The sequence below is a fragment of the Pseudomonas lini genome (assembly GCF_964063345.1).
Taxonomy (GTDB): Bacteria; Pseudomonadota; Gammaproteobacteria; order Pseudomonadales; family Pseudomonadaceae; genus Aquipseudomonas; species Aquipseudomonas lini_B.
Genome location: NZ_OZ061318.1, coordinates 1,945,856 through 2,404,783, shown reverse-complemented (window position 1 = coordinate 2,404,783; position 458,928 = coordinate 1,945,856). Strand labels below are relative to the sequence as shown.

Genomic DNA, 458,928 nt, shown 5'->3' with positions numbered 1-458,928 from the left:
TCACGCCTCCGGGAATGTGTTTCTGGGCATTGGCAAACAGGGTTTCGGAACGAGACATGATCGGGCTCTCAGAAAATCAGGATTTGAATAATTCGTTAAAGGCGCGGGCACGGCGCGTTACTTCAGCCGTGCTCTCGGCGCCAAACAGGCCATGCACCACCGCCAGCAGATCGACCCCGTGGGCCACCAGTGGCGCAGCGTTGTCCAGAGTGATGCCGCCGATCGCGCAGATCGGTAGATGCAGTTTGCCGCGGGCCTGATCGAGCAGATCGAGGCTGCAGGCCGGTGCGCCGGGCTTGGTGTTGGAGTTGAAGAAGCGGCCGAAGGCGACGTAGCTGGCGCCTTCTTTGGCGGCTTGTTCGGCGAGTTCGAGTTGCGCGTGGCAGGTCGAACCGATAATTGCCTGGCGACCGAGCAGTGCGCGAACCGGCATCAGCGGGCCATCGGTCTGGCCAAGGTGCAAACCGACACCAAGGCGTGCAGCCAGTTCGTAGTCATCGTTGATGATCAGCTGGGTCTTGTAGAGTTCGCACAAGCTGCGCAGGGATTCGGCCTCGCGCAGACGCCGGGCCTCATCACTACTTTTGTCGCGGTATTGCAGCAGAGTAACGCCGCCGTCCAGCGCCGCTTTTACATACGAAAGAAATTTACCGGCCAGTAACTGGCTGTCGGTAATGGCGTACAGGCCACGTAGTTTCATCGGACAAGCCTCTGCGCTTCACGCATAGAAAATTACGAACAGAAGTCCAGTGGCAAGCGGCGCGGCACGAACTGGCCTTTGCCCAGCTGCTCCGCATCACGCAAGGTGCGCCAAGTGTAGTCAAGCGCGCTCTGTACGGCACTGACGAGGTGCTCACCCTGGGCCAGGCGACCGGCGAGGGCGCTGGCCAGCGTGCAACCGGAACCGTGATAGCTGCCGGGCAGGCGCTGGCAGGTAAAGGTTTCGCGGCGACCGTCGCGGCTGTACAGGCGATTGTGTATTTCGTGTTCGTCGCCATGACCGCCGGTGATCAGCACGTGTTTGACGAACGGCAGGAGTTTTTCAGCGCACTCGTCCGCAGTGCCTTCGGGCAGTTCGGCGAGAATCCGGGCTTCGGGAAGGTTGGGGGTGGCAATGATCGACAGTGGCAACAGGCGTTCGCGCATGGCGTAGCCGACTTCGTCCTTGCCCAGTCGTCCACCGCCGCCGGCGCGCAGCACCGGGTCGCAGACCACCGGCAAATGCGGGTGCGCTGAAAGCAGTTCGACCACGGTGTCGACCATTTCCAGGGAACCGAGCATGCCCAGTTTGACGGCGGCGACTTCGCAGTCGTTGAGCACGGCGTTGGCCTGGGCCAGCACCCACTCGCGATCGAGAACGCGGAAGTCAGTGACGTTGACGGTGTCTTGCACAGTCAGGGCGGTGACGGCCGGAGCCGCATGACAACCCTGAGCGAGCAGGGCTTCGATATCTGCCTGCAAGCCGGCGCCACCACTTGGGTCGTGGCCGGAGAGACAGAGGACAACGGGGCGAGAGCTGTAGATATTCATGGTGCGCGAGCTTACCACCAAACATATTTTTTCGGGTGTTGTGGCGGCCATCGCGGCCGATACATTGTGGCGAGGGGGCTTGCTCCCGTTCGGCTGCGAAGCAGTCGTCAGTCAGGCGATGCTATATGTAGCCGACTGCCTGTTTTGGGGCCGCTACGCAGCCCAGCGGGAGCAAGCTCCCTCGCCACAGGAATCTCTATGCACTGGGGCATTGTCACAACCTGACCAAGCCAACAGCTCTAACTCAATATATAGAGCTGGAACGCTTGTTCTAGAGCCTTTGTAGGAAAAATTTCTATGGTGCTCAATGGCCATCAACGGCTATGCTAGAGTGGATCCAAACCAATAACAGGTAATACCGGTTTACGTCTACTCAAAAGGAATGGGGGGCTTCCTGACAGAACCGGACAGGCCACGCTGGGGCTTAAATGCGCTATTTGCTGATGTTGCTGTTGTGCTTGCCCCTCCTGGCGAGCGCCGTCGAATTCGACGAGTTCACCCAGAGCCTTCCCCTGGGCCGAACGATGCAGGTTTATGAAGACGCGGGCGGTCAGGCGACTATCGCCGATGTCCGTGCGCAAGCGGCGGCCGGGCAGTTCAAGCCCCACGATAAAGCCACCCTCAACGCCGGTTATTCGCGGTCAGCGTTCTGGCTGAAAATCGATCTGCAGTACCATCCGACCAACCCGGCGGCACAACGGTCCTGGTTGCTGGAGCTGGCCTATCCGCCCCTCGATCATCTTGATCTGTACTTGGCCGATGCTGGCGGTGACTATCAATTGGTCCGACAGACTGGCGATGCGTTGCCGTTCGCCACTCGCCAGATCCGCCAGAACAACTATCTGTTCGATCTGAACTTTGCGCCTGGGCAGGCGCAAACCGTGTACCTGCGCCTGCAAAGCGAAGGGTCGGTTCAGGCGCCCGTCACCTTGTGGTCAAGCACCGCTTACCTTGAAGAGCAGCCGGTGCGGCTCTATGTGCTGGGGCTGATTTACGGGGTGTTGCTGGGGATGCTGGTCTACAACCTGTTCATCTTCCTCAGCGTGCGCGACACCAGCTATCTCTATTACATCGTTTATATCGCCTCGTTTGGCTTGTACCAGCTGTCGGTGAATGGCGCGGCCGTGGAGTATTTCTGGCCGAACAATCCGTGGTGGGCCAACGCCGCGACGCCGTTCTTCATCGGTTGTTCAGGGTTGTTCGGCAGCCAGTTCGCCCGAAGCTTTTTGCGGACGGCGACCCTCAGTCGCTGGCTCGACCGTTTGCTGCTGGTGTTGATTGCATTCAGTGCGGTGGTGGTCGGGTTGTCATTGATGACCAGTTACGCCCTGGCCCTGCGTCTGGCGACGCTGCTGGCGCTGGTCTTTACCGTGGTGATATTCGCCGCCGGGATTTTCGCCTGGTGGCGCGGCCTGCGGGTCGCGCGGTATTTCATCATTGCCTGGTCGGCGTTCCTGCTCGGTGGCATCGTCAACACCCTGATGGTGTTGGGTTACTTGCCCAACGTATTCCTCACCATGTACGCCAGCCAGATCGGTTCGGCGATCGAAGTGGCACTGCTGTCCCTGGCCCTGGCCGACCGCATCAATGCCATGCGCGAGCAACAGGCTCAGACGCTGTTCGATGCCGGCCAGAAGCTCGAAGTGCTGAACCAGCAATTGGCTCACAGTAACAAGCTCAAGGATGAATTCCTCGCCACCCTGACCCACGAACTGCGCACGCCCATGAACGGTGTAATCGGTTCGCTGGAGTTGATGCAGACCGTCGAGATGAACCCGGAACTGGAGCAATATCAACAAACGGCCGCCGGTTCGGCGCGGGACATGATGCGCATGGTCAACGGCATCCTCACCCTGACCGAATTGCAGGCCGGCAAGCTCAAGGTTTATCGGGACACGTTCAGTTTGCGCAGTGTGGTCGAGGCCTTGCGCATGCAGTTCGATGGCAATGCGTCGGGCAAGTCGCTGGACTTCAAGGTCGAGGTTGCACCGGGGTTGCCGGATCGCTTGCATGGCGACAGTGACAAGCTGACGCAATGCCTGGAATGCCTGCTGGATAACGCAATCAAATTCACCCGTGTCGGCGGGTTGGCGCTGCGGGTAACGGGCAGGCCGGTAGCGTCCGATCGACTGGCACTGTCCTTTGCGGTGATCGATACCGGCATCGGCTTTACCGATTTGGACGAGGCAACGCTGTATCAACGCTTCTTCCAGCTCGACGGCTCGATGACCCGTGAATACGGTGGTTTGGGCGTTGGCCTGGCCATTTGTCGGCAACTGGTCGAATTGCTCGGCGGGCGCCTGAGCCACCGCTCGGAACCGGGGCGCGGCAGTCGCTTTCAACTGGACGTCGAATTCGTGCTGCCGATGGTGGAGTCTGCGCCTTCGATTATCCGGCAAACCTCCCACCTGCGTTTGCCTCAGGACTGCACGGTGTTGCTGGTCGACGACAACAGCATCAATCAATTGGTGATGCGTGGCATGTTGCTCAAGCTTGGGTTCCGCGTGCGCACCGCCGACAGCGGCCTCGCTGCGCTCGATTACTTGCAGCGTGAAACCGTTGACGCGGTGCTGCTCGACAGTCAGCTGCCGCCACTGGACGGTGTCTCGATCTGCTGCCGAATCCGCGCCTTGCCGGGTTGCGCCGAATTACCCGTGTTCATGATTGCCTTGAGCGCGGACCGGGCCTATTGCCCGAGCGACACCTTGGTCGACTACTTGAGCAAGCCGGTGAAATTCGAAGACTTGCAGGCGGCGCTCTATCGGCGGGTGCTCTGTCCAGGGCAAAGCGAAAGCGCCGACAGTTAGGCAGATATGCCACTTTGTTCAACTTCGGGGCGGTGCTTAACTGAAAGTCCCTTGGCTGACCAAAGGAGCCCCGTCATGAACCTGCATCAGTTCGCCGAAACCCACGAAGTCACCAACCAGCCACCGTCGCTGGACGGCACCAACCTCTATCGCATCGACCTGCCTTTGCAGGAGTGGTCGCGGCGTTTCGATGCCGGTTGGGCCGAGTCGCGGATCGACGCTTACGGCGCATTGGCCGGCGGGCCGCTGATGGAGGCGGGGTTTGCGGCCAATCAGAACAAACCGGTGTTCGTCAGCCATGACCGCTATGGTCATCGCATCGATCTGGTGGAATTTCACCCGGCCTACCACGAGTTGATGCGCACGGCGGTGGAGCATGGCCTGACAGGCTTGCCTTGGACCGACCCGCAACCGGGCGCCCACGTTGCCCGCGCGTCCATGACCTATTTGCACAGTCAGGCTGAAGCCGGCAGCGGTTGCCCGCTGACCATGACCTTCGCCAGCGTCCCGGCGATGCGCCTGCAACCGGATCTGGCCGAACAATGGTTGCCGAAAATCCTCGCCACCGAATACGACCCGCGCAACGTCGGTATGGCCCACAAGTCCGGGGTCACCATCGGCATGGCCATGACCGAGAAACAGGGCGGCACCGACGTGCGGGCCAACACCACCAAGGCGTATCCGGTCGGCGCCAGTGGGCCCGGTCAGGCGTATGAACTGGTGGGCCACAAGTGGTTCTGCTCGGCGCCGATGTGCGACGCCTTCCTGACCCTGGCCCAGACCGACAAAGGCTTGACCTGTTTCCTGCTGCCGCGTCATCGCCCGGACGACACGCGCAATCAGTTCTATATACAGCGGCTGAAGAACAAACTCGGCAACTGGTCCAATGCCTCCAGTGAGGTGGAGTTCCGTGGTGCCCTGGCCTGGATGGTCGGAGAAGAGGGCCGGGGCGTTCCGACCATCATCGAAATGGTCGCCGTGACCCGTTTCGATTGCATGGTCGGCTCCAGCGCGCTGATGCGCCAGGCGCTGACCCAGGCCAGTCATCACTGCGCCCACCGCAAGGTCGGTGGCAAGTTGCTCAGCGAACAACCCTTGATGCAAAACGTACTGGCCGATCTGGCCCTGGAAAGCGAAGCGGCGTTGGCCTTGAGTTTGCGCATGGGCCGGGCGCTGGATCATCTGGATGACGACCACGAAGCGAAATTCGCCCGACTGGTGACGGCGGTGGGCAAGTACTGGATCTGCAAACGCGCGCCCGCGATGATCAACGAGGCTGCCGAATGCATGGGCGGCGCCGGTTATGTCGAAGAAAGCATCTTGCCGCGGCTGTACCGTGAGGCACCGGTCAACTCGACCTGGGAAGGTTCCGGCAACGTGCAATGCCTCGACGTATTGCGCGCATTGTCGAAAGAGCCGGGCGTACTTGATGTGCTGTTCAGCGAGTTGGGCGACGGTCATGGCGACAAACGTCTGGCGGCGCACATCAGCCAATTGCAGACCGCGTTCAAGGACACCGGCGACATTCAATACCGCGCCCGCCAACTCACCGAAGACATTGCCTTGGGGCTTCAGGCCAAGTTGTTGCTGGAGGCGGGAAATGCGTCGGTCAGTGATGCTTTCATCGTCAGTCGCCTCGGTTCGGCCGGTCGGGTGTATGGAACATTGCCGCGCGGGCTGGATGTGGAAGCGATTGTGGCTCGGTCGACCCCGCAAGGATTCTGACCACAGTTTGATCAACAGCACTGAAACCTGTGGGAGCGGGCTTGCCCGCGATAGCGGTTTAACATTCAACATTGATGCTGTCTGACACACCGCTATCGCGGGCAAGCCCGCTCCCACAGGGTTTATCTGTGTCTCAGAATTGATGTGAGCCAACACGCCACTGTTCCCGTGAAGCGACGATGCAGGCAAGATGAAGGTCTGCAAGTCAGAACACAGGAAGCTGATCGTGACCGAAGCGTTTATTGTCGTTCAAACCGCCGAGCAAGCCGTGGATCGGCTTGCTGCCTTGCACGAGCGTGCAACCACAGCGCTGAATCAGGCGCTCAAGCGTTATCTCAAGGATCGTGTCGAGCCGGACGCTGAGCAGCGTGCTCTGTTTCGTTATCCCGAGTTGCGTCTGACCTACCTTTGTCAGGGCGAAGTCCCACAGACCACTCGCGCCTATGCCAAGGTTCAACTGCCGGGAACCTACAGCGTCACCGTCACTCATCCGGCAGCTTTCCGCAAATACCTGCTGGAACAACTTGTCCCGTTGATGCATGACTTCACCGTGACCGTGGAAGTCGGCGTCAGTCAGCAGAACATTCCTTATCCGTACGTGGTCGAGCAAGGCGATGAACTGGCCGGCTCCGGCGTGACGGCGGCGGTGCTGGCGCGAGTGTTCCCGAGTACGGATTTGTCGGCCGCCACCGATGGCATTGCCGATGGCTTGTACGATTGGGAAAACACCGACCCGCTGCCGCTGGCCCTATTCGACGCCGCGCGGGTGGACTTCTCCCTGCGCCGACTGGTGCATTACACCGGCAGCGACTGGCGCCATGTGCAGCCGTGGATTCTGCTCACCAACTACCACCGCTACGTCGACCAGTTCATCGTTCATGGCCTGGAGCAACTGCGCAACGATCCGCGTTTTGTACGCATGGTGTTGCCGGGCAACGTGATCATCGAAAAGAGCATGGACCATGGCGAAGCGTCGGCGATTGCCGCGGGCGTGGTCTGGCATCGTTACCAGATGCCGGCCTATCACCTGATCGCCAGCGACGGTCATGGCGTGACCCTGGTGAACATCGGCGTCGGCCCGTCCAACGCCAAGAACATCACCGACCACCTGGCGGTATTGCGTCCGCATTGCTGGCTGATGATCGGCCACTGTGGCGGCTTGCGTCAGTCACAGACCATTGGCGATTACGTGCTGGCCCACGCCTACATGCGCCGCGACGGGATTCTCGATCGCGTCGTGCCGCCGAACATTCCGATTCCGGCTCTGGCCGAAGTGCAGATGGCGTTGCAGCAAGCGGCCGCCAACATCACCGGTGAGAAGGGCGACGAGCTGAAGAAGCGCCTGCGTACCGGCACCGTGTTGACCTACGACGACCGTAACTGGGAACTGCGCTGGGCGCAGGAACGTCCGCTGATCAACCTGTCCCGCGCCGTGGCGGTGGACATGGAAAGCGGCACCATCGCCGCGCAAGGTTACCGCTTGCGGGTACCGTACGGCACGTTGCTTTGCGTATCGGACAAACCGTTGCACAGCGAAATCAAACTGCCGGGTTCGGCCAACGCCTTCTATGAACGCGCGGTCAGCCAGCACTTGAAGATCGGTATCGAGGCGGTGGATCTGTTGCGCACCGAACTCAACTCGCTGCACTCGCGCAAACTGCGCAGCTTCGACGAGCCGCCGTTCCGCTAACGGTTTGTCATGGTCATTTGGCGGTTGGGGCACTAGCATTAGCAGCCCTGACCGTTAGATGTTCCTTTTCCCATGTCTCGTCCTCCACGTCCCGTTTCCCGCCGCCCTGGCGTGAAGCCTGCGCCATCCTCTTCAGCCCCGCGCCGTGTCGCCAAAGCGCCGCCGGCCGAGCCGAAGCTGATTCTGTTCAACAAACCGTTCGATGTGCTGACGCAATTCAGCGACGGCGAAGGGCGGGCGACGCTCAAGGACTTCATCGAGATTCCGGGGATTTACCCGGCAGGGCGGCTGGACCGCGACAGTGAAGGCCTGCTGCTGCTGACCAACGACGGCCAGCTTCAGGCGCGAATTGCCGACCCGAAACACAAACTGGCCAAGACTTACTGGGTACAAGTGGAAGGCGAACCAAGCGCCGAGCAGTTGCAGCGCTTGCGCGATGGCGTCGAGCTGAACGACGGCATGACGCTGCCGGCCGAAGCGCGACAACTGGACGAGCCTGAGCTGTGGCCGCGCAACCCGCCCGTGCGCTTTCGTAAAAGCGTGCCGACCAGTTGGCTGGAACTGGTGATTCGCGAAGGCCGCAACCGTCAGGTACGACGCATGACCGCGGCGGTCGGCTTGCCGACGTTGCGTCTGGTGCGGGTCAGGATCGGAGACTGGTCGATCGAAGGGCTCGATCAGGGCCAGTGGAAGGAAGTGCCGGCGCGCTTATAGAGTGCCGGATTCGATCAGGCCGATGACCACACTTTTGATCACGAATGCGGCCACACCCAGCCCCAGTACGAAGAACAGAATGAACGAGCCGAAGCGCCCGGCCTTGGATTTTTTCGCCAGATCCCAGACGATGAAACCCATGAAAATGATCAGGATGCTGACCAGTCCAGTCATCATCCACTCTTCGAGTACTGCAGGATCCATTGAACATCTCCAGCGTGGGTGGGGCTAAAAGGCGCTGGAGTATACGCCATGGTGGATTGGCGGGGCATTGACCTGCGGCAGTGTGTCGCGGCTATTCGTCGCCTGTGGTGGCCCCTTCGCGGGCAAGCCCGCTCCCACAGGTTTTGTGTCGGTCACAATATTGCGGTCAATACAAAACCTTGTGGGAGCGGGCTTGCCCGCGATGGCGTCATCAGCTACGAAGATGAGTCAACGGCAGTTCAGTGCTGTTGAGCACCTGATTCAACACAAAACTCGACCGCACACTCGTCACCCCTTCAATCCGGGTCAGATGCCCCAGCAGCAGTTTCTGATAGTGGTCCATGTCCGGCACTACCACTTTGAGCTGATAGTCCGCATCCATCCCCGTCACCAGGCTGCATTCCAGCACTTGCGGCAAGGTGCGAATGGCGGCTTCGAAGTTCTCGAAACGCTCGGGGGTATGACGGTCCATGCCGATCAGCACGTAGGCGGTCAGGCTCAGGCCGAGCATCTTGCGGTCCAGCAGGGCGACCTGACGGGTGATGTAACCGTCGTCTTCCAGTTGCTTGACCCGCCGCGAGCAAGGCGAAGGCGACAGGCCGATGCGTTCGGCCAACTCCTGATTGGAGATGCGCGCGTCGCGCTGTAATTCCGCCAAAATGCTCAAGTCGTATCGGTCGAGTTTGCTCATCAATCAGGCCTTTGTCATAACTATTGCGGAGGATTATCTATCCTGAGTTAAAAATTGCGCAAGTGATGTTTGTTTGAGCAATCTTCGCAATCCTCTGTCGTCGCTCCGGGCCTATTCTTATCACCAGAATCACTGCTCGGACAAACAGTCCAATGCGGCTCGCCCAATCAGGCCAGCTGCGGCCGCCACCCCCACCGGGGATGTGTCGGCCCCCGAGCTACACACTGTCCAGAAGACGGCGTGAGGTGAGCCGACGTCATAAGCGTCGAGCACGGACGAAGTTCTCAAAGGGAGGCCGACGGGTCTCCCTTTTTTCTTGCCCGCAATTTCTCCCCAGCCCTCAATAAATAAGTTGCGCGACTGATAACCTGTCACAGAACCCGGCCTGCACTTTCCCAGTCTTACGTACAGGCCCTAACCCGCAGTGAGGAAAAGCATGAAGTCGCGCATCTGGCGTTTGACCGGTGTTGGTTTGCTGTGTGTGAGTGTCACTGCGCAATCGCTGGCCGATGAGCCGCAATATCGTGGTCCCGATAGCGGGGAGCGTGGGGCGGATCATCAGGGCAAAGGTCAGGGTCATGACGGTAACAATCAGCCTCGCCAGCAGAGCAACGAAATCATTCGTGGCGACAACAGCCGCAAGTTCGAGCTCCACGACCAGAATCAGGGCGGCCAGCGTCAGAACCGTGTACAGCACGACTCCAATGTTCAGGAGCGAGCGCCGCAACAACCCAGTAACAATCTGCCGATTCAGGGCCGGCCCGACACCGTGCGCCAGACCCAGGAACCCCGGCGTGGCTACTATCAGGACGAACCGCGGCGCAACAATGACAACCGGAATTGGCAGACTGGCGGTAAGGGCTCACGTCATGATGACCGTAGTTGGCCCGGTCGCCCGGATGGGCACGGCAATGGCTGGGGTTCGGGCCCGCAATATCGCCCAGGGCATGTGATCGATCGCTTCCCGGACCGCAACTTCCGCGTGCCGTATCGTGGGCAGGATTATTTTTATTCCGGCGGTTACTGGTATCGCCCGCAAGGCCCGCGTTACGTGGTGGTTCAGCCGCCTCGCGGGATTCGGGTCAGCTACTTGCCCGATTACGCGCGTGAAGTGTGGATCGGCGGCGCGCTGTTGTTCCTGGCGGCCGGCGCGTATTACGTCTATCAGGAGAGCACTCGGGATTACGTCGTGGTCGAACCACCGGTGCAGCCGCAACCGGTGGGCAGTGGTTATGACGTGGTGGCGTATCCAGCCAACGGCCAGTCGCCAGAGGAGGTCAGTCGGGACGGTTACGAGTGTTATCGCTGGGCCGTGGAGCAGAGCGGTTTCGATCCGCGCGCCGTCACCTATCAACCGGATCCGTCGGTGGTGCAAGTCTACCGACAGGCCCAAGGCAACTGCCTGAGCAGTCGCGGTTATCAGGTGAGTTACTGAGCCCTGGCGGCGTTCACCACTTCCTGCGGGTCGGCGTGCACCAGCACTTCGGCTCGCGGATAGGCGGTGTGAATCGCATCGGCGGCTTGATCGCTGATGCCGTGGGCGACTGACAGCGTCAGCTCCCCCGGCAATTCCAGATGCAACTGCACGAACCACTGGTTACCGGAAATCCGCGTGCGCAAGTCGTGAGCGCCCAAAACCCCCGGTACGCTGCAAGCCAGTTCAAGCATGTGCTGGCTGACATCCGGCGGCAGCTCTTCATCCATCAGCACCGCAAAACTTTCCCGGGCGATATGAATGGCGCTCCAGAGGATGTAGGCGGCGATCCCCAATCCGAACCAAGGGTCGACTTGATACCAGCCAAACCCGGCCAGCACCAGCGCCACCAAAATGCTGCCGTTGAGCAGCAGGTCCGAGCGGTAATGCAAGGAGTCGGCACTCACGGCGTTGGAACCGGTTGCCTTGATCACCCGATGCTGCAACATCAGCAGGGCCACGGTCAGGGCGAGGGAAAACACAATCACCCCGATACTGAGCCACGCTGCGCCTATCGGCTCCGGATGTTTCAACCGTTCGATCGCCTGCAAGGCAATCAGCACCGCACTGCCGCCAATGAACAGAGCCTGAGCCATGCCCGCCAATGATTCGGCCTTGCCATGCCCGTAACGATGATCGTCGTCGGCCGGGCGCAAGGCGTAATGCACGGCCAGCAGATTGAGCAGCGAGCTGACGCCGTCGAGTGCCGAGTCGGTCAGCCCGGCGAGCATGCTCACCGAACCGCTCAGCCACCAGGCGATGGCTTTGGCGACCATCAACGTGCACGCCACCGCCACCGAGGCGCGCGTAGCCAACCGCAGCAGGCGGGCGTGTTCGGTACTGGTGGTCATAGGTACGGCGTTTCCTTTAAGTGTCCCTTCGAACGCATGAATTATGCGGCCGGTTGCAGGCCGAACATGGCCAATTGCTGGGCACTGCCCTTGTGCTGGATCAGGCGTGGATCGTCCAGTGGGAAGCTGCGGCCCAGTTCACTTTCCAGAATAGTCTGCAACTTGTGGTTATCGACTTTGCCGTCGGCACCGATGGCTTCCTTGAGTTTTTCCGGAGCCACCTGAGCAGTCCGGCCGGGTTCGAAGTAAATGGCACCTGTGGCGAAGTCCACCGCAAAGGCGATCAGCCCGGGGATGATGTAGAACAGCAGACCCACGGCATCCAGCGCGGCGATGGCCGGGTCGATCTTGCCATCGATCTGACCGCGACGATCCGGGTAGAAAATCGAGCCGCAGGCCGTTACCTGGGTCAGCAAGGTCGCGACCAATACACCGCCGATCAAGCGAAAGGGAGCACGCATGTGAAATCTCCTGGGTTATCTGGAAACGAAGCATCGTCGATATGAATTAGGACCGCGCTGAACGCCGTTATACTCGCCGCTCTGTTTGGGAGCCAGCATGATTTCTTTGCCGATTGATGAAGTTTTACCTGCCCTGCGTGAAGCCCTCGCTACACGCCACGAAGCCGTGCTCGAAGCACCGCCCGGCGCCGGTAAAACTACCCGAGTGCCCTTGGCCTTGCTCGATGAGCCGTGGCTGGCCGGGCAGACCATTCTGATGCTCGAACCACGCCGCTTGGCCGCGCGGGCGGCGGCGGAGCGGTTGGCCAGTGAACTGGGTGAGAAGGTCGGCGAAACTGTTGGCTACCGGATTCGTCTCGACAGCAAAGTCGGCCCCAATACCCGTATCGAAGTGGTTACCGAAGGCATCCTCACCCGGCGCTTGCAGGATGACCCTGCGCTGGAAGGCGTGGGCTTGCTGATTTTCGATGAGTTCCACGAACGCAGCCTCGACGCCGACCTGGCGTTGGCCCTGAGTCTCAATGGCCGGGAGCTGTTTCGTGACGATCAGCCACTGAAAATTCTGTTGATGTCGGCAACCCTGGAAGGTGAACGCCTGGCCGGGTTGCTCGATGATGCGCCGATCCTGCGCAGCGAAGGTCGCATGTACCCGGTGGCGATGCGTTGGGGCCGACCGTTTCAGTCCGGTGAATTTATCGAGCCAAGGGTGGTGCAGACCATCCTCGACGCGCTGAACGATGAGGCCGGTAGCTTGCTGGTGTTCCTGCCGGGGCAGGCCGAGATTCGTCGGGTGCATCAGCAATTGGTCGATGCGCTGGGCGAGGGCACGTCTGTGTTGCTTTGCCCATTGCACGGCGAACTGGATCTGGCGGCGCAACGCGCGGCGATTGATCCGGCGCCCGCCGGAAAACGCAAAGTGGTGTTGGCCACCAACATCGCCGAGACCAGCCTGACCATCAACGGTGTGCGCGTGGTGATCGATGCCGGGCTGGCGCGTGTGCCGCGTTTCGATCCCGGCAGTGGCATGACCCGCCTCGACACCCAACGCATTTCCAAAGCGAGTGCCACGCAGCGCGCGGGTCGGGCCGGGCGCCTGGAGCCCGGCGTGTGTTATCGCCTGTGGTCGCAGGATCAGCACGAGCAACTGGCGGCCTACGCCAGTGCGGAAATTCTCTCGGCGGATCTTGCCGGGCTGGCCTTGCAACTGGGGCGTTGGGGCGTGACGCCGAGTCAATTGGTTTGGCTGGACATCCCGCCCGCCGCAGCTTATGCGCAGGCTCAGGATTTGCTTGAACGTTTGGGCGCGCTGGAAGGCGAAGCGCTGACCCGTCATGGTCAGGCGATGGCTGAACTGCCGGCTCACCCTCGCATCGCGCATCTGCTGTTACGCGGTCAGGCGCTCGGCTTGGCGGACATGGCCTGTGATGTCGCGGCCTTGCTCGGCGAGCGAGATATTTTGCGTGGTGCCGGGGCCGATCTGCATAGCCGATTGGTGCTGTTGTCCGGCGAAGAGCGGGCTGCACGCGGTGCGCAGGGCGGTGTTCAGCGTGCCCGGCAGCTGGCGCGGCAGTATCGCGGCTACCTGCGAGGAAAAGCGTCGGAGCCGGTCAGCGATCCGGATCATCCGCGCTGGCTTGGCGCGTTGCTGGCGTTGGCTTATCCCGATCGAGTCGCCCAACAGCGGCGGGCCGGTGGCGCTGAATATCGATTGGCGAATGGTCGAGCGGCGCTGTTCGCAGAAGCCGACAGTTTGATGAAACAACCTTGGCTGGTGATTGCCGATCTTGGTAGTCGCCAAGGCCAGCGTGAAGAACGGATTTATCTGGCGACGGATTTCGATCCAGCGTTGTTCGATTCAGTGCTGGCCGAGCAGGTGCGTTGCGTCGATCAACTGGATTGGGATGAGCGCGAAGGCGTGCTGCGGGCCGAGCGTCAGCGCAAGGTCGGCGAATTGATTCTTAGCCGTGAGCCGCTGACCGGGCTCGATGAAAACGCTCGCAGTCAGGCGCTGGTGAACTTGGCGCGGCGCAAAGGTCTGGAGCTGTTGCCCTGGACGCCAGAGCTGCGTCAGTGGCAGGCGCGGGTTGCGTTGTTGCGCCAGTTGGATCTCGCTGGTAAAGGCGTGAGCGAATGGCCGGATGTCAGCGACGCTGCATTGCTCAAAAGCCTCGAACACTGGCTGATGCCGTATCTGGGCAAAGTCTCGCGACTCAGTCACTTCGCCAATCTGGACTTGTCGAGCATCGTCCATAACTTGTTGCCGTGGCCCCTGCCGCAACGGCTGGATGAGCTGGCGCCGCATCATTTGAGCGTGCCATCGGGTTCATCGATTCGTCTGGATTACAGCGAGCAGCCGCCGATTCTGGCGGTGCGTTTGCAGGAGCTGTTCGGCCTGGCCGAGACGCCGCGCATTGCTGGGGGCCGGCAAGTGGTGAAACTGCATCTGCTGTCCCCGGCGCGGCGACCGGTGCAGGTGACTCAGGATCTTGCGAACTTCTGGCGCAGTACGTATGCCGAGGTGAAAAAGGATTTGAAGGGTAGATACCCGAAGCACTACTGGCCAGACGATCCGCTGGTGGCCGAGGCGACGGCGCGGATCAAACCTCGTAAATAGTACAAATGTGGTGAGTTCACTTTCTGTGGCGAGGGAGCTTGCTCCCGTTGGGCTGCGAAGCGGCCCAAAATCCTGTCACCTCTTTTCTTCAGATGTACCTGGTCAGCTGGTTTACGACTGCTGCGCAGCCGAGCGGGAGCAAGCTCCCTCGCCACAGTTGACCTATAGCGCGGCCGGCAACAGAAACCGTGCAATCACCGGCAAATGATCGGAAATCCGCAACGTATCGTCCTGCCTCACCCTCGCCTCAACTCGTTTGATGTGCGGGCTATAAAACAGGTAATCGACGGTCCGGTCCGGGCCGTTCAAGCCCGGGTCATTCGGGTAATGGGTCAGCCATTGCGCCCGGTCGATCCCGCTGGCTTCGTTGTTGGTGGGGATCAACGGGTACTTGTCCCACAGCACATGCAGCGCGCTGTCGGCGGAGTAGGGCGTGCGTTGCTCGGCGGGCAGGCGTCGATACTGGCCCAGCGGCAACAGGTTGAAGTCACCACCGATCAACCACGGCGTGCCGCGGCTTTCATACTTGTCGAGGACCTTGGCCACGGCAGTCACCTGGCTTTGCAAGGTTTCGTCGAACGGGCTGGCGGCACGGTCCAGATGGGTGTTGAACACGGCCATTTGGCTGCCGTTATTCAATGGCAGGTGAGTGACCAGCAAGGCGTTTTTCGGCTTGAACTGACGGCTGATGAAATTGGTCGGTGCGACGGGTAATTGCAGGCGTTCGGCGTGTTCGATCTGATAGCGGCTCAGGGTTGCCAATTGCCGGCCAACGCTGCCGTAGATGTGCGGTTCAGGCACGAAGTCGGCTTTCCAGTCGAAGGCCTGCGCGCTGCACGGATACAGGTCGGTGACTCGATCCTGAAGCAGTTTGAACTGGTTCTGGTAGTCACTGGCTTTGGCGCCGTCATCAAGTTCCTGCAACAGCACGATGTCTGGTTGCTCGTCGCGAATCACTCGCGCCACTTCGTCGAGGCTGAAGGCCATGTCTTCAGGTGTAGGGCTCTCGTCATTCCCTGCGGCCAGATCGTTCCAGAACACGTAGCGCTTGCCTGCCAGGTACTGGACGTTCCAGGTCATCACCTTCAGCGCCTGGCCGGGCACCAGCGTCGGCGCCTGGGCGTTGCAACTGACTGGCAGCACTTCCTTGGCCTGGGGGCGCCAGGTCAGGCTGTAGATCAGCAATGCAATCAGGCCAATGGCAATCAGCACGCACAGCAGGGTGTAGCGCAGTAGTCGGGTCATGGCTCGGCTTATAGCGTTACAAAATTGACCCCGAGCATAACCGAGAGCAGCGCCCAAGCCCAAGGGTAGAGCGCTCAGAGCGCTCAGAGCGCTCCGTCAGCTTTCTCGGGCGCATCGGCGATCAGCATGAACAAGCGGAACACCACCACGCTGGTGAACAGTTGCAGAAAGCTGTGAGCGCTGTCGATCAGCAGAGATATCACCGGGTTCTGCGGTTCGGGGTAAACCGCCAGTGTCGCCCCCTTGAGCACCCACAGCGGGCCCATCACGCACAGAATGCACACCAGAATGCGCAGGAAATTCCCACGGGTCAGGCGCAGGCTTTCCTTCATCGCCGCCAGCGGTGCCAGGCCGCGCAGCACCAGCAGGTACTCGCCGAACGCCAGTGTCACCATCAGCCAGATGCCCGGCAGAAAATACAGTGACAGGCCGATCAGAATCAGCAGTGTATTGAGGGCGGTCAGCAGGGCGAAGCGCGGCCACAGGGTCGCGGAGGTCGCCAGCAAGTCGCGGGTGCGCGGCGATTCGCCACGGCTGCGGGCATCGAGAAACAGGATCAGTGCGGCGGTGTACAGCGGATACACCAGCAGGCCGACCAATACACTGATGCCGGGGAAACTGTCCGGCTCGGTGGAATGGTCGACTACTTGTTGCAGCAGCGCCTCGAAAATCACCAGCGGCAGGCATAGCTGCACGATCTGGCGCAGGTTGCGCTTGAAGAAATACAGAGAGTCACGCAGTACATCGAACGGATTCATCAGTCGGTATCGCAGGTTGAAAGCAGTGCCTCACTTTAACCGATGAAACCCTTTGGGGCGCAAACGTAAACGTTCGGTAAAGGTTATTGAAACATCCTGTATCAGCCCCATTACTGGTGAGCACCTTATCCACCGTGGATGAGGGCAACGATATTCCCGGCAATCTACGAGGTCGCCATGAACAGCGAAGAACAAACCCTGATCGATGGACTGTATTCCCGGCTGCAACAGGCCGAAACGGATTCAGCCCCGCGCGACGCCCAGGCCGAAGCGCGGATCAAGGAACACCTGACTCGCCAGCCAGCGGCGGGCTATTTCATGACCCAGGCGATTCTGGTGCAAGAGGCAGCCATCAAGAGCCTCGACGAACAGAACAAGCAACTCACCCAACAAGTCCAGCAATTGCAGGCTGAACTGCAATCGGCCAAGGCTCAGACGGCGGCTCCGGCGCCGAGCGGCGGTGGCTTTTTGTCGAGCATCTTCGGTGGTAGCTCCCGTGATCCGCAGCCTGCGCCGACTCAAAGCGCAGCTCCGTCGAATGGCGGCTGGCGTGAACCGGGGCGGCCGTCGTTCAACTCGCAGCCGCCACAGCAAAATTTCGGTGCGCCGGCTGCTCAGCAGAACTTCGGAGCGCCGCCTCAGCAGAACTACACCCCGCAACAACCGGTCGGCAGTGGTTTCCTCGGCGGTGCGTTGAAAACTGCAGCGGGTGTGGCCGGTGGCGTGATGCTGGCGCAAGGCATCAGCAGCCTGTTCCAGCACAATCAGCAGCCGGAAGTGGTTGAAGTCATCAAGGAAGAACCGGCTCAGGTCAACGATCAGAGCGACAGCGGCAATGGCTGGGGCGGCGATCAGCGTGTGGCTGACAATTCCAGCGATCAAGGCGGATTCGCCGACGCCGACTATAGCGATGACAGCTCATCGTTCTTCGGTGGCGACGACGATTCCTTCGTCTGATACATCTGTGGCGAGGGAGCTTGCTCCCGCTGGACTGCATAGCGGGCCCCTTGGGTTTTAAAGCAAGCGGGCCGCTGCGCACCCCAGCGGGAGCAAGCTCCCTCACCATATGGCCGATTATTCGCGGAACAATCCATCGGGCTGGCATACTGGGCAACTTTTCGGGCCTGGTGCCTGATCCTGCCCGCGCTTCGGCACGTTAATGAGGATGTACGGTGAAAAAAATCGCAGTGTTCGCCGATGTCCAGAACCTCTATTACACCGTGCGTCAGGCTTATGGTTGCCACTTCAACTACGCCGCGCTGTGGGCTGACATCAGTAAAGAAGGGCAGATCGTCGAGGCCTATGCCTATGCGATCGATCGTGGCGACAGCAAGCAACAGCAGTTTCAGCAGATCCTGCGCAATCTCGGTTTCATCGTGAAGCTCAAGCCCTACATCCAGCGCAGCGACGGTTCGGCCAAAGGCGACTGGGACGTGGGCATCACCCTCGACATCATGGACGCCGCCGACCATGTCGACGAAGTGGTGCTGGCCTCCGGCGATGGTGATTTCGACATGCTGCTGGAACGCATCATCAGCAAGCACGGCGTGCAAGCGGTGGCCTATGGTGTGCCCGGTCTCACCGCCAATTCGCTGATCCGCGCCGCCAGCCGTTATGTGCCGATCGAAGGCGCGTTGCTGCTCAAGAATTGATTTTTACGGAGTTGAAACAGGTTTGGAACGCATAGCAGTCATCGACTTTGAAACCACCGGGCTCTCCCCGAGCAGCAGCTGCCGGGCCACGGAAATTGCCGTGGTGATTCTTGAACAGGGGCGCATCGTCGAGCGTTATCAAAGCCTGATGAACGCTGGCGTGCGGGTGCCGGCCTTTATCGAACAACTCACCGGCATCAGCAACGCCATGCTGCGCACCGCGCCCTCGGCCGAGCAGGTGATGAACGAGGTCAACGAGTTCGTCGGCATCACACCGCTGCTGGCGCACAACGCTGCGTTCGACCAGAAGTTCTGGGACTACGAGCTCGGACGAATCAAACGCACACGCTTGCAGAACTTTGCCTGCTCACTGTTACTCGCCCGCCGCCTGATGCCCGCCGCGCCGGACCACAAACTCGGCACCCTCACCACGTTCGCCAGCCTGCCCAATACCGGCAAGGCTCACCGGGCCATGGCCGATGCCGAAATGGCCGCCAACCTGACGGCGCACTTGGCTGAAGAATTGCGGCGCAAGCATGGGCTGCGGGAGTTGTCCCATGATCTGCTCGTCAGTTTGCAGAAAGTGCCGGCGGCGAAGATCAATGAGCATTTGAAGCGGCATCGTGGGTTCTGACTGAAACACCGGTGAACCCCTGTGGAAGTGAGCCTGCTCGCGAAGGCGGAGTGTCAGTCGACATCAATGTTGAATGGTAAATAGCTTCGCGAGCAGGCTCGCTCCCACAGGGTCGGTGTCTGACGTTGTTCTTGTGTTTAACCACGCCTCAAATTCGATGATTACTCCTACCAAATATTAGGAATTTGTCCGTCTTGCCCCGTACCTGCAGCATCGATAACCTCTGGGACGTCGCTGCCAATTCAGCGACCGGGCCTGCAAGCTCGTCGAGGTTTGGTAGATAACTACAGTCGCACCTATAATCGCGTCGCTTTACTTGGCGACCATCGATTTATGGTGGCTGTGTACGGGGTGACCTTCGGGTCTGCCGGGGTTATCTATCGACTCGGTCTTGCAGACTCGTACACAGCTGCCACCCATCACCTGCAAGTGATGCTGGTATCTCCAACTTTTCGATGGATTATTCGCCATGATCAAAGTTACCCCCAATCCCTCTGAAGACCCCGCGCAATCAGTTGCGAGCGCAGCTCACTTCATCCCCAGAACATTCATCCGTCATCACATCCAGCTACGAGCACTTTTGCTGCATGCAGAGCCATGGTTCTGTGCCCGCGATATCGGCCGGTTGATGGGAGTAGATATAAACGGCAGACAAGCGCTCAAGCTTGATGCGGATCAGCGGCGGGTGATGAGTTTGTCCGGAAGCGATGACGCGCAAGAGACCTTGATGCTCAGCGAGTCAGGCGTGTACGCGATGCTGGTCTACCACTACTGCCCGGAAAACCGCCATTTGCGACGTTGGTTGACCCACCATGTGGTGCCGATGTTGCGCGAGGAGGCGGGAGCCGTTTCGACTCAAGCACCGCATATGCGGGCGATGGAGTGGGCCGGTGGAACGCTGCGGCTGCTGCATTGGCGCAAAGAACCTTGGGTGCGCCTGCGGGATATGCCGGGTTTGTTGTCTGCAAGTTACAGCGGCGTCTGACAATTCGCTTCGCGGGCAAGCCCGCTCCCACAGGGATGGTGTAATTTCTGTGGGGCGGGTTATCGGCAAGGCTCACCGGGCCATGGCCGATGCCGAAATGGCCGCCAACCTGACGGCGCACTTGGCTGAAGAATTGCGGCGCAAGCATGGGCTGCGGGAGTTGTCCCATGATCTGCTCGTCAGTTTGCAGAAAGTGCCGGCGGCGAAGATCAATGAGCATTTGAAGCGGCATCGTGGGTTTTAAGACCCACTACAAATCCTGTGGGAGCGGGCTTGCCCGCGATGAGGCCATCAACATTCAACATCTTTGTTGACTGACAGTCCGCTATCGCGGGCAAGCCCGCTCCCACAGGAGCCGTACAACATCACGATTTGCCATTCCCTTCCAACTGCCCCAACGGCACGCGCTTCTCGATGGCGCTGGATAGCACGATCGAGGTCTTGCTGAACCCGAAGGTGGCAATCCGGTTGATCAACTCCTCCAGCTCCGGCATCGAGCCCACCGCCGCTTGCATGATCACGCACGGGTCGCCGGTGACGCGATGGCATTCGGTGAGCTGTGGGATTTTGATCAGTTCGTCGTAAGCTTTCTGGTTGCCGTGCTGGTTCAAGCGCAGTTCGATGACGCACTGTATCGGCAGGCCAAGTTTCGCCATGTCGACTTTCGCCTGGTAGCCGGTGATCACCCCGCAGGCCTCAAGTTTGGCCACGCGCTCGGCCACCGCTGGAGCGGACAGGTTTACCTTGCGCGCCAGCTCGGCGTAGGACGCACGACCGTTTTCCAACAGGGCGCTGAGGAGCATGCGGTCGTATTTGTCCATCATGGCATTCCTGGAAAAAGACTGACTTTCGAAAGCACGGTTTATAGCGCTGAACTCCGTGTTTTGAAAAGTGTACCGGTGCGATAAACAGGTTTTGTAACTTATTTTCTGCCGTTGGCCTTTCTAGAATAGCTGCTCTCCTTGTCTTGTTCTCGAGCTGCCCATGCCTGGCATACGCCGTTTTTCCTTACCGCTGATCGCTGCTTTTTTCGCGCTGTACGTGATTTGGGGATCGACCTACCTGGTGATTCGAATTGGCGTGCAGTACTGGCCGCCGTTGTTGCTCGCCGGTATTCGCTTCGTGATCGCCGGGACGTTGATGTACGCGTTCCTGCGCTGGCGCGGGGCACCGGCACCGACGTGGGCGCAATGGAAAGCTGCGGGGATCATCGGGATTTTGCTGCTGACGTGCGGTAACGGTGCAGTGAGCGTGGCTGAACACACCGGTGTCGCCTCCGGCGTTGCCGCGTTGGCGGTGGCGACGGTGCCACTGTTTACCTTGCTCTGCGGATATTTCTGGGGCGCGCGTAATACCCGTCTCGAATGGGCCGGGATTGTGCTCGGGCTGATCGGTATCGCCATGCTCAACCTCGGTTTCAATCTGCAATCGAGCCCGTTGGGTGCGGCATTGCTGATATTCGCGGCAGCATCCTGGGCTTTCGGTTCGGTGTGGAGCAAACACTTGCCGTTGCCTCAGGGCGCGATGGCCAGTGCGGTGGAAATGCTGGTGGGCGGCGTGGTGTTGTTGATCGGCAGCGCGGTGAGCGGTGAGCAACTTGAGGCCATGCCACCGATCGAAGGCTGGGCGGCGCTGGCGTACCTGACCGTCTTCGGCTCGATCATCGCCTTCAACGCCTACATGTACCTGTTGAAACACGTGCGTCCGGCGGCGGCCACCAGTTATGCCTACGTCAACCCGGCGGTGGCGGTGTTGCTGGGCATCGTATTTGTTGGCGAGACCATTGGTATTGAAGAAGCACTGGCCATGACAGTGATCATCAGTGCGGTGGTGTTGATCGGGTTGCCGCAGTGGCGCCGAGGTGCCGATCGGCCTGCGGTAGTTGTGCCGACAGAATCCCGAGCGAATTAGGGTAAACTGCGCGCCATTGCACACTCGTTTTGCACAACCGCGCTGAATTTTCCTACGGTACTCCCATGACTTTCGCCACCCTTGGCCTGATCGAACCCTTGCTGCGCGCTCTCGAGACGCTCGGCTACCAGACCCCTACGCCGGTGCAGACACAAGCGATTCCGGCGGTGCTGGCTGGTCGTGACCTGATGGCCGCAGCCCAGACCGGCACCGGCAAGACCGCCGGTTTCGCCTTGCCGCTGCTGCAGTTGCTGGCCATGGAAGGGCCGAAAGTCAGCGCCAACTCCGTGCGCGCACTGATCCTGGTGCCGACCCGCGAACTGGCTGAACAGGTTCACGAAAGTGTGCGTCAGTACGCCGAGAACCTGCCGTTGAGCACGTACGCGGTGTACGGCGGCGTCAGCATCAACCCGCAAATGATGAAGCTGCGCAAAGGCGTCGACCTGTTGGTGGCGACTCCGGGCCGCTTGCTCGACCTGTTCCGTCAGAACGCGCTCAAGTTCAACCAGTTGCAAACGCTGGTGCTGGACGAAGCCGATCGCATGCTCGATCTGGGTTTTTCCGAAGAGCTGGGGAATATCTATAAAGCGCTGCCGAAGAAACGTCAGACGCTGTTGTTCTCCGCGACCTTCTCCGACGCCATCCGCACCCTGGCCGGGCAAATGCTCAACGACCCGCTGAGCATTGAGGTCAGCCCGCGCAACGTCGCTGCCAACACCGTCAAGCAATGGGTGGTGACGGTGGACAAGAAGCGCAAGTCGGAGCTGTTCGTTCACTTGATGCGCAAAGGCAAGTGGAAGCAGGTGCTGGTGTTTGCCAAGACCCGTAACGGCGTAGACGCGCTGGTGGAAAAACTCCAAGGCCTGGGCATCAATGCCGACGGCATCCACGGCGACAAACCTCAGGCGACCCGTCAGCGGGCACTGGATCGTTTCAAGGCCAGTGAAGTGCAGATCCTTGTAGCCACCGACGTGGCAGCGCGTGGTCTGGATATCGAAGATTTGCCATTGGTGGTCAACTTCGACCTGCCGATCGTGGCGGAGGACTACATCCACCGTATCGGTCGTACTGGTCGTGCGGGCGCAACCGGGCAGGCTATTTCGCTGGTGTGCGCCGATGAGGTGAATCAGCTGTCAGCCATTGAGATGTTGACCCGTCAGACGTTGACTCGCCAGATGGAGCAGGATTTCGAGCCTGAACACCGCGTGCCGGATACTGATGCCAGCGGTCAGGTTGTCAAGAAGCCGAAAAAACCGAAGAAGCCCAAGACCTCCAGTGGCGGCAAGCGCAACCTGGGTAAATGGGTCGAGAGCGGTGATGCGTCGGCGCCGGAGCCTTCGATCAAGCCTGTGCGTAAAGTGCCGGTGTTTAATACCGGGCCGCGTAAGCGTAAGCCTTGATCTGCTGCGGCGCCTGTTAGGCCGCCATCGCGGGCAAGCCCGCTCCCACAGTGATGTGTATCGTTCACAATTCCCCTGTGGGAGCGAGCCTGCTCGCGATGGACGCGCCTCGGTCTTCAATCCTTGCGCTGCAACCACTCCACCATCCCCAACCCAGCCGCTCGCCCACTGGCGAAACACGCGGTCAGCAGATAGCCGCCGGTCGGCGCTTCCCAATCGAGCATTTCACCCGCGCAGAACACGCCGGGCAGTTGCTTGAGCATCAAACGTTCATCCATCGACTCGAACATCACGCCCCCCGCGCTGCTGATGGCCTCGTCCAATGGCCGGGTTTTCACCAGCGTCAGCGGCAATGCCTTGATCGCCTTGGCCAGCAATGCCGGATCGGTAAAACATTCGGACGGTGTCAGTTCCCGCAGCAACGCCGCCTTCACGCCATCAAGCCCAAGCTGACTGTGCAGGTGCTTGGCCATGGAGCGAGAGCCGCGCGGTTTACTCAGCGCAGACTGGATTTTATCCACAGGCTTGCCCGGCAACAGGTCGAGGTGAAGGGTTGCCGAGCCGTGTTGATTGATCGCTTCGCGGATCGGTGCCGACAGGGCGTAGATCAAACTGCCTTCAATTCCCGTGGCAGTGATCACACATTCTCCGAGTCGCGGCACATCGTCATTGAGGCCAATGGCGATGTTTTTCAGCGGGGCGCCTGCGAATTTGCTGACCATCAGTTCGCTCCAGGCCTTCACCTCGAAGCCACAATTGCTCGGTTGCAGCGGCGCCAGTCCTACACCGCGTTGTTCCAGCGGCAGCATCCAGGCACCGTCCGAACCGAGGCGCGACCAACTGCCGCCGCCGAGGGCCAACAGGGTGGCGTCGGGTTGAATGGTCTTTTCACCTTCGGGACTGTCGATGCGCAAGTCACCGTTGCCATCCCAACCGAGCCAGCGATGGCGGGTGTGGATAACTACGCCGGCATCGCGCAGGCGTTTGAGCCAGGCGCGCAACAGGGGCGCGGCTTTCATGTCGGTAGGAAACACCCGGCCGGAGCTGCCGACAAAGGTTTCGATACCGAGGTCATGAATCCATTGGCATAAGGCGTCGGCACCGAAGGACCGTAACAGCGGTGCAATCTGTGGTGCTCGTTCGGCATAGCGTGAGAGAAACGCCGGGTAGGCCTCGGAATGGGTGATGTTCATGCCGCCGACCCCGGCGAGGAGGAATTTTCGCCCCACTGAAGGCATGCCGTCGTACAGGTCGACTTTGATCCCGGCCTGGCTCAGCACTTCAGCCGCCATCAAACCGGCAGGGCCGCCGCCGATGATGGCGACGTGAGGGGGGAGGGAAGTGGAGGGCTGGGTCATGGCGAGAGCTGCGGTATGGCGGAGTAGCCGCGCATTCTAGCAGTACACAATAACTGTGGGAGCGGCGGTGCGGCGATCCGACTTGCCCGCGATAGCGGACTGTCAGGCAACAATGATGTTGAATGTACCGGCCTCATCGCGGGCAAGCCGTCTCCCACAGGGATCATTGGTGTGTTCAAGAACTGGTTAAAAAACAACCACCGCTCTGTAGCCTATACCCCGCATGGCCTGTAGGCCCTTTCACTCAGGTTATCCACAGGCGGTTCCACAGGCATTGTGGGTAAAGACCCATAGATCAATGACAACCTGATGACTGCCAGACCCGTTGGGCGCTGTGATGGAGGATGCCATGACGGCGCGCCAAAGCCTTGCGGTCCTTGCTGTAGCCGCCGCCGATCACGCCGACCACTGGAATATCCCGGCCCAGGCAATGGCGCATCACGCTTTCATCGCGAGCGGCGACGCCTTCGTCTGTCAGCTTCAGATAACCCAGGGCGTCATCCTTATGCACATCGACACCGGCGTCGTACAGCACCAGATCCGGTTGGTAGAGCGGCAGCAAATAGTTGAGCGCATCGTCCACTACCTTCAGGTAATCGGCATCGCCCATGCCCATCGGCAACGGAATATCCCAATCACTTTCGGCTTTGCGTGCAGGAAAATTCTTTTCGCAGTGCAGGGAAACGGTCACTGCCTCCGGGGTGTTGTGCAGAATCCGTGCAGTCCCGTCACCCTGATGCACATCGCAGTCGAAGATCAGCACCCGATTCACTCGGCCACTTTCCAGCAGGTAATGGCTGATCACCGCCAGGTCATTGAAGATGCAGAATCCGGCGGGATGATCGTAATGCGCGTGATGAGTGCCACCGGCCAAGTGACAGGCCAAACCATGCTCCAGTGCCTGTTCGGCCGCCAGCAGCGAACCGCCGACCGCTCGCACCGTGCGCCGGGCCAGCGCTTCGCTCCAGGGTAGGCCAAGGCGTCGCTGATCTTCGCGGGACAACTCGCCGCCCATGTAGCGTTCGATATACGCAGGGTCATGGGCGAGGGCGAGAATCTCTGGCGGGCAGAGGTCCGGGCGTAGCAAGTCGGTGTCGCGGGCAAGGCCACTGTCCACCAGGTGATCGCGCAGCAGGCGAAACTTGTCCATGGGGAAGCGGTGATCCGCCGGGAACTCGGGACTGTAGTCTTCGTGGTAGATCAATGGCAGGGGCATGGCTGATTTATACAGAAAGGCCTGTAGGAATGAGTGAAGGATCCTACCAGCGATGTAGACTTGGCGGCATGAAAACGGAGGGGCGGGGCACAATGGAGCCAATACTGGAACTCGAAAGCGCACGGCTGTTGTTACGGCAGTGGCGTGATGAGGATTTGCCGGCGTTTGCGGCGATGTGCGCCGATCCACAAGTAATGCGTTATTTTCCGGCACCCTTGAGTCGACTGGAAAGTGCCGCGTTGATCGGGCGGATTCGCGGGCATTTTGCCGAACATGGTTTCGGCCTCTGGGCACTGGAGCGCAAGGACACCGGGGCGTTCATCGGGTTTACCGGGCTCGGCGTGGTCGGCTTTGATGCGCCATTCACGCCGGCCATCGAAATCGGCTGGCGCCTGGCGCGCGAGCACTGGGGGTTGGGTTATGCCGGTGAAGCAGCGTGGACCGCTCTGCGCTGCGGGTTTGATCGGTTGGCGCTGCAAGAGGTCGTCGCATTCACCACCAAGACCAATCTACCATCCGAGAAAGTCATGCAGGCCATTGGCATGCACCATGCCCCCACCGATGACTTCGACCACCCACGACTCGACGCCGACCACCCGTTGCGTCGGCACGTGTTGTACCGCATCACCCGTGAGCAATGGCTGCAAACCTTGCATGGATAAGCAGGCGCGGACGTTTACAATGGCCCTCATGTTGAACCGGGCCATAAACTGAATCGACCGCCGCAGCCAAGACTGCGCGGCATTGCGTTGTGTGAGGAGAGTCTGAATGAGCCAAGTGTTGGAAGATCTGGTAGACCTGCTGACCCTGGAACCGATTGAAGAAAACCTGTTCCGTGGCCGCAGCCAGGACCTGGGTTTTCGTCAGCTGTTCGGCGGCCAGGTACTCGGCCAGTCCCTGTCGGCGGCCAGTCAGACCGTCGAGCCGGCGCGCCATGTGCATTCGATGCACGGTTATTTCCTGCGCCCGGGCGATGCCAAATTGCCGGTGGTGTATCAGGTCGATCGGGTGCGCGATGGCGGCAGCTTCAGCACGCGCCGGGTGACGGCGATCCAGAAGGGCAATCCGATTTTCACTTGCAGTGCCTCGTTCCAGTACGACGAAGAAGGCTTCCAGCACCAGAGCGAAATGCCCCAAGTGGTCGGCCCGGAAAACCTGCCGTCTGAGCTGGAACTCACCCAGCAGCGCGCGCATCTGATCCCTGAGCACATGCGCGAAAAACTGCTGTGCCCGAAACCGATCGAATTCCGGCCGGTGACTGAAAAAGATCCCTACAACCCGCAGCCTGCCGACCCAGTCAAATATGTCTGGTTCCGTGCCGATGGTGCCTTGGCCGATACCCCGGCGCTGCACAAATACCTGCTGGCCTACGCGTCGGACTTCGGTCTGCTGACCACCTCGATGCTGCCCCACGGCAAATCGGTCTGGCAGAAAGACATGCAGGTCGCCAGCCTTGATCACGCGTTGTGGTTCCACGCCGACCTGCGCGCCGATGACTGGTTGCTGTATGCGATGGACAGCCCATGGGCTGGCAATTCGCGCGGATTCTCCCGTGGCAGCGTGTTCAACCGTGCTGGGCAACTGGTGGCCTCGGTCACTCAGGAAGGCCTGATTCGCCATCGCAAGGATTGGGCATGAGCCTGGCCGAGGTACGGCACTGGGTGTTCGACATGGACGGCACCCTGACGGTGGCCGTGCATGACTTCGCGGCGATTCGCGTGGCTTTGGCGATTCCCGCCGAAGACGACATCCTCACCCACCTCGCTGCGCTGCCGGCCGATGAAGCCGCGGCCAAACACGCGTGGCTGCTGGAGCACGAGCGGGATCTGGCGTTGGGTTCGAAGCCGGCGCCGGGCGCGGTGGAACTGGTGCGTGAGTTGGCCGGGCGCGGTTATCGTCTGGGCATTCTCACGCGCAATGCTCGCGAGCTGGCGCATGTCACGCTGGAGGCCATCGGCCTGGCCGACTGCTTTGCGGTAGAGGATGTGCTGGGCCGCGATGAAGCACCGCCCAAGCCGCATCCTGGAGGGTTGCTGAAACTGGCCGAAGCCTGGAAAGTGCCGGCGAGCGAAATGGTGATGGTCGGTGATTACCGCTTCGATCTGGATTGCGGTCGGGCGGCGGGGACGCGGACGGTATTGGTGAATTTGCCGGATAATCCGTGGCCGGAATTGACTGATTGGCATGCAGCCGACTGCGTGGCGTTGCGGCAAATGCTTTTAGCTTGAGGGATTGGTCGTCTGATTAACTGCTATCGCGGGCAAGCCCGCTCCCACAAGGATGGTGCATAACCCTGTGGGAGCGGGCTTGCCCGCGATAGCGTCAGATCAGGCACCACAAAACTCACTGACCAAACAACACCTTCTGTCCCTCAGGCGACGTAAACATCCCATCACCATCATGCCCGACCCCGGGTACTTCGATCAGCTGCTGACTCAACCCTTGAGAATGGCGTCGCTTCAGATAATTGAAATAGTTGCGCCCACGAATCAATCGAGAAGCACCCTGGGCTTTGGCTTCACAACCTTTATCCAGCGCCGGATGATTCGGGTCGGTGTCCTGCTGCCCGAGCAAATAAACGACATCACGGTTGACGTAGTTTTCTTCAAGTTGCGCAGGTGTTTGCCCATTGGCATAAGCGGGCAGATCCGCCAGTCCGTACTTCCAGCGATTGAAATTCGGACACTTCGCGTGACTGAACGCCACCGGCCGTTGCTCATTGAAGTAGGCGTACGACGAAGGGTTGGCGATCACATAGCGCACTTTCACGCCCTCCGTGTCGAGGGCTGGCTGAGGGTGACCCAGCAAGGCATAACGCTGAACCACTTGAGCGCCGCCGGAGTGACCGGCGATGATGATTTGCTTCACGTCCGGAAACTGTCGCCGATCGCCCAGTCGCGCGATGATTTCGTCGAGCGCCGCATAGGAACTCAGCGTAAACGGCGCGGTGGATAAGCCGCCGGCCATCCAGTCATTGCCTTGCCAGCGTAAAACGCTGTCAGACACCGGTTGGCTCGCAATGTCGGTTTCGTTGAGAAACTGCGGGGCGAGTACCAACGTGTTCGCGCTTTGCCCGGCCTGCTCGGCTGCGTGTTCGGCGCTTTGGCGGTAGGTTTCCGCATTGCGTAATCGACCATGGACGATGATCAGTACGCGTTCGATTTTCGCTGGCGTTGGGCCAATGCTCACCGCGATTTCCCCGGCGCTCAGCAGCAAGCGTCCGGAACTGATCGCCTTGACGCCCTGCTCGGCAGCCTGGGTGCTTGCGCAGGTGATTAACAGAGTCAGCAGCCACTTACGCATCACAGATTCTTCGCGGCAAAGGTGTCGCACTGGCCAACCTGGCCTTGTGCGAACCCGGCCTTGAACCAGCGTACTCGCTGGGCCGAAGTGCCGTGGGTAAAGGAATCCGGTACCACGCGGCCCTGACCTTGCTGTTGCAAGCGGTCATCGCCAATGGCGTTGGCGGCGTTCAAGGCTTCTTCGATGTCACCGGGTTCCAGCCAGTTCAGACGTTTTTGCGCATTGTTGGCCCAGACACCGGCCAGGCAATCGGCCTGTAGTTCCTGGCGCACCAGCAAACCATTGTCGCCTTCCATCTGCCGGCCCTGTTGGCGAGCGGTCTGAATCTTCGCTGAAACACCGAGCAAGGTCTGCACGTGGTGCCCGATTTCGTGAGCGATGACGTAGGCCTGGGCGAAGTCGCCCGCGGCGGAAAAACGTTGGGACATCTCTTGGAAAAAACTCATGTCGAGGTAGACCTTCTGGTCAGCGGGGCAATAGAAGGGACCGGTTGCCGAAGTCGCCAGGCCGCAGGCCGAGTTGACGCGGTTGCTGAACAGCACCAGGGTCGGGTCTTTATATTGCCGATCGGCCTGCTGGAAAATCTGGCGCCAAGTGTCTTCGGTATCGCCAAGGATCGAGCGCACGAATTCGGCCCCTTCATCATTGGCCGGTGGCGCCTTGCGGGTTTGGGTGGGGGCCGGAGCTGACTGTTCGCTCATCTGCCCGGTCAGTTGGCCGAGGATCTGCATTGGGTCCTGGCCGGTGATCCAGCCGATTCCGACGATCAACAGGATCGCCGTCAGGCTCAGGCCCTTGCCTCCACCGAAGCGCATCCCACCGCCGCCCCCACCGACATCATCGCCACGAGCATCAACCACGTTGTCGCTGCGTCGGCCTTTTTTCCAAAGCATGGGGGAATCCTCGTTGAACATGGTGATGAGTGTTGCTGGTGAGTGAGCGCGGCGCCAGTCCGGTCGTCAGACAGCCCTGAGCGACGAGGGTTCGGTCACCTTGGCTGTTTCGTCGGCGCGAGGCAATTACAGGTCCACTGCAGCAAAGGTATCGCAGGCGTCGATGCGACCGGCGACGAAACCGGATTTGAACCAGTTCGCACGCTGCATGGAAGTGCCGTGGCTGAATGTTTCTGGCTGTATCGCAGCGTTACGGGATCGTTGCAGGTAATCGTCACCGAACACGGCTGCGGCATGCAGGGCCGTGTCGACATCGCCCGGTTCCAGCCAGTCATGGCGTTTCTGTGCATGGTGTGCCCAGACTCCGGCCAGACAGTCGGCTTGCAGCTCGACTCTAACCTCCAGGCCTCCATCTCCAATGACGGGCTGATTGTCGGTCAAGGCTTTCTCGAAAGGATCGGAGAGTCCCATTTCCAGTTGCACGTGATGTCCGATTTCGTGAGCGATGATGTAGGACTGTGCGAAATCGCCGATCAACGAAAACTGCTGGGCCATGACGCGAAAGAATTCCAGGTCCAGATACACCTGGCGATTGGCCGGGCAATAGAACGGGCCGCTGGCTGAGTTTGCGAAGCCACACGCCGAGGTCACTCGGTCACTGAACAGGGTCAGTGTGGGTTCCGGGTAATGGCGGCCGGTTTGTGCAAAAAGTTGTTTCCAGGTGTCTTCGGTATCGCCCAGTACGGACTGAATGAACATCAGCTGAGGGTCTTCAGCAACCCTGGCAGCGGATTGATGAGGCGGTGTATCTGACAGGGTGGGAACGTCATCCGGCGTCGTACTCTCCGTTGAATAAAGTCCTGCGCCTGTCAGGAGGGTAGCGACGGCCACCGTGGCGCCAATTCTTTTCGCTGTGGTTTTGCGGGCATCCTTGCCCTCCCGAGTGTCATTTACGTTGTCGCTGCGTCTTGCTCTGTTCCATAACATGTTTGCGGTCTCTCATAGATTGATTGGGCGTGTATCGCCGCGTCTATGAATAACCGCGCAGGCAAAGAGGCGTGGATGAAATGTGTAAGGGGTCGTGAAACCGCATGCTTTTGGCGTGTAAAGGGGGCGGTTATCGGACATGGGTTCCAGATTTCGCATTCAGCGAGTTGTCTTCTAGAATCGGGCAAATTTCATGTGGAACTTCCCATGGCCGGCAGTCAGATCGAACGTGTTTTCAGCGTATTGGAAAGCCTCACCAGTGACCCTCGTGGCTTGCCGATGCAGACGCTGGCAGAGCAACTGGATATTCCCAAAAGCGCGACCCATCGCTTGCTCGCCGAGCTGATTCGGCTGGGCTACGTGCGGCAGAATCCAGAGAACCTGCGCTACCACTTGTCGACCAAGTTGGTGGCCCTGGGTTTCCGCTACCTGTCGAGTAGCGGCGCGGATATCGTTCAACCGGTGCTTGATCGCCTGGCCCAGGAAACCGGCGAGCTGGTGCGCCTTGGAGTGATCGAAGGAGAGCGGCAGATCTGGATCGCCAAGTCCCAGGGCGCCCGATCCGGCTTGCGTTACGACCCGGACATGGGCCGCGATGCACCGTTGTTTTACACAGCGTCGGGGCATGCGTGGCTGGCGTGCATGAGCGATGCCGAGGCGTTGTCGCTGGTGGAACGCCAGGGCATTGACCGGCCCAAGGACCTCGGGCCGAATGCACCGCGCTCCAACATCGAATTGCTCGAACGCCTGCGTCTGGCCAGGGAGCAGGGCTATGCCTGGGTCGAGGAAAGTTCGGCGGTAGGCACGTCGGCAATTGCAGCGGTGGTGCGGCATCCGGGTGATGGCCGGGTGATCGGCGTACTCAGCATTGCCGGGCCGAGTGCGCGGATGCCGGGTGCGCGGTTGCATGAACTGGCGCCGCTGTTGCTGAAGTTTGCAGAGGAGTTGTCGGCGGCGAGTCTGGCGTCGGAGTTGTTCGTTTAATTCACCGGCACAGAAAAATAGCGTGGGAACCAAGCGAATCTGTGCGCTGATCGAACACTATTTACCGTAACTCCTGTGAGAATCTGGAACCAGGTTCTAAATTGTTGGAGTTAAGCCCCAACAATAATCCTGTAGGGGCGAGGCTTGCCCTAATGCAAGTCAGTTAAGACGCAGAACCTGTGGGCGCGTGGCTTGCCCGCGAAGAACGATGACGCGTAGTACCTGAAAAACCGCGGTGCATTTTTCGCGGGCAAGCCACGCTCCCACAGGATTTTCATCGCTCAAATTTCTTAACTTACCGGCGGCATTAAGGCTTGCCCGCGAAGCTTTTGATCTCAAGAACCCAAGGGATACCCCATGACCCTCAGCACTCCGCTTTCCGGTGTCAATCAGCCCTTCAAGGGGATTTTGCTGATCGTCGTTGCCACCTTCCTGTTTTCCAGTCACGACGCTTTGTCGAAATACCTCTCGGGGTTCTATCCGGTGATCATGGTGGTTTGGGCCCGCTATGTGGTTCACACGTTACTGATGGCGGGGATTTTTCTGCCGCAGTCCGGGTTGCGTGTCCTACGGACCAAACGGCCATTGCTGCAACTGTTGCGGGCATTGTGCCTGTTGGGGACCAGTTTGCTGTTCACCACGGGGTTGCTGTTTATCCCGTTGGCCGAAGCCACGGCGGTCAACTTTCTCGCACCGGTATTGGTGACGGCGCTGTCGGTGCCACTGCTCGGTGAACAGGTGACGCGCGGCCAATGGCTGGCGGTGATGTGTGGATTTATCGGGGTGTTGATCATCGTCCATCCCGGCGGTGAACTGTTCACGCCTGCGGTGTTGCTGCCATTCTGCTCGGCGCTGTTTTTCTGTTTCTATCAATTGCTCACCCGCAAACTCAGCGAAATCGACAGCCCGACCACCAGTAATTTTTTCGCCGGGCTCTGCAATACGTTGGTGATGAGCGCGCTGGTTCCGTTCTTCTGGCAAGTTCCAAGCCTCGGTCATGGGGTTTTGATGGTGGCGCTGGGGGCGTGCGGGATGACGGCGCATCTGTTTCTGACCCAGGCCTTCCGTCACGCCGCGCCCGCGTTGTTGGCGCCGTTCGGCTATTGCCAGATTGTCTTTGCCGGTTTGCTGGGCTGGTTGCTGTTTTCACACACACCGACCCTGACCACGGTGCTCGGGATCGCGGTGATTTGTTGCAGCGGGTTGGCAGCGGCGTGGCAACAACGGCGTCGACAAGAGGAGGGAGGCAGGCCTGGAATCAGGCCTGCCTGAGGAAGGGATTTTACTCGGTGACGGTAGGAATCTTGCGCGGCGCCATGAAGTACATCCAGATCAGCGCGATGAAGTACATCGCGGGGATCATGGTGAACAGCACGGTGTAGTTGTTGTTGGTGACCGTCAGAATGTGGCCGACCAACTGGGTCATGAACATCCCGCCGATTGCCGCGCACATCCCGCCGAAACCGAACACCGTACTCATCATGTGCTTGGGCGTGTAGTCCATCACCAGGCTCCAGATGTTCGCGGTCCAGGCTTGGTGAGCACCGATGGCCAAGGAGATGGCAAACACTGCGAGCCACAGGCTGCTCGAGCCGGCGGCCATGACCACGCCGATGATGCAGCAGGCGAACAGGAACATGGACATCAGTCGTGCCTTGATCGGATTGACTCCGCGGCCGATCAGGAACGAGGACAGGATCCCGCCACCGACACTGCCGAAGTCAGCCGTGAGGTAGATGATGATCAGCGGGATACCCATCTGGGTCACGTTGATCCCCAGGTTGTATTGCTGATTGAGGAACGGCGGCAGCCAGTACAGGTAAAACCAGAACACCGGCGCGGTGATCGAGTAGGCGAGGGCGAAGGCCCAGGTGCCACGCATGCGCAGGATTCGTGAGAACGGTACGCGGGACTGTTCCGGCTCGACTTCCTTCTGGATGTAGTCCAGTTCCGATTGTTTAACGCTTGGGTGATCTTCCGGGTTGAAGTACTTCAGACCCCAGAACAACAACCAGATGCCGCCCAGTGCCGCCATGCACAGGAACGCGGCTTGCCAGCCCCAGGCGTGGAGGATCAGCGGCAACAGCATCGGCGTGAACATCGCGCCGACGTTGGTCCCTGCGTTGAAGATGCCGGTGGCCACGGCGCGCTCGCCAGCGGGGAACCACAACCGGGTGGTTTTCACACAGGCTGGGTAATTCGCCGCTTCGGTCAAACCGAGAATGAACCGGCAGACCATGAAGCCCACTGCCGAAGTGGCCAGGCCATGAGCGCCGGTGGCCAGGCTCCAGAGCAGCACCGCGCAGAAGAACACGCGTTTAACGCCGACCCGGTCGATCAACCGGCCCTGCAGCACAAAGCCGATGGCGTAGCCGACCTGAAACCAGAAGTTGATGTTGGCGTAGTCCATCGCCGTCCAGCTCATTTCCTTGGCCAGGATCGGCTGCATGACGCCCAGGGCGGCGCGGTCGATGTAGTTCAGGGTGGTAGCGAAAAACACCAGCGCCAGCATCCCCCAACGGGTTTTGCCGACCGCCATGGCGCCGCGGATTTTGTCGCCGATACCACCGGTGGCGACGCCCATGGCCGGAGCCACGCGAGAGCTTTGAGAAGGAAACATGTAGGTGCCATCCGTTCAATGACTGACAAGCGAGGCTTGTCGGGACTTCAAGGGCGCGTGATCAATCGCCGGCGCCAGGCGCGGGTGTGATTGATCGGCTGAGGTGTTTTCGCCGGACTGACGACAACGCGTTATTCAGCGAGCGGCACGGTTCGGCCGAGAGGGCACAAGGTTCGGATGGACGCCAGGCACGGCGGGAGGGCGGTGGAGCAAGCAAACAAGGCGTTGAATGAGTGCATGAGCGTGTACCCGTTTTTTGAAATTTTTATGTGGTGTTCAGGGTCTTTGGTAACCGAGTCCATGGGGTCGTGACCAGACTCAATGTGGTGTCGATGTTGCGCAGTGGACGAAAAATCGTCAATTCGCCAACCGCCATTGTGTTCGATAATCGCCCGCAAAACTAACCGGGTAGTACACTTTGAATTGCTGTGTGGATTCGTCAAGCCAATAATTTGCCCAACAAGAATGTCCCCACCACCGGGAGTCGACACATGCAGCGTTCCATTGCCACCGTTTCCTTGAGCGGCACCCTGCCGGAAAAACTCGAAGCCATCGCCGCCGCCGGTTTTGACGGGGTGGAGATTTTCGAAAACGATCTTCTCTACTACGACGGCAGCCCGCGGGAAATCAGACAGATGTGCGCCGATCTCGGGATCGCGATTACGCTGTTTCAACCCTTTCGGGATTTCGAAGGTTGCCGCCGCGATCGTCTGCCACGCAATCTGGAGCGGGCCGAGCGCAAGTTCGATTTGATGCAGGAACTGGGCACCGACCTGGTGCTGGTGTGCAGTAACGCCTCGGCCGACTCGATCGGTGATGAGCAGATTCTGATTGATGATTTGCACCAGCTCGCAGAGCGGGCCAGCATTCGTGGCCTGCGGATCGGCTATGAAGCGCTGGCCTGGGGCCGGCATGTGAACACGTATCAACAGGTGTGGAACATCGTTCGCCAGGCCGATCATCCAAGCCTCGGCGTATTGCTGGACAGTTTTCATACGCTGTCGCTCAAGGGCGACCCGAGCGCCATCGCCGATATTCCCGGCGACAAGATTTTCTTCGTGCAAATGGCCGATGCGCCGATCCTGGCCATGGATGTGCTGGAGTGGAGTCGACACTTCCGCTGCTTCCCGGGCCAGGGCGAATTCGATCTGCCGGGATTCCTCGCGCCGATCATCAAGAGTGGCTACACCGGGCCGTTGTCGCTGGAGATCTTCAATGACGGCTTTCGCGCCGCACCGCCACGGGCCAACGCCGCCGACGGCTTGCGTTCGTTGCTGTATCTGGAAGAGAAAACCCGCCAACGTCTGGAACAGGAAGCTACGCCCGCAGCCAATCGCGACATTCTGTTCGACACCCCCAGCGCCAGCGAATACAACGGCATCGAGTTTCTCGAATTCGCGGTGGACGAAAGTCTCGGTGCCAAGCTGTCCCATTGGCTGGAGCGGCTGGGTTTCGTCAAGGCCGGACAACACCGTTCCAAGAGTGTCAGCCTGTTGCGTCAGGGCGATATCAACCTGATCCTCAACTCTGAGCCTTATTCCTTCGCCCACAGTTTTTTCGAGGCCCACGGCCCATCGCTGTGCGCGACCGCCGTGAGGGTCAAGGACAGCGCCAGTGCGCTGGCCCGTGCCGTGGCTTATAAAGGCCAGCCGTATCGAGGACTCGTAGGCCCCAATGAGCTTGAACTGGCAGCAGTGCGTGCGCCGGACGGCAGCCTGATTTACCTGGTGGACAAGGACGCCGACGTCTACGGCACCGACTTCAATCTGCAACCGACGGCCGTGGCCAGCGGTGGTCTCAAGCGCATCGACCACATGGCGATGGCACTTCCGGCCGACAGCCTCGACAGTTGGGTGCTGTTCTATAAAAGCCTGCTGGATTTCGAAGCCGACGATGAAGTGGTTCTGCCCGACCCGTATGGTTTGGTGAAGAGCCGCGCATTGCGCAGCCGATGCAGTTCGATTCGCCTGCCGCTGAACATTTCCGAGAACCGCAACACCGCCATCTCACACGCACTGTCGAGCTATCGCGGTTCCGGCGTGCATCACATCGCTTTCGATTGCGACGACATCTTTGCCGAAGTCAGCCGCGCCAAGGAAGCGGGCGTACCGCTGCTGGATATCCCGCTCAACTACTACGATGACCTCGCCGCGCGGTTCGATTTCGACGATGAGTTCCTCAGCGAACTGGCCTATTTCAACGTGCTCTACGACCGCGATGCTCAGGGCGGCGAGCTGTTTCATGTGTACACCGAGCCGTTTGAAGGACGGTTCTTCTTTGAAATCATCCAGCGCAAAAATGGCTACGCGGGTTATGGCGCGGCCAACGTGGCAGTGCGACTGGCCGCCATGGCTAAATCGCGAACTGGTGGCGTACGTCAGGCAAAGTTGTAGGAAAATCGTAAACACGGGTACAAAACCGCTGCCTCGCGACTTCCTTCACTGTGCGCGGCAGCCCATAATCACCAGCGTGTGCAGTGATGGCCGTGAGCCCGCAATGACAATAATTTCAGAACTCTCCGTAGCGCCCGAAAAGCCAATTGCCGAGCCTCGCAAGAGTCGCAAGAACAACCCGGAAAAGACCCGCGAGAACATCCTTCAAGAGGCCATTGTCGAGTTCGTCCAGCAGGGGCTTTCCGGTGCGCGTGTCGATGCGATCGCCGAGCGCATTCACACCTCAAAACGCATGATCTATTACTACTTCGGCAGTAAGGAACAGCTCTACGTCGAGGTGCTGGAGAAACTCTACGGAGATATCCGCAGCACCGAAAACCGTTTGCACCTGGCCGAACTGGCGCCGGTGGAAGCGATTCGGCGGTTGGTGGAATTCACCTTCGATCACCATGATCGCAATGTCGATTTTGTGCGTATCGTCAGCATCGAGAACATTCACAACGCCGAGTATGTGAAGCGCTCCGATGCGATCAAGGCGATGAACAACACCATCCTCGATTCACTGGGCGAGATCTTGCGGCGCGGGGCGGCAGAGGGTGTATTCCGCAGCGACCTCGATCCATTGGATGTGCATCTGTTGATCAGCTCGTTTTGCTTTTATCGCGTGTCGAACCGTCATACCTTCGGCGAGATCTTTCAGATCGACTTGCCGGACGAAAGCATCAAGCAGCGTCATCGGGAGATGATTTGCGAGTCGGTGTTGCGGTATTTGCAGGCCTGACGTCTTCGCGGGCAAGTCGGATCGCGAAGGTTTTTCAACCATTCATGCTCTGAAAATGCGCCAGCATCCGCTGGGCATCCGGCACCACGCCGCTGAACAGTTCAAACGCCTTCACCGCCTGAAACACCGCCATGTTGCCGCCATCCAGGGTTCGGCAACCCAACGCACGAGCGTTGCGCAGCAGTTCGGTTTCCAGCGGGAAGTAAACGATCTCCGCGACCCACAACTGCGCGCGAAGCAACTCCACCGGCACTGGCATGCCCGGCAGCTTTTTCATGCCCATTGGCGTGGTATTTACCAGCCCGTCAGCCTGGCCCAACGTGCCTGGCAAATCATCCCCGGCCACGGCGCGACCGAAACCAAAATGCTGATTGAGATTGTTCGCCAGCGACTGAGCGCGACGTTGATCCAGATCGAAAATGCTCAGCAGCTGTACGCATTCGCTCAATAGCGCGTGGGCCACTGCCGCGCCTGCGCCACCGGCACCCATTTGTACGACGCGTTCAAGGGCAACGCCCTGCAAGCCACGGCGAAACCCTTGGGCAAAACCCAGGCAATCGGTATTGTGGCCGATGCGTTTACCGTCCTTCAGCACCACCGTATTCACTGCGCCAATACCGCGTGCCTCCGGCGACAATTCGTCAAGCAACGGGATGATCGTCTGCTTGCACGGGAAGGTGATGTTCAGCCCGGTGAAATTCATCCGCTCGGCGGCCATCAGCAGGTCGGGCAGGGCGCTGCTGTCGAGTTTCAATTGATCCAGATCGATCAACCGATACAGGTAACGCAAACCCTGCGCATCGCCTTCATGCTCGTGCAGCGCGGGGGTGCGGGAAGCCTGGATGCCGGCACCGATCAGCCCGGCCAATACCACGGTGTTTTGTGTCATGACGCTAAACCTTCCAAACGTTGGCTGAAATGCTCCAGCGCCAAACGATAGCCGTGGCTGCCGAAACCGCACATGACCGCGATGGCGATGGACGAAACAAAGGAGTGATGCCGGAAGGGTTCGCGGGCATGGACGTTGGACAGGTGTACTTCGATCACCGGCAGTTCGCTGGCGACCAAGGCATCGCGAATGGCGACCGAGGTGTGAGTCCACGCGGCCGGGTTGATGACGATCCCGGCGCAACGGCCACGGGCGGCGTGAATCCAGTCGAGCAGTTCGCCTTCATGGTTGGTCTGGCGAAATTCTACTGTCAGGTCGAATTCTTCGGCAGCGCGACCGCACAGCGCTGAAATGTCCGCCAGGGTTTCATGGCCGTAAGTCGCCGGTTCACGGGTGCCCAGCAGGTTCAGGTTCGGGCCGTTGAGCACCAGAACGATAGGGGACATCGAGGACTCTCCACATATTATTTTTGGCATTGGCCGAGGGTTTCAGCCTGTGGAGAGAAATTGTACTAACTGGTTAATAAGGTCAATTGAAGAGGGTGCCAGGCGTGGATTATTTGTGCGGTGATCGGACAGATACAAAAAGATTGCAGCCTTCGGCAGCGCCTACAGGTGCGATATTTTCAGCGCGGCAGATGCTCAACCAGAAAATCGATAAACGCTCTTAACCGCAACGGCACATGGCGGCTTTGCGGGTACAGCAGAGTGAAAGGGCGGGAGCGTCCGCCATAAGGCTTGAGCACCTCCACCAGCGAACCGTCCGCCAGTTCGTTTTCGACGATGAAGCGATAGGTTTGAAAGATTCCCGCGCCGCTTTTCGCCAGCGTCACGCCACCCAATACGTCATCGGAACAGCAGTAATTGCCCTCTGCGAGAATTTCCAGCGGCACACCGTTGTCGTTGAACAGCCAGGCAATCCGCCGGCCGCTGCTGGGCAGTTCGTACTGAATGCATTCGTGCTGCGCCAAGTCATCCAGGGTCTGCGGGGTGCCGGCGCGCTTCAGGTAATCAGGGCTGGCAATCATCACCAGCGCGGCATCCTCCAACGGCCGGGCAATCAGCCCGGAGTCGGGAATGGCCCGCACGCGGATTGCCATGTCATAGCCTTCGCCGACGAAATCGATGTTGCGATTGCTGATATGTGCCTCGACCTTCACGGCGGGAAAGCGCGCCCGAAACGCCGGTAGCAAAGGCAGGATTCGATGATGGGCATAGGTCGTGGGAATGCTGATACGCAAAGTGCCGGAAGGTTCTTGCTGCTGCCCCATCACCTCGCGCTGGGCCTCGACCAGTTGTGCGAGAGCCTCGCGACATTCTTCGAAATAACGCCGGCCACTGTCAGTCAGCTTGACGCTGCGGGTGGTACGCGCAAATAGCCGCACACCCAAACGTTCTTCCATGCGCGACACCGAGCGGCTGACGGCGGCAGGGGTTACGCCCGCTACAAGTGCTGCTGCGGTAAAGCTGCCGGCCTCTGCGGCCAGGCAAAACAGTTCGATGCTGCCCAATTGAAGATCGTCGAAATGTCGCTGCATGATTGATTACACCGGGAATCAAATGAAGTGTCTGAGTCTATATTTATCAAACAAGAGCGCATAAATACAGTGCCGGGTTCAGCACCGCCAGGTTGGCAATGAAAGGATTGCTTACTCTTTTTTGTCTGGATTGGCGGAGCCCGATCGACCTGGAACGCTAGGCTCAAACGTGGACAGTTCCAAGCGATCAGTGCCAGTTATCGGATTCTTCAAGGAATGGCGAATCTTTGAACTCTATAACCTAACGGATGGGTTAGCATGGATGTATGCCGCTACAAAGGGTTTTCACTGGTGGTCATGTTGCGTAATGAGCATTGCCCGCCACACGGTCACGTCGACGCAGGCACATGGAGCGCGCGCTTCAGGTTCAGCTTCTGGCACAACGGGGTCGAGCTCTGGGATGTCCTCCCTCATTCACATCGACCTCCTTTGGCTGTGCTGGAGGGACTGCGTCAGGCGCTCAGGCAACCTGCCCATTTACGGCGAGCTCGTGGCATCTGGTGGAACAAATTGCAGACGGCCTGCCTCGACAATCAGTTATGGGATTGGCAGGGCAATGAAGTGGTCGTGATGAAGAGGATTGCCAGCACGACTTACATGATTGGTTCGGCTCGCTATGAGCCTGAGAGCAACAAGACCCTGCTGAGCCTGATGGGAGCACCAGAAGGCGTGGAGATCGAATTATGAAAACGATAAGCGCAAAAATGCAGGTCGATCACCCCGTGACCGAGGGCGCTCTGGACGAAGCGATCGAGAGTGGTGAAGCGCGTCGTCGTGCCGGATTGAATGCAACGACGGTGATCTTTCTTGACCCATGTCTCGCCGTCGGCTTCGAGGATGGCAGCGGTGTGTTGTTGCCAGTAAAAAACTATCCAGAGTTCGATGGTTTTGAGACCGAGGATTTCGCCGGGCTGAAAGTCGGTTTCGCCGGAGCCGCACTTTGTCATGAAGACAAGGAATTGCAGGTGTCCATCGCCGGTTTGATTTCGGCGAGTAAACCTCTTATGAATATGGCAGCCTCGGTGATCGCCTCGCGCAATGGTCGTCAGAGCAGCGCCGCCAAGGCCGAGGCTGCGCGGGCCAACGGCAAGAAGGGCGGTCGCCCGCGCAAGGTCGATGTGGCGCTTTGATCGCCCACAAAAAAGCCGTCCAGTGGACGGCCGATTTGTAGGTGAAGCCTGCAATCAACGACGGGTCAACAACACCCCGGATTCCATGTGATGGGTCCACGGAAACTGGTCGAACATCGCGCATTGAGTAATGCGGTGGGTGTCGTGCAGTTGGGCGATGTTGGCCGCGAGGGTTTCCGGGTTGCAGGAAATATAGAGGATGTTGTCGAAGCGCCGGGTCAGTTCGCAAGTGTCCGGGTCCATGCCGGCGCGGGGCGGGTCGACGAACACGCTACCAAACTCGTAGCTCTTGAGGTCGATGCCGTGCAGGCGGCGGAACGGGCGAACTTCGTTCAGGGCTTCGGTCAGTTCTTCGGCAGACAAACGCACCAGCGTGACGTTATCCACCGCGTTTTCACTCAGGTTGCTGAGCGCTGCGTTGACCGAGGTCTTGCTGATTTCGGTGGCCAACACTTTGCGCACACGGGTCGCGAGCGGCAGGGTGAAATTGCCATTGCCGCAATACAACTCCAGCAAATCGTCGGAACGATCGCCGAGGGCGTCGTACGCCCAGTTGAGCATCTTCTGGTTCACCGTACCGTTGGGTTGGGTGAACGCGCCTTCCGGCTGACGATAGCTGAAGGTGCGGCCGCCAACTTCGAGCCTCTCGACCACATAATCGTGACCGATCACTTCGCGTTTGCCCTTGGAGCGACCGATGATGCTGACGTTCAGGTCGGCTGCCAGTTTCGACGCCGCCGCGTGCCAGTGTTCGTCCAGTGGGCGGTGATAGCACAGGGTGATCATCGCATCGCCGGCCAGGGTGGTGAGAAACTCCACCTGAAACAGCTTGTGGCTCAGGGCCGCACTCGCTTGCCACGCCGCCTTGAGCTGCGGCATCAACTGGTTGATGCGCAGGCTTGCGATCGGGAACTCTTCGATCAGGATCGGCGTGCGTTTGTCTTCCAGGGAAAACATCGCGTAGTGGCGCTCACCGGCTTCGCGCCACAGGCGGAATTCGGCACGCAGGCGGAAGTTTTTCAGCGGCGAATCGAACACTGCAGGTTCGGGCGCACCGAACGGGGTCAGCAGGTCACGCAGGCGCGTGACCTTTTCTTCGAGCTGAACGGCGTAGGCCTGGGAGTCAAAAGTCATGCGTTGAACCAACCCAATTTGATCACGAACAGAATCGACAGAATCACCAGCGCCGAATTCAGTTCACGGCCGCGACCGGACAACAACTTGATGGCAGTCCAGGAGATGAAACCGAAGGCGATGCCGTTGGCGATGGAATAAGTGAATGGCATGGCCAGGGCGGTGACCACGACCGGTGCGGCGACGGTGATGTCATCCCAGTCTATTTCGGCCAGGCCGGATGTCATCAGTACGGCGACGAACAGCAGTGCAGGCGCGGTGGCAAAGGCTGGAACGCTGGCCGCCAATGGCGAGAAGAACAACGCCAGCAGGAACAGGATCGCGACCACGATGGCGGTCAGGCCGGTGCGGCCACCGGCACTCACGCCGGCTGCGGATTCGATGTAGCTGGTGGTGGTCGAGGTGCCCAGCAAGGAGCCGGCCATGGCCGCGGTGCTGTCGGCGATCAGGGCGCGGCCCATTTTCGGCATGTGGCCGTCCTTGCCCATCAGGCCGGCGCGCTTGGCGACGCCGATGAGGGTGCCGGAGTTATCGAACAGGTCGACGAACAGGAAGGCGAAGATCACGCTGACCAGACCGATGTCCAGTGCGCCTTTGATGTCCAGTTGCAGGAAGGTCGGTGCCAGCGACGGCGGCATCGACATCACACCACCGAACGGGGTGAAGCCCAACAGGATGGAGACGATGGTCACCGATAGAATGCCGATCAGGACTGCACCGCGTACTTTCAGGGCTTCGAGAGCAACGATCAGGGCAAAGCCGAGCGTCGCGAGAATCGGCGCCGGTTGCTTCAAGTCGCCGAGGCCGACCATGGTCGCCGGGTTGCTGACCACGATGCCGGCGTTGTGCAGGGCGATCAGCGCCAGGAACAGGCCGATACCGGCGGCAATCGCCGAGCGCAGCGCCAGCGGGATGCTGTTGATGATCCATTCACGGATGCGGAAGATCGACAGCAGGAAAAACATCACCGCCGAGATGAACACCGCGCCCAGCGCCACTTGCCAGGTATGGCCCATGTGCAGGACCACGGTGTAAGTGAAGAAGGCGTTCAGGCCCATACCCGGCGCGAGGGCAATCGGGTAGTTGGCGATCAGGCCCATGGTCGCCGAGCCGATGGCGGCTGCCAGGCAGGTCGCGACGAACACCGCGCCCTTGTCCATGCCGGTCTCGCCGAGGATGCTCGGGTTGACGAACAGAATGTAGGCCATGGCCAAAAAGGTCGTGACGCCCGCCAGAATCTCGGTCCGCACGTTGGTGTTGTGTGCCTTGAGTTGAAACAGCCTTTCCAGCATGTCTGCTCCCCGTGGCGCGCCCGGCGCCGTGAATGTATCGACCTCAACAGCAAAGCACAGACCGCTGCAGGCGCCTGGGTATTTTCTGTGGGTCGGAAAAAGCCGCGCATCATACCAGCCGCGTGGGGCTATGGCTGCTTATGGCTGCGATCGTCGTCGATGTTTTGCACAAAACGGAACTGCGCCATACTGCGCGCTGTTTTTTTGGGGGAGGGAGGGGGTAGCTATGTATTGCATTAATAAGCGTGTGATTGCGGTATTGGGATTGCTGCTCACCTGTTTCATGGGAGCGCAAACAGCCGGTGCAGCCTCGGCGCCACCGTTGAGCCAGGTGAAGGTGCTCAAGGTCGAATCGCCAGGCTGTGGCTTTGAAAATATCGCGGATGGCCAAGCGCAAACCCGTTGCGACCACAAAGGGCCAAACATCAAGGTCTACGTGCTGGAGGTCGGCTACGGTCGCGAGCCTCATGTTGCGCTGGACGGATTCAAAGTGGACGGCACCCGAACCCCTGTCTGTGCTTTTGATACCGGCAACCTGACCGAGTGCTCCGCCGGGAAAAAAACCGTCGGCTATCTGTACATCTTCAACCTGGCAGGCAAGCAGGACGGCACCTTCACGTTCAGCGACACCTCGATCAACGCACCCGGCAATACGCTGTCGACGCAGCTTTACATCAAGTAACGGCTAGGCTCGAACAAGGGTCAGGAAAGCTGACTACGCTTTAAAGATTATCCTGTGGACCGCGCCCATGACCTTTAGAGCCCTGATTACCCTCGCCGAGGGCATCGATGATCTGCAAACCGTGACCCTGATCGATGTGCTGCGCCGCGCCAAGGTTGAAGTGGTGGTGGCCAGCATCGAGGCACGGCGCATGCTCACCTGCGCTCGCGGCTCCCGCTTGACCGCCGATGCGATGTTGGTGGATTTGCTCGCCCAACCCTTCGACCTGATCGTGCTGCCTGGCGGTGCCGTGGGGGCGCAGCATTTGGCGGCCCACCAACCCTTGCAACAATTGATCAAGGACCAGTCCGCCGCCGGGCGTCTGTTCGCCGGTATTGCCGAATCTCCGGCGCTGGCGCTGCAAACCTTCGGCGTTTTGCGTCAGCGACGCATGACTTGCCTGCCCACGGTCAGCAATCAACTGTCGGGATGTAACTTCATCGATCAACCGGTGGTGGTCGATGGCAACTGCATCACTGCCCAGGGTTCAGGCGCCGCGTTGGAGTTTGCGCTGACACTGGTGGAGCAACTCTGCGGGAAAGCCACGCGGTCGACGGTGGCGGGGGAGTTGGTGGTCTAGTGAATATCAGGCGTGGATAGCAATCGGTTCGATGAAGGGTTGCTCACGCTGCTCCGCTTGCCAGAGATCGTAATCAGTCTGAACCCCTAACCACATCCGGGCCTTACCGATTCCAGCCCGCTCCAGACGTACCGCAAGGTCCGGACTGATGGGCGCATGGCCGTGCAGCACTCGCGAAAGATGCGGGCGGGCGAATCCAAGGTGCCTGGCCAGTTCGGTGACGCTGATACCAAGCTCGGGCAATACATCCATCAAGAGTGTTTCACCAGGGTGTGGCGGGTTGTGCATGGGCATTGTCCTGCCTCCTGTCAGTGGTAATCCAGATAGTCGACCAGTTCGATATCCGAACCAATAAAACGAAAAATAACCCGCCAGTTCCCCGAAACGCTGAGTGACCAATATTCAATCAGATCACCCTTGAGCGGGTGTAATCGCCATCCCGGAAGGTCGAGGTCGTCGGGGGCCACTGCGCGATCCATGAACTGCAGCATGCGAGCCAGACGTTTCGCATGATCTGCTCGAATCCCACGAGTCGAACCTGTTTCGTAGAAGCCACGAAGGCCTTTGTGCTGAAAGGATTTGATCATGCTCGAAGTGTAAGGCGATACATTACACTTGATGCACTATCTATGTATTGCACTTGGTCGGAGAATTTATGCTTTGTGCTGATTTCCAGTCTTTTGGAAGCAGGTACGGGACCTCCGTATCCTGAGCTACGTCAGACCCTGACCTCCTCCACCGGCACATGCATACGATCGCGGTTGGCCAGGGTCGGGAACAGTTTGATCCAGGCCCCGGTCACCATTAGCGTGCCAATGCCGCCCATCACCACTGCCGGCACGGTGCCGAACCAGTGGGCCGTCAGGCCGGACTCGAACTCGCCGAGCTGATTCGAAGCGCCGATGAACAAGCCATTCACAGCGCTGACCCGGCCGCGCATTTCGTCGGGGGTTTCCAGTTGCACGAATGAGGCGCGGATCACCATGCTGATCATGTCCGCCGCGCCCAATACCACCAGCACGGCAAGAGAGAACCAGAACGAAGTCGACAGGCCGAAAGCAATGGTCGCCACGCCGAATACACCCACGGCCGTGAACATGACCCGCCCGACGTTTCGCTCCACGGCAAATCGCGCCAGAAAGAGCGACATCAGCAACGCACCGACTGCGGGGGCGGAACGTAGCAGGCCCAGACCCCACGGGCCGGTCAACAGAATATCTTTGGCGAACACCGGCAGCAGCGCGGTCGCGCCACCCAGCAGGACAGCAAACAGATCCAGCGAAATCGCCCCGAGAATGTCCGGGCGACTGCGAATGAAGCGGATACCCGCCAGCAACGAATCGAGGGTGGCCTTGCCCTTGTTCAGCGGTGTCTGCCGGGCCGGGAGGTTGAGCATCAGCGCACAAGCGATGAGGTAAAGGATCACCGTCGGGCCATACACCCAGACGCTGCCGAAGGCGTAGAGCAAACCGCCCAGTGCCGGAGCGATGATGGTCGCCGATTGTTGTGCAGATTGCGCGGCGGCAACGGCACGGGGAAATAACGCGCTGGGCACGATGCTCGGCAGCAGTGCCTGAGTCGTCGGCATTTCGAAGGAGCGGGCGGCGCCGAGGAGGAACGCGAGGATGAAAATCATCTCTCGGGTGACATGATCGGTCGCGCTACCGATGGCCAGCGACAGGGCGATCAGCGCTTGCAGGAACTGACAGATCGCCACGACCTTGCGCCGGTCATAGCGGTCCGCGACATGCCCGGTGTGCAGCATGAACAACACACGGGGAACAAATTCCACCAAACCTACCAAGCCCAGATCGAGCACATTGCCGGTCAGTTGATACAGATTCCAGCCGATGGCCACCGTGAGCATCTGAAAACCGCTGGCGGTAAATACCCGAGCCAGCCAGAACGCAATAAACGGGCGGTGATGACGTAACAGCAAGGGCGCTTGGCTGGGCATCTGAAGGCCGGTGTGGGGAGAGGGAAGGGCGAGATTATCACCGACCTGTAACCAGAAGTTGCGAGCGCGATAAATTTAGTTAGCTAAACACCGATCCCACAGAACATACAAATCCCCCTGTGGCGAGGGGGGTTACCCCCGTTCGGCTGCGAAGCAGTCGTAAATCCGGTTATTGCGGTGTGCCTGGTAGAAATCAGTTGCCAAGGTCAGGGGCCGCTTCGCTGCCCAACGGGGGCAAGCCCCCTCGCCACAGTTAGTCCACCCATCCAAAAATGTATTTCAGCTCAAGACAAAACCCATGAGGCAACCTGTCACGCGGCAAAAGACCACACCGTCCATCGGCAAAAATGCGACTACTCTTTCAACGTTGCTTGATCCAGATCAAGACCCTTCGTGGAATTGATCCGGCGGCCAGATGGCCAGACTCCCTACGTTTGTGATGATGGTACAAAAAGAACGAATTCGAATTCGCCACACTCCATATCCGTGGGGGCAGTGGGTGTAGGCCACAAGCCTTCAGCCGGTATTACCTGACAGAGGAAGACTTATGTTCGGTTTGGAGGCACTTGATCTCGCCCGGATTCAGTTCGCATTCACCATTTCGTTCCACATCCTGTTCCCGGCCATCACCATTGGCCTGGCGAGTTACCTGGCGGTGCTCGAAGGCCTGTGGCTGAAGACGCACAACGACACTTACCGCGATCTGTACCATTTCTGGTCGAAGATCTTTGCCGTCAACTTCGGCATGGGTGTGGTTTCCGGTTTGGTCATGGCCTATCAGTTCGGCACCAACTGGAGCCGTTTCTCGGACTTCGCCGGTTCGGTGACCGGGCCATTGCTGACCTATGAAGTGCTCACTGCCTTCTTCCTCGAGGCCGGTTTCCTTGGCGTCATGCTGTTCGGCTGGAACAAGGTCGGGCGCAAGCTGCACTTTTTCTCCACTGTCATGGTGGCCATCGGCACCCTTATTTCGACCTTCTGGATTCTGGCCTCCAACAGCTGGATGCAGACCCCGCAAGGTTACGAAATCGTCAACGGCCAGGTCATTCCGGTGGACTGGCTGGCGATTATTTTCAACCCGTCGTTCCCCTACCGGCTGTTGCACATGTCCACGGCGGCGTTCGTGGCGACCGCCTTCTTCGTCGGTTCATCGGCAGCCTGGCACTTGCTGCGCGGCAAGGACAACCCGGCAATCCGCACCATGCTCTCGATGGCGATGTGGATGGCGCTGATCGTTGCTCCGATTCAGGCGGTTATCGGCGACTTCCACGGCGTTAATACGCTCAAGCATCAACCGGCGAAAATCGCCGCGATCGAAGGCCACTGGGAAAACGTCGGCGATGAGCCGACCCCGCTGATCCTGTTCGGCTGGCCGGACATGAAAGCCGAGAAAACCAGATTTGCCGTCGAGATTCCGTACCTGGGCAGCCTGATCCTGACCCACACACTGGACAAGCAAGTGCCGGCGCTCAAGGAATTCGCGCCTGAAGACCGGCCGAATTCGACCATCGTCTTCTGGTCGTTCCGGGTCATGGTCGGCCTGGGCGTGCTGATGATCTTCACTGGTTTGTGGAGTCTGTGGCTGCGCAAACGCGACAGGCTTTATACCTCACGTCCATTCCTGTATCTGGCGTTGTGGATGGGGCCGTCCGGCCTGGTCGCGATTCTCGCCGGCTGGTTCACCACTGAAATCGGCCGTCAGCCATGGGTGGTCTACGGCTTGATGCGCACGGCAGACGCGTCCTCCGGGCACAGCTTCGTGCAGATGAGCATCACCTTGATCATGTTCGTTGTGGTGTATTTCGCCCTGTTCGGTGCCGGTCTTGGCTACATGATGCGTCTGGTGCGCAAAGGGCCGAAGATCGACGAAGGCAAGGAAACCAACGAAGGCGGTCCTGGCCAGAAACGCACACCGGCCCGTCCGCTGTCTGCAGCCGATGACGATGGCACCGAAGCTGATAACAGCCTGACCAAGGAGATTTGAATCATGGGTATTGATCTTCCGCTGATCTGGGCCGTGATCATCATCTTCGGCATCATGATGTATGTGGTCATGGACGGCTTCGATCTGGGAATCGGGATTCTCTTCCCGTTCATCAAGGGCAAGACCGACCGTGACGTCATGATGAACACCGTCGCCCCGGTCTGGGACGGCAACGAAACCTGGTTGGTATTGGGCGGCGCAGCCTTGTTCGGCGCCTTCCCGCTGGCCTATTCGGTGGTGCTCTCGGCGCTGTACCTGCCGCTGATTTTTATGCTGATCGGGCTGATTTTCCGCGGTGTGGCCTTCGAGTTCCGCTTCAAGGCCAAGGACGACAAGCGTCACCTCTGGGACAAGGCATTTATCGGTGGCTCGATCGCCGCTACCTTCTTCCAGGGCGTGGCATTGGGTGCCTTCATCGATGGGCTACCGGTAGTCAATCGTCAGTTCGCCGGTGGTTCACTCGACTGGCTGACGCCGTTCACGATGTTCTGTGGTGCGGCGCTGGTGGTGGCTTACGCGCTGCTCGGTTGCACCTGGCTGATCATGAAAACTGAAGGCAAGTTGCAGGAGCAGATGCATGACCTGGCGCGGCCATTGGCCTTCGTGTTGCTGGCAGTGATTGGCATCGTCAGCATCTGGACGCCCTTGGCCCACGCTGAAATCGCTGCACGCTGGTTCACCCTGCCGAACCTGTTCTGGTTCTTGCCGGTGCCGATTCTGGTGCTGGTGACCCTGTACGGTCTGATTCGCGCGGTGGCCCGCAATGCGCATTACACGCCATTCCTGCTGACCCTGGTGCTGATCTTCCTCGGCTACAGCGGTCTGGGTATCAGCCTGTGGCCGAACATCGTGCCGCCGTCGATCTCGATCTGGGACGCCGCCGCACCGCCGCAAAGCCAGGGCTTCATGCTGGTGGGCACGCTCTTCATCATCCCGTTCATCCTGGGTTACACCTTCTGGAGCTACTACGTGTTCCGCGGCAAGGTTACCCACGAAGATGGTTACCACTAGCCAATACGACTACGGCGCAGGATTGATACCTGCGCCATTCCAGAGGAGAAAGCGATGATGGCTGGCAAACCTACGTTGCAGGAAATCGAAGCGGCCGAGAAAAAGCCGCTCTGGCAGCGACTCGGCTGGCTGGCGATGATCTGGACCGGCAGCGTCGTGGCACTGTTCATTGTGGCCTCGCTGATGCGCATGTTCATGAATGCCGCCGGTTTGAGCACCCACTGAAATTCCCATCCCGTTGCCTTGCGGCACGGATTTATAACCCTCCCGATGGAGGGTTTTTTTTCGCTTTTATTTACGTGCTTTGAGAATGACGAACTTGGGGGTGGCCGCGACTTGCTCGACGCCGCGGAACAACCGCGCCAGTTTGCTGTGATAACCCAAATGACGATTGCCGACGATGTACAATGCGCCGCCCACCACCAACGATTCACGCGCCTGCTGGAACATCCGCCAAGCCAGGAAATCGCCGACCACTTGCTGTTGGTGAAATGGCGGATTGCACAGCACCACGTCCAGGGATTGAGGTTCCTGCTCTGCCAAGCCATCGCCGGCTCGCACGATCACATCACGATCGCCCAGCGCCGCGCGCCAGTTTTCAGTGGCCGATTGCACCGCCATGAACGACTCATCAACCAACGTGTAGTGAGCCTCAGGGTTTTGCAGGGCACTGGCAATCGCCAACACGCCGTTGCCACATCCGAGGTCGGCAACTCGCGCTGTGCCGAGGTTCTTCGGCAAGTGCGGCAGAAAGGCCCGCGTGCCGATATCCAGCCCTTCGCGGCAGAACACATTGGCGTGATTGAGCAGTTCGATAGCAGGGGCGTCGAGTCGATAGCGGGTCGGGTAGGGGGAGACCGCAGGGGCTTTGGCTTCGGCTGTGGCGATCAGCAGCCGAGCCTTCTTCACGGCCAGCGAGGCTTGCACCGGGCCGATGTAACGATCCAGCAGATCGCCCGCAGCGCGAGGCAAATGCTTCACCATTGCGGCCGCAATCACTTGAGCGCCGGGAGCCAGTTGGCCCTGTAGCCGGATCAGTTGCTCTTCCAGCAAGGCCAGGGTTTTCGGTACCCGGATCAATACCCGGTCAAACGGCCCGATGAACGCTTTGCTGGCAGGCACCTTCGGCACTTCATCAAACGCCTGGCCGTTGCGTATCAGGTTTTTTTCCAGCCCCTGAAAAGCCAGAAACGAATCGCCGCTGCTGGTCACCCGAACCTTGCCCACCAGGCTGGCGGCCAAAGCACCGAAGCTGTCGTTGAGCACCAGCACTCGGGTATCGGCTGCAGGTTGTTGCTCGGCCAGATGAGTGAGCAGGTATTCGTCTGCGGCATCAAATGCTTGCAACGGTTCATTCTGCTGTTCTGGCTGGCGGATCAGATCGAGTTGAGCGAAGGGGGTTTCGAGCAGAGGCATGAGGCGGGGGCTCTGGGTAGTCAACGGAGGATAATCAGCGAGTGGCCCGCCACTCAGGGGCTTGTAGCGGGCGAACCATCCGAATGGACTGCGTCGTGGGATTTCACACGGCATCACTCAGGATGGATCGCAAATGGTACGTTTTTTTCGCTTGGATTACTCGCGGGGATTACCGGATTCGAACAGCTTCAGAAAACGCCCGCTTTCGCGGCTCTCATCACCGCCGCAATCTTGTTGTTTACGCCGAATTTTCGTATGGCGCCGCGGATATGGAACTGTACCGTGCTTTCACTCAGGCAGAGGATGATCGCGATCTCGCCTGCCGTCTTGCCGTCGGCTGAATATTTCAATACCTCGATTTCCCTGCATGATAAATGCACTGTGCCTGGTTTTGAGAGTGCAGGCAGTTCTTTCGCGACAAGCCCGTGCAGGTGACGGCTAATGAACAACGCGTAGCCCAGATTTTTATACAGATCATCCGTAGTAATCGGGCAGTGGCTTCTGGCCAGGCTCAGCATGCTGCAAAGCCCGTTCTGATCATGAACGGATTGGGACCAGCCATAGTGCAAACCTTGCTTTTTTTGTGCTTGCCACAGCGTCGGTGTCTTGGAGAAGACCTCTTCCTGCCAAAGAATCGGTAATTCAGAGTGATTGCAATGGGCTAGTATCGGATCGACTTCACTGAAATGCTCTTGTTCATATTTCGTGTTCCATTCGGTGGGGTAATTATTCAGATTGATCGTATGGCGGTGTATCCCCCGTGTTTGTGATGTTATTGAAAATGCACAAAAATTAAAGCCAAGATTTTTAACGAGATTAAGAGAAATCTCGTATGCAGTCTCTATTTTCTGAGCGTAAGAAAGCTGTGTTAATTGTGATTCCTTCCACACTTTCATCGGGTAACTCCATGCGGACTTACTTCAATTGGCGCTTATTGGATCCAGGATCCGGCACGCCCCGGAGTGTAGGAGAATTCTTACACGCATGTTGGTTTTTTTTGCTCTTGAAAAAGCGTGCAACCGCATAAATCAGTTCTTAGGTCACTTACTAAGGAGAAATAAATCCAACTGCATATCAATTTTGTATTTTAGTGAATGGGGTGAAAGCCATTACAAATCACCGGTGTTTACGCCGCCTGCTTTGCGGGACACTGGCGTCATCTGTTGAATGGAGCGCCCCATGACCGCCAGTGCAGAAAAATTCACGCGCCAGACGCTACTGGACGTCCATCCGTTGACGCCAAACTTGTTTACTCTGAGGACCACCCGGGATCCGGGCTTTCGTTTTCGCGCGGGGCAATTCGCCCGGCTGGGCGTTACCAAAGCGGACGGCAGTACGGTGTGGAGGGCTTATTCCATGGTCTCCTCACCCTATGACGAGTTCCTGGAGTTCTTCTCTATTGTCGTGCCGGGAGGGGAGTTCACCAGTGAATTGAGTCGGCTGGAAGTCGGCGACACGCTGCTGATCGACCGGCAGGCCTTTGGTTATCTGACGCTGGATCGCTTTGTCGATGGCCGTGACCTCTGGTTGTTGTCCACAGGCACGGGGCTGGCGCCGTTTCTGTCGATCCTGCAGGACTTCGAGGTTTGGGAGAAATTCGAACGAATCATTCTGGTCTACAGCGTGCGCGAAGCGCGGGAATTGGCCTATCAGGAGCTGATTGCAGGGCTGGCACAGCGCGATTATCTGGCCGAGTACGCGCACAAGCTGCAGTTCATCGCCACCGTCACGCGAGAGCAGCATCCAGGTGCCTTGAATGGGCGGATCACAACGCTCATGGAAAGTGGCGAGCTGGAGCAGACGGCTGGTGTAGCGCTGACAGCCGAGCATTCACGGGTAATGCTCTGCGGTAATCCACAGATGATCGATGACACACGCAAGTTGCTCAAACAACGGGACATGCACTTGAGCCTCAGTCGACGACCCGGCCAGGTGGCAGTGGAAAACTACTGGTAAACAAACGGCGCCCCGAAGGCGCCGTTTCTTGGGGCAATCAGTTATCAGGGCCGATTGTTCTGAGCCTTGAGCAGATCGCGAATCTCTTCCAGCAGCTCTTCTTCCTTGGTCGGAACCGGCGGCAGGGTTGGCGCCACGGCCTCTTCGCGTTTCAGACGGTTGATGGCCTTGACGCCCATGAAGATCGCGAAGGCGACGATGATGAAATCGATCAAGCTCTGGATGAACTTACCGTAGGCCAGCATCACCGCCGGGACTTCACCATTGCCAGCCTTGAGCGTAACGGCCAGGTCACTGAAGTCCACCCCACCGATCAGCAAGCCGATTGGCGGCATCACCACGTCGCCGACAAACGACGAAACGATTTTGCCGAAGGCGGCGCCAATGATGATACCCACGGCCATGTCGACCACATTACCTTTGACCGCGAAGGCCTTGAACTCACTTATCACGCCCATAGGTTATTTCCTTGTTACAGATGAGGTTGGTGAATGCAGTGTAAATCAGCAAAACGGCTCCTGCTCGAAACACCGTCTTACAATGCTCGCTCTTATCGACACATCTTCCGCCAATTAGTTTACAAAGTGCCACCAGTCGCGCGCGTTTACCCGCTCTAGACCGGGCTTTACAGAACCTTTTCTCTATCGGCTCGGTACGGGATTTCTATTTATGTTTTGGCCTTTGGGTCACTAGCCTCTGTGGGGCGCACCTGGATGCGCCTTATAAAATCAGAGGAAACTTCCATGACAACTCCCCTCGGCCTCGGGGCTTTGCCCCTCCGTCGTACGTTTGGCGTTCTGACCGCCAGCTTGCTGTCCTTCTCCGTCAGCGCGGCGACGTTGACCCGGGATAACGGCGCCGCCGTCGGCGACAACCAGAACTCGCAAACCGCTGGCGCGACCGGGCCGGTGCTGTTGCAAGACATACAACTGATCCAGAAACTCCAGCGTTTTGACCGTGAACGCATTCCCGAACGCGTGGTGCATGCCCGTGGCACTGGCGCTCATGGCACGTTCACCGTGACCGACGACCTCAGCGACCTGACCAAGGCCAAGGTATTTGCCAGTGGTCAAAGCACGCCGGTCTTTGTGCGTTTTTCCGCCGTGGTCCATGGCAACCATTCGCCGGAAACCTTGCGTGATCCGCGGGGGTTCGCCACCAAGTTCTACACCGCAGACGGCAACTGGGACCTGGTCGGCAACAATTTTCCGACCTTCTTCATCCGTGACGCGATCAAGTTTCCGGACATGGTCCACGCCTTCAAGCCGGATCCGCGCACCAACCTTGACGACGATTCCCGTCGTTTCGACTTTTTCTCCCATGTTCCGGAAGCCACTCGTACCTTGACCGAGTTGTATTCAAACTCCGGCACGCCGGCCAGCTATCGGGAAATGGACGGTAACGGTGTACATGCCTACAAGTTAATTAACGCCAAAGGCGATGTGCACTATGTAAAATTTCACTGGAAAAGTTTGCAGGGGATAAAAAATCTTGACCCTAAAGAAGTGACGGGTGTTCAAGGTCAAGACTACAGTCATATGACTAACGACTTGGTTTCACATATTAACAAGGGTGACTTTCCGAAATGGGACTTGTACGTCCAGGTTGTAAATCCACAAGACTTGTCCAAGTTTGATTTCGATCCATTGGACGCGACCAAAATCTGGCCAGGTGTTCCAGAGCGAAAAGTTGGACAAATGGTGTTGAACCGTAATCCAGCGAATGTTTTCCAGGAAACCGAACAAGTGGCCATGGCTCCGGCCAATTTAGTTCCGGGTATCGAACCTTCGGAAGATCGCTTATTGCAAGGGCGAGTGTTCTCGTATGCCGATACCCAACTGTATCGTCTGGGGGCCAACGCTCTGCAGCTGCCGATCAACGCACCCAAAGTCGCCGTGAATAACGGTAATCAGGATGGCGCAATGAACATCGGCGCCAGCAGCACAGGCGTGAATTACCAGCCAAGTCGCCTGCTGGCCCGTGAAGAGCCGCAAACCGCGCGTTACAGCCAGTCGGCCCTGTCGGGCAGCACGCAGCAGGTGAAGATTGCGCGTGAGCAGAACTTCAAGCAGGCCGGCGATCTGTATCGCTCGTTCAACCCGAAGGAACGTCAGGACCTGATCGACAGCTTTGGTGGCTCGCTGGCCACCACCGATGATGAGAGCAAGCACATCATCCTGTCCTTCCTATACAAGGCCGATCCGGAATACGGGACCGGGGTGGCCAAAGTAGCCAAGGGTGATCTGGCTCGGGTCAAGGCGCTGGCGGCCAAACTGGTCGACTGATCCATCTGCCTGTAGCGGGGCCTCATGTGAGGTCCCGTCTGATCAAGGAGACTCGCCATGCGTTTTTATCTGTCTGTGTTTCTGGCGTGCTGGTCGCTCAGTGTGTTCGCCGGATCCGACGCGCAAGCCTCGAAAGACCCTGCGGCGTTGAAAGCCCAATTAGAGGATTACTATTTCGATGCCGCTCGACGCGGTGATGTGCCGATGCTCGATACCTTCATCGAGGCTGGCTATTCCCTCGATACCCGTGACAGCAAGGGGTACACCGCACTGATTCTGGCCGCCTATCACGGCCAGGGTGCCGCAGTGGAGCGTTTGCTCGCTGCCGGGGCGGACGCCTGTGCCCAGGATCAACGCGGCAACACGGCGTTGATGGGTGCGATTTTCAAAGGCGAAATGCAGATCGCTCAAACCCTGCTGGCGGCCAATTGCAGCCCCGACCAACGCAATGGCGCGGGGCAGACTGCCGCGATGTATGCCGGCTTGTTCAAGCGCGTTGAGTTGCTGGACGCACTCAAAGCAAAAGGGGCGGACATGAACGCCGAAGATCCGCTGGGCAATAGTGCCGCGCGTCTGGCCAGCGGTGAAATCCACACGGCGGCGCCGCGCTGATCCGCGCCAGCTGAGCTATCATCGCGGTTTTTGCCGGGAGTTCAGATGGCCAAGGCCAAGCGCATGTACGGCTGCACCGAGTGTGGCTCAACCTTCCCCAAGTGGGCCGGCCAGTGCGGCGAATGCGGGGCCTGGAACACGCTGACCGAAACCATGGTGGAGAGCGGCGGCGCCGCAGCCCCCAGCGGTCGCACCGGATGGACCGGCCAGCAGGCGCAGATCAAGACCCTAGCCGAAGTCAGCGTTGAAGAGATTCCGCGTTTCTCCACGGCGTCCAGTGAGCTGGATCGCGTTCTGGGCGGCGGCCTGGTGGATGGCTCGGTGGTGTTGATCGGTGGTGATCCCGGCATCGGCAAGTCGACCATTTTGTTGCAAACCTTGTGCAACCTCGCCAAGAGCATGCCGGCGCTTTATGTCACCGGCGAAGAATCCCAGCAACAAGTGGCCATGCGCGCCCGGCGCCTGGGCTTGCCTCAGGATCAGTTGCGGGTGATGACCGAAACCTGCATCGAAACCATCATCGCCACGGCCCGGCAGGAAAAGCCCAAGGTGATGGTGATCGACTCGATCCAGACGATTTTCACCGAGCAACTGCAATCGGCACCGGGGGGCGTTTCCCAGGTTCGCGAAAGTGCGGCATTGCTGGTGCGTTACGCCAAACAAAGCGGCACAGCAATCTTCCTCGTGGGGCATGTCACCAAAGAAGGCGCGCTGGCTGGCCCTCGAGTACTGGAACATATGGTCGACACCGTTCTGTATTTTGAAGGCGAATCCGATGGGCGCCTGCGTCTGCTGAGGGCGGTGAAAAACCGTTTCGGCGCGGTGAATGAATTGGGCGTGTTCGGCATGACCGACAAGGGCCTGAAAGAAGTCTCCAACCCTTCGGCGATTTTTCTGACCCGTGCTCAGGAAGAAGTCCCGGGCAGCGTGGTCATGGCCACGTGGGAAGGCACCCGGCCGATGCTGGTGGAAGTCCAGGCATTGGTGGACGACAGTCATCTGGCCAACCCACGCCGGGTAACGCTCGGTCTGGATCAGAATCGCTTGGCCATGTTGTTGGCGGTTTTACATCGCCACGGCGGCATACCGACTCACGATCAGGACGTGTTCCTCAACGTGGTCGGCGGAGTGAAGGTGCTGGAAACAGCGTCCGACCTGGCCTTGATGGCGGCGGTCATGTCCAGTTTGCGCAACCGGCCGCTGCCCCATGATCTGCTGGTGTTCGGCGAAGTGGGGTTGTCGGGTGAAGTGCGTCCGGTGCCGAGTGGCCAGGAACGCTTGAAAGAGGCGGCCAAGCACGGCTTCAAACGCGCCATCGTGCCCAAGGGCAACGCGCCGAAAGAAGCGCCGCCGGGGTTGCAGATTATTGCGGTGACGCGTCTGGAACAGGCGCTCGACGCGTTGTTTGAATAACTGCAAGCAACACACAATCCTGTGGGAGCCGGGCTTGCCCGCGATAGCGGTTAGTCAGTCGACATTTGTTGTGGGATTAAAATCGCCATCGCGGGCAAGCCCGGCTCCCACAGGTATTGCGTCGAGTCTTCAGATTTCGATCAGTGCACCCAGTTCACGTTCCAGCTCTTGCGGATCGCCCAGGTTGAACTCGATCAATCGCCGCAGCCGTTCAATCGATTCCAGGCTGATGTGTTTGCAGACAAATCCGAGTTGACCATGGTCATCGTGGGTCAACATCACATCCATCTTGATCTCGACGTCTTCGTTAAGATGAATATCAACCAGGAAATGCCAGTCTGGATTACCCAGCCACGGCTCGGGCTTCTCGATAAGCAGCCCCTTGAGCGACAGGTCGATCAATTTCACCGGCCAGATGAATTCCCCCTGGCTCAGCTCGGTTCGGGCATCGAACGCAATACGTTTGAAGTGGCGGCGATCAGCAGGGTGGTCACTCATGGCGCAATCCTCTGAATGTCCGCTGACTATAGACCCGCATTGTTAAAGCCTGCCAGCAAGACAGGTTCTAGACCAATGTTGGGGGTGGCCTTTGAGGCCAGTAGCGCTAAACTCGGGGTGGCTGTCTTTCTTGTCCACTCTGGCTGGAATCATAAAATGAAAAATAATAATAGCCTGCTACGCCACCTACCCTGGCTGCTGCTGGCAATCCTGGGAGCGTGCGCCCTGGGTGTAGTGGCATTGCGCCGAGGCGAGGCGATCAACGCCTTGTGGATTGTGGTCGCCGCCGTGGCCATTTATCTGGTCGCTTACCGCTACTACAGCCTGTTCATCGCCAACAATGTGATGCAACTCGATCCGCGTCGGGCTACACCTGCCGTGCTAAATAATGACGGTCTGGACTATGTGCCGACCAACAAACACATCCTCTTCGGTCACCACTTTGCAGCCATCGCTGGCGCGGGGCCGCTGGTAGGCCCGGTCTTGGCGGCGCAGATGGGCTACCTGCCCGGTACGCTGTGGCTGATTGCCGGCGTCGTGCTGGCGGGTGCGGTTCAGGACTTCATGGTCCTGTTCATGTCCACCCGCCGCAACGGTCGTTCTTTGGGCGATATGGTCCGTGAAGAAATGGGCCGCATCCCCGGGACCATCGCGCTGTTTGGCTGTTTCCTGATCATGATCATCATCCTCGCGGTGCTGGCGCTGATCGTGGTCAAGGCCCTGGCCGAAAGCCCATGGGGTATTTTCACGGTGATGGCGACCATCCCGATCGCGATGTTCATGGGCATCTATATGCGCTACATCCGCCCGGGTCGCATCGGTGAAATCTCGGTAATCGGCGTGGCGTTGCTGCTGGGTTCGATCTGGCTGGGCGGGCAGATTGCCGCTGACCCGGTGTGGGCCAAGGCGTTCAGCTTTACCGGGATCCAGATCACCTGGATGCTGATTGGCTACGGTTTTGTGGCGGCAGTGTTGCCGGTGTGGCTGATTCTCGCCCCTCGCGATTACCTGTCGACCTTCCTCAAAATCGGCACCATTGTTGCGCTGGCGATCGGCATTCTGATCACCATGCCTGAGCTGAAAATGCCGGCATTGACCCAGTTCATCGACGGCACCGGGCCGGTGTGGAAGGGCGGTCTGTTTCCGTTCCTGTTCATCACCATTGCCTGTGGCGCAGTGTCGGGTTTCCACGCACTAATCTCCTCCGGCACCACGCCGAAGTTGCTGGATAACGAGGTCAACGCCCGTTACATCGGTTACGGCGGCATGCTGATGGAATCCTTCGTGGCGATCATGGCAATGGTTGCCGCTTCGGTGATCGAGCCAGGCGTGTACTTCGCCATGAACAGCCCGGCGGCAGTCGTCGGCGGTGACGTGGTGGCTGTGGCACAAGCTGTCAGCGGCTGGGGTTTCGCGATTACCCCGGAAGCGCTGCAAGCGGTGGCCAAGGACATCGGTGAAACCACCATCCTGGCCCGTGCCGGCGGTGCGCCGACCCTGGCGGTCGGTATCGCGCAGATCCTGCACAGCGTGCTGCCGGGTGAAAACACCATGGCGTTCTGGTACCACTTCGCAATCCTGTTCGAAGCGCTGTTCATCCTGACGGCCGTCGACGCCGGTACCCGTGCCGGACGTTTCATGCTGCAGGATTTGCTCGGCTCGTTCGTGCCGGCGCTCAAACGCACCGAATCCTGGACCGCCAACCTGATCGCCACCGCCGGTTGCGTGGCGATGTGGGGTTACCTGCTGTACCAAGGTGTGATCGACCCGCTGGGTGGCATCAACACCTTGTGGCCGCTGTTCGGTATCTCCAACCAGATGCTCGCCGGTATCGCGCTGATGCTGGCAACCGTTGTGCTGATCAAAATGAAACGCCAACGCTACGTCTGGGTGACCATGTTGCCAGCCGTTTGGTTGCTGATCTGCACCACCACCGCAGGCTTCATCAAGCTGTTCGACGCCAACCCGGCAATCGGCTTCCTGTCGCTGGCGAAGAAATACAGCGATGCGTTGGCCAACGGGCAAATCCTGGCCCCGGCCAAGAGCATCGAGCAGATGCAGCATGTAATCTATAACGCCTACACCAACGCAACGCTGACCGCGCTGTTCCTGTTCGTGGTGTTCAGCATCCTGTTCTATGCGCTCAAGGTCGGCATTGCCGCCTGGGGTACCAAAGAACGTACGGATAAAGAATCGCCGTTCCAGGCTCAGCCGGATGCGTAACCTGAGGATTGCACCATGTTCAATGACCTGAGTCGCCTCGGTAAATACCTCGGTCAGGCCGCGCGGCTGATGGTCGGCATGCCCGACTACGACAACTACGTCGAGCACATGCAAACCAAACACCCGGACAAACCGGTGATGAGCTACGAGATGTTCTTTCGCGAACGTCAGGAAGCCCGTTACGGTGGCAAGGGTGGGCCGAAGTGCTGTTGACCCGATAGCCAGGTTGATGCAATCCCTGTGGGAGCGGGCTTGCCCGCGATGGCGGACTATCAGTCAACATTGATGTTGAATGGTAAATCGCTATCGCGGGCAAGCCCGCTCCCACATTTGTTTCGTGTTCCTTTAATTTTTTTGAAAACAGGAGACTTGTCTTTGTCCTCTCCCATCCCTGTCACGATCCTCAGCGGCTTTCTAGGCGCCGGCAAGACCACATTGTTGCGCCATCTGCTCAAAGCCGAGCACGGCCTGAAAATCGCCGTGATCGAAAACGAATTCAGTGACGCCGGTATCGACACCCAACTGTTGGGTGACGAGCCAGTGCAAGTGATGACGCTGTCCAACGGCTGCGTCTGCTGCACCATCCACACCGATTTGACCAAGGCGCTGTACCTGCTGCTCGAACGCCTGGACAGTGGCGAAATCGCCTTCGATCGTCTGGTCATCGAATGCACCGGTCTGGCCGATCCGGCCCCAGTAGCGCAAACCTTCTTCATCGACGAAGAGCTGCGCGAGCGCTACATCCTCGACGGCATCATCACCCTGGTCGACGCCAAACATGCTGAACATCACCTGACCCAGACCATCGCCCAGGCGCAGATCGGTTTTGCTGACCGCTTGCTGGTGAGCAAACGCGATCTGGTGGACGAGCCGACCTTCATCGCCCTTAGCGAGCGTCTGACCCGCATCAACCGTCGCGCGCCGATTCGCTTGGTCGAGCACGGCAAGATTGATCTGGCAGAACTGCTCGACGTGCGCGGCTTCAACCTCAATGCCGATCTCGGCGGTGGGGTGAGCCTGCGTCCAGTGAGCAAGGCACCGTCCATCGACCGTATTTCCAGCCTGGTGCTGCGCACCGACAAGCCGCTGGATATCGACAAACTCAGTGAGTTCATGAACGAACTGCTGGAAGAACATGGCAAGCAACTGCTGCGCTACAAAGGTGTTTTGAACATTCTTGGCGAACCGCGGCGGATGGTGTTTCAGGGGGTATTGAAGTTGTACGGCTTCGACTGGGATACGGAATGGGCCGATGATGAAACACGCGAAAGCGTGATCGTGTTTATTGCCGATGATCTGCCGGAAGAGAAAATTCGTGCGGGGTTTGCCTTGCTCTCGCTCTGATCCCAGGAGTGGGTTGATCCGGTGAGTGCGAGCAGCATGCGGTGTACGGCGTTTGATTAGCCCGTTTAGCTGGGGGAAAAACCGGCCTGAGTGATGGCCGGTTTCTTTTGTCTGTCTTTATCCGGTGGACCTACGCCGGCACGCCGAAATCGAGTGACAGTATATTGGGGATAGTCGGATCAATCCCGTACAGCAAGGCATAACCTACGCCAGATATTCCCGTCAGTAGACTGATGTCGGGAACCTGATTGCCACCGAGAAAGTTCCCTTCGAAAAAATTATGTGCGACCTCATCGAAGGCCTGTTCAACTCTGCTGACGCCTTGGTGATTGCGTGATTCTCGATACAAATTGTATAGGCAGATCAGATTGCCAAAGTCGCCATGACACAGGCTATAACCACTACCAAGCCCATGACGCCAGAGATTGCTCTCACATCTCGAAATATCGTCATTCACTTTCTGCCTGGTTGATTCGTCCATGGCATCTCCCATCGACTTCAAGAGTTGCCGCCTGGCGATCAGGATTCCTCCGTCCCCGTGGCACCACTTGGCCAAATGCCCCGGATTCTCCATGTCCCGCAAGTCAAGCCAGAAGCCGTCCCGGATCCACCGGTTTTCACCCTCGAGAAGCTGGATGGCCAACGGCACCAGAGACTCATCGTGAGTCACGTCATAGGCTTTGCACACCGCATGGATTACACCCGAAAGACCGTGGGATAAGCCTGTCAAAATGACAGAGCGATCATTGCGTCGAAAAAATCGGTTATCTTCAATCGTGACTTCACCTTTTATGTATTCGACCATGCGTCGGATGGCTGGCAGCACATCTTCTCGTGGATACAATTCATAGATATTCGCCAGTAGAGTCACCGCACCACAACAGCCCCCCAGGAAGTCGAAGTCATAGTCTTCGAGTGGTGCGTTGATCAGCTTGATCAGCAGTTCTTCAAGCTTGTCGTTGTTTCTTTGATCGCCAGTTATCTGCTGACGACTCACAAGGAGATAAATATAAGATCCCAGTCCGTGATAAGCGCTGACACTCAAGTCGCTTTTGAAATAGCCAAAGGATTGAGCCAGTGAGTGCAACACTTGATCGGCACAAGACAAGTAATGAGGCTTGTCGCTCACTTTGAACAGGCTCAGATAAAACAGCCCAAGCCCAGCAATGCCGGAATACAGGCCATTGCCCATTGGGGAGAGGTATTTTTTATGAGTCGTGGGGTGTGTATGAAAGGATAGCCATCTTATGCCCGACCCTGCATCCGTCACCGCGAGTTCTTCAATGCAGGCGGCGATTCTCATAACGCTCTCAAGTCGCTCCGTCTGGAGGGGGCTTTCAACTTTCGTATGAACATGTTTGAGATTGAGAGGTTGATGTTCATTTGGCTTTGGAAACAAGCACGTTTCGAGTATCGTGCGTTGCAATACCCTGTCTGCTCGAGACATATTTTCTATTTTCTGTCGGCAGCTTTTGATGGGCGGCTCTACCTGTGCCATCTCAATTGTTTCACCTTGCGCACTCACCAGATAATTGGAGTTGAGTGGCATGGTAAAACACGGAATGCTCAATCTTTGCAGGTCCGTTATTTCGTAACGGGGAATGCCCTTTGCCAGGTAGGCGTCCTTCAAGTCATTCCACAAGGTGGCGAGCAGAAGTTCTCTATCCAGCATGTTTTGCATAAAGCGTGGATGACGGCTCAGTCCGATAAACTCTGCATAGCGCTGGGTGTTTTTGATCAATACACGGGTTGAGAGTTCGTCTGCGGATTGTTCAAGCATTTGAACAACTATCTGCTGATGGGTCATCAACGCATCATAAGCATATTCAAAGCCATGAAAGAACGCTTCTTTGTAAGCCTCAAGCCCCTTGCGCTCCCCGGCCAGAAGAGGCAAGTGTTTATGCAGTGGGCGATGTTCGATACTGATTTTTCGCAAATGATAAAATCCGCTTTCGTAGACTAGCGATTTGCCAGTGGAGTCGAATCGCTCTTGTCGTGTCAGCCCGCTCAAGTCGTTACCAGACCCTTGCGCGAAGGGAACAAAGCCGCTGGAAAACACCGATTGACGGGTTAATTTAAATGCTTTGAATAGTGCGGAGTCCGCAGGCAAGTCAAATAACAGGTCACTGGTAGAAGCCGTAAACAAGCACTCGAGGTCAATCATTACGGGATTGCTTCCACACGCAATAATATTTTCGTGATGAAAGTCGATACCGTTCAATGCATAGATGACGGCGATTTGTGTCCCCATTTTTCTGTAGAACAGTTCAACGTCTGCCTCGCTCTTGCAAGGCGTATTCTCGATTTTTTCTATCCAGCTATGCCGCTCGCGGCTGACAATCCTTGGCGCATAGATAGAAAAACACTCTGCTCCTGTCTGTTCATAGAGTTGCCTGAGTAACCGATTAAAAAAAAGCGCCTCCCGGCTCGCCCTTGGCTTGTAAACCAGGGACATTGCGCAGACCTCAACACGACAAACCGTTTCGCCACGGCCATGAGGATCGCCCAGGCCAAATTCGATAGCGTCTATTTTTCGGGATGGGATTGAAAAAATGTTCTGCAGGTATTCAATATCGGCAGCGAAGTCGAGAATGACAGCAAACAAATAATCGACTGTATCCTCCAACAGACCAAACAATAGACTGGCCAGCACCGGATATGATTCAAAAAACGATGTGAGTGAAAGCGTTCTGAGTTGCTGGCTGAGTTCAGCCAACTCAACGTTGTAGCCTTTTGAAATCTGCGTATTCAAATAGTGAACCAGGCTCTGTTCGGATGTGCGTCCAATTCTATCCAATACATAGCCTTCAAGGCTCGAAAGTAACGCTTGTTCATCAATATGCGTCGAAGCGTTCAAGTAGCGCTTGTCGGATTTGAACTCATCTATAAAGTAAAGAAAGAAACGGTAGCCGAACCAATAGAAATCTTCGTTGCTTCTCGGGGGCGTTTCTGCCTCGGTATTAATCGCGTCAAGCCTGGCGATCTTTTTCTGTAAAGTCACTAGCGCAGTTTCGCCATCGGGGGGCAACGGCTGTGCATTGATGGGGCCTTTCACATGCGAAGCCAACTGCCCCCTGTCCAGACCAAAGTAATGCAACACAGCCTGATCATCAGCATGCAGGCGGATCATGTTATTTTCAAAATTGACAATGTCCCTGTCAGAAGAAAACCTGCGCTCACCTCGCTGATGAAACTTTAAGAAATTAGCCAACATACTGAAACTCCTGACATGAATAGAACAGGCGTTGCCTGCTCTATTTTTTTATTTATCGCCCCCTTTCAACGATTTGACTTGAGTTCGACGCAAACCTGGTCAGGGCAAGGGATAATTGACTATTTTCAAATCGTCGAGCAACCAATGACAGTGCATCCCAGAGTGCCGCAGTCAATAATGGTCGTTCCCATCGCCTCAATATTATCTTTGTCGGAGGCTTGGTAGGCTTCAAAGTCACGATCAAAATCGCCAGACATGTTTAGAATTTGTTCGCTCATAGTGTTGTCCTCATCGTTTATCAGTTGTTGAGCCGCGGTCAATCGGCTGCCATTAGTCGCCGTTGGCTGTATTGTATTCAGGGAATTATATTGGTTGACGGAACCGGTCTTGTCTCAAGAGTCCTGTTGCGCAGATGCGCGTTTTATGCTCTGAAGCAGCGCTCGATCCAGGATTTAGCACAAGATAACGGTGCAGTTTTCGGTGCCGCACTCGACAATCGTCAGTGCTGCCGATTCGATACTGCTGTTGCTCACCTGTTGATAGGACTCGAATTCACCATCGAAGTCACCAGACATTGCAAATATTTTTTCGCTCATTATGAACTTCCTTTGTTTTATCAACACCTGAGTTGGTGTGGAAAAACAGTAACATGCTCCTGGTTTGCCACCAATGTGTAGCTTATAACTTCATGTTGCCGTTACAGATTGTCGCTTTATTGTAAGCTTCGAAGTTGTAGAAAACGTACAGCGTGGAATCGCGTCGAGAATACTGGTAGGGGTTTGGCTCAAGTGGATACAGCAACTGAAGTGTGTGCCTGGTAGTTAAGCGAGGTTTGTTTTGGTGAACTCGCAGAAAATACAGGGAAGAGTGTTTCCGTGTCACGGCAGGCGGGGGGGGGATCTTTGTGAAGCGGATGATGGCACAGTCGGAGGTTAAGCTTTTCTTGCAGGCGCTATCGTGGGTCAATTTTGCTTTCTGCTGAAGCGTGGGAGGAGCGAGATGTTGTCCAACAAGTACGCGTCGCCCCCAATCTTCATCGTGCCTGAAGCAGCCGTTGCTCCAGATGATCCAAGTGCTCGCTCATCAGCCTGACTGCGGCCTTCACGTCAGCGCTCTCCACTGCATCGACAATCGTCTTGTGTTCCCGCCAGGTGCAGTGGCTGTTTGGCTGATGTTCAAACTGCGCAATCGCCAGCGACGTCAGGGGTACCAGGCTGCCGAGGAAGTGCGCCAATGGGGCGTTATCGGCCATGTTGGCAAGTTGCAGATGGAATTCGCCGGACAGACGGATAGCCGTACCGGGCAGGCCTCGCTCCATGCACTGACGTTGCTCTTCGGCCAATTCGCGTAACTTGACCAGCATGCCGGAATGGCGCCGTTGACAGGCGAGTTGAACCAGCGTGCTTTCAGACAGGCGACGAGCATGGAGTACCTGGCGGGTTTGTTCGGGGGTTGGCGCTGCGACTCGCGGGCGCTGATTAGGTCTCAAGATGATGACCTGCTGATGGGACAGGCGCGATAGAACCCGGCGCACGGTGCTGCGGCTGACCCCGAACATATGCCCCAGGCTTTCTTCGGTGAAACGGCTGGAAGGGCTGATGCGCTGTTCGAGAATGGCGTCGAAGATCCGAGAATAGAGATCATCCGCTGGCGGTTTCCCGGTGTCCGTTCGGGAGAAGGGCAGTGCAGTGAAAATCTGTGGTGAGGCGAAGCTGTTCATGGCCTGTCTCCAGTTCGAAGAGGGGGTTCAACTGCCGAGGTGGTCGTCCGGGATGTTCAATTCGATGCCCATCCGCTGGCCTTCCCGAAGGATGTGCCGACGCATCTCGGCGCTGGCCTGGGCGCTGTTCTTGCTGCGGATGGCACGCACCACGGCTTCGTTTTCTTCAAGTCGTTCAGCCAGATGCTCCGGCGAATTGCGCAGCACGTCGGCGCTTTGCTTGAGGGCATTGCTGGTTTGCTGCACCACACTCTGGAAAATCGGGTTCGAGGTCAGGGCGAACAGCTCCTCGTGGAACGCGATGTAGGCATTCGCGCCAGCCTCGCTGTCGTTGGCCTCAAGGGCTTCGCGCATGTCCATCAGGGTCAGACGCAGTTGCCCGACTTCCTTGCTGCTGATCGACTGCGCCACCAGGCCGACAATGAACGGCTCGAGGGTGTAGCGCAGTTGCAGCACGTCTTCCAGGCTGGCCCCGGCAACCGCGCTGTCGTGGCTTTGGCTGTCGCTGAGATTGGCCTCCAGCACCACCACGCCTTTGCCCGGCATGGAGCGCACCAGCCCCAGGGTTTCCAGCACGATGACCGCTTCGCGCAGGCTTGGACGGCTGATGCCCAGTTGTTCGGCCAGTTCACGTTGGCCCGGTAACATCTCGCCGGAACGCCACTGACCACGGGCCAGAGCGGCCCGAAGTTTTTCTACGACTGAATTTACGACGGTTGAAGAGGTAATCACTTGTTCGCTCCATGAGCCTCGAAAGTTGTTGAGGAGCACCGAGAAGCAGGATCAAAAGATCGCAGCCTTCGGCAGCTCCTATAGGTCTGTAGTCAAAATTCCTGTTGATGCGCCGGGGCAACCGATTTTCTCGTCTGGAAGGTATAACCCTGCTGGCCAGACAGCACCTTGTTTGCCCGCTGGATATCGATGTCTTTTTCCCAGCGGGCGATGGCCACGGTGGCGACGCAGTTGCCGATCAGGTTGGTCAACGCCCGGCCAATGCCCATGAACCAGTCCACCGCCAGCACCAATACCAGGCCAACGACCGGAATCGCCGGGATCGCCGTCAGTGTTGCCGCGAGAATCACCAGCGCCGAACCGGGAATCCCGTGGGCACCTTTGGAGGTGATCAGCGACACCAGCAGAATCGTCAGCAGGTCTGTCATGGCCAGTGGCGTACCGGTGGCATTGGCGATGAACACGATGGCCAGGGTCAGGTAGATCGAAAAACCATCAAGGTTGAACGAGTACCCGGTCGGAATCACCAGCCCGACCGTGGAGCTGCCGATGCCCAGGTGCTCAAGCTTGCGCATGATTTGTGGCAGCACGGCGTCGGAAGACGCGGTGCCCATGACGATCAGCAGTTCTTCGCGCAGGTATTTGAGCAACGGCCACATCTTCAGGCCCGAAAGGCGCATCACCAAGCCGAGAATCAATGTCACGAAGGCCACACAGGTCAGATAAAACAGGCCAACCAGGCTGCCTAGGTGCTGCAGAGAATCCAGGCCATATTTACTGGTGGTGAAAGCGATGGCGCCGAACACGCCGATCGGCGCCAGGCGCACGATCATGCCCATGATGCGGAAGATCACGTGGCTCAGCTCATTGATCAATCGGGAAATACCCGACGCCGCTTCGCCCACCAGGTTCAACGCGCTGCCGAACAGTACCGAAAACAGCAGGACCTGCAGGATGTTGTTTTCCGCGAAGGCGCCGATCACCGAAGTCGGGATCAGGTTCATCAGGAACTGCGTGGTGGTAGCCATGTGCTGACCGCGTTGGGCGATGTCGCCCATGTCTGCGGCGGAGAGCTGGTCCAGGTGAATGTTCGCGCCGCTGCCGATGCCGGTCGTGAAGGCGAATACCAGGCCGATCACCAAGGCGATGGTGGTCAGTATTTCGAAGTAGATCACCGATTTCAGGCCGATGCGTCCGACCTTCTTCAAGTCGCCGGCACCGCTGATGCCGCTGACCACTACGCAGAACACAATCAAGCCAATGAGCATCTTGATCAGTTTGATGAAACCGTCGCCGAGAGGTTTGAGCCGGGCGGAGTATTCGGGAAGGGTCAGCCCGCAGACGATGCCGAGCACCAGTCCGAGAACCACTTGGAGGAAGATTGAGCGCGAGCACCATCTGAGCATGGGAGGAATCCTGGTCGGTGTCCTGGCTGCCGTGCGCGATGCGCATCAGATTCAGGACTTAATTATTGTGGTCTTACCGGTATGTCCAGTGCAGGCGCAGTCTAGGCGCTGTTTTTGGGGGATCGCAAGCAAATTTTGAGTAATTGGAATGACCGGTCTTACCAGTTGGGCGCAATGGCCCGACCTTGAGCCTTTTCGCGTTTTGAAAAAAATTGCGGACGAAAAAAAACCGGCCATCACTGGCCGGTTTTTCATTGCTGCGGTTTAGCGGGCTGATTAAGCGCCGTATACCGGCAGTTTCTTGCAGATGGCTTTGACCTTCTCACGAACGGCGTCGATCACCGCTTCGTTGGAGAGATCCGCCAGGATGTCGCAGATCCAGCCGGCCAGTTCTTTGCACTCTGCTTCCTTGAAGCCGCGAGTGGTCACAGCCGGAGTACCGAAACGCAGACCGGAGGTGACGAACGGGGAGCGTGGATCGTTCGGTACCGAGTTCTTGTTCACGGTGATGAACGCTTTGCCCAGTGCGGCGTCGGCGTCTTTACCGGAGATTTCCTGCTTGATCAGCGACAGCAGGAACAGGTGGTTCTGAGTACCGCCCGACACCACGTCGAAACCGCGCTCGATGAATACGCCGGCCATGGCCTGGGCGTTTTTCACCACTTGTTGCTGGTAGGTCTTGAACTCAGGCTGCAGCGCTTCCTTGAAGCAGATCGCCTTGGCAGCGATCACGTGCTCCAGTGGGCCGCCTTGGGCGCCCGGGAATACCGCGGAGTTCAGCTTCTTCTCGATGTCGGCATTGGCGCGAGCCAGGATCAGGCCGCCACGTGGACCGCGCAGGGTCTTGTGCGTGGTGGTGGTCACGACGTCAGCGAATGGAACCGGGTTCGGGTAGACGCCAGCGGCGACCAGACCGGCCACGTGAGCCATGTCGACGAACAGGTAGGCGCCAACTTTGTCAGCGATAGCGCGAAAGCGCGGGAAGTCGAGGATCTGCGAGTAAGCAGAGAAACCGGCCACGATCATTTTTGGCTTGTGCTCAACCGCCAGACGCTCGACTTCGTCGTAGTCGATCAGGCCGTTGGCGTCGATGCCGTACTGAACAGCGTTGTACAACTTGCCGGAGGACGAAACGCTGGCACCGTGGGTCAGGTGACCGCCGTGCGCCAGGCTCATGCCCAGGATGGTGTCGCCCGCTTGCAGCAGGGCCAGGTAAACGGCGCTGTTGGCTTGCGAACCGGCGTGTGGCTGAACGTTGGCATAATCGGCGCCGAACAGTTCTTTGGCGCGGTCGATGGCCAGTTGCTCAACCACGTCGACGAACTCGCAACCACCGTAGTAGCGCTTGCCCGGGTAGCCTTCGGCGTACTTGTTGGTCAGTACCGAGCCTTGAGCTTCCATCACCGCAGGGCTGGTGTAGTTTTCCGAAGCGATCAGCTCGATGTGTTCTTCCTGGCGCTGAGCTTCTTGCTCCATGGCGGCAAAAAGGTCGGCGTCGTACTTGGCAATAGTCAAATCACGGCTGAACATGGCGGTCCTCAAGGATCGGGGCAGAAAAGGGGGGCATTCTAACCCAATGGGTTTTAGATGGCATATGAAAGGACATCATGTCGCAGACAAGTGGGCTTCATGACCAGATATGCGGTGCCTGTACGGGCCTCATCGCAGGCAAGCCAGCTCCCACAAGAGTCGGTGTCAGCCAAAAATATCTGATTATTCGCAAATCCCTGTGGGAGCGGGCTTGCCCGCGATGAGGCCAGCAGCCTCACCACATAGCTTCAGTCGAACATGAACAACGCATCATTGCTGAACTGCGCCTCAAACCGACTCGCCGGCATCGGACGACCGAACAGATACCCCTGAACCTCATCGCAACCATGCTCACGCAGGAAGTCGAGCTGCTCGTGGGTTTCCACGCCTTCGGCGATCACCGCCAGATTGAGGCTGTGGGCCATGGCGATGATCGCCCGGGCAATTTGCGCATCCTGTTCACCCGAGGGCAAGCCATCGACGAAGGTGCGGTCGATTTTCAGCACGTCGATCGGGAATTGCTTGAGGTAATTGAGCGATGAATAACCGGTGCCGAAGTCATCCACAGCAATGCTCAGGCCCAGATTCTTCAACCCGGCGAGGATCTGCATCGCCTCGCTGACTTCGCGCATCAGGATACTTTCGGTCAATTCCAGCTCCAGGCACGCTGGCGGCAGGCCGGTTTCCTTGAGAATGTTGGCGATCCGCGTGCCCAGTTGCCCGTCGGAGAACTGCCGGGCCGAAATGTTCACCGAAACCTTCGGCACTCGCACCTTGGCCTGGTGCCAGGTCTTGAGCTGACGGCAGGCTTCGCTGATGACCCAGTCGCCGACATCCACCACCAACCCGAGCTCCTCGAGCACCGGAATGAAATCCCCCGGCGGCACCAGGCCGCGTCGTGGGTGGCGCCAGCGCAGCAGGGCTTCGGCGCCGGTCAGGCGTTTGCCGTCGCCGCTGAATTGCGGCTGGTAGTACAGCACGAATTCGTTTTGCTCCAGGGCATGACGCAAGTCGCTTTCCAGTTCCAGACGCTCCAGGGCACTGGCGTTCATGTCGGCCTGATAGAACTGGAAGTTGTTCTTGCCGCGTTCCTTGGCGTGGTACATCGCGGTGTCGGCGTTCTTCATCAGCTGACTGAGTTCACTGCCGTCCTGAGGGCTCAGGGCGATGCCGATACTGGCGGTGACAAAGAACTCGCGACCTTCCAGCACGAACGGTTTCACCAGGCTGGCGAGGATCTGTTCGGCCACATGAATCGCCCGGTTCAGCGCGATCTCCCGGCTGGCCCGCGGTTGCAGCAGCAAAGTGAACTCATCACCGCCCATGCGCGCCACGGTGTCGTCATCGTCGACGCAACCGAGCAGGCGCGTGGCCATTTCCTTGAGCATGCGGTCGCCGGCGGCATGGCCCAGAGAGTCGTTGATCGGCTTGAAACGGTCCAGGTCGAGGAACATCAGCACCACCCAGGACTTCTGTCGCTCAGCCGATTGCAGCGCGGTGTGCAGGCGATCCTGGAACAGCGTGCGGTTCGGCAGGTGGGTCAGGGCGTCGTAATAGGCGAGACGGTGAATCCGTTGCTCACTGGCCTTGCGTTCGCTGATATCGCTGAAGAAACACACGTAGCTGGCCAGATCGCCTTCGTCGTCGAGCACCGCGGTAATCCCGACCCAGGCCGGGTAATGCTCGCCACTGCGTCGTTTGAGCCAGACTTCGCCTTCCCAGGTGCTGTGCTGATGCAATTGCTTGAGCACATAGCGCAGGTGGGCTTCCTGCTGCTCATCGACAGTGAGCATGTTCGGTAACTGGTCGAGGACCTGGGCCACCGCATAGCCGCTGACGCGACTGAAAGCCTCGTTGGCCTGGACGATGTAGCCGGCCGGGTCAGTGATCAGAATCGCCGAGGTCGAGTGCTCGAATACCGTGGCCGCCATGCGCAAGTCTTTCTCGGCCCGGCGTTGCTGACTGATGTCGCGACCGACCCCGAGCACGCCTTCGAAGGCACCGTGTTCGTCCCAGACCAGCACCAGACGCAACTCGATGGGAATCTTGCGCCCGTCGGCCCGCAGGCAGTCGAACAGAAACAGCTGGGTTTGCACCTGACTGCGCAGCAGCGCCAGTTGTTCGGGTTTATCCAGCGCTTTGCTGACCCGGTCCATCAGGCTGTAGATGCCGGTCAGTTGTTGCGGATTGGCGATGGTCGATTGCCAGCCGTTCTGGAATATCCAGTCGGCGTCGAAGCCCAGCACGGCCTGCACCGAGGGGCTGACGTAATTGAGCGACATCTTGCTGTCGGTGGAGAAAATCACGTCGCTGATGCTTTCGGCGAGCATCCGGTAGCGCTGCTCGCTGTCGCGCAGGGACTCGCTGGCTTCGATCTGGTCGGTGATGTCCTTGGCCACGCCGATGATGCGGGTGACTTGATCGTGCTTGTCCCGCGCCAGAGCCTGTTCGCGAATATCGAAACGCCGCCATTTGCCATCGCGATGGCGAAAACGCAGCTGGCATTGCAGCAATTGGGTGTAACCCGCGTGACGCTGGGACTGGCGCGAGCGGTGGTAGTAATCGGCGTCTTCGGGATGCAGCAGGATTTCCCAGAAATACTCGCCCATCTGGTGCAGTTCGGTGCGGTTGTAACCCAGTGTTTGCCCCAGGTGATGGTTGCTGAAGATCATCCGCTGGCTGACCACATCCTGCACATACAGATGATCCGGCACGGTGCGCACCACGTCGGACCAGAACCCTTCACGCTCCAGCAGCGACAGCTCGACAAGCTTGCGGCTGGTGATGTCACTGATGCTCAAAATCACCGCTTTATAGTCGGTCTGATCTTCCGGCAGGCGCAGCACCAGCCAAAAATGCTGGTCGCGGCCATTGGCGTCCTGAAGCTTGATTTCCAGCTCAAGCTGTTTCTGCTGGTGGAGCACCGCATCGAGCACTTGATTGCCGATGGCCGTGCAGTCCAGTGGGCTGCCGTCGATCAGCAGTTTCCAGGCTTGATCGCAGGAATTGACGTTGAGCAGTTGCAGGGCGACTTGGTTGACCTCGGTAATGCGCAGTTCCTGCAGCAGTTGCTGGCGTTGCTCCGGTGTCTCGAGCCAGGCTTTCAACTGCTCGCTACTGTTGAGTTGAGCCCTGTCGAAGACACTTTTGAGCCCGGACAGATCGAGCACGCACAGTGCAACGCCAGTGCCTTCGAAAATGTCCTGATAGCGTCGACGGCCCTCGTGCAATTGACGTTGACGGCGACGAATGTTCAGCAGCGCGATGAATGGCAACAAGGAGAGGGCCAGGCCCAGCAGGCATTTGCCAATGAACGTCGGCAGCAGTTGTTCGATCACCCGTTGCCGGTCGAACACCCCGCGCAGTTGCCAATCGCTGCTGCTCAAAGGGATTGTCAGGACGCTGTTGGCCAGCTCATCAGATGTCAGCACGGCCGGTTTGGCTGAAGGCTGCGCGTCATCTCGGCTGATGATCTGATGATTAATGCGGTTTTCCACCAGCCATTGGGGGCGAATGCCGACGTCGCCTTGTTTGGTCAGTGAGGAGAAAAACGTTGGTGTCAGGCGCAGGACCCAATAGCCGCGGGTACTGCCACTGGCCTGATGCAGGAGCAGGTACACCGCCGAACCGTCGTCGGCATTGCTGAAATAGTGGGCCTGAGCGTGGCTGCGCTGAACCAGTTCGCTCAGGTAATTGGCGTCTGGTCTGTCGGTGGCACTGTCGCTGAGGATTTTTCCGGTGGGACTGAGCAGCGCCAGACTTCGCAGGTCGGGCAGCGATTGTTGCAGCTTGTGCAGCAATGCCTGCTGTTCGTCGGGGCTTTGCGGTTGTTCGATGATCGGTAGCAGATTAAGGGCAATCTGGGCATTGAGTGCCATGTTGAGGCTGACTTGCGCAGCCAGATCGGCGGAATAGTCGATGGTGTATTGGCGCTGGTTTTTCTGGGTTTCGCCAAGCTGATCCAGCAGCTGCCAGAACAGCAGTGCGAGCAGCAACAGCACGAGGGTCGCCAGCGCGCCCTTCAAGGTTCCGCGCAGGGGCGAGCCGGTCGCAGGATTGAGTGCGCTCATGGACGATGGCGGAGAGACATTAGACAAACTGTAATCCTGCGGTTTGGCTGGACTGGCGCGACGTGCACTATAAGCCGGACGCCCGAAGGGCGGCTAGCATGCCTTGAGTTCTGGCGAAGTGCCAGCCCCACTCGGCTGGACTGCCTTCTATCAATAAGGTAGCTTTGCCGGTTACGCGGGAGCGTTCCAGCTCCTAGAAAGGTTTTTTCAGCGCGCACGCTTTGATACCCATCAAACGAACGACGCGCATGGCCTGGCCGGGCATCGCCTGCGCTCCAATCATTCATCAGTCACTGACCCAAGGTTCTCCATGGCTCAATACGTCTTCACCATGCATCGGCTGGGCAAAGTTGTTCCGCCGAAGCGGGAAATCCTGAAAAACATTTCGCTGTCGTTCTTCCCTGGCGCCAAAATCGGCGTACTCGGTCTCAACGGTTCGGGTAAGTCCACGCTGCTGAAAATCATGGCTGGCGTCGATACCGAGTTCGACGGTGAAGCCCGTCCGATGCCGGACCTGAACATTGGCTACCTGCCGCAAGAACCGATCCTGGACCCGACCAAAACCGTTCGTGAAGTGGTCGAGGAAGCGGTCAGCGTGATCAAGGACGCTCAGGCGCGCCTGGACGAGGTTTACGCGGCCTACGCTGAACCGGATGCAGACTTTGACAAACTGGCCGCTGAACAGGCCAAGCTTGAATCCATCCTGCAAGCCAGCGACGGTCACAACCTGGATCGCCAACTGGAAGTCGCCGCCGATGCGCTGCGTCTGCCAGCGTGGGATGCCAAGGTCGAATTCCTGTCCGGTGGTGAAAAGCGTCGTGTGGCCCTGTGCCGCCTGCTGCTGTCAGCACCAGACATGCTGCTGCTCGACGAACCAACCAACCACCTGGACGCCGATTCCGTCGCCTGGCTGGAGCACTTCCTGCACGATTTCCCGGGCACCGTGGTTGCGATCACGCACGACCGTTACTTCCTGGACAACGTCGCTGGCTGGATCCTCGAGCTCGACCGCGGCGCCGGTATCCCGTACGAGGGCAACTATTCGGGTTGGCTTGAAGCCAAGTCCGATCGTCTGGCGGCCGAATCCAAGCAGCAATCGGCTCACGAAAAGGCCATGAAGGAAGAGCTGGAGTGGGTGCGCAAAGGCGCCAAGGCCCGCCAGTCCAAATCCAAGGCTCGTCTGCAACGCTTCGAAGAAATGCAATCGCAGGAATTCCAGAAGCGCAGCGAAACCAACGAGATCTACATCCCGGCCGGTCCGCGCCTGGGCGACAAGGTCATCGAGTTCAAGAACGTCAGCAAGGGCTACGGCGATCGCGTGCTGATCGACAACCTGTCGTTCTCCATGCCTAAAGGCGCCATCGTCGGCGTGATCGGCGGTAACGGTGCTGGTAAATCGACCCTGTTCCGCATGCTGATGGGCAAGGAAACACCGGATTCGGGCTCCATCGAAGTCGGCGAAACCGTGCAACTGGCGTGCGTCGATCAGAGCCGTGAAGACCTGGACGGCAGCAAGACTGTGTTCCAGCAGATCTCCGAGGGTTCCGATCAGATTCGCATCGGCAACTACGAGATCCCGTCGCGCACCTACGTGGGTCGCTTCAACTTCAAGGGCGGCGATCAGCAGAAGTTCGTCAAGGACCTGTCCGGTGGTGAGCGCGGTCGCTTGCACCTGGCCCTGACCCTGAAAGAGGGCGGCAACGTCCTGCTGCTCGACGAACCGTCCAACGACCTCGACGTTGAAACCCTGCGTTCCCTGGAAGAAGCCTTGCTGGACTTCCCGGGCGCCGCCATTGTGATCTCTCACGATCGGTGGTTCCTTGACCGCGTCGCGACTCACATCCTGGCGTACGAAGACGACTCGCAAGCGGTGTTCTTCGAAGGCAACTACACCGAGTACGAAGCCGATCGCAAGAAACGCCTCGGCGAAGCGGCTTCCCAGCCGCACCGCGTACGGCACAAGAAACTGGCCTGATTTCGGGTTGGCTGGATAAAAAACGGAGCCTTCGGGGCTCCGTTTTTTATGGGTTTCAGGAAGACCGAGTCGTGGCTATCGCGGGCAAGCCCGCTCCCACAGGGATCTGTTTCAGGCTCGGATTTTGAGAGCGTTCGAGAGCCCTTGTGGGAGCGGGCTTGCCCGCGAAGGCGTCATCGAATTCACCCGATCTCTATGGTCAAAACCTCAATCACCAAATCCCCCGCCGGTCGCTTCCAGAGTACTTCATCACCCATCTGCGCTCCGAGCAACGCCCGCCCCAGCGGCGAGCTCCAATTGATCAAGCCATGGGCGGCATCCGCCTGGTCTTCTCCGACCAATTGCACACGCTGCTGATGATCGTCTTCATCGGCAAAGGTCACCCAGTTGCCGATCTGCACTTTATCGGCCGAGGAGGCCTGCGCAACGACCTGGGCACTTTGCAGGCGCTGCTTGAAGTAGCGCCAGTCGCGATCGAGGTCGGCCTGGCGCTGCTTGTCGGCCAGTTCGCCTTTGGCGCTTTCCTCATCAAGCAGTTTTTGCAGTTCGGCGACTTTCGCCTGAAGCTGCGCCAGGCCCACTGGCGTGACGTAATTGGGCTGCGCGCTGACCTGCCGTTCGACTGGCTGATCGGCTTGCGCGGCGGCGTTATCTTCATTGACGAAGGCGCGACTCATGCTGTTCTCCCGTTATAGGGTTTGGGCCATGGTCGCAGGCTTTAAGTTTCGACGAATGTCTGTAAACGACTTATTGCGAGCGATAGGCTCGCGCGGCGTCCCTGTCTTTCTCTTGTTGCCAGGCCCGTTCGCGCTCGTCCCAATGGCGGTCCTTGTACTCGTTACGATCCTCGTTTTCACGCATGGCCTGGCACTGACGGAAGCCATCGATCCAGCCTTCGGCGTATTGCTTGTCCTTGAGGTAACGCGGGACATTCTTGCGAAACTCGCCGGTGATCGCCCCGGCTGCTTGCCGGCCACTGCTGCAACCGTCATCGAAGCCATCAGCGAACGCCGGCGGATAGCCCTTGGCGATCAGATCCTCGTGGGTCGACTGGCACCCCGTGATCACTACCAAAAAACCCAACACACCCACGCAACGCCACATCTCGGACTCCAGGGCCATTGACGGCCTGTAAGGGAAGTCTAGAAGCGGATTTGTCGGGTGTATGTGAAAGGCTTGTGATTAATCTGTCGGGTTGCGCAGATCCCTTGTGGGAGCGAGCCTGCTCGCGATGGCGGTGGAACAGGCAGTATGGATGTTGAATGTGATGGCCTCATCGCGAGCAGGCTCGCTCCCACAGGGGGCAGATCAATAGTGATACCACTTCACCTCAAGCATCACTTCGTTTTCGGGTGACGCCAGGTGGCTGAATTCACGCTGGGCACTCAGGCGCACACCCAGATTGCGCGACAATTCCCATTGCTGATTCAGGCTCACACTTCGGCGCACTTCGCCATTGGTGAAGTAATCACCCTTGGCTTCCAGGCTGAAGTTGCCCAGCGGGTTTTTCCACAGCAGGCCGCTGTTGAAGCCTGCCGCCGGAGCGATGAAGCCCGCGAAGTCGTTGTTATGCTCCACACGCACGGTGCCCAAGGCGAAACCGAGCATGTCGTCGCCCAGTTGCCAGGTCCCGCCGCCACCGCCGTTGACATGGCTGACCAGGGTTTCATCATCATGCTTGCCCGGTACGCGCTCCAGGCCGCCGGTGACTTGCCACGACAGCGGCTGCAACAATTCATTGCGAGGCGTCAGCGAGCGGATGGTCGCCAGGTCCAGTTGCTGCAACTGCCAGTCATTGCCTTCGTATTGACGCAGCTTCATCTGCAGAATTTCGATTTGCGCGCCGAGGGGGAAGCTTTCCATGTTGTCATTGAGGTCGTGATAGGCCATCCGCAGGCCATATTCGCCGAAGGCTTTATCGCCCCGGGTGCCGATGCCGGCCTGCCAGGTGCGGGACTCGTGACCGTCCTCGGGCAAGCCAGGTTGCGGAATTTTCAGCTCCGGGGGCGGGTTTTGATTGATTGCGCGTAGCAATTCGAAACTGCGTTGGGCCCGTTGCGGGTCACGCTCCTGACCATTGGCGCGATAACGCTCCAGGCGATAAGCCGCATCGATGATCAACGCCTGACGGTCGCGAGGCTGAGCCTTGAACGCCGGGTCCTGCAATTGCTTCTGATCGGCGCTGACTTTCAGCACCCACTCCTGCTCTTCGGAGGTTAATGGCTCGGCACGGCTTAGCAGTTCGCGCTCACGGGACGGGCGATACTCGATCGATTCCACCAGCCCGGCTTCTTTCACCGCTTTGACCGTGTCGGTGGGGATGGCCGTCAACGGGAATTGCTCGGTCAAATGCAGGCTCGGCCGCGCCACTTGAAGCAGTTCAAGCAGGCGGTAGGAGCAGTTTTCGTCGAAGAAGAAGTAGTCGAACTGGATCTGCTTGAGTTCCCAGACGTGCTCGACCATGCGCTCGGTTTCCTGTTGGGTCAGGTTCAGGCGGTATTCCCACAGGTCGCGGTTCTCGAGGCTGCGGTATTCCGAGAGTTTTTCCTGATACGGCACCAGCGCAAACAGCCCGGGATAACCGCCCATCAAGCCTTTCCAGGCGTACAGAATGCTGTTGTCCGAACCTTCGATGTAGGCGCCGAAGTTGATCGCGTAGCTGAGCAGCGACGTCTTGTCGCTCTGCACATTGGCCTGATCGATGCGCAGCAAGGTGTGGCCAAACATCGACGATGGGCTGTTCAGGTAGGCCGCCGGGAAAATCATCACCGCGCTGTGGGGCGAAACATCCTTGAACCATTGCTTGAACTCAGCACAGTCCGGCGTCGGCAGATCGCTCAGCTCAAGTTGCGCCTTGAGCCAGCGGGTGCGGGCCGGATAGACGCATTGGGCATGCTGCTCGCCGGCACTGGTCGGGGCATACAGTGCCTGCACGGTCGCCGCCAGTTCGCGGTCGGGATGTTCGTTGCCATCGGGGGCGAGAAAGAATTTCTTGTCGCTGACATAGCTGCGCCAGCCACCGAGCTTGGCGGTTTCGTAATGCCCCAGGGAAATCCAGAAGGGGTCGTTGGCCAGTTGCTGCAAACGTTGATTGTCGATGTGTGGCGCGGCGGACAGCGGGGCGCAGACACAGAGCGCCAGCCAGGCAAGGCGTTTGAGCATAGTGAGCAACTTAAGCCGAAAGAAACAAAGACCCAAAGGGGCAGGCCAAAAGGGCCAGGTTCAAAAAATAAAACCCGCTCCCCAACGAGAGCGGGTCGGTCGAGCTTAAGCTTGAGTGGCGTACTTGGCCAGACGAGGGTCGCTTTTCAGCACGGCCAGGGTGTTGGTATGCACGTCATCAGCGGTCACGTCAGCTTTGCTGAAGATCTGCTGGAAGTGCTGATGAGTCACAGCGGCGAAGTGTGCACGGTCTTCCGGCGCCACGCCCAGTACCACGGCGTAAGTGGTCAGCGCTTCGCCCTGACCTTTAGCCATGTCTTCGGACAGCTCGTTCATCATGCCATTCATGGCGATCCAGGATTTGCCGCCATAGGTCAGCGACGCATTGGTCGAGCAGCCGTTGGTGCCGGAGGTCATACCGAACGTTGCGTTACCGGAAGTGCCGTTGGTGGTGGATGCCAGGAAGTGTGCCGGGGTGCCACGCTGACCTTCGAACAGCATGTTGCCCCAACCGCAGTCCGGACCGCCTGGCGCCTGTGCCATGGCGTTGATGGATACAGCGGTGAAGAGAGTACCGAGAAGAATCCGTTTCATAGCTATGTTCTCTTTGTGTGCATTCCAATGGACAAGGGTGCTGGCCCCAGGCTCTGTACGTAAACTGCCTGCGCGAGTTTTCGTCCAAACCCTGATCGTGCCAGTGGGCCGGTTATTCGTTCCAGCCGCGCAGTTTGGAGTTTAGGCACGTTCCGGGGGTTCCGTTACTTTTTGCGAAACATTCGTTGAAAAGCCTGATTTTGAGCCGCTCGGCCCGAGGCTGAGGGTTTGTCTGAGCTTTGGCTATCGGCGCGCCTTGCCAGTGAGGTACGGGCAGCGCCAGAATGCCGCTATCTGCCCCGCCTGATGTAAGGAAGCCCGATGCCTGATCCTGTTGCTGCCAGCTTGCGTCTAGCGCCTGAAGCGCTGACCCGTCCGTTTTCCGCTGAACAGTTCAGCTTCTCTACCACCAATGATCTGGAGCCCTTCCGCGGTGTGCTTGGCCAGGAACGCGCGGTCGAAGCCTTGCAGTTCGGTGTGGCCATGCCACGCCCCGGTTACAACGTATTCGTCATGGGCGAACCCGGCACCGGCCGGTTTTCGTTCGTCAAACGCTACCTCAAGGCCGAAGGCAAACGCCTGCAGACCCCGGCGGACTGGGTCTATGTCAATAATTTCGATGAGCCGCGCGAGCCTCGTGCGTTGGAGTTGCCGTCGGGCACCGCCGGTGCCTTCATCGGTGATATCAACGGTTTGATCGACAACCTGCTGGCGACCTTTCCGGCCGTGTTCGAGCACCCGTCCTATCAGCAGAAGAAAAGCGCCATCGACCGCGCTTTCAACCAGCGTTATGACCGTGCACTGGATGTGATCGAGCGTCTGGCGCTGGAGAAAGAGGTCGCGCTCTACCGCGACAGCAGCAACATCGCTTTCACGCCGATGAGCGAAGGCAAGGCACTGGATGAGGCGGAATTCGCCCAGTTGCCGGAAGCCGAGCGCGAACGCTTTCATGACGATATTTCCGGGCTGGAAGAGCGCTTGAACGAAGAGCTCGCCAGCCTGCCGCAATGGAAGCGCGAGTCGAGCAATCAACTGCGTCAGCTCAACGAAGAAACCATTACCCTGGCCTTGCAGCCATTGCTCGCGCCGCTGTCGGAAAAGTACGCGGAAAACGCAGGCGTTTGCGGCTACCTGCAAGCGATGCAGGTTTACCTGCTCAAGACGGTGGTCGAGCAACTGGTGGACGACAGCAAGACCGACGCCATCGCCCGCAAATTGCTCGAAGAGCAATACGCCCCGAGCCTGGTGGTCGGTCATCCGTTCAGCGGCGGCGCGCCAGTGGTCTTTGAGCCGCACCCGACTTACGAAAACTTGTTTGGCCGCATCGAGTACACCACCGATCAGGGCGCGCTCTACACCACCTATCGGCAGCTGCGACCGGGTGCGCTGCACCGGGCCAACGGCGGCTTCTTGATTCTTGAAGCGGAAAAAATGCTCAGCGAGCCTTTCGTGTGGGATGCGCTCAAACGCGCGCTGCAATCGCGCAAACTGAAAATGGAATCGCCGCTGGGCGAGATGGGCCGTTTCGCCACTGTGACCCTTACTCCGCAACACATTCCGTTGCAGGTCAAAGTCGTTATCATCGGCGCCCGGCAGCTCTACTACACGTTGCAAGACCTCGATCCGGACTTCCAGGAGATGTTCCGTGTCCTGGTGGATTTCGACGAAGACATCCCGATGGTCGACGAGAGCCTGGAGCAGTTCGCCCAGTTGCTCAAAACCCGTACGTCCGAGGAAGGCATGGCGCCGCTGACCGCCGATGCGGTGGCGCGTCTGGCGACTTACAGCGCGCGTCTGGCAGAACACCAGGGGCGATTGTCGGCGCGGATCGGCGATTTGTTCCAACTGGTCAGCGAGGCGGATTTCATTCGTGACCTGGCGGGCGACGACATGACCGACGCCGGGCACATCGAGCGTGCGCTCAAGGCCAAGGCCACCCGTACCGGGCGCGTTTCGGCGCGGATTCTCGATGACATGCTGGCCGGGATCATTCTGATCGACACCGATGGTGCGGCTGTCGGCAAGTGCAACGGACTGACGGTACTGGAAGTCGGCGATTCGGCTTTCGGCGTTCCGGCGCGAATTTCCGCCACGGTTTATCCGGGCGGCAGTGGCATCGTCGACATCGAGCGTGAGGTCAACCTCGGCCAGCCGATCCACTCCAAAGGCGTGATGATCCTCACCGGGTATCTGGGCAGCCGTTATGCCCAGGAATTCCCGTTGGCGATTTCCGCGAGCATCGCCCTGGAGCAGTCCTACGGTTATGTCGACGGTGACAGCGCGTCTCTTGGCGAAGCGTGCACGCTGATCTCGGCCTTGTCGAAAACCCCTCTCAAGCAGTGCTTTGCGATTACCGGTTCGATCAACCAGTTCGGTGAAGTGCAGGCGGTGGGTGGGGTCAACGAGAAGATCGAAGGTTTCTTCCGACTCTGCGAAGCGCGTGGTCTGACGGGGGAGCAAGGGGCGATCATTCCTCAGGCCAACGTCGCCACGCTAATGCTCGACGAGAAGGTACTGGCGGCGGTGCGGGCGGGGCAGTTCCATGTCTACGCAGTGCGCCAGGCCGACGAGGCTCTGAGCCTGTTGGTAGGCGAGCCGGCCGGTGCGCCGGATGAGAATGGCGAATTCCCTGAAGGCAGCATCAATGCGCGGGTAGTGGAACGCTTACGGGTGATCGCGGAAATGATCAGTGAGGAAGACCTCAAGGAAGCCGAAAAAGAGTTGGCGCAGGAAGCCATGCTGGAAATCAAACCGGCCTGATAGTCGGCTAAAAGAAGCAAGCTCCCTGTGGCGAGGGGGCTTGTCGGAACGCCGCACCGCCCCGTTCGGCTGCGAAGCAGTCGTAAAATCGATTGATACGGTCTTTCTGAAAAACCGCTTCAGCCGTTTTAAGGGCCGCTTCGCGGCCCAACGGGGGCAAGCCCCCTCGCCACAATTATGGCGTCAATATTCACGCAGTGACCACTCGGCACCTTCTGGTCTTGGTTCGCGTGCGAACCAGACTTTTCTTCTATTATCTGCTCAAGGATATCGACAGTAATCACTGGATCGAGACAGCCTTCCCGTGGAGGTTGAATACCGGATCTACCGAGGGTCGCCGCCATGTCGCGCAACCTCTGCCTCACCCGTCAATGCCTGGGTCTTGTGACCCGTATCGAATGCGCCATCCGCCCGCTGGCGGGAGATACGGGCATGTGGACCTTGCTCTTCGCCGCCGGAATGGCTGGCGAGCAGCCTTCTGCCATCAAGGCCCAAGGCCCGTTCCGTGGGCCTGTCGTGGCTGAATCGATCCTCGACACGATTGTTGAAAGTCTGACCTTGCATGGTTACGAGCTGGCCGACGACCCGCAAATCTGGTGTCTGCATCTGCAAGCCCAGTTGCGAGAGATCAATGGCGGTCGTTACCGCAACCTTAGTGGTCCGGAGTTTCGGCCCGAGCACTGAACAGACTATTGATCAAGGTTGCCTGGCTCAGCCTTGTCGAGTTTGACCTCGAACCCATACTGCACAGTGGTGAGGTTGGTTCGCTGATAAGTTTCCAGACGTGTGGGCTGGCCATAGAAGTAATGCACTGCAAATAACGCCGGGCCTTGCGCGCTCGCGTCATGAGTGACCGAAAGAATTTCTTTCAGATAATTGCCGCTGTCGTCCTTGGCGAAAAAACGCCAGTCCTGGGCTGGAAACAGCTTCAAATCCACCACCAACGCATTCCCTTTGAGCTCAAGGCCTTTGGGCAATTGGCGGGCGTCGTACGTTTGCTGGTCGACAGTCGCCAGGAACTGCGGCATGGAGCCCACGGCGTAGGCCGGGGTTTCCGGAAACAGGTTCAGATCATAGGTGATGGCGCCGCGTATCGGATCGACCTGATACGCCTCCGGCGGCAGCTCGATCGGCCCATCACGCTGGCCATTGCGGTCTTGGGTAAAGAACGTCACCGGGCTTTCACCGGGATTGAAAGAGGTGCCGAGCAGTTCGTCATTGAAGCTTCTGGGGTGGTCGAATTCGATGCGCGCGGCACTCGGGTCATCCACCGACTGACTGATGCTGATGCTTTTTTTCAGTTGTTCCTCGCCCAGCGTTGCGCCTTTGAGCCAGGTCGCGGCCTGGTCGTCGTACACCACCATCGGCAAGGTCAGTGGCTGGATGGTTTTTTCCGTGGTGTGCGGGTCGAAGCGGCGAATCGGCAGGTTCAGGTCCTTGTGGGTCACCGTCACCGCCGAGAAGTCCAGCAAGCTGACTTCGAGGGTATCGATGGGCCCGTTGAAGTAGACCTTGGAGTAATGCCGGGTTTGTTGCTTTTCAAACGCACGTTGCTCGTCCTCGAGCTGCTTTTCGAGCGCTTCGCTCCAGGTCTTCTGCTGTTGCATTTGCGCCAGTTGTTTTTGATAAAACGCAATTTGCGCGGCGGTTTCGTTGATCGCCCCTGAGCGAGAGATGAATTGCCCGGTGACGTCCCTGGCCTGAACGACCAGTGGGTTGAGAGATATGTCACGTATCTCGGGGGCCCACGGCGCGCTGTTACTGAATTCGATCTCGGCGTAGTTATTGCCCAGTTTCAATAAGGTGACACTGAGATTGTCGTTAGTGCGAGTCTGGCCGACGTCCTTTTTTGTCAGATCGAAGCTGTAGAGCCGGTGCGGGGCGATGACTTCCACCTTGCCTTGCAGGCTCACCGGTTGTGGCTGGCTCTTCTTATCCACATCCAGGCCTTCGATGAAGGGGTAGGTCACCGTCAAATCATCGGGGTTGGTCAGGTTGGAGCTCGACGGGCTCAACTGAATGCCGGGATCGGTTTCCGACCATTCCGGCTGGAACGCGATGATGCGCTTGTTGCTCAGGGTCACCGATTGCCATTCCAGTCCATGAGGAAAAAGGAATGCGCCCGGAATGTTGAAGTTGAAGGGGAATACCGGCTGCAGATCGGTCAGGTAATCCGAGCTGGACTCCTTGTGCAGCACGAACAGACCGTTGATGTAGGTGTCGACCAGCGCCTGGGGCGTGGGGTAGTGCTTGAGCACGGCGAGGGCGTCTTCGCCGTATTCGGTGACCGCTGGTTTGGTGTCGAGCTTGAGTTGCGCGCGCTCGAGTAATAACAGCGAACCGCCTAGCTCGGCCACGGCATCCTTGAGTTTTGGATCCTTGATCGTCTCCAGGGATTGTTCGAACTGTGCGATTTTTTCTTCGAGGCTGACCTGACGTTTCTCATCGCTGGGTGAACAACCACCGAGCAACAACGCGAGGCAAAGTCCGGCACTCGTTACACGTGATCGCACATCCATTTCAAGTCTTCCTGTCCAACGTCGCTGACCTGTCAGTGATCTGGACACTAGCAGAAAAACTTTGTCACACACACGCAGGTTGCGGATTTTCCGACGGTTTCTGGGTGTAACAGGTGGCTGTTATACTCGCCGCCATTTCCAGCCCCTTGTGTGAGATTCAATGGAACGCTTTATCGAAAATGCAATGTACGCCTCCCGCTGGTTACTGGCGCCGATCTATTTCGGTTTGTCCCTGGGCTTGCTGGCGTTGGCACTGAAATTCTTCCAGGAAGTCTTCCACGTCATCCCTAACGTGTTCTCGATGGCCGAGTCGGATCTGATTCTGGTACTGCTGTCGCTGATCGACATGGCGCTGGTGGGCGGCCTGCTGGTGATGGTGATGATCTCCGGCTACGAGAACTTCGTTTCCCAGCTGGATATCGACGACAGCAAGGAAAAGCTCAACTGGCTGGGCACCATGGATTCGTCTTCGTTGAAGATGAAGGTCGCGGCGTCCATCGTGGCGATTTCGTCCATCCACCTGCTACGGATCTTCATGGACGCCAAGAACGTCGACCCCGAGCATTTGAAGTGGTACGTGGTCATTCACATGACCTTCGTGGTGTCGGCGTTTGCCATGGGTTATCTGGACAAGCTGACCAAGCATTGATTGACTGATCCTTGTGGGAGCGTGGCTTGCCCGCGATGGCATCACTGCGGTTTATCGTCAGGCCGACGTGATGCCATCGCGGGCAAGCCACGCTCCCACAGAGTTGCCAAAACAGACGGGCGGTGTTGTTTGTAGCTTGTACTTTGGCCCGTCGAGGCATATCCATGTAGAGATCCTGGCTCGCCACAGCGTGAGGTGCGCTCATGACTTTGCAAGAATTGAATGCGTATGCCGTCGCCGGAAAGATCGATGAGCTGAACCTGATCTCGATGGAAGGCGTGTTCTACGTGCTTGAAGCTCGGATGCATGGCGCGGCGTATCCGCTGCTCGATGCCCATGGCGAGATATTGCAGCTGCGCTCGGTCGAGCATGCGCGTGAAGTGCTTCACGCCTGTCCCAAGTCATTCAACGTTGTACATACCCCGGCTCATGACGAAATGTGCGGCGCCAGCGCCGAGGAAAGCCCGAAAGTGCCGAGCACCTTCCGTTCTGTGTGACAGCGCTGACGCAGCTCAAACGTGACGGCATCTGTGCTAGTCTGCTCGCCCTTTTGATTCCGGGCGCGTTCCGGGACGCGCTGTGCACGCACGGCAAGTTCCAGGGCCGTCCGCACAGCGGAGCAGTGTCATGTCCGAAGTAAATCTGTCCACCGACGAAACCCGCGTCAGCTACGGCATTGGCCGTCAGTTGGGTGACCAGCTGCGTGACAACCCGCCACCGGGCGTTAGCCTGGACGCAATCCTGGCTGGCCTGACCGACGCGTTCGCCGGCAAGCCAAGCCGTGTGGGCCAGGAAGAAATGTCCGCCAGCTTCAAGGTGATCCGCGAAATCATGCAAGCCGAAGCAGCAGCCAAGGCTGAAGCCGCAGCTGGTGAAGGCCTGGCTTTCCTGGCTGAAAACGCCAAGCGCGAAGGCATCACCACTCTGGCTTCCGGCCTGCAATTCGAAGTGCTGACTCAAGGTGAAGGCGCCAAGCCAACCCGTGAAGATCAAGTGCGCACTCACTACCACGGCACCCTGATCGACGGCACTGTGTTCGACAGCTCCTACGATCGCGGTCAGCCTGCAGAATTCCCGGTTGGCGGCGTTATCGCTGGCTGGACCGAAGCCCTGCAACTGATGAACGCCGGCAGCAAATGGCGTCTGTACGTGCCGAGCGAACTGGCTTACGGCGCTCAAGGCGTTGGCAGCATTCCGCCGCACAGCGTACTGGTATTCGACGTCGAACTGCTCGACGTTCTGTAATCCGGTAAGCCTTTGATCCTGTAGGAGCGAGGCTTGCCCGCGAAAGCATCAACTCGGTTTCAAGTTCAAACTGAGTCGCCTGCTTCGCGAGCAAGCTTCGCTCCTACAGAGGCTTTCAGTGCTACTCATATTTCGATCTTGTGGTGCAGCTCATTTGTCGGGCGCAATGCCCGGGCATAGCAGAACAGAAACAGATTGCGCACCAGTTCCTTGAGTACCACCGGCTCGCTGGAACTCAGGCCGTTGACGTCCAGATCACCCTGATCCTGTAGCTCGTTCAAGGCTTCTTCTTCAAGCACTGCACAGACTTCCCCCGTTTCCCGATGCAGGATTCTGAGGTAAGGGTGTGGGCGGTCCAGCCAGGCATCGATCAAATAAGTCATGAGTCTCATCTCCATTGATGGGTTTCAATGAGAATAATTCTTATTCATCAAATAGCAAGGACCTATTGGCGGTTTGTGTTTTTTTCTGCAGGGAAATTGCTGAGCACCAAAACGACTGGCGTTTGGCTACTGCGCGGGAATGCTGGGTGATGCGGGAAGGGCGAAGCACCATCCCACGCCAGGCGCGGGATGGAATACAGCAGATTCAGACTTTTCTGACGAACTCGGATTTGAGTTTCATCGGGCCGATGCCATCGATCTTGCAGTCGATGTCGTGGTCGCCATCGCACAGGCGGATGTTCTTGACCTTGGTGCCGACCTTGACCACCAGCGACGTGCCTTTGACCTTGAGGTCCTTGATCACGGTGATGGTATCGCCGTCCTGCAGGACATTGCCGACCGAATCCTTTTTCACGGTGTCATCGGAGGCCGCTTCGGCTTCGCCACTGGCGGACCACTCGTGGGCGCACTCCGGGCAGATCAGCTGTGCGCCGTCTTCATAGGTGTATTCGGAATTGCATTTCGGGCAGGGTGGCAACGTGCTCACTAAAGCTCCTTGGATTCAGGATGGCTAAAAAGCGCACATTATATAGGGTTTTATGCGGGGAGGGGGACAACACTACCCTGTGGGAGCCGGGCTTGCCCGCGATGCAGGCGCTCCGGTGTTTCAGATGCACCGCAGTGATGCCATCGCAGGCAAGCCAGCTCCCACAGGAGCCGGTCCTTGCAAGAGGGTGTCAGTGCGTACGGGCTACCGCAAACTCGCTTAATTCCACCAATGCATCGCGGTATTCGCTGGCGGGCAGGGCGTCGAGGCACTTGATCGCACGGGCCACGTAGTCGCGGGCCAGTTGCGCGGTGTAGTCCAGCGAGCCGGAGGCTTCAACGGCTTCGCGAATACTTTCCAGGTCTTCGATGCCACCTTTCTGGATCGCCCTGCGCACCAGTGCGGCCTGCTCCGGAGTGCCTTCGCGCATGGTGTAGATCAACGGCAGCGTCGGTTTACCTTCGGCCAGATCGTCGCCGACGTTCTTGCCCAGGGTTTCGGCGTCGCCACGGTAATCCAGCAGGTCGTCGACCAATTGGAACGCCACCCCCAGGTGATCGCCGAAGGTGCGCAGTGCTTCGCTCTGTTCCGGCGAGGCGCCGGCCAGGGCGGCGGCACTGTGGGTCGAGGCTTCGAAGAGCATCGCGGTTTTGCCGCGGATGACTTCCATGTAGGTTTCTTCGGTGGTGCTGGCGTCGCGGACCTTCGACAGCTGCAACACTTCGCCTTCAGCGATGATGCGCGTGGCTTGCGAAAGGATCTTCATCACCGGCATGGAGCCCAGTTCGACCATCATTTCGAAAGAACGCGAATACAGGAAGTCGCCCACCAGCACGCTCGGCGCGTTGCCCCACATGGCGTTGGCGGTCGAGCGGCCACGGCGCATGCCGGACATGTCGACGACGTCGTCGTGCAGCAGGGTGGCGGTGTGCAGGAACTCGATGGTCGCGGCCAACAGGCGCAGGTCATCGCCTTCGCGGCCGAGTGCCTTGCCGCACAGCAGCACGAGCAATGGGCGCAGGCGTTTACCGCCAGCCGAGGTAATGTAGTCGCCGATTTTCGATACCAGCGGCACTCGGGAAGTCAGCTGTTTCTTGATGATGCCGTCGACGGCGCTAAAATCGTCCGCCACCGCGCGGTAGAAAGCTTGGGGTTGCATCAGCGACAGTTGCTCCAGAAGGGTTGCGCGGCATGCTAGGACCCACGTCCGGGCCTGTCAAGGCACGATGGACGGCCTCTTGCATCGGCCCGGTAGCTTGCGTACAATCGCGCACCCTGAACTTCCTGGGCAGCACCTGCCTTACGCAATTGCAAACAGGCCTTCCAGCCTTATGCAGCCATGCCAGCCAATACCTCTTCTTATAAAGAGCTGGGTGAGCAGGATTATCGGAGAAATACCATGTCTTATGCAGTAATCGTTACTGGTGGCAAGCAGTACAAAGTTGCTCCAGGTGAATACCTGAAGATCGAAAAACTGGAAATCGCTACCGGCGAATCCGTTACTTTTGATCGCGTTCTGTTGGTTGCCAATGGCGACGACGTGAATATCGGCGCTCCAGTTGTTCCTGGCGCTACCGTTGTGGCTGAAGTGATCTCCCAAGGTCGTCACGATAAAGTCCGCATCATCAAGTTCCGTCGTCGTAAGCACCACATGAAGCGTATGGGCCACCGCCAGTGGTACACCGAGATCAAAATCACCGGTATTCAGGCTTAATTTCAGCCTAATTCCTCACTAGGAGAATTGACTCATGGCACACAAAAAAGCTGGTGGTAGTACCCGTAACGGTCGCGACTCAGAAGCCAAACGCCTTGGCGTGAAGATGTATGGCGGCCAGGTTATCATTCCGGGCAACATCATCGTGCGTCAGCGCGGCACCCAATTCCACGCTGGCTACGGCGTTGGCATGGGCAAAGATCACACTCTGTTTGCTAAAATCGACGGCGTGATCAAGTTTGAAGTAAAAGGCGCTTTCAATCGCCGTTACGTAAGCATTGTCCCGAAGACTGACGTCGTCGCGGCATAATTACGTGGTTGCTGGAAAAGCCCTGTCTTGCGACGGGGCTTTTTCGTTTGTGGGGTGAGTCTCTTGCAAAGCTGTTTGTGATGGGCTCCGGCGCAGGTTTTGCGGTCGTTGATTGAGGTCGCTGCGCTCATTTTTGCAAGAGTCTTATGTCTAGATTTTTTCGGCTCGTCCGTATGGCGAGAGGCGTTCTGTTATGAAGTTTGTTGATGAAGTATCGATTCGAGTAAAGGCCGGTGACGGCGGCAACGGTTGCATGAGCTTCCGTCGCGAAAAATTCATTGAAAACGGCGGCCCGAACGGCGGTGACGGTGGTGATGGCGGCTCGGTCTACATGATCGCCGACGAAAACCTCAATACCCTGGTGGACTACCGTTACACCCGGCACTTCGATGCCGAGCGTGGCTCCAACGGCGGCAGCACTGACTGCACCGGCAAGAAAGGTGAGGAGTTGGTCTTGCGCGTGCCGGTCGGCACCACTGTGATCGACTCTGCTACCCAGGAAGTGATCGGCGACCTGACCAAGGCTGGTCAGAAATTGCTGGTTGCTCATGGCGGCTGGCACGGTCTGGGCAACACCCGTTTCAAATCCAGTACCAACCGTGCGCCGCGCCAGACCACGCCGGGCAAGCCGGGCGAACAGCGTGACCTGAAGCTGGAGATGAAAGTACTGGCGGACGTGGGTCTGCTGGGTTTGCCGAACGCGGGCAAAAGTACCTTTATCCGTTCGGTGTCGGCCGCCAAGCCGAAAGTCGCTGATTACCCGTTCACCACTCTGGTGCCGAACCTGGGTGTGGTCAGTGTCGATCGCTGGAAGAGCTTCGTGGTGGCGGACATTCCGGGTCTGATCGAAGGTGCTTCCGACGGCGCGGGCCTGGGGATTCGTTTCCTCAAGCACTTGTCGCGTACCCGTCTGCTGCTGCACCTCGTCGACATGGCGCCGCTGGATGACACCAGTGCTCCGGATGCCGCTGAAGTAATCGTCAGCGAGCTGACCAAGTTCAGCCCGTCCCTGGCTGAGCGTGATCGCTGGCTGGTGCTGAACAAATGCGACCAGATCCTTGAAGAAGAGCACGACGCTCGCGTCAAGGAAATCGTTGATCGTCTGGAGTGGACCGGTCCGGTCTACGTGATCTCCGCTATCGCCAAGCAAGGCACTGAGCGTCTTTGCCATGACATCATGCGTTACCTGGAAGATCGTGCCGATCGTCTGGCTAACGACCCGGCCTACAAGGAAGAGCTGGCCGAGCTCGATCAGCGCATCGAAGATGAGGCGCGCGCCCAGTTGCAGGCGCTGGACGATCAGCGTGCCCTGCGCCGTAGCGGCGTGAAGTCGGTCCATGACATCGGTGACGACGATTGGGACGAAGAAGATGTGGATGACGAAGACGGTCCGGAAATCATTTACGTGCGTGACTGATTCGTTGCGATAAACTTAAGCGCCGCTCACTGGAGCGGCGTTTTAGTATCTGGAAATCGGTAGTCACGAATAACGTTACGGGCAGCGCTGGGTCGTGCTGTCCTCAAGCTAAGGTTGAAGATGATGCGGAGCAAGGTGACAGGTGCGCAGCGTTGGGTCGTGAAGATCGGCAGCGCTTTGCTGACGGCGGACGGCAAAGGCCTGGATCGCGCGGCAATGGGTGTCTGGGTCGAGCAGATGGTTGCCCTGCACGAGGCGGGTGTTGAGCTGGTGCTGGTGTCCTCCGGGGCAGTGGCGGCGGGCATGAGCCGTCTGGGCTGGACTGTACGACCCAGTGCAATGCACGAGTTGCAGGCCGCTGCCGCCATCGGTCAGATGGGGTTGGTGCAAGCCTGGGAGTCGAGCTTTGCCGAGCATGGCCGGCATACCGCGCAGATTCTCCTGACTCATGACGATTTGTCCGATCGCAAGCGTTACCTGAACGCTCGCAGTACGCTGCGCGCGCTGGTCGAGCTCAAGGTGATCCCGGTGATCAACGAGAACGACACCGTGGTCACTGACGAAATTCGTTTCGGCGACAACGACACGTTGGCGGCGCTGGTGGCGAACCTGGTCGAAGCCGATTTGCTGGTGATCCTCACCGATCGCGACGGCATGTTCGATGCCGATCCGCGCAACAACCCTGACGCGAATCTGATTTACGAGGCGCGTGCCGATGATCCGGCGCTGGATGCGGTGGCTGGCAGCACAGGCGGTGCGCTGGGTCGTGGCGGTATGCAGACCAAGTTGCGCGCTGCGCGTCTGGCGGCGCGTTCCGGTGCGCACACCATCATTGTCGGTGGGCGCATTGAGCGAGTGCTGGATCGTCTCAAGGCAGGCGAGCGCATCGGCACCTTATTGTCGCCAGAGCGCGGCATGCTGGCGGCGCGCAAGCAATGGCTAGCCGGGCATCTGCAAACCCGCGGCACACTGGTGCTGGATGCGGGAGCGGTGACGGCGTTGTCCCAGGGCAACAAAAGTTTGCTGCCAGTGGGTGTCAAACTGGTCCAAGGCAGTTTCCGTCGTGGCGAAATGGTGGTCTGCGTGGCGCCGGACGGTCGTGAAATCGCCCGTGGCCTGGCCAACTACAGTGCTCTGGAAGCGCAAAAAATTATCGGTCAGTCGTCTGAGGCGATTGTCGGTCTGCTGGGTTACATGGCGGAGCCGGAACTGGTTCACCGCGATAACCTGATTCTGGTCTGAAGGAATACCTGAATGCGTGTGGCAAAAGGATTGTTGGGCTTGTTGTTGGTGATGCCGCTACTGGCCTCGGCCGATGAAATTGGCCAGGTGTCGACGGTGTTCAAATTTGTTGGTCCGAACGACCGTATCGTCGTCGAGGCGTTTGATGATCCAAAAGTGGATGGCGTGACCTGCTACCTGTCGCGCGCCAAGACCGGCGGCGTAAAGGGTGGGTTGGGTCTGGCCGAGGATCGCGCTGAAGCGTCTATAGCGTGTCGTCAGGTCGGTCCGATCAACTTCAAGGGTGAGCTCAAGGATGGCGAGGAGGTGTTCAAGGAGCGCACGTCCTTGGTGTTTAAGACCATGCAGGTGGTGCGATTCCTCGACAAGAAGCGCAATACGCTGGTGTACCTGGTTTATAGCGATCGTTTGATCGAGGGCAGTCCGCAGAGTGCGGTGACGGCGATTCCGATCCTGCCGTGGACGCACGCTCAATAATCTGATGCAAGTCGAAGTGTGGGAGCGAGCCTGCTCGCGATAGCGGACTGACATTCAGCATCTATGCTGGCTGGGCGTCCGCAATCGCGAGCAGGCTCGCTCCCACATTTTTTTGCAGTGTGTTTGCCAAATCGCAGGCAATAAAAAACCGACCCTGAGGTCGGTTTTTTAATGAGCGTGTCGCTTAGGCAGCAGCGGCAACGTTCAGGGCCTTTACGTGGCCATTCAGGCGGCTCTTATGACGAGCAGCTTTGTTCTTGTGGATGATGCCTTTATCGGCCATACGGTCGATAACTGGCACGGCCAGAACGTAAGCAGCTTGAGCTTTAGCAGCGTCTTTTGCGTCGATGGCTTTAACTACATTCTTGATGTAGGTACGAACCATGGAACGCAGGCTGGCGTTGTGGCTGCGACGCTTCTCAGCCTGTTTTGCACGTTTTTTGGCGGAAGGTGTGTTGGCCACCGTCGAGCTCCTCGAAAGACTTTTTAGGAAATAGCAAACAAAATAGGCCGCGAATCATGCCGATGAGTTGATGTCTTGTCAAGGGCGGGAGAAACGTTCCGCTAAGTGGCCGGTTCCGGCCCCCATGAAAACTACTGCGCTCGGCAATACAGCGTTGAAAACAGACTCGAAATGCTCATTGACTAACGTCAACTGCGCTTTCTCGCTTGCTTTCGCCTTGTCTTGCCTTCGCTCGCTACGTTTTCAAGGGGGCGGTGAGCTGGATATTTCTTTCCGGCGTGCGACCTGTAAACTCGCGAGCTTTGGCTCTGTGCTGTTGCGGCGCGGAGTATCGCATAAGTGGGCGCGTTGTTCGCCTGCTGTTTATCGACAGGCAAAAACTCTTTCAATGAATCTGCTCAAATCGTTGGCCGCTGTCAGCTCTATCACGATGCTTTCCCGGGTGTTGGGGTTTGTTCGTGACACCCTTGTCGCGCGTGCATTTGGCGCCGGAATGGCGACCGACGCCTTCTTTATCGCCTTCAAACTGCCCAATCTGCTGCGGCGGATCTTCGCGGAAGGGGCTTTTTCCCAGGCTTTCGTGCCAATTCTCGCCGAATATAAAAGCCAGAAGGGCGAGGAGGCGACGCGAACGTTCATTGCCTATGTCTCGGGCCTGCTGACACTGGTGCTGGCGCTGGTCACCGCGCTGGGCATGCTCGCCGCGCCTTGGGTCATCTGGGCCACGGCGCCGGGTTTCGCCACTACCCCGGAAAAATTCGAGCTGACCTCCGATCTGCTACGGGTCACTTTTCCTTATATATTACTGATCTCCCTGTCTTCATTGGCCGGAGCGATCCTCAACACCTGGAACCGCTTCTCGGTGCCGGCCTTCGTGCCGACCCTGCTCAATGTCAGCATGATTATTTTTGCGGTGTTCCTGACACCGTATTTCGATCCACCGGTGATGGCGCTGGGTTGGGCTGTTCTAGTGGGCGGTCTGGCGCAATTGCTGTTTCAGCTGCCGCACCTGAAAAAGATCGGCATGCTAGTGCTGCCGCGCCTGAATCTGCGCGATAGCGGTGTGTGGCGAGTCATGAAACAGATGTTGCCGGCGATTATCGGCGTTTCGGTCAGCCAGATTTCGCTGATCATCAACACAATATTTGCCTCGTTTCTAGTGGCCGGGTCCGTGTCCTGGATGTATTACGCCGACCGCCTGATGGAGTTGCCGTCCGGCGTGCTGGGGGTGGCGCTGGGCACGATACTGCTGCCAACCCTGGCCAAGACTTATGCCAGCCAGGATCGCCACGAATACTCGCGGATCCTCGATTGGGGACTGCGCCTGTGCTTCATGCTGGTGTTGCCGTGCGCCCTGGCGCTGGGGATTCTGGCTGAGCCACTGACCGTTTCGCTGTTCCAGTACGGCCAGTTCAGCGCTTTCGATGCGGCCATGACGCAGCGCGCGCTGATTGCTTATTCAGTCGGCCTGCTGGGAATTATCGTGATCAAGGTGCTGGCGCCGGGCTTTTATGCGCAACAAAACATCCGGACCCCGGTAAAAATCGCGATTTTCACCTTGATCGTTACCCAGTTGTTCAACCTGGTATTGATCGGTCCGCTGGCGCACGCCGGTCTGGCCTTGGCCATTAGCGCTGGCGCCTGCATCAATGCCGGGCTGTTGTTCTATCAACTGCGCAAGCAGCAGATGTATCAGCCGCAGCCGGGCTGGGCGAAATTTGGTCTCAAATTGTTGGTGGCGGTCGCGGTGATGTCCGCGGTATTGCTGGGCGCCATGCATTTTATGCCGGCCTGGGGGGAGGGGCATATGCTTGAGCGATTGCTGCGTCTGGGCGCGTTGGTGATCGCCGGCGTGGTGGTCTATTTCGGCATGTTGCTGTTGATGGGCTTCCGTTTGCGCGACTTCAATCGCAAAGCGCTGAGCTGAGGCTTTTGTCTCGATAAACACGGGCGGGCCGGCGGTTTTGTCGGCTCGATCACTTTGGGTTACGGTGTTGCCTGTCGTCGGCCGCCGGGTGTGGTTATAATCGACCACTTTATGAGCAAGAAGCGCGTTATGCAGCTGGTTCGAGGCCTCCACAACCTGCGCCCCCAGCATCGGGGCTGTGTCGCCACTATTGGCAACTTTGACGGTGTTCACCGTGGTCACCAGGCTATCCTGGCCCGGCTGCGTGAGCGTGCGCTCGAGTTGGGCGTGCCCAGCTGCGTGGTGATTTTTGAGCCGCAGCCGCGAGAGTTCTTCGCTCCGGATACCGCCCCGGCCCGTCTGGCCCGCCTGCGGGACAAACTGCAGCTGCTGGCCGTAGAGGGTGTCGACCGGGTGCTGTGCCTGGCGTTCAATCAGCGCCTGAGCAAACTCAGCGCCAGCGAATTCGTCGATACTATTCTGGTGGACGGCCTCGGCGTACAGCATCTGGAAGTCGGCGACGATTTCCGTTTCGGCTGTGACCGGCTAGGGGATTTCGATTTCCTGCAACAGGCAGGCGTCCTTCAGGGGTTTACCGTCGAAGCGGCGCAGACTGTCGAACTGGACGGCATTCGTGTCAGCAGCACTCAGGTGCGTAACGCCCTGGCCGCTGCAGATTTTGCCTTGGCCGAGCGGCTGCTCGGGCGTCCGTACCGGATTGCCGGGCGGGTCCTGCACGGCCAGAAGCTGGCGCGTCAACTGGGTACGCCGACCGCCAACATACAACTCAAGCGTCGTCGTGTGCCGCTGTCCGGGGTTTATCTGGTCAACGTCGACATCGACGGTAAAACCTGGCCAGGCGTCGCCAATATCGGCGTTCGGCCAACGGTCCAAGGTGATGGCAAAGCCCACCTCGAAGTACACCTTTTAGATTTTGCCGGCGATCTGTATGACCGGCGTTTGACGGTGGTTTTCCACCACAAGCTGCGTGAAGAGCAGCGTTTCGCCTCTCTGGAGGCGCTTAAGACGGCGATCAATGCGGATGTCGCCGCCGCCCGTGCCCTGTCGCACCTAGCGCCAATCGCTAATGAAGAGCCTTAAATGACCGACTATAAAGCCACGCTAAACCTTCCGGACACCGCCTTCCCAATGAAGGCCGGCCTGCCTCAGCGCGAACCGCAGATTCTGCAGCGCTGGGACAGCATTGGCCTGTACGGTAAGTTGCGCGAGATTGGCAAGGATCGTCCGAAGTTCGTACTTCACGACGGTCCTCCGTACGCCAACGGCACGATTCACATCGGTCATGCGCTGAACAAGATTCTCAAGGACATGATCATCCGCTCGAAAACCCTGTCGGGTTTCGACGCGCCTTATGTTCCGGGCTGGGACTGCCACGGTCTGCCGATCGAGCACAAAGTCGAAGTGACCCACGGCAAGAACCTGGGCGCGGACAAGACGCGCGAACTGTGCCGTGCCTACGCCACCGAGCAAATCGAAGGCCAGAAGTCCGAATTCATCCGTCTGGGCGTGTTGGGCGACTTCGCCAACCCGTACAAGACCATGGACTTCAAAAACGAGGCCGGCGAAATCCGCGCCCTGGCGGAAATCGTCAAGGGTGGCTTCGTGTTCAAGGGTCTGAAGCCTGTGAACTGGTGCTTTGACTGCGGCTCGGCCCTGGCTGAAGCGGAAGTCGAGTACGAGAACAAAAAATCCGCGACCATCGACGTGGCGTTCCCGATCGCAGATGAAGCCAAGCTGGCTGCCGCGTTCGGTCTGTCGTCGCTGGGCAAACCCGCCTCGATCGTGATCTGGACCACCACCCCGTGGACCATCCCGGCCAACCAGGCGCTGAACGTTCACCCGGAATTCAACTACGCCCTGGTCGACGTCGGCGACAAACTGCTGGTGCTGGCTGAAGAGCTGGTCGAGTCGTGCCTGGCCCGCTACAGCGTGGAAGGTTCGGTCGTTGCGACCACCACCGGTAAAGAACTGGAACTGATCAACTTCCGTCACCCGTTCTACGATCGCCTGTCGCCGGTTTACCTGGCCGAATATGTCGAACTGGGCGCGGGCACCGGCGTGGTTCACTCCGCGCCAGCCTACGGCGTAGACGACTTCGTGACCTGCAAAGCCTATGGCATGGTCAACGACGATATTCTCAATCCGGTGCAAAGCAACGGCGTATACGCGACATCGCTGGAGTTCTTCGGCGGCCAGTTCATCTGGAAGGCCAACCCGGCCATCGTCGACAAACTGTCGGAAGTCGGCGCGCTGCTGCACACCACCACCATCGAACACAGCTACATGCACTGCTGGCGTCACAAGACCCCGCTGATCTACCGTGCGACCGCACAGTGGTTCATCGGCATGGACAAAGAGCCTGCGACCGGCGAAACCCTGCGCAAACGGGCGATCAAAGCCATCGAAGAGACCAAGTTCGTTCCGGCCTGGGGCCAGGCGCGTCTGCACTCGATGATCGCCAACCGTCCGGACTGGTGCATTTCCCGTCAGCGCAACTGGGGCGTGCCGATCCCGTTCTTCCTGAACAAGGAAAGCGGCGAGCTGCACCCACGCACCGTCGAGCTGATGGAAATCGTCGCCCAGCGCGTCGAAGTCGAAGGCATTGAAGCCTGGTTCAAGATGGACGCCGCCGAGTTGCTCGGTGAAGAAGCGCCGCTGTACGACAAAATCAGCGACACCCTGGACGTCTGGTTCGACTCGGGCACTACGCACTGGCACGTCCTGCGCGGTTCGCACTCGATGGGCCACGAGACCGGTCCACGCGCCGACCTGTACCTGGAAGGTTCGGACCAGCACCGCGGCTGGTTCCACTCGTCGTTGCTGACCGGTTGCGCCATCGACGACCACGCGCCGTACCGCGAGCTGCTGACCCACGGCTTCACCGTTGACGAGTCCGGCCGCAAAATGTCGAAGTCCTTGGGCAACGTCATCGCGCCGCAGAAGGTCAACGACACCCTGGGCGCCGATATCATGCGTCTGTGGGTCGCTTCTACCGATTACTCGGGTGAAATGGCGGTTTCCGAGCAGATCCTGCAACGCAGTGCGGACGCCTACCGGCGCATCCGTAACACCGCGCGCTTCCTGCTTTCCAACCTGACCGGTTTCAACCCGACCACCGACATCCTGCCGGCCGAAGAAATGCTGGCGCTGGACCGTTGGGCCGTGGATCGCACCCTGCTGCTGCAACGCGAGTTGCAAGAGCACTATGGCGAATACCGCTTCTGGAACGTCTACTCCAAGATCCACAACTTCTGCGTGCAGGAGCTGGGCGGTTTCTACCTCGACATCATCAAGGACCGTCAGTACACCACTGGCGCCAACAGCAAGGCCCGTCGTTCGGCGCAAACCGCGCTTTACCACATCAGCGAAGCGCTGGTGCGCTGGATCGCGCCGATCCTGGCGTTCACCGCCGACGAGCTGTGGCAGTACCTGCCGGGCGAGCGTAATGAGTCTGTGATGCTCAACACCTGGTACGAAGGCCTGACCGAATTGCCGGAAGGCTTCGAACTGGACCGCGCCTACTGGGAGCGGATCATGGCGGTGAAGGTGGCGGTCAACAAGGAAATGGAGATCCAGCGCGCGGCGAAGGCCGTCGGTGGCAACCTGCAAGCCGAAGTGACGCTGTTCGCCGAAGACGCACTGAGCGCCGATCTGGCCAAGCTGAGCAACGAACTGCGCTTCGTGTTGATTACCTCGACTGCCACCGTTGCACCGTTCGTTCAGGCGCCGGGCGATGCCGTGGTCACCGAAGTCGGCGGTTTGAAACTGCAAGTGGTCAAGTCGAGCCATGCCAAGTGCGCCCGTTGCTGGCACTGCCGTGAAGACGTTGGCGTGAACCCGGAGCATCCGGAAATCTGCGGTCGTTGCGTCGACAACATCAGCGGCGCTGGCGAGGTTCGTCACTATGCCTAATGCCGTTGGCCGTTTCGGACGGCTGAGCTGGCTCTGGTTGAGTTTGCTGGTTTTGGTCATCGACCAGGCCAGCAAGTTCTACTTCGAAGGCTCGCTGAGCATGTACCAGCAAATCGTGGTGATCCCCGATTACTTCAGCTGGACCCTGGCCTACAACACCGGCGCGGCGTTCAGTTTCCTGGCTGACAGCTCGGGCTGGCAGCGCTGGCTGTTCGCCCTGATCGCGGTGGTGGTCAGTGCGGTGCTGGTGATCTGGCTCAAGCGCCTGGGGCGCAACGAAACCTGGCTGGCAGTCGCCTTGGCGCTGGTGCTGGGTGGCGCGCTGGGTAACCTGTACGACCGCATTGCGTTGGGCCATGTGATCGATTTCATTCTGGTGCATTGGCAGAACCGCTGGTATTTCCCGGCGTTCAACTTTGCCGACAGCGCAATTTCTGTCGGTGCCGTGATGCTTGCACTGGATATGTTCAAAAGTAAAAAGACCGGAGAAACCGTTCATGACTGAACAGGTATTGGCTGAACAACGCATCGGCCAGAATACGGAAGTCACTTTGCACTTTGCATTGCGCCTGGAGAACGGTGACACCGTCGACAGCACCTTCGACAAAGCCCCGGCGACCTTCAAGGTTGGCGACGGCAATCTGTTGCCAGGTTTCGAAGCAGCGCTGTTCGGCTTCAAGGCCGGCGACAAACGCACCCTGACCATCGAGCCGGAAAACGCCTTTGGTCAGCCCAACCCGCAAAACGTACAGATCATCCCGCGCTCGCAGTTCAAGGATATGGAACTGTCGCCTGGCTTGCTGGTGATCTTCAACGATGCGGCCAATACTGAGCTGCCCGGTGTGGTGAAAGAATTCGATGACGCCCAGGTGACCATCGACTTCAACCACCCGCTGGCCGGTAAAACCTTGACCTTTGACGTCGAGATCTTCAACGTCAAAGCGCTGTAACTGACCTAACTCGGTCCAATGTGGGAGCGGGTTTGTGTGGCGAGGGGGCTTGCCCCCGTTCGATTGCGAAGCAATCGTAAACCGATCACCGCTTTCTCACTCAAGATCGCGCTGGCTGGTTTCAGGGGCGCTTCGCACCCCAACGGGGGCAAGCCCCCTCGCCACAAAAGGCTCGCTCCCACAATAAGTTTTCTACCGTTTTCGCTATTTCTTGCGCGCAAGACACGAGGCACAGCATGCAAATCAAACTCGCCAACCCCCGTGGCTTCTGCGCCGGTGTGGACCGGGCGATCGAAATCGTCAACCGCGCCCTGGAAGTCTTCGGGCCGCCGATCTACGTGCGCCACGAAGTGGTCCACAACAAATTCGTCGTCGAAGACCTGCGCGCCCGTGGGGCGATCTTCGTCGAAGAGCTGGATCAGGTGCCGGACGACGTGATCGTGATCTTCAGTGCCCATGGCGTTTCCCAAGCCGTGCGTACCGAAGCTGCAGGCCGAGGCCTGAAGGTGTTCGACGCGACCTGCCCGCTGGTGACCAAGGTGCACATCGAAGTTGCGCGTTACAGCCGCGACGGCCGTGAATGCATCCTCATCGGCCACGCCGGTCACCCGGAAGTCGAGGGCACCATGGGCCAATACGATGGCAGCAATGGTGGCGCGATCTATCTGGTCGAGGACGAGAAAGACGTCGCCGCGTTGCAGGTGAACAACCCTGAAAAACTGGCCTTCGTCACCCAGACCACCCTGTCCATGGACGATACCAGTCGCGTGATCGACGCCCTGCGTACTCGGTTCCCGGCGATCGGCGGTCCGCGCAAGGACGATATCTGCTACGCCACGCAAAACCGTCAGGACGCTGTTAAACAACTGGCCGACGAATGCGACGTGGTGCTGGTGGTTGGCAGCCCGAACAGCTCCAACTCCAATCGCCTGCGTGAACTGGCCGAGCGCATGGCCACCCCGGCTTACCTGATCGACGGCGCCGAAGACCTGCAAAAGAGCTGGTTCGACGGTGTCGAGCGTATTGGTATCACTGCCGGTGCCTCCGCCCCGGAAGTACTGGTGCGTGGCGTCATCCAGCAATTGCAGGCCTGGGGCGCCACCGGGGCCGATGAACTGGCCGGCCGCGAGGAGAACATTACGTTCTCCATGCCTAAAGAGCTGCGCGTGCGTTCGTTGCTGTAACACCTTTCGCCTTTCGACACAGCGCCTGCTCAGCCTTATCCTTGGCCAGGCGCACTCGACCGCTCGCCGCCAGCACTACCTGGAGCAGGCTGACCGGCTCGCGAGTCGCGCAAATGTGCAGTCTCCCTGCCTGAAATGCCCCGTCGGGCATCTGCGGTTCCCCCAGACTGCTGAACCGTACAAAACGTCTTACCCACCAATTACCGACAATCGGCGTCCGAGTATCACTCGCACGCTCCACCAGCAGCGGGTTGCTGCTGTCCTCCGGCCCTTTGCCACTGATGTCCAGAATGATTCGCCAGCCTTGGCTCCAATCACCATTGATGCCATGAATGACTACGCTCTGGTTGCGGGTGATGGCCAGGGTTCTGGCGTGCCGGATCCCGCCCATCAGCGACTCGGCTGCCTGCTCCCGATGGTTCGATTCTGTGAATGCAGCGAACGCCGGGCTGACCAGTTGCAGAACAATCCCGACAATTGTCAGTCCCATGAGCAGTTCGATCAGGCTGAAACCTTGCTGATGCATGTCATTTCCTTTCCTGGAGTGCTGCGGCCCGCACGATCCCTGCGCGAGTAATGGCAAAACAACCGTACATCCGCCGGTCGAATGTTCTAGCGTGTAGAAGCAGGTATAGCCGACGGCAACGGAGGGCACCGATGGATCATCGTACAAAAGGTTTCACGCTCATCGAGCTGCTGATCACGCTCGCCGTGTTTCTGATCCTGATCACCTTGGCCGTTCCGGCGTTTACCCGCTCGGTGCAAAGTACCAAGGCCGACACCGAGATCGGCGACCTGCAACGCGCGCTCAATTACGCCCGGCTTGAGGCGATCGACCGGGGCATTACCACCCGGGTTCGCCCGACAGCAGGCGGAAGTGTCTGGACCGGCGATCTGACCGTTTATGACGGTACCGGCAACCCGGCCAATGTATTGCGGGTTGTTCCAGCGATGAGCAGTGGCGCCACTCTGACGCTAACCTCAGGAGTAACCGCAATTGATTTCAACAATCTGGGCGGTTTGTCGGCGCCGTCCACGGCCGTCGTGATCAGTTATGTACTGGGGGCACAGAGCAGGACGCTGAATGTGTGTTTGAACGGACGAATTCTATTGGGTGGAAGTTGCGGATGAGGGGTTGGAGCAAGCGTGCACAGGAGGGCATGACGCTGATCGAGGTACTGGTCGCGTTGTTGGTTCTGGCCGTGGGGTTGTTGGGCGCGGCGGCGATTCAGCTCAATGCGCTGAAATACACCGATAGCTCGCGGATGACCAGCCAGGCGAGTTTTATCGCCTACGATATGATGGACCGCATTCGCGCCAACTCCGGCGCCGATTACACCGTTACGCCACCGACCTCGGGCAATTTGAGCGTGGCTCGGGATCAGGACCTTTTTGACTTCACCCGCAACATCGCCAGTTTCGGCGGCGCCACGGCGACCGGCAGCATCACCCGCAACCAGCGGGTATACACCATCACCATTACCTGGGACGACTCAAGGGCCGCCAATACCGCCGACTCGCGCCGCAGTTTCGTCGTTGTCAGCCGCGCTACCGTTGATCCGGCGACGACACCATGATCAGAGCCAATCGAGGTTTCGGCCTGATCGAGTTACTGATCGCCCTGGCGTTGAGTCTGGTCGTGGTGCTTGGCGTGGCGCAGATCTTCATCGCAGCTAAAAATACCTACGTCAGTCAGAACACCGCCGCCGGCATGCAGGAAGATGCACGGTTTGTCCTGAGCAAGATGATTCAGGAAATCCGCATGGTCGGCATGTTCGGTTGCCTGGGCACGATTGTCGACGCCAGCTCGGCAGGGAATTTCAATGCCAGTCAGATCACGCCGATCAGTTGGGACAATGCCAACCTCAAATTGACTTTGGTCACCGCCGATGTCGGCGGCAGTGGCGGGGTGCCAACCTGGACAGTGATTTCCGACTGCCGCAACACCGCGACGGCCTACACCGGCCTACGAACGCCGACGTCTGGGCAGTTGGCATTTCCGATCCGGCGGCTGATCTACAGCTTCAGCAACAACCAGCTGCTGATGGGCTCCGGTGCCGGCACGCCGACGCAGCAGGTGCTGGTGAACAATGTCAGTGCCTTCAATGTGAGCTTCGGCCTCGCCAGTTCGGCCACGGATACGGCCGCCTCCAGCTACAGCAGCAACCCGTCCGACCCGGCGCGAATCCGCAGTGTGCGACTGACGCTGACGCTGATCGACCCGAACAGCCGGGTACACGAACAAACCTTCAACGTGGTTGCCGCCTTGCGCAACCGGTTGCCATGAGGGGAAGGCCGATGAGTAATTTCCCCATGACCTCTCACGCCCAGCGCGGCATGGCGCTGTTGGTCAGCCTGGTATTTCTCCTGGTATTGACGTTGATCGGTCTTTCGTCGATGCAGAGCGCTACGTTGCAGGAAAAAATGGCCGGCAGCGTGATTCTGCGCAACCAGTCGTTTCAGGGGGCGGAAGCGGTGTTGCGCGTCGGCGAAAGCGCGGTGCAACTGAATACCTATTCATTGCCGGTTTGCAGCGGTACCAGCCAATGCGCACCGCCAGCCGAGGCGTCAGTCATCATTGCCTCCGGGTTCAATTCCACCTCGGGGGTGACCTGGATTGCCTCCGGCAGTGGTTTTTACGGGGTGCAGAACATCGGCACCACCCTGACGGCCGTGAACGTGCCGAGCAACACCTCGGCAACGCTGTACCGGGTGACCGCCGTGGGCATCGCGGGCAACTCACGCAGTGTGGTGGAGAGTATCTATGCGAAGTACTGAGACCCGCACAGGCTGGCACCGTTGGTTGTTGCAGGTGTTCTGCGGCGCGGCGTTGAGTCTTTATCTGACTGCGCCGGCTTATGCCTTCACGCCCTCGGATTCGCCGCTGTTGAACGCCGCTGCCGTGGCGCCCAATGTGATGTTGTTACTCGATGACTCGAAGGGTATGAACAGCATTATCTGGGCGGCAGGCTTCGACCCGACGGTCGTACGTGCCCCGGTGACTATTTGCCTCTCCAATGGTTCGTGCAACAAAGGCCGTGAGCTTAATGTGGCTGACGGCAATATTCCCCTGTCGAGTTTGAATCATGGGACGTGTTCGAAGGCCGGATGGTACGGTTTTTATATGAACAGCGTTTCCGGTCTGGCTTCGCTTTGCCTGAAGCTTCCTGATCCGGTGGGGAGCGAGGACACCCTATATACGGCGAATTACCTGTCCTATCTAATAAGCTTGGCGAACAATGCTGACCGGGATTTCACTGATGGTTCTATCCCCAATGATTACCGGATGAATGTGGCGCGCAACGTCTTCAAGACGTTAGTGACCAGCAACCGTTCGCTGCGCATCGGCTTGGCAACGTTCAACCTGGCTGTTGGCAACCGTAAGGATGACGGCGGTTACATAGTCCGTTCGATCAGTGATTTGTCGGCAGTCAGCGGCAGCGTGACCCAGGCTCAGGCCGATACCAACTACAACGCATTGATCGCCGGAATCGACGAGCTGAGCGCACAGGCCAATGTGCCGCTGGCTGAAGCCTATTACGAGATCACCCGTTATTTTCGTGGCATGACGCCCTACAACAACTCGATAGTCAACACCTACACCAGTCCGATTCAGTATCGCTGCCAGAGAAATTACGGGGTGGTGATCACCGGTGGTCTGCCGACCTTCGATCATACCTTTCCCACCGACGATCCGCTGGGCCTCAGCCGATTACCAAACTGGGACGGTATCAGTAACGATGGCGCCAACCCCGTCGGCGACAAAGAGGGCGACACCTTTTATCTGGATGACATCGCCAAGTTCGCCTTCGACATTGACATGCGCTCCACGGGTACCGACACGACAGGAAAAAGCTGGAACGCCCTGGATTTTCCCAGGCAGAACCTCAACACCTATACCGTGGGTTTCACCGTGGCAAACCAGATGTTGTCGGATGCCGCCAGCTATGGGCAGGGTAAGTACTATCAGGCGATCGATAGCGTGGGGCTCAACAGCGCATTGTCTTCGGCCTTGAGCGATATCACTTCCAAGGCAGGCTCCGGTGGCAGCGGCGTGACCAGTGGCACGACCCTGACCAGCAACTCGAGCTACTTCCAGACCAGCTATGACCCCACGGACTGGCGGGGCACCGTAAAGTCCTTTGGTTTCACGTCGGCGGGAATAGTCAATACGGCCACAGTGCTGTGGACCACCGATACCACCATCGTGCCCGGTGCCACCGCGCCGACCTTCCAGTCCTGGAACACGCAGACCAACGCGGCTGTCACCTTGGCCTACAGCAATTTCTCGTCGGCCCAGCAGACATCCCTAAACCAGGGGCTGGATACCGGCATTACCGGCAGCGATCTGGTGGAGTGGAGCAAGGGCACCAACAAAACCGGGTTGAAAGCGCGCAGCGTATTGCTCGGCGACATCATCAATTCGCCACTTGTGCTGGCCGCGCCCACGGACCAAACCGCGTCCGATCTGGTGGGCGACACCAGTTACAGCACCTATCTCACCACCAAAGCCGCCAATATGAACTCCAGCCTGGTGGTGAATGCAAACGACGGTTTTGTAAACATCATCAATTCCACCAACGGGGCCAGACGCTACGGCTATATGCCCTCCAGCGTGCTGCCATCATTGCGCTACATCGCTGACCCCACTTACATCAATGGTGTGAGCCACAAATATCTGGTCGACGGGCAAGTCGGTGTATTCGATGCCCAACTCAACGGCGCCTGGAAAACCCTGGCGATTGGCGGAACAGGGGCGGGCGGCAAAACCTTCTATGCGCTGCAATTGTTCGACGCCTCGGCCGGTAACGTGACTAAAGCACTGTGGGAAATCAGTGCGCCGGCCACGGCCAGTACTGCGAACGATTTCAATGATCTGGGTTATGCCTATGCGCGCCCGGAAGTGGCACGCTTGGCCGATGGTCGCTGGGCCGCCTTCATCTCCAACGGCTATGGCAGCAACTCCGGGGTGGCAGCGCTGTATGTGGTGGATATTAGCGACGGCACGTTGATCAAGAAAATCGTGGTCGACAGCACCGAAACCACCAACGGCCTGTCGTCGGTGAAGCTCAGGGTCAACTCGCAGAATGTAGTGCAGGCTGCTTATGGAGGCGACTTGAAAGGGCGGTTGTGGAAGTTTGATTTGAGCGGTGCCACCGCCGACACCTGGGGTGTGGCGTTTTCCGGCAAACCGTTGTTTACCACGGCCGGCGGCGCGACCCAGCCAATCACCGTTCAACCATTGCTCGCCGATCATGCATTGGGCGGCAAGGAAGTGTTTTTCGGTACCGGCAAACTCAATGAGGCCGCCGACAAGACCAACAAGGATCTGCAGGCGTTCTACGCGGTATGGGATGCGGAGGGGGGAGCGGGGCAAATCACCACTTCCAGCTTGCAGGCGCAGGCGGTGACCGGCGTGTTTTCCGGCAGCACCGGACAATTCATCACCACCAGCCAGAATGAAGTGACCTACCCGGCAAAGAAAGGCTGGTACTTGCCCTTGGTGTACAACAACGTGCTGACGGGGGAGCGGGTGATCAATCAGGCCAGTCTGGTGTCGGGGCGAATCGTCTTTACTACGGCCAGTATGGATACCGTAGACCCCTGTACCAGCTTCGGCACTGGCAAACTGGTCGAGCTCGATGCGTTCAGCGGTAAGATGCTCAATTACGCGGTGCTCGATACCAATGGCGACGGGACGGTCGACAGCACTGACACGATTTCCAGCGGGGTGATCTTCACGGGCGGTATTCCGACCTTGAACGCGGTCGTCAATGACGCAACCCGCAAAGTGGTGAACGATTCCGGTGGTGGCGTGACCACTCTGGTAGAAAAGTCCGGTGGCGGCAGCGGCCGTCGCATCATGTGGCGACAAATACAGTAAGTGAGAGTTGAGGCATGCGCAGATCCAACCGAGGTTTTACCCTGATCGAAATCATGATCGTGATTGCGATCATCGGGATCGTCATCACCATTGGCTATCCGAGCCTCACTGAGTATGTAAAAAAGGGCCGCCGCACTGAAGTGGCAGGGCTGCTTTCCGAGCAGGCGCAGATTCTTGAGCGCTTCTATTCGAAGAATAATGTCTACACCAATGCCACCGGTCTGAGCGCCGGCAATGATTTCTATACCATCACCCCGACCCTGACCGATCAGACCTTTCTGCTGACGGCAACACGCAAGGCCGGATCGAGTATGGCGAGCGATAAGTGCGGGGACTTCACCCTTACCAACACCGGCGTCAGAAGCATGGTCAATGCCACATCTGGCCTGACCACCAGGGATTGCTGGGGTCGCTGAGTTTCTTTATTCGGGCGCCCTTTGCGCCTTCTGCCTATTGAACGGTTGGATCAGAACATGAGCAAGCAACAGCAAGTGGTGATTGTCGGCGGCGGGGTGATTGGCCTGTTGACGGCGTTCAATCTCGCGTCCGAGGTACAAAGCGTCGTGCTGCTGGACCGCGCGAATGTCGGTCAGGAGTCGTCCTGGGCCGGTGGCGGGATCGTCTCGCCCCTCTACCCGTGGCGCTACAGCCCGGCGGTCACTGCGCTGGCTCATTGGTCCCAGGATTTCTATCCACAACTGGCGGAGCGCCTGTTCGCAGCCACCGGTGTCGATCCTGAAGTGCATACCACCGGGTTGTACTGGCTGGATCTGGATGACGAGGCCGAAGCGCTCGCCTGGGCCAAACGGGAAAACCGTCCGCTGCGGGCTGTGGATATCTCTGCGGCACATGATGCGGTGCCGGTGTTGGGCGGCGGTTTTTCACGGGCAATCTACATGGCCGATGTGGCCAATGTGCGTAATCCACGACTGGTGAAGTCCCTCAAGGCAGCGTTACTGGCGCTGCCAAACGTGACGATTCACGAGCAATGCGAGGTCAGCGGGTTTATCCGTGAAGGCGCTGCGGTGGTCGGGGTACAGACCTCGATGGGGGCCATTGCGGGTGATCAGGTGGTTTTGACGGCCGGGGCCTGGAGCGGTGACTTGCTGAAAAGTCTGGGCCTGGTACTGCCGGTCGAACCGGTCAAAGGCCAGATGATTCTCTACAAGTGCGCGGCGGACTTCCTTCCAAGCATGGTTCTGGCCAAGGGGCGTTATGCTATTCCTCGGCGTGACGGGCACATTCTGATCGGCAGTACATTGGAGCATGAAGGCTTCGACAAGACGCCGACCGACACTGCGCTGGAAAGTCTGAAGACCTCGGCGGTGGAGTTGATTCCGGCGCTGGCGGATGCCGAGGTAGTAGGGCATTGGGCCGGGTTGCGGCCGGGGTCGCCGGAAGGGATTCCCTATATCGGTCGGGTGCCGGGTTTTGACGGGCTCTGGCTCAACTGCGGGCACTACCGCAACGGGTTGGTGTTGGCGCCTGCGTCGTGTCAGTTGTTTGCGGATGTGATGCTGGGTAGGGCGCCGATTATCGATCCTGCGCCGTATGCGCCGGCCGGGCGGATCTGACCGAACGATCTTTGTTGTCGGTCAGATCGCCTTCGCGGGCAAGCCTCGCTCCTACAGAGTGATGTCGTTCACAAGATTATTGATCGACTCAAACTTGTAGGAGCGAGCGGTGCGGCGATCCGACTTGCCCGCGAAGGGGCCCTCAATCCAACCCCAATTTCTTGAGCCTGTAACGCATCGACCGAAACGACAGATTCAACCGCTGAGCCGCCGCCGTGCGATTCCAGCGGGTTTCTTCCAGAGCCTGGAGGATGAGTTTGCGTTCGACGTTTTCCAGATAGGCTTCCAGATTGTCGATTTGCGTCAGGTCCGGCACACCGCCTTCCGGGTTGCAGTTGCCTTCGGCCAGCCGCAGATCGCTGGTTTCGATTTGTTTGTTCTCGCACAAGGTGTGCGCCCGTTCGAGCATGTTCTCCAATTCTCGCACGTTCCCTGGAAAACGATAGCTTTTCAGTGCGTCGAGGGCTTGTGGGTGGAGTTTTGCGGCGGGTTGGCCAGTGCCGGTCGCCAGTCGCTTGAGCATATTGTTGGCCAGAAGCTCAATGTCGTCGCGGCGTTCGCGCAAGGGCGGCACCCGCAACTCGATCACATTGAGGCGGTAGTACAAATCCTGGCGAAAGCGTTCGGCGGCGACTTCGGCATTGAGGTCCTTGTGCGTGGCGCAGAGGATGCGCACGTCAACCACGGTTTCCTGCTGCCCACCAATGCTGCGAACAGCTTTCTCCTGAATCGCCCGTAGCAGTTTGACCTGCATCGCCAGCGGCAGGTCTGCGACTTCATCAAGGAACAAAGTGCCACCCTGAGCGGCCTGGAACAGCCCGGGTTTGTCTTCTATCGCGCCGCTGAAACTGCCTTTGCGATGGCCGAAGAATTCGCTTTCCATCAATTCCGACGGAATAGCCCCACAGTTCACCGGCACGAACGGTCGGCTGGCGCGTGGACCTTGATCGTGGATCAGCCGGGCGACCAACTCCTTGCCGCTGCCGGACTCGCCGCTGATGTACACCGGGGCCTGGCTGCGGGCCAGTTTGTCGATTTGTTTTCGTAGACTGCGCATCGGCAGTGAGTCGCCCAGTAGCCGACGGTCGATGGCGCTGCTGGCGCCGCCTGGCGCAGGCAAACTCAGCGCGCTGACCACCAGTTCGCGCAGGCGGCTGAGGTCGACCGGTTTGGTCAGAAAGTCGAAGGCGCCAGCCTTGAGGGCGTTGATTGCCGTCTCCAGGCTGCCATAGGCGGTAATCATCGCTACCGGCACTTGCGCATAGCACTGCTGGATGTGCTGAACCAGGGCAAGACCGGTGCCGTCGGGCAGGCGCATGTCAGTCAGGCACAGGTCGAACGTCTCCCGTGCCAGCAGTGCTTGCGCTTCTGCGAGGTTGCGGGCGCTGAAGGTGTCGAGTTTCATCCGTCCCAGGGTAATTTCCAGGAGTTCGCGGATATCCGGTTCGTCGTCGACAATCAGGATTTTTTGCCGTGGGCTCATGTTCAACTTTGTTTCCGTCCGTGAGCAAAAGTGATGCGAAAGCAGCCGCCGCCTTGGCGTGGTTTGAAGTCTAGGCGGGCCTGATTGCTTTCGCACAGCTCACGGGACAGATAAAGCCCCAGGCCAGTACCCTGGCTGCTGGTGGTAAAGAACGGTTCGAACAAGTGCGAGCGCTGGTCCGGCGCTACGCCGGGGCCATCGTCCAGGACTTCAAGGGTCGGCAACTGGCTGTCCGGGTCAATAAACAACTTGAGCCAGGCCTGCGCCCGATCATGGTTCAGGGCGCTATGGCGCCAGGCATTGCGTAACAGATTGTCGAGAATCTGGGTCAGTTGATTCGGATCCATCAGGGTTTTGAAGTCTCCGGAACTGATGTGCAGGTGAATTTGCTGACGTTCGGTTGCCCCTTCGCGGGTTTCAGCGACGAAGTGCTCCAGCCACGGCCGCAGATCCAGCCGTTGCGGCACGGTTTGCTGGCGACGGGACAGTTGCAGGACGTTCTCGATTACCCGATTCATTCGCTGAGAGTGATCTTGAATAATCTGCGTCAGACGCCGATCCGCGCCGTTCAGTTCCTCGGATTCCTGCAGTAACTGCGCGGCATGACTAATGGCGCCCAGTGGATTGCGGATTTCATGGGCAATACCGGCAGTCAGGCGGCCCAAGGCTGCGAGTTTAAGTTGCTGCGCCTGTTGGGCGATTTGGGCGAGGTCTTCGAGAAAAACCAGCGTCTGGTGGTGCGGGCTTTGGTCCAGGGCAATGAAACTCGGTTGCAGCTCCAGGCCATTGCTGGCGATTTTCAGGCTTTGCGGGCGCAAAGTCGGATTGTTGAACCATAGTTGGAGCCGCTCGACCAACGGCATCGAATGATCGTCGATCAATTGGCCGTCCAGATTTTCCTGCCCCAGCAAGGTCAAGGCACTGTGATTGGCCAGTTGCACGCGCCGTTGGTCGTCGAGCACCAGAATGCCCGTGCGCATGCGTTGCAGGATCAGTGCGTTGAGGGCTTCGAGGCCGAGCACTTCGCTGGCCCGCTGCTCGGCCAGGGTTTCGCTGACTTCCAGTCTTCGGATCAAGCCTTGCACCAGCAATGCAGCGGCAAAGCACAGGGCGCCGAGAGTGCCGATTTGCAGGTAATCGTTGGGACTGGTGGGATGGCTGAAGCTCAGAAGGAAGCTCAGACCCACGATGCCGAGGGCGCCAACTGCCGCAATAAGCAGGCCGATACGCCCGCGCAGCAGGGTGTTGCTGATGACCACCGACACGATCAACAGGTTGCCGATGGCGCTGGGCATGCCGCCAGCGGCATAGAACAGGCCGCATAGCAGCAGGACATCGACCAGCGCCAGGCTGAACAACTGCGCCGGGTGTCGGGTGTTCTCCAGAAAGACCACCAGCAGGATATTCAGCACCAGGTACAACCAGCTGCCATTGCGCAGCAAATCGTCATTGGCGAATTTCAGCAACTGGTTGTCCATGTTGCTGGAGATCAACAGCACCAAGGTGACGCCGATGCTTAAACGGTAGAGGTGATAGAGGCGCAGCAATCGCTGGGCCTGTTTGTGGCCGGGACTGGGCGTCTCAGCGATCACTGGAGCCCGGGCCTTGCTCAAGGTGAGCCTGGCTGCAATACCACTGTTGTTCGAGTTTCAGCGCGCGGTCGCGGGGCAGGTGTACGCCGCAATGAGCGCAGCGAACCATGGGCGGAGCATCTTGCTCTCGTGGCGTGTTGGCACCCGCAGTCGGGCCCTTGAACTTGCGCCAGAACCATACGGCAGCGGCAATCAGGGCGATCCAGAACAATAGACGAAGCATGGTGAACTGCTTTTTGACGAGTGAATTGGCAGTTTAGCCAAGGACAGGTCAGGCGCACAGCGCAATACGCTCACCCCTGAAATCCGGCAATAAAAAAGGCGCCTCGAAAGGCGCCTTTTCAGCACAATCCCCAGCGTCAGTCGAACACGCCAAAGGTCATGTGGCTGAACCACGAGCGGTCAGCGTTGTTGGCTTCGGAATCGTGTTCCTCTTCTTCGATCACATCGCCATTTTCATCTTTAGGCTTGAGTTCGTTCGGAATCGCGTCCTTGGCATCCTGGAACTGCTTTTGCACGTCCTGGTTGGCGCGGGTTTCACCCGGCGGCAGCGGCGGACGGGATTCGATCAGACCCAGGGTGGCCTTGCTCAGCCACGAACGGTTGTCGGCTTCGGCCACCGATGGCACGAACTGACCGTCCACCAGGCTTGGGTGGTTCGGGTAGTTGAGCTTCAGGGTTTCGAGACTGGTTGCGGCCAGTTCGTCCAGGTGCAGACGCTGGTAGGCTTCAGTCATCACCGCCAGGCCATCACCGACCGACGGGGTTTCCTGGAAGTTTTCCACCACGTAGCGACCACGGTTCGCGGCGGCGACATAGGCCTGACGGGTCAGGTAATAATCGGCAACGTGAATCTCGTAGGAAGCCAGCAGGTTGCGCAGGTAGATCATGCGCTGCTTGGCGTCCGGCGAGTAGCGGCTGTTCGGAAAGCGGCTGGTCAGCTGGGCGAACTCGTTGTAGGAGTCGCGAGCGGCGCCCGGGTCACGCTTGGTCATGTCCAGCGGCAGGAAGCGCGCCAGCAGGCCGACGTCCTGGTCGAAAGAGGTCAGACCCTTGAGGTAGTAGGCGTAATCGACGTTAGGGTGCTGCGGGTGCAGACGAATGAAACGCTCGGCGGCGGACTTGGCAGCCTCAGGCTCGGTGTTCTTGTAGTTGGCGTAGATGAGCTCGAGTTGAGCCTGATCGGCGTAGCGACCGAACGGATAACGCGACTCCAGGGCCTTCAGCTTGGCTGTGGCACTGGTGTAGCTATTATTGTCCAAGTCGGCCTGCGCCTGCTGGTACAGCTCGACTTCGCTCAGGTTTTCGTCTACGACTTCCTTCGATGAGCAAGCAGCGGTCAATGCGAGGATGGCGATCAGCAGCAGGTGTTTCACTTGCATGGCGGCTTGCGTCCCTATGACGGCCGCTGTCTTGGGCGGGGCCGTCCTGTTATGATGAGCGCCCCGATGAAAAGCCTCGGGGCAAAAGACGCCGTATTTAACCACAAGCGCGCAGCCGAAACCAAAGGCTGTGCCGACGCCTAGTCTGAGCATGTCCGATAAAATTGAACTTCGCGCAGAGGTGCCGTCCGAATTGGGCGGCCAACGCCTCGATCAAGTCGCCGCACAATTATTCGCTGAGCACTCGCGCTCGCGCCTTTCCGCCTGGATCAAAGACGGCCGCCTGACTGTGGATGGGGCGGTTATCCGCCCGCGAGACATCGTTCACGGTGGCGCCATTCTTGAGCTGACTGCCGAGCAGGAAGCTCAGGGCGAATGGATCGCTCAAGACATCGAGCTGGACATCGTCTATGAAGACGACGACATCCTGGTGATCAACAAGCCTGCGGGCCTGGTGGTGCATCCTGCCGCCGGTCACGCTGATGGCACCTTGCTCAACGCCTTGCTGCACCACGTGCCGGACATCATTAATGTACCCCGCGCCGGTATCGTGCATCGCCTGGACAAGGACACCACCGGTCTGATGGTGGTGGCCAAGACCATTCAGGCGCAGACACAGCTTGTCACGCAATTGCAGAGCCGCAGCGTAAGCCGGATCTACGAGTGCATCGTGATCGGTGTGGTGACGGCTGGGGGCAAGATCAATGCGCCCATCGGTCGCCACGGCCAGCAACGCCAGCGCATGGCTGTGATGGAAGGTGGCAAGCAAGCCGTCAGCCATTACCGCGTGCTCGAGCGTTTCCGCTCCCACACTCACGTGCGGGTGAAGCTGGAAACCGGTCGTACGCACCAGATTCGCGTGCACATGGCGCACATCAACTACCCGTTGGTCGGAGACCCTGCCTATGGCGGTCGCTTCCGTATTCCGCCGGCCGCCAGTGTGACCATGGTCGAATCCTTGAAGAATTTCCCGCGTCAGGCGCTGCATGCGCGTTTCCTGGAGCTGGATCATCCGACCACTGGTAAACGCATGAGCTGGGAATCGCCACTGCCGGACGACTTCGTCTGGTTGCTGTCGCTGCTCAAGCAAGACCGTGAGGCGTTCATCGGATGAGTGACTGGCTGATTCCCGACTGGCCTGCGCCTGCCGGGGTGAAAGCCTGCGTTACCACCCGTGCGGGCGGCGTCAGTCTGGCGCCGTTCGACAGCCTCAATCTGGGCGATCATGTCGACGACAGCCCCGAAGCTGTCGCCGAAAACCGCCGTCGCCTCACCGATCATTTCTCTATTCAACCGGCCTGGTTAAAGCAGGTTCACGGCATTGTCGTGGCCCAAGCGGATCCAAGCCTGGTAGCCACTGCCGACGCCAGCTGGACGGCAACACCCGGTATCGCCTGCACGGCAATGACCGCTGATTGCCTGCCAGTGCTATTTTGCGACCGCGCCGGCACCCGCGTCGCTGCCGCCCATGCCGGTTGGCGCGGATTGGCGGCGGGTGTGCTGGAAGCGACCCTCGACAGTCTGGCTGTACCGCCCGAAGACGTGCTGGTCTGGCTCGGCCCGGCCATTGGCCCTCAAGCCTTTGAAGTCGGCCCGGAAGTGCGCGAAACCTTCGTCGAGCAATTGCCTGAAGCCGCCAAAGCCTTCGTGCCGAGCCAGAATGCCGGCAAGTTCATGGCCGACATCTATGAGCTGGCGCGTTTGCGTTTGGCTGCTCGCGGTGTCACGGCCGTCTATGGCGGTGGTTTCTGCACCGTGACCGACCCTCGCTTCTTTTCTTACCGCCGCAGTCCACGTACCGGCCGGTTTGCCTCCTTAGTCTGGATCGAACACTAGACTTCTCTGATCTACATCAACTGTACGACGCTTGAATCTCCCAGAATCGACCGCATCTATAGCGGTATCTGGCAGGTTTCTTCATTCAGGATGTTTATAGGTCCGGCCTGCTCAAAAGGAAGGTGACCCATGCGTATAGACCGTTTAACCAGCAAGTTGCAGTTAGCCTTGTCCGACGCCCAATCCCTGGCCGTCGGCCTCGATCATCCGGCCATTGAGCCGGCGCATTTGATGCAGGCCATGCTTGAACAGCAGGGTGGTTCGATCAAGCCCCTGCTGATGCAGGTGGGTTTCGATGTCAACAGCTTGCGTAAAGAGCTGACCAAAGCCCTCGATCAGCTACCGAAAATCCAGAATCCGACCGGTGATGTGAACATGTCGCAGGATCTGGCGCGCCTGCTCAACCAGGCTGACCGCCTGGCCCAGCAGAAGGGCGACCAGTTCATCTCCAGCGAACTGGTGCTGCTCGCCGCCATGGACGAGAACAGCAAGCTCGGCAAATTGTTGCTGGGCCAGGGCGTGAGCAAGAAAGCGCTGGAAAACGCGATCAACAACCTGCGCGGCGGTGAGGCAGTCAATGATGCCAACCACGAAGAATCACGTCAGGCGCTCGACAAGTACACCATCGACCTGACCAAGCGCGCCGAAGAGGGCAAGCTCGATCCGGTGATCGGCCGTGACGATGAAATTCGTCGCACCATTCAGGTCCTGCAACGCCGCACCAAGAACAACCCGGTGCTGATCGGTGAGCCTGGCGTGGGTAAAACCGCCATCGCCGAAGGCCTGGCCCAGCGCATCATCAACGGCGAAGTGCCGGATGGCCTGAGAGGCAAGCGTCTGTTGTCCCTGGACATGGGGGCTTTGATTGCCGGTGCCAAATACCGAGGCGAGTTCGAAGAACGCCTCAAATCCCTGCTCAACGAACTGTCGAAGCAGGAAGGGCAGATCATTCTGTTCATCGACGAACTGCACACCATGGTCGGCGCCGGCAAGGGCGAAGGCTCGATGGATGCGGGCAACATGCTCAAGCCGGCATTGGCTCGCGGTGAACTGCATTGTGTGGGCGCGACCACACTCAACGAGTACCGCCAATATATAGAGAAGGACGCGGCCCTCGAGCGGCGCTTCCAGAAAGTCCTGGTGGATGAGCCGAGCGAAGAAGACACCATCGCCATCCTGCGTGGCCTGAAAGAGCGTTACGAGGTTCACCACAAGGTGGCGATCACCGACGGCGCGATCATCGCCGCGGCCAAGCTCAGTCATCGCTACATCACCGACCGTCAGTTGCCGGACAAAGCCATCGACCTGATCGACGAAGCCGCCAGCCGCATCCGCATGGAGATCGACTCCAAGCCGGAAGTGCTGGACCGTCTGGAACGTCGTTTGATTCAGCTGAAGGTGGAATCCCAGGCACTGAAGAAAGAAAGCGACGACGCGGCGAAGAAACGTCTGGAAAAACTGCAGGAAGAAATCGTTCGTCACGAGCGTGAGTACTCGGACCTCGAAGAAATCTGGAACTCGGAAAAAGCCGAAGTCCAGGGTTCGGCACAGATCCAGCAGAAGATCGAACAGTCCCGTCAGGAACTGGAAGCCGCACGCCGTAAAGGCGACTTGAACCGCATGGCCGAGTTGCAATACGGGGTGATCCCGGACCTGGAGCGCAGCCTGCAAATGGTCGACCAGCACGGCAAAAGCGAAAACCAGTTGCTGCGCAGCAAGGTGACTGAAGAAGAGATCGCCGAAGTCGTGTCGAAGTGGACCGGCATTCCTGTGTCGAAAATGCTCGAGGGCGAGCGCGAAAAACTGATGAAGATGGAAAGCCTGTTGCACCAGCGTGTGATCGGTCAGGACGAAGCGGTGATCGCTGTCTCCAACGCGGTGCGGCGTTCCCGCGCCGGGTTGTCCGACCCGAATCGCCCGAGCGGCTCGTTCATGTTCCTCGGCCCGACCGGTGTCGGCAAAACCGAGCTGTGCAAGGCGCTGGCCGAGTTCCTGTTCGATACCGAAGAGGCGATGGTGCGGATCGACATGTCCGAGTTCATGGAGAAACATTCCGTGGCTCGACTGATCGGTGCGCCACCGGGCTACGTGGGCTATGAAGAGGGCGGTTACCTGACCGAGGCGGTGCGTCGCAAGCCTTATTCGGTGATTCTCCTGGACGAGGTCGAGAAGGCCCACCCGGACGTGTTCAACATTTTGCTGCAAGTGCTCGAAGATGGCCGTTTGACCGACAGCCATGGCCGCACGGTGGATTTCAAAAATACCGTGATCGTCATGACCTCCAACCTCGGCTCGGTGCAGATTCAGGAACTGGTAGGGGATCGCGAGGCGCAGCGCGCGGCGGTGATGGATGCGATTTCCACGCACTTCCGGCCGGAGTTCATCAACCGGGTCGACGAAGTGGTGATTTTCGAGCCGCTGGCTCGGGATCAGATCGCCGGCATTACCGAGATCCAGTTGGGTCGCCTGCGTAGTCGCCTGACCGAGCGCGAGCTGAAGCTTGAGCTGAGTCCGGAAGCGATGGATAAGCTGATCGCTGTGGGTTACGACCCGGTGTACGGCGCACGACCGCTCAAACGGGCGATCCAGCGCTGGATCGAGAACCCGTTGGCACAGCTGATTCTGTCGGGCCGATTCATGCCCGGCGATACCGCCAAGGGTGTCGTGGAAAACGACGAAATCGTTTTCGTCTGACGCTCGACGGCAGTGCAATAAAAGAAGGCCTCGCATTGCGAGGCCTTTTTTTCGCCAGGCTGTTGAACTCAAAGGAAAAGGCTTGTAAAGTGCGCCCCGCAGTAAGTCGCCCTGAAGGGTTTCTGCTCCCCAAGCAGGAATCTAAAATAAGTTGCAAATCATTAACTTGAAAGCAATTTAGGGGGTTGACAGAGCTGCTTAAGATTGTAGAATAGCGCGCCTCAGACACACGAACGCAGCGATGCGAACGGGTCGAAGAGGTGAAGCAAGCTTCACAGTTGTAAATTGAAATACCAGTTGTAATTGAAATATGTAGTTCCGTGATAGCTCAGTCGGTAGAGCAAATGACTGTTAATCATTGGGTCCCAGGTTCGAGTCCTGGTCACGGAGCCAATTTCAAACCGGGGTATAGCGCAGTCCGGTAGCGCGCCTGCTTTGGGAGCAGGATGTCAGGAGTTCGAATCCCCTTACCCCGACCATTTTTGGGTCGTTAGCTCAGTTGGTAGAGCAGTTGGCTTTTAACCAATTGGTCGTAGGTTCGAATCCCACACGACCCACCATTTTTGAAACCAGTTAGCGCTGGAATCGAATCTTAAGATCAGAGGCCAAAAGCGCTGATCGAAGAAGGCGCCTTTCAAAGGTGCCTTTTTTTTACCGGGGTATAGCGCAGTCCGGTAGCGCGCCTGCTTTGGGAGCAGGATGTCAGGAGTTCGAATCCCCTTACCCCGACCATATTAAAAATCCTCGTATCGAAAGATACGGGGATTTTTTTTGCCTGCTGCAAATGCAAAAAAAGCCCCGCGTCTCGATGGAGAGGCAGGGCTTGGGCCTTCAGAGGCTTAACTATTGTCTTTCAGGTGCTCGAACAAGCCCTTCGGCATTTTTTTTCCATTGGCTTCGTAGTTGGCTTTCACGTTATCGAAAGCCTCTTGTTCGTCGATCTGGCCGTCATGGTTGGTGTCGATCTTGTCGAAGTCAGCCTTGGGTGCCACTTTCAGGAATTCCGCGCGGGATACCTTGCCATCGTCGTCGGTGTCGGTCTTGGCCATCGAGGCATCGCCGCACTTGCCTTCGCCACATTTACCTTCAGGCGTCTTCACGACCTGTTCCGCCGAGGCCAACAGGTAGCCTTGAGTCAGCGGTTGCGAAGCGAATACAGAACCGGACAACATCATGCCTCCGGCCAGGACAGCGCCGAGCAGGCCAACGGTGTTTTTGCTGAGAGTACGGGACATTACAAATCTCCTGGGTTGCACGACACAACCGCTCGATAAAGGACGCCACGTGAGTGCGGCGATGACCGAAGCAGGCTGTGCCTTGCTCGGGTGTGACCATTTAGCGGGCGTGGTGTATCGCTACTGTGTCGCGCAAGGGGGAGTTTGTAAGCGAAGGGATGGAATCGGAGGGGGAGATACAGTGAGACACACAAGTGTCCGCAGGTTGGACCGAGGCGCCTGCATCGCGGGCAAGCCACGCTCCCACAGGTTATGTGCCGGCCCCAGATCCATGACCGACACATAATCTGTGGGAGCGTGGCTTGCCCGCGATGAGGCCCTGACAGACGCCGAGTATTTAGTGCAGCTTCAGACGCGGCTCAGTCCCACGCCCAATCTTGCTGCCAAGCATCAGCATCGCCGTGCGGAACGCGCCATACAACGCCATCTGGTGCATGCGATACAGCGACACGTAAAACATCCGCGCCAGCCAGCCCTCAAGCATTACGCTGCCGGTGAGGTTGCCCATCAAGTTACCCACAGCCGAAAAACGCGACAGCGAAATCAGCGAACCATAGTCGGTGTACTTGTACTCCGGCAGGGATTTGCCTTCGATCCGCAGTTTCAGCGATTTGGCCAGCAACGAAGCTTGCTGGTGCGCAGCCTGGGCGCGCGGCGGTACATTGCGGTCGGTGCCAGGTTGTGGGCAAGCCGCGCAGTCACCGAAGGCGAAGATGTTCTCGTCGCGGGTGGTTTGCAGGGTCGGCAGCACTTGCAGCTGATGGATGCGGTTGGTTTCCAGGCCATCGATGTCCTTGAGGAAGGCCGGAGCACGAATCCCGGCGGCCCAGACTTTGAGGCTGGCGTTGATCACTTTGCCATCGGCGGTAATCAGGCTGTCTGCCGTCACTTCGCTGACTGCAGCGTTGGTCATCACGTTGACCCCGAGTTTCTCCAGGGTTTTATGCACAGGCCCGCCGATTCGTTCCGGCAGAGCAGGGAGCACCCGTGGACCGGCCTCGATCAGGGTGATGTGCATGTTTTCCGGTTTGATCCGGTCCAGGCCGTAGGCTGCGAGTTCATGGGCGGCGTTGTGCAGTTCCGCTGCCAGTTCGACCCCGGTGGCACCGGCGCCGACGATGGCCACACTGATCTGCTGCACCGCGTCAGTTTGCCCGGCGTGGGCGCGCAGATAGTGATTGAGCAGTTGCTGATGGAAGCGCTCGGCCTGTTTGCGGGTGTCGAGGAACAGGCAATGCTGCGCCGCGCCCTGCGTGCCGAAATCGTTGGTGGTACTGCCGACGGCAATCACCAATGAGTCGTAAGGCACTTCACGCGCCGGCACCAGTTCCAGGCCCGCCTCGTCGTAGGTGGCGGCCAGCTGGATTTTCTTCTGTGCGCGATCGAGCCCGCTCATGCGCCCCAGCTGGAACTCGAAGTGGTTCCATTTTGCCTGGGCAACATAGTTGAGTTCGTCTTCGGAAGAGTTCAGGGAACCTGCCGCCACTTCGTGCAACAACGGTTTCCAGATGTGGGTCAGATTCGCGTCGACCAGCATCACACTGGCCGTGCCGCGTTTGCCCAGAGTCTTACCCAGACGGGTAGCCAACTCCAGACCGCCGGCGCCGCCGCCAACGATGACAATACGATGAGTCATGGGGATATCTCGCAAGGCTAAAAGAAATCGGTGCAATTACCCGAGCGAGCGCGATGCAGCTCATAGCGTCAGGTAACTGATAAGTCGGCTCAACAGGCCTAAACCAATGGTCACTGCCAACACCACTACCAGGAGCATCCACGGCCGGAAAGGCCGGCGCTCGACTTGGTGTTGGGACAGGCGCAGGTACTCTTCGACATGCTTTTGGTCGTCCGGGTTCAGGCGGCTGGTCATATTGGGCCTCGTCAGGTAGACGTTGCTGAAGGTTTAGAAGCTACAGCGGGGGATTCTGCGTTGAACGGAGCATAGCCGCTGGCTGGAATGGCTCGACGTTCACCGTATCGTCCAGGCGAATGGTTCCACTTTGTAACACTCGGCGACTAACACCTGCAACGGACTCACAGGCTGATCCCGACGTCGAAGACGATGCTGCGACCCAGGTTGCTGCGCAGAAAATCCGGGGCCTCCGGGTGGGCGAATAGCACTCGGGCGAAGGTCGGACCAACCAGTGACAACGAGCGCCAGCCCTGACGCAAGTATTCGGTGGGCGGTGGAAAGTGGCTGTTGAGGTCCAGCACTTCGCGCTTGAGGCTGGCGAAAGCAATGATGTCCAGCTCCCCCAGGTCCATGCCGCGCTCTTTGTAGTTGTGGGCTTTTTTGCGCAAAGTCGGCGCCAGCCTGAGCAGAAATTCATTGGCCGGGATGCGCCGGGGCTTGGCCTCGCGTCGCACCAGTTGGCTCAGGGAAAACGCGTTGCGCCGACGTTGCAGCTCGTCGCGCCATTCGTCATTGAGGCGCCGGCCCTCGTCGAGTACGAAGAACACCTCGAAATTCGCGTCGCGAAACAGCACGTCCGGCGGCTCACCGGCGGGGGCAAATTCGTCGGCGCGATAGGGAATGTTCAGGCCTTGCAGCAGGCGCTGGCAAACCCAACGCTCACGCTCCCATTTGCGGGCATTGGACAAGAACGTGTTGGCTTGCTCGGCCGCAATGGTCAGCAGGCGTAAATAATCTGAGTCATCCATAGGCCCAAGCTTAGCGTTCATTTGCGACAAGCAGAAAGCGTGAAACGGTAAACAAGGGCACTGGGCACTCGGAACGGACGGTGTAGACTGACGGCCATTACGCATATGCGCTCAAACAAGGAGTAGAACGTGAAATATTGGCCGGTGTTATTGCTCAGTCTTCTGCCTTTTTGGGCCCAGGCACTGGAGGTTGGCGAGCGCCTGGCGCCGTGGACCTTACTTGATCAGTTCGATCAGGCCTTCACGCTCGATAACCAGACTCAGACGCTGCTGGTGGCGCGCAGCATGGGCGCCGCCAAACTAATCGGCGCCGCTCTGCAGGATCAGCCCAAGGGCTACCTGGAGGCTCGGCACACGGTATTTGTCGCGGACATCCAGCGCATGCCTCGACTGATCGCGAAGATGTTCGCAGTACCGGCTATGCGCGATTATTCCTATCGAGTGATGCTTGACCGTGATAGTCGCGTGGCGCCGCGCTACCCTGGGTCCGTGGATAAAGTGCTGTGGCTGCAGCTCAAGGACGGTCAATTGGTGGGGCAGCGCGAATACGCCTCGGCGGCACAATTGCATGAGGCACTGGAGAAGGCTCTGCCATGATCGGTGCATGCCTACGGGCCTTCACGCTGCTGTAGCCTTTCCATGTTGTGTTTTATGACATCCATCACCGCAGCGGTCATCACTGAGGTGGAGACACCAAACATCAGGATTCCGTTGGCGGCCTCCAATGGGCCAAGCAGACGCCAGCGAGAGGACATGACGATGTCGCCGTAGCCTAGCGTGGCGAAGTTGACCGCCGAGTGATACAGCGCGATGGCGAATTCGTCGAACTCATCAAGCAGCATGAATAGCGTGGCCCAGATGGCGATCTGCACGAAATTACCGAGCATCATCAGCAGCATCACCATCGACAACAACAGGATATTCAGCCATTGCGATTCATAAGCTGGTTGGGAATGTTTGAAATGCACGTAATGACGCAGGCATATGGTCACGAAAACGGCTTGCATCAGCAGGCAGAAAAACATCACGGGGAGGCCGGCCAGCAGGTTTAACAGCATGGGGATATCCTCGGCCGCCGTGTCAGGTCCGTCCCTGGTTGTCTGGCCCGGGTTCTTGCACTTGATCCACCCATTCCCAGAACAGCTGATAGCCGACCGCGAGTATCACCGGGCCGATAAACAGGCCGAGGATACCGCCCGTGACCATGCCGCCCAAGGCTCCGATCAGCACCACCGGCATCGGTACATCGACGCCACGACCCAGCAGCAGCGGTTTGAGGACGTTATCGACCAATCCCGCGATGAAGACATAGACGGCAAACACAATAGTCGCCGTACTGGCACCTTCGCTCATGAAAACAAAGACGATGACCGGAAGGGTAATCAGGGACGCCGGTAATTGCATGATGCCAAGAAGCAGCACCGCCAAGGCGAGAAGGCCGGCGCCGGGGACGCCCATGAACACAAAGCCGATGCCCACCAACAGCATCTGGATGAAGGCGATGCCGACCACCCCCAACGCCACTGCCCGAATGGTGGCGGTGCACAGATCGGCGATTTTCGGCCCGTTGATCGGACCGCTGAAGCGCGAAACGATTCGCACCGCGCTACGGTGGCCGCTTTCGCCATACGCTAAGAAAATACCGGCAATAATCAGGGCGACGATGAATAAAAGGAGCCCCATGCTGACACCCGCAAGCTTGCTCAGCAGGGAGAGGCTGACACCTTTGATCTGCGGTATGAACTTCTGGGCCAGATCGGGCAGGTCAGTGGTGGCTTGCGCCCACAAGTTATAAAGGGGTTCGCCCACGAGTGGCCAGCTGGTTACCGCATCGGACGGTGGCGGAATATGGAAACTGTCGGTTTTGACCATGGTCATGACCCTCTCCACGGAATCCGCAAGCGAGGCTCCCAACAAATAAACAGGCACCATAAGAATACTGATGACGATCAATACGATCAGCGTCGCGGTGAGCCCGTCTTTGTTTCCCAGCTTGCCTTTGAACCTGACTTGCAAGGGGTAGAGGGTGATTGCCAGGATCACCGACCACAGCATCAGGTCGAGGAACGGGCTGAATATCTGAAAGCAGAACATCACCAGAACGGCAATCACTCCGGCACGAATCAGTACATCGAGAAGATCTCGGGAAAAAATCTTTTCGAGCATGGGCGTGGGAACCATTGATTACCTCCAGTAGAGAGTGGCAAAGGCTGCGTTCGGTAAGTCCAGCATAGACGGGCTGGCAATCTGCGTGCAGGCCGCGGGTGTTTCCGCTGCCACTCAGCGATCCTGGTCCTCCCAATCCACCGGATGAATCATCAGATAGCTGTCGACTGCAGTGCCTATTGTCGGAAAGAACGCCGTTTCGCCAAGCCGCGCGAAAAGCCCGAATCGCTTCAGCTTGTCCTTGACCGGGTCCTTCATCTCGGCCACGCACAACTTGATGCCCGCCGCGTGCAAGGTTTCGTCCAGTTCCACCAGCATGTCGGCAGAGGTCACGTCCACGCTGGTGACGGGTTCCGCCGCAACGACCAACCAGCGCACTGGCGTGGGCGACGCAGCCACGGCGTCGAGCACTCGGTCATGAAACAACTCGGCGTTGGCGAAAAACAACGGCGCATCCCAGCGAAACAGCACCAGGCCGGGTACCAGACGCGCGTCGGGATAGCGCTTGATGTCGTGATAACCCTTGACGCCTTCCGCGCGTCCCAGAACGGCGGAGTAAGGGCGCCAGCCATCCCACAGAAATTCGATGACGGCGATCACGATGGCCAGGCCGATGCCTTCAATCGCCCCCAGCACGGCCACGCCGACGGTACAGACGATTGACAGCCAGAACTCCCAACGCTGGATTCGATAAATTCGTCGCAGGTCGGTGACCTCGATCAGGCCAATGGCGGAGGCGATCACCACCGCGGCCAGTGCGCTGGTAGGTAAATCCTTCAACAGGTTCGGTGCCACCACCAGCAGTAAGGCAACAGCAAGCGCGCCGATGACTCCGGTTAACTGGGTTTTGGCGCCTGCAGCCTCGGCCACGGGCGTACGTGACGAACTGCTGCTGATCGCAAAACCCTGAAAAAATCCGGCGGCGAGGTTGGCGACACCGAGGCCCACCATTTCCTGGTTCGGGTCCACATAGGTGCGGGTCCGCGCCGCATAGACACGTGAGAGCACGCTGGTATCGGCGAACGAAACCAGGGCAACGGCGCAACCGCCGATCAGGACGGGGACAATATCGGCGCGAGTGATCCAGGGAATGGCGAACGCCGGCAAGCCTTGTGGAAGAGAGCCGAGAACCGATATTCCGGACCGCGCTGCAAGGTCCAGCCCACCCACGGCGACGGTCGCCCCTGCCACGGCGATCAGAATGCCCGGCACGCGCTTGTTGCCCTTGAGCAGCATAATCACCGCCAGAGTAGCTGCGCCGACCATGAAGGCGGTCCAGTTGGTTTTTCCCTCCATTATCGCTGTAGCGATCGCCCACAGGTTTCTCAGCGGGCCGTCGGATTCAATCGAAAAACCGAAAAATTTGGGCAGTTGGCTGATCAAAACCGTCAGCGCGATCCCGTTCATGTACCCGTAGCGGATCGGTTTGGAAAGAAGCTCCGTGACAAAGCCCAGGCGAGCTATGCCGGCCAGGATGCACACCACTCCCGATACGATCGCCATCATGCTCGCAAGGGCGATGGCACGATGCGGATCACCGCCGGACAGTGGCAGCACGACGGCGAGAATGACGGCAGCCAGCGAGGAATCCGGCCCCAGCACCAGAATCCGGCTGGGTCCGAACAGCGCATAAGCGAGCAGCGGAACGATGGTCGCGTAAAGGCCATAGATGCCGGGTACGCCCGATGCCACTGCGTAGGCGATGCCGACAGGCACCAGCATCGTGGTCAGTACCAAACCGGCCACAAGGTCGTGCCTCAACCAGGCTATTTTGTATCCGCGTAGCGTGCGCAGTCCCGGCAGCCAGCGATCCCAACCGGCCTTGTCGTCGGTATCCCGATGGGCAATCCGGCCCGGTTCCGGGACGGGAGGCGAAGCATCCGAATGGCTCATAGGACTGTGGCCCTTTGGTGTACAGCGCAGATCCGCTTGAACGTGCCGGTCAGAATTTTTCTGGAATTCGCCTTAGCGGATAATTCGGTTCACGATAGCCGCCTGATTTCTGCCGTTTGGGCAAAATCACCTTCTCGCGCGGTACATTTTTGTACGGAATGCGGCTGAGCAAATCAGAGATGATGTTGAGACGGGCCCGCTTTTTGTCGTTCGAGTTGGCCACAAGCCACGGAGCATGATCGGTGTCGGTCGCCTTGAACATGTCGTCGCGTGCGCGCGAGTAGTCATACCAGCGGCTGTATGACTTGAGATCCATTGGCGTCAGTTTCCAGATTTTACGGCCATCCTTGATCCGTGCCTCGAGCCGACGGGTCTGCTCCTCTTCGCTGACTTCCAGCCAATACTTGAACAGCATTACGCCCGAGTCGACCATCATGCGTTCCATGAGGGGGGCCAGGCTCAGGAAACGAGTCACCTGCTCATCGGTACAAAATCCCATCACCCGCTCGACCCCGGCGCGGTTGTACCAACTGCGATCGAAGATCACCACTTCGCCAGCCGCTGGCATGTGCGCCAGGTAGCGCTGTATATACATCTGGCTCTTCTCGCGATCGGTCGGTGCAGGTAGCGCCACCACCCGAAAGACACGCGGGCTCACCCTTTCAGTGAGCGCCTTGATCGTGCCGCCCTTGCCGGCACCGTCGCGCCCCTCGAAGACGATACAAATCTTGATGCCTTTTTGTTTCACCCATTCCTGCAACTTGACCATTTCGACATGCAGCCGGCGTAACTGCTCAAGATAGTCCTTGTTCGTCAGTTTCAAGGGTTCAGCGGCGTTACTTTTAACAGGGGTTTTCTTCTTGTCCTTTGCCATGACCCAAGCCTCACATATGCCAGTCGTATTGCTTCGAGCAAAACTGGCGTCAGTCGTGGACGGCCCTCTGCTCTTGACGTTCAACTCCATACCAACCGCGTGAGTCTAGTTCATGGTTTAACCTCCATTTCCTTGCCGTCACCGAACAGCGAAGAATTCGGATAAACCCCTACCTTGACCTAGGATTCTCTACTCGCCGGGGTAAACGCGCGACACGGCCAGTCAGAAACGCCGGTATAGACTGAGAGCTATCACGATGGGAGAGACGCGTGAAATATAGAACAGTGTTGCTGCTCAGTCCTGCGCTTATATGGGCCCAGGTGCCGAAGAAGGCACGGCCATGATTGGCGCCGAACTGCTGTCACCGCAAAGCCTCACAGTCGGCTGGCTGATTTACGTGCCGGCGGTGATCTGGGCTGTCTGTCGAGCGCCCTGGGTTGAATTGTTCAGCGATAGCCGCCGTCAGCATCTGTTGTTCGGCACGGTGTTCGCGCTGTTCATGCTCTGGCTGGTGCGACGGGACTTCGACACTGGCGTGTCCTATCACTTCATCGGCATGACGGCAGTGACGTTACTGCTGGATTGGCCGTTGGCGATTGTCGGCGGGTTGGTCGCGCAAACGGGATTGGTGCTGCTCGGGCGGCAGGACATGGCGGCCATGGGGGTCAACGGGGCGCTGCTGATTCTGCTGCCGGTGTTGATTACCGAGTGCTGCGCCATCCTGGTCGAGCGCGCGCAACCGCGTAATCCCTTTGTGTACATCTTCTGTTCCGGCTTTTTTGCCGCTGCGTTGTCGGCCCTGTTGTGTTTGATTCTGGCGCTCACGCTGCTGTGGTATGACGAACGTTTCGCCATGCCGTATTGGCTGGAAGATTTTGTCGGCTATCTGTGGCTGCTGATTTTTCCGGAAGCGTTTATCAACGGCATGGTGGTCAGCGCATTGGTGGTGTTCTGCCCCGAATGGCTGGAGACATTCAATCGCACGCGCTACCTTTCGGCGCCCTGGAAAGGCGACGATCCCAAATCTTGATCCACATCAAATCCAAAAAACGTTGCCGAATCCATGCTCTGGAAAACCTTCAGGAGCAATGGCATGAGTGTGTATGAGTGGGCCCGGCAGGAGTTGCGTCAGAGTCTGGATGTGGCGCAAGAGGTGGGCTTCGATCCGGGATTGAGCCTGCGCGCCTTGCTCAGTGCGGTGGTGCAGCAGAGCAAGGCGGTACGCAATATAGAAGACCTGGCCGATGAGTTGCGGTTTCTCGCCGAGAATCTCGACGAAGGCCAGGATTATGGCTTTATGCGGCCCTGAGGGTCGGGATCAGTGACGCGGGTCGAAGTCTTCGCTGAACATTTCGTCTTCGGCATCCGGGCTCACCGGGATCTTGTGTTCTTCCGACGCCCAGGCACCCAGGTCGATCAGTTTGCAACGGTCCGAACAGAACGGCCGGAACTTGTTTTCCGGGCTCCATTCGACAGGGGCGCCACAGGTTGGGCAATCGACGGTTGGGGTTTGGCTCATGACTGGCCTCCACGCAAAGTAAGGTAAAAGTGATGCAGTCGTTCGACCTCGCTGTGCAGCCAGGCGAGGTCGCGGTCGTTGACCACCACATCGTCGGCGTGGCTCACGCGGTCCTGTCGGCTGGACTGGGCCTTGAGGATCGCCTGGACCTGTTGTTCGCTGGTCTGGTCACGCTGCAGGGTGCGTTCGATCTGTAACTGTTCCGGAGCATCGATCACCAGGACCCGTTGGGTCATGGCGTACTGCCCGGACTCGATCAGCAGCGGCGAAACCAGAATCGCGTAAGGCGATTGTGCCTTGGCCAGATGGTGGGCGATCTCTTCGGCGATCAGCGGATGCAATAACGCTTCGAGCCAGCGGCGCTCATCCGCCACCTCGAAGATCAGCTTGCGCAGGGCCGCGCGATCCAGTTGGCCGTCGGCTTGCAGCACGCCGGGGCCAAAGTGCTCGGCAATCTTCGCCAGCGCCGGGCGACCGGGTTCGACCACCCAGCGAGCCGCATGATCGGCGTCCACCACATGCACGCCCAGATCGATGAAGTGCTTGGCGGCCGCGCTTTTGCCGCTGCCGATGCCGCCGGTCAGGCCGAGAATCCAGGGTTTTTCCACAGGGGTATTCATTTCAAACCGACAAACTGCCAATAGAAGCCGGTTATTTGACCACCCCAGAGCAAGGCAATCCAGCCGGCAATGGCCAGATAGGGGCCAAAGGGCAGTGGAGTCGAGGTTTTTGCGTCCCGCAGGCGCAACAAAATCACTCCGATGATGGCGCCCAGCAGCGATGACAGCAGGATGGTCAGCGGCAGGATCTGCCAGCCGCCCCAGGCGCCGAGCATCGCCAATAGCTTGAAGTCACCGTAGCCGATGCCGTCCTTGCCGGTGATCAGCTTGAACAGCCAGAACACCGTCCATAGCGCCATGTAGCCGGCTACCGCGCCCCAGAGCGCGTCATGCAGTGGCACGAAGAGCCCGAAACTGTTGACGATCAACCCCAGCCATATCAACGGCAGCACCAGCACGTCCGGCAACAGCTGGTGTTCGGCGTCGATCAGGCTCATCGCCAAAAGGCCCCAGCTCAGGACCAGCACCATGCAGGCCTGCCAACCGAAACCGAAATGCCAGGCGACGAACGCCGACAGCACGCCGCAGGCCAGTTCGGTCAGCGGGTAACGTTTGCTGATGGGCGTCGCGCAGTTCGAGCATCGCCCACGTAAAAACAGGTAACTGAGCACGGGAATATTTTCCCACGCTCGAATCCGATGGCCACAGTCTGGGCACTCGGAGTGAGGCAGTATCAGGTTGTAAGCCGGGCCGGGGGCTTCGGGTGGCAAGTCCAGTACGTCATGGGCCTGCAGGCGCCATTCACGCTCAAGCATTTTCGGCAGGCGCCAGACCACCACATTGAGGAAACTGCCGATCAGCAAACCGATCACCAATGCGGTGATCGTGAAGGCCAGTGGGTTGAAATTCAGAAATTCGTTCAAGGACATATCAGATCGCTGAGCCAAGTTGGAAGATGGGCAGGTACATCGCAACGACCAGGCCGCCGACGACAACCCCCAGCACCACCATGATGAACGGCTCCATCAGACTGGTCAGGTTATCGACCATGTTGTCCACCTCCGCCTCGTAGAAACTCGCGACCTTGTCGAGCATATCGTCCAGTGCGCCGGACTCTTCGCCGATGGCCGTCATCTGGATCGCCATGTTCGGAAAGATCCCGGAGGTGCGCATGGCAAAATTCAGCTGCATGCCGGTGGATACGTCCTGCTTGATACGTAACACCGCTCGCTTGAACACGATATTGCCCGTCGCGCCCGCCACTGAATCCAGAGCTTCGACCAATGGCACCCCGGCGGCAAATGTGGTCGACAAGGTGCGGGCGTAACGGGCCACGGCGGACTTGTACATGAGCGCGCCAACCAACGGCAGTTTCAGCAGCCAGGTGTCCATTCGGTCCCGCAGACCCTGGGACTTTTTCAAGGCGTGACGTACGCCGAAGAATGCTCCAACCAGCACGCCGAGCACCATCCACCACCAGGCCTGCAGGAACTCCGACAAGCCGATGACCATCACGGTGAACGCCGGTAGTTCGGCGCCAAACCCCGAGAACACCGACTCGAACTGCGGCACCACCTTGACCAGCAGAATCCCGGTCACGATGATCGCGACGAACACCACGGCCAGCGGATACGTCATGGCTTTCTTGATCTTGGCCTTGAGGCTTTCGCTCTTTTCCTTGTAGGTCGCCACCCGTTCCAGCAGCGTATCCAGAGCGCCGGCCTGTTCGCCGGCATCAACAAGGTTGCAGTACAGCTCATCGAAATACTGGGGTTTTTTGCGCAGGGCCGCGGCGAAGCTGTTACCGGCCGCGACTTCCTGTTTAACCTCGTCCACCAGCTTGCGCATGTTCGGGTTATCGAAGCCCTCGCCGATAATGTCGAACGATTGCAGCAACGGTACGCCGGCTTTCATCATGGTCGCCATCTGCCGGGTAAACAGGGCAATATCCAGGGCCTTGATGCGTTTGCCGGCACTGAAAATGGATGCGGTTTTTTTCCGCACCTTGCCCGGGCTGATGCCTTGCTTGCGTAACTGCGCCTTGATCAGCGCGGGATTCTGGCCGGTCAACTCGCCGGTCATTTTTGTGCCTTTTTTGTCTGTGCCTTCCCAGGCATATACGCTGATTTTCGCTGCTTTGACCGCCATGTTCAGTCCTTGGTGACCCGGTTGATTTCTTCAAGGCTGGTGATGCCTTGCATGGCCTTGAGCAGGCCCGAAGTACGCAGGTCGTTGAAGCCGTCCTTACGCATCTGGATGTCGATTTCCAGTGAATTGCCTTCGGCCATGATCAGCCGTTGCAGGTCCGGGGTGTTCTTTACCACTTCATAAATCCCTACTCGCCCTTTGTAACCGTTGTTGCATTGATCGCAACCGACCGGTTCATAGATCGTGAACGAGCCGATGCGTTCCTCGGGAAAGCCTTCTTTGAGTAACGCCTCGCGGGGAATGTCGATGGGCTTTTTGCAATGACTGCACAGTTTGCGCGCCAGGCGCTGGGCGATGATCAGGCTGACCGAGGTCGCGATGTTGAATCCCTGAATCCCCATGTTGCGCAAGCGGGTCAGGGTTTGCGCGGCGCTGTTGGTGTGCAGGGTGGAAAGCACCATGTGCCCGGTCTGGGCAGCCTTGATGGCGATTTCGGCGGTTTCGAGATCGCGGATTTCACCGACCATGATCACGTCCGGGTCCTGGCGCAGAAACGAGCGCAGCGCCTGGGCGAAATCCAGTCCTTGCCTCGGATTGACGTTGACCTGGTTGATGCCTTCCATGTTGATTTCTACCGGGTCTTCGGCAGTGGAGATGTTGATGTCGACGGTGTTGAGGATATTCAACCCGGTATAGAGCGACACGGTCTTGCCCGAGCCGGTGGGGCCGGTTACCAGGATCATTCCCTGTGGCTGCTTGAGGGCGGCCATGTACAGGTCTTTTTGCTCGGGTTCGTAGCCGAGGGCGTCGATGCCCATTTGTGCACTGGAAGGGTCGAGGATCCGGATTACCACCTTCTCGCCCCACAGGGTCGGCAGGGTATTGACCCGGAAGTCGATGGATTTGCTTTTGGACAGATGCATCTTGATTCGCCCGTCCTGGGGTTTGCGCCGCTCGGAGATGTCGAGACTGGCCATGACCTTCAGTCGGGAAGCAATGCGGTTGGCCAGTTGCGTCGGCGGCCTGGCGACCTCCCGCAGCATGCCGTCGGTGCGCATCCGCACGCGGTAGATTTTTTCATAGGGCTCGAAATGCAGGTCGGAAGAGCCGCTCTTGATCGCATCGAGTAGCATCTTGTGGACGAAGCGAACCACGGGCGCGTCATCGGTATCTTGCCCTGCAATGGGGTCCTGTTTCTGCTCATCGACCGACTCGATGTCCAGCCCGTCGAGGTCGACATCGGCCATGTCCTCCAGGCCGGTGGAGTGGTTGTCAAAGAATTTTTCGATGGCGTCGCTGAGTTTGTCTTCCTCCACCAGGATGGCTTCGGTGCTCAGCCCGGTGCTGAACTGGATGTCGTTGATGGCTTGATGATTGGTCGGGTCTGAAATCCCCACGAACAGCTTGTTACCACGTCGCCAGAGGGGCAGGGCGTGGTGCTGACGGATCAGCTTCTCACTGACCAGCCCTCGGGGTTGGGTGTCCTTGTCCAGGCAATTGAGGTCCAGCAGGGCCATGCCGAAATGCTCCGAGGCCACCTCGGCGACCTGCCAGCTTTTCAGCAGTTTGTTTTGCACCAGATAACTGACCAGCGAAATTCGATTGCGTTGGGCTTGCTGATACGCCTGTTGCGCACTTTGGTCAGTGATCAGCTCGGCCAGTACCAATTGCTTGGCCAGACCGCTAAGGGCAATGTCATTCATTGGAATACCGGACGCAGACAGTTAATGACTTATAGCCTAGTCAAGCAGTGGAACCAAACCAGCCGGGATGAGGTGACAAAAAGTGTCAGATAGTGCGGATCCTTGGAGCAGGAAAGGTCTTTACCGTGATCTCGCGCCCAGCAGGTAGGGCGCGCGCGGTTTGGCATGACCTGTGCTGTGCCTTATTCAGATCATGAGATTTCGACTCATGCATGGAGCCTGTCTATGAAAAATCAAAAAGGTTTTACTCTGATCGAGCTGCTGATCGTGGTAGCGATCATCGGGATTCTGGCGACGTTTGCGTTGCCGCAATATTCGAAGTACCAGGCGCGGGCGAAGGTCACTGCTGCGGTTGCAGAAATCTCTGCACTGAAGGTGCCTTTCGAAGACGTTATCAATCAAGGCACCGATATTGCCGCCCCCGCCGGGATCGGCGCGGCGAGCGCCACCACGGGTAATTGCACGATTACGGCAACGGGTACCGCCTCTTCCGGTGTGGGCAGTATTGGTTGCACGATTCTCAACGCACCGGGGCCGGTGCTCGGCAAAACCGTCACGCTTTCGCGCACACTTGCCGGTGGCTGGACTTGCGCCACTACGGTTGACGCGGAATACGCGCCTAAAGGTTGCCCTCCCACTCCCGCTAGCTGATTCATTCATCCTGCCAATGCCCCGCGTTTCACGACGCGGGGCATTTTTTTGTTCGCTATTTTTAGGGCCATTCAGGTAATCGAGAAACCCCCGAAAATTCATGGCCTTAGGCCTGCGTTAAAACCCGCATGTTGCATGTAGATAATTTCGCAGTCATGCAATTTGCATGATTTCGAAAATTGCCGCTGTTATTAAATGATTGATTTATAAGCATTTAATTTTTATCGGACAGTTGGCACAGCGTTCGCACTCTCTCCAGTAACCCTGCTGACAAGACACGCAGCAGACTTTCCAGAAATACAGGAGTTACTCGTATGAAGAAGTTCGCTATCGCTGCCGCTACTGCTACCGCGTTGACTCTGACCATGGCCAACGCTGCATTTGCACAGACCACCCAAGCGACTCAGGCACCCATGATGCTGGCCGCCGGTGAAGTCACTGAAGCGAAAGAGGATGTTTCCGATACCTGGATCACAACCAAAGTCAAAGCAGACCTGGTAACTGAAAAAGGCATCCCGGGCACCGACATTAAAGTCGAAACCAACAAAGGCGTTGTTTCCCTGTCTTCCATGACCGTTCTGACAGACGCTCAGAAAACCACCGCCGTGGCAATTGCCAAGAAAATCAAAGGCGTCAAAGCGGTGTCCGCTGACGGCCTGAAATCCGAGTAAGGCAAGGCTTCTCGCCTGGACCGGGAGAAGGTGCGGTAGATGGGCCGAGTCATACGTCTGCCGCGACTTGAGAGTTCATGCGAAAGGCCACAGGGACGTGGCCGTTACAGGCCCCGGCATTCGTGTCGGGGCCTGTTCTATTACGGGCTACGCAAAACAACTGAGGGAGCGAGCCTTTGTGGCGAGGGGGCTTGCCCCCGTTGGGGGTGCGGAGCGCCCCTGAAACCAGGCACCGCGATCTTGAATGGGAATGCGATGACCGGTTTACGATTGCTTCGCAATCGAACGGGGCGATGCGGCGTTCCGACAAGCCCCCTCGCCACAAAGGCTCGCTCCCACATTGGTTTGCAGGGGGCTCAATTCCCACGCTTGCTGGTGATTCGAACCAACCGGTTGCCTTCAAAGCGCAGGTACTGGTACATCCCGCTGTTGGGGCCGTAGGTCCATTCCTCGACCTGAAACTCTTCCCGCCGATTGGCGCTGCGCTTGTAGCCCAACACGTCACGGGCAACAGGCTCTCCGCATTTGTGCAGCACTTCGCCGGACCTGTCCCCGACGCTGATCAATTGACTGCCGCAGCGCAAGGTATCGGCCGCCGCTGCCTGGCCGGCAGCTAGCGCCAGGGTCAGGCTCAGAAGCCAGCGTGCGCCCATCACTCGGCATCCAGGTGCAAAGACGTGATAACCCGGCCATCGCTTTCTGCCTCACCGAGGCTGGCGTCGATGAAGTACACGCGGTCATCGGCCAACTGACCCTTGTCCACCAGATAATCCTTGATGCTGCTGGCCCGTTCTTGCCCCAGTTGACGCAACAACACCTCGCTGGAACTCCAGAACGCGATCACACCTTCACGCATTTTTTTACTGCGTTCTTCTTTGCCCAAGTCCTTCCATTCGGCGGGCGGCTGGGTCTTGAGGCGTGTGCGGTAGATCCCTTCAAGCAGCGGGCCTTTCTCGTTGTCCGGTACGTCCAGCAACGAGGCCTGGGCCGGTACTTTGTCACCGCGACGCTGGAGCATTTTGTAGTAGTTGTACTGGTATTCCCTCTCCAGGCGCTGCTCGGCAATCAGCGGGCCATCGCTGCTCTTGGCGGCGGTGCCTTCGATTTCCAGGCGCAGGGCTGGACGCTCCTTGAGCGCTTGGGACAGTTTGACCAGCGCCGTTTCGGCGTCTTTGCTCAGGTCGCTGGAACCCGGTGCGAACGCCACCGTGCCCAAATCTTCCGAACCGCCGCCGCTGACCAGGCCGCCAATCATTTTGAATGGCGCTGCGGCCGCTTTCACAATCAGATTGCGCAGGGTCTGCCAGACAATAGGCATGATGCTGAATTGCGGGTTGTTCAGGTCGCCGCTCACCGGCAGCTCGATGGAAATCTTGCCGTCGACATCCTTGAGCAACGCAATCGCCAGTTTCAGCGGCAGGCTCACGGCGTCTGGGCTGTCGACCTTTTCACCCAGTTGCAACTGCTCGACCACCACTTTGTTTTCGGCCAGGAGCTGGCCGTTAGTGATCTTGTAATGCAGATCGAGATTGAGCCGGCCCTTGCGGATACGGTAACCGGCGAACTTGCCGGAGTAGGGCGTCAACGTGGTCAGTTCCACCCGTTTAAAACTGGTGGCGATGTCCAGGCTGGCCATCGGATCGAACGGGTTGACCGAGCCCTTGATGGTCACCGGCGCATAGCGGTCAACTTTGCCTTTGACATCGACACTGGCCGGTTTTGCCTGGCGGCTGTCGATGGTGCCAATCTTCCCGTTGAGCTGTTGAACGGCCGTGGCGAAGTTCGGGGTCAGGCTGAAGTCGGCGAAGTTCGCCGAACCGTCATTAATGGCGATGCCACCAATGTGGATGCCCAGCGGCTTTTCCTTTGCGGTTGCCGGTTTGGCCGCGGCGGTCTTGGCGCCGGAATCGGCCGGTTGCGGGATCAACAGGTCATCGACGTTGGTAGTGCGATCATCGTTGATCATGAAGCGTGCATAAGGCTGGAACAAGTTGACCTTGTCGATCGACAGGCTGTCGCCATGTTGATAATTCAGGCCTTCGAGCACCAACTGTTGCCACTTGAGGAAGTCGCGGGTTTTCAGGGTGTCGAGGGTATGCAGTTGATCGACCTGAGCGCGACCTGTGACGTTGAACGCCAGCGGTTCGGTGCTTTTCAGGTCGACCGCCAGATCACTGCCCAGCATGCCGCTGCGCAGTTCGAGACGAATGAACGGGTTGATGTAGGACTGGGCGACGCGCAGGTCGATGTCCCTGGTCTGTACGTTCAGTTTGGCGCTGATCGGAGCCAGATTGACCACGCCATCCGCTGTGATCTTGCCTTGCTTGCCCACGCCGGTGTCGAGCTTGAGGTTGAAAGGTGAGCCATTGAGGCTGTCGAAATTTTGCAGGTCCAGGTTCAGCGGCCCCAACTCAAGCGCCACGGCGGGTTGCGCCTTGCGGTCGGCCAGGTGCACTTGATAATCGCGCAGTTGCACGTCTTTGAGCAGTACCTGCCAAGGCTTGCTCGGCGTGGTCGGTTCAGGCTTCGGCGAATCGGCAGCCGCCGGTGTGCTGGTCGGCTCGGCATTGGCCTTGGTGGCCGCTTTGGACGGCTGACTGGCGAACAGTTTTTGCCAATCGAGTTGCCCGTCGGCTTCGAGGGCGGCCCAGGTTTCCAGTTTCTGGCTGCGAATCTTGCCGACCACCACTTGCTGTTTGGCCAGGTCTACGGTGGTTTCGCTGATGTCCAGCCGCTCGAGCTTCGCCAGCGGTCGACCGTCCGCAGTCTTGATGGCGAAAGGCGCGACGCTGACGGCAACGTTGCTCAGCAGCAGTTCGGTTTCCTTGGCCAGGTTGAGTTTGTAATCGGTGCTGAGGCTGACCACGCCATCTTCGAGTGCGAGTGGCACAGCATCGCGCACATAGGGCCAAAAGGATTTCATCTTGCCATCGGTGATTTTCAGCTTACCTTCGGAGGCGATCGGGATCAGGCTGAAGTTGCCGGTCCAGTCGATCTGTCCACCTGCCGGGCCGACGGCCACCAGCGTCATGTCGGCGCTGTCTTCGGGCAGGGTGCTGAGGTTATTCAGTTCGAAGTCGAGTTTGTCGTAGAGGAATTCGATGGGTTCGCTGGGCCGTGCATCCTCGAAGTGTACGGAGCCGCCGGCCAGTTTGATCCGCTCCACGCGCAGCGGGAATGGTTTGGCGTCCGGGTCGACCGGGGTCGGTTCGCTGGCGGGGATTTTGAACAGGCCGAGCAGGTTGAGTTTGCCGTCCTTGCCGAAGAGGATTTCGGTCTTGGGCTTGTCCAGTTCGATATCGGACAGGTGCAGGGCCTTGGTCCAGAGGCTGTCGATCTGCAGGTTGGCGTACAGACGTTCGAAGCCCACTTGCTCCTTGCCCGGCTCGCCGATGACCAGGCCCCAAAGGGTGACTTCAAGGCTGAACGGGTTGAGTTCGATCCGCGAAATCGTCGCGGGCGTCGTGGCGTAGTTGGCCAATTGTTGGTTGGCGATTCGCAACGCGATGCCCGGCAAAATCAGAAACCCCAACAGGCTATAAAGAGCCAGGGCAGTCAACAAGGCGCCGATAGCGCGAATCAATCCTTTGGGCATGTGCGGCTTCATCTGTCGGAATCGGAGTGCCTTGGAGTATGGCATGCGTTTGCGGTTCCGAAGCAACCAGGCTTTATAGGATTTATCTGATTATCGGTGCGGATTTTCAGAGCTGCAGGATCAGGGTCTTCAGCGGCGGCTGCTGATCCATCGACGGGAAATCGCTGCCCGGCGTCAGCACGCTCCACTCACGCACCGGGCGCCCGGCCTTCTCTGCGCAGCGCAGAACCTGTTCACGCCAATCGTCCATGCTGACCTTCGCCAGGTTGTTGCAGCAGATCAGCACGCCGTCGTCGGCGGTGGTCAGCAACGCCGGTTTGAGCAGGCTCTGGTAGTCACGCAACAGGTCGACCGTGCCGAAAGCACTCTTGGCCCAGGCCGGAGGATCAAGCAGCACCAAATCGTACTGACGCGGGTCCAGGCGTTGATAGCTCGGCAGTTTCTGGCCGCGACGCTGGCTGATCGGCAGACCAGCCAATTGACGAATCGCCGGGAAATAATCGGACTGGATGAATTCCATCGTCGGCAATTGCGGGTTGAGCAGACCGTTCTCGCGGCCGACCGCCAGATTGCCTTCGGCAAAGTCCAGGTTACACACTTCGCTCGCCCCACCAGCCGCGGCACTGAGGCCGACACCGCAGGTGTAGGCAAACAGATTCAGCACACTTTTGTTTTTGCTGTGCGCCTTGACCCAGCCGCGAGCGTTGCGCAGGTCGAGAAACAGCAACGGGTCCTGGCCAGCGTGACGTCCGCGAACCCGGTAGTTCAGTCCCCATTCGTGGCCGATCAAATCTTGCAGGGCGGCTTCGTCGGCGCGGTAGACGGTGTCTTCGCGGTCGATGCGCGAGTTGCCACGGGAACGGTCGTTGTAGACCAGCAGGGTGTCGAGGCCCAGCTGCTGATTGACGATCTCGTGCAGTTGCAGCAGGGCGTCACGCTCCAGTGCCTGGTGAAAGCTCTGCACCAACAGTTGCGGGCCGTAGCGGTCGATGGTCAGGCCGCCGGCACCTTCCTGGCTGCCGTGGAACAGGCGATAGCAATCGGTGCCTTGCTGATGCAGCTCGGCAAGCAGGTCCTGACGATGATCGAGGGCGGCGCGCAGCGCCTGATTCAAGGAAGACATGCTGAGCGCCTTGCAGGAGGGAATTGGGGGCGCGGGAGTTTAACAGCTATGGGCTGATCGTTCCCACGCTCCGCGTGGGAATGCCTCACCGGACGCTCTGCGTCTGCTTCTTGGGACGCGGAGCGTCCCTGGCTGCATTCCCACGCAGAGCGTGGGAACGATCAAACGATCAATAATGCGGTTGCTCGATGGCCAATGCCACGCCCTGATCTCCACCCCGCGCGGCCGATGTTGGTCGCGTGGGGGATTTGGAGCACGGGCTCATTGGTTCAAGCGTTGATCGATCAACCCTTGGACCACGCTCGGGTCGGCGAGGGTCGAGGTGTCGCCCAGGCTGTCCAGTTCGTTGCAGGCGATCTTGCGCAGGATTCTTCGCATGATCTTGCCCGAACGGGTTTTCGGCAGGGCCGGGGCCCATTGGATCAAGTCCGGTTTGGCGAAGCTACCGATTTCCTTGCTGACATGCGCCAGCAATTGTTTCTTCAGTTCGTCGTTGGGTTCGGTGCCATTCATGGGCGTGACGAAGGCATAGATGCCCTGGCCTTTGACGTCATGGGGGTAACCGACCACGGCGGCCTCGGCGATGCTGTCGTGCAGCACCAGCGCGCTTTCGACTTCGGCCGTGCCGATGCGGTGCCCGGAGACGTTGATCACGTCGTCGATGCGCCCGGTGATCCAGTAGTCGCCGTCCTCATCGCGACGTGCGCCGTCGCCGGTGAAGTAATAGCCGGGGTAGGGCTTGAAGTAGGTTTCAATCATCCGTTTCGGGTCGCCGTAGACGCTGCGGATTTGCGCCGGCCAGCTGGACTTGATGGCCAGTATGCCGCTGCCGGCGCCTTTGATTTCCTTGCCGTGTTCGTCGAGCAATACCGGTTGCACGCCGAACATCGGTTGGGTGGCGCAGCCGGGTTTGATCCGTTGGGTGCTGACCAGCGGGCTGAGCATGATGCCGCCGGTTTCGGTCTGCCACCAGGTATCGACAATCGGGCAGCGCTGCTCGCCGACCGTATTGAAATACCACTCCCAGGCTTCCGGGTTGATCGGCTCACCGACGGTGCCGAGTAACCGCAGGCTTTCGCGGGACGTTTCCTTCAACGGCTCGGGGCCTTCACGCATCAGCGCACGCAGCGCGGTCGGAGCGGTATAGAAGATGTTCACATGGTGCTTGTCTATCACCTGCCAGAAGCGCGAGGTGCTGGGGTAGCTCGGCACGCCTTCGAAGATCAGCGTGGTCGCCCCGTTGGCCAGCGGCCCATAGACAATGTAGCTGTGGCCGGTGACCCAGCCGACATCGGCGGTGCACCAGAAGACTTCACCGTCGCGATAGTCGAGCACGTACTTGAAGGTCATGGCCGCTTGCAACAGATAGCCGCCGGTGGTGTGCAGCACGCCTTTGGGTTTACCGGTGCTACCGGAGGTGTAGAGGATGAACAGCGGGTCTTCGGCGTCCATCGGCTCTGGCGGGCAGTCGTCGCTGACGTCGCGCAAAGCCTGGTGGTACCTGATGTCCCGATCGTCGACCCAGTTAACCTGGCCTTGGGTGCGTTCGACCACGATCACGGTGTTCACATCGGGGCAGCTTTGCAGCGCCGTGTCGACGTTCTGTTTGAGCGGCACGAATTTACCGCCGCGCACGCCTTCGTCGGCAGTGATCACGGTGCGGCAATCGGCGTCGAGGATCCGGTCACGCAGCGAGTCCGGGGAGAAGCCGCCGAACACCACTGAATGAATCGCGCCGATCCGCGCGCAGGCGAGCATGGCGTAAGCGGCTTCGGGGATCATCGGCATGTAGATGCACACGCGGTCGCCTTTCTTTACGCCACGGCTTTTGAGCACGTTGGCCAGTCGACAGACGTTGTGATGAAGTTTTTTGTAGGTGATCTGTGCAGATTCGGCGGGGTCATCGCCTTCCCAGATGATCGCGATTTGATCGCCGCGTTTTTCCAGGTGACGGTCGATGCAGTTGTAACTGACGTTTAACTTCCCGCCAGCGAACCAGCTCGCCTCACCGGTTTTCAGGTCGTAACGCTGGACGGTTTGCCACGGCGCGCTCCAGTCGAGAAAGCGTGTGGCCTGTTCGGCCCAGAAGGTGCTGGGGTGCTCGATGGATTGGCGGTACAGGCGTTGGTAGTCGTCTTGACTTAACTGTGCAGCCCGGCGGACGGCATCGGCTTTAGGGAACGTGCTGATATCGAACATGACGGTTCCTTATTCTTGTTGCGACAAGTAATAAAGATGCGCCCTGTGGGGGAAGGGTTCAAGTCAGCTGCCGATCGGTGTGGAAGGGGCCGGCAGCAAAATTTGTGACCGCCATAAACCAATGTGGGAGCGAGCCTGCTCGCGATGGCGGCAAAACATTCAACATCAATTTGAATGTCAGACCGCTATCGCGAGTAGGCTCGCTCCCACAAGGGCAGCTGCGTGGCGTCAAATCACCCGCGGTGACGACCGCGGAAGTAGTTGATCAAGCCTTGGGTGGAGGCATCGTCAGCCGGGGTTTCTTCGCTGCCGACCAAGCGGTTGTAGACGCCTTTGCCCAGCTCCTTGCCCAGCTCCACGCCCCACTGATCGAAGGCATTGATGCCCCAGACCACGCTTTGTACGAAGACTTTGTGTTCATACAGCGCCACCAGTGCGCCAAGACGACGCGGGCTGATGCGTTCGACCACCAAGGTGTTGCTCGGACGGTTGCCCGGGATCACCTTGTGTGCCGCCAGCTTCTGCACTTCGTCCTCGCTCATGCCTTTGTCACGCAGCTCGGCTTCGGCCTCGGCGCGGGTCTTGCCCAGCATCAGCGCCTGGCTTTGCGACAGGCAGTTGGCGTACAGCCACTGGTGGTGGTCGGACACCGGGTTGAAGCTGACGATCGGCACGATAAAGTCGGCCGGAATCAGCTGGGTGCCTTGGTGCAGCAACTGGTGATAAGCGTGCTGACCGTTGCAGCCGACGCCGCCCCAGATCACCGGGCCGGTATCGGTGGACACTGGCGTGCCGTCCTGACGCACGCTCTTGCCGTTGGATTCCATGTCCAGCTGTTGCAAGTGTTTGGTGATGTTGCGCAGGTAGTGGTCGTACGGCAGGATCGCGTGGCTTTGCGCGCCCCAGAAGTTGCCGTACCAGACACCGAGCAACGCCAGCAGCACTGGCATGTTCTGTTCGAATGGCGCGCTCTGGAAGTGCTGGTCCATGGTGTAGGCACCGGACAGCAGTTCCTTGAAGTTCGACATGCCGATGGCCAGTGCAATCGGCAAACCGATAGCCGACCACAGCGAGTAACGCCCGCCGACCCAGTCCCACATCGGGAAGATGTTTTCTTCGCGAATACCGAATGCCACCGCCGCAGCATTGTTGCTGGAAACGGCGATGAAGTGACGGTACAGCTCGGCTTCCGAACCGCCCTGAGCCAGGTACCACGCGCGGGCGGCCTGGGCGTTTTTCAGGGTTTCGAGGGTGTTGAAGGATTTCGACGAGACGATGAACAGCGTGGTCTCGGCGCGCAGCTTCATGGTCAGTTCGTGGAATTCACTGCCGTCGATGTTCGCCAGGTAATGGCAGCGCACGCCTTTGTGGGCGTAGGACAGCAGCGCTTCGGATACCAACTCAGGGCCGAGGAACGAGCCACCGATGCCGATGTTCACCACGTCAGTGATCGGCTTCTCGGTGTAACCGCGCCACAAACCGTCGTGGATGCGACCCACGAGGTCGGTAATCTGGTTCAACACCTTGTGCACATCGGGCATCACGTTGACGCCGTTGACCGACAACTTGTCGCCCACCGGGCGGCGCAGTGCGGTGTGCAGGGCCGGACGGCCTTCGGAAGAGTTGACGATTTCGCCATCGAACAGCGCTTTGATCGCGCCCTTGAGGTCGACTTCGTTGGCCAGGCCCACCAGCAGGTTGCGGGTCTCGGCGTTGATCAGGTTTTTCGAGTAGTCGAGAAACAGGCCGCAGCTGCTAAGGGTGAATTGGGTAAAGCGCTGCGGATCGGCATTAAAGGCTTCGCGCATGCTGAAATCCTGCATGGCTTGGCGGTGGTCATTCAACGCTTGCCAGGCGGGCAGAGCGGTAACGTCGTGAGGAGTGCGGTAGTACGCCATCGCTGCGGTTTTCCTTTTTACTTGAACAGCCTTTTGAACACTAAAAATCCCGGAGAGCCGCGAGTGGGCTTCCGGTCAACTGCGTCGACACGATTTCTGGCGCAGGGCGAATACAGTAAACCTCGCGCTGCAATCTGTCTTGACTTTGTCTGACCTGCTCCCGGTACTTTTTTAACATTTAAACCGGGAGCGGTCCGACAAACGGAAGGCTGACAGGGGGAGCGGTTCGATCAGGCGACCTGAACCGGAATGGCATTGCTGGTGTGGCTCAGTTCGTTACTTGGCGCCATGTAGAGCATGCGTGGCTTGAAGTTGAGCAATTCGGCTTCGCTGTAGTGAGCGTAAGCGCAGATGATCACGCGATCGCCGACCTTGGCCTTGTGCGCTGCGGCACCGTTGACCGAAATCATGCGCGAACCTTCTTCACCACGAATCGCGTAGGTGGTGAAGCGTTCGCCGTTGTCGACGTTGTAGATCTGGATCTGTTCGTACTCACGAATGCCGGACAGGTCCAGCCATTCGCCGTCGATGGCGCAAGAGCCTTCGTAATCGAGTACAGCGTGGGTGACTTCGGCGCGATGCAGCTTGGCCTTGAGCATGATGGCGTGCATGAGTGTTTCCCCAGGTCGGAATCGAACGGCGGGCAGTTTGCCCGAAGGCTTGAAGGGCGGCAATACGATGTGGGATTTGATGCAGGACCAATGTGGGAGCGGGCTTGCCCGCGATGGCGTACTAACAGTCAACATCTATGTCGACTGCTAAATCGCTATCGCGGGCAAGCCCGCTCCCACAGGGTTTGGTGGTGTTTATACGGGTGCGTCGAGGTTCAGATGCAGGTTGTCGATCAACCGCGTCGTGCCCAGGAACGCCGCCACCAGTATCACCAGATCCCGATCTTCCGCCGTCGCTGGACGCAAGGTCAGCGCATGGCGAATTTCCAGATAGTCCGCACGCAGGCCAGCGGCTTCAAGCTGTTTGATCTGCTCGTTGATCAACGTCGGATAATCGCGCTCGCCCTGTTTGATGGCGTCGCTGATCCGGGTCAGGGTCCGATAGACCTCTGGCGCGATGGCCCGCTGCTCTTCGCTGAGGAAGCCATTGCGCGACGACAGGGCCAAGCCGTCGGCGGCGCGTACGGTAGGCTCACCGATGATCTGGATCGGCATGTTCAGGTCATGCACCAGGGCACGAATCACTGCCAGTTGCTGGAAGTCTTTCTGGCCGAAGATCGCCAAGTCCGGCTGGACCATGTTGAACAGCTTGCTGACTACGGTCGCCACCCCTTCGAAATGCCCCGGACGGCTGGCGCCGCACAGGCCTTCGGACAGTTGCGGAGCGCTGACGCGGGTCTGGCCGGCCATGCCGTCGGGGTACATTTCTTCGACGGTGGGTGCGAACAGCAGATGGCAACCGGCCTGGAGCAGTTTTTCCTGATCGGCGGCCAGGGTCCGTGGGTACTTGTCGAGGTCTTCGCCGGCGCCAAACTGCAGCGGGTTGACGAAAATGCTCGCGACCACGAAATCCACCCGTTGCGTGGCTTTGGTAATCAGCGCGATATGCCCGCTGTGCAGGTTGCCCATGGTCGGCACGAAGCCGATGCGCTTGCCTTCGCTGCGGGCACGGGCCACGGCGGCCCGCAGTTCGCGTACGGTTTTTACGGTGTTCATGCAGAGAATCCGTGTTCGATGCCAGGGAAAGTCGCCGCTTTGACTTCAGTGACGTAAGCGCTCAAGGCAGCTTGAATGCTGGTTTGGCCGGTCATGAAGTTCTTCACGAATTTTGGCACGCGGCCGGTAATGGACAAGCCAAGCATGTCGTGCAGGACCAGTACCTGGCCGTCGGTGCCGCTACCAGCGCCGATGCCGATCACCGGGATCTTCACCGCCTGGGTGATTTCCTCGGCCAGTTCGCTGGGTACGCATTCGAGCAGCAGCATGGCCGCGCCGGCCTGTTCCAGGGAGATGGCGTCGGCGCGCATTTGCCGCGCCTGATTCTCGTTGCGGCCCTGGACTTTATAGCCGCCAAGGATGTTGACCGATTGCGGCGTCAGCCCCATGTGCGCGCAGACCGGGATACCCCGTTCGGCCAGCAGACGGATCGAGTCCGCGAGCCACAATGCACCTTCCACCTTCACCATGTGGGCACCGGACTGCATCAACAGCGCGCTGTTGGTCATGGTTTGTTCAATGGTGGCGTAGGCCATGAAGGGCAGATCGGCGAGGATCAGGGCATCGGCGTTGCCGCGTTTGACGGCCGCCACGTGGTAGGCCATTTCAGCGGTGGTCACCGGCAGGGTGCTGTCGTGACCTTGCAAGACCATGCCGAGGGAGTCGCCCACCAGCAGCACTTCAACCCCGGCCTCATTGCAGGCATGGGCGAAGGTCGCGTCATAGCAGGTCAGCATGGTGATCTTTTCACCTTTCTGCTTGAGGCTCTGGAGCGTGGTCAGGGTGATGGCTGGCATGAAAAAAATCCTCATTACAGGCGCTATGGAAACTACTGCGAGTAACGCGCGTGATTCGTCATTTATACAGGCGCACCTTCTTTCGTGGTGCTTGTAAGGCCTGGATTGCGCCCTTTGGCGCCGCGTTGGCGGCAGCGGGACGCCTATAGTCGTGAGGAGAACCCGGGAAGTCAATTGTGTGTGTTACCGCATTGTTACGTGTGGGGTGTTACCGGCGTTACTGATGCGATTCAGCAGATTTTAGCTGCTGCAAATCTTTGATACGACAGAAACCATTGTGGGAGCGGGCTTGCCCGCGATAGCGACTTTACATTCAACATCAATGTTGACTGATAGTCCGCCATCGCGGGCAAGCCCGCTCTCACAGGGTTTTTTATCAATTCGGGGAGAGGCGTTCCAACCCGACGAACGGGCAGGCAGCGAGCAATGCTGTGAGGGTGCGGCCATCGGCCAGGCGCAGATCAGCCGGTGCCAGCTCGGCCAGCGGATAGAGCACAAAGGCCCGTTCCTGCAGGTGATAGTGGGGGACTTTGAGGCGAGGTTCGTCGATCAGTCGATCGCCAAACAGCACGATGTCCAGATCCAGCGTGCGCGGGCCCCAGCGTTCAAGGCGCTCGCGGCCTTGGCCATTCTCGATGGCTTGCAGCGCATCCAGCAGCTCCAGCGGCGCGAGTTCGCTATCGAGCGCGGCGACCGCGTTGGTGTAACGCGGTTGGCCGGGCAGCAGCGAATCACTTTGATAGAACCCGGAAACCCCGGCCAGTTCGGTCTGAGGCAATTGCGCCAGCGCCAAGGCAGCGCTGCGCAACTGTTCCGCAGGGTCAGCCAGATTGCTGCCCATGCCGATGTAAATGCGTTCCATGCTTACTCGCCTGTAGCGCTCGGTGCGCCGGCCGCGCGCTTGCGCTTGGCACCGCCGCTGCGGCGACGTTTGCGTGGAGCGCCAGTACCGTCGTCCTTGCCGCTGAGGTCGCGGATCATGTCCCGGCGTTCGCTGTCGTTGGCGTCCTGATAGTCGGTCCACCATTCGCCCAGGCCATCGGTCTGCTCACCGGCGCTTTCACGCAGCAGCAGGAAGTCGTAACCGGCGCGGAACCGCGGGTTGTCCAGCAACAGGTCGGCGCGTTTGCCGCTGCGCCGTGGCAGACGCTCCTGCATGTCCCAGATCTCGCGGATCGGCATGGTGAAGCGTTTCGGAATGGCGATGCGCTGGCACTGTTCGGCGATCAACTCGTGAGCGGCTTCCTGCATCGCCGGAATCGGCGGCATGCCGCGTTCTTGCAGGCGCAACACACGGGCCGGCAGGGCAGGCCAGAGCAGGGCGGCAAACAGGAACGCCGGGGTGACCGGTTTGTTCTGCTTGATCCGCAGGTCCGTGTTGATCAGCGCTTCACTGATCAGCGTGTGCGTGTAGGTCGGGTTGTGCTCCAACGCTGCCGCACTGGCCGGGAACAGCGGATCGAACAACTGCAGGTCGACCAGCATTTCGAAGGTGTCCGCGGCATAGCCGGAGAGGAACAACTTGAGCACTTCTTCGAACAGACGAGCCGACGGGATCTCGCGTAGCAACGGCGCCAGTTCGCGGATCGGCGTGGCGCTGTGTTTTTCGATGCCGAAATTCAACTTGGCGGCGAAACGCACGGCCCGCAGCATCCGCACCGGGTCTTCCTGGTAGCGTTGCTTCGGATCGCCAATCAGGCGGATCAGATGATTGCGGATATCGTGTACGCCGTTGGCGTAGTCGAGAATGCGTTCGCTGACCGGATCGTAATACAAGGCGTTGATGGTGAAGTCGCGACGTTGCGCGTCTTCTTCCAGAGTGCCGTAGACGTTGTCACGCAGAATGCGCCCGCTTTCATTACGAGACGATTGGTTGCTGTCTTCGTCCTCGTCGTTTTGCGGGTGATTGGCGCGGAAGGTCGCGACTTCAATGATTTCGCGGCCAAAGTGGATATGTACCAGTTTGAAACGCCGACCGATAATCCGCGCGTTGCGGAATTCGGCGCGTATCTGTTCAGGCGTGGCGCTGGTGGCGACGTCGAAATCTTTCGGCGTGATGCCGAGCAGCATGTCTCGCACACAGCCGCCGACCAGGTAAGCCTGGTAACCGGCGTTCTGCAGGCGTTCGACGATATTCACCGCGTAACGGCTGAACTTGGCCTTTTGCAGCGAATGTTGGCCGCTGTTGAGCACTTCAGGCGTACTGCGAATGTGTTGCGTATGACGCTTGGGAGAACGGAATGACTGGAACAACTTCTTCAGCATGGGATGCACTGTTTGAAGGAATGTTCGGCCATAACGAAGAATGACCGCATGATGGGCGGGGATTCTAGCATTTAGTCGGGGGATGGTGTAGGAAGCTGCGCAAGCGTGTGAAGGGGATGTCGCGTGGCGTGCCCAAACGGCAGAAACCACAAGGGGAGCCGAAGCTCCCCAAGAAGTAGTTGCATGCTCTATTTTTATTATTGGTTTCGGGCTTCTTGTTTTTGTTGAGCGCCCTCGCCATGAAGTTTTCCTTCATGACCCTCCCAATCGGGAGCCAAGAGCAAACGGATTGCTTTGGTCGCTGTGTTGCTGTGATCGTTCGATCCAACCAGTTCAGGCACTGTCTTGAGACAGTTTTTATTATTCTCGGCCTGGTCGTGGGGCAAGCCCCAAATGCAACGCCTCTCCAAAAGAATCAGTTAGCTACGCCTCTCGCCGTCTTGTTTTTATTGTGCGTGAGTCGATTCGTCTTATTTTTATTGTCTTGTACATTGCTTGTTATTGTTCTTGTACCAAACATATAGCAGGGTGCGTGCCAACTTTTGTGAAGGCCAGTAAAACAAGGGGTTAGGCAGGCTAATGGTGTTTTTCGAGGCCCAAAAAAACCGGGGCTTCGTTACCGTAAGCCCCGGTTTCTGTTACGCGAAAAAGCTGAGGTAACAGTTTTTTTCACAATGTCATGTGTTACCCGCACATCCGACAGGTGCGGTTCAGCTCTCGCTGGCTACCCCGGTCTTGCGCCGCGGAATGCCCAGGCGCTGACGGCGTTCCCACAGGCATTTGCGACTGACCCCGAGTTTGCGGGCCAGTTCGGTTTCGGTCATGTGGTCCTGATGCTCGAGAACGAAATGCTGGAAGTAGTCTTCCAGGGACAAATCTTCGGTCGGTTCGTGGCTGGTGTTACCGGCGCCATTGCCCTGCTGGGGCGCCAGGCCGATGAAGTCGTCGTCATCCAGATCGCTCAGTTCGATGTCGATGCCCAGCAGCTCTGCGGAAATCTCCGGGCTTTCGCACAGGATCACCGCGCGCTCGACTGCGTTTTCCAGTTCGCGAACGTTACCCGGCCAGGAGTAATGCCGAATCGCCTGTTCGGCATCCAGGGCGAATTTCAGATCGGTACGGTTGACCCGTGCGCTCTGCCGCGCGAGGAATGCAGTGGCAATTTCATTGACGTCCGCCCCGCGCTCGCGAAGGGCCGGCAGCTTCAAGGCGATCACGTGAAGACGGTAATACAAGTCTTCACGGAACTGGCCAATCTTCGCCAGACTCTTGAGGTCCCGGTGGGTCGCGGCAATCAGGCGTACATCAACCTTCTGCGACTGCACCGAACCGACCCGGCGGATTTCGCCTTCCTGCAACACACGCAGCAGGCGGGCCTGGGCTTCCAGAGGCAGTTCGCCGATTTCATCGAGGAACAAGGTGCCGCCATCCGCCGCTTCCACCAACCCGGCACGCCCGGCACTGGCGCCGGTAAACGCGCCTTTTTCGTGGCCGAACAGTTCGGACTCGATCAGGCTTTCTGGAATGGCCGCGCAGTTCACCGAGATCATCGGCGCCTTGGCGCGTTTGGACAGGTTATGCAGGGCGCGTGCTACCAGTTCTTTACCGGTACCGGATTCACCCTGGATCAGGACGTTGGAATCGGTCGGCGCGACTTTACGGATCTTGCTGTACAGGTCCTGCATCGGTGGGCAGGAGCCAATAATGCCGATTTCGCCGTTGCTGTTGTCGACACCGTTTTTCGCGGCGCCATTGCTCGTTTTGCCGACGACCGGTTCACCGCTGGCTTGCGCCGATTGCCGGTCACGCAGGATTCGCGCGACGGCCTGGAGCATTTCGTCGTGATCGAAAGGCTTGGCGATGTAATCCACCGCGCCCATCTTCATTGAGTCGACGGCCGAACGCAGGCTGGCGTAACTGGTCATGATCAGCACCGGAGTGCCCTGGCCAAGTTTGATCAACTCGGTACCGGGTGCGCCCGGCAAACGCAGGTCGCTGACGATCAAGTCAAATGTGGGGATGCTGAAACGCTCTTGTGCTTCCTGCACGGATCCGGCTTCGCTGACCTGGTACTGGTTACGTTCCAGCAGACGGCGCAAGGCGGAGCGGATAATTGTTTCGTCTTCGACGATCAAAATGTGCGGCATTGATTCGATACTCTCGACGGTCTCAGTTCACAGCGGACGTCGCTTCGACATGACGCGGCAAAGTTACCCGGATACGGGTGCCGCGTTGGCTTTGAACATCAGCCGGGCTGTCGATGGTGATTTGTCCATAATGCTCTTCAACGATGGAATAGACCAGTGCAAGGCCCAGACCGGTGCCTTCGCCAGGGTCTTTGGTGGTGAAGAAAGGTTCGAACAATCGGTCCATGATGCTCGAGGGAATACCACTGCCTTCGTCTTCGACGATCAGATCGACCGTGTGTTCGCCGGCTTCGCTCTTGACTCGCACCGCACTGCCTGGAGGCGAGGCATCGCGTGCGTTTGAGAGCAGATTGATCAATACCTGGGCCAGACGCTGCGGGTCGCCTTCGACCCAGTGATCGGGGTCGCACAGGTTGTAGAACTGTACTTCGAAATTGCGCCGGTTCAGGGCCAGCAGGCCGATGGCATCCTGGGCCACTTCCGCCAGACAGACGGGCTCGTCGCTGTGCTGATGACTGCCGGCGTGGGCGAAGCTCATCAGCGACTGAACAATGCGTGATACGCGTTTGGTCTGCTCGAGAATCTGCCCACTGATCTCCGTGAGTTCGGCATCTTCCTCACGCTCCTCGCGCAAGTTTTGCGCGAGACAGGCAATGCCGGTGATCGGGTTGCCGATTTCATGAGCCACGCCGGCTGCCAGTCGACCGATGCTGGCCAGGCGCTCGGAGTGCACCAGTTTGTCTTCGAGCATCTGGGTTTCGGTCAAATCTTCCACCAGCAGCACCAAACCGCTGTTACCTGGCGCCAACGGTTCATCGATCGCCGCTTTGTGCAGGTTCAGCCAGCGCGTCTGACCGTCGAGGGCCAGATGCTGTTTGTGCAAATGCTCGTCCGGCAGATTGATGAAGCCTTGCAGCAGTTCTTTCCACGGATCGCCAATGGTGCTCAGGCGCGAACCAACCACACGCTGCGCGGCGATTCCGGTCAGTTCCTCCATGGCTTTGTTCCACATGAGGATTTCCTGATCCTTGGCCAGCGAGCACACGCCCATCGGCAATTCCTGCAGGGTCTGGCGGTGGTAGCGGCGCAGGGCATCGAGTTCGGCAGCAAGACCGGTGAGGCGCGAGTGGTAATCCTCAAGACGGCTTTCGATGAAGTGGATGTCTTCGGTGACGTAGTTTTCGCCGCCAGCCTTGTAGGGCAGAAAGGTTTCGACCATGTCCTGCGCCACGCTCGGCCCCATCAGGCCGGAGAGGTTGGCTTCGATACGGTCACGCAAACGACGCAAGGCATATGGACGGCGTTCATCGAACGGCAGATAAAGATCGCGCAGCGCCTGTTCGACTTCTTTCTGCGCAGCCTTGGCGCCCAATGGTTTGGCCAGTTGCGTGGCGAATTCCTGAGGCGAGGCGGCATGCAGTTCGCGGCGTTGCGGGCGGCGAACGTTGTCCACCGCGCAGGCTTCGGCGGCGCTGGCCTCTTCGGGGCTGGCGTTGGTGAACAACGAGATCAGGGTGAACATCAGCACGTTGGCGGCCAGCGAGGCGATTGCTGCCATGTGCCAACTGGTGTCGTCCAGCACGTAAATCATGTTCAGCAGTGGAATGTAGAAGCCTTGCAGATTGCCGACCAGCGGCAGCAGCATGGTCACCAGCCATACCAGAATCCCTGCCAGTAGGCCTGCAATGAAGCCGCGGCGGTTGGCGGTCGGCCAGTACAGCACCGACAACACCCCCGGCAGGAACTGCAACGTGGCGACGAAGGCGACGATGCCGAGGTTGGCCAGATCCTGCTCGGCACCCAACATCAGGTAGAAACCGTAACCGGCCATGATGATCGCGACGATCAGCGCCCGGCGGGTCCATTTCAGCCAACGGTAGATATTACCTTCGGCCGGCGGCTGATAGAGCGGCAACACCAGATGATTCAGCGCCATCCCGGACAGCGCCAGTGTGGTGACAATGATCAGGCCACTGGCCGCCGACAATCCGCCGACATACGCCAGTAGCGTCAGGGCTTTGTTGTTGGCGGCGATGCCGATGCCGAGGGTGAAGTATTCCGGATTGGTCGTGGCGCCGAGTTTCAGCCCGGCCCAGAGAATCAGCGGCACCGCGAGGCTCATCAACAGCAGAAACAGCGGTAAACCCCAGCTAGCACTGACCAGCGAACGCGGGTTGAGGTTTTCGGTAAAGGTCATGTGGTACATGTGCGGCATCACAATCGCCGAGGCGAAGAACACCAGCAGCAGCGTGCGCCACGGGCCTTCCTGCAATGGCGTGTGCAGGGCGGCGAGGGCGGTCTGGTTTTGCAGCAGCCACAGCTCCAGCTGCTGCGGGCCGTCGAACACGCCATACAGCGCATACAGACCGACGCCGCCAATCGCGATCAGTTTGATCACCGACTCGAAGGCAATCGCGAACACCAGGCCTTCATGTTTCTCGCGGGTAGCGATGTGGCGTGAGCCGAAGAAAATCGTGAACAGCGTAATCAGTGCGCAGAAGCTCAGGGCCACGCGATGCTGCACCGGCTCGCGGGTGAGGATGCTGATGGAGTCGGCCACTGCCTGAATCTGCAATGCCAGCAACGGCAACACGCCGATCAGCATGAAAATTGTCGTCAGTGCACCGGCCCAGGTGCTGCGAAAACGAAACGCGAACAAGTCGGCCAGGGACGAGAGCTGATAAGTGCGGGTGATTTTCAGGATCGGGTACAACAGCACCGGCGCCAGCAGAAAGGCCCCGGAAACCCCGAGGTAGCTGGACAGAAAACCATAGCCGTACTGATAGGCCAGGCCCACCGTGCCATAAAACGCCCAGGCACTGGCGTAAACACCCAGCGACAGGGTGTACGTCAGCGGGTGGCGAATAATCGCCCGGGGGATCATGCCCCGTTCGCTGATCCAGGCCACGCCGAACAGCACCGCCAGGTACGCGGCGCTGATCAGGATCATCTGGGTCAGGCTAAAGCTCATCGGCATCTTTTTGGCTCTGCAGAATGAAGGTCACGACAATCAGAATCAGCCAGAGCAAATAAGGGCGATACCAGGCGCCCGTGGCGTCGATCCACCAATCCATGATGGCCGGGGAGAACAGATAAATCCCCACTACCAGGAGCAGGACCAAGCGATAGATGTACATCCCGGCCTCTCTTTTTTATGCGCGTGCCCGAAAACGTGCGGCGATGGTAACGGATGGGCGCGCCACTGCAAGTGGCATCACTGCAGTTGCGCTTCAGGCAGCGTCAGTGTGCGCGGGATCAGCGATGCGTCCCAGTGGGCAATTCCCCAGTTCAGCACTTCTCGTGGCGTGGCGTCATTCAGTTCGGTCACAGGTGTGTGCCCCAGCGCGCGCAATGCGCGCAGCAACAGCGGCGTGGCCTGATCTTCGGTCAGCGGCGGCGAGCGGTAGGATTTGCCGAGTTTGTGGCCGTCCGGCTGGGTAATCAGCGGGATGTGCAGGTAGCGCGGTTGTGGCAGGCCGAGCAGTTCTTGCAGATAGAGCTGGCGTGGCGTGGAATCCAGCAAATCGGCACCGCGCACGATATCGGTGATGCCTTGCCAGGCATCGTCCAGCACTACCGCCAATTGATAGGCGTAGAGCCCGTCGCGGCGGCGGATCACGAAATCGCCGACTTCCCGGCCAAGATGTTGACGGAACTCGCCTTGCACCCGGTCGATGAAGTGGTATTCCAGCTCCGGTACACGCAGGCGGATCGCTGCGTTCTCGGTGCCGTGCCCTGCGTTGCGGCAGAATCCGGGATAGATGCCGTGATACGGCTCCAATTGCTTGCGCGAACAGGTGCAAGCGTAGGCCAGGCCCTGATTGAACAGGCGATTGATGACTTCGTCATAGGCCGCGTGCCGCTCGCTCTGTCGGACCATGTCGCCATCCCACTCGAACCCGTAGCTTTCCAGTGCCTTGAGAATCGCCGCTTGAGCGCCGGGCTCTTCGCGCGGCGGATCGAGATCCTCCATGCGCACCAGCCAGCGGCCACCGACCGAACGGGCGTCGAGATAGGAGGCCAGTGCTGCGACCAGCGAACCGAAGTGCAAGTGGCCACTGGGCGTAGGGGCGAAGCGTCCGATGTAGGCGGGGGAGGCGATGGTGGTCATAAGGGTGATGTCAGGGTGTTCAATCGTTTTGAGCATGGCTTGAAGCCGCCTTCGCGAGCAAGCTCAGCTCCTACAGGAAATTGCACCAGCCTTTGTAGGAGCGAAGCTTGCTTGCGAAGGGGATCTTAAATACGCAACAAATCAGCAAATGTCAGAAACAAAAAAACGGAGCGTTCGCACGCTCCGTTCTTCGTTCAAGTCGCAAAGATTACTTGCCGACTTGCTTTTCCTTGATTTCCGCCAGGGTCTTGCAGTCAACGCACATGTCGGCGGTAGGGCGGGCTTCCAGTCGCTTGACGCCGATTTCGACGCCACAGGACTCGCACCAGCCGTATTCTTCGTCTTCGATCAATTGCAGGGTTTTGTCGATTTTCTTGATCAGCTTGCGCTCGCGGTCGCGGGCGCGCAATTCGAGGCTGAATTCTTCTTCCTGGCTGGCACGATCTGCCGGGTCCGGGAAGTTGGCCGCTTCGTCTTTCATGTGATCAACAGTACGGTCGACTTCCTGCATCAAGTCCTGTTTCCACTTGTTCAGGATCTTGGTGAAGTGAGCGCGCATGGGCTTGCCCATGTACTCTTCGCCCTTCACTTCTTTGTAGGGTTCGAAGCCGCTGATCGACTGGTTCTGTTGTTGCTTTGCTTGGGTGGGCATGAAATGGACCGCCTCTACTCTTGTAATCCATTGCGCAGGATTGCTCCATCACCGACACCTGCCGGCCCTGCGGCTGCAAGCGGGCGAACTTACCAGATCAAATCGGACCGCGCTACTCCCGGATGTCGAGCCCGCGGCCCGTGGACCTTGCAAAAGATTGCAAAGCCTTGCCTGGCGGCTCTGGAGACCTGATCAATTATTGATTTTAGTCAAACCTGGAGCATACGCTTGAACCGTTTGAGAACAGCGTTATATGGGCTCTGACCGCTTTAGGTTCTCGCTCGTTCCTGCGCTTGGGTAGAATCGATTCTTTTCCCGTGTAAGGAAGGCTAATGGCTCTGTCCTACAGTGCGCGCAGTCGCGCTATCGAACCGTTTCACGTCATGGCCCTGCTGGCGCGGGCCAACGAGCTGCAAGCGGCCGGCCACGACGTGATTCACCTGGAAATCGGCGAGCCGGACTTCACCACCGCCGAGCCGATCATCCAGGCCGGCCAGGCCGCGCTGACTGCGGGGAAGACTCGTTATACCGCCGCCCGCGGCATTCCCGAGCTGCGTGAAGCCATTTCGGGCTTTTATCAGCAGCGTTACGGGCTGAACATCGATCCGCAACGAATTCTCATCACGCCCGGCGGTTCAGGCGCATTGCTGTTGGCCAGTGCATTGCTGGTGGACCCAGGCAAGCATTGGCTTCTGGCAGACCCGGGTTACCCGTGCAACCGGCACTTCCTGCGGTTGGTAGAAGGCGCGGCGCAGCTTGTTCCTGTAGGTCCGGACGTGCGTTATCAACTGACCCCGGACCTGATCGCGCGTCACTGGGATCACGACAGCGTCGGTGCCCTGGTGGCCTCGCCGGCCAACCCGACCGGGACCATCCTGACCCGCGACGAGTTGGCCGGGCTCTCCGCCGCGATCAAGGCCCGTCACGGCCATTTGGTGGTCGACGAGATCTATCATGGCCTGACTTACGGCACGGATGCGGCCAGCGTGCTGGAAGTCGATGACAGCGCTTTCGTCCTCAATAGTTTTTCCAAGTATTTCGGCATGACCGGTTGGCGCCTCGGTTGGCTGGTAGCGCCTGAAGCGGCGGTCGGTGAGCTGGAGAAACTTGCCCAGAACCTTTACATCAGCGCGCCGAGCATGGCCCAGCACGCCGCATTGGCTTGCTTCGAACCCGCCACCATCCAAATTTTCGAGGAGCGCCGCGTCGAGTTCGGTCGACGTCGTGATTTCCTGTTGCCCGCCCTGCGGGAATTGGGCTTCGGTATCGCCGTGGAGCCGGAAGGCGCCTTCTACTTGTACGCCGATATCAGCAAGTTCGGCGGCGATGCCTTTGCGTTCTGCCGGCATTTCCTCGAAACCGAGCACGTTGCGATCACCCCGGGTCTGGACTTCGGGCGTTATCAGGCCGGGCATCACGTGCGGTTTGCCTACACCCAAAGCCTTCCACGCTTGCAGGAAGCGGTTGAACGGATCGCTCGTGGCTTGAAGAGCTGGCAAGGCTGATGCGTTTTCATCCTCCCCTCGAAGAAGGTCGCTTGATTCGTCGCTACAAACGTTTTCTCGCTGATATCGAAACCGTTAGCGGCGAGTTGCTGACCATTCACTGCCCGAACACCGGTTCGATGCTTAATTGCCAAGTCGTAGGCGGGCAGGTCTGGTTCAGCCGTTCCAACGACCCCAAGCGCAAGTTGCCCGGCACTTGGGAAGTCGGCGAAACCCCACAGGGGCGACTGTTCTGCGTAAACACTGGGCGCGCCAACGGTTTGATCGAAGAGGCGTTGCGGGCAAATGTCATCACCGAGCTGAACGGCTTTACCGAACTGAAGCGCGAAGTGGCCTACGGTCAGGAAAGCAGCCGCATCGATTTCCGTCTCGACTACCCGAGCGGGCCTGCGTATGTGGAAGTCAAAAGCGTCACCCTGGGCTTCGATGGCTCGTTGGTGGCGGCATTTCCCGACACGGTGACCCAGCGCGGGGCCAAGCATTTGCGGGAGTTGGCGCATTTGGCCCGGGACGGAATTCGTGCCGTGCAGCTGTATTGCGTGAACCTGACCGGCATCGACTCCGTGCGTCCTGCGGAAGAAATCGATTCGGCCTACGCGGCGGCGTTACGCGAAGCGGTGGCGTGCGGGGTCGAAGTGCTGGCGTATGGTGTGCACTTGACCCACGAAGAGATGGTGGTCGATCGGCGTTTGGAAGTGTTGTTAAACGGTTAGGGCGTGACCCAGATCCCTTGCTTGTCTTCGTGGCAGGGGATGGTGGTCAGGGATTGCCCGGCGCATGGGCCGGCGACGCATTCGCCGTCTTCGATCAGAAACAGCGCGCCATGGGTGGCGCACTGGATCAGGCTGTTGCTGGGGTCGAGAAACTGGTCGGGTTTCCATTCCAGTCCGACGCCCCGGTGCGGGCAGCGATTTTCATACACATACACCCGACCACCCCGGCGCACGGCCAGAAGTTTCTGACCGTCGACGTCGAAACCGCGACTGCTGGCGTCAGCCAATTCGGCGCCTGTGCAAAGAAACTTCATGTCTATCCTCAAAGTCCCGCAGCTCGTGACCTGATAGGTCCGAGCTTGACGTTCAAATGCAAGCAATTATCAAATGGCTGCTCACCCACAGGGCGAGCGTCGGATGCCGAGGATACTTGGCCTGCCCTCTCGATGCCCGGGAAAACCTTTAAAGGAAGCTGTTTATGCGCCTGAGTACCCGCGTTGCTGCACTCTGTGCGTTCTATCCCGGTACGGCCGGCCAATGATCCTTCTGGTTAAACCCCGTGCATTATTCATTGGCCTGAGCCTGCTGTGTTTGCTGGCGATCTGGCTGTCGCTGGCGTTGGGGCCGGTGAGTCTGCCGTTGTTCGATACCTTGCGCGCGGCGTTGCGGCTGATTGGCTTACCCATCGCGCCTGACGGGCTGGAGCAGGCCGAGCTGATCCTGGGGCAGATTCGCTTGCCGCGAACCTTGCTGGGCTTGGCAGTGGGCGGTGTGCTGGCGTTGTCCGGAGTGGCGATGCAGGGCTTGTTTCGCAACCCTCTGGCCGATCCGGGATTGGTGGGAGTCTCCAGTGGCGCAGCATTGGGCGCCGCCATCGCGATTGTCGGCGGCTCGGTGTTCGGCGGTCTGCCGGAATCCTTCGGGCCTTATCTGTTGTCGGTGTGCGCGTTTCTCGGCGGGCTGGGTGTAACGGCGCTGGTTTATCGATTGGGGCGACGCAATGGCCAGACCAACGTCGCCACCATGCTGCTGGCCGGTATTGCATTGACTGCCCTGGCCGGTTCAGCGGTGGGGTTATTCACCTATCTGGCGGATGACGCAACTTTGCGCACCTTGACGTTCTGGAACCTGGGCAGCCTTAACGGCGCCAGTTATTCGCGACTTTGGCCGTTGCTGCTGGTGAGCGCCGGTGTGGCGCTGTGGTTGCCGCGTCGGGCCAAGGCCTTGAATGCATTGTTACTGGGGGAGTCGGAGGCCGGTCACCTGGGCATCGACGTCGAAGGCCTCAAGCGCGAACTGGTGTTCTGCACGGCGCTGGGCGTCGGCGCGGCGGTCGCGGCAGCGGGGATGATCGGGTTTGTCGGCCTGGTGGTGCCGCATCTGGTGCGGTTGCTGGCCGGCCCCGATCATCGGGTGCTATTGCCTGCGTCGATATTGGCGGGGGCCAGTCTCATGTTGTTTGCCGATCTGGTGGCGCGGCTGGCCTTGGCGCCGGCCGAGTTGCCGATCGGGATCGTCACAGCCTTCATTGGCGCACCGTTCTTTCTGTATCTACTGCTCAGAGGGCGTGCCTGATGTTGCGAACGCAGAATCTGCAAATCCGGCGCGGTCGAAAGATTGTTCTCACGGACATCACGCTTGAACTCAAACCGGGCGAAGTCCTCGGCGTGCTGGGCCCCAACGGTGCCGGCAAAAGCACATTGCTCGGCGCGCTCTGCGGCGAATTGAAGGCGGACCACGGCAGTGTCTGGCTCGATGAGCGTGAGCTGAGTGATTGGGGCGGGGCGCAGCGAGCCCAGCGTTTGGCGGTGTTGCCGCAGGTGTCGACCCTGGACTTTGCCTTTCGCGTCGAAGAAGTGGTCGGCATGGGCCGTCTGCCCTATCAAAGCGGGCGGGTGCGGGATGACGAAATCGTCGCCGCCGCGCTGGACGCGGCTGATGCGCGGCACCTGAGTGGACGCAGCTATCTGGCACTTTCTGGCGGCGAGCGTCAGCGGGTGCATCTGGCGCGGGTGCTGGCGCAACTCTGGCCGGGGGAGGCGGGGCAAACGTTGTTGCTCGATGAGCCGACGTCGATGCTCGACCCGCTGCATCAGCACACTACTCTGCAAGCAGTGCGCGAGTTTGCTGATCGTGGCGCCGCAGTGCTGGTGATCCTGCATGATCTGAATCTGGCGGCACGTTATTGTGATCGTCTGTTACTGCTCGAAGGTGGGCGTCCCGTGGCGCTGGACACGCCGGAGCAGGTGCTGCGCCCGGAACCGCTCAAGGCCGTGTTCGGGCTGGAAGTACTGGTGCAGCCGCACCCGGAGCGTGGGCATCCGCTGATCATCGCCCGCTGAGCATTTCATCGAGGTGAGAACATGCGTGTGATGGTGATCCTGGCTGTGCTGTTACTGAGTGCCTGTCAGCATGTGCCGGTGGTACCGCCACCCGTCGGCGGCGAGATCCGGGACCTGCGCAGCGGTCAAACCCTGACAGCGCAGGAACTGCTTGCGCGGTTAGCCAAGCCTTCGCGATTGATCGTCGGCGAGCAGCATGACAATCGTGATCACCATCAACTGCAATTGTGGTTATTGCAGGCACTGAATGAGCAGCGGCCTCAAGGCAGTTTGCTGCTGGAAATGCTCACGCCGGATCAACAAGTGCGCGTCGATCATATACGGCAGTCTTCACCGCTACCCGCTGACTTGCCCACTGCATTGGCCTGGCAATCGGGTTGGGACTGGAACCTGTATGGGCCGATCGTCGGTTTTGCCCTGACTCAGCCGTACCCATTGCTGGCGGCCAATCTGGACACGGTTGAAGTCCGTACTGTCTATGCCAAACCGCCGACATTGAGCGGTTCGCGCTCCAACGCCCCGATGGTCAAGAAGACGTTGCTGGCACAAATCAGCGACTCCCACTGCGGCTTGCTGCCCACATCGCAAATGCCCGCGATGCTGGCCGTCCAGCAACAGCGTGATCGGCGGATGGCCGGGCGATTCCTGGCCGCACCGACGCCTTCACTGCTGTTTGCCGGCGCGTACCACGCACGCAAGGATGTCGGGGTGCCGATCCATGTGCTGGATCTGGGTGAACCTGAAGCGCCAACGGTATTGATGCTGGCAGAGGAGGGCGCTGAGGTCGCGCCGGCGATGGCCGATTACGTCTGGTATACGCCCGCCACGCCACCGCAGGATTACTGCGCGCAAATGCGTAAGCAGTTCGGCAAGCAGTCAGGGCAGTAAAACCTGGCGAGTTTTCCACAGGCAAAAAAAGACCCGACAAGAGCCGGGTCAAATAACCGTGATTAGCCTGATGAGGAGATAATCTGAGAGTCCGAACCAAGGGCTTTTCAGAATATCGACTAGTCTCGCGACCAGTTGTGATAATAATAGCGATTCTCATTATCAAGTCAACCGCTGATTTTCAATTTCTGTGGATCTCACCAGTTCCCTTGGTGAAGGCCCTGCAATTATTAGTTTTCAGGATGTGCTCAAGCGAAATTACATCCGTTCAAATCTTGTGGCGTGACGAGATAGCATCCAGCTGTTGGTTCAAGGCTTCTTTGCGTTCGGCGGGAATGTCGTTCCAGTGAACATCCATCAGTGCGCCTTCAATCGCATACAACAACACCTTGGAAGCCCGAAAACCGCGCGTGCGCACGGCCCGATAAGCATCCACAGCTCCTAGCCGGCGCAAGTCCGAGGCACTGTGGATGCCCACGGCATGCAGCCATTGCGCCGACGTCTTGCCAAGATTTTTCAGGTGTTGCAGTTCATCATTCATCAAGCCTCCTTGCGACAGCCGAACGGTGCGTGGGCGAGCCTCTCAGCAGTGTAGCCATCAGTAGGAAAAGCGTGATTGTTTGGTCGGTTTCGACGCAAAAGCTTCTAAGAAGAGGGCTCAAGAAGCGGCGTGAAAAAGCTGCGGGTGCAGTCAGAAGACGGGCGGAGAATTGAGTTTCAGGGGAAAAAAAGTACAGAGTCCAGCGCAAGGCAAGGGCGCCGGACTTGATAGAACGTCGGTTTTAGTGGGTGCGATAACGCAGTCGCGTCCCGAAATTCATCGACATCAGAATCTCATCGGCACTCAGCTCGGGCGGGAAGTAGGCGCCTGAGATCTGCGCGTGGGCCAGGCTCGCGCCTTCCAGAGAGGCGTTGCGAAAGTCGATGCCGCGCAAGTCGGCAGAGCGGAAATAGGCATCGGAGAAATCGACGCCGTCGGCGTTCAATTCACGCAGATCGAGACCACGGAAGTCGCCACCGACCATGTCGATAGGTCCATCTTTCGGGCGTTCATTGTTAAAGCCTGTGATGTCGTCTTTGTGCAGCAAGGCATAAAGCGGGGTGTCGAGAAGTTTCGGCTGGCTCATGTTGCATCACCTGATGGTTTTATGACGCCAGTATAGTGCCACTATTTGGCAGCCGTGAAGCCGGCGAAGGCTTCACGGTTGAAATAGTTTTTTACAGGCCTGGCAGGCGTTGGCGAATCTGCGCAACGACAGTATCGAGCGTGCCACTTTCATTGGTCTGGACGCGTTTGCTGCACAGAATTTCTGCTGGCGTCAGGGCCTCGCGGCTGGCTTGCTGGGCGGCGATAACGGTCAGGTTGGCGTCGGACGGATCGTTATTGTCTGCCTGACGTTGCTTCAACCAGCTTTCGATCACCGTTTGTGGTGCGTCGCAGTCGAGGATCAGGAACGGTGCACCAGTGGCTTCGGCGATTTTTGCCGCGCCGTCGCGTTGGTCGCGCTTGAGGTACGTGGCATCGACCACTACCGGGAAACCGGCTCGCAGAATTACACCGGCAACTTCATGCAGACGGTTGTAGGTAGCAGCGCTGGCGTGCGCACTATAAATGCCGGCCTGCGGTTCGTTCGGTACGGTTTGCTCGCCGAACATACGCTTGCGCTCGACATCGGAACGCAGGCGAATGGCGCCCAGCGCTTCCACCAGGCGCATGGCCACGTGACTCTTGCCGACAGCGGAAACACCGTGGGTAATCGCCAGGAAGCGCGAAGGAATGGTGCTGTAGCTTTCCGCCAGGTTGGCGTAGTTGCGGTACTGGCGCAGGGTGGTGGCGCGCTGCACCGGATCGGCCTCGGCCGGCATGCTGAACAGGCTGACCTTGGCGCGAACCAGTGCGCGGTAGGCTTTATAGAAGTTCAGCAGCTCAAGGCCCTGATAGTCGCCGGTCAGCTCCAGGTATTGGCTGATGAAACGGCGCGCCAGGCACTTCAGGCCACGGTCTTCCAGATCCATGGCCAGGAAACCGGTGTCGGCATAAACGTCGGTGAAGCGGAACGGTTCGTTGAACTCGATGCAGTCGAAGATCACCACGTTGCCATCGATCACGGTGGCGTTGCCCAAGTGAATGTCGCCGTGGCATTCGCGAATGAAACCGTCGGCCTTGCGCTGGGCGAACAACGGCTTGAGGCGTTCGAAGCTGCTTTCGGCCCAGGCTTGCAGCGCATCGAGTTGCAGCAGATCGGCCTTGTCGCTGAGGAACGGGCGGATCTGCTCGAAGTTCTGCCGTACCGGCGCCATGACGCTGTCCGGCGTGCCGGCTTCGTGTTCGGCAGGCACTTTCGGCGCGCTGAGGTGGAATTGAGCGATCTGCGCAGCCATCTCGTCGATGTGCGTGGTGGTCAATTCGCCGTTGGCTTGCAAGGTGCTGAGCAATTGGCTCTGTGGGAACTGACGCATTTTCAGGGCGTAATCGACAACCGGGCCATCGCCACCCAGTTGTGGCGCCTCGGCGCTGCCAGTAATTGGCAACACTTCAAGATACAAATCATGGGTAAGGCGCTGGTTCAGACGCAGTTCTTCGGCGCAGAAATGCTCGCGAGCCTCGAGGCTGGTGAAATCGAGGAAGCCGAAATTCACTGGCTTCTTCACCTTATAAGCATAGGGGCCGGTGAGCAGCACCCAGGAAATATGGGTCTCGATGACCTGGAACCCTTCTACGGGATGCGGGTAGAGGGCCGGGTTTTGCAGGGCAGCGATCAGGGACTGGCTCACAGGCGATCCTTCAGAGTCTGGGGAAAATTCAAGGCCGTCATTATGGCCGCAAGTCCGCCCGACGCAAACCTCAGCGGGCTTCTGTTGAGTATGAATAAAGTGCGTATAATCCGCCGCCATGACTCGTACTCGATCCCCCCGCACTCCCAAAAAACCACCTTCCAAAGGCCTGCGCCCTTGGCTGGGATGGGCCCTTAAACTCAGCCTGGTCGGCCTTGTGGCGCTTGCCGGGTTCGCGGTTTACCTCGACGCTGTGGTCCAGGAAAAGTTCTCCGGCAAGCGCTGGACCATCCCGGCCAAGGTGTATGCACGCCCACTCGAGCTGTTCACTGGCCAGAAGCTGAGCAAGGAAGACTTCCTCACCGAACTCGATGCCCTGGGTTACCGACGTGAAGCCGTCAGCAACGGCCCCGGCGCGGCAGCGGTCAATGGCAATACCGTCGACTTGAATACCCGAGGCTTCCAGTTCTATGAAGGCATGGAGCAGGCTCAGCCCGTGCGGGTGCGCTTCTCCGGCGATTACGTGGCCGAGCTCTCGGCGACCAACGGTTCGAAGCTTTCTGTGGTGCGGCTGGAGCCGCTGCTGATCGGCGGGATTTACCCGAAAAACCTTGAAGACCGCATCCTGATCAAGATCGATCAGGTGCCGCCGTATTTGCTCGAAACCCTGGTTGCCGTAGAAGACCGGGATTTCTACAGCCACTGGGGCGTGTCGCCGAAGTCGATCGCCCGAGCCATCTACGTCAACACCTCGGGCGGCAAGATGACCCAGGGCGGCAGTACGCTGACGCAACAGTTGGTCAAAAACTTCTACCTCACCAGCGAACGCAGCCTGACCCGTAAGCTCACCGAAGCCATGATGGCGTTGTTGCTTGAGCTGCATTACGACAAGCGCGAAATTCTTGAGGCTTACCTCAATGAAGTGTTCGTCGGCCAGGATGGTCAGCGCGCGGTGCACGGTTTCGGCCTGGCCAGCCAGTTCTTCTTCGGGCAGCCATTGTCCGAACTGAAATTGCATCAAGTCGCTTTGTTGGTGGGCATGGTCAAGGGGCCGTCCTATTACAACCCGCGTCGCAACCCTGAGCGGGCGCTGGAGCGGCGCAATCTGGTGCTCGATGTTCTGGGGGAGCAAGGCGTTGCCAGCGCCGAGCAGGTTGAGGCAGCGAAGAAAATGCCACTGGGTGTGACCACTCGCGGCAAGTTGGCCGACAGCTCGTTCCCGGGCTTCCTCGACCTGGTTAAACGTCAGTTGCGCGAAGACTATCGCGACGAAGACTTGACCGAAGAAGGTCTGCGGATCTTCACCAGTTTCGACCCGATCCTGCAGATGAAAGCCGAAGCGTCGGTCAACGACACGTTCAAACGTCTGTCTGGGCGCAAGGGTTCCGATGAGGTTGAGGCGGCCATGGTCGTGACCAATCCGGAAACTGGCGAAGTCCAGGCCATGATCGGTAGTCGTCAGGCGAGTTTCGCCGGTTTCAACCGGGCGCTGGACGCGGTACGACCGATCGGCTCGTTGATCAAACCGGCGGTTTATCTGACAGCCCTTGAGAAACCGAGCCAGTACACGCTGACCAGTTGGCTGTCAGACGACTACTTCTCGGTCAAAGGCGCGGACGGTCAGGTCTGGAAACCGCAGAACTATGATCGCCGTTCCCACGGTACGGTGTTCCTTTATCAAGGGTTGGCGCATTCCTACAACCTGTCGACCGCGCGTCTCGGGTTGGCGGTCGGCGTGCCGAATGTCTTGAAGACCCTGGCGCGCTTGGGCGTAAGTCGCGAATTCCCGGCGTTCCCGTCGATGTTGCTCGGTGCCGGTGGCATGACCCCGATCGAAGTGGCGACCATGTACCAGACACTGGCCAACGGCGGGTTCAATACGCCGATGCGCGGGATTCGCAGCGTGCTGACGGCCGAGGGCGAGCCGCTCAAGCGTTATCCCTTCCAGATTCAGCAGCAATTCGATCCCGCGTCTATTTACCTGATCCAGAGCGCCATGCAACGGGTCATGCGTGAAGGCACCGGTAGTTCGGTTTACAACGTGTTGCCGAAGACCCTGACCCTGGCCGGCAAAACCGGTACCAGTAACGATTCGCGGGACAGCTGGTTCGCCGGTTTCAGTCAGGATCTGCTGGCGGTGGTCTGGCTGGGGCGCGATGATAACGGCAAGACGCCGTTCACCGGTGCTACCGGTGCGTTGCAGGTCTGGACCAGTTTCATGCGCAAGGCCGATCCGCTGCCGCTGGACATGCCGCAGCCGGACAACATTGTTCAGGCGTGGGTCGATTCGCGCACCGGGCAAGGTTCTGAAGGCAGCTGCCCAGGCGCAGTGCAGATGCCGTATATTCGCGGCAGCGAACCGCCTCCTGGTCCCGCTTGCGGTGGCGAAGGCCCTGCTTCCGGCGAATCGGTGATGGATTGGGTCAAGGGCTGGATGAATTAAGTGAAGAGGGTTTCAAGTGAACAAGTGGTTGATTCCAGCAGTGACCGCCGTGGCTTTGCTCAGCGGCTGCTCCACCGTACAGCGTGGTTCGATTCCGGTTGTGGATTCCGGCAGCGCCGTTTCGAACAGTGAACGGATACAGGCGAATGGCGGTTACCGTCAGACGACGGTAAAACGTTCTGTGCAAGGCCAGACTCAGGCAATCCCGCAAGGTGACACTGGCGTTGTGGTGATGGTGCCGGGTGGTGGCGCTGTTTCCTCGGCCCCGATCAGCACTTCGCCGATTACCCCGGGCCCGATCACTCCGGGGCCGATCGATACCTCGCCGGTCCAGTCGGCACCGATCAACCAGGGCAGCTACAGCATGCCATCGACGCCGAGCGGGATTCCTTCGGCGAGTTCCGGTGGCTTGTCTGCCGATGAGCAACTGGACGGTCCGGTCCTGGCGTTGTTGACCACTGCCCAGCAGCAACAGGCCAGCGGCGACCTTAATGGCGCGTCCTCCAGTCTCGAGCGCGCCCAGCGTGTCGCGCCGCGTGAGCCGCAAGTGCTTTATCGCCTGGCCCAGGTGCGTATGGCCCAAGGCGATGCGGCACAGGCCGAGCAATTCGCTCGTCGTGGTTTGACGTTCGCCAGTGGTCGTCCGGCCCTTCAGGCCAGCCTGTGGGAATTGATCGCCCAGGCTCGTGAGAAGCAGGGTGATTCCGCCGGTGCAGCGTTGGCACGTCAGAAGGCCAAGGTCTCGCTGTGATGGATGCACGCTTCCCGAAGATTGCCGAGCAGTTGCTGTTGATCGAGCGTGAACTGCGCGTTCAGGGCTGGTGGGACGATGTTGCACCGTCCGCCGAAGCGCTATCCAGTGTCGAGCCGTTTTCGGTGGATACGCTGGATTTCGAGCAATGGCTGCAATGGATCTTCCTGCCGCGGATGAAGACCATCCTTGAACAGGATCTGCCGCTGCCCAACGCATCGGGGATCCAGGAGATGGCCGAAATGGTCTTCGCCGCCCGCAACGTCCAGGGCAAGGATCGGCAGCTACAGGTCTTGCTCAAAGAATTCGACCTGTTGATCAGCGCCTCCCGCTGACCCCGGTCCGTTGTAGGAGCTGTCGAGTGAGGTTGCGATTTTTTGACTTTGTTTTTAAAAGCAAAATCAAAAGATCGCAGCTTCGTTTCACTCGACAGCTCCTACAGTACCTACTGGCAGTTTTTCCCAATCTGTTTCTGTGCTTCGGTCATGCGCTCCTGACGTTGTTGGTCGGTCAGGCGGCGCGTCTCGCCGTCGACCTCCTCCCGTAATCGCGGATTATTCTGCAGTTGAGCCAGGTTCGTTCGGGCCTGTTCGCAGAATGCTTTCAGCTGGTCTTGCTGCTCGGCGACCTGTTTTTTCACTTTGTTGTCGATAGCCCGTTGATCGCCTATGGCGTTGCTGCGCGCTGGCGTACTCGGTTTGCCGACGGGCGGGGCGGGCGTCACCACGAGGGTGGGCTCCTGGCCTGGGGGCGGTTGCGCATCAAAATGGGTAACGCCCTGGGCATCGACCCATTTATAGATCTGACCCGCCATGCACAAAGGGCTCAGGCTGATCAGCAAGCCGGCGGTGAAGAAGAACGTTCGCATGCCATTTCCTTGTCATGGGTGCGCAATCGAAGCTAACACAGTTGCGGTTTAAAGGTTTTTTCTTGCGTTCTCATGCGCTTAGTTCGAATAAAGCACATTGACGGCTTGACTTGCGATGGGCGAAACAGAAGAATCCAAAGTCCGCTGTAGAGGGACTGCCAGAAGCAGACCCACTCGGTAGATCATGAGGCGCACATCCGCGCCGACCTGTTACACCCGCAACGCGTTACCTCGCGCTGGGTGGGAAAGGCCCGCAACACTTGGGACGATCCCAATACTTGCTCAGTCAGTGCTGACGTAGTCGGCGACCACCGTCGCTCATGCTCTGCCGAGAAGTAAACCTATTAAGACCCGTCCTCTGTGTATGTGGGCGGTATTCTGGCGTTTTAGAGGTGAACAACGTGGAGCTTTTATCTGGCGGTGAGATGCTCGTCCGCTTTTTGCGTGACGAAGGCGTCAAATATATCTACGGGTACCCGGGTGGTGCTCTTCTTCATGTCTATGATGCCCTGTTCAAAGAACCGGAAGTGACCCACATCCTGGTTCGTCACGAGCAGGCTGCGACCCATATGGCTGACGGTTATGCCCGTGCCACCGGTAAAGCCGGTGTGGTACTGGTCACCTCCGGCCCGGGCGCAACCAACGCCATCACCGGTATTGCCACGGCCTACATGGACTCCATTCCGATGGTGATCATTTCCGGCCAGGTGCCTAGCACCTTGGTAGGCACCGATGCATTCCAGGAAACCGACATGATCGGTATCTCCCGGCCGATCGTGAAGCACAGCTTCATGATCAAGCATGCGTCGGAAATCCCGGAAGTCATGAAGAAGGCGTTCTACCTGGCGCAATCCGGTCGTCCTGGTCCGGTCGTTGTCGATATCCCGAAAGACATGACCAACCCGGCCGAGAAGTTCGAATATATCTTCCCGAAAAAAGCCAAGCTGCGTTCCTACAGTCCGGCCGTTCGCGGTCACTCCGGGCAAATCCGCAAGGCAGCCGAAATGCTCCTGGCGGCCAAGCGTCCTGTACTTTATGCAGGCGGCGGCGTGATTCTCGGTGGTGGCTCCGCACCGCTGACCGAACTGGCGAAGATGCTCAACCTGCCAGTGACCAATACCCTGATGGGCCTGGGTGCCTACCCTGGCACCGACCGTCAGTTCATTGGCATGCTCGGCATGCACGGCAGCTACACCGCCAACCTGGCGATGCACCATGCCGATGTGATCCTTGCAGTCGGCGCACGTTTCGATGACCGCGTGATCAACGGCCCGGCCAAGTTCTGTCCGAATGCCAAGATCATTCACATCGACATCGATCCGGCTTCGATCTCCAAGACCATCAAGGCAGACGTTCCTATCGTCGGTCCGGTCGAGAGTGTCCTGACCGAAATGGTCGCGATCCTCAAGGAAATCGGCGAGACCCCGAACAAGGAGTCCGTTGCCAGCTGGTGGAAGCAAGTTGATGAGTGGCGCGGTGACCGCGGCCTGTTCCCTTATGACAAGGGCGACGGCAGCGTGATCAAGCCGCAGACCGTGATCGAAACCCTGTGCGAAGTGACCAAGGGCGACGCCTTTGTGACCTCCGACGTGGGTCAGCACCAAATGTTCGCTGCGCAGTACTACACATTCAACAAGCCAAACCGTTGGATCAACTCCGGTGGCCTGGGCACCATGGGCTTCGGTTTTCCGGCGGCCATGGGCATCAAGTTGAGCTTCCCGGATGATGACGTCGCCTGCGTAACGGGCGAGGGCAGCATCCAGATGAACATTCAGGAACTGTCGACCTGCCTGCAATACGGTTTGCCGGTGAAGATCGTCATTCTGAACAACGGTGTACTGGGTATGGTTCGCCAGTGGCAGGACATGAGTTATGGCAGCCGCCACTCGCACTCCTACATGGAATCGTTGCCTGACTTCGTCAAGCTGGCCGAGGCCTATGGTCACGTTGGCGTGCGCATCACCGAATCGAAAGATTTGAAGTCGAAGATGGAAGAGGCGTTCGCCATGAAAGATCGCCTGGTGGTTATCGATATTTCGGTCGACACCAGCGAGCACGTCTACCCGATGCAGATCAAAGACGGCTCCATGCGCGATATGTGGCTGAGCAAGACGGAGCGTACTTAATCATGCGGCACATTATTTCCTTGCTTCTGGAAAACGAACCGGGCGCTCTGTCTCGTGTAGTCGGCCTGTTCTCGCAGCGCAACTACAACATCGAAAGCCTGACCGTGGCTCCCACCGAAGACCCGACCCTGTCGCGTCTGACGCTGACCACTGTCGGCCATGATGAAGTCATCGAACAGATCACCAAGAACCTGAACAAGCTGATCGAAGTGGTAAAACTGGTCGACCTGTCGGAGAGTGCTCACATCGAGCGCGAACTGATGCTGGTCAAGGTCAAGGCCACCGGCGCCCAGCGCGCCGAGATCAAGCGCACCACCGATATTTATCGTGGGCAGATCGTTGATGTCAGCGCTAGCGTGTATACCGTTCAATTGACCGGTACCAGCGATAAGCTCGACAGCTTCATTCAATCGATCGGGACTGCCTCGATTCTGGAAACCGTACGCAGTGGCGTCACCGGGATTGCCCGCGGCGACAAAGTACTGAGCATCTAAACCAAATTAGCGAATGGCCTGAACGGCCAGGATATAGAGGGGAATTTCATGAAAGTTTATTACGAAAAAGACTGCGACCTGTCGATCATCCAGGGCAAGAAAGTTGCCATCATCGGTTACGGTTCCCAGGGCCACGCTCAAGCGTGCAACCTGAAAGACTCCGGCGTTGACGTTACTGTTGGTCTGCGTAAAGGTTCGGCTACTGTTGCCAAAGCTGAAGCCCACGGCCTGAAAGTGACTGACGTTGCTTCCGCCGTAGCGGCTGCCGACCTGGTCATGATCCTGACCCCGGACGAGTTCCAGTCTGCCCTGTACAAGAACGAAATCGAGCCGAACATCAAGAAAGGCGCCACTCTGGCCTTCTCCCACGGTTTCGCGATTCACTACAACCAGGTTGTGCCACGTGCTGACCTCGACGTGATCATGATCGCGCCGAAAGCTCCGGGCCACACCGTGCGTTCCGAGTTCGTCAAAGGCGGCGGTATCCCTGACCTGATCGCTATCTACCAGGATGCTTCGGGCAACGCCAAAAACGTTGCACTGTCCTACGCCGCTGGCGTTGGTGGCGGTCGTACCGGCATCATCGAAACCACCTTCAAGGACGAGACCGAAACCGACCTGTTCGGCGAACAAGCCGTTCTGTGCGGCGGTACCGTTGAACTGGTAAAAGCCGGTTTCGAAACCCTGGTTGAAGCTGGCTACGCGCCGGAAATGGCCTACTTCGAATGCCTGCACGAACTGAAGCTGATCGTTGACCTCATGTACGAAGGCGGTATCGCCAACATGAACTACTCGATCTCCAACAACGCCGAGTACGGCGAGTACGTGACCGGTCCGGAAGTGATCAACGCCGAATCCCGTCAGGCCATGCGCAACGCCCTGAAACGTATTCAGGACGGCGAATACGCCAAGATGTTCATCAGCGAAGGCGCCACCGGCTATCCTTCGATGACCGCCAAGCGTCGTAACAACGCCGCTCACGGTATCGAAATCATCGGTGAGCAACTGCGCTCCATGATGCCGTGGATCGGTGCCAACAAGATCGTCGACAAAGCCAAGAACTAAGTCCCGAGCTTGTACGGAAAACGCGGCCTAGGCCGCGTTTTTTCGTTTGGATCCGCCGGTTCTGGTATAAAGCTGCATTGTTTGTAGCCGAACCGTCGTCCCAGACACCTGTCGAAACTTTCCACCCGTTACAAGGTAAATGTCCATGAGCGAACGTCCCGAAGAGCCAAAGCAGGCTTCTGACGCCGAAAGCCTTCTGCCCATCGATGAACACATCGAAGAAGGGCATGACGCTGAAGGTCGTAAAGTCCGGCATCGTGGTATCTATCTTCTGCCGAATCTGTTCACCACTGCGAACCTCTTCGCAGGGTTCTATTCCATCATCAACTCGATGAGCGCCCAGAGTGCCTTGAGTGCCGGTGATGCCATCGGCGCGAGCAAATATTTTGCGTTTGCCGCGATCGCGATTTTCGTCGCCATGGTGCTCGACGGCCTCGACGGTCGTGTTGCCCGTATGACCAATACCCAAAGCGCTTTCGGTGCCGAGTACGACTCGCTGTCGGACATGGTTGCCTTTGGTGTGGCGCCGGCATTGTTGGCATTCGGCTGGGCCTTGGGCGATATGGGCAAGGTCGGCTGGATGGTGGCCTTCATCTATGTAGCGGGGGCGGCATTACGTCTGGCACGTTTCAACACCCAGGTCGGCACCGCAGACAAACGTTACTTCATCGGTCTGGCCAGCCCGGCTGCCGCCGGTGTGGTTGCGGGCATTGTCTGGGCATTCAGCGACTACGGCATTCAGGGTTCCAAGATGTCGTTCCTGGTTGCACTGATGGTTGCCGCCGCTGGCATGCTGATGGTCAGTAACATCAAGTACAACAGCTTCAAGGAGCTGGACCTGAAAGGGCGCGTTCCCTTTGTCGCGATCCTTGCGGTGGTATTGGTATTCGCCGTTGTGTTCAGTGATCCGCCGCGCATCCTGCTGCTGGTGTTCCTCGGCTATGCGGCTTCCGGGCCGGTCCAGTACCTGTTGCGCCTTCGTAGGCACAAAAAAGCCGAGTGATGTAATTTCCCTCATACTCCGCAGTCTATGGGTGCATCTGTCCTCCAAAGCTGCGGAGTTGTCATGCTGATCAAAGTCCCCAAAGCGTCTGACTGTCATGAGTCGGACGTCACGCCTGAATCCCTCTACCTTTCTCGTCGCAGTGTATTAGGTGCCGCCGTCGCCGGTTTGGCAGTGAGCAGTCTGCCGCGTTGGGCGAGTGCCGACGATGTTGCGCGTTATGCTGATGTCGAGCCTGGCAAGGCGCCCTCCTGGTTTTCCGAAAAGCTTCCTTCTACCAGATGGGGGGCGGTCAACGTCAAAGACGAGGCGATCACACCTTTCAAGGATGCGACCCACTACAACAACTTCTATGAGTTCGGTACCGATAAAGGTGATCCTGCGGCCAACGCCGGTGCGCTGAAAACCGAACCCTGGAGCGTGGTGGTGGACGGGGAGGTGGGGAAGCCGGGGCGGTATGCGCTGGAAGACTTCATGAAGCCTTATCAACTGGAAGAACGCATCTATCGTCTTCGCTGTGTAGAGGCTTGGTCGATGGTTATTCCGTGGATCGGTTTTCCCATCTCTGCCTTGCTCAAGGAAGTTGAGCCAACGTCCAAAGCTAAATTCATTCGCTTCGAAACCTTGCAGGATTCCAAGAGTATGCCTGGGCAGCGTTCCGGCTTTGCCTTGATCGACTGGCCTTATGTAGAAGGGTTGCGTCTGGATGAAGCGATGAATCCGTTGGCGATTCTTGCTGTGGGCATGTACGGGCGTGAGTTGCCGAATCAGAACGGTGCGCCGCTGCGTCTGGTGGTGCCTTGGAAGTACGGCTTCAAGAGCATTAAATCCATCGTGCGGATCAGCTTGGTCAGCGAGCAGCCGAAAACCACTTGGCAGAGTATCGCCTCGGATGAGTATGGCTTTTATGCGAACGTGAACCCGACAGTCGATCACCCGCGTTGGACCCAGGCGCGGGAAAGGCGTTTGCCGAGCGGACTGTTCAAGCCCAATGTGCGGGACACGCAAATGTTCAATGGCTACTCGGATGAAGTCGCTTCTCTCTATACAGGGCTCGATCTGCGGAAGAATTACTGATGCGATATCCGTTCTGGCGTATTGGCGTCTTCATCGCTGCAGCGATTTGGCCGCTGCTTTGGTTGTATCAGGCCTTGGGAGATGTGTTGGGGCCAGATCCGGGCAAGGTACTGGTTGATCGCCTAGGGCTGGGGACGCTTGTCCTGCTACTCATTACATTAAGCATGACGCCTTTGCAGAAACTCACGGGTTGGGCGGGGTGGATTGCTGTTCGACGGCAGTTGGGGTTGTGGTGCTTCGCTTATGTGGTTCTGCATTTGAGCGGTTACACCGCGTTCATCCTTGGCTTTGATTGGTCGCAGCTGGGTATCGAGTTGCGCAAGCGGCCGTACATTATTGTCGGGGTCCTGGGATTTCTCTGTTTGTTGGCATTGGCGGTTACCTCCAATCGCTACAGTCAGCGGCGTTTGGGTTCTCGCTGGAAGAAGTTGCATCGGTTGGTCTATGTGGTTCTCGGGCTTGGATTGCTGCATATGTTGTGGATCGTGCGTGCCGATCTGAAGGAGTGGGCGATCTATGCTTTTATAGGTGCGTTGTTGTTGGTGTTGAGATTGCCGCCTGTAACCCGCCGGATTCCACGTTTAACAGCTAAAAAGGCACCTTCTGCCAGAAAGGCGTAATCAGGGGTTGACGGCAGATTCTGGAAGTCTATAATTCGCCCCACTTCCGGCGCAGTCGAAACGGAAAACTCCTTGGTAAACAAAGAGTTACGCAGTTTTCGACAGCGGTTACGCTTCAGTTCATCGAAGCCAGAAGGAGTTGGTAAGGCCGTGTGTTTTCGCCTTATTGACGGTTCGATCATCTCGGTCGAAAGCGGAGAAAAAGAGGTGTTGACAGCAGCGAGTAACGCTGTAGAATTCGCCTCCCGCTAACGAGAGATCGGAAGCGCAAGTGGTTGAAGTTGTTAAAGATTTCCAAGCGAAACTTTGAAAACTTCTGAAAATAACCGCTTGACAGCAACAGAGGCTGCTGTAGAATGCGCGCCTCGGTTGAGACGAAAGATCTTAACCAACCGCTCTTTAACAACTGAATCAAGCAATTCGTGTGGGTGCTTGTGGAGTCAGACTGATAGTCAACAAGATTATCAGCATCACAAGTTACTCCGCGAGAAATCAAAGATGTAACCAACGATTGCTGAGCCAAGTTTAGGGTTTCTTAAAAACCCAAAGATGTTTGAACTGAAGAGTTTGATCATGGCTCAGATTGAACGCTGGCGGCAGGCCTAACACATGCAAGTCGAGCGGCAGCACGGGTACTTGTACCTGGTGGCGAGCGGCGGACGGGTGAGTAATGCCTAGGAATCTGCCTGGTAGTGGGGGATAACGCTCGGAAACGGACGCTAATACCGCATACGTCCTACGGGAGAAAGCAGGGGACCTTCGGGCCTTGCGCTATCAGATGAGCCTAGGTCGGATTAGCTAGTTGGTGAGGTAATGGCTCACCAAGGCGACGATCCGTAACTGGTCTGAGAGGATGATCAGTCACACTGGAACTGAGACACGGTCCAGACTCCTACGGGAGGCAGCAGTGGGGAATATTGGACAATGGGCGAAAGCCTGATCCAGCCATGCCGCGTGTGTGAAGAAGGTCTTCGGATTGTAAAGCACTTTAAGTTGGGAGGAAGGGCAGTTACCTAATACGTAATTGTTTTGACGTTACCGACAGAATAAGCACCGGCTAACTCTGTGCCAGCAGCCGCGGTAATACAGAGGGTGCAAGCGTTAATCGGAATTACTGGGCGTAAAGCGCGCGTAGGTGGTTCGTTAAGTTGGATGTGAAATCCCCGGGCTCAACCTGGGAACTGCATTCAAAACTGACGAGCTAGAGTATGGTAGAGGGTGGTGGAATTTCCTGTGTAGCGGTGAAATGCGTAGATATAGGAAGGAACACCAGTGGCGAAGGCGACCACCTGGACTGATACTGACACTGAGGTGCGAAAGCGTGGGGAGCAAACAGGATTAGATACCCTGGTAGTCCACGCCGTAAACGATGTCAACTAGCCGTTGGGAGCCTTGAGCTCTTAGTGGCGCAGCTAACGCATTAAGTTGACCGCCTGGGGAGTACGGCCGCAAGGTTAAAACTCAAATGAATTGACGGGGGCCCGCACAAGCGGTGGAGCATGTGGTTTAATTCGAAGCAACGCGAAGAACCTTACCAGGCCTTGACATCCAATGAACTTTCCAGAGATGGATTGGTGCCTTCGGGAACATTGAGACAGGTGCTGCATGGCTGTCGTCAGCTCGTGTCGTGAGATGTTGGGTTAAGTCCCGTAACGAGCGCAACCCTTGTCCTTAGTTACCAGCACGTCATGGTGGGCACTCTAAGGAGACTGCCGGTGACAAACCGGAGGAAGGTGGGGATGACGTCAAGTCATCATGGCCCTTACGGCCTGGGCTACACACGTGCTACAATGGTCGGTACAGAGGGTTGCCAAGCCGCGAGGTGGAGCTAATCCCAGAAAACCGATCGTAGTCCGGATCGCAGTCTGCAACTCGACTGCGTGAAGTCGGAATCGCTAGTAATCGCGAATCAGAATGTCGCGGTGAATACGTTCCCGGGCCTTGTACACACCGCCCGTCACACCATGGGAGTGGGTTGCACCAGAAGTAGCTAGTCTAACCTTCGGGAGGACGGTTACCACGGTGTGATTCATGACTGGGGTGAAGTCGTAACAAGGTAGCCGTAGGGGAACCTGCGGCTGGATCACCTCCTTAATCGACGACATCAGCTGCTCCATAAGTTCCCACACGAATTGCTTGATTCATTGAAGAAGACGATAAGAAGCAGCCCGAAATTGGGTCTGTAGCTCAGTTGGTTAGAGCGCACCCCTGATAAGGGTGAGGTCGGCAGTTCGAATCTGCCCAGACCCACCAATTTTGTGTGGGAAACGCCTGTAGAAATACGGGGCCATAGCTCAGCTGGGAGAGCGCCTGCCTTGCACGCAGGAGGTCAACGGTTCGATCCCGTTTGGCTCCACCACTACTGCTTCTGTTTGTTGAAAGCTTAGAAATGAGCATTCCACCAAGACGGTGATGAATGTTGATTTCTAGTCTTTGATTAGATCGTTCTTTAAAAATTTGGGTATGTGATAGAAAGATAGACTGAACGTTACTTTCACTGGTAACGGATCAGGCTAAGGTAAAATTTGTGAGTTTAATCGCGAATTTTCGGCGAATGTCGTCTTCACAGTATAACCAGATTGCTTGGGGTTATATGGTCAAGTGAAGAAGCGCATACGGTGGATGCCTTGGCAGTCAGAGGCGATGAAAGACGTGGTAGCCTGCGAAAAGCTTCGGGGAGTCGGCAAACAGACTTTGATCCGGAGATGTCTGAATGGGGGAACCCACCTAACATAAGTTAGGTATCTTAAGCTGAATACATAGGCTTAAGAAGCGAACCAGGGGAACTGAAACATCTAAGTACCCTGAGGAAAAGAAATCAACCGAGATTCCCTTAGTAGTGGCGAGCGAACGGGGACTAGCCCTTAAGTGGCTTTGAGATTAGCGGAACGCTCTGGAAAGTGCGGCCATAGTGGGTGATAGCCCTGTACGCGAAAATCTCTTGGTCATGAAATCGAGTAGGACGGAGCACGAGAAACTTTGTCTGAATATGGGGGGACCATCCTCCAAGGCTAAATACTACTGACTGACCGATAGTGAACTAGTACCGTGAGGGAAAGGCGAAAAGAACCCCGGAGAGGGGAGTGAAATAGATCCTGAAACCGTATGCGTACAAGCAGTGGGAGCCCACTTTGTTGGGTGACTGCGTACCTTTTGTATAATGGGTCAGCGACTTATTTTCAGTGGCGAGCTTAACCGAATAGGGGAGGCGTAGCGAAAGCGAGTCTTAATAGGGCGTCTAGTCGCTGGGAATAGACCCGAAACCGGGCGATCTATCCATGGGCAGGTTGAAGGTTGGGTAACACTAACTGGAGGACCGAACCGACTACCGTTGAAAAGTTAGCGGATGACCTGTGGATCGGAGTGAAAGGCTAATCAAGCTCGGAGATAGCTGGTTCTCCTCGAAAGCTATTTAGGTAGCGCCTCATGTATCACTGTAGGGGGTAGAGCACTGTTTCGGCTAGGGGGTCATCCCGACTTACCAAACCGATGCAAACTCCGAATACCTACAAGTGCCGAGCATGGGAGACACACGGCGGGTGCTAACGTCCGTCGTGAAAAGGGAAACAACCCAGACCGTCAGCTAAGGTCCCAAAGTTATGGTTAAGTGGGAAACGATGTGGGAAGGCTTAGACAGCTAGGAGGTTGGCTTAGAAGCAGCCACCCTTTAAAGAAAGCGTAATAGCTCACTAGTCGAGTCGGCCTGCGCGGAAGATGTAACGGGGCTCAAACCATACACCGAAGCTACGGGTATCACTTAGGTGATGCGGTAGAGGAGCGTTCTGTAAGCCTGTGAAGGTGAGTTGAGAAGCTTGCTGGAGGTATCAGAAGTGCGAATGCTGACATGAGTAACGACAATGGGTGTGAAAAACACCCACGCCGAAAGACCAAGGTTTCCTGCGCAACGTTAATCGACGCAGGGTTAGTCGGTCCCTAAGGCGAGGCTGAAAAGCGTAGTCGATGGAAAACAGGTTAATATTCCTGTACTTCTGGTTATTGCGATGGAGGGACGGAGAAGGCTAGGCCAGCTTGGCGTTGGTTGTCCAAGTTTAAGGTGGTAGGCTGGAATCTTAGGTAAATCCGGGATTCTAAGGCCGAGAGCTGATGACGAGTGTACTTTTAGTACACGAAGTGGTTGATGCCATGCTTCCAAGAAAAGCTTCTAAGCTTCAGGTAACCAGGAACCGTACCCCAAACCGACACAGGTGGTTGGGTAGAGAATACCAAGGCGCTTGAGAGAACTCGGGTGAAGGAACTAGGCAAAATGGCACCGTAACTTCGGGAGAAGGTGCGCCGGTGAGGGTGAAGCATTTACTGCGTAAGCCCACGCCGGTCGAAGATACCAGGCCGCTGCGACTGTTTATTAAAAACACAGCACTCTGCAAACACGAAAGTGGACGTATAGGGTGTGACGCCTGCCCGGTGCCGGAAGGTTAATTGATGGGGTTAGCTAACGCGAAGCTCTTGATCGAAGCCCCGGTAAACGGCGGCCGTAACTATAACGGTCCTAAGGTAGCGAAATTCCTTGTCGGGTAAGTTCCGACCTGCACGAATGGCGTAACGATGGCGGCGCTGTCTCCACCCGAGACTCAGTGAAATTGAAATCGCTGTGAAGATGCAGTGTATCCGCGGCTAGACGGAAAGACCCCGTGAACCTTTACTATAGCTTTGCACTGGACTTTGAATTTGCTTGTGTAGGATAGGTGGGAGGCTTTGAAGCGTGGACGCCAGTTCGCGTGGAGCCAACCTTGAAATACCACCCTGGCAACTTTGAGGTTCTAACTCAGGTCCGTTATCCGGATCGAGGACAGTGTATGGTGGGTAGTTTGACTGGGGCGGTCTCCTCCTAAAGAGTAACGGAGGAGTACGAAGGTGCGCTCAGACCGGTCGGAAATCGGTCGTAGAGTATAAAGGCAAAAGCGCGCTTGACTGCGAGACAGACACGTCGAGCAGGTACGAAAGTAGGTCTTAGTGATCCGGTGGTTCTGTATGGAAGGGCCATCGCTCAACGGATAAAAGGTACTCCGGGGATAACAGGCTGATACCGCCCAAGAGTTCATATCGACGGCGGTGTTTGGCACCTCGATGTCGGCTCATCACATCCTGGGGCTGAAGCCGGTCCCAAGGGTATGGCTGTTCGCCATTTAAAGTGGTACGCGAGCTGGGTTTAGAACGTCGTGAGACAGTTCGGTCCCTATCTGCCGTGGACGTTTGAGATTTGAGAGGGGCTGCTCCTAGTACGAGAGGACCGGAGTGGACGAACCTCTGGTGTTCCGGTTGTCACGCCAGTGGCATTGCCGGGTAGCTATGTTCGGAATAGATAACCGCTGAAAGCATCTAAGCGGGAAACTAGCCTCAAGATGAGATCTCACTGGGACCTTGAGTCCCCTGAAGGGCCGTCGAAGACTACGACGTTGATAGGTTGGGTGTGTAAGCGCTGTGAGGCGTTGAGCTAACCAATACTAATTGCCCGTGAGGCTTGACCATATAACACCCAAGCAATTTGCTGACCTGAGAAGGCACCAGATTGCGGTGTGTGAAGACGAAACGAACCGAAAGTTTGTGACACTCACGAAACACCAGATCTATCACATACCCATTCGCTGGAGCGTGATCTCGCAAGAGAGAACGACCTGGCTACCGAATTTCTTGACGACCATAGAGCATTGGAACCACCTGATCCCATCCCGAACTCAGCAGTGAAACGATGCATCGCCGATGGTAGTGTGGGGTTTCCCCATGTGAGAGTAGGTCATCGTCAAGATTAAATTCCGAAACCCCTATCTGCGTATGCAGGTAGGGGTTTTGTTTGTCCGCTGGAAAAAGCACTCTGGCGACAGCACAAAATTGCACAGTTATTTTCGAGTCAGGACACTAGAATAGGTCCAACTTTTTTGGAGCCAGAGCCTCTATGCCAGATCCGGTTGACGCCCCAGGGCTGTCAGATTTACCGCTGGACGACTTGGTAGCGTGTCATGAGTGCGACTTGCTGATGCGCAAGCCTGAGCTTGCTCATGGTGAGAAAGCCATTTGTGTACGTTGCGGTTATGAGCTGTATGCCCATCGACACAATGTCGTGCAGCGCAGTCTCGCCTTGGTCATCGCCGCACTGTTGTTGTTTATTCCAGCGAACTTTTTACCCATCATGCAGCTCCATCTACTCGGACAGTCGTCGCACGACACTGTCTGGAGCGGCGTTGTCGGTCTGTTCGATACGGGTATGCAAGGCGTAGCGGTTGTGGTGTTTCTCTGCAGCATGGGGATTCCGCTGCTCAAGCTGCTTTGCCAGCTGTTCGTGTTGCTGAGTATTCGCTTCGATCTCGGACGTAGTTACGGCTTGCTGCTCTACCGCATTTATCACCATCTACGGGACTGGGGGATGCTCGAGGTTTACCTCATGGGCGTACTGGTTGCGATCGTCAAATTGGCCGATATGGCAGCGATCACCGTAGGTCTTGGTCTGGCGTGTTTTATTAGTTTGTTGTTAGTCCAGGTCTGGTTGGAAGTGGTGATGTCGCCGCACCAGATCTGGCAGGCTCTATCAGGAGAAGATGCCCATGCGGGCGATTGATGCAGGCATTCTGATTTGTGCCGAATGCCATGAGTTGAACAAGCAGGAAGCTGATACAGACGAGCAGGTCTGCACCCGCTGCGGTGCGCTGGTTCATGCCCGCCGCCCGAACAGCCTGATGCGTACCTGGGCGTTGTTGATCACAGGCGCGATTCTCTACATCCCGGCCAATGTTCTGCCGATCATGACCGTCAGTTCCCTGGGCCAGGGCGATCCTAGCACCATCATGTCCGGTGTGATCCAACTGGTTCAGCACGGCATGATTCCAATCGCGGCCGTGGTTTTTATCGCCAGTATTCTGGTACCCACGTTCAAGCTGGTGGGGATAGGTTTGCTGCTGTTTTCGGTGCAACGCCGCCAGCCACTCTCGGCACGCCAGCGCATTTGGATGTACCGCTTCATCGAGTTCATCGGTCGCTGGTCAATGCTGGATATCTTTGTAATCGCCATCCTGGTGGCGGTTGTGAATTTCGGACGGCTTGCCAGCGTCGAAGCCAACCTTGGTGCCATCGCCTTCGCCAGTGTGGTGATTCTGACGATGCTTGCCGCAGTAACTTTCGATCCCCGACTGATTTGGGATAACACGGAGTCGGACGACGACCATGACTGATTTGCCTAAAGCGAAAACCCGACCGGCCTCGAACTGGTCCGCCATTTGGGTGTTGCCCCTGATTGCCTTGATCATTGGCGGCTGGCTCGGCTGGCGTGCCTACAGCGAGACGGGCATCGAGATTCAGGTGCGCTTCGAAAGCGGTGAAGGCGTTCAGGCCAACAAGACTGAAGTCGTTTACAAAGGCATGTCGGTCGGTAAGGTGAAAGCCCTCAAACTCGATGACGAAGGCAGCTCAAAAGGGGTAATTGCCACCATCGAGATGAACAAGGACGTGGAGCAATACCTCAGGACCAGCACGCGTTTCTGGCTGGTCAAACCGAGCGTGAGTCTGGCCGGTATCACGGGCCTGGAGACGCTGGTCTCGGGTAACTACGTGGCCGTCAGCCCGGGCGAAGGCGAGCCGACCCGCAAGTTCAAGGCTCTGGCCCAAGAGCCTCCGCTCTCGGACGCCCAACCCGGCCTGCACCTGACCATCAAGGCCGATCGCCTCGGCTCGCTGAATCGCGGCAGCCCAGTGTTCTACAAGCAGATCCAGGTCGGTCAGATCAAAAGCTACGTGCTGTCCGCAGACCAAAGTACAGTCGAACTCAAAGTCTTCATTGAACCGACCTACGCCAGCCTTGTACGCAAACACACACGTTTCTGGAATGCCAGCGGCATCAGTATCGACGCCAACCTTTCTGGTGTGAAAGTGCGTAGCGAGTCCCTCGCCAGCATCGTCGCCGGTGGGATTGCATTTGCCACTCCAGAGAACCGCAAGGATAGCCCGCCCACCGATCCGAGCCTGCCGTTCCGTCTCTATGAGGATTTCGATGCGGCCGCAGCGGGAATTCGGGTCAAGGTCAAACTCAGCGATTTCGAAGGCCTGCAGGCCGGCCGTACGCCGGTGATGTACAAGGGCATTCAGGTCGGCAATCTGAAAACGCTCAAGATTGATCCGGACCTGTCCAGTGCGACCGCTGAGTTGACTCTGGATCCGCTGGCCGAGGAGTACTTGGTCACCGGCACGCAGTTCTGGGTGGTCAAACCATCGATTTCGCTCGCTGGTATTACCGGCCTGGAAGCGCTGGTCAAAGGTAACTACATCGCCGTGCGGCCTGGCGACAAGGGCGGTGCACCGCAGCGCGAGTTTGAAGCCCGGGCCAAGGCGCCGCCGCTGGATCTTCGTTCGCCAGGCCTGCACCTGGTGCTGTTCACCGAGAACCTTGGTTCACTGGAAGTCGGCAGTCCGATTCTCTACAAACAGGTCAAGGTCGGTTCGGTTCAGAGCTATCAATTCTCCCGCACAAAAAAGCAGCTGGTGATCGGGGTGCATATCGAGAAGGAATACGAAGGGCTGGTCAACGCCTCGACACGTTTCTGGAATGCCAGCGGCATCACGCTCACCGGTGGGTTGACCGGCGGCATCCAGGTCAAAAGTGAGTCGTTGCAGAGCCTGATGGCCGGTGGCATCGCCTTCGAAACCCCGGAAGCCAAAGCGCCATTGCAAAAGCGTATTCCACGTTTCCGCCTGCATGCCAACCATGATGAGGCAACGCAGAAAGGCACTATGGTGACGATCAAGGTCGATCGCGCCGATGGCCTGCGCAGTGGCACGCCGGTTCGATTCAAAGGCCTGGACGTGGGCAAGATTGAGGACGTCGACCTCAGTGATGACCTTCAATCAGTACTGCTGACCGCGCGAATCACAGAAGTGCCGGAGCGTATCGCTCGGGTCGGCAGTCAGTTCTGGGTGGTCAAACCTGAGCTCGGCCTGATTAAAACCTCGAACCTCGAGACTTTGGTCACCGGGCAATACATCGAAGTGCAACCGGCGCCGAAGAACCTCGGCCCGCAGAAGACCTTCGTGGCCTTGACCAATCCTCCGGAAACCGCCAAAGAAGAGGCTGGTTTAAGTTTGGTGTTGAGCGCTGCTCGTCGAGGTTCGCTGAAGACTGGCGTCCCCGTCACCTATCGCGAAATAACGGTAGGCAAGGTGACCGGTTATGAGTTGGGCCAGACGGCTGATCGAGTATTGGTACACATACTGATCGAGCCGAAATATGCACCGCTGGTGCGCAGTGGCACGCGGTTCTGGAACACCAGTGGTTTTGGTTTCGACTACGGCTTGTTCAAAGGCGCGACAATACGCACTGAGTCGCTGGAGACGCTTGTTCAGGGCGGCATTGCTTTTGCCACACCGGATGGCGACCGCATGGGTGTTCCGGCGCGGCCCGAGCAAACGTTCCCGCTGTTCGACCAGTTCGAAGATGAGTGGCTGACCTGGGCGCCGAAGATCACAATCGGCAAGTAGTTTATCGGCGTCTGTGATGTCGCTTTCGCGAGCAAGCCCCCTCCCACAGGGATCTGCGTCGTACACAAATATTGTGTACACCACCAAATACTGTGGGAGCGGGCTTGCCCGCGAAGGGGCCGTCAAGTTCACTGAAGCTTCAAGAATGTACCCATAAATAAAAAAGGCCGCGATCCATTGGATCGCGGCCTTTTTATTACCTTCGATTCAAACGTCAGACTGCATCCAGCTCCGGTTCGTCCGCCTGCGCGTTGACGGTTGCCTTCACTTCATCGTGGCGACGGATGTACTTCCAGTCCGCCTCGTCGATGTAGATACCGTTCGGGCCGCTGCCGCCTTCCAGGTCGATGGCGACACTGGCGCAAACTTGCGGCTTCACACTCGCCAGAATCGGCACGAAGCCCAGTTGCAGGCTGGTTTCCAGCAACGCTGCCTGGTTCTTCTCGTCGATGTCCGCCGCCTCGTCGAGGTAGTACGGCAGGCGCACGCGACCGGCCTGGTCGCGGTCCATCAAGTGCAGCAACAAGTACATGTTGGTCAGCGCCTTGATGGTCATCGTGGTGCCGTTGGACGCGGCGCCGTCGATGTCGGTGTGGATGACCGGCTGACCATTGACCTTGGTGATCTCGAAGGCCAGTTCGAACAAGTCTTTGAGGCCGAGCTGGTTGTGGTTCGCCGCCACCAGCCGCGCCAGATATTCCTTGGCTTCTTCGTTCTTGTTGTCCTGATCGGCACTTTGGCTCAGGTCGAACACGGAAAGGGTTTCGCCTTCTTCGTATTGGCCGGCGCTGTGGATGATCTGGTCGATGTGCTTGAGCGCTTCCTTGTTCGGCGCGAGCACGATGCGGAAGCTTTGCAGGTTGGAGACCTGACGCTTGTTGATCTCGCGGTTGAACAGCGCCAGTTGATGTTCGAGGCTGTCATAGTCGCTGCGGATGTTGCGCAGGGTCCGGGCGATGTCGGTAACCGCTGCACGGCGTGCCTTGCCCAGCGTCAGGGCTTCGTCGGTGCGGTGTGCGTACGCGTTGATCAGCAGTTGCAGGCGACGCTCCATATCGTCTTCGCTGTCGAACTTGGCCACACCCTTGAGGCGGACCTGAGCGTACAGCGCCTCGATTTGACCATCGCTGCGCTGCAAACCTTGCCAACTGTCCTGATAGTCGTTGAGCAACGGCAGCAGGTTGTCCATGGAATCGTCGATCGGGTCCATGAACGGCGTGCCGAACGGCAAGTCTGCCGGCAACAACTGACGGCGGCGCAGGGCGTCGTCGAGGGTGCGTTGCTTGGCTTCCATGTCGCCGATCTGCCGGCCGACCAGTTGCAGCTTGGCCGACAGTTGCTGGACGCGTTCGGTGAAGGCGTCGCTGGAACGCTTCAATTCGTCCTGAGCGGCTTCCATCTGTGCCAATTGCTCAAGCTTGTCGCCTTCTTCGGCGCTCAGGGTTTGCGCGCGGCGGAAGTCCTCCAGGGCTTTCTGCGCATCCAGCACTTGCTGGTACAGCGCTTCGGTCTGGGTCTTGCTGGCCGCACGGTCGGCTGCCACGGCAGCTTGAGTTTTCAGCTGCTTGAGTTCTTTTTCCAGACGGTCTTTCTGATCGCGCAACGCCGCGCGGTCAGCCAGGGCTTGCAACGCTGGCGGCTCAATGTGCGAGATGTCGATGGACAGGCCCGGCACTTCGAAGCGCTCGCCTTTGAAGCCATCAAGGATCAGTTCCATGGATTTGACCCACTGACCGTCCTCGTCCAGCGTAATGCCGTGCTCGCCCAATGGCAGGCTGAACAACGCGCTGTTGAACAGGCGCATCAGGCGCTCGACGTCCTGCTGCGAAAACTCTTCGCGCAAACGGGCGTAGCTGTTGTTGTCGGCGTGATCGAGTTGCTGCTTCACCGATTTCAGGCGTTTTTCCAGATCCCGCAGACGCTCTTCCAGGTCTTCGGCGCTGAACTGTCGCGACTGGGCCAGCGCACCGGCCAGTTCGTCGTGAGCATCCTTGGCCGCGAGCAGTTGCTGCTCGAGGACTTTGACGTCATCGACCAGGGCGAAGCGATGCTTGAGCACCGACAACTCGCCGAGCCAGCGTTGGATGCCAGTGATTTCCCGCTCCAGACGCATCAGCTCCTGAGTGCCGCCGCGCTGATCATTTTGCAACGCGTCCTGCTCGTTGCGGTAGTGCTCGGCCTGAATCGTCAGTTCTTCCTTGCGCGCGCTGGCGTAGTCCGACCAGGTGCCGAGCAAGGAATCGAGCAGCGGCGAGATCCGGTGCAGTTTGCCGCGCAGGATATTGCGCTGGGCCACGCCAGCGGCCAGAGCTTCAACCAGCGGGCCAGCGGTGACGAGCGAGTTGTAATCCTGCTCCATGCGACGTACATCGCGGAACGCTTCTTCACACGCGGCGATGTAATCGACGCTACCGGAACGCAGGCTGTGTTCGAAAGCATCGAGGAATAGCTGCTTGAGTTTGGCCGCGGTGATTTCGCGCATGTGCAGCAAGTTGATGAACAGGGCGCGGAAGGTCTTCAGGCTCTGTTCGCTGGTGGAGCGCAGCGGGATCAACGTCAGGTCCAGCGGAATCGAAGTGTGGCCACCGACCAGCAATCGACGCAACTCATCAGGTTTGAGTTCGTAGGCTTTCAGGCCTTCGCGCTCAAGGTTGGTGAACAGCTCTTTCTGGCGCAGGCAGGTGTCGTTTTTCTGGTAATGCGCCAGGTCCAGTTTGCCGGCATAGGCGAAAAACTGGTGACCGAAACCGCCGCCCGGGCCGCGTCCGACCACGCCGATCACGTGCGGGCCGTGGGGCAGGGAGACTTCCACCAGGATGTAACTGGTGTCGGAGGCGAAGTAGAAACGCCGGGATTGCTCCAGGCTGTACTTGCCGAAACTCATGTCCGACATGCGCGCCAGAATCGGGAACTGCAAGGCGTTGATCGAGGCAGATTTACCGAGGTTGTTCGCGCCGTAGACCGACAGCGGCTCTTCCAGCGGGAACAGGCCGAGGCTGTAACCGGCGGTGTTCAAAAGGGCAAAGCGGCGAATGCCGTAGCGTTCCTTGCTCATGCGTCGGTCTCCTGTTCTTCGGCAATGGCGCGGGCCATGGCGTCTTCTTCGTTTTCTTCTTCGAAGTCACTGAGGTCTAGCGGATCGTCGGTTTGCAGCAGCTTTTCGTCACTGTCGTCGTCGATCAACACTGGCACCGGCAATGGCAGCACGCTGTGCAGACTGGCTGCCAGATCGCGATCCTGCTGGACCGACAGGCAAACATCGAGGAAACGGTGCATCGGCGGCAGGAAACGGTAGATGCCGTTTTCTTCGCCGGCAAAACCAAGCTGCGTCATCCGGCGCATGATTTTTTCTTCGAGTTCTTCCACGGTCTGCACTTCAGCCTGGATGAACAAGTCGCGGTACTTTTCCAGCAAGGAAGGCAGTTCATCGCGACCAAGGCTGCCGCCGTCGAGTACGGCGACCGGGTCACGGCCCTGATCGGCCAGATGCTCGACGAGAATGAAGGTGAACAGCGCCAGACGCTGGGCAGTCTTGTTCACCGCCGCAGCGGCGAGGTCCGGGACGAAGTAGTAGAAGCCACGGGTGTCGCAGACCAGTTCAAAGCCCAGAGCCTTGAATAGCGTGCGGTACTGGTCCTGGAAGTTTGACAGTTGCGCGTACAGCTCCGGATCACGGCGGCTGACGTGGTAGCCCTTGAATAGCTCGCGAAAGATCGGCGCCAGCTGGGATAGTTCGTTTAGATCAAGATGCATGTGGGGTGCTCGCAGAATCCTCGGCGGTGTCGCGGGCCGAGAGCAGGGCGAAGGAGCGCAGGCTGACCTGGTGCTCATGAGTGTGGTAATCGCGGCGTTCCAGACGCTCGCGTGTAAAGCGTTTTTCCCGCGACAGGCGCGAGAACCAATAAAGCAATTCGTCGGTAGCGCCGTCCGGCTCCTGCTCGAGCAGCCAGGTCATCAGGTCCGGCATCGGCAGGGCGTCTTCGCAGCGTTCGAGCATCTCCCGAACCGTGCGTGGCGCGCGCGGGGCTTCGCCTTTCTGGGTCTTGTGAGCCTTGGGGAAACGCGCAGGTTTCGGCTCGAAACGGGCCAGGGCGTACACGTAGGCTTCGACCTGACTGGCGCTGCCGAGGAAGGTGCTTTGCGGCCGGGTGAACATCGGCATTGCCGCTTGTGGCACCGCATCGATACCTTTACGACGAATGGCCGACAAGGCCAGCGCCGCACCACGGGTCACGGCGTTGTGCCGGCGGGCTTCTTCACGCAGCGGCAGTAGCAGTTCACGGGCATGACGCAAGGTCAACTGGGCACTGGTCTGCATTTCGAGGATGCGCGCGTGGGTGCGCAGCAGCATGTCGTCATCGACCAGATGGCCGAGGCGCTGCTGTTCAGTGAGCATCTTCAGCAGGACGTTTTCGACCTTGCGCACACCTTGTTCGAAGGCGCCGTCGGCGTTCACCAACTGAATCATCGGTTCGACGTATTCATCCCAGGTCGCCAGTACTTCAGCGTAGCGCTGACGTAGCGGGATCTGCCGGTCGCTGGTCTTGGCCCGCTCGGCGACGGCCACCAGGGCCTGTTCGTCGTTGGCGAGTTTCTTCAGAACGTCCCGCACGCGCATATCGAGCAGACGCAACTGGCGCGCCAGATCGTGGCCGTCGCGGATGTCGAAGGCGTCCTGGATGTAACCGGCCAGGCGCTCGAGATGGCGCAAATAAGCTTCGATTTCCAGGCACAGGCCCAGACGGTGCTCACGGCGCAAGTAAGCGAGGAAGTCGTGGATCTGCGCGTTGAGCTCGAAACGGTTCGGGCTTTTCGCCACGGGAACCAGAATGTCGAGGCGGATCCACACGTCCAGCAGGCTGGTGATGTCCTGCGGTGTACTGTCGAGTTGCTGGGCTGCCAGTTGCGTGCGCAGTTCGTTGAGGCTCAATGTGCCTTGGTCGAAGTGCTCGCACAGTGGCTCCAGAAGTGCCCAGTGTTCAGCGAGGGCGCGCAAGACGCGCTTGGGTTCGATCATCGGAATGGCCGGCTGGTTGGCAATTAAAAGCAGCGATTGTACTGCATCACGCCCGTTGCGATTCACTCTCGGGACGGACAGTTGGCTTTCTATCGATCAAGCGTGGGCGATCTTGAGCGAAGGGCGGTAGAATCACCGCACTTTAGTTATCCACAAGTGGCCGACCTTTGCTTATCGAGTCCCGTCGCCGCGCTTATTTGACCGCCATGCAGGTGGTCAACTGGCTGCCGCGCACCGAATTGCCCTTTGCTGCGCCCTCGCGCCCCGAACTGCTGGAGATGCCCGAGCCATTGGTCGTCACCCCGGTTGCGCCGGCTCCCGTGGCGCAGGCGCCCGTGGAACCTGCGGCCAAACCGGCCGAACGGGTAAAAATCGAGGTGCCGCGGCCATCGTTGGCCAGCACCCGCACGAACGCCAAGGTCGAAGAAGAGGAGGCTCCGGTCGCGGTCAAGGCGCCGGTCATTCCGCCGCCGCGTTTCGCCCTGCAATTGCTGCGCGCCGGTCGTTGCCTGTTGCTGGTGGAGTTACCCACAGGCGAAAGCTTCCAGACCCGCGATCCGGCGTATCTGTTGCTCAAGGACATGCTGCGCGCCGCCGGCCTGCCAGACAGCCCACAGATCATCGGCGAGCCGGTGCGCTGGCCACTGCTGGCTCGCGGCACCATGGATCAAGGGCCGGAAGCGGCTCGGGATTTCGTACAAGGCTTTCTGTCGGCCCGTCTGGAAGACGCTCCATGCGTCTGCCTGTGGCTGATCGGCTTGCCGGCGGTACGTTTTGCCGGTGAGGCCAATGCCGAATCCTTCAACCGTGAACTTCAGGTCGAAGGCCTGGGTTCGGTCTGGGCCCTGCCGGGTCTTGAATTATTAATGGAAGAGCCACAGCGTAAGGCTGATGTCTGGCAAGCCATGCGTCGGCTGATGGCGCGCTGGAAAGAATCGAATGAGTGACGCTGTATCGTTCCGCCCGATGACCGAGGCGGACCTGGACACTGTACTGAAAATTGAATACGCGGCTTACAGCCACCCCTGGACCCGCGGGATTTTTCTCGATGGCCTGGGCAAGTATCAGATCTGGCTGATGTTCGAAGGGCAGCAGCAGGTCGGTCATGGCGTGGTGCAGATCATTCTCGACGAAGCACATTTGCTGAACATCACCGTCAAACCGGAAAATCAGGGCCGAGGCCTGGGTTTGACGCTGCTGGAGCATTTGATGTCGATTGCCTACAAGGCAGAGGCGCGGGAATGTTTTCTGGAAGTGCGTGATAGCAACCGGGCGGCATTTCGGTTGTACGAGCGGTATGGGTTCAACGAAATCGGCCGTCGACGGGACTACTACCCGGCGGTTGGCGGGCGTGAAGATGCGGTCGTCATGGCCTGCACCTTGGTTGACTGATCCCCTTTAAAAGCTTCGCGGGCAAGCCTCGCTCCTACGGGATCGGTGTCGAACATAAGATGTGAACGACCCAGAACCTGTAGGAGCGAGCGGTGCGGCGATCCGACTTGCCCGCGAAGGCGTCCTCACTGACGAAACGATCAACGCTTGCCATCCATTGGATCGCGCCGCGCCATCTCTGCTTCATCCAGCCCATTGCCTCCGCCGATGTCGTCTTCATCGACAATGCTCAAATCCCAATCCGCCTGGTCGCCTTCACCCTCTTCGCGGGCGTCTCGTGCGCCGTCTTCACGGATCAAGGTTTCCGGGCTCATGTCATCGTCGGTGGATTCATGGTCATCGGTCGAGCCCCCGGTCATACCAGCTTCACGGATGCGTTCGTCGGGCATCTTCTGCGCGCGCTCGCGTTCGGGGATCAAGTCGCCGATTCTGGCGCTCGGTTCTTCCTCGTCGAAATCCAGCTCATGCACTGAGCCCATGCGGTCTTCGTTGTCGTCGACGGGCTCGGGTTGCGCCTCATCGAACGGACGTCGTGAATCAGTCATGGCATTCCCTCATACTGTAGGCCTTACTACAGTTGACCTACTGGGCTTGCGAGAATTCCACCGGCAGGGAGCGCCGGATAGCCATTTAATGCATTAGGGGGTATCTGCATCTCGCGCGTGACCCCGACACAGGGTTGTCTGTCAAAGCAGCAAATCATTCTTGAGGCTTCATTGCATGAACGAATTACAAGATCTGATTGATAACAATGAGCGCTGGGCCGACGCGATCACCCAGGAAGATCCTGATTTCTTCGCCAAGCTGGCCCGTCAACAAACCCCGGAATACCTGTGGATCGGTTGCTCCGATGCCCGCGTGCCGGCGAACGAGATTGTGGGCATGTTGCCAGGCGACTTGTTCGTGCACCGCAACGTGGCCAACGTTGTACTGCACACCGACCTCAACTGTCTGTCGGTTATTCAGTACGCGGTCGATGTGCTCAAGGTCAAACACATCCTGGTCACCGGTCACTATGGCTGCGGCGGTGTACGCGCCTCGATGCAGGACCGTCAGTTGGGCCTGATCGACGGCTGGCTGCGCTCGATCCGCGATCTCTATTATGAAAAGCGCGACGAACTGGCCAAGTTACCCACTGAAGAAGAACGGGTCGACCGCCTCTGCGAGCTCAACGTGATCCAGCAAGTGGCCAATGTCGGTCATACCAGCATTGTGCAAAACGCCTGGCACCGTGGGCAGAGCCTGTCGATTCACGGCTGCATCTACGGCATCAAGGACGGTCGCTGGAAAAGCCTGAACGCCACGATCAGCGGTTTCGAACAGTTACCGCCGCAGTACCGTTTGCGCCCGGTCGAGGCGTTGTAAGAAGCCTTTCAGCTGAGACTTCGCCGACGCCAGTGTTGAAAAAACTGTTCTCCATTGGCATTCGGCGACTCGTCATAGCCGATGATCCAGCCACGGCAACAGGAACAACCGCAGCGGCAGGCAAACTGTCGCAGCAGTTTGTCTTCTGTCGCGGCGAAATCCATCGTCAGTCGGTCACCTTTTTTGATGTCCTTGAGCGCCCATAACCACAGCTCGCTCATGTCAAGAAAGACGTTGGGGTCGCAGGAGTGGCTTAGCAGACCACAGAAGCGCGGATCGTAGACGTGGATTCCCGGCGCCAGCTGCCGGGTATGTCGGCAGCGATAGGGCAACAAATGTCCGGAAACCCGGCAGATTCGGCTGATGCGGGGGAACTCGCGCAGTGCCGTGACAGCTATTGCCGAGCCCTCGGTGTTGTAGAGGATTTCGAAGTCGTCCTTGGAAGGGAATCCAAGGCGAAGGGGCAACTCTACAAATGGATAGATGCCATTGGGTGGCGGTGGGGGTATTCCTTGTTGGGCGTGGGTTCTCATAACAATCCTTGTCAGATGGCTGCTACAACCTCTTTCAGCTGACATCCGGTCAGCTCTGCAGCACTTGGGTACGCCCCAAGCCTCTCGCAAATGAAACAAATGTTCTACTGTCAGATATGACAGGCGAAAAAGGCTCTTTCCCGCGTCAGCCATGGCTCACGCGGGAGAAGACCTTCACGTTTACAAGTGTGGGGCAGGAGCGGAGGTCGCAAGAGACGGGGTCTTCAGCTGTTTCAGCTGAGATTTGACCGTCGTTGTTGCGCATTTGGCCACGGCCTGTTCGGGCGTCAGGTTGCGGATCGAGGTGTAGAACAGCTCGCAGGTTTTTTCTTTCTGGGTCACTTGCCAGGTCTGCGTACAGCTTTTCAGCTGAACGGTAGGGTCAGTGCCCGGTTTGCTGCCCATTCCGGCCTGCCAGCAAGCGGCGCTCAAATCCTGCCCCATGACTTTCAGGCCCGCGGCGTCGGCCTTGGCCTGGGCATCGCTGCCGCTATAAGCCTCGGGGTCGGCGGCGTACCAGATATAACTTGGATGGTTGGAACCCAGTACTGGCACCTTCACACCCTCGCTCGGGCTGATGGTTGCCAGGCCCAGTATGTCCACGGTCTGCCCGTATTGTTGCTTGATCCAGTTGCGCACCGGGGCGCCGAAGGCAACCATTGGCAACGCCGCGCCGCTGGCGTTTTGGCTGACTTCCTTGACCATGGTGGTCTGGTAATCCGTGAAGTAGTTGTAGACGCCCTCCAGGTCCTTGCCGGCGCTGGATGGCGCGGCAATCGGCGCGATGTCGATGATGGTCTGATAGCCCGGTGTCTGGTCGACGGGGATGCCGTTGGCGGTCAACAACGTGGCCCAACGGTCGGTGGTCTTGGACTCCAGATAATCCTGGGCCTGGGTCAGCGAGTAATCCGGCGGAAAGTGCAGCAGCTCAACGCTTTTGCGGTTTTCCAGTGCCATGCCCAGCGGCAGGAACAGGTACCAGTTATAGGTCCATTTACCATCGGTCCTCAACTTGCTGGCGCCGTTGTAGGCCAGATCCCCAGCCTTGAGCAAGGCGGTCAATGGCTTGTCATAACCTTTGGGTACGCCGCTGATATTGGCGTAGAGCTGCTTATTATCGGTTTTGACCAGCACTTTTGCGGTTTTGTAGCCATCGCGTTGTACGCTTTGAGTCAGGTAGTGTTCGACTGTCTGTTCCAGTGTCCAATTGCGATAGCAGATGACGTTGCAGTTATTGGGATAGGCGAACAACTGGGTGACACGTTCGGTACTGCCCAGATTCAGATCGACATCGGCGTGGGCGGTGGCACTCAGGGTGAGTGCGGCGAGGGTGAGTCCTGCGAGTTTGAACATGCTCAGATCCTTTTCAGCGTGAGCCCTCGAAGGCGGGGCGAGTACATACTGAAACTACTTGTGTCGAGCGGTCCAGTGCCCTTGTGAAAAGAGTGCCAGTCAGAGGGCGTCTACGGTAGGAAGCTGTCATACCGCCACTATTTTTGTAGGACAATCCTCAAACGCTCTTAAGAAAATATCTCCAAGGCCGATGGTTACGCTGTAAGCCGCTTTCTACCTACTGTCCATCGGTACTTTCCCATGTTTAACAAACGCTTGAAGCAGGAGCTGTCGGCTCTTCGCGAAGAACTCTTCAGCCTTCAGCAAGTCAAGGAGAGCCTGGACAGTGAGATGCTGGTCCTGACCCTTGACCCCGATGGCCGAATTCAATCGGCCAACCGGAATTTCATGGGTGAAATGTTCTACAAGGGCAACGATCTGGTCGGCCGGCACATCGAGGACATCGTCCCGGCCCATGTTAAATCGGACGAATTTCACCACCGCTTCAAGGCTGCACTGACCCGTGGCGAGCACTTTGCCGGCGCGATCCGTTTGTTGCGCGGCAATGGTGCCGAAGCCTGGCTGCGGTCGATCATGCAGCCGGTGCGGTCCTCGGATGGCCGAATCAGGCACTTCTCGATTTTCTCCAGCGACCTGACTCGTACCATCGAGGCGTCCCGTGAGCATCAGAACCTGATCGGCGCACTGGTACGCTCGACGGCGGTCATCGAGTTCGATCTCAATGGCAACGTACTGACGGCCAACGAGCGGTTCCTCAATGGCATGGGTTACAGCCTGGCGCAGGTCCAGGGCAAACATCACCGCACCTTCTGCGCGCCAGAGGAACACAACAGCGCCGAGTATCAGAACTTCTGGCGCCGTCTGAACGCCGGTGAGTTCGTGGCCGATCGATTCAAACGCATCGACAGCCATGGTCGTGTGGTCTGGTTGGAGGCTTCCTATAATCCAGTGGTCGACGCCAACAATAAGCTCTACAAAGTGGTGAAATTCGCCACGGTAATTACCGATCAGGTCAATCGGGAGCAGGCTGTCGCTGAAGCCGCCGACATTGCCTACAGCACCTCGCAGCAAACCGACAATTGCGCCCAACGCGGTACCACTGTTGTCACTCAAGCGGTAAACGTCATGCGTGATCTGGCCAGGCATATGCAAACCGCTGGCGAAGGCATCGAAGCGCTGAACGAGCAATCATTGGTCATTGGCACCATCGTCAAAACCATCAGTGGCATCGCTGAGCAAACCAATCTTTTGGCGCTCAACGCGGCCATCGAAGCGGCTCGCGCGGGTGAACAGGGTCGAGGTTTTGCCGTGGTGGCTGACGAAGTCCGGCAACTGGCCTCGCGCACCAGTCAGGCGACCGACGAAATTGTCGGCGTCGTACGCCAGAACCAGGACATGGCGCGCAACGCCGTGGCCCTGATGACCGATGGCAAACTCCAGGCGGAACAGGGGCTGGCGCTGGCGGCGGAGGCGGGCACGGTGATTGTCGAGATCCAGGACGGGGCGCAGAAAGTGGTGAACGCGGTTGGGCAGTTTGCCAATCAGTTGGCGATTTAATGCTATCTGTCCGACATGAACAGCTCTAAAAGGTCAGGCGTGATTCTGCGGCTTGATCAGACCTGGATTCTTCGCTAATAAAAAAGGCCTACCTCCCGGGTAAGCCTTTTCTCATTTCTGCGTATGACTCAATCCCCCAACGCTTCTCCCTCGCGCCGTGGATCAGCCCCTCCGGCCAATGCCGTTTTCCCCTGCGCATCCTTGACCCGAACAATTGCCTGGGTTCCGCTAGTCATGTCGATCTCGTTTACGCTGTGCCCTTTTTCCTTCAGTACCTGAATCAGCTCCGGACTGAACTGCCCCTGTTCCAGTTCGGTCGGGCCGTTGCGGCTGCCGAAGTTGGGCAGGTTGATGGCCGCTTGCGGGTCGAGGTTCCAGTCGAGCAGACCGATGGTGGATTTGGCCACGTATTCGATGATCTGCGAACCGCCGGGGGAGCCGACGGTGGCCAGGAACTCGCCGTTCTGCCGGTCGAAGATCAGCGTTGGCGCCATGGACGAGCGCGGGCGTTTACCCGGTTCGACGCGGTTGGCGACTTTTTGTCCGTTCTCTTCGGGGATGAACGAGAAGTCGGTCATCTGGTTGTTGAGCAGGAAACCCTGGACCATCAGGTGCGAGCCAAACGCTGCTTCCACGGTGGTGGTCATGGACACGGCGCCGCCTTCGTCATCGACCGCCACCACTTGCGAGGTGGAGATGCGCAGCGGCGAGCGGTCCGGCGCATGGGCAACTTGAATTCCCGGTGGGGTGCCGGGTTTGGCCAGGCCCATGCTACGGTCGCCAATCAAGGCGGCGCGGCTGGCCAGATAAGTCGGGTCGATCAGACCTTTTACCGGCACGGGTACGAAGTCGGTGTCGGCGACGTACAGTGCGCGGTCGGCGTAAGCCAGGCGCTCGGCTTCGGCGATCAGGTGCACGGCTTCAGGCGCCGGTTCGATGCCCGCCGGTTTGCGGGTCTTGACCGGTTTGAGTGGTGCCAGGGCAAAACGCGGGTCGCGGGATTCCAGCGCCTGCAAGGTGCCGAGGATTTGCGCCACGGCGATCCCGCCCGACGACGGTGGCGGCATGCCGCAGACCTGCCAGCGTTTGTAGTCGGTGCACAGCGGCGTGCGTTCCTTGGCCTTGTAGCCTTGGAGATCGTTCAGCGACAGGCTGCCGGGGTTGGCGTGGCCCTGAACCCTGGCGACGATCTCTTTCGCGATCGGGCCTGCGTACAGCGCGTCGGGACCTTCCTTGGCGATGCGTTTCAATACAGCGGCGAGTGCCGGGTTTTTCAGTTGCGTACCGACGGCTTTCGGGCTGCCATCGGCATTCAGAAAATAGGCGGCCATGTCCGGTGAGCGCGGTATAAACGCATCCGCCGCGATCAACTGATGCAGTCGTGGCGAAATGGCGAAGCCTTGTTCCGCAAGCTTGATAGCGGGCTCGAATAGCTTCGCCCACGGCAGGCGACCGTGCTTCTGATGGGCTAGCTCCAGCGCCCGCAACACACCCGGCGTCCCCACCGAGCGCCCGCCGATCTGTGCCTGGGTGAACGGCATTGGCTTGCCATCGGCTTGCAGGAACAGTTTCTCGGTGGCGCCGGCCGGAGCGGTTTCGCGACCGTCGTAAGTGCGCACAGCCTTGCCATCCCACAGCACAATCAACGCGCCACCGCCAATGCCCGACGATTGCGGTTCGACCAGCGTCAACACCGCTTGCATGGCAATGGCCGCATCAATCGCCGAGCCGCCCTGACGCAGCATCTCCCGTCCGGCTTCAGCTGCCAGTGGGTTGGCGGCTGCGGCCATGTGTTTCGAGGCGTGCCGGGTCTGCAGGTCGGTGCGATAACCGGAGGCGACTTCCGGGGCGACCGGCAGAGTAGAAACTGACGACGAAGAGGGCAGGGTATTACACGCGGCGAGGGTTAAAGCGGTGGCAATCAGCGAAAAGGCTGACAGGCGATAGCGGCTCAAGTGAAAGGCTGAGAACACGCGGGGCACTCCGTCCATGGGATAAAGGGTCTGGCGACTTTATCGGCCTGAGGGGGAGCGACGCAAATCAGATCTGCCGTCCTGAAACGAATTTCTCGAGGCATAAAAAAACAGCCTACCTTTCGCTAAGCCGTTTTTTGTTTACACAGTCATTTGAACAAGGTTCCTGATGGTCTGTGTTTAAAGAGTTTATTGCTTTCAAGTTTGATTAGGCATACAGGCAGGCATACATACAAGTTAACGGTTTCTGACTACTCTTTTCTCTCATGTCTGTACCAACAGAGAATCATCGTCACGCCAATACCTGAAGGTGTGATAGCCAGAGTCCAGATTACCGTTCCCATAACAAACCCTTGGTTTAACATGATCAACAGTAGACTTGATGCGAGCAACAGCATTGCGCCACAACGCAACACTCGTGTTCCGGGTAACTGTTGGTGAAGCGTAATCCTGCGAAAGTGAGTGATTTGACCTGACGCCAATACGCAGAGCCCCAATACAATCAAGCAGAACGCTGCGATATTCGATAGCCAATCAGCCATTCGTCACCTTGCCGAGCGCTTGCGACGGAGTAAGCGCCAACCAATGACTCCTGCGAGCAACGCGATGAGCATTAATACCAGATCCACCGCCGCCACCGCCGATAGCCCCTGGTTCATCGCCCGCCAGGGATGATCGCCCGTACTCCAGGCATTGGAGAGCACCGCCAGTAACGCCAACGCGCTGATCAGCACAAGGTGCGTTGCCCAAGGCGCCCGCGATGGCCCCGAGCGCCAGATAGCCAACAGGGTATGCACAGCCGCCAGCAACCAGGCCCAGTAAAATACCGTGGTTTCCCACTCAGCCCGGTCAACCAGGTCGACCGGCAGCCATCGATTGACCACCAGCATGGCCAGGGTGGCCATTGGCATTCCAGTGATCAGTACGCTGCTGAACAGTGTCATCGACACCACGCCCCATTGCCCGGCAGCGTGCTGCAGGCGGCGCTTCTCCAGCCAGTACAACAGACCACTGCCGAGCATCACGCAACCACTCAAGCCGGCGAAAAAATACAAGGCGCGCAACCACGGCTGCTGAAAATGCGTCACGTGCAACCCGGCCAGAAACTTGAAGGTCGCGGCGGCGGCAGGCAATCGGGATTCGTGCAGCAGCCTTGCGCTGGCGCCATCGAAGTACAAGGTTTGCCCATCCAGGCTCATGCGGTCAGCCAAGGAGCGACTGATCTCGACGTAGGCATTGGCATCCCCTGGGTGCCAGACCCGGACAAACGCCGGCTCGCCACTGCCCCAATGCAAACGGGCTTGCGCCATCATCTGGTCCAGCGAGGCCAATGACCCCGGTATACCCGACTCCGGGCGACTGTAGGCCGCGTCCGCCTCCTGGTCGAACTGGCCGGGCTGGTCCTGGTACACCGCCAGGATGCCGGCAGGGAGGTACAGCGGGAACAGGATCAGCAGCCCCGACAGCAGGATGACCAAGTGAAAAGGCAGGGCAAACACACCGGTCAGGTTGTGCGTGTCCAGCAGCCGCCTGGGCGACTTATCGGCCCGTAATGTAAACAGGTCCTGAAACAGACGCGCATGGATGCACACGCCGGCAATCAATGCGATCACGCCCAGCGTGGCGGCGAGACCGAGCAGACGCGCACCGATGTTCCAGAAGTTGATATTGAGGGTGTAATGCAATCGGTAAAAAAAATCGCCGCCGCGGCTGCCGGCTTCGGGCAGCAGTCGATCCTCACCCGGCGCCAGAAAACGACTGAAGCCCTGACGATTCTGGGTCCAGGCTTGAAATCGCACCACCGGCCGGCGCTCATCGGGCAGTTCCACGTACCACTGAGTCAGCGTTTTGCCCTCCGTCAAGCTGGCAATATGGGGGGCCACCCGCTGATCCAGTGACAAGGGTGTATCAACCGGTGCCAGACGAATGTGCGGCAGCATCCAACTGTCCAGCTCACGGTCATAAACCGCCAGGCTGCCCATGAAAAATGCGATCAGCAGCAGCCCGGAAAAACCGATGCCGATAAATCGATGCATCCACAGCAGCGCTTGCCGAACACTGGTGAACATCAGGCACCTCCCACCAGATAGCGGGTGCTTGCCCACATCACCAGCGATGCACTCGCCACCAATAAGCCATTGCGCGTTGCACGCGGCGCGCTGAACAACCACAACACCAGCCATGGAAAGAGCACAAAACTGGCGATCGAGCTGGCCAGCACCGCTTCACTGGGCTGCGCACGCCACTTCACCAGGCACAACGCCAAAAAGCCGTTCAGCGCCCAGCAAGATAGGTAACTGAGCAGCAACACCAGCACAAGCCACGCGGTTCGCTGTGGGGCCAGGTTTTTCTTTGGTTGTTTTGACGCCGCTTGTCTCACCCCAACTCCCTGATCGCAGAGCATGTAGCCGATAAAAAACGGCATACCGAAGTATGCCGGGTGAGTGACAGGCAATCGTAATTAGAACTTGGCGCGCAGTGTCATGGACACGGCACGGGGGTCACCGAAAATATTGCCGTCCTGGAAGGTGTTGACCCGCTGGAAGTACTTCTTGTCGGCCAGGTTGGTGCCGAGCAGGTCAGCGGAGAGGTTTTGCGTGATCTGGTAGCCAATACCCGCATCGTACAAGGCGTATCCACCCTGGCGGAGTTTGGTGCCGTTCATGCCGATGTCAGGGATATCCAGCTTGTTATAGGTCTCGCTGACAACGCTGACGCCACCCTGGACACTCCATTTCTCCAGCTCACCGGGCAGTTTGTACAGGCTCCAGACCCGCAACATGTTTTTCGGCAGGTAGGTCTGCAACTGCTCGTTGGCACTGTCATAGCGTTTGTAGGTATGGGTGAAGTTCGCGGTGAGGAACCAATCGGGCGTCATCTGTCCACTCAGCTCAGCCTCGAACCCGCGGGTGCGAGCCTTGCCGCTGGCAACCACGGCCCGAGCGTTCGGATCGTTCATATCCGGAATCGCGCGGTTCTCTTCTTCGATCTGGAACGCAGCCAGCGAGGCGTTCAACGCGCCATCGAGAAATTCGCCCTTGATACCCAGTTCGTGCTGCTTGCCTTCCAGCGGTTTGATGATGTTGTTGTTGATGTCCAGGTTGCTGACGGCCTGCGGCTGGAATACCCCGGAATAGTTGGCATACAACGAGTAGTTATCGTTGAGATCGTAGATCAGCCCGTAAAACGGAGTGAATTTCTGCGACACGCTATCGCCGTTCTTTTCCGACGGTGAGCCGGCCTCAGGCTGGTGCTGGCTGCGGTGCATCTCAAGCCAGGTCACGCGCCCGCCGAGTACCAACGTCAGAGGGTCGGCAAGGCTCAAGCGCACGTTGCTGTAGACCGCTTTTGCGCGGGTGTTGGCAACGCTGGTCGGCAACTTGTCCGAATCCGGAAAGGCCGGGTAGGCAAAGTCAGGCTGCGGATCGTTGAGGTCGACATCCCCCAGGTAACTCGAGAAATAACCGCCATTCGAAGCGAACTCGGAGCGCGAATAGTTGGCGCCCACCAGCACTTTATGTTCACGCCCAAGGAAGTTGAATGGGCCGTCGACGTACACGTCGGCCTCGTCCTGTTTCTCTCGGTAATCAAACATGATCGAGTTCATCGACACCAGGTTGTCCGCGGGGTCTATGCCTGCGCCGTTACGCGCGTAAGCCTGGGTCAAATCGTAGTTGTTGTCGGCGTGTCGCAGGGACAACTTGGTTTTCCAGCCATCCCCTAGCTGGTGCTCGAGCTCGGTGAAAACAGCGGTGCTCCAGAAGTAGTCACGGTTCCAGTCTTCACCGTAAAAATTCTTGCGCGATGCATTCGGCAGCGACATCGCGGCCTCACCGGCAGCGTTGGTGTAGCGATAGGCAGGCAGGGAGCGCTGGGCACCACGGATGTCGGTATTCTGATTGCTCGCGCCAATGGTCCAGACCGTATCTGGCGTCAGATCGATATCGACGATGCCATAGGCTTGGTTCGATTCGCGCTTGCCACCACCGTCGTAGTAGAAACCTTTTTTGTGCTCACTGAGCACCAGGCGTCCACGCACATTGCCGCTCTCGGTCAACGGGCCGGTGACGTCAACCATGCCACGATAATCGTCCCAGGAGCCGGCGCTGATTTCCGCCGAAACAGCCGCTTCAGCCAACGGTCGCTTGCGTACCAGGTTAATGCTGCCGCCGGGGCCGCCTGCACCGGTCAAGCTGCCAGACGGCCCCTTGAGTACCTCGACGCGGTCATACATGGTCAGGTCGGGTGACAGGAACACCCTGTTGTCCATGGTGGTCGGCGTACCGTCCAATTGCAGCGAGGTCATTTCGAAACCCCGGGAGAAAAAACTCAGACGGCTGGCGTCGATTCGCTGCACGGTTACGCCACCGACCTTGCCCAATGCATCTTCGAGGGTATAAAGATTTTGCTTCTGAATACGCTCTTGGCCAATCACGTTGATCGTCTGCGGCACCTCTCGAAGACGCAGCGCGACTTTGGTGCCCACCGACACGGTGGGTGCTTCGGTTTGCATTCCGACAATCGCCTGCTCCGGCAGCGTCATGCTGCCCAGGGCATCCAGCGTCAAGGTTCCACCCGCAGTCTTGCGTACTGACAATCCGCTGCCTTCAATCGCGATTTGTGCAGCCTGCTCCGCAATCATCGTTCCCTTTATGGCCGGAGCACGCAGCCCGGCGACGAGATTAGGGACATACACAATTTCGTTACCGCTCTGACGGGCTATGCGGTCGAGGGTTGCCACCAGGGAGTCGGCAGGTAAGTCGAAGTGTTGTAGAGATTGGCTGCCCGTCGAAGCCGATTCCGCGAAGCTGGTCGAAGCGTGTCCCTGGGTCAGCAGAAAAGAAAAGCACACAGACGTCAGCCTGAACGCAGTGTTAAAACGATTGGACATAGGTAACTCCGTGTTGGCGGCTCCGCTTTTATTAGCGGTTAATGCCTATGTCCAACGAGACTGAAAAAGCGATATAGGGCAAATGAAAAAAACTTAGCCGCGCAGTTCGATCCGGGTCCAGAATCCGAGGTACTGTTCAATGCGTACAGGCAGGATCTGCTCCAACGAGGCAAGTGCACGCTCACTGTTATCCAGAGAGAACAGGCCGGAAACACGAAGCTGCGCCGCTGCCGGATCGATGCGTAGCACCCCGCGCCGGTAAGGCTGCAATGCCTCAATGACTTCTCCCAGCGACCAGTCATCGACACTGAGCCTGCCGCTCTCCCAGCTGATTTCCCCTTTACGATTAGCGGCAAGCGGCTGGATATCCTCTGAATTGAGGCGGGTACCTACTCCGCTCTTGAGCAACGAGCACTGCCCCTCGAACCGACCAACGCAGAGGCTGGAATTCATTGCCCACACATGAGTCGTGTCCCCTTGAAGCGAGACCATGAACCGTGCGACAGAGCTGCGTGCAAATCCATGTAATGTGCGCACAACAAGCGGCCTGGGATCGTCGCTCACCTCAATCACCAGTTTTCCTTTACGCAACACCAGGTTGCGCTGGCTCGCAGTAAAATCGATATCCACTGCGCTGCGCGCGTCCAGAACCAGCTTGCTTCCATCTGACAGATTGAAGTCACGACGTTGAGCAGTTGTTGTACTCAAGTCGGCCACAATGTTGGTGAACAACGTGCTCTGCCGGCCAAGTAATGTCACGCCGACACCGACTCCGCCGAGAACCAGCGCCCCACGTAGCAAGCGACGTCGCTGCGGATCAGGCGTTTGCAGTACCCTGCGTACCTTCGAGTCCGAGCCACGCGCGAGCGGTAAAAAGGTCGCACCCAAGTGGACTTGCACTCTCTCCCATGCCAGCGCATTCGCTGGGTTGGCGATCCAGGCTTCGAACGCCTTTTGTTCATCAGCCTGGACTTCGCCTGAACGCATACAGGCCGTCCATTCGATGGCTTCCTCGACGGCGGAACGTGTGCGCTTCACTCGTGCATCAGATTCTGGCAGCACAGCTTCAAACCCTTGGCCACATATTGGCGTACACGGATAGTCGAGACCCCTATCAACTCGGCAATGTCGGCGTACTTCATACCGTCCACCTGGCTGCACAGAAATGCAGTGCGGGCTCGCGACGAAAGGCCTGCGAGCAAGGCGTCGATTTGAAGCAGGGCTTCAATCGTCAACGCGCGGACTTCAGGTGATGGTTCGAACGCTTCGGGTTGCAAAGCCAACACTTCCAGATAAGCGCGTTCTAGATCGCGCCGGCGCCAACTGTCGTACATCAATCGCTTGGCGATTGTCGTAAGTAGTGCCCGAGGTTCGCGTATTGTCTGCGGCTCAGACAATGCTACGACCTGAGCAAATACCTCTGCAGCGATGTCTGCAGCATCATGAGTGCAGCCCAGCCGCGCACGCAAACGACTCAGCAACCAACCATGGTGGTCACCGAAAAGACCGTGCAATACCATCTGTCGAGCATTGGCAGAATTGAGCGCGATATGGGCCATGAGAATGAACTTAATGATAATTCTTATCATTTACTATGAGTATGGCTATTTTTTCAAGGTGTAAGGCTATCTATGAGCACCACAACTCCAACATCAGAGGCGTGGGTGCTGGCGAAGAGCCGAAATCGCCCAGGTGATCCCCAGGAAGCTTCAGGAGCCAGATTGACTTGGTGTGGTATTTGAAGAGGGGGCGGCGTTTGATATCGCTACGCTTCATCCGTGTATGCCTCCAATTGGGGGCATGCACGATGGGAAGAATGCAGGTAGATCAGGATGGATATCCCAGATACAAGAAAGCCCGCACGAGGCGGGCTTCTTGAGGTGATTTATAGACATCCTGGGATCTCTATAAATCGGTACTTGGTGGCTACACAGGGACTTGAACCCCGGACCCCAGCATTATGAATGCTATGCTCTAACCAACTGAGCTATGTAGCCAAGTGGCGCGCATTATTCACCTGGAATGAAGATGCGTCAAGCGTAAATCTAAAATATTTCTCCACACTTTCAACCGCTTATCCCGCTGACCCGAAAATTCGGGCCAGGAGAGGGCGTCAACCGAGCTGAAATCTCCCGGTATTTGCACTCAAGGCCTTGCTGCCCTGGCTCAAGGTGTCCGCCGCCAGGTTCACCGCCCGTGCGCCTTCAAGCAAGCGTACCGCCGCCTGATCGACTTGCTGGATGTTGCCGCTGACTTCATCGGCGGTACTCGCTTGCTCTTCGACAGCGGTGGCGATCTGCGCCAGGGTGTCGGTGACGCTCTGTACCGCGCTGGCGATTTCCCCTAGTCGCTCGCCGAGACCGGTGACGGCTTGCGCATCCGATTGAGCCTGGCCGCAGGCCGCTTCCATCAGGCTTACGGCTTCATTGACGGTGCTGCGCAGGCTGTCGACGGTGCCAGCGATCTGCGCGGTGGAGGACTGGGTACGTTGCGACAGGCTGCGTACTTCATCGGCCACCACGGCAAAGCCACGACCTTGCTCGCCGGCCCGTGCGGCCTCGATGGCAGCGTTGAGGGCCAGCAGGTTGGTCTGCTCGGCGACGCCGCGAATGGTATCGACCACCAATTGAATCTGCTGCCCTTGCTCGCTGACCCGGCCCAGTGCTGCCGCAGTGTCGTTCAACCGCTGATTGAGCTGCTGAATACTCGCCGTGGTGCGTTGACTGTCGCGGCTGCTGTCTGCGGCGATGCGCTGGGTGTGCTGAGCGCTGCCTGAGGCCTGTTCGCAACTCTGGGCGACCCCTTGAGAGGTCGCGGCCAATTGCGTGGCCGCAGCGGCGATCTGGCTTATCTGCAGCTGCTGAGCCTCGACTTCGCCAAGCGCGCCGCTGGAGTGATCGTTGAGGGTGCGCACCGCATTGCTCAGTTGCAGGGTTTCGTGATCGACCCCCAGCAGGCTATTGCGCAATTGCACCACGGCGACGTTGAGGGCGGTGCTGATCGCCGCCAATTCGTCGCGGCCCTGCACCGGTACTTGCAGACTCAAGTTGCCGTCGCGCAACGCTTCGGCCAACAGCGTGATGCCGCTGGCACTACGACGGATCGAGGCCTGCAAACAGATGAACAGGTACAACGCGGCCAGCAGCAGGCAGCCAAAAACTGTCGCCACCAGGATGAACTGGCGGATGGCCGAGCCGTGGTAATAATCCAGCCGCTGATCCAGCGAAACCAACGACTGCTGGCGCAGTGAGGCGAGGTCGCCGAGGAGGGCGTCGAGGCTGCGTTCAAAGTCTTCCGGCTTGAGATTGATGCTGCCGCCGAAGACGCCGTCGTCCAGCACTTTCAAACCGGCGTCCAAGTGTTTGAGGCTGTCGTGGTATTGCCCGGCCCAGGTTTGCAGGGCGCTGGGCAGGCGTGCTTCCAGCAGGTTGGCGGTTTTCACCAACTGCTCCCGGGCATCGCCGATGCGGCTGCGCAAGTCGCGCAGTTGCAGGCGGCTTTGCAGGGTGAACTGTCCGGACACCACTGACGCCTGTCCGACCGCAGCGAGGCGACCGACCCGTTCAATCAGGTCCGGTGCGTGTTGAGTGGAAATCTGCGTCAGCAGCCAGGTTTCCAGCCACGGAGCGAGGGTCAGGCGATTGTCCATGGCGATTTGTTCGCGCAAGGCTTGCAGGGCGCTCAAGGCATTGGTGAAACGATCGTAACCGTCCGGCCACCAACCGACGCTGCTCAGGCTTTTCGAGTCCAGGCCGGTGAGCGCGGTTTGCAGGGCTTGATAGCGGGTGAGGATTTGGCCCTCGGCGCCTTCGGTTTTCAGGGCGTTGCCCAGGTCCGTGGTGGCTTGGGCGACGGCAGGCTGAACCGCGTCGAACGCGGCCATCGCCGCGATGGTTGCGGGTGTCGGCTGGCGATTGGTTTCGGTGGCGCGCCACCGAGCGGCGCGGTCACGCTGGGCGGTGAGCAGATTGTCGAGCGCATCCAGGGCGAGCAATTGACGAACCCCGGCGCGTTCGCCGGAGATCAGATTCAACTTGTCACGATAATCCTGACCGATCATCCACAGACTGCCCGCCAGTGGCAGGATAAACAGCAGAAACAGCAGCTGAAATTTGCGCGCGAAGCCGAAACGCCCCAGCAGCCCGATCCCCGGTGATAAAAAAGCCTGCATGCCCCATGACTCCTCTGGACACTACGCATCATTAGCGTGCGTCGAGGCCATTGCGACCGCGACTCGTGCCCTTCTAAAAGGCCTCGAAAGTTCCCCTTGGTCCGCTCTGTAGGCCGACTCTGTAGCGAAACTTCCCATTCTCGGTTCCCTTTGTAAGGGGCCGCGTTGAAGCGGATAAACAAGGCAAGATTCAGACCATGGCGTTGCGCTATCACCTTTCTTTGAGGTCGTTAGCAGGCTAAGGGGATGGCGCTGTTGCACCGAAAAATGGCACATTGACCAACCCGCCAGTGCGCACCCATCCGCAGTACGGAAACTCTCATGGCCATCAGCAACGTTCAGTCCGCCGCAACAAAGGCGCCCGCCACTTCACAAAGCAGCCCGATGGTCATGCGCATCATCGGCGCGGTGGCGCTGGCGCATTTGATCAACGACCTGATTCAGGCGGTATTGCCGTCGATCTATCCGATGCTCAAGGCCAGTTATGGCCTGACCTTCACCCAGATCGGTCTGATCACACTGACCTTTCAACTGACGGCCTCGCTGTTGCAGCCATGGGTCGGTTACCACACTGATCGTCATCCCAAACCCTGGCTGTTGCCGGCCGGTACGGTCTGCACATTGATTGGCATTCTGATGATGTCTGTGGTCGGTAGCTTCCCGATGATTCTGCTGGCGGCGGGGTTGATCGGTGTCGGCTCATCGACCTTTCACCCGGAAGCTTCTCGTGTAGCTCGACTGGCCTCGGGCGGGCGTTTCGGCCTGGCGCAGTCGACCTTTCAGGTCGGCGGTAATGCGGGCTCGGCTTTCGGGCCGTTGCTGGCGGCGGCGATCATCATTCCCTACGGTCAGGGTCATGTGGCCTGGTTCGGATTGTTCGCGCTGTTTGCGCTGTTCGTGCTGTATCGGATCAGTCGTTGGTACGCCAACCACCTGAACCTGTTCAAGCTCAAACAAGGCCAGGCAGCGACTCACGGCTTGTCGAAAGGCCGGGTGATCAGCGCACTGGTGGTACTAGGGTTACTGGTGTTCTCCAAGTATTTCTACATGGCCAGCCTCACCAGTTACTTCACGTTCTACCTGATTGAAAAATTCGACCTGTCGGTGGCCAGCTCGCAGCTGCACCTGTTCCTGTTTCTCGGTGCGGTAGCGGCGGGGACTTTCTTCGGTGGCCCGATCGGCGACAAGATCGGGCGCAAGGCAGTGATCTGGTTCTCGATCCTTGGCGTCGCGCCGTTCACCCTAATGTTGCCCCACGTCGATCTGTTCTGGACCAGTGTGTTGAGCGTGGTGATTGGTTTCATCCTGGCTTCGGCGTTCTCGGCCATTGTGGTGTATGCGCAAGAACTGGTGCCGGGGAATGTCGGGATGATTGCCGGGGTGTTCTTCGGCCTGATGTTCGGCTTCGGCGGGATTGGCGCGGCGTTGCTTGGGTATCTGGCGGATGTCCACGGTATCGAGTATGTGTATTTCCTGTGTTCGTTCTTGCCGCTGCTTGGGGTGTTGGCGATCTTCCTGCCACGCACCAAAAAGGTCTGACACCGGATTGACCGGTGTAGAAATTTTGTAGTGTTAACAGGGCGTCAGCAGCCGAGATTGCCATTTGCGCTAATCACTATCCTGGTGGAAACTTCGCGCCTTTCTGGATTCGTTAAGGACGCGAGCAGTGGAGTTTGACAGGAATCAATTTATCGCCAATCACGGCATTGTCTTCAGCGTCACCCGTTTCAACGTCACCCCCAGTGACCGGGGTGGCCTCAGGACGCTCCATTTCGGGGAAGCGAAATCGGCCCATTTTGAGGTCAGCAGTTTGCTGGTCGAGCTGTATGACAAGATGCTCGCCAAAGACCTGCCCTGCGTGATGATGGTAGGTATCTCCAGCCCGCTGACCCGTAAGCAGGGTGACCTGCTCAACGACCAGCGCATGCGTATTGCCAACATTACCGCCGGCATCTTTGTGACGGCTGGCTCTAAAGTGCCTGTAATTGGTCCCGCTGTCGGACCGGCGGCAGGCTATTTGGGCCGAGAGTTGGTGAAGAACAAGTTACCGACCTATCACGCTGGCGATGTCATCGTCAGTCTGGACGCCCAAGTCAGCGGCGGCATCGGACCGCAACGCTCGGTGTCTTCCATGATCATCAAGTCCCAAGGAATATAGGCCCATGAGTCTCTACAGTCAGTATGCGTTGGCCTGCGTGGGAATGATGCTGCTGTACATTTGCGTAAGAAGCTACGTACTCAGGAAATGGCTGGGTATTGCTCTGGTCGGTTTGGGCTTTGGCGTGATGTTTGTGCTGCCGCCCTACATTGGCGGCATCGATGTCGGGATCTTTGCAATCGCGGGAGTGGGGGCGGGGGCTTCGATGTTCTTCAATCGGAGTAAGTACCGAGTGCGAACATAACGGTGGCGGCTCCTGATAAAGGAGCCGCCATAGCATTTGTTGTGCTGGTTTTACCCATAGGTTGAGGCGCCCGTAACCACCGAAACATCAGCCGAGGACGATGAGCGAAAACCGTAGAACAATGCCGTGAGGGCCCCGACGGTGCCCATGATTACGCAATAGCCTACGCAAACCCAAGGGCTCCATGGCATCAGCCCGATCAGCAGCAGCGGCGTGGTACTGGCCCAGAGTGCGTAGGCAATATTGTAGGTAAAGGAAATGCCGGACACCCGGATCCGAGTCGCAAACAACCCCACCATTACCGAGGGCACGGCGCCCACCACGCCGCAGGTCAGGCCCGCCAGGGCATAGGCCCCGCCGATCCAGAAGCCGCCATTGATCAGACTGGCGTAGAGCACCGCCGTCCCTACCGGCAGCAGCAAGCTATAAACCAGCACCGCGCGCCAGGCGCCGATTCGGTCAACCAGTAATCCCGCCAGTACACAGCCGATATTCAGGAACACAATGCCCAGGCTGCTCAGCGCGAACGTATGGCTGGCACTCATGCCGAAGCTTTTCTGCATGACGGTGGGGGTGATCACCACCAGCACCACCACCGCCGATGTCAGCACACAGGTCAAAAGCATCGCCGGCAGGATGGCCTGGCGGTGATCGCGCAACACCGTCAGCAATGGCAACTCCGCATCCATCTCACGTCGCGCCTGCAAGGCTATGAACACCGGCGTTTCGCTCAGCCAGCGCCGCAACCAGACCCCGATCACTCCGAATACACCGCCGAGCAGGAAGGGGAAGCGCCAGGCGAAGTCGAGGATTTCGGCGGGGCTGTAGATCCTCGCCAGGAGAGTCGCGGTCAATGCCCCCAGCAAATAGCCGAACGTCAATCCTGCCTGCAATACACCCAGGGCATAGCCACGATGCCCGACCGGGGCATGCTCGGCCACGAACACCCAGGCGCTCGGCACTTCACCACCCACCGCGGCACCTTGCAGCACCCGCAACAGCAACAGGATCAAGGGAGCCCAGTAACCGATCTGTTCATAGGTCGGCATGATCCCGATCAGCAGGCAGGGCAAAGCCATCATCAGAATGCTCAAACTGAACACCCGCTTGCGTCCCACCCGATCAGCGAAGTGCGCCATCAGGATGCCGCCCAGCGGGCGTGCCAGATAGCCGGTGACGAAAATCCCGAAACTCTGCAGCAAGCGCAGCCACTCAGGCATCTCTGGCGGAAAGAACAGCTGGCTGAGGGTCAGGGCGAAGAACACAAAGATGATGAAGTCGTAGATTTCCAGTGCGCCACCCAGCGCCGCCAGACCCAGGGTCTTGTAGTCAGACCGGGAAAAGCGACCGGGTTGTGAATAAATATGGGCCGTCATAAAGGGACTCTAAGCAGGTATTCATGAACATTCGCGACTGAAACAGCATTCGAAACCAAGCCCTCAAACAGGCCATGCCGTTCAAACAATGCCGTCAGGTATGTAAGTCGGCAATGGTCCATCCAATTACCGGCCTGGACAACCAGACAATGCATCTGGGTTGCTTTTTTTCGCCGGGGGAGATTCCAGGACGCAAAAAATCCCCGTATCAGCAAGTGATTACGGGGATTTTTAGTTTACCGAGGTCCGTGTAAATCCACGGTCATCGTTAGACGTTGATCACACGTTGAAGCGGAAGTGCATCACGTCGCCGTCTTTGACGATGTAGTCCTTGCCTTCCAGACGCCATTTGCCGGCTTCTTTGGCGCCGGCTTCGCCTTTGTACTGGATGAAGTCGTCGTAGGCGATGACTTCGGCGCGGATGAAGCCTTTTTCGAAGTCGGTGTGGATCACGCCGGCGGCTTGTGGCGCGGTGGCACCGACGCGGACGGTCCAGGCGCGGACTTCTTCGACGCCAGCGGTGAAGTAGGTCTGCAGGTGCAGCATTTCGTAGCCGGCGCGGATTACGCGGTTCAGGCCCGGCTCTTCTAGCCCTAAGGCTTCGAGGAACATGTCTTTCTCTTCGCCGTCTTCCAGCTCGGCGATTTCGGCTTCGATCTTGTTGCAGACCGGAACCACCATGGCGCCTTCTTCTTCGGCGATGGCTTTGACGATGTCCAGCAGTGGGTTGTTCTCGAAACCGTCTTCAGCGACGTTGGCGATGTACATGACTGGCTTGGTGGTCAGCAAGTGGAAGCCACGGATTACCGCTTTGTCGTCGGCGCCCATGTTCTTCATCAGCGTGCGCGCAGGCTTGCCGAGGGTGAAGTGAGCGATCAGTTGCTCCAGCAGGCCTTTCTGGACCACGGCGTCCTTGTCACCACCCTTGGCGTTGCGGGCGACTTTCTGCAGTTGCTTCTCGCAGCTGTCGAGGTCGGCGAAGATCAGTTCCAGGTCGATGATCTCGATGTCGCGTTTCGGGTCGACGCTGTTGGAGACGTGAATCACGTTCTCGTCTTCGAAGCAGCGGACCACGTGGGCGATGGCATCGGTCTCGCGGATGTTGGCGAGGAATTTGTTGCCCAGGCCTTCACCTTTCGAGGCACCGGCAACCAGGCCAGCGATGTCGACGAATTCCATGGTGGTCGGCAGGATACGCTTTGGATTGACGATGGCTGCCAGGGCTTCCAGGCGCGGATCCGGCATCGGCACGATACCGGTGTTCGGCTCGATGGTGCAGAAGGGGAAGTTCTCGGCCGCGATCCCGGATTTGGTCAGGGCGTTGAATAGGGTGGACTTGCCGACGTTAGGCAGGCCGACGATGCCGCAATTGAATCCCATGGTGTTTCCCCTCGGGTAAGAGTCAGGCCTTCTGGCTGTGCAGGTTTTTCATCGCGCGGTTCCATTCACCGGCGAGGATATCCGGCAGCACGCCGAGGGCAAAGTCGATGCTGGCATCGAGTTTTTCCTGTTCGGCGCGTGGCGCACGACCCAGGACGAAATTTGAAACCATACTGGCAACGCCCGGGTGGCCAATGCCAAGCCGCAAGCGGTGAAAGGTATTCTGATTGCCCAGTTGCGCGATGATGTCGCGCAACCCGTTGTGACCGCCATGGCCGCCGCCTTGTTTGAGCTTGGCAACGCCCGGAGGCAGATCGAGTTCGTCATGCGCCACCAGGATTTCTTCAGGCGTAATGCGGAAGAAACCGGCAAGTGCCGCGACGGCCTGGCCGCTGCGGTTCATGTAGGTGGTGGGAATCAGCAGACGAACATCCTGACCCTGATGCGAATAGCGCCCGGTCAGGCCGAAATATTTGCGATCGGCCACAAGGTTGACACCCTGCGCGTGCGCGATGCGCTCAACAAAAAGGGCCCCTGCGTTATGCCGGGTCTGTTCGTATTCAGCGCCTGGATTTCCCAGGCCAACGATCAGTTTGATGGCAGTCACGATAGGGGCCCTTCCTTGGAGTGGTGGATAACATCGCCGCAATCAGGGTGTGCGGCGAAAGTGGACGAAAAGTGCTCATTTACCATTATGTAAACTCCGCGTTCTCGCCCGCTTTCTCGCTACGCTCTAGTCCGCGATGTTTCCGGTCACTCCGGCGAACAGAGTGAAATTACTCTGCTGCGCCTTCAGTAGCTTCTGGAGCAACACGTGGAGCGTGAACGTTGGCAACAGCCAGGTCGTTACCGTGAGCCAGAGCAACAAATTCAACGCCTTTAGGAGCGGTGATGTCGGACAGGTGAACGATCGAGCCGACTTCGGCGTTAGCCAGGTCAACTTCGATGAATTCAGGCAGGTCTTTTGGCAGGCAGGTCACTTCGATTTCAGAAACAACGTGCGAGATTTCGCCGCCTTTCTTGATCGGAGCAGCTTCGCCAACGAAGTGTACAGGCACGATAGCGGTCAGTTTCTGGCCAGCTACAACGCGTACGAAGTCAGCGTGCAGCACGTGGCCTTTGGCCGGGTGACGCTGCAGGGCTTTGATGATTACGTTTTGCTTGGTGCCGCCAACGTTCAGCTCGATGATGTGGCTGTAAGCCGCTTCGTTTTCGAGCAGTTTGGCAACTTCTTTAGCCAGCATGCTGATGGATTCAGGGGCTTTTTCGCCACCGTAAACTACAGCTGGTACCAGGCTTGCGAGACGACGCAGGCGGCGGCTCGCACCTTTCCCCAGGTCGGAACGCACTTCAGCATTCAGAGTAAAATCGTTCATGTTGTATCTCCAAAATAACCACATTCGCCCCAGCGTTTGCGACCAGCGCTAAAGGCGATATGGGCAAAAAAGCCCCGCCCCGACAGGAATGCCGGGGCGGGGCGCTTTTCGTCAACGAGATGTAATGAAAAGGGCAGGGCCCTTAACGGAACATCGCGCTGATCGATTCTTCATTGCTGATGCGGCGAACCGCCTCGGCAACTACCGGTGCGATATCCAGTTGGCGGATACGCGCACAGGCTTGTGCTGCAGCGGACAGCGGGATGGTGTTTGTTACCACCAGCTCGTCCAGCACGGAATTTTCAATGTTTTCGATCGCCCGACCCGACAGCACAGGGTGCGTGCAGTAGGCGAAAACCTTGGCAGCGCCATGCTCTTTCAGGGCCTTGGCCGCATGGCACAGAGTGCCGGCGGTATCGACCATGTCATCGACCAGAATACAGGTACGCCCTTCGACATCACCGATGATATGCATCACTTCAGAGTGATTGGCTTTCTCACGGCGTTTGTCGATGATCCCGAGATCCACGCCCAGGGATTTGGCAACAGCCCGTGCACGCACGACGCCACCAATGTCCGGGGACACGATCATCAGGTTTTCGAAGCGCTGATCTTCAATGTCATCCACCAGTACCGGGGAGCCGTAGATGTTATCTACCGGAATATCGAAGAAACCCTGAATCTGGTCAGCATGCAGATCAACCGTGAGAACACGGTCGATGCCGACTACGGTAAGCATGTCAGCAACGACTTTCGCGCTGATAGCCACACGTGCGGAACGCGGACGGCGATCCTGACGGGCATAACCAAAGTAAGGAATAACAGCAGTGATACGAGTAGCCGAGGAGCGGCGGAAGGCATCAGCCATCACTACCAGTTCCATCAGGTTATCGTTGGTCGGAGCGCAAGTCGGCTGAATAATGAAGACGTCTTTACCGCGGACGTTTTCATTGATCTCGGCAGTAATTTCGCCGTCGGAGAACTTACCGACAGAGATGTCACCGAGAGGGATATGCAGCTGACGTACAACACGCCGAGCCAGATCGGGGTTAGCGTTCCCCGTAAAGACCATCATCTTGGACACGCGCAGTACCTGAAGGCTGAGGGTAACCTGGATGAGTATAGGAAAATGGCAGGGGCGGCTGGATTCGAACCAACGCATGGCAGGATCAAAACCTGCTGCCTTACCGCTTGGCGACGCCCCTGTATCTGTTGCAACGAGTACCCAGTACTCGATTCCTTTTAGAGCAGACTTTGCAGCTTGCGATGCAACATCGAAATGTTGCTTCCTTTTGCTACAAACCCTGTAAGGGTCTCTGTCAGAAGGGCCGAGACTTTATCAGCTTCAGCTTTGCTTGGGAAGCCCCCAAACACACAACTTCCAGTTCCGGTGAGTTTTGCTTCGGTAAATTTACCTAACAAATTCAATGCGTTACGTACATCTGGATAACGCCTTGCTACCACCGGCAAGCAGTCATTTCGACTGTTTCCCTTGGGAACGGGGCGCACTTTAATGGGAGGAGTGTTACGTGTCAACAGTGGATCTGAAAAAATTTCTGCTGTACTTACAGATACTTGCGGCACCAGCACGAGATACCACGGTTCTTCGGGCTCTACAGGGGTGAGTTTCTCCCCGACGCCCTCGGCGAAAGCCGCGTGGCCGCGCACGAAAACCGGGACGTCGGCGCCCAGTGTAAGGCCCAGCGCAGCCAGCCGATCCTCATCCCAATCCAGCTGCCAAAGATGATTGAGGCCCAGCAATGTGGTCGCCGCATTCGAGCTGCCACCACCGATTCCACCGCCCATGGGCAGGATTTTTTCGATCCAGATGTCGACACCCAGCGAACAACCGGATTGTTCCTGAAGTTTTTTTGCGGCTTTAACGATCAGGTTGCTGTCGTGAGGGACGTCGGCGAATTCGGTGTGCAACCGAATCACGCCATCGTCGCGAACGGCGAAGGTGATTTCATCGCCGTAATCGAGGAACTGAAAAATCGTCTGCAACTCGTGGTAACCGTCTTCACGGCGACCCAGGATGTGCAGCATCAGGTTGAGCTTGGCGGGCGAGGGCAATGTCAGGCGTGGCGCTGTCATGTTCATTGCCCCAGTTTGCGTGGTTGCCATTCCTTGATCACCAGCGTGACATCAAGGTCGGTGCCGTGCAGTTTGATCCGCTCGGGCAGCCAGTAGCCGTTTTGCTCGGCATAACTGAGGTACTCGACCTGCCAGCCATCCTGTTCGAGATTGGCCAGGCGGCTGTCGACATCGAGGGTCAGGCGACTTTTGCTGTCCGGGGCCGGGAGCCCGCGAACCCACCATGCCAGATGGGATACCGGCAATTTCCAGCCCAGTTGTTCTTCAACCAGAGCTTCTGGAGTCGATGCGTCATAGCGGCCCTGATTGGCCACTTCCAGCGAGACTTTGCCCGGGCGACCGGTCAAGCGGGCCGCGCCACGACCCAGCGGGCCGGAAAGGCGGATGTCGTAGTAATCCTGGCGCTGCAGCCAGAACAACGTGCCGCTGCCCGAATCTTTTGGCGCGCGAATGCCGATTTTGCCGTTGATCTGCCAGCCATCGAGGCCGGTCAGTTGCTGTTTGTGCTCGCGCCATTGGGCTGTGTTGCCTTGACCCTGGACCGATTCGCGGGCGCCGAAGCCCGCGCAACCGGCGAGAAGGGCGATGAAGCAGAAAACGATGATGTGGCGCAAAAACATAATCTTAAAGAGTCTCTGATCCGGTCAGGCGCTTGATGGTGCTGCGCAGGGTAGGGCTGTCGGGCTGTTCCTTGAGGAACTTGCTCCAGATTTTCTTGGCTTCGCGTTGTTTGCCGTTGGCCCACAAGACTTCGCCCAGGTGAGCGGCGACTTCCTGATCGGGGAAGCGCTCCAGTGCCTGGCGCAAATACCGCTCGGCTTCATCGAGGTTGCCCAGGCGGAAATTGACCCATCCGAGGCTGTCGAGGACGGCCGGGTCTTCCGGATTGAGCTGGTGCGCCTGCTCGATCAAGGCCTTGGCTTCGGCGTAGCGTGTCGTGCGGTCGGACAGGGTGTAGCCGAGAGCGTTCAACGCCATAGCATTGTTCGGGTCACGCTTGATGATCAATCGCAGATCTTTTTCCATCTGCGCCAGGTCATTGCGTTTTTCTGCCAGCATGGCTCGGGTATACAGCAGATTCAGATCGTCCGGGTATTGCTGCAGGGCTTGCTGCAAGACTTTCCAGGCCTTGTCACCCTGTTTGTTGGCGGACAAGGTTTCTGCTTCGATCAGGTACAACTGGATTGCGTAATCGGGTTGCTCGCCGCGCTCGGCTGCCAGACGGCTTTGGGCTTCGGCAGTCTTGCCATTGCCCATCAGAATATCGGCCTGACGCAATTGCGCCGGCAGGTAATCGTTGCCTGGTCCGACCTGGGCGTATTCGATCAGTGCGCCCTGCGGGTCGTTACGCTCTTCAGCAATGCGTCCCAGGTTCAGGTGTGCCGAGTCGACATGGCTTTCCCGAGCGATCAAATCTTCCAGATAACCCTTGGCCTCGTCCCACGCCTTGGCTTCCAGGCAGACCAGCGCCAGGGAGTAACGCAGGTCGTCGTCTTCGGGGTATTGCTGCACCAGGCTCGAGAATTCAACCTTGGCGTCGTCCATGCGGTCCTGCTCAACCAGCATGCGCGCATAGGTCAGGCGCAGGCGTTTGTCGTCCGGGTATTTCTTGATGCTTTTTTGCAGCAGCGGCAGGGCTTCATCGCCACGGCTGAGGCCTTGCAGGAGGCGTGCGCGCAGCAGGATAGGCGCTATTTCGCCTTCCTCTGGCGGGTTGTCTTCGAGCAGGGTCAGGGCGCCCTTGGCATCGCCGTCCTGTTGCATCAGCAAGGCCTTGCCGAAAATCAGCTGGTTGTTGTGCGGATGGCGCTGCAACAAGCGGTCAAAACCTTTCATCAGACCGTTGCGCGTGTCCTGGTCGGTATCGGCCGCGGACAGGGCGAGGAAGTCGAAATGCGTGTCGCCTTTGCCTTGCAGGACTTTCTCCATATAGACCATGGAGTCGTCGTAACGCCCGGCACGGGCGAGTTGCACGGCAGCCGCCCGTTGCGCCTCGAGATCGTCCGGGGCGTTTTTCGCCCAGACCAGTGCGGTATCGAGGGCAGCCTGATCGGCACCCAGGTACTCGGCAATGCGAAATGCCCGCTCGGAGATGCCCGGATCCTGGGTATTGATGGCCTGGGTCACGTAGTTGTCCAGGGCAATGTCGTAACGATTGCGCTGGCCAGCCAGTTCGGCGCTCAACAGGCTGAAGACGGTTTCTTCACTGAACGAGCTGTAAACCTTGGGCTTTTCAGGGACCGGAGTGCTGTCTTCGACCGGCGGCGTACCGTCCGACGAAACGGGTGCCAAGGCCTGGCAGCCGCTGAGGAAGACAAAAGCGAGGAGCAACGCGGAAGATCTATTCATATAGGAAAAGGACGACTAACCTGCGGTCGGATCATCATGACACAAGCCTTCGGCCAAACATAACCGCCCGGCCAATTTACCCGCGCGGGCAATCCCTGCAGGCCCGGCGTCCTTGTAAACGAGAACGGATCGCAGCCTTTGGCCGTCCTTACAGGAGCGATAGATATCGAGTGGTTGTTCTGGCTCTGTCGAAGTAGGACAATTGTCGGCTTCACGTCACCATCAGCGACCTTGAATGGCCTTCCTTGCACTCGGTATTAACCACAAGACTGCTTCAGTAGACGTCCGCGAGCGCGTGGCCTTTACCCCTGAGCAGCTGGTTGAGGCCTTGCAGCAGCTCTGCCGACTCACCGACAGCCGCGAAGCTGCGATCCTCTCCACCTGCAATCGCAGTGAACTGTATATAGAACAGGATCACCTTTCGGCTGACATCATATTGCGCTGGCTGGCCGATTATCATCATTTGAGTCTCGATGAGCTGCGCGCGAGCGCTTATGTGCATGAAGATGATGCGGCAGTTCGTCACATGATGCGGGTCGCTTCCGGGCTCGATTCGCTGGTGCTGGGCGAACCGCAGATTCTCGGCCAGATGAAATCGGCCTACGCTGTCGCTCGGGAGGCCGGCACCATCGGTCCACTGCTCGGGCGGCTGTTCCAGGCCACGTTCAATGCGGCCAAACAGGTGCGCACCGATACCGCCATCGGCGAGAACCCGGTGTCCGTGGCGTTTGCCGCGGTCAGCCTGGCGAAACAGATTTTCAGTGATTTGCAACGCAGCCAGGCTTTGCTGATCGGCGCTGGTGAAACCATCACCCTGGTCGCCCGCCATCTGCATGAGCTGGGTGTGAAGCGAATCGTGGTCGCCAATCGCACTCTGGAACGCGCGAGCATTCTGGCCGAGCAGTTCGGCGCCCACGCAGTGCTGCTCTCGGACATCCCGGCAGAACTGGTGCGCAGCGACATCGTCATCAGTTCCACCGCCAGCCAGTTGCCGATTCTCGGTAAAGGTGCGGTGGAAAGCGCCTTGAAATTGCGCAAGCACAAGCCGATTTTCATGGTGGATATCGCTGTTCCTCGGGATATCGAGCCGGAAGTCGGCGAGTTGGACGACGTTTACCTCTATAGCGTCGACGATCTCCACGAAGTGGTCGCCGAAAACCTCAAGAGCCGCCAGGGCGCTGCCCAAGCCGCCGAAGAGATGGTGTCGATTGGTGCCGAAGATTTCATGGTTCGCCTGCGCGAACTGGCGGCGGTGGATGTGCTCAAGGCCTATCGTCAACAAAGCGAGCGTCTGCGCGACGAAGAATTGCAGAAAGCCCAGCGCATGCTCGCCAATGGCAGCAGCGCCGAAGACGTGCTGGTGCAACTGGCCCGCGGCCTGACCAACAAACTCTTGCACGCCCCGAGCGTGCAATTGAAAAAGCTCTCTGCCGAAGGTCGCCTCGATGCGCTGGCCATGGCCCAGGAACTCTTTGCCCTCGGTGAGGGCTCATCGGATAGCTTTTCGGATAAAAAACCGCAATGAAAGCGTCACTGCTCAATAAGCTGGACATCCTCCAGGACCGTTTCGAGGAATTGACCGCCCTGCTTGGCGACGGCGAAGTCATTTCCGATCAAAACAAGTTCCGCGCCTATTCCAAGGAATATGCGGAAGTCGAGCCAATCGTAGGCACCTATAAACAGCTGCTTAAAGTGCAGGGCGACCTCGAAGGGGCTCAGGCACTGCTCAAGGACAGCGACCCGGACATGCGCGAAATGGCCGTGGAAGAAGTCCGCGAAGCCAAAGAGCAACTGATCGAAATCGAAGTCCGACTGCAACGCATGCTGCTGCCCAAAGATCCCAACGACGGGCGTAACGTATTCCTCGAAATCCGTGCCGGCACCGGCGGTGACGAAGCGGCAATCTTCTCCGGCGACCTGTTCCGCATGTATTCGCGTTACGCCGAGCGGCGTGGCTGGCGGGTAGAGATTCTCTCGGAGAACGAAGGCGAGCACGGCGGCTATAAAGAAGTCATTGCCCGGGTCGAAGGCGAGAACGTTTACGGCAAGCTGAAGTTCGAATCCGGTGCGCATCGCGTGCAGCGGGTTCCGGCCACTGAATCCCAGGGCCGCATCCACACCTCGGCCTGCACCGTGGCCGTGTTGCCCGAGCCGGACGAGCAGGAAGCGATCGAGATCAACCCGGCAGATCTGCGGGTCGACACCTATCGTTCCTCCGGTGCCGGTGGTCAGCACGTCAACAAGACTGACTCGGCGATTCGTATCACGCACTTGCCGTCCGGTATTGTCGTCGAGTGCCAGGAAGAACGTTCCCAGCACAAGAACCGCGCCCGGGCGATGTCCTGGCTGTCGGCCAAGCTCAACGACCAGCAGACCAGCGCCGCCGCGAACGCCATCGCTAGCGAGCGTAAATTGCTGGTAGGTTCCGGTGACCGTTCCGAGCGTATTCGCACCTATAACTTTGCCCAGGGCCGGGTCACCGACCATCGAGTCAACCTGACGCTGTATTCGCTCGATGAAATTCTCGCCGGTGGCGTGGATGCGGTGATCGAACCGCTGCTGGCCGAGTTCCAGGCAGACCAATTGGCAGCGATAGGTGAGTAAATGACGATCATTGCCAGTTTGTTGCGCGCCGCCGATTTGCCCGACTCGCCCACCGCGCGTCTGGATGCCGAATTGCTGCTGGCGGCTGCCTTGGGCAAGTCCCGCAGTTTTCTGCACACCTGGCCCGAGCGTATCGTCCCGAGCGAAGCGGCACTCAAGTTTGCCGAGTACCTGCAGCGCCGCCGTAGCGGTGAGCCGGTGGCCTACATTCTGGAGCAGCAAGGCTTCTGGAAACTCGACCTGGAAGTCGCGCCCCATACGCTGATTCCGCGTCCCGATACTGAATTGCTGGTAGAGACCGCGCTGGAACTGTTGCCAGCCACACAGGCCTTGGTGCTCGATTTGGGCACCGGCAGTGGCGCCATCGCCCTGGCTTTGGCCAGCGAACGTCCGGCCTGGAACGTCACCGCCGTGGATCGCGTGCTGGAAGCTGTAGCCCTGGCCGAGCGCAATCGCCAGCGGCTGAACCTGAACAACGCCACAGTGCTGAGTAGCCATTGGTTCAGCGCTTTGGAAGGCCAACGCTTTCATTTGATCATCAGCAATCCGCCCTACATTGCTTCGACCGATCCGCATCTGGCGGAGGGCGACGTGCGCTTCGAACCGGCCAGTGCCCTGGTGGCCGGCGTCGATGGGCTCGACGATTTGCGTCTGATTGTCGATCAGGCACCGGATCATCTTGAGGCGGGTGGCTGGTTAATGCTGGAACATGGTTACGATCAAGCCGAAGCCGTGCGCGATTTGCTGCTGACCCGCGGCTTTGAAGAGATCCACAGCCGCACCGATCTGGGCGGTCACGAACGCATCAGTCTGGGGCGCTTGCCGTGCTGAATGATCAGGAATTACTGCGTTATAGCCGGCAGATTCTGCTGCAACACGTCGACATCGACGGCCAGTTACGGCTCAAAGAAAGCCGCGTGCTGATTGTCGGCCTCGGTGGTCTCGGTTCACCGGTTGCGCTGTACCTGGCGGCGGCCGGTATTGGTGAGTTGCATCTGGCGGACTTCGACACGGTTGACCTGACCAATCTGCAACGCCAGATCGTTCACGACAGCGACAGCGTAGGCCTGAGCAAAGTCGATTCGGCGATCCGTCGCCTGACCGCGATCAATCCCGAGATTCAGTTGATTGCCCATCGCACCGCCCTGGATGAAGATTCCCTGGCGGCGGCAGTTGCGGCGGTGGATCTGGTGCTGGACTGTTCCGATAATTTTTCCACCCGCGAAGCGGTCAACGCCGCGTGTGTGGCTGCGCGCAAACCGCTGGTCAGCGGTGCGGCGATTCGGCTGGAAGGGCAATTGTCGGTCTTCGACTCCCGTCGTCCGGAAAGCCCGTGCTACCACTGTTTATACGGGCACGGCAGTGAAGCCGAACTGACTTGCAGCGAAGCCGGCGTACTCGGTCCGCTGGTGGGCCTGGTCGGCAGTCTGCAAGCCCTCGAAGCGCTGAAATTGCTGGTGGGGTTCGGCGAGCCGCTGGTGGGGCGTCTGTTATTGATCGATGCCTTGGGCACGCGCTTCCGTGAATTGCGGGTCAAGCGTGATCCGGGCTGCAGCGTCTGCGGGTCAAGCCATGCGTGAAGCGCCGATTGCTGTATTCGATTCCGGCGTCGGTGGGCTGTCGGTGCTGGCCGAGATCCAGCAGTTGCTGCCCAACGAATCTCTGTTGTACCTCGGCGATTGCGGGAATATTCCCTACGGCGAGAAATCCCCGGCATTCATCAGTCAGCGTTGCAGTGTCATGGCGCAGTTCTTTCAGCAGCAGGGGGCCAAGGCGCTGGTACTCGCTTGCAATACCGCGACTGTCGCGGGTGTCGCGGATTTGCGGCGCGATTTCCCCGAGTGGCCCATCGTCGGCATGGAGCCGGCGGTCAAACCGGCTGCTGCGGCGACGCGCAGCGGTGTGGTTGGCGTACTCGCCACCACCGGCACTTTACAGAGTGCCAAGTTCGCCGCCTTGCTCGACCGTTTCGCCACCGATGTGCGAGTGATTACTCAGCCGTGCCCCGGGCTGGTGGAGCTGATTGAAAATGGCGATCTGCACAGCGAGACATTGCGTCAGTTGCTGCGAGGGTATGTTGAGCCGCTGCTGGCGGCAGGTGCAGACACGATCATTCTTGGCTGCACGCATTATCCCTTTCTAAAGCCGCTGCTTAAGCAGATGCTCCCCCAGAGCATCAGCCTGATCGATACCGGCGCTGCTGTGGCGCGGCAGCTTCAACGGTTATTGGCCGAGCGTGAGTTGCTGGCGCAGGGGCCTGCCTGCGCTGCTCGGTTCTGGACGAGTGCCGATCCTGCGCACTTCAGAAATATCTTGCCGGTTTTGTGGCATTCGACGGGTGTTGTGCAAAGCTTCGACTTGTAGATAAAAAAGTGATGACACGAATAATTGGGCTGAACCTCTGATCAAGCGTCTACTTCTATAGCGTTGTCTGTTGGTCAGCATAAAAACCATACGAAGTTGTTCGGAAAAGGATGTTTCTAATGAAGCGACTATTCTGCTTGGCCGCAATTGCGACCGCATTGATGGGGCACAGTTTTACCGCGCAGGCAGCAGGGGTGGAATTCGGGGTCGGCCAGACCAGCGATTCAACCATGACCTACCGATTGGGGATGCAATTCGATTGGGACAAAAGCTGGCTTCAGAGTGACATCGGTCGCTTGACCGGCTACTGGAGCGGCGCTTACACCTACTGGGAGGGGGACAAAACATCAAGCAATCACAGTTTGTCGTTCTCGCCAGTGTTGGTATACGAGTTTGCCGGTCAGACCATCAAGCCCTACGTTGAAGCCGGTATCGGCATCGCGGTGTTTGCCAACACCGAAATCGAAGACAACAAACTGGGCGGGGCCTTTCAATTCGAAGACCGTTTCGGGTTTGGTCTGCGCTTTACCGGCGGACATGAAGTTGGAATTCGCGCCACGCACTATTCCAATGCCGGGATCAGCAGCCCGAATGATGGCGTAGAGAGTTACTCGCTGCATTACACGATGCCGTTGTAACGTCAAAAGCATCGTCGGAATGCCGCCCAGACCAAGCCACGCTCCCACAGGTTAGGTGACCTCCTGTGGGAGCGGGCTTGCCCGCGATGGCGTCAGTTCTGATGACACATCTCTAAATTACCGATACGCCGTCGCAATCCCCTGGCGTTCGGTGATGCATTCCGGTGCGCCCATTTCGAACTCCCGGCAGATCAGCGGACGTTTTTCGTAGATGGTGCACATCATGCTGTTGCGATCCAGCGCGGCGCACCAGCCGTCATCCAGTCGCAGCATGACTTCCCCACCCCAATCATCGGTATCGATAAAACGCTCGGGCACACCGGTGTCGGTGATCAACATGACTTCAAGCTGACAGCAGCAGGCTGCGCAGGTCGAGCAGGTGACCGCAGGTTCGGCGATTTGCGTGTGGGGAATGGTTTTCATGGCGCGCAGTGTAAGGCAGTGGGCCTGCGCTGTGTGAAAGGCCTGACGGACGCTCAGGTTTCACGGCAGACCCTCGATCGGCGGATTGTTTCTCTCCATGCGCTTGCCGATTTCCAGTCCCGTCTGGCCGGGCTTTTGCGGCAAAGGCCAAAGGACAGGCATGAGCATTTCCGGTAAGGAGAGCTCCAGTGGCCGATGTTTGAGCATGTCGAAGAGGTATTGCGCAGCTTGGTCCGCCGACCAGTCGAGGTGTTCTGGAGTGTCGTTGCTCAGGGGGATATCGATAAGTCCTGGGCTAACTATGGTCATTTCGATGTTTTCTGGTGCCACGTCGATACGCAAGGACTCGAAAAGGTGACGCAACCCGGGCTTTGAATCGCCATAAGCTTCGGCCTGCGGCAGGGGCAACCAGGTCACCGAACTGGCCATGCCCACCAGATGCGGCGCAGTGCCCACCCGCAGCAGGGGACGGGCGGCTTCGATGCAATAGCTGCTGGCAAGCAGGTTGGTACGCACGATGTGCTCGATGATTGACGAGTCGAACTGGCTGGCGTCGACGTATTCGCAGGTACCCGCGTTGAGGATCATGGTGTCCAGAGAACCCCATTCCTTGGCAATCTGCTCGCCGATTTCGCGCACCCGTTGGCCGTTGCTCAAATCACCGGCCACCACCAGCACCTGTCCGGGATAACGCTGAGACAGGGCTTCCAATGGCGCCAATGATCGAGAGCTGACAGCCAGGTGAGCACCGGTTTTCAGTATTTCTTCGGCCAAAGCGGCACCAATGCCGTTGCTGGCGCCGGTCAACCAGTATCGCCTTGCAGGTGTACGCCTCATCCCAATTCCCTTTTTAACCCGATAATTTCCCGGCTCAATACTGTATTCATTGTGACAAGCCTTGTCGCGAGGGCAGATTCTTGAATGCGGCCAAGGCCCGTTCGCGCGTAGCGCTCAGGTTTACGATCGGCGATGGATAATCCGTCACACCGAACAATCCGCCGAGTCTCGCGGGATTATGCAGGTCTTTTTTATTCATTTCGTTGATCTGCGGCAACCAATGCTTGATGAAAACCCCTTCGGCGTCGAATTTTTCCGACTGGCTCAGGGGGTTGAAAATGCGGAAGTAGGGCGCCGAATCGGTGCCGGTGGACGAACTCCACTGCCAGCCACCGTTGTTCGCCGCCAAATCACCGTCAATCAGATGCCGCATGAAGAAACGCTCGCCTTCGCGCCAGTCGATCAGCAGGTTTTTGGTCAGGAACATTGCCACGACCATGCGCAAGCGGTTGTGCATCCAGCCGGTCTCCAGCAATTGGCGCATGGCAGCATCAATGATCGGCAGGCCGGTACGGCCTTGTTGCCAGGCCTTGAGGTCTTGCGGGGCGTCACGCCAGGCCAGGGCTTCGGTTTCCGGGCGAAAGGCGCGGTGCCGGGAGACTCGCGGGTAGCCCACCAGAATGTGTTTATAGAATTCGCGCCACAGCAACTCGTTGATCCAGGTGACGGCACCGACCTTGCCGCCTTCGAACTCCCCCTGATTACTGCGCAACGCGGCATGCAGGCACTGACGGGGAGAAATGACTCCCGCGGTGAGATAGGCCGAGAGCCGACTGGTGCCGGGTTTTGCCGGGAAATCGCGCTCGCTGTGGTAATAGTCGATCTGTGCGTCGGTAAAGGTCTCGAGTCGGCGTCCGGCCTCGGCTTCGCCGGCCGGCCATAGGGCACGCAAACTGTCGCTGGGCGTATCGAAACCCTCGACACGAGAGGGCGGTTCGTCGCTGGCGATACCCAGTGGCGCCTGAATGGCGGGGGCGGTAACCAATCTCGGCAATGATGCATGCAAGCGTTCGTAGCAGACCTTGCGGAACTGGCTGAAGACCTGGAAATAGGTGCCGGTTCTGGTCAGCACGGTGCCAGGCTTGAACAGCAGTTGATCGAGGTAGCGGTAAAAGTCGATGCCTTGGGCTTTCAGGGCTTGGGCCACCGTGTCATCACGACGGGTTTCATGAATGCCGTATTCCTCGTTGGCATGCACTGCGTCGATCTTCAATTGCTGGCACAACTCGAGCAGAACCTTAGGTGCCTCGTCCCATCGGGACGCCGTGCGAATCAGCAACGGAATGTTCAGTGCGCCCAGCGCATGACGTAATTCGCTCAGGTTGCGCAACCAGAAATCAACTTTGCACGGTGCGTCGTCATGCGCCAGCCATTGCTGCGGACTCAGCAAAAACACCGCCACACTGGGGCCGCGGGCTGCGGCGGCCGAGAGGGCGGTGTTGTCGTGTAGACGCAAGTCGCTGCGCAACCAGATCAATTGCATGGTGGTATCCGCATGAGCCATTAAAAAATCGCCATTAAATGATCCCGCGCTGAATCAGGCCCAGATGGGCCGATAACGGGTCTTCGGCCAGGGACAAGTCAGCAATGGCGACGGTTTTTGCGGATAACTCGGCGTGGTGAATGCACACCGTTGGTCCGGCAATCATTTTTGGGCAGCTGACGCCATTCAAAAGTTTCGTCAGCTGTGAAAGATTCATGGCTTTGCTGGAATACAGCAGTACGCCGCGGGCTTGCAGGTGATCGACCGCCAGCGCAAGTTCGCCAGCGGGGAGTGGCCAGTCGAAAACTTCCACCGGGCAATCGACGCTGCTGATCAGCCAAGCGGTGAGCCACAGATGAGGCTCCAGTGGCAGGTCCGAGTGATTGATCAGCAGCAGCGGCGCGGTGCGTAACTGACGGTTGTTATGGTAGATCCTCGCGCCGAATTTGCTGCGCAACCAGGAATAAACAAATACCCGCTCCATCTGCGCGCCGAACTGGCCTTGCCAGCGTTGGTCCAGTTCCGCCAGCAACGGCATCAACAATCGTTCACACAGGGTGCGTGGCGGATACAGCGCCATCGCCTGATTTACCGTGTCGTCGAGGGTGCGTTCGGCCAGCTGAGTGACCGCATGCAGCAGCGTCTGGCGCAGCACCAGCCAATCGTTTCCGACGGGCTCGGTAAGCCCCTGAGGCGTGTCGAGCAGTTGTTTGACCTGGCTGACAGCCACGCCGCGATTGAGCCAGGTGAGGATTGTCAGGATTCGTTGAACGTGTTCGGCGCAGAACAGCCGATGCCCCTTGGGCGTACGCTGAGGCACGATCAACCCATAGCGCCGTTCCCAGGCGCGCAAGGTGACGGCATTGACCCCGGTCTGCCGGGCCACTTCACGAATGGGCAACCAGCCAGCGTCAAGGGCCTTCTTGAAGTCGGTGCCGAGGTCTTCGCTGGTGCGGGTGTCCGGTGGGTTTTTCATTAAATTGCGTTTCGCAGGCTGAGGTTTTCCGGATGCGGTTGCAGGTAAACCTGTTGCGCAATGTACGGATCCGGGTGTTGGCGAAAGTAGTGTTTGAGCAGCGTCAATGGCACTACCAGCGGCACGATGCCCTTGTGATACTGGCCGATGACGTGCTGCACCTCCTGTCTGTCTTCAGGGCTGATGGCTTGTTTGAGATAGCCGCTGATGTGCTGCAGCACGTTGGTGTGGGTGCGGCGTGTGGCGCATTTTTTCAGGGCCGTCATCAGCTCGCTGAAATAGCGCGGGCCGAGCTCTTCGAGATCGGACTGGCCCATGTTGCCCAGCAAGTTGCCCAGCGTTTTGTATTGCACCGGGTTGTGGGCCATCAACAGGTATTTGTAGCGCGAGTGAAAGTCAGTGAGGCTGCGCCGGGTCAGGCGTGTTTGCAGCAACTGCTGCCAGGCACTGTAGGCGAATACGCGGGTGAGGAAGTTTTCCCGCAGCACCGGGTCGTTGAGGCGGCCGTCTTCTTCCACCGGTAGATCAGGATGCAATGCACAGAAGGCTTGGGCGTAGATACCACGGCCACCACCGTCCACTGGCGCGCCGTTGGCGTGGTAGACCTTGACCCGGTCCAGCCCGCACGAAGGAGATTTCTGCATGAAGATGTAGCCGCAGATGTCGCCCAACTCCATCGCCATTTTTTGACCATAGTCGGCCAGCGGCCGGGTGACGTTGATCTCAGGGTGGACGGTGCCGACAGCTTCTGGGTGCGCGGGGTTGCCGACCAGACGGATCGGTTCGCGAGGGATACCCAGGCCAATGGCGACTTCCGGGCACACCGGGGCGAAATCGAAATAATCGGTGAGAGTAATGCTGCACAGCCGCGATGCTTTGTGACCGCCGTTGTAACGCACTTCGGCTCCCATCAGGCAAGCGCTGATGGCGATTTTGGGTTTCATGGCTGTAGGGGGCATCGGAGCGCCTCGAATCCAGACCTGTACAGAATATTAGATCTGTACAACATGTACTTCATCATAGATTCAAAGGTGTACAAGTCAATTTTTTTGTATAGGTTTTTCGGGCTGCTGCCCATGTCGACAGCAGCGATGGGCTGGACTTGATTCAATCACTGCAGGTGTTCATGCAGCCGGCGAGCTGCTTCCTGACCACTGAGCCAGGCACCTTCGACACGGCCAGACAGGCACCAGTCACCGCACACATACAGGCCCAGATCGGCATCGGCCAGGGCCCCCCATTCATGGCTGCTGGCCGGTCGGGCGTAAAGCCAGCGGTGAGCGAGGCTGAAAGTCGGAGCAGGCATGGCGTCGTGCAGCAGTTCGGCAAAGGCACCGTGCAATTGCTCGATCACCGCTTCCTTGGGCAGGTCGATATGCTGCCGGCTCCAGGCACTGGTGGCGTGCAGCACCCAGGTGTCGAGGGTGGTGTCGCGTCCCGGCTTGCTGCGGTTGCGCGCCAGCCAGTCGAGAGGACTGTCCTGCACGAAGCAACCTTCGATGGCGGTTTCCAGTGGCGTGTCGAACGCCAGGGCGACCGCCCAGGTCGGCTCCATTTTTACCCCGGCAGCGGCCCCGGCGAGTTTCGGCGCGGCCGCCAGCAGTGCAGTCGCCTGTGGGGCGGGCGTGGCGATGACGACATGGCTGAACGGGCCGTGAGTGAAACCCTCGGCATCTTGCAGATGCCAGTGTTCTTCACCACGATAGACCTCGGTGATGCGGCAAGCGAAATGCACTTCCAGATCACCGAGCAGGCCGCGCGTGATCGCGCTCATGCGTGGCGTGCCGACCCAGCGTGTCTGTTCGTCCGGTGAAGGTCTGAGCTGGCCGCCGTGAAAGGTATAGAGCTGTGGCGTCCACTCAGCGACCCAGCCGTTGGCTTGCCAACGCTGGACTTCAGTGACAAAGCGGCGATCGCGAGCAGTGAAATATTGCGCGCCCATGTCCAGAGCACCCGCATCGCTGCGCTTGCTCGACATGCGTCCGCCACTGCCGCGGCTTTTATCGAAAAGTTGAACGACATGCCCGGCCTCCGTAAGGGCCTGGGCGGCTGAGAGTCCGGCGATGCCGGTGCCGATGATTGCGATAGGTACAGTCATAGGGGCCTCGTTTACCTGTCTGTACAGACTACGCCGTGGTTCAAACCTGTACAATATTGTTTTTTGGTATAACTTTTAGCGTTCTTGTTCTGACAGCTTGGCCTATTGTTAAGCACAGAGCCTGCCCGATACCAAAGATCCCTGCTTATAAAAATAGACTAGTGATCAGGGTAAAACGCCACGCGAGGAAGATGTCATGCACATATTGCTGACCGGCGGTACTGGTTTGATAGGACGTCAACTCTGCCAACACTGGTTGAGTCAGGGACATCGCCTGACAGTCTGGAGTCGCACACCTGCAAAAGTTGCCCAAGCCTGTGGCACTCAAGTACGTGGAATCGCACGACTGGAGGACCTGGGTCAAGAGCCGGTGGATGCCATTATCAATCTCGCGGGGGCCCCGATTGCCGATCGGCTCTGGACTCATAAACGCAAAGCCTTGTTGTGGAGCAGCCGGATCACCCTGACCGAAACCCTGCTGGCCTGGCTCGAAAGCCGCGAGCAGAAACCGCAGGTTTTGATTTCCGGCTCCGCGATTGGTTGGTACGGCGACGGTGGTGAGCGGGAATTGACTGAAGAATCGCCACCGGTCATTGATGATTTCGCCAGCCAGTTGTGCGTCGCCTGGGAGGAAACCGCGCAGCGCGCCGAAGCCTTGGGCATTCGCGTGATCCTCATTCGTACCGGGTTGGTGCTGTCCGCCGAGGGCGGCTTTTTGTCGCGGCTGTTGTTGCCGTTCAAACTGGGGCTGGGCGGGCCGATCGGCAATGGTCGGCAGTGGATGTCGTGGATTCATATCAAGGATCAAATCGCCCTGATTGATTTTCTTCTGCACCGCAATGAGGCCAGCGGTCCATATAATGCCTGCGCGCCCAAACCGGTGCGCAATCGTGAATTCGCCCAAACGTTGGGTAGCGTGTTGCATCGTCCGGCGTTCATGCCGATGCCGACCCTCGTGTTGAAGGTGTGCCTGGGCGAGTTGTCTTTGTTGTTGCTGGGTGGCCAGAAGGCCATGCCGGCTCGCTTGCTGGAAGCGGGCTTCACTTTCCAGTTCACTGATTTGCGCGCGGCGTTGGACGATTTGTCCAGCCGCCTTAAGAAATAGGACGTTGCATGACCGATCACGCGTTGCTTCTGGTCAACCTGGGTTCACCCGCTTCCACCTCGGTGGCGGATGTGCGCAGCTACCTCAATCAATTTCTGATGGACCCGTATGTGATCGACCTGCCGTGGCCGGTGCGGCGTTTGCTGGTGTCGTTGATTCTGATCAAACGCCCAGAGCAATCGGCTCACGCTTATGCGTCGATCTGGTGGGCGGACGGCTCGCCACTGGTGGTGCTCAGCCGTCGTCTGCAACGGGCCATGACCGCGCAGTGGACCCACGGGCCGGTGGAACTGGCGATGCGCTACGGCGAGCCATCCATTGAGTCGACATTGGTTCGTCTGGCGGCTCAGGGTCACAAAAAAATCACCCTGGCGCCGCTCTATCCGCAGTTCGCCGATAGCACCGTGACCACGGTAGTCGAGGAAGCCAAACGGGTGGTGCGGGAGAAGAAACTCGACGTGCAGTTCTCGGTTCTCCAGCCGTTCTACGATCAGCCGGAATACCTCGATGCCCTGGTGGCCAGCGCCAAACCTTATCTGCAGCAGGATTACGATCACCTGCTGCTGAGCTTTCATGGTTTGCCGGAACGGCACCTGAAGAAGCTAAATCCGGGTCACAGCTTCGAAGGTGGCGGCGATTGCTGCGCCGGTGCGCCGCCGGAAGTGGTCGCGACCTGTTATCGCGGTCAGTGTCTGCGCACCGCGGCAGAGTTTGCCAAGCGCATGGGCCTGCCGGACGGTAAATGGTCGGTGTCGTTCCAGTCGCGTCTGGGGCGGGCCAAGTGGATCGAACCCTACACCGAAGCGCGCCTCGATGAATTGGCCAAAAGTGGTGTGAAGAAAGTCCTGGTGATGTGCCCGGCGTTCGTCGCCGATTGCATTGAAACACTGGAAGAGATCGGTGATCGCGGCAAGGAGCAATTCCGCGAAGCAGGAGGGGAGGAGTTGGTGCTGGTACCGTGCCTCAACGATGATCCGCAATGGGCCAAGGCGTTGAACGCATTGTGCGAGAGAGCGCCGCTGGTTTTGTAGGAACACACTTTGAAGTGAAGGAGGGCTTGTTGTGGCGAGGGAGCTTGCTCCCGCTGGGTCGCGAAGCGGCCCCAAAATCTTTGCAGTCGATGAAGATTTTGTGAGTGCTGCGCACTCAAGCGGGAGCAAGCTCCCTCGCCACAGGGGATTGAGTCGCCTGTTACAACGACTCTTCCGCCTGCTTGTGTTTCCAGCTGTCATTGCCCGGCAGCAACAGGTTCAGCGCAATCGCCACCACCGCGCACAGCGCGATGCCTTTGAGGCCGAAATCCTCCGGGCCAGTTCCCGTGCCGACCAATACGCCGCCAATCCCGAACACCAGCGTCACCGAGACAATCACCAGATTACGGGCTTCGCCCAAGTCGATCTTGTGGCGAATCATTGTGTTCATCCCCACCGCGGCAATCGAACCGAACAACAGGCAGAGAATCCCGCCCATCACCGGCACCGGGATGCTTTGCAGCAGGGCGCCGAACTTGCCGATGAACGCCAGGCTGATCGCAAAGATCGCCGCCCAGGTCATGATTTTCGGGTTGTAGTTTTTGGTCAGCATCACCGCGCCAGTCACTTCGGCGTAGGTGGTGTTGGGTGGGCCGCCAAACAGACCGGCCGCGGCGGTGGCAATGCCATCGCCGAGCAGGGTGCGGTGCAGGCCGGGCTTCTTCAGGTAATCGCGACCGGTCACGCTACCGACCGCGATCACGCCGCCGATGTGCTCGATGGCCGGAGCCAGGGCTACCGGAACGATGAACAGAATCGCCTGCCAGTTGAATTCCGGCGCGGTGAAGTGTGGAATCGCGAACCACGGTGCAGCAGCGATCTTCACGGTGTCGACCACCCCGAAATAGAACGCCATCGCAAAACCCACCAATACACCGGAGATGATCGGTACCAGGCGGAAAATGCCTTTGCCGAATACCGCGACGATCAGAGTGGTCAGCAGCGCCGGCATCGAGATCAACATCGCCGTCTGGTAAGCAATCAGCTCGGTGCCGTCGCCGGCCTTGCCCATCGCCATGTTGGCAGCGATCGGCGCCATGGCCAGGCCGATGGAGATGATCACTGGGCCAATGACCACTGGCGGTAGCATGCGGTCGATGAACCCGGTGCCTTTGATCTTCACGGCAAGGCCGAGGAAGGTGTAGACGAAACCCGCCGCCATCACGCCGCCCATGGTCGCCGCCAGGCCAAACTGACCCTTGGCGAGAATGATCGGCGTGATGAAGGCGAAGCTCGAGGCGAGGAACACCGGCACCTGACGCCCGGTGACGATCTGGAACAGAATCGTCCCAAGGCCTGCAGTGAACAGCGCCACGTTCGGGTCGAGACCGGTAATCAACGGCATCAACACCAGCGCGCCAAAGGCCACGAACAGCATCTGCGCGCCCGACAACACGGTGCGCCAGAGCGGATCGTTGAACTCTTGCTGCATGCTCAAGCGTCCTTTTGCTTGGTGCCGAAGATCTTGTCACCGGCATCGCCCAAGCCTGGGATGATGTAACCGTGTTCGTTCAGTTTTTGATCGATGGAAGCGGTGTAGATGATCACGTCCGGGTGAGCCTTCTCCACGGCGGCGATACCTTCTGGCGCGGCGACCAGGACCATTGCGCGGATGTCCTTGCAACCGGCCTTCTTCAGCAGGTCGATGGTGGCGACCATCGAACCACCGGTGGCGAGCATCGGGTCGATGATCATCGCCAGGCGTTCGTCGATTTCCGGCACCAGTTTTTCAAGGTAGGTGTGGGCCTCGAGGGTTTCCTCGTTGCGGGCCACGCCGACGGCACTGACTTTGGCGCCCGGGATCAGGCTCAGTACGCCTTCGAGCATGCCGATACCGGCGCGCAGGATTGGCACCACGGTAATTTTCTTGCCGGCGATTTTCTCGACCGACACCGTGCCGCACCAGCCTTCGATGTCGTAGCTTTCCAGCGGCAGGTCTTTGGTGGCTTCATAGGTCAGCAGGGCACCGACTTCCTGAGCGAGCTCACGGAAATTCTTCGTGCTAATGTCGGCGCGGCGCATAAGGCCAAGTTTATGACGGATCAGCGGATGGCGGATCTCGAGGATGGGCATGGGAAAGGCTCCGGGGGCGGGCAAAAAAAACCGGCCCAGATTAATCTATCCGAGGGTGTTGTCCTATAGACATATAGAACGTTAGTCCACAAACGCTTGATCTGGCCGTGCGGGATGCGTACCTTTGCCCGCTTTTCCTCTGTCCGTCCCCCTTGGAGAGCGCCATGTCCGCTGATCTCGAGCATATCCGTCAAATCATGCGAGAGGCTGACTGCCTGTACACCGAAACTGAAGTCGAGGCGGCCATCGCCCGCGTCGGTGCACAAATCAACGATCAGCTGGCCGAGAGCAATCCGGTAGTGTTCTGCGTGATGAACGGTGGGCTGATTTTCTCCGGCAAGCTGCTGACCTATCTGAACTTCCCGCTGGAAGCGTCCTACCTGCACGCCACCCGCTATCGCAACGAAACCAGCGGCGGCGACCTGTTCTGGAAGGCCAAGCCGGAAGTCTCGTTCATCGACCGTGACGTGCTGATCATCGACGATATTCTCGATGAAGGTCACACCCTGGGCGCGATCATCGACTTCTGCAAACACGCTGGCGCCCGCGCCGTGCACACTGCCGTGCTGATCGACAAGGACCACGACCGCAAGGCTCGTCCGGACCTGAAAGCCGATTTCGTCGGCCTGCCATGCATTGACCGTTACATCTTCGGCTACGGCATGGACTACAAAGGCTACTGGCGTAACGCCAACGGGATTTTTGCCGTTAAAGGCATGTAAGCCCGGCTATCCCTTTTCCTGTGGGAGCGTGGCTTGCCCGCGATGGCGTCGGTGCATTAAGCATTAATGTGTCAGACAGATCGCTATCGCGGGCAAGCCACGCTCCCACAGGGATCTGTGTCCATAGAAATATCTTCGTACACCCATGCTAGAGTGCTCGGCCCCGCCCCCGGAGCCATCCATGAGCCTTTTGATCCGCAGCTGCGCCGCCCTGTTGCTGACCGTCAGCCTGCCCCTGGCCGCCGCCCCGTCGCCGATGCATGCGCAGTTTTTGCCCCCGGACGACTTGACCCTGCGCGATGCTGAACCCGAGCAGCAGCAACTGTTGCAGATCACCGAGTATTCGGTGGTGATCGGCAGTCAGCGTCAGTCCAACCAACAGCCGATCCCGGTTACATCACCATTGCTGATCCGCCTCAAGGGCAAATCCTTGAACAAGGGCGCCACCATCAGCCAGGTATTGGTCAACTTCGATGGCGAAAGCAAAAGCCTGAAAAAGCCGATCTACGACGAAAAAAGCAAAACCCTGACCCTCTATTACCCGTTGGCCCAATACCGGGTGGTGATCGACTTGTTGCGCAATGACACGGTGTATTGCCAGTTCCTCAGCTACGCCAACGGCCATATCTGGGCCGATTTGCACACAGGCAGCGTTCGTCCGCGTTGAGCCTGGCGCCTGCGCAGGGGTAAACTGCCCGCCCCGTGAAATGTCTGCGAGCTGGAGTCGGCAATGCGTAAAGATAAGAAGCAAGTGATTGGTGACGAGATCGGCGATGAGCAGATCAAGCTGTTCCTCGATTTTGAGCCGGTCGACGCCACTTCACCGTCGCTGCACAAACTGATCAAGGCGTACCGTGGCCTGCGCATCGATGACTTCGAGCGTTTTCTGACGTTCTTTGTTGAAGCCGGCCATGACCTGGATGGGAAGGATGAGCACGGTAATGACTTCGTCGCCCTGATCAAGGATCAGCGCAACGCCGCCGAGTACATCGAGCTGATCAGCAAGGCTCGCGTTTAACGTAGGCATTTGTGGCGAGGGAGCTTGCTCCCGCTTGAGTGCGCAGCGCTCACAAAAATCTGCGCCGTTCGCAGAATTTCGGGGCCGCTTCGCAGCCCAGCGGGAGCAAGCTCCCTCGCCACAAAGATTGTTTCACCGCACACAAAAAAACGCCCCGCCCTCAATGAGGACGGGGCGTTTTTTTAGGCCGAATCAAGCGTAGCTTTCGGTCTCGTTACTGGCTTCAACCAGTTCCAGCGCGACGTTGTTGTGCGCATTGATCTTGCGATACAGCGCAGCGTCGGTTTCCAGAACCTTTTCCCGAGCCGGGAAGATTTCCGCGAGCTTGGCAGCCCACTCGCCATGGGCCTTGTTCGGGAAACATTTCTCGATCAGCTCAAGCATGATCGAAACAGTCACCGAAGCGCCTGGGGATGCGCCGAGCAGGGCCGCAAGTGAACCGTCCTTGGCCGCGACCAGTTCGGTACCGAACTGCAGAACGCCGCCTTTCTTCGGGTCTTTCTTGATAATCTGCACCCGTTGGCCGGCCACTTCCAGGCGCCAGTCTTCGGCTTTCGCTTCAGGGTAGAAACGACGCAGGGAATCCAGACGCTGCTCCATCGACTGCATCACTTCGCTGACCAGGTACTTGGTCAGGTCCATGTTGTTTTTGGCCACGGCCAGCATCGGGCCGATGTTGCCGGCGCGGACCGACATCGGCAGGTCCATGAACGAACCGTGCTTGAGGAACTTGGTGGTGAAACCGGCGTAAGGTCCGAACAGCAGGGACTTCTTGCCATCGACCACACGGGTGTCCAGGTGCGGCACGGACATCGGTGGCGAACCTACCGCAGCCTGGCTGTAGACCTTGGCCTGGTGGTGCTTGACCACTTCCGGGTTGTCGCAACGCAGCCATTGGCCGCTGATCGGGAAACCGCCGAAGCCTTTGCTTTCTTCGATGCCCGAAGCTTGCAACAGTGGCAGTGCAGCACCGCCAGCGCCGAGGAACACGAACTTCGCATCGACATCACGGGTATTGCCGCTGTTGACGTCCTTGATGCTGACAGTCCAGCCACCGTTGTTACGCTTCAGACCCGTCACACGCTTGCAGTACTTGACCTGGGCATCAGGCGCGCTGGTCAGGTGCTTGAGCAATTGGTTGGTCAGGGCGCCGAAGTTTACGTCGGTGCCGTTCATCACGCGGGTGGCGGCGACGACTTCGTCAGCCGGGCGGCCCGGCATCATCAAGGGCATCCACTCGGCCATGGTGGCCTTGTCTTCGGTGTATTCCATGTCCGAGAAGGCGTGGTGCTTGCTCAGCGTCTTGAAACGTTCCTTGAGGAAGGAGACGCCGTCGTCGCCCTGCACGAAGCTCAGGTGCGGCACCGGGCTGATGAACGATTTGCACGAACCGAAGGTGCCTTTCTTGGTCAGGTAGGACCAGAACTGCTTCGACACCTCGAACTGGGTGTTGATGTGCACGGCTTTCTTGATGTCGACGGTGCCGTCGGCGGCCTGTGGCGTGTAGTTCAGCTCACACAGCCCGGCGTGACCGGTACCGGCGTTGTTCCACGGATTGGAACTCTCCGCGGCACCGGAATCCATCAGCTCGACGACTTCCAGCTTGATCGCGGGGTCGAGCTCTTTGAGCAGTACAGCCAGGGTGGCACTCATGATGCCGGCCCCAACCAGTACTACGTCGACTGCTTCGTTATGCGCCATTTAACGCGTCTCCAAAATCTGCAGCACCAAATTGTCGGCATAGCTGCCAGGCGTTCCGGGGCGTGTCAGTGATGCCCCAGGTACCCATGGCCAGGATCGCCATGTCCGAATCTTCGCAATTTTTCGCAACTTCGACGGATGCATGCGGCCTGGCCTCAAGAGTCACATGAACTCATTTCGGCACGCGGCTGGCAATTCGACTTATGGTCGAGACATCCGTTTGTGCAACCAAATCCGTAGCGGACAGGCTTCAGGCTCCGGTGTTCGAGGAATACTCGGTCCTGTGTCGTTGGGCTGTTGTAGACGCTAATGGTGCATGTTCAGACGCAAAACTATTCATTTGCTCGCCACACTCTTGTGAAGTTGTGAAAACCCGTTTTTTTCACGCTCTTTTGAAGACGTGAACCTCAAAAAAGGGCTGTCCCAGCCTGGCACCGTGCCCGGATGGAATGCCGCCATGGGATACATGACAAGCAAAACGGGCAAACAGCTCAGTGACCGAGCGTAATGACAGCTCTGCAGATTCGCGAAAAGTGGTGTTTTTGCTTAGGGAACAGCAAGCGCGCCAGCTTCACTCGATCTGTGTGGGCGGCTCTCTGTGGGCGGTGCGGGGGTGTCAATACCGAGGCATTGACGATGCTGCGAGGCCCGATCAGGAGACGTCCTTATAATCGGGGGGAGATTGTAGCGAAGAAACGCAGGGAAATGGTCGTGTTTAATGACTTTTATTAGGCGTCCGGTCAGGTGGTCAACAGTTGTTGCGCACGAGCACGTGGCTGGTGCTGGCTGACACGGGCGCTGGCGGGTAGGGGATGGTGCAGCCAGTTGAGGCGGATTTCTTCGATTTCGACCCAGCCATCGCCCATGGGCTGCAGGCTGCACTGTTTGAATGCCTGGCAACGGCCATCGCGGTCGAGCAGGGCAAAACAGCGATGCAGTGGGCGTGGCGCGAACAGGGAGATGAGAACACGCATGGCAACGTACCTTGTGGGTGACTGTCGTGAAGCTTGCCAGTGGGCGATGACATGCCTGTGTCTGGGCGATGACAGATGTGTGACAGGAACCGCTCTGTGCCGGGTTTGTCAGAGATTTCAGTAATCGTTGTTCGAAGCTAGTTCGCCGCAGTGGCGCACCGCTATACTGCGGGTAATGTTAGTGCCTGTTTCTGGAGAGAAGAGCATGTTGCAACGCCTGTTGTTCGGTTTGATCACTGTGACCAGTTTGACCCTCGTCGGCTGCGCCCACAGCCCGCAACAACTGAACCCGGAACCCAAGCTGACGGCTCAGCTGGCGCCGGTCGGCCGTGGTCAGCCGGTGGTGGTGCGCGTGGTGGACGGTCGTCCGTCGCCAACGCTGGGGACTCGTGGTGGCCTGTATCCGGAGACCAGCGCGATCACCGTGCAGGGCGCGCAGATTCTGCCGAAGCTGCAGGCTCAGGCTGAAGCGGCCGTGCGCTTGCTGGGCTTTACCCCAACGGCCAATGCGCTGAATGCACCGCAATTGACGGTGACCCTGGCCGAGCTGAAGTATCAGTCGCCCAAGGAAGGCCTGTATGTGACTGAGGCAACGATTGGCGCGACGTTCCGTTCGGATGTGCAGAATGCCAACCGTCGTTATAGCGGTCGCTACGGTGCGTCGCTGGATCAGCGTTTTGGCATGGCGCCGAATCAGGAAACCAATACCAAGCTGGTCAGTGATGTATTGAGTGACGCGTTGACCCGCTTGTTCAAGGACCCGACGATTGGTCAGGTGCTTGCCGAGTAACGGTTTGCGGCTTGTTAAAAGAACCCGGTGTCAGTGATGGCGCCGGGTTTTTTTGTGTCCTTTGCGGGAGCGGGTTTGGTCGGGATGGCGGCCTTTGGGCCGACCATGTTTTGGTTGGTGGTGTACATATCCGTTGCTGCGGTAACGGCGGCTTATGGTTTCGCCCTTACGGCGACTCCCTTTTTTACAAGCGCCTAAAAAAGGAAGCAAAAAACGCTCGCCCCAAGCGTACGGCCCCTCGCTAAGGCTCGGCGTTCCTTCGCTCCGGTATCCATCTGGGGGCATCGCCCTACGGTCTGCTTCGCTACGACCTACATGCGATGGGTTCGACTGCGTCGAACGGCGCTGCGCGCCAATCCCCAGATGAACACCTCCACTCAGCCTCCCGAAGGGGCGGGTGGATCAAGATCAAAAGCTGCAGGCGAGCTAACGCTCGGCCTGTTGAGTGGTGAGGGGAGGGCGGGTGTACGCCGCTCTACTGTGGGAGCGGGCTTGCCCGCGAAGGCGGCCTGACAGCCGACCAATTTCTCGCAGATGGACACGATTCAACTGTAGAAGCGAGGCTTGCCCGCGAAGGCGGCCTGACAGCCGACCAGTCTCTCGCAGATATACACGATTCAATGTGGGAGCGAGGCTTGCCCGCGATGGCGGCGTGTCAGGCTACCTCCATGTCGAATGTGAGAAAGCCTTCGCGGGCAAGCCTCGCTCCTACAGGGGATTAGCTGTGTGGCGCAGCTTTTGGTATGGCAACGTTATCCAGCATCCGGTTCACCGCCAGTTCGGCCAGCATGACGATCTGTTGAATCGCCATCGCCGTGTGCCGGTGCGGCCCTTCCAGATACCCCGCAAAATCACTCGCCATCACACTGGCCTGGGCCAACGATTCACAGGTATGGGCCAACAAGTCTTCGTCTTTGATATCCGGCGCAACCATATACATCGTGCTCGGTTTGCGGGTCGCGGGTGATTTGAGGGCGGCTGGGTTGAGGTAGTGATCGAGCGCGCGGTTAGCTGCTTCGTGGAGTTTTTTTGAATCGAGGGATTCGTAGGGGGAAACGTCGTCGGTTTCTGGGGGATTCGGTGTTTCTTTGAACATGGTGATGCTCCGAATGAAAGGTTTAGCTGCCACGATCGCTGCGACGCGATTGAAGGAGGCAGCTGTACGCGGGGTCGCAGACCGAGCCATTCGGAAACCCGGCATACCCGAAGGTATCCCGCGCACAGCCACCATCAAACCAAACGACTAGCACCGAAGCGCTCCGGTTTGGGCCGGCGATTATGCACCAAATGAGCTGAACTGAACGGACTGCGACGCCCGGTCGCTGATGTGCAGCGACCCCCAAAGCCTATCCACCCCATTTCCGAGCGACAACCTTCAAAACCTGTCGGAATCTTCCCTTTCAATCACTGCGTTTGTAGGACGTTCAAGCCGCCTCTGAATAAAAATCCAGGACACTCACCCCCGTCAGCAAATCCGCTTCCGGCAAATCCGCATGTTGATGCCCGCCCAGCGCGCAATACACCAGCCAATGCCGGTCCTGTACGTTGAAGGCGAGGCTGCCGACTAAGGTTTGTTGTTCGTCGCTTTGGGCAATGAGGTAGAGGCGGTCCTGGTTTTCGGCGTGGAGCATGACGGAGTCCGTGTCGGTTTCGAGGGGCAACAGACTGGCGGATTCAGATGACGGCGTCGTGACACAGAACAGTAATCGACTAAATGGTTTCGTTATTTGTCGGAAAGCCGGGGCAGGTCGGAGCGCTTTCGGTAGAATCCGCGCCGTGGTCGTCGGTCCGGCGTCTGCTATACCGGTTTGCCTGAGGTTTGTGATGTCGCTGCAATTGATTTCGCTCTTTACCGCTCATCCCGCCAAATTGATCAATTTGCTGGCCTTGCTGTTAGCCTTCCCGGGCGGCTGGTTGCTGCACGCCACCCGTCGCCGCGAACAGCGCGCCCTGGCCAGTATCGAAGCGCAGCGCCAACGTCGTCCCAGTGAAGAGCCAACGCTGGATTGGGCGACCCTGCGCATGAACCGGTTTTTCTACCGCTTCGGTTTCGCCTGCCTCGGGATGGCGTTGCTGGTGTCGTGGATCAGCACCCGCGTCTGAAGATCTGACACAAGCCCCTGTGGCGAGGGAGCTTGCTCCCGCTGGGCTGCGAAGCGGCCCCAAAAACGGCCACCTCTGTTATCTCAGACACACTGCGAGCACTGACTTTACGACTGCTGCGCAGCCGAGCGGGAGCAAGCTCCCTCGCCACAGGTACAGTGCCTGACTGTCTTACCGCATCAAGGCAAACAAAAACGGCGCCCCGAAGGCGCCGTTGTTGTTTCCAGCCAAAATCGCTTACAGCGGCAACCCGGCCTTGACCCGATACTGATTGCGCACCGGCGTCGCATATTGCAGCACCATAAACGGACGATGCTCCTCAGGGCAGGCATCCAGCCGACGCTGCCATTCTTCCTGGGCCTTGGCCAGTTCGTCAGCCGCAAACACCTCGGCCGCTTTCGGCACCTGCAGTTGCGGGTCGGCGTCTTTCCACTGGGCATAGGCCAGGTAGTGCGCCGGGAACAACCGGTAACCGCTGAGGATCTGCTTGTCCATTTCGATCGCCAATTGCTTGGTGTCTTCGAACAGTTCAGTGATCGGCGCGGCGAAGTTCACGTGGACCCGGCCTTTGTAACCGGTGATGCCTTTGGCGATGCTCACGTCATCCTCGCCTGGCACTTTGCTGTAGCTGCCGGTGGTGGCGCGGATGTACAGCTCGCGGGCCTTGGCCTGGTCGCACGGATCGTATTCGTAGCTGATCGACACCGGGGTGAGGTTCAGCGAGCGAATGACTTCGCCGAACGGCTCGTCCTTGCGGCTCATGTGGAACATCTTGAGGATCGCCGACTCGGTACGGTCGTCGCCGTCCTTGGCCCGGCCTTCAGCCTGGGCGATCCAGATCGAGGCGCAGTCGTTGCGGATCGAATGGTTGATGTACGCTGACAACAGCTGATACGCCGCCATTTTTTCCCGGCGGCCGGTGATCGAACGGTGCACGATGAAGCTCTTGTTCAGGCGCATCAAATCGCTGACAAAAGGCTTTTGCAGCAGGTTGTCGCCAATGGCGATGCGCGGGGTCGGCAGGCCGGCGTGGTACACGGCGTAGTTGACGAAGGCCGGGTCCATCACGATGTCGCGGTGGTTGGCGATGAACAGGTAGGCGCTGCCAGACTTGAATTGTTCCACGCCGGTGTACGTCACACCGTCCGTGGCACGCTCGATGGTGTGGTCGACGTAAAACTCGACTTTGTCCTGCAATGTCGCCACCGACGTGATACCGGCGAACTCACGGCGCAGCCGATGAGCTATAAGAGGTTTGAGCATCCAGCCGAAGGCACCGGCATAGCGCGGGAAGCGGAAGTGGATGAGGATATCTAGAAACGCCTTGTCACCAAGCAACCGGTTCAATACTGCCGGGACTTCGCTGTCGTCGTAAGGTCGGATGGCATCGAATTCGCCCATCATGCTCTCTTGTTAGAAACGGCTAGGGTAAGTAAAGGTTTTGATAAAAAACCAACGGGGCACGGTCTGAAAAGGTAGCCAGACGAAAATAGCCCTGCAAATAGACCGGCGATTATACGCACAAGTCACCTGGGAGACCGCGATGCTGGAAACTGCGCAGTATGAATGTCCGTATTGTGGTGAAGTGGTTGAGACTTCTGTAGACCTGTCAGGAGGCGATCAGACCTATATCGAGGATTGTCAGGTGTGTTGTCGGCCGATTACGTTTGTGTTGCAGGTTCACGGAGAGGAATGGCATCTCGAAGTCCGCAGCGAAAATGAATGAGAGGGCGGCCCATGCAGCGCATCTACGAACCGGAAAACCTGATGGAAGGCGAATTGCTGCAAGGCATGCTCGCCAGCGAGGGTATCGAAGCGCATCTGGTTGGGCGTGATTTGGTCGGCGGCACAGGCGAGTTACCGATATTCGGCCTGCTGGGCCTATCGGTCGATAACGACCAGGCCGAATACGCCCGGGAGCTGATCACCGCGTACAATGCCGCGCTGCCGCTGTCCGGCGATGAACCGGACAGTTTTCCCGGCACGCTGGTCTGTTAGGCTGACGTTCGTTTGATCAAGAGTCGTATTGCCCCATGTGTGGACGTTATGCCCTGTTTCGCTGGAACCCCGCTTTTGCGGCCCTGCCCGGATTCCCCGCCGATCAGCAGGCCCAGTGGAATATCTCCCCCAACGATTCGGTGTTGATGCTGCGTGCCGGCGCAGACGGGCAACGCGAGTTGGCCCGCGCCCGCTGGGGCCTGACGCCGCCGTGGCTGACCGACCTGTCTCGCACCCCGGCCCATGCCCGCGCTGAAACCGTTGCCGAACAACCGATGTTTCGCGAAGCCTTGCGCCTGCGTCGCTGCCTGCTGCCGGCCAATGGTTTCTACGAATGGCGCGGCACCACACGCAAACGTCCGTACTGGCTGACCCCGGGGGAGGGTTCGGCGCTGTTCTTCGCGGCGATCTGGGAGGCGTATCCGGTGCAGGAACAGGTGTGGTTGAGTACGGCGGTGATCACCCAGCCGGCTTCGAGTCAGCGTCGACCGTTGATTCTCGATGCGGCGGGGCAGGAAGCCTGGCTCAACCCCGAAACGCCGTTGCATGCCTTGCAGGCGTTGCTGGCCAGTGAACCTGCGGCATTGCGCGAGCGGGTGCTGGCGAACCTGGTGAACGATCCGAAGCTCAATGGGCCGGAGTGTTTGACTCCGGGTTGATGGGGTGTCTGGGCTGACGTCATCGCGGGCAAGCCCGCTCCCACAGGGATTTATGGCGTTCACAAAACCTGTGGGAGCGGGCTTGCCCGCGATGGGGCCTTCGGATCAAACCTTGAACTGATTGATCAACCGCCGCTGCTGTTCCGCCAACTTGGTCAAGTCCGCACTGGCCGCGCTCGATTCATCCGCCCCACCGGCCACTTCATTGGCCACTTGCCCGATGTTGATCACATTACGATTGATGTCGTCGGCCACCGCGCTCTGTTCCTCGGCCGCGCTGGCGATCTGGGTGTTCATGTCGTTGATCACCGACACCGCTTGCGTAATGGTCTCCAGCGCCTCGGCCGCTTTCGCCGCGTGTTGCACGCTTTCGTCGGTGCGGTTCTGGCTGTCTTCCATGACCCGCACCACATCGCGGGTACCTTGCTGCAGATGCTGGATCATGGTCTGGATTTCTTCAGTGGCCTTCTGGGTTTTCTGCGCCAGGTTGCGCACTTCATCGGCCACCACTGCAAACCCACGACCCTGCTCACCGGCACGGGCGGCTTCGATGGCGGCGTTCAAGGCCAATAGGTTGGTCTGCTCGGCGATGCCGCGAATGGCCGTCAGGATCGCATTGATGTTCTCGCTGTCCTTGGCCAGGGTCTGCACCACGCCGACGGCTTTGCCGATTTCCACCGCCAGTACGCCGATGGAATTCGAGGTGTCACGGACGATTTGCATGCCCTGCGCCGCTGCCTGATCCGCATGGCTGGCGGCTTGCGCGGCCTGAGTGGCATTGCGCGCGACATCCTGGGCGGTGGCGGTCATTTCATGCACGGCGGTCGCGACCTGATCGATCTCGGCCATTTGTTTATGCACGCCGATGTTGGTGCGAATGGCGATGTCGGCGGTATGTTCCGATGAGTCGCTGACGCTCTGCACCGACGTCACCACTTGGGTAATCATCGCCTGCAACTTGGCGAGGAAAGTGTTGAAGCCTTTGGCGATCGAGCCCAATTCGTCGGCGCGGTCGCTGGTCAATCGACGGGTCAGGTCGCCTTCACCCTGAGCAATATCGTCGAGCATCGCGACCATTTGCTTGAGTGGACGAGCAATGCCGTGGCCTACCAGCCAGATCACCAACAAACCGATACCAGCGATCAACAGGCCGACCATGGCCATGCCAAAGGTGTCGGATTTGCGCTGTGCGTCCAGATCACCCTGAAGTTTTTGCAGATCGGCCATCACCGCGTTCAGCGGCAGTTGCAGCATCAAGGTCCAGCGGGCGTCGGTCTGGCCGATGCCGAAGGGCAGGTACAACTCGATCCGGCCCTGGTCCTTGTCGATGGTGTAAGTCACTTCGCCGCGCTTGAGATTGGCCATGTTGGCAATCTGTTTGCTGTCGAGAATGTCGCTGACCTTTTCGCCGAATTTGCTCGGGTCTTTGGTGTAGGCGACGATCCGGCCGTTACCGCCGATCAGGACCATTTCCCCGGCGCCGCTGTACAGTTTCTGATTCGCCCCCAGGAGCATTTCCTGGATGAAGTTCACCGACAGGTCAGCGCCGACGATGCCCTGGAACGCGCCATTGAGCATGATCGGTTCAATGAATGAGGCGAGCATGACGATCTTGTCGCCGACCTTGTAGGGCGCCGGATCGATCACGCAGGATTTTTTGGTTTCTTTGGAGCACAGGTAGTACTCGCTGGCACGCACGCCGGTGGACAGGGTTTTCTGGTCGTCGACGTCCACCAGTTTGTCCAGGCCCAGGCTGCCGTCTTCATTGCGGAACCACCACGGCAGGAAGCGCCCGTTGCTGGCGTCGATGCCGACCACAGGGGTGTCGACGTAGGCCGCATCATTGTGGTCGAGTGCGTTTTTTTCCCAACCGATGTAGGTGCCGAGAATTTTCGGGTTCCGGGCGACGTTTTCCTTGATCAGGCTGATCAGTTGCTCACGGCTCAGGCTCAACTGTGGCTGACCATCGGCGCCGGGGGTACCAATCAACGCGTTGACCCTAACCAGCCCGCCGGCAATCAGCAGCGGTGCTTCGAGTTCGCGCTGGATCTGGCTGACCTGTGTTTGCGCCAGCGAGGTCAGGCGTTGTTCGATGACTTGCTCGAACTGCGCCTGAGTCCGTTGCTGAACCATGTCTTGGGTGCGGGCACCGGAAAACAGCGCATACAGCACCAGGGCAGCGACGACGCTAAGCACAATGGCGCCGGCCAGGGCGGCAACGGAAAACTGGATCGACTTGAATTTCATGGGGGGCTCCGCGCGCAAGAGGACGTCTGCGGTGCTGTATCGGCAGGAAGCTGGAAGGTCATGAACGACCCATGACGAATTGGCTGTTTTGGAGTGCTGGATGTCGTAAATGAATTATTGCTGACCGTGATCGGCCGTGGCGGGCGCCGTTATATGAAATTTTTCCTACGGTGATAAGGGCTTTGTCTGAAATGTACGTGTTACACGTCCGTTGTATCTGGCGCCGATACAAATCCCCACCTAGGATACGCGGCATGTTTCCAGGGAGCTTCTTGATGAATAAGACATTGGTTTTGTGTGCACTGAGCGCAAGTTTGCTGCTCGCCGGTTGTCAGTCGGTCAACACCACCAGCGGTGGCGCCGTGGGCGTTGAGCGCAAGCAATACATGTTCAGCATGTTGTCGACCTCTGAGGTCAACCAGATGTACGCCCAGTCTTATCAAAAGACCGTCGGGGAGGCGAGCAGCAAAGGGGTGCTGGACAAAACCAGTAACGATGCGAAGCGCGTTCAGGCGATCTCCAGGCGGCTGATTGCCCAGGCGCCGGTGTTCCGTCCGGATTCGGCTCAGTGGCAATGGGAAGTGAATTTGATCAAGAGCGACGATCTGAATGCCTCCTGCGGGCCTGGCGGCAAGATCATTTTCTACTCGGGGCTGATCGACACCCTGCAACTCACCGACGACGAAATCGCCGCCATCATCGGCCATGAAATCGCTCACGCCTTGCGCGAGCACGGTCGCGAAGCGATGTCCAAGGCTTACGGTATCGAAATGGCCAAGCAGGGTGCTGGTGCGTTGTTCGGTCTGGGCGAGGGCAGCCTGGCCCTGGCGGACACCGTAGCCCAATACGGCATGACCTTGCCCAACAGTCGCGGCAATGAAAACGAAGCAGACTTGATCGGCCTCGAATTGGCTGCCCGTGCCGGGTACAACCCGAACGCGGCGATCACCCTGTGGAACAAGATGAGCAAAGCCTCGAATGGCGCGCCGCCAGAGTTCTTGAGCACGCACCCGGCGTCGGCCAGTCGGATTGCTGCCTTGCAGGCGGCGATTCCTAAAGTCATGCCGTTATATGAAAAAGCCAAGAAATCCTGATAGATAGGCGTTGATGCCGCTGACGCCTTCGCGGGCAAGCCCGCTCCCACAGGTTCTGTGCCATACACAAATGATGTAATCGACCGAAAACCTGTGGGAGCGTGGCTTGCCCGCGAAGAACGATGACGCGGTACTACTGACCTACCGCGTCAAACCCACCCACTGCTCTGCATCGCCTTGTACACCGCAACAATTGCCAAAATCAGGAACGCCGATGCCGCCAGGCGACGGATCAGGGTCAAGGGCAGTTTGTCCGCCGCAAAGTTACCTGCCAGTACCACCGGCACGTTGGCAATCAACATCCCGGCGGTAGTGCCGATGATCACCAGCCACAGATCCGGGTATTGCGCGGCAAGCATCACGGTGGCGACTTGGGTCTTGTCACCCATTTCCGCGAGGAAGAATGCAATCAGCGTGGTCAGGAATGGCCCGAATTTTCGGGCGGTGCTGGCTTCGTCTTCGTCCATCTTGTCCGGCACCAGCGTCCACAGCGCCGTGGCGGTAAAGCTCGCGGCGAGGATCCAGTGCAACGTCGCATTCGAGAAGAAACTGCCGAACCAGGCGCCTACCGCACCGGCTGCCGCATGGTTGGCCAGGGTCGCGGCGACGATGCCGGCGATGATTGGCCAGGGTTTGCGAAAGCGGGCAGCGAGAATGAGCGCGAGCAGTTGCGTCTTGTCGCCGATTTCGGCCAAGGCAACGATTGCGGTGGGAACGAGCAGAGAGTCCAGCATCATCAGGGTTTTCCTAAGGGGCGGGTCGACACGGCTATGACACGTACAGCCTTCCCGCCCCGGGTAAGGTGTTCGTGTCATAGGTCTTGTCAAACCCTGCGATCCGTCTGATGCGGACGCTTGGGTCGCATACGCCATGGTCTGAGGACCAAGTATGTTGACGTATGCCGGACGAGCATGGCGCTCGTGGGAGACTACTCCCCTAGGACGGAGCGGATTCTGCCTAGGCAAATCCGATTGGGCAAGCCCCAATGTCGGTAGCTAAACCACAAAACCTGTGGGCGCGTGGCTTGCCCGCGAAGAACGATGACGCGTAATACCTGAAAAACCGCGGTGCATTCTTCGCGGGCAAGCCACGCTCCCACAGGTTCTTCGTCGCTCCAGGGCAAGCCCTGTTTTGCAAAAGTGTTTCAGCCGCGTTTGGCCCGGTAAATTCGGAAACCCTGTCCTTCAGCCTTGATCGCGCAGGTGCCGAGATGCTCTTCGATCAGCGGTTGATACTTCAGGAAGCTGTTCGCTACCAATCGAAGTTCGCCACCGTTTTTCAGATGCTTGGCCGCTTTTCGCAGCAAGTTCTCGGTAGCGAAGTAATCGGTGTGTACGCCGACATGGAACGGTGGATTGCTCAGAATCGCGCTCAAACCCATGGGCGCGGCATCGATGCCGTCACCGGTCATCACCTCCGCGTCCAGACCGTTGGCGGCCAGGGTCAGGCGACTGCTGGCGGCGGCAAACGCGTCGACATCGAGCAGGGTGACCTGATTGTGTGGATAACGCCGCTTGACCGCCGCCCCCAACACGCCCGCGCCACAACCGAAGTCCAGCAAGTGGCCGCTCGGCAGTTTGTCCAGATGCTCCAGCAGCAGGGCGCTACCGCGATCCAGGCGACCGTGGCTGAACACGCCCGGCAGGCTGATGACTTTCAATGGGCCTTCGGCCAACGGCAGTTCGTAGGTCTGGGCCAGGCTTTCCAGCGACTTGGCTTCTGGTGCATTGGCCACGGTGACCTGCCAGAGTTGGCAATGCCGTGCGCTGTCGAGCTTGCGTGGTTTGCCGAAGGGGTTCAGTTGCTTGGCCGCGCCTTCGATACCGCTGCGTTTTTCGCCCACCAGGTACAGCTCACGGCCGGCCAGACGAGAGGCGAGGGCGTTGAGGATGTAATCGGTCAGGTCTTTGGACTTGGGCAGAAACACCACGGCACTGTCGAACTCGCGCTCGGGCGCATTTACGCCGAAATGGCTGCGCTCGGCGAAACGGGCGTCCAGCGCCGCTTGATCGCCGGCGTGCCAGCACCAACCATGGGCATCGGGCAGGCGGCCCAGCAAATCATCGGCGGGCAAACCGGCCAGCAGCACCGAACCCTGGAATAACTCGGCCTGACGAAGCAGTACTTCACTGCGCGGATCCATACTCTGCTCCTGGAAAAAAAGTGCCGCAGTTTATCAACTGACGACCCGCAGCGCTTGACCGCTGAAGTAGCCTTGGGCGTTTTCGGTCAACTGGCCAACGATTCGCTGCCGCGCCTCGCGACTGCCCCAGGCGTTGTGCGGGGTCACGATCAGCCGTGGAATATCGTGGGCCAACAACGGATTGCCCGCGGTGGGTGGTTCGACACTCAACACGTCGGTGGCCGCACCGCCCAAGTGACCGTTGCGCAGAGCGTCGGCCAATGCCTGCTCGTCAATCAAACCACCGCGCGCGGTGTTGACCACGAAAGCACCGGGTTTCATCGAGGCCAATTCGCGGGCGCCGATGAAGTGGCGAGTGTGTTCGTTGAGCGGGCAGTGCAGGGTCAGGGCGTCGATTTGCGGCAGCAGTTCATCCAGCGGCAAGCGATCCGGTCGGGCAGGGCGCCCCGGAATCTGCCCCAGCAATACGCGCATACCGAACGCCTCGGCCAACCGCGCCACGGCACTGCCCAGTTCACCGTGGCCAAGCAGGCCGAGGGTTTTGCCTTCGAGTTCGACGATCGGATAGTCCAGCAGGCAGAACTGTTTCGCCTGCTGCCAGCGACCTTCGGCGACAGCTTTTTGATAATCGGCCAGACGCGTCGCCAAATTCAGCAGCAACATGATCGTGTGCTGAGCCACCGACGGCGTGCCGTAACCCTGGCAGTTGCAGACAGTGATTCCGTGAGCACGGGCGGCAGCGAGGTCGACGTTGTTGGTGCCGGTGGCGGTGACCAGGATCAGCTTCAACTCGGGACTGGCCGCTATGGCCGTCGCATCGATCAGGATTTTGTTGCTGATGGCGACGGTAGTGCCCTTGAGGCGTTCGATCACCTGTTCAGGTGTGGTTTGCGCGAACAGCTGCAAGTCGCTGAAGCACTCGCGTAGCGGGTTGAGGTCGAGATCGCCGAGGTCCAGGGACGGATGGTCGAGGAAAACGGCGCGGCGAGAGTTCGTCATCAACTGTACCTTTTGTGCATTGAACTGAAGGCGTAATCTGCCGAGCCTACCAGATGAAATAAACTGTTACGCATTGTCTGGTCTGGCACCTGTGGCGAGGGAGCTTGCTCCCGCTGGGCTGCGCAGCGGCCCCAACCCAGGCGACCGTGTATTGTCAGACATACCGTGTCATCCGGTTTTACGACTGCTTCGCAGCCGAACGGGAGCAAGCTCCCTCGCCACAGAGGTGAAGTCGGCCTCAGAATTTTTTGTTGATCGCCCTGCCCAAAAGGAGCCCCCATGTACTGGACAGAGTTTTTGACCGTCGCCCTGATTCACCTGCTTGCCGTCGCCAGCCCCGGCCCGGACTTTGCCGTGGTGGTGCGTGAGAGCGTGACCCACGGTCGCCGTGCCGGGACCTGGACGGCGCTGGGTGTCGGCTCGGCGATTTTCCTGCACGTCGGTTATTCGCTGCTGGGGATCGGGTTGATCGTGTCTCAGTCGATCGTGCTGTTTAACGCCTTGAAATGGGCCGCTGCCGCGTATCTGCTGTACGTCGGCTTCAAGGCCTTGCGCGCACAACCGGCCCCACCTGCGGCTGATGACCTGCATCAGGAGGCCGGCGAACGCACCGCACGCGGTGCCTTCACCTCGGGCTTCGTAACCAATGGCTTGAACCCGAAAGCCACGCTGTTTTTCCTGTCGCTGTTCACCGTGGTGATCAACCCGCAAACACCTTTGGCGGTACAGGCCGGTTACGGGATTTACCTGGCAGCGGCGACGGCGGTCTGGTTTTGCCTCGTGGCGATGCTGTTCAGCCAACAGCGCGTGCGCGCCGGTTTCGCCCGCATGGGCCACTGGTTCGACCGGACCATGGGCGCGGTGTTGATCGCCATCGGTGTGAAACTTGCGTTCACCGAAATGCACTGATTTCCCGGAGCTGCCGAAAGCTGTGGCGAGGGAGCTTGCTCCCGCTCGGCTGCGAAGCAGTCGTAAAGCAGGCAACGAGGTGTGTCCGACAGAGTGCGTTCACCGGTTTTGGGGCCGCTACGCAGCCCAGCGGGAGCAAGCTCCCTCGCCACAGTGTTCGGCCATTCCTGCGTTCAGGTTCAGGTGACACACAGCAAATGCTGGCGCAAAGCTAGCATTCGTACGGCTGTGCAAATCATCCCTTTGGCTGATTTGGCTGGCGTTCAAGGGCTCTAGAGTGCTTAGCTTTAAAAGCCAAGACCGTGCAGTCAGAAAAGGGACTCTTATGTTGCAGACTCGCGTTATTCCTCCAGCCGAGGGCGCTTACCAGTATCCGCTGTTGATTAAACGGCTGCTGATGTCCGGCGCCCGTTATGAAAAAACCCGCGAGATCATCTACCGCGATCAATTGCGCTATAGCTATCCGACCCTGATCGAGCGGGTCGCGCGGCTGGCCAACGTGCTGACGGCCGCCGGTGTGAAGGCCGGGGACACCGTGGCGGTGATGGACTGGGACAGCCATCGCTACCTGGAATGCATGTTCGCCATCCCGATGATCGGTGCGGTAATCCACACCATCAACGTGCGCCTGTCGCCGGAACAGATTCTCTACACCATGAACCACGCCGAGGACCGCTTCGTGCTGGTCAACAGCGAGTTCGTCGGGCTGTACAAGGCGATTGCCGGGCACCTGACTACCGTGGAGAAAACCCTGCTGTTGACCGACTTGCCGGAAAAAACCGCCGACCTGCCAAACCTGATTGGCGAGTACGAGCAATTGCTGGCGGCCGCGAGCACGCAGTACGACTTCGAGGACTTCGACGAAAACTCGGTCGCCACCACGTTCTACACCACCGGCACTACCGGTAATCCCAAAGGTGTGTATTTCACCCATCGTCAGCTGGTGCTGCACACCATGGGCGTGTCGACCATTATGGGTTCCATCGACAGCGTGCGGCTGCTGGGCACCAACGACGTGTACATGCCGATTACCCCAATGTTCCATGTGCACGCCTGGGGCTTGCCGTATGTGGCGACCATGCTCGGGCTCAAGCAGGTTTATCCCGGCCGCTACGACCCCGAATATCTGGTGGAGTTGTGGCGTAAGGAGAAGGTGAGTTTTTCCCACTGCGTGCCGACCATTCTGCAAATGGTCCTCAATGCCAAGGCGGCGAAAGACATCGATTTCGGTGGCTGGAAAATCGTCATTGGCGGCAGTGCGCTGAACCGTGCGCTGTACGAAGCGGCGAAGGCCAAGGGCATTCAGTTGACCGCCGCTTACGGCATGTCGGAAACCGGGCCATTGGTCTCGTGTGCGCACCTCAACGATGAGCTGATGGCCGGCACCGAAGACGAACGCACCACCTACCGGATCAAGGCGGGTGTGCCAGGGCCGTTGGTCGAGGCGGCGATCGTCGACACCGACGGCAACTTCCTGCCTGCCGATGGCGAGACCCAGGGCGAACTGGTGCTGCGTGCGCCGTGGCTCACCGAGGGTTATTTCAACGAGCCGCAGAAGGGCGCCGAGCTCTGGGCCGGCGGCTGGCTGCACACTGGTGACGTAGCCACCCTGGACAGCATGGGCGTGATCGACATTCGCGACCGGATCAAGGACGTGATCAAGACCGGTGGCGAGTGGATCTCCTCCCTGGACCTGGAAGACCTGATCAGCCGCCACCCTGCGGTACGTGAAGTAGCAGTGGTGGGCATCGCCGATCCGCAGTGGGGCGAGCGACCGTTCGCGCTGCTGGTGGTCCGCGACGAGCATGAGATCGGGGCCAGGGAACTCAAGGAGCACCTCAAGCCGTTCGTTGAACAGGGGCACCTGAGCAAGTGGGCTATCCCGAGCCAGATAGCCGTTGTTACTGAAATTCCCAAGACCAGCGTCGGTAAGCTCGACAAGAAGCGTATCCGCGTCGACATCACTGAATGGCAGGCCAACAACAGCACCTTCCTCTCGACGCTTTAAGCGTCATCTGGCGTGCCCGAAAGGGCACGCCAGCCCCACCAAGCAAGCGCTTGGCTTGTCAAATCCGAATTTTCAGCCATCCTTGCCGTGCCGACATGTGTCGGACTGGCGAAAGGACTGTTCCAGAGTGGCCGGCAGCTGCAAATCACACTTTAGAGGGATCAAGCACTACTACCTGCTGGCTATAGTCCGCTCAAGGATTTTTAAGAACGGAGCGCACGCACAAAACGGGGCGATGCAACTTTGGAGTGACTTCGGACCACTTGGCTTCCGGTCACCCACAACGTTTTTAAAAGTACTCAGCCATAACAATAATGCACATGGAGTAGCGTCGATGACATCAGTAAACCAGTTCTGGCGCCGGGCGAAACTGCCCCTGGCGGTCAGTCTTGCCTCTTCGCTCGCCGGGCCTGCATTCGGCGTCAGTTTCAACGTCGGTGAGATCGAAGGTCAGTTCGACTCATCCCTGTCGATCGGCGCCAGTTGGTCTACTCAGAGTCCCAACAAGAACCTCATCGGCGTCAATAACGGGGGCCACGGCCTGTCCCAGACGTCCGATGACGGTCACAACAATTTCAAGAGCGGCGAAACCTTTTCGAAGATCTTCAAGGGCATCCATGACCTTGAATTGAAATACGGCGATACCGGTGTCTTCGTCCGGGGCAAATACTGGTACGACTTCGAACTCAAGGATGAAAGCCGCGAGTTCAAGGACATCAGCGACGAAAATCGCAAGGAAGGCGCCAAGTCCTCCGGCGGCCAGATCCTCGACGCCTTCGTCTATCACAACTACTCCATTGCCGATCAGCCGGGTTCCGTGCGTCTGGGCAAGCAGGTTGTGAGCTGGGGTGAAAGTACCTTCATCGGCGGCGGCATCAACTCGATCAACCCGATCGACGTGTCCGCGTTCCGTCGTCCCGGTGCCGAGGTCAAGGAAGGTCTGATCCCGGTCAACATGTTCTACGTGTCCCAGAGCCTGACCGACAATCTGTCGGCCGAAGCCTTCTATCAGCTGGAATGGGACCAGACGGTTGTCGATAACTGCGGTACCTTTTTCTCCCAGCCAGACATCATTGCCGACGGTTGCACCGACAATCTGCGCGTGCTGAACAAGCGCTCGACCATTCCTGCCGTCGCGCTGGGCCCATTGGCCAACGCGGGCGTCGACGTCAACCAAGAAGGTGTGCTGGTGCGTCGTGGTCCTGACCGCGATGCGCGGGACAGCGGCCAGTGGGGCGCGTCCTTGAAGTACATGTTCGATCCGCTCGATACCGAGTTCGGTGCGTACTTCATGAACTACCACAGCCGTGCGCCGATCTTCAGCGCCACGGGAGCTCCGCAATCGATCTACAACGGCGTGGCAGCTTTGCCGGCGGCGTTCCGCGCGCTGGGGCCACTGGTGGTCGCCGGTAATTCCGAGTACTTCGTCGAGTATCCTGAAGACATCCGCCTCTACGGCTTGAGCTTCTCCACCACCCTGCCTACCGGTACGGCGTGGAGCGGCGAAATCAGCTACCGTCCGAACGCGCCGGTGCAGCTTAACTCCACCGACATCCTGTTTGCCGGCGTGCGCCCATTGGGCGGTGCCCTGACTAACGCTTCGTTGCTCCCCGGTGTTCCGGGTCAGGACTTGCACGGTTATCGCCGCAAGGAAGTCACCCAGTTCCAGACCACCCTGACGCACTTCTTCGATCAGGTCATGGGCGCCAGCCGTATGACCCTGGTGGGCGAAGTGGGCGTGACCCACGTCGGCGGCCTGGAAAGCAGCTCCGACATCCGTTATGGCCGTGACCCGGTCTACGGGCCTGGTGAACTGCCGTCTACCGGCGGCCTCAACACCTGCTCGGCGATCCTCAATACCAGCACCATCAACGGTGCCGGCGCAGGTGCTGCTACCAATAACCGCAGCCGCAATTGCGAAGACGACGGCTTTACTACGGCCACTTCGTGGGGTTATCGCGCTCGTGCCATCTGGGATTACAACGACGTATTCGCCGGTGTGAACCTCAAGCCGAACGTGGCTTGGTCCCACGACGTGAGCGGTTACTCGCCTGGCCCTGGTGGTAACTTCGAGGAAGGTCGTAAAGCGGTGAGCCTGGGTCTGGATGCCGAATACCAGAACACCTACACCGCGAGCCTGGCGTACACCAACTTCTTCGACGGCAAGTACACCACCGTGGATGATCGCGACTTCGTTGCGCTCAGCTTCGGCGTGAACTTCTAAGCACTATTTTCAGGACGAACACATTTATGAAAATAACAAAGAGTCTGTTCCACGTTGGCGTTCTGGGGCTGTCGCTGCTGGCAACTGGTGTCATGGCGGCGGTCCCTGCGGCCGAAGCAGACAAGCTGGGCAAGAGCCTGACCCCGATGGGCGCCGAGATGGCGGGCAACGCCGACGGTTCGATCCCGGCCTGGAAACCCATGCCGAAAAACGCCGGTGCAGTAGACGGCAAGGGTTTCCTGGCTGACCCGTTCGCGAGTGAAAAACCGCAGTTCACCATCACCGCGCAAAACGTCGACCAGTACAAGGACAAGCTCGCGCCGGGCCAGTACGCGATGTTCAAGCGCTACCCGGAAACCTTCAAGATGCCGGTCTACCCGTCCCATCGCGGCGCCACCGTGCCGGATGAGGTGTTCGCCTCCATCAAGAAAAACGCCACCAACACTAACCTGGTGTCCGGCGGCAATGGTCTGGAAAACTTCGAAACCGCGATCCCGTTCCCGATTCCGAAAACTGGCGTTGAAGTGATCTGGAACCATATCACCCGTTATCGTGGCGGCAGTGTGACCCGTCTGATAACCCAGGCCACGCCGCAGCCGAATGGCTCGTTCAGCCTGGTGTATTTCGAGGACCAGTTCGTCTTCCGCGACAAGATGAAGGATTACGACCCGAAAAATCCGGGCAACATCCTGTTCTACTTCAAGCAGAAAGTGACCGCGCCGGCGCGTCTGGCCGGTGGTGTGCTGTTGGTGCACGAAACCCTCGACCAGGTTAAAGAACCGCGTTCGGCGTGGGTCTACAACGCCGGGCAACGCCGTGTGCGTCGTGCGCCGCAAGTGTCCTATGACGGGCCGGGTACCGCTGCCGATGGCCTGCGTACCTCCGACAACCTGGACATGTACAACGGTGCGCCGGATCGCTACGACTGGAAGCTCGAAGGCAAGAAAGAGATGTACATCGCCTCCGACAGCTACAAGCTCGATTCGCCACAACTGAAGTACGCCGACATCATCAAGGCCGGTCACATCAACCAGGACCTGGCTCGCTATGAACTGCGTCGGGTCTGGCATGTGGTCGCGACCCTGAAGGAAGGTCAGCGTCACATCTACGCCAAGCGTGATTTCTACATCGACGAAGACACCTGGCAGGCGGCTGTGGTCGACCACTACGACGGTCGCGGGCAACTGTGGCGTGTCGCCGAGGCTCACTCCGAGAACTACTACGACAAGCAAGTGCCGTGGTACGCCCTCGAAACCCTGTACGACCTGCAATCGGGCCGCTACCTGGCCCTGGGCATGAAGAACGAAGAGAAGTCGGCGTATAACTTCGGCTTCACTGCCGGCACCGCCGATTTCACTCCGGCAGCCTTGCGTCAGGAAGGCGTTCGTTAATATGGTGTGAACCGAGGCCGCATCCTCGAAAAAAGCGCCCCGACTTGTTCGGGGCGTTTTTTTATTGGAATTTTGTATCAGGGCGCACTTGTTCACGCGGGGGGGCGCGAAACGTCGGTGACTGTGATTGCCCTTTCGCGAGCAAGTCGGATCGCCGCACCGCCGCTCCCACATTTGATCTTTGGTGGACATACAATCTGTGAGCAATGGAGATCCAGTGTGGGAGCGGGCTCGCTCGCGAAGGCGGGCGACACGGTCTGTCGGAAAACTGCACCTCAGGCTTGGTAACTTCTGCTCGTAGTCTTTTTGTAGCCATTTGTAGCAACAACCTTCAATAGCTCTTCGTTTACCGCTAGGCTGCGGACATCTGTAACGCCGCCATCAGCCTTTCAAACAAGAGCCGGCCATGACTGATCTGTCCCCATTTCCGGGCCCTGCAAGTGTTGCCGTCGCCGTATTGGACGGGCGCTTTTTCCGGCCTCCGCTGCCCGACGGCCATGTGCTGCGGCCGCGTTTGTGCGAGCGCCTGAGCGCCGGTCTCGGTGGCAGGCTGCTGCTGGTCAGCGCGCCGGCGGGGTTCGGCAAGAGCTCATTGGCGGTGGAGTTTTGCCAGGGGTTGCCGGATCACTGGCAAAGCCTGTGGCTGGGGTTAAGTCCTCGGGACTGCGATCCCGGTCGTTTTCTTGAACGGCTGCTCGAAGGGCTTCAGGAGTATTTTCCGCAACTGGGTAGTCAGGCGCTGGGGTTGCTGAAAATGCGCCAACGTCATCAGCCGTTCGCCTTCGAAGAATGGCTGGACGGTTTGCTCGATGAACTGGCTGTGCACCTTTCACCCGTTACGCCGCTGTTGCTGGTGCTCGATGACTATCATCTGGCCCAGGGCCCGGTGCTTGATCGTTGCCTGCAGTTTTTTCTCAATCATTTACCCGATGGTCTGCTGGTCATGGTCACCAGCCGGCAACGTCCCGACTGGCATCTGGCTCGCCTGCGGCTATCGCGGCAACTGCTCGAGTTGCATGAGCAGGATCTTCGACTGACCCACGATGAAGCCCTGACCCTACTCGATAGACACAGTATTTCATTGCGTGGCGAGGCACTGGAGAGTTTGATCCTGCGCAGCGAAGGCTGGGTGGCCGGGCTGCGCTTCTGGCTGCTGGCGGCCTCCGAAGCCGGCAGCGAGGGCGCATTGCCCCAATCGCTGTACGGTGGGGAAGGGCTGATTCGCGATTACCTGCTCGAAGAAGTGATCGATTGCCTGCCCGCCGAGGTGCAGTCATTCCTGTACGAGACCGCGCTTCAAGAGCGCTTTTGCAGCGAGTTGTGCGACGCCGTGCGCGAAGCCCATGACAGTGCCGAGATCCTGCGTTTCTTGCTGGCGCATCAGGTGTTTCTGGTGCCGCTGGACGAACACGGTCACTGGTATCGCTATCACCACCTGTTTTCCGACCTGCTGCGTAGTCGGCCCACCGCCCAGGCGATGGTGCCGACGGCCAGCCTGCATCTGCGTGCCTGCCGCTGGTTCAATTCTCAAGGGTTACTCGATGAGGCGGTAGAGCAGGCGTTGCGTGCCGGGCATCTGGATGTTGCGGCGAATCTGGTACAAAACCTCTCTGAAGAACAACTGCTGGCCGAGCAGAATGTCGGCATGCTGCTGCGCTGGAAAATGGACTTGCCCGACAGCCTGCTGATCAGCACGCCACGGCTGATCGTGCTCTATAGCTGGGCGTTGGGTCTGGCCTGCCAACTGGACGCCGCCGAGGAACTGGCCAGCCACTTGAGCCGCTTCCTGCCGGCGCCGTCGGCCACTGCGCAAAAATCCATGCTGGCGCAATGGCTGGCCCTGAGCGGCATCATTGCTCGCGGGCGAGGCAATCGCGAGCTGACTTTGCTCTATTGCACCGAAGCGCTGGAGAGCCTGCCGGCCAAACGCTATGGGCAGCGCCTGATGTGCCTCTCGACATTGTCCAATCTGGCCATTGCCGACAGCGATCTCTGGCGTGCACGAGAGTTGAACCGTGAGTCCCTTGAGCTGGCACAGCGGGTCGGCAATCCGCTGTTCGAGGCGCTGGCCCATTACGATCGCGCCCGCGTGCTGCAAGCGCGCGGGGAGATTCTTCGTTCATTGGACGAAGTTCGCCAAGGGTTGCAGCGCCTCCAAGGCCTATCCCCGCAACGGCTTTATGCGGTGCGCGCACGCTTGACTTTATACGAGGGTTTTTTGCTGGCGCTGCGTTTGCAACCCCAGGCCGCGCGGCTACGTTTGCTCGCGGGGTTGAGCGAAGCCCGGGCCTGTCGTGACATCAGCGTGTTGATCGGCCACTGCGTGATTGCCCGATTGGAGGGCAGCAGCAGCGAGTTCGCCAAAGCCTTCGCCGAACTCGCCGAGGCCGAGCGGCTGATGCACATCTGGGATGTTCCGCCGATTTACTACCTGGCGATGATCACCCTGGTCAAATGCGAACTCTGGCTGGCCCAGGGTCGCACCGATCTGGCCGAAGCCTGGCTCGCGCGATTGGGCCAGACCTACAACGGAGAGCATCCGGCGGCACCGCCGGAATTCCATCCGCAACTACCGTTGCACATTGAACTGCAACAGGCGGTGCTGGACATGATGAAAGGCCAGCCCATGCTCGCCGAAGGACGCTTGAACGCGTTGCATGAACACGGTCAGCACAGCGGCCGGCAGATGCTCAGCGTGATGGCGCTGAGTCAGAAAGTCACCCTGTTGCTGGCGGGCGGGCGCGAATCCGAGGCGCGCAAGGCGCTGGTCCAGGCTTTGGAAGCGGCCACCGGCGGTGTCCTGCAACCGTTTGACCCATTGTTGACCGAACACCCTGACTGGCTGCGCGGGCAACTTCAACTCTGTGCGTCGACGGCCATTTCGCAGAGCCTCTCGGAAAAACTTCCAGCCGTGGTCTTTCGGCCAATGGTGGAGTCGTCCTCTGCTACGGAACAACTCAGTACCCGTGAAATGGCCGTTCTACGGCTGATCGCGCAGGGGTGTTCGAACCAGGAAATCAGCGATCAGTTGTTTATTTCGCTGCACACGGTGAAGACCCATGCCAGCCATATCAACAGTAAGCTTGGGGTAGAACGCAGGACCCAAGCGGTGGCAAGGGCGAAGGAGTTGGGGGTGTTGGGATAAGGCCGTGTCTGCGGTCATTTCACCACGGACAAAAAAACGCCCCGAACCCGTCGGGCCGTTCAATGTGTTGCAGCCCGGTTTGCTTTCACAAACCGGACTGACCTCATGTATCGATATTGTCAGGCCACCAGGTCCTGGGCGCTGAAGGTATTGATGCCCACCAGGTGGATTTCGAAGTCGGCACCGGCGTTGCCGCTGACGTTGCCCGAAAGTACCTGATCGACGAAGCGCAACTGTCCTGCTCCGGTGAACTCATTCGAGCCGATAAAGCTGAACGCGTTGACTCCGCTGTTGGCGAGATTGGCATCAAACAGTGACAGGTCGATCTTGTCGCCCTGCAGGCTGCTGAAATCATTGATGACGTCGCGCAATGCGCCTTTGCCCACCTCACTCAAGTCGGTGAAGGCAAACCTGTCCGCGCCGATACCGCCGGTGAGCGTGTCGGCCCCGAGGCCACCGATCAGCGTGTCGTTGCCCGCACCGCCGTTGAGTATGTTGTTGCCGGCGTTACCGAACAGGGAGTTGTTCAAACCGTTGCCGAAACCGACGAGGTTGGTGCTGCCGGTGAGGACCAGGTTTTCCAGGTTAACGCCCAGACTGTAGTTGACCGAGGAGCGAACGGTGTCGATCTCGGCGGGCAGGGTGCTGGTCTCGGTGATCACGTCACCGGCATTGTCGACCACATAAGTGTCGTTGCCGAGGCCGCCGATCATGGTGTCGGCACCAAGGTCGCCGTCCAGGACGTTGTTGCCGGCATTCCCGGTGATGATGTTGTTCCGCGCGTTGCCGGTGCCGTTGAGGTTGTCGTTGAAACGTAGCGTCAGGTTTTCCAGGTTGGCGCTCAGGGTGTAATCAGCCAGCGTGGACAGCACACTGTCGATTTCGGTCAGCGAAGTGCCCAGCTCGATGATGGTGTCGCCGACGTTATCGACGAAGTAGGTGTCGTTGCCGGCACCACCGCTCATGGTGTCAGCCCCGCCCTGACCGTTGATGATGTTGTTGCCGCCATTACCGGTCAGGCTGTTGTCCAGCGCGTTGCCGATCAGGTACAGATCGCCGGCGCCCAACAGCTGGGCGTCCTCGAGGTTGGCCTGCAGGGTGTAGCTGATCGAAGTGATGACCTGGTCACGACCTTCGTTGCTACCTTCGACGATGACGTCGCCCGCATGGTCGACCACGTAGGTATCGTCGCCGATCCCGCCCATCAGAGTGTCTGCCCCGGCCGCCCCGTTCAGGCGGTCATTGCCCGCACCGCCTTGCAGATTGTCCGCCGAGGCACTGCCGAGCAGGGAGTTGTCGAGACTGTTGCCCTGTACCGTGTAACCGCCGGTACCCATCAGCCAGACGTTTTCGACGTTGGCCAGATTGCTCAGGCCCAGATTGATGGTGTTGGTTATCCCGCTCGAGGCGTAGTAGATGCGCAGGGTGTCGCTGCCTTCGCTGGTGTTTTCCTGCACCAGTGACTGTTCGCCGGCCTGATCGAGGTAGTAGGTATCGTCACCCGCGCCACCGATCATGGTGTCCAGGCCAGCGCTACCGTTGAGCACGTTGTTGCCGCTGTTGCCGGTCAACACGTTGTTCAAGGTATTGCCGTTGGCATTGATGTTGGCCGTGCCGGTCAGCACGACATTCTCCATGTTGGCGCCCAGGTTGTAGTTGATCGAGGAGCGAACGGTGTCGATCTCGGCGGGCAGGGTGCTGGTCTCGGTGATCACGTCACCGGCATTGTCGACCACATAAGTGTCGTTGCCGAGGCCGCCGATCAGGGTGTCGGCACCAAGGTCGCCGTCCAGGACGTTGTTGCCGGCATTCCCTGTAATGACGTTGTTCCGCGCGTTGCCGGTGCCGTTGAGGTTGTCGTTGAAACGCAGCGTCAGGTTTTCCAGGTTGGCGCTCAGGGTGTAATCAGCCAGCGTGGACAGCACGCTGTCGATTTCGGTCAGCGAAGTGCCCAGCTCGATGATGGTGTCGCCGACGTTATCGACGAAGTAGGTGTCGTTGCCGGCACCACCGCTCATGGTGTCAGCCCCGCCCTGACCGTTGATGATGTTGTTGCCGCCATTACCGGTCAGGCTGTTGTCCAGCGCGTTGCCGATCAGGTACAGATCGCCGGCGCCCAACAACTGGGCGTCCTCGAGGTTGGCCTGCAGGGTGTAGCTGGTCGAAGTGATGACCTGGTCACGACCTTCGTTGCTACCTTCGACGATGACGTCGCCCGCATTGTCGACCACGTAGGTATCGTCGCCGATCCCGCCCATCAGAGTGTCTGCCCCGGCCGCCCCGTTCAGGCGGTCATTGCCGGCACCGCCTTGCAGATTGTCCGCCGAGGCACTGCCGAGCAGGGAGTTGTCGAGACTGTTGCCCTGTACCGTGTAACCGCCGGTACCCATCAGCCAGACGTTTTCGACGTTGGCCAGATTGCTCAGGCCCAGATTGATGGTGTTGGTTATCCCGCTCGAGGCGTAGTAGATGCGCAGGGTGTCGCTGCCTTCGTTGGTGTTTTCCTGCACCAGTGACTGCTCGCCAGCCTGATCAAGGTAGTAGGTATCGTCACCCGCGCCACCGATCATGGTGTCCAGGCCAGCGCTACCGTTGAGCACGTTGTTGCCGCTGTTGCCGGTCAACACGTTGTTCAAGGTATTGCCGTTGGCATTGATGTTGGCCGTGCCGGTCAGCACGACATTCTCCATGTTGGCGCCCAGGTTGTAGTTGATCGAGGAGCGAACGGTGTCGATCTCGGAGGGCAGGGTGCTGGTCTCGGTGATCACGTCACCGGCATTGTCGACCACATAAGTGTCGTTGCCGAGGCCGCCGATCAGGGTGTCCGCACCGAAGCCTCCGTCCAGGGTGTTGTCGCCAGTATTCCCGGTAATGACGTTATTCCGCGCGTTGCCGGTGCCGTTGAGGTTGTCGTTGAAACGTAGCGTCAGGTTTTCCAGGTTGGCGCTCAGGGTGTAATCAGCCAGCGTGGACAGCACACTGTCGATTTCGGTCAGCGAAGTGCCCAGCTCGATGATGGTGTCGCCGACGTTATCGACGAAGTAGGTGTCGTTGCCGGCACCACCGCTCATGGTGTCAGCCCCGCCCTGACCGTTGATGATGTTGTTGCCGCCATTACCGGTCAGGCTGTTGTCCAGCGCGTTGCCGATCAGGTACAGATCGCCGGCGCCCAACAGCTGGGCGTCCTCGAGGTTGGCCTGCAGGGTGTAGCTGATCGAAGTGATGACCTGGTCACGACCTTCGTTGCTACCTTCGACGATGACGTCGCCCGCATGGTCGACCACGTAGGTATCGTCGCCGATCCCGCCCATCAGAGTGTCTGCCCCGGCCGCCCCGTTCAGGCGGTCATTGCCCGCACCGCCTTGCAGATTGTCCGCCGAGGCACTGCCGAGCAGGGAGTTGTCGAGACTGTTGCCCTGTACCGTGTAACCGCCGGTACCCATCAGCCAGACGTTTTCGACGTTGGCCAGATTGCTCAGGCCCAGATTGATGGTGTTGGTTATCCCGCTCGAGGCGTAGTAGATGCGCAGGGTGTCGCTGCCTTCGCTGGTGTTTTCCTGCACCAGTGACTGTTCGCCGGCCTGATCGAGGTAGTAGGTATCGTCACCCGCGCCACCGATCATGGTGTCCAGGCCAGCGCTACCGTTGAGCACGTTGTTGCCGCTGTTGCCGGTCAACACGTTGTTCAGGGTATTGCCGTTGGCATTGATGTTGGCCGTGCCGGTCAGCACGACATTTTCCACGTTGGCGCCCAGGTTGTAGTTGACCGAAGCGTTCACGGTATCGATTTCGCCGACCACCGTACTGTTTTCAATAATGACGTCACCGGTATTGTCGACAACATAGGTGTCGTTGCCACCTCCTCCGATCAAGGTGTCGGCACCAGCACCACCGTCCAGAATGTTTTGACCCCAGTTACCGGTAATGACGTTGTTAAGGGCATTGCCGGTACCGTTGAGGTTGCCGCTGCCCAGTAACGTCAGGGCCTCGACATTACTGCCCAGGGTGTAACTGATCCATGCCAGAGCGGTATCGATTTCCGTTGGTGAGGTGCGGCCTTCAATGATCACATCACCGACATCGTCGACAAAATAAGTGTCGTTGCCAACGCCGCCGTTCATGGTGTCGGCGCCCGCCAGACCATTGAGGATATTATTCAGGCCGTTGCCAATCAGGCTGTCGTTGTTGGAGGAGCCCACGGCGTTTTCGATTTTTGCGCCATAAGCAATCGCCAGACCTTCGTTGAACGCAGACAGGGTCGTGAGGTCGAGGAACGCTTTGCCGATCTGGCTGAATGCACCCTCGTTCAGGTCAATGCGCACTGCATTCAACTGGTTGCTGGCGTCGATCGTGTCGATACCGCCGGCGTCCCAGATGGTCTCGAACACTGATTGGTCATTCGCCCAGCTGTAGGTGTTGTTACCGGCCTGCCATAGCGTGTTGGCGCCGTACAGGCTCTGGATCGCGAGGATGTCGAGCAGCATCGGCGTGGTGGGCAGATACGAGTATGAGTCGTTGTAGCTCATGACCGTGAAGCGGACATCGTCCAGCGATGCGTCAAGTACCGTGTTATTCGATGCGTTAGGTGAGAACGGGTGCTTGAGGCCGATGGCATGGCCTATTTCATGCACGAAGGTCAGGTAATCGTAAGAACCCTTGACTGGCGTGACCTCGTTCGTCGCTGGACCAATCCAGACATCTCCCGCTTTCGGTGTACTGCCGGGAGTGTAGGCCCAGGCAGCTGTCTCGCCGTCCATCAGCGTGTAACCACCAAAACGCAAGTCGCCGACATTAGTGATGGTGTCGCTGGTGAGGGTGAACGTGATATTGGCAACCGCGCTCCAGCTGCCCAGCGCACTGATAACCGCGTTTTGCTGCGCGCTTGTCAGGGCATACGCCGAGGTGTACTCGTTGTCAGCGCTGTAGCTGGTCGCGAAAAAAGAGGTCGTCAGCGAAATAAAACTATAGGTCAGATCAGTCACGGCCCCCGGCATCCACCACTTGGTGCTTTCCCATTGGGCGCCAGAAATAAGACTGTCGACGGATTTTATGCCGGTCAGCGACGAGGACAAGCTATCGGTGTTACCAGTGGGACGAGGCATGCGAAGTTCCTGAGTACGCTGCGACCTTTCCTGTATGTGGCCGCTACAAGACAGCGATTTTGCACCAGAGTCAGCGTCAATTGATATCATGTAGCCACTATTTTTTTATTAATGACGTCAGAAAACTGGCTGGCAAGTTTATGTCGGCATATGCCATTGAGTCTTGAGGAATACGCGCTGGTATCCTGTTCGAAATTGACTGATCAGGACCTCCCATGAACGTGCCGACCCCAGCGCTCATCCGCGAAACCTTCCCTGTCGGGCCGTTGCAGTGCAACTGCACAATCATCGGCGACCCGATCACCAAAAAAGCCATTGTGGTCGACCCGGGCGGCAACCACGAACTGATCCTCGCTCGCCTCGACGCCTTGGGCCTGAAGGTGGTCAGCATCATCCACACCCACGCGCACCTTGATCACTTCCTGGCTTCCGGGCAGCTCAAGGAGAAAACCGGCGCGACGCTGCACCTGCATAAGGAAGATCAATTTCTCTGGGACAACCTGGAGATGCAGTGCCAGATGTTCGGTGTGCCTTACGTCCCGGTGCCATCGCCGGATCGCTGGTTGGCCGACGATGAAGAGCTGGCTTGCGGGTGTGGCGTGGCGTTGCACACGCCGGGTCATACACCCGGTTCCATGAGCTTTTGGTTTTCAGAGGCTAAGCTGCTGATTGCCGGTGATACGCTGTTCAAGCGCGGGGTAGGACGCACGGATTTATGGGGAGGCGATCAGGCGACTCTCGTGCGTTCGATCAAACAACGGTTGTATACCCTCGACGAAGAGGCGACGGTGGTGACCGGTCATGGTCCGGACACGTGTCTGGGCGATGAAATGCGCGGTAACCCTTTTGTGCGAGCCTGATGCTGCAGTTGTGAAAGGCACGAAGGAATTTTTGGCGTTGCCCATGATCCAACGCCCGCAAAGGTTCATTGCTTAAGTCCGCTGCACCACAGAATGCAAAAAAAAGTAGGAGCTCTCCATGTTCACCTCGCGTCGTTTGATTATTGTCGCTACTGCTGTGGCTTTGTTGTCCGGTTGCGCATCGCAGAACCCTTATGACAACCAGGGTCAGGCTGATAGCGGTTCTACGGGCATGAGCAAAACAGCCAAATACGGTGGCCTCGGCGCCTTGGCCGGTGCACTGGCCGGTGCTGCCATCAGTCACGATAACCGTGGCAAGGGCGCGCTGATTGGCGCCGCCGTGGTGGGGGCTTCTGCCGCCGGTTACGGTTACTACGCCGACCAGCAGGAGAAAAAATTGCGGGCCAGCATGGCCAACACTGGGGTTGAAGTGCAGCGCCAAGGCGATCAGATCAAGCTGATCATGCCGGGCAACATCACATTCGCCACCGATTCGGCGAACATCGCGTCGGGCTTCTACCAGCCGCTGAACAATTTGGCGGGCTCGCTCAAGGAGTTCAACCAGAACCAGATCGAGATCGTCGGCTACACCGACAGCACCGGCAGCCGTCAGCACAACATGGACCTGTCCCAGCGTCGTGCCCAGAGTGTGGCGACTTACCTGACCTCTCAGGGTGTCAGCGGCACCAACCTGTCGGCGCGTGGTGCCGGGCCGGATAATCCGATTGCCAGCAACGGTGATGTGAATGGCCGGGCGCAGAACCGTCGCGTCGAGGTCAACCTGAAGCCGATTCCGGGTCAGGAGTATCAGCAGCAGGGCCAGCCTGTTCAGCAGTATCAGTAACACCTGCACATAAAAACTGTGGGAGCGGGCTTGCTCGCGAAAGCGGTGTGCCAGGCGACATTAATATCGACTGACACGGCCTCTTCGCGGGCAAGCCCGCTCCCACAGTGTTCTTTGTCGATCACAAGATAGTGGTCAAACACAAATCCTGTGGGAGCGGGCTTGCCCGCGAAGAGGCCCTGACAGACACCACAGATATCGGATCAGAAACAAAAAAGCCCTCGGACGATCACTCATCCGAGGGCTTTTTGTGTCGCGCGAAACCTGATTACTTCTTCAGGCCGTAATGCTCATCGAGCATGCCCGGCGCGTTCGGCATTTTAGGGGCGTAGTCGCGAGGCGGTTCCTGATCGCGCGGTGGCGTCAGGCGTTCCCGTGGAGACTGCGCCGCGTCGGCGTGCAGGGCCGCCAGCAAGCGTTGGCGAGTCTGCTCGTCCAGGGCCAGACGATTGGCGCCCTCGGCGAGATGGTCCTGCACTTCCTGATAGCTCTGAGTCAGTTTCTTGACCAGTGTTGCAGTGCTGTTGAAGTGGGTGACCACTTCGTTCTGATAACTGTCGAAACGTTCCTGAATGTCGTCCAGCTGACGTTGCGTGCGGTTAGGCGCGGCATTCGGCACCAGGCGAGCGATCAGGAATCCAATGGCGACACCCACAACCAGGGCAAGAGTCGGCAACAACCAAACTAAGAGCGAGTGTTCCACGAGTCCTTCCTCTATAAACGGCTTTGCTTTACGTTAACGGCTCGAACCTGCGCTGTATACCGCGATTCACTCGCAATAGAATTGGCACAGACAATTGGCTAGACGAGTCGACCCGATTCGAGGTCACGGAGTTCCTTCCTTGCTTATGCGCGAAACCCCTGTAGTGATTGATGGCCCGGTCGGCCAACTGGAAGCCCTGTACTTAAATAGCGAGGGGCCGGATAACGAGCAGCCCCGCGGCCTGGCGCTGATCTGCCACCCGAACCCGGTGCAGGGCGGCACCATGCTCAACAAAGTCGTCTCGACCTTGCAGCGCACCGCGCGCGATGCCGGTTTGATTACTTTGCGTTTCAATTACCGTGGCGTCGGCGCCAGTGAAGGCTCGCACGACATGGGCACTGGCGAAGTCGACGATGCCCAGGCGGCGGCCGAGTGGCTGCGGGCCAAACATCCTGACTTGCCCCTGACCCTGTTCGGCTTCTCCTTCGGCGGATTTGTTGCAGCAAGTCTCGGCGGACGCCTGGAAGCCAAGGGCGAACACCTCAAGCATTTGTTCATGATCGCGCCCGCCGTCATGCGCTTGGGCGAACAGGATCAACTGCCGCAACAAGGTACATTGACCCTGATCCAGCCAGAAACCGATGAAGTCATCGATCCACAGCTCGTTTACGACTGGTCCGGCGCACTCGATCGCCCCCATGAGCTGCTGAAAGTGGCAGAATGCGGACACTTTTTTCATGGCAAGCTGACCGATCTCAAGGATCTGATCCTGCCGCGTCTTTCGAATTGATTGCAGTCTGACAAGCGATTACCCATGACGACTCGTACCCGTATCCTCACCGGCATCACCACCACCGGCACGCCGCACCTGGGCAACTACGCTGGCGCTATCCGTCCGGCGATCGTCGCCAGCCGTGACAGCAATGCCGATTCGTTCTACTTCCTGGCCGACTACCACGCCCTGATCAAATGCGATGACCCGCTGCGCATCCAGCGCTCGCGTCTGGAAATCGCCGCGACCTGGCTGGCCGGTGGCCTGGACGTGGACCGCGTGACGTTCTATCGCCAGTCCGACATCCCGGAAATCCCTGAACTGACCTGGCTGCTGACCTGCGTGGCCGCCAAGGGCCTGCTCAACCGCGCCCATGCCTACAAGGCCTCGGTGGACAAGAACGTCGAAACCGGCGAAGACCCGGATGCCGGCATCACCATGGGCTTGTACAGCTACCCGGTGTTGATGGCTGCGGACATTCTGATGTTCAACGCCCACAAGGTGCCGGTCGGTCGTGACCAGATCCAGCACGTGGAAATGGCCCGTGACATCGGCCAGCGCTTCAATCACTTGTTCGGCCAGGGTAAAGAGTTCTTCACCATGCCCGAAGCGCTGATCGAGGAAAGCGTCGCCACCTTGCCGGGGCTCGACGGTCGCAAGATGTCGAAGAGCTACGACAACACCATTCCGTTGTTCAGCAGCGCCAAAGAGATGAAAGACGCGATTTCGCGGATCGTCACCGACTCCCGTGCCCCGGGCGAAGCCAAGGATCCGGACAATTCGCACCTGTTCACTTTGTTCCAGGCCTTCGCTACGCCGGCACAATCCGACGAGTTCCGCAGCGAATTGCTCCAGGGCCTGGGTTGGGGCGAGGCGAAGAATCGTCTGTTCCAGTTGCTCGACAACGAATTGGGCGAATCCCGCGAGCGTTATCACCAGTTGATCGAGCGCCCGGCGGATCTGGAAGACATGCTGCAGATCGGCGCCAAAAAGGCCCGCTCGGTGGCGACGCCGTTCCTCCACGAACTGCGCGAGGCGGTCGGCCTGCGCTCTTTCGTCGCTCAGACCCAAGTCGCAGCGACCACCAAGAAGAAAGCAGCCAAAGCCGCGCGTTTCGTCAGCTTCCGTGAAGACGACGGCAGTTTCCGCTTCCGTCTGCTGGCGGCCGATGGCGAACAACTGCTGCTGTCGCGCCACTTCGCCGACGGTAAAACCGCAGGGCAAGTGACCAAGCAACTGCAATCCGGTCAAGCCTTGGACGTGCGCAGTGAAGACCTGAGCTTCAGCGTCTGGCTGGAAGGCGAGTGCGTTGCCGACAGCCCGGCCTTCGCCGACAGCGCTGCTCGCGATGCTGCCATCGGGGCTTTGCGCGTTGCGCTGACACCGGTTCAGGAATAATCAACGGCTCGGTCCGACCAAGGGCCGATTGCCATTCCCACGGGCCGTCGCTACAGTGACGGCCCGTTTTTGTTGCCTTGCTAACGAATTATGACGCCCCTAGAACGATATCAAGCTGATCTGAAACGCCCGGAATTCTTTCATGACGCCGCTCAGGAAACTGCCGTGCGCCATTTGCAGCGCCTGTACGATGATCTGGTCGCGGCCTCGCAGAACAAACCGGGCCTGCTCGGCAAACTGTTTGGCAAGAAAGACCAGGTGCCGGTCAAGGGCCTGTACTTCTGGGGTGGCGTGGGTCGCGGCAAGACCTACCTGGTCGATACCTTCTTCGAAGCGCTGCCGTTCAAGGAAAAGACCCGCACTCACTTCCACCGCTTCATGAAGCGTGTGCATGAAGAGATGAAGACCCTGGGCGGCGAGAAAAACCCGCTGACCATCATCGCCAAGCGCTTCTCCGACGAGTCGCGAGTGATTTGTTTCGATGAGTTCTTCGTCTCCGACATCACCGACGCGATGATTCTTGGCACGTTGATGGAAGAGCTGTTCAAGAACGGCGTGACCCTGGTCGCGACGTCGAACATCGTGCCGGACGGTTTGTACAAGGACGGCCTGCAACGTGCGCGTTTCCTGCCGGCCATTGCGTTGATCAAGCAGAACACCGAGATCGTCAACGTCGACAGCGGCGTCGATTACCGTCTGCGCCACCTCGAGCAAGCGGAACTGTTCCATTTCCCGCTGGATGACGCTGCCCAGGAAAGCCTGCGCAAGAGCTTCCGGGCCCTGACACCAGAATGCACGGCAGCCATCGAGAACGACGTGCTGGTGATCGAGAACCGTGAAATCCGTGCCGTGCGCACTTGCGATGACGTGGCCTGGTTCGACTTCCGCGAACTCTGCGACGGCCCACGCAGCCAGAACGATTACATCGAACTGGGTAAAATCTTCCACGCCGTGTTGCTCAGCAATGTCGAGCAGATGAGCGTCACCACCGACGACATCGCCCGACGCTTTATCAACATGGTGGACGAGTTCTACGACCGCAACGTGAAACTGATCATTTCTGCCGAGGTCGAGCTCAAAGACCTCTACACCGGCGGTCGCCTGAACTTCGAGTTCCAGCGCACGCTTAGTCGTTTGCTGGAAATGCAGTCACACGAGTTTCTGTCCAGGGCGCATAAGCCGTAGGATATTTCGGAAAATAAAAGGGCCTGCATATGCAGGCCCTTTTTCGTTTATCGCAGAACCTGTGGGAGCGGGCTTGCCCGCGATAGCGGCGGCACATCCAACATTATTGTGACTGATGCACCGCCATCGCGGGCAAGCCCGCTTGTGTCTTGCGCAGGAATTAGACTGAGGGTGAGAGCGGTGAGTGGCAAGCTGAATGCTCGGAGTGCGTGTTTTCCCAGGTCGATGGCAGCAATAGCTACTTTCATGGCAACGGTCTCCGATAGGCCCCCTGCGAAAGCTTAGTGGGCGATCGCAGGGGGCGGCGGGGGTAGCCATTTCATTAGTTGATTTGTGTTGTTCTCTAGGGCTACGCCGCTTGCTGAAACTGCTGCCGATACTGATTCGGCGACAACTCCGTATGCTGGCGGAACAACCGGGCGAAGAAGCTCGCATCGTCGTAACCGACTTCATAGCTGATGGTCTTGATGCTCTTGCGGCTGGCGGACAACAAGCCCTTGGCCGTCTCGATGCGTAGTCGCTGCAGATAATGCAGCGGTTTGTCGCCGGTGGCGGTCTGGAAACGGCGCATGAAGTTGCGGATGCTCATGCCGTGTTCGCGGGCCACGTCTTCGAAGCGGAACTTGTCGGCGAAGTGTTCTTCGAGCCAATGCTGGATCTGCAGAATGATCACGTCCTGGTGCAGCTTCTGCCCGCCGAAACCGATCCGCCCCGGCGCATAGCTGCGTTGCACTTCGTAAAGAATGTCGCGGGCCACGGCCTGGGCCACGTTGGCGCCGCAAAAACGCTCGATCAGGTAAATGTAGAGATCGCAGGCCGAGGTGGTGCCGCCGGCGCAATACAGGTTGTCGGCGTCGGTCAGGTGTTTGTCCTGATTGAGCTGGACCTGCGGGAAGCGCTCGGCAAACGCATTGAAGAAACGCCAGTAGGTCGTCGCTTCCTTGCCATCGAGCAACCCGGCCTCGGCCAGCCAGAACACCCCGGTAGCTTCGCCACACAACACGGCACCGCGTGCGTGCTGCTGACGTAGCCACGGCAGGACCTGTGGATAACGTTTGCAGAGCGTGTCGAAATCGTCCCAGAAGGCGGGAAGGATGATGACGTCGGCATTTTCCAGGCCGCCGTCCACCGGCATGATCACGTCGCTGAAGCTATTCACCGGTTTGCCGTCGGGGCTGACCAGCCGGGTTTCAAACGCCGGTGTCAGGCCGTGACCCAGTTGTTTGCCATAGCGCAGGCTGGCCAGATGGAAGAAATCCTTGGCTTGCATGAGGGTGGAAGCGAAAACCCGGTCGATAGCCAGGATGCTGACGCGCCGCAAGGGCGTGGAGACTTGGTTAGACATAATTCAACTTTATTCTTATAGGGGAAAGTGGTCACCAGACGGCTGGATCGTCTTATTTTTTGTCGGATGTGTCCAGTGTCCTGTATCGGAAGTGAGGCTTAGTCTCTAAAGGTCAATTCCGGCTAACAATAACCACAGGTGCCGCATGATCCCCAGAACCTTGTTCAGCTCCGAGCACGAACTTTTTCGCGACAGCGTGCGAACGTTCCTCGAAAAAGAGGCCGTGCCGTTCCATGGGCAATGGGAAAAACAAGGCTATATCGACCGCCAACTCTGGAACAAGGCAGGGGAGGCGGGGATGCTTTGTTCGCATCTGCCGGAAGAGTACGGCGGGCTGGGGGCGGACTTTCTCTACAGCGCGGTGGTGATCGAAGAGGTCGGCCGTCTGGGGCTGACCGGCATCGGCTTTTCTCTTCATTCGGACATTGTCGCGCCTTACATCCTGCATTACGGCAGTGAAGCGCTGAAACACAAATACCTGCCCAAACTGGTGTCTGGCGAGATGGTCACCGCGATTGCCATGACCGAGCCGGGTGCTGGTTCCGATCTGCAAGGGGTGAAAACCACCGCTGTGCTGGATGGCGACGAATACGTGATCAACGGTTCGAAGACCTTCATCACCAATGGCTTTCTGGCTGACCTGGTGATCGTCGTGGCCAAGACCGATCCGAAGGCGGGGGCGAAGGGCACCAGTCTGTTTCTGGTGGAGGCCAATACGCCGGGCTTCGCCAAGGGCAAGCGCCTGGAAAAGGTCGGCATGAAGGCTCAGGACACCTCGGAGCTGTTCTTCCAGGACGTTCGGGTGCCAAAGGAAAACCTGCTGGGCCAGGCCGGGATGGGCTTCGCTTACCTGATGCAAGAATTGCCGCAGGAGCGTCTGACGGTCGCGGTGGGTGGTTTGGCCTCAGCCGAAGCGGCGTTGCAATGGACGCTGGATTACACCCGTGAGCGCAAGGCTTTCGGCAAGGCCATCGCCGACTTCCAGAACACTCGCTTCAAACTCGCTGAAATGGCGACCGAAATCCAGATCGGCCGGGTTTTCGTCGATCGCTGCCTGGAACTGCATCTGCAAGGCAAACTCGACGTGCCGACGGCGGCAATGGCCAAGTACTGGGGCACCGACCTGCAATGCAAGGTGCTCGATGAATGCGTGCAGTTGCATGGCGGTTACGGGTTCATGTGGGAATACCCGATCGCCCGGGCGTGGGCTGATGCGCGGGTGCAGCGGATCTATGCCGGGACCAATGAGATCATGAAGGAGATTATTGCGCGGTCGCTGTAATTTGCAGTGACTGAGCGGACGCCATCGCGGGCAAGCCACACTCCCACAGGTTTGTTATTTCCCTGTGGAGCGTGGCTTGCCCGCGATTGGATCTAAAGATCAATCAAGGTGCAGGATTCGGATGATCCTGGTGAATCGCCTCGATCCCCGCCAACACTTCGTCGGAAAGTTTCAGCTCGAAGCTGGCAATGTTGCTGTCCAGTTGCTCAAGCGTGGTGGCGCCAATGATGTTGCTGGTGACGAACGGTTGCTGTGTGACGAATGCCAGTGCCATCTGCGCCGGATCCAGACCGTGTTCACGAGCCAGTGCCACATAACGGCTGCACGCTGCCTCTGACTGAGGATTGAAATAGCGGCTGAAGCGGCTGTAGAGGCTCAGGCGACCTTTGGGCGGACGCGCGCCACCTTCGTATTTGCCCGACAGGAAGCCGAACGCCAGTGGTGAATAGGCGAGCAGACCGCACTGTTCACGGATGGCAATTTCCGCCAGACCGATTTCGAAACTGCGATTGAGCAGGTTGTAGGGGTTTTGGATCGACACTGCGCGCGGCCAGCCCCGGGCTTCGGCGATGGCGAGGAAACGCATGGTGCCCCACGGGGTTTCGTTGGACAGGCCGATGTGGCGGATCTTGCCGGCCTTGACCTGTTCGTCCAGTGCTTGGAGGGTGTCTTCCAATGGCGTGAGGTTGACTTCGCTCGTGTGCTTGTAGCCCAGTTGTCCGAAGAAATTGGTGCTGCGTTCCGGCCAGTGCAACTGATAGAGGTCGATGTAGTCGGTCTGCAAACGCTTGAGGCTCGCATCCACGGCCTGCACGATGTGCTCGCGGTTGTGCTTGAGGTTTTTGTCGCGGATGTAGTCGATGGTGTTGCCGGGGCCGGCGATCTTGCTCGCCAGAATCCAGTCGGCGCGATCGCCGCGACTTTTGAAGTAATTGCCGATATAGCGCTCGGTGGTGGCGTAGGTTTCGGCCTTGGGCGGCACCGGGTACATTTCGGCGGTGTCGATGAAATTGATGCCCGCGCTCTTGGCCCGTTCGATCTGGGCGAAGGCTTCAGCTTCGCTGTTTTGCTCGCCCCAGGTCATGGTGCCGAGGCAGATTGCACTCACGTTCAGATCGGTACGGCCTAGCTGGCGATAGTCCATCGGGTGCTCCTTGGCAAAACAATCATAAAAGCAGGTTGAAAAATTTTTCGCAATCTGCATAATTGCGCACCTCTTTCTGCAGTGGAAGTGATGCGCCGCCGCCGAAGAATCTTGCCGTTGAACGGACGCGCCGACCCGAGCCCCCGAAAGCGTCTGTATCCGGCTGCCTTTGACTTGTCAAAGTACGCACTATTCAGTAAGATCCGCCGTCTAATTTACAGGGCGGCCCCTGAGGCTATAAAGAATGAAAACTTTTACTGCTAAACCGGAAACAGTACAGCGCGACTGGTTTGTCGTCGACGCTGCAGGTCAGACCCTGGGTCGTCTGGCCACCGAAATCGCGAGCCGTCTGCGTGGCAAGCATAAAGCTGAGTACACTCCTCACGTTGACACCGGCGATTACATCGTCGTTATCAATGCCGAGCAGATTCGTGTAACCGGTGCTAAAACCACCGACAAAATCTACTACTCCCACTCCGGTTTCCCGGGCGGCATCAAGTCGATCAACTTCGAAAAGCTGATCGCTAAAGCCCCTGAGCGCGTGATCGAGACTGCGGTCAAAGGCATGCTGCCTAAGAACCCGCTGGGTCGCGACATGTATCGTAAGCTGAAAGTCTATGCGGGCGCTGTACACCCTCATACTGCTCAGCAGCCCCAAGAACTGAAGTTTTAACGGAATAGTTCATTATGTCGGCGACTCAAAATTACGGCACTGGCCGTCGCAAGACCGCAACCGCACGCGTTTTCCTGCGTCCGGGTACTGGTAACATCTCCATCAACAACCGTTCGCTGGATAATTTCTTCGGCCGCGAAACTGCCCGCATGGTAGTTCGTCAGCCGCTGGAATTGACTGAGACTGTCGAGAAGTTCGACATCTACGTCACCGTGATCGGCGGTGGTGTAAGTGGTCAAGCTGGCGCAATCCGCCACGGTATCACTCGCGCACTGATGCAGTACGACGAAACCCTGCGTGGCGCTCTGCGCAAAGCTGGCTTCGTTACTCGCGATGCTCGTGAAGTTGAACGTAAGAAAGTTGGTCTGCGTAAAGCGCGTAAGCGTCCGCAGTACTCGAAGCGTTAATTCGCTTTCGCGTTCAAAAAGAACGCCCAGTTTCCTCGCGAAGCTGGGCGTTTTTTTATGGGCGCGATTTATCAATGAATTGCGCTGTGACAACTTGCCACATCCGCAGAAGCCCTATACTGCAAGGCTTGGCAGTGGAGCCCCTCGGTAATTACCTTGTCAGAATTGGGGCTTTTCATTACCATTCGGCAAAATTTTTATAAGTTCAGATTTTTACTTAGTAGACGCCTGATTTAACAGGCCACAAAGCTGATGGGAGAGGACTGAATGAGCAATGACGGCGTGAATGCAGGCCGGCGTCGCTTCTTGGTAGCAGCCACATCCGTGGTGGGTGCTGCAGGAGCGGTGGGGGCTGCGGTCCCGTTCGTGGGGTCATGGTTTCCCAGTGCCAAGGCGAAAGCTGCAGGTGCACCGGTGAAAGTGAATGTCAGCAAAATCGAGCCAGGTCAGCAAATGATTGCTGAGTGGCGCGGTCAGCCGGTGTTCATTGTCCGCCGTACCGAGGAAATCCTGGGGAATCTGAAAAAGATCGAGGGCCAGCTGTCTGACCCGGCCTCCAAGAACTCTACGCAACCGACCTATGTCGACCCGGAGACGCGTTCGATCAAGCCAGAAGTTCTGCTGCTGATCGGTATCTGCACTCACCTGGGTTGCTCTCCAACTTTCCGTCCAGAAGTGGCACCTGCCGACCTGGGCAAGGATTGGGTAGGTGGTTATTTCTGCCCTTGCCACGGTTCTCACTACGATTTGGCTGGCCGCGTCTACAAGTCGCAACCTGCGCCTTTGAACCTGCCAGTTCCCCCGCATTCCTATGAGACCGATGACATCATTGTCATTGGCGTCGATACGGAGAAAGCGTGATGAGCAAGTTCATGGATTGGGTTGATGCGCGCTTCCCCGCGACCAAAATGTGGGAAGACCATCTCAGCAAGTACTACGCCCCGAAGAACTTCAACTTCTTCTATTTCTTTGGCTCCCTCGCACTGCTCGTTCTGGTCAACCAGATCGTTACCGGTGTCTGGCTGACCATGAGCTACACCCCGTCGGCGGAAGAGGCGTTTGCTTCCGTCGAATACATCATGCGCGACGTCGAGTACGGCTCGATCCTGCGTCTGCTGCACTCCACCGGCGCTTCGGCGTTCTTCATCGTGGTCTATCTGCACATGTTCCGTGGCCTGCTCTACGGTTCGTATCAGAAGCCGCGCGAGCTGGTGTGGGTGTTCGGCATGCTGATCTACCTGGCGCTGATGGCTGAAGCCTTCATGGGTTATCTGCTGCCGTGGGGCCAGATGTCCTACTGGGGTGCGCAGGTGATCATCTCGCTGTTCGGTGCGATCCCGGTCATCGGTAACGACCTGACCCAGTGGATTCGTGGTGACTACCTGATTTCCGGTATTACCCTGAACCGCTTCTTCGCCTTGCATGTGGTTGCCCTGCCGATCGTGATCCTCGGTCTGGTGGTGGTGCACATTCTGGCGCTGCACGAAGTCGGTTCGAACAACCCGGATGGCGTCGACATCAAGAAACACAAAGACGAAAACGGTATACCGCTGGACGGCATTGCCTTCCACCCGTACTACACCGTGAAAGATATCGTCGGCGTGGTGGTGTTCCTGTTCATCTTCTGCTCGATCGTGTTCTTCTTCCCTGAAATGGGCGGCTACTTCCTCGAGAAGCCGAACTTTGAAGTGGCGAACGCCTTCAAGACCCCTGAGCACATCGCTCCGGTCTGGTACTTCACGCCGTTCTACGCGATTCTGCGGGCGATTCCGGACAAGCTTCTGGGCGTAATTGCCATGGGCGCTTCGATTGCAATGTTGTTTGTCCTTCCCTGGCTTGATCGGAGTCCGGTCAAGTCGATGCGCTACAAGGGCTGGCTGAGCAAGATCTGGCTCTGGGTGTTCTGCATCTCGTTCGTGATCCTGGGCGTGTTGGGTGTTCTGGCTCCAACTCCAGGCCGTACGTTGCTGTCGCAGGTATGTACCTTCCTGTACTTCGCCTACTTCATTCTGATGCCGTTCTACACCAGGCTCGAGAAGACCAAACCGGTTCCGGAAAGGGTGACTGGCTGATGAAAAAGCTATTTGCAGTACTGATTCTTGCGGCGATGCCTGTATTGTCCTTTGCGGCCGAACACGGTGGTCCTGAGCTTGAGAAGGTCGACATCGACGTTTCCGACAAGGCTGCCATGCAGGACGGCGCACGTACGTTCGCCAACTATTGCATGGGCTGCCACAGCGCCAAGTTCCAGCGCTACGAGCGTGTTGCCGATGACCTGGGCATTCCTCATGAACTGATGCTTGAGAAGCTGGTGTTCACCGGCGCCAAGATCGGTGACCACATGAACATCGGCATGCAGCCGGCTGACGCCAAGACCTGGTTCGGTGCTGCGCCGCCCGACCTGACGCTGGTGGCTCGTGTTCGTGGCACAGACTGGCTCTACGGCTACCTGCGTTCCTTCTATGAAGACCCGTCGCGTCCTTGGGGCGTGAACAACAAGGTGTTCCCGAACGTCGGCATGCCTAACGTTCTGGTCGGCTTGCAGGGTCGTCAAGTGGTAGGCTGTAAACAAGTTCAAATCGTCGAAGACGGCAAGAAGCAATACGATCCGCTGACCGGTACGGGTTTGACCCATGAAGCCTGCGACCAGCTGACGGTATTGCCGAAAACCGGCACGCTGAACGAAGAGCAGTTCGACGAGAAGGTCAAGAACCTGGTGACCTTCCTGGCCTACTCGGCCAACCCGGTGAAGCTGCAGCATCAGCGCATCGGTACCTATGTGTTGCTGTACCTGGCGTTCTTCTTCGTATTCGCTTACTTGCTCAAGCGTGAATACTGGAAAGACGTCCATTGATAAAGCTGTAAGCCATTGCTGTTAATCGCGCGCGCCCAGGGGCGTCTCTGAAGGTGTAACGAGTCTGGTGACCCAGGCGTTACGGGAGGCGCCCTCTGGGCGCGCGTGTTTTTCCGTTTCCGATAATTTCAACAAGCGAGGAGGACCGCCATGGGCGTGACCAATCGGTTGGCCTGTTACTCCGACCCCGCCGACCACTATTCCCACCGAGTGCGCATCGTACTTGCAGAGAAGGGTGTCAGCGCCGAGATCATTTACGTGGAGGCTGGTCGCCAGCCGCCTAAACTGATTGAGGTGAACCCTTACGGAAGCCTGCCCACCCTGGTCGATCGTGACCTGGCGTTGTGGGAGTCGACCGTGGTGATGGAATATCTGGATGAGCGTTACCCACACCCGCCATTGCTGCCGGTTTATCCTGTGGCGCGTGCCAACAGTCGTCTGCTGATTCATCGCATTCAGCGTGATTGGTGTGGTCTGGTGGATCTGATCCTGGATTCGCGGACCAAGGAAGCCGCCCGTGTCGTGGCTCGTAAAGAGCTGCGCGAAAGCCTGACAGGCGTGTCGCCGTTGTTTGCCGACAAGCCGTTTTTCCTCAGTGAGGAACAAAGTCTGGTGGATTGCTGCCTATTGCCAATACTCTGGCGATTGCCGATTCTGGGTATTGAACTGCCGCGGCCTGCCAAGCCGTTGCTTGATTATATGGAGCGCTCGTTTGCACGTGAGGCTTTCCAGGCGAGTCTGTCTGGTGTCGAACGCGATATGCGCTAAGGCTTAAGGAGCCGCTATGAACTCCAGTCGACCTTATCTGGTCCGTGCGCTCTACGAGTGGATTGTGGACAACGATTGCACCCCGCACATGCTGGTCAATTCCGAGTATCCGTCGGTGCAGGTGCCTCAGGGTTTTGCCAGTGACGGACAGATTGTCCTGAACGTTTCCCCGGCAGCCGTGCGTCATCTGCACATGGACAACGAGGCGGTCAGTTTCGAGGGGCGCTTCGGTGGCGTGCCACACACCCTGTACGTGCCTATCGCATCGATCCTGGGCATTTACGCTCGGGAGAACGGTCAGGGCATGGTGTTCGATATGGAATCGCCTCTGGAAGACGAGGAAGAGATCGAGCCGGATGATGATGTTCCGCCACCCGACAGCGAGCCGCCGCGTCCCAGCGGTCGACCGAGTTTGAAAGTGGTGAAGTAATAAAAAAGGCGATCCGAATGGATCGCTTTTTTTATGTGCGCCCGGTGGATCGTTCCGACGAAAGCGGTATATCACGCGACATCGATGTTGACTGCACCGCCGTCTTCGCGAGCAAGCTCGCTCCTATAGGGTTCAATGTCTTAACTGACTGGCATTGAGGCTTGCCGGCGAAGACGGCAGGTCAGTCCACGTAAAACCCAATGGAGCAACTGCAGCTTGCGGCTCCCGACACAGGTATACTGCCGCCTTTCGTGGCTCGCCTACCGGGCCCGACTCTTTGAGCATCACCCGGAGCTTTCATGACTTCCCCGACACAACCGCCGGTTGGCGACGCTTTGAGCGACGACCAGGCAGACCTGCCAGACAGCGTCGACTCCAGCGCAGACAGCGAAACCAAAGCGGCGATCCCGGCGTTCAAGTTCCCGTTTAAACCGGGTGATTTGGCCGCTGCGAAGAACGCCAGTCAGCCTTGGTACAAGAACGGCGCCAAGAATGGCCATACCAAGACTCCCGGCGCCGCACCTCCCGGCACTCGTCGTTCGATGGGTAAACGCTGATAGTCAGACATTTTCTTGGCCGGTAACTATTCCTCCAGCCATTGAGACAGTTCCCACAAGGATGCGCGATTAATCCTCTGGGAAAGACGGCTGTCACTCATCAAGAATTCACGCCCTGTGAATTTTTGATGAAGGCCACCCAATGTCTCTGCTGAAAACCCTGTCTCTACTCTCTCTGGTGGCCCTGACCACCGGCTGCGTGTCCTCTGCGGTCGATCCTCAGATCCGCTTCGGGGTCGAAGCCCTGGTTCCACCGTTTGAGAGCCGTAACGACAAAGGTGAGCTGGTCGGATTGAACATCGAGTTGGGCAACGCACTGTGTGCTGAACTCGAAACCCGCTGTGTCTGGATCGATCAGGATTACGCGACCAACCTCCATGCCCTTGAAGCCGGCCGTTTCGACGTGATCATGCCGATGACGGCTACACAGGCGCGGCGCGAGCGGGTCGATTTCACCGACAATCTTTATCCCCTGAGTAGCCGTCTGGTAGCGCGCAAAGGCGCGACGTTACAACCGGATGTGCAATCGCTCAAAGGCAAGCGTATCGGCGTCTTGGCAGGCACCAGCCGTGAAGCGTTCGCCAAGGTGCGTTGGGCGGACGCGGGCGTAACGGTGCGCAGTTTTCAATTCAACGACCAGTTGATTGCCAGTCTTTTGGCGGGGGAGATCGATGCCACCCTGCAAGACTCCATCGAAATCACTCAAGCCTTGCTAAGCCAACCTCAAGGACAGGCGTTCGACTTTGCCGGTCCTGCCCTCAACGATCCCATGCTGGGCAATGGTGTGGCGATGGCTGTGCGCAAAAGTGACACCCGCTTGCGCGATAACCTGAATGCGGCCCTTGAGCGTCTCAAGCTAAATGGCCACTACCAAGCAATTACTGAGCGCTACTTGCCGCCAGCAGCCCCCGATTCACCACGTTACTTTCCGAATGAAGAAGGCTTGCCATTTTCCGATGCAGTACAGGCCGGTGAGACCCTTTATCTGTCCGGGATGCTCGGTCTGGATGCTGATGGCCAACTGGTCAAGGGCGGGATTGGCCCGCAAATGACCCAGGTCATGGAGAACCTGCGCACCGAGCTGCAACGTAGAGGCTCGTCCCTCGCTCATGTGGCCAAATGCACGGTCATACTTGCCGATATCAAAGACTTCGATGCCATGAATGCGGTTTACCGCGGGACTTTTCCGGCCGATCGCCTGCCTGCTCGGACAACATTCGCGGCTAAAAAACTGCTGGCGAATGCACGGGTGGAAGTCGAATGCCTTGCGGTTGCAGCTCGCTGACTCACCGTCAGACAAAGCCACTGTGCAACGAAAGTTGTGCAGTGGTTGGGTGTTTCAGGCTGCCCGCAACGAAATAAACGCATAGTTAACCGGTGTATCGGTCGCCACCTGTGCACCTGCCGCCTGCACTTGCCCGGCAATATCCTCACCCGACACGTGAAACCACCAGTCACTACCCGGCTCCATCTGCGATTGCGCTGAAACCTGATCAATGACCATGGCAAACGCAGTCATGTCCGGCAAATAGGCTGTAAATCCATCCCCCTTCAACGCGGTCGTCCGAATCCCCAATAACGCGCAAATCGTATCCTTGGTCTGAATCTCATCGCGATCCGCCTGACGCGAGCGCTGAATTAATCCCGCCAGTTCCTGATCCACCAGTTCACCACCGATGATCAAATCCGGCCCTGTTTCCCACGACTCGGACGGGCATTCTTTGATAGCCGGGTTGAGCGGGATGTGCGGATTGATTTCCATCGGGTAGATGCGACACACCAGCGGTCGGCGTTCGTAGATGCGGCAGAGGTTGTCTTCGTCAAGATTCCGGCAGGGACCGACGTTGTAGGCGGCGAAGGTGATCGCCACGTGCGCCTCGCAGGTGCCACTTCGAACTACCACCGAACGGCGTTCGGCATGTTCGCGTTGCTGCACGGGCAGGCCCAGGCCATTGGCGAGAAAGGCCTCCACCAGCACGATCACCTGACCGCCATCGGCCGCCCACATTCGGGCTTCGGCCAGTGTCAGGGGCACGTGGTGGTCGTTGCAGCATTTGCCACAACCTACGCAGGAAAACGTTGTATTCATCGAACGGCCAGTCACCTGTGGGGGCATGAAATGGCGACAAAAAGCCACCGCAAAGGCCTGTGCCGAAGCAAGTTATGCGCCACTCACTGTGCTTTTGCTGTTGGGCGGATGGAGTCCCACTCGGTCACGTACGCGGTTTTGCTTTTCTTGTGGTAGAGGCACAGCTCGGTGCCTTGCTGGCCTTTCATGTGTTTTTGCGGGTACTGGCCTTGCAGCAGGAGCGCGGTATAACCGACCCGGTCATCGAACTGTGCGGCGTCGCCGACGGGTTTGACGTTTTTCAGGCCACTGTTTTTGGTGCAACTGGCGAGCACGGCTTTGTCGTAGGTGGCCCAGGCGTTGGGGCTGGAGGCGTGGGCTGGGGTGGCGAGGGTGGTGACGCAGAGGAAGGTCAGGGTGATGGCTTTCATGGTTGGGCATCCTTAGCGTGTAGTGGCCGAGGTCGGAGTATGCCTGATGGTTTTTGGGGGGGGGGGCGGGCCTCTTCGCGGGCAAGCCCCGCTCCCACAGGGATCACCTGAATCCTGTGGGAGCGAGGCTTGCCCGCGAAGGCGGTGTCAGGTTGGAACCGGCTCCCGGCGGACCACATACATCCCGGCACTTTCATACAAACGCTGGGCCCGAAGGTTGTTTTCCAGCACCTTCAGATCCACAAAACCTTCGCGACGTTGCTGAAATACGTTGAAAGCATTTAGCAGCAGGGCACGGCCAAGTCCGAGGCCTTGAGCGCGCGGATGCACTACCAGGCTCTTGATGTAAGCGCTGGTCCAGCATTGGGCGACGCCAACGACTCCTTCGGCGTCGAGCGCGATGAAGCACAGGGTCGGATCGTATTCAGGATCGGTTTCGAAACGTTGCTGCCAGATTTCCAGCGCCGGTACGCGACCGCTACCTTCCAGATAGCCCAGTTCCATCAAGTGATGAACGTCTTCGGCAAGTTCAGGGCGGTACTGGGTCAACTCAATGCCATTTGGCCAAGTGAAAGGCGGCACATCCTCAGCGAGGTTGCGCCGCATCAGAAAACAAAAAACCTCAGCCACAACTCAGTGACCTTGTTCGGCGATGGCCCTGGCCGCCACGATCAGGCATTTGGTCAGTTCCGGCGAGGAGAATTTGGTCAGCACCGCGTTGGCCCCGGCCAGTCGAGCCTTCTCGCTGTTCATCGCACTGTCCAGCGAGGTGTGCAGCAACACATAGAGGTGCGAGAAGTCGGGGGTTTCGCGCAATGTGCGGGTGAGGGCATAGCCGTCCATTTCCGACATTTCGATATCGGAGACGATCAGGTTGATCTGCTGGGCGGTGCCTTGCAGGTCCAGCAGGCAGTCGATGGCTTCCTTGGCGCTGCGAGCGGTGTGGCATTGCAGGCCGAGGTTGCGCAGGGTGTGCACCGATTGTTGCAGGGCGACCTGGCTGTCATCGACCACCAGAATCCGCGCGTTGCCGAGTACTTCGGCGTCTTCCATGCTCAGTTCGGTCGGGGCCGTTTCGATCTGCGCCGGAGCGATGCCGTGGATGACCTTTTCGATGTCCAGCACTTGCACCAGCGTGCCGTCGACCGAGGTCACGCCAGTGATGTACGAACGCACACCGCCGGAGCCGAAGGGGGGTGGACGGATGTCAGTGGTCAGGCAATGGACGATTTTGCTCACCGCCTGAACGTGCAGGCCCTGCTTGGAGCGGCTGACGTCGGTGACGATCAGGCAGCCACCGTTCGGGTCTTCCAGCGGGCGCTCGCCGATGGCGCGGCTCAGGTCGATCACTGACAACGAGGCGCCGCGCAGGGTGGCGATGCCTTTGACGTGGGGGTGCGACTCCGGCAGCTTGGTCAGCGGCGGGCAGGGAATGATTTCGCTGACTTTCAGCAGGTTGATCGCCATCAGCTTGCCGCTGCGCAAGGTAAACAGCAGAAGCGAAAGTGAATCTGCGCGGGCTTTGTTGGAAGACATAAAAACCTTCTGTGGAAAAAGGTGATGGGCGATTGAGAAGATCGCCAACAACTATCGATGCCGGGTTATCGACTTGTCGGGGGCAGGCTTTAGCAATTTGGGTGAATGGCAGGACCCCATCGTCGGAACGCCGCCCGGAGCCGGCTCGCTCCCACAATGGATTTTCGCCGAACACAATATGTGTGTCTCATAAAGATCAAATGTGGGAGCGAGCCGGCTCCGGGCGGCGTTCCGACGATGAGGCCGTCACTTCATTCCAAGGCGCTTGGCCATCCGTCCAAGGTTCGCCCGATCCAGACCCAGCTCCCGCGCCGCGCTGGCCCAGTTGTTCTGGTGCCGTTCCAGGCAAGCGCTGATCAGTTGGCGCTGATAATGCTCGGTGGCTTCACGCAAGTCCCCTGAAACCAACACAGCGGCCGGCGCAGCATCCACCGGTTCTGGCGCGGGTTCAACGCTGCCATTGGGCAAGTCCAGATCCGCCGCGCTCAAGCTGAGAATCTTCGGCCGTTGTTTGCAGTTGCCCAACGCCTTCAAGGCACTGCGACCAATCAAATGCTCCAGCTCCCGCACGTTCCCCGGCCAGTCATACGCCAATAGTGCCGCTTGCGCATCGCTGGTCAGACGCAAGCTGTTGAGGCCCATGCGTGAGCGGTTTTGTTCCAGGAAGTAGCCGCTGAGCAATAGCACATCCCGACCGCGATCGCGCAGTGCGGGCACCAGCAGCGGGTAAACACTCAGGCGATGATAAAAGTCGGCACGGTAGCGACCGCTGCGCACTTCTTCGGCCAGGTCGCGGTTGGTCGCCGCGATCAATCGCACGTCGACCTGATGCTCCTTGTCCGACCCCAGGCGCTGCAGTTGACCGCTTTGTAACACCCTCAATAATTTGGCCTGTACCGTCAGCGACAGTTCGCCCACTTCATCGAGAAATAATGTGCCGCCGTTGGCCAGTTCGAACTTGCCGCGCCGATCATTCGTCGCGCCGGTGAAAGCACCGCGCACATGGCCAAACAATTCGCTCTCCACCAGCGTGTCTGGCAGGGCGGCGCAATTGAGGCTGATGATCGGTTTGTCGGCCCGTGGGGACGCCGCGTGGATGGCTTGGGCCACCAGCTCTTTGCCGACTCCGGTTTCGCCGGTGATCAGCACCGTCAGGTCGCTGCCGCCCACCAGGCTGATCTCTTCCACCAGACGTTTGTAAGTCTTGCTCTGGCCGATCATTTCGCGGCTCTGCTGGCCGCTGGCCTGACGGTAAACCTCGGCGCGCTGATGTTCGTCTTCGACGCGATTGGCCAGCCGTTCGATGCGCTCGGCGGCGTTGACCGTGGCGGCGGCGAGGCTGGCGAAGGCTTGCAGGGCGTCCAGTTCGATCGGTTCGAAACGTTCAGGGTCGAGCGCGTCGAGGGTCAGCAAACCCCACGGACGCTCGTCGATAAACAACGGGCAGCCCATGCAGTCGTGGACTTCCAGGTGATCGTGAAGACCATCGACCAAACCGTCATAAGGATCGGGCAAATCGCTGTCGGCGGCGAAGCGAGTCGGACCGGGACTGCTGAGCAGCACTTCGAAGCGCGGGTGTTCGCTGACCTTGAACCGTCGACCGAGGGTGTCGGTGCTCAATCCATCCACCGCCAGCGGCACCAGCCATTCGCCATCGAGTCGCAGCAGGGCTGCGGCGTCGCAAGGGAGCAGGGCGCGCATGGCTTCGAGCAAGCGTCGGTAGCGCTCGCCTTCGGGCAATTCGCGGGACAGGTCGGAGACCAGGGGCAGCAGGGTCGTGAGCAGTAATTTTGCAGTCATAATGACTCCGTGTAGTCGGTGTGACTATAAAGCGTCGCGTGTCGATATGACTACTGTGTTTTTAACTATATGAGTTATAAGGATTTAATTGTTGGCATGGAAACTGATACGTAAACGTTATTCATATAAAGCCAGGGGTTGCTCTTATGCTTAGCGTTCAAGACCGTGCCATCGTCAAGTCCACCGTGCCGTTGCTGGAAAGCGGCGGCGAAGCGTTGATCACTCACTTCTACCGCATGATGCTCTCTGAATACCCGGAAGTCCGCCCGCTGTTCAACCAGGCTCACCAGACCAGCGGTGATCAGCCTCGCGCCCTGGCCAACGGTGTACTGATGTATGCGCGGCACATCGACCAGCTCGATCAGTTGGGCGACCTGGTGGCCAAGATCATCAACAAGCACGTGGCGCTGCAAATCCTCCCGGAGCATTACCCGATCGTGGGTAGTTGCCTGTTGCGAGCGATCTCCGAAGTACTGGGCGAAGAGATTGCCACGCCTGAAGTGATGAGTGCCTGGGGGGCGGCCTACGGTCAATTGGCCGAGATCCTGATCGGCGCCGAAGCCAGCATCTACGACCAGAAAGAGCAGGCGCCGGGCGGCTGGCGTGGCGCGCGGGAATTCATCGTGGCGGCCAAGGTCGAGGAGAGCGCAGAAATCACCTCGTTCTACTTCGAACCGGCGGACAAGGGCCCGATTCTCGCGGCAGAGCCTGGCCAGTACATCGGCATGAAACTGATCCTCGATGGCGAAGAAATTCGACGTAACTATTCGTTGTCGGCGCTGGCCAACAAGGGCCAGTACCGCATCAGCGTCAAGCGTGAAACCGGCGGCCGCGCGTCCAACCATTTGCACGATCAACTGCATGTGGGCGCGAGCATTATGCTGTTCCCGCCAGCGGGCGATTTCACCCTGACCGCCAGCGACAAACCGCTGGTGCTGATCAGTGGTGGCGTCGGTATCACCCCGACGCTGGCGATGCTCGAAGCGGCGCTGGCGACCGAGCGGCCGGTGCACTTTATCCACTGCGCGCGCAACGGTAGCGTGCATGCCTTCCGCGACTGGATCGATGGCCTGGCCGACCGTCATCCGCAGCTCAAGCGTTTTTATTGCTACGCCGAAGACGATGGCGTCAGCCCGGCGGCGGACAAGGTTGGCCTGTTGAGCCAAGAACAACTCGGCGAGTGGATGCCGGAACAGCGCGATGTGGATGCGTACTTCCTGGGGCCTAAAGGCTTCATGGCGGCGATCAAGCGTCACCTCAAGGCCTTGGGGGTGCCGGAGAAGCAAAGCCGTTACGAGTTCTTCGGGCCGGCTGCCGCGCTGGAATAACTGTCTGGGCGGTTTCTGAGGGCCGGGTCGGTGTTTCGCTTGTTTGCGAAGTACCGACCCGGCCTTTTTTGCATTTGGCTAGCACCCGACCAGAGGCCGGGTATAAGGCTGTCTGCCCGATTGACGGATAATACGTAAAAGTCCAGTATGGAATTATAAGTACAAAAAAGTGTTTCCCCGTTTCAGCTTCTTCTGTCTTGCCAAACCAACAACAACCCGCGAGAGAACGAATATGAAGAAATTCCCCCTCATCACCGGTCTGGCCTTGAGCCTGTTGGCGTGCAGTAGCCTGTTCGCCGCCGAGAAAAACCTGCGCATCGGCATCGAAGCGGCTTATCCACCGTTCGCGTCCAAAACCCAGGAAGGCAAAATAGTCGGTTTTGACTACGAGATCGGCAATGCCCTGTGCGCGCAGATGAAGGTCAAGTGTGAGTGGGTCGAAGGTGAGTTCGACGGTCTGATTCCTTCCCTGAAGGTGAAGAAAATCGACATGGCGCTGTCGTCCATGACCATTAACGAAGACCGTAAGAAGTCGGTGGATTTCACTCACAAGTATTACTTCACCTCATCGCGTCTGGTGATGAAGGACGACGCCGTGGTGGATGACCAGTACGCCAGCCTCAAGGGCAAGAATATCGGCGTGCAACGCGCAACCACTACCGACCGTTACGCCACCGAGGTTTTTGAACCCAAAGGCATCAACGTCAAGCGCTACAGCAACAACGAAGAAATCTACATGGATCTGGCAGCCGGTCGTCTCGATGCGATTTTTGCCGACACCATCCCGTTGAGTGACTTCCTGGCGATGCCTCGTGGCGCCGGTTACGCTTTTGTCGGGCCGGAACTCAAGGATCCGAAATACGTGGGCGAGGGCGCCGGGATTGCCGTGCGCAAGGGCAACACGCAGTTGGTGGCGGATCTGAACAAGGCGATCGACGACATTCGCGCCAATGGCGAGTATCAGAAGATTTCGCAGAAGTACTTCAAGTCGGATATTTACGGCGATTGATTAATCGCCATCGCGGGCAAGCCCGCTCCCACAGGTTCTGCGGTGTACTCATGTTTTGTGCACGACACGGACACTGTGGGAGCGGGCTTGCCCGCGATGAGGCCGGAACAGTCACTGCAAATCTTTAGCCCTTCAATTCCTTCAAATGCTTGTACACCGTCGCCCGCCCCATATTCAGCACATTGGCCACATAGTTGGAGGCGCTTTTGCCTTTGAAGGCGCCTTCGGCGTGCAGCGCCAGCACCAGTTCGCGCTTGTGGTCGCGGGTCAGCACGTTCAGGCTCAACTGACGCTCACGCAACCAGGCGTGCAGAAAGGTGTTGATCCGTTCCTGCCAGTCATCGCGAAACAGTGAGTCTGGTTGCGGAATCAGCTTGGTCGGCGACAGGAACAAATCCAGCGCCGCTTTCGCGTTCTCGAACAGCGAGATATTCAGGTTGATGCACAGCACCGCCAGCGGACGACCCTCGCTGTCGCGCAGTACGCTGCTGAGACTGCGAATCTTCTGACCGTCCCAGTTGAGCTTTTCGTACGGCCCGATGTTTCGTTCGCTGACCTCTTCGCTGAGCATGTCTTCCAGAGACGAGTCGTCACCGATTTCCCGTTTGGACAGGTTGTTGGCGATGTAATCGACCTTTTGCGTGCGCAGGTCATGCAGCACCACCTCGGCATGAGGGAAGAACAACGTGGCGATCGCATCGGCAATCGCGCGGAAGTTGTCCATGGACGTAGCGTCCAGGGCCGAGTCTTTTTCAGGTGCGTTCATACAGTGGAACTCCAGGCAGCGTCAGCGCCCCGTTAAAAAGGGACGCTGGAAGTTTGCCGCAATCGTGTGGACACGTCACCTGAGAGGCAGGATCAGGATCAGCTCAGGCGGGCGGGGGAGAGCATTCCGGCGTCCAGGCCGAAACGGGTGAGCTGCTCGGGCAAGGCTTCACCGCGTACCAGGGCAGCACTGGCCTGGCCCATGGCCGGCGACGTCTGGATGCCGTAGCCGCCTTGCGCCGCGACCCAGAACAGCCCCGGCACCTGCTGATCGAAGCCGGACAGCAAATCCCCGTCGCGCACGAAACTGCGCAGGCCGGCCCAGGTGCGGGTCGGGCGGAGGATGGTCAGGGTGGTGGCTTCTTCGATCTGGTAAATGCCCATGGCGATGTCCAGCTCTTCGGGCTGCACGTCGTGCGGTTCTACCGGGTCGGCGTTGGCCGGTGAACCGAGGAACATGCCGGCGTCGGGCTTCATATAGAAGGATTCATCGAGGCTGACCAGCATTGGCCAGTCATGGATATCCAGACCCTCGGGGCCGGCAAAGATAAAGGCTGCCCGGCGCTTGGGTTGCACGCCCAGCGGTTGGGCGCCGGCCAGCTCGCCAATCTTGTCGGCCCAGGCACCGGCGGCGTTGATGATGATCGGGGCGCTGAAGGTCTGAGTGTTGGTTTGAACCTGCCATTGCCCTTCGACATCGCGGCTCAGGCTCAATACTTCGCTGTCGGTATGAACCTCACCTTTATTGCGTCGGATGCCGCGCAGGTAGCCCTGATGCAGAGCATCGGTGTCGATGTCGCTGGCGGTCGGGTCGTAGATCGCGCCATGGACTTTTTCCCGACGCAGGATTGGTAGGCGCGTGCAGGCTTCGTCGGCGCTGAGCCATTGCATTTCTGGCACCGTGGCTTTGGCGCTCAGGTATTGGTTGCTCAGCTCGGCCGGATCGCCGGTGAAGTCGACGGTCATCTCGCCGCGCGGGGTCAGCAGCGGGTGTTCGCAGAAGCCGGGCGGCGGTGCATCGAAGAAGTCGCGGCTGGCCTGGGTCAATGCCCGAACCTGTGGTGTTCCGTAGGCGGCGGTGTACAGCGCCGCCGAGCGTCCGGTGGAGTGATAGGCCGGATGGGATTCGCGTTCGAGCACAATCACCCGCCCGTGCTGCGACAGCCAGAAACCGGTGGAAGCGCCAGCAATCCCGCCGCCGATGATGATGAAATCTGCCTGGCTCATGAACGTCTCCTGAAAGGGCGCGATGCCATTGATATAGAGGAACCTTGTGGGAGCCGGGCTTGCCCGCGATGGCATCACTGCGGTTTATCAGACCGACCGCGGCGTCTGCATCGCGGGCAAGCCCGCTCCCACAGGATCGTGGTGTTAGCGCTGTAGTTGGTAAAGGGCATTGGCCAGTGCGATGTCTTCCAGGCCCAGACCGATGGATCGGAAGAACACCGTGCGATCGTATTCGGGGCGCTGCACTTTTTCGCTGAGCAAGTCGGGCAGATCGCCGACAATCGAATGCTTGTCCCAGCCATGCTGCTCTCCGGCGATCAGCATTTCACCGGCCGAGCCCGGAGTGGTTTGACGATAGTCACAGAACACCTGCATGTCATTGAGGCTCTGCGGCGGCACTTCGTGGGCGCGTGGGGCGTTGGTGCTGATGGAGGTGATCAGCGCTGGCTTGCTTAAGTTCGACGGGTCGATCACCGGACCGGCGGACGAAGTGCAGAGCATGATCACGTCGGCCTCCTGAATCGCGGCTTCGCAACTGTCGGCGAGGGTCAGTCGTGGGTCGAGGCTTTTGAGCTGTGCCAGCGCTTCGGGGTTCTTGCCGCTCAGGCTCGGCGAGTAGAGGCTGATGCTTTGCCAGTCTCGCAGACCCTTGACGTAATGCAGGTGCGCTTGGGCCACTTTACCGCTGCCGATGATCGCCAGGCGTTGGGCGTTCAATGGCGCGAGGGCATCGACTGCCACCGCCGTCGTCGCGGCGGTGCGAGCCGTGGTCAGTTCACCGGCATCGCAGAGCAGCAGCGGCTGGCCAGTTTGCATCGACATCAGTAGCGTCCAGGCAGTTACCAGCGGGCCTTGCTCGCGCACGATGTAAGGCGAGGTCTTGACGCCATACACCCCGTCTTCGGCCAGCACACCCAGGTAGTTGATGAAGTCCCCGGCACCCTTCGGAAATTCCACCAGTTGTTGCGCCGGCTGCACGGCTTGCCCGGCGGCCAGGTCGCGGAACAGCTTGCGCAGGATCTGCGGTACGTCGACTTGCGCCAGCAGTTCGCGGGCCTGGGGTTGGGTGATCACGTAAGGCGTGCTGGGCATGGTCGGCTCCGGGCGCTGAAAGTAAACTAATTTGTCCATTATGGACTTTTAGTTGTCTCTAGCAAGCTCCTGTTGCAAAAGCCGGACGAAAAAAAAAGCGCAGTCCGTTTCCGGCTGCGCCTCTTTCTTAAAGCCCCGAGTTACGGGCGCTTGCGCTCAACCGCCCGCAGCAGATGCGTCGGTGGTGTTTCACAACTGATCTTGCGACCCAGCAGCGCCTCGATGGACGGTAGCTGGTAGGAATCGTCTTCACCGGCAAAGCTGATGGACACGCCATCCGCGCCGGCACGGCCGGTACGACCGATGCGGTGCACGTAGTCGTCCGGGACTTCCGGCAGGGTGAAGTTGATCACGTGGCTGATGCCGTCGATGTGAATGCCGCGACCGGCAACATCGGTGGCCACCAGCACGCGGATCTTGCCTTCGCGGAAACCTTCAAGGGTCTTGATGCGCTTGTGCTGCGGCACATCGCCAGACAGTTGCGCCGCGTTGACGCCATCGCGTACCAGTCGTTCTTCGATGCGCCGCACTTCGTCCTTGCGGTTGGCGAAGACCATTACCCGTTCCCAGCCGTTATCGTTGACCAGGTTGTAGAGCAGTTTGTATTTGTCGGCACCGGCCACCGCGTAGATGTGTTGCTCGACGTTTTCGCTGGCCACGTTCTGCGCTTCGATCTCGACGATCGACGGGTCGGTGGTCCATTGCTTGGCGAGGTTCATCACGTCTTCGGTGAAGGTCGCGGAGAACAGCAGCGTCTGACGCTCGTTCTTCGGCGGAGTCTGGCGAATGATCTGACGCACTTGTGGGATGAAACCCATGTCGAGCATCCGGTCGGCTTCGTCCAGCACCATCACTTCGACCATGTCCAGATGCACATCGCCGCGCTGGTTGAAGTCGAGCAAGCGGCCCGGAGTGGCCACGAGGATGTCGCAGTGGCGGGCTTCGAGGTGCTTGAGTTGCTTGTCGAAGTCCATGCCGCCGACAAATGTCATGACGTTGAGGCCGGTGTACTTGGTCAGGTCGGCTGCGTCCTTGGCGATCTGCACCACCAGTTCCCGGGTCGGGGCGATGATCAGTGCCCGCGGTTCACCCATGTAGCGCTCTTTGGGCGGCGGGGTTTGCAGCAGCTGAGTGATGATCGAAATCAGGAAGGCGGCGGTTTTGCCGGTGCCGGTCTGGGCGCGACCGATGGCGTCTTTGCCCGCGAGGGTGAAGCCAAGCACCTGCGCCTGGATCGGCGTGCAATACGGAAAACCCAGGTCCTGAATGGCGTGCATCAGTTCGGGGGCGAGTTTGAAATCGTGGAAGCGGGTTTTGCCTTCCTGGGGTTCGACGACGAAGTCTTCGAGTTTCCAGGGAATAACCGACGCTTTTGGCTTTGGTTCGCGACGCGGTTTTGCCGGTTTCGGGGCTTCGCTGCGCGGCTGCTCAGAGGCGATGGCCGGGGCTGCGGGGGCGGTCGGCGTGGTCACCGGCTCGTGTTTCGGTGCCGCTACGGTTGCGGTCCGGCCAGGCTGACTACCGTCGGTGCGGTGGCTGGGAGTATGAGAAGGAGCGCTGGAGACTGGCGCGAGCTGCTCAGTCTCGCTTTTACCGAACATTTTCTTGAGTGCTTTGAGCACGGTCATCTCATCAATTGGTTAAGGAATATACGCCGGCCAGTGTAATGCAAGAATCGGGCGCGGCGTAGTGGGATGGATCAATGGGTAGCTTTTAGCGCAAACGCTCGGCGAGCCAGACGCCGATGTCACGAATTTCTTCGGGTAACACTTCGTGCCCCATTGGGTATTCCTGCCATGTCACGGTGACACCATGTTGCTTTAAATACTCGTAGGCGGTCCGGCCCATGGAGTTTTGAACCACGTCATCGTACTGGCCGTGCAATGACAGCACCGGAATACGTTGCTGGCTGGCGGAAAGCTCCAGTTCATCGCTGAAGGTCGGTGCGTAAGTAGAGAGGGCTAGTACGCCACCCAGCGGTCCCTGCCATTTCATAAAGGCCGTGTGCAATACCACGGCGCCACCTTGGGAAAAACCGGCGAGAAAGATGCGCGAGGCGTCTATTCCGCTGACCTTCTGCTCTTCGATCAAATCAAAGACCCGTTGCGCGGACGCTTCCAGCTGCTCTCGACTGATCGCGCGAGCCGGGCTCATGGCCAATATGTCGTACCAGCTCGGCATTTCGTAGCCACCATTAATGGTGACGGCGCGAGTCGGTGCCTGGGGCAGGACGAAGCGAGTGGTCAGCAAGCTTTCCTGCAGCGCTTCAGCCACCGGCAGGAAGTCGTAGCGGTCGGCGCCCAGCCCGTGCAGCCAGATAACGCAGGCGTCTGCGGGCTTGACGGGTTGAAGAATCAAGGGCTCGGTCATCGGTGCTCCATATTTGTGCATGCGCTCTCATTTAAGTGCGAGGTTGGAGTGCGCAACAGGTTGATCAGTTAATAAGATGTCGCAAGGCTGAAAGTTTTGCTATTGACCTGTCGCTGAATCGCTTTAGCGAGCGGTCTGGTACGGGCTTTGCTATAGGGAAACCTGTACACCATTCTCATGCCTGGCGGTAACACTATCAGTGTACGGCTAGTCATGGGATAGCAAAGAATCCGGTGATGGATGTTCGCCAAAGGCCGCTACGAGCTTCGCGAACGTGAAAGGGCTACAGCCCGTTCGGCCGATTGGTGAGAAGGGAGTTATCCATGATGTGGATTTTCTCCTACTAGACTCATAGCGACGGTCCTGCGTCGGTTGACCCTAAAAAAACCAGCACGGGTCAACAGCGCCTCATAAGGGTGCGGCAAGGCTTAAGCTCCGACACAACAAGAGCAAAAACTTGGAGGTTTGAATGAAGATGTTGAAATCCACCCTGGCTATCGTGACTGCAGCTGCAGTGCTTGGTGTCAGCGGGTTCGCTCAGGCGGGTGCAACCCTGGATGCAGTGCAGAAGAAAGGTTTCGTACAGTGCGGCGTAAGTGACGGTCTGCCGGGCTTCTCGGTTCCAGACTCTACCGGCAAGATCGTTGGTATCGATGCTGACTTCTGCCGTGCTGTAGCTGCTGCCGTATTCGGCGACGCAACCAAGGTCAAATTCAGCCAGTTGAATGCCAAGGAGCGTTTCACTGCTTTGCAATCCGGCGAAATCGACATGCTGTCGCGCAACTCCACCATGACCAGCTCCCGTGACGCGGGCATGGGCCTGAAGTTTCCTGGCTTCATCACCTATTACGACGGCGTAGGCTTTCTGGCTAACAGCAAGCTGGGCGTGAAAAGTGCCAAGGAACTGGATGGCGCAACCATCTGTATTCAAGCCGGTACCACCACCGAGCTGAACGTGTCCGACTACTTCCGCGCCAATGGCCTGAAGTACACCCCGATCACCTTCGACACCTCCGATGAAAGCGCCAAGTCGCTGGAATCCGGTCGTTGCGACGTGCTGACCTCCGACAAGTCCCAGTTGTACGCACAGCGCAGCAAACTGGCCTCGCCTAAAGACTACGTCGTTCTGCCGGAAACCATCTCCAAGGAACCTCTGGGCCCGGTCGTGCGTAATGGCGACGACGAGTGGCTGGCCATCGTGCGCTGGACGGGTTACGCCATGCTCAACGCTGAAGAAGCAGGCATCACTTCGAAGAACGTCGAAGCTGAAGCCAAGTCGACCAAGAACCCGGACGTTGCCCGTCTGCTGGGTGGCGACGGTGAATACGGCAAGGATCTGAAACTGCCGAAAGACTGGGTAGTTAAAATCGTCAAACAAGTCGGTAACTACGGCGAAGTTTTCGATAAAAACCTCGGCAAGAGCACTCCGCTGGAAATCGACCGTGGCTTGAACGCCCTGTGGACCAACGGCGGCATTCAATACGCACCACCAGTGCGCTGATGGTTCTATCACCCGGTGGGCCAACCACCGGGTGATGTTCTGTTCCATTATTTCCGGGGCACTTCATGCAAAATTCAATCGGCGCACCAAAGCAGAGGCTCAGCCTCAGCGATCCACGAGTGCGTGCGTGGCTGTTTCAGATCATCACGGTTGTCGCCGTGGTCGGGATGGGTTGGTACCTGTTCGACAACACTCAAACAAACCTGCAACATCGGGGCATTACCTCCGGTTTCAGTTTTCTGGAGCGCAGCGCCGGTTTCGGCATCGCTCAGCACCTGATCGACTACACCGAATCGGACAGCTATGCCCGGGTGTTTGTCATCGGCTTGCTCAACACCCTGCTGGTCACCTTTATCGGGGTGATCCTGGCGACGATCCTCGGGTTCATCGTCGGTGTGGCACGGCTGTCGAAGAACTGGATCATTGCCAAGCTGGCGACGGTTTATGTAGAGGTCTTCCGTAACATTCCGCCCCTGCTGCAAATTCTGTTCTGGTACTTTGCCGTGTTCCTGACCATGCCGGGGCCACGCAACAGCCATAACTTCGGCGACACCTTCTTCGTCAGCAGCCGCGGCCTGAACATGCCCGCAGCGTTGGCAGCGGACGGTTTCTGGCCGTTTGTGGTGAGCATCGTCGTGGCCATCGTGGCCATCGTGCTGATGTGCCGCTGGGCCAACAAGCGTTTCGAAGCAACCGGCGTACCGTTCCACAAGTTCTGGGTCGGCCTGGCGATGTTTCTGGTGATTCCTGCGTTGTGCGCCTTGATCTTCGGCGCGCCACTGCACTGGGAAATGCCGGAACTCAAGGGCTTCAACTTCGTCGGTGGCTGGGTGCTGATCCCGGAACTGCTGGCGCTGACCCTGGCCTTGACGGTATACACTGCGGCGTTTATCGCCGAGATCGTGCGTTCGGGCATCAAGTCGGTCAGCCATGGCCAGACCGAAGCGGCGCACTCGTTGGGATTGCGCAACGGTCCGACCCTGCGCAAGGTGATTATCCCGCAAGCCCTGCGCGTGATCATTCCACCGCTGACCAGCCAATACCTGAACCTGGCGAAGAACTCCTCGCTGGCGGCCGGTATCGGTTATCCGGAGATGGTGTCGTTGTTTGCCGGTACGGTGCTGAACCAGACCGGGCAGGCGATCGAAGTCATTGCCATCACCATGAGCGTGTACCTGGCAATCAGTATCAGCATTTCCCTGCTGATGAACTGGTACAACAAGCGCATTGCGCTGATCGAGCGGTAAGGAAAAGCGCATGACGACTCATACTTTCAAACCCGACATGCCCCCACCGAGCAGCAGCATCGGTGTCGTGGCGTGGATGCGGGCGCACATGTTCTCCAGCTGGATCAACACCCTGCTGACGCTGTTCGCGTTCTATCTGATTTACCTGATAGTTCCGCCTATCGTGAGCTGGGCGATTCTCGACGCCAACTGGGTCGGCACCACTCGCGCCGATTGCACCAAGGAGGGCGCCTGCTGGGTGTTCATCCAGCAGCGCTTCGGCCAGTTCATGTATGGCTACTACCCGACAGACCTGCGCTGGCGCGTAGACCTGACCGTGTGGCTGGCGGTGATTGGCGTGGCGCCGTTGTTCGTCGCACGCGTTCCACACAAGGCAATCTACGGCCTGAGCTTTCTGGTGCTCTATCCGATCATTGCCTACCTGCTGCTGCACGGTGGCCTGTTCGGCCTGAGCACCGTGGCGACCAGCCAGTGGGGCGGCCTGATGCTGACCCTGGTGATCGCTACCGTCGGTATCGTCGGCGCACTGCCGCTGGGTATCGTTCTGGCCTTGGGTCGGCGGTCGAACATGCCCGCGATTCGTGTGGTCTGCGTGACCTTCATTGAATTCTGGCGTGGTGTGCCGTTGATCACGGTGCTGTTCATGTCTTCGGTGATGTTGCCGTTGTTCCTGCCCGAAGGCATGAACTTCGACAAACTGCTGCGGGCGCTGATCGGCGTGATCCTGTTCCAGTCGGCCTACATCGCTGAAGTGGTGCGTGGCGGTCTGCAAGCGATCCCCAAAGGTCAATACGAAGCGGCTGCAGCAATGGGCCTCGGTTATTGGCGCAGCATGGGCCTGGTGATTCTGCCGCAAGCCCTGAAGCTGGTGATCCCTGGCATCGTCAACACCTTCATTGCGCTGTTCAAGGACACGAGCCTGGTGATCATCATCGGCCTGTTCGACTTGCTCAACAGCGTCAAGCAAGCCGCCGCCGACCCGAAATGGCTGGGCATGGCCACTGAAGGCTATGTGTTCGCGGCCCTGGTGTTCTGGATTTTCTGTTTTGGTATGTCCCGCTATTCCATGCATTTGGAACGCAAGCTGGACACTGGCCACAAGCGCTAAAGCAGTACCTAATTTAGGAAGTTCTCTGATGAGCGAAGCAATTAAAAAGACAGTGAGCCCCGAAGGCATTATTCAGATGCAGGGCGTGAACAAGTGGTACGGCCAGTTCCACGTGTTGAAAGACATCAACCTGAACGTCAAGCAGGGCGAGCGTATCGTTCTGTGCGGCCCGTCGGGTTCCGGCAAATCCACCACCATCCGTTGCCTCAATCGTCTGGAAGAACACCAGCAAGGCCGCATCGTGGTCGATGGCGTGGAACTGACCAACGACCTCAAGCAGATCGAAGCGATCCGCCGTGAAGTCGGCATGGTATTCCAGCATTTCAACCTGTTCCCACACCTGACCATCCTGCAGAACTGCACGCTGGCACCGATGTGGGTACGCAAGATGCCCAAGCGCAAGGCCGAAGAAATCGCCATGCATTACCTGGAGCGCGTACGCATTCCGGAGCAGGCGCATAAATTCCCGGGGCAATTGTCCGGCGGTCAGCAACAGCGTGTGGCGATTGCCCGCGCCCTGTGCATGAAACCGAAAATCATGCTGTTCGACGAACCGACTTCGGCACTCGACCCAGAGATGGTGAAAGAGGTTCTGGACACCATGATCGGCCTGGCCGAAGACGGCATGACCATGCTCTGCGTGACCCACGAAATGGGTTTCGCCCGTACCGTGGCCAACCGCGTGATCTTCATGGACAAGGGTGAAATCGTCGAACAGGCTGCGCCGAACGACTTCTTCGATAACCCGCAGAATGAGCGTACGAAGCTGTTCCTGAGCCAGATTCTGCATTGATGCCAGACTGACGCGCAAAAAACAAACCCGGCCTCGCGCCGGGTTTGTTTTTTGTATTTCTGGTGCTCAGGACACGGTGAGCGTTTCATGTTCCTTGTGCACCGTATCCTTGAAACCCCTCAAGTCCGCCCCTTCACCCAGGGTTCTCGCATCCGCGAGCAAGTGCGGATAGCGATCAAGCAAGCGCATCAGCACCATCAGCGCCTTGGGCGGGAGTAATTCGCCGCGCTCGTAACGGGAAAACGCGTTGTGTCCGCCACCGGATAACAGCAGCACCGCTTCTTTTTGCGATAGATGAAGCTTGCGGCGGATTCGTTTCATTTCGCTGCCGATCATTTGTTTGCCGGCGATGACCAGCTCGTCGCACGCATCGGAATAGCGCTCCGAGCAACCGGGGTCGAGTATGACTTCTCCGCATGCTTGGCACTCCCATCCGGATAAATCATCGACCCGGCGCTCCATACCCTTGACGCTCATGGTTTCGCCGCGACCTTCGAAGTGCCTCATTCCCTCTCGCGCGCCGCAACTGAAGCATTGTTTTGTATTCATGGGTTTTTCTCCTTGAAGGAGATCACCGGAGGTTCACTGCCTGAGCAATAAGTGACCTTGATGTAAATCTCCAGATCGTGCGAAGTGATGTGGTACACGTCTTGCCATATCCGATGATCGCCATAGGTAGTCATCGATTTGTACAACATCTTGCTGTGCAATTCGAAAATGACTTCTTGCATTTCCCTGATGCTAAAGCCCAGGTCTCTGCCGTTTTTCCGTGCCGTCTTGGTAAACGCGTTTTTCCCGAGCCGCCTGACATCCTCCTTGATCACCACCAGGTTGTAATGGGGTGTGTGCTTCTCCATAAGAAACCTTGAACCTGTTCTAGAAATTACCCTTAAAGGGTAATTTTGACTAATCGAAAATCCCGCTCCATTCCCTCTCTCTGACCGTAGGCGGTTGTTGTCCTACACGAAGCTGACTAACATGTCAGAAAATTCATCCTATGATTGGATGAAAGGGCGAATCCTATGTCAGACATTTCTCCATTAATTAAACGATCCCTGGTCGATCAGGCCCTGGACCAGTTACGCCTGCGCATCAATCAAGGCGTCTGGACGGTCGGCCAGCGCTTGCCCACCGAGCCGGAACTGGCAACTGAGCTGGGCATCAGCCGCAATACCGTGCGTGAAGCCATGCGCGTGTTGGCGTTTTCCGGGTTGATCGAGATTCGTCAGGGCGACGGCAGCTATCTGCGGGCGGTGGTCGATCCGCTGGATACCCTGAAAGCGCTGTCCCGTTGCTCTCAGGAACAGGCGAGAGAAACCCGGCACATTCTGGAAGTCGAAGCCATCGGCCTCGCGGCGTTACGCCGCACCGAGGAAGACCTGGTGGCATTGCGCGAGGCGCTAGGCGTCAGCGGCAGTCACTACCACGGCGATCTCGATACCTACATTGCCTGCGATCTGGTGTTTCACCGTCGACTGGTGGATGCGGCACACAACCCGACCCTCAGCGAGTTGTATCGCTACTTTTCCAGCATCGTCGGCGCGCACTTGCGCCAGACCCTGAACATCTCACCCCGACGCCAATCGGTGTTCGACCTTCATGTCGAACTGCTCGAGGCCGTCGAGCAACGCGACCCGGAACGGGCCAAAGCCCTGTCGAGGCAGTTGATCAATGAACCTTGAAACCGAGAACCCCATGTCCACCCGGCAGGCCAGCAACAGCAGCATCACTAAGTTCAAGCGTACGGCGGAGCTCGAAGAGCTGTTGATCGACGCCGAGGCCGATGACGAACAGGTTCAGCAAACTCATCCGGTCCTGCGGCGGCCGTGGCTGTTGTTGCTTGGCCTGATTCTGGTGGCGCTGAACCTGCGTCCGGCGTTGTCGAGCATGGCGCCGATGCTCAGCGAAATCTCGAAGGCGTTGGGGCTATCGGCTGCCCAAGCCGGGTTGCTGACGACCTTGCCAGTACTTTGCCTCGGTCTGTTCGCGCCATTGGCGCCGGTGCTGGCGCGACGTTTTGGGGCCGAGCGTGTGGTGTTGGGGATTCTTCTGATGCTGGCCGGCGGGATCATTTTGCGCAGTTCGTTCGGCGAAGTCGGCCTGTTCGCCGGCAGTGTGCTGGCCGGCGCCAGCATCGGGGTGATTGGCGTGCTGCTGCCCGGCATTGTCAAACGCGACTTCCCGAAACAGGCCGGCACAATGACCGGTGTCTACACCATGGCCCTGTGCCTGGGCGCGGCCATGGCGGCTGGCGCGACCGTGCCGTTGAGCGAACATTTCGACAAAAGCTGGGCCTTGGGCCTCGGCTTCTGGGTGGTTCCAGCGTTGGTTGCGGCGGTTTTCTGGCTGCCGCAAGTCGGTCAGAAGCACGGCGCGCATCATGTTGCCTATCGGGTGCGAGGCCTGCTGCGTGATCCGCTGGCCTGGCAAGTGACCTTGTACATGGGCCTGCAATCGTCTTTGGCCTACATCGTGTTTGGCTGGCTACCGTCGATTTTGATCGGCCGTGGTCTGACACCAACCCAGGCCGGTCTGGTGTTGTCGGGTTCGGTGATTGTCCAGTTGATCAGCTCGCTGGCAGCGCCTTGGCTGGCGACGCGTGGCAAGGATCAGCGGCTGGCAATCGTGATCGTCATGGCAATGACCCTCGGCGGTTTGTTCGGTTGCCTTTATGCACCGATCGATGGCCTGTGGGGTTGGGCAATCCTGCTGGGGTTGGGGCAGGGCGCTACGTTCAGCCTGGCATTGACCCTGATCGTGCTGCGCTCGCGGGATGCTCATGTCGCGGCCAATCTGTCGAGCATGGCCCAAGGCTTCGGTTACACCCTGGCGTCTATGGGGCCATTCGCGGTCGGCGTGGTGCATGACTGGACCGGCGGCTGGAGCGCCCTGGGCTGGATCTTCGGCGTCATCGGCCTCGGCGCGATCATCGCCGGCCTCGGTGCCGGGCGTGCTCTGTACGTCCAGGTCACAAGCGAAAAGATCTGAAAACGGTGATTCTAAATGTGGGAGCGAGCCTGCTCGCGATTGCATCCTGACATCCAACATTGGTGTCGACTGACACTCCGTCATCGCGAGCAGGCCCGCTCCCACAGGATTTGTGTCTGGCTTTGGCTTACTGTCGGTATTCGGAACACGAATGCCGATAGTGTTTCGCCCGTTTGCAGATTATTGTGCTGGCAATCTGTCCATTCCTTGGAGTTTGCCCATGAGTGAAGCCCACAGCGCTCTGATCACCCGGTTCTACCAAGCCTTCCAACGGCTGGACGCCGAGGCCATGAGTGCCTGCTACACCGACGACGTGGTGTTCAGTGATCCGGCGTTCGGCGAACTGCGCGGGCGCGATGCCGGCGACATGTGGCGCATGCTCACCACCCGGGCCAAGGACTTCTCCCTGACCTTCGATAACGTGCGCAGCGATGAAGGCACGGGCGGTGCCCATTGGGTGGCGACCTACCTGTTCAGCCAGACCGGTAATACCGTGGTCAACGACATCCAGGCGCGTTTCGTGTTTCGTGACGGCAAGATCTGCGAGCATCACGACAGCTTTGATCTGTGGCGCTGGTCGCGTCAGGCGTTGGGTTTCAAAGGGCTGTTGTTGGGCTGGACGCCGGTGGTGAGCAACGCCGTTCGTGCCCAGGCCTTGAAGGGGCTGAAGGCATTTCAGGCCAGTCGCTGATAAGATCGCGGCTTGTTTCCTACAAGCCTTGATCGTCACGTGAACACCTCGAGCGAATCTTCCGTCATTGCCGCCGAACCGCCGCTGCCCGTCAGCAAACCCTGGTTCGTCTACCTCGTTCGCGCGGCCAATGGTTCGCTCTACTGCGGGGTCAGCGACGATCCCGTCCGCCGTTTCGCCACCCATCAAAGTGGCAAAGGCGCGCGCTTCTTCCTATCGAGCCCGGCCGTGGCACTGGTCTACACCGAAATCTGCCGCGACAAAAGCGAAGCACTGCGGCAGGAACGATTGATCAAAAAACTCAAGAAAAGCGCCAAGGAATGTCTGGTGGCGAGCGCGGCTGCGGGTCTATCAATCTGACTGATAAGCGCCCATCAGGCAGATGGGTAGGCCGCTCGCGGATTGCGCGCTAAGCTGCGAGCTCCTTATCCGAGCGGCGGAGCCGAGCATGTCCGAGTTGATTCTTCATCACTACCCGACGTCCCCTTTCGCCGAAAAGGCCCGCTTGCTGCTGGGCTTCAAGGGGCTGTCCTGGCGCTCGGTGAGCATCTCGCCAGTGATGCCTAAACCCGACCTGACGGCGCTGACCGGCGGCTATCGCAAGACGCCGGTGTTGCAGATTGGTGCTGATGTCTATTGCGACACCGCGTTGATGGCTCGTCGTCTGGAGCAGGAAAAAGCCTTGCCGGCGTTCTTCCCGGAAGGTCAGGAAATGATCACCGCGACCTTCGGGGCGTGGGCCGATTCTGTGGTGTTCCAGCATGCGGTCAGTCTGGTGTTCCAGCCGGCGTCGGTGGCGGTGCGCTTTGGCAAGTTGTCGCCGGAAGCGATCAAGGCCTTCCTGGCCGATCGCGCCGGTCTGTTCAGCGGTGGCAGCGCCACACGGTTGTCCGCCGAGCAGGCCCGGCATCAGTGGCCAACGATCATGGCGCGTCTGGAGCAACAGCTTCAGCGCGAACAGGGCGACTTCCTGTTTGGCGAGCCGTCGATTGCCGACTTTGCCTTGGCCCACTCACTGTGGTTCCTCAAAGCGACGCACGTGACGTCACCGTTGGTGGATGCTTATCCGGCTGTTTTGGCGTGGTTTGGTCGGGTGATGGGCTTTGGTCATGGCGCGTTCAGCGAGATGACTTCTGGGGAAGCGCTTGAGGTCGCGCGCAACGCCACGCCGGCCGCGTTGCCGGATGAGCAGTTTGAAGAGCCAAACGGGTTTGAGGTTGGCCAGCAGGTGGTGATCGCCGCGACTGATTACGGCGTTGATCCGGTGGCGGGTGAATTGTTGTTTGCGGGTAGCGAAGAATTGATTGTGCGTCGCGAAGACGAGCGGGCCGGCGTGGTGCATGTGCACTTTCCGCGGTTCGGGTTTCGCATCGAAGCGCAGTAGGTGCTAACCACTCATTTTCTGGTCATGCACTAACCTGTGGGAGCTGGCTTGCCTGCGATGAGGTCAGCCCAGCAATATTGATGTTGCCTGACACTCCGCTATCGCAGGCAAGCCAGCTCCCACAAGGGACGGCGTCGGTCTGAAGAGTTATTCCAGCGCCGCAAGAACCTTGTCCGGGTCATACCCGCGTATCAACGTCCCGTTCACATCGATCAGCGGAATCCCGCGTCCGCCCAGCGCCTCATAGGCTTTACGCGCCTGGGCATCTTTCTCGATATCGAACTCTTTGTACGGAATGCCTTTCTGCTCGAGAAAGCGCCGGGTCAGCTTGCAGTAGCCGCACCAATCGGTGGCGTAGAGCACGACGTTGGCCTTGACCTGGGTCTGCTCGGACACCACCTGCGAGGGATGAAACACCCGCTCGATCTTGCCCCAGTTCTGGTAAACCACGACCACCAGCAAGATCAGCAGGCATTTCTTCAATACGCCGCCGAGCATCAGTTGCGTCGCTTGAGCTGGTCGGTCAATTGGGTTGGCAGGCCTTTGATAATCAGCGTGCCGGCCTCTTCGTCGTATTCGATCTTCGAGCCCAGTAGGTGCGCTTCGAAGCTGATGGACAAGCCCTCGGCGCGGCCGGTGAAACGGCGGAACTGGTTCAGGGTGCGCTTATCCGCAGGGATCTCAGGCGACAGGCCGTAGTCCTTGTTGCGGATGTGATCGTAGAAAGCTTTCGGGCGTTCTTCATCGATCAGCTCGGACAGTTCTTCCAGGCCCATCGGTTCGCCGAGTTTGGCCTGGCTACTGGCGTAATCCACCAGGGTCTTGGTCTTCTCGCGTGCGGATTCTTCCGGCAGGTCTTCGCTTTCGACGAAGTCACTGAAAGCCTTGAGCAGGGTGCGGGTTTCGCCGGGGCCATCGACGCCTTCCTGGCAGCCGATGAAGTCGCGGAAGTACTCCGAAACCTTCTTGCCATTCTTGCCTTTGATGAACGAGATGTACTGCTTGGACTGCTTGTTGTTCTGCCACTCGGAGATGTTGATCCGCGCTGCCAGGTGCAACTGGCCAAGGTCCAGATGTCGCGAAGGAGTCACGTCCAGCTGATCGGTCACTGCCACGCCTTCGCTGTGGTGCAGCAGGGCGATGGCGAGGTAATCGGTCATGCCCTGCTGGTAATGAGCAAACAGCACGTGGCCGCCCACAGAGAGGTTCGACTCTTCCATCAGCTTTTGCAGATGCTCCACCGCCACACGGCTGAAGGCTGTGAAGTCCTTACCGCCGTCGAGGTATTCCTTCAGCCAGCCGCTGAACGGATGCGCTCCGGACTCGGCATGGAACAAACCCCAGGCCTTGCCTTGTTTGGCGTTGTAGCTCTCGTTGAGGTCGGCAAGCATGTACTCGATGGCGCTGGACTCGGCCAGTTCGGAATCGCGGGCATGAAGAACTGCGGGTGTGCCGTCGGGTTTTTTGTCGATCAGGTGGACGATGCAATGACGGATCGGCATGGGCTTCTCGGCTGGTTGAAGAGAGGAGGGCGTGCTCCCCCGAAAAAGCGTCCAGTGTACCGCAACCACTGGTTTTGGCATGGTGCCAAGGGCAATTTGCAGCCGTCCGCCGGCCCTTATGCAGTTTTTTGCCGATTTAGAGCAATAAAGCTGACCAAATGGGTAGCTAGAGGCGGATATTTCCCCGTCTCTGTGCTAGTTTTGCCCGGTCTTACGCGAAGTCACTGCGTTAAGCGTGCATTCAGCATTTGTCAGGTCGAACCAAACCCTGATTTCGGTATCTATAACCCCGACTCGTCGTGGTTATGGCCGAGGGTGCCAGATCCAGAAGATCGGGCTCGATGGCTGACACTGCACTCTGCAATCCATATGAATTTGATAGGGAAGGAACATTACATGGCTCTTACTAAAGACCAACTGATCGCCGACATCGCTGAAGCTATCGACGCGCCAAAAACCACCGCGCGTAACGCTCTGGACCAACTGGGCCAAATCGTTGCTGATCAGCTGGAAAACGGCGGCGAAATCACCCTGCCAGGTATCGGCAAGCTGAAAGTGACTGAGCGTCCTGCCCGTACCGGCCGCAACCCTTCGACTGGCGCTGCCATCGAAATCGCTGCCAAGAAAGTTATCAAGCTGGTTGTGGCCAAAGGCCTGACCGACGCTGTTAACAAGTAAGACTTGTTAAAAAAAACCGTGCTCCGGAGCAATCCGGGCACGGTTTTTTTGTGCCATAAATTCTTCAAACACCGCAGATCCTTGTGGGAGCGGGCTTGCCCGCGATGGCGGCGTGTCAGTCGCCTTCTTTGACGCCTGACACACTGCTTTCGCGGGCAAGCCCGCTTCCACAGTTGATCTACATCGGTCAGCTAATCAGCTCTTGCGAACCCAACGTTCGCGCCAGACCTGCTGCTCGCTTTTAGTCTGGAAGGTCCAGGCGACGAAGCGGCTTTGCTTCTGCCCTTGAGACATTTCCACGACCTGGCTTTCCAGTACACCGGCCTTCTTCAGCGCCGTCTGGATTGCAGGCAGGTTTGAGGCTTTCGACACCAGGGTGCTGAACCAAAGCACTTTGTGTTGAAAATGCGCGCTCTCGGCGATCAGTTGCGTCACAAACCGTGCTTCGCCACCTTCACACCACAGTTCGGCCGATTGACCGCCAAAATTCAGCACCGGCAGTTTACGTTTTGGGTCGGCGCGGCCCAATGCGCGCCATTTACGCTCGCTGCCCTTGGTGGCCTCATCCATCGAGGCGTGGAACGGCGGGTTGCACATGGTCAGGTCGAAGCGTTCGCCGGGCTCGAGCAGGCCCAGCAGAATGTGCTTGGGATTGCTTTGCTGGCGCAACTGAATGGCCTTGTTCAGCCCGTTGGACTGCACGATGGCTTTGGCTGCGGCCACGGCCGTCGGGTCGATTTCCGAGCCGAGGAAGTGCCAGCGGTAATCGCTGTAGCCGATCAACGGATAGACGCAGTTGGCGCCCATGCCGATATCGAGCACCTTGACCGGCGCACCGCGAGGAATCTCGCCGTCGTTGACGCTGGCCAGCAGGTCAGCGAGGAAGTGCACATAGTCAGCGCGCCCCGGCACCGGTGGGCACAGGTAATCGGCCGGGATGTCCCAATGGGCGATGCCGTAGAACGACTTGAGCAGCGCCCGGTTGAACACCCGAACCGCGTCCGGGCTGGCGAAGTCGATGCTTTCCTTGCCGTACGGATTGATGATCACGAACTTCGCCAGTTCCGGCGTGGTTTTGATCAGCGCCGGGAAGTCATAACGACCCTGGTGGCGGTTGCGCGGATGCAGACTGGCCTTCTCACGGGGCTCCACGGCTTTGGCCGGGGTCGTGGAATCAGGCTTTTTGCGCGCAGGTCTTGGTGTGCGGGGGGCGTTCATGGGCGTTGTCGATTCGGGTATGGCTAAAAGTGGCGGGTATTGTCCCACATCCAGCCGTTGTGAACCCAATTGTAAAGTTCGCCGCTGTTCCCTGTGGGAGCGGGCTTGCCCGCGATGAGGACATCACATCCATCATTGATATGGCTGCAAGGACGCCATCGCGGGCAAGCCCGCTCCCACAGGGATTTTTGGTGTCTGGAGGGAAGGGGCGAGCATGAAAAAGGGAGGCCATCTGGCCTCCCTTTTTCATTGCGACTTGCCGTTACAGGCTGGCAATCCGCGCATGCTGCTCGGCCAACTTGCTCAAAGCCTGTTCAGCTTCAGCCAGTTTGGCGCGTTCTTTCTCGATGACTTCGGCCGGGGCCTTGTCAACGAAACCGGCGTTAGACAGCTTGCCGCCGACGCGCTGAACCTCGCCCTGCAGACGCAGGATTTCTTTGTCCAGACGAGCCAGTTCGGCGTCCTTGTCGATCAGGCCGGCCATCGGCACCAGCACTTCCATCTCGCCGACCAGTGCGGTGGCGGACAGCGGTGCTTCTTCGCCGGCCTTCAGAACGGTGATCGACTCCAGACGCGCCAGCTTCTTCAGCAGCGCTTCGTTTTCGGTGAGGCGACGCTGATCTTCGGCACTGACGTTTTTCAGGAACAGGTTCAGCGGCTTGCCTGGACCGATGTTCATTTCGCCACGGATGTTACGCGTGCCGAGCATCAGGCCCTTGAGCCATTCGATGTCGTCTTCGGCGCCCTGGTCGATGCGTGCTTCATTGGCCACCGGCCAAGGTTGCAGCATGATTGTCTTGCCTTCGATACCGGCCAGCGGCGCGACGCGCTGCCAGATTTCTTCGGTGATGAACGGCATGAACGGGTGCGCCAGGCGCAGTGCGACTTCCAGCACTCGAACCAGTGTGCGACGGGTGCCGCGCTGACGTTCGACCGGTGCATTTTCGTCCCACAGCACAGGCTTGGACAGTTCCAGGTACCAGTCGCAATACTGGTTCCAGATGAACTCGTACAAGGCTTGTGCGGCCAGGTCGAAGCGGAACTGATCGAGCTGACGAGTCACTTCGGTTTCGGTGCGTTGCAGCTGCGAAATGATCCAGCGATCTGCCAGGGACAGCTCGTAGGCTTCGCCGTTCTGGCCGCAGTCTTCGCCTTTGTCCAGCACATAGCGCGCAGCGTTCCAGATCTTGTTGCAGAAGTTGCGATAGCCTTCGACGCGGCCCATGTCGAACTTGATGTCGCGACCGGTCGATGCCAGCGAGCAGAACGTGAAGCGCAGGGCGTCGGTGCCATAGCTGGCGATGCCGTCGGCGAACTCGTCGCGGGTCTGCTTCTCGATCTTCTTCGCCAGTTTCGGCTGCATCATGCCGGAGGTGCGTTTCTGCACCAGCTCTTCCAGCTCGATACCATCGATGATGTCCAGCGGGTCCAGGACGTTGCCCTTGGACTTGGACATCTTCTGGCCTTGGCCATCACGTACCAGACCGTGCACGTAAACGGTCTTGAACGGAACCTGTGGCGTGCCGTCTTCGTTTTTCACCAAGTGCATGGTGAGCATGATCATCCGGGCAACCCAGAAGAAAATGATGTCGAAACCGGTCACCAGCACATCGGTGGAGTGGAATTTCTTCAGGAATTCGGTCTGCTCCGGCCAGCCGAGCGTGGAGAAAGTCCACAGGCCCGAACTGAACCAGGTATCCAGAACGTCGTTGTCCTGTTGCAGCGCAACGTCCGGGCCAAGGTTGTTCTTGGCACGCACTTCGGCTTCGTCGCGACCGACATAGACCTTGCCCGACTCGTCGTACCAGGCCGGAATCCGGTGACCCCACCACAGCTGACGGCTGATGCACCAATCCTGGATATCGCGCATCCACGAGAAATACATGTTTTCGTATTGCTTGGGCACGAACTGAATGCGGCCGTCTTCAACCGCAGCGATGGCCGGCTCGGCCAATGGCTTGGTGGAGACGTACCACTGGTCGGTCAGCCACGGCTCGATGATGGTGCCGGAACGGTCGCCTTTCGGAACTTTCAGGGCGTGATCGTCGACGCTGACCAGCAGGCCGGCGGCTTCGAATGCAGCAACGATCTGTTTGCGCGCTTCGAAACGATCCAGGCCGGCGTATTCGGCCGGGATCTTGCCGTCGATGCTTTCGTTCAGCGTGCCGTCGAGGTTGAACACTTGGCAGGCCGGCAATACGGCCGCGTTCTTGTCGAAGATGTTCAGCAGCGGCAGGTTGTGGCGCTTGCCGACTTCGTAGTCGTTGAAATCGTGGGCCGGGGTGATTTTCACGCAACCGGTGCCGAATTCAGGATCGCAGTAATCGTCGGCGATGATCGGGATGCGGCGGCCAACCAGTGGCAGCTCGACAAATTTGCCGATCAGGGCTTTGTAGCGTTCATCGTTCGGGTTAACGGCCACGGCGGAGTCGCCGAGCATGGTTTCCGGGCGAGTGGTCGCGACGATCAGGTAGTCATTGCCTTCCGCGGTTTTCATTCCGTCGGCCAGCGGGTATTTGAGGTTCCACAGGAAACCTTTCTCGTCGTGGTTTTCCACTTCGAGGTCGGAAATCGCTGTGTGCAGCTTGGTGTCCCAGTTGACCAGGCGCTTGCCGCGATAGATCAGGCCGTCTTCGTGCAGGCGCACGAACGCTTCTTTCACGGATTCCGAGAGACCATCATCCATGGTGAAGCGCTCACGGCTCCAGTCTACGGACGAGCCGAGGCGACGGATCTGACGGCTGATGTTGCCGCCGGACTCATCTTTCCATTCCCAGATTTTCTCGAGAAATTTCTCGCGACCCAGGTCGTGGCGGCTCTGGCCTTTGGCTTCGAGTTGACGCTCCACCAGCATTTGCGTGGCGATACCGGCATGGTCGGTGCCCGGCTGCCACAGGGTGTTGCGACCCTGCATGCGGCGGAAACGGATCAGGGCGTCCATGATCGCGTTGTTGAAGCCGTGACCCATGTGCAGGCTGCCGGTGACGTTCGGCGGCGGGATCATGATGGTGTAGGACTCGCCCGCGCCTTGCGGGGCGAAGTAATTCTCAGACTCCCAGGTGTTGTACCAGGAAGTTTCAATGGCGTGCGGCTGGTAGGTCTTATCCATGCGCGGCGGGACCCTATTGGCATTTATTCAGGAAAAGCCGGCAAGTATAGCGGGGCGTGGGGCGTAGGGCGAGCAGGTGCGGACAGGGCGCAGATCAAAGTGTGGAATGGACCTGTGGCGAGGGAGCTTGCTCCCGCTGGGGCGCGAAGCGGCCCCGACATCAGCAAGTCAGGTGTGTCAGGTACTCCGCGTGTTCAGGCTTTGCGGCTGCTTCGCAACCGAGCGGGAGCAAGCTCCCTCGCCACAGAAGCCCGCTCGACTCAGTGTTATTCGTACTGGCTCAACAACCGTTCCATCCGCGCATCAAGCCGACGCTTGATCTCGGTTTCAATATGCGGAGCGAAGTCGTCGATCACGTCTTGCATGATCAATAGCGCGGCGGCGCGCAGTTCGCTGTCCAGGTGCAGCAGGGCGTCGGGGCCTTTGCTGGCGGCAGGCGACGGTTGCGCGGCTGGGGCGGGTGGCGGTGTTGTTTCGACCGGTTGCGGCGCATTGCCAACCGTGTCGAACAGCATGGGGATCTGTTCCTGATCACCTTCAATGACCGTGTCGGTCAGCAAGGGCGGTTGCAGGTTGTCATCGCCGAGCAGTTGGCGGATCGACTCGAGGTCATCCAGCAGATGCGCGGAATTTTGCTGCGGTTTTGAAGTGTCCATCGGAATGCTCAGAGTCGCTGTAAACGGTGATCTTGCAGAGGATAGCCCTGTTCGCGGTAGAAACGGAAACTCTCCCGCGCAGCCGAACGAATCGTCGGATCTTCCACCACCACTTCCGCCACGCGGGCGAACTGTTTGGCAAATACCGGGACTTTCAGGTCGAGATTGACCAGCAGATCCTGATGCTGACCGCAGTCATCGCCAAGACCCAGGACAATCAAACCCTCCGGCTCGCTTTCGGCGGGACCGTGGGGCACGAAGCTTTCGCCCTTGAAGGCCCACAAACGCGCATCGAGATCATCACGCTGGGCGGCATCGCTGCAGTGCAGGTAAATGCGGTGGCCCATGCGCCAGGCTTTTTCGGTGAGCTTGCAGGCGAAATCCAGCCGTGCCGAAGGATCGGCGCTGGGCAGGATATAGAAGTCGACTTTGGTCATTGCGGTTCCTGAGCCTTGAGCGGCGTCACCCGAAAGCAACGCCGCCCCAGGTCATCGGTTTCAGGCTTTGGCGCGGTCCAGCAGGTATTGGGTCAGCAGGGGAACCGGACGGCCAGTGGCGCCCTTGTCCTTGCCGCCGCTGGTCCAGGCCGTGCCGGCGATGTCCAGGTGCGCCCAGTTCAGGTTCTTGGTGAAGCGCGACAGGAAGCAGGCGGCGGTGATGGCGCCGGCTTTCGGGCCGCCAATGTTGGCGATGTCGGCGAACGGGCTGTCCAGCTGCTCTTGATATTCATCGAACAGCGGCAGTTGCCAGGCGCGGTCGTCGGCGGATTGGCCGGCGCTCAGCAGTTGGCCGATCAGCTCGTCGTTGTTGCCCAGCAGGCCCGAGGTGTGAGAACCCAGTGCGACGACACAAGCGCCGGTCAGGGTGGCGATGTCGATCACCGCTTGCGGTTTGAAGCGTTCGGAGTAGGTCAGGGCATCGCACAGCACCAAACGGCCTTCGGCGTCGGTGTTGAGGATTTCCACGGTCTGGCCGCTCATGGTGGTGACGATGTCGCCCGGACGCGAAGCATTGCCGCTCGGCATGTTCTCGGCGCAGGCCAGGATGCACACCAGGTTGATCGGCAGTTTCAGCTCAAGCACGGCACGCAGGGTACCGAACACGCTGGCGGCGCCGCCCATGTCGTACTTCATTTCATCCATGCCGGCGCCCGGCTTGAGGCTGATGCCGCCGGTGTCGAAGGTGATGCCTTTGCCGACCAGTGCGTACGGCTTCTCGGATTTCTTGCCGCCGTTGTATTGCATGACGATCAAGCGCGGCGGCTGGGCGCTGCCCTGGCCGACGGCGTAGAACGAGCCCATGCCCAGGTCCTTGATCTTCTTCTCATCAAGGACTTCGACTTTCAGGCTCTTGAATTCTTTGCCCAGGTTCTTGGCTTGTTCGCCCAGGAACGTCGGGTGGCAGATGTTTGGCGGCAGGTTGCCCAGGTTACGGGTGAAGGCCATGCCATTGGCGATCGCGGTAGCGTGGGCCACGGCGCGTTCGATTTCGGCCTGTGCTGCCTTGATGGTCACCAGGGTGATTTTCTTCAGGGAGAGCGGGTCGGCTTTCTGGCTCTTGAACTGGTCGAAAGTGTACTCGCCATCCACCAGGGTTTCGGCCAACAGGCGGGTCTTGCCATAGCTGTCGCGGCCTTTGACCACGACTTCGTCCAGGGCCAGAACGGCATCGCTGCCGCCCAGGCCTTTAAGGGTGTTGAGGATGCCGGCGATGATTTTGCGGAACGGGCGATCGCCCAGCTCTTCATCCTTGCCCACGCCTACCAGCAACACGCGCTCGGCCTTGAGGTTAGGCAGGCTGTGCAGCAACAGGCTCTGGCCGACTTTTCCGGCCAGGTCGCCGCGCTTGAGAACGGCACTGATGGTGCCACCGCTCAGTTCGTCAAGTTGTTTGGCTACGGCGCCGAGTTTGCGGCCTTCGCCGACGGCGACCACCAGCGTGGCGGTCTTCAACGTTTCCGGGCTAACGCTTTTTACAACCAGTTCCATGTCTGGGTCCCTGAATTAATGGTCAAAGTGCGCGACGCGCAGAGGCTTGCTTAATAAGAAAGACGCCGGTGCAGTGCCAGCGACAAAGGCCGCAGTTTGAACCTCGCTACCGGCGCCTGACAACCCTCGGTCATGTGAACTTCGGTGGTTCAGGTGTCTGCTTGAGCGTGCGCAGTGACAGGCGCACCCAATCACAGGATAATGCGCCATCTTTTTCGGCGGCTCTGCCCTGCGGGCCGACCGATACGTTTGTTTGTTTGGCCGCTTAGCCTGACAACCCTGGAGTGTCTGGTTTGATTGTCTTCCGTTATCTATCCCGCGAAGTCCTGTTGACCTTGAGCGCCGTCAGCGCCGTGCTGCTGGTCATCATCATGAGCGGACGCTTTATCAAGTACCTCGCCCAGGCGGCCTCTGGCCTTCTGGATCCGGGGTCGCTGTTCCTGATCATGGGTTTCCGTCTGCCGGGTTTTCTGCAGTTGATCCTGCCTTTGGGGCTGTTTCTCGGGATTTTGCTGGCCTACGGTCGCCTATATCTTGAAAGTGAAATGACCGTGTTGTCTGCCACTGGCATGAGTCAGCAGCGTCTGTTCGCCATGACCCTTTTTCCGGCCACCCTGGTTGCGCTGGTGGTGGCATGGCTGAGCCTGAGCCTGGCGCCGCAAGGGGCCAATCAGTTCCAGTTGCTGCTGAACAAACAGGACGCACTGACTGAATTCGATACCCTTGAGCCCGGCCGCTTCCAGGCCTTGCGCGACGGTACTCGGGTGACCTACACCGAACAACTGTCGGATGACCGCATCAATCTGGGCGGCGTGTTCATTTCGCAGAAAAATATAAACTCCGACAAAAAGGATCGCGGAATTTCCGTACTGGTGGCCGAGAAGGGGCGTCAGGAAATTCGCCCCGACGGCAACCGTTATCTGATCCTCGACAACGGCTACCGTTACGACGGTAATCCGGGTCAGGCCGACTACCGCGCCATCAAATACGACGAGTACGGCGTATTGCTGCCCAAGCCGGACGTCAGCGACGAAGTCACCGACCGTGACGCGATGACCACCCGCTCCTTGCTGGGCAGTGATGACATCCGCTCGCGCACCGAACTGCAATGGCGTCTGTCTCTGCCGTTGCTGGTCTTCATCGTGACCCTGATGGCGGTGCCGCTGTCGCGGGTCAACCCGCGCCAGGGCCGTTTCCTCAAGTTGCTGCCGGCGATTCTTCTTTATATGGCTTACCTGACCATCCTGATTGCCGCTCGCGGCGCCCTCGAAAAGGGCAAGATTGCGCCGGCATTGGGCTTGTGGTGGGTGCATGCGATCTTCCTGTCCATCGGTCTGGGCTTGCTGTACTGGGAGCCGCTGCGCTTGAAAATGGCGAGTCGCCGCAGTGCGCTGGAGGTGGCCCGTGGATAAGCTCGATCGCTACATCGGTAGCAGCGTGTTCGTCGCGATCCTGGCAGTGCTGGGGATCATCCTCGGCCTGGCAACGCTGTTTGCCTTCATCGATGAAATGAGTGAGGTCAGCGATACCTATACGCTGATGGATGTCCTGAGCTACGTGCTGCTGACCGCTCCACGCCGTCTGTACGACATGTTGCCGATGGCGGCGCTGATCGGTTGCCTGATCGGCCTCGGCAGTCTGGCCAGCCACAGCGAACTGACCATCATGCGCGCTGCGGGCGTATCGCTCGGGCGGATCGTCTGGGCCGTCATGAAGCCGATGCTGCTTCTGATGGCGGTGGGGCTGGTGATTGGCGAATACGTCGCGCCGGCCACGGAAGTCACCGCTCAGGCCAATCGCTCGCTGGCCCAGGGCAGTGGCGACGCGCAAAGCGCCAAGCACGGTCTGTGGCACCGTCAGGGTGACGAGTTCATTCACGTCAACTCCGTGCAACCCAATGGTCTGCTGTATGGCGTGACCCGTTATCGCTTCGACGATCAACGCCACATGCTGTCTTCGAGCTTCGCCAAGCGCGCGGAATTCGACACGGATCACTGGCAGCTGAGCGACGTCACGACCACGTTGTTCCATGAAAAGAACACCGAAGTGGTGACAACTCCGGTGGAGCGTTGGGAAGTAGCCTTGAGCCCGCAACTGCTGAGCACTGTGGTGATGGCGCCTGAATCTCTCTCGATCACCGGTCTGTGGAGTTACATCCACTACCTGGCTGACCAGGGCCTGAGCAACGGTCGTTACTGGCTGGCGTTTTGGGTCAAGGTGTTGCAGCCACTGGTGACCGCTGCATTGGTGTTGATGGCGATTTCCTTCATCTTCGGCCCGCTGCGTTCGGTGACCCTCGGTCAGCGGGTCTTTACCGGTGTGCTGGTGGGCTTCACCTTCCGCATCGTCCAGGATTTGCTGGGGCCTTCGAGCCTGGTATTCGGTTTCTCGCCGCTGTTTGCGGTGCTGGTACCGGCCGGTGTCTGTGCCCTGGCCGGGGTCTGGTTGTTGCGCCGGGCCGGTTGATCGGGGGTTATTCCCGACATTGCTTGTCACTCAAAACGCCCCTGTCGCAAGACCGGGGCGTTTTTGTACGCGCCGTCTGACCTGCGAACGTGACGCTTGCGCCGTGGATCAGGTACAATTCCCGGCTATTTTTCGGCGGGCTATGCCTGCAGCCTTTTTGAGTGTTGATCCGTGAGTGATTTGAGTCATATCCGCAATTTCTCCATCATCGCCCACATTGACCATGGCAAGTCGACGCTGGCCGATCGCTTCATCCAGATGTGCGGCGGCCTTGCCGAGCGCGAAATGGAAGCCCAGGTACTGGACTCCATGGACCTGGAGCGTGAACGCGGGATCACCATCAAGGCCCACAGCGTCACCCTTTATTACACCGCCCGCGATGGCATCAAGTACCAGCTGAACTTCATTGACACCCCCGGCCACGTTGACTTTACCTACGAAGTCAGCCGGTCGCTGGCGGCCTGTGAAGGTGCATTGCTGGTGGTCGATGCCGGTCAGGGCGTTGAGGCGCAGTCGGTTGCCAACTGCTACACGGCGATCGAGCAGGGCCTGGAAGTCATGCCAGTCCTGAACAAGATCGACCTGCCACAGGCCGATCCGGACCGCGTCAAAGAAGAAATCGAAAAAATCATCGGCATCGATGCCACCGATGCGGTCGAGTGCTCTGCCAAGACCGGCCTGGGCGTCGACGAAGTCCTCGAGCGCCTGGTTCACACCATCCCTGCGCCGACCGGCAACTACGAAGATCCGCTGCAAGCGTTGATCATCGATTCCTGGTTCGACAATTACCTGGGCGTTGTTTCCCTGGTTCGCGTGCGCCACGGTCGTGTGAAGAAGGGCGACAAGATCCTCGTCAAGTCCACCGGCAAGATCCACCTGGTGGACAGCGTCGGTGTCTTCAACCCGAAACACACCGCCACCGTTGACCTGAAGGCCGGCGAAGTGGGCTTCATCATTGCCGGTATCAAGGACATTCACGGTGCACCGGTCGGTGACACCCTGACCTTGAGCTCCACGCCAGACGTTGACGTGCTGCCAGGCTTCAAACGCATTCAGCCGCAGGTGTACGCCGGTCTGTTCCCGGTCAGCTCCGACGACTTCGAAGATTTCCGTGAAGCGCTGCAAAAGCTCACCCTCAACGACTCGTCCCTGCAGTACACCCCGGAAAGCTCCGACGCGCTGGGCTTCGGCTTCCGTTGCGGGTTCCTCGGCATGCTGCACATGGAAATCATCCAGGAGCGCCTGGAGCGCGAGTACGACCTGGACCTGATCACCACGGCGCCGACGGTGATTTTCGAGCTGTTGCTGAAAACCGGCGAAACGATTTACGTCGATAACCCGTCGAAGCTCCCGGACCTGTCGTCGATCGAAGACATGCGTGAACCGATCGTGCGGGCCAATATCCTTGTGCCGCAAGAGCACCTGGGTAACGTCATTACCCTGTGTATCGAAAAGCGTGGCGTGCAGCACGACATGCTGTTCCTCGGTACCCAGGTACAAGTGACCTACGATTTGCCGATGAACGAAGTGGTCCTCGACTTCTTCGACCGTCTGAAATCCACCAGCCGCGGCTATGCTTCGCTGGATTACCATTTCGACCGTTATCAATCAGCTAATCTGGTGAAACTGGATGTGCTGATTAACGGTGACAAGGTCGACGCCCTGGCGCTGATCGTGCACCGCGACAATGCGCACTACAAAGGTCGCCAGTTGACCGAGAAGATGAAAGAACTGATTCCGCGCCAGATGTTCGACGTCGCGATCCAGGCCGCCATCGGCGGGCAGATCATTGCGCGAACCTCCGTCAAGGCACTCAGAAAGAACGTATTGGCCAAATGCTACGGCGGTGACGTTAGCCGTAAGCGCAAGCTGTTGGAAAAGCAAAAGGCCGGTAAAAAACGCATGAAGCAGGTCGGTAACGTGGAGATTCCACAAGAAGCCTTCCTTGCAGTGCTCAGGTTGGATAGTTAGGTCCTATGTCACTAAATTTCCCGCTGTTGCTGGTCATCGCCGTGTTCGTCTGCGGCCTGTTGGCGTTGCTCGATCTGCTGTTCCTGGCGCCACGGCGCCGGGCTGCCATTAACTCTTACCAGGGTAGCGTCAGCCAGGCTGACATGGTGGTGGTCGAGAAACTGAACAAAGAGCCGCTGCTGGTCGAATACGGCAAGTCGTTCTTCCCGGTGTTGTTCATCGTGCTGGTGCTGCGTTCGTTCCTGGTGGAACCGTTCCAGATTCCTTCCGGCTCGATGAAACCGACCCTGGACGTCGGCGACTTCATTCTGGTGAACAAGTTTTCTTACGGGATCCGCCTGCCGGTACTCGACAAGAAAGTCATCGAAGTCGGTGATCCGCAGCGCGGCGATGTGATGGTGTTCCGCTACCCGAGCGACCCGAACGTCAATTACATCAAGCGTGTGGTGGGCCTGCCGGGTGACCAGATTCGCTACACCGCGGACAAGCGTCTGTTCGTCAATGGTGAGTCGATCGCCGAACAACTGGTCGGCTCCGAGCCGGGCACGTTGGGCAGCGCCGAGCTCTACAAGGAAAAACTCGGTGTCGCCGAGCACCTGATCCGCAAGGAAATGAGTCGTTACCGCGCAACGCCGGACCATTCGTGGACCGTGCCTGCCGGGCACTACTTCATGATGGGCGACAACCGCGACAACTCGAACGACAGTCGCTACTGGGATGATCCGAGCATTCCCAAGGATCTGCTGGGCATGGTTCCCGACAAGAATATCGTCGGCAAGGCCTTCGCAGTCTGGATGAGCTGGCCGGAACCCAAACTCAGTCACCTGCCGAATTTCTCGCGGGTTGGCCTGATCAAGTAATCACACACGGCGCTGTTGAACACAGCGCCGAATGCATTTCTGGAGTCGGCATAACCGGCCACAGAAGCATGAAAACAACGATATTCAGGACGTTATTTTTGAACACAGCGTTAATTGTCCCAAGCCTGCGCCGTACCACGGCGATGGCGGTGGAATCCAGCCACGAACTCAGCGTGGGTAAACCGTGAGCGTCTCCTTAAGCCGTCTAGAGCGTCAGCTCGGCTACACCTTCAAAGACCAGGAACTGATGGTCCTGGCCCTGACTCACCGCAGCTTTGCCGGGCGCAACAACGAACGCCTGGAGTTCCTCGGTGATGCCATCCTCAACTTCGTCGCTGGCGAGGCGCTGTTCGATCGCTTCCCGTTGGCCCGCGAAGGCCAATTGTCGCGTTTGCGCGCCCGCTTGGTGAAAGGTGAGACCCTGGCCGTACTGGCCCGTGGTTTCGACTTGGGCGAATACCTTCGCCTGGGCTCCGGCGAATTGAAAAGCGGCGGTTTCCGTCGCGAGTCGATTCTGGCCGATGCCCTGGAAGCGTTGATCGGTGCGATCTATCTGGACGCCGGCATGGACATGGCGCGCGAGCGCGTGCTGGCCTGGCTGGCCGGAGAGTTCGAAGGCCTGACGCTGGTCGACACCAACAAAGATCCGAAAACCCGCCTGCAGGAGTTCCTGCAGTCCCGTGGTTGTGAGCTGCCGCGTTACGAAGTGGTGGATATCCAGGGTGAGCCTCATTGCCGGACGTTCTTCGTCGAATGCGAAATCATCTTACTGAATGAAAAAAGCCGAGGTCAGGGTGTGAGTCGTCGTATTGCCGAACAGGTAGCGGCCGCCGCAGCACTGATTGCCCTGGGTGTGGAGAATGGCAATGACTGATACAACCGCAACTCGCTGTGGCTATGTTGCCATCGTCGGCCGTCCCAACGTGGGCAAGTCCACGCTGCTGAACCACATTCTGGGTCAGAAGCTAGCGATCACCTCGCGCAAGCCGCAGACCACCCGTCACAACATGCTCGGCATCAAGACCGAAGGCGCCGTTCAGGCGATCTACGTCGACACCCCGGGCATGCACAAGGGCGGCGAAAAGGCCCTGAACCGTTACATGAACAAGACCGCTTCGGCGGCGTTGAAAGACGTCGACGTGGTGATCTTCGTGGTTGACCGCACCAAGTGGACCGACGAAGACCAGATGGTCCTCGAACGCGTACAGTACGTGACCGGCCCGCTGATCGTGGCGCTGAACAAGACCGACCGCATCGAAGACAAATCCGAGCTGATGCCGCACCTGAGCTGGTTGCAGGAGCAGCTGCCGAACGCGCAGATCATGCCGATCTCGGCCCAGCACGGGCACAACCTGGACGCGCTGGAGCGAGTGATCGCCGAGCACCTGCCGGAAAACGATCACTTCTTCCCGGAAGATCAGATCACTGACCGCAGCAGCCGTTTCCTCGCCGCCGAACTGGTGCGCGAGAAAATCATGCGCCAGTTGGGCGCCGAGCTGCCGTACCAGATCACCGTGGAAATCGAAGAGTTCAAGCAGCAGGGCAAGACCCTGCACATCCATGCCTTGATCCTCGTCGAACGTGACGGCCAGAAGAAAATCATCATTGGTGACAAGGGCGAGCGCATCAAGCGCATCGGCACCGAGGCGCGCAAGGACATGGAGCTGCTGTTCGACTCCAAGATCATGCTCAACCTGTGGGTCAAGGTTAAGGGCGGCTGGTCCGATGACGAGCGCGCGTTGCGTTCGCTGGGTTACGGCGACCTGTAAATCCGGTCTGCGCTGCACCGAAGAACCCTGTGGGAGCGGGCTTGCCCGCGATGAGGATGTAACATTCAGCAGAGATGTTGAATGTAAGTCTGCCATCGCGGGCAAGCCCGCTCCCACATTGGTTTTGGTTGTTTGTAGAACTGCGCTCCTTCATTGAGAACTGCGATTTCCATGTCGACCACCGCGCCAACCGGCCAACCCGCCTACGTCCTCCACTCCCGCGCCTACCGCGAAAGCAGCGCGCTGGTGGATTTCCTTACGCCGCAAGGTCGGCTGCGCGCGGTGTTGCGTAGCGCGCGGGGCAAGGCCGGGACGTTGGCGCGGCCGTTCGTGCCGCTGGAAGTCGAGTTTCGGGGGCGGGGCGAACTGAAAAACGTCGGCCGCATGGAAAGCGCCGGTGTTTCTACCTGGCTCAACGGCGAGGCGCTATTCAGCGGCCTCTACCTCAATGAGCTGTTGATTCGGCTGTTGCCGTCCGAAGATCCGCATCCCGCCGTCTTCGATCACTACGCCGCGACCCTGCTCGCACTTGCCGAAGGCCGCCCGCTGGAGCCTTTGTTGCGATCCTTCGAATGGCGGCTGCTGGATGACTTGGGTTATGGCTTCGCCCTGATCACCGACATCCATGGCGAGCCCATCGCGCTGGATGGTCTCTACCGTCTGCAAGTGGATGCGGGGCTCGAACGTGTCTACCTGCTGCAACCCGGTCTGTTCAACGGCACCGAACTGCTGGCCATGGCCGATGCAGATTGGTCAGCCCCTGGCGCACTGTCCGCGGCCAAGCGTCTGATGCGTCAAGCATTGGCTGTTCATTTGGGCGGTCGTCCACTGGTCAGTCGCGAGCTATTTCGCAAGCCATAGGGTCTGTTGATGCTTGGCAGCGGCCGCGCCGGGCACCCACTTGGCGCAGGGCTGCGTTGCTCGGAACTTATTTGGAACAACCAAACTACGTTCCTCGCGCCTTGCCCTGCACCAAGTGGTCATCCGTCGCGGCCGCTGCCAAACATCAACAGACCCTATCTCCCCGTGTATGCTGTGCGCCGAACTTTCCCTTATTTTCAGGAGCGCTTCCGTGACCACCAGCAATCGCATTCTTCTTGGCGTGAACATCGACCACGTTGCCACCCTGCGTCAGGCCCGGGGTACTCGCTACCCGGATCCGGTCAAGGCAGCGCTGGACGCGGAAGAGGCGGGCGCTGACGGCATCACCGTGCACCTGCGTGAGGACCGCCGGCACATTCAGGAGCGCGACGTGCTGCTGCTCAAGGACGTGCTGCAAACCCGCATGAACTTCGAAATGGGCGTCACCGAAGAAATGATGGCGTTCGCTGAACGCATTCGCCCGGCACATATTTGCCTGGTCCCGGAAACCCGTCAGGAGCTGACCACCGAAGGCGGTCTGGACGTGGCAGGGCAGGAGGCGCGAATCAAGGCAGCGGTGGATCGCCTGGCGAAGATCGGCTGTGAAGTGTCGCTGTTCATCGACGCGGACGAGCGGCAGATCGAAGCGTCCCGTCGTATTGGTGCGCCAGCCATTGAATTGCACACCGGGCGTTATGCGGATGCCGAGACGCCAACCGAAGTGGCTGAAGAGCTCAAGCGCGTGGCCGATGGCGTGGCATTCGGCCTGGCCCAGGGCCTGATCGTCAACGCCGGTCATGGCCTGCACTATCACAACGTCGAAGCGGTTGCGGCGATCAAGGGCATCAACGAACTGAACATCGGCCATGCATTGGTGGCCCATGCATTGTTCGTCGGGTTCAAGTCGGCGGTGTCGGAGATGAAAGCGCTGATTCTGGCAGCTGCGTTGAAAGGTTAGATCGGCGGCGCTGCCATCGCGGGCAAGCCACGCTCCCACAGGTCCGAGTTGAACGACAACTATGTACTCGACGCGGACCTGTGGGAGCGTGGCTTGCCCGCGATGGCGTCCTTGAAGGCAGCGAAGATTTAAAGCGGTGGGGTTTCCTGGCTCGGCTTGGTCTTGTCGACCCCCGGCACATGCAGATTGCCCTCAGCGATCTGATTGCCTTCCAGTTGCGGCTGCGTGACCCACGTCAGGATGTCGTAGTAACGACGAATGTTCGCCACGAAGTGCACCGGTTCGCCGCCTCGGGCGTAGCCGTAACGGGTTTTGCTGAACCACTTCTTCTCGGAAAGACGCGGCAGGATTTTCTTCACGTCCAGCCACTTGTCCGGGTTCAGTCCTTCCTTGGCCGCCAGTTTGCGTGCGTCATCCAGGTGGCCGCTGCCAACGTTGTAGGCTGCCAGTGCGAACCACGTACGATCCGGCTCCTGGATCGACTCGTCCAGTTGATCCTTCATGTAGGCCAGGTACTTCGCGCCACCCATGATGCTTTGCTTGGGGTCAAGGCGATTGGATACGCCCATCGCTTGCGCCGTGTTCTGGGTCAGCATCATCAATCCGCGTACGCCGGTCTTGGACGTGACGGCCGCTTGCCACAGTGATTCCTGATAACCGATCGCCGCCAGCAGGCGCCAGTCGACTTTTTCTTTCTTGGCGTACGCCTTGAAGTGCTGTTCGTATTTTGGCAGCCGTTGCTGCAAGTGCTGGGCGAAGGTGGTGGCGCCCATGTAACCGAGTACATCGACGTGGCCGTAGTAACGATCTTTCAGACGTTGCAGGGTGCCGTTTTTCTTCACCTTGTCGAGGTAGGTGTTGATCTCGTTGAGCAGGCTGTTGTCTTCGCCAGCGGCCACGGCCCAGCTCTGATTACTGGCGTCACCAAGATCGAAGGCGACCCGCACGTTGGGGAAGTAGACCTGGTTCATCGCGACTTCGTTGGAATCGACCAAGGTCAGATCGACCTGGGCTTCGTCGACCATGCGCAGCAAGTCGACCACTTCAACCGCGTCGGACTCTTCGTATTCAATGCCGGGATATTTCTTTTTCAGCTCTGCCAATTGCTCGGCGTGAGTGCTGCCCTTGAGCACCATGATCTTCTTGCCGACCAGATCGCCTGCGTCGGTCGGTCGTGACTGGCCGTTGCGGTAGATGATCTGTGGGGTGACTTCGAGGTAGGAGTGGGAAAACCGCACCTGTTTTTTACGTTGCTCGCTACTGACCAGGCCGGCAGCAGCCAGCACCGGGCCATTGGGCTTGCCCACCTGACTGAACAGGTCATCGAGGTTGTCGGCGGTTTCGATCTTGAGTTCCACCCCCAGATCGTCGGCGAAGCGCTTCACCAGCTCGTATTCGAAGCCGGTTTCACCGTTGCGATCCTGAAAGTAGGTGGCGGGACTGTTGCGGGTAACCACCCGCAGCACGCCATCCTCCTTTACGCGCTCCAGCGTGTTGGGTTTATCAACACAGCCGCTGAGCACCAGGAAGAGTCCGGTTGCGATCAGCCATTTGGCATACCGCGGACGCAAAGCCGTTGGGGAAAACATCTGCGCAGTATACGCAAAGGACCACGAGCGCCATATCTCGACAGCGAAGGGCTTGTCTGCTAGAGCGTCCAAAACCCGCTTGGAGCCCGCAGGAATGGGCCTGAACAGCATTTTGTGGCAGAAAAAATAACCCTCGACACGCACCTGTTTCGGGCCCGAATACCCGGCCCGACGTTCGGGTGCAGCCGTGCGTACCGTTTCGGGTGCTGTCGCGGGCGGTTTAGGCTAGAATGCACGGCCTCAAAGCACACCCCTTCCCGAGGCTGTCCCGAAGATGTTGATCCTGCGCGGCGCTCCTGCCCTTTCTGCCTTTCGCCACAGCAAACTCCTTGAGCAACTGAGCCAGAAGGTTCCGGCTGTCAGCGGCTTGTATGCTGAATTCGCTCACTTCGCCGAAGTTACCGGCGTCCTGACCGGCGACGAACAGCAGGTGCTCGCGCGCCTTCTGAAGTACGGCCCAAGCGTTCCAGTACAAGAGCCAACCGGTCGTCTGTTTCTGGTGTTGCCACGTTTCGGCACCATCTCACCGTGGTCCAGTAAAGCCAGCGACATCGCTCGCAACTGTGGCCTGACCAAGATCCAGCGCCTGGAGCGTGGCATCGCGTTCTACGTCGCCGGCCAATTCAGCGACGCCGAAGCGCAGCTGATTGCAGGCGCCTTGCATGACCGCATGACCCAGATCGTATTGGACAACCTTGAACAAGCCGCCGGCCTGTTCAGCCACGCCGAGCCCAAGCCCCTGACCGCGATCGACGTGTTGGGTGGCGGCCGCGCCGCGCTGGAAAAAGCCAACACCGAGCTGGGCCTGGCCCTGGCCGAAGACGAAATCGACTATCTGGTCGCAGCCTTCGTCGGCTTGAAACGCAACCCGCACGACATCGAACTGATGATGTTTGCCCAGGCGAACTCCGAGCACTGCCGTCACAAGATCTTCAACGCCAGTTGGGACATCGACGGTCAGAGCCAGGAAAAAAGCCTGTTCGGCATGATCAAGAACACCTATCAGATGCACAGCGAAGGTGTTCTGTCTGCTTATAAGGACAACGCCTCGGTAATCGTCGGCTCCGTCGCCGGCCGTTTCTTCCCGGACCCTGAAACCCGCCAGTACGGCGCGGTGCAGGAGCCGGTGCATATCCTGATGAAAGTCGAAACTCACAACCACCCGACCGCGATTGCCCCGTTCCCGGGCGCATCCACCGGTAGCGGCGGTGAGATTCGCGACGAAGGTGCAACCGGTCGCGGCGCCAAGCCAAAGGCTGGCCTGACCGGTTTCACCGTGTCCAACCTGCAGATCCCGGGCTTCGAACAGCCGTGGGAAGTGCCGTACGGCAAGCCTGAGCGCATCGTTACCGCGCTGGACATCATGATCGAAGGCCCACTGGGTGGCGCCGCGTTCAACAACGAATTCGGTCGTCCAGCCCTGACTGGCTACTTCCGTACCTTCGAACAATCGATCACCACCCCGCGTGGCGACGAAGTTCGCGGTTACCACAAGCCGATCATGCTGGCCGGCGGCATGGGTAACATCCGTGCCGAACACGTACAGAAAGGCGAGATCACCGTCGGCTCCAAGCTGATCGTGCTCGGCGGCCCGGCGATGCTCATCGGCCTGGGCGGCGGTGCTGCCTCTTCCATGGCCACCGGCACCAGCTCGGCGGATCTGGACTTCGCCTCCGTACAGCGCGAAAACCCGGAAATGGAACGTCGCTGCCAGGAAGTCATCGACCGTTGCTGGCAGTTGGGTGACAAGAACCCGATCAGCTTCATCCACGACGTGGGTGCCGGCGGTCTGTCCAACGCCTTCCCGGAACTGGTCAACGACGGCAACCGTGGCGGTCGCTTCGAACTGCGCAATATTCCAAACGACGAGCCGGGCATGGCCCCGCACGAAATCTGGAGTAACGAATCCCAGGAACGCTACGTTCTGGCGGTCGGCCCTGCGGACTTCGAACGCTTCCAGGCGATCTGCGAACGCGAGCGTTGCCCGTTTGCCGTGGTCGGCGAAGCCACTGCCGAACCGCAGCTTACTGTCACGGATAGCCACTTCGGCAACAGCCCGGTGGACATGCCGCTCGAAGTGCTGCTGGGCAAAGCCCCGCGCATGCACCGTTCGGCCGTTCGCGAAAACGAGCTGGGCGACGATTTCGATCCGTCGACTCTCGAGATCGCCGACTGCGTCGAGCGTGTTCTGCATCACCCGGCCGTGGCCAGCAAAAGCTTCTTGATCACCATCGGCGACCGCACCATCACCGGCCTCGTGGCCCGTGATCAGATGGTCGGCCCGTGGCAGGTTCCGGTGGCCGACGTTGCTGTCACCGCCACCAGCTTCGACGTCTACACCGGTGAAGCCATGGCCATGGGCGAGCGTACTCCGCTGGCGCTGCTGGACGCTCCGGCGTCGGGCCGCATGGCCATCGGCGAAACCCTGACCAACATCGCGGCGTCGCGCATCGCCAAAATTTCCGACATCAAACTGTCGGCGAACTGGATGTCCGCCGCCGGCCACCCGGGTGAAGACGCGCGTCTGTACGACACCGTGAAAGCAGTCGGCATGGAATTGTGCCCGGACCTCGGCATCACCATTCCGGTGGGCAAGGACTCGATGTCCATGGCCACCCGCTGGAACGACGAAGGCGTCGACAAGACTGTGACTTCGCCGATGTCGCTGATCGTGACCGGTTTCGCGCCCGTGGCTGACATCCGTCAGACCATGACCCCGCAACTGCGCATGGACAAGGGCACCACCGACCTGATCCTGATCGACCTCGGTCGCGGTCAGAATCGCATGGGCGCTTCGATTCTCGCTCAGGTTCACGGCAAACTCGGCAAGCAGGCTCCGGACGTCGATGACGCCGAAGACCTGAAAGCCTTCTTCGCCGTGATCCAGGGCCTCAACGCCGACGGTCATTTGCTGGCCTACCACGACCGTTCCGACGGCGGTTTGCTGACCAGCGTCGTAGAAATGGCCTTCGCCGGTCATTGCGGTCTGAGCCTGAACCTCGACGGTCTGGCAGAAACCTCCGCCGACATCGCCGCGATCCTGTTCAACGAAGAACTGGGCGCTGTGATCCAGGTTCGCCAGGACGCCACTCCAGACATCCTCGCGCAGTTCAGCGCAGCGGGCCTGGGTGACTGCGTGTCGGTGATCGGTCAGCCGATGAACAACGGCGAGATCAGCATCACGTTCAACGGCGACACCGTGTTCGAAGGTCAGCGTCGTCTGCTGCAACGTCAGTGGGCTGAAACCAGCTACCAGATCCAGCGTCTGCGTGATAACGCCGACTGCGCCGAACAAGAATTCGACGTGCTGCTGGAAGAAGACAACCCGGGCCTGAGCGTCAAGCTCAGCTACGACGTCAACCAGGACGTTGCCGCGCCTTACATCAAGAAAGGCATCCGCCCACAGGTTGCCGTGCTGCGTGAGCAGGGCGTCAACGGTCAGGTGGAAATGGCGGCTGCGTTCGACCGCGCCGGTTTCAACGCGATCGACGTACACATGAGCGACATTCTGGCCGGCCGTGTCGACCTGAACGAGTTCAAAGGTCTGGTGGCTTGCGGCGGTTTCTCCTACGGTGACGTACTGGGTGCCGGCGAAGGCTGGGCCAAGTCCGCGCTGTTCAACAGCCGCGCTCGCGATGCCTTCCAGGGCTTCTTCGAACGTAACGACAGCTTCACCCTCGGCGTGTGCAACGGTTGCCAGATGATGTCCAACCTGCACGAGCTGATCCCGGGCAGCGAGTTCTGGCCGCACTTCGTGCGTAACCGTTCCGAGCAGTTTGAAGCTCGCGTGGCGATGGTACAGATCCAGGAATCGAACTCGATCTTCTTGCAGGGCATGGCCGGTTCGCGCATGCCGATCGCCATCGCGCACGGTGAAGGCCATGCCGAGTTCGCCAGTGAAGAAGCGTTGCTGGAAGCTGATCTGTCGGGTTGCGTGGCGATGCGTTTCGTCGACAACCACGGCAAGGTCACCGAAAACTACCCGGCCAACCCGAACGGCTCGCCGCGCGGGATCACCGGTTTGACCAGCCGTGACGGTCGCGTGACCATCATGATGCCGCACCCGGAGCGTGTATTCCGCGCGGTGCAGAACTCGTGGCGTTCGGAAGACTGGAACGAAGACGCACCTTGGATGCGTATGTTCCGTAATGCTCGCGTGTGGGTTAACTAAGCGCCATGCATAAGCTTGTCTTTTTTGTTCCGGCCAGTCATGTCGAGGTGGTCAAGAGTGCTGTGTTCGCTGCCGGTGGCGGGCGGATCGGGGCTTATGACCACTGTGCGTGGCAGGTGTTCGGGTTGGGTCAGTTTCGTCCACTGGATGGCAGTCAGCCGTTTATTGGTGAGGCGGGGCAGGTCGAGCAGGTTGAGGAATGGAAGGTTGAGCTTGTGGTCAGCGATGAGTTGATTCGGGCGGTGGTGTTGGCTCTGAAAGAGAGTCACCCCTATGAGACGCCGGCTTACGAGGTGTGGCGGTTGGAAGATTTCTGATCTTCCTGGCCGTTGAAATGAAAAACCCGCTGAAGTGATTTCAGCGGGTTTTTTTATGGTGCGCCCAGCATGGGCGCCATCTGCAACAAGCCGATCAGTCGATGTACTCAAACAACTTCACGATCTTCTGCACGCCGGAAACGCCTTGTACCAGATTGGTCGCCTGGGCTGCTTCCTGCTTGGTCAGCAGACCCAGCAAGTAGACGATGCCATTTTCGGTCACGACTTTGATGCGCGAACCCGGGATGGAGGCGTCGGTGAGCATCTGGGTCTTGATCTTGGTGGTCAGCCAGGTGTCGTTCTGACGCGCCAGCAGCGAGGAGGGCGCCAGTACTTGCAGTTCGTTGTGTACCTTCTTTACCCGCTGAACAGAGGCGGCAACCTGTTCGGCCTTGGCCTTGAGGTCGGCGCGAGGGGTTTGCCCGGCGAGCAACACCACGCCGTTGAAGCTGGTGATGACGATGTGCGAGTCGTTGTCCAGGGCTGGATCAGCCTTGGCGATGTTCACGCCGACCTTGGTGTCGATCAGGGAGTCGTCGATCTTGCTGCCGAAGGTACGGGTGCCACGGTCATCATCGATCGGCGCTTCACGGCTAGCGTTAACCACCGAGGTGCAGCCGCTGATGCCAAGGCAAAGGGTCAAGGCCAGAAGGCCTAGGCGATTAGGGGTCATTCTTCACTCCCGAACAGTTGGCTGTCGATCAAATCGCAAAGGCAATGGATCGCCAGCAGGTGGACTTCCTGAATACGTGCGGTGACGTTGGCCGGTACGCGAATCTCGACGTCCTCAGGCAAAAGCAGTGACGCCATGCCGCCGCCATCACGACCGGTCAATGCTACGACAATCATTTCGCGATCATGTGCGGCCTGGATCGCTTGAATTATGTTCGCCGAGTTGCCGCTGGTGGAAATCGCCAGCAAAACATCACCCGGCTGGCCGAGGGCGCGAATCTGTTTGGAGAAGATTTCGTTGTAGCTGTAATCGTTGGCAATCGAGGTGATTGTCGAGCTGTCGGTGGTCAGCGCGATGGCTGGCAGGCTCGGGCGCTCGCGCTCGAAGCGATTGAGCAGCTCGGACGAAAAGTGCTGGGCATCACCGGCAGAGCCGCCGTTGCCGCAGGAGAGCATTTTGCCTTCGTTGAGCAGGGCGTTGACCATCACTTGGCTGGCTTGCTCGATGTGCGGTGCAAGTACGTCCATCGCCATTTGCTTGGTGTCGATACTGGCCTGAAAAAGCTGGCGAATTCGGGATTGCATGTCCATCTGTGTGACCTTAATTAGCGCGGCTACTTGGCACATGAATGTGCAGCCCGCAAAGCAAAGAGCAAAAGTGTTGGGTGAAGGTGTCCGGTTCGAGGTGCAAGCGATCAGCTGTCGAAGGCATTCTGCAACCAGTTCAACTGATCAAGGTTGCTGTCGATGGCAACCACGTCGAAGCGGCAGGGGGAATTGGCCCAACGCGACTCGCGCTGAAGAAAATACTGCGCGGCAAAAATCAGTTTCTGCCGTTTGCGCCCATCGATGCTATCGAGCGCGCCACCCCATTGGGTGTTTTTTCTGTAGCGGACTTCGACGAATACTACTGTATCGCCATCAAGCATGACCAGATCAAGCTCGCCGCGTTTACACAACCAGTTCTGCGCCAGCAGGCGCAGACCTTGTTGCTGAAGATGCTCGAGCGCATGACGCTCGGCATCTTTACCGCTTTGCTGGCGTGACCTGTCAGGCATCAGCGCGAGGTGTCCGGCAGGCGTTGAACCTGACCGTTGGTGAATTCTGCCCATGGCAACTGACGCTCGACCCGTTGATTCTGAGTCATGCCCAGGCTGCCCGATTGACCCTGGATGCGGCTGTCCGGCAAGGCCTTGAGTTGCCCCAGGCGCGGTGCCAGACGATAGGCGTCAACGCCCATCGCATACAGACGGCCCAGGCTGCCGCCGGCTTGTGGCCATTGTGCAGTGACTTGTTTGCGCAGCGGGTCGTTGGCATCCAGCAGCCATGGGGTTTCGCAGAAGCGAATACCGTTCATGTCGTTGTACTGGTTCTGGTCGCCACTGGCGCTGAACACGTGGGAGGTGGCGTAAACCGGCACGTCCCCCGCGTACTGGAAGTTCAGGGTCGGTTTGATCTGTTGAGCCTGTTGCGGCGTCGCGGCCAGGAAGATGAACTCGATGTCCTGACGACGCGAAGGTTGGGCGGCAACCTGCGAGCCAACGGTGCTTTGCAGGCTCTTGGCGCGGCCTTCGCTCTGGCGCAACTGGAACATGTCGGCAATCTGCTGGGCCAGTTGCACTGGCTGGTCGACGCGTTCGGTAGCGACGATGCTGCCACCGTTGGCTTGCCAATCCTGGCTGAATGCCCTGAGTACGCGATCACCCCATTCGCCTTTCGGCACCATGATGGCGGCGCGGTGCAGGCCATCGGCGCGCGCACGACGGGACACTTCGCGGGCTTCGTCTTCAGCGGCAAGGCCGAACTGGAACAGTTGGGCCGGACCTTGTTCGCCTTCGCTGTAGTTCAGCGCCAGGGTAGTGATCGGCAGTTGCGGGCGCGCGCTGAGCTGTTTGACCAGCGGCTTCTCCAGCGGGCCGACCACCAGTTGCACGCCATCAGCCTGGGCCTTGCGATAGAACTCGTCGAGGGAGGTCAGACGCGAGCTGTCATAGAACTCGATGGCTGGCGGCTTCTGCCCGGCTTGTTGCGCCTGGTAGTGAGCGGCCATGAAGCCTTCGCGCAGTGCTTTGCCAACCGTCCCCAGTGGGCCGTCTTGCGGCAGCAGCAGGGCGATCTTGCTCAGGGGCTGGCTGGCCAGTTCCTTGAGTTTGGTCAGTGGCAACGGCAGCTGGATGGCAGCCGGGTGCTTTGGATTCTGTTCGCGCCAGGTGTCGATCGCGGCTTGCTGCTGTTCCAGGGTGCCGGCTGTTTTCACTGCCAGCGCCAGACGTATCCAGCCGCCGAGGTCGTCGTCGGTGGTCGGCTGCAATTGATCGGTCGGCAGCGAAGCGATCAGGGTCCAGATCGCTTCGTGGTTTTTGCTGGCTGCTTCACCTTCAAGCATCGGGGCAATAAAGATGCGCTCCCGTGCGGCGGCCAGGGTCTGGCCGTCGGCCTCAAGGGCGCGAGCATGAACGGTGCCGGTGCGAACCTGTTGTTCGACGGGCAGTTCGCTCAGGCGTTGCAGGCTCGGATGGCTCAGGGCCGTCAGCGCCGCTTTGGGCTGATTGCGGGTCATGGCCAGTTCAGCCGCCAGGGTGCTGGCGAAAACTTGTTGGCCAGGCTTGAGTTGTTCCACCGGGACCTGTTGCAGGATTTGCGCGGACTGGCCGGCATTGCCCTGACGATAAGCCAGGTCTGCTGCGCTCAAGCGCAACAGAGCGGCTTTTTCCGGATCTTTGCTTTTAGTGGCCTGTTCGAGCAGTTGCTCGATACTGGCGTCCGGGGTCCGTGGAAGTTCGCCAAGGCTGGAGGAGGGCGAGCTGGCGCAAGCCGCCAGCAAGGCAGCGAGGCAGAGGGCAGTGAACAGCCGCAGGCAAGCGATCATGTAAGTGTTCCTGATACTCGATCAAATTAGCGTGGAATTGTACCCAAGCACTGGCCGGGGCGCGATGTTACTGGCGTGAATCGATCAATTTAGCTCGTGCAAATGTTGCAGTACTGCACAAAAGGCTGGAAAACCCGGGGAGGGTGAGACGTATCGCAAGCGCCGCTACGCGCTACAATGCCGCTTTTTACCGATCATGAGGTGTGCGCTTTGACTGCTCCAGGTGCTTTGAATTCCGCTGCTGGCTCGCTTTATGTGGTGGCGACGCCCATCGGCAACCTGGACGATATCAGTGCGCGGGCGCTGAAAATTCTGCGCGACGTCGCTTTGATCGCGGCCGAAGATACTCGTCATTCCCAGCGATTGATGCAGCATTTCGGTATTCCAACGCCGCTGGCGGCCTGCCATGAACACAACGAGCGAGAAGAGGGTAACCGCTTTATCACGCGTCTGCTGGCCGGCGACGATGTGGCGCTGATTTCCGACGCCGGGACACCCCTGATTTCCGATCCGGGTTATCACCTGGTGCGTCAGGCCCGTGCCGCGGGAATCAATGTGGTGCCGGTTCCGGGGGCGTGTGCATTGATTGCGGCGTTGTCGGCGGCTGGGCTGCCGTCCGACCGTTTCATCTTCGAAGGGTTTTTGCCGGCCAAGGCTGTCGGCCGACGCGCTCGTCTGGAACTTGTTAAAGAAGAACCGCGCACGCTGATTTTCTATGAGGCCCCGCACCGTATCCTCGAGTGCCTGCAAGACATGGAACTGGTATTTGGTGGCGAGCGTCCGGCGTTACTGGCGCGGGAACTGACCAAGACTTTCGAAACACTCAAAGGCCTGCCGTTGGCCGAGTTGCGCGAGTTCGTCGAATCGGACAGCAATCAACAGCGTGGCGAGTGTGTGGTGTTGGTGGCGGGCTGGTCTGCCCCCGAAACCGAAGACGCTGTCAGCAGTGAAGCCATGCGTATTCTCAACCTGTTACTTGAAGAGATGCCGCTCAAGCGTGCGGCGGCATTGGCCGCGCAAATTACCGGCGAACGCAAGAACGTGCTCTATCAGGTCGCGCTGGATAAACAGAAGGGCGAGTAAACCGACATGCAGCGCTGGCCAGAGGCTTTTAGCGCTTGTTCTTCGGCCGCTCTGCCGTTAATCTTCGCGGCGGAGAGTCGATCGGACAGTCGCTGCCCTCTATGAAAATTAGGGGGGGGAGGAAAGTCCGGGCTCCATAGGGCGAAGTGCCAGGTAATGCCTGGGAGGCGTGAGCCTACGGAAAGTGCCACAGAAAATAACCGCCTAAGCGCTTCGGCGCCGGTAAGGGTGAAAAGGTGCGGTAAGAGCGCACCGCACGTCTGGCAACAGTTCGTGGCTAGGTAAACCCCACTTGGAGCAAGACCAAATAGGGTCCCAAGGCGTGGCCCGCGCTGGGACCGGGTAGGTTGCTAAAGATGTCCAGTGATGGCCATCGTAGACGAATGACTGTTCAAGACAGAACCCGGCTTACAGATCGACTCTCCACCTTTTTTTCCTCTCTGCCGAGTCATTGGCAGCGATGTGCGTAATGGCAATTTCCCTCCCTGCTGAATCAATAGCAGAAGCGCTTTTGTAATACCGAAAAAATCTTACTCTTAACAAACTACTTTAACTTCTGAACGCAGCCTTCTGTGCTGATTCAAGTTATTGAGCGAATTCATCCGTCAGATTCTCGTTAACCCTCCTTTTGCGCTCCTAAATCTCCGTTCTGTAAGGCTTTTCCTTTAATCCGCGCCTTGACGGTGTGGTGGGCGCATTCCTATAGTGTGCGCAAGTGGCGGAAAGTGGCATGAAGTGGGTTTTTTGAGCGTAAAACGCTAATATTTGGAGAAGCGCTGACGTGTTTCGCGGAGCTAACGCTATCAGTCTCGATGCAAAGGGCCGTCTCGCTATGCCGAGCCGGTACCGTGACGAGCTGGTTTCGCGAAGTTCCGGTCAATTAATCGTCACCATCGATGCCGTTGATCCGTGTTTGTGTGTTTATCCCCTCGATGAGTGGGAAATTATTGAAACCAAACTGCGCGCACTGCCTTCGCTTCGCGAAGAGAACCGCCGCTTGCAACGTTTACTGATTGGTAATGCCGTCGACCTCGAGCTCGATGGCAGTGGTCGTTTTCTGGTTCCGCCACGTCTTCGCGAATATGCCAAGTTGGATAAGCGCGCAATGTTGGTAGGCCAACTGAACAAGTTCCAATTGTGGGACGAGGATGCCTGGAATGCGGTTTCTGCCGCTGACCTGGCTGCTATTCAACAACCGGGCGCCATGCCTGATGAACTGCGTGATTTAATCCTGTGACTATTGATAGCGGCTTTAACCACATCACCGTACTGCTTGACGAAGCCGTCGAGGCTCTCGCCGTACGTCCTGATGGCTGCTATCTGGACGGTACGTTCGGACGTGGCGGCCACAGTCGGTTGATTCTCAGCCAGCTCGGGCCTGATGGTCGGTTGCTCGGATTCGACAAAGATCCTCAAGCGATTGCCACCGGGCAAACGCTAGCGGCCGAAGACGGCCGCTTTGTCATTGTGCAGCGCAGCTTTGCCGAGCTCGGTTCGGAAGTCGCCGAACGTGGTCTGGCCGGTAAGGTCAGCGGCGTTCTGCTCGACCTCGGCGTGTCTTCGCCGCAGCTCGATGACCCTGAACGCGGTTTCAGTTTTCTCAACGACGGTCCGTTGGACATGCGCATGGACCCGTCCCGCGGGATCAGTGCAGCCGAGTTCGTCAACACCGCGCCGGTGGAAGAAATCGCCCGGGTGTTCAAGCAATACGGCGAAGAGCGTTTCTCCGGTCGCATGGCGCGTGCCGTGGCCGAACGTCGCGACATCAAGCCGTTCGAGCGCACTGGCGATTTGGCTGAAGTGCTGAAAGTCGCCAACCCGGCATGGGAAAAGGGCAAGAACCCGGCCACCCGTGCATTCCAGGGCCTGCGTATTCACGTCAACAACGAACTGGGCGATCTGGAAGCCGGCCTCGAAGCCGCGCTGGAATGCCTGGAAGTGGGCGGCCGTCTGGTCGTCATCAGCTTCCACTCGCTGGAAGACCGCATCGTCAAACTGTTCATGCGCAAACTGGTGAAAGGCGAAGCCGACAACCTGCCGCGCAACCTGCCGGTGCGTCATGTCGCTTTCGAACCGAAAATCAAAATTCATGGCAAAGCGCAGTCCGCCTCCGAGGCCGAACTCAAAGCCAACCCACGTTCCCGTAGCGCCATCATGCGTGTCGCGGAGAAGTTGCGGTGAGCAAGCTTTTCGCCAAGCCACTTCCCGGCGGAAGCTTTTTCATGCTGCTGCTGTTTGTCGGCGTGCTCGTGTCGGCCATCGGCGTGTCCTATAGCGCGCACTGGAACCGTCAGCTGTTGAATTCGCTGTACAACGAATTGAGTGTGCGAGACAAGGCGCAGGCGGAGTGGGGCCGGTTGATTCTCGAACAGAGCACCTGGACTGCCCACAGCCGTATCGAAGTCCTGGCCAGCGAACAACTGAAGATGCGCATTCCCGGCGCCGCTGAAGTGCAGATGGTGGCGCCATGATGAAACTCGAAGGCGCGCTCTTCCCATGGCGGTTCCGTTTGGTGGTGGGTTTACTCGGCATCATGGTGGCGGCGATCTCTTGGCGCATCATCGATTTGCAAGTGGTCGACCGTGCCTTCCTTAAAGGTCAGGGCGATGCGCGCAGCGTTCGTCATATTCCAATTCCGGCTCACCGTGGTCTGATCACCGACCGTAACGGCGAGCCTTTGGCCGTGAGTACGCCGGTCACGACCCTGTGGGCCAACGCCAAGGAAATGCAAACGGCCAAAGAGAAGTGGCCGGCACTGGCGGCTGCCCTGGGGCAGGACCCGAAAGCCCTGGCCGAGCGTCTCGAGGCCCAGGCCAATAAAGAATTCATTTATCTGGTGCGCGGGCTGACCCCCGAGCAAGGCCAGGCTGTGCTCGACCTGAAAGTGCCGGGCGTTTATGGCATCGAAGAGTTCCGGCGTTTCTACCCGGCCGGTGAAGTCACCGCCCATATGGTCGGCTTTACCGACATCGACGATCACGGACGCGAAGGCGTCGAGTTGGCCTACGACGAATGGCTAGCCGGTGTCCCCGGCAAGCGGCAGGTGATCAAGGACCGGCGCGGCCGGCTGATCAAAGATGTCCAGGTCACCAAAAACGCCAAGGCCGGCAAGCCCTTGGCGTTGTCCATTGACCTGCGTCTGCAATACCTGGCCAACCGTGAACTGCGCAACGCGATCATCGAGAACGGCGCCAAGGCCGGCAGCCTGGTGATCATGGACGTGAAGACCGGCGAGATCCTGGCCATGGTCAACCAGCCGACCTACAACCCGAACAACCGTCGCAACCTGCAGCCGGCGATGATGCGTAACCGCGCGATGATCGACGTGTTCGAGCCGGGGTCGACCATGAAGGCGATCTCCATGAGCGCCGCGATTGAAACCGGGCGTTGGAAGCCGACCGATACCGTCGAGGTTTATCCAGGCACCTTGCAGATTGGTAAGTACACCATCAAGGACGTATCCAAGAGCGAAGGCCCGGTACTCGACCTGACCGGTATCCTGATCAACTCCAGTAACGTCGGCATGAGTAAGGTCGCCTTCGATATTGGCGGCGAAACGATTTTCCGTCTCGCGCAGAAAGTCGGCCTCGGCCAGGACACCGGCCTCGGTTTCCCGGGTGAGCGCGTCGGCAACCTGCCGAACTACCGCGAATGGCGCAAGGCAGAGACCGCCACGCTGTCCTACGGCTACGGTATTTCGGTGACTGCTATCCAGTTGGTCCACGCCTTCTCGGCCCTGGCCAACAATGGTCGTCTCGCGCCGCTGACCCTGATCAAAACCGACAAGGCGCCGCAAACCACACAGGTATTGCCGGAAGCCGTCGCGAAAACCATGCAAACCATGCTGCAACAAGTGATCGAGGCCCCGCGCGGTGTATTCCGGGCGCAGGTGCCGGCGTATCACGTGGGCGGCAAGTCGGGTACCGCGCGCAAAACGTCGGTCGGCACCAAGGGCTACGCCGAGAATTCCTACCGCTCGCTGTTCGCCGGTTTCGGCCCGATGAGCGATCCGCGTTACGCAATCGTGGTGGTGATCGATGAACCGACCAAAGCTGGCTACTTCGGTGGCTTGGTATCGGCGCCGGTGTTCAGCAAAGTGATGTCCGGGACCCTGCGCCTGATGAACATCACCCCGGACAACCTGCCAGCCACTCAACAAGCGAACGCCGCACCGGTCGTTCCGCTGAAAGCTAATGGAGGGCGCGGCTGATGTCGCTGAGCCTGAACAAGATTTTCGCCCACGCCGGTCGCGATCTGTTGATCCGCGAATTGGCGCTGGACAGTCGCAACGTACGGGCAGGCGATCTGTTTCTCGCGGTCCCTGGTGGCAAGTTCGACGGGCGTGCGCACATCGCCGACGCCTTGCAGCGCGGCGCGGCTGCCGTCGCTTATGAAGTCGAAGGCGCGACCGTGCTGCCGATTACCGACGTGCCACTGATTCCGGTCAAAGGCCTGGCGGCGCAGCTGTCGGACATCGCCGGGCGTTTTTATGGTGAGCCGAGCCGTCACTTGAATCTGATTGGCGTGACCGGTACCAACGGCAAGACCAGCGTGACCCAATTGGTCGCCCAGGCACTTGACCTGCTCGGTCAACACTGCGGCATCGTCGGCACTCTGGGCTCCGGTTTCTACGGCGCGCTGGAAAGCGGTTTGCACACCACGCCGAACCCGATTGCGGTACAAGCGACCCTCGCCGACCTGAAAAAGGCCGGCGCCAAAGCCGTGGCCATGGAAGTCTCTTCCCATGGCCTGGATCAGGGCCGCGTGACTGCGTTGGCGTTCGATGTGGCGGTGATGACCAACCTGTCGCGCGATCATCTGGATTACCACGGCACCATGCAGGCCTATGGCGAAACCAAGGCCAAATTGTTTGCCTGGAATGATCTGAAATGCCGGGTGGTCAACCTGGACGACGATTTCGGTCGGCAACTGGCTGCCGATAAAGGCGAGTCGCGACTGATCACTTACAGCCTGGAAGATTCCAGCGCCTACCTTTATTGCCGCCAAGCGCAGTTCGACGACGAAGGCGTGCGCGCCACGCTGGTCACGCCGCAAGGCGAGCACCATTTGCGCAGCACCTTGCTCGGCCGTTTCAACCTGAGCAATGTGTTGGCCGCAGTTGGCGCCTTGCTCGGGCTGGACTACGCGCTGGACGAAATCCTCAAAGTGCTGCCAAAACTCGAAGGCCCGGCCGGTCGCATGCAACGCCTGGGCGGCGGTACCCAGCCATTGGTGGTAGTCGATTACGCCCACACGCCGGACGCGCTGGAAAAAGTCTTGATGGCCCTGCGTCCTCACGCCAAAGGCCGGTTGCTGTGCCTGTTCGGTTGCGGCGGTGATCGCGATCGTGGCAAGCGTCCGCTGATGGCGGAAGTGGTCGAGCGTCTGGCCGATGGCGTACTGGTCACCGATGACAACCCGCGCACTGAAGACCCGACCGTGATTTTCGACGATATCCGCGCCGGTTTCACTGCTGTGGATAAAGTTGCCTTCGTCGCTGGCCGTGGCCAGGCGATTGCCCAGTTGATCGCCGGCGCTTCGGCGGATGACGTGATTGTCCTGGCCGGTAAAGGTCATGAGGACTATCAGGAAATCAACGGCGAGCGCCACGCCTTCTCCGATCTGGTCGAGGCCGATCACGCCTTGACCGCGTGGGAGGTGGCCCATGCTTAAAGCCTTGAAACTGAGCGAACTGACCGGCGCATTGAATGGCCGTCTGATTGCCAGCGACGCCAGTTTCGACGGCGTTAGCATCGACAGCCGCGCGATCACGCCCGGCCAGCTGTTTATTGCTCTGGCCGGCCCGCGTTTTGATGGCCATGACTACCTCAATGACGTCGCCGCCAAAGGCGCCGTGGGTGCCTTGGTCGAGCGCGAAGTTGCCGACAGCGCGCTGCCACAACTGCTGGTCAAGGACACCCGCCAGGCCCTCGGCCAATTGGGCGCGATGAACCGTGCGGCGTTCACTCAGCCGGTCGTGGCCATCACCGGTTCCAGCGGCAAGACCACGGTCAAGGAAATGCTCGCGAGCATCCTGCGCACGCGCGGTCCGGTGTTGGCGACCCGTGGCAACCTGAACAATGACCTGGGCGCTCCGCTGACCCTGCTCGAATTGGCGCCGGAACACACCGCTGCGGTGATCGAACTCGGCGCTTCGCGGCTCGGCGAGATTGCCTACACCGTCGGCATGACCAAGCCGCACGTGGCTGTCATCAACAACGCCGGGACCGCCCACGTCGGCGAGTTCGGCGGGCCGGAAAAAATCGTTGAAGCCAAGGGCGAGATTCTCGAAGGGCTGGATGCCGATGGCGTCGCCGTGCTGAATCTCGACGATAAGGCTTTTGAAATCTGGAAAACCCGAGCCGCCGGTCGCAAAGTGCTGACGTTTGCCCTGAGCAACATCAGCGCCGACTTCTACGCCAGCGATCTGGACCGCGATGCCCGCGGTTGCCCGGCGTTCAACCTGCACAGCCCTGACGGTGTGGAACGGGTTCAACTGAACCTGCTCGGCACCCATAACGTCGCCAATGCGATGGCCGCCGCCGCCGCCGCCCATGCCTTGGGCGTGTCGCAGCCCGGCATCGCCACTGGTCTGGGCGCCGTGCAACCGGTCAAGGGCCGCACCGTCGCGCAACTGGCGACTAACGGCATGCGCGTGATCGATGACACATACAACGCAAACCCCACCTCCATGTGCGCCGCCGTTGATATACTCGCCGGCTTTTCCGGTCGCACCGTTTTGGTGCTCGGGGATATCGGCGAGTTGGGCGCGTGGGCGGAGCAGGGGCATCGTGATGTGGGCGAGTACGCCCGAGGCAAGGTTTGCGCGCTTTACGCCGTGGGGCCAATGATGGCGCACGCCGTGAACGCGTTCGGTGAGCAGGCCTTTCATTTCAGCACTCAGGCTGAACTGATCAAGGCCCTGGAAGCCGAGCAGGACACAAACACCACTATTTTGATCAAGGGCTCGCGCAGCGCCGCGATGGAAAACATCGTCGCCGCTTTGTGCGGGACCCGTCTGGAGAAACATTAATGCTGCTGCTGCTAGCGGAGTATCTGCAACAGTTCTACAAAGGCTTCGCGGTCTTTCAGTACCTGACCCTGCGCGGGATCCTCGGTGTGCTGACCGCGCTGGTCTTGTCGCTGTGCTATGGCCCGTGGATGATCCGCACTCTGCAGAACCGTCAGATCGGTCAATCCGTTCGCAACGACGGCCCGCAATCGCACCTGTCCAAATCCGGCACCCCGACCATGGGCGGCGCGCTGATTCTTTCGTCCATCGGCGTCAGTACGTTGCTTTGGGCTGACCTGAGCAACCGTTATGTCTGGACCGTGTTGCTGGTGACGTTGCTGTTCGGCGCCATCGGCTGGGTCGATGACTACCGCAAAGTGATCGAGAAAAATTCTAAAGGCCTTCCGAGCCGCTGGAAGTATTTCTGGCAATCGGTGTTCGGCCTCGGCGCGGCGATCTTCCTTTATATGACCGCCTCGACACCGGTAGAAACCACCCTGATCCTGCCGATGCTCAAGGACTACAGCATTCCATTGGGTGCGGGTTTCATCGTCCTGACCTATTTCGTGATTGTCGGCTCGAGCAACGCGGTCAACTTGACTGACGGCCTCGACGGTCTGGCGATCATGCCTACCGTGATGGTCGGCGGTGGCTTGGGGATCTTTTGCTACCTGTCGGGTAACGTGAAATTCGCCGAATACCTGCTGATTCCTTACGTACCGGGCGCGGGTGAGTTGATCGTGTTTTGCGGCGCACTGATCGGTGCGGGCCTGGGTTTCCTCTGGTTCAACACCTATCCGGCCCAAGTGTTCATGGGCGACGTCGGCGCACTGGCGCTGGGCGCGGCCCTGGGCACCATCGCGGTGATCGTCCGTCAGGAAATCGTTCTGTTCATCATGGGCGGCGTGTTCGTGATGGAGACCCTGTCGGTTGTCATCCAGGTTGCCTCCTTTAAGTTGACCGGTCGCCGTGTGTTCCGCATGGCACCGATACACCACCACTTTGAACTCAAGGGCTGGCCCGAGCCGCGTGTGATCGTCCGTTTCTGGATCATCACCGTGATTCTGGTACTGGTCGGCCTTGCCACCCTGAAGCTGAGGTAGAACGAGTGTCTCTGATCGCTTCTGACCACTTCCGCATCGTTGTCGGCCTCGGCAAGAGCGGCATGTCCCTGGTTCGCTTCCTGGCGAATCGGGGCGTGTCGTTTGCTGTCGCCGATACGCGGGAAAATCCACCGGAACTGGCCACGCTCAAGCGTGACTATCCGCACGTGGAAGTGCGTTGTGGCGAGCTGGACGTCGAATTCCTGTGCCGTGCCGACGAGCTCTACGTGAGCCCCGGCCTGGCGCTGGCGACCCCGGCCCTGCAGGCTGCCGCCGCCCGTGGCGTGAAGTTGTCCGGCGACATCGAGCTGTTCGCGCGTAACGCGAAGGCGCCAATTGTCGCCATCAGCGGTTCCAACGCCAAAAGCACCGTCACCACCCTGGTCGGCGAGATGGCCGCTGCGGCCGGCAAGCGTGTGGCCGTCGGCGGCAACCTCGGTACGCCGGCGCTGGACTTGCTCAGCGACGATATCGAGTTGTACGTGATGGAATTGTCGAGCTTCCAGCTCGAAACCACCGATCAACTCAACGCCGAAGTGGCGACCGTGCTCAACATCAGCGAAGACCACATGGACCGCTACAGCGGTCTGCCGGCTTATCACTTGGCCAAGCACCGGATCTTCCGGGGCGCCAGGCAATTTGTGGTCAACCGTCAGGACGCCCTGAGCCGTCCGCTGATGGGCGAAGGCCAACCGTGCTGGACCTTCGGTCTGAACAAACCTGACTTCAAGGCCTTTGGTATCCGGGAAGAGAATGGCGAGAAATACCTGGCCTTCGAATTCCAGAACCTGATGCCAGTGCGCGAGTTGAAGATTCGTGGCGCGCATAACCAGTCCAACGCCCTGGCGGCCTTGGCGCTGGGCCACGCCGTGGGACTGCCGTTCGATGCCATGCTTTCGGCCCTGCGCACTTTCGCCGGGCTCGAGCACCGCTGCCAGTGGGTGCGTGACCTGGATGGCGTGGGTTATTACAACGACTCCAAAGCCACCAATGTCGGTGCCGCGCTGGCCGCCATCGAAGGTTTGGGCGCGGACATCGACGGCAAGATCGTGTTGATCGCCGGTGGCGATGGCAAGGGTGCCGAGTTCAAGGATCTGCGCGATCCGGTGGCGGCCAACTGCCGCGCCGTCATATTGATGGGCCGTGACTGCGACAAGATCGGTGAGGCCATCGGCGATACCGTTCCACAGATTCGCGTCGGCTCGCTGGTCGAAGCCGTGGAGCAATGCCGCGCCGCTGCCCAACCGGGCGACGTGGTGCTGTTGTCGCCGGCCTGCGCCAGTTTTGACATGTTCAAGAACTACGAAGATCGCGGTCACCAGTTTGTCCGCGTCGTGGAGGGCTTGGCATGAGCCTCCTGAATATCATCAAGCCGTACCCGTCGCCGATCATCACCGGGCGCGGCATCGACCTCGATTTCCCGATGCTCGCCGGCTGCCTGGCGCTGCTGGGCCTGGGGCTGGTCATGATTGCATCGGCATCGACCGAAGTGGCAGCGGTGCAGTCGGGCAGTGCCTTGTATTACATGATTCGCCACCTGATCTACGTGGTGCTGGGCCTTGGTGCCTGCATCGTCACCATGATGATTCCAATCGCGACCTGGCAACGCCTGGGTTGGCTGATGCTGATTGGTGCGTTCGGTTTGCTGGTGATGGTGATCGTCCCCGGGATCGGCCGTGAAGTGAACGGTTCGATGCGCTGGATCGGCTTCAGTTTCTTCAACGTCCAGCCTTCCGAGATCGCCAAGGTGTTCGTGGTGATCTACCTCGCCGGCTATCTGGTGCGTCGCCAGAAAGAAGTGCGTGAAAGCTGGATGGGCTTCTTCAAGCCGTTCATCGTTCTGCTGCCGATGGCGGGCCTGTTGCTGATGGAACCGGACTTCGGTGCCACCGTCGTGATGATGGGGGCTGCGGCGGCGATGCTGTTCCTCGGCGGGGTCGGGCTGTTCCGTTTCTCCTTGATGGTTGTCCTGGCTGTCGGTGCGGTGGTGTTGTTGATTCAAATGCAGCCGTATCGAATGGCGCGACTGACCAACTTTGCGGATCCGTGGGCCGACCAGTTCGGTGCTGGCTATCAGTTGTCTCAAGCCTTGATCGCTTTCGGTCGCGGCGAATGGCTGGGCGTTGGCCTGGGCAACAGCGTGCAGAAACAGTTCTATCTGCCGGAAGCCCACACTGACTTCGTGTTCTCGGTCCTGGCCGAAGAGCTGGGTGCCGTGGGTTCTTTGTGCACCGTAGCGCTGTTCGTCTTTGTCTGTATTCGTGGCATGTACATCGGTTACTGGGCCGAGAAGGCCAAGCAATTTTTCGCCGCCTATATCGCGTACGGCCTGTCGTTCCTGTGGATTGGTCAGTTCCTGATCAACATCGGGGTGAACGTCGGCCTGCTGCCAACCAAGGGTCTGACCCTGCCATTCCTCAGTTATGGCGGCAGTTCGTTGGTGATCTGCTGTGCCTGTCTTGGCTTGTTGCTGCGCATCGAGTGGGAGAGTCGAACCCACTTGGGCAGTGAAGAGATGGAGTTCCATGAGAGCGACTTTGCCGAGGAGCCGACCCATGGGCGCTAACGTATTGATCATGGCTGGCGGCACCGGGGGCCACGTGTTCCCGGCGCTGGCGTGCGCTCGGGAGTTTCAGGCCCGCGGTTACACCGTGCACTGGCTCGGCACGCCGCGCGGGATCGAAAACGATCTGGTGCCGGCAGCCGGTCTTGAATTGCATCGGATCAACGCCAGCGGTTTGCGCGGCAAGGGCAAATTGTCCCTGCTCAAGGCACCGTTCATGTTGCTCAAGTCGATCTGGCAGGCGCGGGCGATCATTCGTCAGTTGCGGCCGGTGTGTGTGGTCGGCTTCGGTGGTTACGTGACCGGCCCCGGCGGCGTTGCAGCCAAACTGGCTGGCGTACCGGTGATCGTTCACGAGCAGAACGCCGTGGCGGGTACCGCCAATCGGTTGCTGGTGCCGTTGGCCGCCCGAGTCTGTGAAGCGTTCCCCGACACCTTTACCCTGTCGAACAGCCGTCGCACCACCGGTAACCCGGTGCGCACCGAGCTGTTCCTCGAGACACCGCGACCTGCCCTGGCCGGTCGCAAGGCGCGTTTGCTGATCCTGGGCGGAAGCCTGGGTGCAGAGCCGTTGAACAAGTTGCTGCCTGAAGCCCTGTCGCAAGTCGCCCCCGACCTGCGCCCGGACGTGTTTCATCAGGCCGGCAAAAATCACGATGAAGTGACTACAGAGCGCTATCGCGCAGCTGGCGTCGAGGCGCAAGTGCAGCCTTTCATCAAAGACATGGCCCAAGCCTATGGCTGGGCCGACCTGGTTGTGTGCCGCGCAGGCGCGTTGACCATCAGTGAACTGGCGGCTGCCGGTCTGCCCTCGATGCTGGTGCCTTTGCCCCACGCGATCGACGATCACCAGACCCGCAACGCTGATTATTTGGCCCGTGAAGGCGCTGCCTTCCTGATGCCGCAAAGAACGACCGGCGCAGCGGATCTTGCCGCTCGCCTGACAGAGGTCTTGATGCAACCGCAACGACTCAACGACATGGCCACCGCGGCACGCCGCCTGGCCAAACCCGATGCCACTCGTAACGTGGTCGATACCTGCCTGGAGGTGGCCCATGGTTGAGAACAAGAAAGCCATGCCGCACCCGGAAATGCGCCGCATCCGTCGCATCCACTTCGTCGGTATCGGCGGCGTGGGCATGTGCGGCATTGCCGAAGTGTTGCTGAACCTGGGCTATGAAGTGTCCGGTTCCGACCTGAAAGCATCGCCGGTGACCGAGCGCCTGGAATCCTTCGGTGCCCACATCTATATCGGCCACCGTGCCGAGAACACCGCGAACGCCGATGTGCTGGTCACCTCCAGCGCCGTGAACACTTCCAACCCGGAAGTGGCCACCGCTCTGGAACGCCGGATTCCGGTAGTGCCGCGTGCCGAGATGCTGGCCGAATTGATGCGCTATCGCCACGGCATCGCCGTCGCCGGTACCCACGGCAAAACCACCACCACCAGCCTGATCGCTTCGGTGTTCGCAGCTGGTGGCCTGGACCCGACATTCGTGATCGGTGGTCGTTTGAATGCCGCGGGCACCAATGCCCAGCTCGGCACCAGCCGTTACCTGATCGCCGAAGCCGACGAGAGCGATGCCAGCTTCCTGCACTTGCAGCCGTTGGTGGCCGTGGTCACCAACATCGACGCCGACCACATGGCGACCTACGACGGTGACTTCAATAAACTGAAGAAAACCTTCGTCGAGTTCCTGCACAACCTGCCGTTCTACGGTCTGGCGGTGGTGTGCCTGGACGATCCGGTGGTGCGTGAAATCCTCCCGCAGGTGAAACGTCCGACGGTCACTTATGGCTTTGGCGACGATGCCGACGTGCGTGCGATCAATGTGCGTCAGCAGGGCATGCAGACTTTCTTTACCGTGCTGCGCCCTGATCGCGAGCCGCTGGATGTCTCGGTGAACATGCCGGGCAACCACAACGTGCTGAACGCGCTGGCGACCATTTGCATCGCCACCGACGAAGGCGTCAGCGATGAAGCCATCGTCCAGGGCCTGTCCGGGTTCCAGGGTGTCGGTCGTCGTTTCCAGGTGTACGGCGAACTGCCGGTTGAAGGCGGCAACGTGATGCTGGTGGACGACTACGGTCACCACCCGACCGAAGTCGCGGCCGTGATCAAGGCCGTGCGCGGTGGCTGGCCGGAGCGCCGTCTGGTGATGGTTTACCAGCCGCACCGTTACAGCCGCACCCGCGATCTGTACGACGATTTCGTCAATGTACTGGCCGACGCCAACGTGCTGTTGCTGATGGAAGTTTATCCGGCCGGCGAAGAGCCGATCCCGGGCGCCGACAGCCGCAAGCTGTGCAACAGCATTCGCCAGCGTGGCCAGCTCGACCCGATCTACATCGAGCGCGGCGTCGACCTCGCACCGATCGTCAAGCCGCTGCTGCGTGCCGGCGACATTCTGTTGTGCCAGGGCGCCGGTGATATCGGCGGTCTCGCACCGAAACTATTGAACAGTCCGTTGTTCGCTGGCGCGGTTGCCGCGCCAAGCGTGGGGAAGTTGAAATGACTGCTGCTTACGCCAACCTCGTCTCCACTATCGCGCCGAAAGACTTCGGCCGCGTCGCCGTGCTGTTCGGCGGCAAGAGCGCCGAGCGTGAAGTCTCCCTGAAGTCGGGTAACGCGGTGCTCGACGCATTGCAAAGCGCCGGTGTGGACGCCTTCGGTCTTGATGTGGGCGATGACCTGCTGCAGCGTCTGCTGAACGAAAAAATCGATCGCGCTTTCATCATCCTCCACGGTCGTGGCGGTGAAGACGGCAGCATGCAGGGCCTGCTCGAATGCCTGGGCATTCCGTACACCGGCAGCGGCATTCTGGCCTCGGCACTGGCCATGGACAAACTGCGCACCAAGCAGGTCTGGCATAGCCTCGGTATTCCGACGCCACGCCATGCGGTACTGAGCTCTGAGGCCGATTGTATTTCGGCGGCCACGGAACTGGGCTTCCCTTTGATCGTCAAACCGGCCCATGAAGGTTCCAGTATCGGGATGGCCAAAGTGACTTGCGCGTCTGAATTGATCGACGCGTGGAAAGCGGCCAGTACCTACGATTCGCAAGTGTTGGTCGAGCAATGGATTCAAGGTCCGGAGTTCACCATCGCCACCCTGCGTGACCAGGTGTTGCCACCAATTGCCCTGGGCACGACGCACAGTTTCTACGACTACGACGCCAAGTACGTGGCTTCCGATACCCAGTACCGGATTCCGTGTGGCCTGGACAGCAATAAAGAAAAAGAACTCATGGACCTCACGGCCAAAGCCTGTGAGGCGCTGGGTATCGCCGGTTGGGGCAGGGCAGACGTGATGCAGGACGCCGACGGGCAGTTCTGGTTCCTGGAAGTCAACACCGCACCGGGCATGACCGATCACAGCCTGGTGCCGATGGCAGCCCGTGCTGCCGGTCTGGATTTCCAGCAACTGGTTCTGGCGATTTTGGCCGCTAGCGTTGCCGGTAATACTGCCAGCAACAACGAGCCGCGAGGTTAAGACCATGCAAGGCGCTCAGCTACGTCATCAGCCCTCCGCACCCGGCCGCAAGCCGGTACCGCGGGGTGCCAGCCGAATGGTTGCCAAAGAGCCGATGTCCGCGCGCCTGCCGAAAGCCAACTTTGGTTTTCTGAAAAGCCTGTTCTGGCCCGTGCTGCTGGTTGCGTTGGGGTTCGGCACTTATGAAGGCGCACAGCGTTTGCTGCCGTACGCCGACCGGCCGATCACCAAGATCGCGGTGCAGGGCGACTTGAGTTACATCAGCCAGCAAGCGGTGCAGCAGCGGATCGCCCCCTACGTGGCGTCGAGCTTCTTCACCATCGACCTGGAGAGCATGCGTACCGAGCTTGAACAGATGCCATGGATTGCCCACGCCGAAGTGCGCAGGGTATGGCCGGATCAAGTAGTGATTCGCCTGGAAGAACAACTGCCGGTGGCCCGTTGGGGCGACGAATCGCTGTTGAACAACCAGGGGCAGGCGTTCACCCCGCGTGAGCTGGCGAACTACGAACACTTGCCACAGCTGTTCGGCCCGCAGCGGGCCCAGCAGCAAGTGATGCAGCAATACCAGGTACTGAGCCAGATGCTCAGGCCACTGGGCTTCTCGATTGCACGCCTGGAGTTGCGTGAACGAGGCAGCTGGTTCCTGACCACCGGCGCCGGCAGCGCGGGTCCGGGAATCGAACTGCTGCTGGGACGCGGCAACCTGCTGGAAAAGATGCGCCGCTTCATTGCCATCTATGACAAGACGCTCAAAGAGCAGATTACGAACATTGCGCGCATCGATCTGCGCTACGCCAACGGCCTCGCTGTTGGCTGGCGGGAACCTGTAGCGCCCACGACAGCCCAACCCGCTGTCGCGAAGAATTAAGAAGAGGCAGGACCCATGGCAAACGTGCAAAGCGGCAAAATGATCGTCGGTCTCGATATCGGCACCTCCAAGGTGGTGGCGCTGGTCGGCGAGGTCTCGGACGACGGCACGCTCGAAATCGTCGGGATCGGTACTCATCCGTCCCGCGGCCTGAAAAAAGGCGTGGTGGTGAACATCGAGTCCACCGTCCAGTCGATCCAGCGCGCGATCGAAGAAGCGCAGCTGATGGCCGGTTGCCGGATCCACTCGGCGTTTGTCGGCGTGGCCGGCAATCACATCCGCAGCCTGAACTCCCACGGCATCGTGGCGATTCGTGATCGCGAAGTCAGCTCCGCCGACCTTGAGCGCGTTCTCGACGCTGCCCAGGCTGTGGCGATTCCGGCTGACCAGCGTGTGCTGCACACCCTGCCGCAGGATTACGTGATCGATAACCAGGAAGGCGTTCGCGAGCCGCTGGGCATGTCCGGCGTGCGTCTGGAAGCCAAGGTTCACGTGGTCACCTGCGCCGTCAACGCCGCACAGAACATTGAAAAATGCGTGCGTCGCTGCGGCCTGGAAATCGACGACATCATTCTCGAGCAGTTGGCTTCCGCGTATTCGGTCCTGACCGACGACGAGAAAGAGCTGGGCGTGTGCCTGGTGGACATCGGCGGCGGCACCACCGACATTGCGATCTTCACCGAAGGCGCGATCCGTCACACCGCGGTGATCCCGATTGCGGGCGATCAGGTGACCAACGACATCGCCATGGCGTTGCGCACCCCGACCCAGTACGCCGAAGAAATCAAGATTCGCTACGCCTGTGCCCTGGCCAAACTGGCCGGTGCCGGTGAAACCATCAAGGTGCCGAGCGTCGGCGACCGTCCACCGCGCGAGCTGTCCCGTCAGGCCCTGGCCGAAGTGGTCGAGCCGCGTTACGACGAGCTGTTCACCCTGATCCAGGCTGAACTGCGTCGCAGTGGCTACGAAGACCTGATCCCGGCCGGCATCGTGCTGACCGGCGGTACGTCGAAGATGGAAGGCGCGGTGGAACTTGCCGAAGAGATCTTCCACATGCCGGTTCGCCTGGGCGTGCCGCATGGCGTCAAGGGCCTGGACGACGTGGTCCGCAACCCGATTTATTCCACCGGCGTTGGCTTGTTGATGTACGGCCTGCAGAAGCAGTCCGACGGGATTTCGTTCTCGGGCATCGGCAGCCGCGACAGCTACAGCAATGACGAACCGAAAGTCGCCTTGCTCGATCGCTTCAAGAGCTGGGTACAAGGCAATTTCTAAAGCTTTACCGCAACACCGCTTCAAACAGCAGTAGGCGAAAAAACTAGAGAATGTAAGGAGAGGGAAAATGTTCGAACTCGTAGACAACATCCCCGCAAGCCCGGTAATTAAAGTTATCGGTGTTGGCGGTGGCGGCGGCAACGCTGTCAATCACATGGTCAAGAGCAACATTGAAGGCGTTGAATTCATCTGCGCCAACACTGATGCCCAAGCGCTGAAAAGCATCGGCGCGCGGACCATTCTGCAACTGGGCACCGGCGTGACCAAAGGCCTGGGCGCCGGCGCCAACCCTGAAGTAGGTCGTCAGGCCGCTCTCGAAGACCGTGAGCGCATTGCCGAAGTCCTGCAGGGCACCAATATGGTGTTCATCACCACCGGCATGGGCGGTGGTACCGGTACCGGTGCTGCGCCGATCATTGCCGAAGTGGCCAAGGAAATGGGGATCCTCACCGTTGCGGTGGTGACCCGTCCGTTCCCGTTCGAAGGTCGCAAGCGTATGCAGATCGCCGACGAAGGTATTCGTCTGCTGTCTGAAAGCGTCGACTCGTTGATCACCATTCCCAACGAGAAGCTGCTGACCATCCTCGGTAAAGACGCCAGCCTGCTGTCGGCTTTCGCCAAGGCCGACGATGTACTGGCCGGTGCCGTTCGCGGTATCTCCGACATCATCAAGCGTCCGGGCATGATCAACGTCGACTTTGCCGACGTGCGTACCGTGATGAGCGAAATGGGCATGGCGATGATGGGCACTGGCTGCGCCAGCGGTCCGAACCGTGCACGTGAGGCCACCGAAGCGGCCATTCGCAACCCGTTGCTCGAAGACGTGAACCTGCAAGGCGCACGCGGCATCCTGGTGAACATCACCGCCGGTCCTGACCTGTCCCTGGGTGAGTACTCCGACGTAGGTAGCATCATCGAAGCCTTCGCTTCCGAGCACGCAATGGTCAAGGTCGGTACCGTTATCGATCCGGACATGCGCGACGAGCTACATGTGACTGTTGTTGCCACTGGTTTAGGCGCTAAAATCGAGAAGCCTGTGAAGGTCATCGACAATACCGTTCACACCTCGATGGCCTCCCAGCCACAACAACAAGCCCCTGTTCGTCAAGAACAGCCTGCGGTGAACTACCGTGACCTGGATCGTCCGACCGTCATGCGCAACCAGGCTCAGGCCGGTGCTGCGACTGCCGCGAAGATGAACCCGCAAGATGACCTGGACTACCTGGACATCCCGGCTTTCCTGCGTCGTCAGGCCGATTGATGAAATGTATCAGGGGTATTAGGGTGATTGGTGTTCAGCAAAGGTCTGGTCTGCTATCATCGCCAGCCTTTGTTGATACCAGTTCGCAATTTGCGCTGAAGCGGCCCATGCCATGATAAAACAACGCACCCTGAAGAATATTATCCGTGCCACAGGTGTCGGCCTGCACTCCGGGGAGAAGGTCTACCTGACCCTCAAGCCAGCGCCCGTCGACACCGGCATTGTGTTTTGTCGTGCTGACCTCGACCCTGTGGTGCAGATTCCTGCCCGCGCGGAAAACGTTGGCGAAACCACTATGTCGACCACGCTTGTTAACGGTGACGTCAAAGTGGACACGGTGGAGCACCTGCTCTCGGCCATGGCTGGCCTGGGCATCGATAACGCCTACGTCGAGCTCTCCGCGTCCGAAGTCCCGATCATGGATGGTAGCGCTGGACCCTTCGTATTCCTGATTCAATCGGCTGGCCTGGAAGAACAGGACGCTGCCAAGAAGTTCATCCGGATCCTGCGGGAAGTGACAGTGGAAGACGGCGACAAGCGCGCCACTTTCGTCCCTTTCGAAGGTTTCAAAGTGAGCTTCGAGATCGATTTCGATCACCCGGTTTTCCGTGACCGCACACAAAGTGCAAGCGTGGATTTTTCCAGCACTTCGTTCGTAAAAGAAGTCAGCCGCGCCCGTACCTTTGGTTTCATGAGTGACATCGAGTACCTGCGCAAGCACAACCTCGCACTCGGCGGCAGCGTTGAAAACGCTATTGTGGTCGACGCGGATGGTGTACTGAACGAAGATGGCCTTCGCTATGAAGACGAATTCGTGAAGCACAAGATCCTCGATGCAATTGGTGACCTCTACCTGCTGGGCAATAGCCTGATTGGTGAGTTCAAGGGCTTCAAGTCCGGACATGCATTGAACAACCAGCTGCTGCGCAAGTTGATTGAGCAGACAGATGCTTGGGAAGTCGTGACTTTCGAAGACGCCAGCACTGCACCGATCTCTTACATGCGTCCTGTTGCGGCCGTGTAAGCAAAAAACCTCTCTAGTTTTTTAAAGGCTACCTTCGGGTGGCCTTTTTTTATGGGGGCGGGAAAGTATTGAGGGTGCCTGTTCTGGCCCCATCGCGGGCAAGCCCGCTCCCACAGGTCATGCGTCGTGTTCGAATCCGCGTCAACCGCACCACCTGTGGGAGCCGGGCTTGCCCGCGATGAGGCCGGCCGTCACAACGCAGATTTCACTACGTAGCAACCACCCGATTCCGCCCACTTTCCTTGGCCTGATACAGCGCCTTGTCCGCCGCAAACAGCAACTGCTCCAGGCTGATGTCGGTTGCCGTCGTCCAGGTACTGATGCCGATACTGACAGTAATCGGCGATTCATCGCCCCCCATCAACGGCAACTGCTCCACCGCTGCGCGGACGTTGCCAGCAATCTGTTGCGCGCCGGCGCTGTCGGTTTCAGCCAGGATCACCGAAAACTCTTCGCCACCGTAACGAGCGACCAGATCCGCGGGCCGTCGAACATGAGTGCTGATCACCTTGGCCACCCAGCGCAAGGCATCGTCGCCGCCCTGATGGCCATGGCGATCGTTGAACGCCTTGAAGTGATCGACATCGATCATCAGCAATGACAATGGCAGACCGGAACGTTGGGCGCGAAACCATTCATGGCGCAGGGCCTGATCCAGGCTTCGGCGGTTAGCCAGGCCGGTCAATGGGTCGGTAGCGGCCAGTTGCGCCAGTTCCTGCTCGGCACTTTGGCGCCGACGCAATTCCCGGCAGAGCAACCAGGTCAGCCACAGCAGGCTCACGCACAGGGCAATGGTCGCAAAGCTGACCACCACCGCGGTGCGCTTCCAGGCCGCAAAGACTTCATCGCTGGACAGCGCAACGATGACGATCAACGGCAAGTTTCCGACCTTGGAGAAGGTGTACAAGCGCTTGTCTTTGTATCGACTGGACATGCCGGTGAAGCTGCCGTTGCCTTCCTTGACGATGCGCTGGAAATTGGGGCGACTACTGAAGTCCTTGCCAATAAGCTCTTCGGCCAGACGTGGTTGCTGAGCCAGAAGAATCCCGTCCTTGCTGATCAGATTGACTGTGCTGTCGTGGCCGATGCTCAAACTGTTGAACAACTGATCGAAGTAACTCAAGCGCATGGCGGCTTCGGCCACGCCCAGGAACTCACCCTGGGAGCCGTTCACCCGGCGGCTGAAACTGATCCGCCAATCCTGCTCGGGCGACCTGGCTCTGAAGGGGGGACTGATGAACATGCCCGGGTCCGGGTTATTCACGTGGGACTGGAAGTACTCGCGATCGGCATAGTTGCCCTGCCTGGGCTCCACCGAGGCCGAGTCGGCGATCACGTCGCCCTTGTTGTCGAGCAACAAAATGTTGCCCTTGTACGGCGCGGCAGTGGCGCGATCGAAATAGGCCAAATGACGAATGGCTGGAGAAACGCTCTTGAGGTCTTCTCGCTGGGAGGCGGCGATCAAGCCCAATAGGGACACATCATAGAGTTCGACATTGCGCAGCACGTCGGCATCGATCAATTGCACGATATTGTTGGCGGCGCGAGCGGCGGACAATTCGGCGTTGGCGCGTTCACGGATCAGCAGGAAGGTCACGATGCTCAGTATCGCAATCACCAACAACAAACTGCTGAGAACCAAAAGCCGCTCCGATCGTGTCGAACGGATCGGATGTTGAGAATTCGCACTGTTCACACTCATGGTTCTGACTTCTGCAAATAAGGCGTTATGAAAGTGCTTTTACAAGAATCGGGCAGAGTCCCAGAAACCGGTCGCGTCCAGAGCGCCTGTATAAATGCCGGATAAAAAAAAGGCCAGCAAAACATGCTGGCCTTTTGCTAATGGAAGCTTAGAAGACATTCGACGGATAGTCGATAATTACCCGGTATGGGTGGTTTGGCTTTTTTTGTGGCGAGGGAGCTTGCTCCCGCTCGGCTGCGCAGCAGTCGTAATCGGAATGTGTGGTGTATCTGATTGAATGCAGTCGCATGTTTTAGGGCCGCTTCGCAGCCCAACGCGAGCAAGCTCGCTCGCCACAGGGATCGGGGAGGGGGATTAAACCGGGAGGTGAATGCCGAACGTATTCACCCCATGATCACTGCGCACAAACACATCACCGCCATGCATCAACGCAATCGCCTTGACGATTGCCAGCCCCAGTCCATGGTTATTGCCGCTGTTGCTGCGCGATGCATCGACCCGGTAGAAACGCTCGAACAATCGCGGCAGATGCTCATTGGCAATCGGCGATCCCGGGTTGGCTACGCCGATGCTGACCTGATGCTCTTCGACTTCGATCCGTACCTGAATCACTTGCCCGGGCTCGGTGTGCTGCACCGCGTTGCTCAGCAAGTTGATCAACGCCCGGCGCAGATGGGCGATCTCGATTCGTACCTGCGCATCGCCACTGACCTCGACCTGAACCTGCGCATCCTCAAGTATGAAATCCAGATACTCCAGTGTCGTCGCCACTTCATCGGCCAGTGAGGTGGACGTCAATTTGGTGGCCTTGCTGCCCTGGTCTGCGCTGGCGAGGAACAGCATGTCGTTGATGATCGAGCGCAACCGTTCGAGCTCTTCGAGGTTCGATTGCAGCACTTCAAAATAGTGTTCGGCCGAACGCCCGCGTGTCAGCGCAACCTGGGTCTGGCCGATCAGGTTGGTCAGCGGCGAGCGCAGTTCATGGGCCACGTCGGCATTGAACGATTCCAGCCGAGAGTAGGCCTGTTCGACCCGCTCCAGCGTGGCGTTGAACGAGCTGACGAACTGATCCAATTCCGGTGGCAATGGCGACAGTTGCAGGCGCCCGGACAACCTCGGTGGTGCCAGGCGCTGGGCCTCCTGCGACAACTTGATCAGCGGCTTGAGGCCGATCCGGGCCACCCAATAACCGAGTAGCGAGGCCAGCAATACACCCACGATCGCCAGGCTGATCAGGGCGATCAGCAAGTGGTGCTGCGTCTCGTAAAAGGTTTCGGTGTCGATGCCGATCATGAAGCGCAGCGGCGGGCGCTGATCCTTGGCCGGCAGCTCAGTGACCAACACTTTCAGCGGGTACGGATGGTCGGGCAATTGCATGTCGCGCATGCCTAACGGGCCTTGGGCGAAAGCGCGGATCGGCGCATCGGGTTGGCCGTATTCATAACCGGGATTGCCGCTGACCACCCAAAAGCGAATGCGCTTGTCTTCTTCGCTCAGCAGCTTGAGCTTGGCGTTGATCTTCACCCAATGCTCGGGTGTGCCGTAACGGTTGAGCGCCGATTCGAGCACGCTGTAACGCGCATCCAGCTCGGCTTCGGGCAGCAGGCCCAGACCCTTGTCGACCTGTTGATACAGCGCACCGCCGATCAGCAGGAACACCAGCAGCGCCACCAGCGTGAACATCCCGCTCAAACGCAGGGCAATTGAATTACTGGACACCACGGCTCTCCAGCACATAACCCATGCCGCGAATGGTGTGCAGCAATTTCTCTTCGAACGGCCCGTCGAGTTTGGCCCGCAGGCGTTTGATCGCGACTTCGACCACGTTGGCGTCGCTGTCGAAATTGATGTCCCAGACCATCTCGGCGATGGCGGTTTTCGAGAGGATTTCCCCTTGTCGCCGCGCCAGCACGCTGAGCAGCGAAAACTCCTTGGCGGTCAGGTCCAGGCGAGTGCCGGCGCGGGTGGCCTTGCGGCTGATCAAATCTATCCACAGGTCGGCGATGCTTACCTGTACCGGTTCGTGGCCACCGCTGCGACGGGTCAGCGCTTGCAGACGCGCCACCAGTTCGAGGAAGGAGAACGGTTTGCCGAGGTAATCGTCGGCACCATCGCGCAGGCCCTTGATGCGGTCTTCCACCCGCTCGCGGGCGGTGAGCATGATCACCGGGGTTTGCTTGCGTGCCCGCAGTGCACGCAATACGCCGAAGCCGTCGAGGCCCGGCAACATGACGTCGAGGACAATCACCGCGTAGTCGCTTTCCAGCGCCAGGTGCAAGCCTTCGACACCATCGCCAGCCACGTCCACGGTGTAACCCTGTTCCGTCAGGCCGCGGTGCAGATAGTCCGCGGTTTTTTCTTCGTCTTCGATAATCAGAACGCGCATGACCCCGCCTCAGTCTGTGGTCGTCAGCGCCGACATCGGTGCTGACGCTGGTGGGAGAACGTGTCGATGGAATAGCCGCTCAAGCCACAAGTATATGACCGGCGTGGTGAACAGCGTCAGCGCCTGGCTCACCAGCAAACCGCCGACCACCGCGATGCCCAATGGCTGGCGCAGTTCGGCGCCGGTGCCGTAGCCGAGCATCAGCGGCAGGGCGCCGAGCAGGGCGGCGAGGGTGGTCATGATGATCGGCCGGAACCGCGTCATACACGCCTCATAGATCGCCTCTTCCGGCGGCAAGCCACGGTTGCGCTGGGCGTCCAGCGCGAAGTCGATCATCAGAATGCCGTTCTTCTTGACGATGCCGATCAGCAACACCAGCCCGATCAGCGCCATGATCGAAAAATCCTGGCCGCAGATCCACAGCATGATCACCGCCCCGAGCCCCGCCGAGGGCAGGGTCGAGATAATCGTCAGCGGGTGCACGAAGCTTTCGTACAGAACGCCAAGAATGATGTACACCGCCACCAGCGCCGCCAGAATCAGCCATGGCTGGCTGGCCAGCGAACTCTGGAAGGCCTGGGCCGCGCCCTGGAAATTACTGCTGATGGCCGTCGGCATACCGATGTCGGTCTTGGCCTGATTGAGCATGATCACCGCATCACCCAACGCGACGCCGGGCGCCAGGTTGAACGACAGGTTGGCCGCCGGGAACATCCCGTCGTGAGCGATGGACAACGGACCGATAGTTGGCGCATCGAATTTCGCCAGGGCCGACAGCGGCACCATTTCCCCGCTCAGCGGCGAGCGCAGGTAGAAATAGTTGAGGCTTTCGGCCTTGCCACGCTGCTTGGCGTCCAGCTCCAGAATCACGTTGTATTGGTTGGTCTGGGTCTGGAACTCATTGATCTGCCGCTGGCCGAAGGCGTCGTACAGCGCTTCATCGACATCGCTGGCGGTCAGGCCGAAACGCGCCGCCGCGCTACGGTCGATGCTGATGTGGGTGATGCTGCCGCCCAGTTGCAGGTCGTTGGAAATGTCACGGAACGCCGGGTTGCCGCGCAGTTTTTCCGTCAGGCGCTGGGTCCAGGTGCTCAATAGTGCACCGTCGTTGCTCTTGAGCACGTATTGGTACTGCGCACGGCTCGGGCCGGAACTGAGGTTGATGTCTTGCCCGGCGCGCAGGTACAGCACGATGCCCGGGACTTTCATCAGCTGTGGGCGAATCCGGTCGATGAACTGACTGGCTGATACGTCACGGTCGCCACGTTTTTTCAGCGAAATCCAGAACCGCCCGTTGGCGATAGTCTGGTTGCTGCCCGAAACGCCGACCGAGTGTGAGAACGTCTCGACGGCAGGATCGGCGGCGACGATTTCGGCCATCGCCAGGTGTTTTTTCACCATGTCGCCGTAGGAAATGTCCGCCGCCGCTTCGGTGGTGCCGAGGACGAAGCCGGTGTCCTGCACCGGGAAGAAACCCTTCGGAATGAAAATGTACCCGGCGACCGCCAAGCCGAGGGACACGCCAAACACACCGAGCATCAATTTCTGATGGGCGAGGGAGCGGCGCAGGCCTTTCTCGTACAGCGCCAGCAAGCGTTCGCCGAAACCCGGTTTGTCGTGGGCGTGATGCACCGGCGCGCGCATGAATAGCGCGGCCAGGGTCGGCGCCAGCGTCAGGGACACCACCACGGAAATCATGATGGTCGAGGTGGCGGTCAGGGCGAATTCCTTGAACAGCCGCCCGACCACACCGCCCATGAACAGCAGCGGAATGAACGCCGCTACCAGCGAGAAACTGATCGAGACCACGGTAAAACCGATCTCGCCGGCACCCTTGATCGCGGCTTCGCGCATGCCGTCGCCGGCCTCCAGATGGCGGTGAATGTTTTCCACCACCACAATCGCATCGTCCACCACAAACCCGACGGACACCACGATCGCCACCAGCGTCAGGTTATTCAGGCTGAAGCCCATGATGTACATCAGGGCAAAACTGGCGATCAGCGACACACCGAGCACCGACGCTACGATCAGGGTCGCCGACAACTGCCGCAGGAACAGCGCCATCACCGCCACCACCAGCAGGATCGCGATCAGCAGGGTGACTTCCACTTCATGCAACGAGGCGCGGATGGTCTGGGTGCGGTCGATCAACACCTTGACCTGCACCGAGGCCGGCAGCATGGCCTCCAGCGTCGGCAGGGCCGCTTGAATACGGTCGACGGTCTCGACGATGTTGGCCCCCGGTTGCCGGAAAATCACCAGGTTCACCCCCGGCTGACCGTCAGCCCAAGCCTGGATGTAGGCGTCTTCCGAACCGTTGACGACTTTGGCCACATCTTTGAGATGAACCGGTGCGCCGTCCTTGTAGGAAACAATCAGCTGACCGTATTCCTGGGGGTGGAACAATTGGTCGTTGGTGGACAAGGTCGAAATGCTCGACTCGCCGTACAACGCACCCTTGGCCAGGTTGAGGCTGGTCTGCTGGATCGCCAGGCGAATGTCCGCCAGTGTCAGGCCAATGGCGGCGAGTTTGTCCGCCGAGGCCTGCACGCGGATCGCCGGACGTTGCTGACCGGTGATGTTGATATTGCCTACGCCGTCGATCTGGCTGATCTGACGGGCGAGCAAGGTTTCCACCAGGTCACTGACTTCGGTGCCGGGCATTTGCGGCGAGTTGATGCTGAGGATCAGCACCGGGCTGTCGGCCGGGTTGACCTTCCTCCAGTTCGGCAGGTTCGGCATGTCTTTGGGCAGTTTGCCGGCGGCGGTGTTGATCGCGGCCTGGACTTCCTGCGCGGCGGTGTCGATGCTTTTGTCGAGGGTGAATTGCAGGGTCAGGATGGTCGAGCCCAGGGCGCTGCTCGAGGTCATCTGGGTCACGCCGGGGATGGCGCTGAATTGCACTTCAAGCGGCGTGGCCACCGACGAGGCCATGGTTTCGGGGTTGGCGCCGGGCAGTTGCGCAGCGACCTGGATGGTCGGGAATTCCGCTTCGGGCAGTGGCGCAATCGGCAGTCGCGGGAAGGCGATGACCCCGAGCAGCACCAAGGCAAAAGTCAGCAGGACCGTCGCCACAGGATGATCGATGCACCACGCGGAAATCGAGCCATGGCCCTTCATGGTTTCGGCTCCGATTGCACCACTTGCGGTGGGTCGGTCACTACCTGCACGGTCGAGCCAGGTTTGAGCCGCGACTGGCCGTCGCTGACCAGCACATCGCCCGGTTTCACGCCTTTGATGATGTCCTGGCCGCTGCCTTGGTAAACCATCTGCACCGGAACGGCTTCGACCTTGTCGCCATTGACCCGGTAGACGAAATGTTGATCGAGGCCACGTTGTACGACGGTGGGCGGCACCACCAGCGCATTTTTATCCAGCGCTGTCTGAATCTTTACCGTAACCAGCAGGCCCGGCCAGAGTTTCTGTGCGGGGTTGGCGAATTCGGCCTTGGCGCGGATGGTCCCGGTGTTGGCGTTGATCTGGTTGTCGATCAGAGTCAGGTGGCCTTCGCCCAGCAGGTTGCCAGTCTCGCCGTCGGTGTCGGCACCAATGTAAGCCTTGACCGACGTGTGCTGTGGATCGTCGATCAGGCCCTGCAAGGTCGGCAGCATTTGTTGTGGCAGGGAAAACTCCACGGCGATCGGGTCGATCTGGGTCACCGTGAACAACCCTTGAGTGTCGGTCATGCGCAGGAAGTTGCCTTCATCCACTGTGCGAATACCGACACGACCGGTGACCGGGGAGCGAATCTGTGTGTAGGAAAGCTGTACCAGAGCGGCATCGATCGAGGCCTGATTGCCTTGGGCGGTGGCTTTGAGTTGGTTGACCAGCGCTTGTTGCTGGTCGTAGGTCTGCTTGGACACGCCGTCGTCGACGCTCAGCAGTTTGTAGCGTTTGAGGTTGACCTGAGCCACTTGCAGTTGCGCCTGACTTTCGCCCAGTTGCGCCCGGGCCTGATCGAGGCTGGCGCGGATCGAGCGGTCGTCGAGGGTGGCCAGCAGGTCACCTTTGTTCACCCGTTGGCCTTCCTTGACCAGCAATTGGGTGAGGATGCCGTCGATCTGCGGACGTATGACCACACTGTGCAGCGACAGCACCGAGCCGATGCCGCTGACGTAGCGGGGTACGTCTTTTTCGGCGACGCTGACCACTCGCACGGGAATGGCGGTGGAGGTGGCCAGTTTGGTCGTTGCGGGTTTGGCGACGTACCACACGCCCAGCGCTGCCAGGACGATCAGAAGGGCGGCGAACAGGGCGTTTTTATTCTGGGTTCGCATGCGAGTGGGGCGCCGGGCAGAGTGGTCGGAGTTTTGTCAGGTTTATACCTTCCTTTATAAACCTGTTAGCCCGTCAGGAAGGTGACCGGTAACTGACGGCGCTGTCAGTTTGGACCTTTCTGGATTGATGCTGATTCTGTTGTAGGCACTGCCGAAGGCTGCGATTTTTGAATTTATTTTTCGATGCCAGCCGAAGGAAGCGGCTAGAGCATGGATGGAAAGTAAGGCGATGCTTCTGTGGCGAGGGAGCTTGCTCCCGCTGGGGCGCGAAGCGGCCCTCGATTAGCGAATGCGGTTTCAGATAGAACTATGGGGCCGCTTCGCAGCCCAGCGGGAGCAAGCTCCCTCGCCACAGAAGCTTCTAGCCAGCCTTGAATTGAAGGTAGCCGTTAAGGGCGAATCTCGATCATCGTGCCGTCCGGCACCAGACCCCAGACTTCGCGCATGTCCATGTTGCGCATGGCGATGCAGCCATCGGTCCAGTCCAGGGTGTGGAACAGGTCTTCGGGGTTGTCTTCGGTATCCGGGGTGCCGTGGATCATGATCATGCCGCCAGGCTCGACGCCTTCGCGCCGGGCACGGGCGGCGTCGCTGATATTGGGGTAGGAAATGTGCATCGCCAGGTTGAAACGGTCGCTGATCTTGCGCCAGTCCACCCAATAAAAGCCTTCGGGGGTGCGTTTGTCGCCCTCCATCAGCTTCGGCCCTTTGGGGCGTTTACCCAGGGAAATGCGATAGGTCTTGATCGGCTTGCCATCATTGATCAATTGCAATTGATGGGCTGATTTGAGAACCAGAACTTTTTCGATGACTCTGCCGTCCAGCGTTTCCACGGAGGAAGCCTGGGTGACAGCGACGAACGACAAGCAAAAAACAGCAAGCAACCAGCGCATTGAAACGATATCCCTGAGAGGTGTCGCGACTATTTATTTTATAGGTGCTTTTATGGGTAGGAAGCTTTAAATGATGGCAGGCTGGACCAGCGGCGGGATCGATTCGGACCGCACGGGGTAGACCTCGGTCCGCCGGTCAGCGAAGAAGCATTCTAAGGTACGCCCCACCGTGCGGAAAGCCAGTTCGCCCCAAGGGATGTCGGCTTCTTCGAACAGTTGCACTTCCAGGCTCTCGGGACCCGCGGAAAAATCAAGGTCCACCAGCTCGGCGCGAAAGAATACATGCACCTGGCTGATGTGTGGCACGTCGATCAGCGTATAGATACTCAGGTTGCGCACCCGGGCACAGGCTTCTTCGGCGGTCTCGCGAATGGCGGCCTGTTCGATGGTCTCGCCATTTTCCATGAAACCGGCGGGCAGGGTCCAGTAACCGAGCCGTGGCTCGATGGCGCGACGACACAGCAACACCTTCGAACCCCAGGTCGGCACGCAACCGGCGACGATATTGGGGTTCTGGTAATGGATGGTATGACAGCTGTCGCAGACAAAACGCAGGCGCGAATCGCCTTCGGGAATGCGCTGGGTTACCGGGTTACCGCATTGGCTGCAAAATTTCATGCTTGGGTTCCTGAATGCTGCGCCTATCTTGGCGTGCAGCGGTGTCGGTCGGCAAGTTGTCGTTTCGCGACATGAGGCTGTTCGGGGCTTGGGCGGCCGGTGCGATTGGTGCATGATGCAGGGTAAGGCACAGATCGAGAAGACTCATGCTGGACGAGCTACTGCACCGGGTAAGCAATCACACGCCGCGTACGCTGGAAACCGACCGACGTTTCCCCGAAGCCGCGGTATTGGTGCCTATCACGCGCAGTGACGAACCGGAACTGGTCCTGACCCTTCGCGCCAGCGGGCTCTCGACCCATGGCGGCGAAGTCGCTTTCCCCGGCGGTCGACGCGACCCCGAAGACCCCGACCTGATTTTTACCGCCCTGCGCGAAGCCGAAGAAGAAATCGGCCTGCCGCCGGGGCTGGTCGAAGTGATCGGCCCGCTGAGCCCTCTGATCTCCCTGCACGGCATCAAGGTCACGCCCTATGTCGGTGTGATTCCGGATTTCGTCGAATACCTTGCCAACGATGCCGAGATCGCCGCGGTGTTCAGCGTACCGCTGGAGTTCTTCCGCAAAGACCCGCGCGAGCATACCCACCGCATCGATTATCAGGGCCATAGCTGGTACGTGCCGAGCTATCGCTATGGTGAGTACAAGATCTGGGGGCTGACGGCGATCATGATCGTCGAGTTGATAAACCTGCTCTATGACGCGAAAATCAGCCTGCATCAACCACCCAAGAGTTTTATCAAAACCTGACGCCATCGCGCGTTTGGCGTGAGTCTTTCTTTTCGCTAGTGAGCCTGCCTGGCCTTGAGGGCAATAAGATGAAATACCGCCTGGGCGACGCCCGCGTCGATACCCATCCACAGAGCTGGGTCGCCCCCAATGCCGTGCTGGTGGGCAAGGTCAAACTGGAAGAGGGCGCCAACGTCTGGTTCAACGCCGTGTTGCGTGGCGACAACGAATTGATCCTGATCGGCAAGAACAGCAATGTGCAGGACGGCACCGTTATGCACACCGACATGGGCTACCCGCTGACCATTGGCACCGGTGTGACCATCGGCCACAACGCCATGCTCCATGGCTGCACGGTGGGCGATTACAGCCTGATCGGCATCAACGCGGTGATCCTCAACGGCGCGAAAATCGGCAAGAACTGCATCATCGGCGCCAACTCGCTGATCGGAGAGGGCAAGGAAATTCCAGATGGTTCACTGGTCATGGGCTCACCGGGCAAGGTCGTACGCGAATTGACCGAGCCGCAAAAGAAGATGCTCGAAGCCAGCGCCGCCCACTATGTGCATAACTCGCAGCGTTATGCCCGCGATCTGGTCGAGCAGGAAGAATGAGCACCACTGAACGACCGGTCCCGTCGCCGTGCGTGAACATTTGTGCGCTGGATGAGGATGACATTTGCACCGGGTGTCAGCGCACGGTTGAAGAAATCACCCGCTGGAGCCGGATGGACAACGCAGAGCGGCGCAAGGTGTTGGAGTTGTGTCATGAGCGGGCGAAGTCGAGTGGGTTGATCTGGATGTTGCCTTCCAAATCCAAATCCTGAGTCGTTTGGCGCTTTTGTGGCGAGGGAGCTTGCTCCCGCTGGGCTGCGAAGCAGCCCCCAAACCGACCACGTTCTATCTGATACGCCGCATCCGCTGATTTCAGGGTCGCTTCGCAACCCAGCAGGAGCAAGCCCCCTCGCCACAGGTGATCTGTGCGCTGAAGATGAAGTACCCTGTGCACCAAATTGACAGGTATCCCCCACCTCCATGCTCTTCCTGATCGCTTACATCAGCAGCGTCGTGTTGATCAATTACGCCTTTTCCAGCGCCCCGCACCTGGACATCATCTGGTCGGCCTGGGGTGGGCTGGTGTTCGTGCTGCGCGACATGGTGCAAACCCGCTTCGGTCACGGCGCGATCGCGGCGATGCTGGTGGCGCTGGTACTGTCCTACGTCACTTCCGACCCGTCCATTGCCCTGGCCAGCGCCATCGCGTTCGCCGTGTCCGAGGGCATCGACTGGCTGGTGTTCAGCATTACCAAGCGGCCATTGCATGATCGCCTGTGGATAAGTTCGGCCCTGAGCATCCCGCTCGACACCTTCATCTTCTTCGGCATGATCGATGCCTTCACTCCGGCCGTGATCTTCACCGCCATGGGCTCGAAGTTCGCCGGTGTGACGGTCGTATGGCTGATCATGGCCTGGCGCTTGCGCAATCAGGCCGTCGCCAGCTGAAGCCAAACCCTCAGGTTCATGTAAAATGCCGCGCTTTCTCCCCATGGGAAGCGCGCTTCCCTCGATGATCCGCTTCTTGAGGACCTGAGATGACCCGTATCGGAACTCCATTGTCGCCAACCGCGACCCGCGTATTGCTGTGTGGCTGTGGCGAGTTGGGCAAGGAAGTGGTGATCGAGCTGCAACGCCTGGGCGTTGAAGTGATTGCCGTCGATCGCTACGCCAATGCGCCAGCCATGCAAGTCGCCCATCGCAGCCATGTGATCAACATGCTCGACGGCGCCGCCTTGCGTGCAGTGATCGAAGCCGAGAAGCCGCACTTCATCGTGCCGGAAATCGAAGCCATCGCCACCGCGACCCTGGTGGAGCTGGAAGCCGAAGGCTTCACCGTAATCCCGACCGCTCGCGCCGCACAGCTGACCATGAACCGCGAAGGCATCCGTCGCCTGGCCGCCGAAGAACTGGGCCTGCCGACGTCGCCGTACTACTTCGCCGACACCTTCGAGGACTACAGCAAGGCTGTCGAAGATCTGGGTTTCCCATGCGTGGTCAAACCGGTCATGAGTTCCTCGGGCAAAGGCCAGAGCCTGCTGCGCAGCGTCGATGACGTGCAGAAAGCCTGGGATTACGCTCAAGAGGGTGGCCGCGCCGGTAAAGGTCGCGTGATCATCGAAGGCTTCATCGATTTCGACTACGAAATTACCCTGCTGACTGTGCGTCACGTTGGCGGCACTACGTTCTGTGCGCCGGTTGGCCACCGTCAGGAGAAGGGCGACTATCAGGAATCCTGGCAGCCACAAGCCATGAGCCAGGTTGCCCTGGCTGAATCCGAGCGTGTTGCCAAAGCGGTGACCGAAGCCTTGGGTGGCCGTGGTCTGTTTGGCGTCGAGTTGTTCATCAAGGGTGATCAGGTCTGGTTCAGCGAAGTCTCGCCGCGCCCACATGACACCGGTCTGGTGACCCTGATTTCCCAGGACCTGTCGCAGTTCGCGCTGCACGCACGGGCGATCTTGGGCCTGCCGATTCCATTGATCCGTCAGTTCGGGCCTTCGGCTTCGGCGGTGATTCTGGTGGAAGGGCAATCGACTCAAACCGCATTCGCCAATTTGGGCGCTGCGCTGAGCGAGCCAGATACTGCGTTGCGTCTGTTCGGCAAGCCTGAGGTCAATGGCCAGCGTCGGATGGGTGTGGCGTTGGCGCGTGATGAGTCGATCGAGGCCGCACGGGCTAAAGCGACCCGTGCTTCCCAGGCTGTTGTTGTAGAGCTGTAATCGAGTCGCGGCTATCGCGGGCAAGCCCGCTCCCACATGGTTTTGGGTGTACACAAATCTGCGAACAACCTAAATCCTGTGGGAGCGGGCTTGCCCGCGATGGCGGTCTATCAGACCACCCGATTCAAATCGTTATGCCGCGTCTCCTTCAGGCACAGCACCGCAATCAAACTCAGCACCGCCGCCCCCGACACATACCCGCCGACATAACTCAAACCGCCCATCGCCACCAGTTTCTGCGCAAAGAACGGCGCCGCCGAAGCTCCGACAATCCCGCCCAGATTGTAGGCTGCCGATGCGCCGGTATAGCGTACGTGGGTCGGAAACAGCTCTGGCAGCAGCGCGCCCATTGGCGCAAACGTCACGCCCATCAGAAACAATTCGATGCACAGGAACAGTGCCACGCCCCAGGTCGAGCCTTGGGTCAGCAGCGGTTCCATCAGGAACCCGGACAGAATCGCCAGCACGCCGCCGATGATCAGCACCGGTTTGCGCCCGTAACGATCACTCGCCCAAGCCGACAGCGGTGTCGCGGCCGCCATGAACAGCACCGCGAAACACAGCAGAGCGAGGAAGGTTTCTCGGGTGTAGCCAAGAGTCGACACACCGTAGCTCAGCGAAAACACTGTCGAGATGTAGAACAACGCGTAACACACCACCATCGAGCCGGCACCCAGCAGCATCGGCGCCCAGTATTGGCTGAACAGCTCGACCAACGGGATCTTCACCCGTTCCTGACGAGCCATGGCATTGGCGAACACCGGGGTTTCGTGGAGCTTGAGGCGCACATACAGGCCGACCATCACCAGCGCGGCACTGAGCAGGAACGGAATCCGCCAGCCCCACGAACGGAACTGCTCGTCGTTCAGGCTCATGGCCAGGGTCAGGAACAGGCCGTTGGCCGCCAGAAACCCGATCGATGGACCGAGTTGCGGGAACATGCCGTACCAGGCGCGCTTGCCTTTGGGCGCGTTCTCCGTGGCCAGCAACGCGGCGCCGCCCCATTCACCGCCCAGCCCCAGGCCTTGGCCGAAGCGCAGCACGCAAAGCAGAATCGGCGCCCAGGCGCCAATGCTGTCGTAACCCGGCAGCACGCCAATCAGCGTGGTACACACGCCCATCAGCAGCAGGGACGCGACCAGTGTCGATTTACGCCCGATGCGGTCACCGAAGTGGCCGAACAGCGCCGAACCCAGTGGTCGCGCAAGGAAGGCGATACCGAAGGTGAGGAATGCCGACAGCATTTGGGCGGTGCCGGAGGTCTGCGGAAAAAACACCGGACCGATCACCAGCGCCGCTGCCGTGGCATAGACGTAGAAGTCGTAGAATTCGATGGCCGTGCCGATGAAACTCGCGGTGGCTACTCGGGTGGCGGAGTTGGTGGGTTGTGCAGGCGTGGTTTCGCTATATGTCGTGCTGGTCGTCATGCGGTAATCCCTGACAGTCATGTGCCCCGATGGAGCGAATTATTATGGTCGAATACCCAGGGATGTGGGTGGAGGCACGGTCGCTGTTCAAGGTAGGAACAGTCGTCGCGGTGGTGCGGATATTGTCGATGATCTGACCGGAACCTGCTGCGCGCGGGGTAAGCACGTGGTTCGGCGGGGGCTTGGGTAAGCGGCTTGATTATAGGAAGGCGGCTAATGATTCAACAAGCGGCTTGGAGGATGCGATGGCTTTTGTGGCGAGGGAGCTTGCTCGCGCTCGGGTGCATAGCGGCCGCAAACGGCTGAATGCATTCTTTCAGGATAATTGAGCTGTCTGTGATCGGGCCTGCTTCGCAGTCCAGCGGGAGCAAGCTCCCTCGCCACAAAAGCCCCTGGCTACAGGGGGCTGTCAGATTTTGGAAAGGGCAGGCACTGAGCTGGTATGCCAGACCAGCACGCGCGTGACGCGGTTGTCTTCCGTCTCCAGAATCTCCAGCCGATAACGCCCGATCTTCAGGCAAACCGCACTGTCCGGAATCGTTTCCAGCGCCTCGGTCACTAACCCGTTGAGGGTTTTGGGGCCATCGCTGGGCAGGTGCCAGCCAAGGCTTTTGTTCAGCTCGCGAATCGATGCCGCACCCTCGATCACCAGGCGACCATCGGCCAGCGGGTGGATGTGCGGGTTATCCAGGCTGTGCTGGCTTTCGAACTCACCGACGATTTCTTCGAGAATGTCTTCCAGGGTCACGATGCCCAGCACTTCGCCGTACTCATCGACCACCATGCCCAAACGCCGCTGCTGCTTGTGGAAGTTCAGCAATTGCAGCTGTAACGGCGTGCTTTCCGGTACGAAGTACGGTTCGTGACTGGCTGCCAGCAGCGCTTCCAGAGTCAGACTTGAATCCGGCAGCAAATGCCGGATCTGCCGGGTGTTGAGCACCGCTTCGACCTGGTTGATGTCGCTGTGGAATACCGGCAGGCGGGTGCGTCTGTTATGGCGCAATTGCTCGATGATTTCTTCGAGGGAATCGTCCAGATTGATTCCGTCGACGTCACTGCGCGGTACCAGAATATCGTTGACCGTGATGTTATCCAGCGCGTGGATACCTGACAGCAAATGCGGGCGACTGGCTGCGTGTTCGTGATCGTCGTGCCGATTTGCCGGTGCCTCGTCTTCGCTTTGCTGCACCACGTTGATTTTGCGGGCGAATGGTCGCATCAGCAGTTGGCTGATGGCATTAAGTAACCAGGCCGCTGGGTAGACGATCTTCAAGGGTATGCCGAGCAGTGTGTTGCCCAGGGTCAGGACGGCATCCGGATAGCGCACGGCAAGGGTGCGCGGCAGGTAGTCGGCGAACACCAACAACACCGCGCTGGCACCGAGGCAGGCAATCCATGGACCGTTTTGTGCCCAGGTGAAAATCGCCAGCAAGGTGCTGATGACCACCACAAGCGCGCGGCACAGGGTGTTGCAGAGGATCAGGCTGCTGAGCGGGAAACTCAGCTTGGCCACGGGTTTGTCGCTCGAGCGCGAGGCTGTTCGCTGGGCCAGCAAGTGATGGTGTGCAACTTCGATGGCGGTAAACAGCCCCGACCATAAAATCAGCAGGGCCAGCACCGCGAGCATCGGCCCTATGGGCAAGTCGTCCATTAATGCCGCCCGTCAGATATGCAGAATGTATTCGCGGACCAGCTTGCTGCCGAAATACGCCAGCATCAGCAGGCAGAAACCGGCAAGGGTCCAGCGGATGGCTTTGTGTCCGCGCCAGCCGAGGCGGTTGCGCCCCCAAAGCAGCACGCTGAACACGATCCAGGCCAGGCACGCCAGCAGGGTTTTATGCACCAGGTGCTGGGCGAACAAGTTCTCGACGAACAGCCAGCCGGAGATCAACGACAACGACAGCAGGCTCCAGCCGGCCCAGAGGAAACCAAACAGCAGGCTTTCCATGGTTTGCAGTGGCGGGAAGTTCTTGATCAGCCCGGACGGATGCTTGTGTTTGAGCTGATGGTCCTGAACCAGCAGCAGCAACGCCTGGAACACCGCGATGGTGAACATGCCGTATGCGAGGATCGACAAGAGGATGTGGGCGAGGATGCCTGGTTCTTCGTCAATGATCTGCACCGTACCGGCAGGGGCGAACTGTGCCAGCAGCACGGTGGCGGCGCCCAGCGGGAACAGCAATAGCAGCAGGTTTTCCACCGGAATCCGCGAGCAGGCCAGCAGGGTCAGGGCGATGACCGCCGCGGCGATCAGGCTGGCGGCGCTGAAAAAGTCCAGGGCCAGGCCGATCGGTGTCAGCAGATAGGTGATCAGGCTGACGCTGTGGGCCAGCACGGCCAGCACACCGAGCGTGACCAGCAGGCGCTTGTTCGCCTTGGCGCCGGTGGCCAGACGAGTGCCCTGATAGAGGGTCGCAGCGGCATACAAGCAGGCGGCGGCGAGGGAGGTAAGCAAACTGGGTGACAAGGGGAGCATAAATCCTGTTAGGCAAGCCCGAAAGGCGCTGAGTTTGGCATAGAACCCCCACAGCACGAAAGACCATGCAACCTGACGGCGAGGTGTCCGCCAGACGCAGTCTTCGCTATAATCCGCGACCTGCCCACGCCGCAGGCTCGCCGAGCACATGTTTATTCCGGTCTGGGCCGCCATTATCCCGGTCTACACAGGGCCTGAAAGGATCGCGCAATGTTTGAAAACTTAACCGACCGTCTCTCGCAGACGCTGCGCCATGTCACCGGCAAGGCCAAGCTGACCGAAGACAACATCAAAGACACCCTGCGCGAAGTGCGCATGGCGTTGCTCGAAGCCGACGTCGCCTTGCCGGTGGTCAAAGACTTCGTCAACTCGGTCAAGGAACGCGCTGTTGGCACCGAGGTGTCGCGCAGCCTGACGCCGGGCCAGGCCTTCGTGAAAATCGTCCAGGCCGAACTCGAAAGCCTGATGGGCGCGGCCAACGAAGACTTGAACCTGAGCGCCGTTCCTCCTGCCGTCGTGTTGATGGCAGGTTTGCAGGGGGCGGGTAAAACCACCACCGCCGGCAAACTCGCGCGCTTCCTTAAAGAGCGCAAGAAGAAGTCGGTCATGGTCGTGTCCGCGGACGTTTACCGTCCGGCGGCGATCAAGCAGCTTGAAATGCTCGCGGGTGAAGTTGGCGTTACCTTCTTCCCGTCCGACCTGAGCCAGAAGCCGGTCGACATCGCGCAAGCAGCTATTAAAGAAGCAAAACTGAAATTCATCGACGTGGTCATCGTCGATACCGCCGGTCGTCTGCACATCGACGAAGAGATGATGGGCGAGATCAAGGCGCTGCACGCCGCGATCAATCCGGTTGAAACCCTGTTCGTGGTCGATGCCATGACCGGCCAGGACGCGGCCAACACGGCCAAGGCCTTCGGCGATGCGCTGCCGCTGACCGGTGTGATCCTGACCAAGGTCGACGGCGATGCCCGTGGCGGTGCCGCGCTGTCGGTACGTGCCATCACTGGCAAGCCGATCAAGTTCATCGGTATGGGCGAGAAGAGCGAAGCGCTCGAGCCGTTCCACCCTGAGCGTATTGCTTCGCGCATCCTCGGCATGGGCGACGTGCTCAGCCTGATCGAGCAGGCCGAACAGACCCTCGACAAAGACAAGGCCGATAAACTGGCCAAGAAGCTGAAGAAGGGCAAGGGCTTCGATCTCGAAGACTTCCGCGATCAGCTGCAACAGATGAAGAACATGGGCGGCCTCGGCGGCCTCATGGACAAACTGCCGAACATCGGCGGTGTGAATCTGGCGCAAATGGGCAACGCCCAGGGCGCGGCAGAAAAGCAGTTCAAGCAGATGGAAGCCATCATCAACTCCATGACCCCGGCCGAGCGCCGCGACCCTGAGCTGATCAGCGGTTCGCGCAAGCGCCGGATCGCCATGGGTTCCGGCACTCAGGTGCAGGACATCGGTCGCTTGATCAAGCAGCACAAGCAGATGCAGAAGATGATGAAGAAGTTCTCCGCGAAAGGCGGAATGGCCAAAATGATGCGCGGCATGGGCGGTATGTTGCCCGGCGGCGGCATGCCGAAAATGTAAAGAATTCACGCAAGGGCTTGCCCTTGCATCTCCCACAAGGAAGTGGGATCTCCAGCAAACCCGCACTTGGCGGGAGCTGACTGGCCGTTTTCAACGACGGCTCTATAGCAAATCTGCATGGCGACCGATAGGCCGCCGGAAAAAGACATTTGCAAAAGTCCGGATATTCCTTAGAATATGCGGCCTTTCGGGCACCTATGCCCGCTGTGCCTTTAGATTTGCAGCACCGACTACAGGAACGATGTTCACATGCTAACAATCCGTCTTGCCCTTGGCGGCTCCAAAAAGCGCCCGTTTTACCACTTGACCGTAACCGACAGCCGCAACCCGCGCGACGGTTCGCACAAGGAACAGGTTGGTTTCTTCAACCCTGTTGCTCGTGGTCAAGAAGTTCGTCTGTCCGTGAACCAAGAGCGCGTAGCCTACTGGCTGAGCGTTGGTGCACAACCTTCTGAGCGCGTTGCTCAGTTGTTGAAGGAATCTGCTAAGGCTGCGGCCTGAGCAATATGAACGCGACGCCAGCTGTTGCCGATGATTTGATCGTTATTGGCAAAATTTATTCTGTTCATGGCGTTCGCGGCGAAGTGAAGGTGTATTCCTTTACTGATCCGACTGAAAACCTGTTGCAGTACAAAACCTGGACGCTCAAGCGCGAAGGCAATGTGAAGCAGGTCGAGCTGGTCAGCGGACGTGGGAACGACAAGTTCCTGGTCGCAAAGCTCAAGGGTCTTGATGATCGTGAAGAAGCACGTCTTCTGGCTGGTTATGAGATCTGCGTGCCGCGCAACCTGTTCCCTGAATTGAACGACGGCGAGTACTACTGGTACCAGCTGGAAGGTTTGAAGGTTATTGATCAACTCGGGCAATTGCTCGGGAAAATCGATCATCTTCTGGAAACCGGCGCCAATGATGTAATGGTGGTCAAGCCTTGCGCTGGCAGCCTGGATGATCGCGAGCGCCTGTTGCCCTATACGGAGCAATGCGTGTTGGCTGTCGACCTTGCCGCAGGCGAGATGAAGGTGGAATGGGATGCGGACTTCTAAACGTGGCTAACCTGCGCGTAGAAGTGATCAGTTTGTTTCCCGAGATGTTCTCCGCCATCAGCGAGTACGGCATCACCAGTCGGGCGGTGAAACAGGGGTTGCTACAGCTCACCTGTTGGAATCCGCGAGACTACACGACGGATCGACATCACACTGTGGATGATCGCCCATTTGGCGGTGGTCCGGGCATGGTGATGAAGATCAAGCCCCTGGAAGATGCTCTGGTTCAGGCCAAGGCAGCAGCCGGGGAGGCGGCGAAGGTAATTTACCTGTCCCCCCAAGGCCGTCAACTGACTCAGTCGGCGGTACGCGAGTTGGCGAATCTGGATGCATTGATCCTGATTGCCGGCCGCTATGAAGGCATTGACGAGCGTTTTATTGATGCTCATGTCGATGAAGAGTGGTCGATTGGCGACTATGTACTGTCTGGTGGCGAGCTGCCGGCGATGGTCCTGATCGATGCGGTTACACGACTGCTGCCTGGAGCTTTAGGGCATGCGGACTCCGCCGAGGAAGATTCCTTTACGGATGGTTTGCTGGATTGCCCGCACTACACCCGACCGGAGGTGTATGCGGATCAGCGTGTTCCCGACGTATTGCTAAGTGGCAATCACGCGCACATCCGGCGTTGGCGTTTACAGCAGTCCCTTGGTAGGACCTTTGAACGACGCGCCGATCTTCTGGAAAGCCGCTCGCTTTCTGGAGAAGAGAAGAAGCTGCTCGAGGAATACATCCGCGAGCGGGACGATAGTTAACAACGTATCGATGGTAGATCCGACGATTTACCTTAGGAGCACAGCATGACTAACAAAATCATCCTTGCACTCGAAGCAGAGCAGATGACCAAAGAGATCCCTACCTTTGCCCCGGGCGACACCATTGTCGTTCAGGTGAAAGTGAAGGAAGGCGATCGTTCGCGTCTGCAAGCGTTCGAAGGCGTAGTTATCGCCAAGCGTAACCGCGGCGTAAACAGTGCTTTCACCGTTCGTAAAATCTCCAACGGTGTTGGCGTAGAGCGTACTTTCCAGACCTACAGCCCGCAAATCGACAGCATGGCCGTTAAGCGTCGCGGTGACGTACGTAAAGCCAAGCTGTACTACCTGCGTGACCTGTCCGGTAAAGCAGCTCGCATCAAGGAAAAACTGGCTTAAGTCCAGCTTCCGATGCCGAATCGCCAGCCTGTTCAGGTTGGCGATTCAAGAAAATGCCTCGTATCGAAAGATGCGGGGCATTTTTCGTTATGGATGCATATAAAAGGCGGTCGCTCAATGCCGGCCGGCCAGGCGCAATCCATGTGGGAGCAGGCCCGATCCCGCGTGGATTGTGCGACGTTGGGGGATATTTTCTGCGCAAAAAAAAACGCCCCGAACAAGTCGGGGCGTTTTCTTGAGGTGCTTTTGGGTTTAGCGCTTCAGCGAAGCTGGCAGGTGCGGCTGGATCGCCGTCAGTACTGCCTTGAAGCACTTGGTGTTGCCGGCGACGATGTGGCCTTTCTCAAGGAAATCGTGACCGCCGGTGAAGTCGCTCACCAAGCCGCCAGCTTCCTGGATCAGCAGGGCGCCTGCAGCCATGTCCCACTCGGACAGGCCCGATTCCCAGAATGCATCGAAACGGCCGGCAGCCACGTAGGCCAGGTCCAGGCTCGCTGCACCAGCGCGGCGGATGCCGGCGGTCTGGCCAACCAGGGCGCGGAACATGCCCAGGTAGTTGTCGAGGTTGTCCATCTGCTCGTCGCGGAACGGGAAGCCGGTACCCAGCAGGGCGCCGTCCAGGCTGGTGCGGCCGCTGACGCGCAGGCGACGACCGTTCAGTTGGGTGCCGCGACCACGGCTGGCGGTGAATTCTTCCTGGCGAACCGGGTCCAGAACAACAGCGTGCTCCAGGCGACCGCGGTATTTGCAGGCAATGCTGACAGCGAAGTGAGGAATGCCGCGCAGGAAGTTGGTGGTGCCGTCCAGCGGATCGATGATCCACAGGTACTCTTCGCCTTCGATGCCGTTACCGGCGTGCATGCCGGTTTCTTCACCCATGATCGAGTGATTAGGGTAAGCCTTGCGCAGCGCATCGATGATTTTCTGTTCGGCGGCGCGATCCACCTCGGATACGTAATCCTTGGCGTCTTTTTCGTCGACCTTGATGGTATCCAGGCGCTCGATGGAGCGGAAAATCAATTCACTGGCGCTGCGGGCGGCGCGCAGCGCGATATTCAGCATGGGCTGCATGGATGTGTCACCTAAGGTTGTTAAAGAAAGCCGGGCATTCTATCAGAAAGTTTCTACAGGTGAAGGTCGGTGTTCGCTTTCATGGCTTAACGGTGTGTCCCGCCTCGTAAATACGTTCATATTTTGACGAGTGGTCTATGTTGGCGGGCAAGGCGCCGCGCTGACTCATAGCTTGTTGTGGGCGGAGGTGGCAACGCAGCATGCCAACATTGAGTGCCATCAAAAGTGAGCAGTTATTTTTGAGGCAGGACACCCTGATGAACTGTAAGATTCTGCTCCCTATTAAAGTGTTCGAGAGCGCCTCCCTTGCTGCAAAACATTCGTGTCGTCCTGGTCAATACCAGTCACCCCGGAAATATCGGCGGGGCTGCGCGTGCCATGAAGAACATGGGCCTGTCGCGGCTGGTGCTGGTCGAACCGCGGCTGTTCCCGCATCACGAGGCCGATGCGCGTGCGTCCGGCGCCGGTGACATCCTTGAAAATGCTCAGGTCGTCGCCACTCTGGAAGATGCCTTGGTCGGCTGCAATCTGGTACTGGGTACCAGTGCTCGCGATCGTCGCATTCCGTGGCCGTTGCTCGATCCCCGCGAATGCGGTGTGAAGGTGGTCGAGGAGGCGGGGCAGGGTGCCGAGATCGCATTGGTGTTTGGTCGTGAAGATTCCGGCCTGACCAATGAAGAGTTGCAGCGATGTCATTATCACGTGCACATCCCATCAGACCCTGAGTTCAGTTCGCTGAACCTTGGGGCGGCGGTGCAGGTGTTGAGCTATGAAGTGCGTATGTCCTGGTTGGCGGCAGCGGGTCAGCCGAGCAAGGTCGAGAAGGATGAAGTGGCGTCCACCAAAAGTGGTGAGCTGGCGACCATGGATGAGCTGGAGCGATTCTATGAGCACCTGGAGCAAACGCTGGTGGCCATCGAATTCCTCGACCCGGAAAAACCACGGCACTTGATGGCGCGTCTGCGTCGGTTATACGGACGCAGCTCGGTCAGCCGGGCGGAAATGAATATATTGCGTGGCATCCTCACGGAAACCCAGAAAGCGGCCCGTGGCGAGCTTCTAAAGCGGAAGGATTAATGATGTTCGAGCGTTTGCGTGAAGATATCCAAAGTGTTTTCCATCGTGACCCGGCGGCGCGTAATGCTTTTGAGGTTCTGACGTGCTACCCGGGCATGCATGCCATCTGGATCCATCGTTTGTCGTCAGCGTTGTGGGGTATGGGCTGGAAATGGCTGGCGCGCCTGGTGTCGAACTTCGGTCGCTGGTTGACCGGGATTGAGATCCATCCGGGCGCCAAGGTCGGTCGTCGCTTCTTTATCGACCATGGCATGGGCATCGTTATCGGTGAGACTGCCGAGATCGGCAACGACGTCACTTTGTATCAAGGAGTGACCCTCGGCGGCACCAGCTGGAACAAGGGCAAGCGTCACCCGACTCTGGAAGACGGCGTGGTGGTCGGGGCGGGCGCCAAGGTGCTCGGCCCGTTCACTGTTGGTGCCGGGGCCAAGGTGGGTTCCAATGCCGTGGTCACCAAGGCGGTTCCGCCTGGGGCGACAGTGGTGGGGATTCCGGGTCGGATCATCGTCAAGTCCGACGACGAGCAGGATGCCAAGCGCAAGGCCATGGCCGAGAAGATTGGTTTCGATGCCTACGGTGTTGGTGAAGACATGCCGGACCCGGTGGCTCGAGCCATTAACCAGTTGCTTGATCATTTGCAGGCAGTCGATGGTCGACTTGAAGGAATGTGCGGGGCGCTGAAGGACCTGGGTAGCAATTACTGTGCGAAAGACCTGCCTGAACTGCGCGAAGAAGACTTTGCATGTGTGAAGGACAAGGATCAGAGCCAGGCCAGCTAGACCAAGTTGGCTTCATCGCGGGCAAGCCCGCTCCCACAGGGTTTGTGTATGCCCTTGATGGTGTGCATGGCGTAAATCCATGTGGGAGCGGGCTTGCCCGCGATGAACGATAACTCGGTACTGCTGGCTGTTAAGGGCCAGCCTTTGTTATGATGCGCGCGCTCTTTTGCGGGTAAACCTGACTAAAGTACTAGGTCTTATAGTTGACTTAAATACTCGGGAATTGCATACTCGCCCCATTCCGAACTCCGTGGTAATTGTCCATGCGACTGACTACAAAAGGCCGATACGCCGTGACCGCCATGCTTGACCTGGCGTTGCACGCGCAGCACGGGCCGGTGTCCCTGGCCGATATCTCCGAGCGCCAAGGCATCTCCCTGTCCTACCTCGAGCAGCTTTTTGCCAAATTGCGCCGCAGCAATCTGGTTTCCAGTGTTCGCGGTCCAGGCGGTGGTTACCAGCTGTCCCGCGACATGCAGGGCATTCAGGTCGCCCAGGTGATCGATGCGGTCAACGAATCGGTCGATGCAACCAAATGCCAGGGCCAAGGTGATTGCCATCAAGGCGACACCTGCTTGACCCACCACTTGTGGTGCGATCTGAGCCTGCAGATTCACGAATTTCTGAGCGGTATCAGCTTGGCTGACCTTGTAACTCGCCGTGAGGTGCAGGAAGTAGCCCAGCGTCAGGACCAGCGTCGTTGCAACAGCAAGGCGCCACGCCTGGACAAGATTGAAGCGTCCGCCGTCGAATGACAGCCAAAGAGCTAGCGGCACGCCAGCCAGCCTGATTTAGGAGATAGTCCATGAAATTGCCGATTTACCTTGATTACTCTGCGACGACCCCGGTTGATCCACGTGTCGCGCAAAAGATGAGTGAATGCCTGCTGGTCGACGGAAACTTCGGTAACCCGGCGTCCCGTTCCCACGTGTTCGGCTGGAAAGCTGAAGAGTCCGTCGAGAACGCTCGTCGTCAGGTCGCTGACCTGGTTAACGCCGACCCGCGTGAAATCGTCTGGACCTCCGGTGCCACCGAGTCCGACAACCTGGCAATCAAGGGTGCGGCGCATTTCTACTCCACCAAGGGCAAGCACCTGATCACCACCAAGATTGAGCACAAGGCTGTCCTCGACACCATGCGCCAACTGGAGCGTGAAGGTTTCGAAGTGACCTACCTCGACCCTCGCGAAGATGGTCTGGTCACGCCAGAGATGGTCGAAGCTGCCCTGCGTGACGACACCATCCTTGTGTCGATCATGCACGTGAACAACGAAATCGGCACCGTCAACGACATCGCAGCCATCGGCGAACTGACCCGCTCCAAGGGGATCCTGTTCCACGTCGACGCCGCTCAGTCCACCGGCAAGGTCGAGATCGACCTGTCGAAACTGAAAGTCGATATGATGTCGTTCTCTGCCCACAAAACCTATGGCCCTAAAGGCATCGGCGCGCTGTACGTCAGCCGCAAGCCGCGTGTTCGCATCGAAGCGACCATGCATGGCGGCGGTCATGAACGTGGCATGCGCTCCGGTACCCTGGCGACCCACCAGATCGTGGGCATGGGTGAAGCTTTCCGCGTAGCCAAGGAAGACATGGCTGCCGAGAACGTACGCATCAAAGCCTTGAGCGACCGTTTCTTCAAGCAGGTCGAAGGTCTGGAAGAGCTGTACGTCAATGGCAGCATGACCGCCCGCGTACCGCACAACCTGAACCTGAGCTTCAACTACGTTGAAGGCGAGTCGCTGATCATGGCGCTCAAGGATCTGGCGGTTTCGTCCGGTTCGGCCTGCACCTCGGCATCGCTTGAGCCTTCGTACGTATTGCGCGCCCTGGGCCGCAACGACGAACTGGCACACAGCTCGATTCGCTTCACCTTCGGCCGTTTCACCACCGAAGAAGAAATCGACTACGCCGCGCAGAAAGTCTGCGAGGCCGTTACCAAGCTGCGTACTCTCTCGCCGCTGTGGGACATGTACAAAGATGGCGTCGACATTTCGAAAATCGAGTGGGCGGCGCACTGATATTCAAGTCGCCGCAACCGGGCCTTGCGAATCCACGATTGGCAGGGCTTCAAGAGCGACTCCTGATGAGTGAGGATTAAGAATCATGGCTTACAGCGAAAAGGTCATCGACCACTACGAGAACCCGCGCAACGTCGGCAAGATGGACGCGGAAGATCCTGATGTCGGCACCGGCATGGTCGGCGCTCCGGCGTGCGGCGACGTGATGCGCCTGCAGATCAAGGTCAACGAACAAGGCATCATCGAAGACGCCAAGTTCAAGACTTACGGTTGCGGTTCGGCGATCGCCTCCAGCTCCCTGGCGACCGAGTGGATGAAAGGCAAGACTCTGGATGAAGCAGAGACCATCAAGAACACTCAGCTGGCCGAAGAACTGGCTCTGCCGCCAGTAAAAATTCACTGCTCCGTACTTGCTGAAGACGCTATCAAAGCGGCCGTTCGCGACTACAAGCAGAAGAAAGGCTTGATCTGACTTTCAAGATTTGGCGACGAGTAAGGAGTCACCGATGGCTATCAGCATGACAGAAGCGGCTGCTCAACACGTGCGACGCTCCCTCAACGGGCGCGGCAAAGGTGAAGGGATTCGTCTGGGTGTTCGCACCACAGGCTGTTCCGGCCTTGCCTACGTGCTGGAGTTTGTCGACGAGGTGGTGGCAGAGGATCAAGTGTTCGAAAGTCACGGCGAGAAAGTGATCATCGACCCGAAAAGCCTTGCCTACCTGGACGGCACCGAACTCGATTTCGTCAAGGAAGGGTTGAACGAAGGCTTCAAGTTCAACAACCCCAACGTGCGCGGTGAATGTGGCTGCGGCGAAAGCTTCAACATCTGAGGCTGCTTGTGGGAACTCCTTGTCATTTCGCTTTATTTGAACTGCAGCCGAGCTTCCGTCTGGATCTCGAGCAGTTGGCCACGCGCTACCGTGAGTTGGCGCGCGGTGTTCATCCGGACCGCTTTGCCGACGCTTCCGAGCGTGAGCAGCGGCTGGCGCTCGAGCAATCCGCGAGCCTCAACGAGGCCTACCAGACGCTCAAAAGCCCCCCCAAACGCGCGCGATATTTGCTCGCCATGGGCGGTCGCGAGCTGCCGCTGGAGGTCACGGTGCATGATCCGGAGTTTCTTCTGCAGCAGATGGAGTTGCGTGAAGAGCTCGAAGACCTGCAAGACAGCGCCGATCTGGCGGGTGTTGCAGTGTTCAAGCGTCGCCTGAAGACCGCGCAGGATGAGCTGAACGAAAGCTTCGCAGCCTGTTGGGATGATGCAGCGCAACGTGAACAGGCCGAACGCCTGATGCGGCGCATGCAGTTCCTCGACAAGCTCACCTACGAAGTGCGCCAGTTAGAAGAGCGCCTCGACGATTAACCCAGTGCCGCTCCGGTCGCACGCCTGATATACAGATAAGTCCTGATAACGATGGCCCTACTGCAGATCGCCGAACCCGGCCAAAGTCCTCAACCGCACCAGCGTCGTCTGGCTGTGGGGATCGACTTGGGCACTACCAATTCGCTGGTCGCTGCATTGCGCAGTGGTCTTTCCGAGCCTCTGGCCGACGCGCAAGGGCAGGTCATCCTGCCGTCTGCCGTGCGCTATCACGCCGATCGCGTCGAAGTCGGCGAATCGGCCAAACTGGCCGCCGCGTCCGATCCCTTGAACACGGTGCTGTCGGTCAAGCGCTTGATGGGTCGTGGTCTGTCCGACGTCAAGCAATTGGGCGATCAGCTGCCGTACCGTTTTGTCGACGGCGAGTCGCACATGCCGTTCATCGACACGGTGCAAGGCCCGAAAAGCCCGGTCGAAGTCTCCGCCGATATCCTCAAGGTACTGCGTCAGCGCGCTGAAGCGACCTTGGGTGGCGAATTGGTTGGCGCGGTGATTACCGTTCCGGCGTATTTCGATGATGCTCAGCGTCAAGCCACCAAGGATGCAGCCAAGCTGGCCGGTCTGAACGTGCTGCGTTTGCTCAATGAGCCAACCGCCGCCGCGGTCGCTTACGGTCTGGATCAGCACGCCGAAGGCCTGGTCGCGATTTATGACCTGGGCGGCGGTACTTTCGATATTTCGATTCTGCGCCTGACCGGCGGTGTGTTCGAAGTGCTGGCCACCGGCGGCGACAGCGCCCTGGGTGGCGATGACTTCGATCACGCCATTGCTGGCTGGATCATCGAGAGCGCTGGTCTGTCGGCCGATCTCGATCCGGGTACGCAGCGCAATCTGCTGCAAACCGCATGTGCGGCCAAAGAAGCCCTGACCAATTGCTCGTCCATCGAAGTCGCTTATGGCGACTGGAAGGCCGAGTTGACCCGTGAAGCCTTCAATGCGCTGATCGAGCCGATGGTTGCTCGCAGCCTGAAAGCCTGCCGCCGTGCTGTGCGTGATTCCGGCATCGAGCTGGAAGACGTTCACGCTGTGGTCATGGTCGGCGGCTCGACGCGCGTGCCTCGCGTCCGCGAAGCCGTTGCGCACGCCTTTGGTCGCGAACCGCTGACTGAAATCGATCCGGATCAAGTCGTCGCCATCGGTGCTGCGATCCAGGCCGATACCCTGGCCGGCAACAAGCGTGATGGCGGCGAACTGCTGTTGCTCGACGTGATTCCATTGTCCCTGGGGCTGGAAACCATGGGCGGCCTGATGGAGAAGGTGATTCCGCGCAACACCACCATCCCCGTCGCCCGGGCCCAGGACTTCACCACTTATAAAGATGGCCAGTCGGCCATGGCGATCCACGTCTTGCAGGGCGAGCGTGAGTTGATTAGCGACTGCCGCTCCCTGGCACGCTTCGAATTGCGCGGTATTCCGGCGATGGTGGCCGGTGCGGCGAAGATTCGCGTGACTTTCCAGGTCGACGCCGACGGTCTGCTCAGTGTCTCGGCCCGCGAATTGGGTTCGGGCGTCGAAGCCAGCATCCAGGTCAAACCGTCCTACGGCCTGACCGACGGCGAAATCGCCAAAATGCTCAAGGATTCGTTCCAGCACGCCAACGACGACAAAGTCGCCCGCGTATTGCGTGAGCAGCAGGTCGATGCCCAGCGCCTGATTGAGGCAGTGCAGGGCGCTCTGGAGGTTGACGGCGAACGCTTGCTCGACGCCGAAGAGCGCATGGTCATCGAATTGCAGATGCAGGAACTGACCGAATTGATGAAAGGCACCGATGGTTACGCTATCGAGCAGCAGACCAAGCGTCTGTCGCAAGTGACCGATGCCTTTGCTGCCCGCCGCCTGGACTCGACGGTGAAAGCCGCTCTGGCGGGGCGCAACCTGAATGAAATCGAGGATAACTGATGCCGCAGGTCATTTTTCTGCCACACGAGAAGTTCTGCCCGGAAGGCATGGTTGTAGAGGCTGAGCCCGGTATATCCATTCTCGAACTGGCCCACGAACACCATATCGAGATGGAAAGCGCCTGTGGCGGCGTCTGCGCCTGCACTACCTGCCATTGCATCATCCGCGAAGGTTTTGATTCGCTGGAAGAAGCGGATGAGCTGGAAGAAGACTTTCTTGATCGGGCCTGGGGTCTGGAAGCGCAATCGCGTCTAGGCTGTCAGGCGATCGTCGGAAATGAAGACCTGACCGTCGAAATTCCGAAATACTCGCTCAACCATGCAGCCGAAGCGCCGCACTGATTCAAGGAACCGACATGAGTCTGAAATGGGTTGATGTGCTTGAAATCGCGATCCAGCTGGCTGAAACCAAGCCAGATGTGGACCCGCGTTACGTGAACTTCGTCGATCTGCACAAATGGGTGCTGGCGTTGCCGGAGTTCAGTGATGATCCGACCCGCGGTGGCGAGAAGGTGCTTGAAGCCATTCAGGCCGCCTGGATCGAAGAAGCAGACTGAGTCTGCACCGTACGCAGTTAGGCAATACCAAAGAACCCGCGTATAATTCGCGGGTTTAATTTTTCGCAAATTACCGTTTCTGGAGTTACACCATGGCTGTTCAACGTACTTTCTCCATCATCAAGCCTGACGCTGTTGCAAAAAACGTTATCGGCGAGATCACCACTCGTTTCGAAAAAGCTGGCCTGCGCGTTGTAGCTTCGAAACTGAAGCAACTGTCCAAAGCTGAAGCTGAAGGCTTCTACGCTGAGCACAGCGCTCGTGGTTTCTTCGGCGACCTGGTTGCTTTCATGATCTCCGGTCCGGTTGTCGTTCAGGTTCTGGAAGGCGAAAACGCTATCGCTCTGAACCGTGAGCTGATGGGCGCTACCAACCCTAAAGAAGCTGCTGCCGGCACCATCCGCGCTGACTTCGCTGATTCCATCGACGCCAACGCTGTACACGGTTCGGACTCCGAAGCCGCTGCTGCTCGCGAAATCTCGTACTTCTTCGCAGCTACTGAAGTAACCACTCGCTAAGCATTGGCTTAAGAGTGAAGGTGAATCCATGACTACATCGACTGTAAAAACCAACCTGCTGGGTCTGACTCAACAGGAAATGGAAAAATTCTTCGACTCAATCGGGGAGAAGCGTTTCCGTGCCGGTCAGGTAATGAAATGGATTCACCACCTTGGCGTTGATGATTTCGACGCCATGACGAACGTCAGCAAGGCTTTGCGCGACAAGCTCAAGGTCATTGCTGAAGTCCGCGGCCCCGAAGTGGTCAGCGAGGATATTTCCACCGATGGCACCCGTAAGTGGGTGGTACGCGTGGCGTCCGGTAGCTGCGTCGAGACCGTGTACATTCCCCAGGGCAAACGCGGCACTCTGTGCGTTTCGTCCCAGGCAGGCTGTGCCCTGGATTGCAGTTTTTGCTCCACCGGCAAGCAAGGTTTCAACAGCAACCTCACCGCCGCCGAAGTGATCGGTCAGGTGTGGATTGCCAATAAATCGTTCGGCAGCATCCCGGCGACCGCTGACCGTGCCATCACCAACGTGGTGATGATGGGCATGGGCGAGCCGCTGCTGAACTTCGATAACGTCGTGGCCGCCATGCATCTGATGATGGATGACCTGGGCTACGGGATCTCCAAGCGCCGCGTGACCCTGTCCACTTCGGGCGTGGTGCCGATGATCGATGAGCTGTCCAAGCACATCGACGTGTCCCTGGCGTTGTCGCTGCACGCACCAAACGACGCATTGCGTAACCAATTGGTGCCGATCAACAAGAAATATCCGCTTAAGATGCTGCTCGAGTCGTGCCAGCGCTATATGTCGTCCCTGGGCGAAAAGCGCGTGCTGACCATCGAGTACACCTTGCTCAAGGACATCAACGACAAGGTTGAACATGCCGTTGAGATGATCGAGTTGCTCAAGAACATTCCGTGCAAGATCAACCTGATTCCGTTCAACCCGTTCCCGCATTCCGGTTACGAGCGTCCGAGCAACAACGCGATTCGCCGTTTCCAGGATCAGCTTCACCATGCAGGCTTCAATGTCACCGTGCGCACCACCCGCGGTGAAGACATCGATGCCGCGTGTGGCCAATTGGTAGGGCAGGTGCTGGACCGCACCCGTCGCAGCGAACGTTATATCGCCGTGCGCGAGTTGAGCGCGGAAAACGATATCGCAACAAACGCCGCGAACAATAATTAAGAGAGGATCTCTATGTCCCTGCGCTTCGCGCTGCTTGTGCTGTTGGCCAGCCTCTGTGCTGGTTGTGTCCTGTCGGGCGACTTCAATCCGATGAAGACCAGCAAGGGCCGTGATGAAGCGCGTGCCGCCTACGTGCAGCTGGGCCTGGGGTATCTTCAGCAGGGCATGACCGAGCGTGCCAAAGTCCCGTTGAAGAAGGCTTTGGACCTGGATAGCTCGGATCCTGACGCCAACGCGGCTCTGGGGCTGGTGTTCCAGGCCGAGATGGAGCCGGAACTGGCCGATCAGCATTTTCGCAAAGCGCTGTCTTCTCGTCCCGCCGATGCGCGAATCCTGAATAACTACGGCAGTTTTCTTTTCGAAGAGAAACGTTACAAAGAGGCGTACGAACGCTTCGAACAGGCCGCCGCCGATACCCTGTATCCTGAGCGTTCACGGGTTTTCGAAAACCTGGGCATGACCGCTTCAAAGCTTGGCCAGCGTGATCTGGCCCGCCAGCAACTGGAAAAAGCCCTGCGTTTGAATCGCCAACAGCCACGTGCATTGCTGGAAATGGCTGAGTTGTCTTACGAAGACAGGCATTATGTGCCCGCGCGTGACTATTACGACCGTTTTAGCCTGCTCACCGAACAAAATGCACGTAGTCTGTTGCTCGGCGTTCGGCTGGCAAAAGTGTTCGAAGATCGCGACAAGGCCGCCAGTTTTGGCCTGCAATTAAAACGACTCTATCCCGGTACGCCGGAATATCAGCAATACCTGTCGGAGCAATGATGAAAGCGGCGCATCCCGAAGTTGTAGCAGCGAATCGCGTTAACCCCGGTGAGACTTTGCGCCAGGCCCGCGAAAGCAATGGCTGGTCGCTGGCCGAAGTGGCCCTCAAGCTCAACCTCACCGTCAATTCCCTGAGTAATCTGGAAGCCGGCGCTTTCGACAAGCTGCCTGGGCATACCTTTGCTCGCGGCTATATTCGCGCGTATGCCAAATTGCTCGGCATGGACCAAGCCGTTCTGGTCCAGCAGTTCGACCAATCCACCGGTACCGACTCCCAGGGCAGCAACGTCCACAGCCTGGGTCGTATCGAAGAGCCGGTTCGGGTTTCCCACACCATTTTGCGAATTGTCAGCCTGCTGTTGCTGCTCGCGGTGATTGGCGGTGGTTTTGTCTGGTGGCAGGATCAAACCTCATTGCGCACCAAGGACCTGGTTGGCCTGGCCCCCGAACACGTTGAAGTCGAAGGCGCCGACGGCACCACTCAGATCCATCCACTGGACGAGCCGGAAGATCAGGCCGTTGCACAAGGTCAGGCTGAAGGTGAAACGCCTCTTGCGCTGCCTCAGGCCGAGACTTCGATCGAGGAGCCAGTCAGCGCCGAAACGAGCGCAGCGGTTCCAGCGCCAGCGGCTCCAGCAGTAACGCCTGCGGCTGCGACCCACAGCACTGCTCCGGTTGTTGCGGCACCGGCGACACCAGCGACGCCTGCACCGGTTGTTCCAGCTGTTCCGGCCCCGGTTGTCACTGCTCCGATTGCTCCGACCGCCCCGGCTCCAGCAACTCCAGTGGCCGGCCAAGGCCAGGTTCAACTGCAATTCACCGCTGATTGCTGGACGCAAGTGACTGATGGCACCGGCAAGGTGCTGTTGAGTGGTCTCAAGCGTAAAGGCGAAAATGTTACTGTCAGCGGCAAGCCACCTTTTTCCGTACGTCTGGGCTTCGCCCGTGGCGCGCAGGTCAGCTACAACGGGCAGGTGGTTGATGTCGCTCCGTTCACCAGTGGCGAGACTGCTCGCCTGAAGTTGGGTCAATAAGTCATGCACGGCGAATCTCCAATCAAACGTCGCGAATCCCGCAAGATCTGGGTCGGCAACGTGCCCGTGGGCGGCGATGCGCCTATCGCTGTGCAGAGCATGACCAACAGCGACACTAATGACGTGGCCGCCACCGTGGCCCAGATCAATCGTCTGGAAGCCGCTGGCGTCGATATCGTGCGGATTTCCGTGCCCGATATGGATGCCGCCGAAGCCTTCGGCAAGATCAAGCAGTTGGTCAAAGTGCCGTTGGTGGCCGATATCCACTTCGACTACAAGATCGCTTTGCGCGTAGCCGAACTGGGCGTCGATTGCCTGCGGATCAACCCGGGCAACATCGGTCGTGAAGACCGCGTGCGCGCGGTGGTCGATGCCGCCCGTGATCGCGGGATTCCGATCCGCATCGGCGTCAACGCCGGTTCCCTGGAAAAAGACCTGCAAAAGAAATATGGCGAGCCGACTCCCGCTGCGCTGGTCGAGTCCGCCTTGCGTCACGTTGAACACCTCGAGCGCCTGAATTTCCAGGACTTCAAGGTCAGCGTGAAAGCCTCCGACGTGTTCATGGCCGTTGAAGCCTACCGTTTGCTGGCCAAGGAAATCGTCCAGCCGTTGCACTTGGGCATCACTGAAGCCGGTGGTTTGCGCTCAGGCACGGTGAAATCCGCCGTGGGCCTCGGTATGCTGCTCGCCGAAGGGATTGGCGATACTATTCGCATCTCGTTGGCGGCCGACCCGGTCGAGGAAGTGAAAGTCGGCTACGACATTCTCAAATCCCTGCACCTGCGTTCCCGTGGCATCAATTTCATCGCCTGCCCGAGCTGCTCGCGGCAGAACTTCGATGTGGTCAAAACCATGAACGAGCTGGAAGGGCGCCTCGAAGACCTGCTGGTGCCGCTGGATGTCGCGGTGATCGGTTGCGTGGTCAACGGGCCGGGCGAAGCCAAGGAAGCCCATATCGGCTTGACCGGCGGTACGCCAAACCTGATTTACATCGACGGCAAGCCGGCGCAGAAACTGACTAATGACAATCTGGTGGATGAGCTTGAACGCTTGATCCGCCAGAAAGCGGCCGAAAAGGTCGAAGCTGACGCAGCAGTCATTGCGCGCGGCTAAGTCGAACGAATTTAAGGATTTAAAGTGAGCAAGTCTCTGCAAGCCATTCGTGGCATGAACGACATCCTGCCCGAACAGACTCCCCTGTGGCGTCATTTCGAGGGCACCGTCTCGCGTTTGCTGGATAACTACGGTTACAAGCAGATCCGCATGCCGATCGTCGAGTTCACCGAGCTGTTCAAACGCTCCATCGGTGAAGTGACCGACATCGTCGAAAAAGAGATGTACACCTTCGAAGACCGCAACGGCGATTCCCTGACCCTGCGCCCTGAAGGCACAGCGGCCTGCGTGCGTGCGGTGCTCGAGCACGGCATCACCGGCGGCGGCCAAGTGCAGAAACTCTGGTACATCGGCCCGATGTTCCGTCACGAACGTCCACAGAAAGGTCGTTATCGCCAGTTCCACCAGATCGGTTGCGAAGTCTTCAACCTCGACGGTCCGGACATCGACGCCGAGCTGATCGTGCTGACCTGGCGCCTGTGGGGCGAGCTGGGTATCCGCGATGCGGTCAAGCTCGAACTCAACAGCCTGGGCACCAGCGAGTCCCGTGGTCGTTATCGTGAAGCACTGGTCGAATACCTGTCCGCTCGCCTGGATCAACTGGACGAAGACAGCCAGCGCCGTCTGAAGACCAACCCGCTGCGGGTTCTGGATACCAAGAACCCCGACACTCAAGCGGCGTTGGCCGACGCGCCAAAGATGGCCGACTACCTCGACGAAGAATCCCGCGTGCACTTCGAGGGCCTCAAGACTCGTCTGGACGCCGCCGGCATTCCTTATGTAATCAACCCGAAGCTGGTTCGCGGGCTCGATTACTACAGCAAGACCGTTTTCGAATGGGTCACCGACAAGCTGGGCGCCCAGGGCACCGTGTGTGCCGGTGGTCGTTACGACGGTCTGGTGGAGCAGATGGGCGGCAAGCCGACCACGGGCGTTGGCTTCGCCATGGGCATCGAGCGTCTGGTGCTGCTGCTTGAAACCCTGGAGCAGATTCCCGAAGAAATCTCCCGTCAGGTCGATGTTTACCTCTGTGCCTTCGGTGAAGCCGCCGAGTTGGCCGGTCTGGCCCTGAGCGAGCGTGTTCGTGATCAATTGCCCAACCTGCGCCTGCAAGTCAATGCTGGCGCCGGCAGCTTCAAAAGCCAATTCAAGAAAGCCGACAAGAGCGGTGCGCTGTACGCATTGATCCTCGGTGACGACGAAATGGCCCAGCAAGTGGTAGGTTTCAAACCCCTGCGTGGCCAGGGCGAACAACAAAGCATTGCCTGGGATGCGCTTGCTGCACACCTGGCCACCTGCGTCGTGCAGGGTTGAAGCTGTCAAACAGCCGATTTAGCGATTAAGGAGTATTGGGGTGTCGAGTACCGAAGACGAACATCTGGCGGAGTTGAAGGACTGGTGGACACGCAACGGCAAGCCCCTGGTCACTGGCGGCCTGTTGGCGCTGGTCATCGTGTTCGGCTGGCAGGCCTTTCAGAAGTATCAGAGCAATCAGTCGCAAGGCGCCTCGATTCTCTATCAGCAATTGCTCGAAACCACGCTGACGCCTGATGGCAAGCCTGATGCTGCACGTGTTTCGGATCTGGCTGGCAAACTCAACAGCGAGTTCGGCGGCACCGCTTACGCGCAATATGGCAGCCTGTTCGTGGCGAAAGTTGCGGTCGACAGTGCCAAGCTCGACGACGCAGCCAGCGAGTTGAAAGCCATTGTCGCCAAACCGGCCAACCCGGCACTCGGCGAAATTGCTCGTCAGCGTCTGGCGCAGGTACTGGCCGCGCAGAACAAGGTCGATGAAGCCCTGAAACTGCTCGAAGGCGATGCCGACAAGGCTTTCCTGGCTACTCGCGAAGAACTCAAAGGCGACCTGCTGGTGCAGTTGGGTCGTACCGACGAAGCGAACACGGCGTATCAAAAAGCCAAGGCGGCACTGTCGGATGAAGCGGCGGTCGGTGGCCTACAAATCAAGCTGGATGACCTGGCCAAAGGGGATGCGTGACGTGATCCGTTGGAAACATGCAGCATTGCTGGCTCTGGCCATATTGGCCGCGGGTTGCAGCAGCAACAGCAAAAAAGAATTGCCACCGGCCGAGTTGACCGACTTCAAAGAAGAAGTGGTTCTGCAAAAGCAGTGGAGTCGTTCGATCGGTGACGGTCAGGGCGAAACCTACAACATGCTGGTTCCGGCGATCGATGGCGATACCATCTATGCCGCCGACGTCACCGGTGTGGTGATGGCGATGGATCGCAGCAATGGCGACGTCAAATGGAAGAAAGATCTCGAACTGCCTGTTTCCGGCGCCGTTGGCGTGGGTTACGGTCTGGTCATGATCGGCACGCTCAAGGGCGAAATCGTTGCCCTGGACGCCAGCAGCGGTGAAGAGAAATGGCGCGCTCGCGTGACCAGTGAAGTGCTCGCGCCGCCGGCCACCAACGGTGACGTTGTTGTGGTTCAGACCCAGGATGACCGTCTGATCGGTCTGGATGCCGCTACCGGCAACCAGCGCTGGTTGTACGACAGCACGCCAGCGGTTCTGACCCTGCGCGGCACCAGCGCACCGATCGTCACCAACCGCCTCGCGGTGGCTGGCCTGTCGACCGGTAAAGTGGTCGCTCTGGATGTTTCCAACGGCGTGCCGGTATGGGAACAACGCGTAGCGATTCCACAAGGTCGTTCGGAACTGGAGCGTGTGGTCGATATCGACGGTGGCTTGCTGCTGTCCGGCGGTACACTGTATGTCGCCAGCTATCAGGGTCGCGTTGCGGCACTGGACCTGGAAAGCGGTCGTCAACTCTGGCAGCGTGATGCTTCCAGCTATGCCGGCGTTGCCCAGGGTTTTGGCAGCGTCTACGTGAGCCTGTCCGCAGGCACCGTTGAAGGCGTCGACGAACGTTCTACCACTGCGTTGTGGAGCAACGATTCGCTGGCCCGCCGTCAACTGTCGGCTCCGGAAGTGTTCTCCAGCTATGTTGCAGTCGGTGATATGGAAGGTTACCTGCACCTGCTGAGTCAGGTGGACGGTCGTTTCGTCGGCCGCGAGCGCATCGATAGCGACGGCCTGCGTGCCCGTCCGCTGGTGGTGGGTGACACGATTTATCTGTATGGCAACAGTGGCAAACTGGAAGCCCTGACCATTAAGTAAAGACTATGCTTGGGGTTTAACCCCCAAGCGGCCCCGTTCTGCGGGGCTCGCAGTGCTTACAGGCGCTGCCCCGAGCACCAGCCGCTGCCTCGCAGCGGCTTTTGTATTTTCTGAAATAACGAAGTGGAGAGCCGCATGGTTCCCGTAATCGCCCTGGTGGGCCGACCGAACGTCGGCAAGTCCACCTTGTTCAACCGCCTGACTAGGACTCGCGACGCCATCGTCGGCGACTTGTCCGGTCTGACCCGTGATCGCCAGTACGGTGAGGCCAAGTGGCAAGGGCGTTCCTACATTCTGGTCGACACTGGCGGTATCTCCGGTGACGAGCACGGTATGGACGAAAAAATGGCCGAGCAGTCGCTGCTGGCCATTGAAGAAGCGGATGTCGTTCTATTCCTGGTAGATGCCAAGGCCGGTTTCACCGCGGCCGACCAGATGATCGCCGAGCACTTGCGCAAGCGTAACAAGCGTTCTTACGTGGTTGCCAACAAGGTCGACAACATCGATCCTGAAATGGCCCGCGCCGAATTCGCCCCGTTGGGCATGGGCCACGCGATCCCGATCGCCGGTGCGCATGGTCGTGGCATCACCCAGATGCTGGAAATCGCCCTGAGCGACTTCCCAAAAGACGAAGAAGAACCGGAAGAAGGCGAAGAAGAGATCGTTGCCGAAGGCGAGGAAGCCAAGCGCATTCCTGGCCCAAGCGAAAAAGACGGTATCAAGATCGCCATCATCGGCCGCCCGAACGTCGGCAAGTCGACCCTGGTCAACCGCATGCTTGGTGAAGACCGAGTCATCGTTTATGACCAGCCCGGCACCACCCGCGACAGCATCTACATCCCGTTCGAGCGTAACGACGAGAAGTACACGCTGATCGACACCGCTGGTGTGCGCAAGCGCGGCAAGATCCACGAAGAAGTCGAAAAATTCTCCGTGGTCAAAACCCTGCAAGCGATCAAAGACGCCAACGTGGTGATCTTCGTGATGGACGCCCGCGAAGGCGTGGTCGATCACGATCTCAACCTGCTGGGCTTCGCCATTGAGTCGGGTCGTGCGCTGGTGATCGCGATCAACAAGTGGGACGGCATGACGCCGAGCGAGCGCGACTTCGTGAAGGTCGAGCTGCAACGTCGGCTGTTCTTCGTTGACTACGCCGATATCCACTTCATCTCGGCCCTGCACGGCACTGGCGTAGGCAACCTCTACGCGTCGGTGCAGAACTCGTTCAAGTCCGCCGTGACCCGCTGGCCGACCAATCGCCTGACCCAGATCCTGGAAGATGCGGTCGGCGAGCACGCGCCACCGATGGTCAACAACCGCCGGATCAAGCTGCGTTACGCCCACTTGGGTGGTGCGAACCCGCCGATCATCGTGATCCACGGTAACCAGATCGAGAAGGTGCCGAAGTCTTACGTTCGTTACCTGGAAAACACTTACCGTCGTGTTCTGAAGCTGGTCGGTACGCCGATCCGCATCGAGTTCAAGGGCGGTGAGAACCCGTACGAAGGCAACAAGAACTCGCTCACCGACCGTCAGGTCAACAAGAAGCGTCGCATGATGTCGCACCACAAAAAGGCCGACAAGAAGCGCCGCGACAAGCGCTGATTCACTACCTCACTCTTTTTTGTGAGGGGCTTGTCGTGGCGAGGGAGCTTGCTCCCGCTCGGCTGCGCAGCAGTCGCAAGTCAGCCGATGCGTTCTGCCTGAACGACTTCGGTTGCAGATATTGGGGCCGCTTCGCGGTCCAGCGGGAGCAAGCTCCCTCGCCACAGGTATTGCGGTGAATGTATTAGAAGAAGGGCGCCGGTTGGCGCCCTTTTTTTATGGGCGCCGTTTGGGCTATCCTCGGGCTCTCCCGTGCCGCCGTTAGAGCCGGGTGTAGCGCAGGGAATCACCGATGATCACCAGTAAGCTGCCGAATGTCGGCATCACCATCTTCACGCAGATGTCTCAGCTCGCGGCGCAAACCGGGGCGATCAATCTGTCTCAGGGGTTTCCCGATTTCGACGGCCCGCAGGCCCTGCGCGATGCAGTCGGTCGGCATATCGCCAGTGGCCACAACCAGTATTCGCCGATGACTGGCCTGCCAGTGTTGCGTCAGCAGATTGCGGCGAAGATTGCTCGCAGCTACGGCGCCCACGTCGATGCCGACCATGAAGTGACAGTCACGCCGGGTGCGACCCAAGCAATCTTCTATGCCATTCAGGCGGTTATCCGCAGCGGTGACGAAGTCATCGTGTTTGATCCGGCCTATGACAGTTATGAACCTTCGGTGGAGCTGGCCGGTGGCCGTTGCGTGCATGTGCAACTGGGCCTCAACGATTTCAGCGTCGACTTCCAGAAGCTTGCCGATGCGCTGAGCCCGCGTACGCGGATGATCATTCTTAACACCCCGCACAACCCCAGCGGCGCACTGATCAGCCGTGCCGAGCTGGATCAACTGGCGGCGTTGATCCGCGACCGCGATATCTACGTGATCAGCGACGAGGTCTACGAACACCTGGTGTTCGACGGTGTGCCTCACGTCAGCGTATTGGCCCACGAAGAACTCTATCAGCGCGCATTTGTGGTCAGTTCATTCGGCAAGACTTACCACGTCACTGGTTGGAAAACCGGTTACGTGGTGGCTCCTCCGGCCCTTACCGCGGAACTGCGCAAGGTTCACCAGTACGTCAGTTTCTGCGGCGTGACGCCGTTGCAATATGCCTTGGCCGATTACATGGCCGAACACCCGGAACACGTCGAAGAGTTGCCGGACTTCTATCAGGCCAAGCGCGATCTGTTCTGCGATCTGCTGACACCGTCGCGCTTCAGTTTCACCCGCGTGGCCGGTACTTACTTCCAGCTGGTCGATTACTCGCAGATTCGCCCGGACCTCAATGACGTCGAGATGGCGCTATGGATGACCCGCGAACATGGCGTCGCGAGCATCCCGATCTCGGTGTTCTACCAGACGCCACCCGAAGGCCAGCGCCTGGTGCGCCTGTGCTTTGCCAAGCGCGAGGAGACCCTGCGCGAAGCAGCGGCAAAACTATGCGTGATCTGAGTGCTCTGCCCAATCTGAATGTTGCGCTGATCCAGACCACCCTGGCCTGGCATGATCGTCAGGCCAATCTGCAGCATTTCGAGCCCTTGCTGGAACAGGCTCGCGGCGCAGACCTGATCATCCTGCCGGAGATGTTCACCACCGGTTTCTCCATGGAGTCGGAAACCCTCGCCGAGCCGGAAAATGGCCCCACCAGTAAGTGGTTGCGGGTTCAGGCGGCGAAACTGGATGCGGTGATCACCGGCAGCATCATCGTCCAGGTGGCTGACGGCAGTCATCGCAATCGTCTGTTGTGGGCGCGGCCGGACGGGGAGGTGTGGCACTACGACAAGCGCCACCTGTTTCGCATGGCGGGCGAGCACAACCATTTCACCCCGGGCGAGCGTCAAGTGCAGTTCGAATTGAAGGGCTGGCGAGTACGGCCGCTGATTTGCTACGACCTGCGTTTCCCGGTCTGGAGCCGCGATCCGCAAGATACCGATTTGCTGTTGTACACCGCCAATTGGCCGGGCGCCCGGCGTCAGCACTGGAACCGTTTGCTGCCGGCACGGGGGATCGAAAACCTCTGCTATGTGGCGGCGGTGAACCGCATCGGTACCGATGGCAAAGGCTTTGCGTATACCGGTGACAGTCAGGTCCTGGATTTTCAGGGTGAGACGTTGCTCAGCGCAGGCGATGCCGATGGGGTCTTCAAGGTTGTCTTGGACGCGGCGGAACTGGCGGCCTATCGCGCACGGTTTCCGGCGAATCTGGATGCGGATACCTTCGAGTTCACCTGAGATTTTCGCTGCCTGACAGGGCCTCATCGCGGGCAAGCCCGCTCCCACAGGGATCGGATGTACACATAAATTGTGTTCACCCCCTTCACTGTGGGAGCGGGCTTGCCCGCGATGAGGCCATAACAGACAACACAAAAACAGCAGGCAAACAAAAAGGCCCCAAGGTTCGCACCTTGGGGCCTTTTGCATTGCAGCGAAGGCTTACGCCGCTTTCGCTTCCGGCTGGCTCAGGGAGCGGTTCAGCGCGCTGAACAGGGCCTTGAAGCTGGCGGTGGTGATGTTTTCATCGATACCGACGCCGTGCACCGCACGCTCACCATTCACCCGCAGTTCAATGTAGGCCGCAGCCTTGGCATTGGTGCCCGCGCCGATGGCGTGCTCGTTGTAGTCCATGATTTCCACCGGAATCGGCAGGCCGGCCACCAGCGCTTCCAGAGCGCCGTTGCCCTTGCCACGCCAGTGCAGGTTGGTTTCGCCCTGACCTTTGCTGGAGACTTCCACTTCCACGGCGCTGTGACCGTTTTCTTCCTGCAAGCGATGGCTGACCAGCGCATACGGGGTGTTGGCCTGCAAGTACTCGCTGTGCAGCAATGCGTGGATCTGCTGGGCCGTCATCTCCAGGCCCAGACGATCGGTTTCACGCTGCACGACCTGGCTGAACTCGATCTGCATGCGGCGCGGCAAGTTGATGCCGTATTCCTGTTCCAGCAGGTAAGCGATACCGCCCTTGCCCGACTGGCTGTTGACGCGAATCACCGCCTCGTAGCTGCGGCCGATGTCGGCCGGGTCGATCGGCAGGTACGGCACTTCCCACAGGGCGTCCGGTTTCTGCTGGGAGAAGCCCTTGCGGATCGCATCCTGGTGGGAACCGGAGAACGCGGTGTGAACCAGGTCGCCGACATACGGGTGACGTGGGTGAACCTGGATCTGGTTGCATTCTTCGACGACTTTGCGCACGCCGTCGATATCGGAAAAGTCCAGTTCAGGGTGGATGCCCTGGGTGTAGAGGTTCAATGCCACGGTCACCAGGTCGACGTTGCCGGTGCGTTCGCCGTTGCCGAACAGGCAGCCTTCGACACGGTCGGCGCCGGCCATCAGGCCCAATTCGGTGGCGGCTACGCCAGTGCCACGGTCGTTGTGGGTGTGCAGGCTGATGATCACGCTGTCACGACGGTTGATGTGGCGGCCGAACCATTCGATCTGGTCGGCATAGATGTTCGGGGTGGCGCATTCGACGGTGGCAGGCAGGTTGAGGATCACCTTGTGCTCAGGCGTCGGGTTCCACACGTCGATGACCGCGTCGCAGACTTCCTTGGCGAACTCCAGTTCGGTGGCGCTGAAGGTTTCTGGCGAGTACTCGAAAGTCCACTCGGTTTCCGGCTGCTGGGCGGCGTATTTGACGAACAGCTTGGCGGCGTTCACGGCGATGGCCTTGATCCCGTCCTTGTCCTGGTTGAAAACAATGCGGCGGAAGGAAGGGGAGGTCGCGTTGTACAAGTGAACGATGGCTTTCTTGGCACCGCGCAGGGATTCGAAGGTACGTGCGATCAAGTCTTCACGGCCCTGGGTCAGCACCTGAATGGTGGTGTCGTCCGGGATGTGGCCGTCTTCGATCAGGGTACGCACGAAGTCGAAGTCGGTTTGCGAAGCGGCCGGGAACGAGGCTTCGATTTCTTTCACGCCGACTTGCACCAGGGTTTTCCAGAAACGCAGCTTCTTGACCGCGTCCATGGGCTCGATCAGCGACTGGTTGCCGTCACGAAGGTCCGAGCTGCACCAGATCGGCGCTGCGGTGATGGTCTTCGATGGCCAGGTGCGGTCCGGGATGTCGATGGTCGGGAACGCGCGGTATTTCGAAGACGGGTCTTTGAGCATGCTCATCGGGAAATCCTTGTTGTGTGGGCCGAAAAAAGGCGGCCTGCCGGTGGATCAAATGTTCTGGGGATAAAGCGTAAGACGAGGCACCGCGATTCAGCCTGGCAGTCGTGCACTGACGAGGCACAGGCTGCGGTGCTGGCGAAGCTGAATGAGGGTGTGAGAGGTTTTCATGCCTTCAACCCTAACCGCGGGGGTGAAGGATGGCAAGCAGTCGAAAAAAATTGAGAGGAATACTCGAAAAGTCGAGTTTATTGAGATTTTGTTGCGGTGAATGACGGAGATTGTATTGATGTTTGCGCGAGGTTTGAGCGATGCGCAATTGAAGGTTGGCGATTGCAGTTCGGTCGACGCAGCTATTCTTAAAGCCTCAACCAGGCGACCAGAAAGCAGGAGTTGGCAATGAACGAGTCGGATTGGAAGCTCTATAGCGCATTGCGTCCGGTAGCCCATGAGCGGATGTGTATCCGGATCATGGAGGAGGTCGAGCGTGTGGTGCTGGATAAAAGCCTGACGCCTTATGAACGTATTGAAGCCAGTGAAGAAAGGCTGAAGGCCGGTCAGCAGGAGCTGTATTGGGCGTTTGGCGTTTTCAGTCACTCACGCAATGAGGCGCCTGCTCATTTGCTGGGGCTGTGTACTCATGAGCTGATCACATCTGAAGAATTGGCTGGTTTTTCGGAGGAAACCCAGACCTGGATCAAAGAGCGTCTGGCGCACAGGGAGGTCCACGGGATTGAGGATCTTGAGGCGGAATAAGCGGCGCCTGTGACATTGCCTTCGCGGGCAAGCCTCGCTCCCACAGTATCTGTGTCGTTCACAGATTTTGTGTACGACACAGATACTGTGGGAGCGAGGCTTGCCCGCGAAGAGGCCATCAGCCTCACCGGCTATTTAAGGCTGAAACGCCCCAATAAAAATCGCCGGATCCACCCGCGCATCGTTCAGGCTGATGTTCCAGTGCATATGCGGCCCGGTCGCGCGCCCGGTGGAGCCTACTTTCCCGACCACGCCACCACGCGTCAATTGCTGCCCAACTTTCACATCGATCTTCGACATGTGGCAGAACATGCTGATAAAGCCCTGGCCGTGGTCGACAAACACCGTATTGCCGTTGAAGAAGTAGTTACCGATCAGAATCACCTTGCCGGCGGCCGGGGTTTTGATCGGCGTGCCGGCAGGCACCGCGAAGTCGAGGCCCGCGTGGGGATTGCGCTCTTCGCCATTGAAAAAGCGGCGCACGCCGAACTTGCTCGACAGCGGCCCGTTGACCGGTTTGTCCAGCAGCAGATTGCTCGGGGTGTTCGGGCTGAAGCTGCGGTAGGCCTGGATCTGCTCCGCCAGCTCACCCTCGATACGCTTGAGATTCTCCGGGTTCGGATTGACCTGCTGGGTATTTTTCAGGGTGATGTGCTGTTCCGGGTATTTCTTGCCGCCGACGGTGAAGTTCAGGTTGCGACCACCGCTGCTAAGCGACTGGCTGCCCGGTTTGACAGTCAGCGGCACGCCGACGATGGCCAGCCAGTTGTTCTGTTCCTTGACCACCAATACCGGTTTGCCTTGATATCTGGCTTTGGGGGCCTGGGCGGCGCTGCCCAGATCCACCACCGCCACGCCACCCGGCACCGGTTTGTTCAACAGGCGGGTGATGTAACTGTCGGCGTGGGCGTTGAAGGTCAGGCACAGCAACAGCAGCGGAGCTAAAAAACGCGGCATGGATCAATCCAGTAGAGAAAGGGTTACAGGCGTCAGGTGATTGTCTTCGACGCGCACTTGCAGCTCGCCTTCGCCCAGTTTGGCTTTCAGGCGCTGGCCGGTATGGGTCTGTGCGGCGCTACGAATCGCGTTGCCGCGCTCGTCCAGCAGAATGCTGTAGCCACGCGCGAGGGTCGCCAACGGGCTGACCACATGCAGCGTCTGCATCTGACTTTGCAGTTGCAGCCGGCGGGATTTAAGACCTTCGCGCATGGCCCGGGGCAGGCGTTCGGCGAGGCTGTCGAGGCGCTGGCGAAGCATCGCCAGTTGTCGCCCCGGATGTTGCCCGGCGAGGCGGGTTTCCAGACGGATCAAACGTTCGCGACGGGTATTGAGGCTGCGTTCGAAGGCGCGGCGCATACGCATGTCCAGATCATCCAGACGTTGTGCTTGCTGACGCAGTCGTTCGCCGGGATGACGCAGGCGCCGGGCCATGCCTTCCAGACGCAGCCGATCGCGCATCAAACGGTCGCGGATGCGCATCACCAGGCGCCGGTGCAGACTTTCGACGCGACGCACCAGATCACTGGAATCCGGCGCGAGCAGTTCGGCCGCGGCGGACGGTGTCGGGGCGCGGACGTCGGCGATGAAATCACTGATCGACACATCGGTTTCGTGGCCGACGGCGCTGACAATCGGCGTTACGCAGGCATCCACGGCGCGAGCCACGGCTTCTTCGTTGAAACACCAGAGGTCTTCCAGCGAGCCGCCACCACGGGCCAGGATCAACGCGTCGAAACCACGGGCGTCCGCCAGTTTCAGTGCGCGGACAATCTGCGCGGTGGCTTCGCGGCCTTGCACGGCGGTGGGGATCAGCGTCAGTTGGATCTGCGGCGCGCGGCGACGGAACACACTGATGATGTCGCGGATCACTGCGCCGGTGGGCGAGCTGATGATGCCGATGCGTTGCGGATGCGCCGGTAGCGGCACTTTGCGCTCGGCACTGAACAGGCCTTCGGCGCTGAGCTTTTCCTTCAACGCATCGAAGGCCAGACGCAGGGCGCCGTCACCGGCCGGTTCCACGGTGTCGAGAATCAGTTGGTAATCGCCACGGCCTTCAAACAGCGAAACCTTGCCGCGAACCTTGACCGCCAAGCCGTCCTTCAGCGCCTGGCGAACCCGCGCGGCGTTCTGCCGGAACAGCGCGCAACGCACTTGGGCGCCGCTGTCCTTGAGGGTGAAATACACATGGCCGGACGCCGGGCGGGCGAGGTTGGAGATTTCGCCTTCGACCCAGATGTTGCTGAACACGTCTTCGAGCAACACCCGCGCGCGGCCGTTGAGCTGGCTGACAGTCAGGACTTCCCGGTCCAGACCGAGTCTTGCAAAAGGATCTTTAATCATGGGGCGCATGATAAAGGCATTCGTCCATCGATCTCCATGAATCAACACAAATCCCCTGTGGGAGCGACCTGTGGCGAGGGGGCTTGATCTGGCCTAATAATTCCGGACGCCTCTTAAGGGCGATATGATTTCGCCAATTTGGAGGTTCCATGAAAGAAAGAAGAGTCTTTTCCCGCGAGTTCAAACATCGTGCAGCCAGCATGGTGATTGATGACGGTTGTTCGGTACAGGAAGTCTGCGCGTCGCTGGACATTAGCGCCACCGCGTTGCGGCGCTGGGTGGATCAGGTTCGCAAGGAACACAAGGGGCAACCGGTTCAAGGCACCAAGGCCATTACTGAGGATCAGCGCCAGATTCAGGATTTGAAAGCCAAGATCAAACGCATGGAAATGGAAGCCGAAATCTTAAAAAAGGCTACCGCTCTCTTGATGTCGGATCCCGATCGTTTTCGATGATCGCGGAGCTAAGAGAGTCATTCCCGACCGCCATCCTGTGTCGCGTTTTCGATGTGAAGCGCAGCAGCTTTTACGAATGGCTACAGCGTCTCTCGCGGCCTAAGATCGAGCGCGAAGAGCTCAAGGGGAAGGTGGTCGAACTGCACAGCGAAAGCCGGGAAGCCATGGGGTCCAGAACGATCAGCAAGCATCTGCAGGCCCAAAACATAGCGGTCGGAAGAAGCCTTGTTAAAGCCCTGATGAGGGAAGCCAACATTGTCAGCAAACAACGCCAGCCTCATCCATTCAGATCCAAAGGAGTTGAAGCATTTGTCGCGCCCAACCTGCTCAAGCGCAATTTCAAGCCGACCGCGGTCAATCAAGTCTGGTGTGGCGACGTTACAAGCTTGATGGTAGGCAAGCGCTGGGTTCATCTGGCCATCGTGATCGATTTGTTTGCTCGTCGGGTCATTGGTTGGGCATTTTCGCTGGTCAATGACGCCAACTTGGTGAGTAAAGCGCTACGCATGGCGACAGAGCTTCGAACCTGCCCACCTGGGTTGATGTTCCATTCGGATCAGGGCTGTCAGTACACCAGTCGCAAGTTTCAAGAAGAGCTGATGCGCCATGGCATTTTGCAGAGCATGAGTCATCGCGGGCAGTGTTGGGACAATGCTCCAACGGAACGCTTTTTCGGCACCCTGAAGTCAGAATGGGTCCCTCGCAACGGCTACAGCACGAGCGAGGAAGCACAAACCGATATGGTGCGTTTCTTCATGTACTACAACCGCACCAGGCTCCACAGCTACAACAACTACCTGTCGCCAATAGCTATGGAGCTAAAAGCGGCATAAACACCGTAACTGGTGTCCGGGATTACTTGACCAGATCAGCTAGCCCCCGTTTGAGTGCGTAGCACTCACAAGATCTTTGGTACATCAGAGATTTTGGGGCCGCTTCGCAGCCCAACGGGGGCTAGCCCCCTCGCCACAGTTCGCTCCCACAGTGGGTTGTGCAGGTTTTGATGAAGTGTTGAACCAGCATCGTGGGATTTTGCCGATAGGCGAGGGCGACGGTGCTGTGGCAATCGGGGTCGGCCAACGGGAGAAAGTGGATATCCGGTGGCGCGATGTCCTGCATTGATTCCGGTAACAGCGCGATGCCGAACCCGGCCTGGATCAATTGCAGTTGCGTGGTTTTGCGTGACACCACCCGAGCCGCCCTCGGAAAGAACCCCTGGCGCATGCACAACTCGGCGGACAAATAGCTCAGGCCGCCACGCTGTGGATGAGGGATGGAAATAAACGCTTCATTCTTCAACTGCGACAGATCGATGCCTTGCGCGGACTTATCCACAGCCAGCCGATGATTCGGCGGCACCGCCAGCAACAGACGCTCGCTGTACAGCGGAACAATCTGCACCCCTTCACGCTGACGCAATACTGGCAGGCGCAACAGGCCCACATCGAGGCGACCTTCGGCCAATTCTTCCAGTTGCGCCTCGGAGGACAGCTTGACGATGTCCATCAACACACCGGCGTGCCGATCCAGATAGACGCTGATGCCTCGCAGCAGCCGACCGCTCATGGGCACGGTGCTGGAATGACTCAGGCGCAACACGCCGAGTTGACCGGTGCCCACCTGAGTGGCCATCTCGCTGGCCTTGGTCAGTTCGTTCAGCAGGTTTCTCGCCCGAGGCAAAAAGGCCTCACCCGCCGCTGTCAGTCGGGGCTGGCGCGCGGTGCGTTCGAACAGCGGCGTTTGCAGCCGGGTTTCCATGTCCTTGATCTGTCGGCTCAAGGCTGATTGAGCAATAAACAGTCGTTCGGCTGCAGCGCTGAAGCTGCCGCTCTCGGCGATTTCCACGAAGTAGCGCAATTGACGGATTGAAAGCACGAGGCATGCCTTTTCGAGATGGGTGGTCGACATTGAAGATATTAGTCGCAACGCTCGGCGCTGGCTAAAGTCATCACAGGAATTAAAGGAAGCCGTGACGATGAGTGTGCTGGAGCTGTTAAACCAATGGCCGTGGGGTGCGGTGGATTGGCTGGTGATCGGGTTGGGCGTTGCCCTGGCCTACATCGTGTTCGGTATCGCCGGTTTTGGCACCGCGCTGGTGGCGGGGCCGATTCTGATCCTGTTCATGCCGCTGTCGAAAATCGTGCCGCTGCTGGTGTTGCTGGATTTCGTCGCGGCGTTCGGCAATCTGCTGCCCTCGCGACGGGATGTGGCGAGGCCCGAATTACTGCGACTGTTGCCGTGCATGGCGGTGGGCTGCACGTTGGGAGTGATATTTTTGCTGAACCTCAAATCCGATGTGTTGCTGCTGTTGATGGGGCTGTTTATCAGCGCCTATGCGATTTACAGCCTGTGGATTAAAACCCGTCCGGCGCAATTGTCTGCCGGGTGGGCAGTGCCGATGGGCACGGTGGGTGGGATGTTCGGGGCGCTGTTTGGCAGTGGCGGCTTTTTATATGCGATCTATTTGAATAGTCGATTGCCCAAGGATGCGGCCCGGGCAACCCAGAGTGCGCTGATCAGTTGCAGCACCGTGGTGCGTTTGAGCCTGTTTGCCATCGCCGGTGTGTATGCCGAGCTACCCTTGTTGGTATTGGCGCTGTGTTTGTTGCCAGCGATGGCGCTGGGATTGTGGATCGGCCGGCGGTTGACCATGAAACTGTCCCGCGAGGCATTCGTGCGGCTGGTGACCTGGTTGGTACTGGCCAGCGGGATTGCCTTGATCGGGCGCTATTTGAGTACTTGACCGGATTTCGTCAGGGATTAAGCTGCCGGCCGCCCTGGCGCTATCGCGGGCAAGCCCGCTCCCACAAGGATCTCAGGTGAGCACAAAGGTGTTTACGACCGAGATCGTGTGGGAGCGGGCTTGCCCGCGATGGCGTCAGGACGAACACCGCAGAACATCCATTTGACGCAGTAGGCTTGCACCATGAATTCCCAAAGCATCATCGTCCCGAAAATCTCCACCCTGCCGGTACACGAACCCCGGGCCCGGGCGGTCGTGCGTTGGCTGGTGCGCAAGAACATCATTAAAGAAGAACTGACCACCTGTGGCCGCACCGGCAATCGCATGGCCCACGCCATCGCCGACGGTGCCCGCGCCGTGGTCCTGTACCCTGATGCGCTGCCGTTCGGCGAGTCGATCAATGGCCTGGAAATCATCACCAAGCGCTGCATCTATACACCGGCCAAGGGGTTTCTCGAAGAAGCCGGCTGTGCCGAGTGCCGCAAGGAAATCGGCGAAGCGCTGTTCGAAAGCCTGGAAGAGTGGATGCCGGGGCGCACCGATAACTTCACGTGCCCTGAATGCGGGCATGAAGACGACATCAACGGGTTCCTGTTTTTGCAGGAATGCGGCTTTTCCAACCTGGGTTTCATTTTCAACAACTGGCTCGAGGCCGGGTTCAAGCAGAGCTTCATCGACGAATTTGCCGATTGGCTGGATCAACCTGTGAGCTGGGTCAAGGTCGAACTCTGATCGCGGACGCCTTTGTAGGAGCTGCCGCAGGCTGCGATCTTTTGATCTTGTTTTTGAAAATCAAAGTCAAAAGATCGCAGCCTTCGGCAGCTCCTACAGAGGCGTCGTTTTTCCGTATGTCAGTAATGCCAATAATAGACAGAGTTTTACATTGAACCCGAGGGGGTGTCTGACTATAATGGCGCGCTTCCATTTTCCCGCTCGGGAGCCCCCGCGATGCTGCGTATCAGCCAAGAAGCTCTGACATTCGACGACATTCTCCTAGTGCCCGGTTATTCCGAGGTTCTTCCTAACGAAGTCAGTCTCAAGACCCGCCTTACCCGTGGCATCGAGCTGAATATTCCACTGGTTTCTGCTGCCATGGACACCGTTACTGAAGCCCGTTTGGCAATTGCCATGGCTCAGGAAGGTGGCATCGGCATCATCCACAAGAACATGACCATCGAGCAGCAAGCTGCCGAAGTGCGTAAGGTCAAGCGGTACGAGGCCGGCGTGGTCAAGGACCCGATCACCATCGAGGCTGACGCCACGGTTCGTGAACTGTTCGAACTCACCCGCCTGCACAACATCTCCGGCGTTCCGGTACTGCACGATGGCGACCTGGTCGGCATCGTCACTTCCCGTGACGTGCGTTTCGAAAACCGTCTGGACGTCAGTGTCCGTGAAGTGATGACGCCTAAAGAGCGTCTGGTCACGGTCAAGGAAGGCGCCGACAAGAACGACGTCCGTGAGCTGTTGCACAAGCACCGTATAGAACGCGTGCTGATCGTCGACGACAAATTCGCCCTCAAAGGCATGATGACCGTCAACGACATCGAAAAAGCCAAGGCTTACCCGCTGGCCAGCAAGGACGATCAAGGTCGTCTGCGCGTTGGCGCTGCAGTCGGTACCGGTAAAGACACCGGTGACCGCGTAGCTGCCCTGGTCAATGCCGGTGTTGACGTGGTGGTGGTCGACACTGCTCACGGTCACTCCAAAGGTGTGATCGACCGCGTTCGCTGGGTCAAGCAGAACTTCCCTGAAGTGCAGGTCATCGGCGGCAACATCGCCACCGGCGCTGCCGCCAAGGCCCTGGCCGAAGCGGGCGCTGACGCAGTCAAGGTCGGTATCGGCCCTGGCTCGATCTGCACCACCCGCATCGTCGCCGGTGTCGGCGTCCCGCAAATCAGTGCCATCGCCAACGTCGCCGCTGCCCTTGAAGGCACAGGCGTTCCGTTGATCGCCGACGGCGGCATCCGTTTCTCCGGTGACCTGTCCAAGGCCATCGTTGCCGGTGCTTCCTGCGTGATGATGGGCTCGATGTTCGCCGGTACTGAAGAAGCGCCGGGCGAGATCGAACTGTTCCAGGGCCGTTCGTACAAGGCTTACCGCGGCATGGGTTCTCTGGGTGCAATGTCCCAGGCTCAAGGTTCCTCCGACCGTTACTTCCAGGACTCCTCGGCAGGCGCCGAGAAACTGGTTCCGGAAGGCATCGAAGGGCGTGTTCCGTACAAGGGCACCCTGAGCGCCATCATCCATCAACTGATGGGCGGCCTGCGTTCTTCCATGGGCTACACCGGTAGCGCCGATATCGAAGAAATGCGCACCAAGCCTGAGTTCGTGCGGATCACCGGCGCTGGCATGGCCGAGTCCCACGTTCACGACGTGCAAATCACCAAAGAAGCGCCAAACTACCGCGTAGGTTGAGGCTTCCAGCAATAAGTTAAGTAACCGGGGCTGTTTTCAGCCCCGAGTTGTTTCTGATTTTCTTCACCGAACTGCATAGACGAGACTGACCACATGGCCCTCGACATTCACGCCCACCGCATCCTGATCCTCGACTTCGGTTCCCAGTACACCCAGCTGATTGCCCGCCGCGTGCGTGAAATCGGCGTGTACTGCGAACTGCATCCGTTCGACATGGACGACGAAGCGATTCGCGAATTCGCTCCAAAAGGCGTCATTCTCGCCGGCGGCCCCGAGTCCGTGCACGTAGCGGACAGCCCGCGCTGCCCGCAAGCGGTGTTTGACCTGGGCGTACCGGTCTTCGGTATCTGCTACGGCATGCAGACCATGGCTGAACAGCTGGGTGGCAAGGTCGAAGGTTCCGAGCTGCGTGAGTTCGGTTATGCCCGCGTTGACGTGGTCGGCAAGAGCCGCCTGCTCGATGGCATCGAAGACCACATCGACGCTGACGGCCTGTTCGGCCTCGACGTGTGGATGAGCCACGGTGACAAGGTCACCAAGATGCCGGAAGACTTCCACATCCTGGCCAGCACCCCGAGCTGCCCGATTGCCGGCATGTTCAACGATGCTCGCGGCTACTACGGCGTGCAGTTCCACCCGGAAGTGACCCACACCAAGCAGGGCGGTCGCATCCTCTCGCGCTTCATCCTCGACATCTGCGGCTGCGAAGCCCTGTGGACGCCTTCGAAGATTGCTGAAGACGCCATCGCTCAGGTCCGCGCTCAGGTCGGCACCGACAACGTATTGCTCGGCTTGTCCGGCGGCGTTGACTCCTCGGTGGTTGCCGCGCTGCTGCACAAGGCTATCGGCGACCAGTTGACCTGCGTCTTCGTCGACAACGGCCTGCTGCGCCTGCACGAAGGCGAGCAAGTGATGGCCATGTTCGCCGAGAACATGGGCGTCAAAGTGATTCGCGCCAACGCCGAGGACCAGTTCCTCGACAATCTGGCAGGCGAAAGCGACCCAGAGAAGAAGCGCAAAATCATCGGCCGTACCTTCATCGACGTTTTCGATGCCCAGTCCAACAAACTGGATAACATCAAGTACCTCGCCCAAGGCACCATTTACCCGGACGTGATCGAGTCGGCTGGCGCCAAAAGCGGCAAGGCTCACGTGATCAAGTCGCACCACAACGTGGGTGGCCTGCCGGAAGAAATGAACCTCAAGCTGGTTGAACCCCTGCGCGAGCTGTTCAAGGACGAAGTTCGTCGACTGGGCCTGGAGCTCGGCCTGCCGTACGACATGGTCTACCGTCACCCGTTCCCGGGCCCGGGCCTGGGTGTGCGGATCCTCGGTGAAGTGAAGAAGGAATACGCCGACCTGCTGCGTCGCGCCGACCACATCTTCATCGAAGAGCTGCGCAAGGCCGACTGGTACCACAAGGTCAGCCAGGCATTCGTGGTGTTCCAGCCGGTGAAATCGGTGGGCGTGGTGGGCGATGGCCGTCGTTACGCCTGGGTCGTTGCCCTGCGTGCCGTGGAAACCATCGACTTCATGACCGCGCGTTGGGCTCACCTGCCTTACGAACTGCTGGAAACCGTCAGCGGCCGCATCATCAATGAAATCGAAGGCATCTCCCGCGTTACTTACGACGTGTCGAGCAAGCCGCCAGCGACGATTGAGTGGGAATAATCCCGGCTTTAGCTGATCGTCCGTAACAAATGAAAGGCCCCGTGAACGCGAGTTCACGGGGCCTTTTGCGTTTCAGCGCCGGGCTACATCCGAAAAGTAAAACTTGTCCAGGGTATGTCGCGATTCGGTGTACTCGAACTGCCTGCCATCCTGCAAAAACGTCTGGTTACTAACCACGATCACATGGCTTTGCCCGTCGAGGTCCAGGTGTTGCTGGTCGTCCTTGCTGCGGGGCACCGCTTCGATGGTGCGTTGGGCGTAGGCGATTTGCAGTTGCAGGGTTTGCTCGATGAAGGCGTAGATCGATTGTTCGGCGATATCGCGGGACAGGCCGGGAATCACGTCGCTGACGAAATGGTTGATGTCGAGGATCACCCGTTTGCCGTCGATTCGCCGCACGCGCTTGATCCGCGTGATCAGGCTGCCTTCTTCTGCCTTGATATGTTCGAGCAGCGGGCCTTCAAGGGGGATCTGAGTGAATTCGACCACCTCGGTGCTGACGTCGTTACCCAGTCGCGGGTAGGTTTCCTGGAAGCTGACGATGCCGCCGAGCTGAAATTCGATCGGGTTGGTCGACAGCACGAAGGTGCCTTTACCGTGGACTTTCTGGGCGAAACCGCGCTCCTGCAATTGCTCGATGGCTTTGCGCACGGTGCCGCGGCTGGCCTGATAGCTGTCCATCAGTTCGGTTTCGGAAGGCAGACGTGCGCCGCGTTCCAGACGTTCGGTCGTGATGCTGGCAAGCAGATCGCTGTAGATCTGGTTGTATTTACTCATGGGGATGGCTCTATGCCGCGCTGTGCTCAAGGTTTTGAACCTTAAGGGCAGGGTAGGGGTTTGTCCATGTGGCTTTAGGTTTCTTTGACTTCGGAGGTAGGAAATGTCGCCGCCTGTCGGGTTCATGGTAAACAAAATCAAACTCGTCTGTACGAGTTGTTGCAATAACTCGTACAGACGAGTACTTTTCGCTTCGGCATGCTGCCAATAACAAAAAACTACAGCGGACGAACAAGCATGAGCCATGACTATCCGAACATCGTCACTGAGCTGCTGCACAGCCTCGGTGGCAGCGACAACCTCGAGCAGGCTGCGCATTGCGTCACACGGCTGCGCCTGGCTCTCAAGGACCCGAAACTGGTCGATAGCGCCACGTTGAACCAGATCGATCTGGTCAAGGGTTCGTTCTTTACCGGTGGCCTGTTCCAGGTGGTCATCGGTCCCGGTGAAGTGGAAAAGGTCTACGCCGAGCTGCGCCGGCAAACCGGTCTCACCGCCTCGACCATCGCCGACGTCAAACAGAAAAGCGCCGACAAGATCAACCCGATGCAGCGATTGGTGCGGGTGTTTTCCGACGTGTTCATGCCGATCCTCCCGGCGCTGATCATTGCCGGCCTGTTGATGGGCATCAACAACCTGATCGGCGCCAAGGGCATGTTCATCGAGGGCAAGACCCTGCTGGACGCCTACCCCAAGCTTGACGGGCTCTGGAGCCTGATCAACCTGATGGCCAACACCTCGTTCGTGTTTCTTCCTGCACTGGTGGGCTGGTCGGCGGCCAAGCGCTTTGGCGGCAGCGAAATCCTCGGCATCGTGCTCGGCTTGATGCTGGTGCACCCGGATCTTCTCAACGCCTGGAACTACGGCAAAGCGGTGGCCGGGCTGGAGGGGCAGAGCCTGCCGTACTTCGACATCCTCGGTCTGTTTCAAATCGAGAAGGTCGGTTATCAGGGTCAAATCCTGCCGATCCTGATGGCGGCCTATGTGATGAGCGTCATCGAAAAGTGGCTGCGGGCGAGGGTGCCTAACGCGGTGCAATTGCTGGTGGTACCGATCACCACGATCGTCGTCACCGGTGTGCTGGCGCTGGCGGTGATTGGTCCGGTGACCCGCCATCTGGGGATTCTCATCACCGAAGGCGTGGTCACTCTGTTCGACCTGGCGCCCATGGTCGGCGGCGCGATTTTCGGCCTGCTCTACGCACCGCTGGTGATCACCGGCATGCACCACATGTTTCTTGCGGTCGACCTGCAACTGATCTCCACCCAGGGCGGCACTTTCATCTGGCCGATGATCGTCATGTCCAACCTTGCGCAGGGCAGCGCGGCACTGGCGGTGTTCTACATGACCCGTAGTGTGCGGGACAAAAGCATGGCCTCGACCTCGGCGATTTCTGCCTACTTCGGCATCACCGAACCGGCCATGTTCGGGGTCAATCTACGCTACAAATTTCCGTTCTATGCGGCCCTGATCGGCTCAGCGCTGGGCTGCATCTTCCTGTCGCTGAACAAGGTCCAGGCTTCGGCGATCGGTGTCGGCGGCTTGCCCGGTTTCATCTCGATCATTCCTCAATTCATTCCGATGTTCGTGGTCGGGATGGTGATTGCCATGGTCGTGCCGTTTGTTCTGACCTGCGGGTTGAGCATGAGGATTGTTCGGCCTGGGTATCGTGTTGCCTGACAGATCCTGTGGCGAGGGGGCTTGCCCCGTTGGGTCGCGCAGCGGCCCTGAAATCTGCAACGTCATTGCTTCAGGCACACCGCATTTGCAGGTTCTACGACTGCTGCGCAGCCGAACGGGGGCAAGCCCCCTCGCCACAAAAGAAATAGCCAGTACAAAACTTATCGAAGGAATCCCGCCATGCAAGACTGGCAACGTTCGGTGATCTACCAGATCTACCCGAAGAGTTTTCACAGCCACGCCGGCAACCCCACGGGGGATTTGCTCGGCGTCGTGGCCAAGCTCGATTACCTGCACTGGCTGGGTGTCGATTGTCTGTGGATCACGCCGTTCCTGCGTTCACCCCAGCGCGACAACGGTTACGACATCAGCGATTACTACGCCATTGATCCAAGCTACGGGACCATGGCTGACTGCGAGTTGCTGATCGCCGAAGCCGGTAAGCGCGAGATCAAGTTGATGCTCGACATCGTGGTCAATCACACCTCGATCGAGCACACCTGGTTCCAGCAGGCCCGCAGCAGCCTCGATAACCCTTACCGCGATTTCTACATCTGGCGCGATCAGCCGAACAACTGGGAATCCAAGTTCGGCGGTTCGGCCTGGGAATACGAGGCCCAGACCGGTCAGTATTACCTGCACTTGTTCGACCACACGCAGGCCGACCTGAACTGGGACAACCCCCAGGTGCGTGCCGAAGTCTTCAAGATGATGCGTTTCTGGCGCGATAAAGGTGTGGGCGGTTTCCGTCTGGACGTGATCAACCTGATTTCCAAACCGGCGGACTTCCCTGAGGACAACAGCGACGGTCGGCGCTTCTACACCGACGGCCCGAACGTCCACGACTACTTGCAGCAAATGCACCGCGAAGTGTTCGAAGGCCATGACCTGATCAACGTCGGCGAGATGTCATCCACCAGCCTGGAACACTGCATTCGCTACTCGCGACCAGAGTCGAAAGAGCTGTCGATGACCTTCAACTTTCATCACCTGAAGGTGGATTACCCGAACCTGCAAAAGTGGGTTCGCGCCGATTTCGACTTCCTCGCACTCAAGCGCATCCTGTCCGATTGGCAAACCGGGATGCAGGCCGGCGGCGGATGGAACGCGTTGTTCTGGTGTAACCACGACCAGCCGCGTGTGGTCTCGCGTTTTGGTCACGACGGCGAGCATCGGGTGGTGTCGGCGAAGATGCTCGGCACGGCGCTGCATTTCCTGCAGGGCACGCCGTTCGTGTACCAGGGTGAAGAGCTGGGCATGACCAATCCGGGGTTCGATCACATCGATCAGTACCGCGATGTCGAAACCCTGAACATCTTCCGGCTCAAGCGCGAAGCCGGTAGCAGCGACGTCGACAACATGGCGGCGATCATGCAGAAGTCCCGGGACAACGGTCGCACGCCGATGCACTGGAACGCCGAGCCGAACGCCGGTTTCAGCGCTGCCGAACCATGGATCGGGGTGCCGGCCAACGCGGCCCAGATCAACGTCGCGTATCAACTCGACGATCCGGATTCCGTGCTGCATCACTACCGTCAGCTGATTGCCCTACGCCGCAGTGAAGCGCTGATGTCCGACGGCGTGTATCGGCAGTTATTGCCTGAGCACACGAGAATCTGGGCGTACGTGCGTGAAGGCGATGGTGAGCGTTTGCTGGTGTTGAACAACTTCTATGGCTCGCCGTGCGAAGTCGAACTACCGCCTGACGTGATCAATGAAGCGATGGCTCAACGTCTGCTGATCAGCAACTACCCGGACTGTCCGGATCGGAGCCGACAGGTCTTTTTACGACCTTATGAGTCGTTCGTTCTGCACCTGAGCGACCACTAACGCTTAACCAATAAATACACCGTTTTAAAAACACGCAGAACGCTGCGCGGGGGAGTTTTGCGCGCCGATTTTGCTGCATCACACAATAAAAATAATGAGGTGGTTCTTGAAAACAACAATAAATCGCAGCCTTGTAGCGGCGGGTGTGTGCCTGGCGTTACCACTGTCGGCCCAGGCGCTGGAATTCGCCGGTTACTTGCGCAGCGGCGTCGGCACCTCGGTTAACAGCGGTAAACAGCAGTGTTTCCAGCTGCCGGGAGCGCAGACCAAATACCGCTTGGGTAACGAATGCGAGCAATACGCCGAACTTGAATTGCGCCAGGATCTGTACACCCTGGACGATGGTTCGGTGCTCAGTGTCGACGGCATGGCATCGCTGTATAACCAGTACGACAAAGACCTGACATTTAATGGCGACAACGGCTCGGTGCGCCTGCCGCAGCTTTACGCGCAGTGGTCGAACATGCCCAGCCTCAACGGCGGTTCGCTGTGGGCCGGTCGGCGTTACTACAAACGGAACGATATCCACATTTCCGACTTCTACTACTGGAACCAGAGCGCCACCGGTGGCGGTATCGAAGATGTGCTGATCGGTGATCTGAAGTACAGCTACGCCTTCTCGCGCAAGGACAACCTGTACCAGAAGGACTACATCAACCGTCACGATTTCAACGTCGCCGGCTTCAATACCAACCCTGGCGGTGAGCTGGAATTCGGCCTGAGCTACATCGACAAACCCGACAGCCGCGACGCGCATCGCGGTTGGGCGATCACCACCCAGCATGTGCAGAAGGGTTTTCTGGGCGGCAAGAACAAACTGGCCTTTCAGTATGGCGAAGGTCCGGGCACCGGGTTGGGCTATACCGGTAACGTGAAGCTGGACGACAACAGCAAAAGCTACCGGGTGGTGGAGTTCTTTGACTGGCAAGTGACGCCGCGTTTCGGCGGGCAAGTCGAAGCGGTCTACCAGAAAGACATTCGTCCGGACGGCGCCGACCAGAACTGGATTTCCCTTGGGATTCGCCCTGCCTATGCGATCACCGAGCAGTTCAAACTGGTGACTGAACTGGGGCACGATCAGGTCGACGCCACGGGTGGGACGCGCAAGCTGAACAAGTTCACCTTCGCCCCGACTTGGTCACCCAAGGGCGCGGAATTCTGGGCGCGTCCCGAGGTGCGTCTGTATTACACCTATGCCAGTTGGAACGAGGCGGCCAAACGGGCGGCCAATGAATTGGCGGCGGGTTCGGCGTTGTCCGACACCGGCGCCTTCGGCACGGCGCGACACGGTTCGAACGTCGGATTGCAGGTCGAGTATTGGTGGAAATAAACGCCGCATAACCCGGTAGGAGCTGCCAAAGGCTGCGATCTTTTGATCTACCGCTTGAGATTCAAGTGAGCCCAAGAGAAAAGATCGCAGCCTTCGGCAGCTCCTACCGGGTACCGCGAGATCGCAAGCGTCTTTTATAAAGAACAAAACAGCAGGTGACGTCATGGCCACACCCCAACAATTGCAACTGCTGGCACCCTTGTCCGGCGTGCTGATGCCGCTGGACCAAGTGCCCGATCAGGTGTTTTCCAGTCGCGTGATCGGCGACGGTCTGTGCATCGATCCGACTTCGCAAACCTTGTGCGCACCGCTGGCCGGGGTGATCAGCAATGTGCAGGTCAGTGGGCATGCCGTCAGCATCACCGACGACAATGGCGTGCAGGTGCTGATGCACATCGGCCTCGATACCGTGAACCTGGCCGGAAAGGGTTTCACCCGGTTGGTGGAGGAGGGTCAGCGAGTGGTGGTGGGGCAGGCGCTGATCGAGTTCGATGCCGATTACATTGCCTTGAACGCCCGCAGTTTGTTGACCTTGATGCTGGTGGTCAGCGGCGAGCCGTTCACTTGGTTGACGCCCGCAACGGGTGTGGTGGAAAGCGGTCAGCCGCTGCTGAGTTTGAATCCATCCGAAGTGGCGGCCGATGAGGACATTGCGCAGAAGGGGGAGGCGCTGTTCTCCAAACCGGTGACGCTGCCCAATGCCAACGGCTTGCACGCTCGCCCTGCGGCAGTGTTTGCCCAGGCGGCGAAAGGTTTTTTGGCGAGCATTTGCCTGCATAAACAGCAGGACAGCGCGAACGCCAAATCCCTGGTGGCGATCATGGCCTTGCAGTCCGCCCATGGTGACGTCCTGCAGGTCAGCGCGGCGGGCGTGGATGCCGAAATGGCGATCAATACGCTGGCCGAGTTGCTGGCCGCCGGTTGCGGGGAAGCCGTGACGGTGATGGCAGAGGTCGAGACAGTTGCTGCTGAGGCCTCATCGCTGAAGGTGCTGCGCGGCGTCTGTGCATCGCCGGGGTCGGCGTTTGGCCAGGTGGTGCAAATTGCCGAGCAGACTCTCGAGGTGAGTGAGTTCGGTGTGAGTCCTCAAGTTGAGCGCGAACACCTGTCCCGGGCGTTGGCTGAGGCGGCTCTGGCCTTGCAGCAGTTGCGAGACAAGGCCACGGGTGACGCCCAGGCAGACATCTTCAAGGCTCATCAGGAACTGCTCGAAGACCCTGGCCTGCTGGATCAGGCCCTGGCACTGATCGACGCCGGCAAAAGCGCCGCTTTCGCCTGGCGAGCGGCCACCGAGTCGACGGCAGTCTTGTTCAAAAGCCTGGGCAATGCCTTGCTGGCGGAACGGGCGGCGGATTTGGCCGACGTCGGTCAACGGGTACTCAAGCTGATTCTCGGCGTTGAGGATCGTGCGATGGAGTTGCCCGACGGGGCGATTCTGATTGCCGAGCAACTGACGCCCTCCCAAACGGCTGGCCTGGACACGCGCAAGGTGCTGGGGTTCGCCACGGTCGGCGGTGGCGCCACCAGCCACGTGGCAATTCTGGCGCGGGCCTCCGGTTTGCCGGCGATCTGCGGCTTGCCGGTTCAGGTGCTGGCACTGATCAATGGCACCCGGGTTTTGCTCGATGCCGACAAGGGCGAGTTGCAGCTGGATCCCGAGCTGGCCACCATTGAGCAGTTGCAAGCCAATCGTCAGCAACAAAAGAAACGCCAGCAATACGAGCTGGAAAATGCAGGGTTTGCTGCCTGTACCCGCGATGGGCATCACTTTGAAATCACCGCCAATATCGCGTCGCTGGCCGAAGCCGAACAGGCCATGGCGCTGGGCGGCGAGGGCGTTGGTTTGTTGCGTTCGGAGTTTCTTTATCTGGATCGCAATCACGCGCCGAGCCATGACGAGCAGGCCTCCACCTACAGCGCCATCGCCCGCGCTCTGGGGCCGGCGCGCAATCTGGTGGTGCGAACCCTGGATGTCGGCGGTGACAAACCCTTGGCGTATGTGCCGATGGAGCGCGAAACCAACCCGTTCCTGGGCATGCGCGGAATTCGCTTATGCCTGGAGCGTCCGCAGCTGTTGCGCGATCAGTTCAAGGCGATTCTGAGCAGCGCCGGGCTAGCGCGCCTGCACATCATGCTGCCGATGGTCACGCAGCTGTCGGAGTTGCGGCTGGCCCGTCAGCTGCTTGAAGAAGAGGCGCTGGCATTAGGGCTTACCGAACTGCCGAAGCTGGGGATCATGATCGAAGTGCCGGCGGCGGCGCTGATGGCTGATCTGTTTGCGCCCGAGGTGGATTTCTTCTCCATCGGCACCAACGACCTGACCCAATACACCCTGGCCATGGATCGCGATCATCCCCGGCTGGCCAGTCAAGCCGACAGCTTTCATCCATCGGTACTGCGGCTGATCGCCAACACTGTGAAAGCCGCTCATGCCCATGGCAAATGGGTCGGCGTGTGCGGCGCCATGGCTTCGGAAAAACTGGCGGTGCCGCTGTTGTTGGGGCTTGGCGTGGATGAACTGTCGGTGAGCGTGCCGTTGATTCCGGCGATCAAAGCGACGGTTCGTGAAATGGATCTGCTGGACTGCCAAGCCATCGCCCAGCAGGTGCTGGGGCTGGATAGTGCCGAGCAGGTGCGCGATGCACTGCGGCTGCACCACGAGGCGACGGTCGATACTTCATTGATTCTGGAGAACTGAGCATGTTCGAGAAAATGCAGCGAGCGTTCTGGAAAGCGTTGACGCCGGATTTGGTGGTGGATGAGCCGAAACTGGAGGCTCAGCCTGTTTTCGGTTTGGCCGCGAATGTCGTGGCCGCGCTTGGCGGAGTGGATAACCTCAAGTCGCAACAACCGGTGGCGCTGACCCGGGTGCGGGTGGAATTGCGGGATATGACGCGAATGGATCGACAGGCGTTGACGGTGGCAGGGGTGCCGGGAGTGATGATGCTGGAGGATGGGGTTGTTCATCTGATCACCGGTCTTCAGCCATAACCGGACCTTTGTGGTGAGGGGGCGCTTGCCGCCCCCTTAGGAGCTGCCGAAGGCTGCGATCTTTTGATCTTGCCCTTGTGGCGAGGGAGCTTGCTCCCGCTGGGCTGCGCAGCAGCCCCAAGAAACCTGAGACCACCACAAAACCCTGTGGTGAGGGGGCTTGTCGGAACGCCGCATCGCCCCGTTCGACTGCGCAGCAGTCGCCAAACCAAACACCGCGGTATGCCTGGCAAAACCAGGCTGCTGACTTTAGGGCCGCTCCGCAGCCCAGCGGGAGCAAGCTCCCTCGCCACAAAAAAACGCTCGACGTTAGTCCGAAGGCCGAGCCCGCAACCGCCGCCCAATCACATCCAGCACATCACACCCATCCCGTAACGGAATGGGAATGATGGGACGCCCGGCACTGACTAGAATGCAGCGCTAGAGTCGGAGGAGCGCAGGAAGGGGTTTAGCCAATGCCAGTCAGTTATGCTGACTGGCATTTTTTTGGGTGGAAAGCTCCGAAGTAAGAGCTGTCGTTTTCAAGCGGTAAAGGCTGGCGTAGGTATTAGAGAAACTGCGATCGAATCAAATCCGTATCGAACGGCGTTGTCCCTTGATCAGGCGCAAACACCGCCTGTGCTTGCTGGGGCGAAGCCACTCGTTCCCCCCGTGCGCGTACATGTAAATCGAACAGAGTCTCCAAATCAGGCCGTGGTGTATGCACCAAAGCCCGCAGCATCAACGATATCCCACTGAGGTTGTTCCCGACGTTGTTCCATCGTGGAGATGAAGTGAGCCCCAGATCGGCCCAGATCATACGTCGTTCCTGCAAGTCCATTACGAATGGCAGGCAGATAACTGTGTCGGATGCGATATCGATGCGGTCGAACACGGATCGCGGCTCGAACACTTCACCCGACGCCGTGTCGGTGCGGGCCATCCAGCCAGCGAAGCATTCTGGAAGATCGCAGTACGGTTGCTCGGTGAATGAGTTGATAGACGTGACGATATAGCGGATACCCCTTTCGACGAGGACATCAAGGTCGAGGTCGATGAACTCCGAAGCCCCGTTGGGCGCGTCGACGATGTCGCCGCTGTGGTAGCCGCCGAAATCCTTCAGGTTGTAGTACGCGACCGTTTGTGTGAACACGAAGTTGGCGTCGAAAAAAGCGGCCGACAGGTCAATGTCAGTGCGTTCACGACCGTTTTTCCACCATAGGAACAGGCGAATAAAACGTGTGTCAGGTATAGGCAACCGACTGCCCCGCACCAGCGTACGTAGCGATTTCGATGAGGCACGCTGCGCCAGCGGCACCCTGTATTCGCGTAATTCTGGATCGATGAAACAGCGGCCTAGTGGCGGCAGCGACGCAAAACGCTTTACGAGAGCGTCTTCGCAGATTCGGGCTGCACGAGCCAACACGTCGGGTGTGAGCGGTTCGCGTCGATCCTTGATGCCATAGATTTTGGCGAATGAACCTTTCGGTGTGAAGGCCCGCAGGGGCAGGGGGCGCGGAGCGCGTACTTGGGCCAGCAACTGCAGCAGGACAGGTGACGACACTTGTGTCGCAACAGCCTCGAACGCGTCGAGAACCGACTCTGGTTCCGTCGTGCACCGCAGGGTCGCGTCCAGCCGTCGTGCGAACTCACCAGGACGGCTCTGTAGTATGGGCGTAAGCGTTGCGAAGTGACGCTGGGCGAGCAATGTTTCGACACGTGATCCAAATGAAGCTGGCGCTTCGTTGCGACGCGCTGCCGTGATGGCGGCGAGCGCTCGTGGGTACTTGTCGGCGTAGTCGCCCGGATGCAGTACTTCAGCCAGGCGCTTCCAGCGCTCAACATGTCGCATCACGTCTTCTGTAGCGTTGGGTATGTGGTCGAGCAGGCGCAACAGCAGACGGCGCATGGAGCGCTTCATCGCTGTGAAACGTGTCGAAGCTGTCGCCAGCGACACGTCTCCTCCATTCAGCGCAACCGTGAGTCGTAGCACGTCAGTCGCCGTTTCGACGTTTCGCTCCAGGAATGCGTCCACCCCTGCATCGCTGGCGACATGCAGGATAAGTGCGCCGCCAAGCTGTGCACGGATCTCCCGGAACGGGACGACCTCAGGCAGCAGACGGAATACATCGCTTTTGTACTCTCGGACAAACCAGACGACATCGGCAGTTTCCTCTTCGGAGAGCGAGGTGCGCGATGAAACCAGCGGTTCGAGCAGTGACTCGAACTCATTGATGCTTCCCGGTTCGATAACCCAGGATATGAAGTTGCCTTCGAGCAGCGAAGGTCGAGAGTCTTCATTCGGTGATAAACGCCAAAGTGTGAGGTAATGCATGACGGCGTTAAGGTACAACTCCGCCTCTGAGGCCGTCAGAACCTGCTCTGGAAAGTCAGGATAAAACGGCCGGTGGTGCACATGAGCGCCAGTCTTCCGCCGAAGGACTCCGACAATGTCGCGCAACCACAGCTTGAGCTCTGTCGCTGACAACATGCCGATTTGCTCAATCAGAGGCTCTGATAGCACGCATCGGAACGCCGCGACTTCCCGGACAGCCGACGCGACCTGAGCGCGCGAGGCACCGCCAGTGCCCATCGGGACGTGAACTTTGCTACGGCGACGCAGGAACAGCTCCTGATTCATGCTTGATTTTCTCCCTTGGCCGCCGTCGTGAACGAGCTGCAGCATCGTGTCTACAGCCGATATAAAAACGCCTGCAAGAAGCAGGCGCGGTGTGGAGAGCGGAACCCCTAGGTCATAGGAGGTTTAGAAGGAAGGTGTTCCATAGCCACGAAGGCATTCTACGGAAGGTTTTCCCTGTTTGTCAGGTTGCTGCGCATCCCAACGGTAACAAGCTGCTTCACCGGAAGAATAGGGGGCTGATGAACGACAAGTCGCTGGTCCACCGACCAGACGAGTGGCGGCATGATTGGCCAAGTGTGCCCTGCGGTCGGCGAAGTGCCTGCGTTGTTTATTGTCGCGGCGGTATTGGCGTTTTTTACGCCGTGCGGTGAAAGCGCGCACTGACTGCTCGACCTGTCCTCTTTTTCGAACACACGGTGGACAACCCCCACACGTTTTTTCATTCAGGATTTCTTACTGTTTCTCAACCGCAGGTGTATCGTATTCGCCTTTTGCAGGCCCCGTGCCTGTGGCTGATACGTGAGGTAGTTGAGTTCATGTCCTTTACCCGTCGACAAATACTCGGTGGCCTGGCCGGTCTTGTGGTGGTTGGCGTGGGGGCCGGTGGCGCGTCGCGTTACTGGCTGGGCAAAATGGCCGACGCTGACGCCGGCCACGACTATGAGTTGATCGCCGCACCGCTGGACGTCGAACTGGTGGCCGGGCACAAGACGCCTGCCTGGGCGTTCGGCCCGTCGGCGCCGGGTACTGAGTTGCGCGTGCGTCAGGGTGAATGGCTGCGGGTGCGCTTCATCAATCACCTGCCGGTAGCGACCACCATTCACTGGCACGGCATCCGCCTGCCGCTGGAAATGGATGGCGTGCCATACGTCTCGCAATTGCCGGTGCTGCCGGGCGAGTACTTTGACTATAAATTCCGCGTGCCTGACGCCGGCAGCTACTGGTATCACCCGCACGTGAACAGCAGCGAAGAGCTCGGTCGCGGGCTTGTCGGCCCGCTGATTATCGAAGAGCGCGAGCCCACCGGTTTCAAATACGAAAAGACCTTGAGCCTCAAGAGCTGGCACGTCGATGAAGAGGGCGCTTTCGTAGCGTTCAGCATTCCTCGCGAAGCGGCCCGTGGCGGCACGGCGGGGGGCTTGTCGACCATCAACGGCGTCTCACAAGCGGTGATCGACTTGCCTGCCGGGCAGATCACTCGTGTACGCCTGCTCAACCTCGACAACACGCTGACGTACCGCCTGAACATTCCTGGCGTCGAAGCGCAGATCTATGCGTTGGACGGCAATCCGATTGAACCGCGCCCACTGGGCAAGGAATACTGGCTGGGCCCGGGTATGCGCATTTGCTTGGCGATCAAGGCACCGCCGACCGGCGAAGAGTTATCCCTGCGCAATGGCCCGGTACGCCTGGGCACCTTCCGCTCAGTGGCGAACACTGATGCGCCGACCGAGTGGCCGCCGGCGCTGCCCGCCAACCCGGTGGCCGAGCCGGACCTGGCCAATGCCCAGAAACTCAACTTCAATTTTGAATGGGTAGGCTCGGTGTCGGTCAATGTCGAAAACGGCAAGCAGCCAAGTCTGTGGCAGATCAACGGCAAGGCCTGGGACATCACCGACAAGACCTGCGCCGACCGACCGATTGCCAAGCTCGAAAAGGGCAAAAGCTATATTTTCGAATTGAAGAACATGACTCAGTATCAACACCCGATCCACCTGCATGGCATGAGCTTCAAGGTCATTGCCTCGAACCGGCACAAGGTCATCCCGTACTTCACCGACACGTACCTGTTGGGCAAGAACGAGCGTGCGCAAGTGGCGCTGGTGGCGGATAACCCTGGGGTCTGGATGTTCCACTGCCATGTGATCGACCACATGGAAACCGGCCTGATGGCCGCCATCGAGGTGGCGTGATGCGTCAGATTCGCCCCGCAGCGATTATCGACCGTAGCCGTGATCGCGACTTCATGCGCGAAGCCCTGGCCCTTGCCGCTCAAGGCGCGGCGCTGGGTGAAGTGCCGGTGGGCGCGGTGCTGGTGCAGGACGGTGAAATCATCGGGCGCGGTTTCAACTGCCCGATCAGCGGCAACGACCCCAGCGCCCACGCCGAGATGGTCGCGATCCGCGCCGCGGCCCAGGCCGCCAGCAACTATCGCCTGCCGGGCAGTACGCTCTATGTGACGCTTGAGCCGTGCAGCATGTGCGCCGGGCTGATCGTGCACTCGCGGATCGCGCGGGTGGTGTATGGCGCGCTGGAGCCCAAGGCCGGGATTGTGCAGAGCCAGGGGCAGTTCTTCACCCAGGGCTTTTTGAATCACCGGGTGTTGTATGAGGGCGGGGTGTTGGCGGAGGAGTGTGGCGCGGTGTTGAGCGAGTTCTTTAAGGCCCGCAGAGCAAAACCTTCAGAGTAAACACCGATACCTGTGGGAGCGGGCTTGCCCGCGATGGCGTCGGCACATCAAACATTGATGTTGACTGAACCACCGCTATCGCGGGCAAGCCCGCTCCCACAGGGTTATCTGGTGTCTGGGAGATTGAGGCTACTTGCGGGCGACGATGACAGCGCGCATCGGCGCCGGCAGCCCTTCAACTGTTTTGCTGTGATCTTGCGGGTCAAGGAAGTCGCTCAACGACTGATACTTCATCCACTCGGTCCCGCGTTGTTCCTCGACTGTGGTCACGCTCACATCCACGCAACGCACATCGCTGAACCCGGCGCGGCGCAGCCACAGTTCCAGCGCGGGCACCGATGGCAGGAACCACACGTTACGCATCTGCGCGTAACGGTCTTCGGGCACCAATACCTGCTGCTGATCGCCTTCGATCACCAGCGTCTCCAGCACAAGTTCACCGCCCTTGACCAGGCAATCCTTCAGCGCCAGCAAATGCTCGATCGGCGAGCGGCGGTGATAGAACACGCCCATGGAAAACACTGTGTCGAAGCCTTCCAGATTGGGAGGAAGATCCTCAAAGGGAAACGGCAAGTGCCAGGCATTGGGTTCGGACAGGTAACGCTGCACGGCCTGGAATTGGCAGAAGAACAGCCAGTTGGGGTCGACGCCGATCACACTGTCAGCACCGGCGCCGAGCATGCGCCACATGTAATAACCGTTACCGCAACCGACATCGAGAATGCGTTTGCCTTTCAGGTCCAAGTGCGGAGCTACCCGGGACCACTTCCAGTCCGAACGCCATTCCGTGTCGACATGCACGCCGAACAGGTCGAACGGGCCTTTGCGCCAAGGCGACAAACCCATCAGTGCGGTGCGCATTTGCGCGCGGGTCTCAAAGTCGCAATCGGTGTCCAGTTTCAAGCCATTCAACAAATCGACTTCGCTTGGCTGAATCTTCGGCAACGCGTCCAGCGCGCTCTGCCAGCGTTCCAGATCGCCGTGACCCTTTTCCATCTTCTGGTCGAGTTGACGCTGCAGGGTGTTGGCCCATTCGGCCAGCGGTGTACCGGCCAGACGGCGGGCGAGGGGGGACAGATCAATCATGGCAAGGCAATCAACGAGGCAAAGTTAAGACACTGGAACCACGGCACGACTTTCGAGAACCCGGCGGCCAGAAGGCGCTCGCGGTGTTCTTCGAGGCTGTCGGGCTTCATGACGTTTTCGATGGCGCTGCGCTTCTGGGCGATTTCCAGTTCGCTGTAGCCGTTGGCGCGTTTGAAGGCCACGTGCAGGTCGGTGAGCAGTGCGTGTTCTTCGGGGTCGTTGAAGCGCAGCTTCTCCGAGAGGATCAGCGCGCCGCCGGGCAACAACGATTGGCGGATGCGCGAGAGCAGCGCGGTGCGTTGGTCCGGAGCGATGAATTGCAGGGTGAAGTTCAGCGCCACCACCGAGGCTGGCTGAAATGGCAGGGCGAGGATGTCGCCTTCGATCACTTCCACCGGCAGCAACTCCTGGAACATCGAGTCCTGGCCGTTGAGGTATTCGCGGCAACGCTCGACCATGGCGGCGGAGTTATCCACAGCGATGACGCGGCAGCCGTCGGTGCGCACGTGACGGCGCAGGGCCTGAGTCACCGCGCCGAGGGACGAGCCCAGGTCGTAGAGCACGCTGTTGGGCTGGGCGAACTGCGCGGCGAGCACGCCGAGGTTTTCCACGATGGTCGGATAACCCGGCACCGAGCGCTTGATCATGTCCGGGAACACCCGAACCACGTCCTCGTTAAAGGCGAAGTCAGGCACCTGGGTCAAAGGCTGGGCGAAAAGGCGATCGGATTCTTTGCTCACGGCGGTTCCAGCGGCGTAGGTGGAAAAGGCCGGCATTTTAGCCAAATTGACGGGGGGATGCGCGGGTTGTCTGATAAACCGCCGGGCTAACCTCGGTAAATGGAGTGACATGCTGTTGTGGCGAGGGAGCTTGCTCCCGCTCGGCTGCATAGCAGTCGTAATACCGGCTGATCGGGTGAGTCTGATAAAACTCGTTGAATGGGTTTGGGGCCGCTTCGCAGCCCAGCGGGAGCAAGCTCCCTCGCCACAGGATTCAGCGCGGTTTCTGGGTGAACGCCGACGCCGCAATCCCCCATTGCCCCAGCCAGTAGCTGAGGATGATCACGTAAGGCGCGGCATGGAATGGCATCACAAACCGGTTAATGCCAATCACACTGTCAGAAAACACAAACGCCACCGCGCCCGCCGCCGCCAGCAGCGCCGAGCGTTTGGGTACGTCGGTGCCGAGTCGGGCCAATGCACGCCAAAGCATCGCACTGATGGCCAGACCATAAACAATCACCGGAATCAACAACGGGCCCAGTCCGTGGGAAATCAAAATCCCCAGCAGCACCGCGCCGACGCTCAACGCCATGATCAACGGCAACAACGCCAGACGCCGACAATCGCCCAAATAAGCCTTCAGATACGCCAAATGCGCGACCAAAAACGCCCCAAGGCCAAACACGAACAAATCCCCCGGCCATGCCAGCAACACGTCGCCGACCAGAGAGAAAATCAAACCCAGGCTGATCCAGCGCCGATAGTCACTGGGCGGTGCATCGTGCAACCAGCCGAGCAGGGCCAGCACCGGCAACGGTTTGACCAGCAGGCACAGCAACGCGGCATGCACGCTCAGGCCATACAGAAAGGTCACCGCGCCCATCAGCGCCAGAATCAGCCAGCCCACGATCAGTTAACCGCGATGGCGCAGTCGAAGGTTTCCACGGCCGGTACTTCTGGAGCCCACGGCTGTGAATAGGTCAGGCGCAAACGGCCAGTGCCGGTGGCAAAAGCCTGGAAGCGCCAGGTCGAAAGGCCGGCGCTGCCGACAATCCCGGCGTCTTCCGGGTTGCTGTAGACCTCGGGGCTGAGTGCGCGCAACACGCCACCGGCCGAATCCTGAATCGTCCAGCGGTAACCCGTGGTCGGGTTGCTTGGCAGGGTCAGGATCAGGTTTTGCCCGTTGTGCAGTTTCGCCGGGCATTCGCTTTGTTTTTCCACGGTCACGTTCTGTTTCGATTGCGTGGCGCAAGCGCTCAGCAGGGCGAGGGCGATGGGGATCAACAGGCGGGTGGGGGACATAAGATCAGTGGCTCCGGCATTCACGACGAACGGCGAGCATAACTGAAGATGAGACAAAGTGTGACAGTCGGACCGGGATGGCCGTGAGGGATGGTGTCGTCAGTGCCGACGCCATCGCGGGCAAGCCCGCTCCCACAAGGTTTTGTGGTGAACACAAGATTTGTGAACACCCCGGACCACTGTGGGAGCGGGCTTGCCCGCGATGGCGGCGGTGCAGGCGCTACACAACTATCAGAACAATATCTTCGCCACATCCGCAAAGCGCGGAAAAGTGCACGGTAATCCCTTCTTTCAGATACTTTCACGACGAACGGCGAGCATAACTCGAGTAGCTCCGGATGCTATTGGCGTGGTATCAAGAATCCCATCGACGACTTGCCGAAGTCGTCGACAGATCAGTGATTCTTTAACTTATCAGGGGATCTGGATGCCGAAAAGGCTATTGATATTGAACGATTCCTTATTGATCAAAAACCTAATATTTAGGTGGCCGTGGTAAAGTTTTTTTATCGGATCGAGGCATAAAGTTATTTTTCCCTCCTGCGGGATGCCATCAAAGTATTGATTGTTTGTCCTGCCATGATAGCTGACTTTGATGCTCTCTTTTTCTAATGGATAGTTGTAGTTTCCGTTCGGAGGCAAATCCTGTTGTTCATTACCTGGGATACTGTCCATAATCTCTATCGTAAAATCAAAGCCGGTACCGTCCTGCCAATGAGAGCCTTGAAGGATGACAACATTGCTGTAGATAGTTCCATATAGTTTATTAGCGAAAAAATGTTCGTTTTTAATGCCGACGTACCAGAGGCCAGTAGCTATCGCTTGTTGAGCTGGTGAGGTTTCCATTGACTGCTCCAGATTTAGATTTGTAAAGATCTAGTCCGGGTAATCTATGAAAATGTCAGCCGTAGCGTCTACTGTCATATGTAATAGCGTTTAATATCGTTTCTCTATAGGTGTGCATTATTTAAAGTATAAAGCGAAACGCTGCCAGTCGAGGTTGGCAGCGTTTTAGGAAAAGTTAGAACAATATCTTCGCCACATCCACAAAGCGCTTGGCAAAGTGCACGGTAATCCCTTCCTTCAAATAATCCGGCAGTTCTTCAAAGCTTCCACGGTTTGGCTCCGGCAGGATCAACTCGAAAATCTTCTGCCGACGCGCCGCGATGACTTTCTCGCGCACCCCGCCAATCGGCAGTACATGCCCGGTCAGCGTCAGTTCACCGGTCATGGCCACGCCTTTTTTCGGCGACTGGTTGCGGGCGAGCGAGAGCAGGGCGCTGGCCATGGTCACACCGGCGCTCGGGCCGTCTTTCGGCGTGGCGCCTTCCGGTACGTGAAGGTGAACGAAGGCTTCGTCGAAGAACGTCGGATCACCGCCAAATTGCTTCAGATTGGAGCTGACGTAGCTGTAGGCAATTTCTGCCGACTCCTTCATCACTTCCCCCAGTTGCCCGGTGAGTTTGAAGCCACGGTTGAGGGTGTGAATGCGCGTGGCCTCGATCGGCAGCGTCGCGCCGCCCATGCTGGTCCAGGCCAGCCCGGTGATCACGCCAATGCCGGACAGTACTTGCTCATTACGGAACACCGGCCGGCCGAGTGAGGCTTCCAGGTCTTTCGGACCGAGCTTGATCACTGCTTTTGGTTCGTCGAGCAGCTTCATCACGGCTTTGCGCACCAGTTTGCCGAGGTTTTTTTCCAGCTGCCGCACCCCGGCTTCACGGGCGTAGCCGTCGATCAGGGCTTTCAATGCGTTGTCGCTGATGCTCAGGCTACCCTTGGACACGCCAGCTTTCTCAAGCTGTTTCGGCCACAGGTGACGCTTGGCGATCGCGACTTTCTCTTCGGTGATGTAACCCGACAGACGAATTACTTCCATTCGGTCCAGCAACGGGCCGGGAATTGAGTCCAGGGTGTTGGCGGTGCAGACGAACAGCACTTTCGACAGGTCCAGGCGCAAATCCAGGTAGTGGTCGAGGAATTCGACGTTCTGTTCCGGATCGAGGGTTTCCAGCAGCGCCGAGGCGGGGTCGCCCTGGTAGCTCTGGCCCATTTTGTCGATCTCGTCGAGCATGATCACCGGGTTCATCACTTCGACGTCTTTCAATGCGTGGACGAGTTTGCCCGGTTGCGCACCGATGTAAGTGCGGCGGTGGCCCTTGATCTCGGCTTCGTCACGCATGCCGCCGACGCTGAAGCGATAGAACGGCCGGCCGAGGGATTCGGCGATGGACTTGCCGACGCTGGTCTTGCCCACGCCCGGCGGGCCCACCAGCAACACGATAGAGCCGCTGATCTCGCCCTTATAGGCACCGACCGCGAGGAATTCGAGGATGCGGTCCTTGATGTCATCGAGGCCGGCGTGGTGTTTGTCCAGCACCTTGCGCGCATGTTTGAGGTCGAGTTTGTCCTCGCCGTACACGCCCCAAGGCACTGAGGTCGCCCAGTCGAGGTAGTTGCGGGTCACTGCGTATTCCGGTGAACCGGTCTCGAGGATCGACAGCTTGTTCATTTCCTCTTCAATGCGCTTCTGCGCCTGGGGCGGCAACACCTTGCCCGTCAGACGTTGCTCGAACTGCTCGATGTCGGCGCTGCGGTCGTCTTTGGTCAGCCCCAGCTCTTGCTGGATGACCTTGAGTTGTTCCTTGAGGAAGAACTCGCGCTGATGCTCGCCGATCTTGCGGTTAACTTCGGCGGAGATTTCTTTCTGCAGGCGCGCGACTTCGACTTCCTTGCGCAGCATCGGCAGGACTTTTTCCATGCGCTTGAGCATCGGCACGCAGTCGAGCACTTCTTGCAGCTCGCTGCCCGTGGCCGAGGTCAGCGCGGCGGCGAAGTCGGTCAGCGGCGATGGGTCGTTGGGGCTGAAGCGGTTGAGATAGTTCTTCAGCTCTTCGCTGTACAGGGGGTTGAGCGGCAGCAGTTCCTTGATCGCGTTGATCAGCGCCATGCCGTAGGCCTTGACCTCGTCGGTCGGCTCGGTTGGCTGGTGCGGGTATTCGACTTCCACCAGATACGGTGGGCGATGGTGTTTGAGCCAGTTTTTGATGCGCACCCGGGTCAGGCCCTGGGCAACGAATTGCAGTTTGCCGTTTTCGCGACTGGCGTGGTGGACTTTGACCAGGGTGCCGTATTCCGGCAGGGCTTTGGTGTCGAAGTGGCGCGGGTCTTCCTGGGGGGCGTCCATGAAGAACAGGGCCAGGGAGTGGTGATCGGATTGGCTGACCAGTTCGAGGGTTTCGGCCCACGGCTCTTCGTTGACGATTACCGGCAGTACTTGCGCCGGGAAGAAGGGCCGGTTGTGGATCGGGATGATGTAGACCTTGTCCGGCAGGTTCTGGCCAGGCAGGGCGAGGCCTTTGCCGGTAGAGTGGTGTTCGGCGTTGTCTGTTTCTGCGTATTCGCTCGGGTCTTCGGGGAATTCTTGCTGGTCGGTCATGGGGCACCTGCGCAATAGGGTATGGGTCTTAGATGGGGCAGGCTTTTGGTGGTTTCAATGGGCGTGGATATTTCAGCGTGTGTGTTCAGGGTTTTGACAGGTCTTGGCGGCCTTATAGCCGGCCAGGTTCTTGTTGATTGAGTACATATCCAATTCTGCGGTAACGGCGGCTTATGGTTTCGCCCTTACGGCGACTCCCTTTGGCAAACGCCCCAAAGGAAGCAAAGGTCTTCGCCCCAAGCGTCCGGCCCCTCGCTGAGGCTCGGCGTTCCTTCGCTCCGGTATCCATCTGGGGGCATCGCCCTACGGTTGGCTTCGCTTCAACCTACATGCGATGGGTTCGACTGCGTCGAACGGCGCTGCGCGCCAATCCCCAGATGAACACCTGCGCTCAGCCTCCCGAAGGGGCGGGTGGATCAAAATCAAAAGCCAGATCAAAAGCTGCAGGCGAGCTAACGCTCGGCCTGTTGAGTGGTGAAGGGGCGGGTGTACGCCGCTTCACTGTGGGAGCGGGCTTGCTCGCGAAGGCGGCCTGACAGCCGACCAATTTCTCGCAGATGGACACGATTCAACTGTAGGAGCGAGGCTTGCCCGCGAAGGCGGCCTGACAGCCGACCAGTCTCTCGCAGATATACACGATTCAATGTGGGAGCGAGGCTTGCCCGCGATGGCGGCGTGTCAGGCTACCTCCATGTCGAATGTGAGAAAGCCTTCGCGGGCAAGCCTCGCTCCTACAGGGGATTAGCTGTGTGGCGCAGCTTTTGGTATGGCAACGTTATCCAGCATCCGGTTCACCGCCAGTTCGGCCAGCATGACGATCTGTTGAATTGCCATCGCCGTGTGCCGGTGCGGCCCTTCCAGATACCCCGCAAAATCACTCGCCATCACACTGGCCTGGGCCAACGATTCACAGGTGTGGGCCAGCAGGTCTTCGTCTTTGATATCCGGCGCAATCATATACATCGTGCTCGGCTTGCGGGCCACGGGTGATTTGAGGGCGGAGGGGTTGAGGTAGTGATCGAGCGCGCGGTTAGCGGCGTCGTGGAGCTTTTTTGAATCGGTGGATTCGTAGGGCGAAACGTTGTCGGTTTCTGGTGTAGGCATGGCGATGCTCCAAATAGGGAATGGAAAAGCACCAAGTAAAATTCAGGCCGCGACGCCCGGTCGCTGATTTGCAGTGACCCCCAAAGCCTATCCACCGCTCTTCCGAGCGACAACCGTCAAAACATGTCGGAAAGTTCTCAAAAATTCACCACGTCTGTAGGAGCTGCCGAAGGCTGCGATCTTTTGATCTTCCGGCGTCTTCAAGAACACAAGATCAAAAGATCGCAGCCTTCGGCAGCTCCTACAGGGGAAGGGTGACCTGAAACAATCGAGCACAAAAAAAGGCGACCCCCTCACAGGAGTCGCCTTTGCTTTAACTGCCGCTACCGCTTATTCCGACAGTTTGTACGCAATCACATAGTCACCCTGTTTGGTGCCCAGCGATCCGTGACCGCCAGCAACAACGAGCACGTATTGCTTGCCGTCTTTGCCGGTGTAGGTCATCGGTGTGGTTTGCGCGCCGGCTGGCAGGCGGCCTTCCCACAGTTGCTTGCCGTTTTTCACGTCGTAGGCGCGCAGGTACTGGTCGAGGGTGCCGCTCAGGAAGGCTACGCCACCAGCGGTGGTGAAGGTGCCGCCCAGGCTCGGTACGCCCATGCTCAGAGGGATCGGGACCGGCGCGCTGTCGCGCACGGTGCCGTTCTTGTGCATCCAGATGGTTTTGTTGGTGGTCAAATCGACCGCCGCCACGTAGCCCCAGGCTGGTGCCTGGCACGGCAGGCCCATTGGCGACAGCAGGGCTTCGAGGATCACGCCGTATGGCGCGCCTTTGTTGGGCTGCACGCCTTCGGTTTCGCTGACGCGAGGGCCTTGTTTGGCGATTTCGGCGGCCGGGATCAGTTTCGATTTGAACGCCATGTAGCTCGGGTTCACGAACGCAATCTGACGCACCGGGTCAACCGACATGCCGCCCCAGTCGAATACCCCGAAGTTACCGGGATAAACGAGCGAGCCTTGCAGCGACGGCGGGGTGAACATGCCGTCGTAGCGCAGGGATTTGAAGTCGATCCGGCACAGCATCTGATCGAACGGGGTCACGCCCCACATGTCGCGTTCCTTGAGGGTCGGCGGCACGAAGTTCAGGTCGGACATCGGTTGAGTCGGCGAAGTATGGTCGCCTTCCACCGCGCCTTGCGGCACCGGGATTTCCTTGATCGGCACGATCGGCTGACCATTGCTGCGGTCCAGCACGTAGATGCTGCCTTGCTTGGTGGACGCGAGCACCGCCGGTTTCACACCGTCTGCGGTTTTCAGGTCCATCAGGGTTGGCTGGCCACCCACGTCCATGTCCCACAGGTCATGGTGAGTGAACTGGAAGTGCCAGCGCACTTTGCCGGTGGCGATGTCCAGCGCAGTCAGGCCGGCGGCGTGCAGTTCCGATTCAGGGGTACGCGCGCCACCGAATTGATCCGGGGTCTGGTTGCCCATCGGCAGGTAAATCATGCCGAGTTTTTCGTCGACGCTGAAGATGGACCACATGTTCGGCGAGTTGCGGGTGTAGGTTTTGCCTTCGGCAATCGGCGTGGTGTCGTCCGGGTTGCCGCTGTCCCAGTTCCACACCAATTTTCCGGTGTGCACGTCGAACGCGCGGATCACGCCGCTTGGCTCGTCAATGGAAACGTTGTCGGTGACGTGGCCGCCAATCACCACCAGGTCTTTGGTGACTGCCGGTGGCGAAGTGGAATAGTAGCCGCCAGCGGTGAAGCCGCCGATGTTGGCGGTCAGGTCAACCTGGCCACCGTTGCCGAAGTCTTCGCACATTTTGCCGGTGTCGGCGTTCAGGGCGATCAGACGGGTGTCGGCGGTCGGCAGGAAGATCCGGCGCGGGCAGACGCTGGTCACTGGCGCATTGGCAGTGCCGGTCGGGCTTTGCTCGGAGGCGTAGGCGGCGTCATCGTGATAGGTCACGCCACGGCAGGTCATGTGCGCCCAACCCTTGAAGTTCGCCGCGTTTTGCGTGGAGAGCTTCGGATCGAAACGCCAGAGTTCCTTGCCGGTGTCCGGGTCCAGCGCGATCACTTGGCTGTGCGGCGTGCAGACATAGAGCATGCCGTTGGCTTTGAGCGGGGTGTTTTCGGCTGTGGTTTCGCCCGGGTCGTTCGGGCCAGGCAGGTCGCCGGTGCGGTAGGTCCAGGCGGGCACCAGTTTGCTGACGTTCTGCGGCGTGATTTGCGCCAGTGGCGAGTAACGATCGCCATGGGCGCTGCGGCCGTAGGAGTTCCAGTCGCCATCGGGCATGGCCGGGGCGGTGTTGGTCATGCCAGGCACGGTGTCGCGATCCAGTTCGCCTTTGATTTCACCGGGGTTGGTGAACAGGCTGGCCAGCGCGGCGATACCGGCGATGACCACGGCAGCGCTCAGCACACCGGTGCCGATCGGGTTGAATTCGCCGGTACGCAATGGGCGACGAAACCATGGCAGCAGCATGACAATGCCGAGGGTGAAGAGCAGCGCCAGACGTGGCACCAGTTGCCACCAGTCCAGGCCAACTTCCCACAGTGCCCAGACGGTACTGGCGAACAGCACCACCGCGTACAGGCTCAGCGCCGCATAACGGTCGGCCAGCAGCAGGCCGCCGGTCAGCATCAGGCCGATACCGGCCAGCAGGTAATACAGCGAGCCGCCGAGCATGCTCAGCTTGATCCCCCCGGCCAGCAAGGCCAGGCCCATTAGTAGAAGCACGATACCGAGCAGGCTCGGCAGCAGACGGCTTCGACTCAAAGCACCATCAGCGCTCATAGTGTGGTTCTCCGTGACGTTTTAAGTAGTCCCACGCAAGTTCACTGTAGATGAGGATCTTGTGCGGGCATGGTTCAGTTAAGAAAGGTGTACGGTTGATTCAATCCCTGTGGGAGCTGGCTTGCCTGCGATGACGGTGTGTCAGTTGGCAAAAGTGTCGGCTGACCCACCGCCATCGCAGGCAAGCCAGCTCCCACCGGAATTGTGGTTTTAATCAGAACGACGACTGGATCTTGATCCCGCCAATCAGCGCGTCATCGACCTTGTCCACGCCACCGGGGTGGCGGATGTATTGCAGGTTCGGGCGCACGGTCAGCCAGTTCGTGACGTGCACGCCGTAATAGAGTTCGGCGCTGTATTCGGTGTCTTGCGGCGGCAGGAACGATGGGTCGTCGTAGTCGAAGACGGCGCGGGCCTGATTGGTGGCCTCGGCGTTCTTGCGATAGGCCGGGTTGACGTGGACACGGGCCAGGGCAAAACCGATGTCGTCCCTGGCGCGGGCATCGAACAAGCCTTTGTAGACGACGCCGGCCTGGACGTAGTTGTCGATGGCGTTGGTCTTCTTGTCGTGCATCGTGCCGTTGGCGAACACGCTCAGGCCCCGAGAGTTATCACTGGCGCGGCTGGTCAGCTGCTGCTGAATACCGAGCCACACGCCGTGCTTGCTCGATGCGCTGCGGTAAGCCTCGCCACTCAGCGCGGCCGGCTGGCCGTTGCTGTCCTTGTAGACGTCGGTGGCCTTGGCATTGCTGTAGTAATAACCGGCACGGTATTCACCTGGCAGGCCATTGAATTTTGGACTCCAGACCAGTTCCACCGGCAGGATCGCACCCTGCGTGCCGCTGCCGCTGAGCTTGAAGCCGTTGTCGCGATCCAGGTTGGACGGGTTTTGCTCGTAAGCCCCGATTTGCGCGTACAGCTCCGGCGTCAGGTGATATTTGACGCGCATCGCCCACTGGCTGACCGGCCAGTTGTACCAGATGTCGCCCACCCAGTTGCCGACCTGGGAGCCGCAAAACGCCAGGTTCTGGAAGTCGCAGGGGAAGCTGTTGAAGTCTTCGCCCTCGCCGAAGCGGCCGACTTTGATGTCGAGCTTCTGATCGAAGAATTTCTGCTGATACCACATCTGCGTCAGACGCCAGGTCTGGCCACGGCCCCAGACTTCCTGAGCCGAGGTGAAACCGCCGACCCGCGGATCGTTGATCCGGTCGTTGCTGATGTTATTGCCGTTGCGTTCGGTGATGGTCAACTGAAATTCAGCGTCGTCCCAGCCAAGAATCTTCTGCAAGTCCAGATGGGTGCCAAAGCCGAACTGATCGCTATAGCGCGCGGTGCGGTCGTGATCGTAGCCACCGTGCAGATTGCTGCCCATTTCACCGGTGTAATCGACCTTGAAGTCGTAGCCCTTTTCCGAAAGTTCGGTACGAGTGCCGTTCCAGTCGCCGAGCATCCACGGCGAATCGCTATCGAAGGCCGGTGCAGCCTGGGTACAGGTGGCGAGGCTCAATGCGGTGAACCCACCGATCAGGTTCAGGGCTTTTCGACTGGCCACGGGGGGCAAGACAGCGCTGTCTCGCGGAGTATGAAAATCAGGCATAGAGAAGAAATTCTTGGTCTTTTTTCTAAAGGGGGGACTGAACGCAGCGGGATGAAGCAGGGGAGAAGCGTTTCAGCAGGACGGGCGTAAGGATAATGTCCTGTAACACATAGAGAAAGGGCTTTTATTGACATGGATCATTTCGAATTTGGTAACAGTCGGCTGCGACCTGTCGCCGCAGCATCTGGCCGTGCAAAAAAAGGGCGGACTAAAGCGTCCGCCCCGCATGTTTCAGTGCCATCAAGTCAATAGATAGACCGGAAAGCATTCACACAAATGCATCACCCGTCGGCGGACTTTTTCCAGCAGTACCGCATTGGTCGGTTGCTCAAGCAGATCGGCAATCAGGTTGGCCACTTCGGCGCATTCGGCTTCACCGAAGCCCCGTGTGGTCAGGGCAGGTGTGCCAATGCGAATGCCGCTGGTGATCGCAGGTTTTTGCGGATCGTCGGGAATCGCGTTCTTGTTCAAGGTGATGTGGGCACTTTCAAGCAACGCCTCGGCCTCTTTGCCGGTGATGTTCATCGCGCGCAGATCGAGCAGGAACATGTGGCAGTCGGTGCCCCCTGACACCACCCGCAGGCCTCGCCGCGTAAGGATGTCCGCCATGGTCCTGGCGTTGTCGATGACGCGTTGCTGATAGTGCTTGAACTCATCACCGAGGGCTTCGTTGAACGCCACGGCCTTGGCGGCGATGACGTGCATCAGAGGCCCGCCCTGATAAACCGGGAATATCGTCTTGTCGAGCAGCGCCGCGTATTCGCGTTTGGCCAAAATCAGGCCACCCCGAGGGCCGCGCAGGGTTTTGTGCGTGGTCGACGTGACGAAGTCGGCGATGCCAACCGGCGAGGGGTACAGGCCGGCTGCGACCAGCCCGGCGTAGTGCGCCATGTCGACCATCAGGTAGGCCCCGATTTCATCGCAGATGTTGCGAAAACGCTGGAAGTCGATGGTCCTGGAATACGCCGAGGCACCCGCAATGATCATCTTCGGTCGGTGTTCCCGGGCCAGGGCTTCCATCTGGGCGTAGTCGAGGGTTTCGCTGGATTTTTCCAGACCGTAAGTGTGCGCGGTGTAGAACTTGCCGGAGAAGTTCACCGAGGCGCCATGGGTCAGGTGCCCGCCATGGGCCAGGGACATGCCCAAGAGGGTGTCACCGGGGTTGAGCACCGCAAGAAACACCGCCTGATTGGCTTGCGAGCCAGAGTGCGGCTGGACGTTGGCGTAGTCGCATCCAAACAGTTTGCAGGCGCGTTCGATGGCGAGGCTTTCAATTTCGTCGACCACTTTACAGCCACCGTAATAGCGCTTGCCCGGGTAGCCTTCGGCGTACTTGTTGGTCAGAACCGAACCCTGGGCTTCCAGCACTTCTTCGCTGACGTAGTTTTCCGAAGCGATCAGCTCCAGGTGGGTTTCCTGACGGTTGCGTTCACGGCTGATCAGGCGGGCGATGACAGGGTCGAAATTGTGCAGGCTCATGGAATCATTCCTTGGATAAGTGCTTCGGCCACGGAGGCTGGCGCGAGATGCGGTGATGCGTGTGACAGTCCGCCGTCGACCACAATGGAGTCGTAACGAACGATCATGGTCGGCTGCCCTCGGTGACGGCGGTGGCTTTGCTTTGCCTGGTGCAGGTCAGTACGAAATGCGCCACGAGTCCGAAGATCAGCCCCCAGAATGCAGCGGCCAGCCCCAGGAAACTCATGCCCGAGGCGGTGACCAGGAAGGTGATCAGCGCCGCTTCACGTTGCTTCTCGTCAGCCATGGCGCCGGTCAGCCCGGCGCTGATCGCCCCGAACAGGGCCAGGCCGGCGAGGGAGGCAATCAGCTCTTTGGGCAAGGCAGAAAACACCGACGCCAGGGTCGCGCCGAAGGTGCCCATCAGAATGTAGAACACCCCGCAGGCGATCCCGGCGATGTAACGCTTGTCGCGATCTTCATGGGCTTCGCGGCCGGTGCAGATCGCGGCGGTGATGGCCGCGAGATTGAGACCATGGGAGCCGAATGGCGCCATCAAAATCGAACCGATGGCCGTGACCGAAATAATCGAGCGCGCCGGTGTGTTGTAGCCTGAGGTGCGCATCACCGCCATGCCCGGCACGTATTGCCCGGTCAGGGTGACCAGGGCCAGCGGCAGGCCGATATTGATGATCGCGTGCCAACTCCACTGCGGGGCAATGAAAATCGGGTGGGCGACATCAATGCTGATTGATCCGCTGTTGAGTTCACCGAACGAGGCCGCCACGGCGCAGCCGACAATCAATACCGACAGAATGGCGTAGCGCGGTGAAAAGCGTTTGAAGATCAGGTACGCCGCGATCATCGACAGCACCAGCGCCGGCTGCAGCTTGATCGAGGTGAAGAGTTCGGCGCCGAAACGAAACAGGATGCCGGCGAGCATGGCGGCGGCGATGGCTTTGGGCAGGCGGCTCATCAGTTTATCGAACGCGCCGGACAGGCCGATCACCGCGATAATCACCGAAGCCACCACATAGGCGCCGATGGCCTGGGGCAGGGAGACCGTGGGCAACATCGACACCAGCAACGCAGCGCCCGGTGTCGACCAAGCCGTAATCACCGGAACCCGCAGACGCCAGCTCAACAACAGGCCGGTCACGCCGCTGCCGATGGAAATGGCCCAGATCCAGGACGACACCTGATCATCGGGCAAGTGCGCTTCCCGAGCCGCCTGAAACACGATGATCAGCGGGCCGGCATAGGAAATGATCACGGCGATGAAGCCTGCGATGATCGCTGACAGGGATAGATCCTTTCTGAGTGTGTCCATGATGTCTCGACTTGGCGTGGCTGGCACGTAGTGATTCAGGCGTGGGATTGAGTCGATTGATTCGATTCGAGATGAGTGTATTTGAATGAATTGAGTTGATTCAATAGCGCGAGAGACTGTGAGGTGATGTTTTTTGGCTAATCGTGTTTATTTGTCAGCTTTTTTTAGGCTAACTATTTGATTGTTAAGAAAATAATATTCGTGTTGAAAATTTTGTACGGAAAGGGCTGCTCGATTCAATCGCCGCATCAATCGACTCAATTTGTCGATTGGGTCGATTTATAAGTTGCCTAACTTCCCTGTGATATGCTCGGATATTCATCATTTCTACGATGGGCAGCGATCATTCATGTGGGTTCCTCAGCTAAACGAGTTCGGCCAGCCGATGTATTTGTCGATTGCCGACGCGTTGGCGCGCGATATCAGCAATGGCGTGTTGAACGAAGGTGATCGTCTGCCGACCTTGCGGGAACTGGCCACCACGCTGAATGTCACGCCGGGTACCATCAGCCGGGCCTATAGCGAAGCCCAACGGCGGCGTCTGGTGCAGGGGGAAGTGGGGCGTGGCACTTATGTGCTCAACCAGAAGCAACTGGAGTTGCCGGCCAGCAACAATGCCGCCCCGCTGAATCTGGGGCAGTCCGAATTATTGGATCTTTCGATCATCAAGCCTTACAGCGAAACCCTGGAATACTGGTTGCGCGACGCATTGGTGGGCATGGCCAAGAGCACGGATTTTGCCCGTGCCCTCGATTACGCCCCCGATGGCGGGCACCCGGCTCATCGCGAGGCGGGTGCGCAATGGCTGCGCCATTCATTGCCCGATGCGCAATGGCAGCAAGTGGTGATCACCGCAGGCGCGCAGCATGGTTTGATGGTCGCGATGAGTGCGCTGACCAACGCCGGTGATCTGGTGCTCTGCGAGGCGCTTTGTTACCCCGGCATCATTTCCCTGGCCCATGGTCTGGAACGACGTCTGCGTGGCGTGCCAATGGACGATGAAGGCATCATTCCCGAAGCGCTGCGCGAACTGTGCCAACGTGAGAAACCGGCGATGCTGGTCTGTGTGGCGACTTGCCAGAACCCGACGACCGCGATCATGTCGCAAAAGCGGCGGGCGCAAATCGCGGCGTTGGCCGAAGAGTTCGACTTCATCATCCTGGACGATGACATCTACGGTTTTCTGGCCACCGACCCGTCGATCAAACCGCTGTCGGCGTTCGCGCCGGATCGTTCGGTGTACCTCACCAGTCTGTCGAAGTCGATCATGCCGGCCTTGCGGATCGGCTATCTCTATAGCCCGCCGAAACTGTTGTCGCGCCTGACCTCGATGGTGCGCAGCAGTGTCTGGATGCCGTCGCCGTTGACCGCCCAGTTGGCCAGCAACGTGATCACGCAGGGGTTGGATAAGAAGCTGATCCGTATTCAGCGCAACGAAGCCGCCGGGCGGCAGGCGATCGCTCAGGAAATATTCGCCAATTTCGAACTCAAGACCCAGCCGTACTCCTACCACATCTGGTTGACGCTGCCCGAGCCTTGGACCAGCGACGAATTCACCATGCTGGCCCGTGCCAATGGCGTGTTGGTCCTCAGTGGTACCCAGTTCCAGGCCGAACGTAGCGCAATGACCCGCTGCGTGCGTTTGGTATTGATGTCGCCCACCAGTCAGGACGAATTGAGATTTGCCCTGACCAAGCTGGCCAGCCTGATCGATTCGGACCCGCGACGTTATTACTGAGCCGACGGCGCTATCGCCTGACGTTTGTCCTCAGAGGCTGTCCAACTCGCCTACAGTTAATTCAGCCTCTGACGAATGCCTTTGTCCGGGGCCCTTCCACTGCACGAAGGCCTCCGCTAAGGTGCGCGGCTTCCATCCTTTCATCGCTCGAAGGCCCGGCATGACCGAACAGAACACCAACCCGCTGCATGGCGTAACGCTGGAACAGATCCTCAACGCCTTGGTTGAACACTACGAATGGTCGGGGCTGGCCGAGCGTATCGATATCCGCTGCTTCAAGAGTGACCCGAGCATCAAGTCGAGCCTGACATTCCTGCGCAAAACCCCATGGGCGCGGGAGAAGGTCGAACGCCTGTACGTGAAGTTGATGCGCACCAAGCGACCGGTCTGAGCGTGGTCATACCCTCGACGCCAGGTTCTGCCGCGAGGCGTCGTTGTGTTGCCGTGGCTGCGGTTTTGGGCTGGGCGGGTTTGAGCATTCAGATGTACCTGATTCTCTACTCACGCTGGAGTGTTGCAGCCAGTCTGCTGGGTGGCCTGGTGAGTTTTTTCAGCTTTTTCACCGTGCTGACCAATACGCTGGTGGCGGTGGTGCTGACCTGTGAACTGACGTCCCGCGAGTCTGCGGCGCGGCGCTGGTTTTTGCAGCCGTGGGTGAGCAGTGGAGTCGCGGTGAGCATCGCCGTGGTCGGTGTGGCGTACAGCCTGTTGTTGCGCCATTTGTGGCACCCCGAAGGCTGGCAATGGCTGGCCGATGAGCTGATGCATGACGTCATGCCGCTGCTGTTTCTGGTTTATTGGTGGTTCTGTGTGCCCAAAGGCACGTTGCGGCTGAAGCACATTGCGCTGTGGGTGATCTATCCGCTTGTGTACTTCGGCTATGCGTTATGGCGCGGGCATCTGCTGGCGGTTTATCCGTATCCGTTCATTGATGTGGACAAGCTGGGTTATCCACAGGTGTTCATCAATGCCGGCGGGTTGTTGGTGGGGTTTGTGCTGGTTGCGCTGCTGGTGATTGGATTGGATCGGTGGCGCACAGGTCGCAAGTGAACACTGACTGTGGCGAGGGAGCTTGCTCCCGCTGGGCTGCGAAGCAGCCCTGAACCTGCAACCAGGTATTCTCTGACACACCGTGTTGTCCGGTTAACGACTGCTTCGCAGCCGAACGGGAGCAAGCTCCCTCGCCACAAAAAGCATGCAATCACAGTGTTGCGGTCATTCCTCGTCACTATCATCCAGTCGCCAGTAACCGACAGCCTTCACAAATTGCTCGTTCAGACCATGCTCATCGAGCAACACCCGGCGGACCTGCCGCGACACCTTGGACTCAGTCGCCACCCACGCATACAGATTGCCATCGGGCACCTTGATCTGTTGCACGGTGGTCAGCAGGTTATTCCTGCCACCTTCACGCAGCACCCAAATCACATCGACCTGGGCTGCGCTTTCCAAACGTTGCTGTTCGGCGCCGTTTTCCACTTCCACAATCACCAGTGCACGCCGATTGGCGGCCAGGCCTTCAAGACGGCGGGCGATGGCGGGCAGGGCGGTTTCGTCGCCGATCAGCAAATAGCTGTCGAAGATGTCCGGCACGATCATCGAGCCCCGCGGCCCGCCGATGTGCAGGAACTGGCCGGGTTTGGCCTGCTCGGCCCAGGTCGAGGCAGGGCCATCGCCGTGCAGCACGAAGTCGATGTCCAGCTCCAGCGTGTTCCGGTCGTAACGACGAGGTGTGTAGTCGCGCATCGCGGGCATCGGCCCGTTGTCCTTGCCGGCACCGAGTACCAGGGTTTCCAGCGCCGTGTGTTCCGCAGCGTTTTGCGGGAACAGCAGTTTGACGTGGTCGTCCGTTCCGAGGCTGACGAAGCCTTCAAGCTCAGGACCGCCCAACGTAATCCTGCGCATACGCGGGGTCAGGTCGACCACTCGCAATACTTCCAGACGACGGCGCTTGATCTCGTGGCTGACACGGTGAATGGATTGGGATGGCACGATAACGTCGGTCATTCGGCGTTCTCCTGAACGGGTGGAACGGCGGGGCCGTCGACGATGGCTTTGGCCGTGTTGTTGAGCAGGTCGCGTACCCGCAAAATTTCTTCCGGGCTCCAGCGACCATGGTGCATTTGCAAGGCGTGGCGCAGGTTGTGCACTGCTTCGTGAATTTCGGCGGGGCGGTCATGGCCGCGCAACGAGCGCTTGCTGACTTCGATGCGCATGCGCACGCCGTCCAGGGCAATCGCTTGTTCACTTAAAGACAGACGTCCGGCGTCGGTGATGCTGTAGCGTTTTTTTCCGCCCTCGGCATCGCCCAGAATCATTTCGCTTTCTTCAAGGAAGGTCAGGGTCGGGTAGATCACGCCGGGACTGGGGCTGTAGGCGCCGTCGAACATGCTTTCGATCTGGCGGATCATGTCGTAGCCATGGCAGGGCTGTTCGGCGATCAACGCCAGCAATAGCAATTTCAGGTCGCCAGGGGCGAACACCCGTGGCCCGCGACTGCCCCGTTCGCGGCCGGGGCGTTTTTCGAAGCCGTCACGGCCATCGCCGTGTTCGCGGTGGGGGGAATGATGGTCTCTCATTTTTTCCTTCTCTCTGTCGTGTTTAGATACAACTTAAGATATATCTTACCAGGGGCGCAAGCCTGCTCGACCGACGGTCGAAGCAGGCTTGCTGGCGATAGAGAGAGGATTTGGCGCTTGCGGGTTTAGAAGGATTGGACTAATTGTCGGGTTCTAATGTTTATTGACTGGATAAGTAGTGCTGGCTCTTACTCGGAGTCGACCTATTTTAATCTGTGTGCTTTTTACTTTAAAACTGTATGTAGTCTCTCTCTGACGTCCAAACTAGTGAGTTCTTGTTTTTTAGTCTTTTTTCAACGGGCTCGTGCGTCGTTGTAACTACATGTTCTTGGGAAGTTACGTACTTACTTTCTCAAGAAATTGGTCGATCATGCTCCGGCGTAGAAAGTTAAGCCAACGCGCCATCGCTGTAGTGACGGCGTGGCTGTTCCAGACTTTCCACGGATCAATCCTTTGAAAAAAACAGGTACTCACAATGTTCAAGAAGTTTGCAATCGCCGTTCCGATGACCCTCCTGGCCCTCAGTTCTTCGGTGGCGTTCGCTGTGGAAAATGAAGCGCGAACAACCATCAATATCAGCGCCACTATCCCAACCCAGGTATTCCACGCCCAACCGGTGAATCCTGACTTCGGTAAAAATGAAAAAATGGCCTACAACCTGGTAGCAGGCACCTTGGATCCGATACGTGCGACTTACGATATCCGGCACACTAACGGTTGGGTCAATGCCTATGTTGAAGGTGGTCCGCAACCCCTGTTCAACGGTAACAACAACATCGCGCTGACCTACACCTTCAACGGTGTCACCCTGACCGGCGTTTCACAAGAAGTGGTCGGCGATACCGAGTCCAACGGCGGCATGCGGGCCGATCTGGTGATTGCCGCCGCTAAACCGACCGCCGCTCAGACGGGGCTTTACACTGCCACTCCGGTTGTGGTCTTCGATGCCATTCCTCGTGTTACCCAGTAACTTAGTTATGAACTAAGGCTCGCCCTTATCAAGTAACTTTACCGGTCGATGGGCGGTCCCTGCCTGTCGATCGGGATTCAACGAACTTATCTTCAGAGTATTTCGTTCATGTTCCCGATGACTCCCATCGCGACGGCGCTTGCCCTTTTTTTCTGCACAACGGCTCTCGCCGCGCCAGCGGAAAATGCTCACACACCGCGAAGTTTGCTGGCCCAGGCCAAGGGTTTGCCGACTGAGTTCGAAGAGCACTTCTTTGATGTGCCGCTGGCGGTACGAGTGGAACTTGACCAACAATTTCTCGGTGAGGCGATGGTGGTGTTAACCCGCGACGATCGTATCACCCTCGTTGACTTCGCCGATGTCGGCGACAGCACGATAAAAGCCAGTGAACGAGACATCTGGTCTAACTATTTGAAACAAGGGGTAGCGCTCGGCGGCTGCCCGACGAAATGCCCCGAACAGTTACTGGCCGTGCACTACAGCCTTGAAAATTCGCTGGTGTCGATTCTCACGGAAAACGCCGAACGCGACGATCAGGCACAGCGTTACTACACGTTGCCCGAAGGTGGCAGCACCGGTTTGATCGTGCGCAATCAACTGAACCTCAATGGTGGTCAGAATCAGGATCTGGGTGGGCGTTATGGTTTGGAGGCCAGCAGCAGCCTGGGCCTCTGGACGCAAGCAGTCAACGTGCAGCTTTCCCGACTGGGCGGCGTAGACAACCAGCTCTACCACTCCGTGAATGAGCTTTATACCCAGCGTGAACTGGAAGGCAGTTTTCTGCGGCTGGGCTTGTTCACTCCCGCTTCCGAAGGCCTGACGCGCCAGCCGCGCACCTTCGGCACCAGCCCCGACACGGCCTTGGGCGTGATGTATGGCAGCTCCGACAGCCTGGCGATCAACAATCCGAAAGCGGCGGTCTATCCGATCTATGTCACCGCCAATCGCCAGGGCTCGGTGGAGATCTACCGCGACGGTTTGCTGATCAATACCCAGCCGGTGCCCGCCGGATTACAGACTCTGGATACCCGACCGCTGCCGGGCGGGATCTATGAGGTGGAAGTGCGTCTGATCGAAGACGGCCAGATCACCTCCAGCACGCAGGAACTGGTGTACAAGCCCAGCAATTGGCGCAATCACGACGAGCGCTGGCGCTACAACCTGTTCGCCGGCCGTGAATCCAAAGTGCTGAGCAATTGGGATGAACAGGACGACGGCGACATGACCGCCGGTGCAGCCTTCAACTTTCTGGTGCATCCAAGGGTCATCCTGGGCTTGAGCGGGCGGCAGGTACGCGATGCCTTGCAATACGGCACTTCGGTCGATTGGGCGATCGTCAACAATGCCAGTTTGTATGCCAACGTCTACAAAACCGAAGACTACGGCACCGGGCTCGACATCCAGGGGCTGTATTCCTATGGCGCTGGCTCCATTGTCGCCAGCCATAACCGCAGCTGGCTCGATACCACCCGGCTCTATGACACCCTGCCGGATGGCACACGAGTGCGTCAGCGCAACGTGTTTGTCGGGCAGACCAGTAACTCTTCCTTATCGATCAATCATCGGCTGACCAGCAAAAGTTCGGTCAATGCCCGGGTGTCCCACAGCGAAGGCAACACTGAAGGCACGGGCGTGGATCTGGGATGGACCCAGCGCACCCAATTGTTTGGCAGTGATGCCAACTGGCGGCTGTCATTGTTCGATCGACCGGGCAGCTTCAGCTCGGGTGACGACCGCAATCGTGGCGTCGATTTGAGCGTCAACATTGCCTTGGGCGGCCCCGGTGAACAGATCTCCGGCAGCATCGGCTCGCGAACCGCGCGCGAGGGCGGCCGCGATAACAACGCCTCGATCAGCTACCGCAAAGTGCTGCAGGACCATGTGCTGCAAAGTGTCTCGGCCACCGCCATCACCGATACCTATGGCATCGGCTTGAACGCGATGGCGACGATGCAATCGGACCTGGTCAATGGCGACGGGTTTATCCAGCGTTCGTCCTACAACAACGACCTTACGGGCGGTCTGAACCTGGACAGCACCGTGGCCGTTGGCGGCCAGAAAATGGTCATGACCAGCCAGTACCACCGCAACGGCGCCGGCATGATCATCGATGTGGAATCGGATATCGCGGACATCGCCCTGCGCGCCGACGATTTGAGCGGTGGCAGTGCGGTACTCAAGCCCGGGCGCAACTTTGTGCCGATCACCGCCTATAAAAGCAGCTCCGTCAGTTTCGACTTCGAGGGCAACCATGTCCCCGCCGCAACCATCCAGCCGGCCCGTTCCAGTTATCACCTGAACAAGGGCGGCGTTGAATATCGCCAGGTGAAAGTGATGAAAACCCTCACCGTGCTCGGGCGTCTGATCGACCCTCAGGGCAACCCGCTCAAGGGCCATCACATCATCAACCACGCCAGTCGCGGGGTAAGTGAAGTGGACGGGTTCTTCTCCATGGAAATGAACGCCGGTTCACCGACGCTGGAAGTGCGCCACGGTAATCAGCTGTTGTGCCAGTTCCGCCTCGATACGAGCAGCGGGCGCACGGAAAACAACGTGTTGATGATCGGGGATTTGCGCTGCACGCCGGATACGTTGGCGGATGCAACTTTCAGGACTCCGACGGCGGGTTGATTGCCCGGCAGAACGTGATTAATCGACGAGGTAAAGAACAATGAAACGCCTGCTGGCACTGTTTGGTTTTTGTCTGTTTGCTCAGACCGCACACACAACGCCGAGTATCAATATCGGCACCGTCTACGACTATCTGGACGGCGACAAAAGTACCTTTTTGAAACGGGTTTTCAATGGCGGCGACAGCACTGCCTTCGTCAAGGTCAACATTCTCGAGATCCTCTATGACACCGACGGCAAATCGCAGGAAGTGCCGCTCAAGACCAGCACGGACGGCAGCGCCCGCGATGGCTTGATGGCCAGCCCGGCTCGACTGATCGTCCCGGCCAATGGCATGCAGGGTACGCGATTGCTGTTCATGGGGGAGCGCGACAAAGAACGTTATTTCCGCGTGCGTTTTGTCCCGGTAGTGCCCGAAAAAGAAGACGAGTTCGCCGTCTCCAGCGAAGAGCGTGAGGACTATAAGAAAACCCTCTCCGCCGGGGTCAATGTGCTGGCGGGTTATGGCGCGGTTTTTTTCGTACGGCCCAAGCAGACACGTTTTGACAGCGCGATCGAAAACGGCGCCGGCACCTACCGGATCCGCAACAACGGCAACACGGTCGTGGTGATCGATGAGTTCAAGGATTGCTCGGTAAAAAACGAGCAGGACTGCCAGCCGACCACCAAGCATCACATTCTCGCCGGTCGTACGTTTACTTTCGAGAAACAGGCCGGGCGCCACTATCAGTTCACGATGGTGGAAGGTGCAAACAGCAAAAAACTCGATGTGAAGGGTTGAAGCCATGACCAGGAAACTGATCTTCGGGTTGTTGGCGGTTGCTGTTTCGTATGCGAGTCATCCGGCGTTTGCCGCCAGGGAAGTGCATGAGTTTGAAGTGGTCGTGACGATCCCGACCCAGGCGTTCTATGTGATTCCCTCGGACCCGACCTGGATCCACCGCGAGCAGCAACTGCCCTGGAGCCTGACCGCGTCGACGCTGGGCGGCTTGCGCAAGTATTTCGACGTGAAGAACGAAGCCGGCTCGATCGAGGCGCGGCTTGAAGGCCGGCCGTATCTGTCCAACGGCACCCCGGCCCATGACATTGCTTTGCGTGTGTTGTTCAACGGCACGTTGTTGAGCGAAGTCGAGAGCATTCAAGTGGTTTCCCCGACCGACGCCGCCCCCGGCAAACGCGTCTTGCTGGAAATTGTCCCGATGCCGCCGGCCGATGGGGTTTACAAGCCCGGCAATTACTTTGGCAACGTCAACATGATCTTCAACGCGGTCATGCCCGGTGCTTGATATCGATTTTATGAGGCTAAAGGGATGAAGCGTTTTCAGATGTTACGACGTTGTGCCGGTGCGATTGTTTTGTGCTCGATGTGGCTACCCACGGCCTGGGCGGAGGAGGTGTCGATTCAAGCCTCGTTCAAACCGGATTCAGCTAATCCGCAGCGCAACAAATTCACCAACGACACGCCGTCCAGTGGTTACTGCGTCAGTTACCCCGATCAGTGTCGTCACTATGAGATGTTCAGTCTGCAAGTACCGATCGAGTTCAACTCAATCGCACCGATTCAAGCTCGTCACGGGGATGTTCGCCAGGGGGCAATGATCAAGGTCCCGACACAGTGGCGAGACTTGACGGTCTTTCACGAAGTAACCGGTGAGCCGGCGACGGTGAAAATGCGTATTTCCGGCGTGGGGTCGCAGTATGTAACGGAGGACGTCATCGAGCTGGTGGGTGGCGGCGACGATTATCGAGTTGCCCATAATCAGTTATGGGGCAGTAGCTGGGTCTACGCACCTGCACCCTGTGCTATCAGTGGTGTGGGGTTTTACGGTCACAATCGGTACGGTTTTTTCTGGAAAACGCCAACGGAGGGTATTTGTGCAAAACAGGCGCAGTTCAATGTTCCATGGCTGCGTTATAACTATCTCGACTTTGCCTACGAACTGGTGACCCCTAATCCATTGGGCATGTCCTCGGGCAAGTACCGTGGAAACCTGACCTATACCCTCGGCCCGAGACAGGACTTCGACATGGGCGACATCATGCAGCCCACCAGCTCGACCCTGGCCTTGAACTTCACCCTCGATGTTCAGCACACGCTCAAAGTGGATATACCTCCGGGCGGCAACCGTGTGGAACTGGTGCCCCAAGGCGGCTGGCAGTCGTGGTTGACCCAAGGGCGCAAACCGACACGCCTGTTCCGGGACCAGACGTTCAATCTTTCCGCCAGTTCCCGATTCAAAATGCAGCTCGAATGCCAATACACGCAGGATGGGCAGAATTGTTCTGTGCGCGAACCTGTCAGTGGTCACACCGTTCCCCTGAATGTCAGCGTCAGCCTTCCCCATGGCTTGAGCGATGCCAATGGGCAAGCGGTCAGTCGTCGACCGCTACGGATTGATGGCAGTGGCACGGAGTTGTTTCAACCGGGCATTTATGTGGATCGCAAACCGGGAACGCTGCACTTCGAGGTGCCTGCCGCGCAGGTGGCAGAAATGCTTCGTCCAGGTGTTGCTCGCCAATACTCGGGCAACGTGACAGTGATCTGGGATTCGGATGTCTAGCGCTTCGTCAAACGCTGCCACGGTTCCAACGGGCCGAGCATCACTATGATCGTTGAAGGAAAGGCAATGAGCTGTCTGCGTACGCAATCATTTGGAAAACTGACCGGCCTGTTGTGCGCCGTGTTTGCACTGTCGGCGCAAGCCTTGACCGTGGACATCGAGGCAACCTTCAAGCCCGATTCGTCCAATCCGCAGAGCAACAAATTCATCAATCAGACGCCGTCCGAAGGTTTCTGCCGGCAGGTGCCGCAGGCCTGCGAGCCCTTTGGGCTGTTCAGCCTGGGCGCGCCCATTTTGTTCACGGCCAATGCGCCGATCCTGGCTAATCACACGGACCCGCGTCAGGGCGGCATGGCCCGGGTGCCCTCGGAGTGGCGAGACGTGCCGGTGACGCATGAGTCGGGCGATACCAAGGTGCTTTCCATACGGATTGGCGGTATTGGCCATGAGGCGTCGATCCCCCGCTCGATCACCGAGTTGACCGGTGGGGGAACATGGGACAACTTGTGGGAAGGGGGGCGCTGGATATATGCCCCTCCACCTTGTCAGGGGGTTGGTTGGGCGACGGCTGGCCCCGTGGGATACAACAGTTTCTGGAGAGTCCCGGAGAATGCGGGCGTGTGCAGCAAGAAGGCGCTTTTCGACATTCCGATGTCCTTCCGCTACCTGTACTTCGTTTTCGCTTATGAGCTGCGTACACCGGACCCGCTGAACATGAAGGCGGGTAAATACACAGGCACCATCCCGTATTCGGTCGGTCCTCGCCAGGATTTCGACATGGGCGACGTGATGATTCCGGATGACAACCAGTTGCTCCTCAATTTCTCGCTGGATGTTCAACATACGCTCAAGGTGGACATTCCTCCCGGTGGTACGCGCATTGAGCTGGTGCCGCAAGGTGGCTGGCAGGCCTGGTTGACTCAAGGGCGTAAACCGACGCGGTTGTTCCGTGATCAGACGTTCAACATTTCGGCCTCGAGCCGTTTCAAGATGAACCTTGAGTGCCAGTACATCAGTGGCAATACCTGCGGCGTGCGGGAGCCGGCGACGGGGCATTCAGTGCCGCTCAACATCGGTGTCACCTTGCCCACTGGTTTGACCGACGCTGCGAACCAGCCGGTCAATCGCCGCCCGCTGTTGCTCGATGGCAGTGGCACGCACTGGTTCCAGCCTGGCTTTTACGTGGATCAAAAGCCCGGGACGCTGCATTTCGAAGTCGCCCGGGACCAGGTCGAGGAGATGCTCAAACCGGGCGTTGCCCGAAGTTACTCGGGCACGGTCACGGTCATCTGGGATTCGGAGGTGGGTTGATGCCAGTCGCTCAAGGCCTGTGCGGCGAGACTGGCATCGGCACGAAACTACATCGACGGATCGGCCTTTTGCAGCGCTTCACGGGTCAAGCGTCTGCTTAACGCCTTTTCGTCATAGCCGATGTCGTTGAGCAACCGCTCATGCACGGCATCGGTCATCTCGGTGCCGGTAAACACCACGCTGTGGTCCACGGGAAGTTGATCGGCGAGATCCTGCAACTGTCGCCGCAATGGCGCGCGGCGCATTTCAGCCCATCGGGCAGAGTGTGCCCAGGCGCGTTGGGCATCGCGCAACTGATCCAGCAGCTCGGGTTTACCCCGGTAGATTCGGGCATTACGACTGTAGGCGTCGGGGTAGGTCTGACGCAGGTACTTTTCCCAGTAGGGCTGCTCGATCATTTCATTGACCAGCCCATCACCGGCTTCCATTGAGATCACGGTATCGAACGCCGTGTCGAGGGTTCTTGCACTCACTCCGGCCACGGGCTCATAAAGCATCGTATTGGATTGCCATGGCAGGCCCAGGCGATGGGCCAGGCCGGTTTCGTAGGCCAGGTACACCTCCACTTCATCGGGATTGCCCGTGCGGCTGCGGACATCGGCGCTGGCGATTTCATCCACCCGCGCCAGGCGCGCGGCCCCTTTTGCCAGGGCCACCAACCTGCCTTCGAGAATCTCATTCGATGTCGAGAGGGCATAGGCTTCGGCGGTGAGGACTTTGATCCCCATGTTGTTGAACAACTGGGCGCCAGCATCGGCGCAGGTGGTGGGGGCGGAAGACATCTCAAACAGCTCGGTGCGCAACTCGGCGTCCAGGTCCATGGCCTCGATCATGCGCCAGACGCGTGCGCTGAGATTTTCGCGCAGTGCTCCACCCGCGCGGTAGTCGGCCGATTGCTTGAGTTTTTCAATCAATGCGAAGAAGTCTTTGGAGCCTGGCTCGCCCATCATGTCGTGCCAGGCCTCTTCCCTGAATGTCCCCAATCCTGCGACGACTTGGCTCCACCAACGGGAATCATCCGGCATCGGCCAGGCATCGATCGCATACGCGGCGGCACGCCGATAGAGGTGCTCGGGGCTCAGGCCCACCGACATTCGGTAATCCTCATAAGCCATGCGGTTTGCGTCGGAAAGCCGTTCTGCGAACAAACGCGTGCGGGCTACGATGCGTGCATCTTCGGAGCCCGGAACCACGGTCGGCAGTTCAGTGAGCGGGTTTTCCATCAGGTCGAGGAAAAAACCTCGGGGGCGGCGTTTCTTGAACAAACCCTCAGGCCAGCGCGTCGCCCCGGTGTTGCTCAAGCTGAGGATCATCAGTTTGGGCATGCGCTCGACATTGGGCAGCAGGCCCAGTTCCGGGTTTTCATCGAGCCGCAGTGTTTCCATGCGAGTCAGGTTTCTGAGGCTCTCGACGGCGTCAGGTGTCAGGGTGATGTAGTTGTCCGTCAGGCGCAGGGTGCGCAGAAAATGCATCTTGTCGATGCCGTCCGGCAAGTGGGCCAGCCGACAGCTTCTGGCGCTGAGCTGCTCAAGCGCAGGGAAGTCTTCCAGCAGACTGCCTGCTCTGGGGTTGAAGGTTGCACGGTCCAGCGTCAGCGTGGTGACCTGATCCAGCAGGTGCTGGATATCCGGTAACTTGTCCCACCACAGATCGAGGTTGATGACCGTGAATTCCGCCGACAGATCCAACGCGTATCCACCTTCGAGGCTGGCGCTGCGCTCACCGAGGACCATCGACCTTCGTTCAAAACACTGCAACAGTCGGTCGCTGATAAAGCTCCCGCCGTTGTACTTGAAGCTCAACCATTCGCGGTCAACCTCACCGTCACCCATGTCGTCATAAGGCGAAGGTTTCCAGCTTTCCAGGGTCTGTCGCAGTTTTTCGAGTTCATCCTCCAGCGCTTTCATGACCTGGAGCGGCTCCTCTTTGGCATTCAAGGATCGAGCGAAGGTTTCCACCTCGCGTTCATTCAGGTTGGAGTACAGGTTGCGTACCCGGTCTTGCAGCGTCGCGGCGGGTTTGGAAAACAGCGGGCCACGCAGCAGGGTGATCGTTTCCGGGGGCAGGACGGGCACGTTCGGTGGTTCGGCGAGCAGCACTCGACGCACGCTGGGCATTTCGGTCTTGGCCATGATCCATTGCTTGAAGAAAAGACCTTGTCCGGGCCGATAACCCAGTGCCTGACGCTTGTTTACGGGCATGGCGTGGAGTACCGATTCAACAAAATCGTCGGCTTCATGCAGTTTATTGTTGGCGCCGTCGCGCACTTCGTATTGGTCGGATTCCTCGCGGATCAGCAGCCGCACGGTCGTCGCGTCTTCGGCCCCGACACTGCATCGCAGTGGTCCGTCGAAGCTGCCTTCGTGCACTTCAATGCGCAGCCCGGCGAAAGTGTCGCTGTGCAGCCGCAGGGTATTGAGCACCAGCCTTTCGGTATCCGGCCCCCACTGTGCGTCATCATAAAAGCCCTCATAGGCGTGGCTGATCCGTGCTTCGAAAGCGGCCTCGCGGGCCAGGGTTTTCAAGCGCAGCGGCACGCGCTGTTCTTTTGACAGGCGCTCCAGCTCAGCGCCACGGGCCTCGCCCAGCAGTGTTTCGGCCGTGCGGGCCGGCAGCTCCGGTACCGTTTGACGAAGAACGCGGATACGAGGGTTGTCCGAGGTTTGCCCGGCCTGATAAAGCTGATTGAATATGTCTGCCCTGAGCTCGCCGGCTTCATCACCCAATCGATTGCGCAGAGCTTGCACTCGATCACCCTTGGCAACCTGTGGCCCGAGCAACGCTTCAAGCTCGGCGTCGTTCAAAAAGTCGATCACGCTTTGCGGTAATTGGCCGCTCATGACATGGGAGAGGCTGGTCGCGAGGGTCTGTTCATCGCTGGCCTGGGCATTGCCATACTGGCGAAAACGCCCGGTCAGGTCGGTGTTTTCGTAAACCTTCAGCGCCTTTTCTGCGGGCCAGCCGTCCAGATAGGCCAGCAGTGACTCGAACCAGTAAGAGGTCGGTTCGAGGGGGTGGCCGGCACGGATTTGCCCGATCGCTGTGTCGATTTGCCGGTCAATCTTCAATCGTTGCAGGCTATCGGCAAGCAGCGGCGGTGGAGGGGCGTTGTCGATGTACATCCGGCGTAGCGCATCGTCGTCGGTGCCGCTGGCGATACGTGCCCGCTCAAGCTCTGTATCGCTGAAACCGTCCACGTAATGGCCAAGGCGGCGCATCAATGTCGGGCCTTCCCACTCCTGCGGGGTTTCGCCTTCATGAGTCCAGGCACCGAGGCCATTGGTCTTCAATTCGGGTAAATAGGCATCGGCGCGGCGAGGATGCTTGATGCGGTAGCGACCCTGCTTTTCCTGGTGTTGCACGGCGTAATGTTTGCCCTCCAATGGCAACACGCTTTGTCCCTTGTGCGAATGCAGGCCTCGCTCATCAGGTCGCGAACCGTCCGGCAATGCGAGATAGGGCTGTTCGTAGGGTTTGAGATCGGGATGCCACAGCCGGGACTGACCGTTGGGCAACCTTACCGGTTTCATGCCTTCGATCAATGGCGACAGCCTCAGGCGCGCGAACTTGCCAAGCTCCGCACCTGCCGCAATAGCCCCCAGTTGAATGACATTCGTCACCACCGCGACGATGTGCTCGGCGGCTTGGGTCCATAATCCTTCGGCCAAGTCCAGGATGGATTCGACGACATCACTGGTGATCTGGTAGGCGGTGTAGACCATCATCAACTCACCCAGGAAGGGCACGAACGGCGTGATGACAATCAGCGCGACGTTGAAGATGTCCGAGACGATCCTCTTGAAGTTATCCCACCAGGCCCAGCGGGCATTGCTGTCGGTATCGGCGGTGGATACGGCGATGTGCCTGGCGTCGTTGAGAATCTTGTTGAGTTTTTGCTGGTAGAGATGCGTCCACAGATCACCGGTGATCAGCTCGGTGCGAAAATGCAGGCGGGGGTGAGACACCGGCTCTTCGCGCCATGGCGGACGCTGATCCAGTGGCTCTTTTTTATGCCAACGCACCTCGGTCAGGTTCTGCTGGAGTTCGGCGAAAAACAGCCCGCGTTGTTGATGAGGGACGAATTGACTGAAGTGCTGGCGGTAGGTCATGCCGCTGGATTTGATCAGTTTGTTTTCCCGCAGTTGGCGCGTCAGTTCTTGGAGGAAGTCGGGGAGCGAGGGGTACGACTTCAGCGGATGTTCGGGGTCTTGCGGGACATAGGCAATCACCTGCTCGGTCTGCCATGTGCGATCCAGATCCGGGGCGATCAGGACGATGCCGGCCAACGCCGTGTCCAGCATCGACAGTTCATGAAATCGAAGGTGCTTGCCTTTGAGTTTGAGGTTGCGTTCGCCCTCAAGCATCGCCAGCACGACGTCACGGGTGTAAGGCCCGATGTCGCCTTTTATTACTGCCAGCTGTGCCGCGGCTTTGAATGCGGCCTTCTGGCTGTTGACGACTTTTTTTCTCAAAACCGTTTTGGCAACGGCATCTTCGGACAACAACACGCTTTCCAGGTATCGGGTGTATCGGGCGCCGATATCCAGTTCACGACATAGCGTCTGGAATTGAGCGATGGACATCTTGCGTTTGATCGGTTTGATGTCGAACAGTCCACGTTCATCGGGTTGGCTGATGAAGTCTGAGTCGGCTTCGCAGGTTTCGGAACGTGCGAAGTTGTGCAGCGCGGCATCCAGAAGTGAAACGGTTCGCGTGACAACGCCCCCTGAAAAATCGATGGCATACCACGGGCGCTCCTTGGGTAGATAAAGGTGCAGGCAGGTTGTTCTGACGTCGTCCTCAACACCGTATTGATCTTTCAGTGCGGTGCGCAACAAGGGCTCGGCAAACTCATAGACGTCTTTTAACTGAGCGAGCAACTGGTCAACACTATTGTGCTCGGTCCACAGTTTAAGGTTCGCCTCTTGTAACAGGGTGTGATCGAAGTTAGTTGCGTCGGTTATCCAGCGTGCGGGGCCTATACGTGTTGCACTCAGTTCCCGCGCTCTTCTAAGCGATGCACTTTTAAAAACAGGATGGATACGGTTCTCGATGAACGCGTAATGACGCCCTGGTGCGTCGGGTGATTGATCTGGAGTAATACGTCCTTGTAAATCAGCCATTGTTCTAATAAACCTTGAACATTGATAGGAACTCCCAGCCTATCTTTTCGTGCTCAAAGTTAAAGTTTGAATTACTGCTGCCAAGTCAGTGTTTGTCCCCTCAAGGCATTGGAATTATCAATGCCGAAAATATTTAATTACCGCACGCGCACGGTGTCAGTTCTGTTAACGCCGCGCGACTTCAGTCGGCAAGCAACCTGTTTTGCTGCCGGGTTGCAGGTACGGCATGAGAATCGGCGCCATGCCCTTGAGCACTTGCACCGGCAATGCCGAGGTGAACTTGAAAGCCTCTGCCGTGCGCCCGGGCACGAACGCGGTCAAGGTGCCAAAGTGTGAATCACCGATAAAGAATACAAACGTCGCCGTCCGGTTGATGGATTTGGAGCTTAGAATCCGTCCGCCCGAACCGATCGCTTCAATGCGGTTGTCCCCAGTGCCCGTTTTGCCGCCCATGGCCAACGGTTTGCCATCTGGCGTTACAAAACTGCCGGACACCCGTTTCGCCGTGCCGGCATCCACCACTTGCGACAAGGCTTCGCGCATGGCCGTGGCGACTTCGGATGGCATGACTCGTTTGCCGACGTCCGGGTCGTTGATCAATTTGGTTTCATACGGTGTGTTGGCCGCGAAGTGCAAGCTGTCGATACGCAGCGTCGGCATGCGCACACCGTCGTTGAGGATGGTGCCGATCAGTTCCGCCAATGCAGCCGGACGGTCGCCGGAACTGCCGATGGCGGTGGCCAGTGACGGTACCAGGTGATCGAACGGATAGCCGACTTTCTGCCAGCGCTGGTGAATGTCGAGGAACGCCTCGATCTCCAGCATGGTGCGGATGCGGCTGTCACGGGCGCCCTTGTGGCGGCTCTTGAACAGCCAGCTATAAACTTCCTGACGCTCGTACTGGCTGGCTTTGACGATCTGGCTGAACTTGGCGTCGGGGTTATTCAGCAGGTAGCCGATCAACCACAGATCCAGCGGGTGGACCTTGGCGATGAAGCCTTGGTCCGGCAAATCGTAGCTTCCGGGACCGTAGCTCAGGTAGAGGCGTTCGAGGCGTTCATCGGTCAGTTTTTCATTGAGCTTGGCGCCTTTGAGGTGCGAGCGTACGAAGGTGTTGAAGCTTTCCTGGTCGGCCTGGGGGAATAGATAACGATGCACGGCAGCCATGCGAATCGGGGTCGGGCGCATGCCGTCGAGAAAGGTTTCGAGCCGCGCCTGGGTGTCCTTGTTGCGGTATTTCTTCCAGAACTTCAGCAGAAACGAGGTACCTTCTTTGTCGGCGAATGAGGCCAGGTATTCCTGGCGCCGAGGGTCGCGATCGTCCTTGAGCAATTCGGCGCTGCTGTTTGGGCCGGAATAGGTGGTGTAGCGCACCAGGTCACGCATCAGCCGAATGAACGGCAGGTTGATCGACTCACGAATGGCATCGCGCAGGGTCGGCAGGCGGCCGTTGTCCTCCTTGCGGAAGTTAACGAACGTGTGCAGCCCGCCACCGGTGAAAAAAGCTTCGCCGGGGCTGGCGGAGTATTTGCGATCCAGCGCGGCGCCGAGCATTGTCGGCAGGTTGTGGTCGGTGTTCTGAATCAGGTAATCGACGGCCCAGCGGGTCAGGCGATCCTGGTCGGGGACGTCGACTTTCTTCAGTTCAGGGATGGTCATCGTCCCGTATTTATCGTGCAGCTCGGCGATGATCTGCAGGTAGGTGGTGAGCACGCGCATTTTTGCGGTGGAGCCCAGTTCGAGCTTGCTGCCTTCATTGATGTCGAATGGCTGGTCAGTACTGTCGGTCTGCACCCGTACTCGCGAGCCGTCCGGGGTCAGTTCAAACAGAGTGAAGCTGTAGCGCACCTGTGTGGTGCTGGTGGGGGTGAGCAGGCGTTCGCCCATCAGGCCGATTTCCGCTGCATAGGTTGGGTCGGCCAGATGTTTGAGGTACGCGGTGGCCTGGGTTTGCAGCTCGCCTTGCAGCGTACTGGTGGCCGACATGTCGAGGCGGTCGAGGTCATACAGCGGACGGTTGAGCAACCCGCCCAGACGGCTGCGCGCCACACTGATGCCCTTGTTGGTTTCGATTGGCTGAATGGTGGGCTGGGTGGCCCAGTCGCGGTAAGTCACTTTACTGGCCAATGCCGCCGCCGCGAGTGGCGCATCGATCACGCCATTCTGAGCCAGCAGGCGAATGTGGCTGTCGGTGAGGCTGGCCAATTCATCACGGCCCTTGGTCAAGTAATGGGAAGGGCGACGCTGAGCGATCATCAGTGACAGCATTTCACGCAGGGCCAAGCCTTTTTCTGACAGGCTTTTCGGATCGGTGTTGGTGCTGGCCAACCGTTCGTTGGCCTGGTTGAAATCGGCGCCGTACCAGACGCGCAAACCTTCGGCCATGCCATGCACTTCACCGTGGCCCGGTACTGCCGACAGCGGAACACTGTTGAGGTAATCGCGAATCACATTTTGCCGGGCCTGGAGGGTTTCCGGGCCCGCCTGATAAGCCCGCACACTGGCGGAAATCATTTGCCGGATCTTTTCCGCGCCCGACATCGTCAAGCCATCAGGCGAGTGTCGATATTTCTCCAGCTGCGTTGCCAGCGTACTGCCCCCCGCCGACTGACCGGGCAGACGCAACAACTTGGCCACCTGGGACCACGCCGCCATACCGAATCGTGGCCAGTCCACGGCAGGGTTGGCTAAAGGCTGGTGGGGATCGAGCAAAAAGCGGTTTTCGATGAACAGCAAACTGCTGACCACCAGCGGAGGGATCGTCGCAAAGCTTGAATAGAGTTGTTGGGGATATTTGAACTGGTACAGCGGTGCCGCGCGGCAATCGGTGATCGACAGCCCGGCCTGGATTTTCTCTGCATAGGGCACGAAAAAGCCCTTGTCGCTGTACTTCATCAGCGCCGGGGAAAAGCGGGTTTGTGCCGACACCACGTAATTGCGCTTGAGCAGGCGCGGTAGAAATTCATCCAGGGCGCTGTAACCCAAACGCTGATCGAACGGGCCTGCGCCAGGATAGCGAATCGCATCGCTGGGGCCGGGCTGCAGCTCGTACTTCAGCGAGGCGGCATATTTGCTGATTTCCCGGGCCTGAAACTTGGAGGTGCGCATTTCCTTGGCCGCAGCGAGGCCCAGGACAATCAGGATAATCAGCAGCAACAACCAGAACGCCCCCCAGCCGTGTCGGGAACGACGGGGTTTCTCAGGTAAAGGCGCTTCATCCACTCTTTCAGTCGGAACCACAGTTTTACTCGAATCGGTTTGCCACAAAGCGCCCATAGTCGACTGATCCATTCACGCAGATTGATCGGACTTGTTTGAAGCTTAGACGTTGGTTGGCGTTGGTGAAAAAATTGTGAATAACCAAATATCGGGTATGCACCGTTCCTTGTGGCTTGTGGCGAGGGAGCTTGCTCCCGCTGGGCTGCGAAGCGGCCCCAACCAATACCATCGCGGTTTGTCTGATAAATACCATTCGCCGGTTCTGCGACTGCTTCGCAGCCGAGCGGGAGCAAGCTCCCTCGCCACAAAGGTTGTGTCGCAGTTCAAATCCAGCAGGCATCCCAGAGTGGGTAATCGCCAATTTTCTTGACCAACCCTGCCCGTAACGGATTGGCAACAATGTAACGAGCAAAAGGCAGAAGCTCTTCGCCATCGCGGATTGCTCTGTCGTGGTAGCCGGTCTGCCAGAAAGCCCCTTCATTGTTTGACGCGCGGTTGATGGTGAGTGTGCTGCGAGATTTGGTGGTTTGCATGAGTTGCGCCAGGGAGTGTTGTTCGAGTTGTACCAACCAATGGAAGTGATCTGGCATGACGACCCAAGCTATTGAGTTGACCCACTTTTGGTCGTGGGCTCGCTTGAGTTCGGCGACCAACAGGCGCCCCAACCGCCAATCAGTGAATATTCGGCGGCGTTGATGCACAACCGCAGTGATGAGATAGGCCCGACCCTGTTCTGAACAGCGTCCATGGCGTAGCAAATGGGAATTGGGATGTGGATGCATTCCTTGCGTCCTTTTGTAGTGATCCTCATTTGACCTTAGCTCCCTCTTTACATAGCTGAAGCTGCAACTTCTGACTGAAATTTCCGAGATCCCTGAAGGATCCAGGCGCTTTTGTGGCGAGGGAGCTTGCTCCCGCTGGGCTGCGAAGCGGCCCCAATCCCTGCAATCGTGATCTGCCAGATAAAACCGGTGTGTTGAGTTTGCGACTGCTTCGCAGCCGAGCGGGAGCAAGCTCCCTCGCCACAGGTGTTGTGTTGTCTGTAACGGCCGAGCTAGACGCATCAACGCGGTAAATACTGCCTAGGTAGGGGCATGACGATGCACCATTGCTGTGCAATACTCCGCGCCGTTTCAGTGGCGAATAATCCTACATAAGTCAGGTAATGCCCCTCCGAAAACCCCGCTTTTGCCGAGAGTTATGGCTGAATGTTGTGGTTTATAGAGTGAAAACCCCTGCTGGAAGCTTTTTATACTGCATGCCCGCTGATCTTGCAGGTTTTGGTCCTGCAAGACGTGTCTGCCCATGAAGCAGGCCCGGTTTCGCAGAAGCGCTGGCTTATCGGTCGGTGCTTCGACACTCGGTGGTCACATCCAATAACAAGACGAGGTTGTACCTATGCCAGTCGGCAATCACCTGCCTCACGGCGAGACCGCTCAGGGCGGCCCGCTTAAACGCGAACTCGGCGAACGGCATATTCGCTTGATGGCGCTCGGTGCCTGTATCGGCGTCGGCCTGTTCCTGGGTTCGGCCAAGGCCATCGAAATGGCCGGCCCGGCCATCATGCTCTCCTACATCATTGGCGGCTTGGCGATCCTGGTGATCATGCGCGCCCTCGGCGAGATGGCCGTGCACAACCCGGTCGCCGGCTCGTTCAGCCGTTATGCCCAAGACTACCTCGGCCCATTGGCAGGCTTTCTGACCGGCTGGAACTACTGGTTCCTGTGGCTGGTGACCTGCGTCGCGGAAATCACCGCGGTGGCGGTGTACATGGGCGTCTGGTTCCCCGACGTGCCGCGCTGGATCTGGGCACTGGCGGCGTTGATCAGCATGGGCTCGATCAACTTGATCGCGGTGAAAGCCTTCGGTGAGTTCGAATTCTGGTTCGCCCTGATCAAGATCGTCACCATCATTGCGATGGTGGTCGGCGGCATTGGCGTGATCGCTTTTGGCTTCGGTAACGACGGCGTCGCCCTGGGGATTTCCAATCTCTGGGCCCATGGCGGCTTCATGCCCAACGGCGTGCAAGGCGTGTTGATGTCCCTGCAAATGGTGATGTTCGCCTACCTCGGCGTCGAGATGATCGGCCTGACCGCCGGTGAAGCCAAGAACCCGCAGAAGACCATTCCGAATGCGATCGGCTCGGTGTTCTGGCGGATTCTGCTGTTCTACGTCGGCGCCTTGTTCGTGATCCTGTCGATCTACCCGTGGAACGAAATAGGCACCCAGGGCAGCCCGTTTGTGATGACCTTCGAGCGTCTGGGCATCAAGACCGCCGCCGGCATCATCAACTTCGTGGTGATCACCGCTGCGCTGTCGTCCTGCAACGGCGGTATCTTCAGCACTGGGCGCATGCTTTACAGCCTGGCGCAGAACGGCCAGGCCCCGGCCGGTTTCGCCAAGACCTCGAACAACGGCGTGCCGCGTCGTGCCTTGCTGCTGTCGATAGGTGCCTTGCTGCTGGGCGTGTTGCTCAACTATCTGGTGCCAGAGAAAGTCTTCGTCTGGGTCACCGCGATTGCCACCTTCGGCGCGATCTGGACCTGGGCGATGATCCTGCTGGCCCAGCTCAAGTTCCGCAAAGGCCTGAGCGCCAGCGAACGTGCTGGCCTGAAATACCGCATGTGGCTGTACCCGGTCAGTTCTTATCTGGCACTGGCATTTTTGGTGCTGGTGGTCGGCCTGATGGCGTACTTCCCGGACACTCGCGTGGCACTGTATGTCGGGCCTGCTTTCCTGGTGCTGCTGACAGTGTTGTTCTACGTGTTCAAGCTGCAACCGACCAATGTGTCGCAAGGTGCGGTGCGTTCGACTTCGTAAGTCGTAACGCCAGAAATGCAAAAGCCCCGGTCGAGATGACTGGGGCTTTTTATTGATTGGTGTCTAGTTCTGAAGAAGGTTTACACCTGTTTCAGGACTAGACATGGCGCCGATCTCCTGTGGCGAGCGAGCTTGCTCGCGCTGGGGCGCGTAGCGGCCCTAAAGGGTCACCGTTCATACCGATCGCATGTGCCGGATTACGACTGCTGCGCAGCCGAGCGGGAGCAAGCTCCCTCGCCACAAAAGCCCATAGCCACAAAGGCTCCCCAGCACAAAGGTTTGCTTGTCTCAATTAGACGACGGCGACTTGGGCCGGTCGATTCAGCCGCTTGTTGAAATCCAGCCAGGCCCCCAGCAATGCCATCAACCCGACTCCCAGCAGTGCACTGAATATCTGGATTGCCAGTGTGTTCCCGCCCAAGGCGTTGAGCATGTCAGCCAATGGCGCCAGCAACACACCAAGGCAGAACACTTCCAACGAATAACGGCCCATGCGACAGCTTTGTTGCGCCAGCCAGTGTTGCGTCCAGCCCGTGTCCGGCAACAACCTGGCGGTGACGTAGGCGAGGGCGAGGAAATGCAGCAGGCGTGCCGGCGAGAGGTTGGTCTTGCTGATCGGATAAAGCCATTCGCCGAGTCGTTGGGGCATGAAGGCGTCATGTATGGTCGGCCATTTCCACGACACTGCGATCAGCCCGGTCACCATCAGATAGGTCAACGCGGCGATAAAAACCGGCTGCCGAGTCAGCGGCCGAGGCTGCTGCACCCGAGGCCTTTGCCCGTGAATCGCCGTCGCGCCACCGAGAATAAACAGCAGCTGCCAGGCCATCGGATTGAAAAACCATACGCCACCGTCGGTGCCCGCCAGGTTCCACTGGAGCCATGGCGCCAGCAGGTACAAAACCACCGACAACCCCACCACGTATTCAGCCTTGCGCAGCAGCATCGGTAGCACCAGCGGCAGGCCAAGCAGCAACAAAATATACAGCGGCAGCGGGTCCATCAGGTTCGGCTTGAAGCGCAGCAACAACTCATCCATCAACGCCTGCTGTGGATTGCTGAGGAAATACTGCAAGCCCATTTCCTGCACCAGATCACGGGTTTCCACATGGCTGTTGGCGAAAAACACAATGCCCATCAGCATCGCCAGCAAAAAGATATGCACCACATAAAGCACCCAGGCGCGTCGCAGGATTTTCACCGTGGCGACCATGAAGCCGTCACGCCGGGCGATTTTGCCGTAGGCCAGCACTGCCGCGTAGCCGGCCAGGAATACGAAAATCTCCGCTGCGTCGCTGAAACCGAAATTGCGCACCGTGAACTGCGCGAGCGGGTTTTGCGGCACGTGATCCCAGAAGATGAAGACCAGGGCCAGGCCGCGAAAAAAGTCGACTCGGTGATCGCGTTCAAACGTCATGACGGCGGGCTCTTGAACGGGGTTGTTGGGTAGGAGCGAGCAGTGAGGCGATCCTACAGCGGCGCGCAGGGTGGCGTGATTCGCGGGTAATTGCAAAAGGCTGGATATTACCGAATGTCTCAGCTGCCTATAGCGAACGAATTGAACCCATGTCCGTCGGTCTGCCGGGCAGTTCACGCACCAGAACGCCCCCTGATGGGCGTCTGCCGAACATCTACACTTCGTTTTCAGGAGTGTGAAATGTGAAAGTTTCGCTGATTGTCCCGGTATTCAATGAAGAGCAGGCGATCAGTCTGTTCCATCAGGCGGTGCGTCGTGAATTGAAACTTGACCCGTGTGAAGTCGAGATTGTGTTCATCAACGATGGCAGTACCGACCGGACGGCTGAGCAAGCCACGGCGCTGGCACAGGTCGATGAACAGGTATTGCTGATCAACTTCTCCCGTAACTTCGGCAAGGAGCCGGCGTTGTTTGCCGGGCTGGAATACGCCACCGGCGATGCGGTGATTCCCATGGACGTTGACCTGCAGGATCCGATCAGCGTCATCCCGCAGTTGATTGCCGAGTGGCAAAAGGGCGCCGATGTGGTGCTCGCCAAACGCCGGAATCGTGACAGTGACAGTTATTTGAAACGCCACAGCGCATCGCTTTTCTATCATTTGCTGAACAGGATTTCTTACACCCGGATCGAAGAAAACGTCGGGGATTTCCGGCTCATGGACCGCAAGGTGGTCAATGTGATTCGTGCGCTTCCCGAGCATCAGTTGTTCATGAAGGGCGTTCTGTCCTGGGCCGGGTTCACCACGGCGGTGGTCGAATATGAACGGGCCCGGCGAGTGGCAGGACGCAGCAAGTTCAATGGCTGGAAGCTGTGGAACCTGGCGCTGGAAGGCATTACCTCGTTCAGCACGGTGCCGTTGCGGTTGTGGACTTACATCGGTGGCGGCATTTCGATCTTCGCAGTGCTGTATGCGGTGTACATGGTGCTGGACAAGATTTTCTTCGGCAACAACGTCCCCGGTTACCCCTCGCTGATGACGGCCATTCTGTTTCTCGGCGGCGTCCAATTGATTGGTATCGGCATCCTTGGTGAGTATGTCGGCCGCATCTACATCGAAGCCAAGCACCGGCCGCGTTATGTGGTCAAAGACGTCATCGGCGGTACAGACCGGCTCGGGCTTTAGCATGGGCAGACTGAGCGACTTTTTCAGCAGAGAACTCGGGCGTCGTCGGGTCTGGCGGTTTTTCCTGATCGCGACCCTGATTTATGTCATTCCGCTGATCCTCGCGGACTATCCCTACATCGATGACAACTGGCGATCGCTGTCGGCCGGAACTGCCTGGGCGGGGCAGGGGAGGTTATTCACCGAGCTGTTCTACAACCTGCTGACGTTCAGCGATGCTGCGCCGAACATCTTTCCGTTGCCGCTGTTGATCGCCACGCTCGCCATGGCCTCGGCGTTGACCAGCCTGACATTCCATTACTACCCGCAGCCGACGATATCCTGCTGCCTGGTGCTGTTACCGCTCTGGTACAACCCGTTCTTCCTGCAGAACCTGTCTTATCAATACGACGGGCCGGCCAATGCCTTGAGTCTGGTGGCAGTGATCTACGCGATCACTTTTCGTCATTCCTCGCGCATTCTGCAATGGCTGGTGCCGGCCTTCCTGATTGCGCTGGCGCTGGGGTTCTATCAGGTGAGCCTGAATGTGTTTCTGGGCCTGTGTTGCCTGGAACTGCTCAGGGGCGCGAATGACAAGTGGGCCTGGCGGCAATGGTACGAATTGATCGGCTGGAAAATCGCCCAGGCAGGGCTCGGCGGGTTGATCTACAGCGTCACGGCTTATCCGTACATGCATCACGATCGCGCCTTATTGCTGAACTGGGCGGCGGAGCCTTTGCTGCAACTTGAAATCAATATCGGCCGGGTGCTGGAAAAAGTCGCGCTGCTGTTTCACGGTGGATTCACTTGGGTGTTCGCCGCGCTGCTGTTGTGTGCCCTTGTGGGTGGCGCACAGTTAGCCCGCAACGTGATGGATCGCCACGACACCGGGCTGAGAAAAATCGTGATGGGCCTGGTGTGTGTGCTGACGGTGCCGGTCGTGACTTTATTGGTGTCGGGTGCTGCGCTGTTTTTCCGCGACTTCAATGAAGGCGCCAGAACCTTGATGGGGTTCGCGGTGTTGCTGGTGCTGTTGTTCTATTTGAGCCATCTGGTACTGACGTCGATTCATGAGCGGCTGCCGATGCTGTTGGCGCTGCCTCTGCTGGCCATGCTTTCGTTGTCTTACGCTTATGGCCGCGTGCTGACGGTGCAGAACACCTTTGCGTCCAGCGCGTTGTTTTCCCTGGGGCATGACATTGCGGCCCATCGGAAACTGCACGAGGCCAAGCGCATTTACCTGGCGGTGAGTTATTCCGATCACTGGCTGGTGGGGGCCGCGGGTTCGTTCAAGCAGATGCCGGTTTTGCGTTATCTGCTGAACATCAACTTCTTCATGCTGGCTGAAAACCTGCCGAAGGCGGGCATCGCCAACGTGGAGGTAGAGAGGGAACGGCGTAACGCGACCCTGATGGGTTACCAGGGTCATCCGCCGCTGGTGGAGAGCAAGTTCTACCGCATCTATCTGCTGGGCGATTACGGTTTCATCGTCATGAAAGAACCGACCCCGATCACCACGCTGCAGTGGTGAGCCCGGTGATTACCTCTTCGATCCCTCCCGAAAGTTTTTCATCCCGGATGGCCGACAGGGCAGGTCTGGTGGCGGTGATCGTCCTCGCGTTGTTCGCAAGGTTTCACTCCATCACCGTGCCGGTCATCTGGTACGACGAGGCCTACAGCCTGCTGCTGGCCGAGGGTTCGCCTGCGTATATTTGGGCTACGACAGCGCGCGATGTTCATCCGCCGCTTTACTACGTCTTGCTGCATTTCTGGATGCTGCTGTTCGGCAATGGCGTGTTAGCTGCGCGATCCCTGAGTGCACTGGCCGATGTCGGCACGCTGTTGCTGTGCATTAAATTGATGAGCCTGGTGACAACGCGAAGGGCGATCTGGATCGCTGCATTGTTGTTGGCATTGCTACCGATATCGGTGCGCTACAGCCAGGAAGTGCGAATGTATACCTTGCTCGGCTTCTGGCTTATGGGCGCGACCGTGGCGCTTGTTTGCTGGATCAAGGCACCGGATCAAAAGCGTTATCCGGTTTTTTACGTGCTGTTGATGACGGCTGCTTTCTATACGCATTACTTCGCCGCGCTGTGCGTTTTGGTGCATTGGCTTTGTGGGTGGCAAGTGCGAAATGGCGGTCGGTCCACGGCAATTCCGTTTCGTGCGTGGGTCGTGGCCAACAGTGCAATTGTTGTGTTGTACCTGCCCTGGCTACC

Annotated in this window: 407 protein-coding genes, 8 tRNA genes, 3 rRNA genes, 1 other RNA gene, 1 pseudogene and 1 riboswitch (2 of these 421 only partly in view); of the genes and pseudogenes, 234 read left to right on the top strand and 186 right to left on the bottom strand. The window is 58.8% G+C overall.

Annotated features, from left to right (window positions below):
• The 3 genes in view from hemL to AB3226_RS10810 are tightly spaced (at most 32 nt apart) and all read right to left on the bottom strand, a layout consistent with a single transcriptional unit that may run on beyond the window.
• Positions 1 to 58: the start of a glutamate-1-semialdehyde 2,1-aminomutase gene (hemL, locus tag AB3226_RS10820; RefSeq protein ID WP_367373070.1), read on the bottom strand. The gene continues 1,226 nt to the left of window position 1, outside the view; the window shows 58 of its 1,284 coding nt (coding positions 1–58); it begins with the start codon at positions 56 to 58; its stop codon lies beyond the left edge, outside the window.
• An 18-nt stretch (positions 59 to 76) separates the two neighbouring features.
• Positions 77 to 700, bottom strand: coding sequence for a thiamine phosphate synthase (thiE, locus tag AB3226_RS10815; RefSeq protein ID WP_367373069.1), 624 nt, complete (start codon positions 698 to 700; stop codon positions 77 to 79).
• Positions 701 to 732: 32 nt separating this feature from the next.
• A complete protein-coding gene (locus tag AB3226_RS10810; protein WP_367373068.1) occupies positions 733 to 1,530 on the bottom strand; it encodes a hydroxymethylpyrimidine/phosphomethylpyrimidine kinase in 798 nt (265 codons plus the stop codon).
• Between the two features lie 428 nt (positions 1,531 to 1,958).
• Between AB3226_RS10810 and AB3226_RS10805 the strand changes: the two genes are divergently transcribed.
• The 4 genes from AB3226_RS10805 to AB3226_RS10790 all read left to right on the top strand — a co-directional run bounded on the left by AB3226_RS10805 (position 1,959) and on the right by AB3226_RS10790 (position 8,466).
• Positions 1,959 to 4,337 (top strand): 7TM diverse intracellular signaling domain-containing protein, encoded by a 2,379-nt coding sequence (locus tag AB3226_RS10805; RefSeq protein ID WP_367373067.1) that lies wholly within the window; start codon positions 1,959 to 1,961, stop codon positions 4,335 to 4,337.
• A 75-nt stretch (positions 4,338 to 4,412) separates the two neighbouring features.
• A complete protein-coding gene (locus AB3226_RS10800) occupies positions 4,413 to 6,062 on the top strand; it encodes an acyl-CoA dehydrogenase family protein (RefSeq protein ID WP_367373066.1) in 1,650 nt (549 codons plus the stop codon).
• A gap of 190 nt (positions 6,063 to 6,252) precedes the next feature.
• A complete protein-coding gene (gene amn, locus AB3226_RS10795) occupies positions 6,253 to 7,752 on the top strand; it encodes an AMP nucleosidase (RefSeq protein WP_367373065.1) in 1,500 nt (499 codons plus the stop codon).
• Positions 7,753 to 7,824: 72 nt separating this feature from the next.
• Positions 7,825 to 8,466, top strand: a complete 642-nt coding sequence (locus tag AB3226_RS10790; RefSeq protein WP_367373064.1) for a pseudouridine synthase — start codon at positions 7,825 to 7,827, stop codon at positions 8,464 to 8,466.
• Here the strand turns inward: AB3226_RS10790 and AB3226_RS10785 are convergent.
• A complete protein-coding gene (locus tag AB3226_RS10785; RefSeq protein ID WP_007894445.1) occupies positions 8,461 to 8,670 on the bottom strand; it encodes a DUF2788 domain-containing protein in 210 nt (69 codons plus the stop codon). The genes AB3226_RS10790 and AB3226_RS10785 overlap by 6 nt on opposite strands.
• A 211-nt stretch (positions 8,671 to 8,881) precedes the next feature.
• The gene (locus AB3226_RS10780; protein ID WP_007894448.1) at positions 8,882 to 9,361 is read right to left on the bottom strand and encodes an Lrp/AsnC family transcriptional regulator; all 480 of its coding nucleotides are present in this window, start codon (positions 9,359 to 9,361) and stop codon (positions 8,882 to 8,884) included.
• A gap of 436 nt (positions 9,362 to 9,797) precedes the next feature.
• Here AB3226_RS10780 and AB3226_RS10775 point away from each other — a divergent pair, with 436 nt between their 5' ends.
• On the top strand, positions 9,798 to 10,796 hold the full coding sequence (locus tag AB3226_RS10775) for a DUF6515 family protein (RefSeq protein WP_367373063.1): 999 nt from the start codon (positions 9,798 to 9,800) through the stop codon (positions 10,794 to 10,796).
• Here AB3226_RS10775 and AB3226_RS10770 read toward each other — a convergent pair.
• Together AB3226_RS10770 and AB3226_RS10765 are read right to left on the bottom strand one after the other, a co-directional pair.
• On the bottom strand, positions 10,790 to 11,686 hold the full coding sequence (locus AB3226_RS10770) for a cation diffusion facilitator family transporter (protein WP_367373062.1): 897 nt from the start codon (positions 11,684 to 11,686) through the stop codon (positions 10,790 to 10,792). The genes AB3226_RS10775 and AB3226_RS10770 overlap by 7 nt on opposite strands.
• A 41-nt stretch (positions 11,687 to 11,727) precedes the next feature.
• On the bottom strand, positions 11,728 to 12,147 hold the full coding sequence (locus tag AB3226_RS10765; RefSeq protein WP_008012643.1) for a hypothetical protein: 420 nt from the start codon (positions 12,145 to 12,147) through the stop codon (positions 11,728 to 11,730).
• 97 nt (positions 12,148 to 12,244) lie between these two features.
• On the opposite strand from AB3226_RS10765, the gene hrpB reads away from it, so the two are divergent.
• Positions 12,245 to 14,761 (top strand): ATP-dependent helicase HrpB, encoded by a 2,517-nt coding sequence (gene hrpB / locus AB3226_RS10760; RefSeq protein ID WP_367373061.1) that lies wholly within the window; start codon positions 12,245 to 12,247, stop codon positions 14,759 to 14,761.
• A gap of 162 nt (positions 14,762 to 14,923) precedes the next feature.
• Here the strand turns inward: hrpB and AB3226_RS10755 are convergent, their stop codons facing one another.
• Together AB3226_RS10755 and AB3226_RS10750 are read right to left on the bottom strand one after the other, a co-directional pair.
• Positions 14,924 to 16,006 carry an endonuclease/exonuclease/phosphatase family protein gene (locus tag AB3226_RS10755; protein ID WP_367373060.1) on the bottom strand — a complete coding sequence of 361 codons (1,083 nt, stop codon included), beginning with the start codon at positions 16,004 to 16,006 and terminating at the stop codon, positions 14,924 to 14,926.
• A gap of 83 nt (positions 16,007 to 16,089) precedes the next feature.
• Complete coding sequence (locus tag AB3226_RS10750) at positions 16,090 to 16,764, bottom strand: YciC family protein (RefSeq protein ID WP_367373059.1); 675 nt, start codon at positions 16,762 to 16,764, stop codon at positions 16,090 to 16,092.
• Positions 16,765 to 16,941: 177 nt separating this feature from the next.
• Between AB3226_RS10750 and AB3226_RS10745 the strand changes: the two genes are divergently transcribed.
• The 5 genes and pseudogenes from AB3226_RS10745 to AB3226_RS10725 all read left to right on the top strand — a co-directional run.
• Positions 16,942 to 17,721: a DUF2076 domain-containing protein gene (locus AB3226_RS10745; protein ID WP_367373058.1), complete on the top strand. Its 780-nt coding sequence runs from the start codon at positions 16,942 to 16,944 to the stop codon at positions 17,719 to 17,721.
• 215 nt (positions 17,722 to 17,936) lie between these two features.
• Positions 17,937 to 18,416 (top strand): NYN domain-containing protein, encoded by a 480-nt coding sequence (locus AB3226_RS10740; protein ID WP_367373057.1) that lies wholly within the window; start codon positions 17,937 to 17,939, stop codon positions 18,414 to 18,416.
• Between the two features lie 22 nt (positions 18,417 to 18,438).
• Entirely contained in the window at positions 18,439 to 19,050 is a 612-nt protein-coding gene (locus tag AB3226_RS10735; protein WP_038981417.1) for a PolC-type DNA polymerase III, read from the top strand.
• A 469-nt stretch (positions 19,051 to 19,519) separates the two neighbouring features.
• Complete coding sequence (locus tag AB3226_RS10730) at positions 19,520 to 20,035, top strand: Bro-N domain-containing protein (protein ID WP_367373056.1); 516 nt, start codon at positions 19,520 to 19,522, stop codon at positions 20,033 to 20,035.
• A gap of 64 nt (positions 20,036 to 20,099) precedes the next feature.
• Positions 20,100 to 20,279, top strand: a pseudogene (locus AB3226_RS10725) (3'-5' exonuclease); the annotation flags it as partial.
• Between the two features lie 121 nt (positions 20,280 to 20,400).
• On the opposite strand, the gene AB3226_RS10720 reads toward AB3226_RS10725, so the two are convergent.
• On the bottom strand, positions 20,401 to 20,856 hold the full coding sequence (locus AB3226_RS10720) for an Lrp/AsnC family transcriptional regulator (protein WP_367373055.1): 456 nt from the start codon (positions 20,854 to 20,856) through the stop codon (positions 20,401 to 20,403).
• A gap of 163 nt (positions 20,857 to 21,019) precedes the next feature.
• Here AB3226_RS10720 and yedA point away from each other — a divergent pair, with 163 nt between their 5' ends.
• Both yedA and AB3226_RS10710 read left to right on the top strand, forming a co-directional pair.
• On the top strand, positions 21,020 to 21,946 hold the full coding sequence (gene yedA, locus AB3226_RS10715) for a drug/metabolite exporter YedA (protein WP_367373054.1): 927 nt from the start codon (positions 21,020 to 21,022) through the stop codon (positions 21,944 to 21,946).
• Between the two features lie 65 nt (positions 21,947 to 22,011).
• Positions 22,012 to 23,346, top strand: a complete 1,335-nt coding sequence (locus AB3226_RS10710) for a DEAD/DEAH box helicase (RefSeq protein WP_038981420.1) — start codon at positions 22,012 to 22,014, stop codon at positions 23,344 to 23,346.
• 116 nt (positions 23,347 to 23,462) lie between these two features.
• On the opposite strand, the gene AB3226_RS10705 is transcribed toward AB3226_RS10710, so the two are convergent.
• Together AB3226_RS10705 and AB3226_RS10700 are read right to left on the bottom strand one after the other, a co-directional pair.
• Positions 23,463 to 24,704 carry a TIGR03862 family flavoprotein gene (locus tag AB3226_RS10705; RefSeq protein WP_367373053.1) on the bottom strand — a complete coding sequence of 414 codons (1,242 nt, stop codon included), beginning with the start codon at positions 24,702 to 24,704 and terminating at the stop codon, positions 23,463 to 23,465.
• Positions 24,705 to 24,999: 295 nt separating this feature from the next.
• Positions 25,000 to 25,920, bottom strand: coding sequence for a histone deacetylase (locus AB3226_RS10700; RefSeq protein ID WP_305447001.1), 921 nt, complete (start codon positions 25,918 to 25,920; stop codon positions 25,000 to 25,002).
• A gap of 92 nt (positions 25,921 to 26,012) precedes the next feature.
• Here AB3226_RS10700 and AB3226_RS10695 point away from each other — a divergent pair, with 92 nt between their 5' ends.
• The 3 genes from AB3226_RS10695 to AB3226_RS10685 all read left to right on the top strand — a co-directional run bounded on the left by AB3226_RS10695 (position 26,013) and on the right by AB3226_RS10685 (position 28,148).
• Positions 26,013 to 26,582: a GNAT family N-acetyltransferase gene (locus AB3226_RS10695; RefSeq protein ID WP_367373052.1), complete on the top strand. Its 570-nt coding sequence runs from the start codon at positions 26,013 to 26,015 to the stop codon at positions 26,580 to 26,582.
• Positions 26,583 to 26,688: 106 nt separating this feature from the next.
• Complete coding sequence (tesB, locus tag AB3226_RS10690) at positions 26,689 to 27,558, top strand: acyl-CoA thioesterase II (RefSeq protein WP_367373051.1); 870 nt, start codon at positions 26,689 to 26,691, stop codon at positions 27,556 to 27,558.
• A complete protein-coding gene (locus AB3226_RS10685) occupies positions 27,555 to 28,148 on the top strand; it encodes an HAD family hydrolase (protein ID WP_367373050.1) in 594 nt (197 codons plus the stop codon). The genes tesB and AB3226_RS10685 overlap by 4 nt, the downstream gene beginning before the upstream one ends.
• 115 nt (positions 28,149 to 28,263) lie before the next feature.
• Here the strand turns inward: AB3226_RS10685 and AB3226_RS10680 are convergent, their stop codons facing one another.
• The 3 genes from AB3226_RS10680 to AB3226_RS10670 form a co-directional block, all read right to left on the bottom strand.
• Positions 28,264 to 29,223, bottom strand: coding sequence for an alpha/beta fold hydrolase (locus AB3226_RS10680; RefSeq protein ID WP_367373049.1), 960 nt, complete (start codon positions 29,221 to 29,223; stop codon positions 28,264 to 28,266).
• Complete coding sequence (locus AB3226_RS10675; protein ID WP_367373048.1) at positions 29,223 to 30,116, bottom strand: neutral zinc metallopeptidase; 894 nt, start codon at positions 30,114 to 30,116, stop codon at positions 29,223 to 29,225. Before AB3226_RS10675 ends, AB3226_RS10680 begins: the two co-directional genes overlap by 1 nt.
• Before the next feature lie 126 nt (positions 30,117 to 30,242).
• Complete coding sequence (locus AB3226_RS10670; protein ID WP_367373047.1) at positions 30,243 to 31,103, bottom strand: neutral zinc metallopeptidase; 861 nt, start codon at positions 31,101 to 31,103, stop codon at positions 30,243 to 30,245.
• Between the two features lie 207 nt (positions 31,104 to 31,310).
• Between AB3226_RS10670 and AB3226_RS10665 the strand changes: the two genes are divergently transcribed.
• Both AB3226_RS10665 and AB3226_RS10660 read left to right on the top strand, forming a co-directional pair.
• Positions 31,311 to 32,087: an IclR family transcriptional regulator gene (locus AB3226_RS10665; RefSeq protein ID WP_367373046.1), complete on the top strand. Its 777-nt coding sequence runs from the start codon at positions 31,311 to 31,313 to the stop codon at positions 32,085 to 32,087.
• A 357-nt stretch (positions 32,088 to 32,444) separates the two neighbouring features.
• The gene (locus AB3226_RS10660; RefSeq protein ID WP_367373045.1) at positions 32,445 to 33,359 is read left to right on the top strand and encodes a DMT family transporter; all 915 of its coding nucleotides are present in this window, start codon (positions 32,445 to 32,447) and stop codon (positions 33,357 to 33,359) included.
• A gap of 10 nt (positions 33,360 to 33,369) precedes the next feature.
• Here the strand turns inward: AB3226_RS10660 and AB3226_RS10655 are convergent, their stop codons facing one another.
• On the bottom strand, positions 33,370 to 34,671 hold the full coding sequence (locus AB3226_RS10655) for an MFS transporter (protein WP_367375782.1): 1,302 nt from the start codon (positions 34,669 to 34,671) through the stop codon (positions 33,370 to 33,372).
• A gap of 527 nt (positions 34,672 to 35,198) precedes the next feature.
• Here AB3226_RS10655 and quiC point away from each other — a divergent pair.
• Both quiC and AB3226_RS10645 read left to right on the top strand, forming a co-directional pair.
• On the top strand, positions 35,199 to 37,100 hold the full coding sequence (gene quiC / locus AB3226_RS10650) for a 3-dehydroshikimate dehydratase QuiC (protein WP_367373044.1): 1,902 nt from the start codon (positions 35,199 to 35,201) through the stop codon (positions 37,098 to 37,100).
• A 103-nt stretch (positions 37,101 to 37,203) separates the two neighbouring features.
• Positions 37,204 to 37,881, top strand: a complete 678-nt coding sequence (locus AB3226_RS10645) for a TetR family transcriptional regulator (protein WP_367373043.1) — start codon at positions 37,204 to 37,206, stop codon at positions 37,879 to 37,881.
• A gap of 34 nt (positions 37,882 to 37,915) precedes the next feature.
• On the opposite strand, the gene AB3226_RS10640 is transcribed toward AB3226_RS10645, so the two are convergent.
• The 3 genes from AB3226_RS10640 to AB3226_RS10630 form a co-directional block, all read right to left on the bottom strand.
• Entirely contained in the window at positions 37,916 to 38,770 is an 855-nt protein-coding gene (locus AB3226_RS10640) for a shikimate dehydrogenase (protein ID WP_367373042.1), read from the bottom strand.
• A complete protein-coding gene (gene aroQ, locus AB3226_RS10635) occupies positions 38,767 to 39,216 on the bottom strand; it encodes a type II 3-dehydroquinate dehydratase (protein WP_367373041.1) in 450 nt (149 codons plus the stop codon). The genes AB3226_RS10640 and aroQ overlap by 4 nt, the downstream gene beginning before the upstream one ends.
• A gap of 179 nt (positions 39,217 to 39,395) precedes the next feature.
• A complete protein-coding gene (locus tag AB3226_RS10630; RefSeq protein ID WP_123721368.1) occupies positions 39,396 to 40,307 on the bottom strand; it encodes a LysR family transcriptional regulator in 912 nt (303 codons plus the stop codon).
• A gap of 258 nt (positions 40,308 to 40,565) precedes the next feature.
• Here AB3226_RS10630 and AB3226_RS10625 point away from each other — a divergent pair, with 258 nt between their 5' ends.
• Both AB3226_RS10625 and AB3226_RS10620 read left to right on the top strand, forming a co-directional pair.
• Positions 40,566 to 40,994, top strand: coding sequence for a DUF4160 domain-containing protein (locus AB3226_RS10625; RefSeq protein WP_367373040.1), 429 nt, complete (start codon positions 40,566 to 40,568; stop codon positions 40,992 to 40,994).
• Complete coding sequence (locus tag AB3226_RS10620) at positions 40,991 to 41,437, top strand: DUF2442 domain-containing protein (RefSeq protein ID WP_367373039.1); 447 nt, start codon at positions 40,991 to 40,993, stop codon at positions 41,435 to 41,437. The genes AB3226_RS10625 and AB3226_RS10620 overlap by 4 nt, the downstream gene beginning before the upstream one ends.
• Positions 41,438 to 41,491: 54 nt before the next feature.
• Here the strand turns inward: AB3226_RS10620 and trmA are convergent, their stop codons facing one another.
• Both trmA and AB3226_RS10610 read right to left on the bottom strand, forming a co-directional pair.
• Positions 41,492 to 42,571 (bottom strand): tRNA (uridine(54)-C5)-methyltransferase TrmA, encoded by a 1,080-nt coding sequence (gene trmA / locus AB3226_RS10615; RefSeq protein WP_367373038.1) that lies wholly within the window; start codon positions 42,569 to 42,571, stop codon positions 41,492 to 41,494.
• Positions 42,568 to 43,863, bottom strand: coding sequence for an NCS2 family permease (locus AB3226_RS10610; protein ID WP_007895297.1), 1,296 nt, complete (start codon positions 43,861 to 43,863; stop codon positions 42,568 to 42,570). Before AB3226_RS10610 ends, trmA begins: the two co-directional genes overlap by 4 nt.
• 226 nt (positions 43,864 to 44,089) lie before the next feature.
• Between AB3226_RS10610 and AB3226_RS10605 the strand changes: the two genes are divergently transcribed.
• Both AB3226_RS10605 and AB3226_RS10600 read left to right on the top strand, forming a co-directional pair.
• Complete coding sequence (locus AB3226_RS10605) at positions 44,090 to 44,545, top strand: DUF4879 domain-containing protein (RefSeq protein ID WP_367373037.1); 456 nt, start codon at positions 44,090 to 44,092, stop codon at positions 44,543 to 44,545.
• Positions 44,546 to 44,612: 67 nt separating this feature from the next.
• Positions 44,613 to 45,164, top strand: coding sequence for a DJ-1 family glyoxalase III (locus tag AB3226_RS10600; protein ID WP_367373036.1), 552 nt, complete (start codon positions 44,613 to 44,615; stop codon positions 45,162 to 45,164).
• Between the two features lie 6 nt (positions 45,165 to 45,170).
• Here AB3226_RS10600 and AB3226_RS10595 read toward each other — a convergent pair whose 3' ends face one another.
• The 3 genes from AB3226_RS10595 to AB3226_RS10585 form a co-directional block, all read right to left on the bottom strand.
• Entirely contained in the window at positions 45,171 to 45,458 is a 288-nt protein-coding gene (locus AB3226_RS10595; protein WP_038981447.1) for a HigA family addiction module antitoxin, read from the bottom strand.
• Positions 45,459 to 45,472: 14 nt separating this feature from the next.
• Positions 45,473 to 45,751 carry a type II toxin-antitoxin system RelE/ParE family toxin gene (locus AB3226_RS10590; protein WP_367373035.1) on the bottom strand — a complete coding sequence of 93 codons (279 nt, stop codon included), beginning with the start codon at positions 45,749 to 45,751 and terminating at the stop codon, positions 45,473 to 45,475.
• Between the two features lie 131 nt (positions 45,752 to 45,882).
• Positions 45,883 to 47,121 carry an MFS transporter gene (locus AB3226_RS10585; protein WP_367373034.1) on the bottom strand — a complete coding sequence of 413 codons (1,239 nt, stop codon included), beginning with the start codon at positions 47,119 to 47,121 and terminating at the stop codon, positions 45,883 to 45,885.
• A gap of 547 nt (positions 47,122 to 47,668) precedes the next feature.
• Here AB3226_RS10585 and AB3226_RS10580 point away from each other — a divergent pair.
• The 3 genes from AB3226_RS10580 to AB3226_RS10570 are packed head-to-tail and all read left to right on the top strand — an operon-like array spanning position 47,669 to position 50,341.
• Positions 47,669 to 49,105 carry a cytochrome ubiquinol oxidase subunit I gene (locus AB3226_RS10580; protein WP_367373033.1) on the top strand — a complete coding sequence of 479 codons (1,437 nt, stop codon included), beginning with the start codon at positions 47,669 to 47,671 and terminating at the stop codon, positions 49,103 to 49,105.
• A gap of 3 nt (positions 49,106 to 49,108) precedes the next feature.
• Positions 49,109 to 50,116 carry a cytochrome d ubiquinol oxidase subunit II gene (gene cydB / locus AB3226_RS10575; protein ID WP_258617227.1) on the top strand — a complete coding sequence of 336 codons (1,008 nt, stop codon included), beginning with the start codon at positions 49,109 to 49,111 and terminating at the stop codon, positions 50,114 to 50,116.
• A 57-nt stretch (positions 50,117 to 50,173) separates the two neighbouring features.
• Positions 50,174 to 50,341: a DUF2474 domain-containing protein gene (locus tag AB3226_RS10570; RefSeq protein ID WP_080772158.1), complete on the top strand. Its 168-nt coding sequence runs from the start codon at positions 50,174 to 50,176 to the stop codon at positions 50,339 to 50,341.
• Positions 50,342 to 50,407: 66 nt separating this feature from the next.
• Here AB3226_RS10570 and AB3226_RS10565 read toward each other — a convergent pair whose 3' ends face one another.
• Together AB3226_RS10565 and AB3226_RS10560 are read right to left on the bottom strand one after the other, a co-directional pair.
• Positions 50,408 to 51,532, bottom strand: coding sequence for a methyltransferase (locus tag AB3226_RS10565; protein WP_367373032.1), 1,125 nt, complete (start codon positions 51,530 to 51,532; stop codon positions 50,408 to 50,410).
• 188 nt (positions 51,533 to 51,720) lie between these two features.
• A complete protein-coding gene (locus AB3226_RS10560) occupies positions 51,721 to 52,428 on the bottom strand; it encodes an autoinducer binding domain-containing protein (RefSeq protein WP_367373031.1) in 708 nt (235 codons plus the stop codon).
• A gap of 283 nt (positions 52,429 to 52,711) precedes the next feature.
• On the opposite strand from AB3226_RS10560, the gene AB3226_RS10555 reads away from it, so the two are divergent.
• The gene (locus AB3226_RS10555; RefSeq protein ID WP_367373030.1) at positions 52,712 to 53,488 is read left to right on the top strand and encodes a ferredoxin--NADP reductase; all 777 of its coding nucleotides are present in this window, start codon (positions 52,712 to 52,714) and stop codon (positions 53,486 to 53,488) included.
• A gap of 44 nt (positions 53,489 to 53,532) precedes the next feature.
• Here AB3226_RS10555 and mscL read toward each other — a convergent pair whose 3' ends face one another.
• On the bottom strand, positions 53,533 to 53,946 hold the full coding sequence (gene mscL, locus AB3226_RS10550) for a large-conductance mechanosensitive channel protein MscL (protein ID WP_367373029.1): 414 nt from the start codon (positions 53,944 to 53,946) through the stop codon (positions 53,533 to 53,535).
• A gap of 285 nt (positions 53,947 to 54,231) precedes the next feature.
• On the opposite strand from mscL, the gene katB reads away from it, so the two are divergent.
• From katB to radA, 3 genes are read left to right on the top strand one after another with little or no spacing between them, the layout of a single operon-like run.
• A complete protein-coding gene (katB, locus tag AB3226_RS10545; RefSeq protein WP_367373028.1) occupies positions 54,232 to 55,773 on the top strand; it encodes a catalase KatB in 1,542 nt (513 codons plus the stop codon).
• A gap of 57 nt (positions 55,774 to 55,830) precedes the next feature.
• On the top strand, positions 55,831 to 56,385 hold the full coding sequence (locus AB3226_RS10540; protein ID WP_367373027.1) for an ankyrin repeat domain-containing protein: 555 nt from the start codon (positions 55,831 to 55,833) through the stop codon (positions 56,383 to 56,385).
• A gap of 45 nt (positions 56,386 to 56,430) precedes the next feature.
• Positions 56,431 to 57,798: a DNA repair protein RadA gene (radA, locus tag AB3226_RS10535; RefSeq protein WP_007937264.1), complete on the top strand. Its 1,368-nt coding sequence runs from the start codon at positions 56,431 to 56,433 to the stop codon at positions 57,796 to 57,798.
• 129 nt (positions 57,799 to 57,927) lie between these two features.
• Here radA and AB3226_RS10530 read toward each other — a convergent pair whose 3' ends face one another.
• The gene (locus tag AB3226_RS10530) at positions 57,928 to 58,296 is read right to left on the bottom strand and encodes a PilZ domain-containing protein (protein ID WP_367373026.1); all 369 of its coding nucleotides are present in this window, start codon (positions 58,294 to 58,296) and stop codon (positions 57,928 to 57,930) included.
• Positions 58,297 to 58,452: 156 nt separating this feature from the next.
• Between AB3226_RS10530 and AB3226_RS10525 the strand changes: the two genes are divergently transcribed.
• From AB3226_RS10525 to yjiA, 3 genes are all read left to right on the top strand, one after another.
• Complete coding sequence (locus AB3226_RS10525) at positions 58,453 to 60,519, top strand: carbon starvation CstA family protein (RefSeq protein WP_201062101.1); 2,067 nt, start codon at positions 58,453 to 58,455, stop codon at positions 60,517 to 60,519.
• A 15-nt stretch (positions 60,520 to 60,534) separates the two neighbouring features.
• On the top strand, positions 60,535 to 60,732 hold the full coding sequence (locus tag AB3226_RS10520; RefSeq protein ID WP_007895266.1) for a YbdD/YjiX family protein: 198 nt from the start codon (positions 60,535 to 60,537) through the stop codon (positions 60,730 to 60,732).
• A gap of 162 nt (positions 60,733 to 60,894) precedes the next feature.
• Positions 60,895 to 61,863 (top strand): GTPase, encoded by a 969-nt coding sequence (gene yjiA, locus AB3226_RS10515; RefSeq protein WP_367373025.1) that lies wholly within the window; start codon positions 60,895 to 60,897, stop codon positions 61,861 to 61,863.
• 130 nt (positions 61,864 to 61,993) lie between these two features.
• Here the strand turns inward: yjiA and lanM are convergent, their stop codons facing one another.
• From lanM to AB3226_RS10475, 8 genes are all read right to left on the bottom strand, one after another.
• Positions 61,994 to 65,077, bottom strand: coding sequence for a type 2 lanthipeptide synthetase LanM (gene lanM, locus AB3226_RS10510; protein ID WP_367373024.1), 3,084 nt, complete (start codon positions 65,075 to 65,077; stop codon positions 61,994 to 61,996).
• A 125-nt stretch (positions 65,078 to 65,202) separates the two neighbouring features.
• Positions 65,203 to 65,355, bottom strand: coding sequence for a hypothetical protein (locus AB3226_RS10505; protein WP_367373023.1), 153 nt, complete (start codon positions 65,353 to 65,355; stop codon positions 65,203 to 65,205).
• A 174-nt stretch (positions 65,356 to 65,529) separates the two neighbouring features.
• Positions 65,530 to 65,673 (bottom strand): hypothetical protein, encoded by a 144-nt coding sequence (locus AB3226_RS10500; RefSeq protein ID WP_367373022.1) that lies wholly within the window; start codon positions 65,671 to 65,673, stop codon positions 65,530 to 65,532.
• A gap of 437 nt (positions 65,674 to 66,110) precedes the next feature.
• Positions 66,111 to 66,797, bottom strand: coding sequence for a GntR family transcriptional regulator (locus AB3226_RS10495; RefSeq protein WP_367373021.1), 687 nt, complete (start codon positions 66,795 to 66,797; stop codon positions 66,111 to 66,113).
• A 27-nt stretch (positions 66,798 to 66,824) separates the two neighbouring features.
• Positions 66,825 to 67,529, bottom strand: coding sequence for a FadR/GntR family transcriptional regulator (locus AB3226_RS10490; RefSeq protein ID WP_367373020.1), 705 nt, complete (start codon positions 67,527 to 67,529; stop codon positions 66,825 to 66,827).
• A gap of 92 nt (positions 67,530 to 67,621) precedes the next feature.
• On the bottom strand, positions 67,622 to 68,935 hold the full coding sequence (locus AB3226_RS10485) for a C4-dicarboxylate transporter DctA (RefSeq protein WP_367373019.1): 1,314 nt from the start codon (positions 68,933 to 68,935) through the stop codon (positions 67,622 to 67,624).
• Between the two features lie 276 nt (positions 68,936 to 69,211).
• Positions 69,212 to 70,465: a serine hydroxymethyltransferase gene (gene glyA, locus AB3226_RS10480; RefSeq protein WP_123357336.1), complete on the bottom strand. Its 1,254-nt coding sequence runs from the start codon at positions 70,463 to 70,465 to the stop codon at positions 69,212 to 69,214.
• Positions 70,466 to 70,713: 248 nt separating this feature from the next.
• A complete protein-coding gene (locus AB3226_RS10475) occupies positions 70,714 to 74,562 on the bottom strand; it encodes an EAL domain-containing protein (protein WP_367373018.1) in 3,849 nt (1,282 codons plus the stop codon).
• 283 nt (positions 74,563 to 74,845) lie between these two features.
• On the opposite strand from AB3226_RS10475, the gene ettA reads away from it, so the two are divergent.
• Entirely contained in the window at positions 74,846 to 76,510 is a 1,665-nt protein-coding gene (ettA, locus tag AB3226_RS10470) for an energy-dependent translational throttle protein EttA (RefSeq protein WP_367373017.1), read from the top strand.
• Positions 76,511 to 76,692: 182 nt separating this feature from the next.
• Here ettA and AB3226_RS10465 read toward each other — a convergent pair whose 3' ends face one another.
• The 4 genes from AB3226_RS10465 to AB3226_RS10450 all read right to left on the bottom strand — a co-directional run bounded on the left by AB3226_RS10465 (position 76,693) and on the right by AB3226_RS10450 (position 80,266).
• Positions 76,693 to 77,187: a GreA/GreB family elongation factor gene (locus AB3226_RS10465; RefSeq protein ID WP_367373016.1), complete on the bottom strand. Its 495-nt coding sequence runs from the start codon at positions 77,185 to 77,187 to the stop codon at positions 76,693 to 76,695.
• Positions 77,188 to 77,257: 70 nt separating this feature from the next.
• Positions 77,258 to 77,614 (bottom strand): hypothetical protein, encoded by a 357-nt coding sequence (locus AB3226_RS10460; RefSeq protein ID WP_367373015.1) that lies wholly within the window; start codon positions 77,612 to 77,614, stop codon positions 77,258 to 77,260.
• Positions 77,615 to 77,818: 204 nt separating this feature from the next.
• The gene (locus tag AB3226_RS10455) at positions 77,819 to 79,672 is read right to left on the bottom strand and encodes a DUF4105 domain-containing protein (RefSeq protein WP_367373014.1); all 1,854 of its coding nucleotides are present in this window, start codon (positions 79,670 to 79,672) and stop codon (positions 77,819 to 77,821) included.
• 105 nt (positions 79,673 to 79,777) lie between these two features.
• Positions 79,778 to 80,266, bottom strand: coding sequence for a DUF3015 domain-containing protein (locus tag AB3226_RS10450; RefSeq protein WP_007901840.1), 489 nt, complete (start codon positions 80,264 to 80,266; stop codon positions 79,778 to 79,780).
• Positions 80,267 to 80,587: 321 nt separating this feature from the next.
• On the opposite strand from AB3226_RS10450, the gene AB3226_RS10445 reads away from it, so the two are divergent.
• Both AB3226_RS10445 and AB3226_RS10440 read left to right on the top strand, forming a co-directional pair.
• Positions 80,588 to 83,026 carry a Lon protease family protein gene (locus tag AB3226_RS10445; protein ID WP_367373013.1) on the top strand — a complete coding sequence of 813 codons (2,439 nt, stop codon included), beginning with the start codon at positions 80,588 to 80,590 and terminating at the stop codon, positions 83,024 to 83,026.
• A gap of 342 nt (positions 83,027 to 83,368) precedes the next feature.
• The gene (locus tag AB3226_RS10440; RefSeq protein ID WP_007901845.1) at positions 83,369 to 83,710 is read left to right on the top strand and encodes a hypothetical protein; all 342 of its coding nucleotides are present in this window, start codon (positions 83,369 to 83,371) and stop codon (positions 83,708 to 83,710) included.
• A gap of 5 nt (positions 83,711 to 83,715) precedes the next feature.
• Here AB3226_RS10440 and AB3226_RS10435 read toward each other — a convergent pair whose 3' ends face one another.
• The gene (locus tag AB3226_RS10435) at positions 83,716 to 85,545 is read right to left on the bottom strand and encodes a hypothetical protein (RefSeq protein WP_367373012.1); all 1,830 of its coding nucleotides are present in this window, start codon (positions 85,543 to 85,545) and stop codon (positions 83,716 to 83,718) included.
• Positions 85,546 to 85,705: 160 nt separating this feature from the next.
• Between AB3226_RS10435 and AB3226_RS10430 the strand changes: the two genes are divergently transcribed.
• From AB3226_RS10430 to AB3226_RS10420, 3 genes are all read left to right on the top strand, one after another.
• A complete protein-coding gene (locus AB3226_RS10430) occupies positions 85,706 to 86,194 on the top strand; it encodes a TIGR00645 family protein (RefSeq protein WP_007901849.1) in 489 nt (162 codons plus the stop codon).
• A 203-nt stretch (positions 86,195 to 86,397) separates the two neighbouring features.
• Positions 86,398 to 86,691 (top strand): DUF6482 family protein, encoded by a 294-nt coding sequence (locus tag AB3226_RS10425; RefSeq protein ID WP_367373011.1) that lies wholly within the window; start codon positions 86,398 to 86,400, stop codon positions 86,689 to 86,691.
• 130 nt (positions 86,692 to 86,821) lie between these two features.
• On the top strand, positions 86,822 to 87,439 hold the full coding sequence (locus tag AB3226_RS10420; protein WP_007901858.1) for an FKBP-type peptidyl-prolyl cis-trans isomerase: 618 nt from the start codon (positions 86,822 to 86,824) through the stop codon (positions 87,437 to 87,439).
• 125 nt (positions 87,440 to 87,564) lie between these two features.
• Here the strand turns inward: AB3226_RS10420 and AB3226_RS10415 are convergent, their stop codons facing one another.
• From AB3226_RS10415 to AB3226_RS10405, 3 genes are all read right to left on the bottom strand, one after another.
• Positions 87,565 to 87,822, bottom strand: coding sequence for a hypothetical protein (locus AB3226_RS10415; protein WP_095055691.1), 258 nt, complete (start codon positions 87,820 to 87,822; stop codon positions 87,565 to 87,567).
• Between the two features lie 205 nt (positions 87,823 to 88,027).
• Positions 88,028 to 88,369: a zinc ribbon domain-containing protein YjdM gene (locus AB3226_RS10410; protein ID WP_010467527.1), complete on the bottom strand. Its 342-nt coding sequence runs from the start codon at positions 88,367 to 88,369 to the stop codon at positions 88,028 to 88,030.
• 190 nt (positions 88,370 to 88,559) lie between these two features.
• Positions 88,560 to 89,528 carry a polyprenyl synthetase family protein gene (locus AB3226_RS10405; RefSeq protein WP_008008687.1) on the bottom strand — a complete coding sequence of 323 codons (969 nt, stop codon included), beginning with the start codon at positions 89,526 to 89,528 and terminating at the stop codon, positions 88,560 to 88,562.
• Between the two features lie 240 nt (positions 89,529 to 89,768).
• Here AB3226_RS10405 and rplU point away from each other — a divergent pair, with 240 nt between their 5' ends.
• From rplU to AB3226_RS10380, 5 genes are all read left to right on the top strand, one after another.
• Positions 89,769 to 90,083, top strand: coding sequence for a 50S ribosomal protein L21 (rplU, locus tag AB3226_RS10400; protein WP_007901869.1), 315 nt, complete (start codon positions 89,769 to 89,771; stop codon positions 90,081 to 90,083).
• A 34-nt stretch (positions 90,084 to 90,117) separates the two neighbouring features.
• Entirely contained in the window at positions 90,118 to 90,393 is a 276-nt protein-coding gene (gene rpmA, locus AB3226_RS10395; protein ID WP_007943982.1) for a 50S ribosomal protein L27, read from the top strand.
• Between the two features lie 193 nt (positions 90,394 to 90,586).
• Positions 90,587 to 91,810: an Obg family GTPase CgtA gene (gene cgtA, locus AB3226_RS10390; RefSeq protein ID WP_223485909.1), complete on the top strand. Its 1,224-nt coding sequence runs from the start codon at positions 90,587 to 90,589 to the stop codon at positions 91,808 to 91,810.
• Between the two features lie 123 nt (positions 91,811 to 91,933).
• Positions 91,934 to 93,052, top strand: coding sequence for a glutamate 5-kinase (gene proB / locus AB3226_RS10385; RefSeq protein WP_367375781.1), 1,119 nt, complete (start codon positions 91,934 to 91,936; stop codon positions 93,050 to 93,052).
• 12 nt (positions 93,053 to 93,064) lie between these two features.
• Positions 93,065 to 93,529 (top strand): CreA family protein, encoded by a 465-nt coding sequence (locus AB3226_RS10380; RefSeq protein ID WP_367373010.1) that lies wholly within the window; start codon positions 93,065 to 93,067, stop codon positions 93,527 to 93,529.
• Positions 93,530 to 93,713: 184 nt separating this feature from the next.
• On the opposite strand, the gene rpsT is transcribed toward AB3226_RS10380, so the two are convergent.
• Positions 93,714 to 93,992 (bottom strand): 30S ribosomal protein S20, encoded by a 279-nt coding sequence (gene rpsT, locus AB3226_RS10375; RefSeq protein WP_007901883.1) that lies wholly within the window; start codon positions 93,990 to 93,992, stop codon positions 93,714 to 93,716.
• 388 nt (positions 93,993 to 94,380) lie between these two features.
• Here rpsT and murJ point away from each other — a divergent pair, with 388 nt between their 5' ends.
• From murJ to ispH, 6 genes are all read left to right on the top strand, one after another.
• Positions 94,381 to 95,919 (top strand): murein biosynthesis integral membrane protein MurJ, encoded by a 1,539-nt coding sequence (murJ, locus tag AB3226_RS10370; RefSeq protein ID WP_367373009.1) that lies wholly within the window; start codon positions 94,381 to 94,383, stop codon positions 95,917 to 95,919.
• A gap of 129 nt (positions 95,920 to 96,048) precedes the next feature.
• Positions 96,049 to 96,999, top strand: coding sequence for a bifunctional riboflavin kinase/FAD synthetase (gene ribF / locus AB3226_RS10365; RefSeq protein ID WP_185047083.1), 951 nt, complete (start codon positions 96,049 to 96,051; stop codon positions 96,997 to 96,999).
• On the top strand, positions 97,000 to 99,831 hold the full coding sequence (gene ileS, locus AB3226_RS10360; protein WP_367373008.1) for an isoleucine--tRNA ligase: 2,832 nt from the start codon (positions 97,000 to 97,002) through the stop codon (positions 99,829 to 99,831).
• Positions 99,824 to 100,336: a signal peptidase II gene (gene lspA / locus AB3226_RS10355; RefSeq protein WP_038981489.1), complete on the top strand. Its 513-nt coding sequence runs from the start codon at positions 99,824 to 99,826 to the stop codon at positions 100,334 to 100,336. The genes ileS and lspA overlap by 8 nt, the downstream gene beginning before the upstream one ends.
• Positions 100,337 to 100,343: 7 nt before the next feature.
• Entirely contained in the window at positions 100,344 to 100,781 is a 438-nt protein-coding gene (gene fkpB / locus AB3226_RS10350) for an FKBP-type peptidyl-prolyl cis-trans isomerase (RefSeq protein ID WP_187326444.1), read from the top strand.
• A gap of 236 nt (positions 100,782 to 101,017) precedes the next feature.
• Entirely contained in the window at positions 101,018 to 101,965 is a 948-nt protein-coding gene (ispH, locus tag AB3226_RS10345; RefSeq protein WP_033054296.1) for a 4-hydroxy-3-methylbut-2-enyl diphosphate reductase, read from the top strand.
• Here ispH and AB3226_RS10340 read toward each other — a convergent pair.
• Positions 101,934 to 102,491 carry a GspH/FimT family pseudopilin gene (locus tag AB3226_RS10340; RefSeq protein ID WP_367373007.1) on the bottom strand — a complete coding sequence of 186 codons (558 nt, stop codon included), beginning with the start codon at positions 102,489 to 102,491 and terminating at the stop codon, positions 101,934 to 101,936. The two genes, ispH and AB3226_RS10340, sit on opposite strands and share 32 nt — an antisense overlap.
• 131 nt (positions 102,492 to 102,622) lie before the next feature.
• Here AB3226_RS10340 and AB3226_RS10335 point away from each other — a divergent pair, with 131 nt between their 5' ends.
• Genes AB3226_RS10335 through thiO form a run of 7 tightly spaced genes read left to right on the top strand, consistent with a single transcriptional unit; the run spans position 102,623 to position 109,423 of the window.
• Positions 102,623 to 103,096 (top strand): GspH/FimT family pseudopilin, encoded by a 474-nt coding sequence (locus AB3226_RS10335; protein WP_367373006.1) that lies wholly within the window; start codon positions 102,623 to 102,625, stop codon positions 103,094 to 103,096.
• Positions 103,093 to 103,542, top strand: coding sequence for a type IV pilus modification protein PilV (gene pilV / locus AB3226_RS10330; protein WP_367373005.1), 450 nt, complete (start codon positions 103,093 to 103,095; stop codon positions 103,540 to 103,542). The genes AB3226_RS10335 and pilV overlap by 4 nt, the downstream gene beginning before the upstream one ends.
• Entirely contained in the window at positions 103,539 to 104,252 is a 714-nt protein-coding gene (locus tag AB3226_RS10325; RefSeq protein ID WP_367373004.1) for a PilW family protein, read from the top strand. Before pilV ends, AB3226_RS10325 begins: the two co-directional genes overlap by 4 nt.
• Before the next feature lie 11 nt (positions 104,253 to 104,263).
• Positions 104,264 to 104,743 (top strand): PilX N-terminal domain-containing pilus assembly protein, encoded by a 480-nt coding sequence (locus AB3226_RS10320; protein WP_367373003.1) that lies wholly within the window; start codon positions 104,264 to 104,266, stop codon positions 104,741 to 104,743.
• The gene (locus AB3226_RS10315) at positions 104,730 to 107,849 is read left to right on the top strand and encodes a pilus assembly protein (RefSeq protein WP_367373002.1); all 3,120 of its coding nucleotides are present in this window, start codon (positions 104,730 to 104,732) and stop codon (positions 107,847 to 107,849) included. Before AB3226_RS10320 ends, AB3226_RS10315 begins: the two co-directional genes overlap by 14 nt.
• Before the next feature lie 14 nt (positions 107,850 to 107,863).
• Positions 107,864 to 108,265: a type IV pilin protein gene (locus AB3226_RS10310; protein WP_367373001.1), complete on the top strand. Its 402-nt coding sequence runs from the start codon at positions 107,864 to 107,866 to the stop codon at positions 108,263 to 108,265.
• Positions 108,266 to 108,322: 57 nt separating this feature from the next.
• Positions 108,323 to 109,423: a glycine oxidase ThiO gene (gene thiO, locus AB3226_RS10305; RefSeq protein WP_367373000.1), complete on the top strand. Its 1,101-nt coding sequence runs from the start codon at positions 108,323 to 108,325 to the stop codon at positions 109,421 to 109,423.
• 142 nt (positions 109,424 to 109,565) lie between these two features.
• Here the strand turns inward: thiO and AB3226_RS10300 are convergent, their stop codons facing one another.
• The 4 genes from AB3226_RS10300 to AB3226_RS10285 all read right to left on the bottom strand — a co-directional run bounded on the left by AB3226_RS10300 (position 109,566) and on the right by AB3226_RS10285 (position 113,880).
• Positions 109,566 to 110,906, bottom strand: a complete 1,341-nt coding sequence (locus tag AB3226_RS10300) for a sigma-54-dependent transcriptional regulator (RefSeq protein WP_367372999.1) — start codon at positions 110,904 to 110,906, stop codon at positions 109,566 to 109,568.
• 2 nt (positions 110,907 to 110,908) lie between these two features.
• A complete protein-coding gene (locus AB3226_RS10295; protein ID WP_367372998.1) occupies positions 110,909 to 112,498 on the bottom strand; it encodes a PAS domain-containing sensor histidine kinase in 1,590 nt (529 codons plus the stop codon).
• Positions 112,488 to 112,721: a PP0621 family protein gene (locus tag AB3226_RS10290; protein WP_367372997.1), complete on the bottom strand. Its 234-nt coding sequence runs from the start codon at positions 112,719 to 112,721 to the stop codon at positions 112,488 to 112,490. The genes AB3226_RS10295 and AB3226_RS10290 overlap by 11 nt, the downstream gene beginning before the upstream one ends.
• 136 nt (positions 112,722 to 112,857) lie before the next feature.
• The gene (locus AB3226_RS10285; RefSeq protein ID WP_367372996.1) at positions 112,858 to 113,880 is read right to left on the bottom strand and encodes an outer membrane protein assembly factor BamD; all 1,023 of its coding nucleotides are present in this window, start codon (positions 113,878 to 113,880) and stop codon (positions 112,858 to 112,860) included.
• A gap of 151 nt (positions 113,881 to 114,031) precedes the next feature.
• Here AB3226_RS10285 and rluD point away from each other — a divergent pair, with 151 nt between their 5' ends.
• The 7 genes from rluD (at position 114,032) to AB3226_RS10250 (ending at position 119,142) form a co-directional block, all read left to right on the top strand.
• A complete protein-coding gene (gene rluD / locus AB3226_RS10280) occupies positions 114,032 to 114,994 on the top strand; it encodes a 23S rRNA pseudouridine(1911/1915/1917) synthase RluD (RefSeq protein ID WP_007901932.1) in 963 nt (320 codons plus the stop codon).
• Positions 114,991 to 115,716 (top strand): peptidoglycan editing factor PgeF, encoded by a 726-nt coding sequence (pgeF, locus tag AB3226_RS10275; RefSeq protein WP_367372995.1) that lies wholly within the window; start codon positions 114,991 to 114,993, stop codon positions 115,714 to 115,716. The genes rluD and pgeF overlap by 4 nt, the downstream gene beginning before the upstream one ends.
• 129 nt (positions 115,717 to 115,845) lie before the next feature.
• Positions 115,846 to 118,410, top strand: a complete 2,565-nt coding sequence (gene clpB, locus AB3226_RS10270; RefSeq protein ID WP_048396488.1) for an ATP-dependent chaperone ClpB — start codon at positions 115,846 to 115,848, stop codon at positions 118,408 to 118,410.
• 317 nt (positions 118,411 to 118,727) lie between these two features.
• A tRNA-Asn gene (locus AB3226_RS10265) sits at positions 118,728 to 118,803 on the top strand.
• Positions 118,804 to 118,812: 9 nt separating this feature from the next.
• Positions 118,813 to 118,889: transfer RNA gene (locus AB3226_RS10260), tRNA-Pro, on the top strand.
• A 5-nt stretch (positions 118,890 to 118,894) separates the two neighbouring features.
• Positions 118,895 to 118,970 (top strand) — tRNA-Lys (locus AB3226_RS10255).
• A gap of 95 nt (positions 118,971 to 119,065) precedes the next feature.
• Positions 119,066 to 119,142: transfer RNA gene (locus tag AB3226_RS10250), tRNA-Pro, on the top strand.
• Between the two features lie 107 nt (positions 119,143 to 119,249).
• On the opposite strand, the gene AB3226_RS10245 is transcribed toward AB3226_RS10250, so the two are convergent.
• From AB3226_RS10245 to AB3226_RS10230, 4 genes are all read right to left on the bottom strand, one after another.
• Positions 119,250 to 119,645, bottom strand: a complete 396-nt coding sequence (locus tag AB3226_RS10245; RefSeq protein ID WP_367372994.1) for an EF-hand domain-containing protein — start codon at positions 119,643 to 119,645, stop codon at positions 119,250 to 119,252.
• A gap of 337 nt (positions 119,646 to 119,982) precedes the next feature.
• Positions 119,983 to 121,281 carry an NAD(P)/FAD-dependent oxidoreductase gene (locus tag AB3226_RS10240; protein WP_367372993.1) on the bottom strand — a complete coding sequence of 433 codons (1,299 nt, stop codon included), beginning with the start codon at positions 121,279 to 121,281 and terminating at the stop codon, positions 119,983 to 119,985.
• Between the two features lie 60 nt (positions 121,282 to 121,341).
• Complete coding sequence (locus AB3226_RS10235; protein ID WP_367372992.1) at positions 121,342 to 121,515, bottom strand: DUF3094 domain-containing protein; 174 nt, start codon at positions 121,513 to 121,515, stop codon at positions 121,342 to 121,344.
• 164 nt (positions 121,516 to 121,679) lie between these two features.
• Positions 121,680 to 122,306 (bottom strand): DUF1780 domain-containing protein, encoded by a 627-nt coding sequence (locus tag AB3226_RS10230; RefSeq protein WP_367372991.1) that lies wholly within the window; start codon positions 122,304 to 122,306, stop codon positions 121,680 to 121,682.
• 129 nt (positions 122,307 to 122,435) lie between these two features.
• On the opposite strand from AB3226_RS10230, the gene AB3226_RS10225 reads away from it, so the two are divergent.
• A complete protein-coding gene (locus tag AB3226_RS10225; RefSeq protein ID WP_367372990.1) occupies positions 122,436 to 122,903 on the top strand; it encodes an FAD/FMN-containing dehydrogenase in 468 nt (155 codons plus the stop codon).
• 11 nt (positions 122,904 to 122,914) lie between these two features.
• Here the strand turns inward: AB3226_RS10225 and AB3226_RS10220 are convergent, their stop codons facing one another.
• The 4 genes from AB3226_RS10220 to ppk2 all read right to left on the bottom strand — a co-directional run bounded on the left by AB3226_RS10220 (position 122,915) and on the right by ppk2 (position 127,239).
• Positions 122,915 to 123,364, bottom strand: coding sequence for an ion channel (locus AB3226_RS10220; RefSeq protein WP_367372989.1), 450 nt, complete (start codon positions 123,362 to 123,364; stop codon positions 122,915 to 122,917).
• 22 nt (positions 123,365 to 123,386) lie between these two features.
• Positions 123,387 to 124,487 (bottom strand): AI-2E family transporter, encoded by a 1,101-nt coding sequence (locus tag AB3226_RS10215; protein WP_367372988.1) that lies wholly within the window; start codon positions 124,485 to 124,487, stop codon positions 123,387 to 123,389.
• Between the two features lie 99 nt (positions 124,488 to 124,586).
• On the bottom strand, positions 124,587 to 126,365 hold the full coding sequence (locus AB3226_RS10210; protein WP_367372987.1) for a SulP family inorganic anion transporter: 1,779 nt from the start codon (positions 126,363 to 126,365) through the stop codon (positions 124,587 to 124,589).
• 49 nt (positions 126,366 to 126,414) lie between these two features.
• Complete coding sequence (gene ppk2, locus AB3226_RS10205) at positions 126,415 to 127,239, bottom strand: polyphosphate kinase 2 (RefSeq protein WP_367372986.1); 825 nt, start codon at positions 127,237 to 127,239, stop codon at positions 126,415 to 126,417.
• A gap of 340 nt (positions 127,240 to 127,579) precedes the next feature.
• Here ppk2 and AB3226_RS10200 point away from each other — a divergent pair, with 340 nt between their 5' ends.
• On the top strand, positions 127,580 to 128,269 hold the full coding sequence (locus AB3226_RS10200) for an energy-coupling factor ABC transporter permease (protein WP_367372985.1): 690 nt from the start codon (positions 127,580 to 127,582) through the stop codon (positions 128,267 to 128,269).
• 63 nt (positions 128,270 to 128,332) lie between these two features.
• Entirely contained in the window at positions 128,333 to 128,548 is a 216-nt protein-coding gene (locus tag AB3226_RS10195) for a hypothetical protein (protein WP_007938959.1), read from the top strand.
• A 9-nt stretch (positions 128,549 to 128,557) separates the two neighbouring features.
• On the opposite strand, the gene yacG is transcribed toward AB3226_RS10195, so the two are convergent.
• The 5 genes from yacG to pilB are packed head-to-tail and all read right to left on the bottom strand — an operon-like array spanning position 128,558 to position 133,169.
• On the bottom strand, positions 128,558 to 128,758 hold the full coding sequence (gene yacG / locus AB3226_RS10190; RefSeq protein WP_077750267.1) for a DNA gyrase inhibitor YacG: 201 nt from the start codon (positions 128,756 to 128,758) through the stop codon (positions 128,558 to 128,560).
• The gene (gene coaE, locus AB3226_RS10185; RefSeq protein WP_367372984.1) at positions 128,755 to 129,378 is read right to left on the bottom strand and encodes a dephospho-CoA kinase; all 624 of its coding nucleotides are present in this window, start codon (positions 129,376 to 129,378) and stop codon (positions 128,755 to 128,757) included. Before coaE ends, yacG begins: the two co-directional genes overlap by 4 nt.
• A complete protein-coding gene (locus tag AB3226_RS10180; protein WP_367372983.1) occupies positions 129,375 to 130,247 on the bottom strand; it encodes an A24 family peptidase in 873 nt (290 codons plus the stop codon). The genes coaE and AB3226_RS10180 overlap by 4 nt, the downstream gene beginning before the upstream one ends.
• A 1-nt stretch (position 130,248) precedes the next feature.
• Positions 130,249 to 131,466, bottom strand: coding sequence for a type II secretion system F family protein (locus tag AB3226_RS10175; RefSeq protein WP_367372982.1), 1,218 nt, complete (start codon positions 131,464 to 131,466; stop codon positions 130,249 to 130,251).
• 2 nt (positions 131,467 to 131,468) lie between these two features.
• Positions 131,469 to 133,169 carry a type IV-A pilus assembly ATPase PilB gene (gene pilB / locus AB3226_RS10170; RefSeq protein WP_367372981.1) on the bottom strand — a complete coding sequence of 567 codons (1,701 nt, stop codon included), beginning with the start codon at positions 133,167 to 133,169 and terminating at the stop codon, positions 131,469 to 131,471.
• A gap of 225 nt (positions 133,170 to 133,394) precedes the next feature.
• Here pilB and AB3226_RS10165 point away from each other — a divergent pair, with 225 nt between their 5' ends.
• Together AB3226_RS10165 and AB3226_RS10160 are read left to right on the top strand one after the other, a co-directional pair.
• Positions 133,395 to 133,820, top strand: coding sequence for a pilin (locus AB3226_RS10165; RefSeq protein WP_218398775.1), 426 nt, complete (start codon positions 133,395 to 133,397; stop codon positions 133,818 to 133,820).
• A gap of 314 nt (positions 133,821 to 134,134) precedes the next feature.
• The gene (locus AB3226_RS10160) at positions 134,135 to 134,491 is read left to right on the top strand and encodes a BON domain-containing protein (RefSeq protein WP_007901973.1); all 357 of its coding nucleotides are present in this window, start codon (positions 134,135 to 134,137) and stop codon (positions 134,489 to 134,491) included.
• A gap of 356 nt (positions 134,492 to 134,847) precedes the next feature.
• Here AB3226_RS10160 and AB3226_RS10155 read toward each other — a convergent pair whose 3' ends face one another.
• The 15 genes from AB3226_RS10155 to dksA all read right to left on the bottom strand — a co-directional run bounded on the left by AB3226_RS10155 (position 134,848) and on the right by dksA (position 154,945).
• Positions 134,848 to 135,144 carry a DUF2845 domain-containing protein gene (locus tag AB3226_RS10155; protein WP_367372980.1) on the bottom strand — a complete coding sequence of 99 codons (297 nt, stop codon included), beginning with the start codon at positions 135,142 to 135,144 and terminating at the stop codon, positions 134,848 to 134,850.
• The gene (locus tag AB3226_RS10150; protein WP_367372979.1) at positions 135,144 to 138,131 is read right to left on the bottom strand and encodes a DUF748 domain-containing protein; all 2,988 of its coding nucleotides are present in this window, start codon (positions 138,129 to 138,131) and stop codon (positions 135,144 to 135,146) included. The genes AB3226_RS10155 and AB3226_RS10150 overlap by 1 nt, the downstream gene beginning before the upstream one ends.
• 61 nt (positions 138,132 to 138,192) lie before the next feature.
• On the bottom strand, positions 138,193 to 139,209 hold the full coding sequence (locus tag AB3226_RS10145; protein WP_217858676.1) for a class I SAM-dependent rRNA methyltransferase: 1,017 nt from the start codon (positions 139,207 to 139,209) through the stop codon (positions 138,193 to 138,195).
• Positions 139,210 to 139,470: 261 nt separating this feature from the next.
• On the bottom strand, positions 139,471 to 141,408 hold the full coding sequence (acs, locus tag AB3226_RS10140; RefSeq protein ID WP_367372978.1) for an acetate--CoA ligase: 1,938 nt from the start codon (positions 141,406 to 141,408) through the stop codon (positions 139,471 to 139,473).
• A gap of 233 nt (positions 141,409 to 141,641) precedes the next feature.
• Entirely contained in the window at positions 141,642 to 143,306 is a 1,665-nt protein-coding gene (gene pgi, locus AB3226_RS10135; protein ID WP_367372977.1) for a glucose-6-phosphate isomerase, read from the bottom strand.
• Between the two features lie 230 nt (positions 143,307 to 143,536).
• Positions 143,537 to 143,917: an aspartate 1-decarboxylase gene (gene panD / locus AB3226_RS10130; protein WP_367372976.1), complete on the bottom strand. Its 381-nt coding sequence runs from the start codon at positions 143,915 to 143,917 to the stop codon at positions 143,537 to 143,539.
• A gap of 195 nt (positions 143,918 to 144,112) precedes the next feature.
• The gene (panC, locus tag AB3226_RS10125; RefSeq protein ID WP_367372975.1) at positions 144,113 to 144,973 is read right to left on the bottom strand and encodes a pantoate--beta-alanine ligase; all 861 of its coding nucleotides are present in this window, start codon (positions 144,971 to 144,973) and stop codon (positions 144,113 to 144,115) included.
• On the bottom strand, positions 144,970 to 145,770 hold the full coding sequence (panB, locus tag AB3226_RS10120; protein WP_367372974.1) for a 3-methyl-2-oxobutanoate hydroxymethyltransferase: 801 nt from the start codon (positions 145,768 to 145,770) through the stop codon (positions 144,970 to 144,972). Before panB ends, panC begins: the two co-directional genes overlap by 4 nt.
• A 376-nt stretch (positions 145,771 to 146,146) precedes the next feature.
• Positions 146,147 to 146,632, bottom strand: coding sequence for a 2-amino-4-hydroxy-6-hydroxymethyldihydropteridine diphosphokinase (folK, locus tag AB3226_RS10115; RefSeq protein ID WP_367372973.1), 486 nt, complete (start codon positions 146,630 to 146,632; stop codon positions 146,147 to 146,149).
• Positions 146,633 to 146,634: 2 nt separating this feature from the next.
• Positions 146,635 to 148,035: a polynucleotide adenylyltransferase PcnB gene (locus AB3226_RS10110; protein WP_367372972.1), complete on the bottom strand. Its 1,401-nt coding sequence runs from the start codon at positions 148,033 to 148,035 to the stop codon at positions 146,635 to 146,637.
• A gap of 710 nt (positions 148,036 to 148,745) precedes the next feature.
• Positions 148,746 to 150,182, bottom strand: a complete 1,437-nt coding sequence (locus AB3226_RS10105) for a sigma-54 dependent transcriptional regulator (protein WP_008015096.1) — start codon at positions 150,180 to 150,182, stop codon at positions 148,746 to 148,748.
• A gap of 22 nt (positions 150,183 to 150,204) precedes the next feature.
• Positions 150,205 to 153,159, bottom strand: coding sequence for an ATP-binding protein (locus tag AB3226_RS10100; protein ID WP_367372971.1), 2,955 nt, complete (start codon positions 153,157 to 153,159; stop codon positions 150,205 to 150,207).
• On the bottom strand, positions 153,143 to 153,319 hold the full coding sequence (locus tag AB3226_RS10095) for a hypothetical protein (protein ID WP_003176118.1): 177 nt from the start codon (positions 153,317 to 153,319) through the stop codon (positions 153,143 to 153,145). The genes AB3226_RS10100 and AB3226_RS10095 overlap by 17 nt, the downstream gene beginning before the upstream one ends.
• A gap of 77 nt (positions 153,320 to 153,396) precedes the next feature.
• Positions 153,397 to 154,293, bottom strand: a complete 897-nt coding sequence (gene gluQRS / locus AB3226_RS10090; protein ID WP_367375780.1) for a tRNA glutamyl-Q(34) synthetase GluQRS — start codon at positions 154,291 to 154,293, stop codon at positions 153,397 to 153,399.
• A gap of 208 nt (positions 154,294 to 154,501) precedes the next feature.
• The gene (gene dksA / locus AB3226_RS10085; protein WP_030130357.1) at positions 154,502 to 154,945 is read right to left on the bottom strand and encodes an RNA polymerase-binding protein DksA; all 444 of its coding nucleotides are present in this window, start codon (positions 154,943 to 154,945) and stop codon (positions 154,502 to 154,504) included.
• 332 nt (positions 154,946 to 155,277) lie between these two features.
• On the opposite strand from dksA, the gene AB3226_RS10080 reads away from it, so the two are divergent.
• A complete protein-coding gene (locus AB3226_RS10080; protein WP_367372970.1) occupies positions 155,278 to 156,450 on the top strand; it encodes a pyridoxal phosphate-dependent aminotransferase in 1,173 nt (390 codons plus the stop codon).
• Positions 156,450 to 157,163 (top strand): DNA/RNA nuclease SfsA, encoded by a 714-nt coding sequence (gene sfsA / locus AB3226_RS10075; RefSeq protein ID WP_367372969.1) that lies wholly within the window; start codon positions 156,450 to 156,452, stop codon positions 157,161 to 157,163. Before AB3226_RS10080 ends, sfsA begins: the two co-directional genes overlap by 1 nt.
• On the opposite strand, the gene AB3226_RS10070 is transcribed toward sfsA, so the two are convergent.
• A complete protein-coding gene (locus tag AB3226_RS10070) occupies positions 157,160 to 157,477 on the bottom strand; it encodes a Rieske (2Fe-2S) protein (RefSeq protein ID WP_367372968.1) in 318 nt (105 codons plus the stop codon). The genes sfsA and AB3226_RS10070 overlap by 4 nt on opposite strands.
• Before the next feature lie 277 nt (positions 157,478 to 157,754).
• On the opposite strand from AB3226_RS10070, the gene AB3226_RS10065 reads away from it, so the two are divergent.
• From AB3226_RS10065 to AB3226_RS10055, 3 genes are read left to right on the top strand one after another with little or no spacing between them, the layout of a single operon-like run.
• Positions 157,755 to 158,738: a FecCD family ABC transporter permease gene (locus AB3226_RS10065; RefSeq protein WP_367375779.1), complete on the top strand. Its 984-nt coding sequence runs from the start codon at positions 157,755 to 157,757 to the stop codon at positions 158,736 to 158,738.
• Positions 158,738 to 159,505, top strand: a complete 768-nt coding sequence (locus AB3226_RS10060; RefSeq protein ID WP_367372967.1) for a heme ABC transporter ATP-binding protein — start codon at positions 158,738 to 158,740, stop codon at positions 159,503 to 159,505. The genes AB3226_RS10065 and AB3226_RS10060 overlap by 1 nt, the downstream gene beginning before the upstream one ends.
• A 21-nt stretch (positions 159,506 to 159,526) precedes the next feature.
• Positions 159,527 to 160,393, top strand: a complete 867-nt coding sequence (locus AB3226_RS10055) for a ChaN family lipoprotein (RefSeq protein ID WP_367372966.1) — start codon at positions 159,527 to 159,529, stop codon at positions 160,391 to 160,393.
• A 268-nt stretch (positions 160,394 to 160,661) separates the two neighbouring features.
• On the opposite strand, the gene AB3226_RS10050 is transcribed toward AB3226_RS10055, so the two are convergent.
• The 3 genes from AB3226_RS10050 to AB3226_RS10040 form a co-directional block, all read right to left on the bottom strand.
• On the bottom strand, positions 160,662 to 160,934 hold the full coding sequence (locus AB3226_RS10050; RefSeq protein ID WP_367372965.1) for a TfoX/Sxy family protein: 273 nt from the start codon (positions 160,932 to 160,934) through the stop codon (positions 160,662 to 160,664).
• Positions 160,935 to 161,175: 241 nt separating this feature from the next.
• The gene (locus tag AB3226_RS10045; RefSeq protein WP_367372964.1) at positions 161,176 to 161,520 is read right to left on the bottom strand and encodes a pentapeptide repeat-containing protein; all 345 of its coding nucleotides are present in this window, start codon (positions 161,518 to 161,520) and stop codon (positions 161,176 to 161,178) included.
• A 91-nt stretch (positions 161,521 to 161,611) separates the two neighbouring features.
• The gene (locus AB3226_RS10040; RefSeq protein ID WP_367372963.1) at positions 161,612 to 163,168 is read right to left on the bottom strand and encodes an AAA family ATPase; all 1,557 of its coding nucleotides are present in this window, start codon (positions 163,166 to 163,168) and stop codon (positions 161,612 to 161,614) included.
• Positions 163,169 to 163,286: 118 nt separating this feature from the next.
• Between AB3226_RS10040 and mrcB the strand changes: the two genes are divergently transcribed.
• From mrcB to AB3226_RS10025, 3 genes are read left to right on the top strand one after another with little or no spacing between them, the layout of a single operon-like run.
• On the top strand, positions 163,287 to 165,611 hold the full coding sequence (gene mrcB, locus AB3226_RS10035; RefSeq protein WP_367372962.1) for a penicillin-binding protein 1B: 2,325 nt from the start codon (positions 163,287 to 163,289) through the stop codon (positions 165,609 to 165,611).
• A gap of 16 nt (positions 165,612 to 165,627) precedes the next feature.
• Positions 165,628 to 166,362 (top strand): tetratricopeptide repeat protein, encoded by a 735-nt coding sequence (locus AB3226_RS10030; RefSeq protein ID WP_367372961.1) that lies wholly within the window; start codon positions 165,628 to 165,630, stop codon positions 166,360 to 166,362.
• Positions 166,362 to 166,697, top strand: coding sequence for a YqcC family protein (locus AB3226_RS10025; RefSeq protein ID WP_367372960.1), 336 nt, complete (start codon positions 166,362 to 166,364; stop codon positions 166,695 to 166,697). The genes AB3226_RS10030 and AB3226_RS10025 overlap by 1 nt, the downstream gene beginning before the upstream one ends.
• A 110-nt stretch (positions 166,698 to 166,807) precedes the next feature.
• Here the strand turns inward: AB3226_RS10025 and AB3226_RS10020 are convergent, their stop codons facing one another.
• The gene (locus AB3226_RS10020; protein WP_367372959.1) at positions 166,808 to 167,230 is read right to left on the bottom strand and encodes a DUF4124 domain-containing protein; all 423 of its coding nucleotides are present in this window, start codon (positions 167,228 to 167,230) and stop codon (positions 166,808 to 166,810) included.
• A gap of 401 nt (positions 167,231 to 167,631) precedes the next feature.
• On the opposite strand from AB3226_RS10020, the gene AB3226_RS10015 reads away from it, so the two are divergent.
• The 14 genes from AB3226_RS10015 to AB3226_RS09950 all read left to right on the top strand — a co-directional run bounded on the left by AB3226_RS10015 (position 167,632) and on the right by AB3226_RS09950 (position 183,092).
• A complete protein-coding gene (locus AB3226_RS10015) occupies positions 167,632 to 169,356 on the top strand; it encodes an acetolactate synthase 3 large subunit (RefSeq protein WP_367372958.1) in 1,725 nt (574 codons plus the stop codon).
• Positions 169,357 to 169,358: 2 nt separating this feature from the next.
• Positions 169,359 to 169,850: an acetolactate synthase small subunit gene (ilvN, locus tag AB3226_RS10010; protein ID WP_003176102.1), complete on the top strand. Its 492-nt coding sequence runs from the start codon at positions 169,359 to 169,361 to the stop codon at positions 169,848 to 169,850.
• A 48-nt stretch (positions 169,851 to 169,898) separates the two neighbouring features.
• The gene (gene ilvC / locus AB3226_RS10005; protein ID WP_007948647.1) at positions 169,899 to 170,915 is read left to right on the top strand and encodes a ketol-acid reductoisomerase; all 1,017 of its coding nucleotides are present in this window, start codon (positions 169,899 to 169,901) and stop codon (positions 170,913 to 170,915) included.
• Between the two features lie 145 nt (positions 170,916 to 171,060).
• The gene (pssA, locus tag AB3226_RS10000) at positions 171,061 to 171,918 is read left to right on the top strand and encodes a CDP-diacylglycerol--serine O-phosphatidyltransferase (protein WP_095055878.1); all 858 of its coding nucleotides are present in this window, start codon (positions 171,061 to 171,063) and stop codon (positions 171,916 to 171,918) included.
• Positions 171,919 to 171,981: 63 nt separating this feature from the next.
• Entirely contained in the window at positions 171,982 to 172,995 is a 1,014-nt protein-coding gene (gene msrP / locus AB3226_RS09995) for a protein-methionine-sulfoxide reductase catalytic subunit MsrP (RefSeq protein WP_367372957.1), read from the top strand.
• Positions 172,995 to 173,615, top strand: a complete 621-nt coding sequence (msrQ, locus tag AB3226_RS09990; protein ID WP_367372956.1) for a protein-methionine-sulfoxide reductase heme-binding subunit MsrQ — start codon at positions 172,995 to 172,997, stop codon at positions 173,613 to 173,615. The genes msrP and msrQ overlap by 1 nt, the downstream gene beginning before the upstream one ends.
• A gap of 555 nt (positions 173,616 to 174,170) precedes the next feature.
• Positions 174,171 to 175,709: ribosomal RNA gene (locus AB3226_RS09985) — 16S ribosomal RNA — on the top strand.
• Positions 175,710 to 175,791: 82 nt separating this feature from the next.
• Positions 175,792 to 175,868, top strand: a tRNA-Ile gene (locus AB3226_RS09980).
• Positions 175,869 to 175,898: 30 nt separating this feature from the next.
• Positions 175,899 to 175,974: transfer RNA gene (locus tag AB3226_RS09975), tRNA-Ala, on the top strand.
• A 236-nt stretch (positions 175,975 to 176,210) separates the two neighbouring features.
• Positions 176,211 to 179,102 (top strand): 23S ribosomal RNA (locus tag AB3226_RS09970).
• Between the two features lie 161 nt (positions 179,103 to 179,263).
• Positions 179,264 to 179,379, top strand: a 5S ribosomal RNA gene (rrf, locus tag AB3226_RS09965).
• Together the 16S, 23S and 5S rRNA genes with 2 tRNA genes alongside form the textbook arrangement of a ribosomal RNA operon.
• A gap of 147 nt (positions 179,380 to 179,526) precedes the next feature.
• Positions 179,527 to 180,186, top strand: coding sequence for a paraquat-inducible protein A (locus AB3226_RS09960; RefSeq protein WP_367372955.1), 660 nt, complete (start codon positions 179,527 to 179,529; stop codon positions 180,184 to 180,186).
• Positions 180,173 to 180,796, top strand: coding sequence for a paraquat-inducible protein A (locus AB3226_RS09955; protein WP_367372954.1), 624 nt, complete (start codon positions 180,173 to 180,175; stop codon positions 180,794 to 180,796). The genes AB3226_RS09960 and AB3226_RS09955 overlap by 14 nt, the downstream gene beginning before the upstream one ends.
• The gene (locus AB3226_RS09950) at positions 180,789 to 183,092 is read left to right on the top strand and encodes an MlaD family protein (RefSeq protein ID WP_367372953.1); all 2,304 of its coding nucleotides are present in this window, start codon (positions 180,789 to 180,791) and stop codon (positions 183,090 to 183,092) included. Before AB3226_RS09955 ends, AB3226_RS09950 begins: the two co-directional genes overlap by 8 nt.
• A 214-nt stretch (positions 183,093 to 183,306) precedes the next feature.
• On the opposite strand, the gene mksF is transcribed toward AB3226_RS09950, so the two are convergent.
• The 3 genes from mksF to mksB are packed head-to-tail and all read right to left on the bottom strand — an operon-like array spanning position 183,307 to position 188,109.
• Positions 183,307 to 186,147, bottom strand: coding sequence for an Mks condensin complex protein MksF (gene mksF / locus AB3226_RS09945; protein WP_367372952.1), 2,841 nt, complete (start codon positions 186,145 to 186,147; stop codon positions 183,307 to 183,309).
• Entirely contained in the window at positions 186,144 to 186,845 is a 702-nt protein-coding gene (gene mksE / locus AB3226_RS09940; RefSeq protein WP_367372951.1) for an Mks condensin complex protein MksE, read from the bottom strand. The genes mksF and mksE overlap by 4 nt, the downstream gene beginning before the upstream one ends.
• A complete protein-coding gene (gene mksB, locus AB3226_RS09935) occupies positions 186,835 to 188,109 on the bottom strand; it encodes an Mks condensin complex protein MksB (RefSeq protein ID WP_367372950.1) in 1,275 nt (424 codons plus the stop codon). The genes mksE and mksB overlap by 11 nt, the downstream gene beginning before the upstream one ends.
• A gap of 206 nt (positions 188,110 to 188,315) precedes the next feature.
• On the opposite strand from mksB, the gene AB3226_RS09930 reads away from it, so the two are divergent.
• Together AB3226_RS09930 and rimI are read left to right on the top strand one after the other, a co-directional pair.
• The gene (locus AB3226_RS09930; protein ID WP_367375778.1) at positions 188,316 to 189,056 is read left to right on the top strand and encodes an energy transducer TonB; all 741 of its coding nucleotides are present in this window, start codon (positions 188,316 to 188,318) and stop codon (positions 189,054 to 189,056) included.
• A complete protein-coding gene (gene rimI / locus AB3226_RS09925) occupies positions 189,049 to 189,501 on the top strand; it encodes a ribosomal protein S18-alanine N-acetyltransferase (RefSeq protein WP_007896888.1) in 453 nt (150 codons plus the stop codon). Before AB3226_RS09930 ends, rimI begins: the two co-directional genes overlap by 8 nt.
• 140 nt (positions 189,502 to 189,641) lie before the next feature.
• On the opposite strand, the gene AB3226_RS09920 is transcribed toward rimI, so the two are convergent.
• Positions 189,642 to 190,046 (bottom strand): serine kinase/phosphatase, encoded by a 405-nt coding sequence (locus AB3226_RS09920; RefSeq protein WP_367372949.1) that lies wholly within the window; start codon positions 190,044 to 190,046, stop codon positions 189,642 to 189,644.
• A gap of 175 nt (positions 190,047 to 190,221) precedes the next feature.
• Here AB3226_RS09920 and can point away from each other — a divergent pair, with 175 nt between their 5' ends.
• Entirely contained in the window at positions 190,222 to 190,866 is a 645-nt protein-coding gene (gene can / locus AB3226_RS09915) for a carbonate dehydratase (RefSeq protein ID WP_048397734.1), read from the top strand.
• 8 nt (positions 190,867 to 190,874) lie between these two features.
• Here the strand turns inward: can and AB3226_RS09910 are convergent, their stop codons facing one another.
• Positions 190,875 to 191,399: an SET domain-containing protein gene (locus AB3226_RS09910; protein WP_367372948.1), complete on the bottom strand. Its 525-nt coding sequence runs from the start codon at positions 191,397 to 191,399 to the stop codon at positions 190,875 to 190,877.
• Between the two features lie 180 nt (positions 191,400 to 191,579).
• Positions 191,580 to 192,752, bottom strand: a complete 1,173-nt coding sequence (locus tag AB3226_RS09905; protein ID WP_367372947.1) for a hypothetical protein — start codon at positions 192,750 to 192,752, stop codon at positions 191,580 to 191,582.
• 240 nt (positions 192,753 to 192,992) lie between these two features.
• Between AB3226_RS09905 and AB3226_RS09900 the strand changes: the two genes are divergently transcribed.
• A complete protein-coding gene (locus tag AB3226_RS09900; protein WP_367372946.1) occupies positions 192,993 to 194,309 on the top strand; it encodes a methyl-accepting chemotaxis protein in 1,317 nt (438 codons plus the stop codon).
• A gap of 128 nt (positions 194,310 to 194,437) precedes the next feature.
• Here AB3226_RS09900 and ggt read toward each other — a convergent pair whose 3' ends face one another.
• From ggt to AB3226_RS09855, 9 genes are all read right to left on the bottom strand, one after another.
• The gene (gene ggt, locus AB3226_RS09895) at positions 194,438 to 196,282 is read right to left on the bottom strand and encodes a gamma-glutamyltransferase (RefSeq protein WP_367372945.1); all 1,845 of its coding nucleotides are present in this window, start codon (positions 196,280 to 196,282) and stop codon (positions 194,438 to 194,440) included.
• A 251-nt stretch (positions 196,283 to 196,533) separates the two neighbouring features.
• Positions 196,534 to 196,824 carry a DUF3325 family protein gene (locus AB3226_RS09890; RefSeq protein ID WP_367372944.1) on the bottom strand — a complete coding sequence of 97 codons (291 nt, stop codon included), beginning with the start codon at positions 196,822 to 196,824 and terminating at the stop codon, positions 196,534 to 196,536.
• 3 nt (positions 196,825 to 196,827) lie between these two features.
• Positions 196,828 to 198,351 (bottom strand): PepSY domain-containing protein, encoded by a 1,524-nt coding sequence (locus tag AB3226_RS09885; protein WP_367372943.1) that lies wholly within the window; start codon positions 198,349 to 198,351, stop codon positions 196,828 to 196,830.
• The gene (locus AB3226_RS09880; protein WP_367372942.1) at positions 198,351 to 198,707 is read right to left on the bottom strand and encodes a hypothetical protein; all 357 of its coding nucleotides are present in this window, start codon (positions 198,705 to 198,707) and stop codon (positions 198,351 to 198,353) included. The genes AB3226_RS09885 and AB3226_RS09880 overlap by 1 nt, the downstream gene beginning before the upstream one ends.
• 36 nt (positions 198,708 to 198,743) lie before the next feature.
• The gene (locus tag AB3226_RS09875) at positions 198,744 to 201,173 is read right to left on the bottom strand and encodes a TonB-dependent siderophore receptor (protein WP_367372941.1); all 2,430 of its coding nucleotides are present in this window, start codon (positions 201,171 to 201,173) and stop codon (positions 198,744 to 198,746) included.
• 93 nt (positions 201,174 to 201,266) lie between these two features.
• Entirely contained in the window at positions 201,267 to 202,211 is a 945-nt protein-coding gene (locus tag AB3226_RS09870) for a FecR domain-containing protein (protein WP_367372940.1), read from the bottom strand.
• Entirely contained in the window at positions 202,208 to 202,732 is a 525-nt protein-coding gene (locus AB3226_RS09865; protein ID WP_367372939.1) for a sigma-70 family RNA polymerase sigma factor, read from the bottom strand. The genes AB3226_RS09870 and AB3226_RS09865 overlap by 4 nt, the downstream gene beginning before the upstream one ends.
• Before the next feature lie 361 nt (positions 202,733 to 203,093).
• Positions 203,094 to 203,170, bottom strand: a tRNA-Met gene (locus AB3226_RS09860).
• 116 nt (positions 203,171 to 203,286) lie between these two features.
• Positions 203,287 to 205,344 carry a methyl-accepting chemotaxis protein gene (locus AB3226_RS09855; protein ID WP_367372938.1) on the bottom strand — a complete coding sequence of 686 codons (2,058 nt, stop codon included), beginning with the start codon at positions 205,342 to 205,344 and terminating at the stop codon, positions 203,287 to 203,289.
• Between the two features lie 321 nt (positions 205,345 to 205,665).
• Here AB3226_RS09855 and AB3226_RS09850 point away from each other — a divergent pair, with 321 nt between their 5' ends.
• From AB3226_RS09850 to AB3226_RS09840, 3 genes are all read left to right on the top strand, one after another.
• Complete coding sequence (locus tag AB3226_RS09850; protein ID WP_367372937.1) at positions 205,666 to 206,883, top strand: MFS transporter; 1,218 nt, start codon at positions 205,666 to 205,668, stop codon at positions 206,881 to 206,883.
• A 127-nt stretch (positions 206,884 to 207,010) separates the two neighbouring features.
• Entirely contained in the window at positions 207,011 to 207,502 is a 492-nt protein-coding gene (locus AB3226_RS09845; RefSeq protein ID WP_367372936.1) for a hypothetical protein, read from the top strand.
• A gap of 4 nt (positions 207,503 to 207,506) precedes the next feature.
• The gene (locus tag AB3226_RS09840) at positions 207,507 to 207,746 is read left to right on the top strand and encodes a hypothetical protein (RefSeq protein ID WP_367372935.1); all 240 of its coding nucleotides are present in this window, start codon (positions 207,507 to 207,509) and stop codon (positions 207,744 to 207,746) included.
• A 50-nt stretch (positions 207,747 to 207,796) separates the two neighbouring features.
• Here the strand turns inward: AB3226_RS09840 and AB3226_RS09835 are convergent, their stop codons facing one another.
• From AB3226_RS09835 to AB3226_RS09795, 9 genes are all read right to left on the bottom strand, one after another.
• Positions 207,797 to 209,122: an MFS transporter gene (locus AB3226_RS09835; protein WP_367372934.1), complete on the bottom strand. Its 1,326-nt coding sequence runs from the start codon at positions 209,120 to 209,122 to the stop codon at positions 207,797 to 207,799.
• 279 nt (positions 209,123 to 209,401) lie between these two features.
• On the bottom strand, positions 209,402 to 210,502 hold the full coding sequence (gene ychF / locus AB3226_RS09830) for a redox-regulated ATPase YchF (RefSeq protein ID WP_010458288.1): 1,101 nt from the start codon (positions 210,500 to 210,502) through the stop codon (positions 209,402 to 209,404).
• 22 nt (positions 210,503 to 210,524) lie between these two features.
• Entirely contained in the window at positions 210,525 to 211,109 is a 585-nt protein-coding gene (pth, locus tag AB3226_RS09825) for an aminoacyl-tRNA hydrolase (protein ID WP_259496602.1), read from the bottom strand.
• 169 nt (positions 211,110 to 211,278) lie between these two features.
• Positions 211,279 to 211,878 carry a 50S ribosomal protein L25/general stress protein Ctc gene (locus tag AB3226_RS09820; protein WP_367372933.1) on the bottom strand — a complete coding sequence of 200 codons (600 nt, stop codon included), beginning with the start codon at positions 211,876 to 211,878 and terminating at the stop codon, positions 211,279 to 211,281.
• A gap of 142 nt (positions 211,879 to 212,020) precedes the next feature.
• Complete coding sequence (locus AB3226_RS09815; RefSeq protein ID WP_003171603.1) at positions 212,021 to 212,962, bottom strand: ribose-phosphate pyrophosphokinase; 942 nt, start codon at positions 212,960 to 212,962, stop codon at positions 212,021 to 212,023.
• Between the two features lie 46 nt (positions 212,963 to 213,008).
• A tRNA-Gln gene (locus tag AB3226_RS09810) sits at positions 213,009 to 213,083 on the bottom strand.
• Positions 213,084 to 213,120: 37 nt separating this feature from the next.
• Entirely contained in the window at positions 213,121 to 213,972 is an 852-nt protein-coding gene (ispE, locus tag AB3226_RS09805) for a 4-(cytidine 5'-diphospho)-2-C-methyl-D-erythritol kinase (RefSeq protein WP_367375777.1), read from the bottom strand.
• 2 nt (positions 213,973 to 213,974) lie between these two features.
• The gene (lolB, locus tag AB3226_RS09800; protein WP_367372932.1) at positions 213,975 to 214,592 is read right to left on the bottom strand and encodes a lipoprotein insertase outer membrane protein LolB; all 618 of its coding nucleotides are present in this window, start codon (positions 214,590 to 214,592) and stop codon (positions 213,975 to 213,977) included.
• A 4-nt stretch (positions 214,593 to 214,596) separates the two neighbouring features.
• The gene (locus AB3226_RS09795) at positions 214,597 to 216,321 is read right to left on the bottom strand and encodes a tetratricopeptide repeat protein (RefSeq protein WP_367372931.1); all 1,725 of its coding nucleotides are present in this window, start codon (positions 216,319 to 216,321) and stop codon (positions 214,597 to 214,599) included.
• 235 nt (positions 216,322 to 216,556) lie between these two features.
• On the opposite strand from AB3226_RS09795, the gene hemA reads away from it, so the two are divergent.
• The 6 genes from hemA (at position 216,557) to AB3226_RS09765 (ending at position 221,927) form a co-directional block, all read left to right on the top strand.
• A complete protein-coding gene (gene hemA / locus AB3226_RS09790; RefSeq protein ID WP_258617091.1) occupies positions 216,557 to 217,846 on the top strand; it encodes a glutamyl-tRNA reductase in 1,290 nt (429 codons plus the stop codon).
• Positions 217,843 to 218,925 carry a peptide chain release factor 1 gene (prfA, locus tag AB3226_RS09785; RefSeq protein ID WP_367372930.1) on the top strand — a complete coding sequence of 361 codons (1,083 nt, stop codon included), beginning with the start codon at positions 217,843 to 217,845 and terminating at the stop codon, positions 218,923 to 218,925. Before hemA ends, prfA begins: the two co-directional genes overlap by 4 nt.
• The gene (prmC, locus tag AB3226_RS09780; RefSeq protein ID WP_367372929.1) at positions 218,926 to 219,756 is read left to right on the top strand and encodes a peptide chain release factor N(5)-glutamine methyltransferase; all 831 of its coding nucleotides are present in this window, start codon (positions 218,926 to 218,928) and stop codon (positions 219,754 to 219,756) included. It abuts the gene before it with no gap.
• Entirely contained in the window at positions 219,750 to 220,505 is a 756-nt protein-coding gene (locus AB3226_RS09775; protein WP_367372928.1) for a molybdopterin-synthase adenylyltransferase MoeB, read from the top strand. The genes prmC and AB3226_RS09775 overlap by 7 nt, the downstream gene beginning before the upstream one ends.
• Positions 220,498 to 221,289 (top strand): glutamate racemase, encoded by a 792-nt coding sequence (gene murI, locus AB3226_RS09770; RefSeq protein WP_367372927.1) that lies wholly within the window; start codon positions 220,498 to 220,500, stop codon positions 221,287 to 221,289. Before AB3226_RS09775 ends, murI begins: the two co-directional genes overlap by 8 nt.
• A gap of 119 nt (positions 221,290 to 221,408) precedes the next feature.
• Positions 221,409 to 221,927 carry an acyloxyacyl hydrolase gene (locus AB3226_RS09765; protein WP_367372926.1) on the top strand — a complete coding sequence of 173 codons (519 nt, stop codon included), beginning with the start codon at positions 221,409 to 221,411 and terminating at the stop codon, positions 221,925 to 221,927.
• Between the two features lie 117 nt (positions 221,928 to 222,044).
• Here the strand turns inward: AB3226_RS09765 and AB3226_RS09760 are convergent, their stop codons facing one another.
• From AB3226_RS09760 to AB3226_RS09735, 6 genes are all read right to left on the bottom strand, one after another.
• Positions 222,045 to 222,350 (bottom strand): YkgJ family cysteine cluster protein, encoded by a 306-nt coding sequence (locus AB3226_RS09760; protein ID WP_007905822.1) that lies wholly within the window; start codon positions 222,348 to 222,350, stop codon positions 222,045 to 222,047.
• 60 nt (positions 222,351 to 222,410) lie between these two features.
• The gene (locus AB3226_RS09755) at positions 222,411 to 223,187 is read right to left on the bottom strand and encodes an SDR family NAD(P)-dependent oxidoreductase (RefSeq protein WP_367372925.1); all 777 of its coding nucleotides are present in this window, start codon (positions 223,185 to 223,187) and stop codon (positions 222,411 to 222,413) included.
• A gap of 46 nt (positions 223,188 to 223,233) precedes the next feature.
• Positions 223,234 to 224,670 carry a deoxyribodipyrimidine photo-lyase gene (gene phrB / locus AB3226_RS09750; protein ID WP_367372924.1) on the bottom strand — a complete coding sequence of 479 codons (1,437 nt, stop codon included), beginning with the start codon at positions 224,668 to 224,670 and terminating at the stop codon, positions 223,234 to 223,236.
• Between the two features lie 34 nt (positions 224,671 to 224,704).
• Positions 224,705 to 225,646, bottom strand: coding sequence for a MerR family transcriptional regulator (locus tag AB3226_RS09745; protein ID WP_367372923.1), 942 nt, complete (start codon positions 225,644 to 225,646; stop codon positions 224,705 to 224,707).
• Complete coding sequence (locus AB3226_RS09740; protein ID WP_367372922.1) at positions 225,646 to 226,605, bottom strand: YbgA family protein; 960 nt, start codon at positions 226,603 to 226,605, stop codon at positions 225,646 to 225,648. Before AB3226_RS09740 ends, AB3226_RS09745 begins: the two co-directional genes overlap by 1 nt.
• A 152-nt stretch (positions 226,606 to 226,757) precedes the next feature.
• A complete protein-coding gene (locus AB3226_RS09735) occupies positions 226,758 to 227,744 on the bottom strand; it encodes an NAD(P)/FAD-dependent oxidoreductase (RefSeq protein ID WP_367372921.1) in 987 nt (328 codons plus the stop codon).
• 196 nt (positions 227,745 to 227,940) lie between these two features.
• On the opposite strand from AB3226_RS09735, the gene AB3226_RS09730 reads away from it, so the two are divergent.
• Positions 227,941 to 228,849, top strand: coding sequence for a TIGR01777 family oxidoreductase (locus AB3226_RS09730; RefSeq protein WP_367372920.1), 909 nt, complete (start codon positions 227,941 to 227,943; stop codon positions 228,847 to 228,849).
• Positions 228,850 to 228,857: 8 nt separating this feature from the next.
• Positions 228,858 to 229,880 (top strand): ferrochelatase, encoded by a 1,023-nt coding sequence (gene hemH / locus AB3226_RS09725; RefSeq protein ID WP_367372919.1) that lies wholly within the window; start codon positions 228,858 to 228,860, stop codon positions 229,878 to 229,880.
• A 160-nt stretch (positions 229,881 to 230,040) separates the two neighbouring features.
• Here the strand turns inward: hemH and AB3226_RS09720 are convergent, their stop codons facing one another.
• Both AB3226_RS09720 and upp read right to left on the bottom strand, forming a co-directional pair.
• Positions 230,041 to 231,312, bottom strand: coding sequence for a uracil-xanthine permease family protein (locus AB3226_RS09720; protein ID WP_367372918.1), 1,272 nt, complete (start codon positions 231,310 to 231,312; stop codon positions 230,041 to 230,043).
• Between the two features lie 2 nt (positions 231,313 to 231,314).
• Positions 231,315 to 231,953 carry a uracil phosphoribosyltransferase gene (gene upp / locus AB3226_RS09715; RefSeq protein ID WP_367372917.1) on the bottom strand — a complete coding sequence of 213 codons (639 nt, stop codon included), beginning with the start codon at positions 231,951 to 231,953 and terminating at the stop codon, positions 231,315 to 231,317.
• Positions 231,954 to 232,117: 164 nt separating this feature from the next.
• Here upp and AB3226_RS09710 point away from each other — a divergent pair, with 164 nt between their 5' ends.
• The 3 genes from AB3226_RS09710 (at position 232,118) to AB3226_RS09700 (ending at position 233,693) form a co-directional block, all read left to right on the top strand.
• Positions 232,118 to 232,675 carry a hypoxanthine-guanine phosphoribosyltransferase gene (locus AB3226_RS09710; protein WP_367372916.1) on the top strand — a complete coding sequence of 186 codons (558 nt, stop codon included), beginning with the start codon at positions 232,118 to 232,120 and terminating at the stop codon, positions 232,673 to 232,675.
• Positions 232,676 to 232,856: 181 nt separating this feature from the next.
• The gene (locus tag AB3226_RS09705) at positions 232,857 to 233,342 is read left to right on the top strand and encodes a hypothetical protein (RefSeq protein WP_123719506.1); all 486 of its coding nucleotides are present in this window, start codon (positions 232,857 to 232,859) and stop codon (positions 233,340 to 233,342) included.
• A gap of 63 nt (positions 233,343 to 233,405) precedes the next feature.
• Positions 233,406 to 233,693: a PA4642 family protein gene (locus AB3226_RS09700; RefSeq protein WP_367372915.1), complete on the top strand. Its 288-nt coding sequence runs from the start codon at positions 233,406 to 233,408 to the stop codon at positions 233,691 to 233,693.
• Positions 233,694 to 233,885: 192 nt separating this feature from the next.
• On the opposite strand, the gene mqo is transcribed toward AB3226_RS09700, so the two are convergent.
• Both mqo and AB3226_RS09690 read right to left on the bottom strand, forming a co-directional pair.
• The gene (mqo, locus tag AB3226_RS09695) at positions 233,886 to 235,394 is read right to left on the bottom strand and encodes a malate dehydrogenase (quinone) (RefSeq protein ID WP_367372914.1); all 1,509 of its coding nucleotides are present in this window, start codon (positions 235,392 to 235,394) and stop codon (positions 233,886 to 233,888) included.
• A 740-nt stretch (positions 235,395 to 236,134) separates the two neighbouring features.
• Positions 236,135 to 236,368, bottom strand: a complete 234-nt coding sequence (locus AB3226_RS09690; protein WP_367372913.1) for a hypothetical protein — start codon at positions 236,366 to 236,368, stop codon at positions 236,135 to 236,137.
• 205 nt (positions 236,369 to 236,573) lie between these two features.
• Between AB3226_RS09690 and AB3226_RS09685 the strand changes: the two genes are divergently transcribed.
• Positions 236,574 to 237,158, top strand: a complete 585-nt coding sequence (locus tag AB3226_RS09685; protein WP_007905851.1) for a YajG family lipoprotein — start codon at positions 236,574 to 236,576, stop codon at positions 237,156 to 237,158.
• A 718-nt stretch (positions 237,159 to 237,876) separates the two neighbouring features.
• Here AB3226_RS09685 and AB3226_RS09680 read toward each other — a convergent pair.
• On the bottom strand, positions 237,877 to 238,254 hold the full coding sequence (locus AB3226_RS09680; RefSeq protein ID WP_367372912.1) for a DUF6124 family protein: 378 nt from the start codon (positions 238,252 to 238,254) through the stop codon (positions 237,877 to 237,879).
• Positions 238,255 to 238,582: 328 nt separating this feature from the next.
• Positions 238,583 to 238,789, bottom strand: coding sequence for a hypothetical protein (locus AB3226_RS09675; protein ID WP_030129737.1), 207 nt, complete (start codon positions 238,787 to 238,789; stop codon positions 238,583 to 238,585).
• Between the two features lie 193 nt (positions 238,790 to 238,982).
• On the opposite strand from AB3226_RS09675, the gene AB3226_RS09670 reads away from it, so the two are divergent.
• A complete protein-coding gene (locus AB3226_RS09670; RefSeq protein ID WP_367372911.1) occupies positions 238,983 to 239,261 on the top strand; it encodes a hypothetical protein in 279 nt (92 codons plus the stop codon).
• A 237-nt stretch (positions 239,262 to 239,498) separates the two neighbouring features.
• Here AB3226_RS09670 and AB3226_RS09665 read toward each other — a convergent pair whose 3' ends face one another.
• Entirely contained in the window at positions 239,499 to 240,662 is a 1,164-nt protein-coding gene (locus AB3226_RS09665) for a 1-acyl-sn-glycerol-3-phosphate acyltransferase (protein ID WP_367372910.1), read from the bottom strand.
• 142 nt (positions 240,663 to 240,804) lie between these two features.
• Between AB3226_RS09665 and AB3226_RS09660 the strand changes: the two genes are divergently transcribed.
• Genes AB3226_RS09660 through AB3226_RS09650 form a run of 3 tightly spaced genes read left to right on the top strand, consistent with a single transcriptional unit; the run spans position 240,805 to position 241,918 of the window.
• Positions 240,805 to 240,987: a CPXCG motif-containing cysteine-rich protein gene (locus AB3226_RS09660; protein WP_123501273.1), complete on the top strand. Its 183-nt coding sequence runs from the start codon at positions 240,805 to 240,807 to the stop codon at positions 240,985 to 240,987.
• Between the two features lie 11 nt (positions 240,988 to 240,998).
• The gene (locus tag AB3226_RS09655; RefSeq protein ID WP_367372909.1) at positions 240,999 to 241,259 is read left to right on the top strand and encodes a putative signal transducing protein; all 261 of its coding nucleotides are present in this window, start codon (positions 240,999 to 241,001) and stop codon (positions 241,257 to 241,259) included.
• 35 nt (positions 241,260 to 241,294) lie between these two features.
• Complete coding sequence (locus AB3226_RS09650; protein WP_038981601.1) at positions 241,295 to 241,918, top strand: SOS response-associated peptidase; 624 nt, start codon at positions 241,295 to 241,297, stop codon at positions 241,916 to 241,918.
• 105 nt (positions 241,919 to 242,023) lie between these two features.
• Here the strand turns inward: AB3226_RS09650 and AB3226_RS09645 are convergent, their stop codons facing one another.
• Positions 242,024 to 244,165 carry a methyl-accepting chemotaxis protein gene (locus tag AB3226_RS09645; RefSeq protein ID WP_367372908.1) on the bottom strand — a complete coding sequence of 714 codons (2,142 nt, stop codon included), beginning with the start codon at positions 244,163 to 244,165 and terminating at the stop codon, positions 242,024 to 242,026.
• Positions 244,166 to 244,440: 275 nt separating this feature from the next.
• Here AB3226_RS09645 and AB3226_RS09640 point away from each other — a divergent pair, with 275 nt between their 5' ends.
• Entirely contained in the window at positions 244,441 to 245,259 is an 819-nt protein-coding gene (locus tag AB3226_RS09640) for a M48 family metallopeptidase (protein ID WP_367372907.1), read from the top strand.
• Between the two features lie 149 nt (positions 245,260 to 245,408).
• Here the strand turns inward: AB3226_RS09640 and AB3226_RS09635 are convergent, their stop codons facing one another.
• The 3 genes from AB3226_RS09635 to AB3226_RS09625 all read right to left on the bottom strand — a co-directional run bounded on the left by AB3226_RS09635 (position 245,409) and on the right by AB3226_RS09625 (position 248,401).
• Positions 245,409 to 245,993, bottom strand: coding sequence for a TMEM165/GDT1 family protein (locus AB3226_RS09635; protein WP_032830419.1), 585 nt, complete (start codon positions 245,991 to 245,993; stop codon positions 245,409 to 245,411).
• 92 nt (positions 245,994 to 246,085) lie between these two features.
• A riboswitch (yybP-ykoY riboswitch) is annotated at positions 246,086 to 246,208 on the bottom strand.
• Positions 246,209 to 246,403: 195 nt separating this feature from the next.
• Positions 246,404 to 247,402 (bottom strand): methyltransferase, encoded by a 999-nt coding sequence (locus AB3226_RS09630; RefSeq protein WP_367372906.1) that lies wholly within the window; start codon positions 247,400 to 247,402, stop codon positions 246,404 to 246,406.
• A gap of 33 nt (positions 247,403 to 247,435) precedes the next feature.
• Positions 247,436 to 248,401 (bottom strand): 2-hydroxyacid dehydrogenase, encoded by a 966-nt coding sequence (locus AB3226_RS09625; RefSeq protein ID WP_367372905.1) that lies wholly within the window; start codon positions 248,399 to 248,401, stop codon positions 247,436 to 247,438.
• Between the two features lie 279 nt (positions 248,402 to 248,680).
• Between AB3226_RS09625 and AB3226_RS09620 the strand changes: the two genes are divergently transcribed.
• The 5 genes from AB3226_RS09620 to AB3226_RS09600 all read left to right on the top strand — a co-directional run bounded on the left by AB3226_RS09620 (position 248,681) and on the right by AB3226_RS09600 (position 258,078).
• Positions 248,681 to 249,310 (top strand): LysE family translocator, encoded by a 630-nt coding sequence (locus tag AB3226_RS09620; RefSeq protein WP_367372904.1) that lies wholly within the window; start codon positions 248,681 to 248,683, stop codon positions 249,308 to 249,310.
• A 325-nt stretch (positions 249,311 to 249,635) separates the two neighbouring features.
• Positions 249,636 to 251,318 carry a fatty acid--CoA ligase gene (locus AB3226_RS09615; protein WP_367372903.1) on the top strand — a complete coding sequence of 561 codons (1,683 nt, stop codon included), beginning with the start codon at positions 249,636 to 249,638 and terminating at the stop codon, positions 251,316 to 251,318.
• A gap of 334 nt (positions 251,319 to 251,652) precedes the next feature.
• Positions 251,653 to 253,542 carry a DUF1302 domain-containing protein gene (locus AB3226_RS09610; protein WP_367372902.1) on the top strand — a complete coding sequence of 630 codons (1,890 nt, stop codon included), beginning with the start codon at positions 251,653 to 251,655 and terminating at the stop codon, positions 253,540 to 253,542.
• Between the two features lie 26 nt (positions 253,543 to 253,568).
• On the top strand, positions 253,569 to 254,933 hold the full coding sequence (locus tag AB3226_RS09605) for a DUF1329 domain-containing protein (protein ID WP_367372901.1): 1,365 nt from the start codon (positions 253,569 to 253,571) through the stop codon (positions 254,931 to 254,933).
• Between the two features lie 406 nt (positions 254,934 to 255,339).
• Positions 255,340 to 258,078 carry a LuxR C-terminal-related transcriptional regulator gene (locus AB3226_RS09600; RefSeq protein WP_367372900.1) on the top strand — a complete coding sequence of 913 codons (2,739 nt, stop codon included), beginning with the start codon at positions 255,340 to 255,342 and terminating at the stop codon, positions 258,076 to 258,078.
• 119 nt (positions 258,079 to 258,197) lie between these two features.
• Here AB3226_RS09600 and AB3226_RS09595 read toward each other — a convergent pair whose 3' ends face one another.
• Complete coding sequence (locus tag AB3226_RS09595) at positions 258,198 to 263,180, bottom strand: M10 family metallopeptidase C-terminal domain-containing protein (protein ID WP_367372899.1); 4,983 nt, start codon at positions 263,178 to 263,180, stop codon at positions 258,198 to 258,200.
• Between the two features lie 215 nt (positions 263,181 to 263,395).
• On the opposite strand from AB3226_RS09595, the gene AB3226_RS09590 reads away from it, so the two are divergent.
• Together AB3226_RS09590 and AB3226_RS09585 are read left to right on the top strand one after the other, a co-directional pair.
• Positions 263,396 to 264,040, top strand: a complete 645-nt coding sequence (locus tag AB3226_RS09590) for an MBL fold metallo-hydrolase (protein WP_367372898.1) — start codon at positions 263,396 to 263,398, stop codon at positions 264,038 to 264,040.
• Between the two features lie 118 nt (positions 264,041 to 264,158).
• Positions 264,159 to 264,884 (top strand): OmpA family protein, encoded by a 726-nt coding sequence (locus tag AB3226_RS09585; RefSeq protein ID WP_367372897.1) that lies wholly within the window; start codon positions 264,159 to 264,161, stop codon positions 264,882 to 264,884.
• A 268-nt stretch (positions 264,885 to 265,152) separates the two neighbouring features.
• Here AB3226_RS09585 and AB3226_RS09580 read toward each other — a convergent pair whose 3' ends face one another.
• The gene (locus tag AB3226_RS09580; RefSeq protein WP_258617053.1) at positions 265,153 to 265,587 is read right to left on the bottom strand and encodes a YhcB family protein; all 435 of its coding nucleotides are present in this window, start codon (positions 265,585 to 265,587) and stop codon (positions 265,153 to 265,155) included.
• Positions 265,588 to 265,732: 145 nt separating this feature from the next.
• Here AB3226_RS09580 and AB3226_RS09575 point away from each other — a divergent pair, with 145 nt between their 5' ends.
• The 3 genes from AB3226_RS09575 to zapE all read left to right on the top strand — a co-directional run bounded on the left by AB3226_RS09575 (position 265,733) and on the right by zapE (position 268,942).
• A complete protein-coding gene (locus AB3226_RS09575) occupies positions 265,733 to 266,377 on the top strand; it encodes an alpha/beta hydrolase (RefSeq protein WP_367372896.1) in 645 nt (214 codons plus the stop codon).
• A 24-nt stretch (positions 266,378 to 266,401) separates the two neighbouring features.
• Positions 266,402 to 267,757 (top strand): tryptophan--tRNA ligase, encoded by a 1,356-nt coding sequence (locus AB3226_RS09570; RefSeq protein ID WP_367372895.1) that lies wholly within the window; start codon positions 266,402 to 266,404, stop codon positions 267,755 to 267,757.
• A 90-nt stretch (positions 267,758 to 267,847) separates the two neighbouring features.
• On the top strand, positions 267,848 to 268,942 hold the full coding sequence (gene zapE / locus AB3226_RS09565) for a cell division protein ZapE (protein ID WP_008004987.1): 1,095 nt from the start codon (positions 267,848 to 267,850) through the stop codon (positions 268,940 to 268,942).
• 349 nt (positions 268,943 to 269,291) lie between these two features.
• Here the strand turns inward: zapE and AB3226_RS09560 are convergent, their stop codons facing one another.
• A complete protein-coding gene (locus tag AB3226_RS09560; protein ID WP_367375776.1) occupies positions 269,292 to 270,188 on the bottom strand; it encodes a GlxA family transcriptional regulator in 897 nt (298 codons plus the stop codon).
• Between the two features lie 244 nt (positions 270,189 to 270,432).
• On the opposite strand from AB3226_RS09560, the gene AB3226_RS09555 reads away from it, so the two are divergent.
• On the top strand, positions 270,433 to 271,569 hold the full coding sequence (locus AB3226_RS09555; RefSeq protein ID WP_008004989.1) for an acyl-CoA dehydrogenase family protein: 1,137 nt from the start codon (positions 270,433 to 270,435) through the stop codon (positions 271,567 to 271,569).
• A gap of 103 nt (positions 271,570 to 271,672) precedes the next feature.
• On the opposite strand, the gene AB3226_RS09550 is transcribed toward AB3226_RS09555, so the two are convergent.
• Entirely contained in the window at positions 271,673 to 272,713 is a 1,041-nt protein-coding gene (locus tag AB3226_RS09550) for an NADP(H)-dependent aldo-keto reductase (protein ID WP_367372894.1), read from the bottom strand.
• 244 nt (positions 272,714 to 272,957) lie between these two features.
• Between AB3226_RS09550 and rplM the strand changes: the two genes are divergently transcribed.
• The 9 genes from rplM (at position 272,958) to AB3226_RS09505 (ending at position 279,687) form a co-directional block, all read left to right on the top strand.
• Positions 272,958 to 273,386: a 50S ribosomal protein L13 gene (gene rplM, locus AB3226_RS09545; RefSeq protein WP_007905295.1), complete on the top strand. Its 429-nt coding sequence runs from the start codon at positions 272,958 to 272,960 to the stop codon at positions 273,384 to 273,386.
• A gap of 14 nt (positions 273,387 to 273,400) precedes the next feature.
• The gene (rpsI, locus tag AB3226_RS09540) at positions 273,401 to 273,793 is read left to right on the top strand and encodes a 30S ribosomal protein S9 (protein WP_002555064.1); all 393 of its coding nucleotides are present in this window, start codon (positions 273,401 to 273,403) and stop codon (positions 273,791 to 273,793) included.
• A gap of 267 nt (positions 273,794 to 274,060) precedes the next feature.
• Positions 274,061 to 274,654 carry a ubiquinol-cytochrome c reductase iron-sulfur subunit gene (gene petA / locus AB3226_RS09535; protein ID WP_092278177.1) on the top strand — a complete coding sequence of 198 codons (594 nt, stop codon included), beginning with the start codon at positions 274,061 to 274,063 and terminating at the stop codon, positions 274,652 to 274,654.
• Positions 274,654 to 275,865, top strand: coding sequence for a cytochrome bc complex cytochrome b subunit (locus AB3226_RS09530; RefSeq protein WP_367372893.1), 1,212 nt, complete (start codon positions 274,654 to 274,656; stop codon positions 275,863 to 275,865). Before petA ends, AB3226_RS09530 begins: the two co-directional genes overlap by 1 nt.
• Entirely contained in the window at positions 275,865 to 276,647 is a 783-nt protein-coding gene (locus AB3226_RS09525) for a cytochrome c1 (protein ID WP_123358157.1), read from the top strand. Before AB3226_RS09530 ends, AB3226_RS09525 begins: the two co-directional genes overlap by 1 nt.
• Positions 276,648 to 276,797: 150 nt before the next feature.
• Complete coding sequence (locus AB3226_RS09520; protein WP_007905304.1) at positions 276,798 to 277,415, top strand: glutathione S-transferase N-terminal domain-containing protein; 618 nt, start codon at positions 276,798 to 276,800, stop codon at positions 277,413 to 277,415.
• Between the two features lie 16 nt (positions 277,416 to 277,431).
• Complete coding sequence (locus AB3226_RS09515) at positions 277,432 to 277,845, top strand: ClpXP protease specificity-enhancing factor (protein ID WP_008004998.1); 414 nt, start codon at positions 277,432 to 277,434, stop codon at positions 277,843 to 277,845.
• Between the two features lie 299 nt (positions 277,846 to 278,144).
• Positions 278,145 to 278,402 (top strand): hypothetical protein, encoded by a 258-nt coding sequence (locus AB3226_RS09510; protein WP_367372892.1) that lies wholly within the window; start codon positions 278,145 to 278,147, stop codon positions 278,400 to 278,402.
• A 142-nt stretch (positions 278,403 to 278,544) separates the two neighbouring features.
• Positions 278,545 to 279,687 (top strand): transporter substrate-binding domain-containing protein, encoded by a 1,143-nt coding sequence (locus AB3226_RS09505; protein WP_367372891.1) that lies wholly within the window; start codon positions 278,545 to 278,547, stop codon positions 279,685 to 279,687.
• Between the two features lie 54 nt (positions 279,688 to 279,741).
• On the opposite strand, the gene AB3226_RS09500 is transcribed toward AB3226_RS09505, so the two are convergent.
• From AB3226_RS09500 to norR, 5 genes are all read right to left on the bottom strand, one after another.
• Complete coding sequence (locus AB3226_RS09500) at positions 279,742 to 280,491, bottom strand: YkgJ family cysteine cluster protein (RefSeq protein ID WP_367372890.1); 750 nt, start codon at positions 280,489 to 280,491, stop codon at positions 279,742 to 279,744.
• Between the two features lie 83 nt (positions 280,492 to 280,574).
• Positions 280,575 to 280,901, bottom strand: a complete 327-nt coding sequence (locus AB3226_RS09495) for a hypothetical protein (RefSeq protein ID WP_367372889.1) — start codon at positions 280,899 to 280,901, stop codon at positions 280,575 to 280,577.
• 147 nt (positions 280,902 to 281,048) lie between these two features.
• Positions 281,049 to 281,507 (bottom strand): GNAT family N-acetyltransferase, encoded by a 459-nt coding sequence (locus tag AB3226_RS09490; RefSeq protein WP_367372888.1) that lies wholly within the window; start codon positions 281,505 to 281,507, stop codon positions 281,049 to 281,051.
• A 27-nt stretch (positions 281,508 to 281,534) separates the two neighbouring features.
• Positions 281,535 to 282,437 (bottom strand): chemotaxis protein CheW, encoded by a 903-nt coding sequence (locus AB3226_RS09485; protein ID WP_367372887.1) that lies wholly within the window; start codon positions 282,435 to 282,437, stop codon positions 281,535 to 281,537.
• A 246-nt stretch (positions 282,438 to 282,683) separates the two neighbouring features.
• Positions 282,684 to 284,237: a nitric oxide reductase transcriptional regulator NorR gene (gene norR / locus AB3226_RS09480; RefSeq protein ID WP_367372886.1), complete on the bottom strand. Its 1,554-nt coding sequence runs from the start codon at positions 284,235 to 284,237 to the stop codon at positions 282,684 to 282,686.
• A 146-nt stretch (positions 284,238 to 284,383) separates the two neighbouring features.
• Here norR and hmpA point away from each other — a divergent pair, with 146 nt between their 5' ends.
• Positions 284,384 to 285,565: an NO-inducible flavohemoprotein gene (gene hmpA, locus AB3226_RS09475; RefSeq protein ID WP_367372885.1), complete on the top strand. Its 1,182-nt coding sequence runs from the start codon at positions 284,384 to 284,386 to the stop codon at positions 285,563 to 285,565.
• Between the two features lie 232 nt (positions 285,566 to 285,797).
• Positions 285,798 to 286,574 (top strand): ABC transporter substrate-binding protein, encoded by a 777-nt coding sequence (locus AB3226_RS09470; RefSeq protein ID WP_367372884.1) that lies wholly within the window; start codon positions 285,798 to 285,800, stop codon positions 286,572 to 286,574.
• 124 nt (positions 286,575 to 286,698) lie between these two features.
• Here AB3226_RS09470 and AB3226_RS09465 read toward each other — a convergent pair whose 3' ends face one another.
• From AB3226_RS09465 to AB3226_RS09445, 5 genes are all read right to left on the bottom strand, one after another.
• A complete protein-coding gene (locus AB3226_RS09465) occupies positions 286,699 to 287,340 on the bottom strand; it encodes a transcriptional regulator (protein ID WP_038981650.1) in 642 nt (213 codons plus the stop codon).
• Between the two features lie 98 nt (positions 287,341 to 287,438).
• On the bottom strand, positions 287,439 to 288,566 hold the full coding sequence (locus AB3226_RS09460; RefSeq protein WP_367372883.1) for an NAD(P)/FAD-dependent oxidoreductase: 1,128 nt from the start codon (positions 288,564 to 288,566) through the stop codon (positions 287,439 to 287,441).
• 144 nt (positions 288,567 to 288,710) lie between these two features.
• A complete protein-coding gene (locus AB3226_RS09455; RefSeq protein WP_367372882.1) occupies positions 288,711 to 289,658 on the bottom strand; it encodes an ornithine cyclodeaminase family protein in 948 nt (315 codons plus the stop codon).
• A gap of 140 nt (positions 289,659 to 289,798) precedes the next feature.
• Positions 289,799 to 291,286, bottom strand: a complete 1,488-nt coding sequence (gene rhlB, locus AB3226_RS09450; RefSeq protein ID WP_367372881.1) for an ATP-dependent RNA helicase RhlB — start codon at positions 291,284 to 291,286, stop codon at positions 289,799 to 289,801.
• A gap of 85 nt (positions 291,287 to 291,371) precedes the next feature.
• Complete coding sequence (locus AB3226_RS09445) at positions 291,372 to 292,028, bottom strand: alpha/beta hydrolase (RefSeq protein ID WP_367372880.1); 657 nt, start codon at positions 292,026 to 292,028, stop codon at positions 291,372 to 291,374.
• Positions 292,029 to 292,497: 469 nt separating this feature from the next.
• On the opposite strand from AB3226_RS09445, the gene AB3226_RS09440 reads away from it, so the two are divergent.
• The 4 genes from AB3226_RS09440 to AB3226_RS09425 all read left to right on the top strand — a co-directional run bounded on the left by AB3226_RS09440 (position 292,498) and on the right by AB3226_RS09425 (position 296,677).
• Complete coding sequence (locus AB3226_RS09440) at positions 292,498 to 293,529, top strand: amino acid ABC transporter substrate-binding protein (RefSeq protein WP_367372879.1); 1,032 nt, start codon at positions 292,498 to 292,500, stop codon at positions 293,527 to 293,529.
• Between the two features lie 65 nt (positions 293,530 to 293,594).
• Positions 293,595 to 294,776, top strand: coding sequence for an amino acid ABC transporter permease (locus tag AB3226_RS09435; RefSeq protein ID WP_367372878.1), 1,182 nt, complete (start codon positions 293,595 to 293,597; stop codon positions 294,774 to 294,776).
• Positions 294,777 to 294,786: 10 nt separating this feature from the next.
• Complete coding sequence (locus AB3226_RS09430) at positions 294,787 to 295,884, top strand: amino acid ABC transporter permease (RefSeq protein WP_123358171.1); 1,098 nt, start codon at positions 294,787 to 294,789, stop codon at positions 295,882 to 295,884.
• Positions 295,885 to 295,912: 28 nt separating this feature from the next.
• The gene (locus AB3226_RS09425) at positions 295,913 to 296,677 is read left to right on the top strand and encodes an amino acid ABC transporter ATP-binding protein (protein ID WP_123358172.1); all 765 of its coding nucleotides are present in this window, start codon (positions 295,913 to 295,915) and stop codon (positions 296,675 to 296,677) included.
• Between the two features lie 66 nt (positions 296,678 to 296,743).
• Here AB3226_RS09425 and AB3226_RS09420 read toward each other — a convergent pair whose 3' ends face one another.
• Positions 296,744 to 297,226 (bottom strand): type II toxin-antitoxin system MqsA family antitoxin, encoded by a 483-nt coding sequence (locus AB3226_RS09420; protein WP_367372877.1) that lies wholly within the window; start codon positions 297,224 to 297,226, stop codon positions 296,744 to 296,746.
• A complete protein-coding gene (locus AB3226_RS09415) occupies positions 297,223 to 297,534 on the bottom strand; it encodes a type II toxin-antitoxin system MqsR family toxin (protein ID WP_048395423.1) in 312 nt (103 codons plus the stop codon). The genes AB3226_RS09420 and AB3226_RS09415 overlap by 4 nt, the downstream gene beginning before the upstream one ends.
• 165 nt (positions 297,535 to 297,699) lie before the next feature.
• Between AB3226_RS09415 and AB3226_RS09410 the strand changes: the two genes are divergently transcribed.
• From AB3226_RS09410 to AB3226_RS09390, 5 genes are all read left to right on the top strand, one after another.
• Complete coding sequence (locus AB3226_RS09410) at positions 297,700 to 298,359, top strand: FadR/GntR family transcriptional regulator (protein WP_367372876.1); 660 nt, start codon at positions 297,700 to 297,702, stop codon at positions 298,357 to 298,359.
• Entirely contained in the window at positions 298,349 to 299,665 is a 1,317-nt protein-coding gene (locus AB3226_RS09405; RefSeq protein ID WP_367372875.1) for a CynX/NimT family MFS transporter, read from the top strand. The genes AB3226_RS09410 and AB3226_RS09405 overlap by 11 nt, the downstream gene beginning before the upstream one ends.
• A gap of 220 nt (positions 299,666 to 299,885) precedes the next feature.
• Positions 299,886 to 300,356 (top strand): nuclear transport factor 2 family protein, encoded by a 471-nt coding sequence (locus AB3226_RS09400; protein ID WP_367372874.1) that lies wholly within the window; start codon positions 299,886 to 299,888, stop codon positions 300,354 to 300,356.
• A gap of 39 nt (positions 300,357 to 300,395) precedes the next feature.
• A complete protein-coding gene (locus AB3226_RS09395) occupies positions 300,396 to 300,716 on the top strand; it encodes a GIY-YIG nuclease family protein (RefSeq protein WP_367372873.1) in 321 nt (106 codons plus the stop codon).
• Between the two features lie 88 nt (positions 300,717 to 300,804).
• Positions 300,805 to 301,740, top strand: coding sequence for a glutathione S-transferase family protein (locus AB3226_RS09390; RefSeq protein ID WP_367372872.1), 936 nt, complete (start codon positions 300,805 to 300,807; stop codon positions 301,738 to 301,740).
• A 147-nt stretch (positions 301,741 to 301,887) separates the two neighbouring features.
• On the opposite strand, the gene AB3226_RS09385 is transcribed toward AB3226_RS09390, so the two are convergent.
• Together AB3226_RS09385 and yejK are read right to left on the bottom strand one after the other, a co-directional pair.
• Positions 301,888 to 302,238: a glutaredoxin family protein gene (locus tag AB3226_RS09385; RefSeq protein WP_367372871.1), complete on the bottom strand. Its 351-nt coding sequence runs from the start codon at positions 302,236 to 302,238 to the stop codon at positions 301,888 to 301,890.
• Positions 302,238 to 303,242 carry a nucleoid-associated protein YejK gene (gene yejK / locus AB3226_RS09380; RefSeq protein WP_367372870.1) on the bottom strand — a complete coding sequence of 335 codons (1,005 nt, stop codon included), beginning with the start codon at positions 303,240 to 303,242 and terminating at the stop codon, positions 302,238 to 302,240. Before yejK ends, AB3226_RS09385 begins: the two co-directional genes overlap by 1 nt.
• A gap of 396 nt (positions 303,243 to 303,638) precedes the next feature.
• Here yejK and AB3226_RS09375 point away from each other — a divergent pair, with 396 nt between their 5' ends.
• Positions 303,639 to 303,920 carry an HU family DNA-binding protein gene (locus tag AB3226_RS09375; protein ID WP_007905514.1) on the top strand — a complete coding sequence of 94 codons (282 nt, stop codon included), beginning with the start codon at positions 303,639 to 303,641 and terminating at the stop codon, positions 303,918 to 303,920.
• Between the two features lie 195 nt (positions 303,921 to 304,115).
• Here the strand turns inward: AB3226_RS09375 and rlmF are convergent, their stop codons facing one another.
• From rlmF to AB3226_RS09350, 5 genes are all read right to left on the bottom strand, one after another.
• Entirely contained in the window at positions 304,116 to 305,138 is a 1,023-nt protein-coding gene (gene rlmF / locus AB3226_RS09370) for a 23S rRNA (adenine(1618)-N(6))-methyltransferase RlmF (protein WP_367372869.1), read from the bottom strand.
• Positions 305,139 to 305,400: 262 nt separating this feature from the next.
• Positions 305,401 to 308,247 (bottom strand): valine--tRNA ligase, encoded by a 2,847-nt coding sequence (locus tag AB3226_RS09365; protein ID WP_367372868.1) that lies wholly within the window; start codon positions 308,245 to 308,247, stop codon positions 305,401 to 305,403.
• 266 nt (positions 308,248 to 308,513) lie between these two features.
• The gene (locus AB3226_RS09360; protein WP_367372867.1) at positions 308,514 to 308,903 is read right to left on the bottom strand and encodes a DNA polymerase III subunit chi; all 390 of its coding nucleotides are present in this window, start codon (positions 308,901 to 308,903) and stop codon (positions 308,514 to 308,516) included.
• Between the two features lie 8 nt (positions 308,904 to 308,911).
• The gene (locus tag AB3226_RS09355; RefSeq protein WP_008072051.1) at positions 308,912 to 309,340 is read right to left on the bottom strand and encodes a DNA polymerase III subunit chi; all 429 of its coding nucleotides are present in this window, start codon (positions 309,338 to 309,340) and stop codon (positions 308,912 to 308,914) included.
• 60 nt (positions 309,341 to 309,400) lie between these two features.
• Entirely contained in the window at positions 309,401 to 310,891 is a 1,491-nt protein-coding gene (locus AB3226_RS09350; RefSeq protein ID WP_367372866.1) for a leucyl aminopeptidase, read from the bottom strand.
• Positions 310,892 to 311,184: 293 nt separating this feature from the next.
• Here AB3226_RS09350 and lptF point away from each other — a divergent pair, with 293 nt between their 5' ends.
• The 8 genes from lptF (at position 311,185) to pdxJ (ending at position 319,776) form a co-directional block, all read left to right on the top strand.
• A complete protein-coding gene (gene lptF / locus AB3226_RS09345) occupies positions 311,185 to 312,303 on the top strand; it encodes an LPS export ABC transporter permease LptF (protein WP_367372865.1) in 1,119 nt (372 codons plus the stop codon).
• Positions 312,296 to 313,357: an LPS export ABC transporter permease LptG gene (gene lptG, locus AB3226_RS09340; protein WP_367372864.1), complete on the top strand. Its 1,062-nt coding sequence runs from the start codon at positions 312,296 to 312,298 to the stop codon at positions 313,355 to 313,357. The genes lptF and lptG overlap by 8 nt, the downstream gene beginning before the upstream one ends.
• A gap of 171 nt (positions 313,358 to 313,528) precedes the next feature.
• A complete protein-coding gene (lepA, locus tag AB3226_RS09335; protein WP_038981674.1) occupies positions 313,529 to 315,328 on the top strand; it encodes a translation elongation factor 4 in 1,800 nt (599 codons plus the stop codon).
• Positions 315,329 to 315,333: 5 nt separating this feature from the next.
• Entirely contained in the window at positions 315,334 to 316,188 is an 855-nt protein-coding gene (lepB, locus tag AB3226_RS09330; protein WP_367372863.1) for a signal peptidase I, read from the top strand.
• A 184-nt stretch (positions 316,189 to 316,372) separates the two neighbouring features.
• Complete coding sequence (gene rnc / locus AB3226_RS09325) at positions 316,373 to 317,062, top strand: ribonuclease III (RefSeq protein ID WP_007905528.1); 690 nt, start codon at positions 316,373 to 316,375, stop codon at positions 317,060 to 317,062.
• Positions 317,055 to 317,957: a GTPase Era gene (gene era, locus AB3226_RS09320; RefSeq protein WP_367372862.1), complete on the top strand. Its 903-nt coding sequence runs from the start codon at positions 317,055 to 317,057 to the stop codon at positions 317,955 to 317,957. Before rnc ends, era begins: the two co-directional genes overlap by 8 nt.
• Before the next feature lie 171 nt (positions 317,958 to 318,128).
• Positions 318,129 to 318,818: a DNA repair protein RecO gene (gene recO / locus AB3226_RS09315; RefSeq protein WP_367372861.1), complete on the top strand. Its 690-nt coding sequence runs from the start codon at positions 318,129 to 318,131 to the stop codon at positions 318,816 to 318,818.
• A 211-nt stretch (positions 318,819 to 319,029) separates the two neighbouring features.
• Positions 319,030 to 319,776, top strand: coding sequence for a pyridoxine 5'-phosphate synthase (gene pdxJ, locus AB3226_RS09310; protein WP_367372860.1), 747 nt, complete (start codon positions 319,030 to 319,032; stop codon positions 319,774 to 319,776).
• Between the two features lie 128 nt (positions 319,777 to 319,904).
• Here pdxJ and mltF read toward each other — a convergent pair whose 3' ends face one another.
• Positions 319,905 to 321,365 carry a membrane-bound lytic murein transglycosylase MltF gene (gene mltF, locus AB3226_RS09305; RefSeq protein WP_367372859.1) on the bottom strand — a complete coding sequence of 487 codons (1,461 nt, stop codon included), beginning with the start codon at positions 321,363 to 321,365 and terminating at the stop codon, positions 319,905 to 319,907.
• Positions 321,366 to 321,639: 274 nt separating this feature from the next.
• On the opposite strand from mltF, the gene purL reads away from it, so the two are divergent.
• Positions 321,640 to 325,536, top strand: a complete 3,897-nt coding sequence (purL, locus tag AB3226_RS09300) for a phosphoribosylformylglycinamidine synthase (RefSeq protein WP_038981680.1) — start codon at positions 321,640 to 321,642, stop codon at positions 325,534 to 325,536.
• A 5-nt stretch (positions 325,537 to 325,541) separates the two neighbouring features.
• Positions 325,542 to 325,853, top strand: a complete 312-nt coding sequence (locus AB3226_RS09295; RefSeq protein WP_367372858.1) for an NGG1p interacting factor NIF3 — start codon at positions 325,542 to 325,544, stop codon at positions 325,851 to 325,853.
• Between the two features lie 94 nt (positions 325,854 to 325,947).
• On the opposite strand, the gene AB3226_RS09290 is transcribed toward AB3226_RS09295, so the two are convergent.
• From AB3226_RS09290 to AB3226_RS09275, 4 genes are all read right to left on the bottom strand, one after another.
• Entirely contained in the window at positions 325,948 to 326,526 is a 579-nt protein-coding gene (locus tag AB3226_RS09290) for a BON domain-containing protein (protein ID WP_367372857.1), read from the bottom strand.
• Positions 326,523 to 327,116 (bottom strand): phosphoheptose isomerase, encoded by a 594-nt coding sequence (locus AB3226_RS09285; protein ID WP_008025961.1) that lies wholly within the window; start codon positions 327,114 to 327,116, stop codon positions 326,523 to 326,525. The genes AB3226_RS09290 and AB3226_RS09285 overlap by 4 nt, the downstream gene beginning before the upstream one ends.
• 104 nt (positions 327,117 to 327,220) lie before the next feature.
• The gene (locus tag AB3226_RS09280) at positions 327,221 to 327,583 is read right to left on the bottom strand and encodes a YraN family protein (RefSeq protein WP_007904371.1); all 363 of its coding nucleotides are present in this window, start codon (positions 327,581 to 327,583) and stop codon (positions 327,221 to 327,223) included.
• The gene (locus AB3226_RS09275; RefSeq protein WP_367372856.1) at positions 327,583 to 329,394 is read right to left on the bottom strand and encodes a penicillin-binding protein activator; all 1,812 of its coding nucleotides are present in this window, start codon (positions 329,392 to 329,394) and stop codon (positions 327,583 to 327,585) included. The genes AB3226_RS09280 and AB3226_RS09275 overlap by 1 nt, the downstream gene beginning before the upstream one ends.
• Positions 329,395 to 329,571: 177 nt before the next feature.
• Between AB3226_RS09275 and rsmI the strand changes: the two genes are divergently transcribed.
• The 18 genes from rsmI to lpxC all read left to right on the top strand — a co-directional run bounded on the left by rsmI (position 329,572) and on the right by lpxC (position 349,079).
• Positions 329,572 to 330,477 carry a 16S rRNA (cytidine(1402)-2'-O)-methyltransferase gene (rsmI, locus tag AB3226_RS09270; protein ID WP_367372855.1) on the top strand — a complete coding sequence of 302 codons (906 nt, stop codon included), beginning with the start codon at positions 329,572 to 329,574 and terminating at the stop codon, positions 330,475 to 330,477.
• Between the two features lie 73 nt (positions 330,478 to 330,550).
• An RNA gene (gene rnpB, locus AB3226_RS09265) (RNase P RNA component class A) lies at positions 330,551 to 330,904 on the top strand.
• Between the two features lie 354 nt (positions 330,905 to 331,258).
• Positions 331,259 to 331,714 carry a division/cell wall cluster transcriptional repressor MraZ gene (gene mraZ / locus AB3226_RS09260; protein WP_003205355.1) on the top strand — a complete coding sequence of 152 codons (456 nt, stop codon included), beginning with the start codon at positions 331,259 to 331,261 and terminating at the stop codon, positions 331,712 to 331,714.
• A gap of 2 nt (positions 331,715 to 331,716) precedes the next feature.
• Positions 331,717 to 332,658: a 16S rRNA (cytosine(1402)-N(4))-methyltransferase RsmH gene (rsmH, locus tag AB3226_RS09255; protein WP_367375775.1), complete on the top strand. Its 942-nt coding sequence runs from the start codon at positions 331,717 to 331,719 to the stop codon at positions 332,656 to 332,658.
• Positions 332,655 to 332,948 carry a cell division protein FtsL gene (gene ftsL, locus AB3226_RS09250; protein WP_045059283.1) on the top strand — a complete coding sequence of 98 codons (294 nt, stop codon included), beginning with the start codon at positions 332,655 to 332,657 and terminating at the stop codon, positions 332,946 to 332,948. The genes rsmH and ftsL overlap by 4 nt, the downstream gene beginning before the upstream one ends.
• The gene (locus AB3226_RS09245) at positions 332,948 to 334,687 is read left to right on the top strand and encodes a peptidoglycan D,D-transpeptidase FtsI family protein (RefSeq protein WP_367375774.1); all 1,740 of its coding nucleotides are present in this window, start codon (positions 332,948 to 332,950) and stop codon (positions 334,685 to 334,687) included. The genes ftsL and AB3226_RS09245 overlap by 1 nt, the downstream gene beginning before the upstream one ends.
• Positions 334,687 to 336,150, top strand: a complete 1,464-nt coding sequence (locus AB3226_RS09240) for a UDP-N-acetylmuramoyl-L-alanyl-D-glutamate--2,6-diaminopimelate ligase (RefSeq protein ID WP_367372854.1) — start codon at positions 334,687 to 334,689, stop codon at positions 336,148 to 336,150. Before AB3226_RS09245 ends, AB3226_RS09240 begins: the two co-directional genes overlap by 1 nt.
• Complete coding sequence (gene murF / locus AB3226_RS09235; RefSeq protein WP_367372853.1) at positions 336,143 to 337,510, top strand: UDP-N-acetylmuramoyl-tripeptide--D-alanyl-D-alanine ligase; 1,368 nt, start codon at positions 336,143 to 336,145, stop codon at positions 337,508 to 337,510. Before AB3226_RS09240 ends, murF begins: the two co-directional genes overlap by 8 nt.
• Positions 337,510 to 338,592, top strand: coding sequence for a phospho-N-acetylmuramoyl-pentapeptide-transferase (mraY, locus tag AB3226_RS09230; protein ID WP_367372852.1), 1,083 nt, complete (start codon positions 337,510 to 337,512; stop codon positions 338,590 to 338,592). Before murF ends, mraY begins: the two co-directional genes overlap by 1 nt.
• 5 nt (positions 338,593 to 338,597) lie before the next feature.
• A complete protein-coding gene (gene murD / locus AB3226_RS09225) occupies positions 338,598 to 339,944 on the top strand; it encodes a UDP-N-acetylmuramoyl-L-alanine--D-glutamate ligase (protein ID WP_367372851.1) in 1,347 nt (448 codons plus the stop codon).
• Positions 339,941 to 341,158, top strand: a complete 1,218-nt coding sequence (gene ftsW / locus AB3226_RS09220) for a putative lipid II flippase FtsW (RefSeq protein ID WP_367372850.1) — start codon at positions 339,941 to 339,943, stop codon at positions 341,156 to 341,158. Before murD ends, ftsW begins: the two co-directional genes overlap by 4 nt.
• Positions 341,148 to 342,218, top strand: coding sequence for an undecaprenyldiphospho-muramoylpentapeptide beta-N-acetylglucosaminyltransferase (gene murG, locus AB3226_RS09215; protein ID WP_367372849.1), 1,071 nt, complete (start codon positions 341,148 to 341,150; stop codon positions 342,216 to 342,218). The genes ftsW and murG overlap by 11 nt, the downstream gene beginning before the upstream one ends.
• Positions 342,211 to 343,671 carry a UDP-N-acetylmuramate--L-alanine ligase gene (gene murC, locus AB3226_RS09210; RefSeq protein ID WP_052966284.1) on the top strand — a complete coding sequence of 487 codons (1,461 nt, stop codon included), beginning with the start codon at positions 342,211 to 342,213 and terminating at the stop codon, positions 343,669 to 343,671. Before murG ends, murC begins: the two co-directional genes overlap by 8 nt.
• Positions 343,668 to 344,648 carry a D-alanine--D-alanine ligase gene (locus AB3226_RS09205; protein ID WP_367372848.1) on the top strand — a complete coding sequence of 327 codons (981 nt, stop codon included), beginning with the start codon at positions 343,668 to 343,670 and terminating at the stop codon, positions 344,646 to 344,648. The genes murC and AB3226_RS09205 overlap by 4 nt, the downstream gene beginning before the upstream one ends.
• Before the next feature lie 4 nt (positions 344,649 to 344,652).
• Entirely contained in the window at positions 344,653 to 345,519 is an 867-nt protein-coding gene (locus AB3226_RS09200; protein ID WP_367372847.1) for a cell division protein FtsQ/DivIB, read from the top strand.
• 15 nt (positions 345,520 to 345,534) lie between these two features.
• Complete coding sequence (gene ftsA / locus AB3226_RS09195; protein ID WP_007904319.1) at positions 345,535 to 346,794, top strand: cell division protein FtsA; 1,260 nt, start codon at positions 345,535 to 345,537, stop codon at positions 346,792 to 346,794.
• Between the two features lie 67 nt (positions 346,795 to 346,861).
• Positions 346,862 to 348,055 carry a cell division protein FtsZ gene (ftsZ, locus tag AB3226_RS09190; RefSeq protein ID WP_007904318.1) on the top strand — a complete coding sequence of 398 codons (1,194 nt, stop codon included), beginning with the start codon at positions 346,862 to 346,864 and terminating at the stop codon, positions 348,053 to 348,055.
• A gap of 112 nt (positions 348,056 to 348,167) precedes the next feature.
• Complete coding sequence (gene lpxC, locus AB3226_RS09185; RefSeq protein WP_007939852.1) at positions 348,168 to 349,079, top strand: UDP-3-O-acyl-N-acetylglucosamine deacetylase; 912 nt, start codon at positions 348,168 to 348,170, stop codon at positions 349,077 to 349,079.
• Positions 349,080 to 349,287: 208 nt separating this feature from the next.
• On the opposite strand, the gene AB3226_RS09180 is transcribed toward lpxC, so the two are convergent.
• The 7 genes from AB3226_RS09180 to AB3226_RS09150 form a co-directional block, all read right to left on the bottom strand.
• A complete protein-coding gene (locus tag AB3226_RS09180) occupies positions 349,288 to 350,781 on the bottom strand; it encodes a diguanylate cyclase (protein ID WP_367372846.1) in 1,494 nt (497 codons plus the stop codon).
• Between the two features lie 354 nt (positions 350,782 to 351,135).
• The gene (locus AB3226_RS09175) at positions 351,136 to 352,500 is read right to left on the bottom strand and encodes a heavy metal sensor histidine kinase (protein WP_367372845.1); all 1,365 of its coding nucleotides are present in this window, start codon (positions 352,498 to 352,500) and stop codon (positions 351,136 to 351,138) included.
• Positions 352,490 to 353,167, bottom strand: a complete 678-nt coding sequence (locus AB3226_RS09170) for a heavy metal response regulator transcription factor (protein WP_123719467.1) — start codon at positions 353,165 to 353,167, stop codon at positions 352,490 to 352,492. The genes AB3226_RS09175 and AB3226_RS09170 overlap by 11 nt, the downstream gene beginning before the upstream one ends.
• 9 nt (positions 353,168 to 353,176) lie before the next feature.
• Complete coding sequence (locus AB3226_RS09165; RefSeq protein ID WP_367372844.1) at positions 353,177 to 356,290, bottom strand: multidrug efflux RND transporter permease subunit; 3,114 nt, start codon at positions 356,288 to 356,290, stop codon at positions 353,177 to 353,179.
• Positions 356,287 to 357,447, bottom strand: coding sequence for an efflux RND transporter periplasmic adaptor subunit (locus AB3226_RS09160; protein ID WP_367372843.1), 1,161 nt, complete (start codon positions 357,445 to 357,447; stop codon positions 356,287 to 356,289). Before AB3226_RS09160 ends, AB3226_RS09165 begins: the two co-directional genes overlap by 4 nt.
• A gap of 389 nt (positions 357,448 to 357,836) precedes the next feature.
• Positions 357,837 to 358,340 carry a murein L,D-transpeptidase family protein gene (locus tag AB3226_RS09155; protein WP_367372842.1) on the bottom strand — a complete coding sequence of 168 codons (504 nt, stop codon included), beginning with the start codon at positions 358,338 to 358,340 and terminating at the stop codon, positions 357,837 to 357,839.
• 66 nt (positions 358,341 to 358,406) lie between these two features.
• Entirely contained in the window at positions 358,407 to 358,958 is a 552-nt protein-coding gene (locus AB3226_RS09150) for an NUDIX hydrolase (protein ID WP_038981700.1), read from the bottom strand.
• A 146-nt stretch (positions 358,959 to 359,104) separates the two neighbouring features.
• On the opposite strand from AB3226_RS09150, the gene AB3226_RS09145 reads away from it, so the two are divergent.
• The 5 genes from AB3226_RS09145 (at position 359,105) to purT (ending at position 362,456) form a co-directional block, all read left to right on the top strand.
• Entirely contained in the window at positions 359,105 to 359,704 is a 600-nt protein-coding gene (locus AB3226_RS09145; RefSeq protein WP_367372841.1) for a CoA pyrophosphatase, read from the top strand.
• Positions 359,705 to 359,772: 68 nt separating this feature from the next.
• Positions 359,773 to 360,297: a gamma carbonic anhydrase family protein gene (locus AB3226_RS09140; RefSeq protein WP_003221962.1), complete on the top strand. Its 525-nt coding sequence runs from the start codon at positions 359,773 to 359,775 to the stop codon at positions 360,295 to 360,297.
• Positions 360,294 to 360,509 carry a DUF1289 domain-containing protein gene (locus AB3226_RS09135; protein WP_367372840.1) on the top strand — a complete coding sequence of 72 codons (216 nt, stop codon included), beginning with the start codon at positions 360,294 to 360,296 and terminating at the stop codon, positions 360,507 to 360,509. The genes AB3226_RS09140 and AB3226_RS09135 overlap by 4 nt, the downstream gene beginning before the upstream one ends.
• A gap of 208 nt (positions 360,510 to 360,717) precedes the next feature.
• Complete coding sequence (locus AB3226_RS09130) at positions 360,718 to 361,185, top strand: preQ0 transporter (protein WP_367372839.1); 468 nt, start codon at positions 360,718 to 360,720, stop codon at positions 361,183 to 361,185.
• A gap of 89 nt (positions 361,186 to 361,274) precedes the next feature.
• Complete coding sequence (gene purT, locus AB3226_RS09125; RefSeq protein WP_367372838.1) at positions 361,275 to 362,456, top strand: formate-dependent phosphoribosylglycinamide formyltransferase; 1,182 nt, start codon at positions 361,275 to 361,277, stop codon at positions 362,454 to 362,456.
• A gap of 110 nt (positions 362,457 to 362,566) precedes the next feature.
• Here purT and AB3226_RS09120 read toward each other — a convergent pair whose 3' ends face one another.
• The 3 genes from AB3226_RS09120 to AB3226_RS09110 form a co-directional block, all read right to left on the bottom strand.
• Positions 362,567 to 363,883, bottom strand: a complete 1,317-nt coding sequence (locus tag AB3226_RS09120; protein ID WP_367372837.1) for an MFS transporter — start codon at positions 363,881 to 363,883, stop codon at positions 362,567 to 362,569.
• Positions 363,884 to 364,292: 409 nt separating this feature from the next.
• A complete protein-coding gene (locus tag AB3226_RS09115; RefSeq protein WP_367372836.1) occupies positions 364,293 to 365,534 on the bottom strand; it encodes a transporter associated domain-containing protein in 1,242 nt (413 codons plus the stop codon).
• A gap of 12 nt (positions 365,535 to 365,546) precedes the next feature.
• Positions 365,547 to 366,359, bottom strand: coding sequence for an inner membrane protein YpjD (locus AB3226_RS09110; protein ID WP_367372835.1), 813 nt, complete (start codon positions 366,357 to 366,359; stop codon positions 365,547 to 365,549).
• Between the two features lie 210 nt (positions 366,360 to 366,569).
• Between AB3226_RS09110 and ffh the strand changes: the two genes are divergently transcribed.
• The 5 genes from ffh (at position 366,570) to rplS (ending at position 370,140) form a co-directional block, all read left to right on the top strand.
• Entirely contained in the window at positions 366,570 to 367,946 is a 1,377-nt protein-coding gene (gene ffh, locus AB3226_RS09105; RefSeq protein WP_008014733.1) for a signal recognition particle protein, read from the top strand.
• A 249-nt stretch (positions 367,947 to 368,195) separates the two neighbouring features.
• The gene (gene rpsP, locus AB3226_RS09100; protein WP_003198088.1) at positions 368,196 to 368,447 is read left to right on the top strand and encodes a 30S ribosomal protein S16; all 252 of its coding nucleotides are present in this window, start codon (positions 368,196 to 368,198) and stop codon (positions 368,445 to 368,447) included.
• A 5-nt stretch (positions 368,448 to 368,452) separates the two neighbouring features.
• A complete protein-coding gene (rimM, locus tag AB3226_RS09095) occupies positions 368,453 to 368,989 on the top strand; it encodes a ribosome maturation factor RimM (RefSeq protein ID WP_367372834.1) in 537 nt (178 codons plus the stop codon).
• The gene (gene trmD / locus AB3226_RS09090) at positions 368,971 to 369,744 is read left to right on the top strand and encodes a tRNA (guanosine(37)-N1)-methyltransferase TrmD (protein WP_173667518.1); all 774 of its coding nucleotides are present in this window, start codon (positions 368,971 to 368,973) and stop codon (positions 369,742 to 369,744) included. Before rimM ends, trmD begins: the two co-directional genes overlap by 19 nt.
• Before the next feature lie 45 nt (positions 369,745 to 369,789).
• A complete protein-coding gene (gene rplS, locus AB3226_RS09085; protein ID WP_003175895.1) occupies positions 369,790 to 370,140 on the top strand; it encodes a 50S ribosomal protein L19 in 351 nt (116 codons plus the stop codon).
• 252 nt (positions 370,141 to 370,392) lie between these two features.
• On the opposite strand, the gene suhB is transcribed toward rplS, so the two are convergent.
• Entirely contained in the window at positions 370,393 to 371,211 is an 819-nt protein-coding gene (gene suhB, locus AB3226_RS09080; protein WP_367372833.1) for an inositol-phosphate phosphatase, read from the bottom strand.
• A gap of 306 nt (positions 371,212 to 371,517) precedes the next feature.
• Here suhB and trmJ point away from each other — a divergent pair, with 306 nt between their 5' ends.
• The 21 genes from trmJ to AB3226_RS08975 all read left to right on the top strand — a co-directional run bounded on the left by trmJ (position 371,518) and on the right by AB3226_RS08975 (position 390,498).
• A complete protein-coding gene (gene trmJ, locus AB3226_RS09075; RefSeq protein ID WP_052967502.1) occupies positions 371,518 to 372,288 on the top strand; it encodes a tRNA (cytosine(32)/uridine(32)-2'-O)-methyltransferase TrmJ in 771 nt (256 codons plus the stop codon).
• Positions 372,289 to 372,290: 2 nt separating this feature from the next.
• Positions 372,291 to 373,067 (top strand): serine O-acetyltransferase, encoded by a 777-nt coding sequence (cysE, locus tag AB3226_RS09070; RefSeq protein ID WP_367372832.1) that lies wholly within the window; start codon positions 372,291 to 372,293, stop codon positions 373,065 to 373,067.
• A 263-nt stretch (positions 373,068 to 373,330) separates the two neighbouring features.
• Positions 373,331 to 373,822 (top strand): Fe-S cluster assembly transcriptional regulator IscR, encoded by a 492-nt coding sequence (iscR, locus tag AB3226_RS09065; protein ID WP_007903581.1) that lies wholly within the window; start codon positions 373,331 to 373,333, stop codon positions 373,820 to 373,822.
• Between the two features lie 50 nt (positions 373,823 to 373,872).
• Positions 373,873 to 375,087, top strand: coding sequence for an IscS subfamily cysteine desulfurase (locus AB3226_RS09060; RefSeq protein WP_030129843.1), 1,215 nt, complete (start codon positions 373,873 to 373,875; stop codon positions 375,085 to 375,087).
• Between the two features lie 85 nt (positions 375,088 to 375,172).
• Positions 375,173 to 375,559 (top strand): Fe-S cluster assembly scaffold IscU, encoded by a 387-nt coding sequence (iscU, locus tag AB3226_RS09055; RefSeq protein WP_003443374.1) that lies wholly within the window; start codon positions 375,173 to 375,175, stop codon positions 375,557 to 375,559.
• A 34-nt stretch (positions 375,560 to 375,593) separates the two neighbouring features.
• Positions 375,594 to 375,917 carry an iron-sulfur cluster assembly protein IscA gene (iscA, locus tag AB3226_RS09050; RefSeq protein WP_007903589.1) on the top strand — a complete coding sequence of 108 codons (324 nt, stop codon included), beginning with the start codon at positions 375,594 to 375,596 and terminating at the stop codon, positions 375,915 to 375,917.
• Between the two features lie 8 nt (positions 375,918 to 375,925).
• Positions 375,926 to 376,447 (top strand): co-chaperone HscB, encoded by a 522-nt coding sequence (gene hscB, locus AB3226_RS09045; protein ID WP_030129844.1) that lies wholly within the window; start codon positions 375,926 to 375,928, stop codon positions 376,445 to 376,447.
• Positions 376,448 to 376,498: 51 nt separating this feature from the next.
• A complete protein-coding gene (hscA, locus tag AB3226_RS09040; protein ID WP_367372831.1) occupies positions 376,499 to 378,364 on the top strand; it encodes a Fe-S protein assembly chaperone HscA in 1,866 nt (621 codons plus the stop codon).
• The gene (gene fdx / locus AB3226_RS09035) at positions 378,364 to 378,705 is read left to right on the top strand and encodes an ISC system 2Fe-2S type ferredoxin (RefSeq protein WP_048395462.1); all 342 of its coding nucleotides are present in this window, start codon (positions 378,364 to 378,366) and stop codon (positions 378,703 to 378,705) included. The genes hscA and fdx overlap by 1 nt, the downstream gene beginning before the upstream one ends.
• A 14-nt stretch (positions 378,706 to 378,719) precedes the next feature.
• On the top strand, positions 378,720 to 378,920 hold the full coding sequence (gene iscX, locus AB3226_RS09030; protein ID WP_050681789.1) for a Fe-S cluster assembly protein IscX: 201 nt from the start codon (positions 378,720 to 378,722) through the stop codon (positions 378,918 to 378,920).
• A gap of 92 nt (positions 378,921 to 379,012) precedes the next feature.
• Positions 379,013 to 379,438: a nucleoside-diphosphate kinase gene (ndk, locus tag AB3226_RS09025; RefSeq protein WP_007916882.1), complete on the top strand. Its 426-nt coding sequence runs from the start codon at positions 379,013 to 379,015 to the stop codon at positions 379,436 to 379,438.
• Positions 379,439 to 379,466: 28 nt separating this feature from the next.
• On the top strand, positions 379,467 to 380,615 hold the full coding sequence (gene rlmN, locus AB3226_RS09020) for a 23S rRNA (adenine(2503)-C(2))-methyltransferase RlmN (protein ID WP_367372830.1): 1,149 nt from the start codon (positions 379,467 to 379,469) through the stop codon (positions 380,613 to 380,615).
• A gap of 12 nt (positions 380,616 to 380,627) precedes the next feature.
• Complete coding sequence (gene pilW / locus AB3226_RS09015; RefSeq protein ID WP_007903601.1) at positions 380,628 to 381,386, top strand: type IV pilus biogenesis/stability protein PilW; 759 nt, start codon at positions 380,628 to 380,630, stop codon at positions 381,384 to 381,386.
• Entirely contained in the window at positions 381,386 to 382,420 is a 1,035-nt protein-coding gene (locus AB3226_RS09010) for a RodZ domain-containing protein (RefSeq protein WP_367372829.1), read from the top strand. The genes pilW and AB3226_RS09010 overlap by 1 nt, the downstream gene beginning before the upstream one ends.
• A gap of 3 nt (positions 382,421 to 382,423) precedes the next feature.
• Positions 382,424 to 383,533, top strand: a complete 1,110-nt coding sequence (ispG, locus tag AB3226_RS09005; RefSeq protein WP_367372828.1) for a flavodoxin-dependent (E)-4-hydroxy-3-methylbut-2-enyl-diphosphate synthase — start codon at positions 382,424 to 382,426, stop codon at positions 383,531 to 383,533.
• A gap of 24 nt (positions 383,534 to 383,557) precedes the next feature.
• Positions 383,558 to 384,847: a histidine--tRNA ligase gene (hisS, locus tag AB3226_RS09000; protein ID WP_367372827.1), complete on the top strand. Its 1,290-nt coding sequence runs from the start codon at positions 383,558 to 383,560 to the stop codon at positions 384,845 to 384,847.
• Between the two features lie 40 nt (positions 384,848 to 384,887).
• On the top strand, positions 384,888 to 385,529 hold the full coding sequence (locus AB3226_RS08995) for a tetratricopeptide repeat protein (RefSeq protein ID WP_030129851.1): 642 nt from the start codon (positions 384,888 to 384,890) through the stop codon (positions 385,527 to 385,529).
• The gene (gene bamB / locus AB3226_RS08990; RefSeq protein WP_032830306.1) at positions 385,522 to 386,673 is read left to right on the top strand and encodes an outer membrane protein assembly factor BamB; all 1,152 of its coding nucleotides are present in this window, start codon (positions 385,522 to 385,524) and stop codon (positions 386,671 to 386,673) included. The genes AB3226_RS08995 and bamB overlap by 8 nt, the downstream gene beginning before the upstream one ends.
• Positions 386,674 to 386,808: 135 nt before the next feature.
• Entirely contained in the window at positions 386,809 to 388,278 is a 1,470-nt protein-coding gene (gene der / locus AB3226_RS08985; RefSeq protein ID WP_038981746.1) for a ribosome biogenesis GTPase Der, read from the top strand.
• Positions 388,279 to 388,570: 292 nt separating this feature from the next.
• Positions 388,571 to 389,719, top strand: coding sequence for a pyridoxal phosphate-dependent aminotransferase (locus AB3226_RS08980; RefSeq protein ID WP_367372826.1), 1,149 nt, complete (start codon positions 388,571 to 388,573; stop codon positions 389,717 to 389,719).
• Complete coding sequence (locus tag AB3226_RS08975; protein WP_217854394.1) at positions 389,707 to 390,498, top strand: amidohydrolase; 792 nt, start codon at positions 389,707 to 389,709, stop codon at positions 390,496 to 390,498. Before AB3226_RS08980 ends, AB3226_RS08975 begins: the two co-directional genes overlap by 13 nt.
• Before the next feature lie 201 nt (positions 390,499 to 390,699).
• On the opposite strand, the gene leuA is transcribed toward AB3226_RS08975, so the two are convergent.
• Positions 390,700 to 392,379 (bottom strand): 2-isopropylmalate synthase, encoded by a 1,680-nt coding sequence (leuA, locus tag AB3226_RS08970; protein ID WP_367372825.1) that lies wholly within the window; start codon positions 392,377 to 392,379, stop codon positions 390,700 to 390,702.
• 396 nt (positions 392,380 to 392,775) lie between these two features.
• On the opposite strand from leuA, the gene AB3226_RS08965 reads away from it, so the two are divergent.
• Positions 392,776 to 393,132 (top strand): hypothetical protein, encoded by a 357-nt coding sequence (locus AB3226_RS08965; protein WP_367372824.1) that lies wholly within the window; start codon positions 392,776 to 392,778, stop codon positions 393,130 to 393,132.
• A 135-nt stretch (positions 393,133 to 393,267) separates the two neighbouring features.
• Here AB3226_RS08965 and AB3226_RS08960 read toward each other — a convergent pair whose 3' ends face one another.
• Both AB3226_RS08960 and xseA read right to left on the bottom strand, forming a co-directional pair.
• Positions 393,268 to 394,089, bottom strand: a complete 822-nt coding sequence (locus tag AB3226_RS08960; protein WP_367372823.1) for a peptidoglycan DD-metalloendopeptidase family protein — start codon at positions 394,087 to 394,089, stop codon at positions 393,268 to 393,270.
• A gap of 3 nt (positions 394,090 to 394,092) precedes the next feature.
• Positions 394,093 to 395,472: an exodeoxyribonuclease VII large subunit gene (gene xseA, locus AB3226_RS08955; protein WP_367375773.1), complete on the bottom strand. Its 1,380-nt coding sequence runs from the start codon at positions 395,470 to 395,472 to the stop codon at positions 394,093 to 394,095.
• A gap of 149 nt (positions 395,473 to 395,621) precedes the next feature.
• On the opposite strand from xseA, the gene AB3226_RS08950 reads away from it, so the two are divergent.
• Both AB3226_RS08950 and AB3226_RS08945 read left to right on the top strand, forming a co-directional pair.
• The gene (locus AB3226_RS08950) at positions 395,622 to 395,927 is read left to right on the top strand and encodes a transposase (protein ID WP_229801896.1); all 306 of its coding nucleotides are present in this window, start codon (positions 395,622 to 395,624) and stop codon (positions 395,925 to 395,927) included.
• Positions 395,924 to 396,760 carry an IS3 family transposase gene (locus AB3226_RS08945; RefSeq protein WP_367372336.1) on the top strand — a complete coding sequence of 279 codons (837 nt, stop codon included), beginning with the start codon at positions 395,924 to 395,926 and terminating at the stop codon, positions 396,758 to 396,760. The genes AB3226_RS08950 and AB3226_RS08945 overlap by 4 nt, the downstream gene beginning before the upstream one ends.
• Before the next feature lie 121 nt (positions 396,761 to 396,881).
• Here the strand turns inward: AB3226_RS08945 and AB3226_RS08940 are convergent, their stop codons facing one another.
• The gene (locus tag AB3226_RS08940) at positions 396,882 to 397,802 is read right to left on the bottom strand and encodes a LysR family transcriptional regulator (RefSeq protein WP_367372822.1); all 921 of its coding nucleotides are present in this window, start codon (positions 397,800 to 397,802) and stop codon (positions 396,882 to 396,884) included.
• Positions 397,803 to 397,902: 100 nt separating this feature from the next.
• Here AB3226_RS08940 and AB3226_RS08935 point away from each other — a divergent pair, with 100 nt between their 5' ends.
• The 4 genes from AB3226_RS08935 (at position 397,903) to guaA (ending at position 402,759) form a co-directional block, all read left to right on the top strand.
• Positions 397,903 to 398,670, top strand: a complete 768-nt coding sequence (locus tag AB3226_RS08935; protein ID WP_367372821.1) for a sulfite exporter TauE/SafE family protein — start codon at positions 397,903 to 397,905, stop codon at positions 398,668 to 398,670.
• A gap of 183 nt (positions 398,671 to 398,853) precedes the next feature.
• Positions 398,854 to 399,402, top strand: coding sequence for a sugar ABC transporter ATPase (locus AB3226_RS08930; RefSeq protein WP_367372820.1), 549 nt, complete (start codon positions 398,854 to 398,856; stop codon positions 399,400 to 399,402).
• Between the two features lie 216 nt (positions 399,403 to 399,618).
• Positions 399,619 to 401,088 carry an IMP dehydrogenase gene (gene guaB / locus AB3226_RS08925; RefSeq protein ID WP_367372819.1) on the top strand — a complete coding sequence of 490 codons (1,470 nt, stop codon included), beginning with the start codon at positions 399,619 to 399,621 and terminating at the stop codon, positions 401,086 to 401,088.
• Between the two features lie 93 nt (positions 401,089 to 401,181).
• Positions 401,182 to 402,759: a glutamine-hydrolyzing GMP synthase gene (guaA, locus tag AB3226_RS08920; RefSeq protein WP_007903619.1), complete on the top strand. Its 1,578-nt coding sequence runs from the start codon at positions 401,182 to 401,184 to the stop codon at positions 402,757 to 402,759.
• A 72-nt stretch (positions 402,760 to 402,831) separates the two neighbouring features.
• Here the strand turns inward: guaA and treR are convergent, their stop codons facing one another.
• Complete coding sequence (gene treR, locus AB3226_RS08915) at positions 402,832 to 403,536, bottom strand: trehalose operon repressor (protein WP_192345555.1); 705 nt, start codon at positions 403,534 to 403,536, stop codon at positions 402,832 to 402,834.
• 237 nt (positions 403,537 to 403,773) lie between these two features.
• Between treR and treP the strand changes: the two genes are divergently transcribed.
• The 5 genes from treP to AB3226_RS08890 all read left to right on the top strand — a co-directional run bounded on the left by treP (position 403,774) and on the right by AB3226_RS08890 (position 411,367).
• Positions 403,774 to 405,216, top strand: coding sequence for a PTS system trehalose-specific EIIBC component (gene treP, locus AB3226_RS08910; protein WP_367372818.1), 1,443 nt, complete (start codon positions 403,774 to 403,776; stop codon positions 405,214 to 405,216).
• Between the two features lie 180 nt (positions 405,217 to 405,396).
• Positions 405,397 to 407,046 carry an alpha,alpha-phosphotrehalase gene (gene treC / locus AB3226_RS08905; protein WP_367372817.1) on the top strand — a complete coding sequence of 550 codons (1,650 nt, stop codon included), beginning with the start codon at positions 405,397 to 405,399 and terminating at the stop codon, positions 407,044 to 407,046.
• Positions 407,047 to 407,152: 106 nt separating this feature from the next.
• Positions 407,153 to 408,376 (top strand): maltoporin, encoded by a 1,224-nt coding sequence (locus AB3226_RS08900; RefSeq protein WP_367372816.1) that lies wholly within the window; start codon positions 407,153 to 407,155, stop codon positions 408,374 to 408,376.
• Positions 408,377 to 408,539: 163 nt separating this feature from the next.
• Positions 408,540 to 411,074, top strand: coding sequence for a phosphoenolpyruvate--protein phosphotransferase (ptsP, locus tag AB3226_RS08895; RefSeq protein ID WP_367372815.1), 2,535 nt, complete (start codon positions 408,540 to 408,542; stop codon positions 411,072 to 411,074).
• Between the two features lie 2 nt (positions 411,075 to 411,076).
• Positions 411,077 to 411,367: a PTS transporter subunit EIIB gene (locus AB3226_RS08890; protein ID WP_217854382.1), complete on the top strand. Its 291-nt coding sequence runs from the start codon at positions 411,077 to 411,079 to the stop codon at positions 411,365 to 411,367.
• Positions 411,368 to 411,914: 547 nt separating this feature from the next.
• Here the strand turns inward: AB3226_RS08890 and AB3226_RS08885 are convergent.
• Positions 411,915 to 413,987, bottom strand: coding sequence for a TerD family protein (locus tag AB3226_RS08885; protein ID WP_367372814.1), 2,073 nt, complete (start codon positions 413,985 to 413,987; stop codon positions 411,915 to 411,917).
• Between the two features lie 536 nt (positions 413,988 to 414,523).
• On the opposite strand from AB3226_RS08885, the gene AB3226_RS08880 reads away from it, so the two are divergent.
• A complete protein-coding gene (locus AB3226_RS08880) occupies positions 414,524 to 415,900 on the top strand; it encodes a multicopper oxidase family protein (RefSeq protein ID WP_367372813.1) in 1,377 nt (458 codons plus the stop codon).
• Entirely contained in the window at positions 415,900 to 416,397 is a 498-nt protein-coding gene (gene tadA / locus AB3226_RS08875; protein WP_095631346.1) for a tRNA adenosine(34) deaminase TadA, read from the top strand. The genes AB3226_RS08880 and tadA overlap by 1 nt, the downstream gene beginning before the upstream one ends.
• 129 nt (positions 416,398 to 416,526) lie before the next feature.
• On the opposite strand, the gene cmoB is transcribed toward tadA, so the two are convergent.
• From cmoB to AB3226_RS08820, 11 genes are all read right to left on the bottom strand, one after another.
• Positions 416,527 to 417,483, bottom strand: coding sequence for a tRNA 5-methoxyuridine(34)/uridine 5-oxyacetic acid(34) synthase CmoB (cmoB, locus tag AB3226_RS08870; RefSeq protein WP_367372812.1), 957 nt, complete (start codon positions 417,481 to 417,483; stop codon positions 416,527 to 416,529).
• Positions 417,480 to 418,259: a carboxy-S-adenosyl-L-methionine synthase CmoA gene (gene cmoA / locus AB3226_RS08865; RefSeq protein WP_367372811.1), complete on the bottom strand. Its 780-nt coding sequence runs from the start codon at positions 418,257 to 418,259 to the stop codon at positions 417,480 to 417,482. Before cmoA ends, cmoB begins: the two co-directional genes overlap by 4 nt.
• Before the next feature lie 217 nt (positions 418,260 to 418,476).
• Positions 418,477 to 419,112, bottom strand: coding sequence for a lysoplasmalogenase (locus AB3226_RS08860; RefSeq protein WP_367372810.1), 636 nt, complete (start codon positions 419,110 to 419,112; stop codon positions 418,477 to 418,479).
• A 2-nt stretch (positions 419,113 to 419,114) separates the two neighbouring features.
• Positions 419,115 to 419,507 (bottom strand): protease inhibitor I42 family protein, encoded by a 393-nt coding sequence (locus AB3226_RS08855; RefSeq protein WP_367372809.1) that lies wholly within the window; start codon positions 419,505 to 419,507, stop codon positions 419,115 to 419,117.
• A 414-nt stretch (positions 419,508 to 419,921) separates the two neighbouring features.
• Positions 419,922 to 420,353 (bottom strand): hypothetical protein, encoded by a 432-nt coding sequence (locus tag AB3226_RS08850; RefSeq protein WP_367372808.1) that lies wholly within the window; start codon positions 420,351 to 420,353, stop codon positions 419,922 to 419,924.
• 175 nt (positions 420,354 to 420,528) lie between these two features.
• A complete protein-coding gene (lon, locus tag AB3226_RS08845; protein WP_367372807.1) occupies positions 420,529 to 422,946 on the bottom strand; it encodes an endopeptidase La in 2,418 nt (805 codons plus the stop codon).
• A gap of 741 nt (positions 422,947 to 423,687) precedes the next feature.
• Positions 423,688 to 424,050 carry a DUF6124 family protein gene (locus AB3226_RS08840; protein ID WP_367372806.1) on the bottom strand — a complete coding sequence of 121 codons (363 nt, stop codon included), beginning with the start codon at positions 424,048 to 424,050 and terminating at the stop codon, positions 423,688 to 423,690.
• 330 nt (positions 424,051 to 424,380) lie between these two features.
• Complete coding sequence (locus AB3226_RS08835; protein ID WP_367372805.1) at positions 424,381 to 426,789, bottom strand: glucose/quinate/shikimate family membrane-bound PQQ-dependent dehydrogenase; 2,409 nt, start codon at positions 426,787 to 426,789, stop codon at positions 424,381 to 424,383.
• A gap of 214 nt (positions 426,790 to 427,003) precedes the next feature.
• Complete coding sequence (locus tag AB3226_RS08830; protein WP_367372804.1) at positions 427,004 to 428,386, bottom strand: carbohydrate porin; 1,383 nt, start codon at positions 428,384 to 428,386, stop codon at positions 427,004 to 427,006.
• A 240-nt stretch (positions 428,387 to 428,626) separates the two neighbouring features.
• On the bottom strand, positions 428,627 to 429,865 hold the full coding sequence (gene glyA / locus AB3226_RS08825; protein ID WP_367372803.1) for a serine hydroxymethyltransferase: 1,239 nt from the start codon (positions 429,863 to 429,865) through the stop codon (positions 428,627 to 428,629).
• A gap of 103 nt (positions 429,866 to 429,968) precedes the next feature.
• A complete protein-coding gene (locus tag AB3226_RS08820; protein WP_367372802.1) occupies positions 429,969 to 431,174 on the bottom strand; it encodes a benzoate/H(+) symporter BenE family transporter in 1,206 nt (401 codons plus the stop codon).
• 349 nt (positions 431,175 to 431,523) lie between these two features.
• On the opposite strand from AB3226_RS08820, the gene AB3226_RS08815 reads away from it, so the two are divergent.
• From AB3226_RS08815 to AB3226_RS08805, 3 genes are all read left to right on the top strand, one after another.
• The gene (locus AB3226_RS08815) at positions 431,524 to 432,912 is read left to right on the top strand and encodes a PLP-dependent aminotransferase family protein (protein WP_367372801.1); all 1,389 of its coding nucleotides are present in this window, start codon (positions 431,524 to 431,526) and stop codon (positions 432,910 to 432,912) included.
• Positions 432,913 to 433,072: 160 nt separating this feature from the next.
• Positions 433,073 to 433,303: a VF530 family DNA-binding protein gene (locus tag AB3226_RS08810; protein WP_007941719.1), complete on the top strand. Its 231-nt coding sequence runs from the start codon at positions 433,073 to 433,075 to the stop codon at positions 433,301 to 433,303.
• A gap of 2 nt (positions 433,304 to 433,305) precedes the next feature.
• Positions 433,306 to 433,962, top strand: coding sequence for a Pr6Pr family membrane protein (locus tag AB3226_RS08805; RefSeq protein ID WP_367372800.1), 657 nt, complete (start codon positions 433,306 to 433,308; stop codon positions 433,960 to 433,962).
• A 165-nt stretch (positions 433,963 to 434,127) separates the two neighbouring features.
• On the opposite strand, the gene AB3226_RS08800 is transcribed toward AB3226_RS08805, so the two are convergent.
• Positions 434,128 to 434,919, bottom strand: a complete 792-nt coding sequence (locus AB3226_RS08800) for a siderophore-interacting protein (RefSeq protein ID WP_367372799.1) — start codon at positions 434,917 to 434,919, stop codon at positions 434,128 to 434,130.
• Complete coding sequence (locus AB3226_RS08795; RefSeq protein WP_367372798.1) at positions 434,916 to 435,491, bottom strand: PadR family transcriptional regulator; 576 nt, start codon at positions 435,489 to 435,491, stop codon at positions 434,916 to 434,918. Before AB3226_RS08795 ends, AB3226_RS08800 begins: the two co-directional genes overlap by 4 nt.
• A 475-nt stretch (positions 435,492 to 435,966) precedes the next feature.
• On the opposite strand from AB3226_RS08795, the gene AB3226_RS08790 reads away from it, so the two are divergent.
• The 6 genes from AB3226_RS08790 (at position 435,967) to AB3226_RS08765 (ending at position 442,964) form a co-directional block, all read left to right on the top strand.
• Positions 435,967 to 436,461, top strand: coding sequence for a CS1 type fimbrial major subunit (locus tag AB3226_RS08790; RefSeq protein ID WP_367372797.1), 495 nt, complete (start codon positions 435,967 to 435,969; stop codon positions 436,459 to 436,461).
• A 108-nt stretch (positions 436,462 to 436,569) separates the two neighbouring features.
• Positions 436,570 to 439,092, top strand: coding sequence for a TcfC E-set like domain-containing protein (locus AB3226_RS08785; RefSeq protein ID WP_367372796.1), 2,523 nt, complete (start codon positions 436,570 to 436,572; stop codon positions 439,090 to 439,092).
• Between the two features lie 40 nt (positions 439,093 to 439,132).
• Positions 439,133 to 439,873, top strand: a complete 741-nt coding sequence (locus tag AB3226_RS08780; RefSeq protein ID WP_367372795.1) for a molecular chaperone — start codon at positions 439,133 to 439,135, stop codon at positions 439,871 to 439,873.
• Positions 439,874 to 439,877: 4 nt separating this feature from the next.
• Positions 439,878 to 440,378, top strand: a complete 501-nt coding sequence (locus tag AB3226_RS08775) for a CS1 type fimbrial major subunit (protein ID WP_367372794.1) — start codon at positions 439,878 to 439,880, stop codon at positions 440,376 to 440,378.
• Between the two features lie 24 nt (positions 440,379 to 440,402).
• Complete coding sequence (locus tag AB3226_RS08770; protein WP_367372793.1) at positions 440,403 to 441,653, top strand: hypothetical protein; 1,251 nt, start codon at positions 440,403 to 440,405, stop codon at positions 441,651 to 441,653.
• A 66-nt stretch (positions 441,654 to 441,719) separates the two neighbouring features.
• Complete coding sequence (locus tag AB3226_RS08765; RefSeq protein ID WP_367372792.1) at positions 441,720 to 442,964, top strand: hypothetical protein; 1,245 nt, start codon at positions 441,720 to 441,722, stop codon at positions 442,962 to 442,964.
• Positions 442,965 to 443,011: 47 nt separating this feature from the next.
• Here AB3226_RS08765 and AB3226_RS08760 read toward each other — a convergent pair whose 3' ends face one another.
• The 3 genes from AB3226_RS08760 to AB3226_RS08750 form a co-directional block, all read right to left on the bottom strand.
• Positions 443,012 to 447,844 (bottom strand): NEL-type E3 ubiquitin ligase domain-containing protein, encoded by a 4,833-nt coding sequence (locus tag AB3226_RS08760; RefSeq protein ID WP_367372791.1) that lies wholly within the window; start codon positions 447,842 to 447,844, stop codon positions 443,012 to 443,014.
• A gap of 408 nt (positions 447,845 to 448,252) precedes the next feature.
• On the bottom strand, positions 448,253 to 451,363 hold the full coding sequence (locus AB3226_RS08755; protein WP_367372790.1) for a transglycosylase domain-containing protein: 3,111 nt from the start codon (positions 451,361 to 451,363) through the stop codon (positions 448,253 to 448,255).
• 266 nt (positions 451,364 to 451,629) lie between these two features.
• Complete coding sequence (locus AB3226_RS08750) at positions 451,630 to 452,088, bottom strand: REP-associated tyrosine transposase (RefSeq protein WP_367372789.1); 459 nt, start codon at positions 452,086 to 452,088, stop codon at positions 451,630 to 451,632.
• Between the two features lie 616 nt (positions 452,089 to 452,704).
• Here AB3226_RS08750 and AB3226_RS08745 point away from each other — a divergent pair.
• Entirely contained in the window at positions 452,705 to 454,126 is a 1,422-nt protein-coding gene (locus AB3226_RS08745; protein ID WP_367372788.1) for an amino acid permease, read from the top strand.
• 292 nt (positions 454,127 to 454,418) lie between these two features.
• On the opposite strand, the gene AB3226_RS08740 is transcribed toward AB3226_RS08745, so the two are convergent.
• Complete coding sequence (locus tag AB3226_RS08740) at positions 454,419 to 455,543, bottom strand: OpgC family protein (protein ID WP_367372787.1); 1,125 nt, start codon at positions 455,541 to 455,543, stop codon at positions 454,419 to 454,421.
• Positions 455,544 to 455,785: 242 nt separating this feature from the next.
• Between AB3226_RS08740 and AB3226_RS08735 the strand changes: the two genes are divergently transcribed.
• The 3 genes in view from AB3226_RS08735 to AB3226_RS08725 are tightly spaced (at most 47 nt apart) and all read left to right on the top strand, a layout consistent with a single transcriptional unit that may run on beyond the window.
• Positions 455,786 to 456,727, top strand: a complete 942-nt coding sequence (locus AB3226_RS08735; protein ID WP_367372786.1) for a glycosyltransferase family 2 protein — start codon at positions 455,786 to 455,788, stop codon at positions 456,725 to 456,727.
• Position 456,728: 1 nt separating this feature from the next.
• Positions 456,729 to 458,237, top strand: coding sequence for a glucosyltransferase domain-containing protein (locus tag AB3226_RS08730; protein WP_367372785.1), 1,509 nt, complete (start codon positions 456,729 to 456,731; stop codon positions 458,235 to 458,237).
• Positions 458,238 to 458,284: 47 nt separating this feature from the next.
• Positions 458,285 to 458,928: the start of a glycosyltransferase family 39 protein gene (locus AB3226_RS08725; protein WP_367375772.1), read on the top strand. The gene runs 928 nt beyond the window's last position; 644 of the gene's 1,572 nt are visible here — the first part of the coding sequence; it begins with the start codon at positions 458,285 to 458,287; its stop codon lies off the right edge, out of view.

Coding starts and splice junctions, on each gene's coding strand:
- AB3226_RS09385 (WP_367372871.1), bottom strand. CDS start 302,238: ATGCTCGGCGGCGTATTGAAGAAATGCCTGCTGATCTTGCTGGTGGTC.
- AB3226_RS10380 (WP_367373010.1), top strand. CDS start 93,065: ATGCGTGTGGCAAAAGGATTGTTGGGCTTGTTGTTGGTGATGCCGCTA.
- AB3226_RS09855 (WP_367372938.1), bottom strand. CDS start 205,344: ATGCAGGCTTTTTTATCACCGGGGATCGGGCTGCTGGGGCGTTTCGGC.
- era (WP_367372862.1), top strand. CDS start 317,055: ATGACTGATACAACCGCAACTCGCTGTGGCTATGTTGCCATCGTCGGC.
- AB3226_RS08855 (WP_367372809.1), bottom strand. CDS start 419,507: ATGTCCCCCACCCGCCTGTTGATCCCCATCGCCCTCGCCCTGCTGAGC.
- AB3226_RS09605 (WP_367372901.1), top strand. CDS start 253,569: ATGAAAATAACAAAGAGTCTGTTCCACGTTGGCGTTCTGGGGCTGTCG.
- ispE (WP_367375777.1), bottom strand. CDS start 213,972: ATGACAGCGCCACGCCTGACATTGCCCTCGCCCGCCAAGCTCAACCTG.
- AB3226_RS08800 (WP_367372799.1), bottom strand. CDS start 434,919: ATGACCGACGTTATCGTGCCATCCCAATCCATTCACCGTGTCAGCCAC.
- hrpB (WP_367373061.1), top strand. CDS start 12,245: ATGATTTCTTTGCCGATTGATGAAGTTTTACCTGCCCTGCGTGAAGCC.
- AB3226_RS09200 (WP_367372847.1), top strand. CDS start 344,653: ATGCAAGGCGCTCAGCTACGTCATCAGCCCTCCGCACCCGGCCGCAAG.
- AB3226_RS09355 (WP_008072051.1), bottom strand. CDS start 309,340: ATGACCAAAGTCGACTTCTATATCCTGCCCAGCGCCGATCCTTCGGCA.
- AB3226_RS08930 (WP_367372820.1), top strand. CDS start 398,854: ATGAATTCCCAAAGCATCATCGTCCCGAAAATCTCCACCCTGCCGGTA.
- AB3226_RS08745 (WP_367372788.1), top strand. CDS start 452,705: ATGCCAGTCGGCAATCACCTGCCTCACGGCGAGACCGCTCAGGGCGGC.
- ppk2 (WP_367372986.1), bottom strand. CDS start 127,239: ATGGCAAAGGACAAGAAGAAAACCCCTGTTAAAAGTAACGCCGCTGAA.
- AB3226_RS08795 (WP_367372798.1), bottom strand. CDS start 435,491: ATGAGAGACCATCATTCCCCCCACCGCGAACACGGCGATGGCCGTGAC.
- gluQRS (WP_367375780.1), bottom strand. CDS start 154,293: ATGACCACCATCGCCTCCCCCGCCTACATCGGACGCTTCGCCCCTACG.
- AB3226_RS10665 (WP_367373046.1), top strand. CDS start 31,311: ATGGCCGGCAGTCAGATCGAACGTGTTTTCAGCGTATTGGAAAGCCTC.
- mksF (WP_367372952.1), bottom strand. CDS start 186,147: ATGAGCAAGGAACGCTACGGCATTCGCCGCTTTGCCCTTTTGAACACC.
- AB3226_RS10290 (WP_367372997.1), bottom strand. CDS start 112,721: ATGCTTCGTCTATTGTTCTGGATCGCCCTGATTGCCGCTGCCGTATGG.
- AB3226_RS10630 (WP_123721368.1), bottom strand. CDS start 40,307: ATGCAGCGACATTTCGACGATCTTCAATTGGGCAGCATCGAACTGTTT.
- AB3226_RS10150 (WP_367372979.1), bottom strand. CDS start 138,131: ATGCCATACTCCAAGGCACTCCGATTCCGACAGATGAAGCCGCACATG.
- AB3226_RS08755 (WP_367372790.1), bottom strand. CDS start 451,363: ATGGGCGCTTTGTGGCAAACCGATTCGAGTAAAACTGTGGTTCCGACT.
- AB3226_RS09115 (WP_367372836.1), bottom strand. CDS start 365,534: ATGGACGACTTGCCCATAGGGCCGATGCTCGCGGTGCTGGCCCTGCTG.
- AB3226_RS09690 (WP_367372913.1), bottom strand. CDS start 236,368: ATGCGTGTTCTCATCTCCCTGTTCGCGCCACGCCCACTGCATCGCTGT.
- AB3226_RS08830 (WP_367372804.1), bottom strand. CDS start 428,386: ATGCCTGATTTTCATACTCCGCGAGACAGCGCTGTCTTGCCCCCCGTG.
- pgi (WP_367372977.1), bottom strand. CDS start 143,306: ATGGCGTACTACCGCACTCCTCACGACGTTACCGCTCTGCCCGCCTGG.
- AB3226_RS09670 (WP_367372911.1), top strand. CDS start 238,983: ATGTCGCTGCAATTGATTTCGCTCTTTACCGCTCATCCCGCCAAATTG.
- AB3226_RS08945 (WP_367372336.1), top strand. CDS start 395,924: ATGATCGCGGAGCTAAGAGAGTCATTCCCGACCGCCATCCTGTGTCGC.
- AB3226_RS10320 (WP_367373003.1), top strand. CDS start 104,264: ATGAGTAATTTCCCCATGACCTCTCACGCCCAGCGCGGCATGGCGCTG.
- bamB (WP_032830306.1), top strand. CDS start 385,522: ATGCGTGACGTGATCCGTTGGAAACATGCAGCATTGCTGGCTCTGGCC.
- rplS (WP_003175895.1), top strand. CDS start 369,790: ATGACTAACAAAATCATCCTTGCACTCGAAGCAGAGCAGATGACCAAA.
- AB3226_RS09660 (WP_123501273.1), top strand. CDS start 240,805: ATGCTGGAAACTGCGCAGTATGAATGTCCGTATTGTGGTGAAGTGGTT.
- AB3226_RS10585 (WP_367373034.1), bottom strand. CDS start 47,121: ATGCCCAGCCAAGCGCCCTTGCTGTTACGTCATCACCGCCCGTTTATT.
- AB3226_RS10430 (WP_007901849.1), top strand. CDS start 85,706: ATGGAACGCTTTATCGAAAATGCAATGTACGCCTCCCGCTGGTTACTG.
- AB3226_RS10165 (WP_218398775.1), top strand. CDS start 133,395: ATGAAAAATCAAAAAGGTTTTACTCTGATCGAGCTGCTGATCGTGGTA.
- AB3226_RS09405 (WP_367372875.1), top strand. CDS start 298,349: ATGAACCTTGAAACCGAGAACCCCATGTCCACCCGGCAGGCCAGCAAC.
- purT (WP_367372838.1), top strand. CDS start 361,275: ATGACCCGTATCGGAACTCCATTGTCGCCAACCGCGACCCGCGTATTG.
- AB3226_RS10680 (WP_367373049.1), bottom strand. CDS start 29,223: ATGCGTAAGTGGCTGCTGACTCTGTTAATCACCTGCGCAAGCACCCAG.
- AB3226_RS08880 (WP_367372813.1), top strand. CDS start 414,524: ATGTCCTTTACCCGTCGACAAATACTCGGTGGCCTGGCCGGTCTTGTG.
- AB3226_RS10110 (WP_367372972.1), bottom strand. CDS start 148,035: ATGCTGAAGAAGTTGTTCCAGTCATTCCGTTCTCCCAAGCGTCATACG.
- lon (WP_367372807.1), bottom strand. CDS start 422,946: ATGACCGACCAGCAAGAATTCCCCGAAGACCCGAGCGAATACGCAGAA.
- ispG (WP_367372828.1), top strand. CDS start 382,424: ATGCACGGCGAATCTCCAATCAAACGTCGCGAATCCCGCAAGATCTGG.
- AB3226_RS09160 (WP_367372843.1), bottom strand. CDS start 357,447: ATGCGAACCCAGAATAAAAACGCCCTGTTCGCCGCCCTTCTGATCGTC.
- iscA (WP_007903589.1), top strand. CDS start 375,594: ATGGCTATCAGCATGACAGAAGCGGCTGCTCAACACGTGCGACGCTCC.
- suhB (WP_367372833.1), bottom strand. CDS start 371,211: ATGCAGCCCATGCTGAATATCGCGCTGCGCGCCGCCCGCAGCGCCAGT.
- rimI (WP_007896888.1), top strand. CDS start 189,049: ATGAGTGACGCTGTATCGTTCCGCCCGATGACCGAGGCGGACCTGGAC.
- AB3226_RS08730 (WP_367372785.1), top strand. CDS start 456,729: ATGGGCAGACTGAGCGACTTTTTCAGCAGAGAACTCGGGCGTCGTCGG.
- AB3226_RS10785 (WP_007894445.1), bottom strand. CDS start 8,670: ATGGATCCTGCAGTACTCGAAGAGTGGATGATGACTGGACTGGTCAGC.
- dksA (WP_030130357.1), bottom strand. CDS start 154,945: ATGCCCACCCAAGCAAAGCAACAACAGAACCAGTCGATCAGCGGCTTC.
- mscL (WP_367373029.1), bottom strand. CDS start 53,946: ATGGGCGTGATAAGTGAGTTCAAGGCCTTCGCGGTCAAAGGTAATGTG.
- AB3226_RS09485 (WP_367372887.1), bottom strand. CDS start 282,437: ATGTCTTCCAACAAAGCCCGCGCAGATTCACTTTCGCTTCTGCTGTTT.
- AB3226_RS10335 (WP_367373006.1), top strand. CDS start 102,623: ATGGATCATCGTACAAAAGGTTTCACGCTCATCGAGCTGCTGATCACG.
- panB (WP_367372974.1), bottom strand. CDS start 145,770: ATGCCAGCCATCACCCTGACCACGCTCCAGAGCCTCAAGCAGAAAGGT.
- AB3226_RS09745 (WP_367372923.1), bottom strand. CDS start 225,646: ATGAAAAACCCACCGGACACCCGCACCAGCGAAGACCTCGGCACCGAC.
- pilB (WP_367372981.1), bottom strand. CDS start 133,169: ATGAATGACATTGCCCTTAGCGGTCTGGCCAAGCAATTGGTACTGGCC.
- AB3226_RS09795 (WP_367372931.1), bottom strand. CDS start 216,321: ATGAATAGATCTTCCGCGTTGCTCCTCGCTTTTGTCTTCCTCAGCGGC.
- AB3226_RS08765 (WP_367372792.1), top strand. CDS start 441,720: ATGAGCTGTCTGCGTACGCAATCATTTGGAAAACTGACCGGCCTGTTG.
- hmpA (WP_367372885.1), top strand. CDS start 284,384: ATGCTTAGCGTTCAAGACCGTGCCATCGTCAAGTCCACCGTGCCGTTG.
- thiE (WP_367373069.1), bottom strand. CDS start 700: ATGAAACTACGTGGCCTGTACGCCATTACCGACAGCCAGTTACTGGCC.
- murJ (WP_367373009.1), top strand. CDS start 94,381: ATGAATCTGCTCAAATCGTTGGCCGCTGTCAGCTCTATCACGATGCTT.
- guaB (WP_367372819.1), top strand. CDS start 399,619: ATGCTGCGTATCAGCCAAGAAGCTCTGACATTCGACGACATTCTCCTA.
- ptsP (WP_367372815.1), top strand. CDS start 408,540: ATGGCCACACCCCAACAATTGCAACTGCTGGCACCCTTGTCCGGCGTG.
- AB3226_RS10610 (WP_007895297.1), bottom strand. CDS start 43,863: ATGCTGGAAAGGCTGTTTCAACTCAAGGCACACAACACCAACGTGCGG.
- tesB (WP_367373051.1), top strand. CDS start 26,689: ATGAGCCAAGTGTTGGAAGATCTGGTAGACCTGCTGACCCTGGAACCG.
- AB3226_RS09400 (WP_367372874.1), top strand. CDS start 299,886: ATGAGTGAAGCCCACAGCGCTCTGATCACCCGGTTCTACCAAGCCTTC.
- AB3226_RS10605 (WP_367373037.1), top strand. CDS start 44,090: ATGTATTGCATTAATAAGCGTGTGATTGCGGTATTGGGATTGCTGCTC.
- ispH (WP_033054296.1), top strand. CDS start 101,018: ATGCAAATCAAACTCGCCAACCCCCGTGGCTTCTGCGCCGGTGTGGAC.
- ileS (WP_367373008.1), top strand. CDS start 97,000: ATGACCGACTATAAAGCCACGCTAAACCTTCCGGACACCGCCTTCCCA.
- ftsZ (WP_007904318.1), top strand. CDS start 346,862: ATGTTCGAACTCGTAGACAACATCCCCGCAAGCCCGGTAATTAAAGTT.
- AB3226_RS10445 (WP_367373013.1), top strand. CDS start 80,588: ATGCCTGATCCTGTTGCTGCCAGCTTGCGTCTAGCGCCTGAAGCGCTG.
- iscR (WP_007903581.1), top strand. CDS start 373,331: ATGCGACTGACTACAAAAGGCCGATACGCCGTGACCGCCATGCTTGAC.
- AB3226_RS09130 (WP_367372839.1), top strand. CDS start 360,718: ATGCTCTTCCTGATCGCTTACATCAGCAGCGTCGTGTTGATCAATTAC.
- AB3226_RS09835 (WP_367372934.1), bottom strand. CDS start 209,122: ATGACGGCCCATATTTATTCACAACCCGGTCGCTTTTCCCGGTCTGAC.
- AB3226_RS09500 (WP_367372890.1), bottom strand. CDS start 280,491: ATGAATACAACGTTTTCCTGCGTAGGTTGTGGCAAATGCTGCAACGAC.
- ilvC (WP_007948647.1), top strand. CDS start 169,899: ATGAAAGTTTATTACGAAAAAGACTGCGACCTGTCGATCATCCAGGGC.
- AB3226_RS09165 (WP_367372844.1), bottom strand. CDS start 356,290: ATGAAGGGCCATGGCTCGATTTCCGCGTGGTGCATCGATCATCCTGTG.
- AB3226_RS10435 (WP_367373012.1), bottom strand. CDS start 85,545: ATGGATGTGCGATCACGTGTAACGAGTGCCGGACTTTGCCTCGCGTTG.
- AB3226_RS10405 (WP_008008687.1), bottom strand. CDS start 89,528: ATGCAACCCCAAGCTTTCTACCGCGCGGTGGCGGACGATTTTAGCGCC.
- amn (WP_367373065.1), top strand. CDS start 6,253: ATGAAGGTCTGCAAGTCAGAACACAGGAAGCTGATCGTGACCGAAGCG.
- panD (WP_367372976.1), bottom strand. CDS start 143,917: ATGCACGCCATCATGCTCAAGGCCAAGCTGCATCGCGCCGAAGTCACC.
- AB3226_RS09550 (WP_367372894.1), bottom strand. CDS start 272,713: ATGGACTATCGCCAGCTAGGCCGTACCGATCTGAACGTGAGTGCAATC.
- AB3226_RS08740 (WP_367372787.1), bottom strand. CDS start 455,543: ATGACGTTTGAACGCGATCACCGAGTCGACTTTTTTCGCGGCCTGGCC.
- AB3226_RS10285 (WP_367372996.1), bottom strand. CDS start 113,880: ATGCAAGTGAAACACCTGCTGCTGATCGCCATCCTCGCATTGACCGCT.
- AB3226_RS09360 (WP_367372867.1), bottom strand. CDS start 308,903: ATGGACACTTCAAAACCGCAGCAAAATTCCGCGCATCTGCTGGATGAC.
- rimM (WP_367372834.1), top strand. CDS start 368,453: ATGAACGCGACGCCAGCTGTTGCCGATGATTTGATCGTTATTGGCAAA.
- ettA (WP_367373017.1), top strand. CDS start 74,846: ATGGCTCAATACGTCTTCACCATGCATCGGCTGGGCAAAGTTGTTCCG.
- trmD (WP_173667518.1), top strand. CDS start 368,971: ATGGGATGCGGACTTCTAAACGTGGCTAACCTGCGCGTAGAAGTGATC.
- ffh (WP_008014733.1), top strand. CDS start 366,570: ATGTTTGAAAACTTAACCGACCGTCTCTCGCAGACGCTGCGCCATGTC.
- petA (WP_092278177.1), top strand. CDS start 274,061: ATGAGCAATGACGGCGTGAATGCAGGCCGGCGTCGCTTCTTGGTAGCA.
- AB3226_RS08840 (WP_367372806.1), bottom strand. CDS start 424,050: ATGCCTACACCAGAAACCGACAACGTTTCGCCCTACGAATCCACCGAT.
- AB3226_RS10685 (WP_367373050.1), top strand. CDS start 27,555: ATGAGCCTGGCCGAGGTACGGCACTGGGTGTTCGACATGGACGGCACC.
- AB3226_RS10155 (WP_367372980.1), bottom strand. CDS start 135,144: ATGGGCGCACGCTGGCTTCTGAGCCTGACCCTGGCGCTAGCTGCCGGC.
- AB3226_RS09920 (WP_367372949.1), bottom strand. CDS start 190,046: ATGACTGATTCACGACGTCCGTTCGATGAGGCGCAACCCGAGCCCGTC.
- rlmN (WP_367372830.1), top strand. CDS start 379,467: ATGACTACATCGACTGTAAAAACCAACCTGCTGGGTCTGACTCAACAG.
- AB3226_RS09145 (WP_367372841.1), top strand. CDS start 359,105: ATGCTGGACGAGCTACTGCACCGGGTAAGCAATCACACGCCGCGTACG.
- AB3226_RS10440 (WP_007901845.1), top strand. CDS start 83,369: ATGTCGCGCAACCTCTGCCTCACCCGTCAATGCCTGGGTCTTGTGACC.
- AB3226_RS10750 (WP_367373059.1), bottom strand. CDS start 16,764: ATGAATCCGTTCGATGTACTGCGTGACTCTCTGTATTTCTTCAAGCGC.
- AB3226_RS09930 (WP_367375778.1), top strand. CDS start 188,316: ATGCAGGTGGTCAACTGGCTGCCGCGCACCGAATTGCCCTTTGCTGCG.
- AB3226_RS10180 (WP_367372983.1), bottom strand. CDS start 130,247: ATGTCCTTGAACGAATTTCTGAATTTCAACCCACTGGCCTTCACGATC.
- AB3226_RS10645 (WP_367373043.1), top strand. CDS start 37,204: ATGACAATAATTTCAGAACTCTCCGTAGCGCCCGAAAAGCCAATTGCC.
- acs (WP_367372978.1), bottom strand. CDS start 141,408: ATGTTCGATATCAGCACGTTCCCTAAAGCCGATGCCGTCCGCCGGGCT.
- hemA (WP_258617091.1), top strand. CDS start 216,557: ATGGCCTTCCTTGCACTCGGTATTAACCACAAGACTGCTTCAGTAGAC.
- AB3226_RS09515 (WP_008004998.1), top strand. CDS start 277,432: ATGAACTCCAGTCGACCTTATCTGGTCCGTGCGCTCTACGAGTGGATT.
- tadA (WP_095631346.1), top strand. CDS start 415,900: ATGCGTCAGATTCGCCCCGCAGCGATTATCGACCGTAGCCGTGATCGC.
- murC (WP_052966284.1), top strand. CDS start 342,211: ATGGTTGAGAACAAGAAAGCCATGCCGCACCCGGAAATGCGCCGCATC.
- murG (WP_367372849.1), top strand. CDS start 341,148: ATGGGCGCTAACGTATTGATCATGGCTGGCGGCACCGGGGGCCACGTG.
- AB3226_RS09645 (WP_367372908.1), bottom strand. CDS start 244,165: ATGAAATTCAAGTCGATCCAGTTTTCCGTTGCCGCCCTGGCCGGCGCC.
- AB3226_RS09420 (WP_367372877.1), bottom strand. CDS start 297,226: ATGAATACAAAACAATGCTTCAGTTGCGGCGCGCGAGAGGGAATGAGG.
- AB3226_RS10710 (WP_038981420.1), top strand. CDS start 22,012: ATGACTTTCGCCACCCTTGGCCTGATCGAACCCTTGCTGCGCGCTCTC.
- iscX (WP_050681789.1), top strand. CDS start 378,720: ATGAGTCTGAAATGGGTTGATGTGCTTGAAATCGCGATCCAGCTGGCT.
- AB3226_RS08885 (WP_367372814.1), bottom strand. CDS start 413,987: ATGAATCAGGAGCTGTTCCTGCGTCGCCGTAGCAAAGTTCACGTCCCG.
- AB3226_RS10540 (WP_367373027.1), top strand. CDS start 55,831: ATGCGTTTTTATCTGTCTGTGTTTCTGGCGTGCTGGTCGCTCAGTGTG.
- AB3226_RS09840 (WP_367372935.1), top strand. CDS start 207,507: ATGAGTCTCTACAGTCAGTATGCGTTGGCCTGCGTGGGAATGATGCTG.
- AB3226_RS09060 (WP_030129843.1), top strand. CDS start 373,873: ATGAAATTGCCGATTTACCTTGATTACTCTGCGACGACCCCGGTTGAT.
- AB3226_RS09365 (WP_367372868.1), bottom strand. CDS start 308,247: ATGGATAAGACCTACCAGCCGCACGCCATTGAAACTTCCTGGTACAAC.
- katB (WP_367373028.1), top strand. CDS start 54,232: ATGACAACTCCCCTCGGCCTCGGGGCTTTGCCCCTCCGTCGTACGTTT.
- rsmI (WP_367372855.1), top strand. CDS start 329,572: ATGCCGCTTTTTACCGATCATGAGGTGTGCGCTTTGACTGCTCCAGGT.
- AB3226_RS09865 (WP_367372939.1), bottom strand. CDS start 202,732: ATGGCCCATATCGCGCTCAATTCTGCCAATGCTCGACAGATGGTATTG.
- recO (WP_367372861.1), top strand. CDS start 318,129: ATGTCGACCACCGCGCCAACCGGCCAACCCGCCTACGTCCTCCACTCC.
- AB3226_RS10245 (WP_367372994.1), bottom strand. CDS start 119,645: ATGTCCCGTACTCTCAGCAAAAACACCGTTGGCCTGCTCGGCGCTGTC.
- sfsA (WP_367372969.1), top strand. CDS start 156,450: ATGCGTTTTCATCCTCCCCTCGAAGAAGGTCGCTTGATTCGTCGCTAC.
- AB3226_RS10425 (WP_367373011.1), top strand. CDS start 86,398: ATGACTTTGCAAGAATTGAATGCGTATGCCGTCGCCGGAAAGATCGAT.
- AB3226_RS09685 (WP_007905851.1), top strand. CDS start 236,574: ATGTTGCAACGCCTGTTGTTCGGTTTGATCACTGTGACCAGTTTGACC.
- AB3226_RS09700 (WP_367372915.1), top strand. CDS start 233,406: ATGCGTAAAGATAAGAAGCAAGTGATTGGTGACGAGATCGGCGATGAG.
- AB3226_RS08835 (WP_367372805.1), bottom strand. CDS start 426,789: ATGAGCGCTGATGGTGCTTTGAGTCGAAGCCGTCTGCTGCCGAGCCTG.
- AB3226_RS10145 (WP_217858676.1), bottom strand. CDS start 139,209: ATGTCTTCCTTGAATCAGGCGCTGCGCGCCGCCCTCGATCATCGTCAG.
- AB3226_RS09410 (WP_367372876.1), top strand. CDS start 297,700: ATGTCAGACATTTCTCCATTAATTAAACGATCCCTGGTCGATCAGGCC.
- AB3226_RS09615 (WP_367372903.1), top strand. CDS start 249,636: ATGTTGCAGACTCGCGTTATTCCTCCAGCCGAGGGCGCTTACCAGTAT.
- AB3226_RS08965 (WP_367372824.1), top strand. CDS start 392,776: ATGAACGAGTCGGATTGGAAGCTCTATAGCGCATTGCGTCCGGTAGCC.
- quiC (WP_367373044.1), top strand. CDS start 35,199: ATGCAGCGTTCCATTGCCACCGTTTCCTTGAGCGGCACCCTGCCGGAA.
- AB3226_RS09375 (WP_007905514.1), top strand. CDS start 303,639: ATGGCTCTTACTAAAGACCAACTGATCGCCGACATCGCTGAAGCTATC.
- AB3226_RS10620 (WP_367373039.1), top strand. CDS start 40,991: ATGAAAACGATAAGCGCAAAAATGCAGGTCGATCACCCCGTGACCGAG.
- AB3226_RS09505 (WP_367372891.1), top strand. CDS start 278,545: ATGTCTCTGCTGAAAACCCTGTCTCTACTCTCTCTGGTGGCCCTGACC.
- AB3226_RS09285 (WP_008025961.1), bottom strand. CDS start 327,116: ATGGACATGCAATCCCGAATTCGCCAGCTTTTTCAGGCCAGTATCGAC.
- AB3226_RS09650 (WP_038981601.1), top strand. CDS start 241,295: ATGTGTGGACGTTATGCCCTGTTTCGCTGGAACCCCGCTTTTGCGGCC.
- AB3226_RS09710 (WP_367372916.1), top strand. CDS start 232,118: ATGTCCGCTGATCTCGAGCATATCCGTCAAATCATGCGAGAGGCTGAC.
- purL (WP_038981680.1), top strand. CDS start 321,640: ATGTTGATCCTGCGCGGCGCTCCTGCCCTTTCTGCCTTTCGCCACAGC.
- AB3226_RS10660 (WP_367373045.1), top strand. CDS start 32,445: ATGACCCTCAGCACTCCGCTTTCCGGTGTCAATCAGCCCTTCAAGGGG.
- AB3226_RS10625 (WP_367373040.1), top strand. CDS start 40,566: ATGGATGTATGCCGCTACAAAGGGTTTTCACTGGTGGTCATGTTGCGT.
- coaE (WP_367372984.1), bottom strand. CDS start 129,378: ATGAATACCCCTGTGGAAAAACCCTGGATTCTCGGCCTGACCGGCGGC.
- AB3226_RS10780 (WP_007894448.1), bottom strand. CDS start 9,361: ATGAGCAAACTCGACCGATACGACTTGAGCATTTTGGCGGAATTACAG.
- leuA (WP_367372825.1), bottom strand. CDS start 392,379: ATGAGCATGCTCAAAGACCCGTCTTCGAAATACCGCGCGTTCCCGACC.
- AB3226_RS09760 (WP_007905822.1), bottom strand. CDS start 222,350: ATGAAAACCATTCCCCACACGCAAATCGCCGAACCTGCGGTCACCTGC.
- AB3226_RS10070 (WP_367372968.1), bottom strand. CDS start 157,477: ATGAAGTTTCTTTGCACAGGCGCCGAATTGGCTGACGCCAGCAGTCGC.
- AB3226_RS10220 (WP_367372989.1), bottom strand. CDS start 123,364: ATGCTGTTAAACCTGCTGGCCGGCCTCCCCGTGATGTTTTTCTGCCTG.
- AB3226_RS10160 (WP_007901973.1), top strand. CDS start 134,135: ATGAAGAAGTTCGCTATCGCTGCCGCTACTGCTACCGCGTTGACTCTG.
- lpxC (WP_007939852.1), top strand. CDS start 348,168: ATGATAAAACAACGCACCCTGAAGAATATTATCCGTGCCACAGGTGTC.
- cmoA (WP_367372811.1), bottom strand. CDS start 418,259: ATGCCGGCCTTTTCCACCTACGCCGCTGGAACCGCCGTGAGCAAAGAA.
- pgeF (WP_367372995.1), top strand. CDS start 114,991: ATGAGTGACTGGCTGATTCCCGACTGGCCTGCGCCTGCCGGGGTGAAA.
- yacG (WP_077750267.1), bottom strand. CDS start 128,758: ATGAGCCAAACCCCAACCGTCGATTGCCCAACCTGTGGCGCCCCTGTC.
- AB3226_RS09620 (WP_367372904.1), top strand. CDS start 248,681: ATGTACTGGACAGAGTTTTTGACCGTCGCCCTGATTCACCTGCTTGCC.
- AB3226_RS09590 (WP_367372898.1), top strand. CDS start 263,396: ATGAACGTGCCGACCCCAGCGCTCATCCGCGAAACCTTCCCTGTCGGG.
- AB3226_RS08980 (WP_367372826.1), top strand. CDS start 388,571: ATGATCACCAGTAAGCTGCCGAATGTCGGCATCACCATCTTCACGCAG.
- folK (WP_367372973.1), bottom strand. CDS start 146,632: ATGGAACGCATTTACATCGGCATGGGCAGCAATCTGGCTGACCCTGCG.
- AB3226_RS10595 (WP_038981447.1), bottom strand. CDS start 45,458: ATGCCCATGCACAACCCGCCACACCCTGGTGAAACACTCTTGATGGAT.
- murF (WP_367372853.1), top strand. CDS start 336,143: ATGCTTAAAGCCTTGAAACTGAGCGAACTGACCGGCGCATTGAATGGC.
- upp (WP_367372917.1), bottom strand. CDS start 231,953: ATGCCCATCCTCGAGATCCGCCATCCGCTGATCCGTCATAAACTTGGC.
- AB3226_RS10670 (WP_367373047.1), bottom strand. CDS start 31,103: ATGTTATGGAACAGAGCAAGACGCAGCGACAACGTAAATGACACTCGG.
- AB3226_RS09010 (WP_367372829.1), top strand. CDS start 381,386: ATGAAAGCGGCGCATCCCGAAGTTGTAGCAGCGAATCGCGTTAACCCC.
- AB3226_RS09740 (WP_367372922.1), bottom strand. CDS start 226,605: ATGCCCCCTACAGCCATGAAACCCAAAATCGCCATCAGCGCTTGCCTG.
- AB3226_RS09240 (WP_367372854.1), top strand. CDS start 334,687: ATGTCGCTGAGCCTGAACAAGATTTTCGCCCACGCCGGTCGCGATCTG.
- hscA (WP_367372831.1), top strand. CDS start 376,499: ATGGCCCTACTGCAGATCGCCGAACCCGGCCAAAGTCCTCAACCGCAC.
- AB3226_RS10060 (WP_367372967.1), top strand. CDS start 158,738: ATGTTGCGAACGCAGAATCTGCAAATCCGGCGCGGTCGAAAGATTGTT.
- AB3226_RS09610 (WP_367372902.1), top strand. CDS start 251,653: ATGACATCAGTAAACCAGTTCTGGCGCCGGGCGAAACTGCCCCTGGCG.
- AB3226_RS09765 (WP_367372926.1), top strand. CDS start 221,409: ATGAAGCGACTATTCTGCTTGGCCGCAATTGCGACCGCATTGATGGGG.
- AB3226_RS09960 (WP_367372955.1), top strand. CDS start 179,527: ATGCCAGATCCGGTTGACGCCCCAGGGCTGTCAGATTTACCGCTGGAC.
- AB3226_RS10200 (WP_367372985.1), top strand. CDS start 127,580: ATGATTGGCGCCGAACTGCTGTCACCGCAAAGCCTCACAGTCGGCTGG.
- AB3226_RS09460 (WP_367372883.1), bottom strand. CDS start 288,566: ATGAGCCAGGCAGATTTCATCATCATCGGCGGCGGGATTGCTGGCGCT.
- AB3226_RS09890 (WP_367372944.1), bottom strand. CDS start 196,824: ATGGCTGATTGGCTATCGAATATCGCAGCGTTCTGCTTGATTGTATTG.
- AB3226_RS09630 (WP_367372906.1), bottom strand. CDS start 247,402: ATGGATCCGCGCAGTGAAGTACTGCTTCGTCAGGCCGAGTTATTCCAG.
- AB3226_RS10765 (WP_008012643.1), bottom strand. CDS start 12,147: ATGCGTGCTCCCTTTCGCTTGATCGGCGGTGTATTGGTCGCGACCTTG.
- AB3226_RS09290 (WP_367372857.1), bottom strand. CDS start 326,526: ATGACCCCTAATCGCCTAGGCCTTCTGGCCTTGACCCTTTGCCTTGGC.
- AB3226_RS10505 (WP_367373023.1), bottom strand. CDS start 65,355: ATGAGCGAACAAATTCTAAACATGTCTGGCGATTTTGATCGTGACTTT.
- AB3226_RS09440 (WP_367372879.1), top strand. CDS start 292,498: ATGAAGATGTTGAAATCCACCCTGGCTATCGTGACTGCAGCTGCAGTG.
- AB3226_RS09655 (WP_367372909.1), top strand. CDS start 240,999: ATGCAGCGCATCTACGAACCGGAAAACCTGATGGAAGGCGAATTGCTG.
- AB3226_RS08780 (WP_367372795.1), top strand. CDS start 439,133: ATGAAACGCCTGCTGGCACTGTTTGGTTTTTGTCTGTTTGCTCAGACC.
- AB3226_RS10050 (WP_367372965.1), bottom strand. CDS start 160,934: ATGAATGATGAACTGCAACACCTGAAAAATCTTGGCAAGACGTCGGCG.
- AB3226_RS08810 (WP_007941719.1), top strand. CDS start 433,073: ATGACCGAACAGAACACCAACCCGCTGCATGGCGTAACGCTGGAACAG.
- AB3226_RS08790 (WP_367372797.1), top strand. CDS start 435,967: ATGTTCAAGAAGTTTGCAATCGCCGTTCCGATGACCCTCCTGGCCCTC.
- AB3226_RS10770 (WP_367373062.1), bottom strand. CDS start 11,686: ATGACCACCAGTACCGAACACGCCCGCCTGCTGCGGTTGGCTACGCGC.
- AB3226_RS09735 (WP_367372921.1), bottom strand. CDS start 227,744: ATGACTGTACCTATCGCAATCATCGGCACCGGCATCGCCGGACTCTCA.
- mksE (WP_367372951.1), bottom strand. CDS start 186,845: ATGCATCTTGATCTAAACGAACTATCCCAGCTGGCGCCGATCTTTCGC.
- glyA (WP_123357336.1), bottom strand. CDS start 70,465: ATGTTCAGCCGTGATTTGACTATTGCCAAGTACGACGCCGACCTTTTT.
- AB3226_RS10790 (WP_367373064.1), top strand. CDS start 7,825: ATGTCTCGTCCTCCACGTCCCGTTTCCCGCCGCCCTGGCGTGAAGCCT.
- ilvN (WP_003176102.1), top strand. CDS start 169,359: ATGCGGCACATTATTTCCTTGCTTCTGGAAAACGAACCGGGCGCTCTG.
- AB3226_RS09140 (WP_003221962.1), top strand. CDS start 359,773: ATGAAATACCGCCTGGGCGACGCCCGCGTCGATACCCATCCACAGAGC.
- rlmF (WP_367372869.1), bottom strand. CDS start 305,138: ATGAACGCCCCCCGCACACCAAGACCTGCGCGCAAAAAGCCTGATTCC.
- ftsA (WP_007904319.1), top strand. CDS start 345,535: ATGGCAAACGTGCAAAGCGGCAAAATGATCGTCGGTCTCGATATCGGC.
- AB3226_RS10315 (WP_367373002.1), top strand. CDS start 104,730: ATGCGAAGTACTGAGACCCGCACAGGCTGGCACCGTTGGTTGTTGCAG.
- pilW (WP_007903601.1), top strand. CDS start 380,628: ATGTCCCTGCGCTTCGCGCTGCTTGTGCTGTTGGCCAGCCTCTGTGCT.
- iscU (WP_003443374.1), top strand. CDS start 375,173: ATGGCTTACAGCGAAAAGGTCATCGACCACTACGAGAACCCGCGCAAC.
- AB3226_RS08890 (WP_217854382.1), top strand. CDS start 411,077: ATGTTCGAGAAAATGCAGCGAGCGTTCTGGAAAGCGTTGACGCCGGAT.
- AB3226_RS09170 (WP_123719467.1), bottom strand. CDS start 353,167: ATGCGCGTTCTGATTATCGAAGACGAAGAAAAAACCGCGGACTATCTG.
- murI (WP_367372927.1), top strand. CDS start 220,498: ATGCGTGAAGCGCCGATTGCTGTATTCGATTCCGGCGTCGGTGGGCTG.
- AB3226_RS09180 (WP_367372846.1), bottom strand. CDS start 350,781: ATGAGTGTGAACAGTGCGAATTCTCAACATCCGATCCGTTCGACACGA.
- AB3226_RS08775 (WP_367372794.1), top strand. CDS start 439,878: ATGACCAGGAAACTGATCTTCGGGTTGTTGGCGGTTGCTGTTTCGTAT.
- AB3226_RS10705 (WP_367373053.1), bottom strand. CDS start 24,704: ATGACCCAGCCCTCCACTTCCCTCCCCCCTCACGTCGCCATCATCGGC.
- AB3226_RS10300 (WP_367372999.1), bottom strand. CDS start 110,906: ATGAGCCCACGGCAAAAAATCCTGATTGTCGACGACGAACCGGATATC.
- yejK (WP_367372870.1), bottom strand. CDS start 303,242: ATGCCGATCCGTCATTGCATCGTCCACCTGATCGACAAAAAACCCGAC.
- AB3226_RS09665 (WP_367372910.1), bottom strand. CDS start 240,662: ATGGGCGAATTCGATGCCATCCGACCTTACGACGACAGCGAAGTCCCG.
- AB3226_RS08935 (WP_367372821.1), top strand. CDS start 397,903: ATGAGTGTGCTGGAGCTGTTAAACCAATGGCCGTGGGGTGCGGTGGAT.
- guaA (WP_007903619.1), top strand. CDS start 401,182: ATGGCCCTCGACATTCACGCCCACCGCATCCTGATCCTCGACTTCGGT.
- AB3226_RS10230 (WP_367372991.1), bottom strand. CDS start 122,306: ATGGATGACTCAGATTATTTACGCCTGCTGACCATTGCGGCCGAGCAA.
- rplU (WP_007901869.1), top strand. CDS start 89,769: ATGTCTTATGCAGTAATCGTTACTGGTGGCAAGCAGTACAAAGTTGCT.
- pssA (WP_095055878.1), top strand. CDS start 171,061: ATGAGCGAACGTCCCGAAGAGCCAAAGCAGGCTTCTGACGCCGAAAGC.
- AB3226_RS10730 (WP_367373056.1), top strand. CDS start 19,520: ATGATCAAAGTTACCCCCAATCCCTCTGAAGACCCCGCGCAATCAGTT.
- AB3226_RS09640 (WP_367372907.1), top strand. CDS start 244,441: ATGAATAAGACATTGGTTTTGTGTGCACTGAGCGCAAGTTTGCTGCTC.
- AB3226_RS10235 (WP_367372992.1), bottom strand. CDS start 121,515: ATGACCAGCCGCCTGAACCCGGACGACCAAAAGCATGTCGAAGAGTAC.
- AB3226_RS09470 (WP_367372884.1), top strand. CDS start 285,798: ATGAAGAAATTCCCCCTCATCACCGGTCTGGCCTTGAGCCTGTTGGCG.
- AB3226_RS10095 (WP_003176118.1), bottom strand. CDS start 153,319: ATGTACATCTATCGCTTGGTCCTGCTCCTGGTAGTGGGGATTTATCTG.
- rplM (WP_007905295.1), top strand. CDS start 272,958: ATGAAAACTTTTACTGCTAAACCGGAAACAGTACAGCGCGACTGGTTT.
- AB3226_RS09530 (WP_367372893.1), top strand. CDS start 274,654: ATGAGCAAGTTCATGGATTGGGTTGATGCGCGCTTCCCCGCGACCAAA.
- AB3226_RS09425 (WP_123358172.1), top strand. CDS start 295,913: ATGAGCGAAGCAATTAAAAAGACAGTGAGCCCCGAAGGCATTATTCAG.
- proB (WP_367375781.1), top strand. CDS start 91,934: ATGCGGAGCAAGGTGACAGGTGCGCAGCGTTGGGTCGTGAAGATCGGC.
- AB3226_RS10455 (WP_367373014.1), bottom strand. CDS start 79,672: ATGCTCAAACGCCTTGCCTGGCTGGCGCTCTGTGTCTGCGCCCCGCTG.
- AB3226_RS10310 (WP_367373001.1), top strand. CDS start 107,864: ATGCGCAGATCCAACCGAGGTTTTACCCTGATCGAAATCATGATCGTG.
- AB3226_RS10640 (WP_367373042.1), bottom strand. CDS start 38,770: ATGACACAAAACACCGTGGTATTGGCCGGGCTGATCGGTGCCGGCATC.
- AB3226_RS09705 (WP_123719506.1), top strand. CDS start 232,857: ATGAGCCTTTTGATCCGCAGCTGCGCCGCCCTGTTGCTGACCGTCAGC.
- AB3226_RS10415 (WP_095055691.1), bottom strand. CDS start 87,822: ATGACTTATTTGATCGATGCCTGGCTGGACCGCCCACACCCTTACCTC.
- ribF (WP_185047083.1), top strand. CDS start 96,049: ATGCAGCTGGTTCGAGGCCTCCACAACCTGCGCCCCCAGCATCGGGGC.
- AB3226_RS10600 (WP_367373036.1), top strand. CDS start 44,613: ATGACCTTTAGAGCCCTGATTACCCTCGCCGAGGGCATCGATGATCTG.
- AB3226_RS09465 (WP_038981650.1), bottom strand. CDS start 287,340: ATGAACGCACCTGAAAAAGACTCGGCCCTGGACGCTACGTCCATGGAC.
- lspA (WP_038981489.1), top strand. CDS start 99,824: ATGCCTAATGCCGTTGGCCGTTTCGGACGGCTGAGCTGGCTCTGGTTG.
- AB3226_RS10025 (WP_367372960.1), top strand. CDS start 166,362: ATGGATGCACGCTTCCCGAAGATTGCCGAGCAGTTGCTGTTGATCGAG.
- hemH (WP_367372919.1), top strand. CDS start 228,858: ATGACCGATCACGCGTTGCTTCTGGTCAACCTGGGTTCACCCGCTTCC.
- AB3226_RS10580 (WP_367373033.1), top strand. CDS start 47,669: ATGTTCGGTTTGGAGGCACTTGATCTCGCCCGGATTCAGTTCGCATTC.
- AB3226_RS10590 (WP_367373035.1), bottom strand. CDS start 45,751: ATGATCAAATCCTTTCAGCACAAAGGCCTTCGTGGCTTCTACGAAACA.
- AB3226_RS09600 (WP_367372900.1), top strand. CDS start 255,340: ATGACTGATCTGTCCCCATTTCCGGGCCCTGCAAGTGTTGCCGTCGCC.
- rpmA (WP_007943982.1), top strand. CDS start 90,118: ATGGCACACAAAAAAGCTGGTGGTAGTACCCGTAACGGTCGCGACTCA.
- AB3226_RS09595 (WP_367372899.1), bottom strand. CDS start 263,180: ATGCCTCGTCCCACTGGTAACACCGATAGCTTGTCCTCGTCGCTGACC.
- AB3226_RS10525 (WP_201062101.1), top strand. CDS start 58,453: ATGAAAAATAATAATAGCCTGCTACGCCACCTACCCTGGCTGCTGCTG.
- AB3226_RS08850 (WP_367372808.1), bottom strand. CDS start 420,353: ATGGAAACCTCACCAGCTCAACAAGCGATAGCTACTGGCCTCTGGTAC.
- clpB (WP_048396488.1), top strand. CDS start 115,846: ATGCGTATAGACCGTTTAACCAGCAAGTTGCAGTTAGCCTTGTCCGAC.
- AB3226_RS08815 (WP_367372801.1), top strand. CDS start 431,524: ATGTGGGTTCCTCAGCTAAACGAGTTCGGCCAGCCGATGTATTTGTCG.
- mraY (WP_367372852.1), top strand. CDS start 337,510: ATGCTGCTGCTGCTAGCGGAGTATCTGCAACAGTTCTACAAAGGCTTC.
- AB3226_RS09510 (WP_367372892.1), top strand. CDS start 278,145: ATGACTTCCCCGACACAACCGCCGGTTGGCGACGCTTTGAGCGACGAC.
- AB3226_RS09390 (WP_367372872.1), top strand. CDS start 300,805: ATGTCCGAGTTGATTCTTCATCACTACCCGACGTCCCCTTTCGCCGAA.
- AB3226_RS09120 (WP_367372837.1), bottom strand. CDS start 363,883: ATGACGACCAGCACGACATATAGCGAAACCACGCCTGCACAACCCACC.
- panC (WP_367372975.1), bottom strand. CDS start 144,973: ATGAACACCGTAAAAACCGTACGCGAACTGCGGGCCGCCGTGGCCCGT.
- treR (WP_192345555.1), bottom strand. CDS start 403,536: ATGAGTAAATACAACCAGATCTACAGCGATCTGCTTGCCAGCATCACG.
- AB3226_RS10560 (WP_367373031.1), bottom strand. CDS start 52,428: ATGAAAGTGTGGAAGGAATCACAATTAACACAGCTTTCTTACGCTCAG.
- AB3226_RS09635 (WP_032830419.1), bottom strand. CDS start 245,993: ATGCTGGACTCTCTGCTCGTTCCCACCGCAATCGTTGCCTTGGCCGAA.
- AB3226_RS09495 (WP_367372889.1), bottom strand. CDS start 280,901: ATGAAAGCCATCACCCTGACCTTCCTCTGCGTCACCACCCTCGCCACC.
- AB3226_RS09900 (WP_367372946.1), top strand. CDS start 192,993: ATGTTTAACAAACGCTTGAAGCAGGAGCTGTCGGCTCTTCGCGAAGAA.
- AB3226_RS09905 (WP_367372947.1), bottom strand. CDS start 192,752: ATGTTCAAACTCGCAGGACTCACCCTCGCCGCACTCACCCTGAGTGCC.
- rhlB (WP_367372881.1), bottom strand. CDS start 291,286: ATGACCGTGCTCAAAGCACTCAAGAAAATGTTCGGTAAAAGCGAGACT.
- AB3226_RS09520 (WP_007905304.1), top strand. CDS start 276,798: ATGGGCGTGACCAATCGGTTGGCCTGTTACTCCGACCCCGCCGACCAC.
- ychF (WP_010458288.1), bottom strand. CDS start 210,502: ATGGGATTCAATTGCGGCATCGTCGGCCTGCCTAACGTCGGCAAGTCC.
- AB3226_RS08770 (WP_367372793.1), top strand. CDS start 440,403: ATGAAGCGTTTTCAGATGTTACGACGTTGTGCCGGTGCGATTGTTTTG.
- AB3226_RS09675 (WP_030129737.1), bottom strand. CDS start 238,789: ATGCTCCACGCCGAAAACCAGGACCGCCTCTACCTCATTGCCCAAAGC.
- rluD (WP_007901932.1), top strand. CDS start 114,032: ATGTCCGATAAAATTGAACTTCGCGCAGAGGTGCCGTCCGAATTGGGC.
- AB3226_RS10570 (WP_080772158.1), top strand. CDS start 50,174: ATGGCTGGCAAACCTACGTTGCAGGAAATCGAAGCGGCCGAGAAAAAG.
- mltF (WP_367372859.1), bottom strand. CDS start 321,365: ATGTTTTCCCCAACGGCTTTGCGTCCGCGGTATGCCAAATGGCTGATC.
- xseA (WP_367375773.1), bottom strand. CDS start 395,472: ATGATTAAAGATCCTTTTGCAAGACTCGGTCTGGACCGGGAAGTCCTG.
- AB3226_RS10810 (WP_367373068.1), bottom strand. CDS start 1,530: ATGAATATCTACAGCTCTCGCCCCGTTGTCCTCTGTCTCTCCGGCCAC.
- treC (WP_367372817.1), top strand. CDS start 405,397: ATGCAAGACTGGCAACGTTCGGTGATCTACCAGATCTACCCGAAGAGT.
- mqo (WP_367372914.1), bottom strand. CDS start 235,394: ATGGCGCATAACGAAGCAGTCGACGTAGTACTGGTTGGGGCCGGCATC.
- pilV (WP_367373005.1), top strand. CDS start 103,093: ATGAGGGGTTGGAGCAAGCGTGCACAGGAGGGCATGACGCTGATCGAG.
- AB3226_RS09295 (WP_367372858.1), top strand. CDS start 325,542: ATGCATAAGCTTGTCTTTTTTGTTCCGGCCAGTCATGTCGAGGTGGTC.
- trmA (WP_367373038.1), bottom strand. CDS start 42,571: ATGACTTTTGACTCCCAGGCCTACGCCGTTCAGCTCGAAGAAAAGGTC.
- AB3226_RS10465 (WP_367373016.1), bottom strand. CDS start 77,187: ATGAGTCGCGCCTTCGTCAATGAAGATAACGCCGCCGCGCAAGCCGAT.
- AB3226_RS08960 (WP_367372823.1), bottom strand. CDS start 394,089: ATGCCGCGTTTTTTAGCTCCGCTGCTGTTGCTGTGCCTGACCTTCAAC.
- AB3226_RS10555 (WP_367373030.1), top strand. CDS start 52,712: ATGACCGCCAGTGCAGAAAAATTCACGCGCCAGACGCTACTGGACGTC.
- aroQ (WP_367373041.1), bottom strand. CDS start 39,216: ATGTCCCCTATCGTTCTGGTGCTCAACGGCCCGAACCTGAACCTGCTG.
- AB3226_RS09625 (WP_367372905.1), bottom strand. CDS start 248,401: ATGACGAACTCTCGCCGCGCCGTTTTCCTCGACCATCCGTCCCTGGAC.
- AB3226_RS09755 (WP_367372925.1), bottom strand. CDS start 223,187: ATGAGGCGTACACCTGCAAGGCGATACTGGTTGACCGGCGCCAGCAAC.
- norR (WP_367372886.1), bottom strand. CDS start 284,237: ATGACTGCAAAATTACTGCTCACGACCCTGCTGCCCCTGGTCTCCGAC.
- AB3226_RS09430 (WP_123358171.1), top strand. CDS start 294,787: ATGACGACTCATACTTTCAAACCCGACATGCCCCCACCGAGCAGCAGC.
- AB3226_RS10775 (WP_367373063.1), top strand. CDS start 9,798: ATGAAGTCGCGCATCTGGCGTTTGACCGGTGTTGGTTTGCTGTGTGTG.
- prfA (WP_367372930.1), top strand. CDS start 217,843: ATGAAAGCGTCACTGCTCAATAAGCTGGACATCCTCCAGGACCGTTTC.
- AB3226_RS09205 (WP_367372848.1), top strand. CDS start 343,668: ATGACTGCTGCTTACGCCAACCTCGTCTCCACTATCGCGCCGAAAGAC.
- AB3226_RS10805 (WP_367373067.1), top strand. CDS start 1,959: ATGCGCTATTTGCTGATGTTGCTGTTGTGCTTGCCCCTCCTGGCGAGC.
- zapE (WP_008004987.1), top strand. CDS start 267,848: ATGACGCCCCTAGAACGATATCAAGCTGATCTGAAACGCCCGGAATTC.
- prmC (WP_367372929.1), top strand. CDS start 218,926: ATGACGATCATTGCCAGTTTGTTGCGCGCCGCCGATTTGCCCGACTCG.
- AB3226_RS09445 (WP_367372880.1), bottom strand. CDS start 292,028: ATGACCGAGCCCTTGATTCTTCAACCCGTCAAGCCCGCAGACGCCTGC.
- AB3226_RS09955 (WP_367372954.1), top strand. CDS start 180,173: ATGCGGGCGATTGATGCAGGCATTCTGATTTGTGCCGAATGCCATGAG.
- AB3226_RS09950 (WP_367372953.1), top strand. CDS start 180,789: ATGACTGATTTGCCTAAAGCGAAAACCCGACCGGCCTCGAACTGGTCC.
- AB3226_RS09110 (WP_367372835.1), bottom strand. CDS start 366,359: ATGCTCCCCTTGTCACCCAGTTTGCTTACCTCCCTCGCCGCCGCCTGC.
- AB3226_RS08975 (WP_217854394.1), top strand. CDS start 389,707: ATGCGTGATCTGAGTGCTCTGCCCAATCTGAATGTTGCGCTGATCCAG.
- AB3226_RS10325 (WP_367373004.1), top strand. CDS start 103,539: ATGATCAGAGCCAATCGAGGTTTCGGCCTGATCGAGTTACTGATCGCC.
- AB3226_RS10745 (WP_367373058.1), top strand. CDS start 16,942: ATGAACAGCGAAGAACAAACCCTGATCGATGGACTGTATTCCCGGCTG.
- can (WP_048397734.1), top strand. CDS start 190,222: ATGAACGAATTACAAGATCTGATTGATAACAATGAGCGCTGGGCCGAC.
- AB3226_RS09850 (WP_367372937.1), top strand. CDS start 205,666: ATGGCCATCAGCAACGTTCAGTCCGCCGCAACAAAGGCGCCCGCCACT.
- AB3226_RS10530 (WP_367373026.1), bottom strand. CDS start 58,296: ATGAGTGACCACCCTGCTGATCGCCGCCACTTCAAACGTATTGCGTTC.
- AB3226_RS09885 (WP_367372943.1), bottom strand. CDS start 198,351: ATGTTCACCAGTGTTCGGCAAGCGCTGCTGTGGATGCATCGATTTATC.
- rpsI (WP_002555064.1), top strand. CDS start 273,401: ATGTCGGCGACTCAAAATTACGGCACTGGCCGTCGCAAGACCGCAACC.
- AB3226_RS08820 (WP_367372802.1), bottom strand. CDS start 431,174: ATGGACACACTCAGAAAGGATCTATCCCTGTCAGCGATCATCGCAGGC.
- AB3226_RS10450 (WP_007901840.1), bottom strand. CDS start 80,266: ATGAAACGGATTCTTCTCGGTACTCTCTTCACCGCTGTATCCATCAAC.
- msrP (WP_367372957.1), top strand. CDS start 171,982: ATGCTGATCAAAGTCCCCAAAGCGTCTGACTGTCATGAGTCGGACGTC.
- AB3226_RS09880 (WP_367372942.1), bottom strand. CDS start 198,707: ATGCCGTTTTTTATCGGCTACATGCTCTGCGATCAGGGAGTTGGGGTG.
- AB3226_RS09275 (WP_367372856.1), bottom strand. CDS start 329,394: ATGATCGCTTGCCTGCGGCTGTTCACTGCCCTCTGCCTCGCTGCCTTG.
- AB3226_RS09155 (WP_367372842.1), bottom strand. CDS start 358,340: ATGCGCTGGTTGCTTGCTGTTTTTTGCTTGTCGTTCGTCGCTGTCACC.
- AB3226_RS09135 (WP_367372840.1), top strand. CDS start 360,294: ATGAGCACCACTGAACGACCGGTCCCGTCGCCGTGCGTGAACATTTGT.
- AB3226_RS10020 (WP_367372959.1), bottom strand. CDS start 167,230: ATGCGAACGTTCTTCTTCACCGCCGGCTTGCTGATCAGCCTGAGCCCT.
- AB3226_RS10655 (WP_367375782.1), bottom strand. CDS start 34,671: ATGGGCGTCGCCACCGGTGGTATCGGCGACAAAATCCGCGGCGCCATG.
- AB3226_RS10565 (WP_367373032.1), bottom strand. CDS start 51,532: ATGCCTCTGCTCGAAACCCCCTTCGCTCAACTCGATCTGATCCGCCAG.
- AB3226_RS10675 (WP_367373048.1), bottom strand. CDS start 30,116: ATGCTTTGGAAAAAAGGCCGACGCAGCGACAACGTGGTTGATGCTCGT.
- rpsP (WP_003198088.1), top strand. CDS start 368,196: ATGCTAACAATCCGTCTTGCCCTTGGCGGCTCCAAAAAGCGCCCGTTT.
- mksB (WP_367372950.1), bottom strand. CDS start 188,109: ATGATCGAACCCAAGCGCGTCTTGCGCGCCCTCGCTGAACACTGGGCA.
- AB3226_RS10175 (WP_367372982.1), bottom strand. CDS start 131,466: ATGGCGGTCAAAGCAGCGAAAATCAGCGTATATGCCTGGGAAGGCACA.
- cydB (WP_258617227.1), top strand. CDS start 49,109: ATGGGTATTGATCTTCCGCTGATCTGGGCCGTGATCATCATCTTCGGC.
- AB3226_RS10500 (WP_367373022.1), bottom strand. CDS start 65,673: ATGAGCGAAAAAATATTTGCAATGTCTGGTGACTTCGATGGTGAATTC.
- phrB (WP_367372924.1), bottom strand. CDS start 224,670: ATGCAATTGATCTGGTTGCGCAGCGACTTGCGTCTACACGACAACACC.
- AB3226_RS10195 (WP_007938959.1), top strand. CDS start 128,333: ATGAGTGTGTATGAGTGGGCCCGGCAGGAGTTGCGTCAGAGTCTGGAT.
- AB3226_RS09720 (WP_367372918.1), bottom strand. CDS start 231,312: ATGCAGCAAGAGTTCAACGATCCGCTCTGGCGCACCGTGTTGTCGGGC.
- thiO (WP_367373000.1), top strand. CDS start 108,323: ATGAGCAAGCAACAGCAAGTGGTGATTGTCGGCGGCGGGGTGATTGGC.
- AB3226_RS09245 (WP_367375774.1), top strand. CDS start 332,948: ATGAAACTCGAAGGCGCGCTCTTCCCATGGCGGTTCCGTTTGGTGGTG.
- AB3226_RS10045 (WP_367372964.1), bottom strand. CDS start 161,520: ATGAGCCAGCCGAAACTTCTCGACACCCCGCTTTATGCCTTGCTGCAC.
- AB3226_RS09555 (WP_008004989.1), top strand. CDS start 270,433: ATGATCCCCAGAACCTTGTTCAGCTCCGAGCACGAACTTTTTCGCGAC.
- AB3226_RS10340 (WP_367373007.1), bottom strand. CDS start 102,491: ATGCATCAGCAAGGTTTCAGCCTGATCGAACTGCTCATGGGACTGACA.
- AB3226_RS10100 (WP_367372971.1), bottom strand. CDS start 153,159: ATGCCGATGAGCTTTAGCCTGACCCAGATGATCCTGATCAGCGCCGCG.
- cmoB (WP_367372812.1), bottom strand. CDS start 417,483: ATGATTGATCTGTCCCCCCTCGCCCGCCGTCTGGCCGGTACACCGCTG.
- AB3226_RS09585 (WP_367372897.1), top strand. CDS start 264,159: ATGTTCACCTCGCGTCGTTTGATTATTGTCGCTACTGCTGTGGCTTTG.
- yedA (WP_367373054.1), top strand. CDS start 21,020: ATGCCTGGCATACGCCGTTTTTCCTTACCGCTGATCGCTGCTTTTTTC.
- cysE (WP_367372832.1), top strand. CDS start 372,291: ATGTTCGAGCGTTTGCGTGAAGATATCCAAAGTGTTTTCCATCGTGAC.
- AB3226_RS10485 (WP_367373019.1), bottom strand. CDS start 68,935: ATGCTCAGATGGTGCTCGCGCTCAATCTTCCTCCAAGTGGTTCTCGGA.
- AB3226_RS09435 (WP_367372878.1), top strand. CDS start 293,595: ATGCAAAATTCAATCGGCGCACCAAAGCAGAGGCTCAGCCTCAGCGAT.
- ndk (WP_007916882.1), top strand. CDS start 379,013: ATGGCTGTTCAACGTACTTTCTCCATCATCAAGCCTGACGCTGTTGCA.
- AB3226_RS10720 (WP_367373055.1), bottom strand. CDS start 20,856: ATGGACAAATACGACCGCATGCTCCTCAGCGCCCTGTTGGAAAACGGT.
- lolB (WP_367372932.1), bottom strand. CDS start 214,592: ATGTTTTTGCGCCACATCATCGTTTTCTGCTTCATCGCCCTTCTCGCC.
- AB3226_RS09875 (WP_367372941.1), bottom strand. CDS start 201,173: ATGTCCAATCGTTTTAACACTGCGTTCAGGCTGACGTCTGTGTGCTTT.
- AB3226_RS10210 (WP_367372987.1), bottom strand. CDS start 126,365: ATGAGCCATTCGGATGCTTCGCCTCCCGTCCCGGAACCGGGCCGGATT.
- AB3226_RS09680 (WP_367372912.1), bottom strand. CDS start 238,254: ATGTTCAAAGAAACACCGAATCCCCCAGAAACCGACGACGTTTCCCCC.
- AB3226_RS09415 (WP_048395423.1), bottom strand. CDS start 297,534: ATGGAGAAGCACACACCCCATTACAACCTGGTGGTGATCAAGGAGGAT.
- mrcB (WP_367372962.1), top strand. CDS start 163,287: ATGACTCGTACTCGATCCCCCCGCACTCCCAAAAAACCACCTTCCAAA.
- AB3226_RS10520 (WP_007895266.1), top strand. CDS start 60,535: ATGTTCAATGACCTGAGTCGCCTCGGTAAATACCTCGGTCAGGCCGCG.
- AB3226_RS10700 (WP_305447001.1), bottom strand. CDS start 25,920: ATGCCCCTGCCATTGATCTACCACGAAGACTACAGTCCCGAGTTCCCG.
- treP (WP_367372818.1), top strand. CDS start 403,774: ATGAGCCATGACTATCCGAACATCGTCACTGAGCTGCTGCACAGCCTC.
- AB3226_RS09730 (WP_367372920.1), top strand. CDS start 227,941: ATGCACATATTGCTGACCGGCGGTACTGGTTTGATAGGACGTCAACTC.
- AB3226_RS10755 (WP_367373060.1), bottom strand. CDS start 16,006: ATGACCCGACTACTGCGCTACACCCTGCTGTGCGTGCTGATTGCCATT.
- der (WP_038981746.1), top strand. CDS start 386,809: ATGGTTCCCGTAATCGCCCTGGTGGGCCGACCGAACGTCGGCAAGTCC.
- AB3226_RS09490 (WP_367372888.1), bottom strand. CDS start 281,507: ATGCGGCGCAACCTCGCTGAGGATGTGCCGCCTTTCACTTGGCCAAAT.
- AB3226_RS10800 (WP_367373066.1), top strand. CDS start 4,413: ATGAACCTGCATCAGTTCGCCGAAACCCACGAAGTCACCAACCAGCCA.
- AB3226_RS10695 (WP_367373052.1), top strand. CDS start 26,013: ATGGAGCCAATACTGGAACTCGAAAGCGCACGGCTGTTGTTACGGCAG.
- ftsW (WP_367372850.1), top strand. CDS start 339,941: ATGAGCCTCCTGAATATCATCAAGCCGTACCCGTCGCCGATCATCACC.
- AB3226_RS09280 (WP_007904371.1), bottom strand. CDS start 327,583: ATGCCTGACAGGTCACGCCAGCAAAGCGGTAAAGATGCCGAGCGTCAT.
- AB3226_RS10215 (WP_367372988.1), bottom strand. CDS start 124,487: ATGGTTCCCACGCCCATGCTCGAAAAGATTTTTTCCCGAGATCTTCTC.
- AB3226_RS10240 (WP_367372993.1), bottom strand. CDS start 121,281: ATGACTCATCGTATTGTCATCGTTGGCGGCGGCGCCGGCGGTCTGGAG.
- AB3226_RS09455 (WP_367372882.1), bottom strand. CDS start 289,658: ATGCCCAGCACGCCTTACGTGATCACCCAACCCCAGGCCCGCGAACTG.
- AB3226_RS10495 (WP_367373021.1), bottom strand. CDS start 66,797: ATGAACAGCTTCGCCTCACCACAGATTTTCACTGCACTGCCCTTCTCC.
- AB3226_RS10105 (WP_008015096.1), bottom strand. CDS start 150,182: ATGCCGCACATTTTGATCGTCGAAGACGAAACAATTATCCGCTCCGCC.
- AB3226_RS08750 (WP_367372789.1), bottom strand. CDS start 452,088: ATGCATCCACATCCCAATTCCCATTTGCTACGCCATGGACGCTGTTCA.
- AB3226_RS09820 (WP_367372933.1), bottom strand. CDS start 211,878: ATGAACGATTTTACTCTGAATGCTGAAGTGCGTTCCGACCTGGGGAAA.
- AB3226_RS10460 (WP_367373015.1), bottom strand. CDS start 77,614: ATGTGGCGTTGCGTGGGTGTGTTGGGTTTTTTGGTAGTGATCACGGGG.
- AB3226_RS09150 (WP_038981700.1), bottom strand. CDS start 358,958: ATGAAATTTTGCAGCCAATGCGGTAACCCGGTAACCCAGCGCATTCCC.
- AB3226_RS10420 (WP_007901858.1), top strand. CDS start 86,822: ATGTCCGAAGTAAATCTGTCCACCGACGAAACCCGCGTCAGCTACGGC.
- lepB (WP_367372863.1), top strand. CDS start 315,334: ATGTCACTAAATTTCCCGCTGTTGCTGGTCATCGCCGTGTTCGTCTGC.
- AB3226_RS09350 (WP_367372866.1), bottom strand. CDS start 310,891: ATGGAACTGGTTGTAAAAAGCGTTAGCCCGGAAACGTTGAAGACCGCC.
- cgtA (WP_223485909.1), top strand. CDS start 90,587: ATGAAGTTTGTTGATGAAGTATCGATTCGAGTAAAGGCCGGTGACGGC.
- AB3226_RS08950 (WP_229801896.1), top strand. CDS start 395,622: ATGAAAGAAAGAAGAGTCTTTTCCCGCGAGTTCAAACATCGTGCAGCC.
- AB3226_RS09570 (WP_367372895.1), top strand. CDS start 266,402: ATGACGACTCGTACCCGTATCCTCACCGGCATCACCACCACCGGCACG.
- glyA (WP_367372803.1), bottom strand. CDS start 429,865: ATGAGCCTGCACAATTTCGACCCTGTCATCGCCCGCCTGATCAGCCGT.
- AB3226_RS10080 (WP_367372970.1), top strand. CDS start 155,278: ATGGCTCTGTCCTACAGTGCGCGCAGTCGCGCTATCGAACCGTTTCAC.
- radA (WP_007937264.1), top strand. CDS start 56,431: ATGGCCAAGGCCAAGCGCATGTACGGCTGCACCGAGTGTGGCTCAACC.
- AB3226_RS09910 (WP_367372948.1), bottom strand. CDS start 191,399: ATGAGAACCCACGCCCAACAAGGAATACCCCCACCGCCACCCAATGGC.
- AB3226_RS08785 (WP_367372796.1), top strand. CDS start 436,570: ATGTTCCCGATGACTCCCATCGCGACGGCGCTTGCCCTTTTTTTCTGC.
- msrQ (WP_367372956.1), top strand. CDS start 172,995: ATGCGATATCCGTTCTGGCGTATTGGCGTCTTCATCGCTGCAGCGATT.
- AB3226_RS09575 (WP_367372896.1), top strand. CDS start 265,733: ATGCGCGAAACCCCTGTAGTGATTGATGGCCCGGTCGGCCAACTGGAA.
- fdx (WP_048395462.1), top strand. CDS start 378,364: ATGCCGCAGGTCATTTTTCTGCCACACGAGAAGTTCTGCCCGGAAGGC.
- AB3226_RS10055 (WP_367372966.1), top strand. CDS start 159,527: ATGCGTGTGATGGTGATCCTGGCTGTGCTGTTACTGAGTGCCTGTCAG.
- lanM (WP_367373024.1), bottom strand. CDS start 65,077: ATGTTGGCTAATTTCTTAAAGTTTCATCAGCGAGGTGAGCGCAGGTTT.
- AB3226_RS09525 (WP_123358157.1), top strand. CDS start 275,865: ATGAAAAAGCTATTTGCAGTACTGATTCTTGCGGCGATGCCTGTATTG.